This window comes from Streptomyces roseifaciens, assembly GCF_001445655.1.
GTDB lineage: Bacteria > Actinomycetota > Actinomycetes > Streptomycetales > Streptomycetaceae > Streptomyces > Streptomyces aureoversilis.
Genome location: NZ_LNBE01000004.1, coordinates 1,487,281 through 1,937,677 on the forward strand (window position 1 = coordinate 1,487,281; position 450,397 = coordinate 1,937,677).

The 450,397-nt window shown below is 71.9% G+C and carries 407 protein-coding genes, 10 tRNA genes, 1 other RNA gene and 13 pseudogenes (1 of these 431 cut by a window edge); 243 read left to right on the forward strand and 188 right to left on the reverse strand.

The genetic code is table 11. The features are described from left to right. Together metK and AS857_RS23820 are read left to right on the forward strand one after the other, a co-directional pair. On the forward strand, window positions 1-373 hold the final stretch of the coding sequence (gene metK / locus AS857_RS23815) for a methionine adenosyltransferase (RefSeq protein WP_058045304.1). The gene continues 836 nt to the left of window position 1, outside the view; only the last 373 of its 1,209 coding nucleotides appear in the window; its start codon lies beyond the left edge, outside the window; its stop codon occupies window positions 371-373. 32 nt (window positions 374-405) lie between these two features. After that, a complete protein-coding gene (locus AS857_RS23820; RefSeq protein ID WP_058045305.1) occupies window positions 406-1,386 on the forward strand; it encodes a carbohydrate kinase family protein in 981 nt (326 codons plus the stop codon). A 110-nt stretch (window positions 1,387-1,496) separates the two neighbouring features. Here AS857_RS23820 and AS857_RS23825 read toward each other — a convergent pair whose 3' ends face one another. Beyond that, window positions 1,497-2,087, reverse strand: a complete 591-nt coding sequence (locus tag AS857_RS23825) for a flavodoxin family protein (protein ID WP_058045306.1) — start codon at window positions 2,085-2,087, stop codon at window positions 1,497-1,499. After that, window positions 2,077-2,709 carry a hypothetical protein gene (locus tag AS857_RS23830; RefSeq protein WP_058045307.1) on the reverse strand — a complete coding sequence of 211 codons (633 nt, stop codon included), beginning with the start codon at window positions 2,707-2,709 and terminating at the stop codon, window positions 2,077-2,079. The genes AS857_RS23825 and AS857_RS23830 overlap by 11 nt, the downstream gene beginning before the upstream one ends. A 518-nt stretch (window positions 2,710-3,227) precedes the next feature. On the opposite strand from AS857_RS23830, the gene AS857_RS23835 reads away from it, so the two are divergent. Then, complete coding sequence (locus AS857_RS23835; protein WP_144440887.1) at window positions 3,228-4,280, forward strand: helix-turn-helix domain-containing protein; 1,053 nt, start codon at window positions 3,228-3,230, stop codon at window positions 4,278-4,280. A 90-nt stretch (window positions 4,281-4,370) separates the two neighbouring features. On the opposite strand, the gene AS857_RS23840 is transcribed toward AS857_RS23835, so the two are convergent. Then, window positions 4,371-4,443: transfer RNA gene (locus tag AS857_RS23840), tRNA-Ala, on the reverse strand. A gap of 118 nt (window positions 4,444-4,561) precedes the next feature. Here AS857_RS23840 and AS857_RS23845 point away from each other — a divergent pair. Together AS857_RS23845 and AS857_RS23850 are read left to right on the forward strand one after the other, a co-directional pair. Continuing rightward, on the forward strand, window positions 4,562-5,107 hold the full coding sequence (locus tag AS857_RS23845; protein ID WP_058045309.1) for a helix-turn-helix domain-containing protein: 546 nt from the start codon (window positions 4,562-4,564) through the stop codon (window positions 5,105-5,107). Window positions 5,108-5,120: 13 nt separating this feature from the next. Next, the gene (locus tag AS857_RS23850) at window positions 5,121-6,263 is read left to right on the forward strand and encodes a serine/threonine-protein kinase (RefSeq protein WP_058045310.1); all 1,143 of its coding nucleotides are present in this window, start codon (window positions 5,121-5,123) and stop codon (window positions 6,261-6,263) included. Window positions 6,264-6,369: 106 nt separating this feature from the next. Here AS857_RS23850 and AS857_RS37980 read toward each other — a convergent pair whose 3' ends face one another. The 10 genes from AS857_RS37980 to dnaA all read right to left on the reverse strand — a co-directional run bounded on the left by AS857_RS37980 (window position 6,370) and on the right by dnaA (window position 19,782). Beyond that, window positions 6,370-6,504 carry a DLW-39 family protein gene (locus AS857_RS37980; protein WP_003958712.1) on the reverse strand — a complete coding sequence of 45 codons (135 nt, stop codon included), beginning with the start codon at window positions 6,502-6,504 and terminating at the stop codon, window positions 6,370-6,372. A 181-nt stretch (window positions 6,505-6,685) separates the two neighbouring features. Then, window positions 6,686-6,759: transfer RNA gene (locus AS857_RS23855), tRNA-Ile, on the reverse strand. Between the two features lie 71 nt (window positions 6,760-6,830). Then, a complete protein-coding gene (locus AS857_RS23860) occupies window positions 6,831-7,565 on the reverse strand; it encodes a DUF3566 domain-containing protein (protein WP_107105728.1) in 735 nt (244 codons plus the stop codon). 324 nt (window positions 7,566-7,889) lie between these two features. Next, window positions 7,890-10,520: a DNA gyrase subunit A gene (gyrA, locus tag AS857_RS23865; RefSeq protein WP_058045311.1), complete on the reverse strand. Its 2,631-nt coding sequence runs from the start codon at window positions 10,518-10,520 to the stop codon at window positions 7,890-7,892. Between the two features lie 52 nt (window positions 10,521-10,572). Further along, on the reverse strand, window positions 10,573-12,621 hold the full coding sequence (gene gyrB / locus AS857_RS23870; RefSeq protein ID WP_058045312.1) for a DNA topoisomerase (ATP-hydrolyzing) subunit B: 2,049 nt from the start codon (window positions 12,619-12,621) through the stop codon (window positions 10,573-10,575). A 443-nt stretch (window positions 12,622-13,064) separates the two neighbouring features. After that, on the reverse strand, window positions 13,065-13,598 hold the full coding sequence (locus AS857_RS23875; RefSeq protein WP_058045313.1) for a DciA family protein: 534 nt from the start codon (window positions 13,596-13,598) through the stop codon (window positions 13,065-13,067). Continuing rightward, window positions 13,595-14,719, reverse strand: coding sequence for a DNA replication/repair protein RecF (gene recF / locus AS857_RS23880; protein ID WP_058045314.1), 1,125 nt, complete (start codon window positions 14,717-14,719; stop codon window positions 13,595-13,597). The genes AS857_RS23875 and recF overlap by 4 nt, the downstream gene beginning before the upstream one ends. 84 nt (window positions 14,720-14,803) lie before the next feature. After that, complete coding sequence (gnd, locus tag AS857_RS23885) at window positions 14,804-15,679, reverse strand: phosphogluconate dehydrogenase (NAD(+)-dependent, decarboxylating) (RefSeq protein ID WP_058045315.1); 876 nt, start codon at window positions 15,677-15,679, stop codon at window positions 14,804-14,806. Window positions 15,680-15,810: 131 nt separating this feature from the next. Next, a complete protein-coding gene (gene dnaN / locus AS857_RS23890) occupies window positions 15,811-16,941 on the reverse strand; it encodes a DNA polymerase III subunit beta (RefSeq protein ID WP_058045316.1) in 1,131 nt (376 codons plus the stop codon). Between the two features lie 882 nt (window positions 16,942-17,823). Then, the gene (gene dnaA, locus AS857_RS23895) at window positions 17,824-19,782 is read right to left on the reverse strand and encodes a chromosomal replication initiator protein DnaA (RefSeq protein WP_058045317.1); all 1,959 of its coding nucleotides are present in this window, start codon (window positions 19,780-19,782) and stop codon (window positions 17,824-17,826) included. A gap of 422 nt (window positions 19,783-20,204) precedes the next feature. Here dnaA and rpmH point away from each other — a divergent pair, with 422 nt between their 5' ends. The 10 genes and pseudogenes from rpmH (at window position 20,205) to AS857_RS23940 (ending at window position 27,076) form a co-directional block, all read left to right on the forward strand. Continuing rightward, complete coding sequence (gene rpmH / locus AS857_RS23900) at window positions 20,205-20,342, forward strand: 50S ribosomal protein L34 (protein ID WP_003949374.1); 138 nt, start codon at window positions 20,205-20,207, stop codon at window positions 20,340-20,342. Window positions 20,343-20,367: 25 nt separating this feature from the next. Continuing rightward, window positions 20,368-20,736 (forward strand): annotated as a pseudogene (gene rnpA, locus AS857_RS23905) (ribonuclease P protein component); the annotation flags it as partial. A 62-nt stretch (window positions 20,737-20,798) separates the two neighbouring features. Next, entirely contained in the window at window positions 20,799-21,116 is a 318-nt protein-coding gene (yidD, locus tag AS857_RS23910; RefSeq protein ID WP_058045319.1) for a membrane protein insertion efficiency factor YidD, read from the forward strand. Between the two features lie 3 nt (window positions 21,117-21,119). Further along, window positions 21,120-22,232 (forward strand): membrane protein insertase YidC, encoded by a 1,113-nt coding sequence (gene yidC, locus AS857_RS23915; RefSeq protein ID WP_058045320.1) that lies wholly within the window; start codon window positions 21,120-21,122, stop codon window positions 22,230-22,232. Window positions 22,233-22,246: 14 nt separating this feature from the next. Further along, window positions 22,247-22,768 (forward strand): Jag family protein, encoded by a 522-nt coding sequence (locus AS857_RS23920; protein WP_245700446.1) that lies wholly within the window; start codon window positions 22,247-22,249, stop codon window positions 22,766-22,768. Between the two features lie 156 nt (window positions 22,769-22,924). Continuing rightward, the gene (gene rsmG / locus AS857_RS23925; protein ID WP_058045322.1) at window positions 22,925-23,635 is read left to right on the forward strand and encodes a 16S rRNA (guanine(527)-N(7))-methyltransferase RsmG; all 711 of its coding nucleotides are present in this window, start codon (window positions 22,925-22,927) and stop codon (window positions 23,633-23,635) included. 277 nt (window positions 23,636-23,912) lie between these two features. Continuing rightward, window positions 23,913-24,057: pseudogene (locus tag AS857_RS42430) on the forward strand (cobyrinic acid a,c-diamide synthase); the annotation flags it as partial. 80 nt (window positions 24,058-24,137) lie between these two features. Further along, window positions 24,138-25,004, forward strand: coding sequence for a ParA family protein (locus AS857_RS23930; protein ID WP_058045323.1), 867 nt, complete (start codon window positions 24,138-24,140; stop codon window positions 25,002-25,004). Further along, window positions 25,001-26,107 carry a ParB/RepB/Spo0J family partition protein gene (locus AS857_RS23935; protein ID WP_058045324.1) on the forward strand — a complete coding sequence of 369 codons (1,107 nt, stop codon included), beginning with the start codon at window positions 25,001-25,003 and terminating at the stop codon, window positions 26,105-26,107. Before AS857_RS23930 ends, AS857_RS23935 begins: the two co-directional genes overlap by 4 nt. A gap of 351 nt (window positions 26,108-26,458) precedes the next feature. After that, window positions 26,459-27,076, forward strand: coding sequence for a GNAT family N-acetyltransferase (locus AS857_RS23940; RefSeq protein ID WP_058045325.1), 618 nt, complete (start codon window positions 26,459-26,461; stop codon window positions 27,074-27,076). A gap of 109 nt (window positions 27,077-27,185) precedes the next feature. Here the strand turns inward: AS857_RS23940 and trxA (AS857_RS23945) are convergent, their stop codons facing one another. The 7 genes from trxA (AS857_RS23945) to AS857_RS23975 all read right to left on the reverse strand — a co-directional run bounded on the left by trxA (AS857_RS23945) (window position 27,186) and on the right by AS857_RS23975 (window position 36,710). Next, entirely contained in the window at window positions 27,186-27,512 is a 327-nt protein-coding gene (trxA, locus tag AS857_RS23945; protein WP_058045326.1) for a thioredoxin, read from the reverse strand. Window positions 27,513-27,564: 52 nt separating this feature from the next. Continuing rightward, on the reverse strand, window positions 27,565-28,533 hold the full coding sequence (gene trxB, locus AS857_RS23950) for a thioredoxin-disulfide reductase (protein WP_058045327.1): 969 nt from the start codon (window positions 28,531-28,533) through the stop codon (window positions 27,565-27,567). A 112-nt stretch (window positions 28,534-28,645) separates the two neighbouring features. Then, complete coding sequence (locus AS857_RS23955; protein WP_338058274.1) at window positions 28,646-29,590, reverse strand: zf-HC2 domain-containing protein; 945 nt, start codon at window positions 29,588-29,590, stop codon at window positions 28,646-28,648. A 5-nt stretch (window positions 29,591-29,595) separates the two neighbouring features. After that, entirely contained in the window at window positions 29,596-30,285 is a 690-nt protein-coding gene (gene sigM / locus AS857_RS23960) for an RNA polymerase sigma factor SigM (protein ID WP_058045329.1), read from the reverse strand. A gap of 34 nt (window positions 30,286-30,319) precedes the next feature. Continuing rightward, window positions 30,320-32,032, reverse strand: a complete 1,713-nt coding sequence (locus AS857_RS23965) for a protein kinase family protein (protein WP_058045330.1) — start codon at window positions 32,030-32,032, stop codon at window positions 30,320-30,322. A 109-nt stretch (window positions 32,033-32,141) separates the two neighbouring features. Continuing rightward, entirely contained in the window at window positions 32,142-34,364 is a 2,223-nt protein-coding gene (murJ, locus tag AS857_RS23970; RefSeq protein WP_058045331.1) for a murein biosynthesis integral membrane protein MurJ, read from the reverse strand. A gap of 45 nt (window positions 34,365-34,409) precedes the next feature. Then, window positions 34,410-36,710 (reverse strand): DUF6049 family protein, encoded by a 2,301-nt coding sequence (locus AS857_RS23975; protein ID WP_173864796.1) that lies wholly within the window; start codon window positions 36,708-36,710, stop codon window positions 34,410-34,412. Between the two features lie 207 nt (window positions 36,711-36,917). On the opposite strand from AS857_RS23975, the gene AS857_RS23980 reads away from it, so the two are divergent. Then, window positions 36,918-38,393 carry a CCA tRNA nucleotidyltransferase gene (locus AS857_RS23980; protein ID WP_058045332.1) on the forward strand — a complete coding sequence of 492 codons (1,476 nt, stop codon included), beginning with the start codon at window positions 36,918-36,920 and terminating at the stop codon, window positions 38,391-38,393. A gap of 79 nt (window positions 38,394-38,472) precedes the next feature. Here AS857_RS23980 and AS857_RS23985 read toward each other — a convergent pair whose 3' ends face one another. From AS857_RS23985 to AS857_RS23995, 3 genes are all read right to left on the reverse strand, one after another. Further along, window positions 38,473-39,747 carry an MFS transporter gene (locus tag AS857_RS23985; protein WP_058045333.1) on the reverse strand — a complete coding sequence of 425 codons (1,275 nt, stop codon included), beginning with the start codon at window positions 39,745-39,747 and terminating at the stop codon, window positions 38,473-38,475. A gap of 84 nt (window positions 39,748-39,831) precedes the next feature. Then, a complete protein-coding gene (locus AS857_RS23990; protein ID WP_058045334.1) occupies window positions 39,832-40,914 on the reverse strand; it encodes an inositol-3-phosphate synthase in 1,083 nt (360 codons plus the stop codon). 50 nt (window positions 40,915-40,964) lie between these two features. Beyond that, complete coding sequence (locus AS857_RS23995) at window positions 40,965-41,552, reverse strand: PadR family transcriptional regulator (protein WP_058045335.1); 588 nt, start codon at window positions 41,550-41,552, stop codon at window positions 40,965-40,967. A 411-nt stretch (window positions 41,553-41,963) separates the two neighbouring features. Here AS857_RS23995 and AS857_RS24000 point away from each other — a divergent pair, with 411 nt between their 5' ends. After that, window positions 41,964-44,591, forward strand: coding sequence for a transglycosylase domain-containing protein (locus AS857_RS24000; RefSeq protein ID WP_058045336.1), 2,628 nt, complete (start codon window positions 41,964-41,966; stop codon window positions 44,589-44,591). Between the two features lie 121 nt (window positions 44,592-44,712). After that, a complete protein-coding gene (locus tag AS857_RS24005) occupies window positions 44,713-46,212 on the forward strand; it encodes a glycosyltransferase family 87 protein (protein ID WP_058045337.1) in 1,500 nt (499 codons plus the stop codon). A 45-nt stretch (window positions 46,213-46,257) separates the two neighbouring features. On the opposite strand, the gene AS857_RS24010 is transcribed toward AS857_RS24005, so the two are convergent. The 3 genes from AS857_RS24010 to AS857_RS24020 form a co-directional block, all read right to left on the reverse strand. Next, window positions 46,258-47,289, reverse strand: a complete 1,032-nt coding sequence (locus tag AS857_RS24010) for an alanine racemase (RefSeq protein ID WP_058045338.1) — start codon at window positions 47,287-47,289, stop codon at window positions 46,258-46,260. An 81-nt stretch (window positions 47,290-47,370) separates the two neighbouring features. Then, window positions 47,371-48,489: a lipid II:glycine glycyltransferase FemX gene (locus tag AS857_RS24015; RefSeq protein WP_058045339.1), complete on the reverse strand. Its 1,119-nt coding sequence runs from the start codon at window positions 48,487-48,489 to the stop codon at window positions 47,371-47,373. A gap of 125 nt (window positions 48,490-48,614) precedes the next feature. Further along, window positions 48,615-48,944 (reverse strand): hypothetical protein, encoded by a 330-nt coding sequence (locus AS857_RS24020; protein WP_058045340.1) that lies wholly within the window; start codon window positions 48,942-48,944, stop codon window positions 48,615-48,617. Between the two features lie 279 nt (window positions 48,945-49,223). Between AS857_RS24020 and rpsF the strand changes: the two genes are divergently transcribed. The 4 genes from rpsF (at window position 49,224) to rplI (ending at window position 50,917) form a co-directional block, all read left to right on the forward strand. Continuing rightward, window positions 49,224-49,514 (forward strand): 30S ribosomal protein S6, encoded by a 291-nt coding sequence (gene rpsF, locus AS857_RS24025; RefSeq protein WP_058045341.1) that lies wholly within the window; start codon window positions 49,224-49,226, stop codon window positions 49,512-49,514. An 81-nt stretch (window positions 49,515-49,595) separates the two neighbouring features. After that, complete coding sequence (locus tag AS857_RS24030) at window positions 49,596-50,171, forward strand: single-stranded DNA-binding protein (protein ID WP_058045342.1); 576 nt, start codon at window positions 49,596-49,598, stop codon at window positions 50,169-50,171. A 44-nt stretch (window positions 50,172-50,215) separates the two neighbouring features. Beyond that, on the forward strand, window positions 50,216-50,452 hold the full coding sequence (rpsR, locus tag AS857_RS24035) for a 30S ribosomal protein S18 (RefSeq protein ID WP_004950692.1): 237 nt from the start codon (window positions 50,216-50,218) through the stop codon (window positions 50,450-50,452). A gap of 18 nt (window positions 50,453-50,470) precedes the next feature. Next, window positions 50,471-50,917: a 50S ribosomal protein L9 gene (gene rplI, locus AS857_RS24040; protein WP_058045343.1), complete on the forward strand. Its 447-nt coding sequence runs from the start codon at window positions 50,471-50,473 to the stop codon at window positions 50,915-50,917. 148 nt (window positions 50,918-51,065) lie between these two features. Here rplI and AS857_RS24045 read toward each other — a convergent pair whose 3' ends face one another. Beyond that, on the reverse strand, window positions 51,066-52,403 hold the full coding sequence (locus tag AS857_RS24045; protein WP_058045344.1) for an MATE family efflux transporter: 1,338 nt from the start codon (window positions 52,401-52,403) through the stop codon (window positions 51,066-51,068). 470 nt (window positions 52,404-52,873) lie between these two features. Between AS857_RS24045 and dnaB the strand changes: the two genes are divergently transcribed. Then, on the forward strand, window positions 52,874-54,373 hold the full coding sequence (gene dnaB, locus AS857_RS24050; protein WP_173864797.1) for a replicative DNA helicase: 1,500 nt from the start codon (window positions 52,874-52,876) through the stop codon (window positions 54,371-54,373). Between the two features lie 43 nt (window positions 54,374-54,416). On the opposite strand, the gene trxA (AS857_RS24055) is transcribed toward dnaB, so the two are convergent. After that, window positions 54,417-54,776, reverse strand: coding sequence for a thioredoxin (gene trxA, locus AS857_RS24055; RefSeq protein ID WP_058045345.1), 360 nt, complete (start codon window positions 54,774-54,776; stop codon window positions 54,417-54,419). Beyond that, window positions 54,773-55,252, reverse strand: coding sequence for a MerR family transcriptional regulator (locus tag AS857_RS24060; RefSeq protein WP_079110832.1), 480 nt, complete (start codon window positions 55,250-55,252; stop codon window positions 54,773-54,775). The genes trxA (AS857_RS24055) and AS857_RS24060 overlap by 4 nt, the downstream gene beginning before the upstream one ends. Before the next feature lie 89 nt (window positions 55,253-55,341). Between AS857_RS24060 and AS857_RS24065 the strand changes: the two genes are divergently transcribed. The 3 genes from AS857_RS24065 to AS857_RS24075 all read left to right on the forward strand — a co-directional run bounded on the left by AS857_RS24065 (window position 55,342) and on the right by AS857_RS24075 (window position 59,105). Then, a complete protein-coding gene (locus AS857_RS24065) occupies window positions 55,342-56,742 on the forward strand; it encodes a serine hydrolase domain-containing protein (protein WP_058045346.1) in 1,401 nt (466 codons plus the stop codon). A gap of 168 nt (window positions 56,743-56,910) precedes the next feature. Beyond that, a complete protein-coding gene (locus AS857_RS24070) occupies window positions 56,911-58,041 on the forward strand; it encodes a pyridoxal-phosphate-dependent aminotransferase family protein (protein WP_058045347.1) in 1,131 nt (376 codons plus the stop codon). A 377-nt stretch (window positions 58,042-58,418) separates the two neighbouring features. Then, a complete protein-coding gene (locus tag AS857_RS24075) occupies window positions 58,419-59,105 on the forward strand; it encodes a TetR/AcrR family transcriptional regulator (protein ID WP_245700652.1) in 687 nt (228 codons plus the stop codon). Here AS857_RS24075 and AS857_RS24080 read toward each other — a convergent pair. Beyond that, window positions 59,076-59,564, reverse strand: coding sequence for a GNAT family N-acetyltransferase (locus AS857_RS24080; RefSeq protein ID WP_058045349.1), 489 nt, complete (start codon window positions 59,562-59,564; stop codon window positions 59,076-59,078). The two genes, AS857_RS24075 and AS857_RS24080, sit on opposite strands and share 30 nt — an antisense overlap. Before the next feature lie 141 nt (window positions 59,565-59,705). Beyond that, window positions 59,706-60,167 carry a MarR family winged helix-turn-helix transcriptional regulator gene (locus AS857_RS24085; protein ID WP_058045350.1) on the reverse strand — a complete coding sequence of 154 codons (462 nt, stop codon included), beginning with the start codon at window positions 60,165-60,167 and terminating at the stop codon, window positions 59,706-59,708. A 193-nt stretch (window positions 60,168-60,360) separates the two neighbouring features. On the opposite strand from AS857_RS24085, the gene AS857_RS24090 reads away from it, so the two are divergent. From AS857_RS24090 to AS857_RS42435, 4 genes are all read left to right on the forward strand, one after another. Beyond that, a complete protein-coding gene (locus AS857_RS24090) occupies window positions 60,361-61,626 on the forward strand; it encodes an MFS transporter (RefSeq protein WP_058045351.1) in 1,266 nt (421 codons plus the stop codon). 173 nt (window positions 61,627-61,799) lie between these two features. Further along, entirely contained in the window at window positions 61,800-62,240 is a 441-nt protein-coding gene (locus tag AS857_RS24095; RefSeq protein WP_058045352.1) for a GlcG/HbpS family heme-binding protein, read from the forward strand. Window positions 62,241-62,429: 189 nt separating this feature from the next. Further along, a complete protein-coding gene (locus tag AS857_RS24100) occupies window positions 62,430-63,062 on the forward strand; it encodes an HAD family hydrolase (protein ID WP_058047013.1) in 633 nt (210 codons plus the stop codon). A gap of 941 nt (window positions 63,063-64,003) precedes the next feature. Beyond that, window positions 64,004-65,101, forward strand: coding sequence for a globin domain-containing protein (locus AS857_RS42435; protein ID WP_058045353.1), 1,098 nt, complete (start codon window positions 64,004-64,006; stop codon window positions 65,099-65,101). Window positions 65,102-65,155: 54 nt separating this feature from the next. On the opposite strand, the gene AS857_RS24110 is transcribed toward AS857_RS42435, so the two are convergent. The 4 genes and pseudogenes from AS857_RS24110 to AS857_RS24125 form a co-directional block, all read right to left on the reverse strand. Beyond that, window positions 65,156-65,662: an NUDIX hydrolase gene (locus AS857_RS24110; RefSeq protein ID WP_058045354.1), complete on the reverse strand. Its 507-nt coding sequence runs from the start codon at window positions 65,660-65,662 to the stop codon at window positions 65,156-65,158. A gap of 74 nt (window positions 65,663-65,736) precedes the next feature. Beyond that, window positions 65,737-66,635: pseudogene (locus AS857_RS24115) on the reverse strand (LysR family transcriptional regulator). Between the two features lie 184 nt (window positions 66,636-66,819). Continuing rightward, a complete protein-coding gene (locus AS857_RS24120) occupies window positions 66,820-67,977 on the reverse strand; it encodes a cystathionine gamma-lyase (protein ID WP_058045355.1) in 1,158 nt (385 codons plus the stop codon). A gap of 73 nt (window positions 67,978-68,050) precedes the next feature. After that, window positions 68,051-68,431: a phage holin family protein gene (locus AS857_RS24125; protein ID WP_058045356.1), complete on the reverse strand. Its 381-nt coding sequence runs from the start codon at window positions 68,429-68,431 to the stop codon at window positions 68,051-68,053. Between the two features lie 68 nt (window positions 68,432-68,499). Between AS857_RS24125 and AS857_RS24130 the strand changes: the two genes are divergently transcribed. The 3 genes from AS857_RS24130 to AS857_RS24140 all read left to right on the forward strand — a co-directional run bounded on the left by AS857_RS24130 (window position 68,500) and on the right by AS857_RS24140 (window position 69,902). Next, entirely contained in the window at window positions 68,500-68,817 is a 318-nt protein-coding gene (locus AS857_RS24130) for a cupin domain-containing protein (RefSeq protein WP_058045357.1), read from the forward strand. A 149-nt stretch (window positions 68,818-68,966) separates the two neighbouring features. After that, entirely contained in the window at window positions 68,967-69,188 is a 222-nt protein-coding gene (locus AS857_RS24135) for a DUF5326 family protein (RefSeq protein ID WP_058045358.1), read from the forward strand. Between the two features lie 267 nt (window positions 69,189-69,455). Next, the gene (locus AS857_RS24140) at window positions 69,456-69,902 is read left to right on the forward strand and encodes an SsgA family sporulation/cell division regulator (protein ID WP_030366799.1); all 447 of its coding nucleotides are present in this window, start codon (window positions 69,456-69,458) and stop codon (window positions 69,900-69,902) included. On the opposite strand, the gene AS857_RS24145 is transcribed toward AS857_RS24140, so the two are convergent. The 3 genes from AS857_RS24145 to AS857_RS24155 all read right to left on the reverse strand — a co-directional run bounded on the left by AS857_RS24145 (window position 69,899) and on the right by AS857_RS24155 (window position 73,274). Next, window positions 69,899-71,491 (reverse strand): SPFH domain-containing protein, encoded by a 1,593-nt coding sequence (locus tag AS857_RS24145; protein WP_058045359.1) that lies wholly within the window; start codon window positions 71,489-71,491, stop codon window positions 69,899-69,901. The genes AS857_RS24140 and AS857_RS24145 overlap by 4 nt on opposite strands. 81 nt (window positions 71,492-71,572) lie before the next feature. Then, window positions 71,573-71,773: a hypothetical protein gene (locus tag AS857_RS24150; RefSeq protein ID WP_058045360.1), complete on the reverse strand. Its 201-nt coding sequence runs from the start codon at window positions 71,771-71,773 to the stop codon at window positions 71,573-71,575. A gap of 22 nt (window positions 71,774-71,795) precedes the next feature. Continuing rightward, window positions 71,796-73,274: a YibE/F family protein gene (locus tag AS857_RS24155; protein WP_079110586.1), complete on the reverse strand. Its 1,479-nt coding sequence runs from the start codon at window positions 73,272-73,274 to the stop codon at window positions 71,796-71,798. Window positions 73,275-73,468: 194 nt separating this feature from the next. Between AS857_RS24155 and thiC the strand changes: the two genes are divergently transcribed. After that, window positions 73,469-75,229, forward strand: a complete 1,761-nt coding sequence (thiC, locus tag AS857_RS24160; protein WP_058045361.1) for a phosphomethylpyrimidine synthase ThiC — start codon at window positions 73,469-73,471, stop codon at window positions 75,227-75,229. Between the two features lie 160 nt (window positions 75,230-75,389). On the opposite strand, the gene AS857_RS24165 is transcribed toward thiC, so the two are convergent. The 3 genes from AS857_RS24165 to AS857_RS24175 form a co-directional block, all read right to left on the reverse strand. Next, window positions 75,390-76,289: a PTS sugar transporter subunit IIC gene (locus tag AS857_RS24165; RefSeq protein ID WP_338058275.1), complete on the reverse strand. Its 900-nt coding sequence runs from the start codon at window positions 76,287-76,289 to the stop codon at window positions 75,390-75,392. Between the two features lie 188 nt (window positions 76,290-76,477). Continuing rightward, complete coding sequence (locus tag AS857_RS24170; RefSeq protein ID WP_058045363.1) at window positions 76,478-77,599, reverse strand: metallophosphoesterase; 1,122 nt, start codon at window positions 77,597-77,599, stop codon at window positions 76,478-76,480. Window positions 77,600-77,955: 356 nt separating this feature from the next. Continuing rightward, complete coding sequence (locus tag AS857_RS24175) at window positions 77,956-79,065, reverse strand: LacI family DNA-binding transcriptional regulator (protein ID WP_058045364.1); 1,110 nt, start codon at window positions 79,063-79,065, stop codon at window positions 77,956-77,958. A 379-nt stretch (window positions 79,066-79,444) separates the two neighbouring features. Here AS857_RS24175 and hisC point away from each other — a divergent pair, with 379 nt between their 5' ends. From hisC to AS857_RS24205, 6 genes are all read left to right on the forward strand, one after another. Then, window positions 79,445-80,524 (forward strand): histidinol-phosphate transaminase, encoded by a 1,080-nt coding sequence (hisC, locus tag AS857_RS24180; RefSeq protein ID WP_058045365.1) that lies wholly within the window; start codon window positions 79,445-79,447, stop codon window positions 80,522-80,524. A 316-nt stretch (window positions 80,525-80,840) separates the two neighbouring features. After that, a complete protein-coding gene (locus tag AS857_RS24185; RefSeq protein ID WP_058045366.1) occupies window positions 80,841-82,418 on the forward strand; it encodes a cytochrome ubiquinol oxidase subunit I in 1,578 nt (525 codons plus the stop codon). Window positions 82,419-82,457: 39 nt separating this feature from the next. Then, complete coding sequence (gene cydB / locus AS857_RS24190) at window positions 82,458-83,465, forward strand: cytochrome d ubiquinol oxidase subunit II (protein ID WP_058045367.1); 1,008 nt, start codon at window positions 82,458-82,460, stop codon at window positions 83,463-83,465. Window positions 83,466-83,560: 95 nt separating this feature from the next. Continuing rightward, window positions 83,561-87,172, forward strand: coding sequence for a thiol reductant ABC exporter subunit CydD (gene cydD, locus AS857_RS24195; protein WP_058045368.1), 3,612 nt, complete (start codon window positions 83,561-83,563; stop codon window positions 87,170-87,172). Between the two features lie 94 nt (window positions 87,173-87,266). Beyond that, window positions 87,267-88,955, forward strand: a complete 1,689-nt coding sequence (locus AS857_RS24200; RefSeq protein ID WP_058045369.1) for a sensor histidine kinase — start codon at window positions 87,267-87,269, stop codon at window positions 88,953-88,955. A gap of 114 nt (window positions 88,956-89,069) precedes the next feature. After that, window positions 89,070-90,194 (forward strand): M23 family metallopeptidase, encoded by a 1,125-nt coding sequence (locus tag AS857_RS24205; RefSeq protein ID WP_058045370.1) that lies wholly within the window; start codon window positions 89,070-89,072, stop codon window positions 90,192-90,194. Window positions 90,195-90,221: 27 nt separating this feature from the next. Here the strand turns inward: AS857_RS24205 and AS857_RS24210 are convergent, their stop codons facing one another. Next, the gene (locus AS857_RS24210; protein ID WP_058045371.1) at window positions 90,222-91,130 is read right to left on the reverse strand and encodes an HAD family hydrolase; all 909 of its coding nucleotides are present in this window, start codon (window positions 91,128-91,130) and stop codon (window positions 90,222-90,224) included. Between the two features lie 114 nt (window positions 91,131-91,244). Between AS857_RS24210 and AS857_RS24215 the strand changes: the two genes are divergently transcribed. The 3 genes from AS857_RS24215 (at window position 91,245) to pspAB (ending at window position 93,813) form a co-directional block, all read left to right on the forward strand. Next, window positions 91,245-92,147 (forward strand): LLM class flavin-dependent oxidoreductase, encoded by a 903-nt coding sequence (locus AS857_RS24215; RefSeq protein WP_058045372.1) that lies wholly within the window; start codon window positions 91,245-91,247, stop codon window positions 92,145-92,147. Window positions 92,148-92,249: 102 nt separating this feature from the next. Then, window positions 92,250-93,179: a zinc metalloprotease HtpX gene (gene htpX, locus AS857_RS24220; protein WP_058045373.1), complete on the forward strand. Its 930-nt coding sequence runs from the start codon at window positions 92,250-92,252 to the stop codon at window positions 93,177-93,179. 40 nt (window positions 93,180-93,219) lie between these two features. Continuing rightward, entirely contained in the window at window positions 93,220-93,813 is a 594-nt protein-coding gene (gene pspAB, locus AS857_RS24225; RefSeq protein WP_058045374.1) for a PspA-associated protein PspAB, read from the forward strand. A 123-nt stretch (window positions 93,814-93,936) separates the two neighbouring features. Here pspAB and AS857_RS24230 read toward each other — a convergent pair whose 3' ends face one another. Then, the gene (locus AS857_RS24230) at window positions 93,937-94,479 is read right to left on the reverse strand and encodes an RNA 2'-phosphotransferase (protein WP_058045375.1); all 543 of its coding nucleotides are present in this window, start codon (window positions 94,477-94,479) and stop codon (window positions 93,937-93,939) included. Then, a complete protein-coding gene (locus tag AS857_RS24235; protein WP_079110587.1) occupies window positions 94,479-95,006 on the reverse strand; it encodes a PadR family transcriptional regulator in 528 nt (175 codons plus the stop codon). Before AS857_RS24235 ends, AS857_RS24230 begins: the two co-directional genes overlap by 1 nt. Window positions 95,007-95,119: 113 nt before the next feature. Here AS857_RS24235 and AS857_RS24240 point away from each other — a divergent pair, with 113 nt between their 5' ends. Beyond that, window positions 95,120-95,677: a hypothetical protein gene (locus AS857_RS24240; RefSeq protein WP_058047016.1), complete on the forward strand. Its 558-nt coding sequence runs from the start codon at window positions 95,120-95,122 to the stop codon at window positions 95,675-95,677. 140 nt (window positions 95,678-95,817) lie between these two features. On the opposite strand, the gene AS857_RS24245 is transcribed toward AS857_RS24240, so the two are convergent. The 4 genes from AS857_RS24245 to AS857_RS24260 are packed head-to-tail and all read right to left on the reverse strand — an operon-like array spanning window position 95,818 to window position 100,445. Continuing rightward, a complete protein-coding gene (locus AS857_RS24245) occupies window positions 95,818-96,867 on the reverse strand; it encodes a MerR family transcriptional regulator (RefSeq protein ID WP_058045376.1) in 1,050 nt (349 codons plus the stop codon). Between the two features lie 12 nt (window positions 96,868-96,879). Beyond that, complete coding sequence (locus AS857_RS24250; protein WP_058045377.1) at window positions 96,880-97,794, reverse strand: metal-dependent hydrolase; 915 nt, start codon at window positions 97,792-97,794, stop codon at window positions 96,880-96,882. A 21-nt stretch (window positions 97,795-97,815) separates the two neighbouring features. Beyond that, window positions 97,816-99,600 (reverse strand): SDR family oxidoreductase, encoded by a 1,785-nt coding sequence (locus AS857_RS24255; RefSeq protein ID WP_058045378.1) that lies wholly within the window; start codon window positions 99,598-99,600, stop codon window positions 97,816-97,818. Next, window positions 99,597-100,445, reverse strand: a complete 849-nt coding sequence (locus AS857_RS24260; protein ID WP_058047017.1) for a M24 family metallopeptidase — start codon at window positions 100,443-100,445, stop codon at window positions 99,597-99,599. The genes AS857_RS24255 and AS857_RS24260 overlap by 4 nt, the downstream gene beginning before the upstream one ends. 271 nt (window positions 100,446-100,716) lie before the next feature. Here AS857_RS24260 and AS857_RS24265 point away from each other — a divergent pair, with 271 nt between their 5' ends. Genes AS857_RS24265 through AS857_RS24280 form a run of 4 tightly spaced genes read left to right on the forward strand, consistent with a single transcriptional unit; the run spans window position 100,717 to window position 104,217 of the window. Then, a complete protein-coding gene (locus AS857_RS24265; protein WP_058045379.1) occupies window positions 100,717-101,685 on the forward strand; it encodes an ABC transporter ATP-binding protein in 969 nt (322 codons plus the stop codon). Continuing rightward, a complete protein-coding gene (locus AS857_RS24270; RefSeq protein ID WP_058045380.1) occupies window positions 101,675-102,574 on the forward strand; it encodes an ABC transporter permease subunit in 900 nt (299 codons plus the stop codon). The genes AS857_RS24265 and AS857_RS24270 overlap by 11 nt, the downstream gene beginning before the upstream one ends. Further along, window positions 102,571-103,482, forward strand: coding sequence for an ABC transporter ATP-binding protein (locus tag AS857_RS24275; protein WP_058045381.1), 912 nt, complete (start codon window positions 102,571-102,573; stop codon window positions 103,480-103,482). Before AS857_RS24270 ends, AS857_RS24275 begins: the two co-directional genes overlap by 4 nt. Window positions 103,483-103,497: 15 nt before the next feature. After that, window positions 103,498-104,217 (forward strand): ABC transporter permease, encoded by a 720-nt coding sequence (locus AS857_RS24280; RefSeq protein ID WP_058045382.1) that lies wholly within the window; start codon window positions 103,498-103,500, stop codon window positions 104,215-104,217. 44 nt (window positions 104,218-104,261) lie between these two features. On the opposite strand, the gene AS857_RS24285 is transcribed toward AS857_RS24280, so the two are convergent. The 3 genes from AS857_RS24285 to AS857_RS24295 form a co-directional block, all read right to left on the reverse strand. Beyond that, complete coding sequence (locus AS857_RS24285; RefSeq protein WP_058045383.1) at window positions 104,262-105,209, reverse strand: aminoglycoside phosphotransferase family protein; 948 nt, start codon at window positions 105,207-105,209, stop codon at window positions 104,262-104,264. A 61-nt stretch (window positions 105,210-105,270) separates the two neighbouring features. After that, window positions 105,271-106,545 (reverse strand): CynX/NimT family MFS transporter, encoded by a 1,275-nt coding sequence (locus AS857_RS24290; protein WP_058045384.1) that lies wholly within the window; start codon window positions 106,543-106,545, stop codon window positions 105,271-105,273. Window positions 106,546-106,594: 49 nt separating this feature from the next. Further along, window positions 106,595-107,305: a FadR/GntR family transcriptional regulator gene (locus AS857_RS24295; protein ID WP_058045385.1), complete on the reverse strand. Its 711-nt coding sequence runs from the start codon at window positions 107,303-107,305 to the stop codon at window positions 106,595-106,597. Window positions 107,306-107,413: 108 nt separating this feature from the next. Here AS857_RS24295 and AS857_RS24300 point away from each other — a divergent pair, with 108 nt between their 5' ends. Continuing rightward, window positions 107,414-108,184, forward strand: coding sequence for a rhomboid-like protein (locus tag AS857_RS24300; RefSeq protein WP_420823961.1), 771 nt, complete (start codon window positions 107,414-107,416; stop codon window positions 108,182-108,184). On the opposite strand, the gene AS857_RS24305 is transcribed toward AS857_RS24300, so the two are convergent. The 9 genes from AS857_RS24305 to AS857_RS24345 all read right to left on the reverse strand — a co-directional run bounded on the left by AS857_RS24305 (window position 108,156) and on the right by AS857_RS24345 (window position 118,392). Continuing rightward, complete coding sequence (locus AS857_RS24305; RefSeq protein WP_173864798.1) at window positions 108,156-108,974, reverse strand: HAD family hydrolase; 819 nt, start codon at window positions 108,972-108,974, stop codon at window positions 108,156-108,158. The genes AS857_RS24300 and AS857_RS24305 overlap by 29 nt on opposite strands. Continuing rightward, window positions 108,971-110,248 (reverse strand): serine--tRNA ligase, encoded by a 1,278-nt coding sequence (gene serS / locus AS857_RS24310; protein WP_079110588.1) that lies wholly within the window; start codon window positions 110,246-110,248, stop codon window positions 108,971-108,973. Before serS ends, AS857_RS24305 begins: the two co-directional genes overlap by 4 nt. A 669-nt stretch (window positions 110,249-110,917) precedes the next feature. Next, window positions 110,918-111,853: a prephenate dehydratase gene (gene pheA, locus AS857_RS24315; RefSeq protein ID WP_058045387.1), complete on the reverse strand. Its 936-nt coding sequence runs from the start codon at window positions 111,851-111,853 to the stop codon at window positions 110,918-110,920. Window positions 111,854-111,997: 144 nt separating this feature from the next. Continuing rightward, window positions 111,998-113,497, reverse strand: coding sequence for an iron uptake transporter deferrochelatase/peroxidase subunit (efeB, locus tag AS857_RS24320; protein ID WP_245700448.1), 1,500 nt, complete (start codon window positions 113,495-113,497; stop codon window positions 111,998-112,000). Then, the gene (locus AS857_RS24325) at window positions 113,497-115,425 is read right to left on the reverse strand and encodes a copper resistance CopC/CopD family protein (RefSeq protein WP_058045388.1); all 1,929 of its coding nucleotides are present in this window, start codon (window positions 115,423-115,425) and stop codon (window positions 113,497-113,499) included. Before AS857_RS24325 ends, efeB begins: the two co-directional genes overlap by 1 nt. Window positions 115,426-115,431: 6 nt before the next feature. Then, window positions 115,432-115,908 carry a copper chaperone PCu(A)C gene (locus AS857_RS24330; protein ID WP_058045389.1) on the reverse strand — a complete coding sequence of 159 codons (477 nt, stop codon included), beginning with the start codon at window positions 115,906-115,908 and terminating at the stop codon, window positions 115,432-115,434. Continuing rightward, window positions 115,908-116,561, reverse strand: coding sequence for an SCO family protein (locus tag AS857_RS24335; protein ID WP_058045390.1), 654 nt, complete (start codon window positions 116,559-116,561; stop codon window positions 115,908-115,910). The genes AS857_RS24330 and AS857_RS24335 overlap by 1 nt, the downstream gene beginning before the upstream one ends. Before the next feature lie 85 nt (window positions 116,562-116,646). Then, entirely contained in the window at window positions 116,647-117,396 is a 750-nt protein-coding gene (locus AS857_RS24340) for a YcnI family copper-binding membrane protein (RefSeq protein ID WP_058045391.1), read from the reverse strand. A 174-nt stretch (window positions 117,397-117,570) separates the two neighbouring features. Next, on the reverse strand, window positions 117,571-118,392 hold the full coding sequence (locus tag AS857_RS24345; protein WP_173864799.1) for a hypothetical protein: 822 nt from the start codon (window positions 118,390-118,392) through the stop codon (window positions 117,571-117,573). A gap of 222 nt (window positions 118,393-118,614) precedes the next feature. Here AS857_RS24345 and AS857_RS24350 point away from each other — a divergent pair, with 222 nt between their 5' ends. Beyond that, window positions 118,615-119,085, forward strand: coding sequence for an ATP-binding protein (locus AS857_RS24350; protein ID WP_058045392.1), 471 nt, complete (start codon window positions 118,615-118,617; stop codon window positions 119,083-119,085). A 138-nt stretch (window positions 119,086-119,223) separates the two neighbouring features. Here AS857_RS24350 and AS857_RS24355 read toward each other — a convergent pair whose 3' ends face one another. The 3 genes from AS857_RS24355 to AS857_RS38000 all read right to left on the reverse strand — a co-directional run bounded on the left by AS857_RS24355 (window position 119,224) and on the right by AS857_RS38000 (window position 122,817). Beyond that, window positions 119,224-119,475, reverse strand: coding sequence for an SCO4226 family nickel-binding protein (locus AS857_RS24355; RefSeq protein ID WP_058045393.1), 252 nt, complete (start codon window positions 119,473-119,475; stop codon window positions 119,224-119,226). Window positions 119,476-119,646: 171 nt separating this feature from the next. Beyond that, complete coding sequence (locus AS857_RS24360) at window positions 119,647-121,107, reverse strand: aminopeptidase P family protein (RefSeq protein ID WP_058045394.1); 1,461 nt, start codon at window positions 121,105-121,107, stop codon at window positions 119,647-119,649. Window positions 121,108-121,323: 216 nt separating this feature from the next. Continuing rightward, window positions 121,324-122,817: a PP2C family protein-serine/threonine phosphatase gene (locus AS857_RS38000; protein ID WP_058045395.1), complete on the reverse strand. Its 1,494-nt coding sequence runs from the start codon at window positions 122,815-122,817 to the stop codon at window positions 121,324-121,326. A 1,194-nt stretch (window positions 122,818-124,011) separates the two neighbouring features. On the opposite strand from AS857_RS38000, the gene AS857_RS24370 reads away from it, so the two are divergent. Both AS857_RS24370 and AS857_RS24375 read left to right on the forward strand, forming a co-directional pair. Then, a complete protein-coding gene (locus AS857_RS24370; protein ID WP_058045396.1) occupies window positions 124,012-124,794 on the forward strand; it encodes a bifunctional DNA primase/polymerase in 783 nt (260 codons plus the stop codon). A gap of 628 nt (window positions 124,795-125,422) precedes the next feature. Continuing rightward, window positions 125,423-126,202, forward strand: a complete 780-nt coding sequence (locus tag AS857_RS24375; protein WP_058045397.1) for a hypothetical protein — start codon at window positions 125,423-125,425, stop codon at window positions 126,200-126,202. Window positions 126,203-126,635: 433 nt separating this feature from the next. Here the strand turns inward: AS857_RS24375 and AS857_RS24380 are convergent, their stop codons facing one another. From AS857_RS24380 to AS857_RS24390, 3 genes and pseudogenes are all read right to left on the reverse strand, one after another. After that, a complete protein-coding gene (locus AS857_RS24380; RefSeq protein ID WP_058045398.1) occupies window positions 126,636-127,619 on the reverse strand; it encodes a DUF5926 family protein in 984 nt (327 codons plus the stop codon). Between the two features lie 559 nt (window positions 127,620-128,178). Further along, window positions 128,179-128,811, reverse strand: a pseudogene (locus AS857_RS24385) (ATP-binding protein). A 135-nt stretch (window positions 128,812-128,946) separates the two neighbouring features. After that, on the reverse strand, window positions 128,947-129,774 hold the full coding sequence (locus AS857_RS24390) for a glycerophosphodiester phosphodiesterase (RefSeq protein WP_058045400.1): 828 nt from the start codon (window positions 129,772-129,774) through the stop codon (window positions 128,947-128,949). Window positions 129,775-130,057: 283 nt separating this feature from the next. Here AS857_RS24390 and AS857_RS24395 point away from each other — a divergent pair, with 283 nt between their 5' ends. From AS857_RS24395 to AS857_RS40075, 3 genes are all read left to right on the forward strand, one after another. Then, window positions 130,058-131,743 carry a S1C family serine protease gene (locus AS857_RS24395; RefSeq protein WP_245700449.1) on the forward strand — a complete coding sequence of 562 codons (1,686 nt, stop codon included), beginning with the start codon at window positions 130,058-130,060 and terminating at the stop codon, window positions 131,741-131,743. Window positions 131,744-131,784: 41 nt separating this feature from the next. Continuing rightward, a tRNA-Ser gene (locus AS857_RS24400) sits at window positions 131,785-131,874 on the forward strand. Between the two features lie 761 nt (window positions 131,875-132,635). Further along, window positions 132,636-133,034 carry an ester cyclase gene (locus AS857_RS40075; RefSeq protein ID WP_058045401.1) on the forward strand — a complete coding sequence of 133 codons (399 nt, stop codon included), beginning with the start codon at window positions 132,636-132,638 and terminating at the stop codon, window positions 133,032-133,034. Window positions 133,035-133,166: 132 nt separating this feature from the next. On the opposite strand, the gene AS857_RS24410 is transcribed toward AS857_RS40075, so the two are convergent. Further along, on the reverse strand, window positions 133,167-133,367 hold the full coding sequence (locus AS857_RS24410) for a hypothetical protein (protein WP_058045402.1): 201 nt from the start codon (window positions 133,365-133,367) through the stop codon (window positions 133,167-133,169). A gap of 176 nt (window positions 133,368-133,543) precedes the next feature. Here AS857_RS24410 and AS857_RS24415 point away from each other — a divergent pair, with 176 nt between their 5' ends. Continuing rightward, complete coding sequence (locus tag AS857_RS24415) at window positions 133,544-133,732, forward strand: hypothetical protein (protein WP_058047022.1); 189 nt, start codon at window positions 133,544-133,546, stop codon at window positions 133,730-133,732. A 423-nt stretch (window positions 133,733-134,155) separates the two neighbouring features. Then, complete coding sequence (locus tag AS857_RS24420) at window positions 134,156-135,013, forward strand: hypothetical protein (RefSeq protein ID WP_058045403.1); 858 nt, start codon at window positions 134,156-134,158, stop codon at window positions 135,011-135,013. A gap of 79 nt (window positions 135,014-135,092) precedes the next feature. Here AS857_RS24420 and AS857_RS24425 read toward each other — a convergent pair whose 3' ends face one another. Then, the gene (locus AS857_RS24425; RefSeq protein ID WP_058045404.1) at window positions 135,093-135,452 is read right to left on the reverse strand and encodes a hypothetical protein; all 360 of its coding nucleotides are present in this window, start codon (window positions 135,450-135,452) and stop codon (window positions 135,093-135,095) included. Window positions 135,453-135,615: 163 nt separating this feature from the next. Here AS857_RS24425 and AS857_RS40080 point away from each other — a divergent pair, with 163 nt between their 5' ends. Continuing rightward, window positions 135,616-135,753 carry a hypothetical protein gene (locus AS857_RS40080; RefSeq protein ID WP_160330271.1) on the forward strand — a complete coding sequence of 46 codons (138 nt, stop codon included), beginning with the start codon at window positions 135,616-135,618 and terminating at the stop codon, window positions 135,751-135,753. 306 nt (window positions 135,754-136,059) lie between these two features. Here the strand turns inward: AS857_RS40080 and AS857_RS24430 are convergent, their stop codons facing one another. Next, window positions 136,060-137,595 (reverse strand): MFS transporter, encoded by a 1,536-nt coding sequence (locus tag AS857_RS24430; RefSeq protein WP_058045405.1) that lies wholly within the window; start codon window positions 137,593-137,595, stop codon window positions 136,060-136,062. A 148-nt stretch (window positions 137,596-137,743) separates the two neighbouring features. Between AS857_RS24430 and AS857_RS24435 the strand changes: the two genes are divergently transcribed. Further along, a complete protein-coding gene (locus tag AS857_RS24435; RefSeq protein ID WP_058045406.1) occupies window positions 137,744-138,493 on the forward strand; it encodes a TetR/AcrR family transcriptional regulator in 750 nt (249 codons plus the stop codon). A gap of 30 nt (window positions 138,494-138,523) precedes the next feature. On the opposite strand, the gene AS857_RS24440 is transcribed toward AS857_RS24435, so the two are convergent. The 4 genes from AS857_RS24440 to AS857_RS24460 all read right to left on the reverse strand — a co-directional run bounded on the left by AS857_RS24440 (window position 138,524) and on the right by AS857_RS24460 (window position 143,703). Then, entirely contained in the window at window positions 138,524-139,840 is a 1,317-nt protein-coding gene (locus AS857_RS24440) for a glycosyltransferase (RefSeq protein ID WP_063804346.1), read from the reverse strand. Window positions 139,841-140,042: 202 nt separating this feature from the next. Continuing rightward, the gene (locus tag AS857_RS24445; protein ID WP_058045407.1) at window positions 140,043-140,504 is read right to left on the reverse strand and encodes a carboxymuconolactone decarboxylase family protein; all 462 of its coding nucleotides are present in this window, start codon (window positions 140,502-140,504) and stop codon (window positions 140,043-140,045) included. Window positions 140,505-140,936: 432 nt separating this feature from the next. After that, window positions 140,937-141,659: a hypothetical protein gene (locus AS857_RS24455; protein WP_144440888.1), complete on the reverse strand. Its 723-nt coding sequence runs from the start codon at window positions 141,657-141,659 to the stop codon at window positions 140,937-140,939. A gap of 688 nt (window positions 141,660-142,347) precedes the next feature. Further along, the gene (locus AS857_RS24460; protein WP_063804400.1) at window positions 142,348-143,703 is read right to left on the reverse strand and encodes an LmeA family phospholipid-binding protein; all 1,356 of its coding nucleotides are present in this window, start codon (window positions 143,701-143,703) and stop codon (window positions 142,348-142,350) included. A 290-nt stretch (window positions 143,704-143,993) separates the two neighbouring features. On the opposite strand from AS857_RS24460, the pseudogene AS857_RS24465 reads away from it, so the two are divergent. Further along, window positions 143,994-144,806, forward strand: a pseudogene (locus tag AS857_RS24465) (putative protein N(5)-glutamine methyltransferase); the annotation flags it as partial. 198 nt (window positions 144,807-145,004) lie between these two features. On the opposite strand, the gene AS857_RS24470 reads toward AS857_RS24465, so the two are convergent. Beyond that, a complete protein-coding gene (locus AS857_RS24470) occupies window positions 145,005-145,874 on the reverse strand; it encodes a pyridoxamine 5'-phosphate oxidase family protein (RefSeq protein ID WP_058045411.1) in 870 nt (289 codons plus the stop codon). A 103-nt stretch (window positions 145,875-145,977) separates the two neighbouring features. Between AS857_RS24470 and AS857_RS24475 the strand changes: the two genes are divergently transcribed. The 8 genes from AS857_RS24475 (at window position 145,978) to AS857_RS24510 (ending at window position 153,414) form a co-directional block, all read left to right on the forward strand. After that, window positions 145,978-146,574 carry a TetR/AcrR family transcriptional regulator gene (locus tag AS857_RS24475; RefSeq protein WP_063804347.1) on the forward strand — a complete coding sequence of 199 codons (597 nt, stop codon included), beginning with the start codon at window positions 145,978-145,980 and terminating at the stop codon, window positions 146,572-146,574. Between the two features lie 336 nt (window positions 146,575-146,910). After that, a complete protein-coding gene (locus AS857_RS24480; RefSeq protein WP_058045413.1) occupies window positions 146,911-147,228 on the forward strand; it encodes a hypothetical protein in 318 nt (105 codons plus the stop codon). A gap of 285 nt (window positions 147,229-147,513) precedes the next feature. Further along, window positions 147,514-148,476 carry a bifunctional MaoC family dehydratase N-terminal/OB-fold nucleic acid binding domain-containing protein gene (locus AS857_RS24485; RefSeq protein ID WP_058045414.1) on the forward strand — a complete coding sequence of 321 codons (963 nt, stop codon included), beginning with the start codon at window positions 147,514-147,516 and terminating at the stop codon, window positions 148,474-148,476. After that, window positions 148,473-148,874, forward strand: coding sequence for a MaoC family dehydratase (locus tag AS857_RS24490; protein WP_058045415.1), 402 nt, complete (start codon window positions 148,473-148,475; stop codon window positions 148,872-148,874). The genes AS857_RS24485 and AS857_RS24490 overlap by 4 nt, the downstream gene beginning before the upstream one ends. Continuing rightward, complete coding sequence (locus tag AS857_RS24495; protein ID WP_058045416.1) at window positions 148,871-150,016, forward strand: lipid-transfer protein; 1,146 nt, start codon at window positions 148,871-148,873, stop codon at window positions 150,014-150,016. The genes AS857_RS24490 and AS857_RS24495 overlap by 4 nt, the downstream gene beginning before the upstream one ends. A gap of 52 nt (window positions 150,017-150,068) precedes the next feature. After that, window positions 150,069-150,902 (forward strand): DUF1906 domain-containing protein, encoded by an 834-nt coding sequence (locus AS857_RS24500; protein ID WP_058045417.1) that lies wholly within the window; start codon window positions 150,069-150,071, stop codon window positions 150,900-150,902. Window positions 150,903-151,065: 163 nt separating this feature from the next. After that, the gene (locus AS857_RS24505; RefSeq protein ID WP_058045418.1) at window positions 151,066-151,605 is read left to right on the forward strand and encodes a SigE family RNA polymerase sigma factor; all 540 of its coding nucleotides are present in this window, start codon (window positions 151,066-151,068) and stop codon (window positions 151,603-151,605) included. 150 nt (window positions 151,606-151,755) lie between these two features. Beyond that, window positions 151,756-153,414: a long-chain fatty acid--CoA ligase gene (locus tag AS857_RS24510; RefSeq protein WP_058045419.1), complete on the forward strand. Its 1,659-nt coding sequence runs from the start codon at window positions 151,756-151,758 to the stop codon at window positions 153,412-153,414. A gap of 150 nt (window positions 153,415-153,564) precedes the next feature. Here AS857_RS24510 and AS857_RS24515 read toward each other — a convergent pair whose 3' ends face one another. After that, complete coding sequence (locus AS857_RS24515; protein ID WP_058045420.1) at window positions 153,565-154,827, reverse strand: MFS transporter; 1,263 nt, start codon at window positions 154,825-154,827, stop codon at window positions 153,565-153,567. Window positions 154,828-154,942: 115 nt separating this feature from the next. Here AS857_RS24515 and AS857_RS24520 point away from each other — a divergent pair, with 115 nt between their 5' ends. Beyond that, window positions 154,943-155,530: a TetR/AcrR family transcriptional regulator gene (locus AS857_RS24520; RefSeq protein WP_058045421.1), complete on the forward strand. Its 588-nt coding sequence runs from the start codon at window positions 154,943-154,945 to the stop codon at window positions 155,528-155,530. A 19-nt stretch (window positions 155,531-155,549) separates the two neighbouring features. Here the strand turns inward: AS857_RS24520 and AS857_RS42550 are convergent. Together AS857_RS42550 and AS857_RS24530 are read right to left on the reverse strand one after the other, a co-directional pair. Beyond that, window positions 155,550-160,035 (reverse strand): annotated as a pseudogene (locus tag AS857_RS42550) (response regulator). Between the two features lie 191 nt (window positions 160,036-160,226). Beyond that, on the reverse strand, window positions 160,227-160,706 hold the full coding sequence (locus AS857_RS24530; protein WP_058045422.1) for an SSI family serine proteinase inhibitor: 480 nt from the start codon (window positions 160,704-160,706) through the stop codon (window positions 160,227-160,229). A gap of 224 nt (window positions 160,707-160,930) precedes the next feature. Here AS857_RS24530 and AS857_RS24535 point away from each other — a divergent pair. From AS857_RS24535 to AS857_RS24575, 9 genes are all read left to right on the forward strand, one after another. Next, window positions 160,931-161,021: transfer RNA gene (locus AS857_RS24535), tRNA-Ser, on the forward strand. 296 nt (window positions 161,022-161,317) lie between these two features. Continuing rightward, window positions 161,318-161,390, forward strand: a tRNA-Arg gene (locus AS857_RS24540). Window positions 161,391-161,416: 26 nt separating this feature from the next. Further along, window positions 161,417-161,490, forward strand: a tRNA-Met gene (locus AS857_RS24545). 139 nt (window positions 161,491-161,629) lie between these two features. Next, on the forward strand, window positions 161,630-162,388 hold the full coding sequence (locus AS857_RS24550) for a response regulator transcription factor (protein ID WP_058045423.1): 759 nt from the start codon (window positions 161,630-161,632) through the stop codon (window positions 162,386-162,388). 80 nt (window positions 162,389-162,468) lie between these two features. After that, window positions 162,469-163,992, forward strand: coding sequence for a sensor histidine kinase (locus AS857_RS24555; RefSeq protein WP_058047023.1), 1,524 nt, complete (start codon window positions 162,469-162,471; stop codon window positions 163,990-163,992). A 133-nt stretch (window positions 163,993-164,125) separates the two neighbouring features. Continuing rightward, complete coding sequence (locus AS857_RS24560; RefSeq protein ID WP_058045424.1) at window positions 164,126-165,400, forward strand: bifunctional glycosyltransferase family 2/GtrA family protein; 1,275 nt, start codon at window positions 164,126-164,128, stop codon at window positions 165,398-165,400. Next, window positions 165,397-167,439: a mannosyltransferase YkcB-related protein gene (locus AS857_RS24565; RefSeq protein WP_079110594.1), complete on the forward strand. Its 2,043-nt coding sequence runs from the start codon at window positions 165,397-165,399 to the stop codon at window positions 167,437-167,439. Before AS857_RS24560 ends, AS857_RS24565 begins: the two co-directional genes overlap by 4 nt. A 77-nt stretch (window positions 167,440-167,516) precedes the next feature. After that, on the forward strand, window positions 167,517-169,031 hold the full coding sequence (locus AS857_RS24570) for an MFS transporter (protein WP_058045425.1): 1,515 nt from the start codon (window positions 167,517-167,519) through the stop codon (window positions 169,029-169,031). 488 nt (window positions 169,032-169,519) lie between these two features. Continuing rightward, the gene (locus tag AS857_RS24575; RefSeq protein WP_058045426.1) at window positions 169,520-170,305 is read left to right on the forward strand and encodes a TetR/AcrR family transcriptional regulator; all 786 of its coding nucleotides are present in this window, start codon (window positions 169,520-169,522) and stop codon (window positions 170,303-170,305) included. A gap of 222 nt (window positions 170,306-170,527) precedes the next feature. Here the strand turns inward: AS857_RS24575 and AS857_RS24580 are convergent, their stop codons facing one another. Then, complete coding sequence (locus AS857_RS24580) at window positions 170,528-172,096, reverse strand: MDR family MFS transporter (RefSeq protein ID WP_476718238.1); 1,569 nt, start codon at window positions 172,094-172,096, stop codon at window positions 170,528-170,530. A gap of 171 nt (window positions 172,097-172,267) precedes the next feature. Then, on the reverse strand, window positions 172,268-172,714 hold the full coding sequence (locus AS857_RS24585) for a MarR family winged helix-turn-helix transcriptional regulator (RefSeq protein WP_058045428.1): 447 nt from the start codon (window positions 172,712-172,714) through the stop codon (window positions 172,268-172,270). A 213-nt stretch (window positions 172,715-172,927) separates the two neighbouring features. Here AS857_RS24585 and AS857_RS24590 point away from each other — a divergent pair, with 213 nt between their 5' ends. Continuing rightward, complete coding sequence (locus AS857_RS24590) at window positions 172,928-173,146, forward strand: hypothetical protein (protein WP_058045429.1); 219 nt, start codon at window positions 172,928-172,930, stop codon at window positions 173,144-173,146. A gap of 26 nt (window positions 173,147-173,172) precedes the next feature. Here the strand turns inward: AS857_RS24590 and AS857_RS41595 are convergent, their stop codons facing one another. From AS857_RS41595 to AS857_RS40475, 5 genes are all read right to left on the reverse strand, one after another. After that, window positions 173,173-173,409: a hypothetical protein gene (locus tag AS857_RS41595; protein WP_058045430.1), complete on the reverse strand. Its 237-nt coding sequence runs from the start codon at window positions 173,407-173,409 to the stop codon at window positions 173,173-173,175. Window positions 173,410-174,123: 714 nt separating this feature from the next. Next, entirely contained in the window at window positions 174,124-174,957 is an 834-nt protein-coding gene (locus AS857_RS24600) for an RNA polymerase sigma factor SigF (RefSeq protein WP_058045431.1), read from the reverse strand. 189 nt (window positions 174,958-175,146) lie between these two features. Then, complete coding sequence (locus tag AS857_RS24605; RefSeq protein ID WP_245700452.1) at window positions 175,147-176,217, reverse strand: RNA polymerase sigma factor SigF; 1,071 nt, start codon at window positions 176,215-176,217, stop codon at window positions 175,147-175,149. A 150-nt stretch (window positions 176,218-176,367) separates the two neighbouring features. Further along, a complete protein-coding gene (locus AS857_RS24610) occupies window positions 176,368-176,661 on the reverse strand; it encodes a Dabb family protein (protein WP_058045432.1) in 294 nt (97 codons plus the stop codon). A gap of 55 nt (window positions 176,662-176,716) precedes the next feature. Then, window positions 176,717-176,881 carry a hypothetical protein gene (locus tag AS857_RS40475; RefSeq protein WP_168092965.1) on the reverse strand — a complete coding sequence of 55 codons (165 nt, stop codon included), beginning with the start codon at window positions 176,879-176,881 and terminating at the stop codon, window positions 176,717-176,719. 601 nt (window positions 176,882-177,482) lie between these two features. Between AS857_RS40475 and AS857_RS24615 the strand changes: the two genes are divergently transcribed. Then, on the forward strand, window positions 177,483-177,875 hold the full coding sequence (locus AS857_RS24615) for an STAS domain-containing protein (protein WP_245700453.1): 393 nt from the start codon (window positions 177,483-177,485) through the stop codon (window positions 177,873-177,875). 143 nt (window positions 177,876-178,018) lie between these two features. On the opposite strand, the gene AS857_RS39145 is transcribed toward AS857_RS24615, so the two are convergent. The 7 genes from AS857_RS39145 to AS857_RS24645 form a co-directional block, all read right to left on the reverse strand. Beyond that, a complete protein-coding gene (locus tag AS857_RS39145) occupies window positions 178,019-178,756 on the reverse strand; it encodes an alpha/beta hydrolase (RefSeq protein WP_058045434.1) in 738 nt (245 codons plus the stop codon). A 116-nt stretch (window positions 178,757-178,872) separates the two neighbouring features. Further along, a complete protein-coding gene (locus AS857_RS24625; protein WP_058045435.1) occupies window positions 178,873-179,412 on the reverse strand; it encodes a hypothetical protein in 540 nt (179 codons plus the stop codon). Between the two features lie 92 nt (window positions 179,413-179,504). Then, on the reverse strand, window positions 179,505-179,984 hold the full coding sequence (locus AS857_RS24630; RefSeq protein ID WP_058045436.1) for a lasso peptide biosynthesis protein: 480 nt from the start codon (window positions 179,982-179,984) through the stop codon (window positions 179,505-179,507). Continuing rightward, window positions 179,981-180,289 (reverse strand): PqqD family protein, encoded by a 309-nt coding sequence (locus AS857_RS39150; protein ID WP_058045437.1) that lies wholly within the window; start codon window positions 180,287-180,289, stop codon window positions 179,981-179,983. Before AS857_RS39150 ends, AS857_RS24630 begins: the two co-directional genes overlap by 4 nt. Then, window positions 180,280-182,028 (reverse strand): asparagine synthase-related protein, encoded by a 1,749-nt coding sequence (locus AS857_RS24640; protein ID WP_058045438.1) that lies wholly within the window; start codon window positions 182,026-182,028, stop codon window positions 180,280-180,282. Before AS857_RS24640 ends, AS857_RS39150 begins: the two co-directional genes overlap by 10 nt. A gap of 58 nt (window positions 182,029-182,086) precedes the next feature. Continuing rightward, window positions 182,087-182,239 (reverse strand): hypothetical protein, encoded by a 153-nt coding sequence (locus AS857_RS40085; RefSeq protein ID WP_160330272.1) that lies wholly within the window; start codon window positions 182,237-182,239, stop codon window positions 182,087-182,089. A 179-nt stretch (window positions 182,240-182,418) separates the two neighbouring features. Continuing rightward, the gene (locus tag AS857_RS24645) at window positions 182,419-183,231 is read right to left on the reverse strand and encodes an alpha/beta fold hydrolase (RefSeq protein ID WP_058045439.1); all 813 of its coding nucleotides are present in this window, start codon (window positions 183,229-183,231) and stop codon (window positions 182,419-182,421) included. A gap of 199 nt (window positions 183,232-183,430) precedes the next feature. Between AS857_RS24645 and AS857_RS24650 the strand changes: the two genes are divergently transcribed. Next, window positions 183,431-184,069: an HhH-GPD-type base excision DNA repair protein gene (locus tag AS857_RS24650; protein ID WP_058045440.1), complete on the forward strand. Its 639-nt coding sequence runs from the start codon at window positions 183,431-183,433 to the stop codon at window positions 184,067-184,069. A gap of 28 nt (window positions 184,070-184,097) precedes the next feature. Here AS857_RS24650 and AS857_RS24655 read toward each other — a convergent pair whose 3' ends face one another. Continuing rightward, entirely contained in the window at window positions 184,098-184,796 is a 699-nt protein-coding gene (locus AS857_RS24655; protein ID WP_058045441.1) for a B3/B4 domain-containing protein, read from the reverse strand. Window positions 184,797-184,883: 87 nt separating this feature from the next. Between AS857_RS24655 and AS857_RS24660 the strand changes: the two genes are divergently transcribed. The 3 genes from AS857_RS24660 (at window position 184,884) to AS857_RS24670 (ending at window position 186,833) form a co-directional block, all read left to right on the forward strand. Next, window positions 184,884-185,495 (forward strand): helix-turn-helix domain-containing protein, encoded by a 612-nt coding sequence (locus AS857_RS24660; protein ID WP_216824009.1) that lies wholly within the window; start codon window positions 184,884-184,886, stop codon window positions 185,493-185,495. 166 nt (window positions 185,496-185,661) lie between these two features. Continuing rightward, window positions 185,662-185,958, forward strand: coding sequence for a type II toxin-antitoxin system VapB family antitoxin (locus AS857_RS24665; RefSeq protein ID WP_030368795.1), 297 nt, complete (start codon window positions 185,662-185,664; stop codon window positions 185,956-185,958). 155 nt (window positions 185,959-186,113) lie between these two features. Beyond that, window positions 186,114-186,833, forward strand: coding sequence for a LytR C-terminal domain-containing protein (locus tag AS857_RS24670; protein ID WP_058045442.1), 720 nt, complete (start codon window positions 186,114-186,116; stop codon window positions 186,831-186,833). Between the two features lie 102 nt (window positions 186,834-186,935). Here AS857_RS24670 and upp read toward each other — a convergent pair whose 3' ends face one another. Continuing rightward, the gene (gene upp, locus AS857_RS24675; RefSeq protein ID WP_058045443.1) at window positions 186,936-187,571 is read right to left on the reverse strand and encodes a uracil phosphoribosyltransferase; all 636 of its coding nucleotides are present in this window, start codon (window positions 187,569-187,571) and stop codon (window positions 186,936-186,938) included. A gap of 189 nt (window positions 187,572-187,760) precedes the next feature. Here upp and AS857_RS24680 point away from each other — a divergent pair, with 189 nt between their 5' ends. From AS857_RS24680 to AS857_RS24695, 4 genes are all read left to right on the forward strand, one after another. Next, window positions 187,761-187,997 carry a hypothetical protein gene (locus tag AS857_RS24680; protein WP_058045444.1) on the forward strand — a complete coding sequence of 79 codons (237 nt, stop codon included), beginning with the start codon at window positions 187,761-187,763 and terminating at the stop codon, window positions 187,995-187,997. Window positions 187,998-188,171: 174 nt separating this feature from the next. Continuing rightward, a complete protein-coding gene (locus AS857_RS24685) occupies window positions 188,172-188,699 on the forward strand; it encodes a tRNA adenosine deaminase-associated protein (protein WP_058045445.1) in 528 nt (175 codons plus the stop codon). A gap of 34 nt (window positions 188,700-188,733) precedes the next feature. Beyond that, window positions 188,734-189,252: a tRNA adenosine(34) deaminase TadA gene (tadA, locus tag AS857_RS24690; RefSeq protein ID WP_058045446.1), complete on the forward strand. Its 519-nt coding sequence runs from the start codon at window positions 188,734-188,736 to the stop codon at window positions 189,250-189,252. A gap of 90 nt (window positions 189,253-189,342) precedes the next feature. Beyond that, window positions 189,343-189,432 (forward strand) — tRNA-Ser (locus tag AS857_RS24695). A gap of 122 nt (window positions 189,433-189,554) precedes the next feature. Here AS857_RS24695 and AS857_RS36860 read toward each other — a convergent pair. The 9 genes from AS857_RS36860 to AS857_RS24740 all read right to left on the reverse strand — a co-directional run bounded on the left by AS857_RS36860 (window position 189,555) and on the right by AS857_RS24740 (window position 199,841). Continuing rightward, window positions 189,555-190,817: a nitroreductase/quinone reductase family protein gene (locus tag AS857_RS36860; RefSeq protein ID WP_063804350.1), complete on the reverse strand. Its 1,263-nt coding sequence runs from the start codon at window positions 190,815-190,817 to the stop codon at window positions 189,555-189,557. A gap of 5 nt (window positions 190,818-190,822) precedes the next feature. Continuing rightward, window positions 190,823-192,106 carry an MFS transporter gene (locus AS857_RS24705; RefSeq protein ID WP_058045447.1) on the reverse strand — a complete coding sequence of 428 codons (1,284 nt, stop codon included), beginning with the start codon at window positions 192,104-192,106 and terminating at the stop codon, window positions 190,823-190,825. A 99-nt stretch (window positions 192,107-192,205) separates the two neighbouring features. Then, complete coding sequence (locus AS857_RS24710; protein ID WP_058045448.1) at window positions 192,206-193,153, reverse strand: aldo/keto reductase; 948 nt, start codon at window positions 193,151-193,153, stop codon at window positions 192,206-192,208. Between the two features lie 99 nt (window positions 193,154-193,252). Then, on the reverse strand, window positions 193,253-194,452 hold the full coding sequence (locus AS857_RS24715) for an acyltransferase family protein (RefSeq protein ID WP_058045449.1): 1,200 nt from the start codon (window positions 194,450-194,452) through the stop codon (window positions 193,253-193,255). Next, a complete protein-coding gene (locus AS857_RS24720; protein WP_058045450.1) occupies window positions 194,449-195,690 on the reverse strand; it encodes an acyltransferase family protein in 1,242 nt (413 codons plus the stop codon). The genes AS857_RS24715 and AS857_RS24720 overlap by 4 nt, the downstream gene beginning before the upstream one ends. Before the next feature lie 12 nt (window positions 195,691-195,702). Next, window positions 195,703-197,394 (reverse strand): FAD-binding oxidoreductase, encoded by a 1,692-nt coding sequence (locus tag AS857_RS24725; RefSeq protein ID WP_058047026.1) that lies wholly within the window; start codon window positions 197,392-197,394, stop codon window positions 195,703-195,705. Window positions 197,395-197,441: 47 nt separating this feature from the next. Continuing rightward, complete coding sequence (locus tag AS857_RS24730) at window positions 197,442-197,849, reverse strand: cupin domain-containing protein (RefSeq protein WP_216824010.1); 408 nt, start codon at window positions 197,847-197,849, stop codon at window positions 197,442-197,444. Further along, window positions 197,846-198,643, reverse strand: coding sequence for a cupin domain-containing protein (locus AS857_RS24735; RefSeq protein WP_058045451.1), 798 nt, complete (start codon window positions 198,641-198,643; stop codon window positions 197,846-197,848). The genes AS857_RS24730 and AS857_RS24735 overlap by 4 nt, the downstream gene beginning before the upstream one ends. Then, window positions 198,636-199,841, reverse strand: a complete 1,206-nt coding sequence (locus tag AS857_RS24740) for a sedoheptulose 7-phosphate cyclase (RefSeq protein WP_245700455.1) — start codon at window positions 199,839-199,841, stop codon at window positions 198,636-198,638. Before AS857_RS24740 ends, AS857_RS24735 begins: the two co-directional genes overlap by 8 nt. Before the next feature lie 262 nt (window positions 199,842-200,103). Here AS857_RS24740 and AS857_RS24745 point away from each other — a divergent pair, with 262 nt between their 5' ends. Next, entirely contained in the window at window positions 200,104-201,105 is a 1,002-nt protein-coding gene (locus AS857_RS24745; protein ID WP_058045453.1) for a transaldolase family protein, read from the forward strand. 317 nt (window positions 201,106-201,422) lie between these two features. Further along, window positions 201,423-202,142: pseudogene (locus AS857_RS41600) on the forward strand (transaldolase family protein); the annotation flags it as partial. Here AS857_RS41600 and pabB read toward each other — a convergent pair. After that, a complete protein-coding gene (pabB, locus tag AS857_RS24750) occupies window positions 202,133-204,376 on the reverse strand; it encodes an aminodeoxychorismate synthase component I (RefSeq protein WP_058045454.1) in 2,244 nt (747 codons plus the stop codon). The pseudogene AS857_RS41600 and the gene pabB overlap by 10 nt on opposite strands. A 46-nt stretch (window positions 204,377-204,422) precedes the next feature. Further along, the gene (locus AS857_RS24755) at window positions 204,423-205,247 is read right to left on the reverse strand and encodes a methyltransferase domain-containing protein (RefSeq protein WP_079110601.1); all 825 of its coding nucleotides are present in this window, start codon (window positions 205,245-205,247) and stop codon (window positions 204,423-204,425) included. 250 nt (window positions 205,248-205,497) lie between these two features. On the opposite strand from AS857_RS24755, the gene AS857_RS24760 reads away from it, so the two are divergent. Beyond that, window positions 205,498-207,426 carry a helix-turn-helix domain-containing protein gene (locus AS857_RS24760; RefSeq protein WP_058045455.1) on the forward strand — a complete coding sequence of 643 codons (1,929 nt, stop codon included), beginning with the start codon at window positions 205,498-205,500 and terminating at the stop codon, window positions 207,424-207,426. Window positions 207,427-207,748: 322 nt separating this feature from the next. On the opposite strand, the gene AS857_RS24765 is transcribed toward AS857_RS24760, so the two are convergent. From AS857_RS24765 to AS857_RS24775, 3 genes are all read right to left on the reverse strand, one after another. Next, window positions 207,749-208,903 carry an IS701 family transposase gene (locus tag AS857_RS24765; RefSeq protein WP_058045456.1) on the reverse strand — a complete coding sequence of 385 codons (1,155 nt, stop codon included), beginning with the start codon at window positions 208,901-208,903 and terminating at the stop codon, window positions 207,749-207,751. Window positions 208,904-209,202: 299 nt separating this feature from the next. After that, complete coding sequence (locus AS857_RS24770) at window positions 209,203-209,826, reverse strand: LysE family translocator (RefSeq protein WP_058045457.1); 624 nt, start codon at window positions 209,824-209,826, stop codon at window positions 209,203-209,205. Window positions 209,827-209,898: 72 nt separating this feature from the next. Further along, entirely contained in the window at window positions 209,899-210,801 is a 903-nt protein-coding gene (locus tag AS857_RS24775; protein ID WP_058047029.1) for an NmrA family NAD(P)-binding protein, read from the reverse strand. A gap of 115 nt (window positions 210,802-210,916) precedes the next feature. Here AS857_RS24775 and AS857_RS24780 point away from each other — a divergent pair, with 115 nt between their 5' ends. The 9 genes from AS857_RS24780 (at window position 210,917) to AS857_RS24820 (ending at window position 219,978) form a co-directional block, all read left to right on the forward strand. Further along, window positions 210,917-211,843 carry an AraC family transcriptional regulator gene (locus tag AS857_RS24780; protein WP_058045458.1) on the forward strand — a complete coding sequence of 309 codons (927 nt, stop codon included), beginning with the start codon at window positions 210,917-210,919 and terminating at the stop codon, window positions 211,841-211,843. Between the two features lie 351 nt (window positions 211,844-212,194). Continuing rightward, window positions 212,195-213,277 (forward strand): PLP-dependent cysteine synthase family protein, encoded by a 1,083-nt coding sequence (locus AS857_RS24785; protein WP_216824011.1) that lies wholly within the window; start codon window positions 212,195-212,197, stop codon window positions 213,275-213,277. Between the two features lie 93 nt (window positions 213,278-213,370). Next, entirely contained in the window at window positions 213,371-214,684 is a 1,314-nt protein-coding gene (locus tag AS857_RS24790; protein ID WP_058045459.1) for an ATP-grasp domain-containing protein, read from the forward strand. Then, entirely contained in the window at window positions 214,681-215,304 is a 624-nt protein-coding gene (locus AS857_RS24795; protein WP_058045460.1) for an NADPH-dependent FMN reductase, read from the forward strand. Before AS857_RS24790 ends, AS857_RS24795 begins: the two co-directional genes overlap by 4 nt. Then, entirely contained in the window at window positions 215,301-215,990 is a 690-nt protein-coding gene (gene epsC / locus AS857_RS24800; RefSeq protein ID WP_063804351.1) for a serine O-acetyltransferase EpsC, read from the forward strand. Before AS857_RS24795 ends, epsC begins: the two co-directional genes overlap by 4 nt. After that, a complete protein-coding gene (locus AS857_RS24805; RefSeq protein ID WP_058045461.1) occupies window positions 215,987-216,691 on the forward strand; it encodes a class I SAM-dependent methyltransferase in 705 nt (234 codons plus the stop codon). Before epsC ends, AS857_RS24805 begins: the two co-directional genes overlap by 4 nt. Before the next feature lie 102 nt (window positions 216,692-216,793). After that, the gene (locus tag AS857_RS24810; RefSeq protein ID WP_079110602.1) at window positions 216,794-218,074 is read left to right on the forward strand and encodes an MFS transporter; all 1,281 of its coding nucleotides are present in this window, start codon (window positions 216,794-216,796) and stop codon (window positions 218,072-218,074) included. An 80-nt stretch (window positions 218,075-218,154) separates the two neighbouring features. Next, window positions 218,155-218,970, forward strand: coding sequence for a VOC family protein (locus AS857_RS24815; protein WP_058045463.1), 816 nt, complete (start codon window positions 218,155-218,157; stop codon window positions 218,968-218,970). 138 nt (window positions 218,971-219,108) lie between these two features. Further along, the gene (locus AS857_RS24820; protein ID WP_058045464.1) at window positions 219,109-219,978 is read left to right on the forward strand and encodes an AraC family transcriptional regulator; all 870 of its coding nucleotides are present in this window, start codon (window positions 219,109-219,111) and stop codon (window positions 219,976-219,978) included. Window positions 219,979-220,075: 97 nt separating this feature from the next. Here the strand turns inward: AS857_RS24820 and AS857_RS24825 are convergent, their stop codons facing one another. Continuing rightward, a complete protein-coding gene (locus tag AS857_RS24825) occupies window positions 220,076-220,831 on the reverse strand; it encodes a vWA domain-containing protein (RefSeq protein WP_058045465.1) in 756 nt (251 codons plus the stop codon). Between the two features lie 183 nt (window positions 220,832-221,014). Here AS857_RS24825 and AS857_RS41605 point away from each other — a divergent pair, with 183 nt between their 5' ends. Then, window positions 221,015-221,788 carry a helix-turn-helix domain-containing protein gene (locus AS857_RS41605; RefSeq protein WP_063804352.1) on the forward strand — a complete coding sequence of 258 codons (774 nt, stop codon included), beginning with the start codon at window positions 221,015-221,017 and terminating at the stop codon, window positions 221,786-221,788. Window positions 221,789-222,264: 476 nt separating this feature from the next. On the opposite strand, the gene AS857_RS24835 is transcribed toward AS857_RS41605, so the two are convergent. Beyond that, window positions 222,265-223,407 carry a uroporphyrinogen-III synthase gene (locus AS857_RS24835; RefSeq protein WP_058047031.1) on the reverse strand — a complete coding sequence of 381 codons (1,143 nt, stop codon included), beginning with the start codon at window positions 223,405-223,407 and terminating at the stop codon, window positions 222,265-222,267. A gap of 192 nt (window positions 223,408-223,599) precedes the next feature. Between AS857_RS24835 and AS857_RS24840 the strand changes: the two genes are divergently transcribed. From AS857_RS24840 to AS857_RS24860, 6 genes and pseudogenes are all read left to right on the forward strand, one after another. Further along, window positions 223,600-225,783, forward strand: a complete 2,184-nt coding sequence (locus tag AS857_RS24840; RefSeq protein WP_058047032.1) for a molybdopterin oxidoreductase family protein — start codon at window positions 223,600-223,602, stop codon at window positions 225,781-225,783. Continuing rightward, window positions 225,780-227,279, forward strand: coding sequence for an NAD(P)/FAD-dependent oxidoreductase (locus AS857_RS24845; RefSeq protein WP_063804353.1), 1,500 nt, complete (start codon window positions 225,780-225,782; stop codon window positions 227,277-227,279). Before AS857_RS24840 ends, AS857_RS24845 begins: the two co-directional genes overlap by 4 nt. Continuing rightward, window positions 227,279-229,897: a nitrite reductase large subunit NirB gene (gene nirB, locus AS857_RS24850; protein WP_058045466.1), complete on the forward strand. Its 2,619-nt coding sequence runs from the start codon at window positions 227,279-227,281 to the stop codon at window positions 229,895-229,897. The genes AS857_RS24845 and nirB overlap by 1 nt, the downstream gene beginning before the upstream one ends. Further along, window positions 229,894-230,226: pseudogene (gene nirD / locus AS857_RS41610) on the forward strand (nitrite reductase small subunit NirD); the annotation flags it as partial. The gene nirB and the pseudogene nirD, both read left to right, overlap by 4 nt. Before the next feature lie 21 nt (window positions 230,227-230,247). Next, window positions 230,248-231,681 (forward strand): nitrate/nitrite transporter, encoded by a 1,434-nt coding sequence (locus AS857_RS24855; RefSeq protein WP_245700659.1) that lies wholly within the window; start codon window positions 230,248-230,250, stop codon window positions 231,679-231,681. Window positions 231,682-231,684: 3 nt separating this feature from the next. Further along, complete coding sequence (locus tag AS857_RS24860; RefSeq protein ID WP_063804354.1) at window positions 231,685-232,488, forward strand: sirohydrochlorin chelatase; 804 nt, start codon at window positions 231,685-231,687, stop codon at window positions 232,486-232,488. A 276-nt stretch (window positions 232,489-232,764) separates the two neighbouring features. On the opposite strand, the gene AS857_RS24865 is transcribed toward AS857_RS24860, so the two are convergent. Both AS857_RS24865 and AS857_RS24870 read right to left on the reverse strand, forming a co-directional pair. Beyond that, entirely contained in the window at window positions 232,765-233,235 is a 471-nt protein-coding gene (locus AS857_RS24865) for a pyridoxamine 5'-phosphate oxidase family protein (RefSeq protein ID WP_173864800.1), read from the reverse strand. Between the two features lie 22 nt (window positions 233,236-233,257). Then, entirely contained in the window at window positions 233,258-234,616 is a 1,359-nt protein-coding gene (locus tag AS857_RS24870; RefSeq protein ID WP_107105655.1) for a globin domain-containing protein, read from the reverse strand. 314 nt (window positions 234,617-234,930) lie between these two features. Between AS857_RS24870 and AS857_RS24875 the strand changes: the two genes are divergently transcribed. Further along, entirely contained in the window at window positions 234,931-235,644 is a 714-nt protein-coding gene (locus AS857_RS24875; RefSeq protein WP_058047035.1) for a response regulator, read from the forward strand. Window positions 235,645-235,722: 78 nt separating this feature from the next. On the opposite strand, the gene AS857_RS24880 is transcribed toward AS857_RS24875, so the two are convergent. Both AS857_RS24880 and AS857_RS24885 read right to left on the reverse strand, forming a co-directional pair. After that, a complete protein-coding gene (locus AS857_RS24880; protein WP_058045468.1) occupies window positions 235,723-237,174 on the reverse strand; it encodes a sensor histidine kinase in 1,452 nt (483 codons plus the stop codon). 240 nt (window positions 237,175-237,414) lie between these two features. Next, window positions 237,415-237,849 (reverse strand): YciI family protein, encoded by a 435-nt coding sequence (locus tag AS857_RS24885; protein WP_058045469.1) that lies wholly within the window; start codon window positions 237,847-237,849, stop codon window positions 237,415-237,417. A gap of 146 nt (window positions 237,850-237,995) precedes the next feature. On the opposite strand from AS857_RS24885, the gene AS857_RS24890 reads away from it, so the two are divergent. Beyond that, the gene (locus AS857_RS24890) at window positions 237,996-239,171 is read left to right on the forward strand and encodes an FAD-dependent monooxygenase (RefSeq protein ID WP_058045470.1); all 1,176 of its coding nucleotides are present in this window, start codon (window positions 237,996-237,998) and stop codon (window positions 239,169-239,171) included. A 21-nt stretch (window positions 239,172-239,192) separates the two neighbouring features. On the opposite strand, the gene AS857_RS24895 is transcribed toward AS857_RS24890, so the two are convergent. Next, the gene (locus AS857_RS24895) at window positions 239,193-239,711 is read right to left on the reverse strand and encodes a hypothetical protein (protein WP_058045471.1); all 519 of its coding nucleotides are present in this window, start codon (window positions 239,709-239,711) and stop codon (window positions 239,193-239,195) included. Window positions 239,712-239,864: 153 nt separating this feature from the next. Here AS857_RS24895 and AS857_RS24900 point away from each other — a divergent pair, with 153 nt between their 5' ends. The 4 genes from AS857_RS24900 to AS857_RS24915 all read left to right on the forward strand — a co-directional run bounded on the left by AS857_RS24900 (window position 239,865) and on the right by AS857_RS24915 (window position 243,607). Beyond that, entirely contained in the window at window positions 239,865-240,563 is a 699-nt protein-coding gene (locus AS857_RS24900; protein ID WP_058045472.1) for a TetR/AcrR family transcriptional regulator C-terminal domain-containing protein, read from the forward strand. 503 nt (window positions 240,564-241,066) lie between these two features. Then, window positions 241,067-241,651, forward strand: coding sequence for a dihydrofolate reductase family protein (locus AS857_RS24905; protein ID WP_058045473.1), 585 nt, complete (start codon window positions 241,067-241,069; stop codon window positions 241,649-241,651). Window positions 241,652-241,722: 71 nt separating this feature from the next. Beyond that, complete coding sequence (locus tag AS857_RS42130; RefSeq protein WP_338058278.1) at window positions 241,723-242,577, forward strand: VOC family protein; 855 nt, start codon at window positions 241,723-241,725, stop codon at window positions 242,575-242,577. A gap of 148 nt (window positions 242,578-242,725) precedes the next feature. Further along, window positions 242,726-243,607 carry a GNAT family N-acetyltransferase gene (locus AS857_RS24915; RefSeq protein WP_058045474.1) on the forward strand — a complete coding sequence of 294 codons (882 nt, stop codon included), beginning with the start codon at window positions 242,726-242,728 and terminating at the stop codon, window positions 243,605-243,607. Between the two features lie 104 nt (window positions 243,608-243,711). On the opposite strand, the gene AS857_RS24920 is transcribed toward AS857_RS24915, so the two are convergent. Both AS857_RS24920 and AS857_RS24925 read right to left on the reverse strand, forming a co-directional pair. Next, entirely contained in the window at window positions 243,712-244,986 is a 1,275-nt protein-coding gene (locus tag AS857_RS24920) for a serine hydrolase domain-containing protein (protein ID WP_079110604.1), read from the reverse strand. A 39-nt stretch (window positions 244,987-245,025) separates the two neighbouring features. Further along, complete coding sequence (locus AS857_RS24925; protein ID WP_058043112.1) at window positions 245,026-245,697, reverse strand: DUF4097 family beta strand repeat-containing protein; 672 nt, start codon at window positions 245,695-245,697, stop codon at window positions 245,026-245,028. Between the two features lie 232 nt (window positions 245,698-245,929). Here AS857_RS24925 and AS857_RS24930 point away from each other — a divergent pair, with 232 nt between their 5' ends. Continuing rightward, the gene (locus AS857_RS24930; RefSeq protein ID WP_058045475.1) at window positions 245,930-246,685 is read left to right on the forward strand and encodes a MarR family transcriptional regulator; all 756 of its coding nucleotides are present in this window, start codon (window positions 245,930-245,932) and stop codon (window positions 246,683-246,685) included. Window positions 246,686-246,981: 296 nt separating this feature from the next. Here the strand turns inward: AS857_RS24930 and AS857_RS24935 are convergent, their stop codons facing one another. Beyond that, window positions 246,982-248,403 (reverse strand): aminotransferase-like domain-containing protein, encoded by a 1,422-nt coding sequence (locus AS857_RS24935; RefSeq protein WP_058045476.1) that lies wholly within the window; start codon window positions 248,401-248,403, stop codon window positions 246,982-246,984. Between AS857_RS24935 and AS857_RS24940 the strand changes: the two genes are divergently transcribed. From AS857_RS24940 to AS857_RS40480, 3 genes are all read left to right on the forward strand, one after another. Continuing rightward, window positions 248,402-249,640, forward strand: coding sequence for an aminotransferase class V-fold PLP-dependent enzyme (locus tag AS857_RS24940; protein ID WP_058045477.1), 1,239 nt, complete (start codon window positions 248,402-248,404; stop codon window positions 249,638-249,640). The genes AS857_RS24935 and AS857_RS24940 overlap by 2 nt on opposite strands. Continuing rightward, window positions 249,637-250,953: an MFS transporter gene (locus AS857_RS24945; RefSeq protein ID WP_058045478.1), complete on the forward strand. Its 1,317-nt coding sequence runs from the start codon at window positions 249,637-249,639 to the stop codon at window positions 250,951-250,953. The genes AS857_RS24940 and AS857_RS24945 overlap by 4 nt, the downstream gene beginning before the upstream one ends. Before the next feature lie 1,040 nt (window positions 250,954-251,993). Further along, on the forward strand, window positions 251,994-252,155 hold the full coding sequence (locus AS857_RS40480) for a hypothetical protein (RefSeq protein WP_173864801.1): 162 nt from the start codon (window positions 251,994-251,996) through the stop codon (window positions 252,153-252,155). Between the two features lie 677 nt (window positions 252,156-252,832). Here AS857_RS40480 and AS857_RS24950 read toward each other — a convergent pair. From AS857_RS24950 to AS857_RS24970, 5 genes are all read right to left on the reverse strand, one after another. Further along, window positions 252,833-253,117, reverse strand: a complete 285-nt coding sequence (locus AS857_RS24950) for a hypothetical protein (RefSeq protein WP_058045479.1) — start codon at window positions 253,115-253,117, stop codon at window positions 252,833-252,835. 287 nt (window positions 253,118-253,404) lie between these two features. Then, window positions 253,405-253,779, reverse strand: a complete 375-nt coding sequence (locus AS857_RS24955) for a hypothetical protein (protein ID WP_058045480.1) — start codon at window positions 253,777-253,779, stop codon at window positions 253,405-253,407. A gap of 1,267 nt (window positions 253,780-255,046) precedes the next feature. Next, the gene (locus AS857_RS24960; protein WP_058045481.1) at window positions 255,047-255,394 is read right to left on the reverse strand and encodes a hypothetical protein; all 348 of its coding nucleotides are present in this window, start codon (window positions 255,392-255,394) and stop codon (window positions 255,047-255,049) included. 177 nt (window positions 255,395-255,571) lie between these two features. Continuing rightward, window positions 255,572-256,153, reverse strand: coding sequence for an ImmA/IrrE family metallo-endopeptidase (locus tag AS857_RS24965; protein WP_058045482.1), 582 nt, complete (start codon window positions 256,151-256,153; stop codon window positions 255,572-255,574). Window positions 256,154-256,155: 2 nt separating this feature from the next. Beyond that, the gene (locus AS857_RS24970; RefSeq protein ID WP_058045483.1) at window positions 256,156-256,542 is read right to left on the reverse strand and encodes a helix-turn-helix domain-containing protein; all 387 of its coding nucleotides are present in this window, start codon (window positions 256,540-256,542) and stop codon (window positions 256,156-256,158) included. A 178-nt stretch (window positions 256,543-256,720) separates the two neighbouring features. Here AS857_RS24970 and AS857_RS24975 point away from each other — a divergent pair, with 178 nt between their 5' ends. Genes AS857_RS24975 through AS857_RS24985 form a run of 3 tightly spaced genes read left to right on the forward strand, consistent with a single transcriptional unit; the run spans window position 256,721 to window position 258,743 of the window. Further along, entirely contained in the window at window positions 256,721-256,999 is a 279-nt protein-coding gene (locus AS857_RS24975; RefSeq protein ID WP_058045484.1) for a multiubiquitin domain-containing protein, read from the forward strand. Continuing rightward, window positions 256,996-257,382, forward strand: a complete 387-nt coding sequence (locus tag AS857_RS24980) for a hypothetical protein (RefSeq protein WP_058045485.1) — start codon at window positions 256,996-256,998, stop codon at window positions 257,380-257,382. Before AS857_RS24975 ends, AS857_RS24980 begins: the two co-directional genes overlap by 4 nt. Beyond that, entirely contained in the window at window positions 257,364-258,743 is a 1,380-nt protein-coding gene (locus AS857_RS24985) for a ThiF family adenylyltransferase (protein ID WP_063804355.1), read from the forward strand. The genes AS857_RS24980 and AS857_RS24985 overlap by 19 nt, the downstream gene beginning before the upstream one ends. 124 nt (window positions 258,744-258,867) lie before the next feature. Here AS857_RS24985 and AS857_RS24990 read toward each other — a convergent pair whose 3' ends face one another. The 8 genes from AS857_RS24990 to AS857_RS25025 all read right to left on the reverse strand — a co-directional run bounded on the left by AS857_RS24990 (window position 258,868) and on the right by AS857_RS25025 (window position 265,923). Beyond that, complete coding sequence (locus AS857_RS24990; protein ID WP_058045487.1) at window positions 258,868-259,101, reverse strand: hypothetical protein; 234 nt, start codon at window positions 259,099-259,101, stop codon at window positions 258,868-258,870. Window positions 259,102-259,564: 463 nt separating this feature from the next. Next, a complete protein-coding gene (locus tag AS857_RS24995) occupies window positions 259,565-260,278 on the reverse strand; it encodes a creatininase family protein (RefSeq protein WP_058045488.1) in 714 nt (237 codons plus the stop codon). A gap of 42 nt (window positions 260,279-260,320) precedes the next feature. After that, window positions 260,321-261,502: a serine hydrolase domain-containing protein gene (locus tag AS857_RS25000; protein WP_058045489.1), complete on the reverse strand. Its 1,182-nt coding sequence runs from the start codon at window positions 261,500-261,502 to the stop codon at window positions 260,321-260,323. Window positions 261,503-261,556: 54 nt separating this feature from the next. Then, window positions 261,557-262,126, reverse strand: coding sequence for a 2OG-Fe(II) oxygenase (locus AS857_RS25005; RefSeq protein ID WP_079110605.1), 570 nt, complete (start codon window positions 262,124-262,126; stop codon window positions 261,557-261,559). Next, window positions 262,123-263,502 carry a cysteine--tRNA ligase gene (gene cysS, locus AS857_RS25010; protein WP_216824013.1) on the reverse strand — a complete coding sequence of 460 codons (1,380 nt, stop codon included), beginning with the start codon at window positions 263,500-263,502 and terminating at the stop codon, window positions 262,123-262,125. Before cysS ends, AS857_RS25005 begins: the two co-directional genes overlap by 4 nt. A 50-nt stretch (window positions 263,503-263,552) precedes the next feature. Then, window positions 263,553-264,482, reverse strand: a complete 930-nt coding sequence (locus AS857_RS25015) for a hypothetical protein (RefSeq protein WP_144440890.1) — start codon at window positions 264,480-264,482, stop codon at window positions 263,553-263,555. Window positions 264,483-264,494: 12 nt separating this feature from the next. After that, on the reverse strand, window positions 264,495-265,616 hold the full coding sequence (locus tag AS857_RS25020) for a sugar-transfer associated ATP-grasp domain-containing protein (RefSeq protein WP_058045493.1): 1,122 nt from the start codon (window positions 265,614-265,616) through the stop codon (window positions 264,495-264,497). A gap of 103 nt (window positions 265,617-265,719) precedes the next feature. Next, complete coding sequence (locus tag AS857_RS25025) at window positions 265,720-265,923, reverse strand: hypothetical protein (protein ID WP_058045494.1); 204 nt, start codon at window positions 265,921-265,923, stop codon at window positions 265,720-265,722. 416 nt (window positions 265,924-266,339) lie between these two features. Here AS857_RS25025 and AS857_RS25035 point away from each other — a divergent pair, with 416 nt between their 5' ends. Further along, the gene (locus AS857_RS25035; RefSeq protein ID WP_058045496.1) at window positions 266,340-267,692 is read left to right on the forward strand and encodes an NsdA family TPR-like regulatory protein; all 1,353 of its coding nucleotides are present in this window, start codon (window positions 266,340-266,342) and stop codon (window positions 267,690-267,692) included. 50 nt (window positions 267,693-267,742) lie between these two features. Here the strand turns inward: AS857_RS25035 and AS857_RS25040 are convergent. Further along, window positions 267,743-268,261: pseudogene (locus AS857_RS25040) on the reverse strand (mobilization protein); the annotation flags it as partial. Between AS857_RS25040 and AS857_RS25045 the strand changes: the two are divergent. Next, on the forward strand, window positions 268,242-269,738 hold the full coding sequence (locus AS857_RS25045) for a tyrosine-type recombinase/integrase (protein WP_079110606.1): 1,497 nt from the start codon (window positions 268,242-268,244) through the stop codon (window positions 269,736-269,738). The pseudogene AS857_RS25040 and the gene AS857_RS25045 sit on opposite strands and share 20 nt — an antisense overlap. Before the next feature lie 50 nt (window positions 269,739-269,788). Here AS857_RS25045 and AS857_RS25050 read toward each other — a convergent pair whose 3' ends face one another. After that, window positions 269,789-272,848: an N-6 DNA methylase gene (locus AS857_RS25050; protein ID WP_058045498.1), complete on the reverse strand. Its 3,060-nt coding sequence runs from the start codon at window positions 272,846-272,848 to the stop codon at window positions 269,789-269,791. 477 nt (window positions 272,849-273,325) lie between these two features. Next, window positions 273,326-273,413, reverse strand: a tRNA-Ser gene (locus AS857_RS25055). A 99-nt stretch (window positions 273,414-273,512) separates the two neighbouring features. Between AS857_RS25055 and ffs the strand changes: the two genes are divergently transcribed. From ffs to AS857_RS25085, 8 genes and pseudogenes are all read left to right on the forward strand, one after another. Beyond that, an RNA gene (gene ffs / locus AS857_RS36725) (signal recognition particle sRNA small type) lies at window positions 273,513-273,607 on the forward strand. A gap of 110 nt (window positions 273,608-273,717) precedes the next feature. Then, window positions 273,718-275,556 (forward strand): DNA polymerase III subunit gamma and tau, encoded by a 1,839-nt coding sequence (locus AS857_RS36865; RefSeq protein WP_245700460.1) that lies wholly within the window; start codon window positions 273,718-273,720, stop codon window positions 275,554-275,556. A gap of 74 nt (window positions 275,557-275,630) precedes the next feature. After that, a pseudogene (locus tag AS857_RS39670) lies at window positions 275,631-276,410 on the forward strand (DNA polymerase III subunit gamma and tau); the annotation flags it as partial. Between the two features lie 229 nt (window positions 276,411-276,639). Continuing rightward, window positions 276,640-276,984: a YbaB/EbfC family nucleoid-associated protein gene (locus tag AS857_RS25065; protein ID WP_079110608.1), complete on the forward strand. Its 345-nt coding sequence runs from the start codon at window positions 276,640-276,642 to the stop codon at window positions 276,982-276,984. A gap of 86 nt (window positions 276,985-277,070) precedes the next feature. Further along, entirely contained in the window at window positions 277,071-277,670 is a 600-nt protein-coding gene (gene recR / locus AS857_RS25070) for a recombination mediator RecR (RefSeq protein WP_058045500.1), read from the forward strand. Then, window positions 277,663-278,319: a DUF5063 domain-containing protein gene (locus tag AS857_RS25075; RefSeq protein WP_058045501.1), complete on the forward strand. Its 657-nt coding sequence runs from the start codon at window positions 277,663-277,665 to the stop codon at window positions 278,317-278,319. Before recR ends, AS857_RS25075 begins: the two co-directional genes overlap by 8 nt. Window positions 278,320-278,563: 244 nt before the next feature. Next, window positions 278,564-279,586, forward strand: a complete 1,023-nt coding sequence (locus AS857_RS25080) for a methyltransferase (protein WP_058045502.1) — start codon at window positions 278,564-278,566, stop codon at window positions 279,584-279,586. A 174-nt stretch (window positions 279,587-279,760) separates the two neighbouring features. Beyond that, window positions 279,761-280,735, forward strand: coding sequence for a helix-turn-helix domain-containing protein (locus AS857_RS25085; RefSeq protein ID WP_079110609.1), 975 nt, complete (start codon window positions 279,761-279,763; stop codon window positions 280,733-280,735). A gap of 63 nt (window positions 280,736-280,798) precedes the next feature. On the opposite strand, the gene AS857_RS25090 is transcribed toward AS857_RS25085, so the two are convergent. The 7 genes from AS857_RS25090 to AS857_RS25120 all read right to left on the reverse strand — a co-directional run bounded on the left by AS857_RS25090 (window position 280,799) and on the right by AS857_RS25120 (window position 287,523). Then, window positions 280,799-281,080 carry a hypothetical protein gene (locus tag AS857_RS25090; RefSeq protein WP_058045504.1) on the reverse strand — a complete coding sequence of 94 codons (282 nt, stop codon included), beginning with the start codon at window positions 281,078-281,080 and terminating at the stop codon, window positions 280,799-280,801. A gap of 166 nt (window positions 281,081-281,246) precedes the next feature. Then, window positions 281,247-282,725, reverse strand: a complete 1,479-nt coding sequence (locus AS857_RS25095) for an MFS transporter (protein ID WP_058045505.1) — start codon at window positions 282,723-282,725, stop codon at window positions 281,247-281,249. Continuing rightward, window positions 282,718-283,689 (reverse strand): hypothetical protein, encoded by a 972-nt coding sequence (locus AS857_RS40090; RefSeq protein ID WP_058045506.1) that lies wholly within the window; start codon window positions 283,687-283,689, stop codon window positions 282,718-282,720. Before AS857_RS40090 ends, AS857_RS25095 begins: the two co-directional genes overlap by 8 nt. Further along, window positions 283,686-284,093: a darcynin family protein gene (locus AS857_RS25105; RefSeq protein ID WP_058045507.1), complete on the reverse strand. Its 408-nt coding sequence runs from the start codon at window positions 284,091-284,093 to the stop codon at window positions 283,686-283,688. Before AS857_RS25105 ends, AS857_RS40090 begins: the two co-directional genes overlap by 4 nt. 142 nt (window positions 284,094-284,235) lie before the next feature. Further along, complete coding sequence (locus AS857_RS41620) at window positions 284,236-285,150, reverse strand: TauD/TfdA family dioxygenase (RefSeq protein WP_058045508.1); 915 nt, start codon at window positions 285,148-285,150, stop codon at window positions 284,236-284,238. 5 nt (window positions 285,151-285,155) lie between these two features. Further along, window positions 285,156-286,889, reverse strand: coding sequence for an AMP-binding protein (locus tag AS857_RS41625; protein WP_058045509.1), 1,734 nt, complete (start codon window positions 286,887-286,889; stop codon window positions 285,156-285,158). Then, window positions 286,876-287,523, reverse strand: coding sequence for a thermostable hemolysin (locus AS857_RS25120; RefSeq protein WP_058045510.1), 648 nt, complete (start codon window positions 287,521-287,523; stop codon window positions 286,876-286,878). The genes AS857_RS41625 and AS857_RS25120 overlap by 14 nt, the downstream gene beginning before the upstream one ends. 531 nt (window positions 287,524-288,054) lie before the next feature. Between AS857_RS25120 and AS857_RS25125 the strand changes: the two genes are divergently transcribed. The 5 genes and pseudogenes from AS857_RS25125 to AS857_RS41630 form a co-directional block, all read left to right on the forward strand. After that, window positions 288,055-289,326: an aspartate kinase gene (locus AS857_RS25125; RefSeq protein ID WP_058045511.1), complete on the forward strand. Its 1,272-nt coding sequence runs from the start codon at window positions 288,055-288,057 to the stop codon at window positions 289,324-289,326. Then, on the forward strand, window positions 289,323-290,429 hold the full coding sequence (locus AS857_RS25130) for an aspartate-semialdehyde dehydrogenase (protein ID WP_058045512.1): 1,107 nt from the start codon (window positions 289,323-289,325) through the stop codon (window positions 290,427-290,429). The genes AS857_RS25125 and AS857_RS25130 overlap by 4 nt, the downstream gene beginning before the upstream one ends. Window positions 290,430-290,710: 281 nt before the next feature. Beyond that, a complete protein-coding gene (locus AS857_RS25135) occupies window positions 290,711-291,370 on the forward strand; it encodes a SigE family RNA polymerase sigma factor (protein ID WP_245700462.1) in 660 nt (219 codons plus the stop codon). Beyond that, a complete protein-coding gene (locus tag AS857_RS25140; RefSeq protein ID WP_058045513.1) occupies window positions 291,367-292,431 on the forward strand; it encodes a hypothetical protein in 1,065 nt (354 codons plus the stop codon). The genes AS857_RS25135 and AS857_RS25140 overlap by 4 nt, the downstream gene beginning before the upstream one ends. Before the next feature lie 241 nt (window positions 292,432-292,672). Continuing rightward, window positions 292,673-293,557: pseudogene (locus AS857_RS41630) on the forward strand (SURF1 family protein); the annotation flags it as partial. On the opposite strand, the gene AS857_RS25145 reads toward AS857_RS41630, so the two are convergent. After that, window positions 293,439-295,295, reverse strand: coding sequence for a S9 family peptidase (locus AS857_RS25145; RefSeq protein ID WP_245700661.1), 1,857 nt, complete (start codon window positions 295,293-295,295; stop codon window positions 293,439-293,441). The pseudogene AS857_RS41630 and the gene AS857_RS25145 sit on opposite strands and share 119 nt — an antisense overlap. 234 nt (window positions 295,296-295,529) lie before the next feature. Continuing rightward, on the reverse strand, window positions 295,530-296,525 hold the full coding sequence (locus AS857_RS39180) for a phenylalanine 4-monooxygenase (protein ID WP_058045514.1): 996 nt from the start codon (window positions 296,523-296,525) through the stop codon (window positions 295,530-295,532). A 141-nt stretch (window positions 296,526-296,666) separates the two neighbouring features. Between AS857_RS39180 and AS857_RS25155 the strand changes: the two genes are divergently transcribed. From AS857_RS25155 to AS857_RS25190, 8 genes and pseudogenes are all read left to right on the forward strand, one after another. Beyond that, the gene (locus AS857_RS25155; RefSeq protein WP_058045515.1) at window positions 296,667-296,942 is read left to right on the forward strand and encodes a DUF1876 domain-containing protein; all 276 of its coding nucleotides are present in this window, start codon (window positions 296,667-296,669) and stop codon (window positions 296,940-296,942) included. A gap of 158 nt (window positions 296,943-297,100) precedes the next feature. Further along, a pseudogene (gene eno, locus AS857_RS25160) lies at window positions 297,101-297,450 on the forward strand (phosphopyruvate hydratase); the annotation flags it as partial. A gap of 17 nt (window positions 297,451-297,467) precedes the next feature. Then, window positions 297,468-297,959, forward strand: coding sequence for a pyrophosphohydrolase domain-containing protein (locus AS857_RS25165; RefSeq protein ID WP_079110612.1), 492 nt, complete (start codon window positions 297,468-297,470; stop codon window positions 297,957-297,959). Window positions 297,960-298,355: 396 nt separating this feature from the next. After that, complete coding sequence (gene sbnA / locus AS857_RS25170; protein ID WP_058045518.1) at window positions 298,356-299,381, forward strand: 2,3-diaminopropionate biosynthesis protein SbnA; 1,026 nt, start codon at window positions 298,356-298,358, stop codon at window positions 299,379-299,381. Window positions 299,382-299,383: 2 nt separating this feature from the next. Next, a complete protein-coding gene (gene sbnB, locus AS857_RS25175) occupies window positions 299,384-300,391 on the forward strand; it encodes a 2,3-diaminopropionate biosynthesis protein SbnB (RefSeq protein WP_058045519.1) in 1,008 nt (335 codons plus the stop codon). Between the two features lie 110 nt (window positions 300,392-300,501). Continuing rightward, window positions 300,502-302,445 carry an FAD/NAD(P)-binding protein gene (locus tag AS857_RS25180; protein ID WP_058045520.1) on the forward strand — a complete coding sequence of 648 codons (1,944 nt, stop codon included), beginning with the start codon at window positions 300,502-300,504 and terminating at the stop codon, window positions 302,443-302,445. Continuing rightward, complete coding sequence (locus AS857_RS40095; RefSeq protein WP_058045521.1) at window positions 302,442-304,007, forward strand: L-lactate permease; 1,566 nt, start codon at window positions 302,442-302,444, stop codon at window positions 304,005-304,007. The genes AS857_RS25180 and AS857_RS40095 overlap by 4 nt, the downstream gene beginning before the upstream one ends. Window positions 304,008-304,038: 31 nt before the next feature. Next, a pseudogene (locus tag AS857_RS25190) lies at window positions 304,039-304,977 on the forward strand (hydroxyacid dehydrogenase); the annotation flags it as partial. 961 nt (window positions 304,978-305,938) lie between these two features. Here AS857_RS25190 and AS857_RS39675 read toward each other — a convergent pair. Next, window positions 305,939-306,469, reverse strand: coding sequence for a hypothetical protein (locus AS857_RS39675; RefSeq protein ID WP_144440893.1), 531 nt, complete (start codon window positions 306,467-306,469; stop codon window positions 305,939-305,941). Between the two features lie 157 nt (window positions 306,470-306,626). After that, entirely contained in the window at window positions 306,627-307,088 is a 462-nt protein-coding gene (locus AS857_RS25195; RefSeq protein WP_058045523.1) for an NUDIX hydrolase, read from the reverse strand. 52 nt (window positions 307,089-307,140) lie between these two features. On the opposite strand from AS857_RS25195, the gene AS857_RS25200 reads away from it, so the two are divergent. The 16 genes from AS857_RS25200 (at window position 307,141) to AS857_RS25270 (ending at window position 320,316) form a co-directional block, all read left to right on the forward strand. Then, window positions 307,141-307,908 (forward strand): GntR family transcriptional regulator, encoded by a 768-nt coding sequence (locus AS857_RS25200; protein ID WP_058045524.1) that lies wholly within the window; start codon window positions 307,141-307,143, stop codon window positions 307,906-307,908. A gap of 396 nt (window positions 307,909-308,304) precedes the next feature. Beyond that, on the forward strand, window positions 308,305-308,550 hold the full coding sequence (locus AS857_RS25205) for a hypothetical protein (RefSeq protein WP_058045525.1): 246 nt from the start codon (window positions 308,305-308,307) through the stop codon (window positions 308,548-308,550). Window positions 308,551-308,647: 97 nt separating this feature from the next. After that, window positions 308,648-309,094 carry a DUF3307 domain-containing protein gene (locus AS857_RS25210; RefSeq protein ID WP_058045526.1) on the forward strand — a complete coding sequence of 149 codons (447 nt, stop codon included), beginning with the start codon at window positions 308,648-308,650 and terminating at the stop codon, window positions 309,092-309,094. A gap of 94 nt (window positions 309,095-309,188) precedes the next feature. Beyond that, window positions 309,189-309,479, forward strand: a complete 291-nt coding sequence (locus tag AS857_RS25215) for a hypothetical protein (protein WP_058047040.1) — start codon at window positions 309,189-309,191, stop codon at window positions 309,477-309,479. Next, window positions 309,476-310,126, forward strand: a complete 651-nt coding sequence (locus tag AS857_RS25220) for a GGDEF domain-containing protein (RefSeq protein WP_058045527.1) — start codon at window positions 309,476-309,478, stop codon at window positions 310,124-310,126. The genes AS857_RS25215 and AS857_RS25220 overlap by 4 nt, the downstream gene beginning before the upstream one ends. Next, on the forward strand, window positions 310,126-311,253 hold the full coding sequence (locus tag AS857_RS25225) for a hypothetical protein (RefSeq protein ID WP_058047041.1): 1,128 nt from the start codon (window positions 310,126-310,128) through the stop codon (window positions 311,251-311,253). The genes AS857_RS25220 and AS857_RS25225 overlap by 1 nt, the downstream gene beginning before the upstream one ends. A gap of 50 nt (window positions 311,254-311,303) precedes the next feature. Then, on the forward strand, window positions 311,304-311,630 hold the full coding sequence (locus AS857_RS25230) for a hypothetical protein (RefSeq protein WP_058045528.1): 327 nt from the start codon (window positions 311,304-311,306) through the stop codon (window positions 311,628-311,630). A gap of 2 nt (window positions 311,631-311,632) precedes the next feature. After that, on the forward strand, window positions 311,633-311,803 hold the full coding sequence (locus AS857_RS38050; RefSeq protein ID WP_173864802.1) for a pRL2-8: 171 nt from the start codon (window positions 311,633-311,635) through the stop codon (window positions 311,801-311,803). A gap of 150 nt (window positions 311,804-311,953) precedes the next feature. Further along, entirely contained in the window at window positions 311,954-314,071 is a 2,118-nt protein-coding gene (locus AS857_RS25235; RefSeq protein WP_058045529.1) for a cell division protein FtsK, read from the forward strand. Between the two features lie 204 nt (window positions 314,072-314,275). Then, window positions 314,276-314,740 carry a hypothetical protein gene (locus AS857_RS25240; protein WP_058045530.1) on the forward strand — a complete coding sequence of 155 codons (465 nt, stop codon included), beginning with the start codon at window positions 314,276-314,278 and terminating at the stop codon, window positions 314,738-314,740. A 16-nt stretch (window positions 314,741-314,756) separates the two neighbouring features. Beyond that, window positions 314,757-315,239: a hypothetical protein gene (locus AS857_RS25245; RefSeq protein WP_058045531.1), complete on the forward strand. Its 483-nt coding sequence runs from the start codon at window positions 314,757-314,759 to the stop codon at window positions 315,237-315,239. 90 nt (window positions 315,240-315,329) lie between these two features. After that, window positions 315,330-316,055 (forward strand): DNA cytosine methyltransferase, encoded by a 726-nt coding sequence (locus AS857_RS25250; protein ID WP_058045532.1) that lies wholly within the window; start codon window positions 315,330-315,332, stop codon window positions 316,053-316,055. Continuing rightward, the gene (locus AS857_RS25255) at window positions 316,052-316,882 is read left to right on the forward strand and encodes a bifunctional DNA primase/polymerase (protein ID WP_058045533.1); all 831 of its coding nucleotides are present in this window, start codon (window positions 316,052-316,054) and stop codon (window positions 316,880-316,882) included. The genes AS857_RS25250 and AS857_RS25255 overlap by 4 nt, the downstream gene beginning before the upstream one ends. A gap of 2 nt (window positions 316,883-316,884) precedes the next feature. After that, window positions 316,885-318,360 (forward strand): hypothetical protein, encoded by a 1,476-nt coding sequence (locus AS857_RS25260; RefSeq protein WP_058045534.1) that lies wholly within the window; start codon window positions 316,885-316,887, stop codon window positions 318,358-318,360. Window positions 318,361-318,802: 442 nt separating this feature from the next. Further along, window positions 318,803-319,117, forward strand: coding sequence for a helix-turn-helix domain-containing protein (locus AS857_RS25265; protein WP_245700464.1), 315 nt, complete (start codon window positions 318,803-318,805; stop codon window positions 319,115-319,117). Beyond that, window positions 319,114-320,316, forward strand: coding sequence for a site-specific integrase (locus AS857_RS25270; RefSeq protein ID WP_173864803.1), 1,203 nt, complete (start codon window positions 319,114-319,116; stop codon window positions 320,314-320,316). The genes AS857_RS25265 and AS857_RS25270 overlap by 4 nt, the downstream gene beginning before the upstream one ends. 77 nt (window positions 320,317-320,393) lie before the next feature. Here AS857_RS25270 and AS857_RS25275 read toward each other — a convergent pair. Beyond that, window positions 320,394-320,467: transfer RNA gene (locus AS857_RS25275), tRNA-Pro, on the reverse strand. A gap of 133 nt (window positions 320,468-320,600) precedes the next feature. After that, complete coding sequence (locus tag AS857_RS25280; protein ID WP_058047043.1) at window positions 320,601-321,527, reverse strand: metallophosphoesterase; 927 nt, start codon at window positions 321,525-321,527, stop codon at window positions 320,601-320,603. 248 nt (window positions 321,528-321,775) lie between these two features. Between AS857_RS25280 and AS857_RS25285 the strand changes: the two genes are divergently transcribed. Then, window positions 321,776-322,240, forward strand: coding sequence for a GatB/YqeY domain-containing protein (locus AS857_RS25285; RefSeq protein ID WP_058045536.1), 465 nt, complete (start codon window positions 321,776-321,778; stop codon window positions 322,238-322,240). Between the two features lie 127 nt (window positions 322,241-322,367). Here the strand turns inward: AS857_RS25285 and AS857_RS25290 are convergent, their stop codons facing one another. Next, the gene (locus tag AS857_RS25290; protein WP_058045537.1) at window positions 322,368-324,608 is read right to left on the reverse strand and encodes a transglycosylase domain-containing protein; all 2,241 of its coding nucleotides are present in this window, start codon (window positions 324,606-324,608) and stop codon (window positions 322,368-322,370) included. Between the two features lie 384 nt (window positions 324,609-324,992). On the opposite strand from AS857_RS25290, the gene AS857_RS25295 reads away from it, so the two are divergent. Then, entirely contained in the window at window positions 324,993-325,328 is a 336-nt protein-coding gene (locus tag AS857_RS25295) for a WhiB family transcriptional regulator (RefSeq protein WP_058045538.1), read from the forward strand. A gap of 79 nt (window positions 325,329-325,407) precedes the next feature. Here the strand turns inward: AS857_RS25295 and bagB are convergent, their stop codons facing one another. Both bagB and bagA read right to left on the reverse strand, forming a co-directional pair. Next, window positions 325,408-326,952, reverse strand: coding sequence for an ATPase BagB (gene bagB, locus AS857_RS25300; protein ID WP_079110617.1), 1,545 nt, complete (start codon window positions 326,950-326,952; stop codon window positions 325,408-325,410). Continuing rightward, complete coding sequence (bagA, locus tag AS857_RS25305; RefSeq protein WP_058045539.1) at window positions 326,949-327,941, reverse strand: ATPase BagA; 993 nt, start codon at window positions 327,939-327,941, stop codon at window positions 326,949-326,951. Before bagA ends, bagB begins: the two co-directional genes overlap by 4 nt. Window positions 327,942-328,100: 159 nt before the next feature. Here bagA and AS857_RS39185 point away from each other — a divergent pair, with 159 nt between their 5' ends. From AS857_RS39185 to AS857_RS25320, 4 genes are all read left to right on the forward strand, one after another. After that, window positions 328,101-328,259 carry a Sp36 family protein gene (locus AS857_RS39185; RefSeq protein WP_086785308.1) on the forward strand — a complete coding sequence of 53 codons (159 nt, stop codon included), beginning with the start codon at window positions 328,101-328,103 and terminating at the stop codon, window positions 328,257-328,259. Continuing rightward, window positions 328,256-328,720 carry a RidA family protein gene (locus AS857_RS25310; RefSeq protein ID WP_058045540.1) on the forward strand — a complete coding sequence of 155 codons (465 nt, stop codon included), beginning with the start codon at window positions 328,256-328,258 and terminating at the stop codon, window positions 328,718-328,720. The genes AS857_RS39185 and AS857_RS25310 overlap by 4 nt, the downstream gene beginning before the upstream one ends. Window positions 328,721-328,852: 132 nt before the next feature. Next, on the forward strand, window positions 328,853-329,740 hold the full coding sequence (locus AS857_RS25315) for an NUDIX hydrolase (protein WP_058045541.1): 888 nt from the start codon (window positions 328,853-328,855) through the stop codon (window positions 329,738-329,740). Beyond that, window positions 329,737-330,570 (forward strand): MBL fold metallo-hydrolase, encoded by an 834-nt coding sequence (locus tag AS857_RS25320; protein WP_058045542.1) that lies wholly within the window; start codon window positions 329,737-329,739, stop codon window positions 330,568-330,570. Before AS857_RS25315 ends, AS857_RS25320 begins: the two co-directional genes overlap by 4 nt. A 205-nt stretch (window positions 330,571-330,775) precedes the next feature. On the opposite strand, the gene AS857_RS25325 is transcribed toward AS857_RS25320, so the two are convergent. Continuing rightward, a complete protein-coding gene (locus AS857_RS25325; RefSeq protein ID WP_030367278.1) occupies window positions 330,776-331,450 on the reverse strand; it encodes a Crp/Fnr family transcriptional regulator in 675 nt (224 codons plus the stop codon). 352 nt (window positions 331,451-331,802) lie between these two features. Between AS857_RS25325 and nth the strand changes: the two genes are divergently transcribed. The 3 genes from nth to AS857_RS25340 all read left to right on the forward strand — a co-directional run bounded on the left by nth (window position 331,803) and on the right by AS857_RS25340 (window position 334,552). Further along, a complete protein-coding gene (gene nth, locus AS857_RS25330) occupies window positions 331,803-332,591 on the forward strand; it encodes an endonuclease III (protein WP_245700491.1) in 789 nt (262 codons plus the stop codon). Next, window positions 332,588-333,271, forward strand: coding sequence for an NUDIX hydrolase (locus AS857_RS25335; RefSeq protein ID WP_058045544.1), 684 nt, complete (start codon window positions 332,588-332,590; stop codon window positions 333,269-333,271). The genes nth and AS857_RS25335 overlap by 4 nt, the downstream gene beginning before the upstream one ends. Before the next feature lie 81 nt (window positions 333,272-333,352). Further along, window positions 333,353-334,552 carry a MarP family serine protease gene (locus tag AS857_RS25340; protein WP_058045545.1) on the forward strand — a complete coding sequence of 400 codons (1,200 nt, stop codon included), beginning with the start codon at window positions 333,353-333,355 and terminating at the stop codon, window positions 334,550-334,552. Window positions 334,553-334,667: 115 nt separating this feature from the next. Here AS857_RS25340 and AS857_RS25345 read toward each other — a convergent pair whose 3' ends face one another. The 6 genes from AS857_RS25345 to AS857_RS25370 form a co-directional block, all read right to left on the reverse strand. Next, window positions 334,668-334,880 carry a hypothetical protein gene (locus AS857_RS25345; RefSeq protein WP_058045546.1) on the reverse strand — a complete coding sequence of 71 codons (213 nt, stop codon included), beginning with the start codon at window positions 334,878-334,880 and terminating at the stop codon, window positions 334,668-334,670. A 183-nt stretch (window positions 334,881-335,063) separates the two neighbouring features. After that, on the reverse strand, window positions 335,064-336,095 hold the full coding sequence (locus tag AS857_RS25350) for an alpha/beta fold hydrolase (protein WP_173864804.1): 1,032 nt from the start codon (window positions 336,093-336,095) through the stop codon (window positions 335,064-335,066). Beyond that, complete coding sequence (locus AS857_RS25355; RefSeq protein ID WP_058045547.1) at window positions 336,092-336,559, reverse strand: phage holin family protein; 468 nt, start codon at window positions 336,557-336,559, stop codon at window positions 336,092-336,094. The genes AS857_RS25350 and AS857_RS25355 overlap by 4 nt, the downstream gene beginning before the upstream one ends. A 66-nt stretch (window positions 336,560-336,625) precedes the next feature. Continuing rightward, complete coding sequence (gene nhaA, locus AS857_RS25360) at window positions 336,626-338,023, reverse strand: Na+/H+ antiporter NhaA (protein WP_058045548.1); 1,398 nt, start codon at window positions 338,021-338,023, stop codon at window positions 336,626-336,628. Between the two features lie 189 nt (window positions 338,024-338,212). Further along, window positions 338,213-340,255: an acetate--CoA ligase gene (acs, locus tag AS857_RS25365; protein WP_420823963.1), complete on the reverse strand. Its 2,043-nt coding sequence runs from the start codon at window positions 340,253-340,255 to the stop codon at window positions 338,213-338,215. A 96-nt stretch (window positions 340,256-340,351) separates the two neighbouring features. Further along, window positions 340,352-342,700, reverse strand: coding sequence for a SulP family inorganic anion transporter (locus AS857_RS25370; protein ID WP_058045550.1), 2,349 nt, complete (start codon window positions 342,698-342,700; stop codon window positions 340,352-340,354). A 284-nt stretch (window positions 342,701-342,984) separates the two neighbouring features. On the opposite strand from AS857_RS25370, the gene AS857_RS25375 reads away from it, so the two are divergent. Beyond that, entirely contained in the window at window positions 342,985-344,214 is a 1,230-nt protein-coding gene (locus AS857_RS25375) for a polysaccharide deacetylase family protein (RefSeq protein ID WP_058045551.1), read from the forward strand. On the opposite strand, the gene AS857_RS25380 is transcribed toward AS857_RS25375, so the two are convergent. Next, the gene (locus tag AS857_RS25380) at window positions 344,195-345,184 is read right to left on the reverse strand and encodes an ATP-binding protein (protein ID WP_058045552.1); all 990 of its coding nucleotides are present in this window, start codon (window positions 345,182-345,184) and stop codon (window positions 344,195-344,197) included. The two genes, AS857_RS25375 and AS857_RS25380, sit on opposite strands and share 20 nt — an antisense overlap. A gap of 101 nt (window positions 345,185-345,285) precedes the next feature. Here AS857_RS25380 and AS857_RS25385 point away from each other — a divergent pair, with 101 nt between their 5' ends. Further along, window positions 345,286-346,107, forward strand: a complete 822-nt coding sequence (locus AS857_RS25385; protein ID WP_058045553.1) for a Fic family protein — start codon at window positions 345,286-345,288, stop codon at window positions 346,105-346,107. Window positions 346,108-346,415: 308 nt separating this feature from the next. On the opposite strand, the gene AS857_RS25390 is transcribed toward AS857_RS25385, so the two are convergent. Continuing rightward, window positions 346,416-347,267, reverse strand: a complete 852-nt coding sequence (locus AS857_RS25390; RefSeq protein WP_058045554.1) for an HAD family hydrolase — start codon at window positions 347,265-347,267, stop codon at window positions 346,416-346,418. 454 nt (window positions 347,268-347,721) lie between these two features. Between AS857_RS25390 and ssd the strand changes: the two genes are divergently transcribed. The 7 genes from ssd to AS857_RS25425 are packed head-to-tail and all read left to right on the forward strand — an operon-like array spanning window position 347,722 to window position 352,816. Then, window positions 347,722-348,834 (forward strand): septum site-determining protein Ssd, encoded by a 1,113-nt coding sequence (ssd, locus tag AS857_RS25395; protein ID WP_058045555.1) that lies wholly within the window; start codon window positions 347,722-347,724, stop codon window positions 348,832-348,834. Next, window positions 348,831-349,988 carry a TadA family conjugal transfer-associated ATPase gene (locus AS857_RS25400; RefSeq protein WP_058045556.1) on the forward strand — a complete coding sequence of 386 codons (1,158 nt, stop codon included), beginning with the start codon at window positions 348,831-348,833 and terminating at the stop codon, window positions 349,986-349,988. Before ssd ends, AS857_RS25400 begins: the two co-directional genes overlap by 4 nt. Beyond that, entirely contained in the window at window positions 349,985-350,914 is a 930-nt protein-coding gene (locus tag AS857_RS25405; RefSeq protein ID WP_420823964.1) for a type II secretion system F family protein, read from the forward strand. Before AS857_RS25400 ends, AS857_RS25405 begins: the two co-directional genes overlap by 4 nt. A 26-nt stretch (window positions 350,915-350,940) precedes the next feature. After that, on the forward strand, window positions 350,941-351,708 hold the full coding sequence (locus AS857_RS25410; protein ID WP_058047046.1) for a type II secretion system F family protein: 768 nt from the start codon (window positions 350,941-350,943) through the stop codon (window positions 351,706-351,708). Window positions 351,709-351,710: 2 nt separating this feature from the next. Beyond that, entirely contained in the window at window positions 351,711-352,055 is a 345-nt protein-coding gene (locus AS857_RS25415; RefSeq protein ID WP_245700493.1) for a DUF4244 domain-containing protein, read from the forward strand. Window positions 352,056-352,068: 13 nt separating this feature from the next. Further along, window positions 352,069-352,440, forward strand: a complete 372-nt coding sequence (locus AS857_RS41635) for a TadE family type IV pilus minor pilin (protein WP_245700495.1) — start codon at window positions 352,069-352,071, stop codon at window positions 352,438-352,440. A 7-nt stretch (window positions 352,441-352,447) separates the two neighbouring features. After that, entirely contained in the window at window positions 352,448-352,816 is a 369-nt protein-coding gene (locus AS857_RS25425) for an Rv3654c family TadE-like protein (RefSeq protein WP_420823965.1), read from the forward strand. Here the strand turns inward: AS857_RS25425 and AS857_RS25430 are convergent. Next, window positions 352,791-355,235, reverse strand: coding sequence for a DEAD/DEAH box helicase (locus AS857_RS25430; RefSeq protein ID WP_079110619.1), 2,445 nt, complete (start codon window positions 355,233-355,235; stop codon window positions 352,791-352,793). The two genes, AS857_RS25425 and AS857_RS25430, sit on opposite strands and share 26 nt — an antisense overlap. A gap of 54 nt (window positions 355,236-355,289) precedes the next feature. Here AS857_RS25430 and bldG point away from each other — a divergent pair, with 54 nt between their 5' ends. From bldG to AS857_RS25475, 9 genes are all read left to right on the forward strand, one after another. After that, a complete protein-coding gene (bldG, locus tag AS857_RS25435) occupies window positions 355,290-355,631 on the forward strand; it encodes an anti-sigma factor antagonist BldG (RefSeq protein ID WP_030367299.1) in 342 nt (113 codons plus the stop codon). Window positions 355,632-355,747: 116 nt separating this feature from the next. Then, on the forward strand, window positions 355,748-356,200 hold the full coding sequence (locus AS857_RS25440) for an ATP-binding protein (protein WP_058045560.1): 453 nt from the start codon (window positions 355,748-355,750) through the stop codon (window positions 356,198-356,200). 558 nt (window positions 356,201-356,758) lie between these two features. Next, window positions 356,759-359,164: a sodium-translocating pyrophosphatase gene (locus tag AS857_RS25445; protein WP_058045561.1), complete on the forward strand. Its 2,406-nt coding sequence runs from the start codon at window positions 356,759-356,761 to the stop codon at window positions 359,162-359,164. Between the two features lie 272 nt (window positions 359,165-359,436). Then, a complete protein-coding gene (locus AS857_RS25450) occupies window positions 359,437-360,009 on the forward strand; it encodes a hypothetical protein (RefSeq protein WP_058045562.1) in 573 nt (190 codons plus the stop codon). A gap of 211 nt (window positions 360,010-360,220) precedes the next feature. Next, window positions 360,221-361,753, forward strand: a complete 1,533-nt coding sequence (locus AS857_RS25455; protein ID WP_058045563.1) for a DUF7059 domain-containing protein — start codon at window positions 360,221-360,223, stop codon at window positions 361,751-361,753. 721 nt (window positions 361,754-362,474) lie between these two features. Beyond that, the gene (topA, locus tag AS857_RS25460; protein ID WP_058045564.1) at window positions 362,475-365,348 is read left to right on the forward strand and encodes a type I DNA topoisomerase; all 2,874 of its coding nucleotides are present in this window, start codon (window positions 362,475-362,477) and stop codon (window positions 365,346-365,348) included. Between the two features lie 245 nt (window positions 365,349-365,593). Continuing rightward, window positions 365,594-369,064, forward strand: coding sequence for a dTMP kinase (tmk, locus tag AS857_RS25465; protein ID WP_058045565.1), 3,471 nt, complete (start codon window positions 365,594-365,596; stop codon window positions 369,062-369,064). Between the two features lie 369 nt (window positions 369,065-369,433). Next, entirely contained in the window at window positions 369,434-370,660 is a 1,227-nt protein-coding gene (locus AS857_RS25470; protein WP_058045566.1) for a DNA polymerase III subunit delta', read from the forward strand. A 319-nt stretch (window positions 370,661-370,979) separates the two neighbouring features. After that, the gene (locus tag AS857_RS25475) at window positions 370,980-372,704 is read left to right on the forward strand and encodes an alpha/beta hydrolase (protein WP_058045567.1); all 1,725 of its coding nucleotides are present in this window, start codon (window positions 370,980-370,982) and stop codon (window positions 372,702-372,704) included. An 82-nt stretch (window positions 372,705-372,786) separates the two neighbouring features. Here the strand turns inward: AS857_RS25475 and AS857_RS25480 are convergent. Together AS857_RS25480 and AS857_RS25485 are read right to left on the reverse strand one after the other, a co-directional pair. Further along, a tRNA-Thr gene (locus AS857_RS25480) sits at window positions 372,787-372,860 on the reverse strand. Window positions 372,861-372,967: 107 nt separating this feature from the next. Beyond that, on the reverse strand, window positions 372,968-373,726 hold the full coding sequence (locus tag AS857_RS25485; RefSeq protein ID WP_058045568.1) for a thioesterase II family protein: 759 nt from the start codon (window positions 373,724-373,726) through the stop codon (window positions 372,968-372,970). A gap of 237 nt (window positions 373,727-373,963) precedes the next feature. Between AS857_RS25485 and AS857_RS25490 the strand changes: the two genes are divergently transcribed. Further along, complete coding sequence (locus AS857_RS25490) at window positions 373,964-374,836, forward strand: metallophosphoesterase family protein (protein WP_058045569.1); 873 nt, start codon at window positions 373,964-373,966, stop codon at window positions 374,834-374,836. After that, window positions 374,833-375,594: a 4'-phosphopantetheinyl transferase family protein gene (locus tag AS857_RS25495; RefSeq protein ID WP_058045570.1), complete on the forward strand. Its 762-nt coding sequence runs from the start codon at window positions 374,833-374,835 to the stop codon at window positions 375,592-375,594. Before AS857_RS25490 ends, AS857_RS25495 begins: the two co-directional genes overlap by 4 nt. Here the strand turns inward: AS857_RS25495 and AS857_RS25500 are convergent. Next, a complete protein-coding gene (locus tag AS857_RS25500; RefSeq protein WP_058045571.1) occupies window positions 375,566-376,588 on the reverse strand; it encodes a TauD/TfdA family dioxygenase in 1,023 nt (340 codons plus the stop codon). The genes AS857_RS25495 and AS857_RS25500 overlap by 29 nt on opposite strands. A gap of 247 nt (window positions 376,589-376,835) precedes the next feature. Between AS857_RS25500 and AS857_RS25505 the strand changes: the two genes are divergently transcribed. From AS857_RS25505 to AS857_RS25525, 5 genes are all read left to right on the forward strand, one after another. Beyond that, entirely contained in the window at window positions 376,836-378,422 is a 1,587-nt protein-coding gene (locus AS857_RS25505; protein WP_245700508.1) for an ABC transporter substrate-binding protein, read from the forward strand. Between the two features lie 14 nt (window positions 378,423-378,436). Continuing rightward, window positions 378,437-379,378 (forward strand): ABC transporter permease, encoded by a 942-nt coding sequence (locus tag AS857_RS25510; protein WP_058045572.1) that lies wholly within the window; start codon window positions 378,437-378,439, stop codon window positions 379,376-379,378. Further along, a complete protein-coding gene (locus AS857_RS25515; protein WP_245700510.1) occupies window positions 379,378-380,343 on the forward strand; it encodes an ABC transporter permease in 966 nt (321 codons plus the stop codon). Before AS857_RS25510 ends, AS857_RS25515 begins: the two co-directional genes overlap by 1 nt. Next, entirely contained in the window at window positions 380,340-381,956 is a 1,617-nt protein-coding gene (locus tag AS857_RS25520; RefSeq protein WP_216824014.1) for a dipeptide ABC transporter ATP-binding protein, read from the forward strand. The genes AS857_RS25515 and AS857_RS25520 overlap by 4 nt, the downstream gene beginning before the upstream one ends. Window positions 381,957-382,192: 236 nt before the next feature. Beyond that, a complete protein-coding gene (locus AS857_RS25525; RefSeq protein WP_079110620.1) occupies window positions 382,193-383,080 on the forward strand; it encodes a LysR family transcriptional regulator in 888 nt (295 codons plus the stop codon). Here AS857_RS25525 and AS857_RS25530 read toward each other — a convergent pair. Genes AS857_RS25530 through AS857_RS25545 form a run of 4 tightly spaced genes read right to left on the reverse strand, consistent with a single transcriptional unit; the run spans window position 382,982 to window position 386,011 of the window. Then, window positions 382,982-384,139, reverse strand: a complete 1,158-nt coding sequence (locus tag AS857_RS25530; protein WP_245700512.1) for a serine hydrolase domain-containing protein — start codon at window positions 384,137-384,139, stop codon at window positions 382,982-382,984. The genes AS857_RS25525 and AS857_RS25530 overlap by 99 nt on opposite strands. Next, window positions 384,136-385,053, reverse strand: a complete 918-nt coding sequence (locus tag AS857_RS25535; protein WP_058045575.1) for a DUF6895 family protein — start codon at window positions 385,051-385,053, stop codon at window positions 384,136-384,138. Before AS857_RS25535 ends, AS857_RS25530 begins: the two co-directional genes overlap by 4 nt. Then, window positions 385,050-385,829 carry a hypothetical protein gene (locus AS857_RS25540; protein ID WP_063804357.1) on the reverse strand — a complete coding sequence of 260 codons (780 nt, stop codon included), beginning with the start codon at window positions 385,827-385,829 and terminating at the stop codon, window positions 385,050-385,052. Before AS857_RS25540 ends, AS857_RS25535 begins: the two co-directional genes overlap by 4 nt. Continuing rightward, window positions 385,826-386,011, reverse strand: coding sequence for a hypothetical protein (locus AS857_RS25545; protein WP_058045576.1), 186 nt, complete (start codon window positions 386,009-386,011; stop codon window positions 385,826-385,828). Before AS857_RS25545 ends, AS857_RS25540 begins: the two co-directional genes overlap by 4 nt. 436 nt (window positions 386,012-386,447) lie before the next feature. On the opposite strand from AS857_RS25545, the gene AS857_RS25550 reads away from it, so the two are divergent. Then, window positions 386,448-387,725 (forward strand): cytochrome P450, encoded by a 1,278-nt coding sequence (locus AS857_RS25550; protein ID WP_058045577.1) that lies wholly within the window; start codon window positions 386,448-386,450, stop codon window positions 387,723-387,725. A gap of 124 nt (window positions 387,726-387,849) precedes the next feature. Further along, complete coding sequence (locus tag AS857_RS25555) at window positions 387,850-388,956, forward strand: type III polyketide synthase (protein WP_058045578.1); 1,107 nt, start codon at window positions 387,850-387,852, stop codon at window positions 388,954-388,956. A 96-nt stretch (window positions 388,957-389,052) separates the two neighbouring features. On the opposite strand, the gene AS857_RS25560 is transcribed toward AS857_RS25555, so the two are convergent. From AS857_RS25560 to AS857_RS25570, 3 genes are all read right to left on the reverse strand, one after another. Beyond that, window positions 389,053-389,508, reverse strand: coding sequence for a tellurite resistance TerB family protein (locus tag AS857_RS25560; protein ID WP_058045579.1), 456 nt, complete (start codon window positions 389,506-389,508; stop codon window positions 389,053-389,055). 128 nt (window positions 389,509-389,636) lie between these two features. Then, window positions 389,637-390,668, reverse strand: a complete 1,032-nt coding sequence (locus AS857_RS25565) for a rod shape-determining protein (RefSeq protein WP_058045580.1) — start codon at window positions 390,666-390,668, stop codon at window positions 389,637-389,639. A gap of 161 nt (window positions 390,669-390,829) precedes the next feature. Beyond that, window positions 390,830-392,548, reverse strand: coding sequence for a bifunctional 3'-5' exonuclease/DNA polymerase (locus tag AS857_RS25570; protein ID WP_058045581.1), 1,719 nt, complete (start codon window positions 392,546-392,548; stop codon window positions 390,830-390,832). 75 nt (window positions 392,549-392,623) lie between these two features. Between AS857_RS25570 and AS857_RS25575 the strand changes: the two genes are divergently transcribed. After that, a complete protein-coding gene (locus AS857_RS25575; RefSeq protein WP_058045582.1) occupies window positions 392,624-392,944 on the forward strand; it encodes a UBP-type zinc finger domain-containing protein in 321 nt (106 codons plus the stop codon). Window positions 392,945-392,950: 6 nt separating this feature from the next. Here the strand turns inward: AS857_RS25575 and AS857_RS25580 are convergent, their stop codons facing one another. Next, window positions 392,951-393,271: a hypothetical protein gene (locus tag AS857_RS25580; RefSeq protein WP_058045583.1), complete on the reverse strand. Its 321-nt coding sequence runs from the start codon at window positions 393,269-393,271 to the stop codon at window positions 392,951-392,953. 166 nt (window positions 393,272-393,437) lie between these two features. Here AS857_RS25580 and AS857_RS25585 point away from each other — a divergent pair, with 166 nt between their 5' ends. Beyond that, entirely contained in the window at window positions 393,438-393,674 is a 237-nt protein-coding gene (locus AS857_RS25585) for a GntR family transcriptional regulator (protein WP_420823991.1), read from the forward strand. Between the two features lie 78 nt (window positions 393,675-393,752). Further along, entirely contained in the window at window positions 393,753-394,001 is a 249-nt protein-coding gene (locus AS857_RS25590) for a hypothetical protein (RefSeq protein ID WP_058045585.1), read from the forward strand. Between the two features lie 12 nt (window positions 394,002-394,013). On the opposite strand, the gene AS857_RS25595 is transcribed toward AS857_RS25590, so the two are convergent. Beyond that, complete coding sequence (locus tag AS857_RS25595; protein WP_058045586.1) at window positions 394,014-394,685, reverse strand: class I SAM-dependent methyltransferase; 672 nt, start codon at window positions 394,683-394,685, stop codon at window positions 394,014-394,016. Window positions 394,686-394,840: 155 nt separating this feature from the next. After that, window positions 394,841-395,287: a glycine-rich domain-containing protein gene (locus tag AS857_RS25600; RefSeq protein WP_058045587.1), complete on the reverse strand. Its 447-nt coding sequence runs from the start codon at window positions 395,285-395,287 to the stop codon at window positions 394,841-394,843. 195 nt (window positions 395,288-395,482) lie between these two features. On the opposite strand from AS857_RS25600, the gene AS857_RS25605 reads away from it, so the two are divergent. Continuing rightward, the gene (locus AS857_RS25605; protein ID WP_058047050.1) at window positions 395,483-396,775 is read left to right on the forward strand and encodes a helix-turn-helix domain-containing protein; all 1,293 of its coding nucleotides are present in this window, start codon (window positions 395,483-395,485) and stop codon (window positions 396,773-396,775) included. Between the two features lie 27 nt (window positions 396,776-396,802). Here AS857_RS25605 and AS857_RS25610 read toward each other — a convergent pair whose 3' ends face one another. The 5 genes from AS857_RS25610 to AS857_RS25630 form a co-directional block, all read right to left on the reverse strand. After that, window positions 396,803-397,444, reverse strand: a complete 642-nt coding sequence (locus AS857_RS25610; protein WP_173864855.1) for a TetR family transcriptional regulator — start codon at window positions 397,442-397,444, stop codon at window positions 396,803-396,805. 79 nt (window positions 397,445-397,523) lie between these two features. Continuing rightward, window positions 397,524-397,964: a hypothetical protein gene (locus AS857_RS25615; protein WP_058045589.1), complete on the reverse strand. Its 441-nt coding sequence runs from the start codon at window positions 397,962-397,964 to the stop codon at window positions 397,524-397,526. Next, a complete protein-coding gene (locus tag AS857_RS25620; protein WP_079110847.1) occupies window positions 397,951-398,454 on the reverse strand; it encodes a thiol-disulfide oxidoreductase DCC family protein in 504 nt (167 codons plus the stop codon). The genes AS857_RS25615 and AS857_RS25620 overlap by 14 nt, the downstream gene beginning before the upstream one ends. 5 nt (window positions 398,455-398,459) lie before the next feature. Then, window positions 398,460-398,888, reverse strand: coding sequence for a hypothetical protein (locus AS857_RS25625; RefSeq protein WP_058045590.1), 429 nt, complete (start codon window positions 398,886-398,888; stop codon window positions 398,460-398,462). A 101-nt stretch (window positions 398,889-398,989) separates the two neighbouring features. Next, window positions 398,990-399,649 (reverse strand): TetR/AcrR family transcriptional regulator, encoded by a 660-nt coding sequence (locus AS857_RS25630; RefSeq protein ID WP_058045591.1) that lies wholly within the window; start codon window positions 399,647-399,649, stop codon window positions 398,990-398,992. A 209-nt stretch (window positions 399,650-399,858) separates the two neighbouring features. Here AS857_RS25630 and AS857_RS25635 point away from each other — a divergent pair, with 209 nt between their 5' ends. Together AS857_RS25635 and AS857_RS25640 are read left to right on the forward strand one after the other, a co-directional pair. Then, a complete protein-coding gene (locus AS857_RS25635) occupies window positions 399,859-401,862 on the forward strand; it encodes an asparagine synthase-related protein (RefSeq protein ID WP_058045592.1) in 2,004 nt (667 codons plus the stop codon). A gap of 70 nt (window positions 401,863-401,932) precedes the next feature. Beyond that, on the forward strand, window positions 401,933-402,196 hold the full coding sequence (locus tag AS857_RS25640) for a lasso peptide biosynthesis PqqD family chaperone (RefSeq protein ID WP_058045593.1): 264 nt from the start codon (window positions 401,933-401,935) through the stop codon (window positions 402,194-402,196). A 121-nt stretch (window positions 402,197-402,317) separates the two neighbouring features. Here the strand turns inward: AS857_RS25640 and rpsN are convergent, their stop codons facing one another. Both rpsN and rpmB read right to left on the reverse strand, forming a co-directional pair. Beyond that, window positions 402,318-402,623: a 30S ribosomal protein S14 gene (gene rpsN, locus AS857_RS25645; RefSeq protein WP_058045594.1), complete on the reverse strand. Its 306-nt coding sequence runs from the start codon at window positions 402,621-402,623 to the stop codon at window positions 402,318-402,320. Next, the gene (gene rpmB, locus AS857_RS25650) at window positions 402,623-402,859 is read right to left on the reverse strand and encodes a 50S ribosomal protein L28 (RefSeq protein WP_058045595.1); all 237 of its coding nucleotides are present in this window, start codon (window positions 402,857-402,859) and stop codon (window positions 402,623-402,625) included. The genes rpsN and rpmB overlap by 1 nt, the downstream gene beginning before the upstream one ends. 72 nt (window positions 402,860-402,931) lie before the next feature. Here rpmB and rpmG point away from each other — a divergent pair, with 72 nt between their 5' ends. The 5 genes from rpmG to AS857_RS25675 all read left to right on the forward strand — a co-directional run bounded on the left by rpmG (window position 402,932) and on the right by AS857_RS25675 (window position 405,365). Further along, on the forward strand, window positions 402,932-403,096 hold the full coding sequence (rpmG, locus tag AS857_RS25655) for a 50S ribosomal protein L33 (protein ID WP_058045596.1): 165 nt from the start codon (window positions 402,932-402,934) through the stop codon (window positions 403,094-403,096). A gap of 6 nt (window positions 403,097-403,102) precedes the next feature. Then, complete coding sequence (locus AS857_RS25660) at window positions 403,103-403,393, forward strand: type B 50S ribosomal protein L31 (protein ID WP_058045597.1); 291 nt, start codon at window positions 403,103-403,105, stop codon at window positions 403,391-403,393. After that, a complete protein-coding gene (locus AS857_RS25665) occupies window positions 403,390-404,598 on the forward strand; it encodes a CobW family GTP-binding protein (RefSeq protein ID WP_245700514.1) in 1,209 nt (402 codons plus the stop codon). Before AS857_RS25660 ends, AS857_RS25665 begins: the two co-directional genes overlap by 4 nt. A 104-nt stretch (window positions 404,599-404,702) precedes the next feature. Next, entirely contained in the window at window positions 404,703-404,945 is a 243-nt protein-coding gene (rpsR, locus tag AS857_RS25670) for a 30S ribosomal protein S18 (RefSeq protein ID WP_058045598.1), read from the forward strand. 180 nt (window positions 404,946-405,125) lie between these two features. Continuing rightward, window positions 405,126-405,365, forward strand: a complete 240-nt coding sequence (locus AS857_RS25675; protein ID WP_058045599.1) for a DUF397 domain-containing protein — start codon at window positions 405,126-405,128, stop codon at window positions 405,363-405,365. A gap of 82 nt (window positions 405,366-405,447) precedes the next feature. On the opposite strand, the gene AS857_RS25680 is transcribed toward AS857_RS25675, so the two are convergent. Then, window positions 405,448-405,948, reverse strand: coding sequence for an ATP-binding protein (locus tag AS857_RS25680; RefSeq protein ID WP_079110622.1), 501 nt, complete (start codon window positions 405,946-405,948; stop codon window positions 405,448-405,450). A 324-nt stretch (window positions 405,949-406,272) separates the two neighbouring features. Between AS857_RS25680 and AS857_RS25685 the strand changes: the two genes are divergently transcribed. The 5 genes from AS857_RS25685 to AS857_RS25705 all read left to right on the forward strand — a co-directional run bounded on the left by AS857_RS25685 (window position 406,273) and on the right by AS857_RS25705 (window position 411,038). Then, a complete protein-coding gene (locus tag AS857_RS25685; protein ID WP_058045601.1) occupies window positions 406,273-407,136 on the forward strand; it encodes a helix-turn-helix domain-containing protein in 864 nt (287 codons plus the stop codon). 86 nt (window positions 407,137-407,222) lie between these two features. Then, window positions 407,223-408,680: an aldehyde dehydrogenase family protein gene (locus AS857_RS25690; protein ID WP_058045602.1), complete on the forward strand. Its 1,458-nt coding sequence runs from the start codon at window positions 407,223-407,225 to the stop codon at window positions 408,678-408,680. Window positions 408,681-408,846: 166 nt separating this feature from the next. Then, a complete protein-coding gene (locus AS857_RS25695) occupies window positions 408,847-409,395 on the forward strand; it encodes a DinB family protein (protein WP_058045603.1) in 549 nt (182 codons plus the stop codon). 115 nt (window positions 409,396-409,510) lie between these two features. Then, the gene (locus AS857_RS25700) at window positions 409,511-410,077 is read left to right on the forward strand and encodes a PadR family transcriptional regulator (protein ID WP_058045604.1); all 567 of its coding nucleotides are present in this window, start codon (window positions 409,511-409,513) and stop codon (window positions 410,075-410,077) included. Window positions 410,078-410,279: 202 nt separating this feature from the next. Then, a complete protein-coding gene (locus tag AS857_RS25705) occupies window positions 410,280-411,038 on the forward strand; it encodes a MerR family transcriptional regulator (protein WP_058045605.1) in 759 nt (252 codons plus the stop codon). A gap of 54 nt (window positions 411,039-411,092) precedes the next feature. Here the strand turns inward: AS857_RS25705 and AS857_RS25710 are convergent, their stop codons facing one another. Next, a complete protein-coding gene (locus AS857_RS25710; protein ID WP_058045606.1) occupies window positions 411,093-411,458 on the reverse strand; it encodes a YbjQ family protein in 366 nt (121 codons plus the stop codon). A 236-nt stretch (window positions 411,459-411,694) separates the two neighbouring features. Here AS857_RS25710 and AS857_RS25715 point away from each other — a divergent pair, with 236 nt between their 5' ends. Together AS857_RS25715 and AS857_RS25720 are read left to right on the forward strand one after the other, a co-directional pair. Continuing rightward, on the forward strand, window positions 411,695-412,417 hold the full coding sequence (locus AS857_RS25715; protein WP_058045607.1) for a DedA family protein: 723 nt from the start codon (window positions 411,695-411,697) through the stop codon (window positions 412,415-412,417). 136 nt (window positions 412,418-412,553) lie between these two features. After that, window positions 412,554-414,245: a threonine/serine exporter family protein gene (locus AS857_RS25720; protein ID WP_058045608.1), complete on the forward strand. Its 1,692-nt coding sequence runs from the start codon at window positions 412,554-412,556 to the stop codon at window positions 414,243-414,245. Window positions 414,246-414,357: 112 nt separating this feature from the next. Here the strand turns inward: AS857_RS25720 and AS857_RS25725 are convergent, their stop codons facing one another. Then, window positions 414,358-414,855, reverse strand: coding sequence for an inorganic diphosphatase (locus tag AS857_RS25725; RefSeq protein ID WP_030367366.1), 498 nt, complete (start codon window positions 414,853-414,855; stop codon window positions 414,358-414,360). Window positions 414,856-414,941: 86 nt separating this feature from the next. Here AS857_RS25725 and dacB point away from each other — a divergent pair, with 86 nt between their 5' ends. The 6 genes from dacB (at window position 414,942) to folE (ending at window position 422,601) form a co-directional block, all read left to right on the forward strand. Continuing rightward, window positions 414,942-416,399 (forward strand): D-alanyl-D-alanine carboxypeptidase/D-alanyl-D-alanine endopeptidase, encoded by a 1,458-nt coding sequence (dacB, locus tag AS857_RS25730; protein WP_058045609.1) that lies wholly within the window; start codon window positions 414,942-414,944, stop codon window positions 416,397-416,399. Window positions 416,400-416,599: 200 nt separating this feature from the next. Beyond that, window positions 416,600-417,745, forward strand: coding sequence for a zinc-dependent metalloprotease (locus tag AS857_RS25735; protein ID WP_058045610.1), 1,146 nt, complete (start codon window positions 416,600-416,602; stop codon window positions 417,743-417,745). Window positions 417,746-417,935: 190 nt separating this feature from the next. Then, window positions 417,936-418,952, forward strand: coding sequence for a tRNA lysidine(34) synthetase TilS (gene tilS / locus AS857_RS25740; protein ID WP_058045611.1), 1,017 nt, complete (start codon window positions 417,936-417,938; stop codon window positions 418,950-418,952). Between the two features lie 99 nt (window positions 418,953-419,051). After that, complete coding sequence (hpt, locus tag AS857_RS25745; protein WP_058047052.1) at window positions 419,052-419,591, forward strand: hypoxanthine phosphoribosyltransferase; 540 nt, start codon at window positions 419,052-419,054, stop codon at window positions 419,589-419,591. Between the two features lie 266 nt (window positions 419,592-419,857). Beyond that, the gene (ftsH, locus tag AS857_RS25750) at window positions 419,858-421,852 is read left to right on the forward strand and encodes an ATP-dependent zinc metalloprotease FtsH (protein WP_058045612.1); all 1,995 of its coding nucleotides are present in this window, start codon (window positions 419,858-419,860) and stop codon (window positions 421,850-421,852) included. Window positions 421,853-421,995: 143 nt separating this feature from the next. After that, window positions 421,996-422,601 carry a GTP cyclohydrolase I FolE gene (gene folE / locus AS857_RS25755; protein WP_058045613.1) on the forward strand — a complete coding sequence of 202 codons (606 nt, stop codon included), beginning with the start codon at window positions 421,996-421,998 and terminating at the stop codon, window positions 422,599-422,601. Window positions 422,602-422,778: 177 nt separating this feature from the next. On the opposite strand, the gene AS857_RS25760 is transcribed toward folE, so the two are convergent. Beyond that, window positions 422,779-423,888, reverse strand: coding sequence for an alpha/beta hydrolase (locus AS857_RS25760; protein ID WP_058045614.1), 1,110 nt, complete (start codon window positions 423,886-423,888; stop codon window positions 422,779-422,781). A 169-nt stretch (window positions 423,889-424,057) separates the two neighbouring features. Here AS857_RS25760 and AS857_RS25765 point away from each other — a divergent pair, with 169 nt between their 5' ends. The 6 genes from AS857_RS25765 (at window position 424,058) to AS857_RS25790 (ending at window position 429,247) form a co-directional block, all read left to right on the forward strand. Further along, entirely contained in the window at window positions 424,058-425,911 is a 1,854-nt protein-coding gene (locus AS857_RS25765; protein WP_079110623.1) for a phosphatidylglycerol lysyltransferase domain-containing protein, read from the forward strand. 103 nt (window positions 425,912-426,014) lie between these two features. Further along, a complete protein-coding gene (gene folP / locus AS857_RS25770; RefSeq protein ID WP_063278431.1) occupies window positions 426,015-426,944 on the forward strand; it encodes a dihydropteroate synthase in 930 nt (309 codons plus the stop codon). Beyond that, the gene (locus AS857_RS25775; RefSeq protein WP_058045617.1) at window positions 426,941-427,429 is read left to right on the forward strand and encodes a nuclear transport factor 2 family protein; all 489 of its coding nucleotides are present in this window, start codon (window positions 426,941-426,943) and stop codon (window positions 427,427-427,429) included. Before folP ends, AS857_RS25775 begins: the two co-directional genes overlap by 4 nt. Before the next feature lie 311 nt (window positions 427,430-427,740). Beyond that, window positions 427,741-428,100: a dihydroneopterin aldolase gene (gene folB / locus AS857_RS25780; protein WP_058045618.1), complete on the forward strand. Its 360-nt coding sequence runs from the start codon at window positions 427,741-427,743 to the stop codon at window positions 428,098-428,100. Next, a complete protein-coding gene (gene folK, locus AS857_RS25785; protein ID WP_058045619.1) occupies window positions 428,097-428,690 on the forward strand; it encodes a 2-amino-4-hydroxy-6-hydroxymethyldihydropteridine diphosphokinase in 594 nt (197 codons plus the stop codon). Before folB ends, folK begins: the two co-directional genes overlap by 4 nt. A 62-nt stretch (window positions 428,691-428,752) precedes the next feature. Further along, window positions 428,753-429,247 (forward strand): DUF3180 domain-containing protein, encoded by a 495-nt coding sequence (locus AS857_RS25790; RefSeq protein WP_058047053.1) that lies wholly within the window; start codon window positions 428,753-428,755, stop codon window positions 429,245-429,247. Between the two features lie 70 nt (window positions 429,248-429,317). Here AS857_RS25790 and AS857_RS25795 read toward each other — a convergent pair whose 3' ends face one another. Then, window positions 429,318-430,484 (reverse strand): ABC transporter ATP-binding protein, encoded by a 1,167-nt coding sequence (locus AS857_RS25795; RefSeq protein ID WP_058045620.1) that lies wholly within the window; start codon window positions 430,482-430,484, stop codon window positions 429,318-429,320. A 136-nt stretch (window positions 430,485-430,620) separates the two neighbouring features. Here AS857_RS25795 and AS857_RS25800 point away from each other — a divergent pair, with 136 nt between their 5' ends. The 4 genes from AS857_RS25800 to AS857_RS40100 all read left to right on the forward strand — a co-directional run bounded on the left by AS857_RS25800 (window position 430,621) and on the right by AS857_RS40100 (window position 434,355). Next, window positions 430,621-431,379, forward strand: a complete 759-nt coding sequence (locus tag AS857_RS25800) for an ABC transporter permease (protein WP_058045621.1) — start codon at window positions 430,621-430,623, stop codon at window positions 431,377-431,379. Continuing rightward, on the forward strand, window positions 431,379-432,062 hold the full coding sequence (locus AS857_RS25805) for an ABC transporter permease (protein ID WP_058045622.1): 684 nt from the start codon (window positions 431,379-431,381) through the stop codon (window positions 432,060-432,062). Before AS857_RS25800 ends, AS857_RS25805 begins: the two co-directional genes overlap by 1 nt. Before the next feature lie 88 nt (window positions 432,063-432,150). Next, entirely contained in the window at window positions 432,151-433,152 is a 1,002-nt protein-coding gene (locus tag AS857_RS25810; RefSeq protein WP_063278432.1) for an ABC transporter substrate-binding protein, read from the forward strand. Window positions 433,153-433,335: 183 nt separating this feature from the next. Then, window positions 433,336-434,355: a hypothetical protein gene (locus AS857_RS40100; RefSeq protein WP_063804359.1), complete on the forward strand. Its 1,020-nt coding sequence runs from the start codon at window positions 433,336-433,338 to the stop codon at window positions 434,353-434,355. 100 nt (window positions 434,356-434,455) lie between these two features. Here AS857_RS40100 and AS857_RS25820 read toward each other — a convergent pair whose 3' ends face one another. Then, complete coding sequence (locus tag AS857_RS25820; RefSeq protein ID WP_058045625.1) at window positions 434,456-435,598, reverse strand: NADH-quinone oxidoreductase subunit D; 1,143 nt, start codon at window positions 435,596-435,598, stop codon at window positions 434,456-434,458. 22 nt (window positions 435,599-435,620) lie between these two features. After that, a complete protein-coding gene (locus AS857_RS25825; protein ID WP_058045626.1) occupies window positions 435,621-436,649 on the reverse strand; it encodes an SAM-dependent methyltransferase in 1,029 nt (342 codons plus the stop codon). 121 nt (window positions 436,650-436,770) lie between these two features. Between AS857_RS25825 and AS857_RS25830 the strand changes: the two genes are divergently transcribed. After that, a complete protein-coding gene (locus AS857_RS25830) occupies window positions 436,771-437,976 on the forward strand; it encodes a sensor histidine kinase (RefSeq protein WP_058047054.1) in 1,206 nt (401 codons plus the stop codon). Window positions 437,977-438,040: 64 nt separating this feature from the next. Continuing rightward, window positions 438,041-438,721: a response regulator gene (locus AS857_RS25835; protein WP_058045627.1), complete on the forward strand. Its 681-nt coding sequence runs from the start codon at window positions 438,041-438,043 to the stop codon at window positions 438,719-438,721. Between the two features lie 51 nt (window positions 438,722-438,772). On the opposite strand, the gene AS857_RS25840 is transcribed toward AS857_RS25835, so the two are convergent. Further along, window positions 438,773-439,849 (reverse strand): DUF5937 family protein, encoded by a 1,077-nt coding sequence (locus AS857_RS25840; RefSeq protein WP_058045628.1) that lies wholly within the window; start codon window positions 439,847-439,849, stop codon window positions 438,773-438,775. Window positions 439,850-439,948: 99 nt separating this feature from the next. On the opposite strand from AS857_RS25840, the gene AS857_RS36730 reads away from it, so the two are divergent. The 12 genes from AS857_RS36730 (at window position 439,949) to AS857_RS25900 (ending at window position 449,313) form a co-directional block, all read left to right on the forward strand. Beyond that, a complete protein-coding gene (locus AS857_RS36730; RefSeq protein WP_063278433.1) occupies window positions 439,949-440,257 on the forward strand; it encodes a hypothetical protein in 309 nt (102 codons plus the stop codon). Window positions 440,258-440,501: 244 nt separating this feature from the next. Beyond that, complete coding sequence (locus AS857_RS25850; RefSeq protein ID WP_058045629.1) at window positions 440,502-441,422, forward strand: Rossmann-like and DUF2520 domain-containing protein; 921 nt, start codon at window positions 440,502-440,504, stop codon at window positions 441,420-441,422. Beyond that, a complete protein-coding gene (panC, locus tag AS857_RS25855; RefSeq protein WP_058045630.1) occupies window positions 441,419-442,285 on the forward strand; it encodes a pantoate--beta-alanine ligase in 867 nt (288 codons plus the stop codon). The genes AS857_RS25850 and panC overlap by 4 nt, the downstream gene beginning before the upstream one ends. Then, complete coding sequence (locus AS857_RS25860) at window positions 442,282-443,994, forward strand: L-aspartate oxidase (RefSeq protein ID WP_058045631.1); 1,713 nt, start codon at window positions 442,282-442,284, stop codon at window positions 443,992-443,994. Before panC ends, AS857_RS25860 begins: the two co-directional genes overlap by 4 nt. Next, on the forward strand, window positions 443,991-445,034 hold the full coding sequence (nadC, locus tag AS857_RS25865) for a carboxylating nicotinate-nucleotide diphosphorylase (RefSeq protein ID WP_058045632.1): 1,044 nt from the start codon (window positions 443,991-443,993) through the stop codon (window positions 445,032-445,034). Before AS857_RS25860 ends, nadC begins: the two co-directional genes overlap by 4 nt. After that, on the forward strand, window positions 445,034-445,831 hold the full coding sequence (locus AS857_RS25870) for a type III pantothenate kinase (protein WP_058045633.1): 798 nt from the start codon (window positions 445,034-445,036) through the stop codon (window positions 445,829-445,831). Before nadC ends, AS857_RS25870 begins: the two co-directional genes overlap by 1 nt. An 82-nt stretch (window positions 445,832-445,913) precedes the next feature. Further along, the gene (locus AS857_RS25875) at window positions 445,914-446,558 is read left to right on the forward strand and encodes a hypothetical protein (RefSeq protein WP_144440894.1); all 645 of its coding nucleotides are present in this window, start codon (window positions 445,914-445,916) and stop codon (window positions 446,556-446,558) included. A 112-nt stretch (window positions 446,559-446,670) separates the two neighbouring features. After that, window positions 446,671-447,399 (forward strand): hypothetical protein, encoded by a 729-nt coding sequence (locus tag AS857_RS25880; protein WP_079110624.1) that lies wholly within the window; start codon window positions 446,671-446,673, stop codon window positions 447,397-447,399. Between the two features lie 77 nt (window positions 447,400-447,476). Then, the gene (locus AS857_RS25885) at window positions 447,477-447,656 is read left to right on the forward strand and encodes a hypothetical protein (RefSeq protein ID WP_058045636.1); all 180 of its coding nucleotides are present in this window, start codon (window positions 447,477-447,479) and stop codon (window positions 447,654-447,656) included. Window positions 447,657-447,890: 234 nt separating this feature from the next. After that, on the forward strand, window positions 447,891-448,286 hold the full coding sequence (locus AS857_RS25890; RefSeq protein WP_058045637.1) for a BlaI/MecI/CopY family transcriptional regulator: 396 nt from the start codon (window positions 447,891-447,893) through the stop codon (window positions 448,284-448,286). A gap of 9 nt (window positions 448,287-448,295) precedes the next feature. Next, the gene (locus tag AS857_RS25895) at window positions 448,296-448,814 is read left to right on the forward strand and encodes an amino-acid N-acetyltransferase (protein WP_058045638.1); all 519 of its coding nucleotides are present in this window, start codon (window positions 448,296-448,298) and stop codon (window positions 448,812-448,814) included. Window positions 448,815-448,974: 160 nt separating this feature from the next. Next, a complete protein-coding gene (locus tag AS857_RS25900) occupies window positions 448,975-449,313 on the forward strand; it encodes a histone-like nucleoid-structuring protein Lsr2 (protein ID WP_058045639.1) in 339 nt (112 codons plus the stop codon). Here AS857_RS25900 and AS857_RS25905 read toward each other — a convergent pair. Then, entirely contained in the window at window positions 449,244-449,921 is a 678-nt protein-coding gene (locus tag AS857_RS25905) for an SCO3374 family protein (RefSeq protein WP_058045640.1), read from the reverse strand. The two genes, AS857_RS25900 and AS857_RS25905, sit on opposite strands and share 70 nt — an antisense overlap. Window positions 449,922-450,397 lie beyond the last annotated feature (476 nt).

A 450,397-nucleotide genomic window follows, 5' to 3' on the forward strand; every position in this document is an offset into this window, starting at 1 on the left:
CTTCTCGGGCAAGGACCCGTCCAAGGTCGACCGCTCGGCGGCGTACGCGATGCGCTGGGTCGCCAAGAACGTCGTGGCGGCCGGTCTGGCGTCGCGCTGCGAGGTGCAGGTGGCGTACGCGATCGGCAAGGCCGAGCCCGTCGGCCTGTTCGTCGAGACCTTCGGCACGAACACCGTCGACACGGAAAAGATCGAGACCGCGATCGCCGAGGTCTTCGACCTCCGCCCCGCCGCGATCATCCGCGACCTCGACCTCCTCCGCCCGATCTACGCACAGACCGCCGCCTACGGCCACTTCGGCCGTGAGCTGCCGGACTTCACCTGGGAACGCACCGACCGCGTCACCGCCCTGAAGAAGGCCGCAGGGGCGTGATCAACCGAGCCGCAGGCAAGGAGAGAGCTCCCGTGCGCATCGCAGTCACCGGTTCGATCGCCACCGACCACCTGATGGTCTTCCCCGGACGCTTCGCCGACCAGCTCATCACCGAGCAGCTCGACAAGGTGTCCCTGTCCTTCCTCGTCGACCACCTCGAAGTCCGCAGGGGCGGTGTGGCGGCCAACATCTCCTTCGGCCTGGGCCGCCTCGGCCTGCGGCCCGTCCTCGTCGGCGCGGCCGGCGTCGACTTCGCCGAGTACGAGGCCTGGTTGCGCGCCGGCGGCGTGGACACCGGGTCCGTCCGGGTCAGCGAGACCCTCCACACGGCTCGCTTCGTCTGCACCACGGACGCCGACCAGAACCAGATCGCCACCTTCTACGCCGGCGCCATGGCCGAGGCCCGCGAGATCGACCTGGCCGGGGTGGCCCGGCGCGCCGGCCGGCTCGACCTCGCCCTCGTCGGCGCGGACGACCCGGCCGCCATGCTCCGGCACACGGCCGCCGCCGACCGCCTGGGCGTCGCGGTCGCGGCCGACCCGTCCCAGCAGCTGGCCCGGCTCGACGCGGACCAGACCCGCTCCCTCGTGGACGGCGCCCGCTTCCTGTTCACCAACGAGTACGAGGCCGCGCTGCTCAAGGAGCGGACAGGCTGGACCGCGCAGGAGGTGCTGGGCCGCGTCGGCATGTGGATCACCACGCTCGGGGCCGACGGCGCGGTCCTCGCCCGGGCCGGCGAGGACCCCGTGCCCGTTCCCGCGGTCCCGGCGGGCGAGATCGCCGACCCGACGGGCGCGGGGGACGCGTTCCGCTCCGGGTTCCTCGCCGGAACCGCCTGGGGCTGGACGGCCGAACGGGCCGCCCAGCTCGGCTGCACCCTGGCCACCACCGTCCTGGAGTCCACCGGCACCCAGGAGTACAAGCTCGTGCCCGCGGAGCTCGTGGGCCGCGCCGCCGACGCCTACGGGCCGGCCGCGGCCGCCGACCTGGAGCTGCGGCTGACGGGGGTGTGAGAAAGGCTCTCCGGCCCGCGCGACGTGCGCGGGCCGGAGAGCCTTTTCCGTGTGAGGGCCCGCCCGGCCGCCGGGCAACCGTCCGGCCGCCGGGCAGCCCTCCGGCGGGCTCAGGCCGCCTCGGCCCGGTCCCGCTCCGCACCGTCCGCGAAGAACGCCGCCGCCTCGTCGAGCGCGTCCTGGTCGTCGTTCACCTGGCCCGGCCGCGTGCCGCTGCCGAGCAGGACGCCGCCGAAGTCCATGCCCATGAACTCGGCGGTGAGCCGCAGCGAGCCGACGAGCGGCTCGGCGACCCTGCGGTCCCGGGTGGCGTGCACGGCGACGCCGTACAGCCTCCGGCCGCCCATGCCGGCGCGGAAGTCGGCGCCGGGCACGCGCAGCCACCCGGACCAGTGGTCCAGGTAGAGCTTGGCGGGCGTCGCCAGGCTGTACCAGTAGACGGGGGAGACGATGACGAGGTCCGTGGCGGACAGGGTCGCGTCCAGCAGCATCCGGGCGTTCCCGGTCGGCTGCGGGTACCCCCCGTCGCCCTCGTGGCGCAGGTCCTCGAAGGGGTCGAGCGGGTGATCGGTGAGCCGTATCCACTGCTGCTCGACCGAGGCGGGCAGCGCCTCGGCCGCCTTCCTCGCCAGTTGCTCGGAGTTGCCGGACACCCCGGGCGTCCTCGAACTGGCCAGCAGGAAGAGGAATTTACGTGACAACGGGCACCTCTCTCAGAAGGAGGGACGGCCCGCCGGTCCGGCGGTGCCGGCCGGAACAGGCGACGGCGGCGACGGCGGAGTCCGGCGTCGGCACGTCGTGCACCGAGAAAGTACCCGACAACCCCTGCACCGCAGTGGTGCGCTCGGCGCCGGAGAGCCTGGCCAGCGCCTTCCGCCGGACCCGCTCCCGGGCCGACGCCGCGGACGCGGGGCCCTCGACCCGCTCAAGCGCCAGACAGAGCCGGATCCCGGCGGAGAGCCCGAGCACCCAGGCGTCCGCGGACCAGACGAGGTCCAGGACCAGGGGCGTCCCGCACGGCCCCGCGCCGGCCGCCGGCGCGTCCCCCTGCAGGCCCCGCCCCGCGGACATCCACATCCCGGCGGACATGTCGATCGTCTCCGGTGCGGCCCCCACCAGGTCGGCCAGTACGCGCCGCGCACCGGCCCGGGCCGCCGCGAAGCCGCGGCGCTCCGCCGGGCGCGTGATGCGTGCGCACCGGATCTTCTCCTCGCGCGACAGCAGCGCGATGTCACCGATCGCGTCCGCGTGGCGCCCGCCCGGGCGGCCCGCGTCGCAGAACCACACGTGCACTTCGTCCCTCGCGGGGAGTGTGCGACTCACAGTGCCTCCTCCCGCCCCGTCCGGCGAAGCCGAGAAGCGGAGCCGGTTACTCAAAGAGCAGAGACGGTTACCTGCCGACGAATCCCATTCCTTTTCGGAAAGGCCACCGGTAGGGTCTGTGAAGGCCGAAAGAACGGTCGACGGGGGAGGGACGTCAGATCAGATGACCGGGACAGCCCTGCGGATTTCCATGAATGGAATGTTTCCGCAGTACGAAGCCGCCCCGAACACCGGGCCTACCAGGGCTGACTCTGCCAGATGATGTCGTCGGTGCCGTCCTGGCCTGCCATGGAGCCTCCCCCGAGCCCCCCGGCAATGCCGACCGCGGCCATGAATGCAGAAATAGCAAAATTAAACTTCACGCCGGATCCCCCCGGTTATGCAGTGGCGTTCCGGATGCCACTTCCCGTTACCCCCACGGTGCCCCGGAAACCGGACCGGGCGCCATAAGCGCCCTATGGCGAGAAGTCGTCAGCGAGTTCTCTTCACCCTCCACCGAGCCGACGATTGAGAAGAAAATGGACAAAATCGCTACAGAGGCGCCCCTCTCGCCTCTCGGTGACCTCCATGTACTGCTCTACCGCATGGCCCTCGAGCACGGCCGCCTCCGGCCGCGGGACGCTGCGCTCCACCTGGACGTGCCCGGAGCCGAGATCTGTGCCGCGGTGGACGAACTCTCCCGGCTGCACCTGCTCCACCCCGCCGAGGACGGCCCGGACGCGGCCCGGCCCGCAGGGTCGGCGGCCTGCGACAGCGACACCGCGTACGCCCCCCGCAGCCCCGACGTCGCCGTCACCCACGTCACCGGTCCGATCGAGTCGCAGATCCAGCAACTCCACCGCGAGTCCGAGCGGATGAGCAGTCACGTGATGGCGATGAAGCCGGTCTTCGAGGAGTCCTGGCACGGCCACTTCACCCGGACCCCCATCGAGTACCTGACCACCCTCGACGCCGTCCGCGCCGCCCTCGCGCGCCTGTCCGCCGCCGCCCGCGTCGAAGTCGCCGCCGCCCACCCCGACCTGCCCGCCCCCGCGACCCTGGAGGAGGGCCTGCAGCGCACCACCGAGGCGATCGGCCGCGGCGTGCTCCTGCGGACCGTCTACCCCCACTCGGTGCTCTCCCACGCCTACATGCGCCAGCATCTGAGCCGGATGGTGGCGCTCGGCGCCCGGGTCCGCACCACGGCCCACATGCCCGACCGGGTCCTCTTCTTCGACGCCACCACCGCCGTCCTCGCCGACCACAGCAGCTCATCCGAGGACGGCAAGGGCGCGCTCGCCGTCCGGGACCCCTCGCTCGTGCGCTTCCTCTACCGCTCCTGGGAGAGCGTCTGGGAGTCCGCGCGGCCGTTCACCGGGGAGGCCGACGACGGCTCCGCCAAGGACGAACTGCGCAGCTCCGTCCTCGAACTCCTGGAGTCCGGGATGAAGGACGAGATGGCGGCCCGCAGGCTCGCGATGTCCGTCACCACCTACCGGCGGCACGTCACCGAGCTGCTCACCGAGCTCGGCGCACAGAGCCGTTTCCAGGCGGGAAGCTACGCCCGCCGCGCCGGCCTACTGAACGGCTGACGTGTGGCACATGCCCGCGGCACTGCCCGGCGCCACCCATGAAAAAATCCCCTCCGCCCCGCGTTTCCGCAGGTCAGAGGGGATTGTTTGTGGAGCCTAGGGGAGTCGAACCCCTGACATCTGCCATGCAAAGACAGCGCTCTACCAACTGAGCTAAGGCCCCGTCGCCGACCAGACTACCCGGTGCCCGCGCTCTTTTCCGACCGGGTATCGCCGGGGCCCAGCACTCTCCGTAGGATGCACCGCAAGATTCGCTGCAGCGAAGCGAAGGGGAGAGCGAGATGGACGCAGCACAGCAGGAAGCCACCGCGCGCGCACGGGAGCTGCAGCGGAGCTGGTACGGAGAGCCTCTGGGGGCGCTCTTCCGCCGTCTCATCGACGACCTCGGCCTCAATCAGGCCCGCCTCGCCTCCGTGCTCGGCCTGTCGGCGCCGATGCTCTCGCAGCTGATGAGCGGCCAGCGCGCGAAGATCGGCAACCCCGCGGTGGTCCAGCGGGTCCAGGCCCTGCAGGAGCTCTCCAGCCAGGTCGCGGACGGCACCGTGAGCGCCGCGGAGGCCGCGGACCGGATGGAGGAGGTCAAGAAGAGCTCGGGCGGCTCCGTCCTCAACTCCACGCAGACGACGGCCAGCAGCGGTGCGCCGACCGTCCGCCGGGTGGTCCGCGAGATCCAGTCGCTGCTGCGCTCCGTGGCCGGCGCGGGCGACATCATCGAGGCCGCGCAGAGCCTCGCCCCCACCCACCCCGAACTGGCCGAATTCCTGCGGGTGTACGGCGCGGGGCGGACCGCCGAGGCGGTCGCGCACTACGAGGCCCACCAGAGCTGACCGCGCGCACGCGATGGGTGAGCTCTTCGCCGGGCGGTACGAGCTGGTGGACCCGATCGGCCGGGGCGGGGTGGGGGCCGTCTGGCGGGCCTGGGACCGGCGCCGCCGCCGCTACGTGGCGGCCAAGGTCCTCCAGCAGAGCGACGCCCACACCCTGCTGAGGTTCGTCCGCGAGCAGGGGTTACGGATCGACCACCCCCACGTGGTCGCACCGATGAGCTGGGCGGCCGACGACGACAAGGTGCTGTTCACCATGGACGTGGTGAGCGGCGGCTCCCTCGCCCATCTCATCGGCGACTACGGGCCCTTGCCGCCGCACTACGCGTGCGTCCTGCTGGACCAGCTGCTCTCCGGCCTCGCCGCGGTGCACGCGGAGGGCGTGGTGCACCGGGACATCAAGCCCGCCAACGTCCTCCTGGAGGCCACCGGCACCGGCCGGCCCCACGTGCGGCTCTCCGACTTCGGCATCGCCATGCGCAAGGGCGAACCGCGCCTCACCGACGCCAACTACGTGATGGGCACCCCCGGTTATTTCGCCCCGGAGCAAATGCTGGGCGAAGAGCCCGATTTCCCGGCCGACCTCTATGCCGTCGGCCTGACGGCGCTGTACCTCCTCACGGGCCGCAAGCCCGACGCCGAGGCGCTCATGGAGCGCTTCGCAGAGCACGGCACGCCCTGCGCCCCGGAAGAGGTCCCCGAGCCCCTCTGGCAGGTCATTGCGGGCCTCCTGCAGCCCGAGCCGGGGCTGCGCTTCCGTACGGCCACAGGGGCGCGCAAGGCGCTCGCCGCGGCCGTGGAGATGATGGACGGCCCCGCCGCGGCCGAGGAGCCCATCGAGGTCTTCGACCAGCTCGGCCCGCTGCCCGCGGGGTTCGGCCCGGAGGGCCCGGCGCACGCGCCCGCCCCGGTGGCCCCGCCCCTGCCGGCCTACCCGCCCCCTGCGCCGTTCCAGCTGCCGCAGCTGCCGGCGCAGCTCCCTCCGGCTCAGCTTGCGCCGGCGCAGCTCCCGCCACCGGCCACGCGCGCGTACACGGCGGTGCGGCCCGTACGGCACCGGATCCGGCAGCCCGGACCGCCCGCGAAGGTGGCCGTGCCGGTGCTGATCGTGGCGCTGATCTGCCTGGGGATCGGCATCTGGGCCCTCAGCGCCGCCTAGATTGCTTTCGCAACCCAATTATTTGCACTCGAAAAGTTGAGGCGTGGCCGAAAACAACAGGGCCCCGGCCGTGTCGGCCGGGGCCCTGCTCAGGACTCGTTTTGTCTCACACACCCGAACCTGCGGGCACGGAGTCGGTCGCCTCCGTCCACAGGTCCTGCTCGGCGCGATCCGCCTGGATCTGGCGGTACACGAGGAGCCCGCCGATGGCGGCCAGTGCGACCAGGAGGAGCTTCTTCACCGCGCGACCTCGTCTTTCCTTGACGTAAGGGGACCTCTGGTGGCCGATGATACACACCGGCCGATACCGATCGGTGACCTGTGCGGCGTCCCGTCCGCGATCCGGCCGCGGGCCCAACTGCCCGTCCTGCGAAAACAGATCGGCCCGGGCGGAGAAATCTCCGACCGGGCCGATCGTGCGGTGGGGCTAACAGGACTTGAACCTGTGGCCTCTTCCTTATCAGGGAAGCGCTCTAACCGTCTGAGCTATAGCCCCGCGCGACACCGAAAGATTAGCGCACTCGGGGCCCAGTCCCAAAATCCTGTCGGACCGGGCCCCGGCCGGCGCTATTCGTCCTCGGCCAGCGTGAGCTCCACACCGCCCACGAAACCCGCCGAGAGGTTGTAGATGAAGGACCCCAGCGTGGCCAGCGCGGTGGCCAGGACCACGTTGATCACGGCGATGACCGACGTGAAGAGCAGGGTGTGCGGCAGCGACAGGAACGACTGCAGGTCGAAGCCGCCGCCGTCACTGGAGCTCGTGGCGTCGCTGATGGTGCCGCCGACGGTCGAGAAGACGCCCATGGCGTCCATGACCGTCCACAGCACCGCCGACGCCACGATCGTGCACACGCCCAGCGCGATCGACAGCAGGAAGCTGACCTTCATCACCGACCACGGATCGGCCTTGGCCACCCGCAGCCGTGCCGTACGCGTACGCGGCTCCGGACGGCCCGCGGGACGCGGAGCGGCGCCTGCCGCACCACCGGTGCGTGCGGCGCCCTGCGGGGCCGCGGGACGCGGGACGGAGCCCGCCGCCCCACCGGGCTTCCCGGCCCCCTGCGGGGCCGCCTGGGGCGCCTGGGAGCCCTTGGCGGGGGCGCCCTTCTTCAGGGCGCCCGCAGGGGCCTTGGAACCGTCCTGGCCGGGGATCCGGGGCGGAGCCTTGACGGCGTTCCGCGGGTCGGCCGAAGCGGCCTTCGCCGAACCCTTCGCCACGGGCTTGCCCCCGTTGTCCCCGGCCTTCGCGCTCTCAGCCTCGTCTGCCACGGATGCAGCCTTCCCGGCCTCGGCGGCCTTCACGTCTGCGGACTGCGCAGCCTTGGAGCTCGCGGCCTTACCGGCCTTCGCCGCCTTCGCGGCCTTCGCCGCCTCGGCAGGCTTCCCGGCGTCGCCGGATCCGGCGGCCTCCCCGTCCGGCTCGGCGCCGACGGAACCGGCCGGCGGCTCGTACGCCTTCGGCGGGTGGTACGGCTCCGGCTTGCGGGTGTCCGTCAACGTCCCCCCTCGGGAGTCGGCGTCCGCGCCGGAGCCACGGGCGCCGGCCTCATCGGTAGCAGGTGCGGCGGTAGTGCTGCGCTCGGCACCTGCACCGCTTGCCGCGGCGCCCGTGGCTCGACTCACGACTTACTCCTCGATGTTCCCTGCCGGGGCGGATGCGCCCTCGGCACCCTCAGCTCCGTCGCCCTCGACTGCATCGGCCAGCTCATCGACCTCTTCAGCCTCGCGACCGGCTTCGGCGTTCCGTGCGATGCCCACAACGGCATCGCGCTTGCCCAAGTTGATCAGCTGGACGCCCATGGTGTCACGGCCCGTCTCCCTGACCTCGCTGACCCGTGTACGGATCACGCCGCCGCCGAGCGTAATGGCAAGGATCTCGTCGGTCTCCTCGACCACCAGCGCACCGACCAGCGAGCCACGATCCTCCACGATCTTGGCCGCCTTGATACCGAGGCCGCCGCGGCCCTGGACGCGGTACTCGTCCACGTTCGACCGCTTCGCGTAGCCGCCGTCGGTGGCGGTGAAGACGAACGTCCCCGGGCGCACGACGCTCATGGAGAGCAGCTCGTCGCCTTCGCGGAAGCTCATGCCCTTGACGCCGGAGGTGGCCCGGCCCATCGGACGGAGCGCTTCATCCGTAGCGGTGAAGCGGATCGACTGGGCCTTCTTGCTGATCAGCAGCAGGTCGTCCGCGGCGGAGACCAGCTCGGCACCGATCAGCTCGTCCTCGGCGCCGCTGTCCGTCTCGCGCAGGTTGATGGCGATGACGCCGCCGGACCGCGGGGAGTCGTAGTCCTTGAGCGGGGTCTTCTTCACCAGGCCCGACTTGGTGGCGAGCACCAGGTACGGCGCGACGTCGTAGTCACGGACGGCGAGGATCTGGGCGATCTTCTCGTCCGGCTGGAAGGCCAGCAGGTTGGCCACGTGCTGGCCGCGGGCGTCACGGCCGGCGTCCGGCAGCTCGTAGGCCTTGGCGCGGTAGACCCGGCCCTTGTTCGTGAAGAACAGCAGCCAGTGGTGGGTGGTGGAGACGAAGAAGTGGTCGACGATGTCGTCTTCCTTGAGCTTCGTGCCCCGCACGCCCTTGCCGCCGCGCTTCTGCGAGCGGTAGTCGTCGGTCTTGGTGCGCTTCACGTAGCCGCCACGGCTGATCGTGACGACGATGTCCTCCTCGGCGATCAGGTCCTCGATGGACATGTCACCGTCGAAGGGCACCAGCGCCGAGCGCCGGTCCTCACCGAACTTCTCGACGATCGCCGTGAGTTCCTCGCTGATGATCTGGCGCTGACGCTCGGGCGAGGCGAGGATCGCGTTGTACTCGGTGATCTTCGCCTGGAGCTCGTCGTGCTCCGCCACGATCTTCTGGCGCTCCAGGGCGGCCAGCCGGCGCAGCTGCATCTCCAGGATCGCGTTGGCCTGGATCTCGTCGATCTCCAGCAGGCCCATCAGGCCCTCGCGGGCGATGTCGACGGTCTGGCTGCGCCGGATGAGCGCGATGACCTCGTCGATGGCGTCCAGGGCCTTGAGCAGACCGCGCAGGATGTGGGCGCGCTCCTCGGCCTTGCGCAGCCGGAAGCGGGTGCGCCGGACGATGACCTCGACCTGGTGCGTCACCCAGTTGCGGATGAACGCGTCCAGGGAGAGGGTGCGCGGCACGCCGTCCACCAGCGCCAGCATGTTGGCGCCGAAGTTCGTCTGCAGGTCGGTGTGCTTGTAGAGGTTGTTCAGCACGACCTTGGCGACCGCGTCCCGCTTGAGGACGATCACCAGGCGCTGGCCCGTGCGGGAGGAGGTCTCGTCGCGGACGTCGGCGATGCCGCCGATCCGGCCGTCCTTCACCAGGTCGGCGATCTTCTGCGCGAGGTTGTCCGGGTTGACCTGGTAGGGCAGCTCGGTGACCACCAGGCACTGGCGGCCCTGGATCTCCTCGACCTCGACCACCGCGCGCATCGTGATCGAGCCACGGCCGGTGCGGTAGGCCTCCTCGATGCCCTTGCGGCCCACCACGAGGGCGCCGGTCGGGAAGTCGGGGCCCTTGATGCGCTCGACGAGCGCGTCCAGCAGCTCCTCGGTCGAGGCCTCCGGGTTGGCCAGGTACCACTGGGCACCCTCGGCCACCTCGCGCAGGTTGTGCGGCGGGATGTTGGTGGCCATGCCGACCGCGATGCCGGCGGAACCGTTCACCAGCAGGTTGGGGATGCGCGACGGCAGGACCGTCGGCTCCTGGTTGCGGCCGTCGTAGTTGTCCTGGAAGTCGACGGTCTCCTCGTCGATGTCCCGGACCATCTCCATGGCCAGCGGCGCCATCTTGCACTCGGTGTACCGCATGGCGGCGGCCGGGTCGTTGCCCGGGGAGCCGAAGTTGCCGTTGGAGTCCACCAGCGGCATCCGCATGGCCCAGGGCTGGGCGAGGCGGACGAGCGCGTCGTAGATGGAGGTGTCGCCGTGCGGGTGGTACGAACCCATGACGTCACCGACGACGCGGGCGCACTTGTAGAAGCCCTTCTCGGGCCGGTAGCCGCCGTCGTACATCGCGTAGAGCACGCGGCGGTGCACCGGCTTGAGGCCGTCGCGCACGTCGGGCAGCGCACGCGAGACGATGACGCTCATCGCGTAGTCGAGGTAGGAGCGCTGCATCTCCGTCTCGAGCCCGACGGGCTCGACGCGCATGCCCACGCCCTCCAGCGGGGCGGGCGCGCCCTCGGGGGTCACCTCGGGCACGGGAGCGGTGGGGGTCTCAGGGGTCTCGTCGGCCATTGCTGTTCAAAGTCCTTTCGCGCTGCGGCTGTCTCGGGTTGGGCCGACAGGCTCAGATGTCGAGGAAGCGGACGTCCTTGGCGTTGCGCTGGATGAACGAGCGCCGGGCCTCGACGTCCTCGCCCATGAGCACCGAGAACAGGTCGTCCGCCTGCGCGGCGTCGTCCAGGGTGACCTGGCCGAGGACGCGGTGGTCGACGTCCATGGTGGTCACGCGGAGCTCCTCGGCGTTCATCTCGCCGAGACCCTTGAAGCGCTGGACCGAGTCGTCCTTGATCCGCTTGCCGTTCTCACGGCCGAGCTGGATCAGGGCGTCGCGCTCACGGTCGGAGTAGGCGTACTCGAAGTCGTCCCGGCCCCACTTGATCTTGTAGAGCGGGGGACGGGAGAGGTAGACGTGCCCGGCCTCGACCAGCGGACGCATAAAGCGGAAGAGGAAGGTGAGCAGCAGGGTGTTGATGTGCTGACCGTCGACGTCGGCGTCCGCCATCAGGATGATCTTGTGGTAGCGGAGCTTCGCGATGTCGAAGTCCTCGTGCACACCGGTGCCGAAGGCGGAGATCAGCGCCTGGATCTCCTGGTTCTGCAGGATCTTGTCGATCCGCGCCTTCTCCACGTTGAGGATCTTGCCGCGGATCGGGAGGATCGCCTGGTACTGCGGGTTCCGGCCGGACTTGGCCGAGCCGCCGGCGGAGTCACCCTCGACGATGAAGATCTCGCACTTGGTCGGGTCGTTCGACTGGCAGTCGGACAGCTTGCCCGGCAGCGACGCCGTCTCCAGCAGGCCCTTGCGACGGGTGAGGTCGCGCGCCTTGCGGGCCGCCACGCGGGCGGTGGCCGCCTGGATGGACTTGCGGATGATGTCCGCGGCCTCGTTCGGATTGCGGTCCAGCCAGTCCGTCAGCTGCTCGTGGACGACCTTCTGCACGAAGGTCTTGGCCTCGGTGTTGCCCAGCTTGGTCTTGGTCTGGCCCTCGAACTGCGGCTCGCCCAGCTTGACGGAGATGATCGCCGTCAGACCCTCGCGGATGTCGTCGCCCGTGAGGTTGTCGTCCTTCTCGCGGAGCAGCTTCTTGTCGCGCGCGTAGCGGTTGATCAGACCGGTGAGCGCCGCGCGGAAGCCCTCCTCGTGCGTACCGCCCTCATGGGTGTGGATGGTGTTGGCGAAGCTGTAGACACCCTCGGTGTACTGGGAGTTCCACTGCATCGCGACCTCGAGGGAGAGCATCCGCTCCTTGTCCTCGGCCTCGAAGTCGATCACCGACGGGTGAATGACCTCGCCCTTGCGCGAGTTGAGGTAGCGGACGAAGTCGGAGATGCCGCCCTCGTAGTGGTAGCGGACGTTGAGGGGCTTGCCCTCCTCGTCCACGTGGGCCGGGCGCTCGTCCGTCAGCGAGATGGTGAGGCCCTTGTTGAGGAACGCCATCTCCTGGAAGCGCCGCGAGAGCGTCTCGAAGGAGTACTCGGTGGTCTCGAAGATGTCGCCGTCGGCCCAGAAGGTGACCGAGGTGCCGTGCTCGTCGGTCGCCTCGTTCTGCTGCAGCGGGGCGGTCGGGACGCCGAGCTTGTAGTCCTGGGTCCAGCGGAAGCCGTCGGTCTTCACCTCGACCGCGACGCGCGTCGACAGCGCGTTGACGACCGAGACGCCGACACCGTGCAGACCACCGGAGACCGCGTAGCCGCCGCCGCCGAACTTGCCGCCCGCGTGCAGGACGGTCAGGACGACCTCGACGGCGGGCTTGCCCTCGGAGGGCACGATGCCGACCGGGATGCCACGGCCGTTGTCCACGACGCGCACGCCGCCGTCGGAAAGGATCGTCACGTCGATGGTGTCCGCGTGGCCCGCGAGGGCCTCGTCGACGGAGTTGTCCACGACCTCGTACACGAGGTGGTGCAGGCCGCGCTCACCGGTCGAGCCGATGTACATGCCGGGCCGCTTGCGGACGGCGTCCAGACCCTCCAGGACGGTGATCGCGCTGGCGTCGTAGGACGCGGGTGCACCCCCCGCGGGTGCGGTCTCGGCCGCGCCGTCCGTGGAAGGGGTGGTGTTCTCGTTGGGGTTGCCGGAATCGGCCACGAAGCGCCCTTTCTGGCACAGCACAGGCCATCCCCGACTGCGGCGGGGAGACCCCACCCGAGGCAGGCAGGAGCGGCTGCGTCGTTCTGCGTTGGTCGACGAGTCCCGCGAGCCGGCGGGATTGGCACCAGTCTACCGGTAGCGCTGACATGAATGGGGGTTTGGCGGTGCCTGAGCCTGCACGTGCCGCCCTGAACCGGCATCAGCCGACTCCCTATATGTGGACCCGGGCTCCAAGAGGCTCACAGCGGCACTCAGCGCTTCGGGCTGTCAACCGCCCGCTACCGTGAGCGGGGTCTCAGCGCCGGCCCCGGCGCACCCCCCGTCGCACCGCATCACCCCAGGCCACGCAGATCACCCGGTACTCGGTTCCCACGGGAGCACCACAGACCGTCATCCGTCCCCGGAGTCACCGCCCGGGCCGGGCACGCGCGGGGCGTCCGGGCACGAACGCCCGGCACCCGGCGTCAGCCGTACGTGTCGCCCGGACCCGTGCTGCCGGGAGCGCGCAGCGAACCGTAGCGGCGGCTCGGGCCGCCCGGGCCCAGCACCTTGATCGTCCGCACGGTGCCGTGGCCGAGGTCGTCGTTGAGCCGGGCCACCAGCTGGGGGGCCAGCAGGCGCAGCTGCGTCGCCCACGCCGTCGAGTCGCACTGCACCGTCAGGACGTGGGAGTCCTCGTCGAAGTTCTGCGGCATGCAGTGCAGGGCCAGCGCATCGCCCACGATCTGCGGCCAGCGGCCCATCACCCCGCCCACCGCCGCGGGCTTCTCCCAGCCCCGCTCGGTGATCAGCCTGTTGATGGCGGCGCCCAGCGGCAGCGGGTCGCGGCCGTCGGCGCGCGCGCCGGAGCGCAGTACCCCGCCGCGGCGGACGTGCTTCTTCTGCTGGGCCGCGGCACCCCGCGCCTTCGCCTGCTCCTTGGCGGCGCGCAGCGCGACCCGCGCCAGGTCCACGCCGGACGGCTCGGGCGGCTTCGGCTGCTCGGAGGGCGTACTCATACGCGCTCGACCCTGCCTTCCGAGACCGCGTACCGGGCCCCGGTGAGGACCTCCGGAACGTCGTCGTCCACCGCGGCGGTCACCAGGACCTGCTCGCCGTGGGCCACCAGCTCCGCCAGCCGCTCGCGGCGCCGGGCGTCCAGCTCCGCGAAGACGTCGTCCAGGACGAGCACCGGCTCGTTGCCCTCGGAGCGCAGCAGCTCGTACGAGGCCAGGCGCAGCGCCAGCGCGTACGACCAGGACTCGCCGTGGCTCGCGTACCCCTTGGCGGGCAGCCGGCCGAGCTTGAGGAGGAGGTCGTCCCGGTGCGGGCCGACCAGCGTCACGCCGCGCTCGATCTCCTGCTTGCGGGCTTCGGCGAGCGCCGCCAGCAGCGCCTCGTAGAGCTCCTCGCGGCTGCGCGCGCCCTCGATCGCGGCCGGCCCGCGGTACTCGAAGGACACCGGGCCGCCGCCGGGGGCCAGCTGCTCGTAGGCCTTGTCGGCCAGCGGCCGCAGCTCGTCGATCAGGTCGAGGCGCCGGGCCAGCAGCTCGGCGCCGGCGCGGGCCAGGTGCTGGTCCCAGATGTCGAGCGTGGACAGGTCGAGGCCGCGGCCGCCGTGGCGGCGGGCCATCGCCGCGCTCTTGAGGAGGGTGTTGCGCTGCTTGAGGACCCGCTCGTAGTCGGAGCGGACGCCCGCCATGCGCGGGGAGCGCGCGGTGATCAGCTCGTCCAGGAAGCGGCGGCGCTCGCCGGGGTCCCCCTTGATCAGGGCCAGGTCCTCCGGGGCGAACAGCACCGTCCGCACGATGCCGAGCACGTCACGCGGCCTGACCTGGGAGGACCGGTTGATCCGGGCGCGGTTGGCCTTGCCGGGGTTGAGCTCCAGCTCTATCAGCTGCTGCCGCTCGCCCTGGACGACGGCGGCGCGCACGACGGCGCGGTCGGCGCCCATCCGGACCAGGGGGGCGTCCGAGGAGACCCGGTGGCTGCCGAGGGTGGCCAGATAGCCGATCGCCTCGACGAGATTGGTCTTGCCCTGGCCGTTGGGTCCCACGAACGCCGTGACGCCCGGGTCGAGCGGGACCTCGACCCGGGCGTACGAGCGGAAGTCGGCCAGCGACAGATGCGAGACATGCATGGTGCGCCGACCTCTTCCGCTGTGTACTGCTCGTCCTGCTGGTGATGCTGTTACTGCTGTGGTGCTCGGTACTGCTTGTCCCGGCTACTTGCTCTCGACCGCGTGGCCACCGAACTGGTTGCGCAGCGCGGCGATCATCTTCATCTGCGGGGAGTCGTCCTGGCGGGACGCGAAGCGGGCGAAAAGCGACGCGGTGATCGCGGGCAGCGGCACGGCGTTGTCGATCGCGGCCTCGACCGTCCAGCGGCCCTCGCCGGAGTCGGCGGCGAAGCCGCGCAGCTTGTCGAGGTGCTCGTCCTGGTCGAGGGCGTTGACCGCCAGGTCCAGCAGCCAGGAACGGATGACCGTGCCCTCCTGCCAGCTGCGGAAGACCTCGCGCACGTCGGTGACGGAGTCGACCTTCTCCAGCAGCTCCCAGCCCTCGGCGTAGGCCTGCATCATGGCGTACTCGATGCCGTTGTGGACCATCTTCGCGAAGTGGCCGGCGCCGACCTTGCCCGCGTGCACGGAGCCGAAGTCGCCCTCGGGCTTGAGCGCGTCGAAGACCGGCTGGACGCGGGCGACGTTCGCCGCGTCGCCGCCGTACATCAGGGCGTAGCCGTTCTCCAGGCCCCAGACGCCGCCGGAGACGCCGCAGTCGACGAAGCCGATGCCCTTGGCGCCCAGCTCCTCGGCGTGCTTCTCGTCGTCCGTCCAGCGGGAGTTGCCGCCGTCGACGACGACGTCGCCCGGGGAGAGCAGCTCGCCGAGCTCGTCGATGGTGGCCTGCGTCGGCCCGCCGGCCGGGACCATGACCCATACGACGCGCGGCCCCTGGAGGGAGTCCACCAGCTCCTTGAGGCTGCTGACATCCGCGAGGTCCGGGTTGCGGTCGTATCCGATGACGGTGTGGCCTGCGCGGCGGATGCGCTCGCGCATGTTGCCGCCCATCTTGCCGAGACCGACGAGACCGAGCTCCATGGGTGATCCTCTATGCCTTGAGTGGGTTCGTACCTGGGTCCGAGCCTACGCCGGGGAGGCGCTGCACACCTGTGGGGCGGGGGCGCTCAAAGGGTGAGTGCCCCCGCCGGGGCCGGTCCCGTCGGAGGGCGTCAGCCCGAGAGCCGCACCGGCATGATCAGGTACTTGTACGCGTCGTCCGCCTCGGCGTCGAGCGCGGGCTTGCCGCTCAGCAGCGCCGGCTTCGTCGACGTCGTGAAGGACAGCTGGGCGACCGGGGAGTCGATCGCCGACAGACCCTCCAGCAGGAAGCCGGGGTTGAACGCGATCGAGATGTCGTCACCGTCGAGCGCGGCGTCGACCCGCTCCACAGCCTGTGCATCGTCGCTGGAGCCGGCCTCCAGGATCAGCACGCCCTGCTCGAAGCTCAGCCGCACCGGGGTGTTGCGCTCGGCGACCAGCGCGACGCGCTTGACGGCCTCGACGAACGGGGCGGTCTCGATCACGGCGACGGAGTTGAACTCGGTCGGGAAGAGCGTGCGGTACTTCGGCAGGTCGCCCTCGAGCAGGCGCGTGGTGGTGCGGCGGCCGGCGCCCTCGAAGCCGATCAGGCCCTCGCCCTTGCCGGAGCCGGCCAGGGCGATCGAGACGGAGTCGCCGCCGCTGAGGGACTTGGCGGTGTCCAGCAGGGTCTTGGCGGGCACCAGGGCGACGGCGGAGATGTCCGGCGTCTCGGGCTTCCACATGAACTCGCGGACCGCGAAGCGGTAGCGGTCGGTGGAGGCCAGGGTGACGGTGTCGCCCTCGATCTCGACGCGGACACCGGTGAGCACCGGCAGGGTGTCGTCACGGCCGGCGGCGATGGCGACCTGGGCGGCAGCGGCGGCGAAGACCTCGGCCGGGACGGTGCCCGTGGCCGTGGGCATCTGGGGCAGGGCCGGGTACTCCTCCACAGGCAGGGTGTGGAGTGTGAATCGCGAGGAGCCGCAGACCACGGTGACGCGCACGCCGTCGGTGGAGATTTCCACAGGCCTGTTGGGAAGCGCGCGGCAGATGTCGGCGAGGAGGCGGCCGGAGACGAGGACGGTGCCGTCCTCCTCCACATCGGCGTCGACCGAGACGCGGGCCGAGACCTCGTAGTCGAAGCCGGAGAGGCTGAGGGAGCCCTCCTCGGCCTTCAGGAGAAGGCCCGCGAGGACGGGCACCGGCGGACGGGCCGGGAGGCTGCGGGCCGCCCAGGCCACTGCCTCCGCGAGTACATCGCGCTCCACCCGGATCTTCACCGGAAACCGCCTCCTGCTTGTTGCTGGCTCGCCCTGCTGGCGTCTTCGTCGGCTGCTTGCCGGAGACCAGTCTGACGCACACCGCTGACAGCTGGTGCGTCTCGGGGTCAAGTCGGGTCGGAGGGCGTGGCGCGGTCCGCAGCCGAGTTGTGCACAGGACCCACTTCGAAACGAGTTCCCCGCTTGATCTCTGTGGTCGTAGTAGTAGGGCCTGTGGAAACGGTGGACAACCGTCTTTGCCCAGGTCAACGCCAGTTTTTTGTCCACCGGGCCTGTGGGTGGGGGCGGTGGATAAGCGGGGTGTTCTGTGGACCGCGGAAAGTTCTGCACAACCGGTGCACAGGCAGGGCGCACTTCTCCCCAGGCCTGTCCCCAGGTTTACCCAGGTTCCCCACAGCCCAATCCGGCACCTTGGTGTGACGCCTTTCACTCGGTGCGGTGACCTCGGGCGTTTCGTTGCCGAACAGTGGACAGGGGTGTGGAAAGGCTGTGTACAACATCCACTCGCCTGTGGGTCGCCGGTGGACAACCGTCATGCCGCCTTGTGGGTGAATCCGTCGTCCACAGGCTGTGGAATCCCGTCGGCCACAAATCCACACGCCGCTGACCTCGCCTGATGGGCTATCAACAGCCTCCTCTGTGGACAGCATCTGGACAACTTCGCAGTCCCCAGCGTGTGGACAGCCGGTCGGCAAGGAATCTGTGGAGAACCCCGGGTACGGCGCGCGTAATCGAACAGAGCCGTCCACGGCTGTGGACGCCCGGCGCCTCCCGGACGCTCCCAAGAGGCTCCCAAGAGGCCCCCGGGACGCCCCCGGGACCGCGAAAAGGGCGCTCCGGGAAGCGTCCCGAAGCGCCCTCAGGCGGTTCTCGCGGCTCTCGTCAGCCGTTCTTGATGCGGTTCGTCAGCTCGGTCACCTGGTTGTAGATGGAGCGCCGCTCGGCCATCAGCGCACGGATCTTGCGGTCCGCGTGCATCACCGTCGTGTGGTCGCGGCCGCCGAACTGTGCACCGATCTTCGGCAGCGACAGGTCCGTGAGCTCGCGGCAGAGGTACATCGCGATCTGGCGCGCCGTCACCAGCACGCGGCTGCGCGAGGCCCCGCACAGGTCCTCGACGGTGTGCCCGAAGTAGTCCGCCGTGGCCGCCATGATGGCCGGCGCCGTGATCTCCGGCGAGGCGTCCTCGCCGCCCGGGATCAGGTCCTTGAGGACGATCTCGGTCAGGCCCAGGTCGACCGGCTGGCGGTTCAGGCTCGCGAAGGCCGTCACCCGGATCAGCGCGCCCTCCAGCTCGCGGATGTTGCGCGAGATGCGGGAGGCGATGAACTCCAGGACCTCCGGCGGGGCGTTGAGCTGCTCCTGCACCGCCTTCTTGCGCAGGATCGCGATCCGGGTCTCCAGCTCCGGCGGCTGGACGTCCGTGATCAGGCCCCACTCGAAGCGGTTGCGCAGCCGGTCCTCCAGGGTCACCAGCTGCTTGGGCGGCCGGTCCGAGGAGAGCACGATCTGCTTGTTGGCGTTGTGGAGCGTGTTGAAGGTGTGGAAGAACTCCTCCTGCGTCGACTCCTTGCTCGCCAGGAACTGGATGTCGTCGACCAGCAGGATGTCCATGTCGCGGTAGCGCTTGCGGAACGCGTCCGCCTTGCCGTCGCGGATGGAGTTGATGAACTCGTTGGTGAACTCCTCGGAGCTCACGTAGCGCACGCGCGTGCCCGGGTAGAGGCTGCGCGCGTAGTGCCCGATGGCGTGCAGCAGGTGGGTCTTCCCCAGGCCCGACTCGCCGTAGATGAAGAGGGGGTTGTACGCCTTCGCCGGCGCCTCGGCCACCGCGACCGCGGCGGCGTGCGCGAAGCGGTTGGACGCCCCGATGACGAAGGTGTCGAAGAGGTACTTGGGGTTCAGCCGGGCGGTCGGCTCGCCGGGGCCGGGCGCCGGCGCGGGCTTGGCCGCGAGCGGGCCGGGGGCGCCGCCGGATACGGGCCGCTCGCCGCGCTCGCCGCCGCGCGGGTGGCTCTCGGGCAGATCGCGGCGCTGCTGCTCGTACGGCATGCGCTCGGGCGGCTGCGACCGGTAGTCGGACCCCTGGTCGTACGCGCCCTGCTGGTCGTACGAGCCGGGCTGGTCGTACGGCTGCTGCTCGTAGGAGCCGGCGGAGTGCTGCGAGGCGTACGGATCGCGTTCGCCCTCGGCGAAGCCGCCGAGGCGCTGCTGCTGCCAGCTGTAGTCGTTCCTGTCGCCTCGGTCACGGTCGCCGCGCTCCCCGCGGTCGCCCGGAGGCGCCACCGGGGGCCCGGAGGGGGCCGAGTGGCGCGGCCAGGCGCCGGGCTCGGGGCGCTGCTGCTGGTAGTCCGGGTAGGCGGGGCGCACGGACGGCAGGTCGTCGGAGGGCGCCTGGCGGCCGTAGCTCTCGCGGCCTTCGTAGGCGCCGCCGTCGTAGCCCTCGTAGCCGTCACGGCTCTCGTAGGCGTCGCGGCCCTGGCCGCCGCCGCGGCCCGCGGGCTCCTCGTAGCGGGGCGGCTGCGGGGCCTGGGGGCGCTCGGCCGGAGGCTCGCCCGCGGAGTCGTCGACGGTGATCGCGATCCGGATGGGGCGGCCGCACTCGCGGCTGAGCGTCTCGCTGACGATCGGGGCCAGCCGGCCCTCCAGCACGCCCTTGGCGAATTCGTTGGGCACGGCCAGCAGGGCGGTGTCCGCGACGAGGGCCAGCGGCTGGCACCGCTTGATCCAGTGCTCGTCCTTGGACTCGACGCCCTGGCCGCGCTTGTCCCGGCCCTCTCCCAGGAGCTGGTCGAGCACGCGCGGCCACACTGCGGCAAGATCGGCAGGCAGGTCAGCCACAGGGCACGCTCTCTCAGTCACTGGGGGCGCCCCGCGAGTCCCACGAATGTGTGGTTCTCGGGACGGGCGGGAAGGATTCGGAGTTCAGCCACGGTAGTCAGGCCGCGGTGCGTGGTTCAAGTCGTTGTCCACAGGGTGTGTACAAATGTGCCATGGGGCGGGGCGTGTCGTCCCACCGGCCCGCGGCGGGCTACGGTGTATCCCTGGTGCGCTGCCGGTTTGACCGAATGGCGTAGCCGCGCGTACCGTGACCAGGTCGAGTTGTCGATGGCTGCTGCCGCCTGCCTCCGATGGGCAAAGGTCGTGTCGAGTATCTGATGCGGTCATGAAGCGGTGCACTCGGGCGTTGCGAGCTTCTCGTGGGCGCACGGTGACAGCCAGGCGATGTCCCGCCACCACCGATTCATTTCTGGAGCCCCCGAGTGAGCAAGCGCACCTTCCAGCCGAACAACCGCCGCCGCGCGAAGACCCACGGCTTCCGCCTGCGCATGCGCACCCGTGCCGGCCGCGCGATTCTCGCGTCCCGCCGTGGCAAGGGTCGCGCCCGTCTGTCGGCCTGAGCAGCCTGACCAATAGGTCCATGCCGTGCTGCCTACCGACAATCGGCTGAGGCGGCGCGAGGACTTTGCGACCGCGGTGCGCCGAGGACGCAGGGCCGGGCGCCCGCTCCTCGTCGTCCACCTCCGTAGCGGTACAACGGACCCGCACACACCTGGGGAGAATGCTCCCCCGGTGCGTGCGGGTTTCGTCGTCAGCAAGGCCGTCGGCGTCGCCGTTGTCCGCAATCTGGTGAAGCGCAGGCTTCGCCACCTGATGCGTGACCGGCTCGATCAGCTGCCCGCCGGTAGCCTGGTGGTGGTACGGGCCCTGCCCGGCTCGGGCGAGGCGGACCACGATGAGCTGGCCCGTGATCTTGACACCGCACTGCAGCGGCTGTTGGGAGGGGCGCCGCGCCGTTCCGATCCCCCCGAGGGCACCCCTCGGGACCTTGGCCGAAGCCAGGGAGGGAGCGCACGGTGAAGTATCCGCTGCTGTGGTTGATCAAGCTCTATCAGTGGACCATCAGCCCACTCCTGGGCCCGGTCTGCAAGTACTACCCGTCGTGCTCGCACTATGGCTACACCGCCATTGACGTGCACGGCGCGGTCAAAGGAACGGCGCTCACGGCCTGGCGCATCCTGCGCTGCAATCCGTGGTCGCTCGGTGGCGTCGACCACGTACCTCCCCGGAAGCGTCCGGTCTGGCACCAGCGGCTGAGGAGCCGACTGGGCGGGAACCCCACCCCGGGGCCTGCCGCACAGCCCGAGACTCAGCCCAACGCCCAAGGAGCCTGATTCGTGGACACGATCCTCGGTCCTCTCTATTACGCAGTTTCCTGGATCATCGTCCAGTTCCACTCGCTGTACAGCCTTGTCTTCGACGAGAACAGCGGCTGGGCGTGGGGTCTGTCCATCGTCTCCCTGGTGGTCCTGATCCGTATCTGCCTGATCCCGCTCTTCGTGAAGCAGATCAAGGCCACGCGGAACATGCAGGCGCTCCAGCCGAAGATGAAGGCGATCCAGGAGCGCTACAAGAGCGACAAGCAGCGCCAGTCCGAAGAGATGATGAAGCTCTACAAGGAGACGGGCACCAACCCTCTCTCGAGCTGCCTTCCGATCCTGGCCCAGTCGCCCTTCTTCATCTCGCTGTACCAGGTCCTGAACCACATCGCGCAGGGCAAGACGGTCGGTGTCATCAACCAGGAGCTGCTGGCCAGCGCCCGTGAGGCACACATCTTCGGTGCCCCGCTCTCGGTGACCTTCCTGTCCTCCGCGGAGAAGGTCGAGTCCTTCGGCGCCACGCTGCTGGACGTCCGCGTCGTCACGGTCGTCATGATCGTCCTGATGTCGCTGTCGCAGTTCTACACGCAGCGCCAGCTGATGACGAAGAACGTCGACCTCTCGGTGAAGACGCCGTTCATGCAGCAGCAGAAGATGCTGATGTACGTCTTCCCGATCATCTTCGCCGTCCTCGGCATCAACTTCCCCGTCGGTGTCCTCGTCTACTGGCTGACCACCAACGTGTGGACCATGGGTCAGCAGATGTTCATCATCCGCCGTAACCCGACTCCGGGCAGCGTCGCCTTCAAGCAGCGCCAGGAGCGCCTGCGGGCCAAGGGCAAGCTCAAGGAGGACCCGGCCGAGGTCGAGGCCAAGAAGGCCGTCGAGGCCGCGCGCGCCAACCGCCAGCAGCCCAAGCGCCAGACCAAGGCCAAGCGCCAGGTCGCCGGGACCACCGCCACGGCGGACTCCACCGAGCAGAAGCCCTCGCTGGAGAAGAAGCAGGGCACGGACACCGAGGAAGCAGCCAAGGACGTCAAGGGCGGAAAGCCCGGGCAGGCCGGCGGCGGATCCAAGTCCGGGCAGCGCAAGAGCGGCCCGCAGCGGCCCAAGCACCCCTCCAAGAAGTAATGAAGGAGTCCACCGTGACGGACACGCAGCGCCAGACCAGCGGTGTCGCCGCCGAGGGCACCGACACCCTGTCCCGCCTGGAGCAGGAGGGCGAGATCGCGGCCGATTACCTCGAGGGTCTGCTGGACATCGCCGACCTCGACGGCGACATCGACATGGATGTCGAGGCCGACCGCGCCGCCGTGTCGATCATCAGCGACTCGACCAGCCGTGACCTGCAGAAGCTGGTCGGCCGCGACGGCGAGGTGCTGGAGGCGCTCCAGGAGCTCACCCGTCTGGCCGTGAACCGGGAGACCGGCGACCGCAGCCGCCTCATGCTGGACATCGCCGGTTTCCGTGCCCGCAGGCGCGAGGAGCTGGCGAAGGTGGGCGCCCAGGCGGCCGCCGAGGCCCGCAGCACCGGTGCCGCGGTCAAGCTGGACCCGATGACGCCCTTCGAGCGCAAGGTCGTCCACGACGCCGTGGCCGCCGCGGGTCTGCGCAGCGAGTCCGAGGGCGAGGAGCCCCAGCGCTTCGTCGTCGTCCTCCCCGCCTGAGCTGCCTGAGCGGTTCCCTCTCGGTTTCTCGATCCCACTTCTAGGTGTGTCCGGCCCCGTCTGCTCGCAGGCGGGGCCGATCCTTGTCAGCCTGATATTCAGACTCTGAATTCTCAGTGATTCTCAGAGAGACGTCGTACGGAAGGACGGTTTCCCGTGGATGAGGCAGCGGAGCTCCCCCCGGCGCCCCCGGAGGCCCGGGAGGTTTTCGGTGACCGCCTGCCGGAGGCCGTTCGGTACGCCGAGGTGCTCGCGGACGCGGGCGTGCGGCGTGGTCTCATCGGTCCCCGAGAGGTTCCGCGGCTGTGGGAGCGGCACCTGCTGAACTGCGCGGTGCTCGCCGAGGCCGTCCCGGACGGGGTCTCCGTGTGCGACGTGGGCTCGGGCGCCGGGCTGCCGGGCATCCCGCTGGCCCTGGTCCGCCCGGACCTCCAGATCACGCTGCTGGAGCCGCTGCTGCGCCGTACGACCTTCCTCCAGGAGGTCGTGGAGCTGCTGGGCCTGGACCACGTCACCGTCGTCCGTGGCCGCGCCGAGGAGATGCTCGGCAAGGTGCAGCCGGTGCACGTCGTCACTGCCCGGGCCGTGGCCCCGCTGGACCGGCTGGCGGGCTGGGGCGTGCCCCTGCTGCGGCCGTACGGCGAGATGCTCGCCCTCAAGGGCGACACCGCGGAGGAGGAGCTCAAGGGCGCCCGTGCGGCGCTCAGCAAGCTCGGCGTCGTGCGGACCTCGGTGCTCCAGGTCGGTCAGGGCGTGGTGGACCCGCCGTCCACCGTGGTCCGGGTCGAGGTGGGGGAGAGCCCGGGCGGTGTGCGCTTCGCCGCCAAGCGGGCCAAGGCGGCGGGGCGGTCGCGCCGCCGGCGCTGAGGCCACGCCACGCCTGCCGGGGTCACCCTTGGGGAGCAGGGCGATGCTCCATACAACCTGCCAAACCTACCTGTAGCGGAGTGTCGTCGCTCCGGCGCGCAGCGTGCGCTGCATCGTGTTTCACGTGAAACGACGCTCCTTGCTGCAGGGAATCATCGGCCGGGGCCGCGCGGCCGCACCGCGTGGCCGGCAGGCGGCTGAACATGCCGGTGTATCCACAGGAACCGTGGATTCATCCACAGGAGAACGGGCCTCGCTGGTTCACAACCCCGAAAGCATGGCAGGCTCTGTCCATTGCGAGCCTGATGTCGAGGAGAGTGAATCCTTGCGGTCCGACGCCAATATCGCGGGGCCGATGGCCGACCCGGTCCCCGGTCCCCGCCCTGCCGAGTCCGAATCCGGGGTGGAACCAGTTTCACGTGCTGCGGACTCCCGGGGGACAACCCCCGAAGCCCCGGCCGACGCCCTCGGCTCGGTTTCACGTGAAACACCCCCTCCCCCGATGCCCAGGCCGGACCAGACCCGGGTCATGGTGGTCGCCAACCAGAAGGGCGGCGTGGGCAAGACCACGACGACCGTGAACCTGGCGGCCTCGCTGGCGCTCCACGGCAACCGTGTGCTGGTCATCGACCTCGACCCCCAGGGCAATGCCTCGACGGCTCTGGGCATCGACCACCACGCCGAGGTGCCGTCGATCTACGACGTCCTGGTGGACAGCAAGAAGCTCGCCGACGTGGTGCAGCCGGTCGTCGACGTGGAGGGGCTCTTCTGCGCGCCCGCCACGATCGACCTGGCGGGCGCCGAGATCGAGCTGGTCTCGCTGGTCGCCCGGGAGAGCCGGCTGGACCGCGCCATCAAGGCCTACGAGCAGCCGCTGGACTACATCCTGATCGACTGCCCGCCTTCGCTCGGCCTGCTGACGGTCAACGCCCTGGTTGCGGGCGCGGAGGTGCTGATCCCCATCCAGTGCGAGTACTACGCCCTGGAGGGTCTCGGCCAGCTGCTGCGCAACGTCGAGCTGGTGCGCGGGCACCTCAACCCCCAGCTCCACGTCTCCACGATCCTGCTGACGATGTACGACGGGCGGACCCGGCTGGCCTCCCAGGTGGCGGAGGAAGTGCGCACCCACTTCGGCCACGAGGTGCTGCGGACCAGTATTCCCCGCTCCGTCCGGATCTCCGAGGCACCCAGCTATGGACAGACGGTTCTGACGTACGACCCGGGCTCCAGCGGAGCGCTCTCCTATCTGGAGGCAGCCCGGGAGATCGCGCTGCGGGGGGTCGGCGTACGTTACGACGGCAGTAGGGCTCACCTGGTGGGCCGCCAACAACAGCAAGACCAGCACAGCATGTCGGAGGGGCTGCAGTGAGCGATCGACGTAGAGGACTGGGCCGTGGGCTCGGTGCCCTGATTCCAGCGGCGCCGAAGGCATCGGAGAGCGCCGGCCCCGCCATGGGGCCCGACGCCACGTCCCCCACCGCGGTACCGGTGCTCACGCCTGAGCGGGGGGTGGCAGCCTCCAAGGTGACCGCGCTGCCGGTGAAGGACTTCACCGTTTCACGTGAAACGGATGCGGAGGCGCTGCGCGCCGAGGCCGTGGCCGAGGCGTCGGCGGAGACGGTGGCCGGGGCGCACTTCGCCGAGCTGCCGCTGGATGCCATCAAGCCCAACCCGAAGCAGCCGCGGGCGTACTTCGACGAGGGGCCTCTCAACGAGCTGATCCACTCCATCCGTGAGGTGGGACTGCTCCAGCCGGTCGTCGTCCGGCGTCTGGGCCCCGAGCGCTATGAGCTCATCATGGGCGAGCGGCGCTGGCGGGCCTGCCGGGAGGCCGGCCTGGAGCGGATCCCCGCCATCGTCCGGGCGACCGAGGACGACAAGCTGCTGCTCGACGCGCTGCTGGAGAACCTCCACCGGGCTCAGCTGAACCCTCTTGAGGAGGCTGCCGCCTACGACCAGCTCCTCCAGGACTTCAATTGCACGCATGACGAGCTGGCCAACCGGATCGGGCGCTCGCGTTCGATGGTGACCAACACGCTGCGGCTGCTGAAGCTGGCGCCGGAGGTGCAGAACAAGGTCGCTTCCGGTGTGCTGATGGCCGGACACGCCCGGGCCCTGGTCGGGGTGACCGACCCCGAGGAGCAGGTGAAGCTCGCCACGCGGATCGTGGCCGAGGGGCTGTCGGTGCGCACGGTCGAAGAGACCGTGAAGACGATGGACCCGGAGAAGCGCCGCTCCTCCAAGCCCAAGGGTCCCCGCGCCGGCGCCCGGGTCTCCCCGGCGCTGACCGACCTGGCCACCCGGCTGTCGGACCGCTTCGATACCCGCGTGAAGGTCGACCTCGGGCAGAAGAAGGGCAAGATCGTCGTCGAGTTCGCCTCGATGGAGGACCTGGAGCGCATCCTGGGCACGCTCGCCCCGGGCGAGGGCCGGGTGATAGAGCAGAAGCTCTCCCACGAGGACGAGGACTGACCGCAGACGAGGTCTGACAGCAGGGGCTGACAGCACGGTCCGGAGAGGGGCCCGAGCAGCACCGCACTCAGGGCGGGTTGTGTTTCACGTGGAACACAACCCGCCCTTTGCCTTGTCCTGCTGTTCGCTCAATCCACGCACGGATACGATGCGTTGGGGTATGGCGCAACCACGTTGACACAGTTCGCGGAGGGGCGGGGCCATGCGATGGGTGAGCCGGACCGGGCTGGTGGCAACAGGCTTCGGCCTGGGAGCAGTCGGCGGATTCGTCGGCAGCCTCCTCCAGGAGCGGAGTGCGCTGAGCGCCGCCCGGAGTATGGCAGCACGCTACGGAAGTGAGGAAATGGCTCCATGGGGCGTCGGCTCGTACCGCTCACGCTGGACAATCTCCCGGACCTCCCCCAGCGCTGTCGCTCCTGCGTCTTCTGGGAACTCGATCCGGTCAGCGGTGAGGCCGCGCTGAAGGCGGGCCGGCCCGAGCTGGAGAAGGAAGCCTGGATCTCCGGGGTCCTCCTGGAGTGGGGATCCTGCGGCCGGGTGGCCTACGTCGACGAGGTCCCGGTGGGCTTCGTGCTCTACGCGCCGCCCGCCTATGTCCCCCGGTCAGCCGCCTTCTCCACCAGCCCGGTCGCTGCGGATGCGGTCCAGCTGATGACGGCATGGCTGACTCCGGGATTCCAGGGCCAGGGACTGGGCCGGATGATGGTGCAGACCGCCGCGAAGGACGTCCTGCGGCGGGGGTTCAAGGCCATCGAGGCCTTCGCCGACGCGCGCTGGAAGGAACCGGCCTGTGTGCTGCCGGCCGATCACCTCCTGGCCGTCGGCTTCAAGACGGTGCGCCCGCATCCCCGCTATCCGCGGCTGCGGCTGGAGCTCAGGACGGCGCTCTCCTGGAAGGAGGACGTCGAGCTCGCGCTGGACCGCCTGCTGGGTGCCGTGCAGAAGGAGCCGGCGCTGCGGCCGCTGTAGCCGTCGCCTGCCTGTGAAACGCCGGGCGGCCGGTGCGTTTCACGTGAAACACACCGGCCGCCCGGAGAGTGATCCTGACGCGCGGACGAAGCCTGCGCGTGGATGACGCTTACGCGTGGATGAAGCTGCTCAGCTCGCGCTCCAGCGCGGCCTTCGGCTTGGCACCGACGATGGTCTGGACGACCTCGCCACCCTGGTAGACGTTCAGGGTCGGGATCGACATCACGCCGTACTTCGCGGCGGTGCCCGGGTTCTCGTCGATGTTGAGCTTGACGATCTCGATCTTCTCGCCGTACTCGGCCGCGATCGCCTCCAGGGAGGGGGCGATCTGGCGGCACGGACCGCACCAAGCGGCCCAGAAGTCCACCAGGACGGGCTTGTCGCTCTTGAGGACGTCCTCGTCGAAGGTCTTGTCGGTCACAGACTTGAGAGCCACGGAGGTCTCCTTATTTCTTTCTGCGTGGGGGCGGGGGGAGGAGGAGGGTGGGTCAGGCGGTCTTCTCGGGCTCGCGCACGTGCTCGCTGTGCGAGAGGGAGGCGAGGAAGCGCTCGGCGTCCAGCGCCGCGGAGCAGCCGGTACCGGCGGCGGTGATGGCCTGGCGGTAGGTGTGGTCCACGACGTCGCCGGCGGCGAAGACACCGGTCAGGTTGGTGCGGGTGGAGGGGGCGTCCACCTTGAGGTAGCCCTCGTCGTCCAGCTCCAGCTGCCCCTTGAAGAGCTCGGTGCGCGGGTCGTGGCCGATCGCGATGAACAGGCCGGTCACCGGCAGCTCGGAGGTCTCGCCGCTCTTGAGGTTGCGCAGGGTCAGACCCGAGAGCTTGTTCTCGCCGTGGATCTCGGCGACCTCGCTGTCCCACACGAAGGAGATCTTCGGGTCGGCGAAGGCGCGCTCCTGCATGGCCTTGCTGGCCCGCAGGGTGTCACGGCGGTGGACGACGGTGACGGACTTGGCGAAGCGCGAGAGGAAGGTGGCCTCCTCCATCGCGGTGTCACCGCCGCCGATGACGGCGATGTCGTGGTCCTTGAAGAAGAAGCCGTCGCAGGTGGCGCACCAGGAGACACCGCGGCCCGAGAGCTCGTCCTCGCGGGGCAGGCCCAGCTTGCGGTGCTGCGAGCCGGTCGTGACGATCACGGCCTTGGCGCGGTGGACGGTGCCGGCGGAGTCCGTGACGGTCTTGATCTCTTCGCTCAGGTCGACCGCGATGATGTCGTCCGGGATCAGCTCGGCGCCGAAGCGCTCGGCCTGCGCCCGCATGTTGTCCATGAGGTCCGGGCCCATGATGCCCTCACGGAAGCCGGGGAAGTTCTCGACATCGGTGGTGTTCATCAGGGCACCACCGGCGGTCACGGCGCCCTCGAAGACCAGCGGCTTCAGCGAGGCGCGGGCGGTGTAGAGCGCGGCCGTGTAGCCCGCGGGCCCGGAGCCGATGATGATCACGTTGCGGACGTCGCTCACGGGAGTCTTCCTTGTCTGCCGACTGCTGTCTCGGTCCTTGAGGGGTTCACCCCACCCAACGGATCCTACGGGGCAGGCATTCCCGCCGGGTGCCTGCTGCGGCCGGGAGAGCTCAGAGGCGTGACAGCGTCTCGGTCAGCAATACCTTGCCCGGTGTCGCGGAGCCCGCGTCGACGCAGGTGGCAGAGACCACATAGGCGTCGACGAGCGCGGTGTCACCCGGGTGCGGCAGGACGACGAGGTAGGCGTCCTCACCCTGAAAGGTGTCCGGCTCGGAGGCCAGGGCCTGCTCCGGGCGCCCGATGCCCTGCCGGACACAGAAGGGCGCCGTGCCGCCCGAGGCGCTCAGCGTCCTGTTGGGCGCGTCCCCGTCGGCCTCGGCGGTCTTCCCCCGGGGCTCGGTGGGGCTGAAGGACAGGGGCTTCAGGAGCTCGTGCACCCGCGCCGAGAGCTCACCGGAGCCGAGCCGGGACGCCGACGCACTGCTCGAGCGGTCCTTGGAGGGCGCCGCCGTGGGAGCATCCGTCCCGCCGGACTGCAGGAAGAGGCCGCCCACGCCGAGCACGGCGGCGACACAGGCACTGCTGAGGAGCACGGTGGGCCAGCGGCGGGCGCGTGAGCGCCGGGGCTTACGGGAAGGCGGTGCAGGCGTACCGGGGCCGGTGGAAGCGCGGGGGCGGCCGGGGGGACGGGCGTGTGTTTCACGTGAAACCGGGACTCGCGTTCCCTGCTCCCTCTTCTCCCCTTGCTCTGTTTCACGTGAAACAGGGGCTGCAGCGCGTGAAACAGGGACACCGAACGGCGGCGTGGTCGAGTCCAGCAGTGCCTCGGCGGCGAGCGCGGCATCGATGCGGCCCGCGATGTCCGACGGCATCCGGGGCGGGCCGGGCAGGGTCCCGAGCGCCCCCCGGATCTCGTCCAGGGAGCTGCGTACGTCCTCGCACAGCTCGCACGCCGCCAGGTGCTCCCGTACGTCCGCGGTGCGTGCCGGTGAGAGCACCCCCTCGGTGAGCGCGGAGATCTCCGCGACCTCCGGGTGCCCATCCGTGCCGGTCATCGAAGTCACGCTCGCCCACCTCCACCCTTCACTGGATCTGCGTCGCTCTGTCCTGCCGGTGGTGGGACGGACGCCCCCTGCGACCGGTTCCTTCCCCCGTCGAGCGCTGGGCTACCCCTGCCACCGGGACGCAGATGGGTGAGGATCGGGAGAAGCCGTGCCCGCCCCCGCGCGCAGCGGCTCTTCACGGTGCCGACGGGAACGTCCAGCACCTCGGCCGCCTCGGCGACGGGGTAGCCCTGCATGTCCACCAGGACGAGGGCCGCGCGCTGGTCGGGAGGGAGCGTGGCCAGAGCCTGCAGCAGCTCCCTGTGCAGATCCCCGCGCTCCGCGGGCGCCGCCGCGGATTCATGGGGCTCGATGAGCTGCTCCAGCCGCTCGGTCTCGGCCAGCGGGGCGGTGCGCCGCGACGCGGCCTTGCGCGCCCGGTCCAGACAGGCGTTGACGGTGATGCGGTGCAGCCAGGTGGTGACGGCGGACTGCCCGCGAAAGGTGTGTGCGGCGCGGTAGGCGGAGACCAGGGCGTCCTGCACGGCGTCCGCGGCCTCTTCCCTGTCGCCGAGGGTGCGCAGGGCGACGGCCCAGAGGCGGTCACGGTGTCTGCGCACGATCTCGCCGAAGGCGTCGGGGTCACCGGCGACGTGCCGGGCGAGGAGATCGGCATCGCTGAGGCCGTCACGCAGGACGTCGTCCACCGTCGAGCCCTCCCCCTGAGGTCCGTTCCGAACGTCAGCCGGTGAACTTCACGTTGGTGATGCCCTGCTTGTATCCGGCACCGGCGTAGGTCTGCTCGTCAGCGCCAGAGTAAGGGGCTGCGGTGATCCAGAGCAGGACGTACCGGGCCTCGGCCGGCTTCTTGAGGGAGAGGCTTATCGAATCGGTCGACGTCTGCTTGGTCGTCAGCTTCTTCATCGACTTCAGCGACTCGGTGCCGGCGAGGGACTTCGCCGCGTAGAGCGACACCTCGGTGTGGTTGCCGCCGTAGAGCAGCTTGATGTCCGCGGAGCTGAGCTGCTGCTTGTTGCCGAGGTCGTAGATGATGCCGACGCCGCCCTTGTAGTGGGTCAGGGAGGGGCCGTCGGTGAAGGTGCGCGAGCGCCAGACGTCCTTGGGGGCGTAGTCCGTGGCGAACGTGTTCTTCACCCGGTCCGGACTCTGCGGGGTCCCGTCCGGGGCGTACTCCTGGGCGTCGACGATCTTCACCGGATCGCCGGTCGGCTTCGAGCCGTCGTCGCCCGTCGACTCGGAGATCTGCGGGCGGTCCTCCTGCCCGTCCTTGAGGAGCGTGTCGGCGAGCTGCCAGCTGGCCAGGCCCAGGGCGGCGATCAGCAGGGCGGCGACGCTCCACTTGAGCGCCCGGCCCGTGCGGCCCTGCAGCGGGGGCGGCGGGGCCACCGGCATGGGGCCCGTGCCGACGCCACCGTGCGGCGGCTGCTGACCGTAGGCGTGCGGGCGGGGGTAGCCGCCCGGCGGCGTGGTGAAGGACGGCTCCGGCGGCCGGATCCGCGGCATGGCGGCGACGGCCTTGGACAGCTCCTCCGGGGTCGTGCACGGCGTCTCCTGCCGTGACGAGGTGGAGCCGTCGTGGACGAGGGCGCGCATGGCGAGCTCGGAGAGGCCGCGGTGGACGCCGGCACGGACCTGGTCGGGGGCGATGAGGCCGACGCCCTTGGGCAGGCCGGGCAGCCCGTGGGCGCTGTCCTCGTAGGGCCAGCGCTGGGTGAGCGCGGCGTACAGGAGCGCGCCGATGGCCTCGGTGTCGGTCTGCTGGGGGTGGTCGGTGGTGATGCCGCGGAGCGCCGCCATGACGGCCAGGCCGCGGATGCGGTACTGCCCGGTGCCGGTGCGCAGGACCGAGCCGGGGTGGAGGCGCAGGTGGGCGAGGCCCTCGCGGTGGGCGGCGGCCATGGCCTGGGACACCTGGCTGACGAGCTGGTAGGCGTCGTGCGGCTCCATGGGACCGGAGGCGAGGACGTTGGTCAGCTCGGTGGCGTCGGGCAGCCACTCGTGGACGACGTAGACGAGGTCGTTCTCCTCGACGGCGTCGAGCACCTGGACGAAGCGGGGGTCGCCGAGCAGGGCGGCGGAGCGGGCGGCGGCGAGGACGGGGCGGGCGCGCGGGTGGTCGGCGGGCAGCAGGTGGACGCCCACGGCGCGGCGGAGCTTCTCGTCCACCGCACGCCAGCTGCTGAATCCCTCCAGACGGGTGACGCACTCCTCCAGGCGGTACCGCCTGGCGAGCTTGTGGCCGCTGTGCAGTTCGGGCGTGGTCTGGGCGTCGCGGGCGGCCTTCTTGCCGTCCGCGCGCCCACTGTCCTTGTGGGTGCCGGCCTTGATCGCGGCCTCCGCCCCGTCGGCCGTGGCCTTGCCCGCCTTGGCGGTCAGCGGCTTGCCGCCGCCGGTGCCTGCCACGTCGACGGCAGCTGTGCTCCGTTCTGCCACCGTCGTTCCTGCCTCCCCATCCGTTGCACGCTGTCCACAGCCAAGACAATTGTGCCCACAGTCCGGCGCTATGCACGACACACGGCGGCGGGCGAAGGTTGTGCTCCCGTCAGCGTCCGAGTCGCCCGCGGACCATACCGACCATGGCCGTCAGCTCCTCGATCCGCATCCGCTTCGCGGCGAGGTAGAAGACGCCGAGCAGGACCAGACCGCCGCCGATCAGGGAGGCGAGCGAACCGAGCACGCTCTGGCCGAGGACCTGCGTGATGCCGTAGGCCGCGGCTCCGCCGACGAGGGCCGCGGGGATGCATGCACCGGCGAGGCGGGCGTACGTCCGGACTACGCGCGAGCCGTCCAGATCCCCGCCGAGGCGGGTACGCAGGCGGCGCCACGCGACACCGACGCCGACGGCGTAGCCGAGACCGTAGGAGAAGGCCATGCCGGCGACGGCCCAGCGGGACGGCAGGACGAGGTAGCTCAGGACGGCGGAGGCCGCGAAGGCCGCGGAGACGATCAGCGTGTTGTAGAAGGGCGTACGGGTGTCCTCGTAGGCGTAGAAGCCACGGAGGATGACGTACTGCGCCGAGTACGGGATCAGGCCGAGACCGAAGGCCATGAGGATGAAGCCGATGTTGGTGGCACCGCCCGTGCCCGAACCGCCCGAGAACATCAGCGTGGACATGGGGACGCCGAGCGCCAGGAAGGCGAAGGCGCAGGGCACGATGGCGACGGCCGAGGTGCGCAGGCCGTGCGAGAGGTCGTCCCGGACGGCGGAGGCGTCGCCGTCGTGGGCGGCGCGGGAGATCCGGGGGAGCACCGCGGTCATCACCGAGACGGTGATGATGGCCTGCGGCATCTGCCAGAGCTGCAGCGCGAAGTTGTACGCCGTGATGCCCGTACCGGTGTGACCGGCCTTCTCCGCCAGTGCGCCGGCCTTGGTGGCGAGCTGCGTCACCACGACCATGCTGAGCTGGTTCGCGAGGACGAAGAAGAAGGTCCACTTGGCGAGGCCCGCGGCCTTCCCGAGGCCCTGCCCGCGCCAGTCGAAGCGGGGACGGATACGGAATCCGGCCTCCCGCAGGTAGGGGAGCATTGCCAGCGCCTGGACGACGAGGCCCAGCAGCGTGCCGATGCCGATCAGCTGCACGCCCTCGGCCGGGATGCCGGCTGCGTCGACCTGGCTGTCCTTGAAGGGACCGAAAGCCCAGATGAAGGAGCCGAAGGTGGCGATGATGATGATGTTGTTGAGGACCGGGGTCCACATCATCGCGCCGAACTTCCCGCGCGCGTTGAGGATCTGGCCCAGCACCACGTGTACGCCCATGAAGAACATCGTGGGCAGGCAGTAGCGGGCGAACGCCACCGCCACTTCCATCCGGTCCGGGTCGGAGGCGATGGTGGGCGACATCGCCTGGATGAAGAGCGGCGCCCCCAGCACACAGACAGTGGTGACACCCGCCAGCAGCACGACGACAAGGGTCAGAAGGCGGTTGGCGTACGCCTCGCCCCCGTCGTCGTCGTTCTTCATCGCGCGCACCAGCTGCGGGATGAAGACGGCGTTCAGCGCACCGCCGCCCACAAGGATGTAGATCATCGTCGGCAGGACGTTGGCGACCTGGTAGTCGTCGTTCAGCGTGCCGACGCCGATCGCCGCCGCCATGACGAGGTTCCGGCCGAAGCCGAGAAGCCGGGAGACCATCGTTCCCGCGGCCATCAGCGCGCTCGACTTCAGCAAGCTCGCGGCCTTGCCGCCCTTGGCCGACGCCGGTGCCGAGGACGCGGCCGGCTCCGGCTCCGCAGTGGGCTCGGCGGCCGGAGCCTTCGGCGGCGGCACGGGGGAGCCGTACTGCCCCGGTGCCGGGATCTGCTGCCCCGGCGGCCGCGGCGGCTCGTAGGGCTGCTGCTGGTCGCGGTAGAGGTGGGCGAAGGCGTCCCGCCGGGGGCCGCCGTCGTCCTGGCGGTCGAAGCCGTCCACCGCGGCGAACTGCTTGGTCGCGTCGTCGTCGCCGTGGGCGGGGAAGCCCGCCGGGCCGGACGGGCCGGACGGAGCCGGGGGCCACGCCCCGGCGCCCGGCTGCTGCGGGTAGGTGTTGCGGTACGTGCCGGGCGGCGCCGGGTGGGCGGAGCGGTCGTACAGCGCCTCGTCCACAGGGTCCTGGGCGGCCGGGTCGTGCCCGGGGTAGGGCTCGGAGGCGTAGGCGTCCCGCAGGTAGGGATCCTGGGCGTACGGGCCCTGGCGGGGCGTGCCGGGGGGAGCCGGGGGCGGCGGGTACTGACCCCGCGGCTCACCACCCGCGCCCTGCCCGCGGTCACCGTCGTACGGCGCGTTCATCGCTACCCCACCTCATCGTCCGCGGCCGGCCGGCCCCACTAAGCGTCAACGTTCCACTTTCTCACCCGAGCCGGATGGCTCCGTGTCATGCGATCCGGTGTCCGGGGCCGGGTCACCCGGCCGCGCGGGCCGGTCGTCCTCCGGGCCTCCGTTGTCCGGCCCCTCGCCGTCCGGCCCGGGCTCCCCGCCCTCGGCCGCACGGGCGGCGGACCGCTTCCGCTTGATGTAGATGCGGAGCCCCGCGAGGACCAGCAGGAGCACGCCACCGGCGATGACGAGGAGAACCATAGGGGTGATGGACGTGACATGCACAGTGAAGACGACCGGGTCGCCGTAGGGCTGGCCCTCGGCCGTGTAGAGCCGGGCCGTCACGCGCACCGGGCCGTTGGCGTTGGCCCGGGTCTCGAACTTCACCGACTGGTTCTGCCCGCCGTTGATCTTCACGGGCTGGGAGCGGTCGACCTGCAGACGGTTGGTCTGGCTGGACTCCAGCACCAGGTGGAGCCCCTCGATCCCCTGCAGCAGGCCGTTGTGGACCGTCATGGGGATCGTCGCGCTGCGCCCGGACAGGGTGACGTCGGACTTCTTGATCAGCTCCACGCGGCGGGTGAGCCCGTACAGATAGGACTGCACCGCCTCGCGGAACTCGGCGGCGCCCTTGCGGTCGCCGCGCCACGAGGTCGACATCTCCCGCATGATCGCGCTGCCGAAGGGCGTCACCACGCGGTCCTGCGAGGTCAGGATCACCTTGAAGCCGTCCAGCGTGGACTGGGTCTTCTGGATCTCCTGGAACGCCTTGGTGGACAGCTCCTGCTCGCGCAGCGACTCGGGGTACGAGCCGGTGCCCGGGACCTGCTGGTTCGCGTCCGGGTCCGGCTTGGCCGCGGCCGCGTCGCCCAGGTTGACGGGCTGCGTCCAGCGGTTGTCCGAGAGGGCCTTGATCGCCGCGGCCATCGCCTGGGCCTGGCTCCCCGTGGGCATGCGCTGCGGCGCCACGACGATGCTGCGCTCGTTGTCCGGCGCCTGCCGGTTCACCAGGAGGCTCTGGGCGACGAACCGCTGCACGGCGAGCGAGTACTCGCCGGCGCGGACGAGGTCGCCCTGGAAGCCGGTGGACATCCGGGCGTCCGCCACGACGGCGGTGTTGCCGCTGCCGATCTGGCGGGCCGCGGTGGGGCTGTAGGACGTCCGGTCGCGGAAGCTGTCGCTGCGCGCGATGACGTTGTGGGCGCCGGCCGAGGTGGCGACGTCGATGATCGAGGAGTCGACGGCGCCGTCGACGGGCCAGGCGAAGTCCGTGCGCGGCTTCACGCCGAGGATGGTGTCCACGGTCGTCGAGGCGAGCTCCGTGGCGGACTGCAGGTGGCTCAGGGAGCCCGGCACGTCCTTGCCGTGGTGGGCCAGCGACGCGAGGTCGGGGTCGCCGAACGGCAGCGCCACCACCTGGTCGCCGGCGACGGCGGTCTGCAGCTGGCTGAGCCACTGCTTGGCGACCGCCTGGCCCCGGCCCGGGACGGTCCTCCCGTCCGGACCGCCCACCCGGTAGCTCTTGGTCATGGCCTCGACCGTGGCGAGCAGATCCGGGTCGATCACCCAGGTGATCGGCAGGTCCTTGCCCAGCGCGACCAGCTGCTGCAGCCGGCCGCCCGGGGCCAGCTCCGCGGCCAGGTCGTCGTTGGGGAAGATCGGCGTCTGCTGCTGGTCGGACTCGGTCCGGGCGGTGAGGTGCGTCGTGGAGATCAGCGGCCACAGGAACGTGAGCTGCGTCTTCTTGCCCTCGATCGCGGAGGGCTGCCAGGTCAGCAGCGTCTGCGTGATCCCCAGCACCCGCTCGAAGCCCTGGTCCGCGGTGCGCCCCGACAGCGAGACGCCGAGCTGGTACACCCCGTCCCGGCTGAGGTCCAGGTCCTTCGCCGGCAGCGAGATGCTGAAGTCGCGGCTGGCCCCCGGAGGGAGCCTGTCGATCTTCTGGGTGTGCTTGGCGATCTCGGAGCCGTCGGTGCCCGACACGGACCGGCTGCCGGTCTCGTCGGCGTCGATCCGGCTGTTGATCTGGCTGCCCACCCGCAGGCCGACGTGCGCGTCGGTGACCGCCGAGCCGCCGGTGTTGGTGACGCTGCCCGAGACCGTGAGCGTGTCGTCCTGCTTCGGCGCGGCGGGGGTCAGCGTGTGGACGGAGACGTCGACCGGGCGGGAGGCCGAGGACTCGGCGCGGGCCGCCGGCGCCGCCGGCAGCTGCACCAGGCCGAGCAGCAGCGCCACGCCCGTCAGGATCGTCGCAAGGTGCCGGGACCACCGGCAGGCAGCAGCGGAGGGGGTCTCCTGGGTCTCTGCCGCCTCGGCCACGCGCTCGCCCGTCCCTCGTCGTCGTCAGTGGTCGTCGGTTGTGCGTCCACGAATGGTAACGAGGCCCGCTGTGACGAAGTGCCGTGGACCGCTCCGCAAGATCGCACGGCCGGCCCGATGTCCCGGCTGCGACCGCTTTGCGTGGGGTGCGCCATGCGTCCGTAACCGGGAGGCCCTGCGGCGCGCGGCCACGTACCCTCTTCTGTTGTGCCGAATGCCAACAATGACAGCCTCACCCAGTCGTCGACCAACGAGCTGAGCCATGTGCAGCGCCGTGCCGTGAGCGAGCTCCTGAGGGTCTCCCCCGTGGCCGACGACCTCGCCCGCCGATTCCAGGAAGCCGGGTTCACGCTTGCTCTGGTCGGCGGATCCGTACGGGACGCGCTGCTCGGCCGGCTCGGCAACGACCTCGACTTCACCACGGACGCCCGCCCGCAGGACGTCCTGAAGATCGTCCGGCCCTGGGCGGACTCCGTCTGGGAGGTCGGCATCGCCTTCGGCACCGTGGGATGCCGCAAAGCCGACTTCGACATTGAAGTCACCACATACCGGTCGGAAGCCTATGACCGGACTTCCCGCAAGCCGGAGGTCTCCTACGGCGACTCGATCGAGCAGGACCTCGTCCGCCGCGACTTCACCGTCAACGCCATGGCCGTCGCGCTGCCGGAGAAGGAGTTCATCGACCCGCACAACGGCCTGGAGGACCTGGCCGCCCGGGTCCTGCGCACCCCCGGCACCCCGGAGGAGTCCTTCTCCGACGACCCGCTGCGCATGATGCGGGCCGCCCGCTTCGCCGCCCAGCTCGACTTCGAGGTCGCCCCCGAGGTCGTCACCGCGATGACGGAGATGTCCGGCCGGCTCGAGATCGTCTCGGCCGAGCGGGTCCGGGACGAGCTCAACAAGCTGATCCTCTCCGACCACCCGCGCAAGGGCCTGAAGCTCCTGGTCGACACCGGGCTCGCCGCGCTCGTCCTGCCCGAGCTGCCCGCCCTGCGCCTGGAGCGCGACGAGCACCACCGTCACAAGGACGTGTACGAGCACACGCTCATCGTCCTGGAGCAGGCCATCGCCCTGGAGGCCCCGCGCGACCAGCCCGGCGGCGGCCCCGACCTGGTGCTGCGCCTCGCGGCCCTGCTGCACGACATCGGCAAGCCGCGGACGCGCCGCTTCGAGAAGGACGGCCGGGTCTCCTTCCACCACCACGAGGTGGTGGGCGCCAAGATGACCAAGTCCCGGATGACCAAGCTCAAGTACTCCAACGAGCTGGTGAAGGACGTCTCCAAGCTCGTGGAGCTGCACCTGCGCTTCCACGGCTACGGCACCGGCGAGTGGACCGACTCCGCCGTCCGCCGGTACGTGCGCGACGCCGGGCCCCTGCTGGAGCGGCTCCACAAGCTGACCCGGTCCGACTGCACCACGCGCAACAAGCGCAAGGCCAACGCGCTCTCGCGGGCGTACGACGGCCTGGAGGATCGCATCGCCAAGTTGCAGGAGCAGGAGGAGCTGGACGCGATCCGGCCGGACCTGGACGGCAACCAGATCATGGAGATCCTGGGTGTGGGCCCGGGCCCGCAGATCGGCAAGGCGTACAAGCACATGCTGGAGCTGCGCCTGGAGAACGGCCCGATGAGCCATGACGAGGCGGTCGCCGCGCTCAAGGAGTGGTGGACGGCGCAGGGCTGACCCCCCGGTTTCACGTGAAACATGAAGCGGGGGCGGTGGGTGATTCACGGTTTCACGTGAAACAGCCCCCGCCCCCGCTTCATGCGTCCTCCCGGCTGCGGAAGCCCGCCAGGGCGACGGCGACGACGGCGTAGAGCGCGGCGATCGCTGACACCAGCAGGGCCGACCGGCCGTCGGGCGGCAGCATCAGGGCCGCCACTGCGGCCGCCCCCACGAAGGCGACGTTGAAGAGGACGTCGTAGAGCGAGAAGACCCGGCCCCGGAAGGCGTCGTCCACCGAGGACTGGACCACGGTGTCCGTGGCGATCTTGGCGCCCTGGGTGGTCAGGCCCAGGACGAAGGCGGCGATCAGCATGGGGACGCGCTCGAAGGGCAGGCCGAGCGCGGGTTCCAGCACCGCCGCGGCCGCGGCGCAGGCCACCATCCAGCCGAGCCTGCCCAGCCGGGAGACCGCCCAGGGGGTGATGACGGCCGCTGCGAAGAACCCCGCTCCCGAGATGGCGACGGCCAGCCCCAGCAGGGCCATCCCCTTGGACTCGCTGCTCGTCCACGCGTAGCGGCAGAGCATCAGCACGGTGACGGTCAGGGCGCCGTAGCAGAAGCGCATCATCGTCATGGCGCCGAGCGCGTAGGCGGCCGTGCGGCGCTCGGCGAGGTGGCGCAGCCCCGCGGCCATTCCCCGCGCGGTACCGGTCAGGGCCGCGCCCAGCCGGCGGGCCACCGGCGTGTCCGGCCCCAGCAGGCCGATGGGCATCCGCAGGGAGCACAGGGCGGCGGACAGGTAGAGCACCGCGCCGAGCAGGACGACCCAGGCGTCGGAGCCCGTCCCCTCGGGAGCGGCCACGCGTACGGCGAAGGCGAGGCCGCCGCCCACGGTGGCCGCCAGGGTCCCTGCGGTCGGGGAGAGGGAGTTGGCCATGACCAGCCGCTCACGGGAGTCGACCACCCGGGGCAGGGAGGCGGAGAGCCCGGCCAGCACGAAGCGGTTGACGGCGGTGACCGAAAGGGCGGAGGCGTAGAAGAGCCAGTCGGGGACGCGCGCGACGATGAGCAGGGCGGTCACGGTGGCCAGGGCGGCGCGCAGCAGGTTGCCGTGGAGCAGCACCTGGCGGCGGCGCCAGCGGTCCAGCAGCACTCCGGCGAAGGGGCCCAGCAGCGAGTACGGCAGCAGGAGCACGGCCATGGCCGAGGCGATGGCCGTGGGGGAGGCCTGCTTCTCCGGGGAGAAGACCACGTAGGCGGCGAGGGCGACCTGGTAGACGCCGTCCGCGGCCTGGGAGAGGAGCCTGACTGCCAGCAGGCGGCGGAAATCGCGAAGGCGGAGCAGGACGCGAAGATCACGCACAACGGGCATGGTCCACAGCCTCACACAACGCCCAGGTCCCCGGGCGGACGACCCGGGGACCTGTGGCGGAGGGAGGCGAAAGAAGCGGAACGCTTAGCGCTCGACCTCGCCCTTGATGAACTTCTCGACGTTCTCGCGGGCCTCGTCGTCGAAGTACTGCACCGGCGGCGACTTCATGAAGTACGAGGAGGCGGAGAGGATCGGGCCGCCGATGCCGCGGTCCTTGGCGATCTTCGCGGCGCGGACGGCGTCGATGATGACACCGGCCGAGTTCGGGGAGTCCCAGACCTCGAGCTTGTACTCCAGGTTCAGCGGGACGTCGCCGAAGGCGCGGCCCTCGAGGCGCACGTACGCCCACTTGCGGTCGTCCAGCCAGGCCACGTAGTCCGAGGGGCCGATGTGGACGTTCTTCTCGCCCATCTCGCGGTCGGGGATCTGCGAGGTGACGGCCTGCGTCTTGGAGATCTTCTTGGACTCGAGGCGCTCGCGCTCGAGCATGTTCTTGAAGTCCATGTTGCCGCCGACGTTCAGCTGCATCGTGCGGTCCAGGATGACGCCCCGGTCCTCGAACAGCTTGGCCATCACGCGGTGCGTGATGGTGGCGCCGACCTGCGACTTGATGTCGTCACCGACGATCGGGACACCGGCCTCGGTGAACTTGTCCGCCCACTCCTTGGTGCCGGCGATGAAGACCGGGAGGGCGTTGACGAAGGCGACCTTGGCGTCGATGGCGCACTGCGCGTAGAACTTCGCGGCGGCCTCGGAGCCCACGGGGAGGTAGCAGACGAGAACGTCGACCTGCTTGTCCTTGAGGACCTGGACGACGTCGACGGGAGCCTCGGCGGACTCCTCGATGGTCTCGCGGTAGTACTTGCCCAGACCGTCGAGGGTGTGGCCGCGCTGGACGGTGACGCCGCTGTTCGGCACGTCGCAGATCTTGATGGTGTTGTTCTCGCTGGCGCCGATGGCGTCGGCGAGGTCGAGACCGACCTTCTTCGCGTCGACGTCGAAGGCGGCCACGAACTCCACATCACGGACGTGGTAGTCGCCGAACTGCACGTGCATCAGACCCGGCACGCGGCCGTTCGGGTCGGCGTCCTTGTAGTACTCGACGCCCTGCACCAGCGAGGCGGCGCAGTTGCCCACGCCGACGATGGCTACGCGAACCGAACCCATTCCGGTTGCTCCCTGTTAGTACTCGACGAAGCCCTGCAGGAGTGCAGGGCTCACTGGTCCGGACCGGTGCGCTTGTCACGCCCGGCCCGCTCGCTCTCGATCAGCTCGTTCAGCCAGCGGACCTCGCGCTCCACGGACTCCATGCCGTGGCGCTGAAGCTCGAGGGTGTAGTCGTCCAGCCGCTCGCGGGTGCGGGCGAGGGAGGCGCGCATCTTTTCGAGGCGCTCCTCCAGACGGCTGCGGCGGCCTTCCAGCACGCGCATCCGTACGTCCCGCGAGGTCTGCCCGAAGAACGCGAAGCGGGCGGCGAAGTGTTCGTCCTCCCACGCGTCCGGGCCGGTGTGGGCGAGCAGCTCCTCGAAGTGCTCCTTGCCCTCTGCCGTCAGGCGGTAGACAATCTTCGCCCGTCGTCCGGCCAGGGACGCCGCACGGGCGTCCTCCGGAGCGCTCCCGGGCTCCTCGACCAGCCAGCCGTTCGCCACGAGGGCCTTCAGGCAGGGGTAGAGGGTGCCGTAGCTGAACGCACGGAACACCCCGAGCGAGGTGTTCAAGCGTTTCCGCAGCTCGTAGCCGTGCATCGGGGACTCGCGGAGCAGGCCGAGGACGGCGAACTCGAGGATGCCGGAGCGTCTGCTCATGTTTCGCCTCCTTGTCGCACACAGCCTAGTCCTTGTGATCCCTAGTCCCTATTGGTCCCTTATGCCGACTCCGAGCCGACCCTTATGCCGAGCTGATGTATCGACTCGATACATCCAGACGATAGAACGCACCCTTGGATGCGACAAGAGGGGGCACGGTGAACGAGGTCACATCACCGATTCGTGGGACACAAGCGGCCTGATTTGGAGTGAACATCCGCAGTAGGAGCGATTTGGCCGTGCGTAGTCTGTGCGCCATGCAGACCAGCGGGAACCGAGTGACGACGACAGGCGTCCTCGTCCCGTATGCAATGCGCCCGGTTGCCTCAGGCAGCCGTTCAGCGCATCGGGGGGAACGCAAGCCACCTGCCGCTTCCAGGCGATAGCGCCTGCCCGAGGAGTAGTCGTTCGATGAGCGAGCACCGCCGCAAGCCGCCGCCACAGCCTCAGGGTGGCGGACGAGCCGCGGCCAGGCGCGCGGCACAGCAGCCGGGTTCCGGCCGCCGCGCCGCGCCGACCAGCAGTTCCGCCGCGCGATCCGGTCGCGGCGAGACCGACCGGCACGGCAGCCGTGCCGAAGGCCGCCGTGCGACCCAGCGCGGCCCCGCGGCCGGCGGGCGCAGACGCGGCGGGGATCCCGGAGGAGGTTCCGGCGGGCGGCGCCCGGGCAAAAAGCGCTTCATCGACTATCCCCGGGCGGGCAAGGACGGCGCCAAGCGCTGGCTGCCCTCCTGGAAGCTGGTCCTCGGGACGGCTTTCACCTTCATCGGCCTGATCTTCGGCACCGTGGGCATCGCCCTGGCCGTGGTCCAGGTGCCGTCCGCCCAGCGGACCGCCCAGGTGCAGAAGAACGTCTACTACTGGGCCGACGGCAAGCAGATGGTGGTCGCGGGCGGTGGTGCGCTCAACCGCCAGATCGTGCCGATCTCCAAGATCCCCCTGTCGATGCAGAGGGCGGTGATCTCGGCCGAGAACGCCAGCTTCTACAAGGACTGGGGCGTCGACCCGATGGGCATCGCGCGCGCCGTCGTGAAGATGGCGCAGGGCGGGGAGACCCAGAGCGGTTCGACCATCACGCAGCAGTTCGTGAAGAACACGTACCTGAGCCAGGAGCAGACGCTCAAGCGCAAGGCCACCGAGCTGCTGATCTCCATAAAGGTGGGTGCCACCAAGGACAAGGACGAGATCCTCGCGGGGTACCTCAACACCGCCTATTACGGGCGAGGGGCCTACGGGATCCAGGCCGCGGCACGCGCTTACTACGACAAGGACTGCAAGGACCTCACGCCGAGCGAGAGCGCGTTCCTCGCCGCCACGCTCAACGGCCCCAACCTGTACGACCCGTACGGCGGCCAGGGCCCGGCGGCCACCGCGGAGAAGAACACCAAGCGGGCCACCGACCGCTGGAAGTGGACCCTGGACCGCGAGGTCGAGACGGGCAACATGAAGGCGACCGACCGCGACATGTGGGTCGGCAAGGGCTTCCCGACCCCCCAGAAGCCCAAGCCCGCGACGAACCGCGCCGGTCAGATCGGCTACCTCACCGACCTCGCCGACAACTACGTCGTCGCCCACTCCGGCATCAGCAAGACCCAGCTGGACCGCGGCGGCTACCAGATCTACACGACCTTCGACCGGGACAAGGTCGGCGCCCTGGCGAAGTCGGTCGAGGACGTCCGCAAGGCGAACATCAAGCCGGACGTGCGGGAGCGCGACAAGTTCGTGCAGTTCGGCGGGGCCTCCGTCGACCCCAGGACCGGCAAGATCGTCGCCATCTACGGCGGCGAGAACGCGCTGGAGCACTACACCAACAACGCCGACTACACCGGTGTGCAGGTGGGCTCGACCTTCAAGCCCTTCGTGCTCGCCGCGGCCATGTCGCACGGCAAGCGCAACCCGGCCCTGGGCCGGCAGCAGAGCGACAGCCAGCGCACGCTCGTCTCTCCCGACAGCATCTACAACGGCAACAACAAGGTGACGCTGCGGGAGTACAACGGCAAGATCTGGCACGACAACGACGGCAGCGAGTGGCACCAGAAGAACGACGGTGAAGAGGACAAGGGCCTCGTCACCCTGCGCACCGCCATGCAGTACTCGGTGAACACCCCCTTCATCCAGCTCGGCATGGACGTCGGCACGGACCTGGTCAAGGAGGCCGCCCTGCGGGCCGGCCTGGACAAGGACCAGCTCTCCGCCACCACGCCCACCTTCTCGCTCGGCACATCGGCGCCCAGCGCGATCCGGCTGGCCGGTTCCTACGCCACCTTCGCCGCCAGCGGCAAGCAGATCGACCCGTACTCGGTCGAGAAGGTCGAGCGGGACGGCAGGGCGGTCTACGCGCACGAGATGAAGTCGGACACCGCGTTCTCGCCGAACGTGGCGAACAACGTCACCGACGTCCTCAAGACCGTCGTGGAGGAGGGCACGGGCACCTCGGCCAAGCTCGCCGGCGGCCGTCCGGCCGCGGGCAAGACGGGTACGACGGACGAGAACCGCTCCGCCTGGTTCGCGGGCTACACCCCGCAGCTGTCCACGGCGATCGGCATGTACCGGGTCGACCCCAACGCCAAGAAGCAGGAGTTCCTGTCGATGCGCGGCGTGGGCGGCAAGGAGACCATCCACGGTGCGTCGTTCCCGGCGGAGATCTGGGCCGACTACATGAACGCCGCGCTCAAGGGCCAGCCGATCGAGCAGTTCGAGCCGGCGCAGCCGCTCGGCGAGAAGATCTTCGGTGACGGCGCCAGCCCCTCCCCCAGCGCTCCCCCCTCCGCGCCCCCGTCGCCGTCCGCTTCCCCGTCCGGTACGCCGTCGAAGTCCGCCTCGCCGAGCCCGTCGGCGAGCCGTTCCTGCTCGGTGTTCGACTTCCGCTGCAAGCACGGTGGGAGCAACGGCGGGAAGGACGGCGGGAAGGACGGTGGCACCACCGGTGGTCCCGGTGGCGGACCGGCCGGCGGTTCCGGCGGGCCGGGCGAGTCGCCGTCGCCGGACGCCAGCAGGCGCCCCGGAGGCGGCGGCCTCTTCGGTGGCATGAACGGCTGACCGGCCCGGACCCACGAGTCCGGCATCCTGCTCAGAGGGCCGTCCCGCGTTCGCGTGAGACGGCCCTCCGAGTTATCCACAGGGTCCGGCAGTGCACAGGCACGTACGGCAGGATGGCCCCATGAGGAGCGCGCGGGACGACGACCGGCAGGTGCGGCCCACCGATGAGGACGAGGTGGCGGCCGCAGGAAGCGAGCTCATCGGCGGGCCCGCCGGCAAGCGGGCGGTGCCCGGTGGGGGCTGGTGGACGCCGGTCCGTGTGATCGTGCTGGTGGCGATCGGGATGTTCGCCCTCGGCATGGTCCAGAAGCTCCCCTGCTACCAGTACGGGTGGTTCTTCGGCGCCACCACGCAGTACACCCACGCCTGCTATTCCGACATCCCGCACCTCTACAGCGGCCGTGGCTTCGACGCGGGCCTGATCCCGTACTTCGACCGCATCCCCCAGGCCGTCTCCGGCGGCATGGACTATCTGGAATATCCGGTCCTCACCGGCCTGTTCATGCAGATCGCCGCCTGGCTCACCCCCGGCGGCGGCACCATCCAGCACCGCGAGCAGATCAACTGGCTGGTCAACGCCGGCATGCTGATGGCCTGCACCGCCGTGATCGCCCTCTGCTCGGCCCGTACGCACCGGCGCCGGCCCTGGGACGCCCTGCTGATCGCCCTCGCGCCGGCCTTCGCCCTGACGGCCACCGTCAACTGGGACCTGTTCGCCGTCGCCCTCACCGCCGCGGCGATGCTGATGTGGGCCCGCGGCAGGACGGTGCCCGCGGGCGTCCTCATCGGCCTGGCAGCCGCGGCGAAGCTCTATCCGCTGCTGCTCCTCGGCCCGCTCTTCGTGCTGTGCCTGCGGGCCGGGCGCATGAAGGCCTTCGTCGTGACCACCGCGTCCGCCGTGGCCGCCTGGCTGGTGGTGAACCTCCCGGTGATGCTCACGCACGACGCCGCCGGCTTCCACATCCGCGAGGGCTGGGCGAAGTTCTACACCTTCAGCCAGGAGCGCCCGATCGACTTCGGCTCGATCTGGCTGCTGATCTCCCAGCGGACGGGCAATCCCCTGGACGACGCCAATACGTACGTGAGCCTGCTGATGATCCTGGGCTGCCTGGCCCTGGTGGCCCTCGGCCTCTACGCCCCCAGGCGCCCGCGCTTCGCCCAGCTGGCCTTCCTCGTGGTGGCGCTCTTCATCCTCACCAACAAGGTCTATTCACCGCAGTACGTGCTCTGGCTCATCCCGCTCGCCGTGCTGGCGCGCCCCAAGTGGCGCGACTTCCTGATCTGGCAGGCCTGCGAGGTGCTGTACTTCCTCGGCATCTGGTCCTACCTCGCCTACACGGGCAGCGGCGACAAACACCAGGGCCTGCCCACGGAGGGCTATCAACTGGCCATCGCCCTGCACCTGCTGGGCACGCTGTACCTGTGCGCGGTCGTCGTGCGCGACATCCTCATGCCCGAGCGGGACGTCGTCCGCCGGGACGGCTCCGACGACCCCTCCGGCGGCATCCTCGACGGGGCCCCGGACGTCGTCGCGCTGGGCTCCGCGCACACGCCGACGTACGCGGAGCGGTCCGTGGGCGCGAGCGTGCGCTGGGGGACCGGCAGCCGCCCGCCGGCGTAGGGGGGGCGGCCGCCCGGGCCCGTCGACCCGAAGGGAGGGGGTGGGTCAGTGGTCGACGAGACGGTCGAACGTCGTGGTGGTGTGCCGCAGCTTGGCCACCATCTCATCGCCGACCTGGGGGGTCGGCATGTCGTTCGGCACGAAGAGGATCGACACCTGCATGTGCGGGGGCTCCGCGAACCACAGCTGCTTGTCGGCCCAGTAGAAGGGCGACTGGTTGCGGTTCATGGTGGCGAGGCCCGCCCGGGCGACGCCCTTGGCCCGCGGCATCATGCCGTGCAGCGCCTTCGGCGCCTCCAGGCCCACGCCGTGCGAGGTGCCGCCCGCCACGACGACGAGGTGGCCGTCGGCGCCGACCTTCTGCTGGCGGTAGCCGAAGCGGTCGCCCTTGGACACGGGCGTCACGTCCAGGACCGCACCCTTGTAGTGGGTGGCGCCGTGGTCGCCGAGCCACAGCCGGGTGCCGATGCGGGCGCGGAAGCGGGTGTGCGGGTACTGCTGCTGCAGCCGCGCGAGTTCCTCGGACTTCAGGTGGCTGACGAACATGGTGTGCAGCGGCAGGCGTGCGTTGCGCAGCCGCTCCATCCACTCGGAGATCTCCTGGACGGCGTCCGAGCCGTCCGTGCGGTCCAGCGGCAGGTGGATGGCGAAGCCCTCCAGGCGCACGTCCTCTATGGCCGCGTGCAGCTTGGGCAGGTCCTCCTCGCTGATGCCGTGCCGCTTCATGGTGCTCATGACCTCGACGACGACGCGCGCGCCCACCAGGCCGCGCACCCCCTCGACCGAGGAGACGGACCGGATGGCCCGGTCCGGCAGCGGCACGGGCTCCTCGCCCAGCCGGAAGGGGGTGAGCACCAGCAGGTCACCGCTGAAGTAGTCCTTGATCCGGGCCGCTTCGTAGGTGGTGCCCACGGCGAGGACGTCCGAGCCGAAGCGTGCCGCCTCGTCGGCCAGCCGCTCGTTGCCGAAGCCGTATCCATTGCCCTTGCACACCGGGATGATGCCCGGGAACTGCTGGACGATGGTTTGCTGGTGCGCCCGCCAGCGCGCGGTGTCGACGTAGAGCGTGAGCGCCATGGCCCGTCCCGGAACCTTTCCCTGTGCCTGCTGGATGCTGTGCTTGCTGAACGCGCGGGATCGCACGACCCCGGGAGAACGTCAGCGGCGCGACATGTACATGTCGAGGGCCTTGTGGAGCAGCTTGTTGAGCGGGAAGTCCCACTCGCCGAGGTACTCCGCGGCCTGGCCGCCCGTGCCGACCTTGAACTGGATGAGGCCGAAGAGGTGGTCGCTCTCGTCCAGGGAGTCGCCGATGCCGCGCAGGTCGTAGACGGTCGCGCCCAGCGCGTAGGCGTCGCGCAGCATCCGCCACTGCATGGCGTTGGAGGGGCGGACCTCGCGCTTGTGGTTGGCGGAGGCGCCGTACGAGTACCAGACGTGCCCGCCGACGATCAGCATCGTCGCGGCCGCGACGGCCTCGCCCTCGTGCACCGCGAAGTACAGCCGCATGCGGTTGGGGTCCTCGGTGTTGAGGGCCGTCCACATGCGCTGGAAGTAGCTCAGCGGCCGCGGGCGGAACTTGTCGCGCTCCGCGGTGATCTCGTACAGGTGCTGCCAGGTGGGCAGGTCCTCGTAGCCGCCCTGGACCACCTCGACGCCGGCCTTCTCGGCCTTCTTGATGTTGCGGCGCCACAGCTGGTTGAAGTTCTTGTGGACGTCCTCGAGCGAGCGGTTCGCCAGGGGCACCTGGAAGACGTACCGCGGCTGGACGTCACCGAAGCCGGCGCCGCCGTCCTCGCCCTGCTGCCAGCCCATCCGGCGCAGCTGGTCGGCGACCTCGAAGGCGCGCGGCTCGATGAAGGTCGCCTCGACGTCGCGCAGGCGCTTGACGTCCGGGTCGGAGATGCCGGACTTGATCGCGTTGGCGTCCCAGCGCCGGATGACGACCGGCGGGCCCATCTTCACGGAGAAGGCGCCCTGCTGCTTGAGGTGGGCGAGCATGGGCTGCAGCCAGTCGGCGAGGTTCGGCGAGAACCAGTTGATCACCGGGCCCTCGGGCAGATAGGCCAGGTAGCGCTTGATCTTGGGCAGCTGGCGGTAGAGCACCATGCCCGCGCCGACCATCTGCCCGGTCTTGTCGAACCAGCCCAGGCTCTCCGAGCGCCACTCCGCCTTGACATCGGCCCACGCCGGCACCTGCATGTGACTGGCCGCGGGCAGGCTCTGGATATATGCCAGATGCTGCTCTCGGCTGATTGTCCTCAGGGTCAGACTCATGCGGGGCGCTCCTCGGCAGGTGTGTCCCCATGGTCGGGGCTCCGGCTCTCGCGGCGAAGCCTACTGCGACAGGGACGCACACCGTTGGGGCGCCCGTTCGGGTGTACGGCCGGGTGGGCCCCGCGCTATCCGATCACACCCCCGAAGAGACCCCCGTGGGCCATGCCCAGGAAGAAGCCGAAGGCGGACGCTCCCAGTCCGATGATCAGCAGGAAGCGCTCGCCCGTCGTGGCCGAGATGTACTGGCCGTACGCACCGGTGAGGATGCCCACCAGCCCGCTCCACGAGCTGAGCAGGTGCAGGTTGTTGAAGGCCGAGGAAACGAAGGCGAGCACTCCGAGCACCAGCGTCACGGCGACGAAGGTGTTCTCGAGCGGATGCGGCTTTCCGTCGCTGTTGAGCACGGCATTGATCAAAGAACGGGGGCCGCGGGACTGGCGCACTGCCTGTGTCATGGGGCTACCTCCTCCTGAAGGCGACCGGCGCATTGTTGCGCCGGTCACATCCGGTGCGTACAGATTGCGGGTCCGCGCGGCCGGATTTCAACCGGAAGCCGGAGTGCGGGTACTCTGTACGGTCTGCACCGGTGTCTGCCCAGACCAGCTTCGGTCCTCTGGGGCAACCCAGGGACTTTCCGCTGATTGTCAGTGTCGGCCGATACCGTTGTTCACGCATCACGACCCTCCTGCCACGGAACGACCGTGGCCGCTGAGTCCAAAGGAGGTGGGTTCCACATGCGTCACTACGAGGTGATGGTCATCCTCGACCCCGATCTCGAGGAGCGCGCTGTCTCCCCGCTGATCGAGAACTTCCTCTCCGTCGTCCGTGAGGGCAACGGAAAGGTCGAGAAGGTCGACACCTGGGGCCGTCGTCGTCTCTCGTACGAGATCAAGAAGAAGCCCGAGGGCATCTACTCGGTCATCGACCTGCAGGCCACGCCTGCGGTCGTCAAGGAGCTCGACCGCCAGATGAACCTGAACGAGTCGGTCCTCCGGACCAAGGTCCTCCGTCCCGAGACCCACTGAACCCCAGCGGTTCAGAGGTAATCGGGCTGTAGCTCAACGAGTAGCAAGCAGCCAGCAGCACACCCGCCGAGAGGTTCACCCATGGCAGGCGAGACCGTCATCACGGTCGTCGGCAATCTCGTCGACGACCCCGAGCTGCGCTTCACCCCGTCCGGTGCGGCGGTCGCGAAGTTCCGCGTCGCGTCCACTCCCCGCACCTTCGACCGCCAGACCAACGAGTGGAAGGACGGCGAGAGCCTCTTCCTCACGTGCTCGGTGTGGCGTCAGGCGGCGGAGAACGTCGCCGAGTCGCTCCAGCGCGGCATGCGCGTCATCGTGCAGGGCCGTCTGAAGCAGCGGTCCTACGAGGACCGCGAGGGCGTCAAGCGCACGGTCTACGAGCTCGACGTCGAAGAGGTCGGCGCCAGCCTGAAGAACGCCACGGCGAAGGTCACCAAGACCGCGGGTCGCGGTGGCCAGGGTGGCTACGGCGGTGGCCAGCAGCAGGGCGGCTGGAGCGGTGGCTCCGGCGGTCAGCAGCAGGGCGGCGGCGGTGCTCCCGCCGACGACCCCTGGGCCACCAGCGCGCCGTCCGGCGGCCAGCAGGGCGGCGGCGGAGGCGGCTGGGGCGGCGGCCCCGGCAACTCCGGCGGCTACTCGGACGAGCCGCCCTTCTAAGGGCGAGCAGCACACAAACTTCTTGATCACACAGGAGAGAAACGATGGCGAAGCCCCCGCCGCGCAAGCCTAAGAAGAAGGTCTGCGCTTTCTGCAAGGACAAGACCGCTTACGTGGACTACAAGGACACGAACATGCTGCGGAAGTTCATTTCCGACCGCGGCAAGATCCGTGCCCGTCGCGTGACCGGCAACTGCACCCAGCACCAGCGTGACGTCGCCACGGCCGTGAAGAACAGCCGTGAGATGGCGCTGCTGCCCTACACCTCGTCCGCGCGATAAGGGAAGGGTGACCAACTAATGAAGATCATCCTCACCCACGAGGTCTCCGGCCTCGGCACCGCCGGTGACGTCGTCGACGTCAAGGACGGCTACGCCCGCAACTACCTGGTCCCGCGCGGTTTCGCGATCCGCTGGACCAAGGGTGGCGAGCAGGACGTCGCTCAGATCCGCCGCGGTCGCAAGATCCGCGAGATCGCCACGATCGAGCAGGCCAACGAGGTCAAGGGTCAGCTGGAGGGCCTCAAGGTCCGCCTGGCCACCCGCTCCGGCGAGGCCGGCCGTCTGTTCGGCTCCGTGACCCAGGCCGACGTCGCTGCGGCGATCAAGGCTGCCGGTGGTCCGGCCGTCGACAAGCGCCGCGTCGAGGTGGGCTCGCCCATCAAGACCCTGGGCGCCCACCAGGTCTCCGTGCGTCTGCACGCCGACGTCGTTGCCAAGCTCGGCATCGAGGTCGTCGCTGCCTGATCACCCACCGGTGATCGGTAGAGCCTGAAGGAGGGCCGTACCCCTGTGGGGGTGCGGCCCTCCTGCCGTTCGCGGCCTCCAAGCGTTCGCATCGGCCTTCTTCGCATCCTCTTCCGGGGTGCGTGCCTTCATCCGGGGATACGTTTCTTCAGCGGGTCGCCCCGGTGACGATCCAGCGCCCCGACCGCGCCCGCATCCACAGGGTCGCCATCCGGGCCGCCATCATCAGCGTCATCGCCCACCACAGGGCCGTCAGACCGCCTCCGAAGGCAGGGACGAGCAGGGCCGCAGGGGCGAAGACGGCGAGGACCAGCAGCATGGCCCAGGCGAGGTAGGTGCCGTCCCCGGCCCCCATCAGCACCCCGTCCAGGACGAAGACCACGCCTGCGACGGGCTGGGAGAGGGCCACCACCAGCAGGGCCGGCAGCAGCGTGTCCCGTACGGCGCCGTCGGAGGTGAACAGGGGGATGAACAGCGGCCGGGAGGCCACCACCAGCACCCCCAGCACCGCACCCGAGACGACGCCCCACTGCACCATGCGCCGGCAGGCGGCGCGGGCGCCCTCCGCATCGCCCGCGCCCAGATAGCGTCCGATGATCGCCTGTCCGGCGATGGCTATGGCGTCCAGCGCGAAGGCCAGCAGGGTCCACAGCGTGAGCACGATCTGGTGGGCGGCGATCTGGGCGTCGCCGAGCCGGGCCGCCACGGCCGTGGCGATCATGAGGACGGCGCGCAGCGAGAGCGTACGGACCAGGAGCGGCACGCCGGCCTGGGCACAGGCCCGGATGCCCGCCGCGTCGGGCCGAAGGGAGGCGCCGTGGCGCCGGGCGCCCCGGAGGACCACGGCGAGGTACGCGGCGGTCATGGCCCACTGGGCGATGACCGTGCCCCAGGCGGAGCCGGCGATGCCGAGGCCCGCGCCGTAGACGAGCCCGGCGTTCAGGGCGGCGTTGAGGGCGAAGCCCCCGATGGCCACGGCCAGCGGCGTGCGGGTGTCCTGCAGGCCGCGCAGGACGCCGGTGGCGGCGAGGACGATCAGCATGGCGGGGATGCCGAGGGCGCTGATCCGCAGGTACGTCGTGGCGTACGGAGCGGCGGTCGGGGAGGCGCCGAAGAGCTCGACGACCGCGGGGGCGGTGGGCAGGACGGCCGCCACGAGGGCTGCGCCGAGGAGCGCGGCGAGCCATATGCCGTCCATGCCCTGGCGTATCGCGGCCCGCAGGTCGCCCGCGCCCACGCGCCGGGAGACCGCCGCGGTGGTGGCGTAGGCGAGGAAGACGAAGACGCTGACGGCCGTGGTGAGCAGGGCGGCGGCTATGCCGAGCCCCGCGAGCTGCGGGGTGCCGAGGTGGCCGACGATGGCGCTGTCGGCCATGAGGAAGAGGGGCTCCGCGACGAGTGCGCCGAAGGCGGGCACGGCCAGCGCGACGATCTCGCGGTCGTGCCGGCGGGCGGTGGCGGGGGCGCGCTCGGGAGCCTGGGTCATCCCTCCAACCTAATCTTCCACAGGTAATCGGTGCAACTATCATGGGACCCTTACATTGGGCGGCTCGGTCCGATCTTCTCTGCGCCGTTTGTCGTGATCTCCGGCGGACGGGGAAAGTTTTTCTCCTCAACAGCCGGTGGATGGCGAAACCGCAGGTCAGGGGCGTGAGTCCGGGGAGGCTGTGTGTTTGTCCACAGCGGTTTCCCCCGCCTCGTGCACAGGATCCAGGGACTTCTCCACAGGATGGGGCCCGTCATCCACACGGCCTGTGGATAACCAGATTGGCTGACGGTGCCCGCGGGCCTACCGTGGACCGGCGGCCGACGCCTGTTCCGGCCCCGACGGACCTGACGGGACCGCCCTGAACTCGACGCGCCGGAACCGGAGTCGGGCGGGCTGTTTGTCAGAGCCGTGCCGTAAGAAAGAACAGCACGGCAAGGTCCGCTCCGCGGACGGGAGGAGGTGGCGGGATGAGCATCCCCGAGCCCATGGACGACCCCTGGGCGGATGCAGGTCCCGGCGACCGCCTCCCCGTATCCCGTCCCCGCCGCGGCGACGGCCCCTCCCGCGGCGAGCGCCACGACCGCGGCGCGGAGGACGGCTCCTGGTCGCAGGGCGGCGGACAGGGCCAGCAGGGCGCCGCCGCCTTCGAGCGCGTGCCCCCCCAGGACCTGGACGCCGAGCAGTCCGTCCTCGGCGGCATGCTGCTGTCCAAGGACGCCATCGCCGACGTCGTCGAGGTCCTCAAGGGCCACGACTTCTACCGCCCGGCGCACGAGACGATCTACCAGGCCATCCTCGACCTCTACGCCAAGGGCGAGCCGGCCGACCCGATCACCGTCGCCGCCGAGCTCACCAAGCGCGGCGAGATCACCCGCGTCGGCGGCGCGCCCTACCTGCACTCCCTGGTCCAGACGGTCCCCACCGCGGCCAACGCCGAGTACTACGCCGAGATCGTCCACGAGCGCGCCGTGCTGCGCCGTCTCGTCGAGGCCGGCACGCGCATCACCCAGATGGGATACGCCGCAGACGGCGACGTCGACGACATCGTCAACAAGGCCCAGGCCGAGGTCTACGCCGTCACCGAGCAGCGCACCAGCGAGGACTACCTCCCCCTGGGCGACATCATGGAGGGCGCGCTCGACGAGATCGAGGCGATCGGCTCGCGCAGCGGCGAGATGACCGGCGTCCCGACGGGCTTCACCGACCTGGACTCCCTGACGAACGGCCTGCACCCCGGCCAGATGATCGTCATCGCGGCCCGTCCCGCCATGGGTAAGTCCACCCTCGCGCTGGACTTCGCCCGCGCCTGCTCGATCAAGCACAACATGCCGAGCGTGATCTTCTCGCTCGAAATGGGCCGCAACGAGATCGCGATGCGCCTGCTGTCCGCCGAGGCGCGCGTGGCCCTGCACCACATGCGCTCCGGCTCGATGACCGACGAGGACTGGACGCGCCTCGCCCGCCGGATGCCCGACGTCTCCGCCGCCCCGCTCTTCATCGACGACTCCCCGAACCTGTCGATGATGGAGATCCGCGCCAAGTGCCGCCGCCTGAAGCAGCGCAGCGGCATCAAGCTCGTGATCATCGACTATCTGCAGCTGATGCAGGCCGGCGGCGCCAAGCGTGCCGAGAGCCGCCAGCAGGAGGTGTCGGACATGTCCCGAAACCTCAAGCTGCTGGCCAAGGAGCTGGAGCTGCCGGTCATCGCGCTCTCGCAGCTGAACCGTGGCCCCGAGCAGCGCACGGACAAGAAGCCGATGGTCTCCGACCTGCGTGAATCCGGCTCCATCGAGCAGGACGCCGACATGGTCATCCTGCTCCACCGCGAGGACGCCTACGAGAAGGAGTCGCCCCGCGCGGGCGAGGCGGACATCATCGTCGGCAAGCACCGTAACGGCCCGACGGCCACGATCACGGTGGCCTTCCAGGGCCACTACTCCCGCTTCGTGGACATGGCGCAGACCTGACCGGTCCGGGGTGTGCCCTGGCCGGTCGCCGGGTTCCGGTCGGTCAGCCCAGGAGGCCGTCGAGGTCGCGGAGCAGGCGGGCCTTGGAGCGGGCGCCCACGAGGGACGTCACCGGCTCGCCCGCGCGGAAGAGCATCAGGGTCGGCATGGACAGGACCCCGTAGGCGGCCTGCGTCTGCGGATTGGCGTCCACGTCGAGCGCGACGATCTTGAGTCGTCCGGCTTCCTGCTCTGCCAGGTCGGCGAGTACGGGCGCGATCATGCGGCAGGGCGGGCACCAGTCGGCGGTGAACTCGACGAGCACCGGGAGCTGCTCGTCGAGGACTTCGGCGGCGAAGGTGGCGTCGGTGACGCTGGTGACGGCTGTGGCTGCGGCCGTGTCCGCGGCTGTGGAGCTGCTCATGGTGTCTCAGGGTTCCCTTCGAAGGGTGGCGCTTCCGGTGGTGCCGGCGGTGCCGGTGGTGCCGGCGGTTCCGGACAGGTGAACGCGCACAGCGGCGGCGGTCCGCCGGGGACATCGGCCGCGGCCTCCAGTTCGGCGCGCGCGAGCTGGGCGCCCACCCCGGCCCGGATCCGCTGCAGGTGGTCGATGCAGTCGTCCAGCTCCGCGAGCTTGCGGCGGTAGACGTCGAGGGAGGCCGGGCAGGAGTCCCCGGCCGGGTGGCCGGCCCGCAGGCAGTCCACGAACGGACGGGTCTCCTCCAGCCCGAAGCCGAAGTCCTGCAGCGTGCGGATCTGCTGGAGCAGCCGCAGGTCGCCGTCGTCGTAGGTGCGGTAGCCGTTGCCGCTGCGGCGGGCGGGCAGGAGCCCGAGCTCCTCGTAGTGCCGCAGGGTACGAGTGGTGGTGCCCGCCTGCCGGGCCAGTTCCCCGATGCGCATGGCCACGACCGTAAACCTTCACGTGGACGTGAAAGCCAGTGCGGCGAAATGCCGGTGCCAGTGCGTCGCGCCCTGGCTAGGGTGCGGTCATGATCGATGTCTCGTACAACGACGCCGGGCTGCTGCCCGCCACCCGCCGTGCTCTGCTCCACCGCCTCGCCACCGGTCAGTCCGAGGGGCGCGCGCCCTCCATGGTGGGGGCGGTGATGCGGGAGGGGAACCTGGTGTGGAGCTCCGGCCGCGGCGAACTGCCCGCAGGGGCGCGGTCCGAGGACGTCCAGTACCGCATCGGTTCGATCACCAAGACCTTCGTCGCCGTGCTGGTGATGCGGCTGCGCGACGAGGGGCTGCTGAAGCTGGACGACAGGCTCGGCACGTACCTCGACACCCCGGCGGGCGGCGACGCGACCATCGCCCAGCTCCTGTCGCACACCGCGGGGCTCACGGCGGAGGCGCGCGGGCCGTGGTGGGAGCGCACGGACGGCGAGCTGCGCCCCGGGCTCGACGACATCTTCGGCGACCGCCCCCAGCGCCACACCCCCGGGCGGCTGCACCACTACTCCAACCCCGGCTACGCGCTGCTCGGCGCCCTGGTCGAGCGGATCCGCGGGGAGAGCTGGTACGACGTGCTGCGCCGCGAGGTGCTCGCGCCGCTCGGCATGGAGCGCACGACCCTCGCGCCCGCCGCGCCCCACGCGGACGGCTGGGCCGTGCACCCCTGGGCGGACGTCCTCCTCCCGGAGCCCGCGGTGGACACCGGGCGGATGGCACCCGCCGGCCAGCTCTGGTCCACGACCGCCGACCTGTGCCGCTTCGCGGCGTTCCTGACGGACGGGGACGAGCGGGTGCTGTCCGCGGCGACGCTCGCCGAGATGCGGACGCCGGAGGGCGGCTCGCAGGCGCCGGGGCAGTCCGGCTACGGACTCGGCCTGCAGGTGATCCAGCTGGACGGCCGGACGCTCGTGGGCCACATGGGCACCATGCCGGGCTTCGTGGCGATGCTGGTGACGAGCCCGCAGGACGGGATCGCGGGCGTCGTCCTGGCCAACCGCACCTCCTGTTTCGAGGTCTGGGGCGTCGCGGCGGACCTGCTGACGACGGTCGCCGAGCTCGAACCGCGGATTCCCGCGCCCTGGAGCCCGCTCTCCGAGGTGAAGGACGAGCACCTGGAGCTGACGGGCTCCTGGTACTGGGGTGCGGCGCCGTTCACGCTGCGGCTGTGCGCCGGCGGGGCGCTGGAGCTGTCGCCGCTGGGTTCGGGCGGGCGCGCCTCGCACTTCCGCCCGGAGGAGGACGGCACCTGGACGGGGCTCAACGACTACTACGCGGGGGAGACGCTGACCGCGGTCCGGACGGCGGAGGGCGCGGTCAGCCACCTCGACCTCGGCACGTTCGTCTTCACCCGTGAGCCCTACGGGGCGGGGGGCGCGGTGCCGGGAGGCGTGGACGCGGACGGCTGGCGGACGGCTGAAGGCACCCGCACCCGCTGAGGCCCCGGCCACGGCCCCGACCAAGGCCTCCGTCATGAGCACATGAGTAATCGGATTGTCCGTCCGGCCCTGTGGACGACGGTCGGCGCGGGACCGGCTACGGACGTAGGGTCAGGGAGAGATTGGCGGGCGCCGGACACGGCGCGACACCCGGAAGGCACTGGCACCGTGACTGCGAACACCGCACCGGACCTGCTCGACCTCGCGCCGCTGGGCGCCGGTCACTTCGCGCGCATCGAGGACAAGATCGCGGCCCTGATGCGGACGCGCGAGACCGTCGTCACGATGCAGGGCGAGGCGCTGCTGCCGCTGGAGGCCGCGATCCGCTCGGCCGTCCGGCCCGGCAGCACCGCGCTCAACATCATCACCGGCCCGTACGGCGAGACGTTCGGCGGCTGGCTGCGCTCCTGCGGCGCCGAGGTGGTCACCGTCTCCGCGCCGTTCAGCGGCGCGGTCGGGGCCGACCAGGTCGCCGAGGCCCTGCGCGCGAATCCCGCGATCGACTTCGTCAGCCTGGTGCACGCCGAGGCGGCCACGGGCAACACCAACCCCGTGGCCGAGATCGGCGAGGTCGTGCGCGCGCACGGCGCGCTGCTGATGCTGGACGCGGTCGCGTCCGTCGCCGCCGAGCCGCTCCTCACCGACGAGTGGGGCGTCGACCTGTGCGTCATCGGCGGGCAGAAGGCGATGGCCGGTCCGGCCGGCGTCTCCGTGGTCTCGGTCAGCGCCCGTGCCTGGGAGCGCATCGCCGCCAACGAGCAGGCGCCGCGCCGCTCGTACCTCTCCCTGCTGGACTGGAAGGAGCGCTGGATCGACGGCGGTCGCACGGCGCTCCCCCACGCACCCGCCCAGCTGGAGATGCTGGCCCTGGAGCAGGCCGTCGACCGCATCGAGGAGGACGGCCTGGAGGCCGTCATGGCCCGCCACCGCGCCGCTGCCGCCGCCACGCGCGCAGGAGCACGGGCCCTGGGCGGCGGCCTGTCCCCGTACGTCGTGCGCGACGAGGACGCGGCCCCCGTCGCCACCACCCTGCGCGCCCCCGGCGGCAAGGACGCCCGCGACGTGGTGGCGGCCGCCCTGGCCGCCGATGCCTCGGTGCCCGTGCAGGCGGCGGCCGGCCCGCTCGCCAAGGAGATGATCCGCGTCAACCACTACGGCCTCGATGCGGACCGTGAGGTCGTCCTGGCCTCGCTGTCGGCGCTCGGTGAGGGCCTGCGTGCACTGGGCGTGCCGGTTGCGGACGAGGCAGAGGTGCTGGAGGCGGCGGGGAAGGCGTGGGATGCGGTGATCCCCGGCTGACCTCCCTCCGGTCGCATGAGGCCGCCGTCGGTGCTTTCCGCACCGGCGGCGGCTTTTTCCTTTCTCGGTGCCGTGAGCCTGCCTCTGTCCCGGCGCGGTGAGCCTCCCGCAGCGCAGCGAGCCTGCCTCAGCCCGCCCTGCGATCTTTATTGCTTTTGCCCTGGTATGGCGTGTCAGCACCTCGCTCACGCGCCCGGATAAAATCGGAATCCACAACCCGTTTCGATTCTCGGCCCCGGAGGGACGCGCGCATGGCAGAACACAGGAAGCCGTCCGTGCCTGCGCAGGGATCCGCTTCCCTCCGTTCGGACGCCCGCCGCAACCGCGCTCTGGTCCTTCAAGCGGCCCGATCCGCCTTCGAGGAAGCCGGGTTGGGGGTGCCGCTCGGCGAGATCGCGCGCCGTGCCGGCGTCGGCACGGGCACCGTCTACCGTCATTTCCCTTCCAAGACAGCCCTGTTCAGGGCGACTGTCGCGGACCGGGTGGGTCTTTTCACCGACACGGCACGGGAGTTGGCGCATTCGGACGACCCCGGCGGGGTGTTCTACCGCTACCTGTCCGCGGTCATACGGCTGACTGTGCGGAACAAGGGGCTGTGCGACGCGCTGGAGGGGCTGGGGAGTCGTTTCGACCCCTCGCCCGGCGTCGAAACGGACTTCCGGGAGGCGCTCGCCGTCCTGCTGCAGCGCGCCCAACAGGCCGATGCCGTACGGAAGGACGTGACCATCGACGACCTGATGGCCCTGCTCATGGGCTGTCTGTCGATGGAGCAACGGCGCGGCCCGGGGGTCGCGCCGGGGAGGATGACCGCGCTGGCGTGCGACAGCCTCCGCCCGGGGCGCAACGTAACGAAACTCCCGCCCAATCCCCGGGTTTCGCGTAACGAAACCCGGTGCACCGTGTGCGACGGGCCGGTGCCGTCCGCCCGTACGGGCCGGCCCGCCCGTTACTGCGGTGCGGCCTGCCGGCAGAAGGCGCACCGGGAGCGGGCCCGCGCCCGTACGGCCCCCGGCGGTCCGGGGGCGGCAGGCGATTCAGAGGTGGTACTTGAAGCCGAGGTGTGAGGCCTCGAAGCCCAGCCGCTCGTAGAAGCGGTGGGCGTCCACGCGCGTGGCGTCCGAGGTGAGCTGGGCCATCCGGCATCCCGCGCGGCGCGCGGCGTCGAGGGCCCACTCGACGAGCAGGCTGCCCAGACCGCTGCCGCGCGCATCACCGTGCACGCGGACGCCCTCGATGAGCCCGCGTGTCATGCCGGCGCGGGACAGTCCCGGTATGACGGTGAGCTGGAGCGTGCCGACGACGCGGCCGTCGTGCACGGCGACCACCAGCTGCTGATGCGGGTCGGCGTCCACGCGGTCGAAGGCCGTGCGGTACGGGGCGAGGTCGCCGGGGGCCTCGCGCCCCGCCCCGATGGGGTCGTCGGCGAGCAGCGCCACGATGGCGGGCACGTCGCCGGTGGTGGCGGGACGGATCTCGATGTCGCGGAGGTCGATGCCGGTGTTACGGATCTCTACGTCGCTCATGACCCGGACCCTACGGCGGGGGCCGGATTCTGTTGCGCAACAGATCTGTTGTGAGGCTTACGAGGCCGGAGATCTGGGGCGAGGCTTACGGGACCGGAGATCTGGGGCGAGGCTTACGGGACCGAAGATCTGTTGTGAGGCTTACGAGACCGGCGCGAGCGACTCCACGGCCGTGACGAGCGGGGCCAGTTCCTCGCGCTTGGAGGCCTCCCGGAGGGCCTCGCGCAGCGCGGTGTCGTTCGTCGGCCGGGCCTCTCCGAGGAGGGCCAGGCCCGCCTCCGTGACGTCGGTGTAGATGCCGCGACGGTCGGTGAGGCAGAGGTAGCGGGTCAGCAGGCCGCGGTCCTCCAGGCGGTTGACCAGGCGCGTCGTCGCGCTCTGGCTGAGCACGACCGCCTCGGCGACCTCGTTCATGCGCAGGTGGCCGCCCTCGCCGCTGTGCTGCCGGCTGAGCACGTCGAGCACGGAGAACTCGCGCACGCTCAGGCCGTGCGCCGCCTGCAGCGCCCGCTCGATGTGCGCCTCGATCCGGCCGTGCAGGGCGGACAGTGCGCACCAGCCCTGTGCCAGGCCGAGCAGAGCGGGGTCCGGGGTGCGGGACATGAGGCCCTCCTTCTGACCGCACATGCGTGTCGTCACGGACCAGGATATCTCTGCATCGCAATAGCCCGCGCTTGCAAGTATCCGCGTATGCAATTATTGTCTACGCCGGTAAGGGTCGATCGCAATGATGCCCGGCGGGCTCTCCCCGCCCCCGATCTCTCCCCCTCCCTCCCCTCCTTGAAGGACCCTCGTCATGCCCCTCGCACTGCTGGCGCTCGCCATCGGCGCCTTCGGTATCGGCACCACCGAATTCGTCACCTCGGGCCTGCTCCCGGAGGTCGCGGACGAGTTCGGCGTCTCCATCCCGACCGCCGGTTACCTGACCACCGGCTACGCGCTGGGCGTCGTGATCGGCGCCCCGATCCTGGCCGTCCTCGGCAGCCGGGTGCCGCGCAAGAAGATGCTCATGGCCCTGATGGGCCTGTTCGTCGCCGGCAACGTGCTCTCGGCGGTCGCCCCCGCCTTCGGGGTGATGCTGGCCGGACGGATCGTCGCCTCGTTCGCGCACGGCGCGTTCTTCGGCATCGGCGCGATCGTGGCCGCAGGCCTGGTCGCCCCGCAGAAGAAGGCGGCCGCGATCTCGATGATGTTCACTGGGCTGACGGTGGCCAACGTGGTGGGCGTGCCGATGGGCACGATGATCGGCCAGAGCGCCGGCTGGCGCGTCACGTTCTTCCTCATCGCCGGCCTGGGCGTGCTCGCCGTCCTCGGCATCGCCGCGCTCGTACCGCACCAGCCCCGCCCCGAGCAGACCCGGATCAGCGGTGAGCTGGCCGCCTTCCGCAACCCCCAGGTCCTGCTCGCCATGGCGATGACGGTCCTCGGCTTCGGCGGCGTCTTCACCATGACCACCTACTTCACGCCGATGATGACCGACGCCGCGGGCTTCGCCTCCTCGTCCGTCACCTGGCTGCTCGTCCTGTTCGGCCTCGGCATGGTGGCGGGCAACCTCGTCGGTGGCCGGTTCGCCGACCGTGCGCTGATGCCCATGCTGCTCACGGCCCTGGTCGGCCTTGCGATCGCCCTCGCCCTGCTGCCGCTCGCCACGCACGACAAGATCGCCACGGCGGTCGTCGTCCCGCTGATCGGCGCCCTGGGCTTCGCCACCGTCCCGCCGCTGCAGAAGCGCGTCCTCGACCAGACCGCGGACGCACCCACCCTCGCCTCCGCCGTCAACATCGGCGCCTTCAACCTGGGCAACGCGATCGCGGCCTGGCTCGGCGGCCTCGTCATCTCCGCCGGCTTCGGCTACACGGCGCCCAACTGGGTCGGTGCGGCGATGGCCGCCTCCGCCCTCGCCCTGGCCCTCCTCTCGGCAGCACTGGAGCGGCGTACGGGCGCCCGGGGCGCGGCGGGTGCGCCGAGCGCGCGGGGCGGGCGCATCGTGGCGCGGCCGGAGCGCGCCGCGACCGCGACCGGGGAACGCGCCGCCCGGGAAGCGGCGACGACGCGGAACTGAGCAGCGCGGCCACCGCGGTGGTAGGTAGCACGGCCCGCGCCGGTGCAGCGCCATAACGCGCTGCACGCCCGCCCCAGCAGCACCACAAAGCACAGCCGCACAACCACCCCAGCAGCACCTGCACCACCACGACACACGGCACACAGCACCACCACGCATATCCAGGAGTTCCCATGACCGCCCCCATCACCGCCACCACCCCCGTCCTCCCCCTCACCACGGACGACGCCGACGCGCTCCTCGCCGCCGCCCGTCGCGCTGCTGACGAGCAGGGCGTACGAGTCGCTGTCACCGTCCTCGACGCGGGCGGTCACCTGCTGGCCTTCCGCCGGGACGACCGGGCCGTGCTGATCGCGGGGGAGACCAGCACCCGCAAGGCGTTCACGGCGCTGCAGCTGGACGCGCCGACGGCCGACCTGGTCGACGCCGTCCAGCCCGGCGGCCTCTTCCACACCCTGCCGACCGCCCTCGACCGCCCGCTGCTCTTCATCGCCGGCGGTGTCCCGCTCCACCGCGACGGCCGGCTCGTCGGCGCGATCGGCGTGGGCGGCGGGGCGCCGGAGCAGGACCACGGCATCGCGCTGACCGCGATCGAGGCCGTCCTGGGCGGCTGACCCCACAGGCGGGCAGAAGAGGGCCGGCCCGGGCCCGACGCACCGAGGGTGGAGGACGCACACGCGTCCTCCGCCCTCGGTGCTGCCGTTCACCAGAGCCCTCATGAGCCGGGTACCGCGTTCCGGATATCGGATACCGGGGAAGTATTCGTGTGTGCTCGGCGGCCGGCCCGCATACGCTCGGGCATCGTGAGCAGACTGCATTTGTTCGACATGGACGGGACCCTGATGCACGGGTCCGCGGCGGCGATCGAGATATCCCGGCAGCTCGGGGTCGAGCGGGAGATCGCCGAGCTGGAACGGGCCTTCGCGGCCCGCGAACTCGAACCGCCGCGCTTCGCCGAACTCGCCTGCGCGCTGTGGCGGGAACTCACCGAGGAACAGGTCGCCGCGGCTTTCGACGGCGCGCCCTGGCTGGCCGGAATACGTGACGTGTGGGCGGAGATCCGGGCCCGCGGCGAGCGCTGCGCCGTGATCTCGCTGTCCCCGGGATTCTTTGTCGAACGCCTGCTGACCTGGGGCGCCGACGCGGCGCACGGCTCGCGCTGGCCCGCGGTGCCCTTCCGGGACCCGGTGGACCCGGCGGGCATCCTCGACGCCGCGGCGAAGGTGCGGATCGCGGACGAGCTCTGCGCGGAATTCGGCCTGACCCGTGCCGACTGCGTGGCCTACGGGGACTCGATGTCGGATGCGCTGCTCTTCTCCGCGGTTCCGGTCTCCGTGGCGGTGAACGCCGACCACCACGTCCGGGATATCGCCGTGCACTCCTATGCGGGCCGGGACCTCAGGGAGGCGTACGCACTCGTCGGCTCCGGCCGATAGCCCGCAGTCGGTAGTCGGCGATCGATAGTCCGCGATCGATAGTCCGTGGCCGATTCCGTAACAGTGAAGTCCGCATCGACGAAAGGGGGTTGTTCCCATCATGTCGAACGGTAGGGTCAACTCCCGTTCGCGGGACTCGGCTTGTCCCCGGGGTGGGGGAATCGGCTCAGCCTAGCCTCAACCGGGGCCCTGTCACTCGTACTTCCCGCGATTTGCGCGAGGCGGCGCAGAAGATGGCATGCTGCGCAGCCTGGAACAGCGACCCATGAGCAGAGCGGGGAATTGCGAACACTTTCCGGCTAGGACGGAAGTGCGAGGACGGACCGAGAGATGTTCGAGGCGAGACGATGAAGGACGCTCCGACCAGGTCGGCCGACGGTGGCGCGCACGGCAGAGGGAGTGACCGGGGCTGGTTCACCCCGACGCAGCCACCGGACGGAGACAGGGCCCGCGACGGGCACGGCAGGCCACCGGAAGGCGGGACGGAGGCGGAGGCCGCGCGGCCGGCGCCACGGCCGGGCAAGTGGGTGGCGGTGCGGTCGGCGGAGCAGTCGAAGCCCCGGACACAGGCTCAGCCACCACCCCAGCCGCAACCCCAGCCACAAGCGCGGCCACAACCTCAGCCACAACCCGAGCTACAAACCCGGCCGCAACCCGAGCCGCACGGGTACGAACCACCGCAGGCACACGAACCGCCCCACACGTACGAACCGCCGCGCGGGTACCAAGCGCCTCACGCGTACGGGACGCCCCACGCGTACGAACACCAGCGCCCGGCCGAACCCCCACCCGACAGGGGATTCCGCCCCGCCTGGGAACCCGTTCCCATCCCCGCTGCCGCCCCGGCCCCCGCCGCAGCACCCGCTCCCACCCCCGCGGCCCCCGCCGCCCCCGCGCCCGAAGCGGCGCAATCCCCCGACGCCCTGCTGATCCGCCGCACCATGGCGGAGATCGAGCCCGTGGCCGACAAGGCGACCTCGTACTTCTACGCGCTGCTGTTCATACAGCACCCCGATCTGCGCGCCCTCTTCCCCGCGGCCATGGACACCCAGCGCGACCGTCTCTTCCGGGCGCTGCTGACCGCCGCCCAGCACGCGGACGACTCCGCCACGCTCACCACCTACCTCTCCCGGCTGGGCCGCGGGCACCGGAAGTACGGCACCCTGCCCGAGCACTACCCCGCGGTCGGCGAGTGCCTGATCGCCGCCCTCAGCCGCTATGCGCCGGCCACCTGGAACGGGCACACCGAGGCGGCCTGGGTCCGGGTCTACACGGCGATCTCCCAGATCATGATCGACGCCGCCGCGGAGGACGAACGGCACTCGCCCGCCTGGTGGCAGGCCGAGATCGTCAACCACGAACTGCGCACGCCGGACATCGCCGTCGTGACCGTACGGCCCGACCAGCCCTACCCCTTCGTCGCAGGCCAGTACACCAACCTGGAAACCCCCTGGTGGCCGCGTGTGTGGCGGCCCTACTCCTTCTCCGCCGCGCCCCGCCCGGACGGGCTGCTCTCCTTCCACGTCAAGGCCGTGCCCGCCGGCTGGGTGTCCGGCGCCCTCGTCCACCGCGCCCGCCCGGGTGACGTCCTGCGGCTCGGGCCCCCCACCGGTTCCATGATTGTGGACCACAGCACTGACAACGGCCTGTTGTGCCTGGGCGGCGGTACCGGTATCGCGCCGATCAAGGCGCTGGTCGAGGACGTCGCCGAGCACGGGCGCTGCCGCCCGGTCGAGGTCTTCTACGGCGCGCGCCACGCCGGCGACCTCTACGACATCGACACCATGCTGGAGTTGCAGCGGGCGCACAACTGGCTCTCGGTCCGGCCGGTCGTGTCCGACGGCCCCACCCGCGGACTGAGCGGTCAACTGCCCGCCATCGTGCGCCAGTACGGGCCCTGGCCCGCGTACGACGCCTACCTCTCCGGGCCGCCCGGAATGATCCGCAGCGGTGTGGACACCTTGAAGGGCATCGGCATCCCGTCCCACCGCATACGGCACGACACGATCGACGGCCTCATGGCGGCCGCGCCGGGCTGATCCGAGCCGCACGTCAGGACGGCAGAACGCCACCCCGAGCGGGCGCCCGACGCCTCACCCCAGGTCGTCCGCCAGCAGCGCCCGTACGCCCTCGATGTTCGCGTCGAGGTAGGCGCGCAGCGACGGGGGCACCAGCTCCACCGAGGCGATCCCCTCGCGGGTGAACGGGATCCGCACCACCTCGTACGTCCCGCGCGGCTCGTCCACCTCGGGGCCGTGGCGCTGCGAGAGGTCCATGGACGCGAGCCGGCAGACGAAGAAGTGCTGCACCTTCACGCCGTGGGCGGCGTGGTGGAGCGAGTGGGAGACGGTGTCGACGAAGGCGGGGACGACGTCGACGACCTTGGCGCCGAGCTCCTCGTCGACCTCGCGGTGGAGCGCGGCGACCACGGTGGTGTCCTCCGGCTCCATGCCGCCGCCCGGGGTGATCCAGTACGGCGCTTCGCCGGGCTTGGTGCGCTTGATCAGGACCATCTCGAAGGCGGCGTGGGGGCCGGGGTCGCCCCCGCTGTCGAGCAGGATGGCACGCGCGGTGCGCTTGACCACTGGACGTTCGGTCATAGGGGACATCTGCCGCGCGGGGCGGCCGGTGAAACCCCTGGCGGCAACCCTTTCTCACCAGGAGACGGCGGCTTTCACCAGGAGACGGCGGCGCGCAGGAGCCACTCGTGTGCCCGTGCGAGGTGCGGGTGGGCCAGCGTTCCGGTTCGTACGACGAGGAAGTAGGTGCGCAGCGGGGGGACCGGCGGGTCGAGGAGGGCCACGATCTCCCCGGTGTCGAGGGCGTCCGCGCACAGGTAGCGGGGCAGCACGCCGAGCCCGGCGCCCGCGATGACGCAGGAGAGGACGGCCCGCAGGTCGGGGGCGATGACGCTGCCGGAGGCGACGGGCTCGGTGTCGAAGACGGTGCTCCAGTAGCGCGTGACGAGCGGCAGGGTCTCGTGGACCTCGACCACGGGAGGTGTTCCAGGGCCTGTACGCCCTTGTCGCGCACGACGGCCGGGCCGCCCAGGCGCGCCGCCCAGCGCGGTGCCGCGACGAGCACGTGCTCCTCGTCGCAGAGCGGGGTGGCGGTCAGGAGGCGTCCGCGCGGGCGCGAGGTGGTGATGGCGAGGTCGTGGTGGCCGGCGGCGAGGCTCTCGAAGAGGTCGTCCGCGGCTCCGTGGGCGGCGCGCACGGCCAGGCCCCGGGCGATGAGGGGAGCCAGGGCGGGGAGCGCGCGCAGGTCGGTGAACTCCGGGGGACCGGCGAGATGGAGGGTCCGGTTCCGCGATCCCTCCTCGTCCATGCCCGCTTCGGTGATCTCCAGCAGGGCGTCGACGTGCGGCGCGATCTTGTGGGCGAGTTCCTCGCCGGTGGTGGTGGGGCGCACCCCGCGGGCCAGGCGCAGGAAGAGGGGGCGGCCCAACTGCGTCTCCAGCGTGCGGATCTGGCTGGTGACGGCGGGCTGCGAGAGGCCGAGCAGCGCCGCAGCCCGGGTGAAGGACCCGGCCCGGTGCACCGTGACGAACGTGCGCAACAGGGCCAGATCCATGCTGTCTCCCTGACTCGGTGCTCCCGGTCGTAAGGGAACTATAAATAAGTCGATAGGGCTGTGTCGCCGGTGTGATTGGACACTGACGCAGAGTCAACTAGCCTGGACCGGGTGGTCATTCGTGCGTGGTTCGCGCGTCCGGCCACGACGGCTCGAGTCAAGAGGGGGGAGACTCGAGCCGTCCTTACGGGCGGGCGGGGCCGTCGTACGGGCGGGCCGCCGCGTCCAGCGCCGCGAGGACGTCCGCGACGAGATCCTCGGTGTCCTCGACGCCCACCGAGAAGCGGATGAATCCCTCCGGCACGGCGTCGCCTCCCCACCGCCCGCGCCGCTCGGCCGTGGACCGCACGCCGCCGAAGCTGGTCGCCTCGTCGACGATGCTCAGTGCGGCCAGGAAGCGCTCGGCATGCGCCCGGTCCGGCAGCACGAAGGAGACCACGCACCCGAAGCGCCCGCCGCGCATCTGCTGCAGTGCCAGGCCGTGGGCGGGGTCGGAGGGCAGCCCGGGGTGGCGCAGCCCGGTCACTTCGGGCCGGTCGCGCAGGGCCTCGGCGAGCGCGAGCGCGCCGGCCGCCTGCCGGTCCACGCGCAGCTGCAGCGTCGCCAGGGAGCGGTGGGCCAGCCAGGCCTCCATGGGGCCCGGGATCGCGCCGGCGACCTTGCGCCAGTCGCGCACGGCCGCGGTGAGCCGCGGGTCGCGTGCGGCCACGTAGCCCAGGAGGAGATCGCCGTGGCCGGTGAGGGCCTTGGTTCCGCTGGCCACGGAGAAGTCGGCGCCCAGTTCCAGAGGGCGCTGGCCGAGCGGGGTGGCGAGGGTGTTGTCGACCGCGACGAGCGCGCCGCGGCGGTGGGCGGCGTCGGCGAGGCGGCGGATGTCGCACATGTCGAGGCCGGGGTTGGAGGGTGATTCGATCCACAGCAGCCGGGCGCCCCCCAGCGCCGCGAGCTGGGCGTCCCCGGCGGTCGGAGCGGTGCGCACGGCGATGCCGAACGCCTCCAGGCGCTCGCGCAGCGCGGGCAGCAGCTGATAGCCGTCCGAGGGCAGTACCGCCGTGTCGCCGGGGCGCAACTGCGAGAGGAACACTGCGGAGATCGCGGCCATCCCGGAGGGGAAGGCGACGGCCTCCGCCGCCGGGCCGGGGTCGGCCGGGGACTCCAGCTCGGCGATCGCCGTCTCCAGGGCGGCCCATGTGGGGTTGGCCTCGCGCCCGTAGGTGTACGCGCCGGAGACCTCACCCGGCAGGTGGTAGTGGGCGGCGAAGGCCGGGCCGGGGAGCGCGGGCTCGTTCGCCCGCGGCTCCGGCAGGCCCGCCCGTACGGCCCGGGTGCCGTCTCCCGTCATGTGCGGACCTCCTCGGTCCTTCTCGGTTCCCGCCGGCTCTTCTCGGTCCTTGTCAGCTCTTCCCAGCCCCTTCTCAGTCCTTGTCGTCCGGCAGGATCATGTGCATCGCCCAGGCCACCACAGAGATGATCACGCCGCCGACCAGGGCGTTCCAGAAGCCGTCGACGTGGAAGGCCAGCCCCAGCTCCTTCGCGAGGAACGACGTCAGCAACAGCATCAGCGCGTTGATCACGAGCGTGATGAGGCCGAGCGTGAGGATGAACAACGGGAAGGACAGCAGCTTCACCACCGGCTTGACGATGAAGTTGACCACGCCGAAGACGAGCGCGACGAGGATCAGCGTGAGCACCTTGCGCAGCGTGTTCTCACCGGAGAGCGTGATGCCCTTGAGCAGCCAGATGGCGACCGCCAGGGCCGCCGCGTTGGCGATCGTCTTGACTACGAAATTCTTCATGGTGAGATCGTTGCAGACGCAGCATGTGGACGGACCACGACCGAGGAGCGGCAAGGGGTGGACGGCAGATGAAGGCCTTCCGGCTGGATGAACTGGAGGGGGAGCGCCTCGCGAACGACGGCGCCTACCTGCAGTTCCTGGGCGAGCGGAACATGTCGGTCGGGCTGTACGCGCTGGACGCCGGGCAGATGGACCCGCAGACCCCGCACGCCCAGGACGAGGTCTACGTGGTGATGAGCGGCCGCGCGTCGATCACCGTGGGGGAGGAGACGACCCAGGTGGGCCGCGGGAGCGTGGTCTACGTGCCGGCCGGCGTGACCCACCGCTTCCACCACATCAGCGAGGCCCTGAGGGTTCTGGTGGTCTTCTCTCCCCCTGAGAGCTGAGGGTCCGCCCCGGCGACCCGTAGGGGGACGCTCAGGGGTCGACGGGGGCTCCGCAGGCCCCGCCGGACCCCCTGCCCGCCCTAGCATCGAAAGCAAGGCCGGAGCATCCGCGCTCCGGGACCACGAAGCGGAAAGCAGGGACGAACGACATGGCTGAGAAGGGGATTTTCGCAGGACTCCCGTGGTGGGTGAAGTGGATCGCCGTGCCGGTCCTCGTCCTCGTGGTGTTCGGCAGTCTGATCATGAGCGTGCTCGGCTTCGTCATAGCGCTGGTCTTCAAGGTCCTGCTGCTGGTCGCGCTCATCGGCGGGCTGATCTTCGTCGTCAAGAAGTTCACGTCGTCCTCCTCGTCGTCGAAGGGCGACTGGTAGGGCCCACCGGGAGCCGTCCGGCCGGTCGCCGCCTGGACCGGTGTTGACGGCTCTGGCAATTTCTCTGCCCTGAATCCCCTCGGAACGACTCCGCCCCGTAGTCGAGTCGCTACGCTCCAGAGTCATAGAGCTCGTAAGCTCGGTCTCGATCTCTATCGGTAGCTGAAGAATCACTCCTGGTGATCTATGGATGCCGTCGAGCGGTGGTGTCTATGGGGCGCGAGGAGCCAATCCCGGGCCAAAACGACGAATACGGGGCATTGGGCGATGCGTGAAACGGTTCAGGCAGAAGTGATCATGACCTTCCTCGTCTCCGAGGAGCTGTCCTTCCGGATCCCGGTGGGACTGGACTACGACAGCAGCGATCCCTACGCGGTGAAGTTCACCTTTCACCTTCCCGGCGACGCGCCTGTGACCTGGGCCTTCGCGCGGGAGTTGCTGCTCGACGGGCTCAGCCAGCCCTCCGGCGAGGGCGATGTGCACATCGCCCCCGCCTCCGCCGAGCACCTCTCGGACGTCTTCATCCGGCTGCAAGTGGGCTCCGAAGGGGCCCTGTTCCGGGCCGGTGCGGCGCCCCTCGTGGCGTTCCTCGACAGGACCGACCGCATCGCCCCCCTCGGCGAGGAGCGCTCGGTCGCCGACTTCGACTACGACCTCGCCGCCGCGCTCGACAACATCCTCGCCGGCAACACCGAGGGGCAGAACGCCGGTTAGCGGCCCGGCGTGCCTCCGCCGGACACGCCCTCGTCCCGGACCGGCACCCGCTCAGTGCGCGGGGGCGCGCCCTTTGGCGCCGTCCCGGCCCCCAGCGCCCCTGAGCCGGCGTTCTCTCCGGAGTCCGGCGTCCCGCCGGGCCCCGCAGCGCCCGGGGAACCGGCCCCGTTCCCGCCCGGCCCGTCCGCCGCGCCCGCCGTGCCCATGGCGGAGAGCAGCTGCCGTGCCAGGCCCAGACCCGTACCCCCCATCGTCAGCGCCTTCGCAAACATCTCGGACATCCCGTCCGCCCCGTTGAGCAGCACCATGTGGTCAACGTTTCCGAAGGCTTCAGCCCCAGCACGTACGATCTCGGGCCACTTTTCGGCCAGTTGTTGCGCGACCACCGCCTCCTGGTTCTCCGCCAGGGCAGCCGCCCGTGCCTTGATCGCCTCCGCCTCCGCCAGACCCCGCGCCTTGGCGGCCTCGGCCGTCGCCAGTCCCTTCGCCCGCGAGGCCGCCGCCTCCGCCTCACCGGTCGCCCGGGTCGCCTCGGCCGCCGCGGCGCCGCGCGCCTTGGTGGCCTCCGCCTCGGCGCCGGCGGCCGCCTTCACCCGCGTCGCCTCGGCGGCCGCCGCCAGCTCCGTCTCCCGGGCCCTCGCCTGGGCCGCGGAGATACGGGCATCGCGCTCCGCCTCGGCCAGGGTGCGCTTCTCGTAGGCCGCCGCGTCCGCAGGCTTGCGCACGTCCGCCTGGAGCTGCTGCTCCCGCCGGTGCGCCGCCAGCTCCGCCACCCGCGTCTCCTGGACCACGACCTCCTGCTGGGCCGCCGCCTCCGCCAGCGGACCGGCCTGCCGCGCCTTCGCCGCCGCGCTGTCCCGCTCCGCCTGATAGCCGGCCTGCAGGATCTCGGAGTCGCGCTGCGCCTGCGACATCCGCGCCGCGGCCTGCTGCTCCGCCTCGGTCGCCAGCCGGTCGGCCTCGGCCTGCGCGATCCGGGCGTCCCGCTGCACCGCTGCCGCGTGCGGCGCGGACAGGTTCTTGATGTAGCCCGTCGGGTCCTGGATCTCGTGGATCTGCAGCGAGTCGATGATCAGACCGAGCTTCTCCATCTCGGTGCCCGAGGCGGCCCGGGTCTCCCCCGTCAGCCGCTCGCGGTCACGGATCATGTCCTCCACGGTGAGCCCGCCGACGATCGAGCGCAGATGGCCCGCGAAGACGTTGTGCACCCGGTCGCCCATGAACTTCTGCTGGTCCAGGAAGCGGCGCGCGGCGTTGGCGATCGACACGAAGTCGTCCCCGACCTTGAATATGACCACGCCGTGGACCTTGAGCGGGATGCCCTGCTTGGTCACACAATCCACATGGAGATCGGCCTCATTGAGGTCGAGCGACAGCTTCCGGACCACCTGGACCCCGGGCAGCACGAGGGTCCCCCGCCCCGTGACGATCCGGAACCCCATCCCCTCCTCCAGGCCCTCGGTCCGGTGCTTGGAACCGGAGATGACGAGCGCCTCATTGGGCTCGGCCACCCGCCACATCAGTTTGAACAGCCCGACCACGACGGCCACGGCGACGACGACGATCCCCGCCACGATGCCGATGAGCATGCGTGCAGCCCCCCTTCAGGACCCCACGACGGGGCCCTCGAATCCCTTCTGCCCCGCCCGTATCACCCGTAAGCGGCCGGATCACGCATAGGCGGCCGTCACGTACACCGTGCGCGGCGGCTGGTACTCCATGACCACCACCAGCGCGCCGCGCTCGATCCGCTCGCCCGGCTCCACCGCATAGGCCAGGAAGGCCTCGGCTCCGCCCCGGACCCGGACCATCACCTCGCCGACCAGACCCGGGCCGACCGTGCCCGTCACCCTGCCCTGCTCCCCGACCACCGGCAGCTCCCCCCTCGTGCGCTCACTTGGCCCGGCGGCGACGGCCACCCTTCGACCTGGCGCGCCCCCCGGCCCGCGAACCGACCCCCGGCCCGGCACCCGGACCCTTACCCGCATTGTGCCGGTCGGCACTGACAACGAGGGCCGCCAGCGCGGTCGTCACGGGCACGGACGCCACCAACCCGATGCTGCCGACGAGCGTCCGTACGATCTCCTCGGCCACGATTTCGCTGGTCGCGACCGTTCCGACGCCGCTGTCGGCGATGGAGAACAGCAGCAGCAACGGCAGCGAGGCACCCGCGTAGGCCAGCACCAGGGTGTTCACGACCGACGCGATGTGATCCCGGCCGATGCGCATCGCCGCCCCGTAGAGCTTCCGCCAACTCGCGGTCGGGTCGGCGTCCTTCAGCTCCCACACCGCCGACGTCTGCGTCACCGTGACGTCGTCGAGCACGCCGAGTGAGCCGATGATGATGCCCGCGAGCAGCAGGCCGCGGATCTCGATCTCCGGGTAGAGGCTGTGCACGAGCCCGGTCTGGTCGTCGGTGTTGCCCGTCAGATGGGCCCAGCTGGTGAAGATCGTGCCCAGCAGGCCGATCAGCAGCAGAGAGGTGAGCGTTCCGATGACCGCCACGGACGTGCGGGCGGTCAGGCCGTGGGACATGTAGAGCGCGATCAGCATGATCGCGCTGCCGCCCATGACGGCCACCACCAGCGGATCGGAGCCCTGGAGGATCGCGGGGAGGATGAACAGCGTCAGCACCCCGAAGCTGATCACCAGCGCGATCAGCGCGAAGACCCCGCGCAGCCGGCCGACGAGCACGACGGCCAGCGCGAACACCGCCGCCAGTATCGCCATGGGCATGGTCCGGTCCACGTCGCTGACCGAGTACTGCAGGTTCTTCGGCGCCTTGGGGGCGTACGCGAGGACGACCTTCTGGCCGACCGTGTAGCGGCGTGAGGCGCTCGGCTGGACGAGCTCGGTGAACGTCCGGCCCTTGTCCGGGCCCGAGGTCACCTCGATGTCCGACTTCTCGCAGGGGCCCTTCGGCTTGGCGGGCCCGCCGGGGCCGCCCGGACCGCCCTGCTGGCCGGGCGGCGGCTGCTGCTGCGGCTGGGTGCCGCCCTTCGTGCAGTCGACCTCCTCGACCTTGACCACGCGGCCCGACTCCGTCTTCTGGTCGAGGCCGAGCCCGGAGTGCTCGTGCGGGGGCGCGCCGCCGGGCCACAGCACGACCAGGCCGGTGAGCACGGCGGCCGCGAAGGGGATGAGGACCGCGGCGATCACCTTGCGCAGGTGCGCGGAGACGGGGGAGGCGGGGCCGTGGGAGTGGCTGTGCCCATGCCCGTGGCCGTGCCCGTGGGCGTGTGCGTGGCCCTGGGCCTGGGCCGGGTCCTGCTCCTGGGTACGGTCTTCGGCTCGGCCTTGGGGGTGGATCCGGGCGTGGGAAGGCCCGGGGCTGTGGGGGTGGTCTGGGAAATCATGGTCCGTGGGGGTCACGACCGCATCATCGCAAGCCCCCCTGGTCCTTCGGACAGGAGAGGCGCTAGCGTGGTGGCACCTTTGCAATCGCGGGAGCTCGGAGCACCGGGCTGAGAGGGCGCTGACCTCCGTACGGAGATTCGTACGGAAGACCGCTGCGTCGACCGCCGAACCTGTTACCGGGTAATGCCGGCGTAGGGAGTTCTGGTCTCATGACCTCGCAGGATGCACGCACGTCCGAAACCGGCCGGGAGATCGGCTGGCACAAGGACTACGTGACCGGCTCGCGTCCGGACCTTCGGGTGCCGGTTCGGCGGGTCCACCTCACCAACGGGCAGGACGTCCAGCTGTACGACACCTCCGGCCCGTACACCGACCCGGCCATCGAGACGGACGTCCGGCGCGGCCTCCAGCCGCTCCGGGAGAACTGGATCATCGGCCGTGGTGACACCGAGGAGTACGCCGGGCGCCCGATGCGCCCGGAGGACGACGGCATCAAGCACACCTCGCCGCGCGGGGGGCTGAAGAACCTCGACGCGGTCTTCCCGGGCCGCCCGCGCCAGCCCCGCCGGGGCCGCGGCGGACAGGCCGTCACCCAGCTCGCGTACGCCCGCCGCGGTGAGATCACCGAGGAGATGGAGTACGTGGCCCTCCGGGAGAACGTTTCTCCCGAGATCGTCCGCGAGGAGATCGCGGCGGGCCGGGCGGTCCTCCCGGCCAATGTGAACCACCCGGAGATCGAGCCGATGATCATCGGCAAGAAGTTCCTGGTGAAGGTCAACGCCAACATCGGCAACTCCGCGGTCACCTCCTCCATCGAGGAGGAGGTCGAGAAGATGACGTGGGCCACCCGCTGGGGCGCCGACACCGTCATGGACCTCTCCACCGGCCGCAACATCCACACCACGCGCGAGTGGGTGCTGCGCAACTCCCCGGTGCCCATCGGCACCGTGCCGCTCTACCAGGCCCTGGAGAAGGTCGACGGCAAGGCCGAGGAGCTCACCTGGGAGATCTACAAGGACACGGTCATCGAGCAGGCCGAACAGGGCGTCGACTACATGACCGTGCACGCGGGCGTGCTGCTGCGCTACGTCCCGCTGACCGCCCGCCGCAAGACCGGCATCGTCTCGCGCGGTGGTTCGATCATGGCCGCGTGGTGCCTGGCGCACCACAAGGAGTCGTTCCTCTACGAGAACTTCGAGGAGCTCTGCGAGATCCTCGCGGCCTACGACGTGACGTACTCGCTCGGCGACGGCCTGCGCCCCGGCTCCATCGCGGACGCCAACGACGAGGCGCAGTTCGCCGAGCTGAAGACCCTCGGCGAGCTCAACACCATCGCCAAGCGCCACAACGTCCAGACGATGATCGAGGGCCCGGGCCACGTCCCGATGCACAAGATCAAGGAGAACATCGACCTCCAGCAGGAGATCTGCGAGGAGGCCCCGTTCTACACGCTCGGCCCGCTGACGACGGACGTCGCACCCGCGTACGACCACATCACCTCCGGCATCGGCGCCGCGATGATCGCGTGGTGGGGCACGGCGATGCTCTGCTACGTCACGCCGAAGGAGCACCTGGGCCTGCCGGACCGCGACGACGTCAAGACCGGTGTGATCACCTACAAGATCGCCGCCCATGCCGCTGACCTCGCCAAGGGGCACCCGGGGGCGCAGGAGTGGGACGACGCGCTCTCGGACGCCCGGTTCGAATTCCGCTGGGAGGACCAGTTCAACCTGGCCCTCGACCCGGAGACGGCACGGGCCTTCCACGACGAGACGCTGCCCGCCGAGCCGGCGAAGACCGCGCATTTCTGTTCGATGTGCGGGCCGAAGTTCTGCTCCATGAAGATCTCGCAGGACATCCGGCGCGAGCACGGTGGCGATCTCGCCGTCGACCCCGAGGCCGGGATGGCGGAGAAGTCGAAGGAGTTCGCGGCAGCGGGCAACCGCGTCTATCTGCCGATCGCGGACTGACCGGGCAGGCAGCGGGCCGGGCAGCCAGCGGGCCGGGCAGGCGGCGGACCGGACGGGCGGCGGCCTGGGCAGGCGGCGGGCCCGGATCCGGAAGTGCACCGGATCCGGCGGCGGGCCGTTTCCCGGCCCCGGCCGCCGGCGCCCGGAGGGCCGCCCGGAGTCACTCCGGGCGGTGGTCCGGGCCGCCGTAGTCGGGGCTGGTGAAGTCCGGGCTGGTGTAACCGGCGCGGGTGCCGGAGCCGGAGTCGCTGTCCGGGCTGGTGAAGCCGGGCCGGGAGTACCCCAGCTGGGGCGTGCGGCCGTGGCCCTCGCGACGCCTGGGGACGACCGGGGCCGATCGCCCGGCGCCCCCGGCGGGACCGGCGGGGGCGTTGGCCAGGGCCTCGCGGACGAAGGGCAGCAGTCCGCGGTGGATCAGGGCCTGCCGCCAGGCCTCTCTGGCCCGGTCGGCGTCCTCCTTCATGCGCACCCCTCGCGCATCGCCCCCATCGGCGGAGCCGTTGCGCAGGGCCGTGAGCAGGATGCCGACCATGGCGATGAACACACCGGCGGCCGTGAGGCCGGCGAACCACCAGCCGACGTTGACCATCGGGTCCGCGACGGCCGTGTTGGAGCCGACGGTCCGCAGGGCGTAGCCGATGGCCAGGAAGATCAGGGCGGCGATGCCGGCGAGGACCGGGGCCAGGACGGCGAGCACCGCTCCGGCACCCGCACCCGAGGACTCCTCCGGCTCTCCGTCCGCGGCAGCGGGGGCGGCCGCACCGGAGGGAGCGCTTTCGGAATCGGATGCGCCCCCGGCGCCTACGGTTTGGGGGCGTGCCGTCGCGGAGAGCGCGCGCAGTGCATCGCGCGCCCTTACGTAGTTCTGGTATTCGACCGTTGCGGAAGCCGAGATGGCGGGCATGGCGTCGAGTGCCATCTCGCGCAGCTGTTCTGTATTGAGCCGCTGTCCTATCGCGGCGGCAAGTTCCGGGTCATGGTTCGCGGTACGCAGCGCCTGGTCGAGAACCCGCTCGAATTCCGGGTGGTCCTCGGCCAGCAGATGCGGAGCGCTGTTCATGTGCATCCCCCGATGCTCCGTAGGGCCGTGTTGCCGGCTTACACCGGGCAGTGGGCGGAAACGGAGGAGAGCCTGCTACGGATAAGCCGATGGTAGAGCCGTACCGGCGCGAGGTGACAGTGTGTTTCCCGAATTACCCCCGCGGCGGTGGAACTCCCTACCTGCCCGTCCGTCTGCCCGCTGAACCCTCAGTCAGCCAGAGGAAGTTGCACGACCAGCAGTTTTCCGGCCATCGTGACGCCGCCGTCCATGGCGAGGGCGAGCCCGCCGGCGTACAGGTGCGGGCCGTCCACCAGCGGCGCTCCGTCGTCCTCGGCGTCCGGCTCCTCCGTGCCGACCTCCCCCAGGAGGTACGGGATGGGGCTGTGACCGTGCACGATCCGGCCACCGCCGTAGGTGCTCAGCAGCTCGCGCACGGCCATCGGGCCGGCCTCCTCGTCGCGGAAGGCGAAGCGCTTGGTGAACTTCCGGAAGAGGTCCCAGACCTCGTCCGGGTCGTTGCGCTGCAGGGCCTCGGTGATCGCGTCGTTGACGTCCTCGATGGAGTCGCCGAACTCCAGGTAGGCGGTGGTGTCGGAGTGCACCAGCAGGTGCCCGTCCTCCTCCGCCATGGCGTCGAGCCGGGACATCCACTGCAGGTGGTGGTCCTCCAGGCGCTCCATGTCGCTGCGCTGGCCGCCGTTGAGCAGCCAGGCCGCCTGGAAGGAGGCCGTGCCGGCGCCCGAGTTGACCGGCGTGTCGGCGAACCGCTTCGCGCCGATGATCAGCAGCTCGTGGTTGCCCATGAGGGCCTTGCAGTAGCCGCCCGCGGCCGCGGCCTCGGCCGACAGCCGCATGACGAGGTCGATCACACCGACGCCGTCCGGGCCGCGGTCGGTGAAGTCGCCGAGGAACCACAGCCGGGCGTTGCCCGCGGCCCAGTGGCCCGCCGCGTCGATCAGGCCCTCCGCGGCCAGCGCCTCGTAGAGCTCGTCCAGATAGCCGTGGACGTCGCCCACGACGTAGAGCGGGCCCAGGCCGGGGCGCTGCGGGGCCGGGGGGTGCGGGTCGGTGAGCGGGGTCAGCTCGACCGTCGGGACGTCCTGAGGGGCCCTCTGGGGGGCACCACGGACGATCACCGGGAGGTCCCGCGCGGTCGGGGTGTAGCCGTCGGGGGCGTCCATGGGCGGCTGCACGGGGGGCGCGGACTGTGCGTACGGCGCCATGGGGCCCGGCGCCACGGGAGGCGCAGGAGGCGCGGCGTAGCCGGGGAAGGGCGGGATGCCCGCCGTGTGCCGTGCCGCGGGTCCTTGACCGGCCCCCTGAGTCATCGACCCCTCCACCATCGCGCCGCCGTGCACCTTGTGGACCTTGCCTGGTCGACGGCGGTCCGTGGTGTCGTGCGCCCATCATAGGAATGACCGTCGCGGCTTGTGACGCACCAGGGGCCGCGAATCGGGGCAGGAGAGTGCGCACGACGGGTTTTTCTCCCCAATTGAGCCATTCGCCCAGGGCCCGTGCGCCCCCCGAGCGCCCTCCCGGCGGCCCGGTGAAGGCGGTGGAGACGAGGAACGGTGCGTTGACCGGGAGACGGACGGCGGCGGCCGGAGGTGCCCGGCCGCCGCCGTCCGGCCTCCGCCACCGCCGGAACCGGAGGTTCCAGGGTGGCGGACGTGGAGCTTCCGGATCAGCCGGCGGGGCTGCGCGGTGCGCTGACCGTGGTGCGGGGCGGACGGCGCAGCGAGGAGGTGCGGACGATCAGCTCGGTCGGTATCACCTGCTCGACCGGCCGGCCGCTGTCCAGGCCCTCGATGGCGTCGATGAGGAGCTGGACCACCGCGGTGCCGATGCGCCGCGGCTTGAGGGAGAGCGTGGTGATGGGCGGCTCGGTGGTGGCGTAGACCGTGGACTCGCTGCAGCAGACGAGCAGCAGGTCGTCCGGGACGCGCAGCCCGTAGCGCCGGGCGGCGGCCAGCAGGTCGGTGCCGTTGGGGTCGAACAGGCCGTACACCGCGTCGGGCCGGTCCGGGCGGGCGAGCAGCCGGTCGGCCGCGACGGCGCCGGCGCAGGGGTCGTGGGCGGGGTACTTCTCGTAGACCGGGTCCTGGCCGACCCGCTCGCACCAGTGCAGGTAGGCGTGGGTGGAGAGCCGGGTGTACGTGTCGGTGCTGGTGCCCGTCAGCAGGCCGATGCGGCGGGCTCCGGCGGCGGCGAGGTGGTCGAGGATGCCGAGGACGGCGGCCTCGTGGTCGTTGTCCACCCACGCGGTCACGGGGAGGGTGCCGGCGGGGCGCCCGTCGGAGACGACGGGGATGCCCTGGCGGACGAGGTCGGAGACCACGGGGTCGTGGTCGGAGGGGTCGATCACGATGGTGCCGTCGAGGGCCACGTTGGACCACACGTCGTGACGGGAGGTGGCGGGGAGGATGACCAGGGCGTAGCCGCGGGCCAGTGCGGCGGAGGTGGCTGCCCGGGCCATCTCGGCGAAGTAGGCGAATTCGGTGAAGGTGAAAGGTTCATCCCCGTACGTGGTCACCGTCAGGCCGATGAGGCCGGACTTGCCCGTACGGAGGGTGCGGGCCGCGGCGGACGGGCGATAGCCCAGCCGGTCGGCGACCTCGCGGACATGGCGGCGGGTCGCGTCCGGTAGCCGGCCCTTGCCGTTGAGCGCGTCGGAGACGGTCGTGATCGAAACCCCGGCGGCGGCGGCCACGTCGCGGATGCCCGCGCGTCCATGCCGGCTGCCCCTGCGGGATGGTTCCGCCCGGCTCACCTGATGCTTCCCTGCTGCTGTCATGGCGAGCCGATAGTAGGGCTCGGGTGGTCCGTTGGCAGGGCGGCATATTTGACTGTTGACAGGCACGTTTCTGCAAGAGGAATTCCCTTCAATGACCATGGAAACGCAGCCAGTTGTGGGTTGCGGCGGGGTGTCGGAGGCCTGTGGCATATCCGCACCTGGTGAATGGTCCAGGTCTCGAAGAGGTCTCAACTCACCTTCATGGGGGATGCGCGCCACGGCGCCCGCCACCGGCGCACGCCATTTACGGAAGCGCTCCCCCTGCTCTGGACGCCGACCCGGTGAATCCTCTTAAGGTGTGCAGTATTCATGTCCGCTATTCGTGTGCGGCTCGTCCCGTGCGGCAGCGAGCGCACGGGATGTCTGAGGAGGACCTGCGGTGACCGAGAAGACCCCCAAGCTGCGCGCCGCGCTGGACGGCGTGCCGACCTACAAGCCGGGCAAGCCCGCCGCTGCCGACGGCCCGGTCGCGTACAAGCTGTCCTCCAACGAGAACCCGTATCCGCCGCTGCCGGGCGTGCTGGAGCAGGCGGTCGCCGTGGCGGGCTCCTTCAATCGCTACCCCGACATGGCCTGCGCCGGCCTGATGGCCGAGCTGGCCGAGCGCTTCTCGGTGCCGGTCTCCCACCTGGCCACCGGCACCGGTTCGGTGGGCGTGGCCCAGCAGCTGGTGCAGGCCACGGCCGGACCCGGCGACGAGGTGATCTACGCCTGGCGGTCCTTCGAGGCGTACCCGATCATCACCCGGGTCTCCGGCGCCACGCCGGTGCAGGTCCCGCTGACCGGTGACGACGTCCACGACCTGGAGGCGATGCTGGCGGCGATCACCGACCGGACCCGGCTGATCTTCGTCTGCAACCCCAACAACCCCACCGGCACCGTGGTGCACCGGGCCGAGCTGGAGTCCTTCCTGGACCGGGTGCCCTCCGACATCCTGGTGGTGCTCGACGAGGCGTACATCGAGTTCGTCCGCGACCCCGGGTTCCCGAACGGGCTGGAGCTCTACCGGGACCGGCCGAACGTCTGCGTGCTGCGGACGTTCTCCAAGGCCTACGGCCTGGCGGGCCTCCGGGTGGGCTTCGCGGTGGCCCACGAACCGGTCGCGGCGGCGCTGCGCAAGACGGCCGTCCCGTTCGGCGTGAGCCAGATCGCCCAGGAGGCGGCCGTCGCCTCGCTGCGCAGCGAGGACGCCCTGCGCGAGCGGGTGGACGCGCTGGTGGCCGAGCGGGCGCGGGTCGTCGAGGCCCTGGCCGGCCAGGGCTGGACGGTGGCGCGGACGCAGGCGAACTTCGTCTGGCTGCGGCTCGGTGACCGGACGCTCGACTTCGCGGAGGCGTGCGAGCGGGCCGGTGTGATCGTGCGGCCGTTCCCCGGCGAGGGCGTGCGGGTGACCATCGGCGAGACCGAGGCGAACGACATCTTCGTGCGCGTGGCGGAGGAGTTCCGCAAGGAGCTCTGAGGGGAGGGGCCTTCCGGCCCCGGTCGTCTCCGGCGACCTCCGTCCCTGACGCCGTCCGTCTCCGACGCCGCCTGTCTCCGACGCCGCGCATCCCTTACGGGGTGCGCGGCGTTCGCGTGTCCGGAGGGTGGGCGGGCCGGCGCTAGGGCCGAAGGGGGTACCCCCCTCACTTGTCCGAAAAGCTGGTGCGCCATAATGCTTGTGAATGTGAACGCGTTCACAAGCGCGCCCTATTGTCCCGCTTCACCTGGGGCATACAGGTGCATAACGCCGACGACCCGTGTCGCCGGCGACGCGAGAGGCAAGGAGAGACCGAGTGAATCTGGCTTTGGCTCCTGAGACACTGGCCCGCTGGCAGTTCGGCATCACGACCGTCTACCACTTTCTCTTCGTCCCGCTCACGATCAGCCTTGCCGCGATCACCGCCGGGCTGGAGACCGCCTGGGTCCGTACGGGCAAGGAGAAGTACTTCCACGCCACGAAGTTCTGGGGAAAGCTCTTCCTCATCAACATCGCGATGGGCGTGGTCACCGGCATCGTGCAGGAGTTCCAGTTCGGCATGAACTGGTCGGACTACTCCCGCTTCGTCGGTGACGTCTTCGGGGCCCCGCTCGCGATGGAGGCCCTGCTGGCCTTCTTCTTCGAGTCGACCTTCATCGGGCTGTGGATCTTTGGCTGGGACAAGCTGCCGAAGAAGATCCACTGTGCGTGCATCTGGATCGTCGCCGTCGGCACGCTGCTGTCCTCGTACTTCATCCTCGCCGCGAACTCCTGGATGCAGCACCCCATCGGCTACGCCGTCGACAAGGCGACCGGCAAGGCGCACCTGACCGACATCTGGGCCGTGCTGACCCAGAACACCACGCTCGTCGTCGTCTTCCACACCCTCACCGCGGCCTTCCTGACCGGTGGCGCCTTCATCGTCGGCATCGCCTCCTTCCACCTGTGGCGCGCCAAGCGCAAGCAGCTGCGCGGCGAGGAGCTCGGGGAGAAGCAGCGCAGCCAGGTCGGTGCGATGCGCGCCTCGCTGCGCGTCGGCCTGACGGTGGCGGTGATCGCCGGCCTGGGCACCGCGATCAGCGGCGACGAGCTCGGCAAGGTGATGTTCGAGCAGCAGCCGATGAAGATGGCCGCGGCCGAGGCGCTGTGGGAGACCAAGGCACCGGCGCCGTTCTCGGTCTTCGCCGTCGGCGACGTCTCCAAGGGCCACAACAGCGTCGAGATAGAGATCCCGGGCCTGCTCTCCTTCCTCGCCCACAACAACTTCACCGAGGCCGTCCCCGGCATCAACGACATCGCCGCCCGGGAGGCCGCGCTCTACGGCGGCGATCCCGAGGACTACATCCCCAGCATCTTCATGACCTTCTGGGGCTTCCGGCTCATGATCGGCTTCGGGATGACCTCCTTCGTCGCCGCGCTGATCGGCCTGTGGACCACCCGCAAGAAGTTCTGGCTCGCGCCCGAGTTCCGCACCGGCGAGAACGAGGTCCCGCGGCTGATGCTGACCCGGACCCGCGAGATGAACCCCTTCTTCACCGCCTGGTCCTGGCGGATCGGCGTCCTCACCATGGGCTTCCCGCTGATCGCCAACTCCTTCGGCTGGATCTTCACCGAGATGGGCCGCCAGCCCTGGGGCGTCTACGGCCTGATGAAGACCGCCGACGCGGTGTCGCCCGGCGTCAGCCAGGGCGAGGTGCTCACCTCCATGGGCGTCTTCACCCTGCTGTACGGGGTGCTCGCCGTCGTCGAGGTCAAGCTGCTCGTGAAGTACGCCAAGGCCGGCCCGGACACCGACGAGAAGCCGCCCGCGAAGGACCCCCGGCTGCGGCTGCCCTCCGGCGGCGCGGGCGAGAGCCCCGAGGACGCCGACAAGCCGCTGACCTTCGCCTACTGACGCGCTCACCCGCTCGCACGGCGGAACGGAGAACCGACCATGCACCTCCACGACTTCTGGTTCCTGCTGATCGCCGTCCTGTGGACGGGCTACTTCTTCCTCGAAGGGTTCGACTTCGGCATAGGCGTGCTGACCAAGCTGCTGGCCCGGGACCGCACCGAGCGCCGGGTGCTGATCAATACGATCGGCCCCGTCTGGGACGGCAACGAGGTCTGGCTGATCACTGCGGCCGGTGCCACCTTCGCGGCCTTCCCCGACTGGTACGCGACCCTCTTCAGCGGCTTCTACCTGCCCCTCCTGGCGATCCTGGTGTGCCTGATCGTGCGCGGCGTCGCCTTCGAGTACCGCCACAAGCGCAGCGGGGAGCGCTGGCAGCGCAACTGGGAGCACGCGATCTTCTGGTGCTCGCTGCTGCCCGCCTTCCTGTGGGGCGTCGTCTTCGCGAACATCGTGCGCGGGGTCCCGATCGGGCCGGACAAGAACTTCACCGGCACCCTCGCCGACCTCTTCGGCCCGTACGCGCTCCTGGGCGGCCTCCTGACCCTCGTGCTGTTCACCTTCCACGGCGCGGTCTTCGCGGCACTGAAGACGGTGGGCGACATCCGCTCCCGCGCCCGCTCCCGTGCCACCGTGCTGGGGATGACCTCGGGTGTGCTCGCCGTGGCCTTCCTCGGCTGGACGCAGGCCGAGTCGGGCAACGGACGCAGCCTGCCTGCCCTGATCGTCGCCGTGGTGGCCCTGGCCGCCGCGCTGGTCGTGAACCACTTCGGGCGCGAGGGCTGGGCCTTCGCCTGCTCGGGCGTGGCGGTCGCGGCGGTGTTCGCGCTGGTCTTCCTCGCGCTCTTCCCCGACGTCATGCCCTCCTCGGCCAACCCGGCCTGGAGCCTGACCGCCGCGAACTCCGCCTCCAGCCCGTACACGCTGAAGATCATGACGTGGGTGGCCGTGCCCATGACGCCGCTGATCATCGCCTACCAGGCGTGGACGTACTGGGTCTTCCGCAAGCGGATCGGCACCCAGCACATCCCGGCCCCCGCTGCCCACTAGGCCCTTCGGGCCGCCGGTGGCTTGAGGGACACCCGCCCCTCAAGCCACCCGCCCCTCAAGTCACCGGCCCCTCAGGACGGATAGGACGGACCGCCATGAAGCCCGTCGACCCCCGGCTGCTCCGGTACGCCACCGCGACCCGCTTCTTCCTCGCCGCCTCCGTCGTGCTGGGGCTGGCGGGCGCCGGTCTCGTCATCGCCCAGGCGATGCTCATCGCGGAGATCGTCACCGGCGCCTTCCAGCACGGGCGGACGGCGGGCGGGCTGGGCACGTCCCTGGCGCTGCTGGCGACCGTCGCCGCCGGCCGCGCCGCCGTCTCCTGGCTCACCGAACTCGCGGCTCACCGCGCGAGCGCGGCGGTCAAGTCCGAGCTGCGGGACCGCCTGCTGACGCACGCCACCCGGCTCGGCCCCGGTTGGCTGGACGCGCGCAGGACGGGCGAGTTGACCACCCTCGCCACGCGGGGCGTCGACGCGCTGGACGACTACTTCGCCCGCTACCTGCCCCAGCTCGGCCTCGCGGTCGTCGTCCCCGTCGCCGTCCTCGCCCGTATCGTCTCCGCGGACTGGATCTCCGCGCTGATCATCGTCCTCACGCTGCCGCTCATCCCCCTCTTCATGGTGCTCATCGGCTGGGCCACCCAGTCGCGGATGGACCGCCAATGGCGGCTGCTGGCACGGCTTTCCGGGCACTTCCTCGACGTCGTCGCGGGGCTGCCCACGCTCAAGGTCTTCGGGCGGGCCAAGGCCCAGGCCGAGTCGATCCGCGCGATCACCGCCGACTACCGGCGGGCCACCCTGCGGACCCTGCGCCTCGCCTTCCTCTCCTCCTTCGCCCTCGAATTGCTCGCAACCGTGTCGGTCGCGCTGGTCGCCGTCGGCATCGGCATGCGGCTCGTCCACGGCGAACTGGACCTGTACACCGGGCTGATGATCCTGGTGCTCGCGCCCGAGGCCTATCTGCCGCTGCGGCAGGTGGGTGCGCAGTACCACGCCGCGGCCGAGGGGCTGGCGGCCGCCGACGAGGTCTTCGCCGTCCTGGAGACCGAGCCCGCACCGGCCGGGACCGCGCCCGCCCCCGACGCGCGGCAGGCGGCCCTGACCGTCGACCGGCTGGTGGTTCGGCACGCGGGGCGGGCCGAACCCTCCCTGCCCGAGACCTCGTTCGAGGTTCGGCCCGGGGAGACGGTCGCGCTCGTGGGGCCGAGCGGCTGCGGCAAGACGACCCTGCTGAACGTGCTCCTCGGCTTCGCCCGCCCGGACGCGGGCCGAGTGCTCGTGGACGGTACGGACCTGGCATCGCTCTCCCCCGAAAGCTGGCGGGACCAGGTGGCCTGGGTCCCGCAACGACCCCGTCTCTTCGCCGGGACAGTCGCAGAGAACGTACGACTGGCACGGCCCGGCGCCACGGACGCGCAGGTGCAGGAAGCACTGCGCGCGGCCGGTGCGCTCGACTTCGTCTCCATGCTGCCCCACGGCACTGACACTCGCCTCGGCGAGAACGGAGCCGGGCTCTCCGCAGGGCAGCGCCAACGCCTCGCGCTGGCACGGGCGTTCCTCGCAGACCGGCCGCTTCTGCTCCTGGACGAGCCGACGGCGAACCTGGACGGCGAGACCGAGGCGTCGGTCGTCGGGGCGATCCGCCGGCTGGCCGCGGGACGCACCGTGATCATGGTGGTCCACCGGCCCGCGCTGCTGGCCGTGGCCGACCGGACGGTGCGGCTCGCCGGACCGGTTTCCGGGGCCGATGCGATGCCGGCCCAGCGGGGTGCCGGGGTGGAGGCGGAAGCCGGGACAGGGGCGGAAGCGGAACTGCGCCGCCCGGCGGCCGTGGCCGCCGGTGAAGCCCTGCCTTCTGGTGCCCCTGGTGTCCCTGGTGCCTCTGGTGTCTCTAGTTCATCTGCTTCTTCTGATGCCTCTGATGCGTCTGAGGTACCCGGTGGCCCCGGCGTCCTTGGGCGCGTGCGGGCCGCGGCCCGCCCCCTGCGCGGCCGCTTCGCCCTGGCGCTGCTGCTGGGCGCCCTGGCCCTCGGCAGTGCCGTCGGGCTGATGGCCGTGTCCGGCTGGCTGATCTCGCGGGCTTCGCAACAGCCGCCCGTGCTCTATCTGATGGTCGCCGTCACCGCGACCCGCGCGTTCGGCATCGGGCGCGCCGTCTTCCGCTACGCCGAGCGCCTGGTCTCCCACGACGCCGCCCTGCGGACGCTCGCGGGCCTGCGGGCTGGCGTGTACCGGCGGCTGGAGCGCCTGGCGCCCGCCGGGCTGCGCGACACCCACCGGGGCGACCTGCTGTCCCGGCTGGTGGCGGACGTGGACGCGCTGCAGGACTACTTCCTGCGCTGGCTGCTTCCGCTCGGCTCGGCCGTCCTCGTCGGCGGCGCTGCCGTCGGCTTCACCGCGTGGCTGCTCCCGGAGGCCGGCCTGGTGCTCGCCGCCGGGCTGCTGGTGGCCGGAGTGGCGGTGCCGGTGCTGTCCGGTGCGGTCGCCCGGCGGGCGGAACGGCAGTCCGCCCCCGCCCGGGGCGAGTTGTCGGTCCAGGTGGTCGACGTTCTCGCCGGTACCGACGAGTTGACCGTGGCGGGTGCCCTGCCGGCGCGGCTGACCGGGCTGCGTGCGGCGGACGGCAGGCTCACGCGGATCGCCCGGCGCGCCGCCGCGGCCACGGCACTCGGATCCGGCCTGTCCGCCCTCGCGTGCGGCCTGACGGTGGCCGCTGCCGCCTGGACGGGAGTGACGGCCGTACACGACGGCCGGCTGGACGGACTGTGGCTGGCGGTCGTCGTGCTGACGCCCCTGGCGGCGTTCGAAGCCGTGTCGGGGCTGCCGCTGGCGGTGCAGTACCGGCAGCGCGTACGGAAGTCCGCGGAGCGCGTGTACGAGGTGCTGGACGCCCCCCTGCCCGTACAGGAAGGGACGGCCGGTGCGCCCGGAACGCCCTTCCCGCTGCGGCTGACGGACCTGACGGCGCGCTACCCCGGGCAGCCCGTCCCCGCCCTGGAGGGGTTCGGGCTGGAGCTGGCGGCGGGCCGCAGGGTGGCCGTGGTGGGCCGGTCCGGCGCGGGCAAGACGACGCTCGCCCAGGTGCTGCTGCGCTTCCTCGACGCGGAGTCCGGCACGTACACCCTCGCCGGGCGGAACACCGTGCCGATGGCGGGCGACGCGGTGCGCGGGCTGGTCGGGCTGTGCGCGCAGGACGCGCACATCTTCGACAGCTCGCTGCGCGAGAACCTGCGGCTTGCCCGGCCGGACGCGAGTGAGGCCGCCCTGCGCGAGGCCCTGCGGTCGGCGCGGCTGCTGGAGTGGGTCGACGGGCTCCCGCAGGGGCTCGACACCCTGGTCGGGGAGCACGGGGCGCGGCTGTCCGGCGGTCAGCGGCAGCGGCTCGCGCTCGCCCGTGCGCTGCTCGCCGACTTCCCCGTGCTGGTGCTGGACGAGCCCGCCGAGCACCTCGACCTGCCGACCGCGGACGCCCTGACCGCCGACCTGCTGGCGGCCACGGAGGGCCGTACGACCGTGCTGATCACGCACCGGCTGACGGGCCTGGAAGCGGTCGACGAGGTGATCGTGCTGGAGCGGGGCCGGACGGTGCAGAGGGGCTCGTACGAGGCGCTGGCGGCCGCCGACGGGCCCTTCCGGCGGATGCTGGAGCGCGAAGAGGCGACGGACACCGGCCTTGAAGCCCTTTCCCTGACAAATGGTGCTTACTAGGCTCTTGGGTATGGAAGCCACGGCAGACGACTCCGGCCCGCGGAGGACCGCCGGCCCCGGGGGCGCCGGGGCGCCCAGGAGAGGGCCGGGCCCGATGGACCCCTTGGCCATCGCCACGGAGGCCACCCGGAGCCTCCAGGGCATGTCCACGGAGCTCACCGCGCGCGTGCCGCAGCTGCTGGAGGCGATGCGCTCCGTCGGCACCGGCCTGGAGCTGCACACCACCCTCGACCGCATCGCCCGGACCGCCGCCGAGCTCGCCGACGCCCGCTACGCCGCCATCGGCATCATCGACTCCACCGGCGAGGGGCTGGCCGACTTCATCACGTACGGGGTGACCAAGGAGCAGCACGAGCGCATCGGCGCGCTGCCCGACGGCCACCACGGGCTGCTCGGCGCGCTCATCCACCAGCCCGCGCCCGTGATGCTCACGGACCTGTCCTCCGACCCGCGCTCGGCCGGGTTCCCGCCGGGGCACCCGCCGATGCGGACCTTCCTGGGCGTGCCCATCCGCGTGGGGGCCGAGATCTTCGGCAACCTCTACCTCACCGAGAAGCGCGGCGGCGGCGAGTTCAGCCTGGCCGACCTGAACATGGTGAAGATCCTCGCCACGGAGGCCGGCATCGCGATCGGCAACGCGCGCGTGCACGAAGAAGAGCGCCAGCGGATGCGCTGGATCGACGGCTCCGTGGCCGTCACGACGGCCCTGTTGTCGCGCGGTGACGCCGAGGACGCCCTGTCCGTCGTCGCCGAACAGGCGCGCCGCCTCGCGGACTCCGCCGCCGGCATCGTGCTGCTGCCGGACGACGACGGCGGGCTGGAGATGGTGGCCGTCTCGGCCGACGACCCCGCCGGTCTGCTGGGGACGGTGATGCCGGCGCACAGCCCGGTCGTCGCGGACCTGCTGGCCGGGGAGCCGGTCTTCGTCGAAGACTCCGCCACCGACCCGCGCATGATCACGGGGGTGGCCCCGCGCTTCGGGCCCAGCATGCTGCTGCCGCTCAAGAGCGGCGACCGGGTGCTGGGGACGCTCGCGACGCCGCGGGCGCGCGGCGCCCGCAAGTTCACGCCCGCCGAGCGCACGCTCGCCGCCCAGTTCGCCGCACAGGCCGCCCTCGCGCTCGTCATGGCCGAGGCACAGCGCGACCGCGAGCGGCTGGCCGTCTTCGAGGACCGCGACCGGATCGCCCGCGACCTGCACGACCTGGTCATCCAGCGGCTGTTCGCCACCGGGCTGATGCTGGAGAGCGCGCAGCGCAACGCCGTCGTGCCCGACGTGAAGCTCAAGGTCGGCCAGGCCGTCGACGAGCTGGACGTGACCATCCAGGAGATCCGTACGGCCATCTTCGCGCTGCAGCAGGGGCCCGCCGAGGCGCCCGCAGGGTTGCGTACGCGCGTCCTGCGCGAGCTGGGCACGGCCGCCGTGCCGCTGGGCTTCCAGCCCTCCGCGAGCTTCGTCGGCCCCGTCGACGCGAAGGTCGGGGAGCTCACCGGCAAGAACCTCATCGCGGCGCTGCGCGAGGCGCTCTCGAACGCCTTCCGGCATGCCCGGGCGTCGCGCATGGAGGTGGTCGTCGACGCCACGGTCCTCCTCCCGGACGGCAGGCCCGCGGTGCGGCTGACCGTCGCGGACGACGGCGTCGGCATTCCGCAGGGCGGCCGCCGCAGCGGCCTGAAGAACCTCGCCAAGCGTGCCGAGTCGCTGGGCGGCTCCAGCTCGTACGGACCCGGGCTCGGGGAGGACGGGGGCGGCACCAGGGTGGTGTGGGAAGCGCCTCTCTAGGCGCGCCGGAGGTCCCACCCGGACCCGCTACGGATCGCCCGCCCGGCCGTAGCCCTTCCTCCGAACGGACCTCAGCGGGCGCGCCCGGGCAGGACACGCGACAAGATCGCGTCCATGCGACGCCTGTACCGCCCGATACGCGGACCGCGCCTGCTGCCGAAGGCCGGCGCCGTGGTCGTCTCCGTCATGTGCGTGCTGTGCGCCGTGTGCGCGCTGAACTTCCCGTCACTCCCCTCCGCCCCTCCCGAGACGGTCCGCGCGCCGGACCGTGCGACCCGGGTCACCTCAGAGGTGCTCCGGCTGACCCAGGAGGCGGAAGAGACCCGGAGGCAGTACGGGCAGACGCAGCGTGCGGCCAAGGAGAAGAGGGCGAGGGAGCGTGAGATAGACCGTCTGTTGCAGGGCCGGAGGGTCGTGGCCGACACGCTGCGCGAGGACGTGGGGTCGGCCGCCCGCGCGCAGTACCGCACCGGCGGCTTCACCACCGTCCCCGCCGACGAATCGGCCGCCGAGGACCCCCTCGAGCTGATGGCCATGCAGGTGCCCGACGCCCGCCGCCGGGCGCGCCTCGCACGGATGCTGGACGAGGACGACCGCAAGAGCCGGAGGCTGGTCGCCGAGGGCGAGGAGATCGCCCTCTCAGGGCCGGAGCTCGAGAAGGAGAGCGAGCGGCTGCGGGAGCAGGTGCGCGCGCTGGAGGCGCGTCTGGTGGCGGCCCGGGGGGATCTCAACACCATGGCGCAGGCGGCGGTCGACAACGGCCGCTGCGTCCCGCTCCGGCGCGCCGCCGCCGGCGGGGGGACGGGTGCGGACCACGCCGCGGCACAGACGCCCGCGCGCTGGACGCGGCCGGTCGCCTCGTACCAGCTGACCGCGGGCTTCGGGGGAGTGGGTGCCAACTGGGCGAGCACGCACAGCGGTCAGGACTTCGCGGTGCCCTCCGGCACCCCGGTGCGGTCGATCGGCGCCGGGACGGTGGTCGCGGCCGGGTGCGGAGGGGCGTTCGGCATCAGCCTCGTCGTGCAGCACGACGACGGCTGGTACTCGCAGTACGCGCACCTCGCGGCGACGTACGTGACGCCAGGGCAGCAGGTGCGCGCCGGACAGTGGATCGGACTGTCCGGGACCACCGGCAACTCCACCGGACCGCACCTGCACTTCGAGATCCGCACCTCGCCGGAGTTCGGGTCGGCGATCGACCCGGTGCCATGGCTGAACGCCCGCGGCGTACGGCTGTAGGCGGTACGGCCGTAGGCGTGCGGACCGCTAGGCGGACCGGCGGCCGGGGTCCCCGCCGGTGCCGGTGCCGGTGCGCAGGATCTGCTCGATGACGGCCGCGACGCCGTCCTCGGTGTTGGCGACGGTGTGGCGCGTGGTGACCGCCAGCACCTCGGGGTGGGCGTTGGCCATCGCGTACGCGGTGCCGGCCCAGTCGAGCATCTCCAGGTCGTTCGGCATGTCGCCGAACGCCACGACCTCCTCCGGGGAGATGCCGCGCTCCGCGCAGCACCGGGCCAGGGTGCTGGCCTTGCTGACGCCCGGCCCGCTGATCTCCAGCAGGGCGGTGGGGCTGGACCGGGTGAAGGAGCCGTGCGCGCCGGCCGCCTCGCGGGCGATGGTGAGGAATTCGTCCGGGCCCAGGTCGGGGTGGCTGGCCAGCAGCTTGAGGATCGGCTCGGTGTATTCGCAGTCCTCGGCCAGCAGCTTCTCCGCGGGGGCGACGACCGCGCCCGGGTCGAGGAAGAACGGCGGGTACTCGGGCTCGTAGTGGATGCCGGCGGTGCGCTCGACGGCGAAGGAGGAGCCCGGGGCCGCGGCGCGGACGGCGTGCACGACGGCGAGGGCGTCGGCGCGCTCCAGCGGGCGGACCTCGACGAAGCGGGCGCCGTCGCGCAGGTCGACGACGGCGGCGCCGTTGGCGCATATCGCCAGGCCGTGACCCTGCACGTGATCGCTGACCACGTCCATCCAGCGTGCCGGGCGGCCGGTGACGAAGAAGACCTCGATGCCCGCCGCCTCTGCCGCGGCGAGCGCCGCCACGGTGCGCTCGGAGACCGTCTTGTCGTCCCGCAGGAGCGTGCCGTCCAGGTCGGTGGCGATCAGCCGGGGCATGGCGGCGGGCCGTTGTGCGGCGGGGGTCTCGGGCTGCTCGGTAGCTGAAGTCACGGGTTCCATTCTGGGCCACGGGCATATGCGGCGCACAGGTGTACGTAAGGCCGCGTATGCCTTCAAGCCGGTGTGCCCGTCGTCACCCCGGGCATGCCGGTTCCACCGCTTAGGCTCGGTGGCATGCGACTGAGCACCGTGATCCTTCCCGACCGCCGCTGGTCCGAGGGCGGCCGGGCCGCCTGGCAGAGTGCCGAGGAGCTGGGCTTCCACGCCGCCTACACCTACGACCACCTGTCGTGGCGGACCTTCCGCGACGGGCCGTGGTTCGGCGCGATCCCCACGCTGACCGCGGCCGCGGCCGCCACCTCCCGGATACGGCTGGGCACGCTCGTCACCTCCCCGAACTTCCGGCACCCCGTCACGCTGGCCAAGGAGCTCATCTCCCTGGACGACATCTCGGGCGGCCGCATCACGCTCGGCATAGGCGCCGGGGGCTCCGGCTTCGACGCCACGGCGCTGCTGAAGGACGGCCAGGAGCCGTGGACGCCGCGGGAGCGGGCCGACCGCTTCGGCGAGTTCGTGCCGCTGCTGGACCGCCTGCTCACGGAGGGCGTCGTCACGCACGAGGGCGAGCACTACTCCGCCTTCGAGGTGCGCAACATCCCCGGCTGCGTCCAGCGCCCCCGGCTGCCGTTCGCGGTCGCGGCCACGGGCCCGCGCGGTCTGCGGCTCGCCGCCCGCCACGGGCAGGCGTGGGTGACCACGGGCGACCCGAAGCTCTTCGAGACCGGCACGCCCGAGCAGTCCCGGGCGGCGGTCGCGGGCCAGATCGAGCGGCTGGGCGCAGCCTGCGCCGAGCTGGGCCGGGACGTCTCGGAGCTCGGCAAGACCATGCTGACGGGCTTCAGCCCGGACCGGCCGCTGGACTCCGTGGACGCCTTCGTCGACTTCGCCGGCTCGCACGCGGAGCTCGGCATCGACGAGATCGTGGTGCACTGGCCCATCGCGGACTCGGTCTTCGCGGCGGACGTCGCGGTCTTCGAGAAGATCGCCACGGACGGGCTCGCACAGCTCTCGCGCTGACCCGGTTCCCCGGGATTCCGGCACGGAGGGTGGAGAGGGAGAATCGGGGCATAGGCACCTACGGGGGCGCGTTCCACAGAGAGCCGGCCTGGGAGGTTCCCCATGCACTCCTCGCACTCCTCACCCTCCTCGTCGAGCACCCGGTTCGCCCCCGACCGGGGGCTCACCGCGCGCATGGTGAGCACGATGTTCTTCATCGGGCTGCTCTACGTGGTCTTCGTGGGCGTGCTGCTGGCGCTCCTGCGCGGAGCCTGGCCGGTCATCCTGCTCCTCGCGGGCGGCCTGTTCGTCGCGCAGTTCTGGTTCAGCGACCGGATCGCCGCCTTCAGCATGGGCGCGCGCGAGGTCACCCCCGAGCAGGCGCCCGAGCTGCACGGCGCCGTCGACCGCCTGTGCGCGCTCGCGGACATGCCGAAGCCGCGCGTGGCGATCGCCGACAGCGATGTGCCCAACGCCTTCGCCACCGGGCGCAACCGGAAGAACTCGCTGGTCTGCGCCACCACCGGGCTGTTGCGCAGGCTGGAGCCGGAGGAACTGGAGGGCGTCCTCGCCCACGAGCTCTCCCACGTGGCCCACCGCGACGTCGCCGTCATGACGATCGCCTCCTTCCTGGGCGTCCTGGCCGGGGTCATCACCCGCGTCGGCCTGTGGGGCGGCTTCCGCCGCGTGGGCGGGCGCGACAGCAACACGGCCGTCCTGGTCGTGCTGATCCCGCTGATCAGCGCCGTCGTCTACGCGATCAGCTTCCTGCTCACCCGCATGCTGTCGCGCTACCGGGAGCTGTCGGCCGACCGCGCCGGCGCCCTGCTGACCGGGCGGCCCTCCGCTCTGGCCGCCGCCCTGACCAAGATCACCGGTGAGATGGCGCGGATACCCACCCGCGACCTGCGGCAGGCCGAGCCCTTCAACGCCTTCTACTTCGCGCCCGCCTTCTCCAAGGAGAGCTTCGGCCGCCTGCTCTCCTCCCACCCGACGCTGGAGCAGCGGCTGGAGCAGCTCGGCCGGATCTCGGCCCAGCTCGGCCGCGCCTGACAGCCCGACCGCCGTCCCCGCCCGGAAGGAGCGTGCGCCCGTGGGCTTCCTGGACGCCATCCTCGGCCGCAGCAAGCCGGTCCGCCCCGACCTCGACCAACTCTTCGCCCTGCCCTCCGCCGCGGTCACCCTCCAGGCGGGCGCGGGGTTCACCCCGACCGGGCTGGGCTCGGTCTGCTTCGCGAGCGTGGAGGGCGGGGCCTTCGTACAGCTGCAGCAGGACGTACGGGCCCTGCTGGACGCCGATACGGAGCGCGGCGGGGTGCCCGTGGAGTTCAGCCAGGACGCGTACGGCTACACCTGGCTGCTCGCACGGCAGCCTCCTGAGGACACGGCCGCTCTGGTCAACGACCTGCATGCGGTGAACACGCTGCTCCAGGAGGGCGGGTTCGGGCCGCAGCTGCTCTGCTCGCTGATGGGCTTCCGCGACGCCGGCGGGCGCTCGCTGGCCCTGGTCTACCTCTACAAGCGCGGGACGTTCTACCCCTTCGCGCCGGTGGCGGGGGCGCAGGACAAGCGGGATAGGCGGGACAACGGCCTGGAACTGCAGGTGCGGGCGCTGCTGGCGGACGACCTGCGGGTCGAGGAGGACCTGGCCCGCTGGTTCCCCGTGTGGGGCGCGCCCGGCCTGTGAACAGGACGGTGCCGCCCACGGGTGGCCCGGGGCGAGCGGTCCGGGACGGGTGGTCGGGACCGGGTGGTCCGGGACGAGTGCCCCCGGAGCACCGATCCGGGAGCACTGATCCGGGGCGCGGGTTCAGCCGGGGAAGCGCAGAAACTCGGCCGGTACGCGCTCGACCAGCCACACGCCGTTCTCGCTGACGCGGAAGACGTGCCCCGCGCGGTGCATCCCCCGGGCGTCCACGGTCAGCACGACCGCCTTGCCGCGCCGGGCGCCCACGCGCGTCGCGGTCTCGCGGTCGGGGGACAGATGGACGGCGTGCCGGGCCATGGGGAGCAGGCCCTCGGCCCGGATCGCGGCGACCGAGCGCGACACCGTGCCGTGGAAGAGCACGGCCGGTGGTTCGGTGACCGGCAGGCCGAGTTCGACGGGCACGGAGTGGCCCTGGTTGGCCCGGATGCGGTCGCCGTCGAGCGCGTAGCGCTGCTTGTCGCTGGCGGCGACGACCTCTTCCAACTCGGCCCGGCTGAAGGGGAAACCGTGCGCCGCGCTCGCCTCCAGCAGGGCGTCCACGGGCGTCCAACCCTGGGCGTCCAGGGTGATGCCGATCCGGTCCGGCTCGTGCCGCAGGTGCTTGGCCAGGTACTTCGAGATGCGCGTCGCGCGCTGGGCGTCCATCACCGCTCCCGGGCCTTCTTGATCTCCTCGGCGGCCCAGCGGGCCCATCCCTCGCGCATGGCGGTGAAGCGCAGACCGTACTCGAGGGCCAGCCGGCCGTTCACGGACAGCGCGTCGTCGCCCCAGTCGACGTTGCGCTCGACTTCCTCCAGCGCCTTGTGGTGGCCCGCGGCGCGCTCGGCCTCGCCCATGAGATAGGCGGTGGCTTCCACGGGCGTGAGGTGGTTGAGGAAGAAGACCCGCAGGAGGGCGTCGCTGCGGCGGACGGTGCCGGGCGGGGTCTCGGTGAGCCAGTGGTGCAGCTCGGCGCGGCCCTCGTCCGTGATCGCGTACTCCTTGCGGCCGCGCGGGCCCTCCGCCGCGACCTCCAGCAGGCCGGCCTTCGTGAGCTTGCCCAGCTCGCCGTAGACCTGGCTCTGGGTCGCGGGCCAGGCATTGCTCAGCGAGGTCTCGAACCGCTTCATCAGGTCGTACCCGCTGGCGGGCTGGTCGGCCAGCAGGCCCAGCATCGCGTGTCTCAGGCTCATGCTCCTCACTCTACATTCCACTCTTGACATGTCGAGTGAGGAGGTTCTACTTTTGACATGTCAGAATTGGAATGTCGGCGGGGAAGGCCGGCGGGCCCCCCGAGGAGAATTCGATGAACTATGTGCGCGGCTTCATTCCCTGGATCGCCTTCGCGGTCGTCTCCGCCGCCGGCTGGCAGTGGGGCGCGGTGGCCGGGCTTGTCGCCGGGGCGGGCCTGCTGGTCAAGGAGCGCAAGGCCGGCACCGCGGGGGATTCGCTGATCCTGGAGATCAGCACGGTCTGCTTCTTCGTCGCGCTCACCGCCCTGGCCTTCGCCCTCCCGCACAGCGGGCTGCGGCACTTCGGCGGTGCCCTGTCCCTGGGGTGGCTCGCGCTCACCGCCTGGGCCACGCTGGCAGTCGGCCGTCCGTTCACGACGGGCATCGCCAAGACGCAGGCGCCGCCCGAGGTGTGGGACACCCCGGTCTTCCTCCGCATCAATGCCGTGATCACCTCCGCCTGGGCCCTCGCCTTCACCGTGACGGCCGTCGCGCTGGCCGCCGTGAGCGCCGCCGGCCTCGGCAGCGCGGTGTCCGTCCCGGTCCAGGTCGCGGGCTTCGCCCTGCCCGCCGTCTTCACCGCCCGCTATCCCGAGCGCGTCCGCGCCCGCTACGCCCCGGCAGCCCGGTAAACCCCTTCATCGCAGAGGAGATCCGTGCCATGACGACGACCGCGCCCGTCCGCCGCGCCGATAATTCGCCCCCGTGACGGGGGAGCTCACCTCCCACGACCTCCCGGTCACCGGGCGGTCCCCGGCCCGATCGCCGACGGCTATTCGGTCTCCGGGCGGGTGACCAGCGCGTCCATGGTGCGGGCGCGGACCTCGCGCTCCGCGGCAGCGGCGATGAAGGCGGCGACGTTCCCCGGCCCGACGAGAGCCGCCACAGCCTGGACGGTCCCCTCGGGGAGCCGGACGGCTCCCTGGGCGGACCCCGGCGAGCCGACAGCGGCTGCAGCCGCTGCAACGGCCCCCGCGGTGCCACCGACCGGATCCGCCGGGCTGCCCGCAGGGCCTCCGGCGGGGCCGGCCGTGTCGCCGCCTCCGGGAGTCGTGCCCACGGCGGTCTCGCCGTCCAGATGGTCGCGGAGATAGCGCGTGGCCATGGCGCGCATGGCGCGGGCGAGTTCGGCGTCGACCGTCTGCTGGGCCAGGGGGCGCAGGCGGCGCACCAGTGCGGCGGCCTCGGCAGCCTCCTCGTCGGTGGGCGAGTGGTCCAGGTACTGCCGGAAGACGTATTCGGTGGTGAAGTCCAGGAACCGGCCCGCTATGTGCTCGACCCTCGTGCGCAGTTCGCGCAGGTGGCCGGTGATGGCGGCCAGGGGCACCCCCGCGGCATGGAGCTCCGCGGCGACGGCCAGCTCCTGCGGGCTCGGGACGAGGAACTCCTCGGGCGGGCCCGGTACGCGCACGAGGACGCCGAGCTGCACCGCATCCTCCACGGCGTCGTCGTCGGGGATGCCGCCGAAGCGGGCGTCGAGCTCCGCGCGGGTGATCCGGCCCGTCTCCTCGTCCGTCCACGGCCCGTCCACCTCGGCGACCAGTCCGAGGACCCCGCCCAGGCCGCGGCCGGTGTCCCAGGCGTCCAGCAGCTCCTTGATGCTGGCCAGGGTGTAGCCCCGGTCGAGGAGCCCCGCGACCTGGTGCAGCCGCGCCAGGTGCGCGTCCCGGTAGACGTTGGCGCGCCCGCGCCGCTCCGGCTTGGGAAGCAGCCCGCGGTCCTGGTAGGCCCGGATCGTGCGGACCGTGGCGCCGCTGCGGTGGGCGAGGTCCTCGATGCGGTATTCGTGGGGCTGCTCGGGTCGCCCGGGGTGCTCGGACAATTGGGTCGCTCCTTACGAGAGGGCCGCGCGGCCTATCGCGCCCGCCGCGGTCCGTGCCGCGGGTGAGGTCGCCAGATAGTCAACGGCCCTGCGCAGCGACCCCTCCTTCGAGGGATGGTACGACCGCCGGAGATAGCGGGGCACCGCCGAGCCGAGGTCGCGCCAGGTCGGCAGCAGGCCCTTCTCCACGGCCCGGTTGTGCGCGCGCAGCGAATAGCGCATCCGCCCCACGAGCCGGGGGTCGTTGCGGATCAGGAACCGGGCGCCGTAGCCCCACAGGTAGAACAGCATGGGCGCCGTCACGGCCATGCCCAGGGCGCGGCGGGCGTAGCGCCCGGGGTCGTCCCCGCCGCAGTGCTCGTACATGTCGAAGGCGACCGAGCGGTGTTCGACCTCCTCGGCGCCGTGCCAGCGCAGCAGGTCCAGCATCACCGGGTCGGGCACGGCCCGGTCGAGGCCCTCGGCCTCCAGCACCCAGTTGCCCAGCACGGCCGTGAACTGCTCGACGGCGGCGATCACCGAGAGCCGGAAGCGCAGCCATTCCTGAGCCGTCACCGGCAGGCCGAACGGCGGCCGCTCACCGAGCAGGACGTCGAAGAGGTAGTCCACGTGGCGGGTGTACGCGCTGGTGTCCAGGTTCTGCGCGGCGAGGTGGCCCAGCACGTACGCGTGCTGCACGCTGTGCGTGGCCTCCTGGCCCATGAACCCTTTGACGTCCTTCAGCAGCGCCGGGTCCCCGACCAGGGGCAGGGCCTCCTTGAACACCTTGACGAACCACCGCTCCCCGGCGGGCAGCAGCAGGTGCAGGACGTTGATGACGTGGGTGGCGGTGGGCTCGTCGGGTATCCAGTGCAGGGGTGTCGCGTCCCACTCGAAGGAGACGCGGCGGGGGGCTATCGTGTGCCCGCCCGCCTGGGCGTCGGTCATTTTCCGCTCCTCCGCCGTCCGCTACAGCGGCGGCTCGATCCGGGCGAGGGCCCGCTGCGCCCAGGGAGCGAAGCGGGACATGAACTGGAGGCCGTGGGCCTCGGGGGTGACCGGCACGACCGCCTGGTTGCGGACCACCGCCCGCAGGACGGCCTCGGCGACCTTCTCCGGCGGGTAGTTGCGCCGGCCGTAGGCCCGGCCCACCTTGGCGCGCATGCGCCGCTCCTCCTCCTCGGAGACCCCGGCGAAGCGCGCGGTGCCGGTGATCGGGGTGTTGACGATGCCGGGGCAGATGGCGGAGACGCCGATGCCCTGCCCGGCCAGCTCGGCGCGCAGGCACTCGCTCAGCATCAGCACCGCCGCCTTGGACGTGCTGTAGGCGGGAAGGGTCCTGGAGGGCTGGAAGGCCGCGGCCGAGGCCGTGTTGACGATGTGGCCGCCCTGGCCGCGCTCGGCCATCTGCTTGCCGAAGAGGCGGCAGCCGTGGATGACGCCCCACAGATTGACGTCGAGGACCTTGCGCCAGTCCTCGGCCGAGGTGTCCATGAAGGATCCGGCGAGCCCGATGCCGGCGTTGTTGACCAGCACGTCCACCACGCCGTACTCGGCGGCGACCTTCGCGGCCAGCTTCTCCATCGCTGCCTCGTCCGAGACGTCGGCGCACTCGCCCCAGGCGCCGGGGGAGCCGATCAGCCGGGCCATGTCGGCCGTACGGGCCGCGCCCTCCGGGTCCCGGTCCACGGCGACGACCCGGGCGCCCGCCTCGGCGAACGCGAACGCGGTGGCCCGGCCGATGCCGCTGGCCGCCCCTGTGACCAGCACCAGCCGTCCGGCGAACCAGCGTGCGTACGGGCCGGCGGGAGCGGTCTCCGTAGACCGTCCGCCCTCCTGCCGGGACAGCGCGAACTCGGCGATCCATGCCGCCACTTGATCGGGCCGGGTGCGCGGCACCCAGTGCTTGGCGGTCAGATTGCGGCGCACCAGGCCGGGCGCCCACTGCTCCAGGTCGTCGTAGAGCCGCTCGGAGAGATAGGCGTCACCGGTGGGGGTGATCAGCTGCACGGGGGTGTGGGCGTAGGCGTCGGTGCGCGGGCGGCGCAGCCGGGCGCGGATGTTGTCGCGGTAGAGCCAGGCGCCGTGTGCGGCGTCCGACGGCAGGGAGGGCGTCGGATAGCCCGAGACCGGAAGCTTCTCCAGGCGCGCGATCAGCTTGGGCCACTGCTTGCCCAGCGGTCCGCGCCAGGCGGCCTCCGGCAGCCCGGGGGTGTGCAGCGCGTACACGTACCAGGACCGGGCGCTCTGGCCGAGCATCTGGGCTACCCGCCGCGGGGTGGGCCGCGCCGCGCGCTTGCGGAACCACATTGCGAGGTGGTCGAGGGAGGGGCCGGAGATGGAGGTGAAGGAGGCGATGCGCCCCTCGGTGCGGGCGACGGTGGCGAACTCCCACGCCTGCACCGACCCCCAGTCGTGCCCGACCAGGTGCACCGGGGCGTCCGGGCTCACCGCATCCGCGACGGCCAGGAAGTCGTCCGTGAGCTTCTCCAGGGTGAAGCCCCCGCGCAGCGGCTTCGGCGCCGTGGAGCGGCCGTGGCCGCGCACGTCGTACAGCACGACGTGGAAGCGGTCGCGCAGCCGCTCGGCGACCTCGGACCAGACCTCCTTGCTGTCCGGATAGCCGTGCACGAGCACCATCGTGGGCAGCGAGGCGTCGCCGAGCTCCGCCACGCACAGCTCGACCCCGCCCGTACGGATCCGGCGCTCCCGCGCGCCCTCGAGCCCCGCGCTGTTGCCGGCGTTCTCGCTCATGCGGCCCTCTCCTCCTGCGTGCGCCGCACGTGCGGCAGATCGTCGTCCAGCCAGAACGCGCTCTCTTCGGGATCCCGGGAGTCGGTGACCACCAGGAGCTCCTCGAACTTCGCGCCCGTCCCCCGGAAGCCGAGGTGGGGCTCGACCGCCCACAGGCCGGGCCGGGGCGGGTGGTCGGAGAACCGGTGCGGGCTCCACAGCGGGGACCAGCCCTCCCGGTGCCCGCGGAGGGCGTCGGAGGCGAGCCCCTTGAGGGCCTGGGTGCCGAACCCGAACACATGCGGCGACCAGCGGCGCTCCCTGACCCGGCCCACCTTGTGCGCGATCACCCCGAAGGGATAGGCGCGGTGCCGGTTGGCATGGCCCTGGCGGACCATGAGCCGGTCCACGTCCTCGTATATCTCGCGCAGGGGGCGGCGCTCACGCACCTCGCGCAGGACGAGCTCCCGGTGCTCCGCGAGATCGGCCATCAGGCGGTCGTGCAGCGGATTCGGGCCCAGACAGCCGGAGTAGCCGATGTCCGCCGTGAAGCCGCGGTGGACCGGGGCCATGTCGAGGATGAAGGGCATCCCCGCCTCCAGCCGCCGGTCGGTCGGGAAGAACTGCAGGGGCACCCGGAAGCCCGCGAACGCCGTGCGGTCCCCGAACCAGGCGAAGGGCAGGTGGAACCAGTCCCGCACGCCGTGCCGCCGCAGCCACTCCCGCTGCATCCGGGCCGCCTCGCGCTCGGTGACGCCCGGCCCGAGCTGTGCGGCCACCGCCTCCGCGCAGTCGTAGGCCAGCCGCTGGACTTCCCTGAAGCCCCGCAACTCGCCGGTGAGTTCCCGAGGCACTGCTGAGGTCATGGCCATTCGTCCGTCCCGTGAGCCGACTCCGGTACGCGTCCGTAACGTGACACTGACGAATGTGACAATGACCGGCGGCTGCGTCAAGAGTCGTGCACGGCCTGTGGAAAACCTCTTCGCCGGACCCGCACCCTCCCCGCGCCCCGCACCCGGCCCACCCCTCCCTGCGGACCGTTCCCCTACGGGCACGTCAGACCCGAGGACTACACGGAACCAGCCGTCTGGTCTGACGCCTGGTGTGGCACGCGCCACTACCTTCGAAGGTGTGACTGTGATCGCTACCGAAAGCCTCAGCAAGCGGTTCCCCCGGGTGACCGCTCTTGACCGGCTGTCCGTCGACATCACGCCGGGCGTGACCGGCCTGGTGGGCGCCAACGGAGCCGGCAAGTCCACGCTGATCAAGATCCTGCTCGGGCTGTCCCCCGCCACCGAGGGCCGCGCCAGCGTGCTCGGCCTCGACATCGCGACCGAGGGCGCGGCCATCCGCGAGCGGGTCGGGTACATGCCCGAGCACGACTGCCTGCCGCCCGACGTGTCGGCCACCGAGTTCGTCGTCCACATGGCGCGGATGTCGGGCCTGCCCGTCACGGCAGCCCGTGAGCGCACCGCCGACACGCTGCGCCACGTGGGCCTCTACGAGGAGCGCTACCGCCCCATGGGCGGCTACTCGACGGGCATGAAGCAGCGGGTCAAGCTGGCCCAGGCCCTCGTCCACGACCCCCAGCTGGTCTTCCTGGACGAGCCCACCAACGGCCTGGACCCCGTGGGCCGCGACGAGATGCTCGGCCTGATCCGCCGCATCCACACCGACTTCGGCATCTCGGTGCTGGTCACCTCACACCTGCTCGGCGAGCTGGAGCGCACCTGCGACCACGTCGTCGTCATCGACGGCGGCAAGCTGCTGCGCTCCTCCTCCACCAGCGACTTCACCCAGGCCACGGCCTCCCTCGCGGTCGAGGTCACCGACTCCGACACCCACCCGGACGGCACGGCGGCCCTCGCGGCCTCGCTCGCCGCGGCCGGCCTCGCCGTCCAGCCCGTCGGCCAGGCGGGGGAGTTCGCTGCGGCCGGCTCCGGCCACGTCCTCCTCGTGGACGTCACCGGCGACGACACCTACGACACCGTGCGCGACGCGGTCGCCGACCTCGGCCTCGGCCTCATCCGCATGGAGCAGCGCCGCCACCGCATCGCGGAGGTCTTCCAGAGCGCACACGAAAGGGGCAGCACCGATGCCGCCTGAGACCGCCTCCGCGCCCGCGCAGGACGTCATCCACAACATCGGCTACCGCAACTACTCCGGTGCCCGCCTCGGCCGCTCCTACGCCCGCCGCTCGCTCTTCTCGCAGAGCCTGCGCGGCGCGTACGGCCTCGGCCGGTCGGCGAAGTCCAAGGTGCTGCCGATGATCCTGTTCGGCGTGATGTGCCTGCCCGCCGCCATCATGGTGGCCGTCACGGTCGCCACCAAGCTCAACAAGCTGCCGGTGGAGTACACGCGCTACGCGATCATCATGCAGGTCGTCATCGGCCTCTACGTGGCGTCACAGGCCCCGCAGTCCGTCTCGCGCGACCTGCGCTTCAGGACCGTGCCCCTGTACTTCTCGCGCCCCATCGAACGCGTCGACTACGTGACCGCGAAGTTCGCCGCGATGTTCTCCGCCCTGTTCATCCTCACCGCGACGCCCCTGCTGATCCTCTACGTCGGCGCCCTGCTCGCCAAGCTCGACTTCGCGGACCAGACGAAGGGGTTCGCCCAAGGACTGGTCTCCGTGGCACTGCTCTCGCTGCTCTTCGCCGGCATCGGCCTGGTGGTCGCCGCGCTCACCCCGCGCCGCGGCTTCGGCGTCGCCGCCGTCATCGCCGTCCTGACCATCTCCTACGGGGTGGTGAGCACCGTCCAGAGCATCGCCCTGCAGCGCGACAACACCGATGCGATCGGCTGGATGGGCCTGTTCTCGCCCATCACCCTCATCGACGGCGTGCAGACGGCGTTCCTCTCCGCGACCTCCGCCTTCCCCGACGGCCACGGCCCGAGCACCGCGGCGGGCTTCGTCTACCTGCTCGTCCTCGCCGCCCTGATCGCCGGCTCCTACGGGGTGCTGATGGGCCGCTACCGAAAGGTCGGGCTGTGACTTCGATCCGCATCGACAACGTCTCCCGCTGGTTCGGCAACGTCGTCGCCGTCAACGACGTCTCCATGACCGTCGGCCCTGGCGTCACCGGCCTCCTCGGCCCCAACGGCGCCGGAAAGTCCACCCTCATCAACATGATGGGCGGCTTCCTCGCCCCCTCCACCGGCACCGTCACTCTCGACGGCGCACCCATCTGGCGCAACGAGCGGATCTACCGCCACATCGGCATCGTCCCCGAGCGCGAGGCGATGTACGACTTCCTCACCGGCCTGGAGTTCGTCCGCGCCAACGCCGAACTGCACGGACTGGGCGCCTCCGAGGCGCAGCGGGCGCTCGCCACCGTCGAGATGGAGTACGCGCAGGACCGCGCGATCAGCACGTACAGCAAGGGCATGCGGCAGCGCGTGAAGATGGCCTCCGCGCTCGTCCACGAGCCCTCCGTACTGCTGCTGGACGAGCCCTTCAACGGCATGGACCCGCGCCAGCGCATGCAGCTGATGGAGCTCCTGCGCAGGATGGGCGCCGAGGGCCGCACCGTGCTCTTCTCCTCGCACATCCTGGAGGAGGTCGAGCAGCTGGCCACCCACATCGAGGTCGTCGTCGCGGGCCGGCACGCCGCCTCCGGCGACTTCCGCAAGATCCGCCGGCTGATGACCGACCGCCCGCACCGCTATCTCGTGCGCTCCAGCGACGACCGCGCGCTCGCCGCCGCCCTGATCGCCGACCCGTCGACGGCGGGCATCGAAGTGGACGTCCAGGAGGGCGCCCTGCGCATCCAGGCCGTCGACTTCGGGCGCTTCACCGCCCTGCTGCCCCGGGTCGCCCGGGAGCACGGCATCCGGCTCCTGACGGTCTCGCCCTCGGACGAGTCCCTGGAATCGGTCTTCTCGTACCTCGTCGCGGCCTGAAAGGAGCCCAGCGCCATGTTCAACGCCACCGTCGCACGGCTCACCTACCGGGGCCTCCTGGGCCGCCGCCGTGCCTTCATCCTCTTCGGGCTGCCCGCCCTCCTGATCGGCGTCTCCGTCGTGGTCCGGATCCTCGTCGGCGCCGACGACGGCACCGCGGGCAGCGTGCTGGGCGGCCTCGCGCTCGCCACCATGGTCCCGCTCATCGGCGTCGTCGCCGGGACCGGCGCGATCGGCCCGGAGATCGACGACGGCTCCGTGGTCTACCTGCTGTCCAAGCCGGTCAAGCGGCCCACGATCATCTTCACCAAGCTGGTCGTCGCGATCGCCGTCACCGCCGTCTTCTCGGCCGTCCCCACGCTCATCGCCGGCTTCGTGCTCAACGGCAACAGCCAGCAGATCGCGGTCGCCTACGCCATCGCCGCGGTCGTCGCCTCCATCGCCTACAGCGCGATGTTCCTGCTGCTGGGCATCCTCACCCGGCACGCCGTCGTGGCCGGCCTGGTCTACGCCCTGGTGTGGGAGTCGCTCTTCGGCAGTCTCGTGCCCGGCGCGCGCACCCTGAGCGTCCAGCAGTGGTCGCTCGCCCTCGCCCAGCGCATCGGTGCGGAGGGCGCCGTCTCCTCGGACGTGGGCCTGCCGCTGGCGCTGTCCCTGCTCGCCGGTGTGACGGTGGCGGCGACGTGGTTCGCGGGCCAGAAGCTGCGCTCCCTGACGCTCGCCGGGGAGGAGTGAGCCCAGTCCCCTGAGGCTCACCTCCTCAACCCGTCCTCCGAGCCTCAATCCCGTACGACATAACGCTGCAGCGCCCGGGCGATCTCCACCTGCTCGGGCGCGAGTGCGTCTTCGCCGTCCTCGACGTCCCACAGGGCGTTCTGCAGCACCCTGCCCAGCGTCCAGCGGGCCGCCCGCCGCCGGTCCAGCCCCAGGACGTCGGTCATCAGGTCGAAGCGGCGCAGCACCGCCCGCTGCACGTCGCCGGTCGCGGTGATGTCGTCCCACCGGTCGTGCAGGGCGGGCAGCAGTTCGAAGCCGGCGTCGCCCACGAGCGGCTTGGGGTCGATGGCGAGCCACGGCTCGCGCGCGGAGCCCGGCACGGGGGCGAGGACGTTGGCGTAGTGGAGGTCCCAGTGCAGCAGCAGGCCGCCCGGCTCGCCGACGACCTCCCGGACGGCCTCGGCGCACCTCTCGACCAGCCGGCGCTCCGAGGGGTCGCGCAGTTCCGGCAGCGCCGTGGGGACGTCCTTCAGCATCGCCCCGGCGACGTCCCCGAGGGAGCGCAGCCCGGCGGGCGCGGGGGCCTTCAGGAGCCGCCCCAGCAGCTCGGCGAGCGTCTGCAGTGAGGCCTCTGCATCCGGTATGGACAAGAGTGAACGGTTGGCGTCCAACCGTTCCAGCAACATCGTGCCGGTCGCCGCGTCGTGGTCGAGGAGCGCGACCGCCGCATCACCGTTCCAAGCACCCAGGGCGGCCGGCTCCCCGGCGCTCTCGTCGGTGACCGGCTGGAGCTTGAGCGCCGCCGGGGTGCCGTCCTCCCGCAGCACGGGCAGGACGAGGGCGACCATGCCGTGCGAGGCCGGCCCGTCGATCCGCAGGCCCCAGTGGTCGAGGAAGCGGGCGGCGAGCTCCGGCAGCGCCGCGATCCAGGAGCGGCCGGCCTCTCCGTCGAAGTCCTCGTGGAAGCCGGCGAGTTCCGCCGGGACGGTGATGCGGTGAGCGGCGTGCATGGGCGACGGTCTCCTCACGACGGGTGGGGGGCCCCGGAGGGCCTCCTGTCCACCCAACGTCTCAGATCTTCCGATCGCGCCCGGCGCCCATGGCGAGAAGCAGCAGTGCCGCGCAGGCGACGAGCAGCAGGGCGACAGGAAGCGTCCAGCTGTCGGTCGCCTGGTGGACCGCACCGATCGCGAACGGGCCGACGGAGGCGAGCAGGTAACCCCACGTCTGCGCCATGCCCGACAGGCGGGACGCGGTGTGGGCGTCGCGCGTGCGCAGCACCATCAGCGTCAGGGCGAGGCCGAGCAGACCGCCCTGCGCGACGCCCATCAGCGTCGCCCAGACCCACGCGCCCGCCACGGGCGCGGTCAGCAGGCCGGTGACCCCGGCGGCCATGAGGACGACGACCCCGGCGCCGAGCAGACGCTGGTCGCGCATCCGGCCGGCGACCATGGGCACGACGAACGAACCGGCCATCTGCACCAGCGTGTAGAAGGCGTAGACCATGCCGGCCTCGTTCTTGCTCATGCCGCCGTCGGTGAACACCGTCGGCATCCAGGCGATGCACACGTAGGCGATCAGCGACTGGGTGCCCATCATCAGCGTGACCTGCCAGGCGATGGGCGACCGGGTCAGCTTCGGCCCGCTCTGCGCCGTCTGCGCGGGCGTGGCGGCCGCCCGGCCGTGCCGGGTGCCGCGCCGCGCGAGGACGGCCTGCGGGACCCACACGACGGCCGCCACGGCGGCGAGCAGCGCCCAGGAGGCCAGGGAGCCCTGCCAGCCGCCCAGGGCGTTCTCCAGGGGTACGGACAGGGCGGCCGAACCGGTGGCGCCGAGGATCAGCGTGGTCGAGTACAGGGCGGTCATGCTCGCGGCGCGGTCGGGGAAGTCCCGCTTCACCAGGCCGGGCATCAGCACGTTGAGCAGGGCGATCGCCGTGCCGACGAGCGCACAGCCGACGAAGAGGGCGACGACCGGGGGCGCGATGCGCAGCAGGATGCCGCCGCACAGCAGCAGGAGGGCACCGCACAGAACGGTCTCCGTGCCCCAGCGCCGGGCGAGCTTCGGGGCGACGATCGAGCCCAGACCCATGAAGACCAGCGGGATGGTGGTCACGAGGCTGCTCGCCGCGGCCGCCAGGTGGAAGTGGTCACCGATCTCACCGATGAGGGGCGAGACGCCGGCGAGTGCGGCCCGCATGTTGAGCGAGGCGAGGACGATGCCGGTCATGACGAGCGCGGGGTGGGCGCGCAGGGTGCGGCGCGCGGCGGCCACCGGGGGCGTGGGGGCCAGGTTCTCTTCCGCGTCTATCAGGGGGTCGAGTGTGTCCGGCCTCGTTTCCGACATGGGGGTGCCTTTCCAGGACGTGCGGTGAGGTGGTGAAGGGTGGTGCGGGTCAGCTCTCGGAGAGGAGGCTCTCCACGGCCTGCTTCGGGCGCTCCAGGAGGGCCCGGGCGGCCCGCGCGGCGGCCTCGGGGTCGCCGGAGGCGATGGCGTCCATGAGGGCGTGGTGGTCGCCGTGGATGATGCGCGGCATGTCGCGGTCGCCGAGCGCGGTGACCAGCGCCTCGCGGACGGAGCTGCTGAACCAGGCGTAGGTCGCGGTCAGCGCGCTGTTGTGCGCGGCCTCCACGACGGCGCGGTGGAACTCGACGTCGTGGTCGGCGTAGAGCTCCAGGTTGCCGGAGTCGGGCTGGCCCTCGGGGTCCTCGAACGCCGTCTGGGCTTCCAGGGCGGCCTTCATCCGGGCCAGGTCGGCGGGCTCGTGGCGCGCGGCCGCGAGGCGCGCGGCCTCGGCCTCCAGCGCGATGCGCAGCTCCAGCACGTCGCGCACCCCGGCGCGCTGCACGCCGCGCATGATCTCGGCCGGGTCGGCCATGGAGACCACGAACGTGCCCTCGCCCTGCCGCGAGCGCAGCATTCCGGCGTGCACGAGGACGCGGACGGCCTCGCGGACCGTGTTGCGGCCGACCTGGAGCTGCTCGGCGAGCGCGTGCTCGGTCGGGATACGGCTGCCGATCTTCCACTCGCCGGCCGCGACCTGGGCGCGCAACTGATCCACGACGGTGTCCACGAGGGACTGCCGTCCCGCTGCCCGCAGTGCCATTCGTCCTCCGGTCCCCGGCCTCGGCCGCGCATGATTCACCCGATTGCCCAGTCATCCTACAACTGCCCCGACGGGGCGGCCAGGGCGCCGGACGGCTACCGTCGAATGGTGCGTGGACGGGAAGGGCCCCGCGGCTCCGGCACGCCCGGCCGGTGGCCGGCCGTCGCCGCCCGCGCCGCTTCCCTGGCCGGCTCCGGCATCCGTTCCTGGATCCGCTCCTCGCCGGGGACGCACATATGGCTGCTCGTCATCGGCATCACCAGCCTCGTCATCGCCGCGGCCAGTCAGGACCTGGAGACGTTCCTGCTGCACCGCACCAGCAGCAACATCCACCAGCTCACCAGGCACCCGCTGCAGTCGCTCCTGATCAGCGGGTTCTGGATCGAGAACCCCTCGTCGTTCCTGCTCTACGCCGCGCTCTTCGAGGCGCTGCACGCGAACGTGGAGCGCTGGATCGGCACCGCCCGGTGGCTCTTCACCGTCGGCTTCGCGCACATCGCGGCGACGCTCATCAGCCAGGAGATCGTGCTGATGTCGATAGAGGACCACGAGCTGCCGCGGACGATGAAGAGAGTCGTCGACATAGGCGTCTCGTACGGGCTCGCCGCCGCCGCGGGGATCCTCACCTACCGGATGCCGCGGCCGTGGCGGTGGCTCTGCCTCGCCGGAGTGGTGCTCTTCTTCGGCCTCCCGCTGGCCACGGGCGGCACCTTCACCGACGTGGGGCACGCGATAGCCGTGGCCATCGGCCTGGGCTTCCGGCAGTTCACGCACGGCCGCCCGGCATGGGACTTCGCGCGCGTGCCCGAAGCCCTGCGACAGGCGGCCGCGGCCGTGACGTCGGGGCCGGTCAGCCGAAGAGACGCTCCAGGACCGTAGCGATCCCGTCGTCCTCGTTCGACCCGGTGACCTCGTCGGCGACGGCCCGCAGCTCCGGATGGGCGTTGGCCATGGCCACGCCGTGGGCCGCCCAGCCGAACATCGGTATGTCGTTGGGCATGTCGCCGAAGGCGATCGTGTCGGCGGGCTTCATCCCGAGCCGGCGCGCGGCCAGGGACAGGCCGGTGGCCTTGCTCAGCCCCAGCGGCAGCAGCTCGACGATGCCCGCACCCGCCATCGTCACGCCGACCAGGTCGCCCGCGGCCGCCCGCGCGGCCTCGGCCAGGGCGTCGTCGTCGAGCTCAGGGTGCTGCAGGTAGAGCTTGTTCAGCGGCTCGGCCAGGAGCTCTTCCCGGTCGTGGGCCGGGACGGCCGGCAAGGGGCCCTCCTGGATGCGGTAGCCGGGGGTGACGAGCACCTCGCCGTCGAGGCCGTCACGGCCCGCGGCGAGGTGCAGCGGGCCGGTCTCGGCCTCGATCTTGGCGATGGCCAGCCCGGCGAGCCGCCGGTCCAGCGTCACCGACGTCAGCAGCCGGTGCTCGCCCGCGTGGTAGACCTGCGCGCCCTGCGCACACACCGCCAGGCCCTGGTAGTCCAGCTCCTGGAGGATGTGGCGCGTCCACGGGACGGCCCGGCCGGTCACGACGATGTGCGCGGCACCCGCCTCCGTGGCCAGCTTCAGGGCGGCCCGGGTGCGCTCCGAGACGGTCTCGTCGGAGCGCAGCAGGGTGCCGTCGAGGTCGGTCGCGACGAGACGGTAGGGCAGCGCGGAACCAGGGCCGTCAGTCACTTGGCGACGGGCTCCAGCACCTCGCGCCCGCCCAGGTACGGACGGAGCACCTCGGGCACGCGCACCGAGCCGTCGGCCTGCTGGTGGTTCTCCAGCAGCGCCACGATCGTGCGCGGCACCGCGCACAGCGTGCCGTTGAGGGTGGCCAGCGGCTTGACGGTCTTGCCGTCGCGCAGACGGATGGACAGCCGCCGCGACTGGAACTCGTTGCAGTTGGAGGTCGAGGTGAGCTCGCGGTACTTGCCCTGGGTGGGGATCCACGCCTCGCAGTCGAACTTGCGCGAGGCTGACGCGCCCAGGTCACCCGTGGCGACGTCGATCACCTGGTAGGGCAGCTCGAGGCTGTTCAGCCACTGCTTCTCCCACTCCAGCAGGCGCGCGTGCTCGGCCTCGGCGTCCTCCGGCGCGACGTACGAGAACATCTCGACCTTGTCGAACTGGTGGACGCGGAAGATGCCGCGGGTGTCCTTGCCGTACGTGCCGGCCTCGCGGCGGAAGCACGGCGAGAAGCCGGCGTAGCGCAGCGGGAGCTGCGAGGCCTCGACGATCTCGTCCATGTGGTACGCCGCGAGCGGCACCTCGGACGTGCCCACCAGGTAGAAGTCGTCCTTCTCCAGGTGGTAGACGTCCTGCGCGGCCTGGCCGAGGAAGCCCGTGCCCTCCATGGCACGCGGCTTGACCAGGGCGGGCGTCAGCATCGGGGTGAAGCCGGCGGCCGTGGCCTGGGCGATGGCGGCGTTGACGAGCGCGAGCTCCAGCAGGGCGCCGACGCCCGTCAGGTAGTAGAAGCGCGAGCCGGAGACCTTGGCGCCGCGCTCGACGTCGATCGCGCCGAGCAGCTGGCCGAGCTCCAGGTGGTCCTTGGGCTCGAAGCCCTCGGCGGCGAAGTCGCGCGGGTTGCCGACGGTGTCCAGGACGACGAAGTCGTCCTCGCCGCCGCGCGGCACGTCGGGGTGGACCAGGTTGCCGATCTGCAGCAGCAGGCGCTGGGCCTCGGCGGCGGCCTCGTCCTGGTCGGCGTCGGCGGCCTTGACGGCGGCGGACAGCTCGCCGGCCTTCTTCAGCAGCGCGGTCTTCTCGTCGCCGACGGCCTTGGGGATGAGCTTGCCGAGCGACTTCTGCTCGGAGCGGAGTTCGTCGAAGCGGACGCTGGACGACCTGCGCCGTTCGTCGGCGGAGAGCAGTGCGTCGACGACGTCGACATCCTCTCCACGGGCGCGCTGGGAGGCGCGCACACGGTCGGGGTCCTCACGAAGCAGGCGAAGGTCAATCACCCCTCCAGGCTACCGTTGCGGACGCGATCACTCGACGGCATATTCCTCTTGATGGCGGTTTGCCCTATTTTGGGCGTTCGGAAAAGGCTGCGAATAATCAGGGCCGCGGGTGATCGGGAAGGTGCTGAAAAGCCGTCGGAGCGGACTCCCGGGGAATGGCTGCGCTTTTGCCGAAAAGGGGGCATAGCGGTGGCGCGGGCGGCTGATCCGCTTGCGGACGGCGGGAGTTGGCCCGCTCCTTGTCCACAGGAGGGAATCCCTCCGCTTTCTTTGTCCACAGGCTGTGCGCGAAATCTGTGGACGCCGGAATCGAACGTTCCGTCCGCTTCTGTCCTGCGCCGTGTATTCCTTGGTCAAACCTCGCTCGGCCACTCATTCGGGTGGTATTGCCTCACCTCAAAGGGTTATTCGCAGACATTCCGCTGACGAGCGAGCTGTGGGCAGCCCGATCGGGCGAACCTAGGTGCTGTGGATGACGGCCCTATGGCTAGAGCGATTTGTCGACCTTGACCGATTCGCAGAGCGGTACGGGTGCCTCGTTCTGTCGACTTATCCCCAGGTCGAGAACCCCCTGTGGATAACTCTGGGGATGTCCGCGCCGACGGCTACCGTCGCGACGTGGACATCAACGACTCCCGCTTACGCGCGGCCGGCCCGGGTGCGGCCTGCTCAGGCCCGGCCGTCCTGGCAGCGCACCAGCCAGTCCGCCGCCGTCACGAACTCCTCGTCCGACGTGCCGTAGCGCGCCGGACCGACCTCCGCCGGATCCACGCCCGCCCGGGGATACGAGCCGAGGAACCGCACCTGCGGGCAGATCCGCTTCAGCCCCATCAGCGCCTCGCCCACGCGCCGGTCGGTGATGTGCCCCTCCGCGTCGATCGCGAAGCAGTAGTTGCCGATGCCCTCGCCCGTCGGGCGGGACTGGATGAGCATCAGGTTCACCCCGCGCGTCGCGAACTCCTGCAGCAGCTCCAGCAGGGCGCCGGGGTGGTCGTCGCGCAGCCACACCACGACGGAGGTCTTGTCCGCGCCCGTCCGCGCCGCGGGCCGCGCCGGGCGGCCCACCAGCACGAACCGGGTCTGCGCGTTCTGCGCGTCGTGGATGTCGGTGACCAGCGGCTCCAGCCCGTACGTGGCCGCCGCGAACTCCCCGGCGAACGCGGCGTCGAAGCGCCCCTCCTGCACCAGGCGCGCGCCGTCCGCGTTGGAGGCCGCCGACTCCCAGAGCGCGTCCGGCAGATGCGCGGCGAGCCACTTGCGCACCTGCGGCTGTGCCACGGGGTGGCCGGTCACCGTCTTGATGTCCGCCAGGCCGGTCCCCGGGCGCACGAGCAGCGCGAAGGTGATCTGCAGCAGCACCTCGCGGTAGATCATCAGCGGGGCGCCCGTGGCGAGCTGGTCGAGCGTCGCGGTGACGCCGCCCTCCACCGAGTTCTCGATGGGCACGAGCGCGGCCGCCGCCTCGCCGTTCCGCACGGCGTCCAGCGCCGCCGGCACGGACACCATCGGCACCAGCTCCCGCGTCGCCGCCTCCGGCAGCGTCCGCAGGGCGGCCTCGGTGAACGTGCCCTCGGGGCCGAGATAGGTGTAGCGGCTGGCCGACATCACGCTGGCTCCTCGATCGTCTGGGGGCTCGCCACGATACCGAGCGCCCCGGCGGCGGGCCCCGCGCACTGAGCGCCGGCCCGGTCCGTCCCCGCGGGTGAGGAGCACGGCCGGGCCCTGCGGTCTTCGGTCCTCCGGCCGCCCTCAGCCCTCCAGCAGCCGCTGCCCCACGTACTCGCCCGGCGCGCAGCCGCCCGGCACCGCGTAGAGGCCGCTCGACTCGTGCCGCAGGAAGCGGGAGAGGCCGTCACCGCGGTCCAGCTTCCGCTGCACCGGCACGAAACCCTTCAGCGGGTCCGCCTGCCAGGCGACGAACAGCAGGCCCGCGTCCGGAGCCCCGTCATCGAGGAAGCCGTCATGGTAGGAGAACGCCCGCCGCAGCATCGTCGCGCCCCGGTTGGACGCCGGCGACGCGACGCGGACGTGCGCATCGCCCGCGATCGCCAGCGACCCGTCCTCGCGGAACTTGTTGAGGTCCACCGGCGTGGTCTCCGTGCCGCCGGACAGCGGCGCCCCGTCCGACTTGCGGCGGCCGATCACCTTCTCCTGGCGCTCCAGGGAGAGGTTGTCCCAGCTGTCGAGCAGCATGCGGATGCGCCGCACCACCGCGTACGAGCCGCCCGCCATCCAGGCGTCCGCGCCGCCGCGGTCCTCCGGCACGTAGACGTGGCCCGCGAAGCGGGGGTCCGACGGCTTTGGGTTGTTGGTGCCGTCGACCTGGCCCATCAGATTCCGGGCGGTCATCGGCTGCGCCGTGGCCCCCGGCGTCCGGTTGAAGCCGTTCATCTGCCAGCGCAGCCGTGCAGCGCTCCCGGCCTGCTGCTGGAGCAGCCGCAGCGCGTGGAAGGCGACGAGCGCGTCGTCGGCGCCGATCTGCACCCACAGGTCGCCCTCGCTGCGCTTGGGGTCGAGCGCGTCGGCGGTGAAGGCGGGCAGCGGCTCCAGGGCGGCGGGCCGCTTCGAGGCGAGCCCGGTCCGGTCGAAGAACGTGCGGCCGAAGCCGAAGGTGACGGTCAGCGAGCAGGGGCCCGCGTCGAGGGCGACCCCGGAGTCGTCGCCCTGGGGCGTCCGCCCGGCCATGAGGTCGGCAGCGGTCGCCGACCACCGCCGCAGCAGTGCGGCCGCGGCCTTGCGGTCGGCGCCGGGCGCGAGGTCGAAGGCGGCCATGTGGCCGCACGTCTGCGCGGGATCGGCGATCCCGGCCTGGTGCACGCCGTGGAAGGCCCTGCTCGCGGAGCCGACGCCGTTCAGCGGGGCCGGATCCTTCCGTACGGTCTCGGCGGCGACCGCCCCGGCCGCACCGCCCGCGACGAGCCCGACCGCGCCCGCGGCGCCGGCCGTGCCGAGCAGCCGGCGGCGGCTGACGCCGTTCGCGGCGCGGGCCTGCGCAGGCCGGCCGGGCTGCTCGCCCCGGCCGGGGCCCGTCTTCGCGGCCCCGGCGCCTCCCGCCGGCTTGGTGGCCGCAGCGGTTCCCGCCGCGGTGGAGGCCTTGGCTTCCTTCACGGCCTTGCCGACCTTCGCGGCCTTCGCGCTTTTCACTGCCTCTGCAGGCTTCCCGGCCTGCGGGGCCTGCGGGGCCTGCGGGGCCTTCCCGGCCTGCGGGCCCTGGGAGGTCTTCTCTTCGTCCTGGGATCGTTCAGTCATCAGTTGATCTTCACGTTCCTGATCTCCGTGATCTGGTCGATGTCGGAGGTCCGTACGGTCAGGGTGAGCTGCCATTCGCCGGCCATGGGCAGCTGGAAGCCGGAGGCCTGCCAGCGGCCGGCCGGGCCGCGCTTGAGGGACGTGCGCAGCGGGCCGATGTTCTTCCGCGTCTCGGTGAAGGACACCTCCAGCTCCGGTACGTCGACGGCCTTGCCGGCCGGGTCGGTCACGGTGACGTCGAGGGAGTTGTTGCCCGAGCGCGCCGGGTCGATACGTACGACGGCCGTGCCTCGCCCGTTCGTGCCACCGGTGTCGTACGGGATCTTGACCTCGGCCGGGCCGGAGGCGTCCGGCGCGGTGGTCCGGGCGCCGCCGGAAGAGGCGGCCTGCCGCTGTTCGGTCTCGGCCCGCCCGGGCTGGGTGCCGGTGAGGAGGGTGGTGACGGCGAGCACGGCGACGGCGACCCCGGCCTCGGCCAGGACGGAGCGCCGCAGCCCGCTGCGGCCTTCGTCCGCGTCGCGCCGCCGCTGCCCGGCGGCCTTCTCCAAGGCCTCCCGCTGGCGTGCGAGCTGGGCGGCCCGCTCGGGAGAGGCGTCCTTGTCCTCCCGGGAGGGGCTCGCCGCCTTGGCGGCACGGGCCTGCCCGGCCGCCTTGGCCTGGACCGGCCTGGCGGCCGGGGCCGCCTTCTTCGCCGCCGGGCGGCGGTCCGTGAGCCGGCCCGTCCAGCGCCGCGAGAAGTACGCGAGGCCGAGCATGCCCGTCACGAGCGCGACCTTGAGGAGGAGCCAGCGGCCGTACTCCGTGCCGGTGAGCGCGCCCCACGAACCGACCTGCCGCCAGGACTGGTAGAGGCCGGTCGCCACCAGCACGCACACCGAGGTGAAGGCGAGCCGGGAGAAGCGCTGCACGTCCGCCTGCCGGATCGGCTCTCCCGTCCACAGCACGGCCAGGAGGGAGGCCAGGCCGCCCAGCCACACCGCGACGCCCAGCAGGTGCAGGACGTCGACCGGCATCGCGAGCCAGGGCTGCAGGCCCGCCGAGGCGTGCTCGGCCATGGCCCAGGTCGCCGCGAGCCCGACGGCGACGACCGCGCCGCCGATCGCGAGCCCGTAGGCGACGTCGCGGCGCTCCATGCCCGTGCGGTCGCCGTCCTCGCGGGCGTACGAGCCGAACAGGACGGCGAGGAAGACCGCGGCGGCGCTCAGCAGCAGCAGGCGGGACAGCAGCGCCGCGCCCGGCTTGGTGGCCAGGACGTCACCGAGGAGGGACAGGTCGAAGGCGGCGCCGATGCCCTTGCCGCCCGTGTACGGGCCGCGCAGCAGCAGGAGCGCCGAGGTCGCGGCGAAGAGGGTGATCCAGCCGCCGACCGCGATGCGCTGCACCGGCCGCGAGGAGCGGCAGACGCCTGCGAACACGCAGCCGCCGACGAGGAGGAGGTAACCGGCATAGGCCGCATAGCGCCCTGTGGTGTAGAGAGCGTCGACGACCGGGTCGGCCTCGGCCGTCGTCACTTTCGCCGCCGTCTTCGACGGCGCCCCTATGGAGAAGGTGAAGGCCCCGGCCACCGGGTGGCTGTCCGCGGAGACGGCCTGCCAGGCCACCGTGTAGGTGCCGTCGGCGATTCCGCCGGCGAGCCCGACGGACGCCGTGTTCGACTTGCCGTCCACGTGCGCCGGCCTGCCCTCGTCGACGCGCTTGCCCTGCGGGTCGAGGACCCGCACGGAGTCTGCGCTGAGCAGGACGCCCTCGGAGAAGGTGAGCTTCACCTTCTCGGGCGCGACGGGCACCACCGATCCGGAGGCCGGGTCGGTGGAGGTCAGCGCGGCGTGCGCCGAGGCGCTGCCCGCCCCGGGCCCGAGTGCGCAGAGCAGCGCGGCGAGCAGCGTGCCGAGGACCGGCAGCAGCCGCCCGGCGGTCAGGGTCTTCATCGCACGTCAGTCCTTGGGACGGAACGTCGTGGACTCCACCGGCACCTTGACCTTGACCGGTCCGGCGGTGGCGAAGTGCAGCGTGAACTCGATCTTCTCGCCGACCTTCGGCTTGTGGCCGAGCTTGCCGAGCATCAGATGCGTGCCGCCGCGCGCGAGCTTCAGCTCGCCCTTGGCCGGCACGTCGAGCGCGGCCGCGTGCTTCATCTGCGAGCCCTCGGTGGTGTGCATGGTGATGTCACCGGAGAGCGGGCTGGTGACCTTGGTGAGCCGGTCGGCCTTGCCGCCGTCGTTGCTGACGGTGAGGTAGGCGGCGGCCATGTCGGTCATCGCGGGCTGCGGCAGGTAGGCGCCGCTGACCGAGAGCTTCGGCTTGTCGGACGCCAGGGCGTCCTTCTCGGACTGGCAGCCCGTGAGCAGCAGGAGCCCTCCGGCGAGGACGAGCGGCAGGGTGGCGGCGGTGGCGGCGGTGGTCTTGCGCATTACGGGTTCTCCCCCTTGATGATCTTCGGGAGATCCTTGGAGTACTGGTCCTTGCTGGTTTCGGTGGTGTAGATCCAGTGCCCGCCGTTGTCCTTCGGCGAGAAGCCGACCACCTCGGCTCCGTGGCTGACGGTGATGGAGCCGTCCTTCTCCTTCTTCGGCTTCTCCACGAAGATGCCGACGCTCTTCGCCGCCGCCTGGATGGTGGCGAAGTCACCGGTGAGGCCGACGATGTCCTGGCCGCCCTGGGCGTCCAGCCACTCCCGCATGCGCTTGGGCGTGTCGCGCTCCGGGTCGGTGGTGACGAAGACGACCTGGAGCTTCTCCCGGTCCTCCTTGGACAGCGTCTTCTCGGCCGCGGCGATGTCGGCGACGACCGTGGAGCACACGTCGGGGCAGTAGGTGTAGCCGAAGTAGAGGAGGAGCGGGCGCCCCTTGGTCGCATTGACCAGCTCGTACTTCTTGTCGTCCGTGTCGGTGAGGACCAGGTCCGGCTTGGTCTTCGGGGTGTCGAGGGTGATCGCGGCCTTCTTCGGCGCCGCGGAGACGTCGGCCAGAGGCTTGTCGCCGCCGTCGTCCGAGCCGCCGCCGCAGGCGGTCAGCGTGAGCGCGGCGGCCGTGGCCAGGGCCGCGCCCAGTATGCGGGTGCGCATGGAGCTCTTCTCCAGAGATGGGTCGGTGGTGCGGTGCGGGGCGCCGGCCTCGGTGAGGGGCCCGGCGCCCCGGCCGGTCCTTGCGTCAGGCCGACGTGCGGCGGCGCCCGGCGAGCACGCCGAAGGCGACGCCCGCCGCGCCCACGACGATGCCGACGATGCCGAGCGTGCGGGCGGTGGTGTCGGAACCGCCGTCGCCCTTGCCGGTCTTCTCGGACGCGTTCTCGGTCTTGTCATCGCCCTTGGCAGCGTCCTTGGCGCCGTCCTTGGCGTCCGCCTTCTTGCCGTCGGCGGCGGCCTTGGCGACGAGCTTCAGGGTGGGAGCGGGGTGCTCGGCCTCGGCGCCGCCCGGCTTCGACGGGTCGATCCAGCGGACGACGTCGTCGTCGGAGTACGTCTGGAGCGCCTTGAAGACCAGCTCGTCGGCGTCCTCGGGCAGCTTGCCGACGGACAGCGGGAACTGCTGGAACTGGCCCGGCTCGATCTTGCCGCCGGTCCAGGTGATCTTGCTGACGGCTTCCTCGATCGTCTTGCCGTGCGTCTGCAGCGGCTTCTCCAGCTTGGTCTTCTCGACCTTCACCTCCCAGCCGGGAACCGGCTGGGGCATCACCGAGGAGAGCGGGTGCTTCGGGTCGAGGGTGACCTCGAGCTTCACGGTCGAGGCGTTGTCCTTCTCGTTCGGCACCTTGAAGGCGATGGTGCTGTAGCCGCCCTTCTCGGCGGTGCCGGGCTGCACGCTCACGTGCGCGGCGGCGGGGCCGGCGAGGAGCAGGACGGTGCCGGCGGCGACGGCGCCGATGACGGGGAGGCGACGGCGAGCGGTCTTGGCGTTCATGGGGACGCTCCAGGGGCAGGAGGGATCGGTGAAGGGGGGGCACGCGTGCGGGGACGACGACCGTGCAACCCGCCCTCCTGCCCGGAATGCGCCTTGTGTACAGGCGTGCGCGAGCGCGCTGCAGAGCGGGAGGCGCTCGGCTGCTCGGGGGGAAGGGGAAGGGGTGCCGCGTCGTCAGGCCGCGAGGGCGAGGGCCGGCGGGCCCCGCCTGATCACGAAGTGCTGGAGCACCGGCTCCGTCGCGGGCCGCTCCTCGTCCCCGGACGGGCGCGGACCGGCGACCGGCGGCTTCCCGGCGGCCGTCTCCCTCAAGGTGCCCACGAGCGCGAAGGCGGTGCGCAGCGCCCGTACGAGAGAGGTCTCCGCGACCTCGCGCGCGGACCGCTCCGAGAGCGCGACCACTCGCCACAGCGCCACCTCGCCGCGCCGCAGCAGCCAGCCCGCGGCGAGCGCCGCGAGCAGGTGGCCGAGCAGCATCGGCAGCGAGAGGGGGAGTGCGTCGAGCAGCGAGCCGGAGGGCATCCCGGAGTGCATTCCGGAGCCCGCACCGGTGACCGCCGCCGCCCCCGACTGCTGCAGGGGGTGCACGGCCGGGTCGAGCCCCGCGTCGGTGATGACGCGGCGGGCGTCGGATGCGGACATGAGGTGCGGCTGGTTGCAGACCAGCTTCGAGGCGAAGGTGATCAGCCGGCCTTCGGCGGCCGTCTGCCGCGCGGCCACGCCGGCGCCCTGCTGGCCGATGCCGAAGAGCGTGTGCAGCGCGAGCTGCCCGGCCGCCAGACCCGCGGCGATCGACGGCAGCGAACGCTCCCGCCCCGCCAGCGGCACGGCCACGGCGAACACCGCCGCGAAACCGGCCGCGAGGGTCCACAGCGGCACCTTCGCGCACGACGCCAGCACGTGTCCGCCCGCGGACAGCAGAACACAGACCGCGGTGAACACCGCGGCCCGGATCAGTCGCAGATCGGCGCCGACACGCGCGACGGGGTGAGACATGGCTGCGCCATCATCCCACCGGGCTTACCCCTCCCCTACAGCAGGGGGCGCTCGATCTCCACCCGGCGGGGGCGCACCGGCGCACTCCCGTCTACTGCCATACACCGATGCACCCGCCGGGCGCGTCGTCCGAATGAGCGGTCTCACACGCTCCGGAGGCTTACGGGGCGTCAGCGCTGGCTATACGTATCGGTATGTCGAGCCGCGGCCAGGAGGCTGAGCATGAGCATTTGGTGGTCACTCCATCTGCGGCGGGAGGCCGCGAGCGTTCCGCTCGCGCGGCGGTTGCTGATCGGCGCGATGGAGACGGCCGGCGTCGACCCCGAAATTTCCTATGATCTTTCGCTCGCCCTGAGCGAGGCGTGTGCGAACGCCGTCGAGCACGGAGGCGATTCCTCCACGGGCTATCTCGTGACGGCGTTCATCGACGGTGACACCTGCCGTATCGAGGTCACCGATTCCGGCCCGGGCTTCCCGGAGCAGCCCCGCCCGCACGAACGCCGCCGGCAGCGCCCGCAGCCGCCGAGGCCCCTGGCCCCCGCCGAGGACGAGCACGGCAGGGGCCTCTTCCTCATCGAGTCGCTCACCGACCACGTCCGCGTGCGCAACCGCCCGGGCCGCCAGGGGGCCGTGGTCACCTTCGACAAGATCCTCAAGTGGAGAGAGGACGCGGCACTGCTCCGGGCGTCGTGATCCCCGCCCGCGTCGCGAGTCTCGTGATCCCCGCGTCGCGAGCCCTGTGATCCCGGCGTCGCGAGCCTCGTGATCCCGGCGTCGCGAGCCTCGTGATCCCGGCGTCGCCGGCCCTGTGAGCCCCGCGTCCCCCGGTCGTCACCCGATCGTCAGCGGTACCGGGTGGACCTCCGTGACCGGGTGCCCGGCCTGGGCGTGGACGCGCTTGACCGCATCCGCCGAGGGCGCCTCGGACAGGCAGTAGACGGTGCCCGACTTCGGGTCCGCCCAGGCCCGCTCGAAGTGCACGCCCTCCTCCGACTCGATGGCCAGATCCCTGCGGTGCGCTTCCTCCAGCTGCTCGCCGGTGATGCCCTTCATGCCGTGATGGACGTCCATGAACTTGCTCATGGCTCCCACACCTCCCTGGGTGCGCCCTATGTGGCCATGATGCGCTCAGGGTCCCCTGCGGACCACCGCTGGAACGCGGCGAGCCGCAGCCCGGAAGGCTGCGGCTCGCGCGCACGGTGGTACCCCGGCCCTTGAGAACCGCGGCTACCCGGCCCTTCGGGCCTGTGTTCCTCAGCCCTTCAGGGACGCCATCCACGCCTCGACGTCCGCGGACGTACGGGGCAGCCCCGCCGACAGGTTCCGGTTGCCGTCCTCGGTCACCAGGATGTCGTCCTCGATGCGGACGCCGATGCCGCGGTACTCCTCGGGCACGGTGGTGTCGTCCGCCTGGAAGTACAGGCCGGGCTCGACGGTCAGGACCATGCCGGGCTCCAGGACGCCGTCCACGTACGTCTCGGTGCGGGCCACCGCGCAGTCGTGCACGTCCAGGCCGAGCATGTGGCCGGTGCCGTGCAGGGTCCAGCGGCGCTGCAGACCGAGCTCCAGGACGCGCTCCACCGGGCCCTCGACCAGGCCCCACTCCACCAGCTTCTCGGCCAGCACGCGCTGCGCCGCGTCGTGGAAGTCGCGGTACTTCGCGCCCGGCACGACCGCCGCGATGCCGGCCTCCTGCGCCTCGTACACCGCGTCGTAGATCTTGCGCTGGAGGTCGTTGTACGTGCCGTTGATCGGCAGCGTGCGGGTGACGTCGGCGGTGTAGAGGCTGTGCGTCTCCACGCCCGCGTCCAGCAGGAGCAGCTCGCCGGAGCGGACCGCGCCGTCGTTGCGCACCCAGTGCAGGGTCGTGGCGTGCGGGCCGGCGGCGCAGATGGAGCCGTAGCCGATGTCGTTGCCCTCGACGCGGGCGCGCAGGAAGAACGTGCCCTCGATGTAGCGCTCCGAGGTGGCCTCGGCCTTGTCGAGCACCTTCACGACGTCCTCGAAGCCGCGCACGGTGGAGTCGACGGCCTTCTGCAGCTCGCCGATCTCGAAGGCGTCCTTCACGAGCCGCTGCTCGCTGATGAAGACGCGCAGCTCCTCGTCGCGCTCGGCGGTGACCTTGTCGGCCAGGGCCTCCTCGATGCCGGCGTCGTGGCCGCGGACGGCGCGGACCGGGCCGGTGGCCGCGCGCAGGGCGTCGGCGAGCTCGCGGACGTCCTTGGCCGGCAGGCCCAGCAGCTGCTCGGCCTCGGTGAGGCTGTGGCGGCGGCCGACCCACAGCTCGCCCTGGCCGTCGAGCCAGAACTCGCCGTTCTCGCGGTTGGAGCGGGGCAGCAGGTAGATCGTCGCCCGGTGGCCCTCGGCGCCGGTCGGCTCCAGGACGAGCACGCCGTCCTCGGTCTGGTCACCGGTGAGGTACACGTACTCCGTGGAGGCGCGGAAGCTGTACTCGGTGTCGTTCGAGCGGGTCTTGAGGCTCCCCGCCGGGATCACCAGGCGCTCCCCGGGGAAGCGTGCGGAGAGCTCGGCGCGGCGGCGGGCCGTGTGCGGCGCCTGCTCGACGGGCTGCAGGTCGCGCAGCTCGGTGTCGGCCCAGCCGGTCTTCATGTTTGCGGCCAGCTCGTCGGAGACGGCGGGGTAGAGGCCGTTCTTCCGCTGCTTGATCGGCTCGTCGCCTTCGGGGTTCTCGGGCGCGGGCTGCTGCTCGGTCACTGCATTCCTCCTCGGACGGGGCGCTTTCCATCGTATGTGCGACCGAAATGCGAGGAAACTATGAGGAAAATCCGAGGAGGGGAACAGGGTCGGAGGGGCGCGGTCCGGGGCGTCCGGCCGGAGCCCGGCCGTACGGAGCCTGGCCGCCGGAGCCTGGCCGCCGGAGCCTGGCCGTACGGAGCCCGGCCGTACGGGACCGGGCCGGAGGGGAGCCGGTCACTCGAAGCGGGCCGCCAGCAGGACGACGTCCTCGCTCCCGTCCCAGGCGCTGTGGCCCTCCTGCGGCAGCATCGTGCGCAGCACGTGCTCCACCAGGGCCTCCGGGTCCCGGCGCGCGGCCTTCGGCACACCGGCCGCCGCGGTGCGCAGCCGCGCGAAGGCCCGGTCCATCGGCCGGCCGGTCCGGTGCAGCAGACCGTCGCTGTAGAAGAGGAGCGTTTCTCCGGGGGCGGGCTCGATCTCGACGCTGGGCGCTTCCCAGCAGGCGAGCATCCCGAGCGGCGCGGACAGCGACGTCTCGACGAACTCGACGCGGTGGTCGCCGATGATCAGCGGCGGGCAGTGGCCCGCCCCCGCCAGGAGGACCTTGCGGTCGGCCGGCTCGCAGTACGCGAAGAGCGCCGTCGCGGCGCGGGCCGGCTCGGTGAGCCGCAGCAGGAGCTCGAGATCGGAGAGGACCGCGACCGGATCCTCCCCTTCCATGACGGCGTACGCCCGCAGGGAGGCGCGCAGCCGGCCCATGGCCGCCACGGCGCTGGGACCGGAACCGCTTACTCCACCCACGGCCAGGCCGAGCGCGCCCTCGGGCAGCGGCAGCGCGTCGTACCAGTCGCCGCCGCCGAGCGGGCCGGTGCGGTGCCGGACGGCCAGCCGGACGCCCGGCGTCCGGGGCAGCCTGCTCGGCAGCAGCTCCTCGCGGAGCGTCGCCACGGCCTCCCGGGCCTCGGCCAGTTCGAGCTGGCGGGCGAGGTGTTCGGTGGCGTGGTCGCGGTAGAGGCCGACGAGGTGGCGCTGCCGCTCGGTGGGCTCGGCCGCCTCGTCGTACAGCCAGACGGCCGCGCCGATCCGGCCCGCGTTGTCGGTCTCCAGGGGGACGGCGTAGCTCGCGCCGTAGCCGAGGCGGGCGGCGACCTCGCGGTGCCGGGGGTCGAGGCCCTCGTCGGAGGCGACGTCGGGGTGGGCGGTGCCCGTACGGGAGCCCGTCGGGGGCAGATCGTCGAACAGCCGGCCGTAGGGACCGGGGACGGCCTCCTGCACAGCCTCCGCCCCGGAGGCTCCGGAGCTTCCGGGGGCTCCGGGGGCTCCGGGGGCTCTGGAGATTCCGGAGTCTCCCGAGGCCGCGGAGGCCCCGGACGCCTCAGGCCCCGCCCCGGCCTGCGGAATGGTCTCGATGTGGCCGAGGTCCGCGTGGTCCAGCCCGAAGCCGACGGTGACGGGGTGGTCGCGGCCGGGGCCCGTGGCCGGGTGCAGCGTGACCAGGCCGCGGCGGGCGCCCACGAGCGTCGCGCCCGCCCGCAGGGCCTCGTGGAGGGCCGCGTCGAGGGTGGTGGTGCGCGTGAGCCGCTCGGTCAGCTCCTGGAGCGTGGTGAGGTCGGAGATCCAGCCCGCGAGGCGGTCCTGGACGAGGGCGTTGGGCGCGGGGAGTGAGGGGCCGGGGAGAAGCGCCGGGCCGGAGGAGCCGGAGGAGGCGGCAGCGGCGGACGGGTCCATGGCGTCGCCGGTGTCCGCTGATGCATCTGCGCCGGGCGCTCCGGAAGCAGCGGGGGAGAGGGGATCTGCGGAGGAGGCGGCAGATGCGGGGGCGGGAGTCTGCGCGGGAGCGGGGAGCGGAGGATTGATTCCGGCCACTTTCGGCAGGTGGGGCGTGGTCATGGCCGGCTACCCGGACGGGGCGGGGGCGCGGTGCGCCGGGCGCTCGTGTGCACCGGGGACCGCGGCACTTCGCCGCTCCCTCTTGACCACCGTCTTGACCTGTGTTTTCTCATGAATAGCATCGCAAACCCCCTGTCGCGTTGCGCGCTATCGGTGCTCCACATGTACACGCCCGGGCAAGGAGATGTCCAGCATTGAACCGGTGGGATTGGTGGTGTCTATGGGGTTTCAAAGTTGGCCGGAAAATGGTCCAGAGGCCATGGATTTGCGGTCGACTGACGTTGCTCGACAGCGCGTCATATCCACACCGGTGGGTACGTACACGAAGAAGGGCAGGGGCAGTTGGGGCCGCCCCGGAACCCGGCGGCGGGCCCGAGCGTCTTAACCGGCGACGGCCGCGCCCGCACCCGAGGGCGATGGGGAAACCCATGCCGCAGGCGAGGGGCGACAGGCTCGGTACGAAGCGCCATACGCGCGCCACCCCCCGCCATGTTTCACGCTCGGCCCGTGGCGTGATGCGCTGCGTTGTACAAGCAGTGGCTAGTGATCCACGTGGTGTGCCGGCTTGGAAAGAGCCCCGGCGTGTTGAGCGGCGCGCCATGTCGGGCCGTAGTGCCATGGAGTTCGGACGCGGCCCGAGTGCAGTTCAGGTGCAGTTCCAGTAGGCAGTCCCGCAGTGCCGTGCAATGACCGCGCAGGGCTGTGCAGGGTCGTGCAGGACCCTGCAGCGCCTTACGGGTTTCCGCGGCACGCCGGTGCGCAGACCGGCTGCTCCGGCGCGCCGGCGGAACCCGTTCGGCGCAGCAGTGCAGCGAGTTCCATCCGTACCACCCGTACGGCCGCGCAAAACGGCCAGGCAGCCGCTGAGCAGTCGCCAGGCAGTCACAAGGCAGTTGTGAGGTAGTCACAAGGCGGTCGTAAGGCATTCGCAAGGCAGTTCAGAAGTGCATGCATGCAGTCCATCAGCGTGATCCGGCCCCTGCCACCGGCAGGGGTCCCGACTTCGGCGTTTACGGAAAGGAACGAGCGCTCATGCGCGAGATCCTCGGAAGGCGACGCAAGCTCTCGCTCAGGCGAGGCGACCGGTCCGCGGTCCTCACCGCGGCCCTGACCTATGCCACCGAATGGCAGTGGCCCGTGCTGCCCGGCGTGGGCCTGCGGCCCGACGGCGGGCGCGTACGCCGGTGCGGCTGCCCGCAGTCCGACTGCGCGGCCCCCGGCGCCCACCCCTTCGACCCGGGGCTGCTGGCGGCCACCACGGACGCCCGTATGGTCCGCTGGTGGTGGACCAACCGGCCCGACGCACCGGTCGTGCTCGCCACGGGCGGCCGTGCGCCCTGCGCGGTGAGCCTGCCCGCGGTCGCCGGCGCGCGCGCCCTGGCGGCCTTCGACCGCGCGGGCATCCGCCTGGGCCCCGTGGTCGCCACCCCCACCCGCTGGGCCCTGCTCGTGGCCCCCTACTCACTGGAAGTCCTCGGCGAGCTGCTCCACCGCCAGGACTGGGTGCCCGGTTCGCTGCTCTTCCACGGGGAGGGCGGATTCGTGGCCCTGCCGCCGTCGCCCACGGGGGCGGGCAGGGTGCGCTGGGAGCGGGCGCCGCTGCCCGGCGGCCGGGGTGGCCCGGCCGGATCTGTCAACGGCGCCTCGGGTGGCGGGATTCGTACGTTCCGTGGGGATCGAACGGAGCGCGCGGAGCGTAGGGAAGGTACGACCCGGTCCACCGCGCCGTGGCTGCCGGACGTGTCCGCCCTGGTCGACGTCCTCGTCGAGGAGAGCGCGGGCACGCCGGGCGGCGGCAGCCGGCTGGCCTACTGACCGCAGGGATGCGGCAGGGCGCTCTTGAGAAGCCTGGAGAACCCTTGAGAAGCCTCGAGGAGCCATGAGGGGCTCGAGGGGCTCGAAGAGCTTGAGGAGCTCGAAGAGCCTCAAGGGGCTTTGAAGGGCCTTGAGAAGCGCCGGTACGAGCACATGGAGAGCGCGTACGGACGGGAGACGCACGCGCTCTCACTCGTACGGGTGTAAGCCCGTCCGAGTTCTGCGGGATTCCACCGCGCGGCCCCGGGGCGAGCCCTGTCCTGACCGCTATGTTCAGGGGTGAGGGCCTGTGCCGGGCGATGCCGGCCGGGCCCGGTCGAACCGAGGCCGGGGTGTCCCGAGCCCGTCCCAGCCGTCCCCGCGATCCATTCAGCGTCCGCGCGGCGAGTCTCAGGTGGTCCCCATGGAGCGTGCGTCTGCATCCGGTGTGCCCGAAGTGTCTGGTACACCCGGTATGTCCGGCGGGTCGAGGGTGCCCGCGGAGCCCGACGGAACCCTCGCGGAATCCGATGGGGCCCTCGCCGGAGCGGATGGGGCCCTCGCCGGAGCCGATGGGAACGTTGCCGGACCCGGCGGGACCCTTGCGGAGACCGGCCGGAGCGGTGAGCAGCGGGGCGCCAACCTCCGCATGGTCGCGCTGGCGAGCGCCGTGGCACTGGCCGTAGTGCTGCCCCTGGCTGCCGCCACCGCCGGCCCCGTGGGCCTGCCGGGCCCGGAGTCGGCGCGGGGCGAGCGCCCCGGGAAGCACCCGGGGGCGGGCGACGCGCTGCGCGGCGAGTCGGCAGGGCTGGGAGGCCCGGGTAAAAACTTCGGCAAGGACCTCGGCAGGGGCCTCGGCCCGGACCTCGGGGAGGATCTGGGCGAAGGGCTCGGCGTGGGAGGGCGGACCGGCCCGGGCGCGGGCCGGGATGCGGCTCGCGGCGGGCGCGGCGCGGACGGCGGCTGGCCCGCGGCCTCGCCGCCGCTGATGGGCCCCGCCGGGTCGGCGGTCTCGGCGTCCGCCCGATGCGGCCCCGAACTCACCTCGCCCGAAGGCGTGGAGGCCCAGACGTGCGTCCTGGAACAGGGGAACGAGACCTGGGCCCGTACGTACTACCGCAACGCGACGGGCGCCCCTCTGCGGGCCGTTCTGACCCTCATGGGCCCCGACGGCCGGACCGTCCAGGTGCACTGCCGTACGACCGCCTCCGACGACCCCGACGGGTGCGAGACGCCTCGCGCGCGGACGGTCCGGGCGGGGAGCGGGAAGGCGGCGGGAGGCGGGAAGGCGACCGGGCGCGGGGGCGGAGAGGCGGCCGGGGACGGGCTCGGCGGAGATCCGTACGAGGCGGTCGCGGAGATCGCTTCGGCGGACGGGAAGCTGCTGCTGCGCTCGGGGAGCAACTCGGCGGAGGACCGAGGGGATTAGCCGGGCGGAGCGCCGGGTGGAGCGCTGGGCGGAGCGGCCGGGTGGGCGGGGGCTCGGTCCGGGATCGTCCCGGACGGGCGCCCGGCGCGTGCCGGGCGATGGGCGGCGGCCGTGCGAGCGGCGTGCGCCCCGGCGCTCGGTCGATGTTCGCGTCGATGTCCGCGTCCGCGTTTCCGGGCATGGAAACGCCCGGTCGCTGGCGACGGGGGATGCACCAGCGACCGGGCTCCTAGAACGGTAACAAGAGATCGGCCGTTCGCAAATTCGATCGTGGATTTCCGGACGCGTATTTCCGGGCTGACAGCGGGAGTTGTGACAGGAGTCACGTGAATGGCGGCCATTTAGCCACCGGAATCAACTACTCCGCTGCTTGGAATCCAACAGTCCGCCCCCGGGACCGGCTACGCCCGGCCGCTCCGGAGGCGGACACGCCTCAGTTCAGGGTGATCTGACGGCTGGTGAGGCCGCTGCGCGCCCGCCGCTCGTCGGGCGTCAGGGGAGAGGCGTCGGCGAGTGCCGTGGCCAGCCGCTCCGCGAAGGCCGCGGCCGGCTTCTCGGTGTCCTCCGCGCGCATGTCGCTCGGCAGGTCCCAGACGGGCACGGTGAGCCCGTGCGCCCGGAACGACCCGACCAGGCGGGTGCCTTCGCCCAGCGAGGAGGTGCCCGCGGCGTGCAGCCGGGCCAGAGCGTCCAGAAGCTGCTCCTCGGGGTGGGTCATGACCCAGCGGAGGTGATTCTTCTCGGGGGTCTCGCACCAGTACGCGGCCTCGACGCCGGAGAGGCGGGCCGTGGGGAGGGCGGCGGCGTTGGCCCGGTCCAGGGAGGCGGCGACCTCGCCGGTCGCGTTCTCGGCGTTCTCGACCCAGAACTCGAAGCCCGTGTGGACGTCCGGCTCGAACGGAGCCTCCGGGTCCAGCAGATCCTGCAGGCGCGGGCCGTCGGTGTCGGCGCGGCCGGCGGTCACCGGGGTGCCCGGAGCGGCCTCGAGCGCGCGCCGCAGGGTGTCGGCGAGGTCGCGGCTGAGGTCGCCGGAGGCGGTGTCGTTCTGCAGGCCCAGCAGCACGGCGCCGTTGTCGCGGCGCAGGGCGGGCCAGGCCATCGGCAGCACGGTGGCCAGCGTCACCGACGGCACGCCCTCCGGCAGCCCGCCCTTGAGGGTGAGCTCGACCGTCGCCGCGGGCACCAGCTCGCGCAGCGCGACCCAGTCCGCCTCGCCGGGCAGGCCCTCGAAAGGCCGCTGGACGAGCTCGGTGGCCGCCTGCAGTGCCGCGCGGCCGTGGCAGGCCTTGTAACGCCGGCCCGAGCCGCACGGGCAGGACTCGCGGGCGCCGACGACGGGGATCCGGCCGTCGACGGCCTGCGGCGATGAGGCCTTCGTCTGGGGCCCCTTGGTCTGGGGGCTGCGCTTCTTGGCCATGGCGTGCGTGTCTCCCGATCGGTGCAGGTGCGTGCGTACGGCGCGGCGGGCACGGTGGCGTGCGTACGGGTCTGCGTACGACACGCTCCGTACGACGCGGCGCGTACGGCTCGTACGGGCGCGAGCCTAGCGCTCGCCGCGGCGGCCGGAATGGGCACGCGCGCGGGGCGTCGGGAGGAGGGGACGGCGGGAGGGCACGAGGGAGGCGCGAACGGAGGCGCGCGGGGAGGGGCGCGGGGAGGGGCGAAGGGAGGTGCGGAGGCAGGCGTGCGGGAAGGCACGGAGGTAGGTGCGGAGGTAGGTGCAGAGGCAGGCGTGCGGGAAGGCATGGGGAGAGGCGCACGGAAACGGAAGGTGCGCGGGGAGGCGGTCGGTCGGCGAGTCGGGTCGGAGGGTCGTCGGCCGGTGGCGGGGTGCCGCTCTCCGCGGAGCCTGTTCCCTGGCGGGCGCTCCGGGTGCGGGGCCCACCGGCCGTGCACGGGCGTGCTTGCTCTTCGGTTCGTACGGGATCTCGCGGCGTCGACGTCTCGCGGCAGGATCTACGCGCGTCACGCCACCGTCATGTCAGTTCGTCGATGTCTGCGAATGCGGGTCTGGGGCCTGCGGCGACGCGCGTAGCGAAGCTGTCGTGCACCGAGAGTGCGGCCCAGACGGTCACCTCGCCCGATGAGTCACGGACCCCCCAGTCCTGGGAGAGGGCGCTGATGATGTTCAGCCCGCGGCCTCCGCGGGCGGTCACCGAAGGCGTGGCCGGAACCGGCCGGGTCGGGCCTCCGCCGTCCGTCACCTCGACCGTGAGCCGGCCGTGGGCGTCCACTCTCCATGCGGCACGTATCCCCCCGTCCTTGTCCCCCTCGTCCCCGTCTCTGCGACCGTCGCCCTCCGGGCTCAGCGGGCGTCCGTGCCGGTACGCATTGCTGAGCAGCTCCGAAAGGATCAGTACGGCGTCGTCGATGACCGAATCCGGTACCCCGATGATGCGCAGATCCTTGCGCATCCGGTGTCTTGCCTGGCCCACACCGGTTGGACCATGGGGTACGGCCATGATCGACGACGTGGGCACCTCCTGTGCCACCACCAACGCCACCCCCGAGACCTCCTTTGCCCCACGTCAGGGGATGGATGCCCCAATGGACTGGACCGGAAACCGGCCATCCGAGACCCGCCGGGGGCACTCGACCGGCTCGAACACGCACCGAACGCGCCGGTGCACTCCTTGTAATGGGGCTACGGCGTGGGCGTCATGGGGATGCGCGGACGGGTGGGCGTCACGGGGTCACGCTGCGACGCAGCCGGACGCTGCCGGGCGCTGCCGGGCGCAGAGGAGCTACGACCGGCCGAGCTGGGTGAGCACCCGCCTGGGCCGGTTGGTGATCAGTGCGTCCACGCCGAGGCGCGCGCAGAGCTCGACGTCCTCGGGCTCGTTCACCGTCCAGACGTGCACCTCGTTGCCCGCGTCGCGCAGCCGGGCCACGTAGCCGGGGTCCTTGCGGATGATGCGGATGCTCGGGCCGGCGATGCGGACGCCCGCGGGCAGCCGCCCGTCGCGGTGGCGGGGCGAGAGGAACTGCATCAGGTAGACGGTCGGCAGCGCCGGCGCGGCCAGCTGGACGCGGTGCAGGGAGCGGGCGGAGAAGCTCATGACCCGTACCGGCGAGGGGCCGCCGTCCGCGGGCGGCCCGGCGAGTCCGAAGCGGCCCAGGAGTTCGAGCAGCTTCTGCTCCACCTGGCCCGCCCAGCGGGTCGGGTGCTTGGTCTCGATGGCGAGCTCGACGCGCCGCCCCGCGTCGGCCACGAGCTCCAGCAGCCGCTCCAGGGTGAGCACGGACGTCGCGTCGAGGTCCGGGGCCTCCCTGTCGGAGACGTCGGCCTTCCAGGAGCCGAAGTCGAGGGTGGCGAGATCGGCGAGCTCCAGGGAGGAGACGGCGCCGCGGCCGTTGGAGGTGCGGTTGACGCGGCGGTCGTGCACGCAGACGAGGTGGCCGTCGGCGGTGAGCCGGACGTCGCACTCGAGGGCGTCGGCGCCGTCCTCGATCGCCTTGCGGTACGCGGCCAGGGTGTGTTCCGGAGCGTCCTCGGAGGCTCCGCGGTGGGCGACGACGGAGAGTGGGTGCCGCTCGGGGCGGAGGTCCCGGGCCGGGTGCGCATAGGTCACCGCGTTATCGTGCCATCGCCCGGCACCATCGTGCATGCGGTCCCATTTGTTATGGAGTGCCCGGAGCGCAGCGTTGCCGCCGTGGGGGCACAGGGTCCGCTTACGGTGGTCTGACGTGCGGTGGGAAAAGCTTGTCCCGGGCCGGTCGTGGGCTGGTCCCGGCCGGTCGTGGGTGACGGGAACGGCGCCGGCGGCGTGGATCCTGCGGATGACGTGGACACCACACCGCGCATGGCGTAGGCACCATGTAGGAACTGATGTGGCACCTGATGAGGAGAGAGCTGTGAGCACCGAGAACGAGGGCGCCGCCGTCGCGCCTGCGGAGGGCGTTCCGGATGTTCCGGGCGGCTCGTCGGGCATTTCGATGGAGAAGGGCGAGGCAGCCGGGGCAACCGGGGCAGCCGGGGCGGCTGTGACGGGTGCGGACGCAGCCGGGACGCAGGCCCGTACGGAGACGCCTGCGGGCGGCGCTGCTGCCCCTGCGGCCCCCGTGGCCCCTGCCGACCCTGTCGATCCTGCCTCCGGTGCCGCTCCGGCCGCACCGGTCGCTCCGGCTGCACCGGCTGCTCCGCCCCAGGCGCCGGTGCCGCCCGTGGCCCCGCCCCAGCCGGGGTACGGGCAGCAGCCGGGCGCGCAGGGTCAGGGAGCCGGCGGCTGGTACGACGCGCAGGCTCAGCAGGCCCAGCAGCAGCCCCAGCCCCAGCCTCACCACCACCAGCAGCCGCCGCAGGCTCAGCCCCAGGCGGGGCCGTACCCGTACGGCGTGCCCGCGGGCGGCGGCCCGATGGGCCCGACCGGCGTGTGGGCCGGCGGCCCCGACGCGTACCCGCCCGCTCGCAAGCGCGGCGGCGGCCTCGTGGCGATGGCGCTGGCGGCGACCCTCGTCGCGGGCGGCGTCGGCGGGGGGATCGGCTACTGGGCGGCCAGCCGTGACGACGGCAGCAGCTCGACGACCATCTCGTCGTCCGGCGACCCGAAGACCGAGAGCCGCGCCCCCGGTTCCGTCTCGGACATCGCCAGCAAGGCGCTGCCGAGCGTCGTCACCATCGAGGCGCAGAGCGGCGGCGGCGAGGGCGGCACGGGCACCGGCTTCGTCTACGACACCGAGGGCCACATCCTCACCAACAACCACGTCGTCGCCTCGGCCGCCCAGGGCGGCGGCAAGCTCATGGCCACGTTCTCGGACGGCAAGCAGTACGACGCCGAGGTCGTGGGCCGGGCGCAGGGCTACGACGTCGCCGTCATCAAGCTGAAGAACCCTTCCGGCGCGAAGCTCAACCCCCTCCCGCTGGGGAACTCCGACAGGGCGGCGGTGGGTGACGCCACGATCGCGATCGGCGCACCCTTCGGGCTGTCCGGCACGGTCACCACGGGCATCGTCAGCGCCAAGAAGCGCCCGGTGGCCTCCAGCGACGGCGGCGGCATGGGCAAGGCCTCGTACATGAGCGCCCTCCAGACGGACGCGTCGATCAACCCGGGCAACTCCGGCGGCCCGCTCCTCAACGCCCAGGGCGCGGTCATCGGCATCAACTCCGCCATCCAGTCCGCGAACAACGGCGGCGGCTTCGGCGGCGGTCAGCAGCAGGCCGGCAGCATCGGCCTCGGCTTCGCCATCCCGATCAACCAGGCCAAGAACGTCGCCGACCAGCTCATCAAGACCGGCAAGCCGGTCTACCCGGTCATCTCCGCCTCGGTGAACATGAAGGACGCCGGCGCGGGCGCCAAGATCGCCCCCACCGGCGACAACAACAGCCCGGCCGTGACCCCGGGCGGCCCGGCCGACAAGGCCGGCCTCAAGCCGGGCGACGTCATCACCAAGCTCGACGACACCGCCGTCGACAGCGGCCCCACCCTCATCAGCGAGATCTGGACCCACAAGCCGGGCGACAAGGTGAAGGTGACCTACACCCGCGACGGCAAGCAGTCCACGACAGAGATCACATTGGGCGAACGCAAGGGCGACAACTGAAGCGATAGGCTGGCCCCCGCGCCGCCGCACAGGCGGTGCGGGGAGGCTTGCCCGAGCGGCCTAAGGGAACGGTCTTGAAAACCGTCGTGGCAGCGATGTCACCGAGGGTTCAAATCCCTCAGCCTCCGCCAGCCCTGCGTCAGCGCAGGCCAGAAGGGGTGTCCCGGTTCGGGGCGCCCCTTTCGTGTTGGGGGCCTGTCTCACCTCGTGCCGCCCGTTTCCCGGGTCCGACCAGCGCTTACGGACCAGGCGCGGACCAGTTCCGGCGCTTCCTGGTGGTGACTGAGGCCGTCGAAGCGCGCGAGGCGGGCTCAGGATGCAGCTTCGTTGGCAGGGGTGACTGACCGTCTGGTGGCGGCACAGGGCACCGGGCACCGGGCACCGGGCACCGGGCACAGGCGTGGAGTGAGCGCGGAGAAGTCCAAGGCCGTGGAAGACGGCGGCGGCACGGAGCGCAGGTCACTGCGGATCCGGGCTTGCCTCACCGGGATCCGGGCGCCGGTGCTTCCCATGGAGAGGCATACCGTTTGCGCCCTGTCTGAGTGTCAAGGGCACTGCCGCGAGTGTCGCGTTCTGCAAAGGGCTGGGGTTCGAAGTGAATTCCAGTACTGCCCGGCCCGGAGACGAGGAGTGCTCGATCATGTCGGTGAGCTCGCCGGCGGGCACAGGGTCATTCCGGGGTCGGGCTCACTCCGTCGCCTCCGGCAGCCCCATGGCGAACTCCGCGACATCCTCCAGAGCCATGGGCGCACCCTCTTCCGCACCATTCACCACACCGGCATTTTATTGCGAAATTACAGGAATAAGTGACCCGAGGCATATAGGACACGAATGGACCTACATGGGTGTCAATCTCTTGGTACGACCCCTCAAAGGCGCAGAAAGGCCGGCAATGGTGAGCAGCAACAAGGTTTACACAGACGTCAACGAGCTTGTTAACGAGTGGGTGGATTCCTACAACGCCAAGGACTTCGACCGGTTCGGGGCAGTACTCGCTGATGACGTCGACTACGTCTGCGGAGCCTTCGGGCTCACCTTCACAGGCCGCGATGCCTTCGTGGGCCATGTCCAGGAGTACGCGGGTGCTGTTCCGGACCGGAAGCTGACCCTCAAGCGGGTCATTGCCGAGGGGGACGCCGTCGCCCTCGAATACGACTTCGCAGGGACCAGCTCCGGGGCTCACCCGGGGCTGCCCCCGGCCGGTGCACCGGTCAACGTCAGCTTCTGCACGGTCATGCAGCTGCGCGGTGGCCGGATCGCCTCACAGACCGACTACCTTGGCGGACAGTGACCCCCTCCCGGAACCGTCCCCGCGACGTCGGATGACTTCCTACCGCGGGGCCTCGCCTTCCTCCGCGGAAGAGGACGGCGATGCCGTGTCCGGCCCGGTGGGCAACTTCGGCGGGGCGACGCCGGAAGTCAGTCAGAGGGATACGCCCGCGAGTCGGGCGGACCAGGGATTCTCGGTGAGTGGTGTCTGGGCTTTCACTTCGGTGAGTACGGAGAGGCGGGCGGTCTTCCAGGTCGCGCCGTATTCCTTGGTGAGGACGTGGCCGCCACGGGCGGCGCGGAAGAGCCGGCCGTCTTCGGCGGTGCCGAAAATGCTGCCGATGTGATCTGTCACCGATCGCGATCACCCGGCATTCGAAGGCCGGCCCGGGGCGCTTCGTGGGGTCGCCGTAGCGCCCGATGCCGTAGGCCGATTCTGCCTGGGCAACTGAACGGCGAAAATGCGTGATGCGCTTGCCCGTGCCAGGGTGATTGAGGACCCGCCCCACTCACCCAGGAAGAGTGATCCTGATGGGCATCAAGGACGAGATGCAAGCCAAGGCGCAGCAGGCCAAGGAAAAGCTGCAAAGCAAGCAGGGCGAGGCGAAGCAGCGCGGCCAGAGCGAGCAGGAGCGCCTGCGCCAGAGTGCCGACGAGGCGAGGCAGCAGGGCCAACGGTCCTTCGACGACATCCAGGACGACATGGACGACCGCCGCTGACATTGCCGACTACGTGACTTGGCCTGCACCACCACCACAAGCACGGTGGTGGTGCAGGCCTGCGTGATGAGCTTCAGCAGTCGGGGCCCCTTCGTCGGCGGCCGGAGATCCCAGGGCAGTGCCGGGTCGGGCCGGGTGAGGGCCGCGGTGGTCCTGGCGGTGGTGGCTGCTCGAAGCCCGTCACACCGGGCGGCCGGTGGAGAGCGGGCAGGCTGTTCAGAGTTTCTGAGCCCCCTGAACATGCCCGATCCCAACCCGGACAGGACACCGGCCAAAGCTGCTCCGGCCACCGGCGTGGGCGAGGCGGGGTCGTTCTAGCAACAGGCAGCGAGGGAGCGGGAGTTGATGCTTTCCATATTGACGGACGAATCGTGTCGGTGAGCCTCTTTCTGCTACGGTCATCCGTTCGCCGAGGAGGTCGTGATGAACGGATTTCTGCCTGTTGCTGCCCAGGTGGATCTACGCCGTCAGCCGGTGGAAGACGTGCTGGAGCGCGTGGAAGAGGCCCTGCACGTGCGATTGGTTCGGGAGGCGCTGGTACGCAAGCGCCGTTCCTTGGGGGGCCGTACGGAGCGGGGTACGTGGGTGCGTATCGAGCGGCGGGGATTCGAGCGGATCGGCCCGCAGGGCTGGAACGGGACCGAGGCCGCTGCCGTGCTGCAAGGGGTCGCGATGCCCGAGTGGTACCAGGGCGTGGCGTGGCGCGAGCCGGGCGAGCCGGTGATGTGGCGCGCGGATGAGCTGGAGCTCATTCCGTCGCCGTCTGTCGGCAAGGGCGCACTGGTGCTCGAAGACCCGGGCCTGCCGGACGAGTGGTGGGAGGCGCTGAACGCCTCGCTGGACGCGCTTGCCTCACAGCAGACGCCGCGGATCGCGACACCGGACACGGTGACGATCACGCAGGAGCAGGTGACCCAGACCCTCGGGGCGGTCTTCCCCGGGGTGGCCGATACGCGGATCGAGCGGTGGGCGCCGGCTCATGCGGATCTGACGTGGGCCAACGTGATGGGACCGGAGTTCTCCCTCATCGACTGGGAGGACTGGGGCATGGCGCCCCGGGGCCTGGACGCCGCAACGCTGTGGGGCAACGCGCTTGCCGTCCCGGGGCTCGCGCACCGCGTCCACCAGGAGCGGCGTGCGGACTTGGAGAGCCGGGACGGCAAGTTGATGTCGCTGTTCTTCCTGTCGAAGATCGTCGGACCCTACGCGTACGAGGAGGATCCGCTGCTGGTGCCGTCCCGGAAGGAGGCCGAACGCCTGGTGGCCGAGCTTCAGCTCTGACGGTGTGAGTGGAGGGTGCGGAAATATCGGCTGACGGCGAAGGTGTCCACCTCGGCGCCCAGGGCTTGGACCAACTGGGTCAGGTGTCCGGGGTCGTCGGTGCCGACCGCCATCGTGGAGGCGCTGGGCAGTGGAACGCGGTCCGGAACGCCGCCTGTGTGCGGGATAGATCCCTGTGAGGAGGTCGCAGGAACGGCCGAGGGTCGAACTCCTCCCACACCTTCCTGTGGCCGCCACCGAAGGGGCTCATGCCCCAGGTCTCGTCTACCTTCCAGGCGGTGCGCAGGACGGTGGTGGCGTCGAGGAGGTCGATGCCCACGAGGAACCCGGCCCGGACCATCAAGACGTCCGGAGACGGCAGGTCGTCCACCTGGACCCTGCCGAGCGACCGGGTATCCCAGGCGGCCCCCAGGATTCCGCGAACGTGCAGGTCAGGCATGAAGGAGTCGCCTCAACCAGGACTCTCTTGAAAACCGTCGTGGCAGCGATGTCACCGAGGATTCGAATCCCTCAGCCTCTGCCAGCCCTGCGTCAGCGCAGGCCATACAGGGCTGTCGTTGGTTCCGGGCGGTGTGCCCCTGGCCGCGCCACCGACGAGTCTCGTGGGTCTGCTCGCATCGTGCGGCACGGCCGACGGCCGGCGGGACGCCTGGGTGGACGGCTGGGTGGACGGCTGGGTGGACGAAGAGAACCCCGGGCTTGTGGAAGTGGCCAACGTGGGGTGGTTCGCGCTCGCCTAGGCTGGACGACGCGCGCCACCGGACGTTCGCGGATGCCTGGTGACAGTACGTCCGGCGCCACACGGGCTGAGCGTCGCGCCGTCCCGGGTCTGCTTGCCGCGCTCCATGCGCGACAGCCCCACCAGATGTTTCGGGTGGGCCCTCGGCCCTTGTTGACGAGGTGCGTCCGGGCCCGGCTCGACTGTTGCCTGACGGTTGTTCAGTGCCGGCGGCCACCGGTTCGGAAGCGGCTCGGGCCGGCGCCCGTTGTGGGTGCCGGCCTTGGGGCGCGGAGCGGTGTGCGGGGTTGTGGGGGAGGCGGCCCGGTCAGGCGGCCGGTACGGCTTCCTCCTCCGGGGTGGCGGCGGTCTCGGCCGGGGTCCCGGCCTTGTCGTCGCGCATGACCACCACGGCGAGCAGTGCGGCGGCCAGGACGCCGATCGCGCTGAAGGTGAGGGTGGTGGACATCGAGGCGGTGAAGGCGTCCTTGGCGGCCTGGATCAGGCCCGCGTCGCCCTGGGCGACGGACAGCGCACCGCTGATCGACTGCTTGGCCTGCTCGGGGGTGCCGGCAGGCATCTCCGCGGAGAAGGTGCTGGTGAGCAGCGTGCCGAGGATAGCGATGCCGAGGGCGGTGCCGGCCTGCTGGATGGTGTCGTTCAGGGCGGAGCCGACGCCGGCCTTTTCGGCGGGGATGGTCGCCATCAGGGCGCCCACGGCAGCCGGCATGGCCATGCCGGCGCCGAGGCCGAGCAGGCCGAGGGCGACCGACGGGACGGTGAAGCCGCTGTCGGTGGTGACGGTGGTCAGCAGGCCGAAGGAACCCGCCATCAGGAGCATGCCGGCCAGGATCAGCCAGCGGTAGCCGACCTTGGTGGCGAGCTTGGCGCCGGCGCCGTTGCCGATCAGCGCGGCCACGGCCAGCGGGGTGAACGCCAGACCGGCCTTGACGGGGGAGTAGCCGAGGACCGACTGGAGGTACTGGGTGAGGACCAGGAGCAGACCGCCGTTGCCGATCTGGACCAGGGCCAGCGAGATCGAACCGCCGGTGAAGTTGCGGTGCTTGAAGAGGACCAGCGGGACCATCGGCGAGGCGGTGATGTTCTCCCAGACCACGAAGCCGGACAGGGAGACGACGGCGACGGCGAGGGTGACCAGCCCGCGGCCCTCGAAGGCGCCGTGCTGCGGGATCTCGACGATCCACCAGACCAGGGCGGTCATGCCGACGGCGGAGAGGACGGCGCCCAGCGGGTCGGGCTTCTGCCAGGGGGCCTTGGACTCGGGCATCAGCAGCAGACCGGCCGCCACGGCCAGGACGACGACCGGGACGTTGATGAAGAAGATGGAGTGCCAGGAGAAGCGGTCGATCAGGACGCCGCCGAGGACCGGGCTGCCGACCAGGCCGAGCATCGACACCGAGCCCCAGGCCGCCATCGCCTTCGGGCGCTCCTCCTCGTCGAAGACCGTGATCAGGATCGACAGCGTGGACGGCATGATCAGCGCACCGCCGACGCCCATGGCCACGCGGACGGCTATGACCTCGCCCGGGGTGGTGCAGAACACCGCGGCCAGCGACGCCGCCCCGAAGAGCAGCAGACCGACGATCATCACCTTCCGCCGGCCGAACCGGTCACCGAGGCTTCCCGAGGTCAGCAGCAGACCGGCGAAGACCAGCACGTAGGAGTCGAGGATCCACTGGATCTGCTGGGGGCTCGCCCCGATGTCCTCGGTCATGGCCGGCACGGCGACGGTCAGCGCCATGCTGTCGACGACCAGGACCAGCGTGCTGAGGCACAGCACGATCAGGATCCACCAGCGGTGCGGACTGCGGGTCTCCGACCCTGCTGCGACTGCGGCTGCCATCGGGCTTTCCTTTCGGGTTGCGCACGCTGTTCCGGCGATGCGCACACTGTTCCGGGCGATGCGAACACCGTACGCTGATGCGTACAGTGTTCGCAACCCATGATCCCTGTACGCTGAATGCGCACAACGTACGCAAAGGAGCGACCCGATGGCCGCCGACAAGAAGCCGCAGCCCATTCCCTCCGTCTGGACCCGCCGGCCGCGCAACGCGGAACAGCCCGGGCTGTCCCGGGACGCGATCGTCCGGGAGGCGATCGTGATGCTGGACGCCGACGGCATCGAGGCCCTGAGCATGCGGAAGCTGGCCGCCCGGCTGAACGCCGGAGCGACCTCCCTGTACCGCCACGTCGCCACCAAGGACGAGCTGATGGAGCTCGCCGTGGACGAGGTCTTCGGGGAGGTGGCCGTGCCGCCCGCCGACTCCGCGGACTGGCGGACGGCGGCCGCCCGGGCCGCCGCATCCTTCCGCGCGACGGCCCTGCGCCACCCGTGGCTGTCCTCGGTGCTGGGCCAGGCCGGTCTGGCCTACCTCGGCCCCAACCTGATGTCCTTCTCCAACCGGCTGGCGGCCCTGTTCATCAAGGCGGGCTTCCCCGAACCCACCCGGGCGATCGACTCCCTCATCGCGTACGTGATGGGCATGAGCAGCGCCGAGGCGGCCTGGCTGACCACGGTGGCCCGGTCCGGCGAGACGGAGGCCGGTCTCATCGCCCGCCTCATGCCCGACGCCCAGCAGGCCGCCGAGGGCCACGAGAACCTGACCGAGGCTTACGCCGACGCCGCGACCGAAGCGCTCGACCCCGTCGGCTTGCGCGACTCCAAGTTCGTCTACGGGCTGGAGGTCATGCTCGACGGCCTGGCGCTGCGCCTCCCGGCCGGGCCGCCGCCCGCGGAGTGACCCGGGCGCCGTTCGCCGCGGGCCGGGCAGCTAGCCGGAAGGGGTGGTCCGGGCTCTGCCGTGGCAGTACCGGCCGGGTTGCCGGGCCAGTGCTTCGACGCCTGCGACGCCTGCGACGCCTGCGACGGCTTCGACGACGGGGGCCGTGCCGTCCTCGGCGGCGAGGGCGGCACCGAGTGCGGCGGCTCGCGTGCGCCAGGCCGGTTCGTGGACCGCACGGGTGATGAGGGCTGCGAGGCGGTCCGCCGTCAGGTCCGCCATCGGCAGGACTCCGGGCGCGACGCCGAGGGAGCGGAGCCGCGCGGACCAGAAGGGCTGGTCGTAGAAGACGGGCACCGGGACGGCCGGTACGCCGGCGCGCAGGCCGGCCGCCGTGGTGCCGCCACCGCCGTGGTGCACCACGGCCGCGGTGCGGGGGAAGAGCCACCGGTGGGACACCTCGCCGACGGTCAGGATGTCGTCGCTTTCGGCCTCCAGCCCTGACCATCCGGCCTGGACCACGCCCCGGACCCCGGCCCGGCGCAGCGCTTCGGTGCACACGGCCGACAAGTGCTCGCCGCGCGGCGACGGCATGCTGCCGAAGCCGATGAAGACCGGCGGCGGCCCGGCGGCGAGGAAGTCGGTCAGCCGCGGGTCCGGTTGCCAGGCGCTCGTCTCCTCGGGCCACCAGTAGCCCGCCAGCCGGTGCTCGGTCGGCCAGTCGTCCGGGCGCGGGACGACGTGCGGGCTGAATCCGTACCAGATCGGCCAGTTCCCGGCCAGGCGCCGGCGCGCGGTCCGGCTCAGCGGCGGCAGTCCCAGCTCCGCCCTCACCCACCGGACGGTCGACGCGGCTTGGTGGTGGAACGCCCGCCAGAGGGCGCCGGAGACGAGACGGTTGCCCCAGCGTCCGGCGGAGCGGCGCCCGAGCGCCATCGGTGCGAAGTCCCCCGTCGGGGCGACGGGTTGCAGCAGCGCACCCGTACTGGGCATGCCCAGGCCGTCGGCAACCGCCTTGGCCAGCAGCGCCGTCTGCCCCGAGGCGATGACGACGTCCGCGCCCTGCCGGACCGCCCGGAGGATGCCGTCCGCGAGGTCGGCCGTGTAAGCGGTCCCCTGCCTGGCGATCGTGAGCGTGCCCAGGGGGCCGTCCGCGCGGCCGGACAGCCTTTGCGCGCACGCTTCGTGCATGTCCCTGGGGTCCAGAGGGAGGCCGCGGAAGCCCAGCCCGCAGGCGCGGATCAGGCCGGCGAAGCGCGTGTGGGTGGCCACGGTCACGGCGTGGCCCGCCTGCTGCAGACGGGCCCCGAGGCCGGTGAACGGTGCCACGTCACCCGTGGAGCCGCTGGTGACGAGCAGGACGTGCATGACGCCGACTCCCTCGCGAGGAAGGAAGGGAATGAAACGGGACAAACTATAGGGGTGCTGGGGCGTGGTCATGGGGAAGCGACCACGCGCAGCCACGCCTACTCGGCCCGCTTCAGTGCCACGACCTGCTTCAGTGCCACGGCCCGCTTCAGTGCCCCGGCCCGCTTCAGAGCCCCGGCCTGCCTCGGTTCCACGGCCCGCCTCAGTTCCACGGCGCGTTGAACGCCCGGCCGGGGACGGGCTTGGCGATGAGGGCGATCGGGATGAAGAAGTTGACCTGGCCGATCGCGATCATCAGGGTGGCGAGCGCCTTGGGGTCGTAGTGCTCGGCCACCTGGGCGTAGAGCTCGTCGGAGACCCGCTCACCGTGTGCGGAGGGCTGGAGGACGGCCTCCACCAGCGCGAGCGCGGCGCGCTCGGCACCGCTGAACCAGGGCGCGTCCTTCCAGGACGCCACCGCGGTGATCCGCTCCTCCGACTCCCCGGCCTTGCGCAGGAAACCCGTGTGCAGAACGGTCAGGTACGTGTTGCCGACGATCTGGCCGGCGCGCAGCTGGAGCAGGCTGATCGTGGTCCGCGGCACCGAACGGTTGCCGGTGGCCTTGAACAGCGCCGCCGAGACCTCGGCCAGCTCGGGGACGAGCTCCAGGGGGTCCACGGCCATCCGCGGGCTCGCCGGGACCTCCGCAGTGATCGCAGCAGTCGCAGCAGTCGCAGCATTCGCAGTGATCGCACGCGCTTCCATCATTGTCTCCCTCAGGGCTGCTTCATCATCGCTGTCACTGCACTGACGGATGGCGCCGGGGAAGTGTGACGGACGGGCGAAACTTTTTTATTTGCGGTGGCAGACGAACGTCTTGGTGCCGTCGTCACCGGTCTGGATCACGGCACTGGCGCAGCCCTCCGGGCACCGGGGCGGTGCGGCGTGGGCACTTCGCTGCCGGTCCGGGGGGTAGGCGCACACGGAGCAGTACCACGCGGGCTTGTACGGGTACGTCACGTCCCACCACATGGGATTGCGGCAGTGCGGGCACCTGACCAGAGGAGGGCCGTTCCGACCAGCGTTCATGGCGGCATGCTGCTCCACCGGCCGGGGTCACGAGCCCGGTCCCGCCGGCTGTTCACCCGTTCGGTGCAGCGCCTCCAAAGCGGATGCTGCTTCCTCCGGGGCGGACTGCTGCAGGGCCTCCGCCACCTCCCTGCGCAGCCCGTCCACCACCCGGCCCGACGGGGCCTCGTCCAGTACGCGCATGACCGTGGCGAGTGCGCGGTGGGAGCGGCTCAGCCGGTCCGCCAGTTCGAGGATGCGGCGGTGTGATGCGAGCAGTTCCCGCTGCAGGTCGATGACTTGCTGCTGTGCTTCGATGAGCGCTGCGCCGTCCGGCGGCAGTTGCTGCTGCCGGGTCTCTTCCCCGGTGTAGTGGTTGTTGGTGATGTGGACGTCGCCGTGGAACGTCGCGCCCTTGAAGGAGACCGGCGCTGCCGTCGGTGCCTCCACCGGTGCATCCGCTTCGTCGCCCGCCGCCGCCTCCGTGGTGGCGGCCTCGACCGGTGGCTCCGGAGCCGGGTTGCGCCGGGCCGCTTCCCAGAGCTGTTGGGCATGCCGGAGGGCGACCTCGATCTCCGCCGCGGTGTCCGACGTGACGTCGATGATCGCTTCGACGATCTCCCAGTCGCGCTCCAGGCCGTCGCCGGACAACCGGCGGGCCAGCGTGGAGCGTGCGGGGGGGTTCCCCATCGTGAAGTGCTCGGGGGTGAGCCGGTCGTAGAGCTCGCCGAGGGTCACTCCCGCATCGTCGAGCCTCTTGCGCAGCGTCACGGCCAGTGTGTTGATCTCAGGGATGGCACCCTGCAGCGGGCCCCATGGGCGGCCGCGGCGTCCGGTCCGGCGCGGCTCCTCCGGCATAATCCCCCCCATCCCGCGAGACAATGCCCAATGTCTCATACCGGCAGGCGTATTGACTCGTCTGTCCAGCGTTGTTTCTGAAAAGAAACAGGCGGCATGACGGTCGAGGGGACCGGGCGTAGTGTGTCGGGCAAACAGCACGAACCCGCCCCCAGGGTGGAATCTGTCGGGGCGGGCCGTGTGGATGTCACCGCTGCAAGGGGATCGTCACCAGAGCTCCACGTCGATCCCCTTGAAGCGTGCGTACCACTTCAAGAGCTCGCCGGTGAACCTGAGTGCACGTCTGCCCGAAGGCGAGACCAACCACCTGCGGGCGCCCCGATGAGCCGCCCTCAGACTTCTCCCCGTACTGCGGATCCTGGATCGGCGTAAGCCGCCGGCCGGCGACGAGCGCTCTTCCACTCCCACCCTCCCTGGATGGAACTTCAGCCCCGGCGGGCGGGGCTGCCGGCCCGGGATGGGCCAGGTCGGAGCCTGGGAGGGGTGTTACGTCAGGAAGCCTAGCGCGCGTCGTGGCCAATTGTCCCGCCTCGAAGGGCGGTTATATCACCAGCCGGTCAACCGGCTTGTGAGCACTGGGAGTAGTGAGGCCGGTGTGGCGCTACGGCGTGTGTCCAACCGGCAGTTCCATGCCTCGCAGCGTGGCCCGGATTCCGTCCTTCTCCACCCTCACGTCACGGAGTTGAAGGTTCCGCGCTTCCTTGGGGAGGGAGAACGAGAAGGTCAGCCGGTCGGAGAGCTCCGGCGGGCGCATGTGGATCAGGCCGCCGATCAGCTTCGGGTCGATGCCGAGCTTCTTCAGCAGCCACGGGTTGTCCATCGCCGCATCGATGAGATTGACATGCGTCAGCCGTTCGACGAAGCGGGGGGCGCCCGTCAGGCGGTGCAGTTTCTCCTCGCTCCTGAGGGCCGCCTCGGCGTCCTGCTTCGACACGCCCAGACGCTCCGCCAGCGCCGGAACCGAGAACAGCGCCTTCGCGCGTGCCGCGTCGCGGCTGATGCGCTCGGCCGTCTCGTGGTGCAGGGTCAGCCCTCTGCCCTTGCCGGGGCGGTACGTGGCGATGCCCGGCACGTCGAGGCTCATGTCGTCCACCTCCGTGGACAGGCCGCGGCTTCCGTTCAGCTGCAGCTGCGCCTGGGCCCGTACGCGCAGTTCCCGACCGCCCACGGTCAGCTTTCCGTCGGCGCCGATCGTACGGTCGGTGCGGCGGGTGAAGGCGATCTGTGACGCGGCGAGCTCGCGGTTCATGTCGGCGAAGGACAGCAGGACTTCGCCCTCCAGGTCGCCGATGACGGCGCCGCGCACGTCGCTCGGCAGGTTTCCGGTCAGCTGGATGTCGCGGCTGCTGGCGTGGACCTTCGCGAGCGACACGCGGTCGGCGGCCACGTGCGGAACGGTGACGTCCACGCGCTGCAGGCGCTTCTCCAGGACCTGGGTGAGGAACGGGAACCCGTGGATGTCCACCTGGGGAGCGGCCGCCAGGTGGAGCTCCTGCTGAAGCTTCTGCTGCGCCTTCTTCTCCGCGTACATCTGTGCGCAGCGGTCCCCCAGCACCAGGATCCCGGCGCAGAGGGAGAGGGCGATCAGCATCTTGACGGTGCGGGGCGCGGCGGAGAGGGGGCTCCGGCGGCGGCGATGGCCGCGCTTTCCGCGGCGGTGGTTCGGCGGGGACCAGGGCTCGTCCTCGTCGGTGTCCCCGTGGAGGAGCTGGAGGGGGAGGACCGTGAGCGGCTGCGTGTCCGTCAGCGAGGGGCCGTCGACGCCCGCTTCGGCGAGCGGACCGGAAGTGGGGCCAGAAGTCGGATCGGAGGCCGGATCGGAGGCCGGGCCGGAGGACCGCTGAGGGTCCGGACCGGGGCCCGGGCCGGGTTCCTGGCCAGGCTCCGGGTCCGCCAGTGACGCAAGTTCGTCATAGGGGTTGGGGGGACGGGAAGGTATGCGTGTGGGGGTTCGCATCGCCATATCCCACCACGCGTGATCCCCCGGAACGCAAGCGCTACCGGCAGTACGTCCGAAAACGGAGCCATTGCCCCCGCGGTAGCCCGCCCTGCTTCCGGGCCGGTGTCCAGGACCGCCCCGCCGCCTGCCGATCATGTACTGTTGCGGCAGTTGGCAGGAATCCGTCCCAGGAGGTGAGACCCATTACCGCTGTTGCAGGCTGGGTGCTCTCTTCCCCTGGTTGTACGGTCGCTTCCTCTCTCTAGCCGGCCGCGAGAGCGCCCTTCGGTGATCCGGAAGGCTTCTCCATGTTCGACCCCTCTTTCTCTTCTTCTTCTTCTTCCTCTTACTCCCTCTCCGCTTCCTTTCCCCTCGTCGTTTCCAGGCTCCGGGCCGCCGGCTGTGTCTTCGCCGAGGACGAGGCCGAGCTCATCCTCTCCGCGGCGCGCACGCCCGACGAGCTCGACGGCATGGTGGCGCAGCGCGCATCCGGCCTGCCCCTCGAACACGTGGTCGGCTGGGCCGAGTTCTACGGCCTGCGGATAGCCGTGGACGCGGGCGTCTTCGTTCCGCGGCGGCGTACGGAGTTCCTCGTCGGGCAGGCTCTCGCCCTCAGCTCTCCGCGCGCGGTCGTCGTCGACCTGTGCTGCGGCTCCGGGGCGGTCGGCGCCGCGCTGGCCTCGGCCGTGGAGGACATCGAGCTCTACGCGGCCGACATCGACCCCGTGGCCGTGGACTGCGCCCGCCGGAACATCGGCGCGAGCGGCGTCGTCTACGAGGGGGACCTCTACGAGCCCCTCCCCGGTCAGCTGCGCGGACGCATAGACGTGCTCGTCGCCAACGCGCCCTACGTGCCCACCGACGCCATCGCCCTCCTGCCGGCCGAGGCCCGCGACCACGAGGCGCGGGTCGCGCTGGACGGCGGATCGGACGGGCTCGACGTACAGCGGCGGGTCGCCGCTGCGGCGTCGTCCTGGCTCGCACCGGGCGGCCACCTGCTGGTGGAGACGAGTGAGCGGCAGGCCTCGCGGACGGTCGAGACGTTCGTGGGGAACGGGCTGGTGACGCGGGTCGTCGAGTGCGACGAACTGGATGCGACCGTCGTCGTCGGGACCAGGCCCGGAGGCGGCCGACGGGCGCGGAGCACGCATGCCGAGGCGTCGCATGCCGAGGCCGCACGTGCCCGGGCCGCGCACGGCGAGGCCGAGCAGGACGAGTCCGCGCACGCCGGGGGCGCGCACATCGGGACCGCATACGCCGGGACCGCGCACGAACGGGCCGGCGCCGTGCTCAGCCTGTGAGCCTGCCGCCGGGCCTGCTCAACCCAGGTGGTCCGTCGTCGTGCGGACCACCCGCTCCACGTCGATCTCCACCACCCTCTCGACCTCCGGCCCCCACCGCTCCGGCGGCGGCCGGTGGTCGACGGCCGCGCGGCCGCTGATCTGTACGGTCTGCCCGGTCGCGAAGTCGGGCAGCACCAGCCCGACCCGGGGGTGGCTCCACAGGTTGCCGAGCGTGTTGAACAGGGCGTTGCCCGAGTAGTCCGGCAGCTCGACCCGCCCCGGGCCGGCCACGCGGAGGAAGCCCGGCGGTCCGCCGCGGTGGGAGACGTCGGCTCCGGCCCCGGGGTGCCGGGTGGCGATGAACAGGGTGTCCCTGCGGGCGATGAACCGGCGCTCCCAGTCGGTCAGCCGGGTGAGCGCGGTGGTCTTCGGGCCCTGGGTGAACGGTACGGGGTCCACCAGGCGCTGCCGGATGTGGCGCGGGCAGTTCCCGTACGCCTCTTCCACGTCCATCTCGATCACGGACGGGTCCCAGCGGCGGACGCGGCCGTTGACCCTGAACCTGCGGCGCCGTACGAAGTCCATGGCGATGAGGGCGACCTGGTCGAGAGGCCCCGCGGGCACGCAGGGGTCGCCTTCGGGTCGCGCGGCGCGGATGCGTACGGCCTTCGGTCCCGTCTGTACGAACCCGGCATCGCCGGTCAGGACCGTGGCCCACATCCGGCCTTCCGCGTCGGCCGTGCCCAGGGCGACGCACGACACGGTGGAGAGGAACAGCCCGGCGACGGGGGAGAGCTGATCGCCGAGGACCCCCGCGACCCGGGCCGCCTTGTCGCCGACCCCGGCGGCCCGCTGCAAGGCCCGCTCACCCTCGTGGAACGTGCGTACGCGCGGTGCGGACGTCATGCGGCGGCCCCTAACCGTGGAACGGCGCAGTGGAGTTGAGGCGTCATGGACGAGACGGTACCGTACGGTATCTTCTCTTCCCCGTCGCCCCTAGACTGGCGGCATGCCAGTGAAGCCGGGAGCGACCATCGACCCGCGTGCGACCCGGGCCCGCGTGCTGTCCAGCGCCGTCCAGCTGTTCTACGAGCGCGGGGTGCACACCGTCGGGGTGGACGAGATCGCCCATCACGCCGGCGCCTCGAAGCTGACGATCTACCGCAACTTCGGCTCCAAGGAAGGCCTCGTCGAGGCCGTGCTGGAGTACCGCAGCGAGCACATCCACCGCTGGCTGGTCACCCACCTGGAGCGGGTGCCCGCCGGCCGCGAGCGCGTGCTCGCCCTCTTCGACCTGCTGACCCGCTGGTACGAGCGCGACGGCTACTGCGGCTGCGCCGTGATCAACGCCGCGGTGGAGACGCGCCACCTCGACGGCCCGGTGCGGCAGCTGCCCCGCGCGCACCTGACGCGCTACCGCGAGCTGCTCGAGGAGCTGCTCGCCGGGGCGGGGGCCGGGCGGCCGGCGGTCCTCGCCCGGCACCTGCTGATCCTGATCGAGGGCGCCACGACGATCACGGCGATCGACGGGGACCCTGCGGCCGGGCACGATGCGCGGGCCGCGGCTGAGGTCCTCCTCGACGCGGCCTGCTCCGCCCCGGCCTGAACGCTCGCACCCTCTGCGGTGTTCACTTCTCGGTCATGTTTACGGAATCGGCCGGAATTTCGCCGGAACGGTTCTGCCCTTGTGGTGCATGGGTCCCAAGGGCTTTCTGAGGGGCGCGGGCCGGGGGCCTGCAGGCGTGGCGGGGGTTTATTCGTGAGTGGTCATGCTTGCGAGGGAATGGGGAGGGACGGGTGGTTCGCCGGGGATTCGGTGGGCAAACCTCGGATCGCGACGTCGAATACCTCGCCGGGCGGTCGGCCAACTGCTCGGCACTGTGCAGTAGTTCCGTCTACTGGCAGTAGTTCCGCTCAGCGTTCTCGTTCTGGAGGAATAGAAATGGCAAGCACCCGCACTGCTCGCGTCCTCACCACTGCCGCCGCCCTGCCCGTGGCGGCGGTCCTCCTCTGCGGCGTCGCCCACGCCGATGACGACGGCAACGGCAACCAGGTGGCCAACCGCGGTTCCAACGCGGCTGCCGCGGCGGTCGTGGGGAGCGGTGTCGGCGGCTCCAACCACGGGAACTCCACGACGGGCCAGCAGCAGGCCACCGGCACCGGCGCCTCGAACCAGAGCAACACCGCGAGCGTGAGCGGACCTGCCCGCACGGCCATCCGCCAGGACAACGTTTCGGTGGTCTTCACCAACCTGTGGTAGCCCCTGGGGGTGGGGCGGCACAGGTGGCCGACTGACGCGGCCAGCTGATGTGACCGGCTTTCGTGAACTGGGTCTGGTGATGGTGGCGCGACGGCACTCGGGTGCCGTCGCGCAGCCATGTGCGGCGGCGGGGCGGTGCCGCGATGCCGCCGGTCACGGCCCTTGACAGCTCCCGTGAATCTGACGGACAGTCAGGAAAACTCGCGAGGAGGGGTCCGCGTGCCCGTTCCCACGCCCTTGCCAGGGCCTTTGCCCGAGTCTTTGCCCGAGCCCTCGCCCGGCCCCTTGCCCGAGGCCGTCCCCGGCGACGTGCACCACCTGCTCAAGCCCTTCGAAGGCAGGCCCGCAGCCGTTTCCGCATCCGCCGCGGACCCCGTGAACGCCCCGATGATCAGGCACTGGTGCGAGGCCCTGGGCGACACCAACCCCGCCTACGCCGGGGACGACCCGATCGCCCCGCCCACCATGCTCCAGGCGTGGACCCTGCCCGGCCTCTCCCCGGCCCGCGGCGGGCGCGCCCCCGCCCACGACGAGCTCTTCACCCTGCTCGACGGCGCCGGATACACCGCGGTCGTCGCCACCGACTGCGAGCAGGAGTACGTACGCCCGCTGCGGCCCGGCGACGAGATCACGTTCGATTCGGTCATCGAGACCGTCTCCCCCCGCAAGACCACCAGGCTCGGCGCGGGCTACTTCATCACGACGGCGATGCGGCTGCAGGTGGCCGGCGAGCTGGTCGGCACCCACCGCTTCCGGATCCTCAAGTACGCCCCGGCCCAAGCTTTGGCCCAAGCCCCAGCACCCGCCGAACGCACCACCGGAACGATCCGCCCCCGCCCCCGCCCCGTCATCAACCGCGACAACGCTCCCTTCTGGGAAGGCGTCGCCGCGCACAAGCTGCTCATCCAGCGCTGCGCCGCCTGCGGCACGCTCCGCTTCCCCTGGCTGCCGGGCTGCGGCCGCTGCGGCTCTCCCGAGTGGGGGACGACCGAGGCCTCCGGCTCCGGCACGGTCCATTCGTACGTGGTGGTGCACCATCCGCCGTTCCCGGCCTTCGACCCGCCCTACGCCGTCGCGCTCGTCGAACTGGCCGAAGGCGTACGCATGATCAGCAGCGTCACCGGGGTGCCGCACGACCGCGTGCGCATCGGCATGCCCGTCGAGCTGGAATTCATACGAGTGGACGCGGAGTGGGAACTTCCGGTGTTTCGCGCCCGCGCGGACCGGGCGGCGGGAGCGGACGCATGACGCCCGGCGACGAACTCCCGCCCCTCACCGTCCCCATCACCCGTACGCTCGTCATCGCGGGTGCCATCGCCTCCCGCGACTACCAGGATGTACACCACGACGCCGAGGCGGCCCGTTCGAAGGGCTCTCCTGACATCTTCATGAACATCCTCACCACCAATGGTCTGGTGGGCCGTTACGTCACCGACCGTCTCGGCCCGGAGGCCGTCCTCCGCAAGGTTTCGATCCGGCTCGGGGTGCCCAGTTATCCGGGCGACGTTCTGGTGCTGACCGGAAGGATCCTTTCCGTGAACGAGCGCACCATCGAGATCTCCGTGGTGGGGACTAACCGCCTCGGCCGCCATGTCACCGGCCGGGTCGTGGCCGCCCGTCCCTGCCGCGCCCGGGCCGACGGATGATCGGCGGCACCGCCGCCGTCGTCGGCATCGGCGCCACCGCCTTCACCAAGGACTCCGGCCGCAGCGAGCTCGCCCTGGCCGCGGAGGCCGTGCGCGCGGCTCTCGACGACGCCGGGCTCGGCCCCGGCGACGTGGACGGCATGGTCACCTTCACCATGGACACCAGCCCCGAGATCACCGTCGCCCAGGCGGCCGGCATCGGCGAGCTGACGTTCTTCTCCCGCGTCCACTACGGCGGCGGCGCCGCCTGCGCCACCGTCCAGCAGGCCGCCCTCGCCGTGACGGCCGGGATCGCCGACGTCGTCGTCTGCTACCGGGCCTTCAACGAGCGCTCCGGCCGCCGTTTCGGCGCCGGGGTGCAGGGGCGCGAGCCCTCGGCGGAGGGCGTGGCGCTCGGCTGGGGGCTGCCGTACGGGCTGCTCACGCCGGCGTCCTGGGCGGCCATGGGCGCCCGCCGCTACCTGCACGAGTACGGCCTGGAGCCCGAGGTCTTCGGGCACGTCGCCGTCACCGACCGGCGCCACGCCGCGACCAACCCGGCCGCGTACTTCCACGGCCGCCCGATCACCCTCGCCGACCACGCCGCCTCCCGCTGGATCGCCGAGCCGCTGCGGCTGCTCGACTGCTGCCAGGAGACGGACGGCGGCCAGGCCCTGGTCGTCACCTCCCTGGAGCGGGCCCGCACGCTGCGCCATCCGCCCGCCGTGGTCGTCGCCGCGGCCCAGGGAGCCGGCCGCGCGCAGGAGCAGATGACCAGCTACTACCGGGACGACATCGAAGGCCTCCCCGAAATGGGCGTCGTCGCCCGGCAGCTGTGGGGGAGCAGCGGACTGGGCCCCGCGGACATGGACGTTGCCGTCCTCTACGACCACTTCACGCCGTACGTGCTGATGCAGCTGGAGGAGTTCGGCTTCTGCGGGCCCGGCGAGGGTGCCGCGTTCGTGGCGGCGGACGCGCTGCCGCTGAACACCCACGGCGGGCAGCTGGGCGAGGCGTACCTGCACGGCATGAACGGCATTGCCGAGGCGGTGCGGCAGCTGCGCGGCACCGCCGTGAACCAGGTGCCGGACGCCTCCCGGGCGCTGGTCACAGCCGGTACCGGAGTTCCCACGTCCGGGCTGCTTCTCGGGGCAGACGGATGAACGGGGGCGTGTCACGGAAGGGGGCCGGTCGGTGGCGCCTTTGACTCCGGGTATGGACCGACGACGGAAGATCATCGGATATCTCCTCGCCCTGATGGCGGTGGTGGCCCAGCTGGCCGGCGCCGATCCCGCGGGCGCCGGTGACCGGGGCGACCCGAGGGACGAGGGGGCTTCCGTCTTCAGGGGCTGGGGCCTGGACACCTGCCAGGCGCCGGCGCTGACCACGCTGAGCGCGTGGAAGTCGTCCGACTACCGGGCCGTCGGCGTCTACTTCGCCGGCCGCGCCCGCGCCTGCCCGCACCAGACCTACCTCAGCGAGCGCTGGCTGGAGGGCGCCGACGACCTGGGCTGGCGCGTCCTGCCGATCTACGTGGGCTCGCAGTCCCCGTGCGTGCGGGCGAGCAACAAGCGGGGCTTCCTGATCGGCTCCTACCCCTACGACCAGGGCCAGTCGGAGGGCGAGGACGCCGTCTCCCGGGCCTCCGCGCTCGGCATCGTCTCCCGCAGCGCCCTCTACCTCGACATGGAGGCCTACGACGACAAGGACGGCGACTGCGCCCGCACGACGCTGTCCTACATCCGCGGCTGGAACGCGGCCGTGCGCGGCGGCGGCTACCTGCCGGGCTTCTACAGCAGCGCCGAGTCGGGGGTGCGGCACATGGACCGGGCCCGCCGCTCGGGCACGACCGGGCTGCCCGACGTGCTCTGGTTCGCCCGCTGGCGGGTCGAGCCCACGACGGACCGCGAGCCGTTGATCGGCCGGACGGCCTGGCAGCCGCACCGCCGCATCCACCAGTACCAGGGCAACGTCACCGAGTCGCACGGGGGACGGAAGCTGACCATCGACCGCAATCTGGTGGACGCACCCGTGGCGATCATCGACTGACACGGACCGGGGGCCCGGTCCGGGGCCCGTACCCGGAGGAGGTCCCCTATTCCTCTCCCCCTCCGGGAGGTGGGGCCAGCCCCACCTGTACGACCTGAGGCGGACCGTCCTTCGGCACCTGCGGCCGATCCGCCGGGTACAGGTGCGCTCCTAGCGTTGAAGCATGACAGCAACCACGACGTCTGTGTGCACCAGCGCATCCACCGCCGTGTACCCGTCGTTCTCCTCCTACGTACGGGCACGCGGTCCGGTGCTGCAGCGCACCGCCCGCTCTCTGACCTCGAACCCGTGCGACGCGGAGGACCTGCTGCAGACCGCGCTGACCAAGACGTACCTGGCGTGGGAGCGCATAGAGGACCACCGGGCCCTGGACGGCTACGTGCGCCGGGCCCTGGTCAACACCCGCACCTCGCAGTGGCGCAAGCGCAAGGTCGACGAGTTCCCCTACGACGAGCTGCCCGAGCGCGAGGCCGCCCCCTCGGCGGACCCCGCGGAGCAGCAGGCGCTGCGCGACGCGATGTGGCGGGCCGTACTGCGGCTGCCGGTGCGGCAGCGGGCCATGGTCGTCCTCAGGTATTACGAGGACCTGACCGAGGTGCAGACGGCCGAGCTGCTCGGGGTCTCCGTCGGCACGGTCAAGAGCGCCGTCTCCCGGGCGCTCGGCAAGCTCCGCGAGGACCCGGAGCTCTCCTGCGCCGCATGACGCGCGTGTGACGGGCGTGTGACCGGCGGCGCGCGGACGACGTGACGGAAAGTGCTCACCGCAGGGGCCCCGGGGTAGTGACTTACCGCGAGATACCCCAGCACAATCAGCGGACGACCACCCGCCGTACAGGTCTTCGGGAGGACCCCGGTGCTGAGCACGATGCAGGACGTACCGCTCACCGTCACACGCATCCTCGCCCATGGGGCGCGCGTGCACGGGGGCGCCACGGTGACCACCTGGACCGGGGACGGCGAGCCGCTGCGGCGCAGTTTCCGGGAGGTCGCCGAGCGGTCCGTGCAGCTGGCCCACGCGCTGCGCGACGAGCTCGGGGTGGTCGGCGACCAGCGCGTCGCCACGCTCATGTGGAACAACAGCGACCACCTGGAGGCGTACCTCGCGATCCCCTCCATGGGCGCCGTCCTGCACACGCTCAACCTGCGGCTGCCCGTCGAGCAGCTCGCCTGGATCGTCAACCACGCGGCCGACCGCGTGATCATCGTCAACGGCTCGCTGCTGCCGCTGCTCGCCCCGCTCCTGCCGCACCTCGGCTCCGTCGAGCACGTGATCGTCTCGGGCCCGGGCGACCGCTCCGCTCTGGAGGGCTGCCGGCCGCGCGTGCACGAGTACGAGGAGCTGCTCGCGGGCCGCCCCGTGGCCGGTTTCGACTGGCCGGAGCTCGACGAGCGGCAGGCCGCCGCCCTCTGCTACACCTCCGGCACCACCGGCGAGCCCAAGGGCGTCCTCTACAGCCACCGCTCGGTCTACCTCCACGCCATGGAGGTCAACGCCGCCTCGGCCTTCGGCCTGACCCCCGCCGACACCTGCCTGCCCGTCGTGCCGATGTTCCACGTGAACGCCTGGGGCCTGCCGCACGCCGCCTTCATGGCCGGAACGTCCCTGCTGATGCCCGACCGCTTCCTGCAGCCCGCGCCGCTCGCCGAGATGATCGCCACCGAGCGGCCCACGGTGTCCGCCGGCGTCCCCACGATCTGGGCGGGCCTGCTCGCCGAGCTCGACGCGCGGCCGCGGGACCTGTCCTCGCTGCGCACGGTCATCAGCGGCGGCTCGGCCGCGCCGCCCGCGATGATGCGGGGCTTCCACGAGCGCCACGGCGTGCGGCTCGTACAGGCGTGGGGGATGACGGAGACCTCGCCGCTGGGCTCGGTGGCCTACCCGCCGGCCGGTCTGAGCGAGGAGGAGGAGTGGCCCTACCGCATCACCCAGGGCCGGCTGCCCTCCTCCGTGGAGGCCCGGCTCGCCGGTCCCGGCGGGGAGATCCTGCCGTGGGACGGGCAGTCGGCCGGTGAGCTGGAGGTGCGCGGGCCCTGGATCGCGGGCGCGTACTACGGCGGAGCGGCCGGGGAGCCCGTCCGTCCCGAGGACAAGTTCAGCCCCGACGGCTGGCTGCGCACGGGCGACGTCGGCACGATCACGTCCGACGGCTTCCTCACCCTCACCGACCGCGCCAAGGACGTGATCAAGTCGGGCGGCGAGTGGATCTCCTCCGTCGAGCTGGAGAACCACCTGATGGCCCACCCGGACGTCGCGGAGGCGGCCGTTGTGGCCGTCCCGGACGACAAGTGGGGCGAGCGCCCGCTCGCCGCCGTGGTCCTCAAGGACGGCGAGCCCGCCGACTACGAGGCGCTCCGGGCGTTCCTCGGCGAGCGGGTGGCGCGCTGGCAGCTGCCCGAGCGGTGGGTGCGGATCGCGACCGTACCGAAGACGTCGGTGGGCAAGTTCGACAAGAAGGTGCTCCGCAAGCAGTACGCGGAGGGCGAGCTGGAGGTCACCGTCCTGGGCGGCTGACCCGCTGCGGGCGGATGACACGGAACGCCGGGCAGGGGACCACCGATGAGGTCCCCTGCCCGGCGTCGGCATGTGCGTTGCCCGCCGTCCACGGGGGCTGCGGCGCCGGTGTCTTCGCCGGTGTCCCGTCAGTGCCCCGTCAGTGCTCTGTCAGCGCTTGGCTCCCACCAGCGCGCTGCCGGCCCAGCCCGCCGCCACGGCCGCCGCCGCGATCGCGCAGACGCCGTTCCAGCCCCAGTGGGCGTACGCCGGGCCCGCGAGGGCGGAGGCGCTCGCGCCGCCGACGAACGCGGTGACGACGTAGGCGGTGTTGGCCGCGGCGGGGGTGCCGGTCGAGGCCAGCGCCCGCGTCTGGTTGGCGACCTGGCCGGCCATCAGGCCCGCGTGGATCAGCACGGCCGCCGCGCACAGCGCCCACAGCCGGTGCCCGCCGAGCCAGAACAGCGGCAGGGAGAGCGCCGTGAGCACGTAGGACGTGGTGACGACCCGGGTCGCGCCGAAGCGGTCGATGAGCGACCCCGACACGGGGGCGACGGCGGTCGAGACGAGGCCGAACAGGCCGAAGAGGCCCGCGGTCGCCGTCGACATGTGGAACGGCTCGTCCGCGGTCAGCAGCAGGGCGAGCGTCGTCCACAGGGAGCTCCAGGCGCCGAAGAGGCCGGCCTGGCGCAGGCACGCGGCCCGCAGCTCGGGGGAGCGGCGCAGCAGGCCCGGCAGCCCCGCTATGGCCTTGAGGGGCCGGGCGGCGCGGCGCGGCCGGGTCTCGGCCGGAAGCAGTACGGCGGTCAGCAGGCCGATCGCGACGGTGAGCGCGGCGGCGCCGAGGAAGACGGCGCGCCAGCCGTACGCCTGCCCGGCCAGGGAGCCGAGGACGCGGGCCGCGACGATGCCGGTGAACAGCCCGGCCACGACCGCGGCCACGTGCCGCCCGCGCCGGTCGGCGGGCGCCCGCTCGGCGACCAGCGGGACCAGCAGCTGCGGCACGACCGTCGCGGCGCAGGCCACCAGGACGGCCGCGGCCAGCGCGGGCAGGCCGGGTGCGAAGGCCCCCGCGACGAGGGCCACGCCGGCGACCGCGGACAGCACGGCCACCAGGCGGCGGCGGTCGGCGGTGTCCCCGAGCGGGGCGAACGCCAGCAGGCCGACGGCGTAACCGAGCTGGGCCACGGAGGCGATCCAGCCGGCCGTGGAGGGCGCGGCGCCGAAGTCCTCGGCGATGAGGCCGAGGAGCGGGGCCGCGAGGTAGATGTTCGCGGCGGTGACGGCGGTGCAGAGGGCGATGACCGCGAGGAGGACGGTGTTGCCGCCGCGGGCGGGGGCGGGGGTGACCGGTGCCGCGGGCGTTGCGGGCGCTGCGGGCGATACGGGTGCGGGGCCGGCTGCGGCTGTGGGTGACGGCGTGGGCGACGGCATGTGTGGTGTGGCTCCCCCGGGGCGATGCGGTTCAGGCTTGCAACCAACTGGTTGGTTATAAGTTTCACGTGAAACGGAACGTGCTGTCAACTGAATAGTTGGTTACTCTGGGTGCATGGCAGTCGTTAGGGATCCAGAGGCCACCAAGGCGCGCATCTTCGCGGCGGCCACCGCCGAATTCGCCGCCCACGGCATCGCCGGCGCGCGCATCGACCGCATCGCCCGCGAGGCCAAGGCGAACAAGCAGCTCATCTACGCCTACTTCGGCGACAAGGCCGAGCTGTTCTCCCAGGTCCTCCAGCAGGCCCTGCTCGAACTCGCCTCCGCCGTGCCCGTCGACGCCGACGACCCCGACTGCTACGTCGACCGCCTGATGGAGTACCACAAGACCCACCCCGAGCTGCTGCGGCTGCTCCTGTGGGAAGGGCTGGAGTACGGGGAGGGCGAGATCCCGCACGAGACCGAGCGGCGCGCCCGCTACGACTCCAAGGCCGCGGCCTTCGCCACCGCCCAGGAGAAGGGCACGGTCGACGCCGGGCTGCCGCCGCGGCACCTCGTCTTCCTGATCAGCGCGCTCGCCGGGTGGGCCACGGCCGTGCCGCAGTTCCGCCGGCTGCTCGTCGGCGGGGAGGACGGAGACCTCGACTCGCTGCGCGAGTCCGTGCGGACGGCGGCGCGCAGGATCACACAGCCGGGCGCCTAGCCGCCCGGCCGGCCACCGGTCAGTCCGTGCCCACCTTCGACAGCAGGTCCACGATCCGGCCCTGCACCTCCGCGCTCGTCGACCGCTCCGCCAGGAACAGCACCGTCTCCCCGGCGGCCAGCCCCGTCAGCTGCGCCGGGTCGATCCCGGCCGAGGTGTAGACGACCAGCGGCGTGCGCTCGAGCAGGCCGTTGCCGCGCAGCCAGTCGACGATGCCCGCGCGGCGGCGGCGCACCTGCATCAGGTCCATCACCACCAGGTTCGGGCGCATCTGCGTCGCCAGCGTCACCGCCTCGGCGTCCGTCGCCGCACGGCCCACCTGCATGCCGCGCCGCTCCAGCGTCTCCGTCAGGGCGTTCGCGATCGGCTCGTGCTCCTCGATCAGCAGCACGCGCGGCGGGTGCATCTCGCTGTCGCGCGGCGCCAGCGCCTTCAGCAGCACCGCCGGGTCCGCCCCGTAGGCCGCCTCCCGCGTCGCCTGCCCCAGCCCGGCCGTCACCAGGACCGGGACCCCGGCCGCGCCGGCCGCCTCGCGCAGCGACTGCAGCGCCGTGCGCGTGATCGGCCCCGTCAGCGGGTCCACGAACAGCGCCGCCGGGTACGCCGACGTCTGCGCGTCGACCTCCTCGCGCGAGTGCACGAGCACCGGCCGGTAGCCGCGCTCGGTCAGCGCCGCCTCCGTGGACGGGTCCGGAGCGGGCCACACGAGGAGCCGGCGCGGGTTGTCCAGCGGCTCGGGGGGCAGCTCGTCGTCCATCGGCGGGCGCGGTGCGTTCACGACTTCCACCGCACCGTTGGGGCCGTCGAGGGGCTCGGGCCCCTCCGAACCCTCGTCCGGAGCTCCTATGGCGAAGGCACGCCCTGACGGGGCGTCGAGCAGGGGCTGGCGCGGCGCCGGCTGCGCCGGGGCCTGCGGCCGGCCCTGAGGCGGCGCCTGCGGCTCGCGCTCGCGCTCGCCCTCGGCCGGGTTGCCGAGCCGACGGCGGCGGCCCGAACCGCCCGGCGCCGGCTCCTGGCCGGGCTGCTGGGCGAACGGCGGGGCCTGGCCCAGGGCGCGCACGCTGATCGGGCGCCCCGAGGTGTCCGTGCCCGACGACGCGGCGGCTCCGGCCGCGCCGGGCTCCTCCGCCAGGGCCCGGCGGGCGCGGCGGCGGCCCGTCGGGGCGGGGGCGGCCGCGGCCGGCTGCTCCGCACCGGCGGCGGGGCCGCCCGAGCGGGACGGGTCGGTCTCGCGCACACCCGTGGAGCCGTACGACGCGGGGGCGCCTTCCGGCGCGGGCCCGCCGGCGAACGGCGCTGCGCCGACGCCGCCCGGAGCGGGTCGGCCGTGCCCGCCGTGAGCGGCCTCGGCGGCCGGGCTCCCGCCCGGGCCGGGGAAGGGCGCGGGTGCGCCACCGGCCTCCGCGGACGCGGGACGGTTCGGCGCGGGGGAGGACGGTGCGGGGGAGGACGGTGCGCCGCCTCGCCCGGGGCCGTCCGCACCGGCAGGCGCGGGCGCGTTCGGTCCGGGGAACGGCGCGGGAGTGTTGCCCGTACCGGCGGGCGCGGGCCCGCTCCGGCCGGGGAACGGCGCCGGAGCGCCGCTGCGGCCGGGCTGGGCACTGTCCGCGCCGGGGAAGGGCGCGGGTGCGCTTCCCGCTTCCGCGGGGGCGGGGCTGTTCGACCCGAGGAAGGCGGACGTGCCGCCCTGTCCGGGGTTGTCGGCGCCGGGGAACGGCGCGGGGGCGGCCGGGCCGTTCGGTCCCAGGAAGGCGGACGTGCCGCCGCCCCCTTCCGCAGGGGTACGGCCGCCCGGTCCGGGGAACGGCGCCGGAGCGGTCCCCGTGCCGGCGGGTGCGGGCCCGGCCTGGCCGGGGAACGGCGCCGGGGCGCCTCCCTTGCCCGCGGGCGCGGGGCCGTTCGGGGCGAGGAAGGCGGAGGTGCCGCCGCCCTGTGCGGGGCTGTCCGTGCCGCCGGGGGCGGGGAACGGTGCCTGGGGTGCCCTCGCGTCGGCGGGGGAGGGGCCGTTCACCCCCAGGAAGGCGGACGTGCCGCCCTGTCCGGGGCTGTCCGCGCCGCCCGGGGTGGGGAACGGTCCCTGCGGTGTCCTCGCGTCGGCGGGTGCGGGTCCGGCCTGGCCGGGGAAGGGTGCCGGGGCGCCTCCCCTGTCCGTGGGCGTGGGGCCGTTCGTCCCCAGGAAGGCGGACGTGCCGCCCCGCCCCGCCTGGGCGTCCGGGCCGGCCTGGCCCGGGAAGCGGCCCACGGGGTTCGCCTCGGCGTGTCCGGCGCCGCTCCGGTCGCGGCCCGCAGGGCCCCCGTCGTCGGCGGGCTTGCGAGGGGCTCCCGGCAGGCCGCCGGGTTCGCGGGAGCGGTCGGCGTCGGCAGGGGGAAGGGCGAAGGGCGCGCGCGGGACGGAGGGTTCCGCGGCGGTCTGGCCCGGGATCGGGCGCTCGGGGGACTCCGCGAGGGCCCGGCGCGCCCGGCGCCCGGTGGGGGCGGCCGCGGCGGCGGACTCGGGCGAACGCCGTGCGTGGCGCCTCGGCCTGCTGCGGCTGCTCCCTGCGCGCGCGCCGGCCCGTCGGCCCGGCCGGCGAGCCCTGCGGCGGCACGAGGCCGCTCGCGTCGCCGTCACCGGCCGGCTTCGGCTCCGCTCCCGGCGCCGGGCCGGGGCCGGATCCGCCGCCCTGGCCCGTACCGGAGGCGTCGTCGGGCCCGCCGCGCCCGTGCCGGGCGGCCCGGCCCGCGGACGTGCCGTCGCCCTCGTCGGCCGCCGGCGGCACCGGCGGCTCCTCGTCGGTGCGCGGCTTGGCGCGCCGCCGCCCGGTGGGCGGGGTGTCGTCGTTCTGCGCGGGCGGTGGTGCCAGTGCAGCGCCGTCGCCCGTGGTGTCGCCGTCGGCGCCGCGGCGTGCCCGCCGCCCGCTGCCCGGCGCGGCGGAGGCGTCGTCGGCGGCGGAGGAGGCGGGTGCTTCCGCCGTGCCGCGCGCCCGCTGGGACGGCACCGGCATGACGGTGGTGGCGTTCATCGTGTCCGTGGCGGAGCGCCGCTCCGTGGCGGCGGGGCTGACGGGCCCGCCCTTCGCGGAGACGGGCACCTCCAGGACGTACGCGCTGCCGCCCGACGCGCCCGGCACGTCGTGGGTCTGCAGCACGCCGCCGTGCGCCCGCACGATGCCGCGCACGAGGGGCCCGTGGACGGGGTCGCCCCCCGCGTAGGGGCCGCGCACCTCGATCCGTACGACCTCGCCGCGCTGTGCCGCCGCGACGACGATCGTGGAGTCGCCGGTCGGCGCGCCGCCCGCGGGCGCGTTGCCCGTGGCGTCGACGCCCGCGACGTCCGCGATCAGGTGCGCCAGGGCCTGGGCGAACCGCTCGGGGTCGACCTCGGCCTCGATGGCGGGTGCGTGCACCGCGAACTGCGCCCGCCCGGGGCCGATCAGCTCGACCGCGCCGTCGACGCCCGCGGCCACGACCTCGTCGAGCTGGACGGTCTCCCGCTCCAGCTTGGCCTCGCCGGAGTCCAGCTGCTGATAAGCGAGGACATTGTCGACAAGAGTGGTCATCCGGGCGTACCCGGCGGAAAGGTGGTGCAGGATCTGGTTGGCCTCGGGCCACAGCTGGCCGGCCGGGTCGGCGGCCAGGGTGCCGAGCTCGGCGCGCAGTTGCTCCAGCGGGCCGCGCAGGGACTCCTGCAGGACGGCCTGCAGCTGCGCGTGGCGCGCGGTGAGCGCGTCGTACGCCCGGCGGTCGGTGAAGGTCATCACCGCGCCGACCAGCTGGTCGCCGTCGCGCACGGGCGCCGTGGTGAGGTCGACGGGGACCGCCCGGCCGTCCTTGGCCCACAGCGCCTGCCCGCGCACCCGGTGCTTGCGCCCCGAGCGCAGCGTGTCGGCGATCGGGGACTCCTCGTACGGGAACGGCGTGCCGTCCGGCCGGGAGTGGTGGATCAGCGGGTGGAGCTCCCGGCCGCCGAGGTCGCTGGCGCGGTAGCCGAGGATCTGCGCGGCGGAGGGGTTGACCAGCACGACCTTGCCGGCGGTGTCGACGCCGACGACGCCCTCCGCGGCGGCGCGCAGGATCATCTCGGTCTGCCGCTGCTGCCGGGCGAGTTCGGCCTCGGTGTCGAGCGTGCCGGTCAGGTCCCGGACGACGAGCATGAGGAGCTCGTCGCCCGTGTAGGGCTGGTGGTCGGCGTACGGGGTGCGGCCGTCCTCCAGGTTCGCGCTCGTCACCTCGACGGGGAACTCCGAGCCGTCCGTGCGCCGGGCGATCATGCGCGTCGGCTTGGTGCGGCCGTCGTCGCTGTCGGGCAGGCGCATGGAGCCGGGGATGCGGCGCGAGTCGAAGTCGGGCAGCAGGGAGAGCAGCCCGCGCCCGACGAGCCCCGTGCCGGGAACCTCGAAGGTTTCGAGAGCTATGTGGTTGGCGTTGACGACCGTGCCGTTGCAATTGACGAGCAACAGGGCGTCGGGGAGGGCGTCGAGTATGGCTGCGAGGCGAGCAGCGCCTCGGGATGGCCTGCTGCTCACGACGACGCTTCCTCCCTGGTTACCGCACCTTGCCGACCTCGCCGGGCGGGCGGTCCGCCGCGCCGTGGCGTGTCACTGGAGCGCAGTCTACGGGCTGCCGGGGCGGGCGCGGCGGCGGACGAGGCGTGCGGCGAGGCGCGCCGGACGGGCGCCGTGGGGCGTCCTGCCGCAGGCCCGACATGTCTTACGTGTCAGTCCTTGTGGTGGACGTGGGGGGTACCCGCGGGCGCGCCGAGCAGGCTGGAGAAGCGGTCCCAGCGGTCGATCTCGCACCCGTTCTTCCGCGTGAACTCGGCCTTCACGGGGCGGCCGGCCCATTTGCCGGTGACCGTGGCGCGCTGCGGTCCGCCGTAGATCATCGTGCACACCGAGTCCTTGGGGACGGGGGCGAACGGGTCCTTGCCCCAGGTCGTCTGGCCGTCGATCTGGCCGCACGCCTCTCTGACGCGCGGGTGCGTGCCCCCGGCCGGGTGGCAGTACAGCTCGTAGGTCCGGACGCCCTTGAGGCCGGTGGCGAACTTCCCGGTTTCGCTGACGGTCACCGTGAGGTGGTCGTTGCTCTCGGGGTTGGCGGGGGGCATGGGGAGCCCGGCGGCCGAGGCGGACGGCAGGGTGAGCAGGGCCGCCGGAGCGAGCGCGGCGGCGGCGAGGGCGAGGCGACGGAGCAGCATGCGGGACTCCAGGGTCCAGGGGGCAGGCGAGGCGGAACGGGGGGCGTGCAGAGCCCGGCCGATCCCTTCACCCGTCTAACGCGCCGGGCGGCAACGCGTTGCGCTCCGGAAAACGTCTTTGCCCCGCCCGGTGAAAGCCCGGTACCGTAGGGGTGCGATTGGTGAGCGGCCGCCAGGTTGTGCCATCATCTGCATCGCACCACTCGCGCATGCGTGGGTGGGCTGGAGGCGTCGCCTAGTCCGGTCTATGGCGCCGCACTGCTAATGCGGTTTGGGACTTAAATCCCATCGAGGGTTCAAATCCCTCCGCCTCCGCAGTCACCGGAAGCCCCGGTCGTCCTTGAGACGGCCGGGGCTTTCGCGTTGCCGGGCGATGCCGCCGGACGGCGAGGTCAGGCGATGCCGTGCAGGTGATGCCGTCGGGCGACGCGGTCGGGCGACGCGGTCGGGTGATCTTGTCCGCAAGGGGCTCGCCGGAGCCGTTCCGGAGCTGCTCCAGAGGGCGTTTTCGCAGGCCGGAGCGGGTGCGGGGAATGGATTTCGCGTGGCGGCGGAGTTCATGTAATGTTGTCCACGCAACGCCGACCGGCAAGAAAACGCCGGGAAGCCGAGCGCTCGTAGCTTAACGGATAGAGCACTTGACTACGGATCAAGAGGTTGCAGGTTCGAATCCTGCCGAGCGCACTGACGGGAGTATTTCTCCCGTTCGTCGCGGGGTGGAGCAGCTCGGTAGCTCGCTGGGCTCATAACCCAGAGGTCGCAGGTTCAAATCCTGTCCCCGCTACTAAGACCGCAGGCCCGGTACCTCAGGTACCGGGCCTGCGGCGTATCCGGAATCTTCCGTCCCGTTCGGGCGCGCGATTCTCAGGAGAATCACAGAGAGCCGAAAGACGCCTCTCACGCACCGCTCGCACCCTCGTCCCATGACGGCCGACCCCTCGCTCACCCCAGCCCCCGCCGCCCCCGCCCCCCTCCTGCGGGACGACGGCGGGCCCATCAGGGTTCTCGTCGTGGACGACGAGGCCTCCCTGGCCGAGCTGCTCCGGCTCGCCCTGCGCTACGAGGGCTGGGACGTGCGCACCGCGGCCGGCGGCGCCGAGGCCGTGCGCGTCGCGCGGGACTTCCGGCCGGACGCCGTCGTCCTCGACGTGATGCTGCCCGACATGGACGGGCTGACCGTGCTGGGGCGGCTGCGCCGCGAACGCGCAGAGGTGCCGGTGCTCTTCCTCACTGCCAAGGACGCCGTCGAGGACCGCATCGCCGGCCTCACCGCAGGCGGCGACGACTACGTCACCAAGCCCTTCAGCCTGGAGGAGGTCGTCGCCCGGCTGCGCGGGCTGCTGCGCCGGGCCCGCGCCGTCGCGCCGCGCCCCGGCTCCGTCCTCACCGTGGGCGACCTGGTCCTGGACGAGGACAGCCACGAGGTCTCCCGCGGCGGCACGGACATCCACCTCACCGCCACCGAGTTCGAGCTGCTGCGCTTCCTCATGCGCAATCCGCGGCGCGTGCTGAGCAAGCCGCAGATCCTCGACCGGGTCTGGTCGTACGACTTCGGCGGCCAGGCCAACGTCGTGGAGCTCTACATCTCCTACCTGCGGCGGAAGATCGACGCCGGGCGCCCGCCGATGATCCACACGCGGCGCGGCGCCGGCTACCTCATCAAGCCGGCCACACCGGCGTGAGCCGCCTGCGGGGCCTCGCCGCGCGGCGGCTCCCGGGCCGCGCGCGCCCCGCCCGCCCGTTCCCCGCGCGCCCGCGGCCGCTGCGCACGCGCCTCGTGCTGTCCACCGTCGTGCTGGTCGCCGTCGTCTGCGCGGTGATCGGCACGGTCACGGCCATCGTGCTGCGCAGCTACCTGTACGGGCAGCTCGACACGCAGCTCGGCGACGTGGCGCGGCGGGCCGCCGCGCCCCACCCGCCGGAGGTCCAGGCCCGCCGGGGCGGACCGCTGAGCTTCGTGCAGGGCGGCGGCCAGCCCATCGGCACCGTCGGTGCGCTCACCGCGCCCGACGGCAGGGTCGCCGACTCGGCCGTCAGCACGCCCGCCCGCACCACGCCGGGCGGCGAGCCCGTGCGCGAACCGCTGACCTCCGCCCAGAGCGAGGCCCTCGCGGGGCTTCCCCGCGACGGCAGGCCGCACGACGTCGTACTGGCCGGGCGCGGACAGTACCGCGCCCAGTCCGTCACCGCCCCCGACGGCACGACGTACCTCGTCGGCATCCCCGCCTCCGGCGTTCAGGAGACCCTCAACACCCTTGTCGTGGTGGAGGTGTGCGTGACCGCGGCGGGGCTCGTCGCCGCCGGGATCGCCGCCGCGGCCACCGTGCGGATCGCATTGGGGCCGCTGCGGCGGGTCGCCGCGACGGCCACGCGCGTCTCCGAACTCCCCCTGCACCGGGGGGAAGTGGCCCTGCACGAGCGCGTGCCCGAGGCGGAGGCCGATCCGCGGACCGAGGTCGGTCAGGTCGGTGCGGCGCTCAACCGTATGCTGGGACACGTGGGTTCGGCGCTGACGGCGCGCCAGGAGAGCGAGACGAGGGTCCGGCAGTTCGTCGCCGACGCGAGTCACGAGCTGCGGACGCCGCTCGCCTCCATCCGCGGCTACGCCGAACTCACCCGCCGGGCCGGGCCCGGCGGGGGCGCCGGGGAAGGCCGTGAGGAGATCGGACCGGTCACCCGGCACGCGCTCGGCCGCATCGAGTCCGAGGCGCACCGGATGACCGGGCTCGTCGAGGACCTGCTGCTCCTCGCCCGCCTGGACGCCGGCCGCCCGCAGGCGCTCGCGGACCTCGACCTCTCTCCGCTCGTGGTCGACGCCGTGAGCGACGCGCGGGCGGCCGGGCCGGGCCACGCGTGGCGCCTCGACCTGCCGGCCGAGCCGGTGGCGGTACGGGGTGACGCGGCCCGCCTCCACCAGGTCCTCGTCAACCTGCTGGCCAATGCGCGCACGCACACGCCGGCGGGGACGACGGTGACCGCTCGCGTACGGGTCGCCTCCGGCGGCGGGCTCGTGGAGGTCGAGGTGGAGGACGACGGGCCGGGCATCCCGGCGGAGTTGCTGCCGTACGTCTTCGAGCGGTTCGCGCGGGGGGACGCGTCGCGGACGCGGACCGGTGCGGGGGGTTCGGGACTGGGGCTTGCGATCGTGCGGGCGGTCGTCGCGGCGCACGGGGGACGGGTGGGGGTGGCGAGCGTGCCCGGGCGGACCGTTTTCACGGTGGAACTGCCGGTCCGGCACCGCCGGGTTCCACCGACGGGGCTGAGCGCCGTCGCGGCGGGGGATTAGCCCCCGGTCCCGCCCCTTCCCGAAACCGGGGGCAAGCCCCCGGGCCCCCGGGAGGCATGGGTCGCCCTCGATTCACAGGTCCGCCACAGGGTGCCCACACGCTCGCGACAGGCGCCCCCGGCACGGTCGGCTCATGACTGCCGACAGCCCGCCTCTTCCCGCCCGCGCGCCCCTCCCGGTGCGCGGTCACGGCACCGTGCTCGATGTCGTGATCCCCGTCCACAACGAGGAGGACGACCTGGAGGCGTGCGTGCGCCGGCTGCACGCGCACCTCACGGCCACCTTTCCGTACGGGTTCCGGATCACCGTCGCGGACAACGCGAGCACCGACCGCACGCCCGAGGTCTCCGCCGCCCTGGACGAAGCCTTCGACGAGGTGACCGCCGTCCGGCTGGAGGAGAAGGGGCGGGGGCGGGCGCTGCACACCGTCTGGTCGCTGTCCGAGGCGCCCGTGCTCGCCTACATGGACGTCGACCTGTCCACCGGCCTCAACGCCGTACTGCCGCTCGTCGCCCCGCTGATCTCCGGCCACTCCGACCTGGCCATAGGGACCCGGCTCGCGGGTGGTTCGCGCGTGGTGCGCGGGCCCAGGAGGGAGTTCATCTCCCGCGCCTACAACGTCCTGTTGCGGACGGGGCTCGCGGCGCGGTTCTCCGATGCGCAGTGCGGGTTCAAGGCGGTCCGCAAGGACGTGGCCGAGCGGCTGCTGCCGCTCGTCGAGGACACGGGGTGGTTCTTCGACACCGAGCTGCTGGTGCTGGCCGAGCGGGCGGGCCTGCGGATCCACGAGGTGCCGGTGGACTGGGTCGACGACCCGGACAGCTCCGTGCGGATCGTCCGCACGGCGGCCGACGACCTGCGCGGCGTGTGGCGCGTGGGGCGCGCCCTCGCCACGGGGGCGCTGCCGCTGGACCGGCTGCGCCGCCCCTTCGGCGACGATCCGCGCGACCGGGCGGTGCCGGGCGTGCCACGGGGGCTGGCTCGGCAGCTGCTGGGCTTCTGCGTGGTGGGCGTCCTCAGTACGGGCTTCTACCTGGCGCTGTACTCGCTGCTGCGCACGGCCACCGGCCCGCAGACGGCGAACGCGGTCGCGCTGCTGCTGTCGGCCCTCGCCAACACCGCGGCCAACCGCCGGCTGACCTTCGGGGTGCGCGGGCGCGACCGTGCGGTGCGCCACCAGGCGCAGGGCCTGGTGGTCTTCGCCATCGGCCTGGTCCTGACCAGCGGTTCGCTCGCCGCGCTGCACGCGGCGGGCGGCTCCCCGGCCCACGGGCCTTCTCACGGCCCTTCCCACGGAGCCGAACTCGCCGTGCTCGTCACGGCCAACCTCGCGGCGACGGTGCTGCGGTTCCTGCTGCTGCGGGCTTGGGTGTTCCCGGCGGCTTCTGCGACAAGGAACGATCGATGACCACGATGACGAAGGCCGCGAAGCTGCGGTTGGCCGCCCTGCTCGCCGTCACCGGTGCGCTCTACCTCTGGGACCTCGGCGCGTCCGGCTACGCCAACCAGTTCTACGCCGCGGCCGCGCAGGCGGGCGGCGCGAGCTGGAAGGCGTTCTTCTTCGGCGCGTCCGACGCCGCCGGGGCGATCACCGTCGACAAGCCGCCGGCCGCGCTCTGGCCGATGGGCCTGTCCGTACGGCTCTTCGGGCTCGGCCCGTGGGCGATCCTCGTGCCCGAGGCGCTGATGGGCGTGGCCGCGGTGGGGGTGCTGTACGCCTCCGTGCGGCGGTACTTCGGGGAGGCGGCAGGGCTGCTGGCGGGTGCGGCGTTCGCGCTGACGCCCGTCGCCGCGCTGATGTTCCGCTTCGACAACCCCGATGCGCTGCTGTGCCTGCTGATGGTGTGCGCAGTGGCGTGCGTCCTGCGTGCGCTGGAGGCCGGGCGGACGGCGTGGCTGCTCCTGGCGGGGCTCTGCTTCGGCCTCGGTTTCCTCACCAAGACGCTGCAGGCGTGGCTGATCCTGCCGCCGCTCGCCCTGCTGTACGCGGTGTGCGCGCCGGTGCGGCCGCTGCGGCGGGCGGGGCAGCTGCTGCTCGCGGGGCTGGTGACCGTCGTCTCCGGCGGCTGGTGGGTCGCCGTGGTCGAGCTGTGGCCCGCGGGCTCGCGCCCGTACATCGGCGGCTCGCAGCACAACAGCTTCCTCGAACTCACCTTCGGCTACAACGGACTCGGCCGTCTCAACGGCAACGAGACCGGGAGCGTGGGCGGAGGCGGCGGGCCCGGCGGCGGGCGCTGGGGCGAGACCGGCATGCTGCGGCTGTTCGGGACGGACATGGGAGGCCAGATCGCCTGGCTGCTGCCCGCGGCGTTCGCGCTGCTGGTGGCCGGGATGCTGCTGACCCGGCGCGCCGGGAGGACGGACATCCGCCGGGCGGCGCTCCTGGCGTGGGGCGGGGCGCTGCTGATGACCTTCGCGGTCTTCAGCTTCATGTCCGGGATCTTCCACCAGTACTACAACGTCGCCCTGGCGCCGTACGTGGCGGCGCTCACCGGCGCGGGAGCCGTACTGCTGTGGCAGCGCCGGGCGTTCGCTCCGCTGGCCGCGGTGGTGGCGGGGACGGCCGCCTGGGCGTACGTCCTCCTCGGCCGTACTCCGCAGTGGCTGCCGTGGCTGAAGTGGGCCGTGCTGCTGGGCGGTGTCGCGGCGGGGTGTGCGCTGCTGCTCGTACGGCGGGGGCGGGGGAGCGGGCGGGAGGGTGCGCCGGCGCGCGGGGCCGTGGCGGTGGCCGTGGCCCTGTCCACCGGCAGTGCGCTGGCGGCGCCGCTCGCGTACACGCTGAATACCGTGCGCACGCCGCACGGCGGGTCGATCGTGACGGCCGGGCCGGCGGTGGAGGGCGCGGGGCGGTTCGGCGGCGGCGGAGGCGGAGGCGTGCGGGCGGCCGGGCGGGGCGGCGAACGGTTCGCCGGGCCGGGGGGTGCGCTGCCCGGTCCGGGCGGTCAGGCGCCGCGAGGGGGCCGCGGGCCCGGGGCGTTCGGCGGCTCCGGCGGCCCTAGTGGTTCCGGTGGTCCCGGTGGGACCGAGGGTGGCGGTCGGCCCGGCGGCGGAGGCATGGGCGGTCTGCTCGGCGGTCAGCGCGTGGGGGACGCCGCGGCCGCCGCGGTGAAGAAGGACGCCGCCTCGTACACCTGGGCGGCCGCCGCCGTCGGCTCGCAGAACGCGGCCGCCTACCAGCTCGCCACGCAGGTGCCGGTGATGGCCGTCGGCGGGTTCAACGGGAGCGATCCGGCGCCGACGCTGCGGCAGTTCGAGGCGTACGTGGCGGCAGGGAAGGTGCACTACTTCATCGCCTCCGGCGGCGCGGAACGGCGGGGCGGGCCCGGCGGCGGCGCGCGGGGGAGCTCCGTCTCCGCGGAGATCACGGCCTGGGTGGAGGCGCGCTTCACCAAGGTCACGGTGGGCGGGGCGACGCTCTACGACCTGACGAGGCCGGTGCGGAAATAAAGCCTTGTACGGCGTAGAGGAGCTCTTGTACGGTGTACATCGCAAGCCCGTCATACGCTGTACAAGGGGGATCGCGCATGTCAGCGCCGACCACGGAATCACCGAGCTCCACCGCCTCGCCGCGGCCGGAGCGCAACCCCACCCGGTGGGTGGTGCTCGCCGTGATCTGCCTCGCCCAGCTCACGGTCCTGCTCGACAACACCGTCCTCACGGTCGCCATTCCCTCCCTCACGGAGGAGATGGGCGCCGCGACGTCCGACATCCAGTGGATGATCAACGCCTATTCGCTGGTCCAGGCCGGACTGCTGCTCACCGCGGGCAGCGCCGCCGACCGCTACGGACGCAAGAAGCTGCTCGCCGCCGGGCTCGCCCTCTTCGGCATCGGCTCGCTCGCGGCGGGCCTGTCGGAGACCACCGGGCAGCTGATCGCCGCCCGCGCCGGCATGGGCGTCGGCGGAGCGCTGCTCATGACGACCACGCTCGCCGTGATCGTCCAGGTCTTCGACGACGAGGAGCGCACCAAGGCGATCGGGCTGTGGGGCGCGGTCAGCTCGCTCGGCTTCGCCGCCGGGCCGCTGATCGGCGGGGCGCTCCTCAACCACTTCTGGTGGGGCTCGATCTTCCTGATCAACCTGCCGGTGGCGGTGCTCGGACTGCTGGCCGTCCTCAAGTGGGTGCCGGAGTCCAAGAATCCGGCCGGTGAGCGGCCCGACCTGCTCGGTGCGCTGCTCTCCACGATCGGCATGACCGGCGTCACCTTCGCGATCATCTCCGGGCCCGGGCACGGGTGGACGTCCGCGCGGGTGCTCGTCCCGGGCGCCGTGGGCGTCGTGGTGCTGGCGGCGTTCGCGGTGTGGGAGCAGCGGGCTCCGTACCCGATGCTCGACATGCAGTTCTTCCGCAACCGGCGGTTCGTGGGCGCGGTCTCCGGCTCCATCCTCGTCGCCTTCGGCATGGGCGGATCCTTCTTCCTGCTCACGCAGCACCTGCAGCTCGTGCTCGGCTACGACCCGCTGCAGACCGGTCTGCGGATGTCGCCGCTGGCGCTGGTCATCATCGTCCTCAACCTGACGGGCGTCGGGGCGCGCCTCCTGCCGAAGATCGGCACGCCCGTCTCGATCGCGGGCGGCATGGGGCTGCTGGCGGCGGGGCTCGCGGCGATCGCGGTCCTCGGTGCGGACGGGTACGGCGGGATGTTCCTCGGGCTCGTGCTGATGGGCACCGGCATCGCGCTGGCCATGCCGGCCATGGCCACGGCGATCATGTCCGCGATCCCGCCGGAGAAGGCGGGCGTCGGCGCCGGGCTCAACGGCACGCTGCAGGAGTGCGGCAACGGGCTCGGCGTGGCCGTCCTCGGCGCGGTCCTGAACTCGCGCTTCGCGGCGCTGGTCCCTGCGGTGGCCGCGGGAGCGGGGTCGCTCCCGGCGGCGCTGTCCGAGGCCCGCACGGACGGGGACCGCGCGGCGATCGCCGACGCGTTCGCCACCGGGGTGCACACCAGTCAGCTGGTGGGCGCGGCGGCGGTCCTGGCGGGCGGCCTGACCGCAGCGCTCCTGCTGCGCAGGGCGGAACGCTCGGAGCCGTCGCAGTAACGGTTCCCTCGCCCCTGTCTTCCGCCGCGGCGGTGTTCAGCCGTCGCGGCGGGCTTCGGCGGTGCCGTTCCGGCCTGAGGCGGGTCCGGCACCGCCGGGTGGGTGGTGTGGGGTTGCTCGCCGTTGCGGCGGGGGTGATGGGCCGGGCCCATCGGATCCCACGGCCCCTGGATCCGCCGCGGCGGGGGATGGGCATGGCCCATCGGGCCCCTCGGGCGGGGCGCGGGTTGTAGGGGACCGGGCCCTACGACCCGCCGCGGCGGTGCTCAGCCGCCATGGTGGGTTTCGGCGGTGCCGTTCGGGCCTGAGGTGGGTTCGGCACCGCCGGATGGGTGGGGTGGGATTGCTCGCCGTTGCGGCGGGATTGAGGGGTCGGGTGGCCCATCGGGCCCCGGGTAGGCAGGCGTCGCACGGGCTCGGAGGGCCCCGGAGGGGCTGGGGCAGGGCCTAGCATTTGGTGCGGATGGGAAATGAGAGGGAGGCGCAGGATGGCGGGCGGCGGTAAGGGCGCGGCGAGCGGGCCGCGGGCCAGTGTGTGGCTGGCCGGGAAGCCCGACCCCGCCCCACGGCGCGGGGACGACCAGGGCGCGGGCCTCGACCGGCGGCGCATCGTCGCCGCCACGATCCGCCTGCTCGACGCCGATGGCCTGGAGAAGTTCTCCATGCGGCGCCTCGCCGCCGAGCTGGGCGTGACCGCGATGTCGGTCTACTGGTACGTCGACAACAAGGACGACCTCCTCGAGTACGCCCTCGACGAGACCTGGGCCGAGGTGACCCTCCCGGACCTGTCCGACGACGGCGCCGACTGGCGCGACCAGCTCCGCAGCGTGGCCGAGGCCTACCGCAGCTGCCTCGCCGCCCACCCGTGGGTCTCCCACCTGGTGGGCCGGTACCTCAACCTCGGGCCCCGCTCCATGGCGTTCTCGAACGCCACCATCGCCGTGATGAGCCGCAGCGGCATCCCCCGGGAGCGCGTCACCGGCGCGCTCGCCGCCCTCTTCCAGTTCGTCTACGGCTTCTGCACGATCGAGGGCCTGTACAAGGAGCGCTGCCGGGCGGCCGGCACCACCGAGGACGAGTACTTCCAGGACGTCATGAACGTGGTCTCCGCGACCCCCGAGTGGGCGGAGAGCTACCAGGAGGCCGCCGAGGTCACCGAGACCTGGGGGAAGGCGGGGTCCGTCGCGGAGATGCGGCAGCGCGACTTCGCGTACGCCCTCGACACGGTGATCGCCGGCATCGAGGTCATGCGGGACCGCGGCTCCGACGCCTGAACGGCCCGGGTCGACTGACGGCCCGGGCGACTGAACGGCCCGGGTCGACTGAACGGCTCCGACGACTGAAGGCCCCGGCCGGTGGCGCGCAGGCCGTCCCCTGCCTGTGCGCGCGCCACCACCCGGGGCCCGTCTCCGGGACCCTCATGCCGTTCCGGTCCCGGTTTCCGTCCGCCGGGGGCGCGTCTCCGCTCGATTCCGCGCCCCGGCCGACGGGGTCTGTCAGCCGCCCTGCCGGGCGGGTTCCGCCTCCTGCTCCACGGCGGCGCCGCCGGCCGCCGGCGCCCCGGTCCGCCCCTGCAGGGCGACCTCCTTGATGAACAGGGTCAGGACGAAGGCCAGCAGCGCGCACGGCGCGGCGTAGAGGAACACGTCGCCCACCCCGTGCCCGTAGGCGCTCTCGACGACCGTCCGCAGCGGCGCGGGCATCGCGTCCAGCTTGGGGATGCCGCCACCGGAGCCGCCGCTCTTGGCCGCGGCCGCCGCGGCCTGCGGGCCGAGCGCGGCGATGCCGTCCTTGACGTAGTCCGTCACCCGGTTGCCGAGCACCGCGCCGAGCGCGGAGACGCCGACCGCGCCGCCGAGGGAGCGGAAGAAGGTGACGACGGAGCTGGCGGCGCCGAGGTCCTTGGGGGCGACCTGGTTCTGCGTGCAGAGCACCAGGTTCTGCATCATCATGCCCATGCCGAGGCCGACGAGGGCCATGTAGACGGCCAGGTGCCAGTACGGCGTGTCGTAGCGCATGGTGCCGAGCAGCCCGAGGCCCGCGGTGAGCAGCACGCCACCGCTGACCAGCCAGGCCTTCCAGCGGCCGGTCTTGGTGATGATCTGCCCGGAGATCGTCGACGACAGGAACAGGCCGGCGATCATCGGAATCGTCATCACGCCGGACATCGTCGGCGACTTGCCGCGCGCCAGCTGGAAGTACTGCGAGAAGAAGACCGTGCCGCTGAACATCGCGACACCGACGAAGAGGCTCGCCGCCGACGAGAGGGTGATCGTCTTGTTGCGGAACAGCCGCAGCGGAATGATCGGTTCGGCCGCCTTGGACTCGACGTAGACGAAGATCGCACCGAGCGCGACCGAGCCGCCGACCATGGCGTACGTCTGCCACGAGATCCAGTCGTAGTTCTTGCCCGCCAGGGTCACCCACACCAGCAGCAGCGTCACCGAGGCGCTGATGAAGAACGCGCCCAGCCAGTCGACCTTCACGTCCCGCTTCACCACGGGCAGCTTCAGCGTCTTCTGCAGCACGATCAGCGCGATCACGGCGAAGGGCACGCCGACGTAGAAGCACCAGCGCCAGCCGAGCCAGTCGGTGTCGGTGATGACGCCGCCGAGCAGCGGGCCGCCGACCGTCGCGACGGCGAAGGTCGCACCGAGGTAGCCGCTGTAACGGCCGCGCTCGCGCGGGGAGATCATCGCCGCCATGATGATCTGCGCCAGGGCGGACAGACCGCCGACGCCGATGCCCTGCAGGGCCCGGCAGGCGATGAGCGTGCCGGTGTTCTGCGAGAGGCCGGCCACGACCGAGCCCGCGACGTAGACGATCAGGGCTATCTGGACCAGCAGCTTCTTGCTGAACAGGTCGGAGAGCTTGCCCCACAGCGGGGTGGACGCGGTCATCGCCAGGAGCGAGGCCGTGACGACCCAGGTGTAGGAGGACTGGCTGCCGTGCAGATCGGAGATGATCTCGGGCAGTGCGTTGGAGACGATCGTCGAGGACAGGATGGCGACGAACATGCCGAGCAGCAGCCCGGACAGCGCCTCCATGATCTGCCGGTGGGTCATGGGGGCGCCGGCGTCCTGGCCGCCGTGCTTGGCGTGGCCGCCCCCCACACCGGCCGGTGCGGTCGAAGCCATGAAATTCCTTTGCGGTGCGAGTGTGGCTTGAGGTGTACGTACGTCTGCGTGGTGCGGGTCTTACGGGTCCTACGGGTCTTGCGGGTCTACGTGGTGCGGCTACGCGGTGCGGGTGGTCCGGCAGCCGTCGAAGCTGTCGCGGAAGCGTCCGAGCAGCTCGATGAGCCGGCCGACGTCCTCCGAGGACCAGTCCTGCAGGCAGGTCGCGAGCGCCTGCGTGTAGCGCCCGGAGACCTGCCGGAGCAGGGCCTCGCCGCCGGGGCTGATGCGCAGCAGCCGGGAGCGCCGGTCCGCGGGGTCCGGGTGCCGTTCGAGCCAGCCCCGGGCCTCCGCGTAGGCGACGTGCCGGCTGGTCACCGACATGTCGATCAGCAGCAGTTCGGCCAGCTTGCCCATGCGCATCTCGCCGTACTGCCGCAGCATCGTCAGCACGACGGCTGCGGCCGGCGAGCAGTCCGCCGGGAGTACGCGGGCGAGGTCGCGCCGGACGGCGGCGACGGCGCTGAGCTGCCGGGCGAGCTCTTCGTACTGCTCCTGCTCGGCCACGCGCCGCCCTCCCCACTTACAGTTGCTTAGGGCAACGATGTAACCAGGAATTGGTTGCTGCAGGCAAGTGAAATGGGGTTTCCGTGGGTAAAGGTAGGGCCAAGGATTTCTAGAGGGGTGTAAAGCCGCAGGTCGGAACGGAAATGGACGGAGCGCCTCAGTAGAGCGGGGCGCTGCACGCCATCCGCCCCTCCTTCGCTAGGGTCCTGGCCTATGGCCAACCCCCATCAGCAGAACCCCGAGAGCTACGACCCCGCGGGCAGCACCCAGATGTTCCGCGCCTTCGTCGACGAGGGCCAGGGCGGCCCCTCGGGCCGGCGCGCGGCGGCGCCCGCCCCCGCCCGGTCGTCCGGACCCCGCGTCGGACTGATCGCCGGCGTGATCGCGGTCGTCGTGGTCGTCGCGGCCGTGGTGTGGCTCGCGCTCGGCTGAGCCCGGGCCCGGGCTGACCGACCCGGTCAGCCCCACTCCACCTGCACGTCGCGCGTCTCGACGTGCATGCCCCACGGCACGCGCCAGGCGTCGACGCACACCGTCCACGATCCCTCCACCGCCGCGCCCGCCTCGATCGGTACCGGGAGCGGCTGCGCCGAGGTGATCGTGGACCAGTCCAGACCGAGCAGGTCGATCACGTGACTGCCGAAGGTGACGGTGCCCGTGGTGACGGGGCTGCCACCGGAGTTGGCGAGCGGCACGGTGACCTTCTCGCACCAGCGCCGGCCTTCGTCGTCCGCGGACCGGTGCGGCTCGCCGGTCTCCAGCCGGGCGGCCTCGGGTGTGTGCGACGGCCGCCCGGGGCGTGAGGACGGCGAAGGTGGCGACGGCGGCGACGGTTTCGCAGGGGATGCGGGGCTCGCGGTGCGCGGAGGGGCTCCGCCGCCCGTACGGGGATCCGCGCCGCGTCCGGCGCCCTGCGGGCTGCTGCTCCTGCTGGACGGGGACAGCGGCGACTGCGGCGATGGAAGTGGCTGCAGTGACAGCGGTGACTGTGGTGACGAAGAGACCGGCGACCGGGAAGAGCCCGGAACCGGAGAGCCCGGTGAACGGCCCGGGGAGCGGCCGGAAGGCGGCGCTGCGGGCAAGGAGTGGAACTCGACGCCCTCGTCGGGCGGAACGGCTCCGCCCACCGGGTGGGAGGACGAGCCGGGGCCTGCCGCCTCGGAGGCGACGTAGCCGTCGCGGTCGGTGCCGCCGCAACCTGCGAGAACGGTTCCCAGGGCGAGTGCGGCCGCCGCGGCTGAGGCGGATGCGGAGACGATCGTCTTCCGACGCATCGGCCCAGTGTGGCTGACGGTCAGTCAGGAGTACAGAGGTGGGTGACGCAGAGGTGGGTGGTACAGGCCGGCGATCCCCCGTGCGACTCGCCGAATGGTGGATGTTCCCCCGTGAGATCCCCCGTGGTGGTGCGTCTAGTCCGCGATGAGACCCTCGCGGAGCTGTGAAAGCGTCCTGGTCAGGAGCCGGGAGACATGCATCTGCGAGATGCCGACCTCCTCGCCGATCTGCGACTGCGTCATATTGGCGAAGAAGCGCAGCATGATGATCTGCCGTTCCCTGGGAGGCAGTTTGGCCAGGAGGGGTTTGAGGGACTCGCGGTACTCGACGCCCTCCAGTGCACTGTCCTCATAGCCGAGCCGGTCCGCGAGGGAGCCCTCGCCGCCGTCGTCCTCCGGGGAGGGGGAGTCGAGGGAGCTCGCGGTGTAGGCATTGCCGACGGCCAGGCCGTCGACGACGTCGTCCTCGGAGACGCCCAGGCACAGGGCCAGTTCGGGCACCGTGGGCGAGCGGTCGAGCTTCTGTGCGAGCTCGTCGCTGGCCTTGGTGAGGGCGAGGCGCAGCTCCTGCAGCCGGCGCGGCACGCGCACCGACCAACTCGTGTCCCGGAAGAACCGCTTGATCTCGCCCACGACCGTCGGCATCGCGAAGGTGGGGAACTCCACGCCCCGTTCGCAGTCGAACCGGTCGATCGCCTTGATCAGGCCGATCGTGCCGACCTGGACGATGTCCTCCATGGGCTCGTTGCGGCTGCGGAAGCGGGCGGCCGCGTAGCGCACGAGGGGGAGGTTGAGCTCGATCAGGGTGTCGCGGACGTAGGCACGCTCCGCGCTGTCCCGGTCGAGGGCGGCCAGGCGCAGGAAGAGTGAACGGGAGAGGGTGCGGGTGTCGATGGATTCGCAGTCGTCGAGCACGGCGTGTGGTGCGTCGGTGGCGAGCACCTTCGCGCTGCCCAGGTCTACGGACATGCCACCCCCTTGAGGTCGCGGACGGGTCACAGCGGTGCCCCTCGCACGAGGGGTTCGGCCCCCACCTGAATACCGGAGGCCGCGCTGTGGCAAACGCAGTTCCTGCAGAATGTCACATGTCGGCAACACGCTGTAGCGTCAAGTCGACATATCTGCTGCCTCGTATGAGGAGGGGGTCACCCGTGAGGGTTAGGCTTCGATCCGATTTGCGGAACGCAGCCGCGCGAAGCTGCGCGAGAGCAGCCGGGATACGTGCATCTGGGAGACGCCCAGCTCCGCGCTGATCTGCGACTGCGTCAGATTGCTGTAATAGCGCAGCAGCAGAATGCGCTGCTCGCGCTCCGGCAGCTGCACGAGCAGGTGGCGCACGAGGTCACGGTGTTCGACCCCGGCGAGTGCCGGGTCCTCGTAGCCCAGCCGGTCCAGCAGGCCGGGCAGCCCGTCGCCCTCCTGCGCGGCCTCCAGCGAGGTCGCGTGGTACGAGCGCCCGGCCTCGATGCAGGCCAGCACCTCGTCCTCGGGGATGCGCAGCCGCTCGGCGATCTCGGCGGTGGTGGGCGTGCGGCCGTGCAGCACGGTGAGGTCCTCGCTGGCGCCGTTGACCTGCACCCACAGCTCGTGCAGCCGGCGCGGGACGTGCACGGTGCGCACGTTGTCGCGGAAGTAGCGCTTGATCTCGCCGACCACGGTCGGCATCGCGAAGGTCGGGAACTGCACCCCGCGGTCCGGGTCGAACCGGTCGATGGCGTTGATCAGGCCGATCGTGCCGACCTGGATCACGTCCTCCATGGGCTCGTTGCGGCTGCGGAAGCGGGCGGCGGCGTAGCGGACGAGGGGGAGGTTCGCCTCGATGAGCGCGGCCCGGACGCGGGCGTGCTCGGAGGTGCCGGGCTCCAGGGTGACGAATTCCTTGAAGAGCACCTGCGTGAGGGCCCTGGCGTCGGCGCCGCGGCTCCTGGGGTGATCGGTGTCGGCGTCGTCGGTGTCGGTGTCGGTGTCGGCGTCGGGGCCGGTGCCGGCCCCGGCGCCGGTGTCCTCGGTGGTGTCCGCGGCGGGCGCCGCCGCAGCCTTCGCGGCGGTCTTCGCAGGGCCGGACGTGCCGGTGTCCGGGCCGGCGCCCAGGCCGGGGTTCTCGAGGAGCTCGGGCCCGCCGGGGTCGGCGTCGGGTCCGAGGGGGCGCGCGGTGGCACCCGCGGGCGGCTGGTCGCGCTGGGGAGGGGCTTCCTGGAGGGGGGCTTCGGGGACGGTTCGGGCCGACACGGTTCTGCCACCCTTCATGGTCAACTCATCCGGGAAAAGCGGTCATAGCATCACAAGACATGTGCACTGTGTGCAAGAACCCCATAACATCGTGTTGACCATAAAAACGGCCCCTCGCCCAGGTGGCGAGGGGCCGTGCGCAGCGGGCGCTCAGAAGGGGTAGTCGGCGATCACCCAAGTGGCGAATTCACGCCACTGCGCGACACCCGCCTGATGTGCGGGGTGGTCCAGATAGCGCTGCAGTGCCTCGGCGTCGTCGACGGCGGAGTTGATGGCGAAGTCGTAGGCGATCGGCCGGTCCGAGATGTTCCAGGCGCACTCCCAGAAGCGCACCTCCGGGACGGCGTCGCCGAGCGCCTCGAACGCCTGTACCCCGGCGACGACGCGCGGGTCGTCGCGCCGGACGCCCTCGTTGAGTTTGAACAGGACGAGGTGACGAATCACGGCACTGCCTCCACGCCGGGCGGACCGGACCGCTCCGGCTCGGCGGCGCGGCCCGTCAGCTGATCAGTTGGGTCATGAACTCGCCGACGCTCTTGGCGGCGTCCGAGATGCCCTCGAACCCTATCTGGACGAGCTCGGCCGACCGCTTGGGGGAATGGATGATCGTGTACGACACGAAAATGACGGCAGCCCAGAGCGCGATCTTCTTCGCTTGCGCCACGAGGCACTCCTCCCCCGGTGATCCCTGCGACCGCGTCCCCCGTGATCGCCTCCTACGGTGGCGGAGTCTATCCGCACATGTGCCCGAACCCGTGTCGCGCCCGCGCTCCCCCCTCTCCGCGCGCCGTCTTCGCACCGCCTTCTTCACACCACCTTTAAGGACCAAAGGCCTGCCAAGCCGGGTCCTTCGCCGTACGGGGGCCCGTGCGCCGGGGCGGAGGATAGGGGGAGCCCGTACCGGATCTGGCAGGAATCCGGAGGGCCAGGGACATGGCCTCACTGCGGGGTCAGGGCCGCGAGCTTCCCCCCGACTGCGGCCCGGACTTGGAGGCCGTGACCCCGACGGGGGAAGCGGCTGTCCCCCCGATGCCGCTTCCCCCGACCTGCTTTTCCGGAGCCCCGGCCCCGGACCCGTATCGCGCCCGGGTCCGGAGCCGGGGCCTCGTGCGTTCCGCGCCCGCGCGCGCTCCGGCGCGGGCGAATCCGGAGGCGCGATCACAGCTTTGCGACAAAGGTGAGATTCACGTACTGCGGGGGCACCAGAAAGGTATCCGGCAGCCGGCGGATCGCCGGTGCCGGAGACGAGGGGCCGAGGGAGGTCGGTGAGGGGCGACATGGGCGCGGACGAGCCCGCCTTCGCCATGCGGGAGCGTGTGGCGTGCGGCGCGATCATCATTGAACTGCACGGTGAGATGGACATCTTGGCGGAACAGGAACTCGGTCCGCGCATGGACGCGCTGACCGAACGGGGCCGCGCCGACATCGTGATCGACCTCCGCCGCGTGACGTTCCTGGACGCGAGCGGGCTCCGGCTGCTGCTCAGAGCCCGGCACCGCATGCTCTGCCGCGGCGGGCGGCTACGGGTGGTGCGGGGTGTGGCGCGCGTGTCGCGGGTGATGCGCGTGGCCGGAGTGGAGAGCGCCTTCACCATCGTGGACGCGTTCCCGTCCGTACGGACGGAGGAGGCGGGCCCGCAGGACGGCAGCGTCGCCTGAGCGGTGACGCGGCCGGTGACCCAGCCGGGGACACGGCCGGGGACACGGCCGGGGCGCAGCAGCGGACGCGGCCGGTCCCGGCGGCGCGCCGGGCGTGTGCTCGGCGCGCCCCGCCGCCCCGCACCGGCCCAGCGCCGACCCCGTCAGGCTGTGATCCCCGCCGCCTCCACCAGGGCGCGGGCCGTGATCCGGCAGCCCTCCAGGGCGTGTTCGGCCGTGCTCGGGCGGAGGCGGCCCAGCGCCGGGTCGAACTCGCTTCCGAGGACTCCGGCGTGGTCCGTCCGCGGCTCCTCCAGCTGCACCGGCCACCCGTGCCCCTGGAACGCGGCGGCGCACTCCCACGAGGAGCGGATGTCCACCTGGGCGTCCACCGTGCCGTGCACGAGCCGCACCGGCACGGGGGAGGCCCCGGCCGGGAGGTCCGCGAGGTCCTTCAGGGGGACCGAGGCGGTGGTGCGGGCGGGCACGTCGTACCGGCCGGCCAGGCCCACGACGGCGGCCGGCCGCCATCCGCCGAACAGGTCCGGCCGCAGCGCCGTGGCCACCGCCGCCCCCGCGCCGGCCGACCACCCCGCGACCACGACCCGGCCCGGGTCGCCGCCGAACTCCGCCGCGCGCTCCCGTACGAACGACAGGGAGTCCAGCAGGTGCGCCATGCCGCGGTCGGGGGCGTCGGAACGCCAGTCCGCGGCGAGGACCACGACCCCCTGCGCTGCCGCCGCCTCCGCGACGGGCCGCAGGATCTCCCGCTCGTCCGGTCCCATGCCGTGCCAGAGCAGGACGGCGGGCGCGGTCCCGGCACCGGGCGTCCTGTAGACGTCCACGGCCTTGCCGGTCGCGGTGCGGGCGAGGGTCCGTGTCACGCCGGTCTCCACGGTCATGCTGGTGCGCTCCTGTCGTCGTCCGTTGTTAGTCGTTAGTCGTTTGTCGTTCGGCGTCCTGGTCTCTCCCGTCACTCTTTCACCGCGTCACTCCTCCGGCGCGGCACGTCACCCCTTCACCCCTTCGCCACGGCCAGGGAACTGTTCACCCGCGCCGCCGCGTTGGCGGCGTCGTCGACGGTGACGACGAAGTGCTTGCCGGACGTCAGCTCCAGCCACAGGGCGTCGCCCGCCCGCAGCGAGACCGCGGTCTGCCCGGGCAGCCAGCGGTACCCCCACCCGCCGAGCTCGCCCGGCCGGGTCGGCCTCGCCGACGCGTGCCGGATCCGGGACAGCCGTATCCGGCGCTGGAGAAAGGGGAGGAGGACGGAGCGGACGGTCACCCCGTGGGGCGTGACCGTGACCCGGACGGCGCCCGTGGCCAGCAGTGCCGCCGAAGCCGCCAGCAGGATCAGGAAGACGGACCGCAAGTCCGCCGCCAGAACGGCGACCACCACGAACGCCACGGCGGACACCGCCCCCAGCACCACCATCCAGCCCGCCACGACCGTACGGCTCCAGGCCGCCGTCTCCGCCCCCGGGCCGCCTTGCGCGCTGCTGCTGTTCGTACCGCCGTTCGTGCTGCTGTTCGTACCGCCGTGCGTGCCGCTGTTCATGCTGCTGACCCCGATCTCCCCCGAGCCGCCAAGATCGTGCACCTTGTTCGCATCACGCTAGAACAAGCGATCGTCCGCGACAAGAGCCTTCGTCACGGGACCCGTTGCAGCACCGTGTAGCCCAGCCGGACGTCGGGGTTGTCGGTCAGCACCGTGTCGTGGAGCTCGGCCCACGAGTGGAAGGCCTGGGACGGGGAGGGCGCGGCGCGGCCCCGCGCCACCGTCATGCGTGCGGGCAGGCCGAGGGCGCACAGATAGGTGGTCAGGGCCAACGACCTCGCCAGGCAGGGACCGTTGGGCAGCATCGCGCGGAGCACCAGCTGGGCGCCGAGGATCTCCCGGCGGGCCAGCCGCACCGCCGTGCCCGGGGACAGGCCGGACAGGGCGGCCGAGCCCCGGGCGGGCCGGGCCCGGCACAGGTACGGGTACGCCCCGCGCCAGCCGCGTCGCCGGTACAGCCACAGCGCCCGGGCCGTGCGGGCGAGGGCGACGGCCCGCAGGCGGAGCGGGACCGCCGGCGGCGGCGGGCCCTCCCGGGGGCCGTCCAGGAAGAACTCCCAGTCCGCGGTCACCGCTCCGCCCTCCGCAGGCGGCGCCTGCGCGGCGGGCACCCGCCGTCGCCGAGCAGCAGGGACCGCTCGCCCAGCCGGTCGGCGAGGCCGGCCAGCCCGGCGGCCAGCGTCGCGTCGTCCGCGTCGAAGTCCTCGCGCAGCCGGGCGACGGCCGCGGGCACGGAGTCGCAGGCCAGGGCGGTGCGCAGCATGTATGTGGCCGTGGAGTTGAGGGACAGGCAGACACCGCGGCGGGTGTCGAGGATGAGGCCGGCGTCGTCGGTGTCGTCGAAGACGGCGTGCTCGGCCAGGCCGATCAGAGGCATCGGGTGAATCCCCTCCGCTTCGCGGGCGTGCGCCGCGCGTCGCTGCGCAGGAACAGCTCGGTCATGGCGGTGCTGAGCAGGGTGTCCGCGTTGAGGCGCAGCCGTGCGGGCTCGGCCAGGACGTCGGCGAGCCGGAGGGGGTCGACGATGCCCATGCGGACGAGGTGCGCCTCCGGCCCGCCGATGAGGGCGGCGAGGACGTGGCGGTGGCCGAGGACGTAGTCCTTGTGCGGGGAGCCGGGCCACAGCCGGCCGTGCCGCCGCCAGACGGCCGCGGGGAACCGGCTGGAGAGCATCAGCCGGAGCACCGGCTTGGTGATCAGCCGCCCCTGGTGCGGCAGGAGCCGGTAGGCGTCCGGCATGCGGGCGGAGAGCCGCCGCAGGCCCTTGCTGCCCAGGGGGTTGCACAGCTGGATGCCGCGGGGCCGCCAGAGGGTCAGGTTCGCGCAGTGCTCCTGCGGCGTGAGACCGGGGTGCTCCTGCGGGGCGCCCGCGTCGGCGGGAGGGCCGTCCCGCTCGGCGGCGAGCGGGGTGAGGAAGTCCGCGTACCGCGCACCGCCGCGCCCGGGCGTGCCGTCGTCGAGCAGGGAGGAGCCGGGCGAGGCGCTGCGCAGGATGCGGGGGAGCTCCCAGCGCGAGGTGAGCAGCCCCCGGCACAGGACGGCCTTCTCGCGCGCGGGCAGGTCGCCGGTGAGCACGCCGTGCAGCCCGTAGCGCGCCGGGCCGAAGATCCGGTCGCCCTCGCGGCCCCAGGCGAGGAAGGTGATCCCGTCCCGGGCGACGCGCTCGGCGGTCTGTTCGAGCCACCGGTAGGCCGTGTGGTTGTACGGGTGGGGGAACTCCCACCGCTCGTCCAGGTATCCGGCGCCGTGGTCCGTCACGACCGGCACGAACGGCACCCCCAGGTGCTCGCAGACCGCCCGGGCGTACCCGGACTCGTCCGCGAGGGGGTCCCGGGTGGCCCGGTGGTAGGCGACGACGTCGGCGCCGGCCGCCGCCAGGGCCGCGAGCACGGCCGCGGAGTCCAGGCCGCCGCTGAGCAGGATGCCGGTGCGGCCGCGGCCGGCGAACGGCCGTACGGATTCCAACAGGAGGTCCCAGGCGGTCGCGGCGTACTCCGCCATCGTGGTGCGCGCGGGCAGCTCCAGAGGGGTCACCGGGTCGTACGCGGCCGTGGTCACCGCCCCGCGCTCGACGGTGACGATCCGGCCGGGCGGGACGGGGGTGACGCCGGGGTAGACGAAGACCGTCTCGCCGCGGCAGGAGCGCCGGACGGCCTCCGGGTCGAACTCCCCGGGGCCGTCGAGCAGGTCGGTCGGGTCGGTGGAGAACCGCAGCAGGTCCGTGGAGTACCGGTAGTGCAGGCCCTCCTCGCCCGCGGCGCTGCGGAAGAGGAACACCCGGTGGTCTGTGACCAGCGCCCCGGCCAGTTCGCCGGGCAGGCGGGCCAGTTCCGCGTGGCGGCCCTCCTTGAGGGCGTCCACGAGCCGCCCGACCCACGCGGGCGTGACCGGGCCGCGGACGACGCCGGTCAGCAGGAGTCTCTCCCGCTCGGAGGGGAACGGCACCCGGGGCGTCCCCGGCGCCGCCCACTGGACGAGGTGGCGGCCGGGGTCGGACCAGGCCGGGCGCTGTCCGAAGGGGGCGGTCACGTACGAGATGCGGGGCGGGTCGCCGCCGAACGGGACGCGTCCGTAGCAGCCCAGGTAGTCACCGACGGGTACAGGGACGGGCTCCATGGCTTCCCTTCCGGGCCTTCCGACGGCCGTCCTGCGGCCTTCCGACGACGCGCGCTGCTCAGAGAAGGGATTCGGCCGGCCGGGGGAACCCGCCGTGGGCGGTCAGCTGTTCGACCGTGCCGAGCTCGTCGATCCGCGGCTCCACGTAGGGGCGCTTGGCCGCGGGCGGGTCGTCCGGCACCGGCCGGTCGGTGGCGTGCGTGCTCTCCATTGCGGTCCCCCTCTTTCCGCAGGGCACTGTGTCCGTCCCCCTCCACGGTCGGGCACTCCTGGCGCTCCCGCACAGGGGCTGCTGACGCGCTGGAGCGGCGCCCCGGAGCGGGCGCAGGGGCGCGCGGCGCGCGGACGCTCAGGTACCGGGGCGCGCGCCCGGACGGCGGTCACGCCGCGTCATGCCGCCTCGATGAATCTCCGCACCATCGCCGCGAACACCTCCGGGTGCGACACATGCGGAATGTGGCCTGCACCTTCCAGGCCCCTCAGCTCCGCCCTCCGCATCGTCCGCGAGAGCTCGACCGTGACCGGCGGCAGCCACGACGGGCTCTCCGTCCCGTACGTCAGCAGTGCCGGCCCGGTGCAGGCGGACAGCCGGGTGAGGTCGAGGCTCGCCCAGCCGGGGTCGGACTGCTCGGCCGCGAACGCGCGGCTGTTGGCGACGAGGGTCGCGCGCACCCGGTCGGGCAGGGCCTCCCAGGAGCCCGGGCCGAGGGCGACCTCCTCCGTGAAGCGGCGCACCCCCTCGCCCGCCTCCCCGGCGAGGATCAGGGCCACCGCCGCGTCGATGCCGTCCTGCGCGGCCCGCATCAGCACGTGGACGGGGTCGTCGCCGCGGATGACGCCCAGCAGCGGGGGCTCGTGGGCGATGACGGTGCGCAGGAGGTCGGGGCGGCGGACGGCCAGGCCCAGGGCGGTCGACGCGCCGAAGGAATTGCCGACGACGTGGGCCGGGGCGAAGCCGAGCGTCTGCAGCAGCGCGGCGAGGTCGTCCTCGTGCTCCCTGCGGGTGCCGCGGCCGGCGCCGCGGGTGCTGGCGCTGTGCCCGCGCCGGTCGTAGACGAGGACGCGGAAGGACTCCGCGAGGGCCGGGACGACCGCCTGCCAGGTGTAGTGGTCGGTCAGCCCGCCGTGGACGAGGACCAGCGGCTCGCCCTCGCCCACGACCTCGTGGAAGAGCTCCGCGCCGCGCACGCGGACTCGCGCCATGCCGGGCCTCCCTTGCTCGGACGTGCCGCTCGGGCGCCCCGGTGGGTCCGGCCGCAGTCCGTCCATGACAGCCGCCGCGGCGCACCGTCCGCAAGACCGCCTCTTCCTGGTTCACCCGTTCGCACAGCGGGCGGGAAAGGGTGACACCCCGGGATCCCGGCTCCCTCCCGCGCGGGCGCCGCGGGGCGATCATCGACGCATGGACAAGACCCTTCACCTCGCCCAGCAGCCCGAGGCCGACGCCCTGCTCGGCCGCAGCCCGCTCGCCGCGCTGACGGGGATGCTGCTGGACCAGCAGATCCCCATGGAGTGGGCGTTCGCCGGTCCGTACGCCATCACTCAGCGGATGGGCCGCGACGACCTCGACGCGTACGAGATCGCCGCGTACGACCCGGAGGCGTTCGCGGCGCTGCTGTCGGAGAAGCCGGCGGTGCACCGCTACCCGGGTGCGATGGCCAAGCGCGTCCAGCAGCTCTGCCAGTACCTGGTCGAGCACTACGGCGGCGAGGCGAGCGCGGTGTGGGAGGGCGCCGCGACCGGGGAGGAGCTGCTCCGGCGGCTCAAGGAGCTGCCCGGCTTCGGCGAGCAGAAGGCCCGCATCTTCCTCGCGCTGCTGGGCAAGCAGCTCGGGGTCGCGCCGGAGGGCTGGCGCGAGGCGGCCGGAGCCTACGGCGAGGAGGGCTCCTACCGTTCGGTCGCGGACATCACCGGGCCCGAGTCGCTGGCCAAGGTGCGGGAGCACAAGCAGGAGGTGAAGCGCGCCGCCAAGGAGGGGGCGGCCAAGAAGGCGACCGTCCGGCCCGCCAGGAGGACCCCGCGGCAGACGAAGCAGGGCTGACCCCGCCCGCGCCCGGCCCGGCCGCCGGTCAGGTCAGGCGGGAGACCGCGCGCAGGTCCGGCGCACGCTCGCGCAGCCGGGCGAGGAGGTCGTCGGCGGCGGCGTGCAGCGCGTCGAGCGGCATGGGGCCGAGCCGCTCCAGCAGGAACAGGGCGCTCGTGGACTTCTCGGTGATGCGGGTGCGGACGCACTGGCGGTGGTTCCAGCGGCGGCAGGTGACGCCGAGGTCGTCGCGCCAGATCACCTCGCCGGGCTCGGGGTGCTCGACGGCCGGCGCGCCGCCGGCCACCGTGTCGAACGGCTCGTCGCCGGTGGCCCGTACCAGGCGCGGCGCGCCGGCGTACGCGGCCAGGTCCTCGCCGCCGACCGGGAGGCGGTGCGCGACGGACACGGCGTTGTAGACGTCGACCAGGAGGTTGACCTCGGGCAGGCCCGCGGGGGCGCGGCGGATCAGGGCCTCGGCGCTGTTGCGCGTACGGCCCGGCTTGGCGCCGAACGCGCTGTAGGCCGAGCGCCAGGCGGCGATGTGGGGCTCCGCGGTGACGTCGAGGCCCTCGGCGGTCGCGGCGGCGCCGGCGAGCTGCTCGCGCGACCAGGGGTCGCTGGGGCCGGCGGGCAGCCCGTCCGCCGCGATCACCAGCACGGCGAAGTCGGGCCGCAGCGCGCGGACGGCCTCCTCCACGTGCACGCTCGCCGCCGCCGCTTCGAGATCCGGGTCCAGGGACATGGACGGTGCCACCCTCCTGCAGTCGTTTGATTGAAATGGACGGTAGCATCAAACGACCGGATCCCGGGAGGCGCGAAGATGACCGGCATGAGCGGGAACACCGAAGCAATGGCGGACGCGGGCGAGCCCGGCGACGACAGGTCCGTCATGGAGGCCGTCGCCGCCCGCGTGCGGGCCCTGCGCAAGGACCGGGGCTGGAGCCTCGACACCCTCGCCGCCCGCGCCCGGGTCAGCAAGGGCATGCTCGTCGCCCTGGAGAACGCCCGCTCCAACCCCAACCTCGCCACCCTGGTCCGTCTCTGCGACGCCTTCGGCGTCCCCCTGACCGAGCTGCTGCAGCAGCCCGCGGCGCCGCTGCTGCAGGCCACCGCGCCCGACGGTCAGCCCGTCCTGTGGGCCGGCCCGGACGGCGGCAAGGGCGTGCTCGTCACCGGAGCCGCCCCGCCCGTGGGCGCCGAGCTGTGGCACTGGCGGCTCGCCCCCGGCGAGGAGCACCACAGCGAGGCCCACGTCCTCGGCACCGTGGAGCTCATCCATGTCCTGCGCGGCACCCTCGCCGTCACCGCCGGCGGACAGGAAGTGGTCCTTCCGCAGGGGTACGGTCTCCGCATGGCGGGCGATCACCCCCACTCCTACGCGAACCGTACGGAGTCGGAAGTCGAGTACTCCGGAGTGGTGCTCGTACCGCCGCACGGCTGACCCCGTATGGACGGCCGGAGTGCCCCGACTGTGTCCACAGGCTGTGGGTAATGTCCCGGACGGTGCGCCGAGCGGTCCCCGCTGCTCCTGGTATGCGGCCGATTGTCGCCTTCGCGCTCCCGTGCCGTGGCTGCGCCGGGAGCCTGTCGCCCGGTAGGCTTTCCGTGTGATCTTCAAGCGCATCGGAAACGGGCGGCCGTACCCCGACCACGGCCGGGAGAGCACCCGGCAGTGGGCGGACGTCGCCCCGCGCCCGGTGCGGCTCGACCAGCTGGTGACCACCAAGCAGCAGCTCGACCTGGAAACCCTGCTGGCCGAGGACTCGACCTTCTACGGCGACCTCTTCGCCCACGTCGTCAAGTGGCACGGCGACCTCTACCTCGAGGACGGCCTGCACCGCGCCGTGCGCGCCGCGCTCCAGCAGCGCCAGGTGCTGCACGCCCGCGTGCTCGAACTGGGCTAGCCGGGGCCGGCCGCCCCGCCCGTCCGCCCGGGACCGCCGGGGGCCGGGGCCGTTCGGAGTCTGTTTCCGGCCGTTGTTCGGCCTTTCGGGTTGGGCCGCGCGAACCCATTGATCATTTAGTAGGCAGCGGCCCTGCCCCGCACTACGCTGCGCCCATGAGCATGCTCACCCCTCCCGGCATGGGCAGGAAGTACCGCATTACGGGCAAGCGATTCCCGCACATGCGCCGCCCCAGAAACCGCCGCAGGATCGTGCTCGCCGCAGTCACCTCAACCGCCGCGTTCGCCCTGGCCGGATGGGGGACCTTCCAGCTCGTCGACGTCTTCACCGGGGGCCCCAGCGAGACCCAGGCCCACGGCGCGGGCGCGAAGGGCGGGAAGGGGGCTAAGGACGGCGACTGCAAAGCGGCGGACGAGGGCGAGGAGTCGAAACCGCTGCCACGCCCCTCCGACATCACCGTCAACGTCTACAACGCGACTCCGCGCGGCGGACTCGCCAAGATCACCGCGGATGAACTCAAGAGCCGCGGCTTCAAGATCGGCAAGGTGGGCAACGCGCCCGCGCTCTACGACAAGAAGGTCGAGCAGGTGGGCCTGCTGATCGGTGCCCCGACGGCCGCGGAGGGCGCGCTGAGAGTCGTCGGCACCCAGATGGCCGGTGCCGAGGTCAAGAACGACCAGCGCGCTGTCGACGAGGAGGTCGATCTGGTCATCGGCAACGAGTACAAGGAGCTCACGGGGCGGCAGGACGCCGACCGGGCCCTGACCGACATGGGCGTCGAACCGGGCGAGGCGCCTCCCTCGGACGCGCCCTCCTCGGCGCCCCCGTCACCGTCGAAGGCGCCGTCCCCGGCGCCGAAGCCCTCGAAGTGCTGAGGGGATGAGGCCTGCGGCCCGGCATGACACCGCCGGTCTTCCACGACGTGGAAGACCGGCGGAATGCGCGGTGAAGGCCCGCGCGTGCGTCGGAGCCGGCGGCTAGCCCGCCGTGCCGTACATGCGGTCGCCCGCGTCGCCCAGGCCCGGGACGATGTAGCCGTTCTCGTTGAGGCGCTCGTCGACCGAGGCGGTGACCACGGTGACCGGGGCGCCCGCGAGCTCGCGCTCCATGACCTCGACGCCCTCCGGGGCGGCCAGCAGGCAGATCGCGGTGACGTCGTCGGCGCCGCGCTCGATCAGCTCGTTGATCGCCGCGACCAGCGTGCCGCCGGTCGCCAGCATCGGGTCCAGGACGTAGACCTGGCGGCCCGAGAGGTCGTCGGGCATGCGCGTGGCGTAGGTCTCCGCCTTGAGGGTCTCCTCGTTGCGGATCATGCCCAGGAAGCCCACCTCGGCGGTCGGCAGCAGCCGGACCATGCCGTCGAGCATGCCGAGGCCGGCGCGCAGGATCGGCACCACGAGCGGGCGCGGGTGGGAGAGCTTGACGCCGGTGGTCGCCGTCACCGGGGACTCGATGTCCACCTGCTCGGTGCGCACGTCGCGCGTGGCCTCGTAGGCGAGCAGGGTGACCAGCTCGTCGGCGAGACGCCGGAAGGTGGGGGAATCGGTGCGCTTGTCGCGCAGGGTGGTGAGCTTGTGCGCCACCAGGGGGTGGTCGACGACGTGGATCCGCATGACATCGACATTAACCGAGCTTTCGGCCCCGGGCCGCCGCCGTGCGGCGTTCGACCCTCCGCCGCAGGTCTGCGGGGGTCTGTCGCCGCACTGGCATCAAACCACCACTTAGGGGGAAAGTGGGCACGTACGCCCGGTCTGTCGCTCCGGGCGTGGCCGGCGAAGCACTCGGCACGAGGTGGTCCTGCCATGGCTGAAGACGCCCCCGAGAAGCCCGACACGACGCGTGGCGCACCGGCGCCCGAACCCCGCACCGGCGCCGAACCCGGCCCCGGGGCCGAGGAGGAGGCGGACCGCCGCCGCAGACGCGCCCAGTTCCTGCGCGAGCTCAACGAGGCGAAGGAGCTCCGCGACCGCGTCCAGCCGCGCCGGGCGCGGGCCGCCCGGATGCGCCAGCAGATGCGGATGAGGACCTTCCGCTGGTGACGCGGCCGCCCGGACGGCGGTGCCCGCAGCGCCACGTGAGGCACATCTCTTCGGACTGCTGCACGACGCAGCGCGGAAGACCTCTCGCAACGGCGAGGTTTCTGCCACGATTCCGAGTGGGCGGGGTGGTCCCCGTCCGGCCCGGCACCGCCTATGACCAGTGGGAGAGTCACGGTGTACTTCGCCGCACTGCTCGCGCGCACCGACGACGGATGGGAAGCGAGCGACACAGAACTCGACAACGTGGAAACCCTGGCCGACCTCGCCGACCTGGCCCGGGAAGCCTCCTCCGAGGAGGACACGGTCCTCGCCCTCATCGAGCAGGAGGGCGCCTGGTTCGGCGTCGTCCGCGTCGACGGTGAGGACGATCCGCGCGTCTTCGTCTCGAACGCCGTCGTCGCGGGCCGCAGCTCGTACGGCGCGATGCTCGTCGACGAGCTGATCGGCCGCGACGACACCGATGCCGACGAGCTCGACGACCTCGACCTGGACGGCACGGAGGACGGCGAGCCCGACCCCGTGGAGGACGACACCGAGGGGACGGACGCCGCCGAGCCGCGGCCGGACGGCCCCCTCGGCGACTACGAGCTCCTCTCCGACCTCGGCGTGGGCGGGAAGGAGCTGCTCGCCCTCGAAGGGGACGCCCTCAGCGAGATCGCCGACGCCCTCGGCTGCACGGACGTCCTGGAGGCCGTGCGCTGACGCCCGCCCGGGCAGGTTCGCTCACACTGGTGCCATGAACGAAGCCGTCCGCGACCCCGGTACCTCCCGCGCCGCTCCGGCCGGAGCGGAGCACGACCCCGTACGCGCACCGTGGACCGGCCCCATGCGGGCCGCCCTGGACGAGGCCGTACGGGCCCCCGCCACCGGCGACGTGCCGGTCGGCGCCGTCGTGCTGGGTCCGGACGGCTCCGTCATCGGCCGCGGCCGCAACGAGCGCGAGGCCACCGGCGACCCCACCGGTCACGCCGAGGTCCTCGCCCTGCGCGAGGCGGCGCGGGCCGTGGGCGAGTGGCGCCTCGCGGGGTGCACGCTGGTGGTGACGCTGGAGCCGTGCACGATGTGTGCGGGTGCGATTGTCCTCTCCCGCGTCGACCGCGTCGTCTACGGCGCCGTGGACGAGAAGGCCGGTGCGGCGGGCTCCCTGTGGGACGTCCTGCGCGACCGCCGGCTCAACCACCGTCCCGAGGTGATCCAGGGCGTCCTCGCCGGGGAGTGCGCGGGGCTCCTGACGGACTTCTTCCGCAGCCGCTGAGCGCCCCGGCGGCCCTGATGAGGAGCGTCACACCCCTTCGCCCCCGAACCGATTTCAGAGCACGGCCCACCGTCCGCTAAGCTCTCTCTCGGTAGCGTGTCCGAGCGGCCTAAGGAGCACGCCTCGAAAGCGTGTGTGGGGGCAACTCCACCGTGGGTTCAAATCCCACCGCTACCGCCAGCGACACCCCTTCGCCCGTGGAAACACGGACGGAGGGGTGTTCTGCTTTTCCGGGACGCTTCCGGGGCCTTTCGGGTGCCTGACGGTTCCGGGGGCTTTCCGGGTGCCTTCGGGGCGGGTGGTCAGTGCCTGATCTCCATCGGGATGCCGGTGGGCGTCGTGAAGTAGAGCCAGCGGTCGCCGGTCAGGGGGCCTTCCGCGATGGTCTCCGGGGTGCCGAGGAGGCCGACGCCCGGGACCGTGGCCAGGTGCGCGGCGGCGGCGTCCACGTCGTCGACGTCGAAGGCGAGGTGCCGGCCGCCGATGTCGCTGTTGCGCGGCGGGGCGGCCGGGGCGCCGGGGGTGAGCACGATGCGGCCGGCGGGGCCGAGGCGCAGGGCGGCGTCGCCCTCGGGGGTCCGGTGGGTCTCCTCGGCGCCCAGGACGTCCGTGAAGAAGGCGACGGCGGCGTCCACGTCGGCCACGGTGTGGGCGACGTGGTCCACGTGCGGTTCCGCGGGGCCGTCCGGCGGGAGCTGCAGCAGGCGCAGGGTCAGGCCCCAGGGGGTCGGGAAGTCGCCCGGGGTCCCGTCCGGCGTGATGCCGGGGACGCCGGCCAGGTGCCGTGCGGCGGCGCCGGGGTCGCCGACGCGCACGGCGAGGCGGTGGTGGCCCGTGGTTCCGGCCGGCGGCGGCGCGGGCTTCTGATCGGGGTCCGCGTACTGGAAGAGCTCGATGCGGGTGACCGGGCCGAGGCGCAGCATCGCGATCCGGGCGACGGCGCGCGGGTGGACGCCGAGTTTGCGGTGCATCCAGTCGCCGGTGGCGTGGGCGATGGGTCCTTCCTCGTGGAGGAGTTGCGCGCCGAGGGCGTCGGTGAAGAAGGCGACGGCCCCGTCGAGGTCGGTCACGGTGAAGGCGTGGTGGTCGAGCCGGTAGGCGGGGCGGGGGTCACGGGCGGTGCCGGCGGCGCGCAGGCGTACCACCGGGATGACCCGGTCCGTGCGCTTCTCGAAGTCCGCGAACTGCGGCGATACCGCGACCTGCGCCGCGTAGAGGCGGTCGCGTTCGGTGGCTTCGGTGAAGACGGCCTCCACGGAGAAGGTGCGTCCTTCGTGCTCCACGGTGGCGACGGGGTGCGCGCGCAGGTTGCGGCACCAGGCGGGGTCGGTGTCGTCGCCTCCGTTGGCGGCGAAGACGACCCAGTCGCCGCCGTCGCGCAGGTACGTCGCCGGGGTGGTGCGGGGGAGGCCGCTGCGGCGGCCGGTGGTGGTGAGGAGGATCAGCGGGACGCCTTCGAAGTCGCCGCCCACGCGGCCCGCGTGGGCGCGGAACTCCTCGATGATGCGCTGGTTGAAGGGGTTGGCGTTGCTGTCTGCGGCGCCGGGAGCGGGGGGCCGGGGCATGGCGGTCAGTCCTTTCCTGCGAGGCCTGCGGGTTCTACGGGGCGTACGGGTTCTGCGGGACCTGCCGGGGAGGTGGCGGGCACACGGGCCGGGCGGCGGCGGGTCCTCAGCTCGTACGCGCACACCGCGAGTCCTGCGGCCACGACGGCCGCGCCCACGACCGGCGCTGCGCGCAGGCCCGCACCGGACTGGACCGTCGCGCCGCCGAGCAGGCCGCCCGCGGCGATGCCGATGTTGAAGGCCGAGCTGTTGACGGACAGCGCGAGCGTCGGCGAGCCGACCTCGGCGGAGGTGACGATGATCGTGTTGAGGCCGGGCACGGTGCCGAAGTAGGCCAGGCCCAGCAGCAGGAGGGCGCCTGCGGTGAGCCAGGGGAGGGAGGCCACCGCGGCCAGCAGGAGCAGAGCGCCCGTCACGGCGGCGAGGATCACGGTGAGGGACGGCACGAGGGACCGGTCGGCCGCCTTGCCGCCGAGCGCGTTCCCGGCGACGCCGCCCGCGCCGTAGAGGAGCAGCAGCGCCGTGACGGCCTGTTCGCCGAAGCCGCTGACGTCCGTGAGCAGGGGCACCGCGTAGGTGAAGGCGGTGAAGACGCCGGCGCTGCAGAAGACGGTGATGGCGATGGCGCGCAGGACCCGGGGGCGGGCCAGGACGCGCAGTTCGGCGAGGGCGCTCCCGCCGCCTGCCGCGCCGCCCCCGTCGGCTGTTGTGCTGCCGTCCGTGGCGGGCCGCTGCGGGCCGGAGGGGAAGCAGCGGGCCAGCAGGGCGAGGCAGGCCAGGCTCATGGCCGTGATGGTCCAGAAGGTGGCGCTCCAGCCGTAGTGCTGGCCGATGAAGGTGCCGAGGGGCACGCCGAGGACCATGGCGAGGCCGAAGCCGAGGGTGATCCTGGCGCCGGCGGAGGCGCGCTGCCCGGGCGGGGCGAGTTCGCCGGCGGAGGTCAGGCAGAGGGCGAAGACCGTGGAGTGGGCGAAGGCGCTGACGAGGCGTCCGGTGACGAGGAGGGCGTACGAGCCGGCCGGGGCGGCGAGTGCGGCGATCACGTTGCCGAGGGCGAAGAGCGCCAGCATGCCCAGGAGGAGGGGCTTGCGGGGCAGCCGGCCGGTGGCCAGCGTCATCAGCGGGCCGACGACGACCACGACGGCCGCGTACACGCTCACCAGCAGCCCCGCCGCGGACAGCGAGACCCCGAGGTCGTCCGCGATGCGCGGCAGGATGCCCGCGATGACGGACTCCGCGGTGCCGATGCTGAAGGTGCACAGCATCATGGCCAGGATGGGCAGGGGCATGGTTCTCCGGGGGACGTGCCGGGGCGAGGAGTGCGGGCCGGCGGTGCGTGGCGGGGGATCCACGCGCCGCCGGCCCGGGTCCGGGTGCCGGGGCGGCCGCTACTCGCGGGCGCCGACGGGGGCGGGGAGGGCGTCGAGCTCGGCGATCTCGGCGGCGGTCAGCTCGACGTCGGCGGCCGCGGCGTTCTGCTCGAGGTAGGCGAGCGTCTTGGTGCCCGGGATCGGCACGACGTGCTCGCCCTGGGCCACGAGCCAGGCCAGGGCGACCTGCGAGAGGGTGACGCCGTGGCGGTCGGCGATCGTGGCGACGGTGTCCACGATGGCCTTGTTGGCGGCCATGGCCTCCTCGGTGAAGCGGGGCATGGCGCGGCGCCAGTCGTCCTCGGTGAGGTCGGCGGGGTTGCTGAAGCGGCCGGTGAGCAGGCCGCGGCCCAGCGGCGAGTAGGGCAGGAAGGCGATGCCCTGCTCGTTGCAGTAGGGGAGGACCTCGCCGAAGGAGTCGCGGGTGAACAGCGACGCCTCGGACTCGACGACGGCGACCGGGTGCACGGCCTGGGCGCGCTTGACGTCCTCCAGCGCGACCTCGGACAGGCCGATCGCGCCGACCTTGCCGGCGGCGACGAGCTCGGCGAGCGCGCCCCAGCTCTCCTCGACCGGGACGCCCGGGTCGATGCGGTGCAGCATGTAGACGTCGACGTGGTCGGTGCCGAGGCGCTTGAGGCTCGCCTCCAGGGCCGACTTCAGATAGTCGGGGCGGCCGTTGAGGGCCAGGCCGTTCTCGTCGAGGACCAGACCGCCCTTGGTGGCGAGCACGACCTCGTCGCGGCGTCCCGCGAGGGCCTTGCCGACCAGCTCCTCGTTGGTGAACGGGCCGTAGACGTCGGCGGTGTCCAGCAGGGTGACGCCCAGGTCGATCGCGCGGTGGATGACCTTGACGGAGGCGTCGTCGTTCCGGTTCTGCGGGTCGTAGGCGAAGGACATGCCCATCGTCCCCAGACCGATCCGGCCGACCTCCGGGCCGTTCTTCCCCAGCGTGGTGGTGCGCATCGTCGGACTTCCTCTCTGCCCCCGATCAGGAGCATTTGAACTTTCAAGTAAAAATCTAGACGGCCCGGGCGGGGCCCGCGACGGGGCCGGACCTGTTTGTCAGGTTCGTTTCCGCGGCCTCGCGAAGCGCATGGCCGGGCGCTCGACGCAGACGTAGAGCAGCCAGGCGCAGAGCAGGGCGGCGCCGGCCTCCAGGGCGAGGACGGCAAGGGCGAGCGGCGTGGGCAGGGCCCAGCGGGCGCCCATGCGGCCGCGGGCGAACTCCAGCAGGACCTGCTGGACCATGTAGAACGCGAAGGACACCTCTCCCAGCCACAGCATCACCCGCCCGCGGAAGGGCGACCGCGTGCCGTTCACGTCGGCCATGGCGGCGGCCGGGATCAGCAGGGCGAACGGCGCGATCGTGATCGCGTTGATCGCGTACGGCGGCGGGACGAGCAGGGAGACGCCGTACGCCGCCACCGTCAGCAGGCCGGCGGGCAGCAGGCCCAGGCGGAGCCAGCGGCCTTCGAGGACGATGCGGGCCATGAGGATGCCGAGCACGAAGTCCAGCAGGCGGGTGGCGGGCAGGATGTAGACCAGCCAGAACTGCGGCTCCGAGACCGCGTACGGCACCTCGATCACCGGCGAGCCGGGGACGAACAGGTCGGCGGCGAGGGCGACGCCCACGACGGCGGCCACGGTGCCGCCCGCGTACCACCACAGCCGTTCCGCACGGATGCGCCGCACCAGCCGCACCCAGAACGGGAACGTCAGGTAGAAGAGCAGCTCGCACGAGAGCGACCAGCTGGGCGGGTTGACGCTGAAGTACACGTCGATGTCGTGGAACCAGGACTGCACCAGCAGCAGGTTCGGCACCGCCTGCGCCGCCCCGGTGGTGGAGGCCGCGATCAGCAGCAGGCCCAGGACCCACATCACCGCGTGGTTGGGGAAGATCTTGAAGAAGCGGCGGCGCCAGAAGGACACCGCGCGGTCGCCGGGGCGCGCCGACCACGTCATCACGAAGCCGCTGAGGACGAAGAAGAACGACACCCCCACCCAGCCCGCCCGGCTCAGCACCTGACGGTACGTCTCCGCCGCGCCGCCGTCGGCGAACAGATCGGTCGCCACGTGCGGCAGCGACGCGTGGTACAGGAACACCAGCAGGGCGGCGATGAACCGCATGCCCGTCAGGGACGGAAGGCGCGAGCGGGAGACCGGGGACGCGGGGGAGGCGGTGGAGGCGGGAGAGGCGGCGGGGGCCGGGGAGGCCGCCGGGGCGGCGGCCTCCCGTACCCGTACGCCGGGTTGCACGGTCACCGCTGATCAGCTCCCACCGGCTCCCGCGAGGCGGGCGCGGCAGGCCCGGCAGGCCCGGCAGATCCGCCAGGCCCGGCGGCGGGCTCCGGCCGGCGGCGCGGGCGCCCGAAGCGCCGCATCGCGGGCCGCTCCACCAGCACGTACAGCAGCCATCCGAAGAACAGGGCCAGCGCGAACGTCAGGGCCATGATGCCGAGGGCGCCCGGGGTGTCCCACGTCTTGCCTGCCGACGAGTCGGTCGCGGCGAGCCCCATCGGGCCGTACTGGAAGACCAGGAAGTGCACGATGTAGAAGGCGAAGGACACCTCGCCCAGCCAGATCATCGGCCGGGCCGCGAACGGCGACCGCTCGCCCTTGGTGTCGGCCACCGCCGCTGCGGCGATCAGCAGGGCGATCGGCAGCGCCGTCGGCGCCACGAGTCCCCACGCGTCCGGCAGGAACACCATCAGCGCGTAGCCGGCGGCCAGGAGGGCCAGGGCGGGCAGCTGCTTCATGCCGATCCAGCGGCCGGTCATCACGACGCGGGCCATCAGGATGCCGAGGGCGAAGTCCAGCACGCGGGTGGCGGGCAGGAAGTAGACGAACCAGTACCGCCACCACGAGACCGGCTGCCAGGGGGAGTCGGGGCTGCCGGGGAGCAGCTGCGCGACGAGCGGCACCGCCACGAACGCGGCGATCACGATGCCCACCCACATCCACAGCCGCTCGGGCCGGATCCTGCGGATCAGGCCGTGCAGCAGCGGGAACGACAGGTAGAACAGCAGCTCGCAGGAGAGCGACCAGCTGGGGCCGTTGGTGCCCGCGAGGACGTCCAGCTGCGGCACCCAGCTCTGGACGAGGAAGAGGCTCGGCACGGTGTTGCCGGCCGTCACCGCCGTCCCCGCCCAGATCATCAGCAGCATGCCGGCGAGCCAGGTCACGAAGTGGTTGGGGTAGATCTTCGCCAGCCGGCGCCGGTAGAACCGCCGCGGGCCGTCCCCGGCCTTCGCCGACCAGGTCAGGACGAAGCCGCTGAGGACGAAGAAGAACCCGACGCCGAGGTAGCCGGCGCGGCTGGTGTACTGCACGACCACGTCGTTGAGGGAGTCGTCGGCGAACAGCTTCGCGACGGCGGCGTGGGTGACGAAGACGAGGATCGCGGCGACGAACCGCATGCCCGTCAGGGAGGGGAGTCTGGAGGATCCGGGGAGCGCGGGCGAGCCCGGTGGGCTCGCGGAGCTGTGCGGCTTCTGCGACACGGGGATGCCCTATCAGGAGGGGAGCCGGACCGACTGGCGGTGCCGGAAGACGTTCTTCGGGTCGTACTTCGCCTTCACCTTCTGCAGGCGGGCGTAGTTGTCCTTGTAGTAGAGGCGGTGCCAGGGGACGTCCGAGGTGTTGAGCTTCGGATCGCCGATGTCGCTGTCCGCGTAGTTGACGTAGCAGCCGTCCGTGACCGCGTTCGGCACGGGCACGCCGCCGGTCTCCGCGTACATGTCGCGGTAGAACTCGCGCAGCCAGGCCTGGTTCTTCGCGTCGTCCGCCGGGTCGGTCCAGTACGTCTGGTAGAGCAGCTTGAGGATCGAGCTGCGCTGGGCGACGGCGGTCGCGTCGGGGGCGACCTCGTTGATGCGGCCGCCGAAGGACGTGGCGACGAGGCCGCCGTACTTGTTGGCGTAGTCGCCGCGGGTGAGGTGCTTCCAGATCGCGGCGATCTGGTGGTCCGGGAAACCCTTCTTCATGTACGCGGACTTGTGCTCGCCGCGGAAGGTGGGGTTGGTCTGCAGCTCGCTGCTGGTGCCGATGTAGCGGGTGGCCTTGAGCCACGGGAGCCGCTTGGTGCTGGCGAACTCCGGCATGGCGCGCAGCTCGCCGACCTGTTCGCCGAGCTCCTGGTGGGCGACGCCGAGGGCCTTGTTGAGGCCGTTGAGGAAGTCGTCGACGAGCTTCTCGGCGTCCGGCACGTCGCCGTCCATCTGCAGCAGCATGCCGAGGGCGCCCGAGGCCTTGTGGTTGAGGAACAGCCAGCTGCACAGGCCTGCGTAGGGCGAGTTGGCGCCGCTGTTCTTCTCGTGCCACTCGCCGTAGAACTTCACGAAGTCGGTGAAGCCGCGCTGGGTGACCTTCTCCCAGGGCCAGGAGGCGGCCGTGACGAGCACCTCGGCCGGCGGGTTCGGCAGCAGCTTCGCGGGGTCGGAGCCGGTGGCGCCGGCGGAGCGGAACCAGTAGCGGGTGATGACGCCGAAGTTGCCCCCGCCGCCGCCCGCGTAGCCCCACCACAGGTCGCGGTTGGGGTCGTTCTCCTCGCGCGTCGCGACGACCGCCCTGGCCTTGCCCGAGGCGTCCACGGTGACGACCTCGACGGCGTACAGGTGGTCCACGACCAGGCCGTGCTTGCGGGAGAGCATGCCGTAGCCGCCGCCCGAGGCGTGCCCGCCGATGCCCACGGCGTAGCAGACGCCGCCCGGGATGAAGACGCCCCAGCCCTCGTAGAGCGTCTCGTAGACGTCCAGCAGGGTCGCGCCCGCCTCGACGGCGAACGCCTTGCGGTCGGTGTCGAAGTAGACGGCGTCCATCAGGGTCATGTCGAGGACGACCTCGACGTCGGGCCGGAAGACGAAGTCCTCGAAGCCGTGACCGCCGCCGCGCACGGTGAGCGTCTTCTTCCCGTCGACCGCCTCCTGGACGGCCCTGACGACGTGCTCGGTGGTCGTGGGCAGCCGCACGGCGTCCGGCTTGCCGACCCAGCGCTGGTTGAAGCCGGTGATCAGGTCGCCGTAGCGGGCCTCGCCGCGCTTGACGGTGACGAGGTCGGTGCCCAGGGACAGGCGGCCCGCCGCGCCCTTGTCGGCGGCCACGGCCGTGGCGCTGCCGAGCAGGCCCGGGACGGCCGCGGCGCCGACCGCCGCGCCGGCCGCTCCACCGGTCCGGGCGAGGAAGCCCCGCCGGCTCACCTTGCTCATGACGTTCCCGCTCCTCTTGTCGTGGTCGATGGCGTCGTCGGTGCCGGTCAACGGACGCACTCCATCCGCTGCTCCTCCGGCAGTTCGGGGATCCGCGCGGGCAGGCGGCCGATGGTCCGCGCGGGCAGGACGCGTACGGTCAGCAGCTCCAGGCCCTCGTCCAGAGCGCGTACGGTCAGCCGGCAGTCGTGCGGCGCGAGCAGCAGGTCGCCCGGGCCCACGGGGCGGACGGTGCCGCCCGAGACGGCCTCGCCCCCGCCTGCGAGGACGTACAGGGCCTGCTCGACGCCCTCGGCGGGGCGGTGGGCGACGGTGGCGCCCGGGCCGAGGCGCAGCAGGTCGACGGCCTCGCACTCGCTGTGGAGCATGCCGCGCCGGGCCAGGCAGGCCCACTCGGCCGAGGGGCCCGCGGCGTTCAGGAAGCGGGCGGAGGCGTCCGCGCGCTGGACGATCACCGCTCCTCCCCGGCGGCCGGGGCCGGTACGGCGAGTTCGGCGTGGAAGAACTCCATGCCGTCGTGGTTGGCGGCGATCTCGGCGGTGGTGCCCAGCGGCAGCGTCAGGGCGGTGCCGGGGGCGAGCTCGACGGTCGTGCCGCCCGAGGCGGCCCAGCCGGAGCCGGAGAGCACGAAGACGGTGTGCTCGGCGCCGCGCGAGTGCAGCGTGCGCGTCGCGCTCGGCTCCAGCGTGTCGATCTCGACGGTGCGCAGCGGGCCGGTGAAGACCCGGCCCGGGTCGACCGAGCCCTCGGCGCGCAGGTCGTGCAGTTCGGCGTTCGCCGGATTCACAGTCTTCTCCTCCGCCGCGCGCGGCGTGTCGCCCCGCAGCGCGGCGGCCGTGGGGGGTGCGAGCATTTCGATGACGAGCCAGTCCAGGTGGTCCTCGCCGGTGTTCCGCAGGCCGTGCACGGCGCCGGTCCCGGTGAGCAGGAGGGAGCCCGGGCGGGCGGGGTGCGCGGTGCCGTTCAGCAGGAATTCACCGCGGCCGGAGAGGATGAAATAGATCTCCTCGGTACGGGTGTGCCGGTGTTCGCCGCTCACGCCGCCGGGCGGAATGCTGGCCCATTCCACGGCCTCCCAGTCGCCGCGCAGATCGCGGCGGGTCGCCAGGCACTTCCAGTGGGTGAGGCCGGCCGCGCCGTGCACGCCGTGGATGTCGGCGGCGCCGGAGACGTCGGCGAAGAGTGCTGCTGGCGCGGCGGGCGCGACCGCGGTGGCCCCGGGGGCGGGGGCCTCGGTGACCTCAGACACGGACGGCCTCCTGCGCGCTGCCCAGGCGGCGCAGGTCGTCGACGGCGACGGCGAGCTCGTCCTCGGTGACGTCGTTGACGAAGACCGCCTCGCCGATGCCGGCCGGGAGCGGCAGCCGCTGCTGCCCGTCGCGGTGGCGCACGGTGTCGGCCAGCGCCTCGGCCAGCAGGCCCGGCTCCAGCAGGGCGTTCCAGCTGGGCAGTTCGAGGGACCGCATGACGGCCAGGATGCGGTCGCGCTGCCGGGTGCCGACCAGGCCGCGGCGCCAGCCGAGGACGGTGGTCAGCGCCATGTCGACGCACACCGCCTCGCCGTGCAGCAGGGCGGGCAGGGCGTGCATCTCGACGGTGGGGCTGAACGTGTGCCCGTAGTCGACGACGCGCTCCAGCTCGGTCTCCCACAGGTTGGGCTGGAGCTCCTCCAGCATCCCGTGGATGGCGCGCTGGACGACCTCGGTCGCGGCGCGCTCCAGGGCGGGGGTGGTGCCCTGGAACTTCTCCTCCAGCAGCCGCGGGCCGTACTCCTCCAGCAGGTCGAACAGGCGCGCGTCCTTGATCAGGGCCATCTTGAGGATCTCGGCGAGGCCGTTGGCGATGTGCCGGCGGTCGACGGTGACCAGGAAGGAGCGGTCCAGGAGGGTGAGGGAGGACGCGAAGTAGGTGCCCAGCCGGTTCTTGTGGTTGTTGAAGTTCACGCCGGTCTTGACCCCGACGCCGGCGTCCACGAGGCCGATGAGCGTGGTGGGGACGCGGACGACGGGCGTGCCGCGGCGGTAGAGGTTGGCGACCAGGCCCACGATGTCCATGAGCACGCCGCCGCCGATCACGACGATCGGCTCGCGCCGGCGGTCGATGCCGAAGGCGTCCAGGGCGCGCACGATCTCCGTGGCGGTGTCCAGGCTCTTGACGGTCTCGTCCGCCTGTACGGCGTGCAGCGCGTACTCGACGCCGTGGTGCTCGAAGTAGCTGCGGATGCGGTCGCCGTGCAGTGCGAGGACGTTGGCGTCGACGACGACGAAGCGGCGGATCCGCTCGGGGCGCTGCCCCGCGTGGCCGAGCAGCGCGGTGTTGTCGAGGCCGAAGGCGTCGGCGCACACCTGGATCTCGTAGTGCACGGGCATCGACGCGCTGACCTTCCAGGCGTCCACGCGGTCGCTCCGCGTCACGAGACCCGGCGTCGTCATGGGCGTTTCCGTCACGTTCTCTCCCCCGAGGGTTCGGTGTCCTGCGGTGATTCGGTCCTGCGGTGAATCGATCCCGCGGTGATTCGGTTCCGCGGTGATTCGGGAAGTGATCGTGGAAGGCGGTGAGCCGCGCGGCCAAGCCCGTATCGCGTTGCTGTCAGATAGCAAAGGAGTTGTCAGGTAGGGGAATTGGGGAAGGTGACACTCCCGTGAATTCCTGACGATTGCGCGCCCCGGAATTGCCGGAGGCGATCCGCGCGCCGCAGAGTTCCGGTCCATGACAGGACCCCTGACCGCGACCCTCGACCGACCGGTCCGCAGCGGCGCGCCGGCCCGCCCGGCCGTGTCCGTATGGATCGAGGACGCCGGCCGCGCCCGGCTCACCCCCGACGCGCTGCGGCGGCTCGTCCACGACCGGCAGGTCACCGGCCTCGCCTGCGGCCCGCACGTCACCACGGAGGAGCTGCGCCGGGCCTGCGCCGCGCTGGCCGCCGCGGGCGGCGGCCCGGTCTCCGCCGGGCTCACCGTGCGCGGCTCCGGCGACGCCGCCGCGCTGCTGGGCGAGGCCCGCGTCCTGCACGGGCTCGTCGCCCGCCCCGACCTGCTGGTCTGCGTGCCGGCCGCGCCCCGGGCGCTGCCGGCCGTGGCGGACATGCTGGCCGAGGGCATCGGCGTGCACGTGGCCTGGATCGGCTCGGCCGCCCGCTACGGGCGCGTCCTCGACGCCTTCCGCGCCGGCCTGGAGCGCGCCCGCGCCGCCGGGCTGGACCTCTCCCGCCTGCACACCGCCGCGTCGGTGCCCGTGCGCCGGATCGACGCCGTCGTCGACGCCCGGCTGGACGCGGTCGGCGGGCACGAGACGGCGGCGCTGCGCGGCCGGGCGGGGCTCGCCACCGCCCGCCTCGTCCGCCGCGCGCACCGCGACTTCCTCGCGTCGCCGCGCTGGCGCGCCCTGGCCGCGGCCGGCGCGCGGGAGCCCCGGCCCGTCTGGTCGCTCGGCGGCCCGCCCGTCCGCTCCGGCGAAAGTGACATTCTCTCCGGGCTCGCGGAACTCGCGGCGCCGGGCGCGACCGTCGCCCTGCCCGAGGACGTCCTCGGTGCCCTCGACGGGCAGCCGACGGTAACCCCGGCCGGGCCGGCGGGCGGCGGTGCGGATGACCTGCGCCACGAGGACGCGCGACGCACCATCAGCTTCCTTGACTGGTACGGCATTTCCGCCGAGGATTCCGCGGCGTGCATCGAGCGGCGCGGTCTCGCACGAATGCTGCCGGGAATGTGATGCTGCGGGAAATGTGATGCTGCCGGGAAACCGGCAGGGCAAGGAGTGACAAGGTGTGCGGCGCGGGCGTCATCAGCCTGCTGGCGGACGAGGGCGTCTCGCGCTGGCTGGACGGTGCCGGGTGGCACGAGCCCAACCCGCGCCGGCTGGCCCGGCTCGTCGACGACGGGCTGATCACCGGGCTGGCCCTGGGGCCCGAGCCCCTCACCCGCTCCCTGCGCCGGCGCACCCGCGCCCCGTGGCCGGGCCGCCCCCTGCGCGAGGCCGGGCCGGCCGCCGAGGCGCTGCTCGCCGCCGAGGCCCGGCGCGCCTGCGACGTGCTGCTGCCCGTCCACGAGCGCACCGGCGGCCGCGACGGGCACGTCGCGGTGGAGGTCGGCCCCGCCGCGGACACGGCGACGGCGCTGCGCCTGTGGCGGGCCGTGGACCGGCCCAACGCCCTGGTCGCCCTGCCCGCCGGCCCCGAGGGGCTGGCCGCGGCCGCCGACTGCCTGGCCGAGGGCGTCGGCGTGGACGTCGGCCCCGTGCTCTCGCCCGGGCACTACGACCTGGCGGCCGCCGCCTGGCTGGACGGCCTGCGCCGCGCCCGCCGCGCGGGCCGCGACCTCGCCGCGCTGCAGGCCGTCGTCTCGGTGCCGCTCGCGCCCGTGGACGCCGCCTTCGACGAGCAGCTGTGCCGCTCCTCGTCCGAGGCGGCGCAGGTGATGCGCGGGGAGGCCGCACTCGCCTCGGCGCGGCTCGTCTTCCACTGCCACGAGCAGCTGCTGGCCGGGGCCGCCTGGCGCGAGCTCGCCTCCCACGGCGCCCGCCCGCACCGGATGCGCTGGACGGACACCGCCGTACGGACCCCGGGGATCCCCGACACCCGCTACGTGGACGAGCTCGTCGTCTGGGACACCATCACCACCATGAGCCCGGCGACCCTGGAGGCCGTCGCCGAGCGCGGCAACCCGCGCGGCGACGCCGTCACCGGCCGGGGCCGCGCCTCCGCCCGGGTCCTGGACTCCCTGGAGATCCTGGGCGCCGGCTACGTGCACACCACGCGCGAGCTCGCCGAGCGCGCCGCGCGGCTGCGGTCCCTGCGCTGGAGCGAGCTGCTCGGCGCCGTCAGCGCCAGCAGCGGGGCCGCCTTCACCACGGTCTCCTCGAACTCCTCCGCCGCGTCGGAGAGGTCGACGATCGCGCCGCCCACCCCGTAGCGGACCCGGCCGGGAGTGACCACGGCCGTGCGGATGACGATGCTGAGGTCGGCTGCCCCGGTCAGCGAGAACCAGCCGAGGGCGCCGGAGTAGACGCCGCGCGGGCCGTTCTCCAGGTGGTCGATGATGCGCATGGTGCGCAGCTTCGGCGCGCCGGTCATCGAGCCGCCGGGGAAGGCGGTGCGGACGCAGTCCACGGCCGAGACGTCCGGGCGGAGCACGGCCCGCACGGTGCTCACCAGCTGGTGCACCGTCGCGTACGTCTCCACCCGGAAGCTCCCGGACGCGTCCACGCTGCCGGTCTCGGCACAGCGGCCCAGGTCGTTGCGGACCAGGTCGACGATCATCAGGTTCTCGGCGCGGTCCTTCTCGTGGCCGAGGAGCTCGGCGCGCAGCGCCGCGTCCTCCTGCTCCGTGGCCCCGCGCGGGCGGGTGCCCTTGATGGGCCGCGACTCGGCCGTGCCGTCCGCGCCGACGCGCAGGAACCGCTCGGGCGAGGTGCTCAGCACCGACAGGTCGCCGAAGCGCAGCAGCGCGCCGAACGGGGCCGGGCTGAAGCGGCGCAGGTACCGGTAGCCCTCCCAGGGGTCGAGGTCGCCGCGCGCCTCGGCCATGTTCGTCAGGCACACCTCGTACGTCTCGCCCGCTGCGATCTCCTCCAGGCACTCGTCGATCAGGCCCAGGTAGGCGGAGCGGTCGTGACGCAGGCGGGCCTCGGACAGGGGCGCCGGGGGACCGGCGTACGGGGTCTCCTCGCCGGCCGCGGCGTCGAGCAGGCGGGCGGTCGCGGCCAGCCAGGCGCGGGCGTCGCGCTCGTTCCCGCGTCCGTCCTCCGCCCCGTCCTCGGCCAGGGCCAGCAGGTGGGTGGTGCCGGTCGCGTGGTCGAGGACGACGGCCCGGTCGGCGAAGACCATGTACGCGTCCGGCTCCTCCGAGCGGTGCACGGCCCGGCTGCCGCACTCGGCCTTCAGCTCGTAGCCCAGGTAGCCCACCCAGCCGAGCGCGAAGTCGAACGGCAGCTCCGGGACGCTCGCGCGGGTCGCGGCGAGGTCGCGGTCGAGCCACTCCAGGAACGCGCCCGAGACGATGTCGGTGACCGTGCCGCCGGCGGAGCGCACCGTGACCGTCGAGCTCCACACGTCGGCCTTCGCGACGCGGGCGAGCGGCCCCGAGGCGTCCCCCATGAAGGAGAAGCGGCCCAGCTCGCCGTCACGACGGCTGCTGTCCAGCCAGAAGGTGTGCGGGTCGTGCGGATCGCCGCCGCCGAAGAGGCGGGCGTGGACGGTCTCGTCGTCCCAGCGGGTGGGCAGCTGCTCGGCGAGGACGCGCAGGCTGCGGCGGGGATGGGGATGGGGATGGGGATGGGGGTGAGGGTGGGGCTGGGGCTGGGAGTGTCGGTGGGCGGCCGGGGCCGGGGCGGGGGCCGGTGCCGGTTGCCGTGCCGGGAGTGTCTGCTGCGGCCGGGTGAGTTCGACGGCGGGCCGGTCCGCGGGCCGGCGCTCCTCCGACAGCCTGCGGAAGTTGGCCAGCAGCTCGATGCCGTAGTGGCTGCCCGCCGACTCGGGGTGGAACTGCACGCCCCACTGCGGCCGCTCCCGGTGTTCCAGGCCCATCAGCACCCCGTCGGGCGTCCAGGCCGTCGCCTTCAGCACGCCGGGCAGGTCGGTGACGGCGAGGGAGTGGTAGCGCACGACCTCGAAGGGCGAGGGCAGGCCGGCGAAGAGGCCGGTGCCGTCGTGCAGGACGGGGGAGGTGCGGCCGTGGTGCGGGCGCGGCGCGCGGCTCACGGTCGCGCCGTGCAGCATCCCGATGCCCTGGTGGCCCAGGCACACGCCCAGCAGCGGCAGGTCGGTGCGCTCGGCGATCGCGCGGCAGATCCCGAAGTCGGCCTCGCGCAGCGGCGTTCCGGGCCCGGGGGAGAGGACGACGTTGTCGAACTCCGCGAGGCGGCCGGGGTGCCAGTCCGGGTCGTCGTTGCGGACGACCTCCGGCGGCCGCCCGTTCACGCGGGCCAGGTAGTGGAACAGGTTGTAGGTGAAGGAGTCGTAGTTGTCGACGAGCAGAGTGCGCACAGTGAATGAAGTCCGTGAAGAGAGTGCCGGGGTGGGGTCGCGGTGCTCAGGCAGCGGGTCTGAGGGCCGCTCGCGCCGCCGTCACTTCGAGGAGCATGTGCTCGACCGTCTCCTGCCCCTCCCGGACCCTCAGGCTGCGCAGGACCCGCAGTCCGCGCCCGCACTCGCGGGCCGTCCGGCGCAGGCCGAGCACGTCGCCGCGGTCGCTGAAGTGCAGCAGGACCCGTCCGCCCGGCGCCAGGTGGTCGTGCGCGCCGGCCAGGTAGCGGCGGTGGGCCGCGTACCCGGCGTCGACGTAGGCGCGCTCGTGCATCGACCCGTAGACGTAGTGCTCCGGCGCCTTGACGAAGTTGGAGTGCCAGTAGACGGTGTCGAAGCGCTCGTCCTCGCCGAGCTCGCCGAGCGGGGCGAACAGGTCGCCGCAGAGCGTGCGGACGCGGTCGGCGACCCCGTGCCGGGCGGCGTTCAGGGCGGTGTTGCGGGCGGCCTGCGGGCTGATGTCGGAGGCGACCACCCGGTCGTGGCCCGTCAGGGCGGCGGTCACGGCGATGACGCCGGTGCCGCAGCCGATCTCCAGCAGGGACCGCTGCCTTCCCTGGCTCCGCGCGCCCCCCGCGGCGTGCCGCTCCGCCGCGAGCAGCTCCATGGCCACGCCCGTCGACGCGGAGAACGGCGGCGCGAACACGCCGTCCAGCAGGTCCCACTCCCGGCCGTCCAGGACGAAGACGTCCGGCCGGTCCGGCCGGTGCAGCGACTCCGCGCTGCGCCGCAGCGATCGCACGTAGCTCTGCAGCTGCGCCTGTTCCGCCTGGCCCGCCTGCCTTGCCCGGTCTGCCTGTCTTGCCTGGCCCGCCTGTTCTGATTTCTGCATTTCGTCCCCCCAGTCGGAACGGCGCGCGCTCGCTGCGGCGCGCGCCACGCTTCGTCAACCCTTACCGAAACCGCAGGTCAGGGGAAGGTGGACGGATCACCGCATGAGGTGGGGAGGGCTGTGGACGGTGTACACCCAAGAGCGGGCAAAGTTGACTGGTCCAGTCCAATCCGCTTACGTTCACCAGCGGGGGGACGCTTCACCCGAAGGGTCCTGAGAGACGACTCTGGGGAACTCTGGGGGTACGGAGATGACTCGCGCCGTGCACTCCACCACGGCAAGTGCGATCACCGTGCTCCGGCTGCTGGCCGAGGAAGCCGCGCCCAGCCGCTTCGAGGCCCTCGTCCGCGACGCCCGCCGCAGCGGCCTCGCCGGCGCCGCCCTCGCCGAGCTCGAACAGGCCACGGAGCTCGCCCTCGGCGTCCACTCGCTCTTCGGCCGGCACGAGCAGCGCGAGGCCGGGCTCACCGCCCTCGTCGACACCGCCCGCGACCTCACCCTCCCCTACGACCTGGACACCCTCCTCAAGGTCATCTCGCGTCGGGCGCGCCGCCTCCTCAACTTCGACATGGCCTACATCGGCCTCCTCGACCCCGACGGCGAAAGCTCCTGCATCCGCGCCTCCGACGGCGACACCACCGCCCTCAACGTGGGCCTGCGCGTGGCAGGCGGCCACGGCCTCGGCGGCGTCGTGCACGGGAAGGCCGCGCCCTCCTGGACCGCCGACTACCTCGGCGACGACCGCATCCCCCACTCCGAGGAGATCGACGAGGTCGTCCGGGCCGAAGGCCTGCACGCCGTCATGTCCGTGCCCCTGCAGCACGGCGACTCCGTCTTCGGCACGCTCTACGGAGCCAACCGCAAGATCCGGCACTTCGCGCCCGACGAGATCGGGCTGATGCGCTCGCTCGCCGACCTCGCGGCCGTCGCCATCGAGAAGGCACGGCTCCTCGACAGCGCCCGCGCCGAGGTCACCGAGCTGGAGCTGGACAGCTCCCGCGCCCGCACCTACCTGACCACCGAACGGCGCCTCGCGGACGTCCGCAGCCGCCTCATCGACCTCGTGCTCGACGGCTGCGACCTGCCCACGGTCGCCGCCGAGGCGGCAGCCGTCCTCGACGGCGCGCTGATCGTCCGCGACGCCGACGGGCGCACCCTCGCCGTCGCCGGCGACCCGCCCCCGTCCGCGCTCGACGAGGCCGACATCGCCAAGGCCGTCCTCGACGCCCACGCCGGGCGGGCGCCGGTCCGGGCCGGGGAGCGCGCCTGGGTCGCCTCCGCCGCGGCCGGGTCCGAGGCCCTCGGGGCGCTCGTCCTCGTCCCCGCGCAGCCGCCCACCGACAAGGAAGTACGGCTGCTGCGCTCGACCGCCCAGGTCTGCGCGACCCTCCTGCTCATCCAGCGCAACACCGCCCTCGTCGAGGGCCAGGTCCGCGACGAGCTCTTCGACGAACTCCTCTCCGGCCGCCGGCTCTCCGCACGGCTCGCCGACCGCGCTCGGCAGCTCACCGTCGACCTCACCCAGCCGCACGTCGTGGTCGTCGCCCGGCCCGAAGGCGGGCCCCAGGGCCGGGCCGTCGTCTGGGCCTCCTCGTACGCCTACCGGATGTCCGGGCTCAAGAGCGTGCTCGACGGCAGCATCGTGCTCCTGCTGCCCGGCAGCGACGCCGGGGCCACCGCCAAGGCCGTCTCCGAGGAGCTCACGCCGCTCCTGCACCACCCGGTGACGGTCGGGGCCGCGGGGCCCGTGACGGGGGACAGCGCGGTCCACCAGGCCTACCAGGAGGCCCTGCGCTGCGTGGACGCCCTGACCGCCCTCGGCGACACCGGAGGCTACGCCTCGCCCGGCGAACTCGGCTTCCTCGGCGTGCTGCTCGCCGAGGACCACGACGTCGACGGCTTCGTCCAGTCGGCGCTCGGCCCCGTCCTCGAGTACGACATGCTCCGCCTGACCGAGCTCACCCACACGCTGGAGGTCTACTTCGCCTCCGGCAGCAGCGCGACCGCCGCCGCGGACGTCCTCCACGTCCACCCCAACACCGTCTACCGGCGCCTGGAACGCATCACGGAACTCCTCGGCCCCACCTGGCAGAAGCCGGACCGTGCCCTGGAGATCCAGCTGGCGCTGCGGCTGCAACGCACGCGGCATCTGCTGAGCCGGCGGCCGGACGGGGGGTAGGGGCGCGGGGCCCCTGCGGGGAGCGGGGGCGCAGCGGGGTGGGGTAACCGCCGCAGCGGGGCATCCGTTTCCCCGGCGGGCCGGGCACGTTCTTCCGCCGCGGCGGCGGGTAAGCGACGACGGCGTGTCCGGCGGTGCCGGGCCTGGCTGAGGCGGGTGCGGCACCGCCGATTGCCGCCGTTGGGGCCGAGCGCCGTTGCGGCGGGGGCAGGCGTGCGGGGCACCCATGACCGCTGGAGCGGGAGCCCGGTCGGAGCCGGAGCGGGAGCGGGAGTCGGAGCGGGAGCCGGAGCCGGGGTCGGGGTCGCCGTGGGCGTGGGTGTCAGGCGTACAGGGCCTCGCCTGTGAGGGCGTAGGCCGAGGTCAGGGACGCGACTGCGTACGCCGCCGAGGACAGGGTCATGTGGCGGTGCCAGCCGGGGAAGGAGCGGCCCTTGAAGTCGCGGAGGCCCACGCGCGCGCCGACCTCCTCGCAGTCCGCCGCCGTGTCGTGGGCGAGGCGGGCCAGCCGCGCCAGTTCGCCGACGGGCGTGCGGACCATGTCCGTCAGCCAGATCCGCTCGGGCGCTCCCTCCGGGTCGCGCCACTCGCCCAGCAGCAGCCCGGGCCGCTGCCCGCCCGCCGACAGCCGCCCGTGCCCCACGGGCAGCGCCACCGGAACCGCCGCCACCAGCCCGGCCCCCGCGATCGGGCGGCGCAGGCCCCGTACGCCCTGCAGGATCCGCAGGGCGGGAACGGGCCCCAGGCCGTGGCCCGGCAGCGCCGGGTCGGCCACGACCAGGCGCGCCGTGCCGCACACGCGGGCCAGCACCGGCAGGCCCGCCTCGGCGAAGCGCCGCACCGCGGGCCCGACCCGCGTCGTGGGCACGTCCAGCACGACGGGCCGGCGCGGGAGCTTCCACTTCCGCAGGTCGTCGAGGACCGTGCCCGTGGCGCTCTCGTCCGCGGTCTCTGCGCGCAGCGCCGACGCCGGGATGCCGGCGCCCTGCTCGTCGGCCCCGTCGGCCCCGTCGGCCCCGTCGGCCCCGTCGGGCAGGAAGAGCCGCCAGTGCACCGGCACGGTCATCGCGCCGGAGGCGAGCCACACCCCGAACGCGCGCTGCGCGTTGACCGTCTCGCCCAGCTCGGGGTCGAACTGCCGGCGCACGCCGACCGAGTGCTCGCCCCGCTTGGGGATGACGAGTTGCCGTACGACCCAGGCGCGGGCGGGCGCGATGCCCTCCATGTAGCGGCCGAGGGCCTCGCGCAGCGGGTTCCAGTGCCAGGTGGAGCTGCAGATGAAGTGGTGCAGGCTCTGCTGGCCGCCGGGCGCCCCGACGGCGCCCGCGATGTTCTGGATGGTCTTGCGGCCGCTCGCGGTGAGCAGCCCGTGCAGGTACTGCTCGCCCTTGCTGCGCTGGTCGCTGCGGCGCAGCGACCGGAACAGCACCTCGGCCATCTCGGCGACGAGGTCGTCGGGAACCCCCGGCCCCGCCATCGGTTCGCGCCCCGGCACTGGCCCCGGCCCCGGCCCCGGTCCCGGCCCGCCGATCGCCGGGAACCGCCCCCCGTGCCGCAGCCCCGTCACCATCGCCGCCTTGTTCACGGCACTCCCCCTTATGCCTCGCACCACGGCAGCCGCAGCCGGCTGCACTGTCACGATGCCGCCGCGGGGGCGCCGCGGAGGAGGGGAGGCGTGCACACACTTCGGGCCGCGGGTGGTGAACGGTCTCCACACGAGGGGGTGGCCGGGCACCCTCGCCGGAGGGCCGGGCCCGGCTGCCCGGGCCCGGCGGGTCAGGTCGTAGCGACCCGTACCGAGATGCCCGCCAGGACCGTGCCCATCACGTACCGCTGCATCCGCAGCCACCGCGGCCGGCGGCGCAGGAAGCCCGCGATGGAGCCGGCGCTCATGGCGATCAGGGCGTTGCCGGTGACGGCGACGGCGATCAGGGTGAGGCCGAGGACGAGGCTCTGCCCGGCCACGGAGCCCCGGTCCGGGTCGATGAACTGCGGCAGCACGGAGATGAAGAGGATGGCGATCTTCGGGTTGAGGAGGTTGGTGACCAGGCCCATCGTGAAGAGCTTGCGCGCCGGGTCCGGCGGCAGCGGCTTCGGGTCGAACGCGGAGACCCCGCCGGGCTTGAGGGTCTTCCACGCGAGGTAGGCCAGATAGGCGGCGCCGGCCAGTTTGAGGGCCGTGTAGACGGCGGGCACGAGGCTGAAGAGCGTGGCGAGGCCGGCGACGGCGGCGAGCAGGTAGACGAAGAAGCCCACCGCGACGCCCAGCAGGGAGACGAGCCCGGCCCGCCGCCCCTGCGTGATCGAACGGGACACCAGGTAGATCATGTTGGGGCCGGGGGTGAGGACCATGCCGAGTTCTACGGCGGCTATGCCCACCAGCGCCTGAGTGCTGACCATGCGACTCCTCCGGGAGTGTGGGGTGCCGGCGGCCGGTCGGACCGTGGCCCCGCCCACCGCCGGTGATCATGGTCATTCAACCCGGGCCCACGCCCCCGTGGCGGCGATTTTCGTGACGTACGCACCGAAGTCGGCGGCCTCGCGGCCCAGGACGCGCCGCACCCCGTCGGCGGGCTCGGCCGTGTGACCTGCGCGGTGCAGGGCGAAGAGCGCGTTCAGGGCCGTCGCGGCCGCCTCGGGCAGTCCCGCCGCGAGCAGTTCGGCGCGGTACTCCTCCGGCGTCAGCTCCACGTAGGCGATCTCCCGCCCCGTGGCGCGGGCGATCGTCGCGACGGCCTCGCCGAAGGTCAGCCCGCGCGGCCCGGAGACCTCGTACACGTCGTCGGTGTGCTCGGCGCTGCTGCGCGTGAGCAGCGCCGCCGCCACCTCGGCGATGTCGTCCGCGTCGACGAACGGCTCGGGCACGTCCCCGATCGGCAGTCCGAGACGCCCCTCGCGGACCGGCTGCCACCACAGGTCCTCGCTGAAGTTCTGGCTGAAGTTGTTCGCCCGGACGACCGCCCACTCGGCGCCGGAGCCGCGGACGGCCTCCTCGGCGACGGCCATGCCCTGCCCGAAGTCCGGCCCGACGTGCTCGATCCCGCGCCCGGAGAGGACCACGAACCGGCGCACGCCCGCCTCGACGGCCTGCCGGACGAAGACGGGCACCGCCTCGTACCCCTCGTCCGGGGCGATGAGGTAGACGGCCGAGGCCCCTTCGAGGGCGGCGGCCCACGTGGCGCGTTCGGTCCAGTCGAAGCGGACCTCGCCGGAGCGGGAGGCGGCCCGGGCGGTCACGCCGGCGGCACGGAGGGCGCCGACCACCCGGCGGCCGGTCTTGCCGGTCGCACCGAGGACGAGGACGTCGTGGTGGGGCGTCGCGGTCTGGACAGCTGCGTTCTCGGAGACTGTGTTCTCGGAAGCCGTGTTCGTCATGGGTACAGCCAACCCGCCGGCCGCGGCGCCCACCATGGGCGACAGTCCGGGGCGCATGTCCGGGCGTACGAGCCGCCTGGGCATGTCGTCCGGCACGCCGCATATCGTGCCGTCCATGGACCCTTTCGATGATCTGTTGCGGGGCGTGCGTGCCAACGGTGCGGTGTTCGGAGGGTCGGTGCTGTCGCCGCCGTGGGCGCTGCGCTTCACCGATGGTGCCTTCCTGACCTTGTGTGCACCGCTGCGCGGCGAGGGCTGGCTCGTCCCGGCAGAGGGTGCGCCGCGGCGGCTGTCCGCGGGCGAGACGGCGATCGTGCGGGGGCCGGAGCCGTTCGTCTTCACGGACGACCCGTCCTCGCCGGAGGGCGCCGCCGGCCCGGTGCGGGAGGTGTCCTGCGGCGGCCCGGACGCGGACGGCGGGGGCGTGGACGGGCGGACGGTGCTCATGGCGGGCGCCTACCGAGTGCCGGGGGAGGTGCCGCGCCGGCTGCTGCAGGTGCTGCCGCCCGTGCTCGTCGTCCCGGACGACCACGACTGCACGTCGATGCGCGGGTATCTGGAGTCGCAGCTGACCGCGGGCCTGCCCGGGCGGCAGATCGTGGTGGACCGGCTGCTGGACTGGCTGCTGGTGTGCACGCTGCGGGACTGGTTCGACCGGCCCGAGGCGGCGTCGCCCGCCTGGTACGGGGCGCTGGGGGACGAGGTCGTGGGCCCCGTCCTGCGTGCGATGCACGAGGCGCCGCACCGGGCGTGGACGCTGGCCTCGCTGGCGGCGGTCGCGGGCGTGTCGCGCTCCACGTTCGCCAAGCGCTTCCACGAGCTGCTCGGGGAGCCGCCACTGGCGTACCTCACGGAGTGGCGGATGACGCTGGCCGTGGACCTGCTCGGCGAGCCGGGGGCCACGCTGGCGTCGGTCGCCCGCCGGGTGGGATATGCCGATCCGTTCGGATTCAGCACGGCGTTCAAGCGGGTCCGGGGGGTGAGTCCGAGTGCGTACCGGGCCGGACGGAAAGCGGTTGATCAGCCGGTTTTCGCGGGCTGAATCATCCGGATCCTTACCCGGGGCCCAAACATAGGAATACGCCGAAGGTGGCCGGAAATTACACTCGGGGGGAGCCTGCCGGTCGTGCCCGCGCTTACGCAACTCCCCTGCGCAAAGCGGAACTTGAGCATCCGATTTACCCTGCCACCTGCTGCTACCCGCCGTACCCGGGGAAAGCAACCGGCCATCTTTTCCCTGCAAATGTGACGGCAATCACAATCCTCGTGGCGTAAGTCGCCATTCCGCCTAGGGTGATCGCGCTGCCCGATGCAGTGCTTATGGATGAGCAGTGCTCATGAATGAACCGCACTGTGAATTGCTCTACTTGTTAACCGCTCAGGGAGGCTGACGGTGGATAAGGCCGGCGACATCGACAACCCCGTACCCCCCTCACCCCCTTCCCTGTTGCTCTCCGCCCGTCCCGAGCCCCTGGAATCGCCATACCCGCCCGGCAGCCTGGACGGGGCCACGGTGGACCACGCGGCCCTGGAGGACCGGTACCCGGTCTACGCGAAGTTCGGGCAGGAACTCGGGAACACCCCCCTGATCGAACTGCCGGGCCCGGACGGCGGAGCGACCGTGCTCGCCAAGTGCGAGTGGGAGAACCCGGCCGGTTCCATCAAGGACCGCGTCGCCTACGCCCTGCTCGGCAGCGCCCTGCAGCAGCACGGCGACCGCCCGCTCGACGAGCTCCGCGTCCTGGAGTACTCCGGCGGAAACCTCGCGAACGCCCTCTCCCACCTCTGCGCGGAACTGGGCATCCGCTCCCGCTTCGTCCTGTCCTCGGCGAGCCCCCGCAGCCTCCTCGACACCCTCGCCGGGCGCGGCGCGCGCGTCGACCTCGTCGACAAGGAGCGCGGCTTCCTCGACGTGGTGCGCGAGGCCCTGCGCATCGCCGCCGAGGAGCCCGAGTGGACCCTGCTCTACCAGCACCGCAACCCCGCCAACGTCCTGCTGCAGGAGCGCACCACCGGTGCGGAGCTCGCCGCGCAGCTCGGCGGCCGCGTCCCTGACGCCTGGGTGGCCTCCATCGGGACCGGCGGGACCCTCGTCGGCGTCCTGCGGGCGCTGCGCGCACGCTTCCCCGCCGTCCGGGCCGTCGGCGTCACCCCCGCCGAGCTGCCTTACGGGAGCGAGCAGCCGCCCAACGGGCAGCGCAAGTACGCCGGTTCCGGCGGCATGGGGCACGGCATCCGGCAGCCGTTCGTGACGCTCCACGACGACGAGGTCGAGCACCGCACGGTGTCCTACCCGCGCGCCTTCGCCGCCATGGGGGAGTTCCACGACCTCACCGGCCTGCGCATCGGCAGTTCGGCCGCCGCCAACTGGCTCGCCGCGAAGGAGACGGCCGCCGCGCTGCCGCCCTCGGCGACGGTCGTCACCGTGCTTCCCGACGCCGGGACGCCCGAGGAGTGGGAGCAGCTCGGACGATGACGCGCCACGCCGCCGCAGCCACGGCAACCGCCGCAACGACCGCAACCGCCGCAACCATCACAGTGACGACAACGACCGCCGGAGGGCGCTGAGATGGCTCACCTGGTCCTGGTCGAGACGACCCCGACGGCCGGTTTCAAGGTCGTGAGCGAGGCCGTCGCGCTCGGCCACGAAGTGACCTTCGTGGCGCACTCCCTCGACCCCTACCTCGCCGCGGAGGGCGGCGAGGAGGCGCTGAAGGCCCCGACCCGGCTGCTCACCGGAGTCCCCACCACGGACCCGGCCGGCCTGCTCGACGTCATCGGCTCGCTCCACCGCAAGCACCCCGTGCACGGCGTGCTCGCCCTCAGCGAGGGCCACCTGCCCGCCACCGCGGAGGTCGCCGAGGCCCTGGGCCTGCCCTTCGAGAGCGCCGCGGTGATGCGGCGCCTGCGCGACAAGCACGCCGTGCGCGAGCTCCTGGGCGCCGCGGGCGTCCCGCAGCCGGCCTTCCGGCAGGCCCTGACGGTCGCGGCGGCCGTGGCCGCGGCAGAGGAGCTCGGCTACCCGGTCGTGGTCAAGCCGGCCGACGGCTTCGGCTCGCTCCACGTCGGCGTCGCGAACGACGCCACGGAGGTCGCCGCACTGGCGGAGGCCATCGCAGGGACGCGCTCCTATGGGCGCGGTGTCGCCGGCAGCGGAGTGGCGCTGCTGGAGGCGTACGTCCCCGGCCCCGTCGTCAGCTGCGAGATGGTGACCGTCGACGGCGTCAGCACCCCGTACGGCTGCGTGGACCGCATGCTGGCCCCCGCGCCCCACCCGGTCGAGCTGGGCGGCTGCTTCCCCGCCGAGCTGGCCGACGACGTGCGCGAGGCCGTCGTGCGCGTGTGCACCGACGCGCTCGCCGCCGTCGGCATCCGCCGCGCGCACACCCACACCGAGGTGGTCCTCGGGCCGGACGGGCCGCAGATCATCGAGATCAACGGCCGGCTCATCGGCGGCTACGTCCCCACGATGATCAACTACGTCCTGGGGCGGAACATCTACCACGACGTCGTCGAACTCGCCCTCGGTGGCAGCCCGTCACCCTCGCCCGTGCACGGCGTGGGCTGCATACGGGCCATCACCGCACCCGTCTCCGGCGTGCTCGCCGGCATCGACGCGGACGCGGCGCGGCAGGCCCCCGGCACGGCCGAGGTGATGCTGCACGCCAGGCCCGGGCAGGACGTGCGCCCCGCCCGGAACAACTTCGACCGGCTCGGCTTCCTCATCACCACGGCGGTGACGGCCGCCGAGGCGCGGAAGGCGGCGGAAGAGGCGCACGACCTCGTACGGGTGACGGTGGACGGCGACGGCAGCGAGAGCAACAGCGGCAGCGGCAGCGGCAGCGACAGCGACGGCCGGAACGCTGCGGAGGACGCGTCGTGACCGCCGCCCGTCCGCGCGTGCTGTGCGTCGCCGGGAGCCCGAGCGCCGGCTCCCACACCCGCGCCCTCGTCGGGCACATCGGCGGCCTCCTGGAACAGCGCGGCTTCGGCAGCAGCCTCGCCGACCTCGCCCTGCTCGACCTTCCGCGCAGCCACCCCGACCACTACTGGAGCGAGGCTCCCCACCCCGTCGTCCAGGCACGCGAGTTCATCGAGGCGGTGCTCGCCAGTGACGCGCTGGTCATCGGGACGCCCGTCTACCACTCCGGGTACTCCGGGCTGCTGAAGAGCGCCGTGGACCTCCTTCCCTCCGACGCCTTCGCGGGCAAGGCGGTCGCCCTGGTCTCCCATGCCAGCGGGCCGCGCGGCTCGGCCACCGCCTGCGAGCAGCTGCGCCAGGTCGTGAAGGCGCTCGGCGGCTGGGCGGTGCCGATGCAGGTCAGCACGGTCTCCGCGGACTTCACGCCTTCGGCCGGAGGGCAGCGGGGGCTGGACGTGACGGGCCCGGTGCACGCGCGCTGCGTGGAACTCGCGGACCAGCTGGCGGCGTTCACGCGGGCGATGCGGGGTGCGGCTGACAGCGGCACGACCGCCGAGGACACCGCGGAGGTGGCGGCATGACCCCGCCCCTGCCGCCGTCCCCGTCCCTCCTGCCCCGCTCTCTGCGCCTCCTGCGCGAGGACCTGAAGGTCGTTGCCGACCGAGACCCCGCCGTGCGCAGCCGCGGCGAGGCGCTCCTCGCCCCTTTCCTGCCGGCCCTGTGGCTGCACCGGCCGGCGAGCGGGCTGCACGCGCGGGGACACCGGGTCGCAGCCCGCGTGCTGTCGCTCGTCGGCCGCTTCCTGTCCGGCGGGGTCGACATCCACCCGGGTGCGCGCGTCGGGCGGCGGCTGTTCATCGACCACGGCGCGGCCGTGATCATCGGCGAGGACGCCGTGATCGGCGACGACGTCACCCTCTACCACCAGGTCACGATCGGTGCGATCGGCTGGTGGCGGGACCGCCACCGGCTGCCGGGCGAACGGCGCCACCCCACCCTCGGCGACCGCGTCGTGGTGGGGGCGGGCGCCTCCGTCCTCGGCCCCGTGCGCATCGGCGACGACAGCCTCGTCGGCGCGCACGCGCTGGTGACGGCCGACGTCCCGGCCGGGAGCCGGGTGTGGGCGCCGAAGAGCGAGGTCCACCCGAGGGGCAAACCCGCCGTGGTGCGGGCGGCCGGCGCGGAAGCGGCGGCGGACGTGACGGCGAACGTGACGACGAACGTGACAGCGAAGGCCACGGCGAAGAGGAAGCGAGGCGGTCTGTGAGTACGGGCACGGATACGGATACGGATACGGGTGCAGGCACGGATACGGGTACCGGCACCGGCCCCGGCACCGGGGAGCACGCGGGCTACCGCGAGCTGCTGCGCGAGGCGTTCGTCCGGCGCTACGAGGACGGCGCGGACTCCTGGAGCGAGGAGCCGGCCATGCGGGAGCTCGTGCCGCTGCTCTGCACGGAACTCGCGCCCGGCAGCTCCGTCATCGACATCGGGGCGGGCCGCGGCCGGGACATGGAGCTCCTGCTCGCCCAGGGCCACCGGGTCACCGCGGTCGACCTCGTACGGCTGCCCGACTGGGAGGACATCGCCCGCCGGTACGGCGCCGCGGCCGCCTTCGAGGTCGGCAACTTCGCCGACCTGGCGGACGACCGCGTCTTCGACGCCGCCGTCGACAACGGCGTCCTCCACCACCAGGCCCCGGAGGACTACGCGCCCTACCTGGCGAACGTGCGGCAGCGGCTGCGCCCCGGCGGGCTGCTGGCCGTCAGCCTCTTCACCACGGCGGAGGAGCTCGCCGAGGGCGTCCTGAACCGCGCCGAGGACGGCCGCCTGTCGCGGTGGTTCAACGAGCGGGAGGCGACGGAGCTGCTGGCTGGGGCGGGCTTCACGGTGACCGCCGTGCGGAACGTGCGCAGAGAGCTGCCGGGCCTCGCCTACCTGCTGGTCCTTGCCCGCCGCGACGCGTAATCCGGGCGCGATCCGGACACGTAGCCCGGAAGCGCGATCCGAACGCGTAATCCGGACGCCTCACCCCGACGCGTAACCCGTACGAAGGCCTGGTTGGTTCCGATGACCGCTCCGTCCCGAGGGGGCCCCGCCGCGGCCTCCCCCGCACCGGCGTCCGCGAAGCCGGGCAGCCGCATGTTCGCCTCGCTCGCCGTCCGCAACTACCGCTACTTCTTCTTCGGCCAGTTCATCTCGAACTCCGGCACGTGGATGCAGTTCGTCGCCCAGGACTGGCTGGTCTTCCACCTCACCGGCAGCACGTTCGCGGTGGGCGTCACCACGGCCCTGCAGTTCCTGCCGGTGCTGCTGTTCGGCCTGTTCGGCGGCGTGGTGGCCGACCGGTACCCGAAGCGGCGGATCCTGCTCACCACGCAGGGTGCCATGGGCCTGTTCGCCGCGGCGCTCGCCGTACTGACGCTGACCGACGTCGTCGTGGTCGCCCACGTCTACGTCTTCGCGTTCCTGCTCGGCCTCATGAACGTCTTCGCCAACCCCGCGATCCAGACGTTCGTCCCCGAGATGGTGGGCCCCGAGCGCATCGCCAACGCGATCAGCCTGGGCGCGGTGAACTTCCAGAGCGCCCGGCTGCTCGGCCCCGCCGCCGCCGGACCGCTGATCGTCGTCATCGGCAGCGGCTGGGCGTTCGCCCTCAACGCGCTGTCCTACGTCGCGGTGATCGCCTCGCTGCTGGCCGTACGGGCCTCCGAGCTGCTGCCGGCGGCGCCGCAGCGGCGCGAGAAGGGCCAGATCAGGGCGGGCCTGCGGCACGTGCGGGAACATCCCGAGCTCGTCCGTCCCATCGTCCTGGTCGGCTTCGTCTGCACCTTCGGTTTCAACTTCCCCACCCTGCTCTCGGGCTTCGCGTACAACGTCTTCGACGGCGGCGCGAAGGAGTTCGGCTTCCTCACGACGGCGGTCGGCCTGGGCGCGCTGGCAGGGGCCCTGATGTCGGCGCGGCGGCGCAGCAGCCGCACGGTGGTGCTGGTGGGCACGGCGGCCGCCTTCGGCGCCCTGGAGGCCGTGACGGCCCTCGCGCCGTCCGTCTGGCTCTTCGGGGCACTGATGGTGCTGGTGGGTCTACTGAGCGTGACGTTCTCCACGACGGCCAACTCCCTCGTCCAGCTCCACACCGATCCCGCGATGCGCGGCCGCGTCATGGGCCTGTACATGCTCGTGTACACGGGCGGGACGCCCATCGGCGGCCCGGTCGTGGGCTGGGCGGTCCAGCACTACGGGGCGAGGGCGGGAATCCTGGCGTGCGGGCTGGTCGCGGTGGCCGCGGCGCTGATCGTCGGGCTGGTCGCGCTGCGCGCTCCCCGTGCGGGCGCGGTCGCCGGTGGCTAGCGTGGCATCGGGGGAACGCTCGGGGACCACTCGGGGAACGCTGGGGATCACTCGCTGATCGCCGGGAAGGAGCCGGGACCATGGCCGCGCAAGCAGAGGGCATGCCGTGCTGGGCCGACGCGATGTTCACGGACATCGAGAAGGCCAAGGAGTTCTACGGTGACGTCCTGGGATGGACGTTCGGCGAGAGCGCGACGGAGTTCGGCAACTACACCGAGGCGTACTCCGACGGAAAGGCCGTGGCCGCCGTCGTACCCCCCATGCCGGGCCAGGAGGGCAAGTCCGCCTGGTGCCTGTACTTCGCCTCGCCCGACGCCGCCGCCACCGCGGAGAAGATCCGCGCGGCCGGCGGCGAACTGCTGATGGAACCGATGACGGTCGGCGACTTCGGCACCATGGTCCTCGCCCGCGACCCCGCCGGCGTCACCTTCGGCGTCTGGCAGGCCGGCACCCACGAGGGCTTCCAGAAGCGCGGCGAGCCCGGCGCGTACTGCTGGGCCGAGGTCTTCACCCGCGAACCCGGCAAGGCCGACGCCTTCTTCCCCGCCGTCTTCCCCTACGGGCTGCAGCACATGGAGGGCGAGGCGGACGCCGGCGACGAACAGACCGACTTCAAGCTCTTCAGCCTCGGCGGCGACACGGTGCTCGGCCGCATGGCGATGGGCGAGGAATTCCCGCCGGAGATCCCTCCCTACATCCAGGTCTTCTTCGCCGTCGGCGACTGCGACGCGGCGGTGGCCAAGGCCAGGGACCGCGGCGGCGAACTCCACTTCGGCCCGATGGACAGCCCCTTCGGCCGCTTCGCGGCCCTCACCGACTCCCAGGGCGCGTCCTTCGCCGTCATCGACCTGAACACGACGAAGGGCGCGATGCCGGGGCTGACGGACGAGAAGTGAGGACCTCCTCGGCGTAGACCACCCCGGGCCGCCCGTACTGGTCCGCGCTGGTCCGCACCGACCGGACCGGGCACAGGATGTCGGGTCCGGCAGGGTGCAGCCTTCCTAACGTGAGGGACGTAAAGGAAGGAGACCGAGGTGCTGGAGCGGCTGAACGAGGCCCTGGAACACATCGAGTCGCATCTCGATCAGCGCATCGAGGTGACCGAGCTGGCACGGATCGCGGTGACGTCGGAGTACCACTTCCGCCGGATGTTCTCCGCGCTGGCGGGGATCCCGCTGTCGGAGTACATCCGGCGCAGGCGGCTCACCGTCGCGGGCGCCGAGGTGCTCGCCGGGGAGCGGACGCTGCTGGAGATCGCGGTGCGCTACGGCTACGGCTCGGGGGAGGCGTTCGCGCGTGCCTTCCGGGCCGTGCACGGTGTGGGCCCGGGCGAGGCCCGGCGGGCCGGTGCGGCCCTGAACTCCCAGCCCCGGATGTCCTTCCGCCTCGTCGTCGAAGGGAGCAGCAGCATGCGATACCGGGTCGTGGAGAAGGAACAGTTCCGTGTGGTCGGCAAGAAGGTCCGGGCCCCGCTGGTCCACGAGGGGGTGAACCCGGCGATCGCCGGCTTCATCCGGGGCATCGACCAGGAGACGATACGGCGCATCGCCGCCCTGTCCGACCAGCAGCCGGAGGGCATCGTAGGAGTGAGCGACGACCTGGACCCGAGCCGGGCGGAGGGCACCGAACTCGACTACTACCACGGTGTGGTGACCGGATCCGACGCCGTCCCCGAGGACATGGACGCACTCGCCGTCCCGGCCGGCACATGGGCCGTCTTCGAGAGCTCCGGGCCGTTCCCGCAGGCGCTCCAGCACCTGTGGCGGGACGTCTTCACCCAGTGGTTCCCGTCCAACCCCTACCGCAGCCGCCCCGGCCCCGAAATCCTCCGCACCCGCCTGTCCCAGGACGCGGCACGGGCGGACGCGGAACTCTGGATCCCGGTGGAGCGGACCGAGGCCTGAGGGCTGGCTTGAACGGCGGCGTGCGGCGGCCCCGAGCCGCCGCACGCCGGACGCCGGATGCCCGGACGCAAAGCGACCGCGCGGCGGGCCCGGCCGGTCAGGGCAGGATGCCCGCGGCCCGCGCGCTGCGCAGCCATACCGGGAACTCGCTCATCAGCGCTGCGTACAGCTGCGTGTCGGGCAGGGCCCGCGGTGTCCTCCCGGCAGGGAAGAAGCCGGCGTTGTCCACGACGCGCTTCCCCGGGACGGGCAGGTCGTCCAGCTTCCGCAGGAAGTCGAACTGTGCCCCGTCCGGGTTGCCGAAGCCGATGAACTGCCAGAAGATCGGCAGCCGGGCGGCGGCGCACAGCAAACGTTCGGCAGCGCCCCGGGAGCTGGGGGCGCCGTCGGTCTGGAAGAGCACCAGGGCGGGGTCGGTGGCACCCGAGGCGGTGTAGTGGTCGATGACCGCCTGCATGGCCAGGTGGTAGTTGGTGCGGCCCATGCGCCCGTAGCCGGAGTGCAGGGTGCTGATGCGGCCCTCGTAGTCGCCGAGGCCGAACTCGGCGATGCCGTCGATGCCGGTGGAGAAGAAGACGACGGGCACGACGCCGTCGTCGTCGAAGTGCGCTGCCAACCCCAGGGCCTGCTCCGCCAGATGCTGGACGGTGCCGTCCTTGAAGTGCCTGCTCATGCTTCCGGACCGGTCCAGGACGAGGTACACGGCGGCGCGCTGCCCCGACAGGCCGCTCGCCTCCAGTGACACTTGCGCGGACTTGTACAGGTCGACGAGACGAGGGGCGGCCGCCTGGACCTTCTCCAAACTGATGGCCGAGGTGGCCGGGCGGGGCCGCTTGATGTAGTCGATGGCCATACGTCTCTCCCGTCGATCGCGTGCAGCAGGACGTCTGCACGGTACGCCGCCGCGCGCTGCCTCCGGGCGGTTGATTCCCGGCCCCGGAAGGCCACCACCCACCACGCGCATCCGGCGACCCCTGCCCGTCGATGTCGGCTGCCCGTACGCTGCCCGTACACGTCGGCGTACGGAGGCGGTTCGGTGGACACCCTGGACTTTCCTGCAGAGGTGAGCACTGGCGAACGGATCCGGATTCTCAGGGAATCCCGCGGGATGAGCCGCGAAGTCCTCGCAGGCCTGTGCGCCCGGAAGGCGGACTGGCTCAAGAAGATCGAGAAGGGGGAGCGGGAGCTCAATTCGCACTCGCTCCTGCTCAGGCTGGCTGCCGCTCTGCAGATCCCCGACCTGTCGATCCTGACCGGCGGTACTCCTGAGGTCGTCCAGCCGGTCCCTCTGGGACGATTCGACCACCCCACTATGCCTGCCATCTGGGGCGCCGTGATGAGCCGCAGTCTCGCGCCGCTGAGCACCGCAGTCGACGTGCAGGGCCTGCAGGGCCGGGTGGAGCAGACTTGGCGTCTGTGGCACACGTCCGGACGCAACCGCACAGAAGTAGGAGCACTCCTCCCCGCGCTCATCCGGGACGCCGAAACCGCTGCCCGCACTCTGGAAGGGGCACAACGACGAACCGCTCTCGTCGCCCTCTCCGACGTGTACCGGCTGACCGGACAGGCGACGGCCTACGTGGCGCCGGCCGAACTCGCCTGGGTCGTCGCCGACCGGGCTCTGGCCGCAGCTCAGCGGGCGGATGACCCTGCCGCCATCGCCGCCGCGGCGTGGAACATGGGCAACATTCTCCGTGAGGCACGGTATTCGGACGGGCCAATGTGGATTTCCACGCCGTTTCCGTGGCCATGGACCTTCGGGCGTCCGGGGAAGCACTGTCGTTGGCGGATGACATCGACCCCGATGTGATGCCGTCTATGGAGCGGCGTGCCCGCCTATGGGTGGAAGTGGCTCGCGGGCACCTCCTGCGCGGTGACCGGACAGCGGCTCTGCACGTCATGAAGCTCGCCCACGGGATCGCCTCCGGGACGGTGGCGTACACCCCGTCCGCCCGCGGCATTGCGGCAGACCTGTGGCGTACGGCGCCACGTGCTCTGCGCGGTGAGGCGGGCCGCTTGGCTCTCCGCGACCGCCTACCGTGCCCACCCGGCATTCCCCCCTCGCACCCGGCCCGCTTACCAACCCGCCCGGCGCCGCTCCCTGCTGCGCGGTGGGCGCGCGCATCGTGGACCAGTACGCCGAGGCGTGGGCAAGAGGCGAGCGGGACGCCTACCGGCTCGGGCGGTCGTTGGCAGTGGCGCACCGCCGGTGGCCGGGCCACGGTGAACCGGGCAGGTGGGGGCGGCGCGGCTTGACCGGCACCGATGCTCGGCGGGCCGGGCGCCTCACCCCTCCACCGCCAGCCGGTACCCCCTCTTCGGGACCGTCCTGATCAGGCTCGCGTGGGGCCCCAGTGCGCTGCGCAGGCGGCCCACCGCCGCTTCGACCGCGTGTTCGTCCGTCTGGCCGGCGTCCCAGACGCGGCGCAGGAGTTCGCCCCGGCTGAGGACCCAGCCGGGGCGTTCGGCGAGGGTGCGGAGGATCGCGGCGGGGAGCGGGGGGAGCCAGAGGGCGTCGTCGTCGGCTATGAGGGCGTTGCCCTGGAGGACGAGGGGGCGGGGGCCGTTGCGGAGGGTGCGGCGGTCGCGGGTGGGGAGGATCTGGGTGAGGGTGCGGACGAGGGCGCCGAGGCGGCCGCGTTCGGGCTGGACGGTGGGGACGCCGGCGTCCTCCAGGGGGCGGGCGCACACGGAGCCGACGCACACGGGCAGGACGGGGCCCCGGAGGGCGTCGAGGACCCGCGCGGACAGGCCGGCCTCGCGCGCGCAGGCCAGGAAGAAGTCGATGGCCGGTGCGCTGGTGAAGGTGAGGGCGTGGACTTCGCGGCGTACGGTCTGCTCGACGAGGCGCCGGGCGGCGCCCGGGTCCTCGGGCTGCGTCCAGCGGTAGACCGGCACTTCGATGACCTCGGCCCCGCGCCCGCGCAGGGCGTCCGCGAAGCCCGGGAGGGGCGCGCCGTGCTCCTGGACGGCGATGCGGCGGCCGGCGAGGTCGCGGGCGAGGAGCCAGGCGAGGAGTTCGTCGCACGCTTCGGAGCCGGGCGAGTAGGCCTCGGCCAGGCCGCTGGCGCGTACGGCGCCGGTCGCCTTGGGGCCCCGGCTGAGGACTTCCGCGCCCCGGCAGGCCCCGGCCAGCCCGGCGCCGTGCCCCCAGCCTTCGGCGGCGCTCATCCAGCCGCGCCAGCCGACGCCGGTGGTGGCGACGACGTAGTCGAGGGGGCCGGTGAGGCAGCGTTCGGTGGCGCGGCGCAGGGCCACGTCGTCGTCGAGCGGGACGATCCGCATCGTGGGCGCTTCGACGACGCGGGCGCCCCTGCGCCGGAGCAGGGCCGTGAGTTCGTCGCGCCGCCGGTCGGCGGTGACGCCGACGACGTAGCCGAGGAGCGGGCCGGGGACGGGGGGTGTGCGGGGAGAGGTGCCGGTTCCCATGCTGCGCATGTTCGGGCGACGGGGTTTCGGGGTCGTTGCGGGCCCGTCACGCAGGGGTAAGGGAAGGCGTCCGGCAGGTTACGGCGCATGTCGTACGCCCGACGCCGCCTGCCCGGCCGTGTGAACGGCATGTACCGCACGGGCAACATCGCCGACGCGGAGGCGTAACGCCCCGGCGTGATCCTCGGTGCCATGACGACGACCGGCACCGATCCCGCCAGGGCCACCGACAGCCACTGCCCGTACTGCGCCCTGCAGTGCGGCATGCGGCTGCGCCCGCTCCCGGCCGGCGGCCCGGAGCCGGTCGAGGTCCTGGAGCGGCCGGACTTCCCCGTCAACCTCGGCGCCCTGTGCGGCAAGGGCCGCGCGGCCGCGGCCGTGCTGCGCCCCGGCGCCCGGCTCACCGGGCCCCTGGTCCGTGCCGCCCGGGGCGGCCCGCTGCGCCCGGCCTCCTGGGAGGAGGCCCTCGACCGGGTGGCCGCCGGTCTCAGGGCGGCCCGGCAGCAGTACGGGCGGGACGCCGTCGGCGTCTTCGGCGGCGGCGGGCTGACGAACGAGAAGGCGTACCTGCTGGGCAAGTTCGCGCGGGTCGCCCTGCGCACCGCGAACATCGACTACAACGGCCGCTTCTGCATGTCGTCCGCGGCGGCCGCGCACCGGCGGGCGTTCGGCATCGACCGCGGCCTGCCGTTCCCCATGGCGGACATCGCCCGTACGGACTGCGTGATCCTGGTCGGCGCGAACCCGGCGGAGACGATGCCGCCGGCGCTGAGCTACTTCCGCGAGCTGCGCGAGAACGGTGGCCGGCTGATCGTCGTCGACCCGCGCCGCACGCGCACCGCCGAGCAGGCCGACCTGCACCTGCAGCCGCTCCCCGGCACGGATCTCGCGCTCGCGCTCGGGCTGCTGCACCTGCTGATCGCCGACGGTCACCTGGACGAGGACTTCATCGCGCGCCGCACGACGGGCTTCGCGCAGGCCCGCGCCGCCGCCATGGCGCACTGGCCGGAGCGCGTGGAGCGGCTGACGGGCGTGCCCGTGGCGCAACTGTCCGCGGCGGCCGCGCTGTTCGGCGGGGCCGGGCAGGGCATGGTGCTGACCGCGCGCGGTCCCGAGCAGCAGAGCAAGGGCACGGACACGGTCAGCGCCTGGATCAACCTGTGCCTGGCGGCCGGCAAGGCGGGGCGCCCCGGTTCCGGCTACGGCTGCCTCACCGGCCAGGGCAACGGCCAAGGCGGCCGGGAACACGGCCAGAAGGCGGACCAGCTGCCCGGCTACCGCTCCATCACCGACCCCGCCGCCCGCGCCCACGTGGCCGCGGTGTGGGGCGTCGACCCCGGCGCCCTGCCCGGGCCGGGGCGCAGCGCGTACGAGCTCCTCGACGTCCTCGGCCGCGACGGCGGCGTCCGCGCGCTGCTGCTCATGGGCTCGAACCCCGTGGTCTCGGCACCCCGCGCCGCCCACGTGACCGAACGGATCCGCGCGCTGGACTTCCTCGCCGTGAGCGACGTGGTCCTCTCCGAGACGGCCCGGCTCGCCGACGTGGTCCTGCCCGCCACCCAGTGGGCCGAGGAGACCGGCACGACCACGAACCTGGAGGGGCGGGTGATCCTGCGCCGCAAGGCCGTCGACGCCCCGGAGGGCGTCCGCAGCGACCTCGCCGTCCTGCACGGGCTCGCCGCCCGGCTCGGCGTGCCCGAGGGGTTCCCCGAGGACCCCGAGGAGGTCTTCGAGGAGCTGCGGCGCGCCTCGGCGGGCGGCCAGGCGGACTACGCGGGCATCAGCTACGACCGCATCCGCGACGAGGACGGCGTCTTCTGGCCGTGCCCCGGCGAGGACCACCCCGGCACGCCCCGCCTCTTCCTGGACCGCTTCGCCACCCCCGACGGGCGGGCGCGGTTCGCCGCGGTGTCGCACCGGCCCGCCGCCGAGGAGCCCGACGGCGACTACCCGCTGTTCCTGACGACGGGCCGCGTCGTCTCCCAGTACCAGAGCGGCGCCCAGACCCGGCGCGTCGACGAGCTCAACAAGGCCGCGCCGGGCCCCTTCGTGGAGCTCCACCCCGTCCTCGCCCGCAGGCTCGGGGTCGAGGAGGGCGAGCTGCTGGCCGTCAGCAGCAGGCGCGGGCGGGCGGTCGCCCCGGCCCGCGTCACCGACACCGTCCGGCCCGACACCGTCTTCATGCCCTTCCATTGGGGCGGCGCGGGCCGCGCCAACTCGCTGACGAATCCGGCCCTCGACCCCGTCTCGCGCATGCCCGAGTTCAAGGTGTGCGCGGTGCGCGTCGAGCGGGCTTCCGCCGCTTCCGCCGATAGCGGCCCCGCCGCCTCCGCCGCCCACGACTCCGCCTCCGCCGCTACGGAGGCGGACCGGTGACGCGCCGGATCGCCGTCGTGGGCGCGGGCATGGCCGCCGCCCGGTTCGCCGACCGGTTCCAGGCCCTCGGCGGGGACGCGGAAGTGACGCTGTACGGAGCCGAGCCCTGCGCCCCGTACAACCGGGCGCTGCTCGCCGACGCCCTCACGGGGCGTTACGCCGCCGACGACCTCACGCTGCCGTCCGGCGACGCGCGGCTGCGGACGGGCTGCGCGGTGACGGCGCTCGACACCGTCGCGCACACCCTGCAGCTGGCGGACGGCGCGCACGTCCCCTACGACGAGCTCGTACTGGCCACCGGCGCCGAGCCGGTCCTGCCGCCCGTCGACGGCCTGTGCGGCACCGACGGCCGGCCGCGGCCCGGGGTGCACGTGCTGCGCACCGCCGCCGACTGCCGCGGCCTGACCGGCGCGGCGGCGCACGCCCGCCGCGCGGTGGTGATCGGCGGCGGCGTGCTCGGGGTGAGCGCGGCCCGCGCCCTGGCCGCCCGGGGCCTGCCGGTGACGCTCGTCCACCGGGCCGGCCACCTCGTCGAACGCGACCTGGACGGCCCGGCGGGCGGGATCCTGCGCCGGGGCCTGACGGAGCTGGGCGTCGAAGTCCTCACGGACAGCGTGGCGGAGGAGGTGCTGACGTCCATCCCGGAGGCCGTGGCGCAGACGGTCCGGGCGGGCGCCGCGGGCGTCGCGGGTGCCGTGGGCGTCGCGGGTGCCACGGGTGCCACGGGCGCCGCGAGGCGTACAGGTTGCCCGTCTCCCATTGCCGCCCCCGCCCCCGCCCCCGCCCCCGCTCCCGACCCGCGCCCCGTCACCGCCGTCCGGCTCTCCGACGGCCGCCTGCTGGACGCCGACATCGTCGTCGCCGCCTGCGGCGTCGTCCCCCGCACCGCGCTCGCCCGCGCCGCCGGGCTCCCCGTCCGCACCGGAGTCGTCGTCGACGACCGGCTCTCCTGCGCCCCGGACGCGTACGCGATCGGCGACTGCGCCGAGCACCGCGGCACCGCGCACGGCACGGCCGGCGCCGCCTGGGACCAGGCCGACGTGCTGGCCGCCCGGCTCTCCGGCGCCGCCCCGGACGCCGTGTACCCGGGCTCGCGCCCGTACACCCGGCTGACGGCCGGGCCGCTGGCGTACGCGGCGTTCGGCGAGACCGGACCCGAGGCGCCGGGGCCCGACATGCCCGGCGTCGACGTCCTGCGGCTCGCCGACGCGACCCGCGGCTCGTACAAGAAGCTCCTGCTGCGCGGCGACCGGATCGTCGGCGGGATCCTCCTCGGCGACCCGGCGGCGGCCGGCGCCCTGGTCCGCGCCTACGAGCGTGACGAGCCCGTGCCCGGCGACCCCCTCCACCTGCTCGCGGCACCACCCCTGCAGCTGCCCGCGGCACCGCCCGGGCCCCCCTCCGCGGCACCGCCCCCGCCCCCTTCCACGGCACCGCACCCGCCTCTGTCCACCCCACCACTCCCGCCCCTGCCCACGGCCCAAGGAGCCTCCTGATGACGGTGAAACACCTGGTCCTGATCGGCCACGGCATGGTCGGCCAGCGCTTCCTGGAAGCCCTGACCGAGCGGACGTCGGAGTGGCAGGTGACCGTCCTGGCCGAGGAGCCGCGGCCCGCGTACGACCGCGTCCACCTGACCTCCTGGTTCTCCGGCACCTCCGCCGAGGAGCTCTCCCTGTGCAGCCCGGGGTTCCTGGCGGAGCACGGCATCGACCTGCGGCTCGGCGACCCGGCCACCGCCGTCGACCGGGCCGCGCGGACCGTCACCACCGCCTCCGGCCGCACCTTCCCCTACGACGCCCTGGTGCTGGCCACCGGCTCGTACCCCTTCGTGCCGCCCGTCCCCGGCCACGACGCCCCGGGCTGCCACGTCTACCGCACCATCGAGGACCTGGAGGCGATCCGGGAGGGCGCCCGCACGGCCCGGACCGGCGCGGTCATCGGCGGCGGGCTCCTCGGCCTGGAGGCCGCGGGCGCGCTGCAGGCCATGGGGCTGGAGACCCACGTCGTGGAGTTCGCGCCCCGGCTGATGGCGCTCCAGGTGGACGACGGCGGCGGCGCCGTCCTGCGCCGGAAGATCGAGGAGCTCGGCGTCGCCGTGCACACCGGCGCCGGCGCCCAGCAGGTCGACACGGACGACGACGGTCGGACCCGCGGCCTCACCCTCTCCGACGGCACCGCGCTCGCCGCCGACCTGGTGATCTTCTCCGCCGGGGTGCGCCCGCGCGACCAGCTGGCCCGCGCCTGCGGCCTGCCCGTCGGCGAGCGCGGCGGCATCGTCGTCGACGACCGCTGCCGCACGGCCGACCCGGCCGTCCTCGCCATCGGCGAGTGCGCGCTCGCCTCCGACGGCCGCGTGTACGGGCTCGTCGCGCCCGGCTACGCCATGGCCGAGACGGCCGCGCGCCACCTCTCCGGCGGCGAGGGCACCTTCACCGGCGCCGACACCTCCACCAAGCTCAAGCTCCTCGGCGTCGAGGTCGCGAGCTTCGGCGACGCGCACGGCACCACCCCGGGCGCCCTCGACGTGCTGTACTCCAGCAGCCGCGACGGCGTGTACAAGAAGCTGGTCATCGGCGCCGACGGCGCGCTCCTCGGGGGCGTCCTGGTCGGCGACGCGGAGGCGTACGGCCTGCTGCGCCCCCTTGCCGCCAGCGGCACGCCGCTGCCCGCCCCGCCCGAGCAGCTCGTCCTGCCCGCCTCCGCCGGTGCGCCCGCCGGGCCGGTGGCCCTGCCCGACGAGGCGGTCGTCTGCTCCTGCCACCACGTCACCAAGGGCGCGGTCAGGGAGGCGGTGCGGGACACGGGCTGCACGAGCGTGCCCGACGTGAAGAAGTGCACCAGGGCCGGTACGGGCTGCGGCAGTTGCATCAAGATGCTCGGCACCATCGTCAACGACGAGCTCGCCGCGACCGGCGCCGAGGTCGCCCGCGGCCTGTGCGAGCACTTCGACCGCACCCGCGCCGAGCTCTACGAGATCATCCGCGTCAAGGGCATCGACAGCTTCTCCCGGCTCGTCGACGAGCACGGCACCGACCCGCGGCGGTCCGGCGAGGGCTGCGACGTCTGCAAGCCCGTCGTCGGCTCGATCCTCGCCAGCCTCGGCAACGGGCACATCCTCGACGGCGAACAGGCCGCCCTCCAGGACACCAACGACCACTTCCTGGCCAACCTGCAGCGCAACGGCTCCTACTCCGTCGTCCCGCGCGTCCCCGGCGGGGAGATCACCCCCGAGGGCCTCATCACCATCGGCGAGATCGCCCGCGACTTCGGCCTCTACACGAAGATCACCGGAGGGCAGCGGATCGACCTCTTCGGCGCGAGCGTCGACCAGCTCCCGCGGATCTGGCAGCGGCTCGTCGACGCCGGCTTCGAATCCGGGCACGCCTACGGCAAGGCCCTGCGCACCGTGAAATCCTGTGTGGGGGAGACCTGGTGCCGCTACGGCGTGCAGGACTCCGTCGGCCTCGCCATCGAACTGGAGCTGCGCTACCGCGGGCTGCGCGCCCCGCACAAGCTGAAGTCCGCGGTCTCCGGCTGCGCCCGCGAGTGTGCCGAGGCGCAGAGCAAGGACTTCGGCGTCATCGCCACCTCCGACGGCTGGAACCTCTACGTCGGCGGCAACGGCGGCGCGACCCCGCGCCACGCCGACCTGCTCGCCTCCGGCCTCGACCGCCCCACCCTGATCCGCACGATCGACCGTTTCCTGATGTTCTACATCCGCACCGCCGACCGGCTGGAGCGCACCGCCCCCTGGCTCGAACGCCTCGAAGGCGGCCTCGACCACCTGCGCGCCGTCGTCATGGACGACGCCCTCGGCATCTGCGCCGACCTGGACGAGCTGATGGGTCGTCACATCGAGACGTACGAGGACGAGTGGGCCGCCACCCTCGCCGACCCCGAACGGCTGCGCCGCTTCGCCTCCTTCGCCAACGCCCCCGGCACCCCCGACCCGACCGTCCGCTTCGTCCCCGAACGGGGCCAGATCCGTCCCGCCCTGCCGCACGAGCACGAGCGTGAGCACGAACGTGAGCACGAGCGTGCGCCCGAGCGCGAGCAGGCCCGTACGACGCCGGTGATCGCCGGTGCCCGCCTGGAGGTGCGTGCACGATGACGACGACCGTGGAGATCCACGACGGAACGGGCTGGCAGCCCGTGTGCGACTGGGAGGCGCTCGTACCCGGGCGCGGCGTCGCCGTCCTGCTCGGCGACCAGCAGGTGGCGGTCTTCCGCGACCGGGCCGGGGAGGTGTACGCCGTCGGCAACCGCGACCCCTTCAGCGGCGCGTACGTCCTCTCGCGCGGCATCCTCGGCAGCCGGGACGGCGTGCCCGTGGTGGCCTCGCCCATGTACAAGCAGGCCTTCGACCTGCGGACGGGCACCTGCCTGGACGAACCGCTCGCGCCGGACGGCAGCGAGGCGGCGGTACGGGTGTGGCCGGTGCGGCGGGGGGAGGGCCTGCGGATGACGACCCCCGCGGGGCCGGCGGGGACGGCGCAGGAAGCGCACGCGCCGCGGGCGCCGGAGGCGCCCGCCGAAGCGCAGCCACCGCCACCACCACCCCCCGCGTCCCGCCCCCACGACATCGCCGACTGGCGCCCCGAGGACCCCGTCTTCTGGAAGGAGACGGGCGCCCGCGTCGCCCGCCGCAACCTGATCTTCTCCGTGCTCTCCGAGCACATCGGCTTCTCCGTGTGGAGCCTGTGGTCCGTCCTGGTCCTCTTCCTCGGGCCCGAGTACGGCATCGACCCCGCCGGGAAGTTCCTGCTCACGGCCCTGCCGACGGCGCTCGGCGCCGTGCTGCGGCTCCCGTACACCGTCGCCGTGGCCCGCTTCGGCGGCCGCAACTGGACGGTGTTCAGCGCCCTCCTGCTGCTCGTCCCGACCGTGCTGGCGGGCATCGTCCTCGAACCCGGCGTCTCCTACGGGACCCTGCTCGCCGTCGCCTGCGTCGCCGGGGTCGGCGGCGGCAACTTCGCCTCCTCCATGGCCAACATCAACGCCTTCTACCCGCAGCACCTCAAGGGCCGGGCCCTCGGCATCAACGCCGGCGGCGGCAACCTCGGCGTCCCCGCCGTCCAACTCCTCGGCCTGCTGGTCCTCGCCACCGCGGGCAGCGGCCACCCGCGCCTGCTGCCGCTGATCTACATCCCGCTGATCGCCCTCGCGGCCCTCGGGTCCGCGTTGCGCATGGACAACCTCACAGCCCTGCGCAACGACAGGCGCGCCCTGCGCGAGATCTGCCGGGAGCCGCACACCTGGGTCATGTCCGTGCTCTACGTCGGCACGTTCGGCTCCTTCATCGGCTTCGGCTTCGCCTTCGGGCAGGTGCTGCAGGTGCAGTTCCAGGAGGACTTCGCCACGCCGGTCGCGGCCGCAGGCCTGACGTTCCTCGGCCCGCTGCTCGGCTCGCTGGTGCGACCGTACGGCGGGCTGCTCGCCGACCGCTGGGGCGGGGCGCGGGTGACGCTGTGGAACTACGGGGCGATGGCCGCGGGCGCCGTGACCGTCCTGGTGGCGTCGCGGCAGGAGTCCCTGCCGCTGTTCGTCACCGGGTTCGTGGCGCTGTTCGTCTTCAGCGGCATCGGCAACGGCTCGACGTACAAGATGATCCCGGCGATCTTCCGCGCGCAGGCGCGCACCGCGGTGGCGGCCGGCGCGGACCCGGACGGGGCCGAACGGACCTCCCGCCGCCGCGCCTCGGCGCTGATCGGGGTCGCCGGCGCGGTGGGCGCCTTCGGCGGCGTCCTGGTCAACCTCGCCTTCCGCCAGTCCTTCCTGGGCACGCACAACGGCGACGCGGCGTACCTGGCCTTCCTGGCCACGTACGCCCTGTGCGCGGCGCTCACGTGGGCGGTCTACCTCCGGCCGGGCCGCAACCGGCTGGAAGGGGTGTGAGGGATGGCCCCGTTCCGGTCGGCTACGAAAGCTCCCGACCCTGCTCCCGCCCTCGTCGCCGTCGCCCACGGCACCCGCAGCCCGGCCGGGGTCGCCGTGACCGAGGCGCTGGTGCGGCGCGTGCGCGCGCTGCGGCCCGGGCTCGACGTCCGGGTCGGCCACCTCGGCCTCGCGTCGCCGTCGCTGGAGTCGGTCCTGGCCGGGCTCGACGGCGCGGCCGTGCTCGTACCGCTGCTCCTCGGCACCGGCTACCACCTGCGCTCCGACGTCCCCGCCGCCGTGGCGGCCGCGCCGTGGCTGCACTGCCGCACCGCCCCCGCGCTCGGCCCGCACCCGCTGCTCGCCGAGGCCCTCGCCGGGAGGCTGGCCGGGGCGGGGCGGCCGGAGCGGGCCCCGGCGCCGGTCGTGCTCGCCGCCGCGGGCTCCTCCGACCCCGCGGCGGGCGCGGACACCGCCCGCATGGCGCGGTTGCTCGCCCTGCGGCTGGGAACGCGCGTGGTGCCCGCGCACGCGGCCGGGAGCGGTACGAGACCTGCGGACGCCGTGGCCGCCCTGCGGGCCGAGGGGCACGAGGACGTGTCCGTCGCCACCTACCTGACGGCGCCCGGACACTTCAGCGAGGCGGTGCGCAGGGGAGCGGGGGGAGCGGGGGCCCGGCTCGTCTCGGAGCCGCTCGGGCCGCACGAGGCGGTGGCGCGGCTGGTCGTACGCCGGTACGAGGAGGCTGTGCGCGGGGAAGCCGTGCGGCGGCAAGGCGTGGGCCGGGAAGCCGTACGCCGGGAAGCTGTACGCCAGGGGGCCGCCTGACGAGAGGCCGTCCGCCGCAGCACGCTCGCCGCGCAGGCCCACGCAGGTCAAGGACGCGCACGCATCCTTGAATCCGCCGCCGCGGGGATCAACTACGACGGTGGAGTTCGGCGGTGCCGTACGGGCTCGGGTGGACCGGGCGCCGCCGGACAGGTCCGCGTGGCGGATCGCCGTCGCCGCGGAAATGAAGGGGCAGGCCCCTTCACGGCTTCAGGGGCCGTCCGTCAGGAGACCGTCCGTCAGAGGGCCGTGCCCGGCGGGTGCCGCGTCCGTCCGTCAGCCCGCCCCGTTCGTCAGCCGGACGCCCGTGACGAGCGACGGCCGGATCCGTACCGCGCAGTCCATCCGCTCGTCCCACCACGGCTCCAGCAGGGCCTCGTAGCGGGCGAGCTCGTCCGGGTCGGTGACGAGCGTGCAGTAGCCGGTGACGACGACGCTCCAGCCGAGGTGGGTTTCGGGGTCGATGGCGTCGGCCTCGTAGGCGACGACCACGCCCTGGCCCGGGCCGGGGTCGTGGTTCCCGGCGCCCGCCTGCTCCGGATGCGCCGCGAGCCCGGCGAGGGCGGCGCCCTCGTGGGTGCGGATGACGACGTTCCCGCCGTCCACGACGTGGTTGACCGGCCGGATGGCGGGCAGGGCGCGGCGGGTGAAGACGACCCGGCCCAGGGAGACGCTGCCGAGGAGCCGGAGGGACTCGGCGCGGCTGAGTTCGACCCGGTGGCGGGGAGGTGCGGTGGCGTCGCTCACCCCACCAGTACAGGCGAGCCGATCACCGCGTACCAGGGGCCGTTCGGCCCCTGGGCGGGGCCGGTCCGGGCCCGCTCCCGGCCCCGGGCAGCCCCTGGGCCCGGTCCGGCAGCGGATCGTGCCGGATGCGGGCGGCCGGGAGCGCCGGGGACGGGCCCGCCGTGAGCCGGGCCACGAGCGGGCCGACCATGGACGGCGGCCCGCTGACGTAGGCGAGGTGCCGGGACCAGCCCCCGTGCCCCGCGACGACCTCCGCGAGCGCGTGGTGCTCACCGGGCCCGGGCCCCTCGCCGACCACCTGGGTGACCTGCAGCCACGGGTAGCGGCGCCGCAGTTCGTCCGGCGCCTCGGTGTCGTAGAGCGCGGAGGGGTGCCGGACCCCGAGGAAGAGGTGCGCGGCGCGGTGCGCACCCCGGCGGGTGGCGCGGCGGGCGGCCAGCTCCTGCAGCAGCGCCTTCGCCGCCGCCCACCCGGTGCCGCTCGCGACGAGCAGCAGGTCGTGCGCGAGGTCGTCGTCGAGCGTCATCGTCCCGCTCGCCGGGCCGAGCCGCAGCGTGTCGCCGGGGCGGGTGCGGGTCACGAGGGCCTCGCTGACCCCGCCGCGGCCGGTCAGCCGCACGTGGAACTCCAGCTCGCCGTCCGGCCGCGGCGCGCAGGCCAGCGAGTACTGCCGCCACGCCTGCGGCAGCAGCGGCGAGGCCACGGCCGCGTGCTGCCCGGCCCGGTACGGGTACGGCTCGTGCGTCCGTACGCGCAGGACGGCCAGGTCGGGCCGGCGCAGCTCGTGCCCGGTGACCGTGGCCTGCCAGGCGGGCGGCTCGCCGAGCGCGGCCTCCGCGCCCCGGACCATGGCCGCCACCGCGAACCGCAGCATCCGCACCCACGCCTGCTCCATGGCCTCGTTCCACCGCGGGCCCGCCGTGCGGCGCAGCGCCTCGCACAGCGCGGCCTCGAACGCCCGGTAGTGCGCGGGCCGTACGCCCAGCTTGCGGTGGTCGCGGCCGAGCCGGGTGAAGACGGACGCGACCTCGTCCGGGTCGTGCAGGTTCTCGATCAGGTACCAGAAGATGCCTTCGAGGTGCCTGCGCTGGAACTCCATCGACTCCGGGAAGAGGCGCCGCAGGTAGGGCCAGTGCGCGAACATCGCGTCGTAGAGGTGGGCTATTAAATCGCCGAAGGGCGTGACGAGTTCGAGGTGATCGGTGATCACGCGCTGGTCGGCGGCGCCGTCGTAGGGCTGCTGCGGCGGTGCCGCCCCGGCCCGCGTGCCGGCCTCTCCTTCCGCCGCCTGCCGCGCCCCCGGGGACAGCAGCTGCCGGCGCAGCCTCATCGCGTCGTGCCGGGCGAGCAGGGAGTGGTAGGAGTCGTTGACGGTGTTCACGGGTCGGCAGCTCCTCGAGCTCCTCACGCGGGCTGGGACGGGCCAGTATGGCAACGGGCCGGGGGGACCGGCCGGCCCCGGTCCGCAGGGCCGTTCGGCCCTATCCGGGCGGTGGCGGCGCGGTGTGAGCTGGTTGCGGGGTCTGTGCGAGCGGGCTCCGGCGGGGGCGCCCGCACCCGGTGCGCTGCGCCCCCGCCGGGCCCGGACGTGGCGCCTCCGCCCGGCCCGACATACTGCCTCGTATGGAACGGACCGATACGGACATGACCCCGCAAGTCACCCCGGAAGGCGCGGCGGAAGGCACGCCGGGAGGCATGCCCGGAGGTGCGCCCGGCACGCCGGAAGGCGCCTCGGAAGCGGCTCCCTTGCGGGTCTTCATCCTCGACGACCACGAGGTGGTCCGCCGCGGCGTCCGCGACCTCCTCGAAGCGGAGCCGGACATCGAGGTCGTGGGGGAGGCGGCCACGGGCCGCGAGGCCCTCTCGCGCGTGCCCGCGTCCCGCCCGCACGTCGCCGTCCTCGACGTGCGCCTCGGCGAACGGGGCGAGGAGGGCGGCGACCACGGCGGCATCGAAGTGTGCCGCGAACTGCGCGCCCGGATGCCCGGACTGGCCTGCCTGATGCTCACGTCCTTCGACGACGACGAGGCCCTCTTCGACGCCATCATGGCGGGCGCCGCGGGCTACGTCCTCAAGCAGATCAACGGCTCGGAGCTGGTGTCCGCGGTGCGGACGGTGGCCACGGGGAAGTCGACGCTCGACCCGCGCACGGCGTCCCGGGTGATGGCCCGCCTGCGCGAGCCGAGCGAGCCGGAGGTGCCGGAGACGTCGGAACTCGACCGCCTCTCGCCGCGCGAACGGGAGATCCTCGACCTCATCGGCGAGGGCCTGACGAACCGCCAGATCGCGGACCGGCTGTTCCTCGCGGAGAAGACGGTCAAGAACCGCATCTCGTCGATCCTGGCGAAGCTGGGGGTGGGGAGAAGGGTGCAGGCGGCGGTGATCGCGGGGAAGGTGAGGAACGGCTGAGGGAACGGGCGGACGCCTGATGGCTCACGCCTGACGGCTCACGCCCGGCAGGCCGCCGCCCGCACCCGCCACGGGGGCTCAGTCCGGCAGGGGCACGCCCCACACGATCCGCGTTCCCCCGCCCTCGGGCGACTCCACGGACAGGTGCCCGCCGTGCAGTTCGGCCCGGGACCTCATGTTGGCCAGCCCGCCGCGCCGGGGCGCGGAGCCGACGCCCACGCCGTCGTCGGTGACGGTCAGGGTGGCCGAGGAGGCGTCCACGGTCAGGGCGACGTCCACGCGGCGGGCGCGGGCGTGGCGGGCCGCGTTGCTCAGGGCTTCCACGGCCACTGCGAGGATCTGCTCGGCGAGTTCGCCGGGGACGTCGGTGTCGGCGGGGCCCTCGATGCGCAGGGCGGGGGCGAAGCCGAGCGTCCGCGTGGCCGCCTGCACGGCCTCGGCCATGCCGCGCCGCAGGCTGGGGCCGCCGCCGCGGCCGTCGCCGGCCGTCCGCAGGCCGAAGATGGTCGACCGGATGATCTGGATGGTGGTGTCCAGGTCGTCGACGGCCCGGCCGACGCGCTCGGCGGCCTCGGGCCGGTCGATCAGCCGGGTGGCGCTCTGCAGGGTCATGCCGGTGGCGAAGAGCCGCTGGATGGCCAGGTCGTGCAGGTCTCGGGCGATGCGGTCGCGGTCGTGGAGGACGGCCAGCTCCTCGGACTCGGCGCGCCGCTGGGCGAGTTCGAGGGCGATCGCGGCCTGATCGGCGAAGCCGGAGATCAGCTTCACCTCGGTGTCGTCGAAGGGGGGCCGCCCGGGCCGCCGGTGCAGCCGCAGCGCGCCGCACGCGCCGGGGCCGGAGGGCAGGGGGACGACGACGGCGGGCCCGTCGCCGGGCGCGGTGTCGACGGCGTCGTCGCCGTCGTGGACGACGGCGACGCCGTCCGCGTCCGCGACCTCCCGCGCCCGCTCGGCGATGAGCTTCAGGGCCTCGTCCGCGTCCGTGCCGGACAGCAGGCTGCGGGTGATCTCGCCGAGCGCCTGCAGCCAGCGCTCGCGGCGGCGGCTCTCGTGGTACATGCGGGCGTTGTCGATGGCCACGCCCGCGGCGATGGAGAGCGTGGTGAGGACGGCCTCGTCGTCGGCGTCGAAGGCGGCGCCGCCCCGCTTCTCGGTGAGGTAGAGGTTGCCGAAGACCTCGTCGCGGACGCGCACCGGCACGCCCAGGAAGGTGCGCATGGGCGGATGGTGCTCGGGGAAGCCGTAGCTGCGCGGGTGCCGGTTGAGGTCGGTGAGCCGGAGCGGGGCGGGGTTGTGGATGAGCTCCCCGAGAATGCCGCGGCCGCAGGGGGTGCGGCCGATGCGCGCGGCGAGGCCCTCGGACATGCCGACGGGCAGGAACTCCGACAGCGTCCCCCCGTCGCCGACGATCCCGAGGGCGCCGTACTCGGCATCGGTGAGGGTGACCGCGGCCTCGACGATCCCGTGCAGGACCTGGGGGAGCTCCAGCCCGTGACCGAGGCTCATGACGGCGTCGAGGAGCCCGCGCATCCGATCGGCCGACGGTAACCCGCCGGCTATGTGATCACCGGTCTGATCTGCGGTTTCGGTCATGACTGCTCCCCGGGCCAGATACCTGTCCAGCAGCGTACGACAGGGCCGGCCGGCCCCGGGAAAGGGGCCCGCACGGCCCTGCCGCAACACCACGCCACCGGCAAGACTGACGGCAGGCCGGGAGGAGCCGCGTCCCCCTCCCCCGTTGTCCGGAACTCCTCCCGGCCCCGCTCACCGTCAGCCCGTCCCCCGCCCCCCGGCGGCCTCCGCGCCGCTGTCCAGGATGGGGCGGACGACCACGGGGTGCCCGGTCAGGCCCTCGGGGCCGGGGCAGCGGGTGATGCGGGCGGCGATTTCGGTGACGCGCTCCGGGGTTGCGCAGTCCAGGACCCAGTAGCCGGCGGGGAGCGGGGTCGTCCCGTCGTACGGGTCGTCGGTGATGACGGGGACGCCGTCGGGGCCGCTGGTCACCCAGAGGGTCTGCGCCGGTTCGGCGAGGCCGTTGGCGTCGATGAGTTCGCCGGACGCGGCCAGGTCCTCGCCGATCTTCCCCATGAAGGCGAACATCGCCTGCAGGTCCTCCTCGCTCCACGCGGGGCTGTGGGCGGACGCCCTGCCGCTCATCGCGTCGTAGTCGGCCTGCGAGCCCTGCACCATGACGAGGTACCTCATGACGCCACTGTCGGGGATTACCGGGCAGTACGCCCGGCCGGGTGAGTCGGGCGGTCAGCCGGGCGGGGGGACGTGTGGGGGCGGTCGGCGCGGGCACATGTCGGGTTCCGGGGGCGGCGGACGACGCGAGAAGGAGGCTGCACGCGATGAAGGCCCTCATCTGCGGCGGTGGGATCGCGGGGCTCGCCCTCGCGCGGTGCCTCGGCGACCACGGCTGGGAAGTGGTGGTCCTGGAGAAGGCCGGCGGCCTCCGCACCCAGGGCTACATGATCGACTTCTTTGGCCCCGGCTACACGGCCGCCCGCGAGATGGGCCTGCTGCCCCGGCTGCAGGAGCTCGGCCACGCGGTGGACGCCCTCCGCTACGTGGACGAGGAGGGCCGCACGCGGGCCGGCCTGAGCTACGAGCGCTTCGGCAGGGCCGCCGGCGGCCACCTGATCAGCATCATGCGGCCGGACCTCGAACGGGCGCTGTACGAGAGCCTGCCCGGCAAGGTCGACGTGCGCTTCGGGACGGGGCTCACCGCGATCACCCACCGCGCGGACGGCGCGGCCGCGACGCTGACCGACGGCACGGAGGTCGCGGCGGACGTCGTCGTCGGCGCGGACGGCGTGCACTCGGCCGTCCGCGGGCTCGCCTTCGGCGACGACGAGCGCTACGTGCGCCGCCTCGGCTTCCACACCGCGGCGTTCGTCTTCGAGGACCCGGAGATCCACGCCATCGGCCGGAGGAACTTCGTCCTCACCGACACGACCGACCGTCAGATGGGCTTCTACAGCCTGCGCGACGGCCGCGTGGCGGCGTTCGCCGTCCACCGCTCCGCCGACCCCGCCCTGCCGGACGACCCGCGGGAGACGCTGCGTCGCGAATACGGCGGCCTCGGCTGGGTCGTCCCACGGGCGCTGCGTGCCTGCCCGCCCGGCGACGAGGTGTACTACGACCTGGTCGCCCAGGTCGAGGTGCCGTGCTGGAGCCAGGGGCGGGTGACCCTCGTCGGCGACGCCTGCTCCGCGGTGTCCCTGCTCGCAGGCCAGGGCGCCTCGCTCGGTATGGCCGGCGCCTACCTGCTCGCCGAGCAGCTGGCCGGGGCGCCGTCGGTCGGGGCGGCGCTGCGGCGGTACGAGGAGAGGTGGCGCCCGGTGGTCGAGGAGAAGCAGCGGGCGGCCCGGCGGGGCGTGCGCTGGTTCCTCCCCGGCTCGCAGACGGAACTCCAGGCGCGCCGCCTGGCCCTGCGCGCCGCCCGCCTCCCGGGTGTGGACCGCTACGTGGCGACGGCGCTGGCGGGGAGGACGAGGGGGGTGCTCGGGCGGGCGCTGAGGTAGGGGCGCAGGGCGAGGGTGTTGTCAGACGAGGGCTGCGGCGGTCAGCGCGAGGGCGGAGCCGGCGAAGACCACGGTGTGGCGGACGTTCTGCAGGACCCGGGTCCAGGCGGGGAAGGCGCCCTCGGCGGCCTTGAGGAAGGCGGGGACGTCGACCCGCAGCAGCTCGGGGTCGCCCTTGCGTCGGAACGCGGCCCGGACGGACTTCACGGCGCCGAGCTGGCTCTGCAGGATGGCGATGTTCGCGAGGAGCGCGATGGAGGAGAAGACCCAGGTGAGGGTGGTGCCCCAGGAGCTCCCGGCCAGGTTGAGCACGGCGGCGGCGACCATGGCGGCGGCGAAGCCGCCGGGCGCCCACCACTCGTGACCGCTCGCGTCGAAGCGCAGCTTGTTCTCCTCCAGGACCGCCGGGCGGACGCCCTGCCGCTGCAGCTCGGCGACGGCGGCGGTCTTGGCGGCCGCCCCGAAGCGGTGGCGCAGCAGCGGAATGCTGGCGAAGGCGGCGGCGACGAGGATCTGGGCGACGGCGGCGAGCGTGTTCATCAGGGCGGTTCCTTCTCCTCGGGGTGGACTCTCGGAGGACTTGAACTAAGTGCAAGTCCTCGATGACGAGGACTCTAGCCCCGAACTTGAACACTGTGCAAGTGCTTACCTGAACATTGTGCAAGTCGGCTTGCGGTGTCCTATCGTGAGCGCATGCCACGCGAGACGCTGACCCGGGAACAGATCGTCACGACCGCCGTCGAGCTGCTCGACGAGGACGGGCTGGAAGGGCTCAACATGCGCAGCCTCGGCCAGCGCCTGGGCTCGGCGGCCACCGCCGTCTACTGGCACGTCAAGAACAAGGACAACCTCGTCACGCTCGCCGGCGACCAGGTCTGGGGCGAGATCCGGCTGCCGGATCTCGACGCGGTCGACTGGCGCACCGCGGCCACCGCCATGGCCGGCGACCTGTACGCGATGTTCACCCGTCACCCCTGGCTCGTGCAGGCCTTCGCGACCCACCTCTTCCACGGCGCCGGCAAGGCGCGTCACGACGACCACAACCTGGCCGTCTACGAGAAGGCGGGGTTCGTGGGCCCGCAGGCCGACCTGGCCGCCGCCGCCGTCTTCACCTACGTCCTCGGCAACGCCTCCGGCGCGGCCGCCTCGGCGTCGCTGACCCGGAGGATCGAGCGCGACGGCGGCGATGCGGAGGAGGTGTTCGCCGCCACGATGAAGGAGGCCGCCGAGACCGCATCCCGGTTCCCGCGCCTGCGCACCCGCATCGAGGCCGCCGAGTACGCCGAAGCGCCGGACGACACCTTCGACTTCGGTCTCCGGTCCCTCCTGGACGGCCTGGAGTCCCGGCTGCGCGGCGCGGCCGACTCGAAGGGTTCGCCTGCCACGGCGTGACGAGCGCCGACAGCCCGCTCCCCGCCCCGCTCCGTTCCCCACCCCTTCCCCGCCCCGTTCCCCGCTCCGTTCCCCGCTCCGCGCCCCGTTCCCCTGCCCCGCTCCGCGCCTCCCGCTCCCGCCTCCATCAACCGGGACGCCCTGTACGCGCTGGACCCGGTCGCCAAGCCGTTCACGGCGGCGCACGGAGCTGATTGCCCGACCGGTGTCTGACCGGTGCCTGACCGGTGCCTGACCGGTGCCCGGGCGGGCCTCCTGTGCCCGGACGGGCTTCAACCTGGCCGGGCGGATCGCCGAGAAGGCCACGGGCCTCGCCTGCGAACAGTCCGTCCGGCACCGAACTGTCTCCGGACCTCCCGACCTCGTAGCGCTCGCGGCGCCCCTTCTGCGGCGCCGTGGAGAAAAAATTTTTACCCGCGCAGCAAAATTACCCTTGATCAACTAAGTCGCCCGTGCATAAGGTTACGTCCGTCGTAAAAATCGTCTGGATCGAGGGATTCGTATTGCGCAAGCTCACCTACTTCGTCGGCGCCACCATCGACGGCTTCATCGCCGCCCCCGACGGTGACTTCGACTTCTTCATGCCGCACGTCACCGAGGACTTCGTGCCGCACCTGATCGCCGAGTACGCGGACGCGCTCCCGACCCCGGGCCGCGCCGCCCTCGGAGTCGCGGACGCCCCCAACACCCGCTTCGACACCGTGCTCATGGGCCGCGGCACGTACGCCCCGGGGCCGGCCGCCGGCCTCACCAGCCCGTACGCCCACCTGCGGCAGATCGTCTTCTCCCGCTCGCTCACCACCAGCCCGGACCCGGCCGTCGAGGTCACCGCGGAGGACCCGGTGGAGCTGGTCCGCCGGCTCAAGCAGGAGGACGGGCTCGGCATCTGGCTCTGCGGCGGTGCCGACCTGGCCGGCCGGCTCCTGCCCGAGATCGACGAACTGATCGTCAAGCAGTACCCGGTCGTGGCCGGTTCCGGCGTCCCGCTCTTCCGCGCCGGCTTCTCGCCGCGCACCTTCAGGATCACCGACAGCCGCGTGTTCGAGGGCGGGAACGTCGTCCTCACGTACGCCAAGGCGTCCGAGTAGAGCCACACCCGCCCAGCCGGGCCCTGCGCGATCCACCGCCCGAACCCGCCCCGCCCTGCCCCGCCCCGCACTTGCCAGGAGATGCCCTGAACGTCACCACCTCCACCCTGTCCCTCACCGTCGCCGACGTGGACGCCTCGCGTGAGTTCTTCTGCACCCACCTCGGCTACCAGGTCGGGATGGCCGCCGACGGCTTCGCGTCCTTGACCCGCGGTGATGCCGCTGCCGACCTCGTTCTGCTGCGCCGCGGCACCGAGGTGCTCCCGCCCGAGCAGCGCGACCGGCAGGCCACGGGCCTGATCTTCGCGCTCACCGTCACCGGCATCGAGGCCGAGGAGGAGCGTCTGCGCGGAGCCGGTGCCCCCATCACCATGCCGCTGCGCGAAGAGCCCTGGGGCGAGCGGCTGTTCCAGCTGACGGACCCGAACGGAATCGTCGTCCAGCTCGTCGAATGGGTCACCCCCGAGGAGCCCGTGCAGTCCGAGGAGCCCGTGCAGTCCGAGGAGCCGGAAGAGCCGGAAGAGCCGGAGGGGCCGGAGGCGCCGGTGCCCGCCATGCACGTGATCGCCCCCGCCGCCGAGAACGTCACCGAATCCCCGAATGCCCGCATGACCGGCCTGGCCGCCCCCAGCCGGGGCAGCACCGAGCTCAGCACCTGGACCGTCGCGATGGAGGCCGGGCGGACGGGTCCCGAGCACTCCGTCAGCCGCGAACAGGTCTGGACGGTGACCGCCGGCGTCCTCGAAGTCACCTGCGACGGCCGCACCGAGAAGATCGCGGCCGGTCGGACCGTCGTCCTGCCGCCGGACGTGCTCCGCCGGGTCCACGCCCCGCAGGCGGCAGAGGCTCACGTCGCCATGCGCGCGGACGGCGTGGCCTCCGTGCCCGGCGTCGACGGCACTCGGACCCTGCCTTGGGCTCAGTAGCAGCCCCATAACGGCCTATAGCGGCCCGCAGTAGCTCGCGGGCCCGCAGAGCCCGCAGAGCCCGCGCAGCCCGCAGCAGCTCACAGCGCTCCTTGCGGCCCTTGGCGGCCCTTCCCTTCGCAGTCCACTCTCCCGTGACGGAGGCAGCTTGTCCGTGCGCATCACCGCCCTGACCGACCCCGACGAGGACTCCTCCGGCCGCCGCCTGGCCTGGCTGGCCGCCGACCCCGACGGCAACCCCGCCGGGTACGCCTTCCTGCGTCTGTTCACCAAGGAGGGTCAGCGCCATCTCGCCGAACTGAGCATCCAGGTCCACCCGGCCGAACGGCGCCGTCAGGCAGGCTCCCGGCTGCTCGATGCGGCCTTGGCCGCCGCCCGCCGCCACGGCCGGCGAAGCGTCATCGCCCGGGCCGAGTCCCACTCCGCCGGGGCCTCCTTCCTGACGGCAAGGACCTTCCGCCCGGTACTGGCCCTGACCTACGCCCGGCTGGCGCTGGCCGACGCGGACCTCCCCGTGCTCACCGCGATCGCCGGGGAACCTCACGCCGGGTACCGGCTGACGGCGTGGGAGGGAACGGTTCCCGGCGAACTCGCCGACACCTTCGTGGCGTCGCGCCGGGCCATGGACGACATGCCGATGGGAGCCGTCGACCACGGCACGGTCGTCTGGGACCTCGACCGGGTACGGGCGGCGGCCTCCGCCGTCGCCGCGCGCGGAGACCTCCTGCACACCGTGGCGGCCGTCGACCGCTCGGACGGCTCCATCGCCGGCTTCACCGAGCTCGTGATCCCCGGCGACGCAACCGGCGACGGTCAGCACTACGGCACGGCGGTGCTGCCCGAGCACCGCGGTCACGGCCTCGCCCGCTGGATGAAGGCCGCAGCGATCGTCCAGGCCCGCGAACGCCACCCCCGGCTCGGTGGCCTGCTGACCGACACCGCCGACAACAACCCGTACATGAGGCGCATCAACGACGAGCTCGGCTACTTGCCGACGCACACGGCTCACGAGTTCCAGCTCGACCTGTAGACCGACCAGGGCCCCGACCGGTAACCGGACGGGGCCCTCATCCGCCCTGCTGGGCGGTGGCGCTGTTCGACCACGCCGGCGGCGTGGGCCCGCGCACCGGATGCTCAGCCCGTCGGCTGAGCAGGCTCGGCCGCCCCGTCGGCCGCCCCGTCAGTCGGCTCGTCAGCCGCCTCGGCCTGCCCGCCACAGAACACCGCCTTGACGAGCCTCTGCGTCGCCTTCTGGAACGGCTCGGCCAGGGACATCGCGGCGTCGTCCACATAGTTCAGCGAGGCGGTCAGGGTCCTACTCCCGTCGGGCGTGCTGTACATCAGCGCCGCATGGCCCGCGATGCCGCCGTTGTGGGTGATGACGGTGCCGCCGCCGTCCGTGTCCTGCACGAACACCCCCAGGCCGTAGCCGACCTTGGGATGCGGCTTGCACATCTCGGCCAGCAGCGGGGCCGGCAGGAGCTTGCCGCCCACGAGCGCGGAGATGAACGTGTGGAGGTCCTTGGTGGTCGAGATCATGTCACCGCCGCTGGAGATCCAGGAGGGGTTCTGACGGGTGACGTCGACCGTCTTGACCGTCTCGATGGGCTCGGCCGTCTCGGCCGTCTCGGCCCTCTTCTGCCGGCCGGCGTCCTCGTACCGGTAGTAGGCATGGGCGTGCGGCTCGGGGAGCTCCTGCCGGGTATCCGGCACCACGGTGCCCGACAGCCCGAGCGGCCCCAGGATCAGCCGCCGCATCTCCTCGGCGAGCGAGCGGCCGGTGGCCTTCTCGATCAGCAGCCTGGCCAGCACGTAGTTGGTGTTGGAGTAGCTCCAGTCCGTCCCCGGCTCGAACCGCGCGGGCTTGGACAACGCCAGCCGCACCAGCTCCTCCGGCCGGTAGGTCCTGAACCGGTTGTCCACCCACTCCTGGCCCTGCCAGGGGATCCCGGGCGCGACCGTCCCGTCGTCGTAGTACTCGCCGGTGAAGTTGAACACCCCGCTGGTGTGCTGCAGCAGCATCCGCACCGTGATCCGCCGGTCCAGCCCGAACTCGGGCAGGTGGTCGGCCACCGGGTCGTCCAGCCCGAACTCGCCCTCGTCCACCAGCTGTAGCACCAGGGTCGCGGTGAAGGTCTTGGTGTTGCTGCCGATCCGGACGTGCCCGTTCGTCGGCGGCTTCGCGGCCTCGCCCAGCTCGGCCACCCCGGCGCTGCCGACCCACTCGCCCCGCTCGTCGTGCACGCGCAGCGACAGCCCGGCGAAACCGGAATCGACGATCTCCTCGATGGCCTTCTGCAGCTCAGGGCGATCCTGCCCGGCTCCGGCCGTCGGCACGGCCCCGCTGTCCGCGGTGGCCACCCCGGCGGCGTCGAGGGCTTCGGTGATCTCGGGGGTCGTGTTCGTCATGCTGCTGCTCCTCAGAGGCTGCGGGACAAAGGCTGTGGGTCAGAGGCTGCGGGCGGTGATGTTGCCGTAGGCGGTGGTTGCGTGGATGTCGAGCTGGGTGTCGGTGCTGTCGGTGTTCTTGAGGGCGTTGTGGATGCGGCCGTAGGAGGTGCCGGCGTCCAGGGAGGCGGAGACTCCGCGGGCGGCGCCGATGGTGATGTCGCCGGCCTCGGTGCGCAGGGTGACGGTGCCGTGCATGGCTTCGGTGATGTGGAGGTTGCCCTTCTGGGTGCTGATCTGGGCGGGGCCGCCCAGGCGGCCGACGGTGATGTCGCCGGCGGCGAGGGTGAGGTGGGCGTTTGCGGTTTCGTCGAGCTTGATGGAGCCGTGGGCGCTGTTGAGGGTGACGTCGCCGAGGCGTCCGACGCCGCGGATCTCGGCGGTGGCGGTCTTCGCCTCGATGCGGGAGCCGGCGGGCAGCTGGATGGTCACCTCGACGGATCCGGGGTTGCCGAGGGTCCGGGTCTCCGCCGCCGGGTCCGCGATCCGCAGGACGCCGTCGCCGTATTCGACGGTGGTCCGCTCCGCGGCCTTCACGTCGCGGCCCTTGGAGGCGTCCGCGGGCAGGACCTCGACGGTGGTGTCGGTGCGGTCGGCTGCGATGAAGCGGATGCGTCCGGCGGGGATGTCGAGGACGGCGGCGACGGCGGCGGGGGTGTGGAACTTCTGCATGATGTTCTCCTGCGACTCGTTGTTTCGAACAAGGGAAACGCTACGTTGCATTCCAAAGCTCCGCAACGACTTCGTTGCGCAAAAACAACATCACCGCAGGTCAGGGCGTAAAGATCGTTGCAACAGCCCTGAACGTAACGCAACGAAAGCCACCTCTCTCGTTGCAATGAATTGAGAGTGAACGCTATGCTGGTGGCATCAAGGACCATCAAGGGGCACGAAGGAGACCGCGATGCCGGGAGGCAGGCTCACCCAGCAGGACCGTCAGCAGATCGCGCTGGGACTGGCCGACGGCCTCGCCTACGCGGAGATCGCCAGACGTCTGGACCGTCCGACCTCGACGATCACGCGTGAGGTGATGCGCAACGGCGGCCCCACTGCCTACCGCGCCGACCTGGCCCACCGCGCCACCGAACGCCGCACCCACCGGCGCAAGCAGGCCGCGCCCCAGGGGCCGGCGGCGTCCCCGCAGGCCCACGGGCGCGACGCCGAGGCCGTGCGCGAGTACGAGGAGCTGTTCACCACCGTCCTCATGGCTTCGGGCATGCCCAAGATGACGTCCCGGGTGCTGGCCTGCCTCACCCTCACCGACTCCGGCAGCCTCACCGCCGCCGAACTCGTCCAGCACCTTCAGGTCAGCCCGGCGTCCATCTCCAAAGCGATCACGTTCCTCGAGAGCCAGAGCCTCGTCCGCCGGGAACGCGACGCACGCCGCCGCGAGCGCTACGTCGTCGACGACGACGTCTGGTACCAGTCGATGATGGCCAGCGCCCGCGCCACCGCCCAGCTCGTCGAGATCGCAAGGCAGGGCGTCGGCATCCTCGGCCCCGACACCCAGGCCGCCGCCCGCCTCGAAAACATCGCCCGCTTCGTCGACTTCGTCAGCGAGAGCATCACCCGCGCCGCAGAACAGGCCCGCGACGTCCTCCACACCAAGCCCGTAGCGACCCCGGGCGCCACCGCCGAGCCGCACGCGGACCGCGAATAGGCAACCGCCTCGTCGGCCACACGCGGGTGCTGGTGGCCGGCGGCGGACCGCCGACGGCGGACGGGGGCTTCCCTCTGGCCCGGTTGCCAGCCCGGATGCCGACCCGGATGCCGACCCGGACGGCCGGGAGCCCGCTGTTGATCACGCCGTGCCGTCCCGGCGAGCACCGCCTGCAGCCCGCTCGCCGGGCCCGGGCCCGGGCCGCCGCAGCCGCCGTCGCCGACGGGCGTTGGCCCCGGCGGACGCTGCTGGACGGCGGCGGATGAGACCAGGACTGCCGCTGCTTGTCGTGCGCCTCACTCCGGCCCAGGGCCGAGATCCGCAAGCGCGGCTCCCAGCCGACGTGCACCTTCGGTCAGCTCCAAGCGGTCGGCTGTGGCGGCGAACCCGATGCGCAGGTGAGCCGCTGGTGGCTCGGTGGCGAAGTAGCGGCTGCCGGCGCTCACGGCCACGCCTCGTTGCCGGGCGGCGCTCGTCAGTACGGTGTCGTCCACGCCGGGCGGCAGGCGAACCCACAGGTGGAGTCCGCCGGTGGGCAGCGCGGCCAAGGACGCGCCGGGGACTCCCTGGGTGATCGCGGCGGCCAGCACGGCGCACCGCTCCCGGAGCGCCGTGCCGAGTGACCGGACGTGCCGGTCCCAGGACGGGGAGCTGAGCACCTCCAGCGCGGACTCCTGGAGCGGGCGGGTGACGAAGAAGTCGTCGACCAGGCGCACCGCCCGCATGCGCTCCATCACCGGCCCGCGGGCCACCAGTGCCCCGATCCGCAGGCTCGGCGCCGCGGGCTTGGTGAGTGAGGTCACGTAGACGACCGTGCCGTCGCGATCGTCGGCCACCAGTGGCCGCGGCACCGGGCCGCCGTGTCCCAGGTGCCGCGCGAAGTCGTCCTCGATCACGAACGCGCCCGAAGCGCGCGCCACGTCGAGGATCTGGCTGCGCCGTTCGGGCGCCAGCACGGCGCCGGTCGGATTCTGGTAGGCCGGCTGGCAGTACAGCAGTCGTGCGCCGGTCATCGCGAACGCGTCGGCCAGCAGGTCGGGCTGGACGCCGTCGGCGTCGAGCGGCACCGGCACCGGCCGCAGCCCTGCGGCGCGGGCCGCGGCCAGAGCCCGGGGATAGGTGGGTGACTCCACCAGGACCGGGCTGCCGGGCCCGGCGATCGCCCGGAACGCGATCGACAGGGCGCTCTGCCCGCCGGCGGTGACCAGCACGTCCTCCGGTGCCACGCTGCCGCCCACGATCCGGGCGAACACGGTGCGCAGCGCCGTCAGGCCGCCGGCCGGGGCCCGGTCCCAGGCGTCCGGACGGCGTGCCGCCCGCGCCAGCGCCGCGCTCAGGGCCCGGGTGGGCTGGAGTGAGCGGTGCACATAACCGCCGTCCATGGTGATCGTCCCGGCCGGTGGCGGTCCGAGCGGGTCGGCGATCAAGTGGGTGTCGACGGCGCGGTCGGTGAGGGCGACCGTCTGCCAGTCCGTGTTCCCGGCAGTGGCTCCGTCGTCGAGCCGGGTGCGCTGCGCCACGTACGTCCCACTGCCCGGACGGGTCACCACCGCGCCTTCGGCGGCCAGTGCGGCGATGGCCCGCGCCACGGTCGCAGGGCCGACCCGGTACTCCTTGATCAGCTCCCGGCTGCTCGGCAGCCGGTCGCCGGGGGAAAGCCGGGAGAGCAGCGTCCGCAGACTGTCGGCCAACTCACCAGAAGTGCTACCGTCATTCATGAGAGATGAGAATAGCGCTACTGGATCTGCTCCGGAAGCACTTCAGCTGGACGTCGCCGCCCTGCGGGCCGACACCCCGGGGTGCCGTCAGGTCATCCACTTCAACAACGCGGGCTGTGGCCTGCTGGCAGCCCCGGTACTCGACGCGATGGTCGGCCATCTGCACCTCGAGGCGCGGATCGGTGGTTACGAGGCGTCGGCCGTCCAGGCCGCCGAAGTCCGCGCGTTCTACACGGAGATCGCCTCCCTCATCAACACCACGCCCGACAACATCGCCTTCGCGGGCAGCGCCACCCACGCCTACGCCAACGCCCTGTCGTCGATCCCTTTCGAGGCCGGCGACGTCATCCTCACCACCCGCGACGACTTCGTCTCCAACCAGATCGCCTTCCTGTCCCTGCGCAAGCGATTCGGCGTACGCATCGTCCACGCACCCGACGCACCCGAGGGCGGGGTCGATGTGGAGGCGATGGCCGCGCTGATGCGGACCCACCGCCCGCGCCTGGTGTCCGCCACCCATGTCCCCACCAACTCGGGCCTGGTCTCGCCGGTTGCCGAGATCGGCCGCCACTGCCGCGAGCTGGACCTGCTCTACCTGGTCGACGCCTGCCAGTCGGTGGGCCAGTTCGTCATCGACGTGGAAGAGATCGGCTGCGACCTCCTCACCGCCACCTGCCGCAAATTCCTCCGCGGCCCGCGCGGTTCCGGATTCCTGTACGTCTCCGATCGCGTCCTGCGCGCGGGCTACGAACCGCTGTTCATCGACATGCACGGTGCCCGCTGGACCGGACCGGGCGGCTACGAGCCCGTCGGGACGGCGGCCCGGTTCGAGGAGTGGGAGTTCCCGTACGCCACGGTGCTCGGCAGCGCCGCCGCGACGCGCTATGCCCGCAAGGTCGGCATCGAGGCGATCGAGCAGCGCACGCCGGCGCTCGCGGCCCGGCTGCGCGACCGGCTCGTCCCCGTACCCGGAGTGCGCGTGCTCGACCGCGGCCCACGCCTTGCCGCACTCGTCACCTTCGGCGTGGAGGGCTGGCAGCCGCAGCCGTTCAAGGCGGCCATGGACGCCCGCGGCATCAACTCGGCACTCAGCTTCCGCGAGTTCGCGCAGTTCGACTTCGCGGACAAGGGCGTCGAATGGTGTCTGCGCCTGTCGCCGCACTACTACAACACCGAGGAGGAGGTGGACCACGTCGCCGCCGCGGTCGCGGACCTCGTCGGCCAGGGACGGCGATGACGGCTACGGAGACGCGCGCCGAGGAGCCGTCCACAGAAAGTCTGTGGCGCAACGGCGACTTCCTCAGGTTCTGGCTCGGCGAGACACTCTCGCTCCTCGGCACCCAGATCACGAACCTCGCCCTGCCGCTGACCGCGATCACCGCCTTCGACGCCACCGACGAGCAGGTCGGTGTCCTGCGGTTCCTGCAGCTCGTCCCCTACCTCGGGCTCGCCCTGGTCTTCGGGGTGTGGGTGGACCGGGCCCGGCGTCGGCGGATCATGCTCGGCGCCAACCTCGTCCGGATGGTCCTGCTGGCCCTCGTGCCCGTCCTGTACTGGACGGACGCGCTCAGCATGGTCTCGCTCCTGGCGATCGCCTGTGCCGTCGGCGTCGCCTCGGTGATGTTCGACGTGAGCTGGATGTCGTACGTGCCCACTCTCGTACGCGACCCCAAGCACTATGTCGAAGCCGGCGCCAAGATGGGGATGAGCTCATCGGCGGCGGACGTGGCGGGACCCGGGCTCGCCGGTGTCCTGGTCGGCGCCCTGACCGCACCCGTGGCGCTGATCGTGGACGCGTTCTCCTATCTGGTGTCCCTGGTCTCGCTGCTGCTCATCCGCACCCCCGAGCCCCACCCTCAGCCCCTGGCCGCACGACGGCACGTGCCGACCGAACTCCGGGACGGCCTGCGCTGGGTCCTGAAGAACCCGGTCCTGCGGTCCCTCGCGCTCATCGGATTCTGCTGCAACTTCTCCATGGTGACCGTATGGACCATGTTCCTGCTGTACGGAACACGCGACCTGCACCTGGAGTCGACGACCCTCGGCGGCATCTTCGCCACCGCCTCCGTGGGCGGACTGATCGGCGCGGCGATCTCCCGGAAGGTCATCCGGCGCTTCCGGCTCGGTCTCGTCTACCTGGTCGCCCAGTCGGCCCTTCTCGCCGGCCCGATGCTGATCGTCCTGGCCACCGGCCCCCGGCCGGTGATGGTGGTGATGTTCGTCCTCTCCTTCTTCATCACCTACCTCGGGCTCGGCGTCGCCGGCGTCGTCATCGTCAGCCTGCGCCAGGCCAGTACCCCGCAGTCGATGATGGGCCGGATGACGGCGGTCTTCCGCACCCTGCTGTTCGGCGGCGGCGCACTCGGCGGCCTGTCCGCGGGTCTGCTGTCGGGCGGGATCGGCGCCCAGGACGCGCTGACCGTGGCGGCGACCGGATCCGCCGCCGTACTGATCGTCCTCCTCCTGTCGCCCGTGAGCCGACTCCGCGACCTGCCCTCGGCACCGGAAGAACCCGTCACGGCGGCAGCGAACGGGCAGACCGCAGACTGAGACGGAAACTGAGCCGGAGAACGTCGAAGGGCCCCACCGCAAGCGGTGGGGCCCTTCGAGTCGTGCCCGGTGAGGCACTGGCGGAGGATACGAGATTCGAACTCGTGAGGGGTTGCCCCCAACACGCTTTCCAAATGTTCGTGTGGGTGGTCGGGCGGGTGTGGGACGGTCCTGACCTGGGGTGGAGCGGCTCGTGGGAAGGCTGGCGAACCGGGTTGGACGGGGCCGAATGAGACCAGAACTGAGACCACTCGAGTCCTTGTCCTCGCAGGTCAGGGAGCTGAGGTGGCTCGCCGGCGAGGTGGCGGTCTTTACCGGCAATCGAGTGCTCATCACACTACCGACCAGGTCCAGCGAGGGGGAGCCAAGATAGCCAACCGGCGGAGGCGTCGACGTTCTGCGGCGAGGCGTAGGCGCGAGGCGATAGCCAAGGCCGGCTTAGTGGGCGGGGGGCTGCTCCTGGTCGTGCTTGTGGTGTTCTGGTCGTCTGTCTGGCTGTACCTCGTGGCAGTTGCTGCGGTGGGTTGTGTGGCTGCGTTGGCGTGGTGGCTGTGGCGGACGGACCGATTGCTGCGGAGCCGGGATCGCGGTGGGCGACAGCAGGAGGCGGTCAAGGCCGGGCACCGGACCATTCGACTGGACGGGGCCGTGACCAGCGGACCCCGGCTGAGCGGCTCCGGTGGCCCTGTGCGCTGTGTGCACCCGCCCGAGCTGTGTACGAGCGAGGGCGGGGTGACTGCCTGCCGATGCGGTGCTCGGATCTCCGCCGACTACCGGGCACTCGGAGGCGCAGCGCTGGACATCGCCGAGCGCCGGTCTGACCCGCCGACCAGGCGTACGAACGCCACCACTGGCACGCTCACCCTCGGCGGCACGAAGCGTAAGGACGAGGCGGCCCCCGGCATCTCCGCCGCCCGGACGCAGTCGACTGGACTCCCGTCCCGGCCCCGGGCTGATGCACCTTCCTTCCGGGTCGGGTCGGCAAGTGCACGACGGCACAGGGACGGTCTCCGTGCCGGTGCAGCGCTGTGGAGGCAACAGTGGACGACCTCGTACCACCGGCCCGGCGCACCACCAGCTTCGAGAAGCTGCTCACGACGAAGGCCTATCGCCGGGTTCGGACGCCGGGCGAGTGCCACCAGTACAAGAAGGCCGCCGGCTCCTCGGACGGAGCCAAGACGTACGACACGACGGCCACTTGATCTGATCACGCCCCGCGCCCGGGGGCTCGGTGCACATGCCGGGCCCCGGGCCTGACCGCAAGGGAAGGGAACACCTTGATCACGTTGCGCCTCACCCCGTACGCGAGCACTTCGTGGAAGTGGGACGGTCGCCGGTACGTCACCAGCGATGGCACCAGTGGGATCACCCCGTTCGACCACCCCATGATCGAGCGGACCGCCGTCACGGACGGCACCCGGACCCTGCTCGTCGTACGGGAACGGGTGAGCGGCCGCCCTGCCGCTCACCCGGGCCCCCGCAGCGTCAGCCCCGCCGACCTGGAGGTCGGCCGTGGCTTCGCCGAGCAGTGGCCCACGGACTACTTCCTCGTCGAGGCCGCGCCCGGGTACCCATGCCGCGTGACGACCGGGCCGGATGGAATCGCACCGCTGTACCTGGCCCACGACACCGCGAGCCTGTACGGATCGTGGGACATGGCCGACCTCCGCGAGCACGCCGCCGGCCTCAGCCCCCGCGAAGTCGCCCGCTTGCTGATCAACGCCCCCGCTACAGCACGGAGACCGTGTTCAGGGGGATTTACCGCCTCACCGAGCGCCCGATCGCCACGTTCGGGGGCCACCGCGCAGGCGCGGTCGCGCATGACAGGCCCGCGCCCCGTGAGGGGGCGCGGGCCTGCGTGCCGGCTGAGGGCGGGTGGTCAGGCGAGCCGGCAGGCGCCGGCAGCGCGGTCCGGCCGGACCTGGGCGACCGGGCCCTGCACGGTGTTGCACAGCTGCTCCGCCAGCGGCAGGTTCGAGCTGCCCAGCAAGCAGCCGATGCTGTTGAGGTCGTTGGTGCGGTTGGGGGAGGGGCTGGCGGCCAGGTACCCCGCGCAGGCGGGGCCGTCGGCGTGGGCGGCCGGTGCGGCGATGACCGCCCCGCCCGCGATCAGGGCCGCGGCACCTGCCGCGGCGGAGAGGCGGGCCCGGAAGGTCGAGGTCATAACGTTTCCTCACGAGTCGGCGAGCACGGGCGAAACATCGGACCGGAATATGAGCTTCCAGCCACTCGGTTCGGTAACCACACAATGCGACGATCGGTTACGTCGCTTGCGGTGTCACTGGCAGCGCGCGGCGGTGCGCACCCCGCGCGAGGCCTGTCGCCCCGCGCCCCCTGCCTGCCGGCCGGTTCCAGGGAATGCCGCACGGCGGGCCAGGGAACCTCGACCCACCTGCACGCTTGGGGGTGCCCCTGGGCGCCATGCCGCAGCCGCTGGGGCCGACTGGCGGGTCAGATGGTTTCGCTGAAGTACACCGAACGGAACTGGTTCTCGGGCACGTCGTCCTCTAGCTCCCCGTTCGCCTTCAGGATCATGTGGTCGCCTTTGCAGCCGGTTTCGAACCAGAGGTGGGCATACATGTCGGTCTGGTTGTGCGGCGCGTTGGAGGTATCTTCCGTGTCCGGGTCGTCGGACTCCGGGATGTCGTGGCAGGGCTTGGTGTCTTCGTTCGCCGGGTCGGTCAGAGCGAACCTCTTAAAGGTCTCGCTCGTCTTGTCCCAAGCCTTGTAGCTGAAGGTGCCGGTGGCGGCGTCCGATGAACCAGGCAGCATGAGGACCAGAGCGAGAGCGGCCACGGCAGTGGACGCGGCACGACGGAACTTCACGATGGCGGGATTCCTTCCGGAGGGTTGCTCGGGCATGAACTGGCGAGAAGCCGGAGAGACGGACCGGCCCCTCTCGAACGCCCCGCGGGGCGCGTGGCACGGGATGCGGACCAGCCGGACGGCGCCCGGTCACTGCCATCACGGCAGCGCTGGCGGGAGTCTTCCGGCCGTGACGGGCAAGGGAAGTTGTTCTGCGGCATCGGACCCGCACGGGGCCACGCACCACGGTCTGCCCAGCCATCTCGTCGGCCGATCCCAAGAACGCCACGACCACGCGAACGAGCGAGCGCCCCCACACCGCTCCCGCCACCCGGGATACCTCCACGCTCCGGCGTCTCACCGCGAAAGCCCCTTGCGTAGCCCCTCGTCGCGGGCTCACCGCGCCGCGGTCAAGCAACTGCGGGTGCTGCGCGCAACGCGCGCCGGGGGCAGCCCGACGCCCTGGCGGAAACGGGCGAGCCGCCGGACAGGCCGGTGTCCGGAGACTCATGTGAGGTGCCACAGGCCCAGGTGGGGCTATCGGGAGATAGGCCGGCTCCCGAAGGGCACCGGCGGCCGGCCTTCCGCGTCGCGTACGGTCTCGTCCGCGCCGCACCCGGAGCAGGTCTGTACGGTCACGGTCAGTGGCGAGACGGGATCGGCGCCGGGCCCCTCGGCCGTCTCGAACCGCGTGATCAACCTGTCCACCGACAAGCCTGTCGATTTCGCCAAGATCTTCCGCGCCCTGGCCGGTGACGAGGGCCACACGGCCGGCTGGGAGGCGTAGCGTGCCAATCCGTTCGCCCGCGGCCGGGTGAGGGGGCTTCCGGCCGACTGAGACCAAAACTGAGACACGCACGTCGAAGGGCCCCACCGCGAACGGTGGGGCCCTTCGACAACGTGCCCGGTGAGGCACTGGCGGAGGATACGAGATTCGAACTCGTGAGGGGTTGCCCCCAACACGCTTTCCAAATGTTCGTACGGCGGTCCAGCGGGGGTCGGGGGCGTCCTGACCTGCGGCGTAGGGAAGTCCGGGGCGAGCGCCGGACCCCTCTGGACGGGGGTGAACGAGACCAAAACTGAGACCAAGGCGCGGTGTGACTCGGCAGCCTGTGCCGCGTTCGGCGGCTCCGGCATCGACCCTTCGAACGCCTGGGGCTTTCCACCTGAAACGGGTGTCCATGATTCCCAGGCCGCGGTGCGGTCCAGAACCTCGCGTCGGGAAGTCCACGCCCCACACTGCTCGGTCGCTCTCGTCTCTGGCGTTCGAGCCTGTTGCACCAGGCTCTTAGTCGTCCTCGCCGAACCCGGCGCGGACGTTCTCATGCCCGCACGACGGACACTTGATGTAGGCAAGCGAGTTGCTTCCATCCTCATATGGCAGGTAGCTCACGCCACCAGACAACGACGACTGGCACATCTCGCAAGTGCCGCCTCCACTGCTTTTGCTCCGCTGCATGGAATCCACGAGCTGGCCGTCTTCCATGAAGAACACGCCGCCCTCGCAGTTCGGACATTCGAAGCGGCCCTCAGCCCATCCGCCCTTATCCGCGCCGATCAACGATGTGCTGCACCACGGACAGGTCTCAGCGGACCCACCACTGCTGCCGTTCGACAACTTGTCAAAGATGTCCATCGCTGTCTTCCCTCCTGCGGGCTACACGTCATGCTCCACACGGTTGTCCACCGCAGTGTCTTCACCCCGCCCTGCCGATCCACGATGAATACGTGGGCCGGTGCTTCGGATGGCTGCCGTTGCCCGTGCATAACGGGCGGCTGGTCATTGGGTCATCCTGCTGTGGTGTGGCCCAACCTACCGGCGTTTGGCTCTGGACCGTGTTGCGATCTTCCTGGCGCCCGAGGCGTTCATGCGCATTCGTGCGAACTCGATGCTCACATCGAAGCGCTGAGCGACCTCGTCATCGGCAAGGTTGTCGAACGCGGCCTTGATCGCGGCGGACTTGGGGATCAGGAGTTCCGCGGAGAGGTCGTGTGCCTCCTGCTCCTTCACCTTCATCGCCGGGTCCAGGCTGCGGCACCCGCCATCGCTGACCAGAACGCCAGTGAACTCGTGCTCAAGAAGGAGGTGCCCCATTTCGTGCGCGATGTTCGATCGGAGCCGCTGCGGTGTATGCGACGAGTTCACGAGGATGAAGCAGCCTGTCCCTGCCGGGACCAGGGCAGCGGACCACTTTCCTGCACCGGCGGAACTGAAGTACTCCAGCGCCGCCGGTGAGCAACCGTGAGCGGCGAGGTCGCTCAGGCCGTACACGCGGACACCCCACTCATCGGTCAGGCGCGTGAGGTCTAGGGGGTCGTGGAGGTCGACTTCGATCCGTCGACGCTCCTCGAGCGCCAGTTCTTCGAGCGCCTTTTTGGTCCACCGAGATCCCATGCTCACCCCACAGGGGAGTCGCGGTCGGAGGCGAACCGACGCATTGCCGCTCCGATCACTTCTTCCAGGTACCGCACGTCTTCTTCACCCAGGTCGCTGCGGGCGCGCAGGAGCGGGGCGAGTTGCACCAGCAGCTCCGGCTCGGCGGTGGGCTTGCCCTCGGCGTCGCCGCCCGAATCGATCATGAAGTTCTCGGCCGGCAGGGAGAGCCACTGCACGAGGGCGGCGAAGGCGTCCACGTCCGGTCGGTGGCCATTGGCTAGCCGGGTCATGGTTGAAGGGCTGACGCCCACCTCTCCTGCCAACTGTCGCCACGAGAGTCCTCTCGTGGTCCGCGCGGCATCGAGGGCCGCGTACAGAGCGGCCACGTTCACGCGGTTCCTGGCCATCGCCCTCCTCCTCTTGGTGTGGGGGTGTTGCCTCCTTTCTATCAGTGTTCGACATCTCAAACACCCCGTGCTAGCGTGATCGCGAGTGTTCGACATCTCAAACGATGCGAAGATCTCGAAACGCAGGCGTGCCCGCCTCTGACCAGGCGGCACCGGTACACCAGAAACGAGGAACGCGATGGACACCGCCATCGAGCCGACGGCCGGCCAGAACGAGCGCCGCCCCGTCCAGGTCACGGTCACCGTGAACAACCAGCCCGTGATCCTGCCCAGCCGTGAGCTCACTGGCCTGGAGATCAAGCAGGCAGCGATCGCCCAGGGCGTACCGATCGACACCGGCTTCCAGCTGTCGGTCAAGCGGGGGAACGGGCGCTACGAGGTCGTCGACGACGACGAGCAGATCCGGGTCCACCCGAACCAGGAGTTCCTGGCTGTGCCCCCGGACGACAACTCGTGAACACCCTCGCTTCGGCAATCACCGAAGCCGTCGAGGCCGTCCGGGCCCAGTTCACCGGTCACCCGGTCGAGGTGGTTCCGGACGGCACTGGTGGTGTGTTCGTCACCGTCGAAGACGTGTCGGTCGGCCCCTCCTACGCTCCGGCTGTCACCTGGCTCGGGTTCCAGATCAGCGCCGCCTACCCGGACGCCGACGTCTACCCCCACTACGTCGGGCCGCTTTCCCGTACGGACGGGCAGTCCCATGGACCGGCAGTCCAGTCGACGGGCTGGCGCGGCCAGCCCGCACTGCAGATCTCCCGCCGTTCCAACCGTCGAGACGCGATCGTCGACAGCGCGGCACTCAAGGCCGAAAGGATCCGCCGGTGGCTCGCCGACCAGTGAACCCGCCCGCCGAGGGATGGAGTCTGACCATCCCCCACCGCCTCTGGACGGAGCTGTCCGCGCATCTGTTCCCGTCCGGCGGTGGGGCCGTGCTGCTGGCCGGCCATGCCGAAGGGGCGCGGGGCCCGCGGCTGCTGGCCTATGACCTGATCACGGCCACCAATGACACCGACTACATCCCCGGCGAGTACGGCCACCGCGCTCTCGCCCCATCGTTTGTCCGGGATGCGGCAGTCCGTGCCCGTGACGAATCTGCGGCCTACCTTGCGGTCCATGCCCATGGGGGGCTGGATCGGGTTCGCTTCTCCTCCGTCGACACCGCGAGCCATGAGCGTGGGTATCCGGCCCTGCGGCAGATCACCGGACAGACGGTCGGTGGGCTCGTCCTTACCCCACACGCCGCTGCGGGGGACCTCTGGCTTGCCGACGGCAGCCGCACACCCTTGGCCGAGACCGTGATCCCGGGAGGCAATCTGCTGCGCCTCCGCCCCTGTCCGGCCACTGCAACACCCGCCGGGCCGGACCACGATCGGCAGGCCCGGCTCCTGGGCGACGTCGGGCAGGAGACGCTGAACCGGCTCCGAGTTGCGGTCGTCGGCCTGGGCGGTGTCGGCAGCATCCTCGTCGAAGAACTTGCCCGCCTGGGGGTCGGCACGCTCGTCCTCATCGACGACGACACCATCGAGGCCACCAACCTGCCTCGCCTCGTAGCTGCAGGAAAGGACGACATCGGCCTGCTCAAGACCGACCTCGCGGCCCGGAACGCGCAGCGCGCCAATCCCCGCATTCGTCTGATTCCCAAGGCCACACGCGTGGAGCACCCTGAGGCCCTCAAGGAGCTGGCGCTCTGCGACTGGATCTTCCTCGCCGCCGACAGCGCATCCGCCCGCCACTGGGTCAACGCCACCGTCCAGCAGTTCCTCATCCCAGCCGTCCAAGTAGGCGTCAAGATCCCCGTCGATTCCGCCGGCTACGTCGGCCAGATCCACACCGCCACCCGCATCATGCTCCCCGGCGACGGTTGCCTGTGGTGCAATCGGCTCATCGACTCCACTCAGCTCGCGATCGACATGCACCCCAAAGCCGAACGGGACGCCGCCCGCTACGTCCCGGGTGTCCCGGCGCCCAGCGTCATCACACTCAACACCCTCGCAGCTGCCGAGGCACTCAACCACTTCGTCCTGGCCGCCACCGGCCTGCATGATGACGACCACGATCATGCCGCCGTCATTCATCGCCCCCGTACTCGCCAGCGCGATCTGCAAGACCCCCGCCAGGACGCGAACTGTCGGTGGTGCACTCCGGCTGGCCGCCTCGGCCGTGGTGACAGCGGGAGCGTCGTGCAGACGGCCACCCTCTAACCAAATGTTCGTACGGGGGTCAGGGGCGTCCTGACCTGCGGCGCAGCGTTCGGTGCGGCCCCGCACGGACGGGCCCGCACGGACGCGAATGAGACCAGAACTGAGCCTAGGGAACCGCGGCCGATCAGGGACTGAGGTCTACGCTGAGGCAGTCGTTCGAGTCCACTGCCATCCCGGTCGGGGTGTAGGCGATGACACCGTGCTCGGTCCCGGCCAGTGCCCGCATCGCCGTGCAGCGTTGGCCGGCGTCGCCGCTGGTGTACTTGATCACTACTGAGTCCCTGCGGTCGGCTGGGTCTTCTTCATCAGGGTTGCCGGGCAGGATGTAGGCCGCCTCGACGTCCTGGACGCGCTTCACCCATGCGGGCACTCCGGCACCGTAGCTGGGGGACACACGTGGGGTGGGTGTGCCACCGGCCTGTGGTGTCGCCGCAGTCGTTGGCGAAACCGCTGAGGGGCTCCTCGGTGCTGGAGGTACCGCCGACACGTGCGGCGTCGCCGAAGCGGCCTCGTCCGGGTCGTTGCCACCGGAGTCAATAAGGAATGCCAAGGCGATGACGGCTATGAGTCCGGCACCGGCGAACAGGCCAGCCCGCGAGAGTGGTGGCCGCGCAGCAGCAGGTGGCGTCAGGGAGGTCAGTCTGTCCGGAGGGATGGATAGCTCGCTTCCGGTGCTGAGCATTTGTATCTCGACGTTGCCGTCGGCCGCGTGACCAGTGACATTGGCGCGGTTCCCCAGGTACAGGACGATCGAGCCGACTGGGAAGCTCTGTGGCGCAGAAGTCAAAGCGGGACCCTTCGGTTACAGGTGATGGCTGGCTTCAGTCACTGAGGCCGAGGATCTCCAGGTGACCCGCGAAGCTGTCGGCCAGGCTGGCGAGTACGGCCTTGCCCTTGTCTGCTGTCGCGTGCGATGGGAAGCCGATCACACCGGTCTCGGTGTACGCGCTTGTGCCCTGAACCAGCAGGAAGGGACGGCTGCCGCCGTCATGGTCGGCATCGGCGAACCCGTCCCGCACCAGTTCGGGCGCCGCGTGGAGAAGGATGGACGTCTCGATCTCGCCGCCGTGCATGTCGGCGTGGCGGTCGGAGACGAGGTCGCCGTGGTCGCGGGCTCGGTCCCAGTCAACTCCGAGGGGGAACAGGGAGACGGCGGGCCCGTCGACGTTGGCTTCCTGGACGACGTTGGACAGGACGTAGTTTCCGCCGTGGCCGTTGACGATCACCAGCTTGTGGATGCCGGAGCGGGCGAGGGACGCTCGGATGTCGTCGATCACGGCGTAGAGGGTTTTGGCGCTGATGCTGACGGTGCCGGGGAATGCGGCGTGCTCGTGGCTGCACGACATCGTGATCGGCGGCAGCAGGTGAACGCGGTAGGCATCGACTATCTCCTGGCTGATGATGCACGCGATGGCCGTGTCGGTGATCAGCGGGAGATGGCGGCCGTGCTGCTCGAAAGACCCGACGGGTAGGACCGCGACACGGGCTTGCTGTTCCTGGACGTCGGTGCTCGTGGCGGTCGGCAGCAAACTCACGACACTCCCTCTCATCGGGTTACAGGGCGGCGCTCCTCATGATCACCCTGATCTGGTCAGCGACTTCCGGACTGCTTCGGTCAGCAAAGCCGCGCGCGCATCGTCCGAGCCGCTGATGATGTGGTTCATGACGTAGCCGAAGGCGATGCCGTGTGCGGGGTCGGCGAAGCCGAGTGAGCCGCCGCGCCCGGTGTGACCGAAGGCATTCGGGCCGGTCATGAGGTTGCCCTCCGTGGGCAGCATGAATCCGGTGCTGAATCGGCTCGGGATCATCATGACCTGGTCCCTTCCGTTGGCCTGCTCCTGGATCGCCAAGGAGAGGCTCTCCTGGGCGAGCAGGCGCACGCCGTCGACCTTGTCGATCAGCGCGGCGTACATGCGGGCGAGTGCCCGTGCGGTGCCGATGCCGTTGGAGGACGGGAGTTCCGCGGCCTGCACCTCGGGGGAGTCGAAGTCGATCGCGGCCGGGTCGGTGACCGCGAACGCCCGGTTGCTGAAGGAGTTCGGGTCCCGCCAAGCGGCGACCTGTTCGCGGAGCTCCTCGGGGACCGACTCGGCCGGCACCGTCGTAAGGTCTACCGCCGGTCGCCGGTACACCATGCGGCTGACCCGGTCGCGCTCGCTCGCCGGCAGGCCGATGAAGAAGTCCAGTCCGAGCGGGCGCGCGATCTCGTCGGCGAAGAAGCGGCCTGGTGAGCGGCCGGAGGCCCGGCGGATCACTTCGCCGACCAGCCAGCCCCAGGTTCGGCCGTGGTACCCGTGTGCGGTGCCCGGAGTCCACTGGGGACGCTGCGCCGCCAGCGCTACTGCCATGGGCTCCCAGGACAGTGCCTCTGCCAGCGGCAGCGGTTGGTCCAGGGCGACCAGGCCGGCCTGGTGGGACAGGAGCCAGCGGACGGGGATGTCCGCCTTGCCGTTCGCCGCGAACTCCGGCCAGTACTTCGCCACCGGCGCGTCAAGGTCCAGCAGTCCGCGCTCGACCAGCATGTGCGCCGCGGTCGCGGTGGCTCCCTTGGTCGCCGAGTAGACCAGTTGCAGGGTGTCCCGTGTCCACGGACGGCCGGTCTTGGGGTCTGCGACGCCACCCCACAGGTCGACCACCGGCCGGCCGTGCCAGTAGACGCACACGGCCGCGCCGATGTCCCCGTGCTGGGTGAAGTTCTCCATGAACGCCTCGCGGACCGGCTCGAACCCGGGCGCTACCTCACCGTCGATCGTCGTCATGCCGCTCATCCTGGCATCTTGGCTGCCCGCTCTGGCAGGGCAAGTGAGCTGTGCTCAAAGGCGTTCGGCATCGATGCGTACGACGAGGGTGACGCGTTCGCCGCTCGTGATCGGCCGTACGCCGTGGATGTGGTCGCGGGTGGCCGGGAAGGCGACCAGGGTGCCGCAGGGCGGCTTGATCTCCTGGGCGGGGTTCTCGAAGAACAGCTCGCCGCCGCCGTAGGAGTCAGGGGTGTTGAGCCAGATCACGAGGGTGAGGTCGCCGCCGACGACGGGCTGTCCGTTGGTCCGGGCCCGCTCGCGTTCGATGTCGGTGACCTCGTCGTGGTGGGCTACGAAGCCGACGCCGGGGCCGTAGCGGTAGACGACCGCCGGCTGGGTGGGTATCCGTTGCGGGGCGATCTCGAAGTGGCCGCGCACGTGGGCGGCGCAGTGGGCGATGACCGCCTCCTCCAGGTGCGTCGGGATCTCGACGTACTCGCTCTTGCGCAGCGATTCGTCGATGACGCCCTGGTAGGTACGCGGGCGGGCGGTGTGGTTCTTCACGTGGTCCATCAGCGCTCCGCAGAGGCTGAGGGGGATCGCGCTCTCTACGACGAGCGGTAAGCGGCTCTTCCAAGTCATGAGGTGGGCTCCTTCCACCAACGGGTGCCTTCGGGCGAGTCCTCGAGGATCACGCCCTGCTGGGTGAGCTGGTCTCGGATCGCGTCGGCCTTGGCGAACTTCTTCGCCGCACGGAGCCGGTCGCGCTCCTTCACGAGTTCGTCGACGGCGGCGTCGCTCTGGGCGGGGCCGGTGATGTCGAAGGTGCCGAAGAGGTTGTTCACGTCCTCGATCAGCCGCATAGCGGCCGGGCCGGCCGGCTCCTCCATGCGGTTCTGCTCGCGGATGTACTGGAACAGGACGGCGAGGGCGCCGGGGGTGTCGAAGTCGTCGTCCAGGCGCTCACGCATCTCCTTCCAGGCATCGGCGGCGCGTGCGGCGTTCGCCTGGCTGTCCGTGTGCGCGGGGTCGATGGTCCGGGCGAAGTTCTCGATCCGGCGGCGTGCCCCTCGGGCCTGCTCCAGCGTGGAGTCGCTCAGCTCCATGGAGGAGCGGTAGTGCTGGGAGAGGAAAGCGTGCCGCAGCGTACGGAAGTCCGTCCGGGCGAGGGCGTCGCGGATGGTGAGGAAGTTGCCGGTGCTCTTCGACATCTTCTCGCCGTCGACACGCAGCAGACCGGTGTGCATCCAGTAGCGGGCCAGCGGCTCGATCCCGGAGGCGGCTTCCATCTGGGCCACCTCAGCCTCGTGGTGCGGGAAGATGAGGTCCACGGCCCCACCGTGCAGGTCGTACGAGGGTCCGAAGAACGTCTCCGTGATCGCGGTGTCCTCGATGTGCCACCCCGGCCGGCCCGGGCCAAGCACGGTCTCCCAGAACGGCTCGCCGTCCTTGCGGCCCTTCCACAGCGCGAAGTCGCCCGGGTTGCGCTTCTTCGAGTTGTCGTCGATCCGCGACACCGAGTCCTCGGGCCGCAGGTCGGTGCGGCCGGAGAGCTTGCCGTACGCGGGGAACGAGGCCAGGTCGAAGTACCAGCCGTCGTCGAGCTGGTAGGCGTGGCCTCGCTCGATCAGCCGCTTGATCTGGTCCACGATCCCGTCAATGTGGTCGTGGGCCCGCGCGTGGACGTCGACGCGAGTGTTCCCCAGCGCGGCCATGTCCTCCAGGTACTGCTTCTCGAAGAGCGCCGCGATCTCCTCCGGCGGGACGCCCTCCTCCGCCGACCGCCGGATGATCTTGTCATCGACGTCGGTGATGTTCTGGAGGTACGTGACCCTGTACCCGCTCACTTCCAGGTACCGGGCGATGAAGTCGAACTGCGTGTATGTCTTCGCGTGCCCGACGTGGCTCGGGCCGTAGACGGTGGGTCCGCACACGAACATCCGCACCTCGGCCTCCCGCTCGGGGCGGAACTCCTCCGACTGGTTGGTGAGCGTGTTGTGGACCTTGATCGACATCATGCCTCCTGTGTAAGCGGATCACGCAGCGTACTGAGCCCGGACATAAGCGTCTAACTGGAACCGCCGCGCCCGCCGAAGGGTACGAATCCCGGGGATGGCAGGGTGGCGAAAGCCGCTGCCTCGTCCCCGAGAAGGTGGTGGTTGGCCTGCTGGTAAGCCTTCCGCACGGTCGCGATCGCGCCGGTGCTCAGGTCCATCCCGGCGGACTGGCAGAACTCCCCCAGGGCTTCGCATCGCCGCTCCAGGTCGACCATCGACAGCGGGTTGCACTGCTGGGCCTCGATCAGCAGGTTCTCCTGCTCGCCGCTGATCAGGCCGAGCGCACCGAGGGAGTACAGCTTCCACTTCATGTTTGGCAGCAGCCGACCCGAGCGGGCGTACATCCAGTCCACGACCTCGTCCAGCGCCCCCGACAGGACGAAGTGGCCCGTGGGCACGCCGACCCGCCGAGCCATGCGCAGCGGGATCTCACGCACGTCCCAGGTGATCCGGTTGTACAGCCGGTGGGTCTCGCCCTCCAGCCGTTCCAGCTGCTCCCGCGTCTTATGGGAGATCAGCGTCTCGAAGGCGTTCTCGCGGTCGAACAGCGGCTCGCCCTTGTTCCCGTAGGCGTCGCACTTGTCGCTGTTCCACGTCGTGCGCGGGTCGGCCTCGTACTGGAAGAGGAGCTGATGGACGTTGACCTCCATGCGCCCCCAGGGCACGGGCAGGTGGAAGCTGAACTCCGGGACCCAGGCGGGGAGCCGGTCCCGGACCAGGGCGTACGTGTCCGCCGGCCGCGGCCTCCACTCGTCCTCCTTGATCGGGACGTCGAGGACGACGGCCAGGTCGAAGTCGGAGTCCGTGCTGAACCGCGTAACGTTGCGCGGCGCGACGGCCGAGGAGGAAAGGACGTAGAGCGCCTGGACCTCGGGCATCGTCTTGAGCGTCTTGAGTAGATCGCCGGCCGCAGCGCGGGCCTGCATTTTCAGGTTTTCCACGAGAACTCCTGGTCAGATGATCGGGCGATCCATCACGGAGCGGAGCGCGGGGACGAGCTCCAGCGCGACACCGCCGTGGGTGCGCTGGATGTGTGCGAGGGAAGGGCTGCTGTTGCCCTCGATGACCACGGGTCCGCTGGGCGTGAGTGCGATGTCCCAGCCGATGAAGGGCACCTGCGGGAACAGACGGGCACAACGCTCGGCCAGCTCTCGGACCTCCGTCATGCGGGAGATCCGGTGGTCGGCGAACGGCACCGAACTGACTCCGTGGCGGGTGTGGGCGTTCAGGTACCGGTCATAGCCGTGGCGGTCGAGTCGCCCGTCGGGGTGGACTCGGATCTGCATGCCGCCGACGGCCGAGTTGTCTGTCCTGCTGTCGATGCCGCCGAGCTTCAACATCACGTACCGGACCTCGGCGGCGCCGTCACGAAGCAGGGTGATCACGCGGAACGTGTTGAGGGCGTACGGGTTCAACACGTCCAGGTCGGGATGCTGTGGCACGTGCTGCTCCACGAGCCACGTACCCCACCGCTCCGCGTAGGCCGACAGGTCGAAGCCGTCCTCGCCAGGGCACACGATCACGACGCCGGATCCACCGCTGGAGTAGCGGGAGGGCTTGACCACCACGCGCCCGAAGCCGGAAGCGCGATCGAGGACGTCCGGCAGCGACACCGCCTCACCGTCGGACGTCACACCGACGCGGTGGTCGCCGCTCGCGATCAGTGTGGGCTGCGGGATGGCGGCCGCGGAGAGGATCTTCTTGCAGGACGCCTTGTCGTCCAGGTCGATCGTGTCCCGGTTCACGCGGGGAAGGAGCCGGTGGAACAGGGCCGTCTCCGGCAGGTACGAGCAGGCTCGTTCGGCGGACACCTCGCGCCGGTATCCGCCGTAGCGGAAGTAGTGGAAGGGCAGGCACTGCCACCGCTTGGTGACCTTCACCAGATCCCCCGCGATCCGGGCCATGCTCTTCCGGTCCTCATCGCGCAGCATCACGGGAAGGTGCTCGCTCCGCAGCTGCCGCACCTGGTAGGGGAGGAACCGCAATCCGGATACGCGGGGAAGAACCCGAGTGCGGAACCACTCCTCCGTCACGGCCTGGCGGTGGTTGAACCCGCGGTTCGCGGTACGTCTCATGGTGCTCCTCCCATTTCTCAGTAGTCCGGGCTTCCGGCGATGGCCAACGTGACGACGAGCGCGGTAACAGCGATTACGTAGGCCAGGACAGCGAGGCGCTGTCTCATCGGGCGGGCCCGATGTTGTCGGCGGCGGTCGACCAGCCGATGCCGTTCGCGGGCTGGATGTAGGCGATGCGGATGAGCCGGCCGCCGTGCCTCTCGTGGACGACTTCCGTTAGTTCCCCTTCGCCCCGGCTCGCGATGTCGCGGACCAGGTGGTGAAGGAGGGGGTGGTCCTCCCGGCCTTCGGAGTCGACCGGATTCACCGCTCGGACTCCTCACCGTCGCTCGCTCCGCGACGGAGGAATCTCGCCCAGCCGGATTCGGCGCGGGCACGGAGGACCGGGCTCGGACCGGTCGGCCGCTCGGGAACGGTGTGCTGGCGTCCGCTGGCGCCGGGCGCGCGTACGGGCAGAGGCTGGCTCATCACGATCTCCTCGGAGGTGGTGCAGCCCGTCACCCACGTGAGGGGCACCGATGACGGGCTGCGGTCCTGGGAGCCGTCCGGAGCGGGGCGGGGGAGCCGGTTGCCCGGGTGCTGAGCTCCGAACGGCGTGGGGCCCAGTGAACGGCCGTGGACCACGGGCCCGGAACGTTTCCCGGGGGTTTCTCCAACGAGAGAAACCCCCGTTCCTCACACGGGGAGTAACCTCCTGGCTACCGACCTGAGGGGAGAGGTGGGATGTCTGACCCGATGGCTCTGCACCCGCTGACCTACGTGCGAGAAGGCAAGGGCTGGGGCAAGGCCGAGTTAGCCCGGCTCATGTGCGAACGCGGGGGCGAGCTGGGCGTACTGCTGGCCACCAACCGGACGACGGTCTGGAAGTGGGAGCAGGGGCAGGAACCCGACGCGGACGCGCAGTTGGTGCTCGCCCACCTGCTGGGCGTTCCCGAGGACCACGTACGCTCGGCGGCCTGGCCCCGATGGCTACCGGCTTGGGAGTCAACGGCCTTGGTGGCCCCATGGACTCCGGCCGGTACCGTGAAGGTATTTGCCGATCTGGTCAGGAGCGGCCACATGGATCGCCGGGGGTTCCTCTCCATCACCGGTGCCGCGCTGACGGGTGTCGCGGCCAACTGGGCAGCCGCACCGGAGGCGTTCGCCTCGGCATTCGACGGCGACCGCGTCACCGACGCGATGGTGACCACCATCGAAGCGCGCGTGGACACCCTCCGCACGCTCGACGACCAGATGGGCGGCGCTCGCCTCCTGGACCAGGCCACCAGCGACCTCGCCCTGATCACCGGCCTCCTCGACCACGGGCGCTACACCGACGCCGTCGAACACCGTCTGTACGCCACGGCGGCCCGGGTGTCGTACCTCGCGGGATGGATGGCCTACGACAAGGGTCTTCGCTCCCTCGGCCAGCGCTACTACGTCGGCGCCCTCCGCAGCGCACACAGCGCGAAGGACGACGGCTTCGGCGCCTTCATCCTGGCCGAGATGGGCATCCACATCTCCGACTCAGGCGACACGGCCGCGCGCGTGAAGCTCATCGACACCGCCATCGACACCGCCATCGGCAACGCCCCGACGGCCCTCCCGCCGGCGGCGGCCTCCTACCTCTACCTCCATCAAGCCGAAGCCCTGTCCCGAGACACCCAGCACGAGGCGGCCGGCAAGTCGCTCAACCGGGCCTACGACCTGTGGGGCGCCCACCCCGAAGGCGACCGCCCCGACTGGCTGGGCTGGTACGGGGAAGCACAGCTCAAGTCCACCGAGGGCAAGATCATGCTCCGCTCCGGCTTCCCCGAGCGCGCCACCAGCGCCCTCGCGATCGCGGTGGACCAAGCGGTCCCGCGCGACCGTGCCGTACGCTCCGGCCGCCTGGCGACGGCCCGCCTGGCTGCCCGGGACCTGGACGGGGCCTTGGACGCCGCCAATCTCGGCCTGGAGCTGCTGGAGAACCGCGTCCGCTCCGACCGGGCATACGTCCGGCTGACGAAGTTCAGCGACTACCTGGAGCCGTACGTCGGGGTGCCGTCGGTCCTTGAGTTCCGCGACCGGCTTCAGGCTCTTCCGGCTGTCGCCTGACAGCGCTCCCGTGGCGCCCCCGGCGTCGGCGCAACAGCCGCTCTGTCCGGTCAGCGCCGTCGGGTTGAGTCGCTTGCTGTCTTGACTGCCGGCTGGGCGGCGGGTGCCGCAGGCGGTGTGCGCCTGTCGCCGCGGGTAGGCGGCTTGTGCGGAGCCTCGGGTGCGGCGGGCAGGTGGGCGCTGCGGCGTAGGCGCCAGACGAGGACATCGCTGATCGAGGTGGCGGTGTCGAGCTCGCGCCGTTGGGTGGCTTCGGCGAGCAAGGCGGCCGGGTCGTGTCCGGCCTTCTGTACGTCGGTGAGGGTGGCGGCCAGGGCGGGCCAGCCGGGCTCGGCCAGGATCCGTTCGGCCAGCTCCGGCAGCGCCTGGCGGACGAATGCAGCCTGTCGTTGCTGAACATGCAGGGCCATGCGCTGGCCTCGCTGCCGGAGGGCGCCCATGGGCTGGGTGGCGGCTGCCTGGTAGGCGGCGCGGAGATGTTCAGCGGCTTGCCTTGCGGCTGCCGCTTGTTGGGCGTGGTGCTTCTTGGCGTGCCAGTTCGCCGCGGTGATGGCGAGGAAGAACACCATCGACGGCTACCGCGTCGCGGTGAACCACCACCTCATCCCCGGCCTCGGCGCCCACCGCCTGGAGAAGCTCCAACCCGAGCACCTGGAGCGCTTCTACAAGAAGATGCAGGACTCGGGCAGCGCCGCCGGCACCGCCCACCAAGTCCACCGCACCGTCCGCACGGCCCTCAACGAGGCGGTCCGCCGCGCCCACCTCACCGTCAATCCGGCCACGATCGCCAAGGCCCCGCGCCTGGAAGAGGAAGAGGTCGAGCCGTACACGGTCGAGGAGGTCCAGCGCCTACTCGCCGAGGCCGCCAAGCACCGCAACGCTGCCCGCTGGGTCATCGCCCTGGCGCTCGGCCTTCGCCAGGGCGAGGTCCTGGGCATGCAGTGGCACGACGTGGACTTCGAGCTCGGCGTGATCCGCGTACGGCGTGGCCGGCTACGGCCCCGCTACAAGCACGGTTGCGGTGATCGCTGCGGTCGCAAGCCCGGCTTTTGCCCCCAGAAGATCAACACCCGGCGAGAGACCAAGAGCGCGAAGTCCCGCGCCGGTCAGAGGCCCATCGGCGCTCCGGACGAGCTGATGGAACTCCTCCGCCGCCACAAGGAGGCGCAGGCCCGTGAGCGAGCCCTCGCCCGCGACCTGTGGACCGAGAAGGGCTACGTCTTCACCTCGCCGGTCGGCGAGCCCTTGAACCCCAACACCGACTACCACAAGTGGAAGGAGCTACTGAAGGCTGCCGAGGTCCGAGACGGCCGCCTCCACGACGCCCGCCACACCGCGGCCACCGTCCTGCTGATCCTCGGCGTCCCGGACGCGGTCGTCGACGCCATCATGGGCTGGGAGCCAGGCAAGTCCGCGCGGATGCGGCGTCGCTACCAGCACCTCACCAGCCGGGTCCTGAAGGACACCGCGGACAAGATCGGCGGGCTCCTCTGGGGCAATGACTCGGCCCAGGCGGTCGGAGGCTCTTTGTCTGGCGCCAGCCAGAGCCCTGTCCCCGCTGAGCTGATGGTCCACGTCGCCCGCCTCGGCGAGCGGCGCGTGCCCTTCCTCCGGCGGGAGCATGCTGCCGAGGTCGTCGCCCAGTGGAGCGAGGACTGGCCGGACCGAACGGCCGAGGTCGAGGAGTGGGATCGTGGGCGCTGGGAGCGCAACGGCCCCGGTGGCGTACGGGCGGTCCGTGATCGGATGCCTGAGCGGACCGTGGTCTTCCACGCCCGTGCGCTGTTCCTCCCCAGCGGAGAGCGCGATTCGACAGCACTCCCCGAACAGTGGTCAGTGCCAGCCTGGGAGTTCGAAACCGATGCCTACACCAGCCGCTCGTCGGTCTGGCGCACGGCACGGCTCCCCGGTGCGGGCCAGGAGGTCGAGGCCAACGCGCGCGGTACGGACAAGGCGGCCGTGGAGACTGCCTTTGCCGAGGCATGTGCACAAGCTGTGGATCGCGCGCAGTGCCCCGGGAAGTACGGCGACACGGACGACTGGTGACCCATCCCTGGTCCGGGCCGATCTGACGGCCTGGACCAGGGATCGGCCCGTCACTCCAGGAGCAGACGGACCAACTGGTCGAGCTCTTCCGCCTCCGGGGAATCGGCAAGAACGGAGCGGACGACCTGGCGAAGCTTCACGTAGCCCTTGGACTCGTCGAGGACCAGCTCCGCGATGTGTTCGGCCTGTGCTGCGCCGAGGGCCACCAGGCGGTTGTGCGTCGCGCTGAGTGGGTCGAACTCTGGGATGGGGAGCTGCCATACAGCCTTGTCGATGTGACGCTCGTCCTTGCCGTAGGACATGAGCGGACGGACAACCTCAGTCAGGGCAGGGGTATTGAGGATGGCGCACAGGTACATGCCCTCCTCGCGACTGGCGACCGTGCCCCAGTACAGAACGTGGTCGATGACCGCATTCGGGTCCTCCACCAGCGCTGCGGAGACGTGCATGCCTGACTTGCCGTAGACGACGCGCAAGGGGGTGGCGGGAAGCTGCATTGACATGCCCCGGTGAAATGCAAGGCGTTCAATTAGGGTCAGCCGCTCACTGCTGCGGTGAGCCATCCACTGCTCTTCCGCGGCACGCCACCAGTTCGCCAGATCCGGGTACAGGTCCAGACGAGGGTGCTCACCGTGGAGGAGGGTTTTGGCTCCCTCGATAGGCAGTACGGCCTTCCTCGGAGGCAGCAGCCGGTATGGAAGGACGCTCTCTCCCAGGAGGACGGGGCGAACGAATTCGGTCTCCACGACCCCTTCCTGATCAGGAAGGTCCTTCCACGGCTTCTTTTCGGTACTGCTGCGCTCCGACCGGACCGCGACGCGGCCACCGCCAAGACCCAGTGGGCCAGCCTGCTGCGTTTCCACGAAATAGAGCACACGCGGCACAATCGTGGCGCCCTGCCAGAATCGATCCTTGTACGGCGAGGAGATCAGCCCCTCGCGTACGTACTGGACTTCCGCAGGCTCTCGGGTGATCCACTTCTCGGCGACCTCCCAGGTCACCCCTGCCCCGGGGAGCTTCCCCGTCCAGCGCTCGGTGTTCTTGGGCAGCGGGATGGGGTCGTTGTCGATGGCTTCGGCGCCGATGCCCACCTTCATACGAGTCCCGAAGATGACTGCACTCCCCCGCGGGAAGAAGTGGGGGCGCAGCCGACGCAGGTCCCACGAACCAGAGAACGCGACCTTTACAGAACCGTTTGGATCTGGGTAGTCGCCGGCTCGGAACCCCGTCCAGTACGGGCGATCCAGGACGGGATTCGGCACCACGAACGCGAATTTGCCGCCCTCAGCTAGGTACTGCTGCATGGCGCGGGCGATGAACAGGCCTGAGAGGTCCTGGTGCGTTGCCACTTCGTCACCCCGCCACAGGCCGCGCGACTGAGACATCGCCTTGAAGCGGTCCTGCATCTCGCTGGGCATGTGGCGGTAGGACAGCCACGGCGGGTTTCCGATGAGTACGTCGACTCGGTTCTCCACTCGCGCGAGCCACATCGGGCGTGCGAGGTTGCGCACGTAGTACGACCAGATGTGGTTACGGCCCTCGTCGACTAGCTGGCAGAGCAGCTTGAAGTTCGCGGTGAGCTCGTCCTGGTCGTCCTTCGAGGAGATGGCCAGTCGGTTGAAGAGGGTGGCCAAGGAGGGTGTACTTCCCGGGGTACGGCGCACTGCCTTGTCAGCCAGCTCGTTGACGATGGTGTCGAACCGGCCGGCGTCTTTGAGGAGGTCCTCAGAGAAGCGGAGCTCATTCTCGAACAGCTGGCCGCCAGTGCCCGTGCGGATCACTAGGTGACCGTGGTCCAGCAGGTCTGTGCGCTGCTCCCACTGGACACTGTCGCCGAGATAGACGGGAACCCTTATTGGGCCCCGCTTGTCCGACATCAGCCTATCGCGACCGATGGCCAGCAAGTACGTCACGCGGGCGAGGGCAACAGCGACAGGGTGAAGGTCGATGCCCGCCACGTGATCTGTGATGTCGATCAGCGTCTCGCGGAGGGGCCGGCCCGCGGCCTCGGCTGCTTCCAGGTATCGGCGTGCGGAATGGAACAGGAACGTGCCAGATCCACACGAGGGATCCAGGACCCGCTGGTTCAGCGGGTCCGTCACTGTGTCGGCGACAACCTTCTCGGCGAGCCAGTCCGGGGTGTAGTACTCGCCCTGCTGCTTCCGTGTCTCCGCAGAGATAACCGATTCGTACAACACCTTAAGGACGTCGTGCTCGACCTTTCCCCAGTCGAAGCGGGTGAGTCGGCGGGCAACCGTGCGCACGAACCCCTCGCCACCCGGTACCTCCATGACCCAACCGAAGAAGTCGGACTCGACGACCCCGTAGATCTGTGCCTGCTCGAAGCGCTGTCCCAGCATGAGTGTGGCGGGCTGGATGTCGGTGACGTCGATGCCCAGCACGAGGTGCGCAATGATCTCGGCGCTGTTCACGAGCAGCGTGTGCTCGATAAAGAGATCATCGGTGTCCTTGAATTGGGCACCCAGCGCACTGTGTAGAAGGCTGGCCCACAGCTCACGCTTGAGCTTCACTGTGGGCAGGTCCTTGTGCTCCGCGTAGAGGGCGGTCAGGGTGGCCCGGTCGAGCTTGTGCGACACACTCTCTGCGCCCAGACGGCTTTCGACCGCTTCGGGCGTCGGGCGGATTCCCTCTGCCGTGGCGAGCACGCCCTCCAGCCACCTCAGCAGGTCAGTCGGCGGAGTCTTCTGCTTCACCTCGAAACGGCTGACCAGAACCAGCTCCTCGCCGGACAGGCTGTAGGCGCGCCAGTCGGCCCCGTCTGTGAGGATGCCGACGTACCGCTGGCCGACCTGTTCCGTACGGGTGCGCACGTATCCGCCGAGCTGCTTCACAGCATCTCGGAGGATCGCGGCGCTCCGCAGGTCCTTCTTCGTCTCGATCGCCGTGAAGCCGATCTCGACATCTATGCGCCGGCCATCGCCGACCTGGGTCTCCAGGTCGACGCTCAGGTCGTTCTCTTCGAGGTTGAGCCCGCCATCGAGCAGCAGCTGGCGGACATCGGCCTGGAGTGTCGCCTCGGAGCGCATCGGCTTGCGGTCGATGAGCCGCGCCAGCACCTTCTCGAGGTTCGTCTGCGGAGTAGTGGTCATGAGATACGGCGAACGCCTAGCGTCGACCAGTCGGAGTAAGCCGACACTTTGCCCCGTCCGGGAGACCGGATGGGTGTGGCCTGACCTGTGGCGCCCTCCTCCTTCCCTCTGCCGAGACCGCAGACGTCGACGGCGGGACGCGGCGGCGAACCTAGAACACCGTCATTCTGCCGTAGCCGACCAAAGATGATCAGTGGTTCGACTGGTTGACGGGCAGGGAACAAGCGGACGTACCTCTGTGTCGGGCCTAGCTTCCGTACTCGAGCGTGTCGCAGCGACGCCACATGCGCCCCTCACGGCTCCGTGGCCCACGGCAGTCTGGCTGGATCTGAAAAGGCTCTTCCCGGAACGGTCCTCCACGCCGCCGCGGACAGACCAAGGTCCTTGGCGGCAACTGAGACCAAAACTGAGACCACGGAACGCGAAGAGCCCCACCGCAAGCGGTGGGGCTCTTCGACATCGTGCCCGGTGAGGCACTGGCGGAGGATACGAGATTCGAACTCGTGAGGGGTTGCCCCCAACACGCTTTCCAAGCGTGCGCCCTAGGCCTCTAGGCGAATCCTCCGCCGCAAACAATACAAGACGCGGAGGGGTGCTCGCGAACGCCTGGTCCGGAGGTGGGGGAGCGGGTACGGGCACTGCCCGGGATCCGCTAGGCTGGGGGCAAGCCCCTCACGTGGCGCTATCTCACCGAACTCCCCCAGGGCCGGAAGGCAGCAAGGGTAAGTGGGCTCTGGCGGGTGCGTGGGGGGCCCTTGTGTTTTCCGGGGCCCGCCACGGGGGCGCGTCCGGTGTTCGTGCCGGGGGCTGCAGGGGTCTGCAGATGTGATCGAGACCACTTGTCAGTGCGGCCCGATATCGTCGTACGTGTGTCGTCCCTCGCGCTCTACCGCCGCTACCGCCCTGAATCCTTCGCCGAGGTCATCGGGCAGGAGCATGTCACCACCCCGTTGCAGCAGGCGCTGCGGAACAACAGGGTCAATCACGCGTATCTGTTCAGCGGACCACGCGGCTGCGGCAAGACGACGAGCGCGCGCATCCTCGCCCGCTGTCTGAACTGCGAGCAGGGGCCGACGCCCACCCCGTGCGGGGAGTGCCAGTCGTGCCAGGACCTCGCGCGCAACGGGCGCGGCTCGATCGACGTGATCGAGATCGACGCCGCCTCCCACGGTGGTGTGGACGACGCCCGTGAGCTGCGGGAGAAGGCCTTCTTCGGGCCCGCCTCCAGCCGCTACAAGATCTACATCATCGACGAGGCCCACATGGTCACCTCGGCGGGCTTCAACGCCCTGCTGAAGGTGGTCGAGGAGCCGCCGGAGCACCTCAAGTTCATCTTCGCGACCACGGAGCCCGAGAAGGTCATCGGCACCATCCGGTCGCGTACGCACCACTATCCGTTCCGGCTCGTCCCGCCCGGCACGCTGCGTGACTACCTGGGCGAGGTCTGCGAGCAGGAGAAGATCCCCGTCGAGGACGGCGTGCTGCCGCTCGTCGTGCGCGCCGGTGCCGGTTCCGTGCGTGACTCCATGTCCGTGATGGACCAGCTCCTCGCCGGCGCCGCCGAGGACGGTGTGACATACGCCATGGCGACGTCCCTCCTGGGCTACACGGACGGCTCGCTGCTCGACGCCGTCGTCGACGCCTTCGCGGCGAACGACGGCGCCGCGGCCTTCGAGGTCGTCGACCGCGTGATCGAGGGCGGCAACGACCCCCGCCGCTTCGTGGCCGACCTCCTCGAGCGCCTGCGCGACCTGGTGATCCTCGCCGCCGTGCCCGATGCGGTCGAGAAGGGCCTCCTGGACGCCCCCGCCGATCTCGTCGAGCGCATGCAGGCCCAGGCAGGCGTCTTCGGCCCGGGCGAGCTCAGCCGCGCCGCCGACCTGGTCAACGAGGGCCTGACCGAGATGCGCGGGGCGACCTCGCCGCGGCTGCAGCTGGAGCTGATCTGCGCGCGCGTGCTGCTGCCCGCCGCCTACGACGACGAGCGGTCCGTACGGGCCCGGCTCGACAAGCTGGAGCGCGGTGCGGCCGCGCTCGTGACGGCTCCCATGGCCCCCGCAGCGGGCTACGTGCCGGGGCCGGGCGCGCACGCCCCTGACCAGGCGTACGGGCAGCCCGCGCCCGCCCCCGGGCTGTCGGGTCCGGCCGCCGCCCGCGCGGCGGTCTCCGGGGCTCCTGCACCCGCTGCCGCCCCCGCTCCGGCCGTCCCCGCCGCCCCGGTCGCCCAGCCGTCCCCGGTGGCCCCTCCGGCCCCTCCGGCCCCGCCGGCACACCAGGCACCCCCGGCCCCGCAGGCGCCTCAGGCCCCCGCCCCGGAAGCCCCCGCCGCACGCCCCGCCGGCGCGCGCGACAGCTTCGCCAACAGCGGCAGCGAGGAGGTCCTGCGCCAGGCGATCGGCGACGTCTACCAGGGCCAGGTCCAGTGGAAGATCGAGCTGATCGTCGGCGGGGGAGGCGGCGGAGGCGGTGCGGGCGGCAGCAGCACCGGCCCCGGACCCGCCGGAGGCGGCCGGGGCGGGGGCCTGAGGCGCCTGCGGGCGCGCCGGGGCCGGTGCTGCTGCCGCCCGCACCGCCTCCGCCGCCTCCCCCGCCGACGATCAGCTCGATCTTCCACTGGACCTGGCCCTGGTAGACGTCGCCGATCGCCTGGCGCAGGACCTCCTCGCTGCCGCTGTTGGCGAAGCCGACGACCTCGGCGTTCTGGCTGAGGACGATCCAGGTGAAGCGGCGGCGGTTCTTGACCGCGTCCAGGATGGCGGGCCACATCTGGCGGACCTGGGTGGGATCGCCGACGGACCCGGCCCCGCCGGCACACCAGGCCCCCGCCGCGCCCGCCCCTGCGCCCGTGCCCGCAGCCACCGCCCCGGCCGCCTCCGGCGGGTCCGGGGCCGGGTCCGTCGGCGATCCCACCCAGGTCCGCCAGATGTGGCCCGCCATCCTGGACGCGGTCAAGAACCGCCGCCGCTTCACCTGGATCGTCCTCAGCCAGAACGCCGAGGTCGTCGGCTTCGACGGCACCACCCTCCAGGTCGGCTTCGCCAACGCCGGCGCGCGCGACAGCTTCGCCAACAGCGGCAGCGAGGAGGTCCTGCGCCAGGCGATCGGCGACGTCTACCAGGGCCAGGTCCAGTGGAAGATCGAGCTGATCGTCGGCGGGGGAGGCGGCGGAGGCGGTGCGGGCGGCAGCAGCACCGGCCCCGGCGCGCCCGCAGGCGGCTACGGCGGAGGCAGCGGCTTCGGTGGTGGAGGGAGTGGCTTCGGCGGCGGCAGTGGCAGCGGCTACGCCCCCTCCGCGGCGGCCCCCGCCGCCCGGCCCGCGGCCCCCGCCCCGGCCGCCCCGCAGCAGCCGCAGTCCCACCAGCCCCAGGCGCCCGCGTCCCCCACGCCTCCGCCGCCCCCGGCGGCCCAGGCGTACCGCGAGCCCGAGCCCCCGCCCGTCGCCCCCGAGGACGACATGCCCGCCGAGGACGATCCCGACCTCGACGAGACGGCCCTGACCGGCCACGACCTGATCGTGCGAGAGCTGGGCGCGACGGTCATCGAAGAGATCGCGAACGAGTAGCGAGCAGAGCGAGCAGAGCGAGCAGAGCGACGAACAGGGCCAGTCAGGGCGAGCTGGACGAGCAGAGCGAACAGCGCGGGTAGAGGGAGCAGGGCGGGAATCCCCGGGTGCGCCGCATGCGCCCCAGGGCGCCCCCCGTTCTTCTTCGCCCGGCATGGGGCGCCGGAGGCGGCGACCACGTAGGCTCGGGCTACCGAGACAAACGTCGTCGAGAGCCAGGAGCGAACCAGTGATTCCCGGTGGTGGCCAGCCCAACATGCAGCAGCTCCTCCAGCAGGCGCAGAAGATGCAGCAGGATCTCGCCGCGGCGCAGGAAGAGCTCGCCCGTACGCCCGTCGAGGGCTCCGCGGGCGGCGGCCTGGTGAAGGCCACGGTCACCGGTGCCGGCGAGCTCCAGGCCCTGGTGATCGACCCCAAGGCCGTCGACCCCGAGGACACCGAGACCCTCGCGGACCTCGTCCTCGCGGCCGTCCGTGACGCCAACGCCGCCGCGCAGCAGCTGCAGCAGCAGAAGCTCGGCCCGCTCGCCCAGGGCCTGGGCGGCGGCAGCGGCATCCCGGGCCTGCCGTTCTGACGGCGGTCCCGCCACCCCGCCACATCCGGCGGCGGCCCCGCCGCACCCGCCACAGCTGAAGAAGACCGAGAAGGAGCATTCGATCCGTGTATGAAGGCGTGGTCCAGGACCTCATCGACGAGCTGGGCAGGCTGCCCGGCGTCGGTCCCAAGAGCGCGCAGCGGATCGCCTTCCACATCCTCCAGGCCGAGCCGGCCGACGTCCGCCGGCTCGCCCACGCCCTGACCGAGGTCAAGGCCAAGGTCCGCTTCTGCGCGGTCTGCGGCAACGTCGCCCAGGAGGAGCGGTGCCGGGTCTGCCAGGACCCGCGCCGCGACGCCTCGGTGATCTGCGTCGTGGAGGAGTCCAAGGACGTCGTCGCCATCGAGCGGACGAGAGAGTTCCGCGGCCGCTACCACGTGCTCGGCGGGGCGATCAGCCCCATCGAGGGCGTCGGTCCCGACGATCTGCGCATCCGCGAGCTGCTCGCCCGGCTCGCGGACGGCACCGTCACCGAGCTGATTCTGGCCACCGACCCCAATCTGGAAGGTGAGGCCACTGCCACGTACCTCGCCCGCATGGTGAAGCCCATGGGGCTCAAGGTCACGCGGCTGGCCAGCGGCCTCCCCGTGGGGGGAGACCTTGAATACGCCGACGAGGTCACGCTCGGGCGTGCCTTCGAAGGGAGACGACTTCTCGATGTCTGACGCAACGCTGCACGACGCCAAGCGCGACCCCGACGACTTCGCGGTCTCGGTCGCGGACTCCATCGAGAGCTTCATCGTCGCCGTCGCCGAGGTGTCGCGCGGCGATGAGCCCGACAGTGCCGTTCCCTTCCTGCTGCTGGAGGTCTCCCAGCTCCTCCTCACCGGCGGCAGGCTCGGTGCGCACGAGGACTTCCTCCCCGACGAGCGGTACGAGCCCGACGTGGGCCCCGAGCCGGACGTCGACGAGCTGCGGGAGCGCTTCGCACGGCTCCTCGACCCCGTGGACGTCTACTCGGAGGTCTTCGACCCGTACGTGCCGCGCTCCGCCCCCGTCGCCTGCCGGATCTCCGACGACCTGGCCGACATCATCACCGACCTGCGGCACGGCATGGCCCACTACCGCGACGGGCGGGTCAGCGAGGCCCTGTGGTGGTGGCAGTTCTCCTACCTGTCCAACTGGGGCCCGACGGCCTCGGCCGCCCTCCGCGCCCTGCAGTCCCTGGTCGCCCACGTCCGCCTGGACCAGCCGCTGGACGAGCTGGGCGACCTCGACACGGACTCCGGGGCCACGGAGGAGCAGCTCGCCGAGGAGGCGGGCCGCGTCATGGAGGCGGAGATCGCGGGCCCGCTGGGCCTGCGCGGCGCCTGACCGGCACGGCAGGGCACGGCAGGGCAGGGCACGGGCCACGCGCCAGTGCCGGCCCAGCCCAGCCCGGCCCGGCCCGGCACCGGCGCCGAGCCGAAACCGGGCCGGCACCGGCCCCGCCCGGCACCGAAGTGCGCTGTGGGCTGTGCCCTGTGCGCAGCGCACTTCGGCCATAGTTGAGAATTCGACGTTCCCGTCCTCCCTCCCCTCGTAGCCTGCAAAGCAGCCGACCCGAGGGGATGAGGACATGGACGTCGATCCCAGCACCAATCACCCGGCCCGGGCAGCCCAGTTGAGCGAGGTCGCCTTCGGCCTCTTCCAGGCCTCCGCGCTGCGCGCCGTGACAGTCCACCGCGTCGCCGACCACCTCGCCGGCGGCCCGCTGCAGCCCGACGAGCTCGCCCGCCGCGCGGGCCTGCACGGGCCGACGCTGCGCCGGTTGCTGCGGCTGCTGGCCACGCGCGGCGTCTTCCAGGAGGACGGGGACGGCGCCTTCGGCCTCACCCCGTCCGCCGAGCTGCTCCGCACGGACGTGCCCGGCTCGGCGCACAGCGGGATGATCCTGCTCACCGAGGAGGTCTTCCGGCGCTCGGCCGCGGGCCTGGAGGACGCCCTGCGGACGGGCGAGACGCCGTTCGACGCGGCGTACGGCATGCCGTTCTTCGACTACCTGCACACGGACGCGGAGGCGCAGACCCGGTTCGACACGGGCATGGCCGCCATGTCCGGCCCCGAGGACGAGGTCGTCGCCGAGGCGTATGCGTTTCCGGCCACCGGCACGGTCGTGGACGTCGGCGGCGGCCGGGGCGGCTTCCTGCGGGCCGTGCTGACCCGTAATCCCGGGCTGTCGGGCGTCCTGTTCGACCAGGAACAGACCGTCGCCGCACACCTCTTGGACGTCAAGGAGACCGCGGGCCGCTGGCGCACGGACGCCGGGAGCTTCTTCGAGGCCGTGACGCCCGGCGGCGACGTCTACCTGCTGAAGCACATCCTGCACGACTGGAACGACGAGGACTGCCTGCGCATCCTGCGCGCGATCCGCGCGGCGATCGCCCCCGGCGGCACGCTGCTGGCGGTGGACGCGATCCTGCCGCCGGGCAACGACCCGCACTTCGCCAAGGGGCTGGACCTCATCATGCTGGCCTGCCTGAGGGGCCGGGAGCGTACGGAGGAGGAGTTCCGCGCGCTGCTCGGCGAGGCGGGCTTCCGGATGGACCGGATCATCGCCACGGAGGCCTTCGCCTCGATCATCGAAGCGGTGGCCGAATAGCGCCATGGCGCCGGACCGGCCGGGGCGTGCGGTTCCGCCGCAGGTGAAGGCCAAACCTGCCCGCAGTAAAACAAGGGTCAAACGTTCCTCTGCTTGATCATCTGGCTGGAAAGCCGTGCCAGTATCGGCCATTGGTCCTGATCGTAGGGAGCTGCCGAGAAGTGGGGGGATGAAGTGCTCCTGGGGTGTTTGGGAGTCACTGAGGAAGAAGAGCGTATTTACCGGTTCCTGTTGAAGGGGGAGAAAGGAACCGTCGAGGAGATCTGCGAGGCGCTGGGGCTGGCCGGTTCGGAGGTCTGCTCCGCTCTGGAGCGGCTGGCCCGCCTCGGCCTGGTGCACACCCGCGAGGGCGGGGGCACGGCGGTCGACCCCGCCATCGGCGTGGAGCGGCTCATCGAGGACGCCCTGGCCGGCCTGCGGGCGCGGATGCAGCAGGTGGACGCGGCCAGATCGGCGGTGTCCGAGCTGGGGCAGGAGTTCCGGCAGGGGGTGCGGGCCCCGGCGGCGGACATCGAGCACGTCACCGGCGGCCAGGAGATCTGGGACCGGCTGGACGAGCTGGCCTTCTTCGCGTACCGCGAGGTCATGGCGATCCACCCCAGCTCGCCCTGGCGGGTCAAGAACATCGAGGCGGCCCGTCCGCTCGACATGCGCTGTCTGCGCCGCGGCCTGACCTTCCGGATGATCGTCGTGCGCGAGGCCCTGCAGGACGCCCTGACCAAGGCCTATCTGGAAGAGCTCGGATCGGCGGGGGCGCAGATCCGCTGCGTCGAGGAACCGGTTCAGCGGATGGTCATCTACGACCGGAGCCAGGCCGTCGTCCCGCTCGACCCGGGGGAGAGCCGGCGCGGCGCCGTCGTCGTGCGCCAACCGGGCCTGGTGACCAGCATCGTGGACCTCTTCGAGCACACCTGGCAGTCGGCCGTGGACATCGCCACCGTGGACGGCGGCGGCGAGGACCCGCTCTCCGAGCTCGACAAGCAGGTGCTGGACGTGCTCTCGCGGGTCGACAAGGACGAGGTCGCGGCCCGTGAACTGGGCGTCTCCCTGCGGACGTTCCAGCGGTACGTGGCCAACGTGCTGGGCCAGCTGGACGCCAGCAGCCGCTTCCAGGCCGCCGTTCAGGCGAAGGAACGGGGTTGGATCTGAGCCCGTGCCCGTGCCTGCCGCTACGGGGCTCGTACCCCCGCAGGCCGGCGTGGCGTGCGCCGGCTACGGGGCCGGGCACGCGGGGCAGGGTGCCGCCTCCGCGTTCTGAGCGAGTCGCCAGCCCTGCAGGGCCGGGTGGCCGAGCGCGCCGGCCAGCGCCTCGTCCCCGGCCCCGCCCGGTCCGGCGGGCCGTACGTGGATGTCCCCGCCCTCGGTGAGGTGCAGGTCCGCGTACCAGCCGGGCGGCAGCAGCGCCGCGAGCCGGGCCGCCGTGATGGCGGCCGCGCGACGGAGGGCGCTGTCGGGGGTGGTGAGGGCGAGGAGACTGCGGGGCCGTGAGGTCATGGCGGGTTCCTTCGGTGAAAGGGCTCTTGCCCTGGTGGACGGTTTTTCCGCCGGACACGTGCCGCCCCCGCCCGGGAGCCTTGGTGCTCGGCTCCCCGCGGGGGCATGACCGGTCTGCTCGATGCGCTGGACGGGGCGGTCCGTACCCGTCAGTCCGCTGTACCCGTCAGCCCGCCGTACGCGTCTGCCGGAGCCGGGCCGCGGCCAGGGCGGTCAGCAGGGCGAGGGCGGTGAGGACGGCGAAGGCGACGCGGTAGGCGTCGGCGTCGGCGTGCGGGCCGCCGAGGCTGCGGGCGGCCGTGGTCTGCACGGTGGCCAGGAGGTTGACGCCGATGGCGGCGCCGAGATTGCGCAGGAGGGTGACCGTGGAGGTGTGCGCGCCCATCAGGTGGGCCGGGGCCGCGTTCTGGACGTGGACCAGGGCGGTCGAGGTCACCAGGCCCGTCCCCACGCCGATCAGCAGCTCGGCGACGGCGGCGCCGACGACCGACGTACCCGGGAAGACGGCCAGGACGGCGCTGCCGAGCGCCAGCAGGAACGCGCCGCCGATCGCGGTCGTCCGGGCGGAGTGCTGCTGCAGCAGCCGGGCGGTCAGCGCCGAGCCCACGACCCAGCCCAGGGCGCCGGGGGCGACGAGCAGGCCCGCGGTGCCGCTGCCGGTGCTGCCGGACGCGGTGAGGGCGAGCGGCAGCAGGGTCACCGACGCGTAGAGCGTCACGGCCGCGCCGATGGTGACCAGGCCCGCGTTGCGCTGGGCCGGGCGGACGGCGAAGTCCGCGGGCACCATGCCCGTACGGCCGGGGGAGCACAGTCGGCGGACGTGCGCGGCGGTGGCGGCCACGAGCACCGCGGCGAGGGCGCCGTAGGACCACACCCGCAGGTGCAGGGTGGGGCCGACGAGCAGCAGGAGGAAGGCGGAGAGCGCGGCGGCGAAGGTGGTGAGCGCGACCGGGTCGGGGCCCTTGCCGGGGTTTTCGGAGCGGGTGCCCGGGCCGTGCTTGAGGATCATGGCGACTGCGACGGCGGCGAGGGGGACGTTCGCGGCGAACAGCCAGCGCCAGCCGACGGTGGCCTGTACCGCCGTGCCGAGCAGCGGGCCGGCGACGGCCGCGAGCCCCCAGACCGACGAGAGCAGGCCCTGCATCTTCGCCCGGCCCGCGTTGTCGAAGGCCTGGCCGATCAGTACGTACGACAGGGCGGTGACCCCGCCGGCGCCGATGCCCTGCGCGGCGCGGGCCGCGATGAGCGAGGGCATGTCCGTCACCAGCGCCACGGCCAGCGAGGAGGCGGCGAACCAGCCGAGGGCGGCGGTCATGGCCGCCCGGCTGCCCCAGCGGTCCGCGGCCAGGCCCGCGAAGGGCACGGAGAGCACGCTGGCCAGCAGGAAACCGGAGATCAGCCAGGGGTAGAGCGTCTCGTGGCCGAAGCCGTGGGCGATGGTCGGGAGGAGGGCGCCGACGACGGTGGAGTCGATGGCGGCGAGGAAGAGGGCGAGGAGGATGCTGGCGACAAGGGCCTTGGCAGGTGCCTTGGCGGGTGCCTTGGCGGGTGCCTTGGCAGAGACCGCGGGGGTTTCCGAGGGGCTTTCCGAGGGGCTTTCCGCGGGGGCGGCGGCCTGTCCCGGCCGGGCGAGCGTCTCAGACATGGACGGCCTCCGCATCGGTGAACTCCTTGATCAGAAGGCGGGCCTGGGGGTCGAGGCCGTCGTCGACGGAGCGGTACACGCCGTCCTCGCCGTGGGAGTGCGCGGCGAACATCTGCGTGAGCTGCATCTGGATCTCGTGGGCGACGTTGCCCGCGGTGTAGTCGAAGCCGAACTCGCCGATGACGGAGGCCGAGAAGCGCGCGGCCAGTTCGCGGTTGTAGTCCTCGGTCGCGTCCAGGAGCTCGCGCATCGCGGCCTTGTCGGCGTCGGAGAAGCCGGGGATCACCACGTTCATCACCAGGTGGTCGACCTTGATGTGGCGGGCCTCGTCCAGGCCGTGCTTGTACAGCAGGTCCGTGAAGAAGCGGGCGTGCTGCGGGTCCATCAGCTCGGTGCGCCGCTCGAAGACGGTGATCACCGACTCGCCGACGTACGCCGAGCAGCACAGGGCCGCCAGCTTCACCCAGGGCGACTGCGGGCCCTGGTAGAGGGCGAAGCGCTCGGCGAAGAGGTTGTCGCCCAGCTTGAGGTCGTGGCCGGAGAGGGTGCGGACGTAGCGGTAGAAGGTGTTGGCGTGCTGGGTCTCCTCGGCGGCGAAGCAGGACAGCGCGTAGTGGAGGTCGTCGCCGCGGTTCAGCGGGGAGTCGTCGGCCTGCAGCTCGGCGAGGACGAGGGCCATCACCGCGGCTACGTGCCGCTCGATCTCGGCCAACTGGGCGAGCTCCTTGGTGAGGTAGGCGATCGAGGCCTCCTCGTGGCCGGGCTCCTCGAAGCAGAGCCGGGAGAGGAAGGCCAGCTCCTCGGGGGTGCGGGCGAGGGACCAGTCGAAGGCGCCGGGGTGGAAGGTGTTGGTGTGGGCGTCGGCGGCGATGGCGGCGAAGTCCGCGTCGGCGGAGGCGTCGGCGGAAGGGCCGGCGGGAGCGACGACAGGAGCAACGGCGGGGGCGGCGATGGCGGTGGTCACTTCTGGATCTCCTCGGCGGTCGTGGCGGACTTTGCAGGCTCTGTGGGCTCTGCGTGCTCTGCGGTCGTGGCGGACTCTGCGACGGACTCCTCGTAGCTGCGGTAGCCGTCCTCGATGCCGATCTTGATGTCGGTGAAGGCGAGGTACTGACGGCCGATCAGCGGGGTGTCGCGGAGCTCCTCGATCAGGTGGTAGTACGCCCGGAGGTCCGTGGTCTCCAGCAGGGCGAAGTCGGTGTGCTGCGCGTGGAAGGCCTCGGCGTCGAAGAAGCGGGCCGAGACGCGGTCGGCGTACTTGGCGAACACCGGCTGGATGTACTGCTCCTCCATGGCGTTCCGCTCGTCGCGGGTGAGGTCGAGCCAGGCGGGGCTGAAGGCGTAGCTGAGGACGATGGTGTAGCGCATGAGGTCTGGGGCCCTTTCGGACGATCGGGGACCTGGGATCTGGGATCTGGGATCGGAGATCGGGGTGAGGGGCGGGCCGGGGCCGGGGACGGGCGTCTTCCGCCCGGCCCCGGGCGGCTGCGCAGGCCGGCAGCCAGGCCGGTCAGCGGCTGCGCAGCTCCGCGGCCAGGTAGCTCTGGGCGTTGTAGATCGTCCGCTCGGGGTCCTCGATGGGTCGGCGGCCGTGCATCACCCGGGTGTTGTCCACGAGGGCCACGTCGCCGTCCTGCCAGACGATCTCCTCGGTCATCTCCGCGGTCACCCGCTCGGTCTCCTCGACGAGCTCCGCGTCGAAGGGCGTGCCGTCGGCGAAGGTGATGCGCGGCGGCTCGTAGTTGTTGGAGGGGCCCAGGATGCTGTTGGCGAAGGCGAGCCGGTCGCCGAAGAGGGTCGGGTGCGCGGCGGGGATGTGGAAGTCGTAGCGGATCGCGCCGTCGTCGAGGAGCTCGATGACCGTACGGCCCTGGCCCTGCGCGAGGGCGCGCATGTCGTCCACGGTGATGTCCTCGGGGGCCTTCGTGCCGCCGGAGTGGTGGCTGACGAAGCCCTTCCAGCGGGACTCCTCGACGCGGCGGCTGTAGAGGATGTCCTGCGAGAGGTAGGCGGCACGGGTCCGCTCGCCGAAGGCGTCCCAGACGCGGTAGCCGTCGCAGACCGTGGTCTGGGAGCCGCTGGACGCGGCCTTCTCCGACAGGAACCAGGTCAGGTCCGGCGCGAACGGGCTGTTGCCGTTCTCGGTGTGCAGGCCCACGGAGTCGTAGCCGGCGTCGACCTTCTGGGCGACGTCGCCGCCGTGGAAGGAGCGGGCCGGGTCGAGCGTCACCCGGTCGGAGTGGTGCTTCACGAAGAGGGAGAAGTCCTCCAGGGACGGCGCGAAGCCGCGCAGCAGCAGGAACCCGGCCTCCGCGAGCTCGGCGACGACCTCCCGGGGGCGCAGCTCGGACAGCGCGGCGCCGTCCTCGGCGGTGATCAGGCGACCCTGGCCGGTGCCGAACGGGGCGATGGTGGCGGCGAACATGGCGATCAGGCTCCAGTCGGGGTGAGAGTGAGGGTGCGGGCCAGGGGCAGGGTGCGGGAGGGGCGCGGGAAGCGGCCGGCCGCTGCGGCCTCGGCGATCTCGCGGCGGCGGGGGCGCCCGGTGACGGTGAAGTACGCGAGGTAGGCGTCCTCGGTGCCCTCCAGCGTGTGGACGACGGCGACGCGCTCGACCGCGGACAGCTCGCGCAGCCCGAACTCCTCGATGTCGCGGCGCGCCTGCCCGGCGTCGGCGCCCGGCGGGATCAGGAACAGGCCGTGCAGGGACTCCAGGCCGTCGCCGAAGACGGCGCAGGCGCGGATGCCGGGCAGCGAGCGGTAGCGCGCCTCCACCCACTCCGGGGCGATGTTGCGGCCCGCCGCGGTGATGATGATGTTCTTCTTGCGGCCGACGATGCTGATGTAGCCGTCGGCGTCGATCTCGGCGAGGTCCCCGGTGTGCAGCCAGCCGTCCGGGTCGAGCTCGCAACTGGACGGGTCCTGCCGCGAGTAGCCCGCGAAGAGCGACTCGCCGGTGATCAGCAGCTCGCCGTCCGCCGCCAGCTTCGTCCGTACGTGGGGCAGGGCGCGGCCGACAGTGCCGACCTTGCGGGCGCCGGGCGCGTTCCAGCTCACCACGGAGCTGTTCTCGCTCAGGCCATAGCCCTCGTGGACCGGTACGCCGCCGGCGTCGAGGCGGGCCAGCACGCCCGGGTCGACGGGGGCGCCGCCGCAGCACACCAGCGGGACGCGCGGCGTGCCGAAGACGGGTGCCACGCCGTCCCGTTCGATCTCCGCGGCCAGCACTTCGGCCAGCGCCGGGGTGACGACCAGGGCGGAGGCCCGGGCCCGTGCCACGTACGGCAGGACGCGCTGCGCCGCGGAGGCGGAGGTTCCCACCAGCGGGGCGTCCTCGGGGAGGAGCATCACGGTGCCGCCGTCCAGGATCACCATGTACAGGGCGGTGACCTGCTCGATGAGGAGGCTGAACGGGACCAGGGAGAGGTAGCGGGCGTACGCGCCGGGCGGCATGACCGCGCGCAGGGAGCTCAGCAGGGCGTCGAGGCCGGCGGTGCGGATGCACACGCCCTTCGGCTTCGAGGTCGTCCCCGAGGTGTGGATGATCTTTCCGATGCGGTCGTCGGCGATGCGGTCGCCGGACGTGCGGTCGTCGGCGACGCGGCCCCCGGCAGTGAGGTCGTCGGAGGTGCGGTCGTCGGCGGTGCGGCCCTCGGCAGCGCGGTCGTCGGCGGTGTCCGGGCCGAACAGCGGGGGCACCGCGTCGTACGGGTCGACCAGCAGGTCGTCGACGTCGACGCGCAGCACGGGACAGCGGGCGGGCAGCACGGCTTCCCGTCCCCACTCGGCCAGGCGCCGCTCGCCGGGCCCGTCGACCAGGCACACGTCCGCGTCGCACAGCAGCGAGGCGGCCTGGTCCGCGGAGAACGCCAGGGGCACGGGGACCTCGATGCGCCCGCTGCCCAGCAGGGCCAGGTCGGCGACGACGAAGTCGGGCGAGTTGCCCATGACGACGGCGACCTTGGTGGGAGCGCCGCCCTCGGTGACCCTGCCGAGGCGGGAGGCGAGACCGGCAGCCGCATGCAGGATCTGGCGGTACGAGTAGGAGGAGCGGGCGCCGGTGCTGTGACCGGATTCGTCGTCCCCGGCTCCGTCGGCGAACACCTCGACGAATACATCGTCACTGGAAATCCGCTGCCGCAAGGCATTCTCAACGAGCCGCATGAGCCAGCTCCTTTCCGTTCCGCTCGCCGCGCAGGGCCACCTGCAGATTGGTGAAGTTGTACTTTCCGGTGGTCTGCGAGAAGAGGTGGGAAATTCCCTCCAGGCGGATCACGCCGACCATGGGCCGGTGGTCGTAGTACGTCCCCCAGCGCTGTCGCTCGAATTCCGTGAGCCGGTCCGCGGAGGATTCCGCGAGCGGCTGGAATTCAATGCCGACCCGGTCCAGCGTCTGCGCGAGCTCGGTGGTGACCGTGCACATCAGGAAGCGCATCCCGTGGCACCAGGAGAGGATCGGCAGCAGCCGGACCAGCTCCAGGCCCGCCCCGCCGCCCCCGGCCAGCGAGCCGACCTCGACGAGGTCCTCGCGGTCACAGGCCTCGCCGGTGGCCGCCCCGACGACCTCGTCGACCGGCCGGTCCAGATAGCGCTCCGAAAAGAATCCGCGGTCGGAATTGAAGGTCAGGCCTCCGCAGGCGATGATGCGCCCGCCCCGTCCTTCCTGTTTCCGGGCGATGACGAAACAATCCGGATCGGGCAGGATGTCCGCCCCGTAGGCCCGCTCGTACCGGGCGCGGACGAAATCGCTGGCCGCGCTCCAGTCCTGACTCAGTCGCGCCGCGACAGAGATATGCATGACTGACTTCCCCCAAAAAATCTTTCACAGGCCCGCCCTCGGATCCCCCGACCGGAGGCTTTTCCCCCGGGGCCTGCTGACACGGAAAACATTGCCGGACGGGAGAGGCCCATGGGGCGCAAAATGCCGCCGGGAAAGCGACAGGGGGGTGGCGTCTTCGCGACACGACGTACGCCACCGCGCCACGGGGGCTGGAAGGCCGCCACCGGGGCGGCCGAGTCACGTCGGCCGGGGCCGGCCGAGTCACGCCAGCCGGAGCCGGTCGAGACCGGCGGAGTCACCGCGGCCGAGACCGGCGGAGCCACCCGCGCCGGGGCCGGCGCGCATCGCCGCGCGGACCCCCGTATGGTGCAGCTCACAAAGTGAGTGGCTCGGGCCGCAGAGGGAAGAAGCGACCGCGGGCGGTCCGACGGAGCACCGTCCGCGATCACGGCGCGGTCGACACGTCTCACCATGCGATATCGGCATGGCTGATTCCGACCGCTCGTTAGACTGAGCCGACCGCATTACACAGAGCTGCGAGGAGCGCACGTGGGCCTTGTCGTGCAGAAGTACGGAGGCTCCTCCGTTGCCGATGCCGAAGGCATCAAGCGGGTTGCCAAGCGAATCGTGGAAGCCAAGAAGAACGGCCACCAGGTGGTCGTCGTGGTTTCCGCGATGGGTGACACGACGGACGAGTTGATCGATCTCGCCGAGCAGGTTTCGCCGATGCCTGCCGGTCGTGAGTTCGACATGCTGCTGACCGCCGGAGAGCGGATCTCCATGGCGCTGCTGGCGATGGCGATCAAAAACCTCGGCCACGAGGCGCAGTCCTTCACGGGCAGCCAGGCCGGTGTCATCACGGACGCGGTCCACGGCAAGGCGCGCATCATCGACGTCACGCCGGGCCGCATCCAGCAGTCCGTGGACTCCGGCAACATCGCGATCGTGGCCGGCTTCCAGGGCGTGTCCCAGGACAGCAAGGACATCACGACCCTGGGCCGCGGCGGCTCGGACACCACCGCCGTCGCCCTGGCCGCCGCGCTGAACGCCGAGGTCTGCGAGATCTACACCGATGTCGACGGGGTCTTCACGGCCGACCCGCGGGTGGTGAAGAAGGCCCGCAAGATCGACTGGATCTCGTTCGAGGACATGCTGGAGCTCGCGAGCTCCGGTTCCAAGGTGCTGCTGCACCGCTGCGTCGAGTACGCACGCCGTTACAACATCCCGATCCACGTGCGCTCGTCCTTCTCGGGGCTCCAGGGCACCTGGGTCAGCAACGAACCGCAAGGGGACCAGCCGATGGAGCAGGCGATCATCTCGGGCGTCGCGCACGACACCTCCGAGGCCAAGGTCACGGTCGTCGGTGTGCCGGACAAGCCGGGTGAGGCCGCGACGATCTTCCGGGCGATTGCGGACGCCGAGATCAACATCGACATGGTCGTGCAGAACGTCTCCGCGGCGTCCACCGGCCTGACCGACATCTCCTTCACCCTCCCGAAGACCGAGGGCCGCAAGGCCGTCGAGGCGCTGGAGCGGACGAAGGAGCGCGTGGGCTTCGACTCGCTGCGCTACGACGACCAGATCGCGAAGATCTCGCTGGTCGGCGCCGGGATGAAGACCAACCCGGGCGTCACGGCGACGTTCTTCGAGGCGCTGTCGAACGCCGGCGTGAACATCGAGCTGATCTCGACCTCCGAGATCCGCATCTCGGTCGTCACCCGCGCCGACGATGTGAACGAGGCCGTCCGGGCGGTGCACTCCGCCTTCGGCCTGGACAGCGAGAACGACGAGGCCGTCGTTTACGGAGGCACCGGGCGATGACCGCCGGCCCCGCGGCCCGTACCGCCACCCGCCCGGGTGCCGGTACGGGCCGTAAGCCGGTGCTCGCCGTCATCGGCGCCACCGGCGCCGTCGGCACGGTCCTGCTGGAGATCCTTTCGCAGCGTGCGGACGTGTGGGGCGAGATCCGTCTCGTCGCCTCCCCGCGCTCGGCCGGGCGCCGCCTGACCGTGCGCGGCGAGGAGACCGAGGTCGTCGCGCTGAGCGAAGAGGTCTTCGACGGCGTCGACGTCGCCATGTTCGACGTGCCGGACGAGGTCTCCGCCCGGTGGGCGCCGATCGCGGCGGCCAAGGGCACGGTCGTCGTCGACAACTCCGCCGCCTTCCGGATGGATCCGGACGTGCCGCTGGTGGTGCCCGAGGTGAACGCGCACGCGGCGCGGGTGCGCCCGCGCGGCATCGTCGCCACGCCCAACTGCACCACGCTGTCGATGATCGTCGCGGTGGCCGCGCTGCACGCCGAGTTCGGGCTCGGCGAGCTGGTCGTCTCCTCGTACCAGGCGGCTTCCGGGGCGGGCAAGGCGGGCGTGGACACGCTGCGGGCGCAGCTGGCCGCGGTGGCCGGCTCCTCCCTCGGGACGCAGCCCGGCGACGTGCGCCGGGCGGTCGGCGACGCGCTGGGCCCCTTCCCGGCCCCCCTCGCGCTGAACGTGGTGCCGTGGGCCGGCTCGCTGCGGGAGGACGGCTGGTCCTCCGAGGAGCTGAAGATCCGCGACGAGTCCCGCAAGATCCTGGGACTGCCGGGCCTGCGGGTGGCGGCGACGTGCGTACGGGTCCCCGTGATCACCACGCACTCGCTGGCCGTGCACGCACGCTTCGAGAACGAGGTCACGGTCGGGCAGGCGCACGAGATCCTGGCGAGCGCGCCCGGGGTCGTGCTGGTGGACGACCCGGCCGAGGGGGAGTTCCCCACGCCCGCCGACGCGGTGGGCACGGACCCGACCTGGGTGGGGCGGGTGCGCCGGTCGATGGACGACCCGAAGGCGCTCGACTTCTTCGTATGCGGTGACAATCTGCGCAAGGGGGCGGCGTTGAACACGGCTCAGGTCGCCGAATGCGTGGCGGCGGAGCTGAGTACTCCCTAATCTGGAGAACTGGTGAAGGTCTTGAAGGTTCTGTGATCAAGTCGTTGGTCCAGACCTCTTGAACTGGGCAGATGAAGTGTTCGACGATGCGCTCCCCGCCCACTGCAACCGCCGGCGGCCGGGGGGCGTCTTTGCTGCCGTCTCTCAGGGCGGCAACAGAACCGGGGCATTGAGGAAGAGCTGGTACGCATGAGGGCATATGACGCATCGTCACGCGGCGCATCGTCAGACGCGGCGCCTCGCGTGTACAACCCTGACGGGGGGAAGCGTGTCCAACAGGCGTGGCAGAGGTCATCAGCATCGCAACCGCCCCGAGGCGCGGCGGCAGCGCACTGCGTCCGCGTTCCCACCCGTCGGGCGGCATGCCGGTGATCGCTCCCTGGCCGGCCGCCCGCACCGCCGCCCAGCTCCCGCCCCAGCGGGGGGACGCTGACGAAGCAATGGCAGCGGGCACCACAGTCGACCACCTCACCGAGACCTACAGGGCCCACTACCGCTCCCTGCTCGGCCTTGCCGCGCTGCTCCTCGACGACACCGCCTCCTGCGAGGACGTGGTCCAGGAGGCCTTCATACGGGTGCACTCCGCGCGCAGCCGGGTCCGGGACCCGGAGAAGACCCTCGCCTATCTGAGGCAGACTGTCGTCAATCTGTCCCGCTCGGCGCTCCGCCGCCGCATCCTCGGGCTGAAGCTGCTCTCCAAGCCGATGCCCGACATGGCGAGCGCCGAAGAGGGAGCGTACGAACAGCTGGAGCGCGACCAATTGATCAAAGCGATGCGCGGACTGCAACGCCGGCAGCGTGAAGTCCTCGTCCTCCGCTACTTCGCCGATATGACCGAGGCCCAGGTCGCCGAGACCCTGGGCCTCTCGCTCGGCTCGGTCAAGGCGTACGGGTCGCGGGGGATCGCGGCGCTCCGCGTCGCCATGGAGGCTCCGGCATGACCCGCCCCCCCTACGACGGGCCCGGTCCCGACGACGAGCGTGGCGGCGGCATGGACGAACAGACGCTCCGGCAGCTGCTGCAGGGCGCCGTCGAGGACATCGAGCCCGCTCCCGACGCGCTGGAGCACATCCGGCGCGCCGTGCCGGCCCGGCGCACCCGCCGCAGGCATGCCCTCGTGGGCGCCGCGGCCGCGCTGATCCTCGGCGGCACGGCCCTGCCCGCGGTCGTCCACGTCGCCACCACCGGTGACGAGGTCGAGGAGCGCCACGCCAATACCGCCAGCTCCCAGCACACCCCCGAGGAGCCGGGCGCCGAGCCCGACGCGGTGGGCGACGGCGGGGGCCGGCCCGAGCAGGGCGAGGCCCGGAACCACGACGAGAAGCGGGAGCAGCGCAAGAACGAGGGGAGCAAGGGCAACGAGCCCAAGCCCGCCGCGTCCTCCCCCGCGGGCAACCTCCCCGCGCCCACGAACACCTTCGCCGCCGTCTCCCCGATCTGCGACCGCGACCAGCTCGGCAAGGGCAGCGGCTCCGTCGGCCCCGCCGACCGGGACGGCCGCGTCTACGGCGCCTTCCGCGTGGTCAACGTCTCCCGCGCCGTCTGTACGGTGGGCGGGCCCGGGACCGTCGCCGCGAGCCCGCGGGGCAGCGCCGAGAGCGGGCGCGTCTCCGTCGTCGACCACACGCCGGGCGACGCCGCGACCGGCCTGCCCGACCCCACGACCGAGCCCAGCGAGGTCATCCTCCAGCCCGGGCAGGCGTACGAGGTGAAGTTCGCCTGGATCCCGACGGCCGACGGCGCGCGCAACAGCTGCGCCAAGAACACCGGCGGGGCCTCTCCGGCGCCTTCCGCGGGCGGCGGCGCCAGCGCCTCCCCGGCCAGTGGCACCGCGGCCGCCCAGCAGCCGAGCGTGCCGGATTCGCCCCCGCCCACGCCGCCGCCGAGCGTCGTGCTCAGCCACACTCCGGACGTCGGCGAGCCGGCCATAGCCGACGCCAAGATCGACGACGCGTGCGCCGGCACCGTCTACCGGACGGGTCCGATCGTCACCGCGAGCTGACGACGCCGGGGCGGGCCGTAAGGGCAGCCGTGACGGTAGCCATGACGGCAGCCATGACAGCCGGCCTGACGTCTGCGGTGAAGGCCGGCCTGAGGCCTGTCGTGACGCCTGCTGCGACGCCTGTCGTGGTGCCTGTCGTGACGTCTGCCGTGACGCCCGTGCCGACGGTGGTGGCGGTGCCGGTGGCGCACCCGGCAGGGGGCGGTGACCGTCCCCACGGGCGTGCCCGTACCGTGGTGGTGTGTATCGGTTCCTGCTGACTCCCCGCTGGTGGGCGATCAACGTCTTCACTGTGGTGGCCATCCCCTTCTGTCTCTTCATGGGCAGCTGGCAGCTCGGCCGCTTCGAAACGCGCGTCGACTCGCACCGCGAGCAGCAGACGCAGGCCGACGACGCCCGGAAGTCCGAGGCCGAGCCCCTGCGCGACCTCCTCCCGGTGACGACGGAGACCTCCGGCCGCCGGGCGACGGCCTCCGGCCGCTACGACACCGGGCACCAGCTGCTCGTGCCGGAGCGGAGCCTGGACGACCGCCGGGGCTTCTACGTGCTGACCCTGCTGCGCACCGACGACGGCAAGGCCCTCCCCGTCGTCCGGGGCTGGCTGCCCGGCGACGCGGCCTCCAAGGCGGACACCGCCGGGGTGCCCGCCCCGCCGGCCGGCCGCGTGACGGTCACCGGCGCCCTGCAGTCCTCGGAGAGCCCCGGCTCCAAGGGCGTGCACGCGAGCGGCGGCCTGCCCGAGGGCCAGGTCGGCGTGATCAGCGCCGCCTCGCTGGTCAACCTCGTGCCGTACGGGGTGTACGACGCGTGGATCACCGCCACCGAGGCGGACGGGTCCATGACCCCGGTGCCCCCGGCCGCCGCCCCGAACAGCGGCCTGGACCTCAAGGCCTTCCAGAATCTCGGCTACACCGGTGAGTGGTTCGTCTTCGCCGGCTTCGTGCTCTTCATGTGGGCCAGGCTCTTCCGCCGGGAGGCGGAGGCCGCGCGCGACCTGGCCCTCGGCATCACTCCGGAGCAGGCTCCGGACGGTCCGGGACCGACTCCTGACGGCTCGGGGCAGACTCCGGACGGTCCGGGGCAGGACGGCCCAGATGACGCTCCGCAAAAGCGATCTCCAGCCGGAGCTGCTTGATCCGCTCCTCCACCACCAGGGAGCCGTGCCCCGCGTCGTAGCGGTAGACCTCCAGGGGGTGGCCGCGGCCCTCCAGCCGCTCCACGTAGTTCTCGATCTGCCGGATGGGGCACCGCGGGTCGTTCATGCCCGCGGAGATGTAGACCGGCGCCCGCACCTCGTCGACATACGTCAGCGGGGAGGACGCCGCGTAGCGCTCCGGCACCTCCTCCGGCGTGCCGCCCAGCAGCGTGCGGTCCAGGGCCTTCAGGGCCTCCATCTCGTCGTGATAGGCCGTCACGTAGTCCGCGACGGGCACCCCGGCCAGGCCCAGCGCCCAGGCGCCGGGCTGGGTGCCCAGGCCGAGCAGGGTCAGGTAGCCGCCCCACGACCCGCCGGCGAGCACCAGCCGATCGGGGTCGGCGATCCCCGCGGAGACCGTCCAGTCCCGGACCGCGGCGATGTCCTCCAGCTCGATGAGACCCACCCGGTGCTTGAGGGCGTCCGTCCAGGCGCGTCCGTAGCCCGTCGAGCCGCGGTAGTTGATCCGGACGACCGCATAGCCGTGGTCGACCCAGGCGGCGGGGCCCGCGGCGAAGGCGTCGCTGTCGTGCCAGGTCGGGCCGCCGTGGACGTCGAAGACGGCGGGGAAGGGCCCGGTGCCCTCCGGCACCTGGATCAGGGCGTGCACCTTGCCGCCCGGCCCGTCCACCCAGACGTCCCGGACCGGCACGGACCGCGGGGCCCGGCCGACCCCGCCCGGCAGCGCGGGCGGATCCAGCACGACCTGCCCGCTCGTGGACCGCACGACCGACGGCTCGGCCGCCGAGGACCACAGGAACTCCACGCTGCCGTCCGGCCGCGGCAGGGCGCCCGACACCGTGCCCACCGGGGTGTCCAGGCGGGTCAGCGAGGCATCGGCCAGGTCGTAGCGCCACAGCTCGCTGCGGGCCTGGTGGCTGTGCTCGATGAGCAGCGCGGAGCCGTCCGGATACCAGCCGGCGTCCAGGTCGCCCGGCAGGTCGACGGCGAGGGCCGTCTCCTCGCCCGTGGCCGCGTCCCACAGCATCGGCTCCCAGCGGCCCCGCCGCTGGTGCCCCACGAGCAGCCGGGAGTCCCCGGGCACCGGCGCGAAGCCCATGACCGCCAGGCCCAGCTCCTCGGTGCCGCCACGGGTGTCGTCCAGCTCGGCGACGGTGCTGCCGTCCGGCCGCACGATGCGGACGGCCGAGTGCATCGCGTCGCCGTGCTCGGTGTGCTCGATCGCGATCAGCGTGCCGTCGTACGACATGCCGCCGACCCCCGCCGACTCGGCGTGGCGGTAGATCTCCACGGGCCCGGCGCCGGGCCGCGCCACGTGGACCGTCGACCCGCCCTCGTCCGTGGAACGGCCGACCACGGCCGTGCCGTCCCGGCCCAGGGCCAGGCCGGCCGGGTAGGAGGGCTCGAGGCCGGGCACGGCGGGTTCGTCGGCCCCGCCGTGGAAGGGCTGGCGCATCCACACGCCGAACTCGTCCCCGTCCTTGTCGGCGAACCACCAGATCCACTCGCCGTCGGGCGGCAGCACCCCGCCCGTCGTGCCGTTCGGCCGGTCGGTCACCTGGCGCTGCGCGCCCGTGGCGCGGTCCCACGCGTACACCTCGAAGGTGCCCGTCACGTTGGACACGAACAGCGCGCGGTCGGGGGCGTCCTTCGCCCATCTCGGCAGCCCGACGCGCGGCGCCCGGAAGCGCTTCTCCCAATCGGGCACGGCCGCCGCCGCATCCGCCACGGCCGCGGCTGCATCCGGCACCGCCGCCGCGCCCTGCGGGGCGACGGCGGGCCCCTCGTCCTTCTGCCCGGACTTCTGCCCGGACTTCTGCTCGGACCCGTTGCTCTCAGTCATGGCCCCATTCTGCGACGGAGCGGGGACATCGCGCCGAGGGCGGCCGCAGCCTGTGGATAACTCCGTTCCGGACGGGCCCCTTCCGTCCGGGCGCGGGGCTCAGGACCGGTCGCCCGGCACCGGGCGCAGGCCCAGCCGGTGGGCCGTGTCGTCGTCGAAGTCCTCCAGGAATCCGGCGAGCGTGTCGGCGAGGTGGTTCATGCACCGCGCGCCGAACAGCACCGGCTGGTAGCCCGAGACCCGGTAGGGCGTGGCGACCATGGCCCGGACGTCCAGCTCCCGGACCTCGCACGAGCCCAGCCGCTCCAGCTCCCCGTACGAGGACAGCAGCGCCGCACCGTAGGCCTTGACCCCGCCCGAGCCGGAGCCCGGGCCCGAGCCGGAGCCCGAGCCGGAACCCGCTCCCGCCCCGCCCCTGGCCCCGCCACCCATCCAGCTCCCGCCCCCCGTCCAGCTCCCGGCCCCCGTCTCCGCCATCACGCCGAACTCCAGCGTGAACCAGTACACGCGGCTGATGACGTCGAGGGCCTCGGGCGTGGTCAGGCGCGTCGCCGTGCGGCCGAACATGCGGTAGAGCTCGGCGAACCCGGGCGACGCCAGGTGGATGCCGTGGCCGAACACGTCGTGGATCACGTCCGGTTCGGGCGTGTACAGCGGCACCGACGGATGGCGGACGAACTGCACGGCGTGGAAGTAGCCGCGCTCCATCGAGCCGAGGAAGCGCCGGTTCTCCACGAACCCGCCCGCGAGCGTGAACTCGAACCCCGTGAGCGGCTTCAGCCGCGCCCCGACCTCCGCGTGCTGCGGTACGTGGTCGGCCGGCACGGGGGCCGCCTCCGCGGCGTCCAGCACCTCCCGGCAGGCGTGCGCCCGGTGCGCCCTGCCCAGCGCGCCGTGGACCGTGCGCCACGTGGCGTGCTCGTCCTCGGTGTAGTCCACCGGCGGCGACGGGTCGCCCACGCGGTGACCGCGGGCCAGCTCCACCAGGGTTTTCCGCCGCTGCAGGTACCGGCTGTCGCACCGTCCCGGGTGCTGCGCCGCCGGGCCGAGCCTGCCTCCCGGCGTCACCGGCGTGCGTGACCAGAGTTGACTCATGACACACAGGGTGCCCAGGAGGGAGCAGAGGGTAACATCCCCCGGTCGGGTGGGGCTCTGAGATGCGGCGGGGCCCTACCGGTGCCAGCGTGGACAGTGGGCCCAGGTGTGTGCTCTGCGCTCTGGTACAGGAGGTTTGCCATGACGACCAAAACGGCGTGGAACGCCCAGATCGACATCACCGAAGAGGGCCGCAAGGTCACCGCCGATGCCACGCTGATCGGCAAGGGCGGGGAGCGGCGACTGGTGGGTCATGGCGTCGCCCGGTGCAATCCGGCCGACCAGAACGACCCCGCCATAGGCGACGAACTCGCGGCGGCCCGCGCCCTTTCCGATCTCACCAACAAGCTGCTCGACAACGCGGCCCGCGACATCGAGTCGCACACCCACCAACCGGTGAAGGGATCGCTCGGCTAGCCCCTGAACCCGGACTCTTCCCGAACCCGGCCTCGCGGCCGCAGAAACCCGCCCCGGCTCCGCACCGGGGCGGGTTTCTGCGTGCCGTAGCGAAAAGCGAGTCAAGCCTTCGCCGAATTACCAGCAATACAAGGAAAATTGAGAGTCGGCCCGCCGTCGACGACGTCTTCTGCACCGACGCCGAACGCCTGAAGGACGGAATCCGCGGCGGCTACGCCAACTCCATCCTGGTGAAGGTCAACCAGATCGGCTCGCTCACCGAGACCCTCACGACCGTGGAGACCGCGCACAAGGCCGGCTGCACCGTGGTGATGTCGCACCGCTCCGGCGAGACGGAGGACACCACCATCGCGGACCTGGCGGTCGCCACGAACTGCGGCCAGATCAAGACGGGGTCGCTCTCGCGCTCCGACCGCACGGCCAAGTACAACCGGCTCATCCGCATCGAGGAGGAGCTCGGCCCGCAGGCGGGGTCTACCCCGGCAGCAGCGTCCTGGGCATCCGCTGACTCGTAGGCTCGGGCGGATGAAGCGTTCTCCTGCCGCATCAGTGGATTCTGCTGCCGCACCGGTGCACTCTCCTGCCGCACCGGTGCACTCTCCTGCAGCGCCGGCGCACTCTCCCGCCGCATCAGTGCGCGAGTTCCACCTCGCCTTCGGACTCGATGCCCGTACGATTCCCACGGAGGTTCCCGCCGATCTCGCCGCCCACCGCCAGGAATTGCTGGCCGAAGAGGTGGCCGAAGTCGCCGAGGTCGCCGTCGACGGCCCGCTCGACAAGCTCGCGCACGAGCTGGCCGACGTGGTCTACGTCGCCTACGGCACGGCCCTCGTCCACGGCATCGACCTGGACGCGGTGATCGCCGAGATCCACCGCTCGAACATGACCAAGCTGGGCCCCGACGGCGAGGCGTCCCGCCGGGCCGACGGAAAGGTGCTCAAGGGCGAGCACTACCGGGCACCGGACGTGTCCGCGGTCCTGCGCAGCCAGGGCTGGCCGGACCGGTCCGGGGACTGACACCGGCCCGGTCCCGCGCCTCCTCACGTACACACGCACACCAGCCGCTCACAGCGAAGTGACCGGCCGCCCGATCCGGGCGGCCGGTCATTTTTCGTAGCGCACCCGCCCCCACGGCGATGGCCCGTCAGGACCCCTGACGGGGCGTCCGGCAGAGCCCCTGTCAGGACCAAACGGCCCGACGGGGGTGACGACAAGTCGCCGACGACTTCTCGCCATGGACATCTCATGGTCAACAAGGTCCTACCCGGGCAGAGTTGGACGCAGGGAGTGGCGGCCCGGCCTGCCACCGCGAAACCCCCTTCCCCCGAGCGCCCCAAGGAAAAGGCTCCGGAAAGTTGTCGGGGTGCCGTCGTTTCCCGTGCCCACCCGCGGAAATACGAGGCGATCAATCAAATGATCTATCAGAGCACGCACGAGATGATCCTGGACGACGTCTTCCTCGACCTGTCCGGGTTCATATCGGGGGTCGATGTCCTGCTCAAGCTGGAGGGCTTCAATCCGGCCGGATCCATCAAGATGAAGGCCGCGGTCGGCCTCCTGGAGGATGCGGAGAGCCGCGGGGTCCTGCGCCCCGGAGGCCATGTCATCGAATCCTCCTCCGGCAATCTGGGAATTGCGCTGAGCTCGGTGTGCGCGGCCCGCGGCTACCGTTTCACCTGCGTCGTCGACCCCAATACGTCCGCCCTCAGCATCGCGCTGATGAAGGCCTTCGGCGCGCAGGTCGTCTCGGTCGACCAGCGGGACGCCAACGGCGGTTTCCTGCAGTCCCGCATCGACTACATCCACCGGCGGCTCGCCGAGGACCCCGCGCTGGTCTGGCCCAACCAGTACGCGAACCCCGCCAACCCCAAGGCGCACTACGAGCGCACTGCGGCCGCCATCGTCAAGCAGGGGCTGGACGTCGACTACCTCTTCGTCGGCGCCGGGACCACCGGGACGCTGATGGGCTGCGTCGCGTACTTCAGGGAGCACTCCCCGCACACCCGCGTGATCGCCGTCGACACGGTCGGCTCGGTCACCTTCGGGAAGCCGCCCGGCAGGCGGTACATACCGGGGCTGGGCACCAGCCGCCGGCCCGAGATCTTCGACCCGGAGCAGATCGAGCACACCGTCATGGTCCCCGAGGCCGAGGCCGTGCGCATGTGCCGCCGCCTCGCCGCCCAGAGGGGCATCGTGGCGGGCGGCTCGACCGGGTCGGTACTGGCCGCCGTCGAAGGCCGGCGGGACGAGATCCCCTCCGGCGCCCGCGTCGTGGCCATCGCGCCCGACTTCGGCGACCGGTACCTGAGCACCATCTACGACGACACATGGGTCCAGGAACGGTTCGGCGCCGACGTCACGGTGCCGAACCAGCGCGGTCACTCTGCCACCACACCGAATCCGATTCCCGGCACCGGCGTGCCGGCCCTGAAGGGATAACAATGTTCGAGTTCAGCGTCATCGGCGGAAAGACCGCCCGCGACATCATCGGCCGCACGCGGCAGCAGATCGTCACGGAGGTGCGCGAGACCTATCTGACCCACCACGCGGGCGAGTCGGTCAACCCCAACAGCTACTTCCTGCGCTTCCCCGACAAGCCCGACAGCCGCATCATCGCCCTGCCCGCCTACCTGGGCGGCAAGACGGACGTGGCCGGCATCAAGTGGATCAGCAGCTTCCCGGGCAACATCGACAAGAGCTTCCCGCGCGCCTCGGCCGCCCTGCTGCTCAACGACTACGAGACCGGCTACCCCTTCGCCTGCCTCGAGGCCTCCCAGATCAGCGCCGCCCGCACCGCCGCCTCCGCGGTCCTGGCCGCGGAGCAGCTCACCGGCGGACGCACCGCCCGGCGGCTGACCATCGTCGGCGCCGGCATCATCGCCCGCAACATCCTGGAGTTCTTCACCGCCCAGGAGTGGGCCGTGGAGGAGCTGGTCATCCACGACCGGCTGCCCGAGTACAGCAAGGCCTTCGCCGAGTACGCCGGCTCGTCCCTGGGCTACCGGACTACGACCGAGGACGACCTGACCGCCGCCCTGACCGGCTCCGACCTGGTCGTCTTCGCCACGACGGCAGGCGAGCCCTACGTCACCGACGCCGCCACCTTCACCGCCGGCCAGGTCGTGCTGAACGTCTCGCTGCGCGACATCGGCCCGGAGATCATCCTCGGTGCGCAGAACATCCTCGACGACATCGGCCACTGCATGACGGCCAACACCTCCCCGCACCTGGCCGAGCAGAAGTACGGGCACCGCGACTTCATCGACGGCACGCTCGCGGAGGTCATCCTCGGCGACGTCCGGCCTGACCGCGAGCGCCCGGTGATTTTCTCCCCGTTCGGTCTGGGCGTCCTCGACCTGGCCGTCGGCATGCACGTCTACCGCACGGCGCGGGAGAGCGGCGAGACCGTCGACGTCCCGGACTTCTTCGGCGAGACCCGGCGGTGGTGACGATGACGCTGCCCCCTTCCTCACCCTCTTCCACCTCTCCCTCTTCCACTTCTCCCTCTTCCACTTCTCCCTCTTCCTCCGCTTCCACTGCGACTTCTCCCTTGCCGACCTTGTCCACGTCTTCCTCCGCCCCCGCCGCCGCGGACCTCGGCGCCTGCATCATCGGCTTCGGCTCCCGCGGCCTGGGCGTCCTGGAGCGGATCGTCACCCTGACCTCGGCCCCCGCATGGGGCGAGCGGCCGTTCACGGTCGACGTCGTCGACCCGCTGTGCGACGCCACGGGCATCCACGACCCGGCCCAGCCCGATTACCTGTTGCTCAACACCACCTGCAACCAGGTCTCGCCGTTCCCGGAGGAGGCCACCGTCGGCGACACCGTCGGCGACCGCGGCCCCACCCTCTACGAGTGGGTCCGCGAGCGGGGGCTCCGGCTGGCCGAGGACGGCTACACGCTGGGCCCCGTAGGCCGCGAGATACGCGAGGACGACTACCTTCCCCGCCGCATACTCGGCGAGTACCTCTCCTGGTTCCTGCGGCGGGTCGTGGACCGCGCCCCCGACCACCTGGAGATCCGCTTCCACACGGGCGAGGCCACCGAGCTGACGGTCCTGCCCGACGGCAACCGCCGCGTCGTCCTCGACGACGGCGGCATACTGACGGCGCCGTTCGTCTTCCTCACCACCGGTCACACCCCGCCGCCCGCCCCGCCCGCGCCGGAGCGGTCCCCGGGGGAGCACCGCAGGGTCCGGGACATCTACCCGCCGAAGAGCCGCTTCGCGGACATCCTGCCCGGACAGACCGTCGCCCTCGCGGGTACGGGACTGTCCGGCATGGACGCCCTCGCCGCGCTCACCCTCGGCCGGGGCGGCCGCTACACCACCGTCGACGGGACCCTGCAGTACGTCCCCAGCGGCTCGGAGCCCCGCATCCTGCTGTACTCCCGCACCGGGCTGCCGTTCCGCGCCCGCCCCAGGGCCAACCGCCAGGGCGCGCTGTACGAGTCCCTGGTGCTCACCCCGGAGGCCGTCGACCGCCTGCGCGCCGACGCGCCGGGGGAGGGCATGAGCCTTCACGGCGACCTGCTGCCGCTGGTCCGCACCGAGATGCGCATCGCGTTCCACCTGCGCTGCGCCGGGCTGCTCGGCGGTGGCGAGGCCGAGACGCGGACGGCCGGTGCCCTGCGCGAGGCCCTCGCGGCGGGTCGGCTGGAGACCGAGCTGGACCGGCTGGACGACGCGCACCGGGAGGACTTCGGCGTCCTGGACCCCGAGGCGCTGCTCTTCCCCGAGACGGGCGAACTCCCCGACAGCGGCGCCTACCAGGACTGGTACGCCGGGCGTATCGCCGAGGACCTGGAGCAGGCGGAGCTGGGCCTGTCCGGCAGCCCGCTCAAGGCGGCGCTGGAAGTGCTGCGCGACCGGCGCGAACTGCTCCGCCGCGCCGTGGACTTCGCGGGCCTCGACGAGAAGTCCCACGAGGAGTTCTACGGCTCCTTCGCCGCCGTCCTGAACCGGTCGGTGACCGGGCCGCAGCTGGACCGCCACCAGGAGCTGCTCGCCCTGCTCCGGGCAGGCGCCGTCACCGTCCCCTTCGGCCCCGAGCCGGAACTCGCCTGGGACGCGCAGGAGGAGCGCTGGCGGCTGTCCTCCACCCGGCTGGGCACGCCGTACACCGCGACCGCCGACTGGCTGGTCCACGCCACCTCCGGCCAGCCCGACGTCGAGCGCACCGGCAGCCCGCTGCTCGCGGACCTGGTCCGCAACGGCACCATCCGCCGGCACCGCCCCGCCGTCGCCAGCAGCCGGGGCGTCGACCTCACCCGCGGCCTGCACCCGGTCGGCCGCGACGGCGAGCAGGACGAGCGGATGTGGGTGCTCGGCCCGCTGTCCGAAGGCACCACCTTCTACAACCACTACGTGCCGTCGCCGGGCGGCTTCTCACGGGCCCTGATGGACGCCCACCGCAGTGCCACCGCCATGCTCGAAGCAGCGCAGCGCCTGTCCGAACTGCCCCTGACGACTGCAGAGATGGCATCTGCAAAGGTGGCTACGTGAACGCTGCTCTCGCAACCCTCCCCATCCTCGTCACGCTGGGGCTTCTCGCCCTGAGCGTGCGCGCCCTGTACGCAAGCCTGGCGGCCCTGGCGACCGCACTGGTCCTCACGGCCACCTCGTTCCGCACCCCCCTGGGCGATCTCGGCGACGCCCAGCTGCACATGCTGCCGACCATCGTCGAACTGGGCGCGATCCTCTTCGGAGGCATCCTGCTCAGTGAGCTGATGACCCGCACCGGCGCCCAGTCCCGCATGGGCAACTGGATAGGCAGCGCCTGCAGTTCCCCCAGCCGGGCGGTGCTGCTGGTGATGCTCGGCGTGACGCCGTTCGCCGAGTCGCTCACCGGCTTCGGCATCGGCGTCATCGTGGCCATCCCGCTCCTGCGCCAGCTCGGCCTGCCGCCGGCGAAGGCCGCCGTGGTCGGGCTGCTGGGCCTGGTCACCGTGCCGTGGGGCTCCCTGGCACCGGGCAGCCTCGTCGCCGCCGAACTCGGCGACGTCGACTTCCAGCAGCTGGGCATCGACTCCGCCCTGCTGTCCGCGCCCGTCTTCCTCATCTGCGGTGCCGCGACGCTGGTCGTCGCCCTCGGCGCGCGGCGGGCGCTGGCCTCGGCCGGCGACCTGCTGCTGGCCGTGGCGGCGCTCTGGGGCACCGTCTGGGCCGTCAACACCTTCATCGGCGTGCCGCTGGCCGGCGTCCTCGGCGGACTCGTCACCATGGTCGTCCTGCTGGTGGTCTCCCGGATGCTGGAGCGGGGCGGCGCGGAGGGCAAGCGCGAGCCCATCGGCCGCACGCTCTCCCCGTACGGCTTCCTCGTCGCCGGCCTCCTGGTGAGCCGGCTGATCCTGGAGTCGGCGGGCGTCAAGGAAGGCTGGTGGACGGTCGTCGCCGGCCCCGGCGGCTGGCTCCTGGTGACCGCCGCCCTCACGCCGAAGCTGCTCGGCGCCGGGGAGCCCGTCCTGGGCCCGGCCGCCGTCGCCGCCCTCGGCCGCTGGTGGCAGGTGACCCTGACGACCGTCGTCTTCCTCACCCTGGGCACCGTGCTCACCGTGACCGGCATGAGCCGGGAGCTCGCCGAGGCCTGCGCCACGATCGGCTCCTCCTACCTCGTGCTCGCCCCCTGGATCGGCGCCGTCGGCGGCTTCCTCGCCGGCTCCAACACCGGCGCCAACGCGATGTTCGCCGCCAGCCAGGCCAACACCGCCGAGGCGCTCGGCTACTCCACCGGCCACCTCGTCGCCGTGCAGAACGTCAGCGCGGCCCTGGCCTCGGGCGCCTCCAGCGCCCGCGTGGTCCTGGCCGCACAGCTGGCGCAGAACGCCCCCGGCCCGGCGGCGCCGTCCAAGGCACCGAAGCCGGCCGGAACGTCCGCACCGTCCTCTTCGCCTTCGGGAACGGCGACCGGGACGATGACCACCCCGGTGGTGCAGACCGCCGTGAACGCGGACACGGACACGGACGCCGACCGCCCCGTGGACACCCGGTGGGTCCTGCGCACGGTGCTTTCCGTGCACGCCCTCGTGTTCCTCACGACGGGAGTCATCGCAGTCCTCTGGCAATGAGACCCGAGAGAACCCGACAGAAAGAACGCTCATGACCCACCCCGTTGTGCTGATAGCCGACCCGCTCTCACCCGCAGCAGTCGACGCCCTGGGCGAAGGGGTCGAGATCCGCCACTGCGACGGCACGGACCGCGCCGCCCTCCTGGCGGCCGTCCGGGACGCCGACGCCCTGCTCGTCCGCAGCGGCACCCGCGCCGACGCCGAGGTCATCGCGGCCGGAACCCGTCTCAAGGTCATCGGCCGGGCGGGCGTCGGCCTCGACAACGTCGACGTCGACGCGGCGACCCGCGCCGGCGTCCTCGTGGTCAACACGCCCACCGCCAACATCGTCAGCGCCGCCGAGCTGACCTGCGCCCTGCTCCTGGCGGCCGCCCGCAACGTTCCGCAGGCCGGCCACTCCCTGAAGCAGGGATCCTGGGAGCGCAGCCGCTTCACGGGCACCGAGCTCTCGGGAAAGGTGCTCGGCATCGTGGGCCTGGGCCGCATCGGCGCGCTGGTGGCCGAGCGAATGACGGCGTTCGGCATGAAGATCGTTGCCTACGACCCCTACGTGACGCCCGCGCGCGCGGCGGAGCTCGGCATCGAGACGACCGGCCTCGACGACCTCCTCACCCGCGCCGACTTCGTCACGGTCCACCTGCCCAGGACGCCCGAGACGATCGGCCTCATCGGCAAGGACGAACTGGCGAAGGCCAAGCCCACCGCGTACTTCGTCAACGTCGCCCGCGGCGGGATCATCGACGAGCCCGCCCTGGCCGACGCCCTCCGCGCCGGCCGCATCGCGGGCGCGGCCCTGGACGTCTTCGAGACCGAGCCCCCCGTCGACTCCCCCCTCCTCACCCTGGACAACGTGGTGGCCACCCCCCACCTGGGCGCCTCCACCCACGAGGCCCAGGAGAAGGCGGGAACCCAGGTGGCGAAATCAGTGATCCAGGCCCTGACGGGCACCCCGGTCCCGGACGCGGTCAACACTCCGGAGCCCCGCCCCTTCGCGGCCGTGGGCAGCTGAGAGCCCGGAACACGTAGGCACGACGGGTGGGGCCGCTCTCCTTATAGGAGGAGAACGGCCCCACCCGTCGTACGCACGAATGTGTCCCGGACCACCACCAGGCCGTCCAGGCACACCAAAAACAGGCCAGGCCCGATTTCCCTCAGCGAGAGAAACCAGGCCTGACCTGCTGTTTCCGAAGTCGGGGTGGCGGGATTTGAACCCACGACCTCTTCGTCCCGAAGCAACTCGGGTGGGTGCCCGATCTCGGGACGCCGCGCCTCTCGCCTGCTACGAGGGTCCGCCAGCGTACGTGGTTGTTCGCCGTTGTGCGTCGGCGTTGTCACGCAGTTAGACACGCAGCAAGAGGGGTTGCCTCCAACACGCTTTCCAAGTCTGTTGGCGCAGGTGGGTGTCCTGTTCGGGGATGTTCGTAGGCGTTCAGGGCTCTCTTCAGGCCACCGCAAGGCAGCGGCGTGTACGGCTATGAGCGACGATGCACTGAGCTGAATGAGACGGAAACTGAGACGGCTCCTCCGGGGAGCCTTCGGCGGGCTGGGCTGGGGGCCACATGTAAGAGCGGTCAACTATTCGTTGACGCACGCAGAGGCTCGGATCGGCTGGCGAGAGCTCGTGACCTTGCCTTTCGCGGCCCCTTGGGCGTTCTCGGTACAGGATAACTTTTTACTGTGACGCGAGGCGTGGCGGGAAGGTTTGGCAGCCTATTTGCATCAGATTCCGAAGGGGGTTTCAGTGCAGAAGATCGCAGGTTCGATTCGTCGTCGCTTAATTCAAGCCGCAGCTGCGGCGGGGGAGGGGCAGTACTGTCAGCTCGGGCTCCTGGTTATCTGCTCGCGCTTTGTGAGTGCAGAGCAAATGACAGCGTTGACTGGCGTGCTTCTTGTGTGGCAGCGTGCCGTCGAGGCCCGTGCTGCACGGATGGCTACGCGTCCCTTGGATCGTCCGAGGTAGCTTGTTCCATCCGTAGTATCCGGAAGGCAAGTGCCAAGTTCTCGGAGTGGTTGTTCAGTCGATGCTGGGTATCGACCACATACCCGAATCGATTTTGCCTTCTCCGGTTCATGAAAGTGCGCTCCGCCTCGCTGGAGCCTCCGGCGAGGCGTAAGAACCGCTGCTCTGCGGCTTGGCGACTTCTCATGCCCATCGCATCCGCGATTTCCCGAAATGTGATCCCACGCTTGCGCGAGTTCCGTAGAAGGCCTTCCTCGATGAACTCGATAAGTACTTTTGCTTCGCTGACGAGTGTGAGACCGTCGAGGATATCTTGTCGCGTGCGCCTCATTCCCTTAGGGGGTGACGCCAATAATGCGAGAAAGATGGCCACGTCGACTATGAAATGGTTTGCCTCGTCATTTCTCTCCCAATATCGCTCCCCGAGTCTCGAATAGGACTGGATTACCTTGAGGGGTAGCCATATGTATCTGCCCGGGAATGATGTTCTGCGCGAACTCATGGGTGCACCCTAGAGCCAGTTGTGGCACTATGTCAGCGACTTTGGGAGGTGCGACTGGTGCTCTCCTGGGAGACGGGCACCGCTCTCTGTCGCCACAGTGGGCGTGAGTGCTTGCCGATATCGCCGGTTGCTGGGTTGTCAGTCCTATAGGTCGCGCTTAGGCGGATTCGAGCAGGTGGTGACCGTCGTGAGCGCGTACGTGAGGCATGGGTGTCGTGGTGTCCAGGGCGTCCAGCACGCGCACGGCGTAGACCTCTCCCATCCATTTCTCGACTTCCTCAGGCGTCAACCACTCCACGGCTGTCGACTCGCTCGATGTCCGCTCCATGCCTTCTTCCGGCCGGCACCGGAAGACGAGCGCCACAACGCCCCGGCTCATGTTCTTGTAGATCCCAGTCAGGCGCTCCACCGAGACGCGGATGCCCGTCTCTTCCAAGACCTCGCGGATGACGCCGGCCTCCGGCTGCTCCTCCAGCTCCAGGACGCCACCCGGAGGCTCCCACGTGCCGTTGTCCGCCCGGCGGATCGCGAGGACGCGGCCGTCCTCGCGTACGACGATGCCGGCGACGGAGACCGAGTGCAGCGCCACTATTGAGTCCTTCCCGGTAGCGTTACTCATGTAGAGGAGTTTAGGTCTAGAGGTCTTTAGGAGGCCCGGGGGCGTGAGTGCAATGTCGAGAGACTCCGGCAAGCCGCGGTATCTGCAGATCGCTGACGACCTCGCCCAGCAGATCAGGACCAAGGTTCTGGCGCCAGGCGAGCAGGTACCCAGTGAAGCCGATCTCATGGACCGGTACGCGGTGGCGCAGGGCACCGTGCGCAAAGCTATGACGGAGCTGCGGGCGACCGGGCTGATCGAGACGCACCACGGCAAGGGCTCCTACGTGAGGAACCGCCCTCCTGTACGTCGGAAGTCGTCAGATCGCTTCCGGCGGTCTCACCGCCTGGCAGGCAAGGCTGCCTACCTGGCGGAGGCTGAGCAGGCAGGGAGTACCGCCAGCGTCCGAGTGCTCTACGTGGGGCCCGTCGAGGCGCCGGCGGAGATCGCAGAGCGGCTGGCGGTCCCCGCTGGCGCAAAGGTGCTCGCGCGCCGTCGGCTCTACTTCAGCGACGGCATCCCAACCGAGGAAGCCACCTCGTACCTGCCGTGGGATGTGGCCAAGGACATCCCGGAGCTCTTCGAGGAGAATCCCGGGGGCGGCGGCATCTACGCCCGACTGGAGGAGCACGGCCACCGGTTGAAGGAACTCGCGGAAACCGTCCGCGTGCGCCTCGCGACGAAGCAGGAGACGGTTGCCCTGAGCCTCAGCCCTGGGTCCCCCATCATCCATCTGACCCGGAATGCCGAGTCGGAGGCGGGCCGCGTGGTCGAGGTCTGCGACACGATCATGGCGGCTGACCAGTTCGTTCTCGACTACCGCATCCCTGCAGGCGATTAGGCGCCTCCCAGCACGTCCGCAACCCGTCGCCGCCGACTTGGCGCGACGGGTTGACTCATGTGCAGGAGTGCGCCACTCTCTTACCTGTCACTCCTCTACATGAGTGCAGGAGTTCGACTGTTCTGCCCTGGACTGGGTCGGGATAGCTCGCGGTGCGCTGCGGGCCCCGCTCCGGCTGTTCATTGACAACTGCATGGGGATCACGCCGCCTCTCCTCAGCCAAGTAGGCGGTCCCGCCGGGTCAACCCCGGCGGGATGAGCAGCGCAACCCACCCTTCCGCGGCGCTCAGTGCTGCGGCCGGTTGCCTCCTCCGCCCGTCCGGCGCCTTCTGCGCTGTACGGGCGGGGTTGAGGGGAGCTGGACAGTCCGGACCATCCATTTCGGAGGGCACTGACATGGCTAAGCGCGTCATCACGGGGTTCGTGACCACCGGCACCGTCCACGGTGGCCAGCACCAGCACACCCACCACGCGGACGGCACGACGACCACCGTCTCCAGCCAGGGCGGCAAGACCATCAAGGTCGTCACCGACAAGAACGGCAACGAGCGCGTGACCAACGCCGACGGGTCGACCCACACCCGCTACAGCGACCCGCAGGATGCCTTCGACGCCATGATGCGGGCCCAGCGCAAGCGCTGACACGGACCCCGCGCTCCTCCCCGGGGCGGCCGACCCGAGCTGGTCGGCCGCCCCGGGCCTTTCGCTCCCGCCGCCGACTTCAAGGGGTACCGCCGTCATGGCTGCCGTTTTCGCCGCTGTTTTCGTCGCTCTGTACGTCGCTCACAGCGTGGGTGACCACTGGGTTCAGTCCTCGCATCAGTCCCTGAACAAGGGGCGCCCCGGGTGGGCCGGCCGTCTCGCGGACACCCGGCACGTCCTTACCCTGACGCTCACCAAGCTCGCCGTGCTGCTCCTGGTCGCCGTGCTGCTGGGGTTACCGCTGTCGCCGCTCGGCATCGTTGCCGGGCTGGGCATTGACGCGGCCTCGCACTGGTGGGCTGACCGCCGCAGCACGCTCGCGTGGCTGGCCAAGGTGACCGGCAAGGGCGAGTTCTACCGGCTGGGCGCCCCGCGCGCCGGCCACGACGACAACCCGCACATCGGCACCGGCGCCTACGCGCTCGACCAGTCCTTCCACCACCTGTGGCTGCTGGTCGCCGCGCTCATCGTCGCCACCGTCTGACGCCCGTTCTTCGCGGGGCGGTCGCACTCCCGGACAAGGACAGCCGACCGCCCCGCGCTTCCCGACGCACCAGGAGGAGAAGCCCACCATGTGCATGCGCACCTTCGTCGCCGGCCAGGACGCCCGCGGCGATCAGGAGTTCGCAGAACTGGCCCTCGGTATCGACGTCGACTTGTTCCGCGGTCCGCTGGAACTGGAGACGCCCGAAGAGCGGGCGGCCCGCGAGGACGCGGCCCGTGACATCCTCGCCGACCTGCGCGAGGCGGCCGCCGCCGGTGACGAGATCGCCGCGTGGGACGCCCTGTACGCCGACGCGCTCACCCGTACCGTCCCGTTCCTGCGCGCCGCTCGCGACCGCCGCCCGGAGGCGGGGGAAGCGGCATGAGCGACCTCGTCACCGCCCTCGCCGGAGCCGGACCGCTCGCTGCCGGATGGGCTGTTCACGGCATGTGGACGTGGCGCCGTCTGGGTGCCGCCCGCCGGGACCCGCTCTCCGGCCTGCCCACACGGGCCGCGTTCGAGCGGCGTGCCGCACGGGCGGTGGCCCGCGGCCCGCACGTCGTCCTGCTGGTCGACCTGGACGGCTTCAAGAAGCTCAACGACACCTTCGGGCACGCCGCGGGGGACGAAGCGATCCGCTTCACCGCTGCGAGCCTGAACGATGCGCTCGTGTACCGCCGGGGAAGCCTTGTGGCCCGTCTCGGCGGAGACGAGTTCGCCGCCGTCGTCCCGGCGCAGGGCCCCGCAGTCCTCCCGTGGCTGCTGGGTGGTCTGCACGGCGAGATCACCGCCCCGTTCGCCTACCAGGGGCAGACCCTCGCTGTCGGCGCGTCGATCGGCGCGTGCTTCACCGCCGAACTGGCCCTTCCCTCCCTGCCGCTGGCGTTACGGCGCGCGGATGACGCCATGTACGCGGCCAAGCGCAACGGGGGCGGGTGGTGCCTCGCAGACGGCTCCGCACCCGTAAGCCTCACCGCACCCGGCTGCAGGTCCCGGCGCGGCGGCACCGCTGCTGGAAGGGGGGCTGTGTGATGGCTGCGCGTACGCCTCTGTCGAAGGTGCAGAAGGCCGTGCTCGGGTGCGCGTTCGCGCCGATGCTGGCCACCGGCGCTGCGGGCGGCATCGGCACGTTCAGCAACATCAGCAGCGTCTACGGGCAGGGCACGGCGTTGGGTGCGGTCGCGGCCGGCGAGGGTGCAACCGCCGTTCTGGCTCTCGTTCTGCTGGGTCTGACGATGCTGGGGCAGTCCTCTCCGTGGCCGGTCCGGGCGGGGTTGTGGGCTCTTCCCGCCGCGGCTGCGGTCATGGCTGCGATGGCGGGTCCCGACGGCGGCCGGATCGTCATCTACGCCGTGACCCCGATGGGTATGTGCGCGTCCGCGGAGGGAATGGCGTTCCTCGCGCGGCGCATCGTCGTTCACACCGACGGCCGTGACGCCGAGGCCGAACGCAAAGCCGCCGCCGTCGTCCAGGCCCTCGCGTACCACCGGGCCCGTGCTGCCAACCATCCCGACGGTCGAGTCCAGAAGCGTTCCGAGCGGAAGTCGTGGCGCCTCGCTCGCAAGGTCGGTGCTGGAGACGTCGCCCTCGGATCGAGGCTGCTGGACGTCCAGCGCGATCGGGTGACGATTGGCGCGGACTCCGCCCTGTCCGCCATGTTCTCCGGGATCGCAAACACGGAGGAATCTACTGATGCCGGGAGGAAACGGTCTACGGCTGAGCTGCAGGAATCGACTCCGGAGCCGGTCGTGCTGACGCGGCTGCCGGTGCCCGATCCAGCGCCGGTCGACTTCATGAAATCGCCTCCTCAGCTCAAGCCCCTCCCGGCGAGCGCACCGGTCGATTCGGTGAAAGCCGATCGGCCGCCGGTGGAGTCGACCAAGAGCCAGGTGATAGCAGCGGACTCTTCCCGGACCCGGCGGGCGACCGGTCGAGTCCCCGACGCGGCACGCTCCCCCCGCCCGAACCGCACGGCGGAGCAGCTGCTTGAGGAGGCGCGCGCCGCGGTAGCCGACTGGCCGGACGGGCACGTCACCGGCGAGGGGATCCGCCGCGCGCTCCACACTTCGCCGGCCAACGCGCGGAAGCTGCGAGATGCCCTCCTCGCCGAACGCGCTCAGCGCGACGCCAGCGATGACGCCGGAGCGTCGGCCGCATGAGCCGGCTGACGCTCGCCGACCACTTCGAATCCCCGAGGAGGGGGTGACCCGTGGCCAAGCCCGATACCCGTCGCCTGGACCGCGTGATCCAAGAGGCCACCCGCCGGCTCAGCGCCGTCCGGGAACGCGAGATGTGGCCGCTGTCCGGCCCCGAGCGCCGTGCCGTGCTCGCCGCTCTGGCCGGCGGCTCGTACAAGACCATCCGCGGCAAGAGCACCGCCCGCGCCGATCAACGGTTGGAGACAGCCTGGAGCGCGGCTGAGACCCGGCTCATCGCGGAACTCACCGCACTGCAGATCGAGCGGCAGCGGCTCGTACGCGAGGCGGCCAAGGAGAAGGCCGCCAAGACGGCCAAGAAGTCGTCGGGGTGGTGGTGACCATGGCTCGCGTGGACACGCCTCCGGGTGAGTGCCCGCAGTGCTGGCAGCACGCCCACGATCCTCGCGTACACCGCCACCTCGGCCCGCGAGTGGACTGCCTGCAGTGCGTGGACCACATGCGCAACGGTTGCCCGAACATCGTGCCCAAGAAGAAGTCGAGCTGGTGGTGAGCGCAGGCCCGTCGCGCGCCCTTCCCGCCACCTGAGGCGCGGCATTGCACGCCCCGGCTGCTGGGGTGGCTGTCCCCGGTATGGGGCCCGGCCACCCCGGCACCTTCCCTTACCTCCCACCCCGATCGGGGCAGTCAGGAGAGCTTCGGCATGAGCGAGAACGTTGTACGCCTACACAAGGACACCGAACCGCCGGCCGACACGGCGGCCGTGACCACGCTGACCGTGGTCCCCGACCCCGAGCCGCCGGCGCCCGTGCCGCTGTGGGTGCGCTCCGGCCACGCCCTCAAGGCCGCCGTCACGCACGAGCACACCAAGACCGCTGTCCGCGTGGTGGCCCGGCACAGTCTCTACGTCGCCGGAGGGGCCCGGATCGTGGCCCGCCGTACCTGGGACGGGCGGACCGCCGCCCGCTACGAACGCATGCTCCGCGCTGCTGAGGCGGCCGGGAACTACGAGGTGGCCGCGGAGTGGGAGGAGCGCGGGCAGCGCTACCGCGAGGCCCGTCACCGACGCCGCATGGACCTGCTCCACTCCCCGGTCGACGCGGCCAGGGGCGCCCTGGTCGGCACGGGGATGGGCATTGGTTCGCTGGTCGCCCTCGGGGTGGTGCTGGCCATCGCCAACAAGGACATCACCGACGTGATCACGCCTTTGATGGCGGTGATCGAGTTCATCCGTCTGCTCATCACCGTCGTCCAGGTGGTGTGGGGGCCGCTGATCACCCTCGGCCCGTTCCTGGCCCTGCTCGGCCTGTGGGCCGTCGGCCGGCATCAGCAGGCCGCACCGCAGTGGGCTCTTCCCGCCCGCGTCCGTAGCGGCGAGGGCGAGCCCATCACCCCCTCGATCGTCGTCAAAGCCCTGCGGGACGTGGGGGTTCCCGCGCTGCGTAAGGCGATTGACGAGATGGGCGACGTCGGTGCCTCGATGCTGTCCCCGATCGTGATCGCCGGATGCGGCGTCGAGGTGGACGTCACCCTGCCGTCTGGGGTGTCCACGGATGAGATCCAGAAGCGGCGCCGGAAGCTTGCGGAGAACCTGTCGCGGCACGAGCACGAGGTGTTCATCACCATCCCGCCGGCCGCCCGCACCGTGCGGCTGTGGGTCTCGGACTCCGGCGCGCTGGATGAGCCGATCGGCCCGTCCCCGCTGACCACCGACGACACCCTGACCGCCGACTACAAGAACGGCAAGGCTCCGTGGGGGCAGGACCTGCGCGGCGACGCGGCAGCCCTGAGCCTGTACCAGCGGCACCTGCTCATCACCGGCTTGTCCAACCAGGGCAAGACCGCCGCACTGCGGGCCCTCGCGCTGTGGCTGGCACTCGACCGCACAGTGGAGTTCCGCCTCGCCGACCTCAAGGGCGCGGGGGACTGGGCCATGTTCGAGGGGCTCGCCACGGTGCTCATCCAGGGACCGACCGATGAGCACGTGATCGAAGCGACCGAGATGGTTGAAGGCGGTGTGCGGGAGATGGAACGTCGTCTGACGGCGCCGGCCGGCACTGCATTCCCGCTGCTGGTTCTGCTGGTTGATGAGGCGCAGGTGGCATTCATGTGCCCGCTGGTCGACGCGGACAAGCGGCCGTACGGCGGCAGCAAGGCCACCTCGCGCTACTTCATGGGCGCCCGGAAGATCCACAATCAGGGGCGTGCGGTGAATGTGCTGCTGTGGCAGGGCACGCAGGACCCCACCGACCAGAACCTCCCCAAGCTGGTTCGCGAGGGTGCACACACCCGCGCTTCGCTCGCGCTGGGCACCGAATCGCAGGCCCGCATGGCGCTGGGCGACAAGGCCGTAGACGGCGGCGCTGCACCCAACCTGCTGCGCCCCGGCCTGGACAAGGGCACGCTCGTCGTCGCGTCCGACGGCATCGCCATCCCGGCTGGCCAGTCCTCCGTCACGGTGCGCACGCACTACATCGACACCGACACAGCCACCAAGATCGCCGAGCGGGCGAAAGCGCTGCGGGACGGGGTGGCCACGCTGCATGTCATCGAGCGGGGCGAGGAACACGACCCGCTCGCCGACATCGCCACCGTCATCGGCGACGCCCCGCGGCTGCTCACCCAAGACGTCCTCAAGCGCCTCACCGCGCTGGACGAGGACGCCTACGGGGACTGGACGTTCGTGGACCTCAAGCGCGTCTTGGACGGCACCGGAGCCGAGCCCTACAAGTCCGACGGCCGCATGGTCGTCGGCCGTGACCGCATCCTGCGCGCCCTCGCCAATCGCCCGGAGACGGATTCCGCTTCTGCCGTCGGATAGAGGGAGCGCCGTCCCGCGCAGGTCAGGGAGACAGGGAGAACTCCCTGAACCTTTCCCTGACTTGCCTCCCTGGCTCTGACCAGGGCAAATGATCCATCAGGGAGGCAGGGAGGCGTGCAGGTCAGCACCCCTGAAACCCCCTCCATAAGCCTCCCGGTAGGGGGTGTCTTCGCCTCCCTGGCCCCTCCCAGGAAGGGATTCCGCATGTACCCCGAACACGACGGCCGCGCGCCCGCTGCACGGGCCGTGGAAGTCCACCAACCGACCCCCATCACCCCCGCTGCGGCGACGCCCGCGCCGCTCATGCCCGTGCAGCCGGGCAGCGTCCCGGCGGTGGCGAGCATCGTCCTGCCGGACGGCCGCGTCGTCACCGGCTACGCCCTCGAACCTGCCAAGCCCGCACCGGTCGCGGCCAAGCCGACCGTCTCCCGCACCGCGGTGAACATCGCCCTCGGAGGCGTCGGATTCCTCGCCGTCTGCGGCGGGCTGCTCCTGCTCACCGCGTTCATCACCGCCCTGACCGCGCTCATCACCCAGCTGATCATCCTCGCCGCCGTCATCTTCGGCGGCTGGATCGCCGTGCAGCTCTTCAGCGCGAACCGTCACGGCGGCGGGACCACGGTCAACATCCGCAAGGCCATCTTCAAGCGCAACCACTTCCACGGCTGACAGGAGACCACCACCCATGTTCGAGATCCGCGTCATCTGCGATCCGGCCGACACCGACCGCATCGTCGCCGCGCTGGACAGCACCTTCGAGGTCGGCACCGTGAGCGTCCACCCCACCCGGGACGGCAAGCGAAACCGCCTCTACGCCAGCGCCGACCACCGTCCCGCCCTCGAACCCTGGCCCGCGCCGGAGGAGGCGTACGCGCTCGCGCCGAGCATCACCAGCGAGATCGGCTGGACGACGGCCACGATCGCCGGCGCCGAGTCCTTCACCGAACTGGACCGGGACTACTACCTGCGCAGGGCCGCGCTACTTGACCGCATCGCGCTCGTTGACGAGCCCGCTCCGCCGTTCGGCGAGGTCAGCGAGGACGCGCACGCGGCGGCAATCTTCCTGCTCGACTCCGACCGCCTTGACCGGCACCTTGCGGAGAGGGCTGAGAGGGACCCGCGTGGCTACGTCCGTCAGGAATACGCCCGCTGGGCCAAGAACCAGTAGCTGTACCCGAGGGCGGCGGCACTCCCGGACAAGGAACAGCCCGCCGCCCTCGGTCTTCCCATCCCGACAGAGGAACAGGAGAGCTCAAGCATGGCCCAACCGATACCGATTCCGCGACCCGCCCGGCCCCTGCCGCGGGTGCTGGATCTGTTCTGCTGCGCCGGCGGCGCAGGCATGGGCTACGCCCGTGCCGGGTTCGTGGTCGACGGCGTGGACATCGCCGACCGGCCGAACTACCCCTTCCCCTACCACCGCGGCGACGCGCTCGACCGACTCGCCACCCTGATCAGCACTGGCGAGATCGCCGCGTACACCCTGGTGCATGCCTCCCCGCCCTGCCAGGACAAGTGCTCCCTGACCGTGGGCACCAACCGCTCACGGGGATGGGGCGGCCGCCACGAAGACCTTGTGGCGCCCACTCGCGCCCTGCTCGATGAGACCGGGCTGCCGTATGTGATCGAGCAGCCCAACGGCCGTGCCGAGATCCGCAAAGACCTCACCCTGTACGGGGAGATGTTCGGACTCGGGGTGATCCGGCACCGCAACTTCGAACTCGGCCGCTGGTCGGCGCCGCGGCCGGAGCATTTGGCGCATCGGGGGCGGGTGCGCGGCTACCGCCACGGCCGGCTCTACGACGGCCCGTACGTCGCCGCCTACGGCAACGGCGGAGGTAAGCCCAGCGTGGCGGAACTGCAGGCCGCGATGGGCATCGACTGGACGGACGTCCGGGAAGAGCTGATCGAGGCGATCCCCCCGGCCTACTCCCAGTGGATCGGCGCCCAGTTCCTCACCACCGAAGGGAGGGCCGCGGCATGACCGAGCCCCTGCGCACTGCGCTGGACCTCGCGGCGGCCGGCGTGCCTGTGCTGCCCCTGCGTGTGGGCAAGGTGCCGTTCGGCAACTGCCGCGCGTGCGCCAAAAACGCCTGCGGCGGCCGACCGAACATGAAGAACCCGGGTTCCTGCGAGTGCACCAGCGTCTGCCACGCCTGGGCCGCAGCCACCACCGACCCCTGCGTCCTCGCCTCGCCAGCGTGGGCGTCCGCATGGCGTGAGGCGGCGGCCGTCGCCTACCACCCCGGCGGGGCCGGGCTGACCGTGGTGGACCTCGACAACGCCGCGGCCGTCGCGTGGGCCCGCGAGACCCTGCCCGCAACCCGGACCGTGCAGACGACCCGCGGCGAACACTGGATCTACCGCGGCACCATGTCGTCGTCCAACGCGGTTCGACCTGACGTCGACATCAAGTCGCTCATGTCCTACGCCCGGTGGCTCGGCCCCGGAACCGGCACCATGACCGATCTTCCCGGCGCCGTGCGCGCGCTGGTCGTGAAGAAGCCCTCCGCGGCCCGGCCTGTCGTGACCGTGCCCGCGCTGGCCGGGGGCGGGGAGTGCCGGCACCGCACGCCCGCCTATCTGGAGCGTGGCATCGCCATGGCCGAGCAGCGCATCACGGAGGCCCGCAGCGCGGTCCACGCCACCGTGTACCGGACCTTCCTCGCCGTACTTTCCGCCCATGGCCGGTGCGGCTGCCTCACCGACGAGCACATCGCGAGGCTGTTCGCCGCCGCTCAGACCAAGGGGGAGTCGCCCCGGCACTGCACCGACGCGTGGACCAACGCCCGCACCAGGCTGGGACTGTGACCATGGCCGACGGCGACAAGACACCGGCCCGCGAGATCATCACCGATTACGCGCAAGCACACTTCCGGTACTTCCGTACCGCCGACGGGACCGTATTCGCGCAGAGAAACGGCCACCCCGTGGCGCGTCCGATCCGCTCACAGGGCACCTCGGGCAGCCACCGGCAGGAACTCATGATCGGCCTTTTCCGCGACGGTTACGGCGTCTTCAACGGAACAGCCCTCAAGGAGGCGTTGGACTTGATCGAGGCACTGGCGATGACCCAGGACGTACAGCCCGTTCACATCCGTGTCGCACCGGGATTCGACGGCGCGACGTGGCTCGACCTGGGGCGCGGCGACGGGCAGTCGGTCCGTATCCGCTCGGACGGCTGGGACATCCTCACCCCCGACCCGCGCGAGGTCTGCTGGCGGCGCACGCAGCTCACAGGGGAACTTCCCCTGCCGGTCAAGGACACCGACGGCAAGGGCATCGATCTGCTGCTGAGGCTGTGCAACTTCGCCAACGCGCAGACCGAATGCCTGGCCATCGCTTGGCTCATCGGCTGCCTCGGGCCGTCGGTGCCCGTCCCTGCTCCTTTCCTGACCGGCCCGCAGGGGGCGGGCAAGTCCACCGGCGGGCGGATGCTCGTGCGGATCATCGAGGGCATGAGCGGGGACCTGCGGCGCGCCCCGAAGGACGAGGAGAACCTGATCGCGGCCGTGGCGGCCGGATGGGTCACTGCCCTGGACAACCTCTCCCACCTGGCTCCGGACCTGTCCGACCTCATGTGCTGCATCGTCACCGGAGCCGAGACCATCAAGCGCGCCCTGTACACCGATGGCGACGTCGTCCGCGCCCGCTACCGCCGCCCCCTGCTGCTGACCGGCATCGACGTGGGCGTCATCCGACCCGACCTCGCCGAACGCCTCCTCCCGCTCCGCCTGGAACGCCCCGGTGTCCGGCGGACCGAGGCCGAACTGTGGCGCGACTTCGAAGAGGCACTGCCCGTGATCCTCGGCTCCGTTCTCGACCTCACGGTCAAGGTCCGGGCCGCCGAAGCAGACATCCCCACCGATCTCCGGATGGCCGACTTCGCGCACCTGTGCGCGCAGCTCGACGCGGCGACTGGTCTTGGCGCCCTCAACGCCTACCGGGCCAGCCTGGACGACCTCAACGACGACGTCATTGAGGGCGACCTCCTCGCGCAGACCGTGCTCAAGCATGCCGCCGGCCTCACCGCGGGCGATCCGACGCGGATGACGTCTTCCGAGTGGCTGCACTGCCTCACCGGTCTGTACACGGGGGACGACTGCCGTTCCCTGCCCAAGGGATGGCCCACCACGGGCAAAGTCCTCTCCGACCGCCTCAAGCGCCTGCAGCCGACCCTTGCCGCTCGGGGCGTCCTGATCGACTGGGGCCGTACCAGCCAGGCCCGCTACATCGAGATGACCCGACGCCCGACCCCGCCGCCACATCAGCAAGAACCGATGCTCTGACCGGCGAACCACAACCGGGACAAGCAAGAAGAGCACCGCCCCGCACCACGCCCGGGGTGCTCTTCTTGCTGTTCGGTGGCCGCGGCCACCGCCCGATGGTCGCGCCGCGAAGCGGCTCCTTCTTCACGCCTTGAGGCGCACAAACAACAGACACCCACCCTCCTCTTTTTCCTAAGAGAAGAGACGCTGCGTCACTCGCGTCACCCGTGGTAGAAACCGGCCCCTGACCTGCCGCTACAGGGGTGACGCAGGACGGCCGCGGCTGCGTCACCCCACGTCACCCGCGTCGTCTGCGTGACGAAAGCCAGTGTCACCACGCGACGCACCCCAAAACCTCTATGTCACTTAAAACCGCAGGTCAGGGACGTGAATGACGCCGAAGACGCAGTGACGCAGAATCCCGCACCTCGGACAGCCCGCCCCGACCGAAGGGAATCTCTGCATGGAGACGGCTGACATCGCCACTGCTCCCCTTGCCGCAGGTCAGGGCCAGATCGACGGTTTCTGCGGCTCCCTCCACCCCTACGGAGATGCCATGACACTCGCCTCCTCGGAGCGGGCCACGACGGTCGAGCCCCTCTTCTACAAGATCCCGGACGCCGAACGTGCCCTGAACCTGAGCCGGACGGTCATCTACGGCCTGATACGCACCGGCCGTCTCCGCGCCGTCAAGGAAGGGCGCGCCCGGCTCATCCCCGCATCCGCCATCCACGAGTACGCCGCGCTGCTGGAGCGCGAGGCAGGAGAACAGAAGTGACCAAGCGCCGCGGCAGAGGAGACGGTGGCCTGCACTGGGACGCCAAGCGGCAACGCTGGATCGCCACGGCGAGTCTGGGGTTCGACCCCGCCGGCAAGAGGATCGTCAAGCGCGCCAGCGGTAAGACCAAGACCGCAGCCAAGGACAAGCTGAAGGAAGTGCTGCGGGACTATGAGGACGGCCTCGCCATCGCGCCCACCGGCTATACGGTCAAGGACGCGGTGACGGACTGGCTCGCGTATGGACTCGCCGGACGAGACCCACAGACCATCAAGACCAACACCATCCTGTGCAACACCCACGTCATCCCCGCGCTGGGGGCGAGGAAGCTTCGTGATCTCAGTGCCGACGACGTGGACAAATGGCTCGCGCTCAAGGCCAAGGTGCTGAGTACCCGGTCCCTTGAGGCGATTCGTTCGTGCCTGAACCGCGCCGTGAAGCGAGCCATGGCGCGGGACAAGGTGAAGCGCAACGTCGTGGAGCTGTGCGCGATCCCCGCCGGCCGCCCGGGACGGCCGTCAAAGTCGCTGACCCTCAAACAGGCGGAGGCCGTACTGGCCGCTGCGGAGGACTTCCCGCTCTACGCCTACGTCGTCGTCTCGCTCCTCACCGGTGGCCGCACGGAAGAGATGCGCCCCCTCCGGTGGGATCACGTCGACCTCGAAGGGGACCCCGACGCGTCCCCGGAGGTCCCGCCGCACATCGCGGTGTGGCGGTCGGTCCGCAGCTCGGGGGATACCAAGACGAAGAAGTCCCGCCGTACGCTCGCGCTGCCCGGCCGGGCTATCGACGCACTGAAGATCCAGCGCGAGCGTCAAGGGTGGCAGCGCCTGGCAGCCGGCGACCGGTGGCAGGAGACCGGACTCGTCTTCACGTCGGCCGTGGGTACGGAGCTGGACGCCGCGAACGTGCGCCGCGAGTTCCGCAAGATCCTCGCGCAGGCCGCACAGGCGCTGGGGGCCGACGCCAGGCTTCACGAGTTCCGGCCCGATGAGTGGACGACCCGAGAGACGCGCACGTCCTTCATCTCGATCTTGTCGGACCAGGGGATCCCGATCGAAGAGATCTCACGGTTGGCCGGTCACTCCAGTACGGCGGTGACGGAGGAGGTCTACCGGAAACAGATCCGTCCGGTGATCCAGACCGGCGCGGTCGCCATGGACGGGATCTTCGGCACGGAACCCGGGATGAGACGCTAGTCACGCAGTTAGTCACGCATAAAAACCAGAGGGCCGGTACTGGATCAGTACCGGCCCTCTGGCCTGCTACTTAGCTGTCGGGGTGGCGGGATTTGAACCCACGACCTCTTCGTCCCGAACGAAGCGCGCTGCCAAGCTGCGCTACACCCCGATGTGCGGCCGGTTCCTGCTTTTCGCAGGCCCCCGGAGCAACGAGCTCTACTTTAGCGGACCGGAGCCCAGAGGTGAAATCCGATTCCGGGGGAGCCGCAGGTGGGCGGCCCGGAGGGGGCCGCCCGGGGGTGTCAGGCGCGCGGGGTCAGGGTGAGGAGCGTGGCCTCGGGGGGGCAGGCGAAGCGGACCGGGGTGTAGCGGTTCGTGCCGCAGCCTGCGGAAACGTGCAGGTAGGAGCGGTGGCCGCCGGCCTTGTGGGTGGAGAGGCCCTTGACCCGTTCGGGGTCGATGTCGCAGTTGGTGACCAGTGCCCCGTAGAAGGGGATGCACAGCTGGCCGCCGTGCGTGTGCCCGGCGAGGATCAGCGGATAGCGGTCGGCGGTGAAGGCGTCGAGCACCCGCAGGTAGGGGGCGTGGACGACGGCCAGGGAGAAGTCGGCGTCCTCGCGGGGGCCGCCGGTCACCTCCGCGTACCGGTCGCGCTTGATGTGCGGGTCGTCGAGGCCGGTGAGGGCGATGTCGTAGCCGGCGACCTTGAGGGCGCCGCGGGTGTTGGTGAGGTTGACCCAGCCCGCGGAGTCGAAGCCGTCGCGCAGCTCCTCCCAGGGGTTGTGGATCGCGCCGACCGCCGGGGCGTTGCCGTTCAGCCCGTGCTTGCCGCTCGCCCGCTCCAGCAGATAGCGGGCGGGGTTGCGCAGCTTGGGGCCGTAGTAGTCGTTCGAGCCGAAGACGTAGGCGCCCGGGAACTCCATCAGCGGGCCCAGGGCGTCGAGCGTCTCGGGCACGCCCTCCGGGTCGGAGAGGTTGTCGCCGGTGTTGATCACGAAGTCCGGGCGGAGCCCGGCGAGGGACTGCAGCCAGCGCTGCTTCTTGCGCTGCCCGGAGACCATGTGGATGTCGGAGACCTGGAGCACCCGCAGCGGCCGCATCCCGGCCGGCAGCACGGGCACCGTCACCCGCCGCAGCCGGAAGGACCGGACCTCGAAGCCGGCGGCGTAGGCGAGGCCGGCTGCGCCGACCGCCGCGATTCCCAGGGGTACTCCGTATCGAGCGCGCATGGGGTACATGGTCGCAGACCGCCGGCTTCGCCCTGTCACGGGCTGTGGATATCTTCCGGACGGCTCGGACCGGCATCCGGGCCGGTGCCGGGCCGGACCCGTGCCGGTGCCGCGGGTCAGATCCAGGGTCGTGTCGAGGGCAGTGTCGCGGGCCGATGTCGCGTGCGCCCCGCGGGAGTTGCCCCCGCCCCGCCGCCCCACGGCGTTAATGCGGGGCGTCACCCGCCGCCGAATGCGAAGATTGCGGCATGACCACGCTCAAGTCCACGCTGCACGACGACCTCACCGCCGCCATCAAGGCGCGTGACGAGCTGCGCTCCTCCACCCTCCGGCTCACCCTCTCCGCCGTCGCCTACGAGGAGACCGCGGGCAAGTCCGCCCGTGAGCTCTCCGACGACGAGGTGCTGAAGGTGATCACCCGCGAGGCGAAGAAGCGCCGCGAGGCCGCGGACGCGTTCGACAAGGGCGGCCGCCCCGAGCAGGCCGAGCGGGAGCGCGCGGAGGGCGAGGTGCTCGCCACCTACCTGCCGAAGCAGCTGTCGGACGAGGAGCTCGCCGCGATCGTCGCCGAGGCCGTGGCCGAGGCCAAGGCCGGCGGTGCCGAGGGGCCGAAGGCCATGGGCGCCATCATGAAGATCGTGAACCCCAAGGTCGCCGGCCGCGCCGAGGGCAGCCGCGTCGCCGCGGAGGTCAAGCGGCTCCTCGCGGGCTGATCGCCGGTACGTCCACACAGACCGGCACGTCCACACAGACACGAAGGAGGGGCGCCCGGACCGATTCGGTCCGGGCGCCCCTCCTTCATTCGCTTCCCAGCTGCGGATCAGGCGATCGGGCACCGCCTCAGCGGCCGCCGTCCAGGCCCGTCCCCGGCTGGCTGTGCCGCCCGGTGGTGCCACCGGTCTTGCCGGTGCCGGTGCCGCCCGGCTTGCTGTTCCCGCCGCCCTGCTTGTTGCCGCCGGCGCCCGGCTTGTTCTTGCCGCGCCCGCTGCCGGCGTTACCGCCCCTGCCGGAGTCGCCGCGCTCGCCGCCGCCGACCGCGACGGTGTCGAAGGTCGGGGCCTCCTTGCCCTCCAGGGCGCCCGCCATGGCGTCGCGCCAGATCGGGCCGGGGGTGTCGCCGCCGTAGACCTTGTCGTGGTACTGGCCGCCGATGGTGATGTTCTCCATCTCGACGTCCTTGCCCGGGCCGCCGACCCAGACCGCACCGGCCATGTTGGGCGTGTAGCCGACGAACCAGGCGGCCTTGCGGCCGTCCGTCGTACCGGTCTTGCCCGCGCTGTCGCGCCCGTCCAGACCGGCCTCCTTGCCCGTACCGTCCTCGACGACGCCCTTGAGGAGCGTGTTGACCGTGTCGGCGGTCTGCTCGGACATGGCGCGCGAGCACTTGCTCTTCGGGACCGGCAGGCTCTTGCCGTTCGGACCGGTGGCCGCGTTGATCAGGACGGGCGTGCAGTACGTGCCGCCGTTGGCGAAGGCCGCGTAGGCGGCGGCCATGGTGAGCGGGGACATGCCCTGCGTGCCGAGCGCGATCGACGGCACCTGGTCCATGTCGGCGCCGGAGGCCGGCTCGAGGCCGAGCTTCGCCGCCATCTTCGTCACCGGGCAGGTGCCGATGTCACCGATCATCTGGATGAAGTAGGTGTTGACCGACTTGGCGGTCGCCTCCCGCATCCCGTACGGGCCGACCTCGCTCCGGTTCTCGTTGCTGACGGTCTCGCCGCCGGAGTTCTTCCAGGTGCCGGTGCACGTGTCCACGGTGTCCGGGTAGGCCATCTGGTAGGGCGACGAGTACGACTTGTTGGGCGAGATGCCCTCCTCCAGGGCGGCCGCCGCCAGGATCGGCTTGAAGGTGGAGCCGGTCTGGAAGCCGAAGTTCGACCCGCCCCGGTTCTTGTCGGCCGAGAGGTTGATCTGCGTCTGGTGGTCGCCGAAGCCGTACGGGCGCGACTGGCCCATGCCGAGCACCTTGCCGGTGCCGGGCTGCACGATCGAGATCGCGGTGGCCACCGGGTCGGACTGGTAGACGTGGTCGGTGATCGACTTCTGGACGGACTTCTGCGTCTGCGGGTCGAGGGTGGTGCGGATCGTCATGCCGCCCTCGTTCCAGCGCTTGGCCCGCGCCTCCTTGGTCTTGCCGAAGGCCGGGTCCTTGAGGAAGACCTCGCGGACGTAGTCGCAGAAGAAGCCGGCGCCGTTCACGGCGGTGATGCAGCCGCTCTTGGGCCGGGTGACCTTGAGCTTGAGGGGCTCTGCCTTGGCGGCTGCGGCCTCCTCCGGGGTCACCACCTTGAGCTCGGCCATGCGCTGCAGCACGGTGTTGCGGCGCTTGGTCGCCTCGTTCGGGGCGTTCACGGGGTCGTAGCGGCTCGGCGACTGCACGATGCCGGCCAGCATCGCCGACTCCGCCAGGGTGAGGTCCTTCGCGCGCTTGCTGAAGTAGCGCTGGGAGGCGGCCTCGACGCCGTAGGACTGCTGCCCGAAGAAGGTGATGTTCAGGTAGTTGTTGAGGATCCGGTCCTTGCCGAGCTCCTTCTCCACCTGAATGGCGTACTTCAGCTCCTTGACCTTGCGGCCGAGGGTCTGCTGGGTGGCCACGGCGACCTTGTCGGGGTCGTCGCCGGCCTCCTCCACGAAGATGTTCTTGATGTACTGCTGGGTGAGCGTGGAGGCGCCCTCGGAGACGCCGCCCGACTGCGCGTTCTTGTTGAGCGCCCGGAGCACGCCCTTGAGGTCGATCGCGCCGTGCTCGTAGAAGCGCGCGTCCTCGATGGCGACGATCGCCTTCCGCATGTACGGGGAGATCTCGTTCAGCGGTACGACCGTACGGTCTCTGGAGTAGACCTTGGCGATTTCACCGCCCTCGGAGTCCAGGATTGTGGTGCGCTGGCTGAGCGGTGGGGTCTTCATACTGGCCGGGATCTCGTCGAACCCCTCGACCGACTCCTTGGCCACTAGGCCGAATGCCCCGACGGCAGGCAGGGCCAGGCCCGCCAGAACCGCTCCGGAGAGCACGCTGACACCGAGGAATTTGGCGGCCATCCGGGTCCTGTTGGACCCCTCGCCCGAGCGCTTCTTACCCATGGAGGGAAGCCTACGTTCTCATTCGGCGGACAGACGCCCGTGTGTTCGCCTACGCTGTTTCACGCCAGTCACTGCGGTGTGATTCAGCATCATCTCCACTCTCACTCTTGTGGGTGATGAGAGGTGTCCGTATTGCCGTCGGTGTCACTCTCTGGGTTATCCGACCCGGGTGACCTGCCCCGATATGACGAGTTAGTCGGTAATGTCGTCCGCTCACTCCGTTGGGTGATCTGCCGCGTACGCATAGTCCGTTCGGGCCATCCAAGATTGGGCCCGAAGGGGGTGTTGCCCCCTGCCCGCCTTCCGTAACGTCCTCAACTGGCAACGGTGAATATGCCGCTGCCGCCGTGGGGGAGCCCCGATTCGGGAGAGGACGGCGCCAGCATGGGCTGGGTAACCGACTGGAGTGCGCAGGCAGCCTGCCGCACTACCGATCCGGATGAACTATTCGTTCAGGGCGCTGCACAGAACAGGGCCAAGGCGGTATGCACCGGATGCCCGGTGCGCACGGAGTGTCTGGCGGATGCGCTGGACAACCGCGTCGAGTTCGGCGTGTGGGGCGGGATGACCGAGCGCGAGCGCAGGGCGCTGCTGCGGCGCAGGCCGACGGTCACCTCCTGGCGCAGGCTCCTGGAGACCGCCCGCACGGAATACGAGCGCGGGGCGGGAATCCTGTCCCTCGGCGACGACGAGTACGGCGACTACGCCGCCGTCGGGTAGGCGACGGCCGGCCGGCGGAGATTCCCGCAGGCGCGAGGCGTCCGTAGCCCCCACGCGCGGGGCATGTGCAGCGCTCGGCTCACTCCGCGTCGACGGTGCTCGCTTCGGCGCCCGACGGGCCCGTAGAGGCGTTCTCAGAGGCATCCGCGGGGGCATCCACGGAGGCGGTGGCGGCAGGCTGGACGGCGAGGCGCTCGCCGATCTCCCGCAGTCCCGCCAGGTCGTGCACATCACCGGGCAGGGCGGCCACTTCCGCCACCGCGACCTCCGGGTGCAGAGCGGTGAAGCGGTCACGCGTGCGCCGCTCGCGGGCGAGCACCTGCATGCGCTCGGCGTGCAGCCGCAGCAGACCGGCCGCGGTCTTCGAAGCATCGTCGGCCGCTGAAGCCGCTGAAGCCGCTGAAGCTGTGTTCGAATCTGTGCCCGGATCTGTGTCCGGATCTCCTGAGGATGCCGGCTGGGGGAGGCCGCTCTCGGGAGGGGACGGGACCGTGGGAGCGCCGGTTCCTGCGACGCGGGCGGTACGTGAGCCAGCTTGCCCGCTCTCACGATCCACAATGCCGCCGTCGGCAAGATTTTCCGATGTTCCTTCCGGGGTCGTGTCCGAAGCCGCGCCCGGGGGCGCCTCCGGCGCCTTCGCAGGCCGCTCCGGGAGCCCTTCCGCCAGGGCCTCGGCCGCGGCGAGCGCCCGGTCCGCCGGGAGCTGATCGGCCGCACTGCCGTGCACCCGGTTGAGGACGAGCCCCGCCAGCGGCATCCGTTCCGCGGCCAGCCGCTCCACGAAGTACGCCGCCTCGCGCAGCGCATCCCGCTCCGGCGCCGCGACGACCAGGAAGGCCGTACCGGGGGCCTGCAGCAGCCGGTACGTGGCATCCGCGCGCGTGCGGAAGCCGCCGAACATGGTGTCCATGGCCGCCACGAACGTCTGGACGTCCCGGAGGAGCTGGGCCCCCATCAGCTTGTTCAGCGGCCCGCTCATCACGGACATGCCGACGCCCAGGAACTTCATCCCGGCCCGCCCGCCGAGCTTCGCCGGAGCGACCAGCAGCTTGATGAGCTTGCCGTCCAGGAACGACCCGAGGCGCCCGGGAGCGTCCAGGAAGTCGAGCGCGGAGCGGCTCGGCGGGGTGTCCACGACGATCAGGTCCCACTCGTCGCGGGAGCGCAGCTGGCCGAGCTTCTCCATGGCCATGTACTCCTGCGTGCCCGCGAAACCGGCCGACAGGGACTGGTAGAAGGGGTTCTCGAGGATCGCCCGGGCGCGCTCCTTGTCGGAGTGGGCCTCCACGATCTCGTCGAAGGTCCGCTTCATGTCGAGCATCATGGCGTGCAGCTCGCCGCCGGCGGACGTGTCGATGCCGGGCACCCGGCGGGGCACGTTGTCGAGCTCTTCGATGCCCATCGACTGCGCCAGCCTGCGCGCCGGGTCGATGGTCAGGACGACGACCTTCCGGCCGCGCTCCGCCGCCCGCAGGCCGATGGCCGCCGCAGTGGTCGTCTTGCCGACGCCGCCGGAGCCGCAGCACACGACGATGCGCGTGCGGGGATTGTCCAGGACGGGGTCGACGGCGAGGACGGACGCGGCGTCGAGGCCCTTCCGCTGGGCCGGCAGATGTGCGGTCAACGGGCCACTCCTTGCTTCCGCAGTTCGCGCGCCATGCGGTACAGCCCCGCCAGGTCAACGCCGTCGCCGAGCAGTTCCAGTTCGTACGTGGGGAGGCCGAGCTCCGCTATGCCGGCGCGCCCGCGGTGCTCCAGGGCGAGCCGCTCGATGTGCTCGCGGGCCTCGGCCAGCAGGGGATCGACGAGCTGCTCGGCGAGGCCGGGGTTGCGCGCGCCGCCGAAGCCGGTGCGCTCCAGGGAGTGCGAGAGGGCCTGCGCCACGGCGGCCCGCTGCCCGTTCGCAGCGGCCTCCACGGCCTCGGCGTCCAGGATCTCCGGCCGCACCATGTTGATGACGACGCCGCCCACGGGAAGGCCCGCCGCGCGGAGCTCCGCGATGCCGTCGCACGTCTCCTGGACGGGCATCTCCTCCAGCAGCGTCACGAAGTGCACCGCCGTCTCGGGTGACTTGAGTACCCGCATGACGGCCTGCGCCTGGTTGTGGATCGGGCCGATCCGGGCGAGGCCGGCCACCTCGTCGTTCACGTTGAGGAAGCGGGTGACGCGGCCGGTGGGCGGGGCGTCCATGACGACGTGGTCGTAGACGAAGCGGCCCGTGCGGTCCTTGCGGCGCACCGCCTCGCAGGCCTTTCCGGTGAGCAGGACGTCGCGCAGCCCGGGTGCGATGGTTGTCGCAAAATCGATGGCGCCGAGCTTCCTCAGCGCCCGGCCGGCGCTGCCGAGCTTGTAGAACATCTGCAGGTAGTCGAGGAGCGCCCGCTCGGCGTCGATGGCCAGGGCGAACACCTCGCCCCCGCCCGGCGCCACGGCTATCTTGCGCTCCTCGTAGGGCAGCGCCTCCGTCTCGAACAGCTGGGCAATGCCCTGCCGGCCTTCCACCTCCACCAGGAGAGTGCGTTTGCCCTCGGCGGCGAGGGCAAGCGCGAGTGCCGCGGCGACCGTGGTCTTGCCGGTTCCGCCCTTGCCGCTGACGACATGGAGCCTGCTCATGATTCGGAGCCTAATTCCTTTCCGACGGCCTTGTGGCGGCAGGTGGCGACATGAGGCTGTTCGAACGGCGAGGGTGCGCCGGCGCTCGGCCACGCCCGCATGGACGACCCGTGGACGGGCCCGGCCGGGGCTGTCGGCGCGAGGCATTACAGTCGGCCTATGACCAAATGGGAATACGCCACCGTGCCGCTGCTCGTGCACGCGACCAAGCAGATCCTGGACACCTGGGGCGAGGACGGCTGGGAGCTCGTCCAGGTCGTGCCGGGGCCGAACAACCCCGAGCAGCTGGTGGCCTACCTCAAGCGGCCGAAGCCGTGAGCGCCGTCGAGAGCCGGCTCGCCGAGCTCGGCCTGACCCTGCCGGACGTCGTGCCGCCGATCGCCGCCTACCAGCCGGCCGTGCGGTCCGGGGCCTACGTGTACACGGCGGGCCAGCTGCCGATGGTCAAGGGCTCCATCCCCGTGACGGGCAAGGTCGGCGCCGAGGTCAGCGCCGAGCAGGCCAAGGAGCTCGCGGCGACCTGCGCGCTCAACGCCCTGGCCGCCGTCAAGTCGGTCATCGGTGACCTGGACCGGATCGTGCGCGTGGTGAAGGTCGTCGGCTTCGTCGCCTCCGCCCCCGACTTCACCGCCCAGCCGGGTGTCCTCAACGGTGCCAGCGAGCTGCTCGGCGAGGTGCTCGGCGAGAAGGGCGTGCACGCCCGCTCTGCCGTCGGCGTCGCGGTGCTGCCGCTGGACGCGCCGGTCGAGGTCGAGATCGTCGTCGAGGTCCGGGACTGATCCGGGACCGGCTCCTGAGCGGGCCGGCGGCCGAGTAGCGGCCGGACCGGGTCCGGGCACCTCCCGGCCGCCCCGGTCCGCTACGGGCGTCGTCCCCTCGAACATCCGCGCGCGAGCGCATAGCATCCGGCCATGTCGACTTCGAACGGCCAGTGGTATCCGCCGGAGTGGCCGGACCGGATCAGAGCGCTCACGCGCGGGGAGCTCCACCCCGTGAGCCCCCGCCGTGCCGCGACCGTCCTGCTGCTGCGCGACGGAGCCGACGGCCCCGCCGTCCACATGCTGCGCAGACGCGCCTCCATGGCCTTCGCCGGAGGCGCGTACGCGTATCCGGGCGGCTCCGTCGACTCGCGCGACGAGCGGGACGTGCCCTGGGCCGGACCGGCCCCCGCGCAGTGGGCCCGGAGCCTGGGCGTCGACGCCGCCTCGGCCCAGGCCATCGTCTGCGCCGCGGTCCGGGAGACCTTCGAGGAGGCCGGGGTGCTGCTCGCCGGGCCCACCCCCGGCACGGTCGTCGCGGACACCACGGGCCCCGAGTGGGAGGCCGAGAGGGCCGCCCTCGTCAGCCGCGAGCTGTCGTTCGCCGACTTCCTCGTGCAGCGCGGCCTGCTGCTGCGCAGCGACCTCCTGGGCGGCTGGGCGCGCTGGATCACGCCCGAGTTCGAACCGCGCCGCTACGACACCTGGTTCTTCGTCGCCGCGCTCCCCGAGGGGCAGCGCACCCGCAACGCCTCCACGGAGGCGGACCGTACGGTGTGGATCCGCCCCGCCGACGCGGCCGACGGCTTCGACCGCGGCGAGCTGCTGATGATGCCGCCCACCATCTCCACGCTGCGCGAGCTGCGCCCCTACGGCAGCGCCGCCGAAGCGCTGACCGCCGCGCGTGACAGGGATCTCACCCCCGTCCTGGCCCGAGCGCGGCTCGAAGGGGAGGAGATCGTGCTGAGCTGGCCCGGACACGACGAATTCACCCGGCGCGTCGCCGGCAAACCCTCGGGACCTTCGGAGGCCGACCGATGACATCCGCGACCGAACTCCCCGGCCGCCCGCGCGCAGGGGCCATCGGCGGTCCGGCGACCGCCCGCGCGACCTGCGTCCTCGCGCCCAACCCCTCCGCCATGACGCTCGACGGCACCAATACGTGGATCGTCGCCGAACCGGACTCCGACCTCGCCGTCGTCATCGATCCCGGGCCGCTGGACGACACCCACCTGCAGGCCGTTATCTCGACCGCCGAGGCCGCCGGGAAGCGCGTCGCCCTCACCCTGCTGACCCACGGTCACCCCGACCACTTCGACGGCGCCGCGCGCTTCGCCGAGCTGACCGGCACCCGCGTACGGGCCCTGGACCCGGCGCTGCGCCTGGGCGGCGAGGGCCTCGGCATCGGTGACGTGGTCACCACCGGCGGCCTGGAGCTGCACGTGCTCTCCACGCCGGGCCACACCGCCGACTCGCTGTGCTTCCACCTGCCCGCCGACCGGGCGCTGTTCACCGGCGACACGGTGCTGGGCCGCGGCACGACGGTCGTCGCCCACCCCGAGGGCCGGCTCGGCGACTACCTCGACTCCCTGCGCCGGCTGCGCGCGCTCGCCGTGGAGGAGGACGTGCAGACGATCCTTCCCGGGCACGGCCCGGTCCTCGACGACGCGCGCGGTGCCATCGACTTCTACCTCGTGCACCGGGCGAAGCGGCTGGCCCAGGTGGAGACCGCCGTGGAGAACGGCTACCGCTCGGCCGCGGAAGTGGTCGCCCACGTCTACGCGGACGTCGACCGCTCGCTGTGGCCGGCCGCGGAGCTGTCCGTACGGGCGCAGCTGGAGTATCTGGGGGAGCACGGGCTGATCCAGTGAGCGGCGCTCCGCGTCGCCGTCGCCGCCCTGTGCGCTCATGACGAGCGCATGGCTGATGACGAGCGCATGGCTCATGACCCCAGGGCATGCCGAAGGCCCCTGCCGTTCCCGGCAGGGGCCTTCCGAGCTTGTGGGCGCGCCGGAGGGCGCTCCCGTTGGGCCGTGCGCCCGGGGCGTGCGGTGTGCACGCCCCGCACGGCTTGCGTCAGCGGGAGCGCTTCGCGAGCCGCTCCACGTCGAGGAGGATCACCGCACGGGCCTCCAGACGCAGCCAGCCGCGGCCGGCGAAGTCGGCGAGGGCCTTGTTGACCGTCTCGCGGGAGGCGCCGACGAGCTGGGCCAGCTCCTCCTGGGTGAGGTCGTGCACCACGTGGATGCCTTCCTCGGACTGCACGCCGAAGCGGCGCGACAGGTCGAGCAGGGCCTTGGCGACGCGGCCGGGGACGTCCGAGAAGACGAGGTCGGACATCGAGTCGTTGGTGCGGCGCAGCCGGCGGGCGACGGCGCGCAGCAGTGCGGTGGCCACCTCCGGGCGGGCGTTGAGCCAGGGCTGCAGGTCGCCGTGGCCGAGGCCGAGCAGCTTGACCTCGGTGAGGGCGGTGGCGGTGGCGGTGCGCGGCCCGGGGTCGAAGAGCGACAGCTCCCCGATGAGCTCGCCGGGGCCCAGGACGGCCAGCATGTTCTCGCGGCCGTCGGGGGAGGTGCGGTGGAGCTTCACCTTGCCCTCGGTCACCACGTAGAGGCGGTCGCCGGGGTCCCCTTCGTGGAACAGGGCGTCGCCCCTCGCGAGGGTGGCCTCGCCCATGGAGGCGCGCAGCTCAGCGGCCTGCTCGTCATCGAGCGCCGCGAAAAGCGGGGCGCGCCGCAGAACGTCGTCCACGAGTTCTCTCCTTGTCGACATGCACAGAGGACCGTGGTCCCCATGATGCCCGTCGGTAAAACTGTGTGATCAAACACAAGTGTCGCGCATCGTCGCCCGAAGCCCTACGGCAGGGGTCCGATTGGGCTGTGGTTTTCCTGCGTGAGGGCCGGATGTCAGTGGTGGGGCTTAGTCTGGCCGGGTGTCCAATACGCCGGTGAGAGCACAGGGCAAGGGGGCTGGAAGGGTGACTCCGCCTCGTAATTCCGCTGTGGGCGAACGCGCGCCTACGGGGGCGGCGAAAGTCGCAAGCAAGGACAAAAAGGAAAGCGGAAGTGCATCTTCCGAATCTTCCGCAAAGGCGGCGAAGCGGGTGACCAAGGCTTCGGCGAAGCCGGAATCCCGCACTGCTCTCGTCCGCCGTGCCCGCCGCATCAACCGCGAGCTCGCCGAGGTCTATCCCTACGCCCACCCCGAGCTCGACTTCGAGAATCCCTTCGAGCTCCTGGTCGCCACGGTCCTCTCCGCCCAGACGACGGACCTGCGGGTCAACCAGACCACCCCGGCCCTCTTCGCCGCCTATCCCACGCCGGAGGACATGGCCGCCGCCGACCCCGAGGCGCTGGAACAGCTCATCCGGCCCACGGGCTTCTTCCGCGCCAAGGCCAAGTCGCTCATCGGCCTGTCCGCCGCCATCCGCGACCGCTTCGGCGGAGAGGTGCCCGGCCGCATAGAGGATCTCGTCAGCCTCCCCGGCGTCGGCCGGAAGACCGCCCACGTCGTCCTCGGCAATGCCTTCGGCAGGCCGGGGATCACTGTGGACACCCACTTCGGGCGGCTCGTACGGCGCTGGAAGTGGACCGACGCCACCGACCCCGAGAAGGTCGAGGCCGAGATCTGCGCGCTCTTCCCCAAGAGCGAGTGGACCATGCTCTCGCACCGCGTCATCTTCCACGGCCGGCGCATCTGCCACTCCCGCCGGCCGGCCTGCGGTGCCTGCCCGATCGCCCCGCTCTGCCCCTCGTACGGGGAGGGCGAGACGGATCCCGAGAAGGCCAGCAAGCTCCTGAAGTACGAGAAGGGCGGCAAGCCCGGTCAGCGGCTCAAGCCCCCGCCCGACTACCCGGGCCTGCCGGCCCCGCCGCTGGGAGGCGACGCATGACGAGCACGTACGGCCGAGGAGCCACGGTCACCGCCGAGGGGCTGCCCGGGTGGCTGGAGCCGGTGGCGCGCGCCTCGGAGACGATCGAGCCCCATCAGCTCAGCCGCTTCCTGCCGCCGGAGACCGGCGGCCGGCAGTCCGCCGTGCTCGTCCTCTTCGGTGACGGCCCCAAGGGCCCGGAGCTGCTCCTCCTGGAGCGGGCCGGGACGCTGCGCTCGCACGCCGGGCAGCCGTCGTTCCCCGGCGGCGCCCTCGACCCGGAGGACGGCGACCCGGCCTCCGGCGGGCTGGTGCGGGCCGCCCTGCGCGAGGCGGAGGAGGAGACCGGGCTCGACCCCTCGGGCGTCCAGATCTTCGGCGTCCTGCCCCAGCTGTACATCCCGGTGAGCGGCTTCGTCGTCACCCCCGTCCTCGGCTGGTGGCGCGAGCCGACCCCGGTCAAGCCGGTCGACAAGGCCGAGACCGCCCGGGTCTTCACCGTCCCGGTGGCCCACCTGACCGACCCGGAGAACAGGGCCACCGCGATACACCCGAGCGGTCACACCGGCCCGGCCTTCCTGGTCGAGGACGCCCTCGTCTGGGGCTTCACCGCAGGCGTGATCGACCGGATCCTGCACTACGCCGGCTGGGAGCGCCCCTGGGACCGCGAACGGCAGGTCCCGCTGGACTGGCGTTCCTGACGGACATGAGACGGTGATCCCGGCCCCCGCCGTCCCCCGGGCCGGCGACACCGCAGACGACATCATTGCGAGGCATACCCGGTGAACGTGCTGGACATCGTGCTGCTGGTCGCCGCCGTGTGGTTCGCCGTCGTCGGCTACCGCCAGGGCTTCGTGGTCGGTGTGCTGTCGGTGATCGGGTTCCTCGGCGGCGGTCTCGTGGCGGTCTATCTGCTGCCCGTCATCTGGGACAGCGCCACCGGCGAGGCCACCCCGGGCACCGCCGCCGCCATAGCGGCCGTCGTCATCGTCATCGTGTGCGCCTCCGTCGGCCAGGCCGCCACCACCCACCTGGGCAACAAGCTCCGCCGCCACATCACCTGGTCCCCGGCCCGCGCCCTGGACGCCACCGGCGGCGCGCTCGTCAACGTCCTGGCGATGCTGCTGGTGGCCTGGCTGATCGGCTCCGCCCTCGCCGGCACCTCCCTGCCGACGCTCGGCAAGGAGGTCCGCAACTCCAAGGTGCTCCTCGGCGTCGCCCGCGTGGTGCCCCCGCAGGCCAACACCTGGTTCGCGGACTTCAGCACCGTCCTCGCGCAGAACGGTTTCCCGCAGGTCTTCGCGCCCTTCTCCACCGAGCCGATCACCAACGTGCCCGCCCCCGACCCCGCGCTCGCGGGCAGCCCCGTCGCCACGGAGGCCCAGCGCAGCATCGTCAAGGTCGTCGGCACCGCGCCCAGCTGCGGCAAGGTCCTGGAGGGCACCGGCTTCGTCTTCGCCCCGCAGCGCGTGATGACCAACGCCCACGTCGTCGGCGGCGTCGACGAGCCGACCGTGCAGGTCGGCGGCCAGGGCCGGCAGTACGAGGCGAAGGTCGTCCTCTACGACTGGAAGCGCGACATCGCCGTGCTGGACGTGCCGGACCTGGAAGCGCCCGAGCTGCGGTTCGCGGAGGCCGATGCGGAGAGCGGCAAGGGCGCCATCGTGGCCGGCTTCCCGGAGAACGGCTCCTACGACGTGCGCGCCGCGCGCGTCCGCAGCCGCGTCCAGGCGAACGGCCCGGACATCTACCGCCGCGGCAACGTCCGCCGCGATGTGTACTCGCTCTACACGATCGTCCGCCAGGGCAACTCCGGCGGGCCCCTGCTCACACCGGACGGCCGGGTCTACGGGGTGGTCTTCGCCAAGTCCCTCGACGACGCCGAGACCGGTTACGCCCTCACGGCGGACGAGGTGCGCGGCGACGCCACCAGCGGCCGCCGGGCGACCGAGCGGGTCAACACCCAGGGCTGCGCCCTCTGAGGCCCTCCTGAGGGGCCCTCCGGGAACTTGCCGGGGTCAACCCGGGTCACGCGCACCGGCCGGGCGAGGCGCACCGGCCGGGCGGTCAGCGGCTGCGCAGCCGGCGGATGTGCGGTCAGCGGCTGCGCGGGTGATGGCGAAGCCGCGCCGACACCCAGCGGGCGCGGCGGCGGATGATGCGCGGAATGCCGATGCGCGGATCGTGGCCGGCGGACGGCCGGTGCTCACCCCTCCCGGTCCTCTCCGGCAGCTCGCTCACGATCAGCGCGGCGTCGCCCTCGGCGCCCCGCTCCTGAGTCACGTCACGGTAGTCGTGCGTCCAGCCCATACCGTGCTCTGTGCCCGGGCCGAAAGGTCGGTAATCGCCCGGGGGTCCCTCAGTTGGCCTATGCGTCGGGCAATTGGCCGTTCGAAGAACGGACGTTCCTGCCCGCTGTGCGGTGCGGGAGGCGTGCCGGAGCAGCCCGTCACCTGCCCGGAACCGGCCCGGCGGAGGCCTTCCGGCTGCCCTTTACCGGTCCGGCTCGGGGTCCTTGAGCCAGTTCACGAGCTCCGTCGAGAACGCCACCGGGTCCTCCTCGTGGGGGAAGTGGCCCAGGCCGTCGAACAGCCGCCAGCGGTACGGCGCCTCCACGTACTCCCCGGAGCCCGCGGCGCTGCGCGTACGCATCACCGGATCGAGGGAACCGTGCAGATGCAGTGTGGGCACCCGTACGGGCCGCTTCATGCGCCGGTTGAACTGGATGCCGTCCGGCCGCGCCATCGACCGCACCATCCAGCGGTACGGCTCGATCGAGCAGTGCGCCGTCGACGGGATCGTCATCGCCCGCCGGTAGGTGTCCACGGCCTCGTCCTCCGGCTGACGCGGCCCCGACCACTCCCGCACCAGACGCCCCACCAGTGCCGCGTCGTCGGCGACCAGCCGCCGCTCCGGGATCCACGGCCGCTGGAAGCCCCAGATGTGGCTGCCGGCCGAGCTCTGCTTGGGGTCGGCGAGCATCGCCGAGCGCCAGCGGCGCGGGTGCGGCATGGAGGAGACCGCGAGCCTGCGGACCAGCTTGGGCCGCATCACGGCCGCCGTCCACGCCAGGTAGCCGCCGAGGTCGTGGCCGACCAGCGCGGCGTCCGGCTCGCCCAGGGAGCGGATCACGCCCGTGATGTCGAGGGCGAGGTTGGCCGGGTCGTAGCCCCGCGGCGTACGGTCGCTGCCGCCCACCCCGCGCAGGTCCATGGCCACGGCCCGGAACCCCGCCTCGGCGAGCGCGGGCAGCTGGTGGCGCCACGTCCACCAGAACTGCGGGAAGCCGTGCAGCAGCAGGACCAGCGGCCCGTCGCCCATCTCGGCGATGTGGAACCGTGCGCCGTTCGCCGCGACGTCCCGGTGGACCCAGGGCCCCTCGGGACGCACGACCGACGTGGCGGAACCCCCCGGGACACCCGTCGGAGCCGGCCCCGGCAGGGCCGGGCCCGCCGGGGCGGCAGGGGTGGCCGAGGAGGCGGGGTCGGGTGACGCGGTCGCTGCGGGGGTTTCGGGCACCGTCATACGGTCGAGCGTGTCACAGATGCGTCGGCGGGGCTCGTGTCGGTGAGAGGACGCGGGTGCGGTTTGACGGTGCCCAGCACCGCGGCCGTCTGCTTCGCCGAGGCGATGCTCTTCTCGGGCTTGCTCACCTTCTTGAACTTGGCCACCGCCAGCAGCCCGAGCAGCGCCGCGATCAGCAGGAACGCACCGCCGACGATCAGGAACGACCAGGCGAGCCCGAGGCCCAGGTTGTGGATGCCGTACGCGGCCGCGAAGCTGAGCACGGGCAGCGAGAAGAGCGCGAGCGTCCCGGCCGCGCCGATCGCGCCACCGCCGATGCCGACCCGCTTGACGTCCTGCCGCAGCTCGGCCTTGGCCAGTGCGATCTCGTCGTGCACCAGCGCGGACAGCTCGGTGGTGGCCGTAGCCACCAGCTGGCCGAGAGTGCGGTTCGCACCGTTCGCACCGTCGTCGGCTGCGCTCATCGGCTGCTCCCTCATCTTCGTCGCCACGTCATCCGCGGGCTTTCGGCGGATGTAAAGACTCTCAGATCATGCCGGACCATCGTCACGGGTGGTGTGCCCGGAGGCGACTTCGGCCAGCCTGCGGTGCTCGGCGGCCTTCGCCTCGAGGATCGCCGCCATCCGCAGGTGGTAGGCCGGGTTGTCCTGCTCGTAGATGTCGGGGATGCCGTCCTGGTCGTCGTCGCGGTCCTCGTCCGCGCACAGCTTCCTGTACTTGTTGTCGCGCAGTTTGAGCAGGACGCTCGCCACGACCGCGGCGATCAGCGACCCGACGAGCACGGCCGCCTTGACCTCGTCGGCCAGGACCGGGTCCGTGCCGAAGGCCAGCTCGCCGATCAGCAGCGAGACCGTGAAGCCGATGCCCGCGAGCGAGGCGACGGCCAGCACGTCGGGCCACTTCAGGTCCGGGTTGAGCTCGGCCCGGGTGAACCGGGCCGCGAGCCACGTCCCGCCGAACACGCCGACCGCCTTGCCGACCACCAGACCGAGGACGACACCCAGCGTCTCGGGCTTGGTGAAGACGTCCGACAGCGCGCCGCCGGAGACCACCACACCCGCGGAGAACAGCGCGAAGAGCGGCACCGCCAGTCCCGCCGAGAGCGGGCGCACGATGTGCTCGATGTGCTCGCCGGGGGAGTGCCGCTCGCCCTCGTGGCGGTGGCAGCGCAGCATCAGGCCCATGGCCACGCCCGCGATGGTCGCGTGGACGCCGCTGTTGTACATCAGGGCCCAGTTGACGAATGCCAGTGGCACGTAGACGTACCAGCCGCGGACGCCCTTGCGCAGCAGGAGCCAGAAGACGACCAGTCCCAGCACGGCGCCGCCGAGGGCCGCGAAGTTCAGGCCCGAGGTGAAGAAGACCGCGATGATCAGGATCGCGAACAGGTCGTCGACGACGGCGAGGGTGAGCAGGAACGCGCGCAGCGCCGAAGGCAGCGCCGTGCCGATGACGGCCAGGACGGCCAGGGCGAAGGCGATGTCGGTGGCGGTGGGCACCGCCCAGCCGGCCGTGGAACCGTTTCCGCCGGCGGCGACCGTGAGATAGACGATCGCGGGCATGGCCATGCCGCAGATCGCGGCGACGACGGGCAGCACCGCCGCCTTGGGGTCGCGCAGCTCGCCGGCGACCAGCTCGCGCTTGAGCTCGATGCCCGCGACGAAGAAGAAGACGGCGAGCAGGCCGTCGGCCGCCCAGTGCTGGAGGGAGAGGTTCAGCCCCAGCGAGCCCGGCCCGAAGTGGAAGTCGCGCACGGTCTCGTAGCTGCCGCGCAGCGGGGTGTTCGCCCAGATCAGCGCGGCGACGGCGGCGACGAGCAGGAGCACGCCGCCCACGGTCTCGGTACGCAGGGCATCGGCGAGGAAGTTCCGCTCGGGCAGCGGCAACCGGCCGAGGAATACGGAACGGCGGTTCTTGGGCGCGGCCACGGCGGGGGACCTCCAGGGTCGTCGGGTACACGTGTGCTGTGTGCCGACCAGACTTCCCGGCGCGCCTCTGATTCTTGTCGCATTTTTTACGCGACCACTCCCTACCTTAACCGGAACGAGTGACTCGAAACGAGCGAAAGGGCGCCCGGCTGCTGCCGGGCGCCCTTCCTGGGGATCACTGCTCCTCGGTCAGTCCTCGCTGGACGCCGAGGGGAGCTGGGACTGGATGAGGTCCATGACGGAGGAGTCGGTCAGGGTGGTGACGTCGCCCAGGGCGCGGTTCTCCGCGACGTCGCGCAGGAGCCGGCGCATGATCTTGCCCGAGCGGGTCTTGGGCAGCTCGGCGACCGGGAGGATCCGCTTGGGCTTGGCGATCGGGCCGAGCTGCTTGGCGACGTGCGCCCGCAGCTCCTCGACCAGACCCTCCTCCCCGGCGTCGGCGTCGCCGCGCAGGATGACGAAGGCGCAGATCGCCTGGGTGGTCTGCGGGTCGGTCGCGCCGACGACGGCCGCCTCGGCGACCTTCGGGTGCGAGACGAGGGCCGACTCGACCTCGGTGGTGGAGATGTTGTGGCCGGAGACGAGCATGACGTCGTCCACGCGGCCGAGCAGCCAGATGTCGCCGTCGTCGTCCTTCTTGGCGCCGTCGCCCGCGAAGTACTTGCCCTCGAAGCGGGACCAGTAGGTGTCGAGGTAGCGCTGGTCGTCGCCCCAGATGGTGCGGAGCATCGAGGGCCACGGCTCGGTGAGGACGAGGTAGCCGCCGTGGCCGTCGGGGACCTCGTGGGCCTCGTCGTCGACGACGGTGGCGGCGATGCCGGGGAGCGGGACCTGTGCCGAGCCCGGCTTGGTCTCGGTGACGCCGGGCAGCGGGCTGATCATCATGCTGCCCGTCTCCGTCTGCCACCAGGTGTCGACCACCGGGGTGCGGTCGGCACCGATGTGCTTGCGGTACCAGACCCAGGCCTCGGGGTTGATGGGCTCGCCGACCGAGCCGAGGATGCGCAGGCTGGACAGGTCGAACTTGGCCGGGATGTCGTCGCCCCACTTCATGGCGGCGCGGATCGCGGTCGGCGCGGTGTAGAGGATCGTGACGCCGTACTTCTGGACGATCTCCCACCAGCGGCCCTGGTGCGGGCTGTCGGGCGTGCCCTCGTAGAGCACTTCGGTGGCGCCGTTGCTGAGGGGGCCGTAGACGATGTACGAGTGGCCGGTGACCCAGCCGACGTCGGCGGTGCACCAGAACACGTCCGACTCGGGCTTGAGGTCGAAGACGGCGTGGTGGGTGTACGACGCCTGGGTGAGATAGCCGCCGGTGGTGTGCAGGATGCCCTTCGGCTTCCCCGTGGTGCCCGAGGTGTAGAGGATGAAGAGCGGGTGCTCGGCGTCGAACGCCTGCGGCGTGTGCTGCTCGGGCTGGCGGTCGACGAGGTCGTGCCACCACACGTCACGGCCCTCGGTCCAGCCGATGCCCTCCTGGCCGGTGCGCCGGACGACGAGGACGCTGCGGACGTTCTCCGTGCCGGGGCGGGTGAGGGCCTCGTCCACGGCGGGCTTCAGGGCGGAGGGCTTGCCGCGGCGGTAGCCGCCGTCGGCGGTGATGACGACGCGGGCGTCGGCGTCGTTGATGCGCGTGGCGAGGGCGTCGGCGGAGAAGCCGCCGAAGACCAGCGAGTGCGGGGCGCCGATGCGGGCGCAGGCGAGCATCGAGACGACGGCCTCGGGGATCATCGGCAGGTAGATGGCGACCCGGTCGCCCGCCTGGACGCCCAGCTCGGTGAGGGCGTGGGCGGCCTTGGAGACCTCGCGCTGGAGGTCGGCGTAGGTGATGGTGCGGGTGTCGCCGGGCTCGCCCTCGAAGTGCAGCGCGACGCGGTCGCCCAAGCCGTTCTCCACGTGGCGGTCGACGCAGTTGTACGCGACGTTGAGCTTGCCGTCGGCGAACCACTTGGCGAACGGGGGGTTCGACCAGTCGAGGGTCTCGGTCGGCTCGGTCTCCCAGCTCAGGCGGCGGGCCTGCGCGGCCCAGAAGCCCAGCCGGTCAGCCTTCGCCTGCTCGTACGCCTCCGCGGTGACGTTGGCGCTCGCGGCCAGGGCGGCAGGCGGTGCGAAGCGGCGCTCCTCCTTCAAGAGGTTGGCCAGGCTCTCGTTGCTCACGACATCTCCCTTTCCCAGGGTGCCCGTTGGGTGACCGTGCTGCGCCCGGTGGGTGCCCGTAGTGTCCCGGGGCATAGCTCACCAGCCCGGGGCACACCCTGACAAGGGCTGTTGATAAAAATTGGTTTAGACCTGTAGAAAGCCTGATGGTGGGGCCGGGCGACGCAGGGGTCAGACGGCGTCGAGGACCTCGGGGCGTACGGCCGTGAAGGTGCGCGAGGGCGGGTCCAGCACATAGGCCTGGGCCTCGCCCACGTGGAAGTACATGCCGTGGAGCTGGAGCGACCCCTCGGCCACCCGGCGGGCGACGCAGTCGTGAGCCATCAGGTGGTCGAGCTGCTGCATCACGTTGACGAGCGCGAGCCTTTCGAGGGCGTCCGCCACGGGGCGGTCCGCCATCGCCACCTCGCCGCGGCCGAGCCGCCCGATCCGCTGCATTCTGGCCAGGCTCGGACGGCCGTGCCGCAGCCAGCGCACGAGCGGCGTCTGCGGGTCGGCGGGCGCCTTGCCACCGGATGCCATGCCGTCGCCGCGGCCCGCGGGGCTCCGGCCCGTGGTGCTCTGGACGGCCGAGTCGAGCAGCGCCTGCATCGCGCCGCACCCCGAGTGCCCGCACACGGTGATGCTGCCGACCTTCAGCACCTCGACCGCGTACTCCACTGCGGCGCCGACGGAGTCGCAGGAGCCGTCCGTGGCGGGCGGCGGGATCAGATTGCCCACGTTGCGCACGGTGAAGAGGTCGCCCGGCCCGCTGGAGGTGATCATGCTGGTGACCAGCCGGGAGTCGGCACAGGTGAGGAAGAGCTGCGTCGGGCACTGGCCCTCGCGGGCGAGCCGCGCCAGCTCGTCCCGTACGAGCGGGGCGGTGTTGCGCTGGAATGCGCTCACCCCGCCCAGAAGTTGCTGCCCGCCGCCCGGCGCGGGGGCATCCGCCGGAACGGACGGCCGGGTGCAGTGGTGATTGCGCCAGGGCGTCCAGGGGCGGCACGCGTGTGTGCTGACCGGCTCGGCGATCGGGCGCCCGCCGCGGCCCCTGAGGGTGACCCATCCGCCCCGCGCGCGGTGGGCATTGGTCCACGACTGCAGGGTGTCGTAAGCGGTGTGGTCCATGAAGGAGCCGCCCAGCTCGACGATCACCACGGCTCCCGCCGGGATCTGGGCGAGCGCGCGGCTCAGCCGCGGAACCGCCAGAAAGGTCAACTGGCCGCTGACGCGGACCATGTGGGCGGCTCCGTCCTGCTCCACGGTGATGCGCGTGTAGGCGAGCCGCCGCAGGGAGAAGAACGCCGTGACCACGATGCCGACGGCGACCCCCTGCAGGACGCCGAACAGCACCACGGCCCCGAGCGTGGACGCGTACATGGGGAACTCGCGGTGCCGCTGTACGTGCTTGATGTGCGCGAAGCTCACCATCTTCACTCCCACCACCATCACCAGAGCGGCCAGGGCCGCCAGCGGGATCAGCTCCAGGACCGTCGTGAGCAGGCCGGCGCAGAGCAGCACCCACAGCCCGTGCAGCACGGTGGACTTGCGGGAAGCGGCACCCGCCTCCACGTTCGCCGATCCGCGGATCGCGCCGCCGGCGATCGGCAGGCCGCCCAGGAGTCCGGAGACGACATTGGCGGCGCCCTGGCCCGCGAGCTCGCGGTCGAGGTCGGCCGGGCCCTCCTGCATGCCTGCGCGCTCGGCACGCAGCCGGTCCACGGCCACGGCGGACAGCAGGGATTCCATGCTCGCCACGAGCGTCACCGTCAGCACGGCCGCGAAGATGCCCAGCACCGGCCCGTCCGGCAGGGCGGGCAGCGCCTGCAACCGCCATTCGGGGAGGGAGACGCGGGGCACGGGCATGCCGGTGCTCACTCCGGTGGCGGCGGCGACGGCGGCGAGGGGCGCGGGGACCGTACGCAGCCACTGCCCGGCCCGGCCGGGCAGCCGGGGCCAGGCCACCAGCACGGCCGCGGTGACGGCTCCGACCAGCAGGGCCGACGGGTGCGGATGGCTCAGCTCCGAGGGGAGCGCGGCCAGATTCTCCAGCGCGGAGCTGTTCGGCGTGTCGCCCAGGACGACGTGGAGCTGGCCGAGCGCGATCGTCACACCGATGCCCGCGAGTACGCCGTGCACGATCGCCGGGCTGACGGCCAGTGCGCCGCGCGCCACCCGGGCGGCGCCGAGGGCGAATTGCATCAGGCCCGCGAGGGCCGTGATCGCGCAGGTGGCCCGCCAGCCGTACTGCCCGACCAGCTCGGCGGTCACCACGACCAGGCCTGTTGCGGCACCGCTGACCTGGAGCGGCGCGCCCCCCAGCAGGCCCGCGACGATGCCGCCGACCGCCGCCGCCACCAGCCCGGCCTGGAGCGGGGCTCCGGTGGCCAGCGCAATGCCCAGGGAGAGCGGGACGGCGATCAGGAAGATGACGAGGGAAGCGGAGAGATCCCGGCGCCAGGTGGACTGGTCGGGAGCTGGCGGGCCGCTGCCTTCGGCTGCCGGCGGACGGTGTGTCGATGGGGGCTGAGGCTGCATGGTCGTTCCCGTCTTCGTCGGGCGGCGCGAATGCGGTGAAGACGCGGCCGTGGACACGGCGCGCAGCGGCGGGAGCGGCTGCGGTGGCGGGTCGTTAACTCAACTCTCGGTAAACGAATCGTAATGGAGAGTAAAGAGGCGAGGAAAGGTGACGGGTCGAATAAAGGCGCGGTTCCATCTATCGAGTGAATTCGTCATTTCATCTGCTTGTCATTCCCGCGTGTTGGCTCCCCACGTGCGACGTTGAGGTGCCGAATCGGGCAGCATGAAGGCAGAGGTGGCTGATGGCTGCTGGATGGAAAGTGGCGCTGGGAGCTCTCACGGCCATCGCCCTGGCGACGGGTTCGGCCGGCTGCTCGGGCGATGCGGAGCCCGGGGAACTGCGTGGCTCGGTGGACCCGGAGACCGCCGGACGCCCCGTCCGCCTCATCGGTGACGGCTCCACCGCGGACACGGGCCCCCAGCCCGGACAGCCCGCCCCCGACCGTCTGCAGCCCGGTCACAGGCCGCCGCAGTTCGTCGTCTTCTCCTGGGACGGCGCCGGCGAGGACGTGCAGCACCTGTTCTCGCACTTCCGCCGGGTCGGCCAGAAGTACCACGCCACGATGACGTACTTCCTCAGCGGCGTGTACATGCTCCCCGCAGGGAAACGACGGGTCTACAAACCGCCAAGACACCGCGCCGGAGCCTCGGACATCGGCTTCAACACCGTCAAGGGCGTCAAGGACACCGTCGAACAGCTCCGCGGCGCATGGCTGGACGGCAACGAGATCGGCACGCACTTCAACGGGCACTTCTGCGGGCACGACCGGGGCGTCGGCACCTGGTCGCCCAAGGAGTGGGGGAGTGAGATCCGGCAGGCGCGCTCCCTCGTCCGCCGCTGGAAGACCAACGCCGGGCTGAAGGAGGAGGAGCCGCTGCCGTTCGACTACACCAAGGAACTCGTCGGCGGCCGCGCCCCGTGCCTCGAAGGCCAGCGCAACCTCGTCAAGGCCGCCAGGACCATGGGCTTCCGCTACGACGCGAGCTCCGTGGGCGGCCGTCAGGTCTGGCCGCACAAGATCGAGGGTCTCTGGGACTTCCCGCTGCAGGACATCCCGGTCCCCGGACGGGGCTTCGAGACCCTCTCGATGGACTACAACTTCCTTGCCAACCAGTCCGGGACGACCCGCGGCGACCGTTCCCTGCACCGAGCCTGGGGCAAGCAGATGCGCGACGGCCTGCTCGCGGGATTCCACCGCGCCTACCGCGGCAACAGGGCGCCGTTCTTCATCGGCGACCACTTCGAGTCCTGGAACGGCGGCACCTATATGCGAGCGGTCGAGAGCACCATCAAGACCGTCTGCACGAAGGAGGAGGTGCGCTGCGTGTCCTTCAAGCAACTGGCCGACTGGCTCGATGCGCAGGACAGCAGACTCCTTGCGGAACTGCGCAAACTCGACGTGGGCAAGGCGCCCAAGGGCGGCTGGGAGCGCTTCCCCGCCGCCCAGCGCGTCAGGCGGGCTGCGGGCTAGTCGCCCAGCGCTCGTCCAGGACGAAGGCGGGGTCGACCTGAGCCGCCAGGTCGGCGCCCGTCTTCGCGTTGCCCCAGCTCTCCGCGTTCTTCAGGTGGAAGTGCACCATCTGGCGGGTGTAGCGCTGCCAGTCCCGCAGTCCGTACGAGCCGTCCGCCGTCTCGCGCAGGGTCCGCAGCGCCTGGTGGTTGTGCTCTTCGAGCAGTCCGAAGCGGGGCGGCCGGCCCTTCTCCATCGCCCGCACCCAGCCGGAGTGGCCGAAGGTCACCAGCAGGTCCTCGCCCACCTCCTCGCGCAGGAAGTCGACGTCGTCCGGGCCCTGCACCTTGTTGCCCACGACCTTCAGGCAGACGCCGAAGTCGCGCGCGTACTCCTTGTACTGCCGGTAGACGGACACGCCCTTGCGGGTGGGCTCCGCGACCAGGAACGTCATGTCGAAGCGGGTGAACATGCCCGAGGCGAAGGAGTCGCTCCCGGCCGTCATGTCGACCACGACGTACTCGCCGGGACCGTCCACCAGGTGGTTCAGGCACAGCTCGACCGCCCCGACCTTGGAGTGGTAGCAGGCGACCCCGAGGTCGGATTCGGTGAAGGGCCCCGTCACCATCAGCCGCACGGCGCCGCCGTCGAGCTCGACGGGCCGGGCGCACGCGTCGTAGACCGGGTTGTCCTCGCCGATCCGCAGCAGGCGCGAGCCCTCGCCGGGAGGAGTCGTCTTGATCATGGTCTCGGCGGAGGTGATGCGCGGATTGCTGCCGCGCAGGTAGTTCTTGATCAGGGGCAGCTGAGCGCCCATCGCGGGCAGTGCGGAGGTCTCCTCCTCGTCCAGCCCGAGCGCCGCGCCGAGGTGCTGGTTGATGTCGGCGTCCACCGCGACGACGGGGGCGCGGTCAGCGGCGAGGTGGCGGATGAACAGCGAGGACAGCGTGGTCTTGCCGCTGCCGCCCTTCCCTACGAAAGCGATCTTCATGTTCACCAAGCGTAGGTGTGAGGGTGCACGGAGTGAGAGCTGCGCGTGAAGAAGACCACTCGTTCGAGGGGTGTAGACCCGAAGTGCGTACTGTCTTACGCATGAGTACGACTGCCGATCCGCTCGCCACCCTGGCCTCGCTCCCCGGAGTGGCCGACTCCGTGGACTCCGTGCGCAAAGCCGTGGACCGCGTCTACGGGCACCGGGTGATGCGCCGCCGCAGCAACGAGATCACCTCCGAGGCCGCGCTGCGCGGCGCGCGCGGCTCGGCCGCGCTGTCCGGCGCCGACTGGGCGCTCGAAGAGGTGCGCCGCCGCACCGACTTCGGCGTCGAGGGCGAGGCGCGGACCGTGGGCGCGGCCCTCCGGCTGACCGCCGAGGCCGGGCAGCTGCTGAGCGTGTGGCGGCAGTCCCCGCTGCGGGTGCTGGCCAGGCTGCACCTGGTGGCCGCGGGCGGGACCCGACCGGACGAGACCGTGGGCCGGCCCCGGCTGGCCGGTGAGCCGGTCGAGGAGCCGCTGGTCCGGCTGGCGGTGCCCAGCGCGTCGGAGGTGGCCGGGCGGCTCGAAGGCCTGGCGGGGCTGCTCATCGCGGGGACCGAGGCGCCCGCGCTGGTGACGGCGGCCGTCGTGCACGGCGAACTGCTCGCCCTGCGCCCCTTCGGCTCGTGCAACGGGCTCGTGGCGCGGACGGCCGAGCGGATCGTGCTGGTGGGCAGTGGCCTTGACCCCAAGTCGATCTGCCCGGCCGAGGTGGGCCACGCCGAGCTCGGCGCGGAGGCGTATATGACGGCGCTCGACGGCTATGCCTCCGGGACGCCGGAGGGTGTCGGGGCATGGATCGCGCACTGCGGCCGCGCGGTCGAGCTCGGTGTACGGGAGAGCACGGCGGTGTGCGAGGCGCTCCAGCGCGGGGCCGCCTGAGCGGCGGAAGGCGCCGGACAGGGTTGCGGCGGTACCGGTCAATTCCGGTACCGCCGCTGGCATGTTCGCCGGGTTACCATGCGTGCACGATATTTGCCCATCAGGTCGGGAACTTCGCCCGTCACCTGGTGCGGCTGGCCCGTAATCGACGGGTCGGCGTCGCGTGGGTGCCCGACGTTCATGCTTCGGTCCGTGGGGCCTTGGTGCGTGAAGGGCGTCCTCCCGGATGTCCCTGGTCTCGCGGGCCGTTAAGTCCTTTCTACTCCTGTCGCTGCCGAAGTGGAAGGCTGAGCCGCAGATCTTTGTATTTAATGCTGAATCTGGGCAATGCGGACACCTGGTTCGCGGCGCCTGCCGGCCAGCCAGACGAGCCCCGCCGTGGCTGCGGCGGCGCCGACTGCCGCCGCGGCGACGAGGGCGGGGCGCGAGGGCATCGACAGTGCGGGCACCCGTTGCTTCAGCCGCACCGGGCGGTTGAAGGTGAGAACCGGCCAGTCGCGGGCCGCGGCCTCGCGGCGCAGCGCCCGGTCGGGGTTGACCGCGTGCGGGTGGCCGACGGTCTCGAGCATCGGGATGTCGGTGATCGAGTCGCTGTAGGCGTAGCAGCGGGACAGGTCGTATCCCTCGGATTCCGCAAGCTCCTTGACGGCCTCGGCCTTGGTGGGGCCGTAGGCGTAGTACTCCACTTCGCCGGTGAAGGCGCCGTTCTCGACGACCATGCGGGTGGCGACCACGCGGTCGGCGCCCAGGAGTTCGCCGATGGGCTCGACGACCTCGGCGCCCGAGGTGCTGACAATCACCACGTCGCGCCCGGCGGTGTGGTGTGCTTCGATGAGGGAGGCGGCTTCGTCGTAAATGATCGGGTCGATGAGTTCGTGCAGGGTCTCGGCGACGATCTCGCGGACCTGCTGGACATTCCAGCCCCTGCAGAGCGCCGAGAGATACTCGCGCATCCGCTCCATCTGATCGTGGTCGGCTCCGCCGGCGAGGAAGACGAACTGTGCGTACGCGGTGCGCAGCACGGCACGCCGGTTGATCAAGCCACCTTGGTAGAACGACTTGCTGAAGGTGAGCGTGCTCGACTTCGCAATGACCGTCTTGTCCAGATCAAAGAACGCGGCTGTCCGGGGCAACGAGTGGTTTTCCACGGTGCCGAGCATAGGCGCCCTCCATTCGGCGTAAGCTGAGGCGTGTGGGTTTGCCTGAGAAGGCTCTCGGGTACACCATGGAAGTCACGGATCGTTCGCGACCGTGTCTAACCCGGTCCGACTCCTCCCCCCCCGAGTCGGCCGTGGGGACGACCCCCGCTCTCCCCCCCGGCGGGGGTCGTCGCATGTCCGGATGCTTTTTGCAGGACCCCACCCGGCATTCCTCCCTCCCGCGCCGCCCGCTCGGCGACTGCCTCCCTCCCTTCATACACGCTACGCAGCGTAATCGGCGGGCTGCTCTCCGGAAGTCACCGGTATAGGTGACCGGGATATTCACAGCGGTTGAGTTGTCCACAGTTTTTGACCAAGATCCACATTATTTTCCAGTTCCCTGCACGGTGATTCCCCCGCGCTCTTCCGCGATGTCCGCGGATGCGAGAGCGCGCAGTGAGACGGGGAGGACGCCGTGGCCGGATCCAGCGCATCCGATTGGCCGCCCGCCGCCGGCAGGAGGCGGCGCGGACCACTGATCATCGCCGAGGACGAGGAGCTGCTCGACGACCTGTTGCGCCTGTGCGCGGCGGCCGGAGCAGTGCCCGAAGTGGCGCACGGGGCGCCGGCGCGCCGAGGTGCGGGGCAGGACCCGCCGCTGATCCTGGTCGGCGAGGACTGCGCCCGCCGGCTGCGCGGATCCCGCCTCGCGGCGCACGGGGAGGCGGTGCTGCTCGTCGGCCGGGACCGCGGCGACGCCGGGGTGTGGCGGCTGGCCATGGAGATCGGCGCCCGGGATGTGGCGCTGCTGCCCGGCTGCGAGAGCCGGCTCGTGGAGCGGATCGCCGATGCCGTCGAGGTGGCCGGGCGGCCCGCCCTCACCGTCGGGGTGATCGGCGGGCGGGGTGGTGCGGGGGCGAGCACGCTCGCGTGCGCGCTCGCCGTCGGTGCGGCCGGCGCCGGGCGGCGCACCATGCTCATCGACGGCGACCCCCTGGGCGGTGGCCTCGACGTCCTGCTCGGGGGCGAGAGGGCCGAAGGGCTGCGCTGGCCCGCCTTCGCCGACTCCCGGGGCCGGGTGGCGTGTCACGCCCTGGAGGAGGCGCTGCCCGAGCTCCACTCGCTGCGCCTGCTCAGCTGGGACCGGAGTCCGTGTACGGCCGTGCCGCCCGATGCGATGAAGGCCGTGCTGGCCGCCGCGCGCCGCCGTGGCGGTGCGGTCGTCGTCGATCTGCCGCGCAGGCTGGACGAAGCGGCCCTCGAAGCCCTCGGGCAGCTGGATGCGGGCTTGTTGGTGGTGCCTGCCGAGCTGCGGGCCGTGGCCGCGGCGCACCGCGTCGCCGCCACCGTCGGCGCCGTCCTCGGCGATCTGCGGGTGGTCGTCCGCGGCCCGCGCGTCTCCGGGCTCGACGGAGAGGAGATCGCCCGCCTCCTCGGCCTGCCCCTCGCAGGCGATCTCCCCCCGGAGACGGGCCTGCAGGCAGCGCTCGCGGCAGGCAGACCCCCGGGCGGCGAGCGCGGCCCGCTGGCCCGGTTCTGCACCGACTTCTGGGCCTGCTTCGAGGCCGCCCAGGGGGCGTCGGCATGAGCACCGGACTGCTGGACGCCGTACGGCTGCGGCTGGCCGAGAGCGGCGCCGACCCCACGCCCGCCAGGGTCGCCGAGGCCCTGCGCCAGGAGGGGCGGCTGCTGGGGGACGCCGAGATCCTCGGCGTCGCGGCCCGGCTGCGCTCCGAACTGATCGGCGCCGGCCCGCTCGAGCGGCTGCTCGCCGAGCCCGACGTCACCGACGTCCTGGTCACGGCGCCCGACGAGGTCTGGGTCGACCGCGGCGTCGGCCTGGAGCGCACGGACGTGACCTTCCCGGATGCGGCAGCGGTGCGCAGGCTCGCCCAGCGGCTCGCCGCGATCGCGGGCCGCCGGCTGGACGACGCCCGGCCCTGGGTAGACGCGCGGCTTCCCGACGGGACCCGGCTGCATGCGGTGCTGCCGCCGATCGCCGTCGGCTCGACCTGCCTGTCGTTGCGTGTCGTCAGGCCCCGCGCCTTCACCCTGGCGGACCTGACGGCCGCGGGGACCGTGCCACCGGGCGGGGACCGGCTGCTGCGGGCGGTGCTGGAGGCGCGGCTGTCGTTCATCGTCAGCGGCGGGACGGGCTCCGGCAAGACGACGTTGCTGACCACCTTGCTGGGGCTGGTGGCGGCGGACGAGCGGATCGTCCTCGCAGAGGACTCCGCCGAACTGCGCCCGGATCACCCGCACGTCGTCCGGCTGGAGACCCGTCCGGCGAACCAGGAGGGCATGGGTCTGGTCACCTTGCGGGATCTGGTGAGGCAGGCCCTGCGGATGAGGCCGGACCGGCTGGTGGTGGGCGAGGTCCGCGGACCGGAGGTCACGGACCTGCTGGCCGCGCTCAATACGGGCCATGAGGGCGGCTGCGGCACGGTTCATGCGAACGCCGCGGCGGACGTGCCCGCCCGGCTGGAGGCGCTCGGCTCCACCGCCGGGCTCGACCGTGCCGCGCTGCACAGCCAATTGGCGGCCGGGCTGTCGGTCGTGATCCACCTGGTGCGGGACCGGAGCGGCCGTCGGCGCGTCGCCGAGGTGCATGTGCTCGAGCGGGACGGCGCCGGGTTCGTCACCACGGTGCCCGCAGCCGTATGGGGGGCCACCGGCTTTCAGGAGGCGCGAGGCTGGGCCCGGTTGGCGGAGCTGTGCGAGCGGGGCGGAGTGACGCCGTGACGGCCGCCGGGACGATGCCGCCGGCCACGCTCGCGGGTGTTGCCGCGCTGAGCGCTCTGTTTATGGCCTGGCCGCCGGGCGCTTCCGGGAGGGAGTTGCGCCGCGCCCGGCTGATGTTCGCAGGCGGCGGGTCGCTCGTACCTCCTGCACCCTGGCCGCCTGCCCTGGTGGGCGAGTGGGGCACCCGCCTGCGGCGCTGGGCGCGGGCCCGGAGGGAGTTGGCGTGCCTCCCGCTCGGGGGTGCCGTGGCTCTGCTGGGCAGGTCGGTGCTGCCGCTGCTGGCGGCGCTGGTGGCCGTGCCGCTCGTGCGCAGATGGCTGGCCGTCCGCAAGGAGCAGCGCGAGAGGGAGCGGCGGGAAGCGGCCGTGATCGAGCTGTGCGGGACCGTCGCGGGCGAACTGCGAGCCGGCCGGCAGCCCGGCCAGGCGCTGGCCGGTGTGCCCGCGGGGGACTTGGGGCCGCAATGGACGGCGGTCTCGGCGGCGGCGAGGTTCGGCGGGGACGTTCCGGGGGCCCTGAGGGCCGTGGCCGCCTGCCCCGGGGCCGAGGGGCTGCACGGTGTGGCCGCCTGTTGGCGCGTCGCCGTCGACGGCGGTGCGGGGCTCGCCGCCGGGCTCGAACGGGTCTCGGCGGCCCTGAGCGCCGAGCGGGATCAAAGGGAGGAACTGCGGTCGCAGTTGGCGGGCGCGCGGTCCACCGCGGTGATGCTGGCCCTGCTGCCCGTGCTTGCCCTGCTGATGGGCAGTGCGCTGGGAGCGGCGCCGCTGCGGGTGCTGTTGCACACCCCGGCCGGGCTGGGCTGTCTGCTCCTCGGCGGGCTCTTGGAGGCCGCCGGCATCGCCTGGACCGGGCGGATCGTACGGGCGGCGGCGGGGGAGCGGGGAGGGGCCGGTGGGCCCGGCCCGGCGGAGGGGAAGGTGTCGTGAGGGGAAATGTTATCCACAGCCTGTGGATGATGATTCTTCCGGGAATCGCCGCCCTGGGTGCAGTGGTGGCGGCGGTCCGTGTGCGCAGGAGGCGGACGGTACGCCGCCGGATCGCCGCGCTGTTCGGCGGGGCATCGGCAACGGCTGCGAAGGGGCAGCGACTGCGTGCCCTGACCGGTCGGCTGCCGGGGATCCGGGACGGGCTGCTCGCGGCCGGGGCCGGAGCCGCAGGGGTCATCCTCCTCGGGGGAGCCGCCGGCTGCGCAGGGGGACTCGCCGCCGCGTACGGCATGTGGCGGTGGCTGCGGCGCCGGAAGCGGGCCGACGGGCCGGACGGGCTCCCGGTCGAAGAGGTCGAGCGGCAACTTCCGCTGGCCGCCGACCTCATGGCGGCGTGCCTGGCCGCGGGGGCGGGGCCGAGGGAGGCCGCCGAAGCGGTCGGCGTGTCGCTGGGCGGCCCGGTGGGCGAACGGCTCGCCCGCGCCGCGGCGGAGGTCCGGCTCGGCGGCGACCCGGCCACGGCCTGGAGCCGGCTGGGCGGCCTCCCCGGGGCCCGAGGGCTCGCCCGCTGCCTGGAGCGGGCCCAGGCGACGGGAGTGCCCGCGGTGGAGCCCATGTCCCGGCTCGCGGGCCATTTGAGGGCCCAGCGCGGCAGGGCGGCCGGCATACGGGCCCGGCGCGCGGGCGTCCTGGCGACGGCCCCTCTCGGGCTGTGCTTCCTGCCCGCGTTCCTGACGGTCGGAGTGGTGCCCGTGGTGATCGGGCTGGCGAGCGGTCTGACGAAAGGACATTGACGGTGAGTGGAGTGAAGGTCGTGGCCGTACGGACGGGGGAGAAGGCGATGGTCCTGCGAGGGATGCCGGGGCGCAGAGTCTGGCGGGAGGCGCCGCGGTCGCGGCAGGGCGCCCGGAGCGGACGGCGGCGGGCATCGGCCCGGCCGCGGCTGTGGCCGGCGGCCTGGCCGAACGGCCGTCCGTGGGCCCTTGCCGGTGCCGATGCGGGGATGTCGACCGCCGAGTACGCCGTCGGCACCGTGGCCGCCTGTGCGCTCGCCGCGGTGCTCTACAAGGTGGTCACGAGCGGCGCGGTCAGCGCGGCGCTGCAGGGGCTCATCGGGAGGGCGCTCAATGCGCCATTCTGACGGGACGTCGGGCATGACAGCTGATGCAGCGTCCAGTCGGTTGCGCAGCAAGGGCGCTGACGGTGGCTATGTGACCGCTGAGGCCGCGATGGCGCTCCCGGCCCTGATCCTGTTCGGTGCGGCCCTGATCTGGGGGCTGATGGCGGCCGGCGCGCAGATCCAGTGCGTGGATGCCGCCCGAGCGGGGGCCCGGGCGGCGGCCCGGTCCGATCCTGTGGGCGTCGCGGTCGCGTCGGCGCGGTCCGCCGCGCCGCCGGGCTCCCGTATCGCCGTCATGCGCGAGGGCGATCTCGTACGGGTGCGGGTCGAGGCCAGGGCGGCCGGTCCGCTGGCTCTCAGGCTGGGCGGAGAGGCGGTGGCCCTTGCGGAGGAGACGGTGCGGTGACCGGGGCGTGGCGACGGTGTGGGTGGCGGTCGCGGCCGCCGCGCTCTGTGCAGTGTTCGCGGCGCTGCTGGCCATGGGGCAGGCCGTGGTGGCCCGCCATCGCGCCGGAGGCGCGGCGGACCTGTCGGCGCTGGCAGCTGCCGACCACGCCCTCGACGGGCAGGAGACCGCGTGCGGTCTCGCCCGGCGGGTGGCCGCCGCTCAGGGGGCGAGAGCGGTGCGCTGCGCCGTGAGCGGCGAGATCGCCGAGGTCACGGCCGAGGCGAGGGTGGGGCCGTACGCCGTCCGGGTGCGGTCGCGGGCGGGGCCCGCGGAGGCCGCGGGGATCGGGCCCGTTGCGTCCGTGTGGCTCACCCGTCCTTCGGAGCGTCCCTGAGGAGCCGGGCCAGGAGGCGTATGGCGGCCCGTTTGTCGAGAGGGTCGTTGCCGTTGCCGCACTTGGGGGACTGGACGCAGGAGGGGCAGCCGGTGTCGCACTCGCAGGCGGCGATCGCCTCGCGCGTGGCGGTGAGCCAGCCCGCGGCGGTGTGGAAGGCCCTCTCGGCGAAGCCCGCGCCGCCGGGGTGGCCGTCGTAGACGAAGACGGTCGGCAGGAGCGTGTCGGGGTGCAGGGGGACGGAGACGCCGCCGATGTCCCAGCGGTCGCAGGTGGCGAAGAGGGGGAGCATGCCGATGGAGGCGTGTTCCGCGGCGTGCAGGGCGCCTCCGAGGGCCTCGGGGGCGATCCGGGCCTCGTCGAGCTGGTCCTCGGTGACGGTCCACCACACGGCGCGGGTGCGCAGCGTACGCGGCGGCAGGTCCAGCTTGGACTCGCCGAGGACCTCGCCGGTGATGAGCCGGCGGCGGAGGAAGGAGACGACCTGGTTGGTCACCTCGACCGAGCCGAAGCACAGCCGCGCCTCCCCCCAGGGGATCTCGGCGCTGGTCTCCAGGATGGAGACGGCCGTCGTGTCGCGGGCCGTCGTCGAGTACGGCGGGTCGGCCTGCTCGACGAGGGCGACGGAGTCCTCCAGGTCGAGGCGGCGGACGAGGTAGGTGCGGCCCTGGTGGAGGTGGACCGCGCCCTCGTGGACGGAGGCGTGGGCGGCGCCCGCGTCCACGGTGCCCAGCAGCCGCCCGGTGCCCTCCTCCACGACCTGGACGGGGCGGCCCCCGCCGCCCCGGATGTCGGTGAGGTCGGCGGCGCGCTCGCGCCGGGTCCAGTGCCAGGCGGCCCCGCGGCGGCGGAGCAGCTTGCGCGCCTCGAGCTGGGCGAGCAGGCCCGGCGTCTCGGGTCCGAACAGGGACAGGTCGGCCTCGGTGAGCGGCAGCTCGGCGGCCGCGGCGCACAGATGGGGGGCGAGGACGTAGGGGTTGTCGGGATCGAGGACGGTGGATTCCACGGGCTGCCGGAAGAGCGCCTCGGGGTGGTGGACGAGATAGGTGTCCAGGGGGTCGTCGCGGGCGACCAGCACGGCGAGGGCTCCCCGGCCCGTACGGCCCGCGCGGCCGGCCTGCTGCCACAGGGAGGCCCGCGTGCCCGGATAGCCCGTCAGGAGGACGGCGTCGAGGCCGGCGACGTCGACGCCGAGCTCCAGGGCGGTCGTCGCGGACAGGCCCAGCAGCTCGCCGCTGTGCAGGGCGCGCTCGATGGCGCGGCGCTCCTCGGGGAGATAGCCGCCGCGGTAGGCGGCGACACGCCCGGGCAGGGAACGGTTTACGGCCGCCAGGCGCTCCTGGGCGATCAGGGCGACGAGCTCGGCGCCACGCCGTGACCGTACGAAGGCGACCGTGCGGACGCCCTGGACCACGAGGTCGGTGAGGAGGTCGGCGCTCTCGGCGGTGGCGGTGCGGCGCACGGGGGCCCCTCGCTCGCCGTGGAGCTCGGTGAGGGGCGGCTCCCAGAGGGCGAAGACCAGCTCGCCGCGCGGGGAGGCGTCCTCGGTGATCTCCACCACCGGAACGCCCGTCAGCCGGCCGGCGGCGGTGGCCGGATCGGAGGAGGTGGCCGAGGCGAGGAGGAAGACCGGATCGGCCCCGTAGCGGGCGCAGACACGCCGGAGCCGGCGCAGCACCTGGGCGACGTGCGAGCCGAAGACGCCCCGGTAGGTGTGGCACTCGTCGATGACGACGTAGCGCAGGGCACGCAGGAAGGAGGACCACTTGGGGTGGGCGGGCAGGATCGAGCGGTGGAGCATGTCGGGGTTGGTGAGCGCGTAATTGGCGTACTGACGCACCCACTCCCGCTCCTCGACGGGAGTGTCCCCGTCGTAGACGGCGGGCCGCACGCCCTTGCCCAGGGGCTCGGCGAGGGCCTTCACGGCGCGCCGCTGATCGGCGGCGAGGGCCTTGGTGGGGGCGAGGTACAGCGCGGTCGCCCCGCGGCCGTTCGGGGCCTCGGAGCCGTCCAGCAGGGCGCTGAGGACCGGTGCCAGGTACGCGAGGGACTTCCCGGAGGCGGTTCCGGTGGCCACGACCACCGATTCGCCGCGCAGTGCGTGCTCTGCGGTGAGCGCCTGATGGGCCCACGGCCGCTCGATGCCGGCCGCCCGGACGGCCTCCACCACTTCCGGCCGGATCTTCTCAGGCCAGGGGGCATGACGTCCGGGACGCGGGGGCAAGTGCTCCGTATGAGTGATGCGTGCAGCCCTGTCCGCCCCGGCGGTCAGTCGGTCGAGGACTGTCCGGGGAGAGGGATGTACGCCCGCCTCCGGCGGGAGTTGATCGTTGGCCATCGGCACCGAGTGTGTCACTGGCGTGACGGACAATGGCGTCAAGGCGTCGTGCGCGCCTGCCGGTAAGTGATTGAATGCCATCGCGGCTGCCGATCCATGGGGGGCGACCGCTCGATGCAAGGTGCTGGAGGATCCGTGGACCTGTCCCTGTCGACCGAGACCGTAGGCGACCGTACGGTTGTCCGGGTCGGTGGCGAGATTGATGTGTACACCGCGCCCAAGCTGCGTGAGCAGCTGGTCGAGCTTGTCAACGACGGCAGCTATCACCTCGTCGTGGACATGGAGGGCGTCGACTTCCTCGACTCCACCGGGCTCGGCGTCCTGGTCGGCGGGCTGAAGCGGGTGCGGGCCCATGAGGGCTCGCTGCGCCTGGTCTGCAACCAGGAGCGCATTCTCAAGATTTTCCGTATCACCGGCCTCACCAAGGTGTTCCCCATCCACACCTCGGTCGAGGATGCGGTGCAGGCGACCGACTGAGGTCGCCGGGGAAGACTGTCACGCGGGGGGCACCCGGGCTCGCGGGTCCGGCCCCCTCGTGAGTCCGCCCTTTTCCGGATGAGGGGGAGAGGGCACGTACGACCGAGGGGGATGGCATGGCCACCGTCGAACTGCTCTTCAGTGCCCTTCCCGAGCATGTCCGGACCGCCCGGCTGGTGGCAGCCGCGGTGGCGCGCCGTGCCGGCGTGGACGAGGCCGTGCTGGACGAGGTCCGGCTCGCCGTGGGCGAGGCGTGCTCGCGCGCGGTGGGGCTGCACATCAGTAATGAGGTGACCACCCCCGTCCGGGTGACGCTGATCGAGGACGAGAAGAAGTTCTCCATCGAGGTCGGGGACGACGCCCCCGGCCCCGCACCGGAGGCGCTCGCTGCCGCGAACGGCTCGGAGCGCGCCGGCGGCGGCCCCGAGGAGAGCGCTGCCGACAGCGAGGACGACATGGGCCTGGCGGTCATCAGCGGCTTGGTCGACGACGTCGAGGTGACGGCGGACGAGCGCGGCGGCCTGATCCGGATGAGCTGGCCGATCGCTCCCGCGGCCGTGGCGCCGTAGCCCGTCCGGGCGTATCGCCGTAGCCGGCCCTCCTCGGACGGCCGTAACTCCCGGCTGCCCTGTGCGGCCGTTCCGATGACGCCTGCTGGACGACCGCCGCAGGATTCACCGGCTTCCTGTGCACCGAGCAGCCATATTTCTGCGATCTTTTTGCCGCCCCCTGCATCCGGCGGCGTCTCGCGGCCGACGATCGCCGCAGCCCCCATGGATCGTTCCTTCCGGGCCCATTGATCTTCCGCGTGATTCCGGTGATCCCGACGATCTTCCGGAATGGATCTCGCGTCGTCCCCCTTTCCCCGATCACCGCTGATCGCCATTGATCGTCATCGATGGCCGTTCCGGATCTCCGTCCGCGATCGTTTATGCGGCGGATCATTCACTCGATCTTCACTTGCACAGGCCAATTCCATTTGCCGCGCTCTGTTTTGATCTCGCCATGCTCCCTACAATCCGTCCATCTTGAGCTCAGGACGCCTGAGCGTGGCCGCTGTTCCGTGATCTCCCTTTCGCGATCGCGGATCAGCTGCGCGCCCATGTGCCAAACGTCAGGGAGGACGAATGGCGGGGCCCTTCACACCTCGACAGGTGGACTTTCAACAGCTCGACTTCACTCGGAATCTCGCGGCCGAACTCACCCAGGGCAACCGCACCATGGTGATCGTGATCGCGGCCGTCGCACTCGCGGCGCTCGTGGTCGCCGTCGCCCTGGTGCGGCAGGTCCTCGCGGCGGGCGAGGGAACCGACAACATGAGAAGGATCGCGGCGGCGGTGCAGGAAGGCGCGAACGCCTATCTCGCACGGCAGTTGCGCACCCTCGGCGTATTCGCCGTGGCGGTGTTCTTCCTCCTGATGCTCCTGCCGGCCGACAACTGGTCGCAGCGCATCGGGCGTTCGGTCTTCTTCCTGATCGGAGCGCTCTTCTCGGCGGCGACCGGCTATATCGGCATGTGGCTCGCTGTGCGCAGCAATGTCCGGGTCGCCGCGGCGGCCCGCGAGGCCACTCCGGCGCCGGGCGAGCCCGAGAAGGACCTGACGGCCGTTTCCCACAAGGCCATGAAGATCGCGTTCCGGACGGGTGGCGTCGTCGGGATGTGCACCGTGGGGCTCGGCCTGCTGGGAGCCTCCTGCGTGGTGCTCGTGTACGCGGCCGACGCGCCCAAGGTGCTGGAGGGCTTCGGCTTCGGCGCGGCCCTGCTGGCGATGTTCATGAGGGTCGGCGGCGGCATCTTCACCAAGGCGGCCGACGTCGGCGCCGACCTCGTCGGCAAGGTCGAACAGGGCATCCCCGAGGACGACCCGCGCAACGCCGCCACCATCGCGGACAACGTGGGGGACAACGTCGGCGACTGCGCGGGCATGGCCGCCGACCTCTTCGAGTCGTACGCCGTGACGCTGGTCGCCGCGCTGATCCTCGGCAAGGCCGCCTTCGGCGACGCGGGGCTCGCCTTCCCCCTGCTCGTCCCCGCGATCGGCGTGCTCACGGCGATGATCGGCATCTTCGCGGTCGCGCCGCGCCGCGCCGACCGCAGCGGGATGACCGCGATCAACCGCGGGTTCTTCATTTCGGCCGTCATCTCGCTCGTCCTGGTGGCCGTTGCGGTGTTCGCGTACCTCCCCTCCAGCTACGCCGATCTGAAGGGCATCGGGGACGAGGCGATCCGCGGCCACGCGGGCGACCCGAGGGTGCTCGCGCTCGTGGCGGTGGCCATCGGCATCGTCCTCGCCGCGCTCATCCAGCAGCTCACGGGGTACTTCACGGAGACCAGCCGGCGGCCCGTGCGGGACATCGGCAAGACGTCCCTGACCGGACCGGCGACGGTCGTCCTCGCCGGCATCTCCATCGGCCTGGAGTCCGCCGTCTACTCGGCCGTGCTCATCGGGCTGGGCGTCTACGGGGCGTTCCTGCTCGGCGGCACGTCCATCATGCTGGCCCTGTTCGCCGTCGCGCTCGCCGGCACCGGCCTGCTGACCACCGTGGGCGTCATCGTCGCCATGGACACCTTCGGCCCGGTCTCCGACAACGCCCAGGGCATCGCCGAGATGTCCGGCGACGTCGAGGGCGCCGGCGCGCAGGTGCTCACCGACCTCGACGCGGTCGGCAACACCACCAAGGCCATCACGAAGGGCATAGCCATCGCCACGGCCGTGCTGGCCGCGTCGGCGCTCTTTGGCTCGTACCGCGACGCCATCGCCACCGCGGTGAAGGACGTGCACGCGAAGTCCGGGGAGATGGGCCTGAGTCTGGACATCTCGCAGCCCAACAACCTCGTCGGGCTCATCCTCGGCGCCGCCGTAGTCTTCCTCTTCTCCGGACTGGCGATCAACGCCGTGTCGCGGTCGGCGGGCGCCGTGGTCTACGAGGTGCGGCGGCAGTTCCGCGAGCACCCCGGGATCATGGACTACAGCGAGAAGCCGGAGTACGGCCGCGTGGTGGACATCTGCACCAAGGACGCGCTGCGCGAACTCGCCACGCCCGGCCTGCTGGCCGTGATGGCGCCCATAGCCGTCGGGTTCTCGCTCGGCGTCGGAGCGCTCGGCTCGTACCTGGCGGGGGCCATCGGCACCGGCACCCTGATGGCCGTCTTCCTCGCCAACTCCGGTGGCGCCTGGGACAACGCCAAGAAGCTGGTGGAGGACGGCCACCACGGCGGAAAGGGCAGCGAGGCGCACGCGGCGACGGTCATCGGCGACACGGTCGGCGACCCGTTCAAGGACACCGCAGGGCCGGCCATCAACCCGCTGCTGAAGGTGATGAACCTGGTGGCGCTGCTGATCGCCCCTGCGGTGGTCAAGTTCTCCTACGGCGTCGACGCCAACAAGGGCCTGCGGATCGGGATCGCGGTGCTGGCGATCGTCGTCATCGTCGGCGCGGTGTACGTCTCCAAGCGGCGCGGGGTCGCGGTGGACGACGACGGCAACGCCGAGCGGACGGCGAAGCCCGCCGATCCGGCGGTGGCGTCGTAAGGAGCGGTGGCGTCGTAAGGAGTGGTGGTGTCGTAAGGAGTGGTGGTGTCGTAACGAACTGACGCTCCGGCACTTCGGGCGGCCGGGTGGGCGGCGTGCAGGGCACGTCGTCCACCCGTGTGCGGTTCCCCCTCTCCTCCCCTGTGCGGTGAATGCCACGCTGCGCTTGGTGCAAATGGCTTTAAAAGAGGGCATACGGGAAGCCCGCCTCCTGGGCGGTCCCGCTCGGACGTGTAAGTTCCGGGCCGAGAGCCATCGAAGGGACCGATCCGGTGAACAAGAAGCTTGCGGCCGTACTGTCCGGCGGTACGGCGCTCCTGCTGGCGCTGACCGGCTGCGGCAGCGACGACGAGGGCAACAAGAAGCTGGACGCCTGGGCCATGAAGGTCTGCGACCAGATGCAGCCCCAGGTGAAGAAGATTCTGGACGCGAACCAGTCGATCGCGAGCGTCCAGACCGAGGAGGACTCCAAGAAGGTCCAGCAGACCGACTCCGCGGCCTTCCAGGTCAGCGTCGACGCGTACAAGGCGCTCGCCAACGCGGTGCAGGACGCGGGCGCGCCGCCCGTCAAGGACGGCGAGACCAGCCAGAAGAACGCGGTCAAGGCGCTCAACGACCTCTCCACGGCGTACGCGAACCTGAAGAAGCGGAGTGACGCCCTCGACACCGGTGACAAGACCAAGTTCGGCGAGGGGCTGAGGGGCATCGGCGGGGACGTCGCCAAGCTCAGCGGCCAGAGCTCCGAGGCGCTCAAGAAGCTGCAGTCGGGCGACGTCGGCAAGGCCATGGCCAAGCAGCCGGGCTGCCAGAAGAACTCGCTCTCCCCGTCGCCTGCGAAGAGCTGACCCGGAGAACCGGATACTGGAGAACCGGGGCCCCGGAAGACTGGGCCCCGGCAACGGCCCCGGAGAACGGCCCCGGCGATCCCGAGCCCGGCGATCCGAGCCCGGAGAACCGGCCGGGTGAACGGCGTGCTGCGGCGTCGCGTCCCCACGGACGCGACGCCGCACCCCGCCGCTTTCGTCGTTTGCCGGTGCCGCCCCCGACAATGGTCCCGTGAGTACGCTCCTTCCCGCCGCCGACCGCGCGCGCACCTCCCGGCTGCGCGACGCCCTGCTCGCCGCCGCCTTCACCGCCGACGGCCTCCTCGACCTGCTGGGCGCCCCCGCCTACGCCGCGCTCGCCCGCAGCGAGACCGTGCCCGCCCTGCGGGCCACGCGCGGCGACAGCCCGCTGGAGACGCTCGTCCGGCTCTTCCTGCTGCAGCGCCCGGCCCCGTACGCGCGGGCCGCGGCCGCGCTGCCCGTCGACGACTGCCTCGCCGGGGGCTGGCTCGTCCGCGACGGGGACTCGGTGCGCGCCACCGTGGACGTGCGCCCGTACGGCGGCCCGGACGGGCAGGACTGGTGGATCGTCTCCGACCTCGGCTGCGCGGTCGGCGGCGCCGGCGGCATCGCCGGGGGCGGGGCCGGCCCCTCGGGAGTCGACCGCTCGCAGCTGGTCCTCGGCGTCGGCGGCGCCTCGACCACCCTCGCCGGGCTCACCGTCCGCACGCCCGTCGCGAGCGCCCTCGACCTGGGCACGGGCTCCGGCATCCAGGCGCTGCACGCGAGCCAGCACGCCACGCGTGTGACCGCGACGGACCTCAACCCGCGCGCCCTGCACATCACGCGGCTCACCCTGGAGCTCTCCGGCGCCGCCGAGGCCGACCTGCGCGAGGGTTCGCTCTTCGAGCCGGTCGCCCAGGACACCTTCGACCTGATCGTCTCCAACCCGCCGTTCGTCATCTCGCCGGGCGCCCGCCTGACCTACCGCGACGGCGGCATGGGCGGCGACGACCTGTGCCGCACCCTCGTCCAGCAGTCGGCCGACCGGCTCAACGACGGCGGCTACTGCCAGCTGCTCGCCAACTGGCAGCACGTCGAGGGCGAGGACTGGCGCGAGCGGCTCTCCTCCTGGGTGCCGCGCGGCTGCGACGCCTGGATCGTCCAGCGCGAGGTGCAGGACGTCGCCCAGTACGCCGAGCTGTGGCTGCGTGACGCGGGCGACCACCGCGCCGGCCCGGAGGAGTACGCGGCCCGCTACGACGCCTGGCTGGAGGAGTTCGAGGCCCGCAAGACCAAGGGCATCGGATTTGGCTGGATCACGCTGCGCAAGTCGGGTGCCGACCGGCCGTCCGTCGTCGCCGAGGAATGGCCGCACCCGGTCGAGCAGCCGCTCGGCCCGGCCGTCCGCGCCCACTTCGACCGGCAGGACTTCCTGCGCACGCACGACGACGCCGGGCTGCTCGCCGCCCGCTTCGCCCTGGCCGACGAGGTCGTGCAGGAGCAGGTCGGCCTGCCGGGCGCGGAGGACCCCGAGCACGTGGTGCTCCGCCAGAACCGCGGCATGCGGCGGGCCACCAAGGTGGACACCGTCGGCGCGGGCTTCGCGGGCGTGTGCGACGGCTCCCTGAGCGCGGGGCGGATTCTCGACGCCATCGCCCAGCTGATCGGCGAGGACCCGGTGCTGCTGCGGGACCGGACCCCGGAGTCGATCAGGACGCTCGTCGAGCAGGGCTTCCTGACGCCCGTGGCGGAGCGGCAGTAGCGGCCCCGGCCCCGTAGTGGCTGCCGTCTGATCAGGGCGTGTTTTCGGTCACGGCTTCCGGTCACGGCTTCCGGTCGCGGTGCGACGTCGGGCGCCGTGGCCGGGAACCGTCCACCGCCGTGGCCGGGAACCGTCCAACAGAAATGCTTCTTCGGCCGCCGAAGGCGTAAAGGCAGACCTCTGCCGGGGCCGAAGGCGATCGCGTAGAGATCGCCGATGCCGTTGTCTCGCGCCCGCCACTGGCAATGCCCGCAGACGGCCGGTGCACCGTGGGCCACGTGACGGGCCCCACGCCCCGTCCGTGTTTGCGGACCGCAATTCTGGACATCGTTTTCAGGACAACCTGTTGCCCGTGGTCCGTCCGGACGCATATGCGTCCGACGCCTCGGGCAGGGCCATGTCAAGGATCGTCCAGGGCTTCCGTGACTCTTTCGGGTCCAAGCCCGCGCCCTTGCGGCGCGCGGCCCGCCGTCCGCCTCTCCGCCGTCACACCCTTGGCCAGGGCCCTGTGAAGCGCGGCATCGGGGGCGGAGTGGACGTAGCCTTCATTACGACCCTAAGAGTGTGATGTTGGATACCGTGCTGGTTAGAACGTACATCGGGTTACCGTTCGAGTGGCGTTGCGGGCTTTTTCCGTTTGACACGGGGGCGGGATGTACCGTCACACTCCGCAGCGTCACCGCAGCGCCCACACCGAGTGCCGACCGGAAGAAGAGCGAAGTTGTCCCCGACCAGCGAGACCGCAAAGGGCGGCCGCCGACTCGTCATCGTCGAGTCGCCTGCCAAGGCGAAGACGATCAAGGGCTACCTCGGCCCCGGATACGTCGTCGAGGCGAGCGTCGGGCACATCCGTGACCTGCCGAACGGGGCCGCCGAGGTCCCGGCGAAGTACAAGGGCGAGTCCTGGGCCCGCCTCGGCGTCAACGTCGAGAAGGACTTCCAGCCGATCTACGTCGTGAACCACGACAAGAAGGACCAGGTCAAGAAGCTCAAGGAGCTGCTGGCCGAGTCCGACGAGCTCTTCCTCGCCACCGATGAGGACCGCGAGGGCGAGGCCATCGCGTGGCACCTGCAGGAAGTCCTCAAGCCCAAGGTCCCCGTCCGCCGCATGGTCTTCCACGAGATCACCAAGGACGCGATCCAGGCCGCCGTCGCCAGCCCGCGCGAGCTGAACAAGAAGCTCGTCGACGCCCAGGAGACCCGCCGCATCCTCGACCGCCTCTACGGCTACGAGGTCTCGCCGGTCCTGTGGAAGAAGGTCATGCCGCGGCTGTCGGCCGGCCGCGTGCAGTCCGTCGCCACCCGCCTCGTCGTCGAGCGGGAGCGCGAGCGCATCGCCTTCCGCTCCGCCGAGTACTGGGACCTCACGGGCACCTTCGGCACCGGCCGCTCCGGTGACAACAGCGACCCCGCGACCCTCACCGCCCGCCTGGCCTCGGTCGACGGCCGGCGTGTGGCCCAGGGCCGCGACTTCGGCTCGAACGGCCGGCTGAAGGACGCCGCCCAGGTGCTCCACCTGGACGAGGCCAACGCCCGCGCGCTGGCCGCCGCCCTCGCCGACACCTCGTTCTCGGTGCGCTCGGTCGAGTCCAAGCCGTACCGCCGCTCGCCGTACGCCCCGTTCCGTACGACGACGCTGCAGCAGGAGGCCTCGCGCAAGCTGGGCTTCGGCGCGAAGGCGACCATGCAGGTGGCCCAGAAGCTGTACGAGAACGGCTTCATCACCTATATGCGTACGGACTCCACGACGCTGTCCGACACCGCCGTGAACGCGGCCCGTGCGCAGGTCACCCAGCTCTACGGCGCCGACTACCTGCCGGAGAAGCCGCGCACGTACGCCGGCAAGGTCAAGAACGCCCAGGAGGCGCACGAGGCGATCCGGCCTTCGGGTGATCGTTTCCGCACGCCCGCCGAGACCGGTCTGACCGGCGACCAGTTCCGCCTCTACGAGCTGATCTGGAAGCGGACCGTCGCCTCCCAGATGAAGGACGCGACCGGCAACTCGGTCACCGTCAGGATCGGCGGCCGGGCGAGCGACGGCCGGGAGGCCGAGTTCACCGCCTCCGGCAAGACCATCACCTTCCACGGCTTCATGAAGGCCTACGTGGAGGGCGCGGACGACCCGAACGCCGAGCTCGACGACCGCGAGCGCCGCCTCCCGCAGGTCACCGAGGGCGACCCGCTGGCGGCCGAGGAGATCACGGCCGACGGCCACGCCACCAAGCCCCCCGCCCGCTACACCGAGGCCTCGCTGGTCAAGGAGCTGGAGGAGCGGGAGATCGGCCGCCCGTCGACCTACGCGTCGATCATCGGCACCATCCTCGACCGCGGCTACGTCTTCAAGAAGGGCACGGCGCTCGTCCCGTCCTTCCTGAGCTTCGCCGTCGTCAACCTGCTGGAGAAGCACTTCGGCCGGCTCGTCGACTACGACTTCACCGCCTCCATGGAGGAGGACCTCGACCGCATCGCCCGCGGCGAGGCCCAGGCCGTGCCGTGGCTGCGCCGGTTCTACTTCGGCGAGGGCACCGAGGGCGCCGCGGGCGGCGCCGCCGAGGCCGGCAACGGCGACGGCGACCACCTCGGCGGCCTCAAGGAGCTCGTCACCGACCTCGGTGCGATCGACGCCCGCGAGGTGTCCTCCTTCCCCGTCGGTAACGACATCGTGCTGCGCGTCGGCCGCTACGGCCCGTACGTCGAGCGCGGCGAGAAGGACGCCGAGGGCCACCAGCGGGCCGACGTCCCCGAGGACCTCGCGCCCGACGAGCTGACCGTCGAGTACGCCGAGGAACTGCTCGCCAAGCCCAGCGGGGACTTCGAGCTCGGCACCGACCCCGGCACCGGTCACCAGATCGTCGCCAAGGACGGTCGCTACGGCCCCTACGTCACCGAGATCCTCCCCGAGGGCACCCCGAAGACCGGCAAGAACGCGGTCAAGCCGCGCACCGCCTCGCTCTTCAAGTCCATGTCCCTGGACACGGTCACCCTGGACGACGCGCTGCGGCTGATGTCGCTGCCGCGCGTGGTGGGCACCGACGCCGAGGGCGTCGAGATCACCGCGCAGAACGGCCGCTACGGCCCGTATCTGAAGAAGGGCACCGACTCGCGGTCGCTGGAGACCGAGGACCAGCTCTTCAGCATCACGCTGGACGAGGCCCTCGCCATCTACGCCCAGCCCAAGCAGCGCGGGCGCGCCGCGGCCAAGCCGCCGCTGAAGGAGCTGGGCACCGACCCGGTCAGCGAGCGCCCTGTCGTGGTCAAGGACGGCCGCTTCGGCCCGTACGTGACGGACGGCGAGACCAACGCCACGCTGCGCCGTGACGATGACGTCGAGACGATCACGCCGGAGCGCGGCTACGAGCTCCTGGCGGAGAAGCGCGCCAAGGGCCCGGCGAAGAAGACGGCCAAGAAGGCCGTCGCGAAGAAGGCGCCGGCGAAGAAGACCGCCGCCAAGAAGACGGCCGCCAAGAAGACCGCGGCGAAGAAGACGACGACCGCGAAGAAGACGACGGCGTCCAAGACGGCCTCCAAGACGGCCGCCAAGAAGACGACCGCCGCGAAGAAGGTGGCTGCGTCCGCTCAGGCCGCCGACGAGTGACCGGCTGACGGCGCGGGCGGACGCTGCCCCGGCGCGGCGTCTGCCCGGGCCGTCCGCGTTCGTTCGTGTCTGTCTGCGTTCCTCTGCGTTCGCCTGTGTTCCTTCGTGTCCGTCCCCGCCCTCTTCCGGCAGTCGCCGGGGGAGGGTCGAGCCGAGGCCCGTCAGCGTCGGTGGGCCATCCATTCGTTCGGGCGCATGTTCGGGCAGAAACGCGGAAGCCCGGACAGGCCGGATAGGCTGGCAGGATGACGCGAGCCGAGCAGCCAACCGTGGTGACCCCCACCTCCGGCGCCCTAGCCGCGGACTCCCGCGAGCGTGCCGTCCGGTCCCTGCTGCGCTTCCCCCCGCTGCGGCGGCTGTGGAACGCCCAGTTCGCCGGCGGTGTCGGAGACTCCCTCGCCCTCCTCGTGCTCCTGCTGCTCTCGCTGCAGGCGGCCGTCGCGGAGGGCTCCCTCGGAGGCGGCTACCGGGGCGCGGCCTTCGCCGTCGCCGCGGTCCTCGCGGCCCGGCTGCTGGCGACCCTCCTCTTCGGCGCGGTCCTGCTCGGGCCGCTCTCCTCGCTCATCGCCCCGGCCGGTCCCCTCGACCGCCGGTGGACCATGATCGGCGCGGACGGCGTCCGGTTCGGCCTGCTGGCCGTCGCGCCCCTGTGGCTCGACTGGACCGGCAGCCGTGCGCTCGCCTTCCTGCTGATCTCGGCCTTCGTGATCGGTGTCGCCGAGCGCGTGTGGACGGTCGTCAAGGACAGTGCGGCCCCCGCGCTCCTGCCCGCGCCCCCCGTCGAAGGCTCGGCGGTGCGCCCGCTGCCCGATCACTACGACGCGCTGCGGCGCCTCTCGCTGCGCACGAGCTTCGTCTCGCTGCCCCTCGCGGCCGCCGCGCTCCTCGTCGCCACGCTGATCGGCAATCTGCTCGGGGCCGGCATCGACTGGTTCCACCAGCACCAGGCGGCCCTCGGGTCGTTCCTCGCGGCCGTGCTGTTCGGCACCTCGGCCGCCATCCTCTACTTCCTGGCGCTGCCCGGCGCGAAGTCGCCCCGCGTGCGCTCCCCGCTGGAAGGCCTGCGCCGCCCCAGGACCACCCAGGGCCCGGACGCCGGGCGGACGCCGGACACGGGTCGTACGGGCGCCATCCCGGTGCTCGTCCTGGCCTGCGCGGCCGTCGCCGGTGCCATCGCCGCCGCCGTCGGCGTGGCCGCCCTCCAGGCCGTCGACCTCGGCGGCGGGCCGGTCGCCTTCGCGCTGCTCGTGCTCGCCCTCGCAGGCGGCCCCGTCATCGGCATCCGCAGCGCCGTCAAGGTGCTCCCCGGCTTCTCCCGGCGCCGCCTGCTCGCGCTGTCCATCGCGCTGACCGGCCTGGCGCTGCTCGCTGCGGGCCTCGTGCCCGACCCCACGACGGTGCTCCTGCTCGTGCTGCTCGCCGGCGTCTGCGCGGGCATCGCCGCCAACACCGGCCACGCCCTCCTCGACCAGGAGACGGAAGAGGCCCGCCGGCCCCGTACGACCGATCACCTGCACGCCGTCGTGCGCGTCACGGCCGCGCTGGGCGCGGTCGCCGCGCCGCTGCTCGCCGCCGCCATCGGGCCGCACCGGCTGGAGCGCGGCAGCTTCGTCTTCGCGCACGGCGGGGCGGCCTTCACGCTGATGCTCGTCGGTGCGCTGCTGCTGCCCGTAGGCGCCCTCGTGCTCGGCAAGACCGACGACCGGCACGGCGTCCCCTTCCGCCGCGACCTGCTGGACGTGCTGCGCGGCGGCGACCCCGAGCAGGTCCCCGCCACGACCGGCTTCTTCCTCGCCTTCGAGGGCGGCGACGGCGCCGGCAAGTCCACCCAGGTACGGGCCATCGCCGAGTGGATCCGCTCCAAGGGCCACGAGGTCGTCGTCACCCGCGAGCCCGGCGCCACGCCCATCGGGCAGCGGCTGCGCGCGATCCTGCTGGACGTCTCGTCGGCCGGCCTGTCCGACCGCGCGGAGGCGCTGCTCTACGCGGCCGACCGCGCCGAGCACGTCGACTCCGTCGTCCAGCCCGCCCTCCAGCGCGGCGCGATCGTCATCTCCGACCGCTACATCGACTCGTCCGTGGCCTACCAGGGCGCCGGGCGCGACCTCTCGCCGACCGAGATCGCCCGCATCAACCGCTGGGCCACGGGCGGTCTCGTGCCCCACCTGACCGTGCTGCTCGACGTCTCGCCCGAGACCGCGCGAGAACGTTTCACCGAGGCGCCCGACCGGCTCGAATCCGAGCCCATGGAGTTCCACAACCGCGTCCGCACCGGGTTCCTGACCTTGGCCGCCGCCGACCCCTCGCGCTACCTCGTCGTCGACGCCGGGCAGGCGCCCGAGGACATCACCACCGTCGTACGCCACCGCCTCGACCAGGCCCTGCCGCTCTCCGCGGCCGAGATCGAAGCCCGCGAGCAGGCCCGCAAGGCCGCCGAGGAAGAGGCGCGGCGCAAGGCCGAGGAAGAGGCCGCGCGCAAGGCGGAGGAGGCGCGGCTGGAGCGCGAGCGCCAGGAGCAGCTCGCCAAGCTGCGCGCCGAGGAGGAAGAGCGCAAGCGGCGCGAGGCCGAGGAGGCCCGCATCCGCGAAGAGGCGCGCCTCGCCGAGGAAGCCCGGCAGCGTGCCGAGGAAGCCCGTCGCCAGGCGGAGGAGGAGCGCAAGCGCCGCGAGGCGGAGGAGCGCACCCGCGCCGCCGAGCAGGAGCGGCTCCGCAAGCAGGCCGAGGAAGAGGCGCGGCTGCGCGCGGAGGCCGAGGAGCGGCGCCTGGAGAAGCAGCGCAAGGCGGAGGAGGCGCTGCTGCGGGCGGAGCGGGCGCGGGTGGCGGCGGAGGAGGCTGCGGCGACGGCTTCGACTGCGGCTTCGGCTTCGACTGCGCCGGGCTCCTTCGACGCGGCGGCTTCGGCTGCCGATTCGGCTCCGGCTTCGGCTTCCGAGGCTCCGACCGTCGAGCGGCCCTCGTTCCGTAAGGAGGCCGTGGCCCCGGGGAGCTCGGACGAGACGCAGGTCGTCCAGTCGCCGGCCGTTCAGAGTCCGTCCGTCCACCGGCCGGACCCGCGCGACACGGACTTCACCCACCTGACGGCGGACACGACGCCCACGGTGGAGCGGCCGCGCATCGACCCGCGGGCCTCGCGGGCGTCCGGTGTGTCCGGCGCATCCAGTGCATCCAGTGCATCCAGTGCAACCGGTGCGTCCGACGACACCGAGGTGCTGCCGCCCGTTCCCGTACGGCCCGTGGACCAGCAGCGTGTGACGTGGGGCGTGGAGTCGCAGCAGGCAGCGCCTGAGCCCGCGTCTTCGCCCGCGCCGTCGCGGGAGTCGGAGGAGACGGCTGTGCTGCCGCAGCCGCCGGTTGCCGGCGCTGCGGATGCCGACGCCGATGCCGATGCCGACATGGATGTGACGGAGGTGCTGCCTCCGGTACGGCCCGAGCCGCGGACCGAGGATCCGGCGGACCGGGTGCCGGACTGGCTGTTCCGTCCGGAGGAGCGCGCAGGCACGGACGCGGGCGCGGGCGCGGGCGCGGGCTCGGACACCGAGCGGACGCGAGAGCTGCCGCAGGTGGACGAGGACGCCGCCGCCAGGGGCCGCCGCCGTCCGGGCTGGGCGGAGGAGAACTCCGGCGACGACGAGCCGACGCTCGCGGACGAGCTCCTGGGACGGGGTGGCCGCGATCGCGGCCGCCGCGACGACGACGAGCGGGGCGGCCGCCGCTGAGCCCTTGCCGGGCCTCGGCAGGTTCGGCCGGGGGCGGGGGTGGTCTCGGCACCGTCGGGTTGCGTCGTCGTGGTTGATCGCCGTTGCGGCGGGATCAAGGGGCGTGGCCTCCCAGCGGGACCAAGCGGCGGGCGGTGGGCGTCGGCGTGCGCTTGCCGGGGTGCGCGCCCTCAAGGGTGGCGGTGGTCTCGGCACCGCCGGGTTGCGTCGTCGTGGCCGGTCGCCGTTGCGGCGGATTCGAGAGGCGCGGGCCCTCGACAGGCCTTGTGGTGGGCGTGGCCTCGCCATCGGGCCGTGCTCGACCGGCGTTCGGTGTCGGTGGGGTGGCCCACAATGGACGTCGCAGGACAACCAGTGCGGAGGACAGCCATGGCGGTGTGGGACGACGTGGTCGGTCAGGACCGGGTGACGGAGCAGCTTTCCGCCGCCGCGCGGGATGCGGATGCCCTGGTCACGGTCACCGCCGCCGAGTCGGCCGCGTCGGACGCCGCGGCCGTCGGCGGCGGGTCGATGACCCACGCCTGGCTGTTCACCGGGCCCCCCGGCTCCGGACGGGCCGACGCCGCTCGTGCGTTCGCCGCCGCCCTGCAGTGCGTGAGCCCGGACAAGGCCGTCGGCGGGGCCCCCGGCTGCGGTTTCTGCGACGGCTGCCACACCTCGCTCGTCGGCACGCACGCGGACGTGGAGATCGTCCGCACCGATCAGCTGTCGATCGGCGTCAAGGAGACCCGTGAGCTGGTCCGCCGTGCCCAGCTCTCGCCGGCCGGCGGACGCTGGCAGGTGATCGTCCTGGAGGACGCCGACCGGCTGACGGAGGGCGCGGGCAACGTCCTGCTGAAGGCGGTCGAAGAGCCCGCACCGCGCACGGTGTGGCTCCTGTGCGCGCCGTCCCTGGAGGACGTGCTGCCCACCATCCGTTCCCGCTGCCGCCTCCTCACTCTGCGCACGCCGCCGGTGGCCGCCGTGGCGGAGGTCCTCGCCCGGCGCGACGGCATCGAGTCCGAGCTGGCCGCGCGGATGGCCCGTGCGACGCAGGGGCACATCGGCCGGGCCCGCCGCCTGGCCACCGACGAGCGGGCCCGTGCCCGCCGCGCGGCCGTGCTCAAGCTGCCGCTGCGCGTCGACGACGTCGGCGGCTGCCTGAAGGCCGCTCAGGAGCTGATCGACGCGGCCGCCGAGGACGCCAAGCAGGTCGCGGAGGAGGTCGACGCCAAGGAGACCGAAGAGCTGAGGGCTGCGCTCGGTGCGGCGGCCGGTACGGGCAGCCGTCTCCCGCGCGGCACGGCGGGCGCGATGAAGGAGCTGCTGGACCGCCAGAAGCGCCGCAGCACGCGTACCCAGCGCGACAGCCTGGACCTTGCTCTGGTCGACCTGACGGGCTTCTACCGCGACGTCCTGGCGATGCAGCTCCACTCGCGCGTGGAGATCGCCAACGCGGACATGCAGGACGCGCTGGAGCGCGTGGCCTCCGCGTCCGGCCCGGAGCGGACGCTGCGCCGCATCGAGGCGATCATCGACTGCCGGAGGGCGCTGGACCGCAACGTGGCACCGCTGCTCGCGGTCGAAGCGATGACGATGGCGCTGCGAGCCGGCTGAACCGACTGGCCCGACTGAACCGACTGAACCGACCGGCCCGGTTGAACGGACTGGCCCGGCTGAACCGGCTGCACCAGCCGAGCGCTGCGGACCGCCCGGGCCGGGCACGCGTCCGGTTACGCACTCTCACTCATATGAGGCCTCCTGGGCCCGGCGACTGGCGGCAGCCCGCAGGGGTGCGGATACGCTCCGTCGGTACGCAGTGATTCTCCGTGACGCTGCGTGAAGCTCAGCTCCTCCTCGCTGCCGGCCGGGCAACCCCCATGCCTCCGTGCAGCGGCACTCCACGCACCCACGCAGAGGGACAAGGGACCAGCCGATGGACTCCAGCCGCCTGCTCCGTACCTCCGGCACCGTCATCGCGGCAGCGGCGCTGCTGATCTCCGGCTCCGCCCTCGGGGACACCTCGCCGCGGGCGACGGCGGCGCCGAGAGCGTACGGGGCGGGCGACGATCAGCCCTCGCCCGCGGGGAGCCGGCACGGCCGCGCGGGGGAGGGGCGGGACGACCGCGGCCTCCCCGGTTTCGGGAGCTTCGACGCAGGGGGTTCCTTCGGGAACCTGGGCGGCCTGGGCGGCGCGGGCGGGCCCGGGGACGCCCCGCTGCTCGCCCCGCTGCCGACCGCCCTCCCCCCGGCCCTGCGCAGCTACTACGCGCAGAAGCTCACTTGGCACCCCTGCCGCACGAGCGGTTTCGAGTGCGCCACGCTCAGGGCCCCGCTGGACTACGACCACCCCCGCGAGGCGGACGACCTCAAGCTCGCCGTCTCCCGCAAGAAGGCCACGGGCGCGGGCCACGCCAGGCGCCTGGGCTCCCTCATGGTCAACCCGGGCGGGCCGGGCGGCTCGGCGGTCGGCTATCTCCAGCACTACGCGGGCGTCGGCTATCCCGCCGCCGTCCGCGCCCACTACGACATGGTGGCGATGGACCCCCGCGGCGTCGCGGGCAGCGAGCCGGTCACGTGCCTGTCCGACGCCGACATGGACCGCTACACGGAGGTCGACCAGACCCCCGACGACGCCGGCGAGACCGGGGAACTGGTCGCCGCGTACTCCGACTTCGCCGACGGCTGCGCCGCCCGCTCCGGCAAGCTCCTCGGCCACGTGTCCACGATCGAGGCCGCCCGCGACATGGACGTCCTGCGCGCGGCCCTCGACGACGCCAAGCTGACGTACGTGGGCGCCTCGTACGGCACGTTCCTCGGTGCCACCTACGCCGGGCTCTTCCCCTCCCGCGTCGGCCGCCTCGTGCTCGACGGCGCCCTCGACCCGGCCCTCGGCTCGGAGCAGGTCAACCGCGACCAGACCGCGGGATTCCAGACCGCCTTCGACTCCTTCGCCCGGGACTGCGCCCGGCGCAGGGACTGCCCGCTGGGCACCGATCCGGAGGGGGCGGGCGACCGCCTCTCCGCGCTCTTCAAGAAGGCCGATTCGGCCCCCCTGGCCACCGGCAAGTCCCGCAAGCTCACGGAGAGCCTCGCCACGACGGGTGTGATCTCCGCCATGTACGACGAGGCGGCGTGGGGCCTGCTGCGCACCGCACTGCGGTCCGCCTTCCTGGGCGACGGCGCCCCGCTCCTGAGGCTGTCCGACGCGTACTACGAGCGCGACTCCCGCGGCGCGTACCAGAACCTCATGTACGCCAACGCGGCCGTGAACTGCCTCGACCTGCCCCCGGCCTTCCGCTCCCCGGCCGCGGTCCGCAACGCGATCCCGGCCTTCCGCAAGGCCTCGCCCGTCTTCGGCACCCCCCTCGCCTGGGCGGCCCTGACCTGCGGATACTGGCCCGTACAGGCCACGGGCACCCCGCATCGCATCCCTGCCGAGGGCGCCGCGCCCATCCTCGTCGTCGGCACCACCCGCGACCCGGCGACCCCCTACGGCTGGGCCCGCTCGCTGTCCTCCCAGCTCTCCTCCGGCCGCCTGCTGACCTACGACGGCGACGGCCACACGGCGTACACGCGGGGCAGCGCCTGCATCGACAACGCGATCAACACCTACCTGCTGACCTCGACCCCGCCCCCGGCGGGCCGGAAGTGCTCCTGAGGCCCGAGGCCTGCAAGGTCCGTGAGGCCCGCAGGAACCAGAAAAGCCCAGGTCACACAAAGTGTGACCTGGGCTCCATCGGAGCCGCCTTCGGGATTCGAACCCGAGACCTACGCATTACGAGTGCGTTGCTCTGGCCAACTGAGCTAAGGCGGCAAGCTGCCTGATCCGGACCGGCTTCAGCAGCGCGCCCAAGTCTACACACTCCGGAGGGGTGCTCCGTACACGGTGGTCGGCGGGGTCTTCCGTGAGGTCTTCCGTGGTCAGCGGGCCGGGGCCGCGATGGTGTCCGAGATGAGGCCGACGATCTCCCGCGGGTGGTCGTTGAGGTAGAAGTGGCCGCCGGGGAAGACGCTGATCGCGAAGGACGCGGTGGTGTGGTGCTCCCAGTCCTGGACCTCGTCGACGGTGGCCTTGGGGTCGTCGTCGCCGGTCAGGGCGTGGACGGGGCAGTTGACGCGGAGGCCGGGGCGGGCGCGGTGGGTCTCTATCGCCCGGTAGTCGGCGCGGAGCGCCGGCAGGACCATCTGCAGGACTTCCTCGTCGTCCAGCATCTGGGTGTCGGTGCCGCTCAGCGCGCGGAGCTCCTCGATCAGCCCCTGGTCGTCGCGCTGGTGCACCGTCTCCTCGCGGTGGCGCGAGGGGGCGCGGCGGCCGGAGGTGAAGAGGACGGTGGGCTTGATGCCCCGCTCCTCCAGCCGCAGGGCGACCTCGTAGGCCAGGGTCGCGCCCATGCTGTGGCCGAAGAGGGCCAGGGGGCGGTCGGTCCAGGGGAGGAGGGCTTCGGTCGTCAGGTCCGCCAGTTCGGCCAGGTTGTCGATGCAGGGGTCCGTGCGCCGGTCCTGTCGGCCGGGGTACTGGACGGCCAGCACGTCGACCGCCGGCGAGAGCGCCTTCGACACCGGGAAGAAGTAGCTCGCCGCCCCTCCGGCGTGCGGCAGGCACACGAGGCGGACCGGGGCGTCCTGCGCGGGATGGAATCGGCGAATCCACTTTTGGTTGTCAGCGGGGGACATGGTCATCGTGCTGTTTTCCCTTCGGAGCCGTGCAGTTGCTGCCTTTCGGGTCCTGGGCAGGATACGTCGGGCGTCCATAGGGGCAGGCTCGTGGCCGGTAGGGGTTCCTTCGGGCGCCCCGGGCGTATTAGGTTCCCTTGCAGGGTACAGACATAGGTCGTGCCGGCTCGAAGTGCGCCGGAACACAGGGCTGTTCCGGTTTGGACCGGGGATTCGTCGAGAAGGACGCGAGAAGGACACACAGTGCCCAACGGAAAACTGCTGGCCGTCAGCGATCTGCACGTCGCCTACAAAGAGAATCGCGCGCTCGTCGAAACGCTCCGGCCCGAGAGCGACGACGACTGGCTCATTGTGGCGGGCGATGTCGGTGAGCAGTACGCGGACATCGAATGGACGCTGCGCCTGCTCGCCGAGCGATTCGCCAAGGTCGTCTGGGCGCCCGGGAACCACGAGTTGTGGACCCACCCGCAGGACACGGTCGACCTGCGCGGCGAGAAGCGCTATCTGCACCTGGTGGAGCTGTGCCGCAGCCTCGGCGTCGCCACCCCCGAGGACCCGTACCCCGTGTGGCAGGGCGAGGGCGGCCCGGTCGCCGTGGCCCCGCTGTTCGTGCTCTACGACTACACCTTCCGCGTGCCCGGGGCGCACACCAAGGAGGAGTCGCTGCGCCGGGCCTACGAGGCCGGAGTCGTCTGCGCGGACGAGCACTTCCTGCACCACGAGCCCTACTCCGGCCGCGATACGTGGTGCCACGCGCGCGTGGCGTACACCGAGCGCCGCCTGGCCGCCGTGGACCCCGCCCACCGCACCGTCCTGATCAACCACTGGCCGCTGGTGCGCGAGCCCACCAGGATCCTGCGCTACCCGGACTTCGCGCAGTGGTGCGGCACCGAGCTGACCGCGGACTGGCACGTCCGCTTCCGGGCGGCGGCGGCCGTCTACGGCCACCTCCACATCCCCCGGGTCACCTGGCACGACGGGGTGCGGTTCGAGGAGGTCTCCATCGGCTATCCGCGCGAGTGGCGGCCGCGCCCTCCGCGCAAGCCTCTGCGGCAGATCCTGCCCCGGCCGGCCGGTGAGCGCGCGGGGGACGGCGCCGGGGGGACCTGGTCGTGATCGAGGAGATCCTGCCCGCGGAGGCGGTGGCGGAGGAGAGCTTCGCCGTTCCATCGCAGCAGTCCGCCTCCGCCGGCCTCGGCACCTTTCCCGGGGACCCCCGCGGTCTCTATCCCGAGGAGGCGGCCGTCGTCGCCCGCGCCGTGCCCAAGCGGCAGCAGGAGTTCGCGGCCGTACGGGCCTGTGCGCGCAGGGCGCTGGGGCGGCTCGGCCTCCCGCCCGTGCCCCTCCTCCCCAACCGGCGCGGTGCTCCGCAGTGGCCCGACGGCGTGGTCGGCAGCATGACGCACTGCGACGGCTTCCAGGCGGCCGTCGTGGCCCGGGCGGACACCCTGGCATCGGTGGGCATCGACGCCGAGCCGAACGGGCCGCTGCCGGAGGGCGTCCTCCGCGTCATCGCGCTGCCGTCCGAGCGCGCGGCCGTCCAGCGGCTCGCCGCGGAGCGGCCGGGTGTGCACTGGGACAGGCTGCTGTTCAGCGCCAAGGAGAGCGTCTTCAAGACCTGGTATCCGCTGACCGGCCAGGAGCTGGACTTCGAGGAGGCGGAGCTGGAGATCGACCCGGAGGCCCGCAGCTTCTCGGCCCGGCTCCTCGTGCCCGGCCCGGTCGTGGGCGGCGTCCGGCTGGGCGGCTTCACCGGCCGGTGGGCCGCGGGCGACGGCTTCGTGCTCACCGCCATCGCCCTTCCCGCGCCCGCCCGGGGGCCGCGGCCTGCGGACGGCCCGCGGGTCAGCGAGTCCGCGGCATCCCGTGCCTGAAGGCGGCGAAGCCCTCCGGCAGGTCCCGGGCGTGCCGGGTGTTGAGCCACAGGCGCAGCAGGTCGCGCCGCCGGCCCGGCTCGTCCCGGAAGGCGGAGCGGCCGTGGACGACGACGTTGTTGTTCAGCAGTTGCAGGTCGCCGGCGCGCAGGGTCATCTCGACGCGGTGCTCGTCCATGCCCGCGACGTCCTGGAAGACCCGCAGGGCGTGCTGCTCGATCCCGCTCAGCGGGATTCCTGACTTCGGTACCGCGGAGTCGATGTAGTGGGTCATATAGAAGCGGCAGCTCAACTGCCCGTCGAAATAGCCGTACACGGAGTTCCGGTAGTAGGGGAGTTCGTCGGATCCCTCTTCCGTGCGCCGGTCGTAGACGAATCCCCGGTAGTACAGGCCGAGCAGCTCCCGGTGGTGGGCGAGGAGGTGATTGTGGACGGTCATGGAGCTGCTGAGCGTGCTGACGCCGCCGTCGCCCGCCTGGCGCAGGCACAGCAGGCCGACGATGTCGGAGCTGTCGGTGTGGAAGGGCAGCTCGGAGCGGGTCCGGTAGGCACGGGTGGCGGATTCGGTGACCTCGCCCTCCCCGTAGTCCTTCACGTGCGCGATCAATTCCCCGGCGGCGTTCTGGGAGACGGGGGTGCCGAGGTGCAGGGCGATGCCCCAGTACGCCAGGCGGGCCTCCTCCGGCGACCAGGTCTCCACCGGAAGGCCGCGGAGCAGCGTGAATCCCCGCCCGAACTCCAGGTCGTGGACGGCCGCTTCGAACGTCTTGCCGAGAACCGGAAGGGGGAAGTCGTCGACGGTGAGCCGGTCGAGCGGAAGTCCGCGGCTCTTCACCGCGGTGAGTGCCGTCTGCAACTCACCGATTTCCTCAGGGGTGAGGACGACCGTCCAGTCACGTTCATCGGTGAAATCGGAAGCCCGCCAGGCGCTCGGTCCGGTGACGGGCTCGGTGAGGACGACGGCGGTCTCGGCATCGGCGGACGGTGCAGGCATACGGACTCCACTCGGGATTCTCGGCGCTTGCGGCAGGTGTGCGGCACATCGATCATGAATCGAAGCCCGCGCAGGGTCAATGGAGTTGGGGGTGCGGCGCCGGGGGCGGAGTGTCGCGATTGCGCGTGAACTCGATCACCTTCGCGCCCTTCCGTGGTGCGGGGAGTGCGCCGGTGGTTAGTTTCCGGGAAGGCACGGCGACACAGAAGGAAAAGACGGCAGCGGGACGCACAGACACGGAGACACAGTGGCCAAGTCAACCGCCGGCTCGGGGCCGGCGTCAGGAGCAGCCTCCGGGGCATCGTCCAGGGCGGCGTCCGGAGCGGCGCTGCGGCGTACCGCCCGCGCGACCGGCTGCGCCCTCCTGGCCGGCACCCTGGCGGCCGCGTGCGGTTCCGGGAGCGGCAGCTCCGGTTCTGGCACGGCCGACTCGCTCGCCATCGGCCTCATCGCCGAGCCCGCCAGCCTCGACTTCACCACCACCGACGGCGCCGCCGTCCCGCAGGCCACGCTGGGCAGCATCTACGAGGGCCTGGTCCGGGTGGACCAGCAGGGGAAGATCCAGCCCCTGCTCGCCGAGCGCTACGAGCGCTCCGACGACGGCCGCACGTACACCTTCCACCTCCGCAAGGGCGTGAAGTTCACCAGCGGCGCCGAGTTCACCGCCGACGACGCGGTGTTCTCCATCGAGCGGGTGAAGAAGGACTGGAAGCTGAAGACGGCCCGCCAGATGGACGTCGTCGCCAAGGCGGAGAAGACCGGCGACCACACGGTCAAGGTCACGCTGAACCACGCGAGCAACGGCTGGCTCTACGCCATGACCACGCGCATCGGCGCCATGTTCAGCCGCACCGGCGTCGCCGACCTCGCCAGTCACCCCGTCGGCACCGGGCCCTTCAAGCTGGCCGAGCGCCGCCGCGGCGACCGCATCGTCCTCGACCGCAACGGCTCCTACTGGGGCAGCAAGCCGGAGCTCGGCAAGGTCACGCTGAAGTACTTCAAGGACGCCGGGGCGATGAACAACGCCCTGCTCACCAAGGGCATCGACGTCGTCGGCACGGTCCAGGCCCCCGAGTCGCTGTCCCGCTTCTCCGACAGGAATCGTTTCCGAACCATCGAGGGCTCCTCCACCGGCGAGGTCGTCCTGTCGATGAACAACTCCCGCGAGCCGTTCAAGGACAAGCGGGTCCGCCAGGCCGTGCGCCACGCCATCGACCACAAGGCGCTCGTGGAGACCTCCCGCGCCGGTCACGGCAAGCTCATCGGCACCATGGCCACCCCCACCGACCCCTGGTACGAGGACCTGACCGGCAGCTATCCGTACGACCCCGGCAAGGCGAAGCAGCTGCTGAAGGACGCCGGCGCCGAGGGCCGGACCGTGAAGTTCCGGGTGCCCAACATGCCGTACGCGATGTCCGCCGCGCAGGTCGTGAAGTCCCAGCTCGACCAGGTCGGGCTCAAGGCGGAGATCGAGCCCCTCGAATTCCCCGCCCGCTGGCTGTCCGAGGTCTACAACAAGGCCGACTACGACCTCTCCGTCATCGCCCACACCGAGCCGCGCGACCTGTGGACGTTCGCCGACCCCGGCTACTACTTCCGCTACGGCAACCCGGCCTACGCCAAGCTCCTCAAGGACGCCGACTCCGGCCGGCCCGAGGACGAGGCCGCCCGCTACCGCGAGGCCGCCCGCCTGCTCTCCGACGACGCCGCGGCCGACTGGCTCTACCTGATGCCCAACCTGATGGTGGCCGACAAGGACGTCACCGGCCTGCCGGTCAACCAGGTCGGCGAGGGCCTCGACCTCGCGAACGTCCGCTGGGCGAAGAAGAAGTAGGAAGCGGCCCCGGCATGCGGGTGTACCTGCGCAAAGCGGCGTCGTTACTGGTCAGCGCCGTGATCGCCAGCTTCGTCGTCTTCGCCTTCCTCTCCGTCCTGCCCGGCGACCCGGCCGAGGTCGTCCTCGGGACGAACGCCGGCGAGGCGGAGCTGGCCGCACTGCGCCACGACTTCGGCACCGACCGCCCGCTCGTCGTCCAGTACGCCGACTGGGCGCAGGGCCTGCTGCACGGCGACTTCGGCACCTCGTACATCAGCCACGACGCCGTCGGCCCCCGGATCGCCGACCGCTTCGGCGTCACCTGCTGGCTGGCGCTCGGCGGCATGCTCGTGGCGGTCCTCTTCGCGCTGCCCGCGGGCGTGCTGGCCGCCGCCTGGCACCGCAGGCCGGCCGGTGCGCTGCTGTCCGCGCTCAGCCAGGCGGGGATCGCGGTCCCCGCCTTCCTCGCGGGCATCCTGCTCGTCTACGTCTTCGCGGTCCGGGCCGGGGCGCTGCCGGCCGGCGGGTACACCCCGCTCGCCGAGGACCCCGCGGCCTGGGCGCGGCAGCTCGTCCTGCCGTGCCTGTCCCTCGGGCTCGTCCAGGGCGCGGTGCTCACCCGCTACGTGCGCTCCGCCGTCCTCACCGTCCTGCACCAGGACTTCCTGCGCACGGCCCGGGCCAAGGGGCGTAGGCGCCGCGCCGCGCTGTGGCGGCACGGGCTGCCCAATGCGGCGGTGCCCGTCCTGACCGTCCTCGGGCTGCAGCTGTCCACCGTCCTCGTCGGGGCCGTCGTGGTCGAGCGGGTCTTCGTCATCCCGGGGCTGGGCGATCTGCTGCTGCAGTCCGTCGCCGACCGCGATCTGCTGGTCGTCCAGGGCGTGGTGATCGTCCTGGTCGTGGCGGTGCTCGTGGTCAACGTCGTCACCGACCTGCTCTACCACCTGCTCGACCCGCGCCTGCGGAGCCGCTGATGCAGCCGCCGATGGAACTGCCCGGGAACCCGCCGGGGAATCCGGGCGAGAAGCCGCCCGGGAACCCGCCGGAGAACAGGCCCGAAAGGCAGGAGGCGGTCGCGCCGGCGGTTCCGCCGGTGCGGCGGCCCAGGAGCCTCCTCGGGCGGCTCGCCCGCCGTCCCACCCTCACCGCCGGAGGCGTCCTCGTCGCCTTCGTCCTCGCCCTGGCGCTGCTGTCCCTGATCTGGACGCCCTACGACCCGACGCACGTGGACGCCGCCCGCAGGCTGCTGCCGCCCGGCGGCGAGCACCTCCTGGGCACCGACCAGTTCGGGCGCGACGTCGCCAGCCGGCTGATGACCGGCGCCCGCACCACCGTCTTCGTGGGGATCGTGGCAGTCGGCTTCGCCGTCGTCATCGGTGTGCCGATGGGGGTGGCCGCAGGCATGTCGGGCGGGCCGTTCAGTGCGCTGCTGATGAGAGTGAGCGATTTCCTGCTCGCCTTTCCCGCGCTGCTGCTCGCCATCATGCTGGCGGCGGTCTACGGCACGAGCACGCTGACCGCCATGGTGGCCATCGGCATCGCCTCGGCCCCCGGCTTCGCGCGCGTCGCCCGCGCCGCCACGCTGCGCGTCATGGCAGCGGAGTACGTCGACGCCGCCCGGCTCGCGCGGCGCACGCGCGCCGCCATCGCCGTGCGGCACGTCCTGCCGAACATCCGGGACGTCGTCATCGTCCAGGCGTCGGTGGCCTTCGCGACCGCCGTGCTGGCCGAGGCCGCGCTGTCCTACCTCGGGCTCGGCACCCCGCCGCCCACCCCGTCCTGGGGCCGCATGCTGCTCGACTCGCAGGAGCTCCTCTTCGACAAGCCCGAGCTGTGCCTGTGGCCCGGCCTCGCCGTGGCGGCCGCCGTCCTCGGCCTGAACCTCCTCGGCGACGGCCTGCGGGACCGCTTCGACCCCACGCTGGAAGGTGTCCGGTGAGCAGGAGCATGCTGCTGGAGGTCGACGGCCTCACCGTCGACGCGGGCGACCGGCCGCTCGTGCGGGGCGTCGGCTTCACCGTGGACCGGGGCGAGCGCGTCGGCATCATCGGCGAATCAGGCTCCGGCAAGACCCTCACGGCCCTCGCCCTCCTGGGCCTCCTGGGCGAGGGGCTGCGGGCCGGGGGCAGCGCGCGCCTGGACGGCGTCCCGTTCGACCTGCTCGGCGCCACGGACCGCGAGCTGTCGACCGTGCGCGGGCGGCTCGCCGGCATGGTGTTCCAGGAGCCGATGACGGCCCTCAACCCCGTGATGAAGGTGGGCCCCCAGGTCGCCGAGGCGCTGCGGCTGCACGGCCCCCGGAGCGAACGCCCCGGCCGGGCCGCCGCCCACGCCGCCGCCGTCGGGCTCCTGGACCGGCTGCGCCTGCCGGACCCCGCCCGGGCCGCCCGCTCCTACCCCCACCAGCTCTCCGGCGGGCAGCGCCAGCGCGCCGTCCTCGGCGGGGCCCTCGCGACCGACCCCGCCCTGCTGATCTGCGACGAGCCGACGACCGCCCTGGACGTCACGGTCCAGAAGGAGATCGTCGACCTCGTCACGGGCGTGTCCGACGAGCGCGGCACGGCGGTGCTCTACATCAGCCACGACCTCGCGCTCGTCGCGTCCGTGTGCCACCGCGTGCTGGTGATGTACGACGGGGAGATCGTCGAGAGCGGGCCCGTCGAGCAGGTGCTGCGCAGCCCTGAGCACCCGTACACCCAAGCCCTGCTGAAGGCCTCCGACCTGACCGTCCCCGCGCCGCGGCCCCCGGCCCCCGCCGAGCCGCGGACGCTGCTCAAGGCGCGTGGCCTGACCCGCCGCTACGCCCGCCCCCGCCGCGGCCTCTTCGCGCCGCGTACGCACTTCACGGCGCTGGAGGGCCTGGACCTGGACCTCCGTGCGGGCGGGCGGACCGGTGTGGTCGGCGAGTCCGGATCGGGGAAGACCACGCTGCTGCGGCTGCTGTCGGGCCTGGACCGCCCGACGTCGGGGACGGTCGACAACGTGGCGGTCCGGGGCGGGGACCGGAGCCACAGCCGGGCCCGGAGCCAGGAGCAGAGCCGTGGCCATGGTCTTCAAGTGGTCTTCCAGGACCCCATGGGCTCGCTCGACCCCCGCATGCGCGTACGCGACATCATCGCCGAGCCGCTTCCGGACCGGCGCTCGCCCGAGGCCACGGCGCGCGTGGCCGAGCTCCTCGCCGACGTGGGCCTGCCCGCGGAGGCCGCCGCGCGCTATCCGCACCAGTTCTCGGGCGGGCAGCGGCAGCGCATCGCCATTGCCCGGGCCCTGGCGCCCCGCCCGTCCGTGCTCCTCGCCGACGAGCCGGTCAGCGCCCTGGACGTCTCCGTCCGGGCGCAGATCCTGGACGTCCTGAGCAAGGTCACCGCCGAGCGGGACATGGCCTTGTGCATCGTGACCCACGACCTCGGCGTGGTGCGCTACCTGTGCGACGACGTGGTGGTGATGAAGGAAGGGCGCGTCGTGGAGAGGGGGCCGGTCGAGCGCGTGTGGGAGGCGCCGGAGCACCCGTACACGCGCCAGCTGCTGGAGGCCGTTCCGGTGCTGCGCTGAAGGGGGGAGGCCCCGGGAAGCGGGCCGCGATCCGGCGGGAGCTGGTCGACACCTGTCCGCAGCGACGCCTCGGCCCGTTGCCGTGCATGCGCAGCAACGGAGCACTGTGTGCTGCTGTGTGAAGCCGCGGACAGGTTGCCGCCGTTTTTCAGGTAGATCATGACGGTCACCCACGAGCCAAGTCAATCCTATGAGTTGACTCGATCCATCCAAGCTTGAGCTTGTATCGTGGCGGCGTGACGCTAGATGACCTGAAGGTGTTCGTCATGGTGTGCGAGGCCCGCAACCTCAGTGCCGTGGCCCGCGAGATGAACTGCAGCCAGTCGGCCGTCAGCCAGCACGTGCGGCGCCTGGAGAAGGAGGTCGGCCTCTCGCTGATGGAGCGTCAGCCGCGCGGCGTGGTGCCCACGGCGGCCGGGCGGATCCTCCAGCGGGCCGCCTCGGACGGGCTCACCGCCCTCGGCGAGGGCCTGCGGACGCTGGAGGAGCTGCGCACCGGCCACGGCGGCGGCGTCGTCATCGCCACCGGCGCCACCACCATCCGCCACCTCATGGGCGCGGCCATCGAGGAGTACAGCAGGCGGTTCCCGGACGTCGGGCTGGAGTTCCACACCGAGCGCTCCAGCCACCGCTGCATCGACGCCCTGCGGTCGGGAGCGGTGGACCTGGCCTGGGTGACGGTCTCCGAGGACGCCCAGGGCGTCGAACTGCGTCCGGTCATCAGCCTGGAGTGGGTGCTGGCCGTCCACCCCGACGACCCCCTCGCGGCCGAGAGCGCGCTCGGCGCGGCGGACCTCGCCCGTACGCGCCTCATCCGCCCGCCCGCCGGGACGAGCTCCGGCCGCCGGGTGGAGGACGTGCTCGGCCCCGGCGGCCTGTCCCCGCGCTCCACCACCCGCGCCACGGACTGGGACACCGCGCTGCTGCTGGCCGAGCTGGGCCTGGGGCACGCCCTGATACCGGCCATGCCGGGGCTGGTCAGCCCGTCCGGCGCGGCCCGGCTGATACCCGTCACCGGCATCCCGTCACTCGACGTGGGCTGGGCCGCCCGGCAGTGGTCGGCCCTCGCTCCCGCCGCCCAGGAGTTCGCGGCCACCGTCACCCGGCACGTCGCGGGCGGCTGACCGCCGGTCCGTCCGGTCCAGGCCGCACAGCGCCTCGTACGACGCCTGGACGAAGGGCGCGGCCGGGGTCGGTGCGGCATCGGCCAGGGCCACCAGGGCGGCGCCCGGGCCGGGCAGGAAGCCGGCGAAGGCGGTGCAGCCGCGCGTGCCCCCGGAGTGGTGCAGCAGCGGGCCGCCGGGCCGCACCCGCAGGTTCCACACGAGGCAGATGCGGCGGCCGGTGCGCGGCAGCGCCAGCCGGGGCCGCTGCACTTCCGTGAGCGCCACCCGCAGGCTCGGCGGGGCGGCGGCCTCCGGCGCGAGCAGCGCCGCCATGCAGCGCAGCAGGTCGCGCGCGCTGGAGCGCAGGGCGCCCGCGGCGGGCATACCGGGGACGAGCCAGGGCGGCCGGGGCCGGCCGTGCCAGTGCCCGAGGACCTGGGGGCGGGTGGGGTCGCAGTCGGTGTCGGCCAGGCCGAGCGGTTGCAGGACGCGCTCGCCGAGCAGCGCCGGATAGTCGCCGGGCGCGCCGCCGGCCGCGCGCGCGAGGGCGAGGCCGAGCAGGCCCACGCCGTAGTTGGAGTAGCGCACGCGGGTGCCGGGGCGGTGGTGGAGGCGGGTGCGGGGGAGCGCGGCCAGCAGGTCGTCCGTGGTGAAGGCGGCGTACGGATTGCGGAACCAGCCCGTACGGGCCGAGCGGGCGAGCAGCCCCGGCGGCAGGCGCGGCAGGCCCGCAGTGTGCGTGGCGAGGTGGAGGAGCGTGACGGCCGGGCCCGGGATGCGCCTGGCACCGGGCGGCAGATAGCGGTCGAGGGGGTCGTCGTAGCGGACCTCGCCGCGGGCGGCGAGCTCGGCGAGCAGCAGTGCCGTGAACGTCTTGGTGAGCGAGCCGGTCTCGAAGCGGGTGTCCTCACCGGCCGGCCCGCGGCACACCACGATGCGCTCGTCGCCGCGCACGGCGGCGACGGCGACGGCGCTCGCGCCCCGGGCCGCGTCGGCCAGGGGCAGGAGCAGGGCGTTCAGCGGGATGCCGGGGAGGTTCGCGTCGTCCGGGGTGGTCTGCCGCAGGGACGGGGTCACTGCTCTCGTGCCGCCCTGGCGAGGGCGATGGAGCCCGCCACGGCGGCCACGACGGTGGTGTGCTGGTGTTCCTTGAACCTGCGGGCCGGGTCGTCGTCGACCGGGTCGCCGTCGCAGGGCACCAGGCCGTCCTCGTGCTGCAGGGAGGCCATCGCCTCCCAGTCGTCCGGGTTGCAGTAGGGCTCGGACAAGGAGGCGCCCACGATGAGGAGTTCCGCCACGAGGTCCCACTGGCGGACCTCGCGCCAGATGTCGATCCACACCGGCAGCCAGGTGCGGACGTACGAGGTGAGGGGGGCCGGCAGACCCTCGGGCCGGCCTCCCCAGTCGGTGAGGTGGAAGACCGTGTGGGTCATCGCGTAGGCGGTGATCCAGTTGATCGCCCACGGTTCGGGGGTGGCGCCCAGCCAGGTGGTGCGGGCGAGTGCGGCGAAGTCCTCGCCGTGGTCGAGGCCGGCGATGCGGGCGGCGTTGGCCACGGCCAAGCGGCGGTTGGGCAGCAGCTCGACGCTGTGCACCGAGCGCAGCCGGGCGCGGTGGGCCAGCAGCCGGTCGAGGTCCGCGTGCCGGTAGCCGCAGCGCACGAAGTGGGCGTACATCTCCAGCGGGTCGGTCATCAGGGTGTGGCGCAGCTGGCGTTCGTAGAGCATGTCGCCCTTGCGCAGCTGCAGCCACGTGAAGTCCATCAGGCTCTGTGCGGCGACCAGTTGGCCGGGCCCGGCCATGCCGTCGCGCAGGATGATGGAGGCGGCGAGCGTGCTCTCGCCCAGGGGTTTGTAGACGCCGTCGGGGTCGGTGAGCTCCTCGGTGGTGCCGGGCGGCAGGGCGCCGAGCGCGCGGTGGGCGTGCAGCCAGGACAGCGCGCGGTCGGCCATGGCGCGGGCGGCCGTCTCCACGGGGGCGGAAATCGTCATGCCGGCGCCTCCGTGGGCGGCTGGGGGGCGGTGTCGGAGTCGGCGCGGTTCCCGGTGTGCGTGCCGTCGCCCAGCAGGTGGGCGGCGACGGCCAGGTCGAGCGCCGTGCGCGGGCTCGCGCCGCCGAGCAGGCGCACGTGGTCGAGGACGGGTTCGGGCTCCACGGGCAGGGCGATGCCGTCGTGCCGCAGCAGGGCGAGCCAGCGCAACAGGCGGACGGCGGTGGGGAAGTCGCGGCGCAGCACGGACCGGGTCAGCCCGCGACTCAGCGGGAGGGCGGCGCCGCGGGCGGCGTCCCGTACGGGCCCGTCCAGGCAGGGGGTGGCGAGGGGCGCGAGCTGGGCCATGCGAACGGACCAGCGCTGCCAGTCGGTGGTGTCGGTGAGGTCCTCGCCGGCCTCGGGCGGGACGGTGGCCACGGGGTTGCCGGCGTAGCCGCGCGTACGGGCCAGGAGTTGAGCGGTCGCCCAGTCGCGCCAGGCGGCGGTGCGCTCGTCGGTGCGGGCGGAGGGGCCGCTGCCCGGCACCGGGAAGGTCTCGAAGGAACGGGCGACGGCGGCCGCGTCGGCGGCGTGGAAGGGGACGCCCGTCAGGATGTGGGGGGTGAAGGTGTCTGCTCCGATCACCCGGACCGCGGCCAGGGCCGCGAGTGCGTCGGGCGAGCTGCTGTCGAGGTGCGGGGCGACGAGCGCCGCGCCCCCCGCACCCCGGAGGGCGCGGAGGACGCGTGACGCGAGTTCGTCGGCCGCCGCGGCGTAGGCCGCACGGGAACTCACTTGCCCTTCGGCTCCTTCGGCTCCTTGGGAGACAGCAGGAGGAGGGCGAGCAGGAAGCCTGCGGCCTCCGGCGCGGGCAGTGGAGCCCCGCTCACGGCGGCTTCCGGCTCCACCATCAGGGAGCCGATCGCGGCCGTTCCGGCCGGATTCGCAAGGGGTCGGAGGGTTTCTTGGGCGAGCATGTGCGCCTCCTCGAGGAGATGCGGTCGGGATTGTCATCACTTAATCAGTGATGTCTGAAAAATTAGGCTAAGCACGACTTTCGGGTTCCGCAGCTCGAGACACGCCGGGGCCCGCACCGAGCCGTCCGTTGGGGCGCATGGCGGAGGCAAAGGGCACTCACGGGGGAATCGGGGGCGCCAAGGCGAAATGAGGGGCGCCAGGGAGGGATCAAGGGCGCCAGGGTGAAGTCGAGGGCGTGCGCAGGGGAGCCGGGGCGAAGCCTGGGGGAGTGGTGAGAAAGAAGGGAAAAGTGGGGGATGCGACGGGTGATTCTCCGAAATTTCCACCATTCGGGTGAACTGCGAAGGCTGGGGTGTGGCGGAGTGACTGGTGCGGCATGGTCTGAAAATAAGCTGGCACGCCACCCGGGCGGGGCCCTTGGGATGGGAGTCTTCGATGACCACCTCCGAGTCGGTGTGGACCTGTCCGTTCCGCCACGATGAGGCCCTGGAGTTCGACCCCTTCCTGGCCCGGCTGCGCAGCGAGCCGCCGGTCACCCGCATCCCGATGCCCCGGGGGGACGGCGCGGGCGATGCCACGGAGGACGGGCCGGGGGGTTCCGCAGCGCCCGGAGCCGGCGGCCCGGCGCCCGGCACCGCCTGGCTCGTGACGGGCCACCGCCACGTCCGCGCGGTCACCGCTGACCGCCGCTTCAGCCGCGCGGCCCTGATCGGCCGCGGTCTGCCGCCCGTCACGCCCGATCTCGTCGACCACGCCGAGTCGATCAACCTCATGGACCCGCCGGCCCACAGCCGTCTGCGCGGCCTCATGGCCACCGCGTTCGGCGACCGCCAGGTCGAGGAGCTCCGCCCGCGCACCCGGCGCACGGTGGAGGGCCTGCTCGACGCCATGGCCGACCACGGCTCCCCGGCCGACGTCTCCGACTGGCTGGCCGCCCCCCTCCCGCTGAACACGGTCTTCGAGCTGCTCGACGTCCCCGGGCCGGACCGTGCCCCGCTGCGCCGCTGGGCCACGGCGATGATGTCCCCCGGCACCCCCGACTGCGCGGCGGCCGCCGAAGGAAAGGCCGGACTCCGCGCGTATTTCGCCGAGTTGACCGCCGCGCGCCGCCGCCACCCCGGCGGCGACCTGCTCAGCGCCCTGGCCGCGGTGCGCGAGGACGGCGAGTTCCTGGACGCCCGCGAGGTCGCGGTGATGGGCATGCTCCTGCTCGTCACCGGCCACAACACCAGCGCCCACCAGATCAGCAACATCATCTACACCCTGCTCACCCACCCGGAGCAGCTGGCCCGCCTGCGGGCCCGTCCCGAGCTGCTGCCGGCCGCCATCGAGGAGCTCCTGCGCTTCATCCCGTACCGGCAGGGGGTGGGCATCCCCCGCCAGGCCACGGAGGACGTGGAGCTGGACGGCGTCACCATCCGCGCGGGCGAGACCGTCCACGTCTCGTACCTCGCCGCCAATCGCGACGAGCTCGTCTACGACCGCCCCGACGAGCTGGACCTCGAGCGGCAGGACGCGCCCGCCCACCTCACCTTCGGCCACGGCACGCACCACTGCCTCGGAGCCCGGCTGGCGCGCATGGAGCTCCAGGTCGCCATCGGCACGCTGCTCACCCGCTTTCCCGACCTGCGCCTGGCCGTTCCGGCGGAGGAGGTGCGGTGGAACACCGGTTCGATCTGGCGGTTCCCCCTCGCCTTGCCCGTCGCCTGGTAGAGCACCCGGCGCAGCGCACCGACGGGGCGCCCGGCCCACCGCCCGCGCAGGGCGGCGGAGCCGGCGCCCGGTAAGTCCACCGGTCAGTCCCCTGGACCGGTAAGTCCCTGGTAAGGAGGCAGTCATGGCTACGCTCTGCCGACCGGCCATCGCCGTACCCGAGCACGTCATCACCATGGAGGAGACCCTGCAGCTGGCTCGGACGCTGCACGCCGACCACCCTCAGCTGCCGCTGGCCCTGCGGCTGATCGGCAACACCGGAGTCCAGACCCGGCACATCCTCCAGCCCATCGAGCACACCCTCAAGCACCCCGGCCTCACCTGGCGCAACAACCTCTACGAGACCGAGGCCAAGGCCCGGGTTCCCGAAGTCATCCGGCGGGCCCTGGAGCACGCCGAACTGACCCCGCGCGAAATCGACTTGATCGTGTACGTCTCGTGCACCGGCTTCATGATGCCGTCCATGACCGCCTGGATCATCAACACCATGGACTTCCCGGTCACCACCAGACAGCTGCCCATCGCCCAGCTCGGCTGTGCCGCGGGCGGCGCCGCCATCAACCGCGCGCACGACTTCTGCACCGCATACCCCGGCGCCAACGCCCTCATCGTGGCCTGCGAGTTCTGCTCGCTGCTCTACCAGCCCACCGACCTCGGTGTCGGCAACCTCCTGTCCAACGGCCTCTTCGGCGACGCCCTCGCCGCGGCCGTGGTGCGCGGGGAGGGCGGCGAAGGCGTGCGCCTGGAGCGCAACGGCTCCCACCTGGTGCCGGACACCGAGGACTGGATCTCCTACGCGGTCCGCGACACCGGCTTCCACTTCCTGCTCGACAAGCGGGTCCCGGGCACGATGGCCATGCTCGCCCCCGCCATGCGCGACATGGCCGAACCCCACGACTGGAACGTCTCCGAGCTCGACTTCTACATCGTCCACGCGGGCGGGCCGAGGATCCTCGACGACCTGTGCAAGTACCTCGACCTCGCGCCCGAGTGGTTCCGCTACAGCAGGGCCACGCTCACCGAGCGGGGCAACATCGCCAGCGCCGTCATCTTCGACGCGCTGGAGCGCCTGTGGGCCGACGGCGGCGTGCCGCACGACGCCCGGGGCATCATCGCCGGCTTCGGCCCCGGCATCACCGCCGAGATCTCGCTGGGCACGTGGAGCAGCGGGGCGGGCGGCGGCGAGAGGGAGGGGCAGGCGCCGGGCCGCCCGATGCCGCAGCCCGCGTAACCGGCCTCCGGTCGGTTCGATCGGGCCGGTCGAGCCGGTCGGCCGGGCCGCTCCCGTCGCCCGGTGCCCGCTGCCTGAGCCCCCGCCCGGTGCCCGTCAGAGGTCGAATTCGGCCGGGTTGATGCCCAGCGCGAAGCACGCCTCGCGGACGACGGCCTGCTCGGTCTTGTCGAAGTCCCCGTCGGCGCCGCCGATGACGATGCCGATCTGAACGACCGCACGGGCCTCGGTCGGCTTCTTCTGCACCTTGCCGATGGTCTGCATCACGCTGACCTTGCCGAAGTCGAAGTCGGCCGTGAGCTTCTGGCAGTAGTCGTTGAAGCGGGCCTGCAGATCGTCGGCGGGGAAGTTCTGCAGCACCTCGTTGGTGGCGATCAGCGAGGCGACGCGCTGCCGCTCCGAGGCGTCGATCGAGCCGTCGGCGGCCGCAACCAGAGCGCACATGGCCATGCTCGCGTCACGGAACGCGCCGCTCTTCAGCTCGTTCTTCTTCGCCACCAGCTGACCCTGCATCGTCGTCGCGGAGTCCTTGAGCCGGTCCCAGAGCGCCATTTGCCGTTTCTCCTCATACATAACGGGGGTGTACGGGGAGAACGGGGGAGAGGGGTACGGAAGTTCCCAAAGTGACATAACAGCGAGAGAAGTGGCGCGAAAGGTTCGTTACGAAGGAGCGAGGCTCGTTACGAAGAAGCGAGCGGATCCAGGTGCAGCGGCTGCACCTTGCCCTCCATCATCGCGCCGAGCCCGAGCACCGCGCAGACGTCCGGCTGGTCGGCGATGCGCACGGTCATCCCCGTCGCATCGGCGATCATCCGGTCCAGGCCCGGCAGCACCGCGCTGCCGCCCGCGAGCATCACCCCGCGGTCGACGAGGTCCGCCACGAGGTCGGGCGGGCAGGAGCGCAGCACGCGGCCGATAGCGTCCAGCACGGCCGTGAGCGGCGTGTGCATCACCTCGCGGACGTCGGCCGTGCTCACCATGACCGTACGGGACAGGCCCGTCGCCACGTCCCGGCCGCGGACCTCCGCGCTCTCCTCCATGGGGTCCGCGGCGAGTGCCAGATGCAGCGGGTGCAGCCCCTGCGTGGGCAGCATCAGCTCGTGGCGGCTGCGCAGGTGCTCGACGACCGCGTAGTCCATGGCGTCCCCGCCCACCAGCACCTTCTCCGCCGCCACGATCGCCCCCAGCGACAGCACGGCCACCTGGGTGGAGGCCGCCCCGCACACCACGATCATCGTCGCCTCGGGCAGCTCGACGGGCTGCCCGCAGCCCACGGCGGCGGCGATGAGCGTGTCGACCAGCTCCACCCGGCGCGTCCCCAGCCCCATCAGGGTCTCGACGGCCGCGCGACGGGCGAGCGGATCCGCGTCGTGCGGGATGCAGACCGCGGCGCGCAGCATCGGCTTGCGCCGCCAGGCGCGGCGCACCTTGTCGCTGACGAGGTTGCGGAGCATCCGCTGCGCCATCTCGACGTCGACGACGGTGCCGCCGGACACCGGGCGGACGACGCTGATGTGCGCCGGGGTGCGGCCCGCCATGCCCTCGGCGAGGGTGCCGACCGCGATCAGCGAGCCGGTCCTGGTGTTGACCGCGGCGATCGACGGCTCGTCCACGATCAGGCCGGTGTCGCGGAGGTAGACCCGGGTGCGGGCCGCCCCGAGGTCCACGGCGACGGTGCAGCGCCGCAGCTGCTCAAGACTGAAGGACGTCATGGCAGGGCCTCCCCTGGAGCGGCGGTCGGGATACGGGGGCGGGCCGCCGCCGCCGGGCGTCCCTGGGATCATCGTGCGCGGCGGGGCGGAGAACCGCCCGCCGGAGTGGGCCGCACGGGGGACGGAGTGGCCCGCATGGCCGATACCGGGTTGACGGACTGTCAGAGCAGGGCTGCTTCCGCGGCGGCCGGCTGCGGTCCCTTCGCATCGGCGTAGCACTCCACGACCGCCGTCGTGAACGGGAACAGCACCGGCGTCTCCCCGAAGACGACGTGCGCGGCACGGCGCGAGGCGGTGCGGATGGCCTCGGCGGCCACGGCCGCCTCGGCTTCGGGGCAGTGCACGATGACCTCGTCGTGCTGGAAGAACACGAGCTCGGCGCGGAGCCCCGCGAGCTCCTGGCGCAGGGCCGCGAGCATCGCCAGGGCCCAGTCGGCGGCGCTTCCCTGCACCACGAAGTTCCGCGTGAAACGGCCGCGGGCCCGGTCGGCCGGGGTGCTGCCGTAGCCGGGCGCGGAATCCTCTTCGGAGGCCTGGGGGAGGCCTGCCTCGTCGGGCAGGGCCGTGGAGGCAGGCGGGCACGTACGCCCGAGCCACGTCCGTACGAGGCGGCCCTCCTCGCCCGCGCGCGCCGCGTCGTCCACGAGCGCGACGGCCGCGGGGAAGCGGCGGCGCAGATCCGCGAGGTGCTTCAGGCCGTCGCCGGAGGTCTGCCCGTAGATGGCGCCGAGCATCGCCATCTTGGCCCGCTCGCGGTCACCGGCGAAGGCCCGGTCCGACAGGGCCGCGTACAGATCGCGCTCGCCGCCCGCCGCCTCCATCAGCCCCGGGTCGCGGGAGACGGCGGCGAGGATGCGCGGCTCCATCTGATCGGCGTCCGCGACCACCAGCCGCCACCCGGGGTCGGCGACGACGGCCCGGCGCACTACGCGCGGGATCTGCAGCGCGCCCCCGCCGTTGGTGGTCCAGCGGCCGGAGACGGAACCGCTCGGCACGTACTCGGCGCGGAAACGGCCCTCCCGCACCCACGTCTGCAGCCAGGACCGGCCGTGGGCCGTGTGCAGCCGGTAGAGCTTCTTGTACTGCAGCAGGGGCTCGACGGCGGGGTGGTCGATCGCCTTGAGCTCCCACGCGCGCGTGGACGACAGGGAGATGCCCTGGCGGGCGAAGGCCCGGATGATGTCCGCGGGCAGATCCGGCCGTACGCGCACGCCCTCCTGGCCGAACGCGGCGGACACGGCCTCCGCCAGCCCGGCCAGCCGGCGCGGCTCCAGCCCGCCCGGGAAGTGCTCCCCGAGCAGCTCGTCCAGCAGGGCGCGGTGGACGTCGGCCCGCCACGGCAGACCGGCGCGGTGCATCTCGGCGGCGACCAGGGTGCCCGCGGACTCCAGGGCGAGGAGGAGCAGCATCCGCCCGCGGTGCCCGGCGGCCCCCGCCCGGGCGATCTGCGCGGCATGGACCTCGACCAGCGCGTCCAGCGGATCCGTGCCGGGCGGCAGCGGTACGGGCCCCGGCTCGAACAGCGACGGCTGCCCTCCGGCGGCCCGCGGCGGCGGATCGGCGGGCACGGGCAGGCCGCGCAGCCGCGCCCACGCGGCGGCCAGCGACCTGGGCTGCCCGGACTGACCTTCCTCGTGCCCCACGAGCAGGCTCTCGGCCGCCTCCACGTCGTAACACCGCTCGACGCGCAGCCCTTCCGCCAGCAGCTGCGGGTAATGGTGCGCGGTGGACCGCCACACCCACCGCTCCACGTGGGGATGCGACCGCACGGCCTCCGCCAGGCTGCCCGCGGACGCGACCGGCCCGACCGGCGCCCCCGCGAGATCGACGGCGCGGAGACGGACACCCCCGTCGCCCGTCTCCGCCACCGCCAACCTCACGCGAACGATCCTGCCAGGGGGCACTGACAATCGCCCTGACCTGCGGGATTGCGCGTGCCGGGCTACGTTGGGGACATGACTGGAACCTGGCAGGTGTCAGCGGACGTGGAGGGCCGCCCGACCCGGCGGGACTGCGCCCACCTGAACGAGGCGGCCGCGGAGGTCACCCCCAGCACGACGGAAGGCTGCGAGGACTGCCTGCGCACGGGCGGCACCTGGGTGCACCTGCGTGAGTGCCTCGTCTGCGGCCACGTCGCCTGCTGCGACAGCTCCCCGAACCGCCACGCAAGCGCCCACGCCCGCACGGAGCCGGGCCACGACCTCGCCCGGTCCTTCGAACCGGGCGAGGACTGGGCGTGGTGCTACGCCGACCAGCTGCTGCTGGTACCGGGCTGACGGGGTTCATTTCCCCCAGGTGCTACGGGAGTTGACCTCGCGGACTTTGGCGCGCAGGGCGTCGGAGTCGGAGACGGGGTCGGTGGGGTGGACGGGGTGCGGCTTGGCGGCACAGGTGCAGGCGAGGAGCGGGGTGGTGGGCCGCAGGTCGATCCCGTGCGCCGTCGCCCAGACGTAGACCCCGCAGTGGGGGCGGAGGGGTTCGGGGGTACGGGGGGCCGGGAGCGCGGGGGGCGCCGGGGGCGGCGTGACGGGGACTTCGGGCGCCGCGCGACGGCTGAAGAGAGCCCTCGTCCGGGCGAGGAGGCGGGAGATAGAGTCCTTCACGTCATCAGCTCCTGAGGCTGGTGGCCATGCCCCCGGGCCGTGACAGCGGTCGCGGGGGTCTTGAGTGCGCCCACCCTAGAGCCCCCTGTAGGGCCCTGTCTACACCTAGCCGTCTAGAGTAGGCTCTATGTTCGGTTGCATACCGCTGTTTACAGTCAGGCGCGTGATGGAGTACGACCCGACGCGACCGAAGTGGATGCAGATCGCCGACGTGATCCGGCAGCGCATCGCCAGCGGTGAATATCCGCTCAATCACCTCATCTCAGAGGTGCGGATGGAGCAGGAATTCGATGTCGCGCGGACGACGGTCCGCAAGGTCACGGCCGCCCTCCGCGCGGAGGGCCTGATCGTGACGACGCCCGGCATGGGCTCCTTCGTCGCCGCCAAGCCGCCCAAGTCGTAAGGCTCCGGCGGTTCCTGACGTAGCGATTGCGTGATCGTCTGCTTGTTGGGATCCGCAGACCGCGACAGAGGGGGCCCCATGGCTGACGGCTACAAGGACATCAAGGCTGCAGCGAAAGATACCCACAAGGAAATCTGGAGTGTCTGGTTCTTCTTCGGGATCGTGGCGATTGCTGTCGCCCTCTTCACCGATGACGACTCGGTGACCGGAATCATTGCGGACTTCGTTGCCAAGTGGGGATGGATACCTTCGACCATCATCGCCTTGGGCGCTTCCGTCCGGGCAAGCAGCCGGGCGGACGAGGCCCGCAAGCGGGCACTGCAGTAAGGCTGTCGCCGCTCAGGCCACTTCGGCGCGCACGAGCAGGGTGCCCAGGGGCTCGTCCTCCGGAGGGGGCACGATGCAAGCGTCGACGTGCGTGAAACCGCTCCGCCTGAGCAGATCGGCCCACGCGGCGGGCCCGTACTGCCAGCGCAGCACTGTCAGCTCGCGCTGGCGGCCTTCGAGCCACTTCCCGCGCATTTGCTGAGCCCCATGAGTGCCCGGGCCTGCTTCTGCGTGGCTGAATACGAACACTCCGCCGGGCGTGAGGCGCTTGGCCACCAGCGGGAGGAGCCGCTCGGGGTCGGTGAACCAGACCGCTCCCCACACGGAGTAGATCGCGTCGTATTCGGTCGCCTCGGACATGAGGAAGTCGCACACGTCCGCGTGCAGGAAGGTGACGCCCGGGATGTGTGACCACCAGCGGCGGGCGCGGGCGATCTGGAGGGCGGAGAAGTCGACGGCGGTCACCTGGGCGCCGCGGCGCGCGAGGTGGACGGCTTCGGCGCCTTCGCCGGGGCCGAGTTCCAAGGCGGTGCGCGGGGTGCCGAGAAGTTCCGGACCGGGGCCGTGGCCGGGGAACTGCGTCCACTCGAACCGGTCGGCCGACGGGGCCGGCTGTTCGCCCTCCCCGCGGTACGGCTTGTACAGGTCCCAGTATTCGGCCGGTGTGAGGGGCGGGCGGGGCATGAGGCTCCTCGGGGGAACGGTGGGCCACGTGAGTCCGTCACCGTACCGCCGCCTGCGGCCGCGTCAGGTGGCGTTGACGGAACTCCGCCCTGTTGCGCCACAGGTCAGGCCCGGGGCCGCTCATGACGTCCCCGGGCCTGACCATTCCGGTTCGTTCAGTGACAGTTCGTTCCAGGCGCGCACGGGCCGCACTTGGCGTAGTCGGCCTCCCAGAGCTTCCAGTCGACCTTGAATCCGTTGTCCGCGATGATCTTCGCGGTGCGCTCGACCGAACCGTCGTACTTGAAGGCGATCTCGGGGATGTGCTCCAGGAAACGGCCGGCGAAGTGCTGGGCGCAGAACTCGCGGTAGTTCTTCGTGTCCAGGATGAAGGTGTGGACGGCGATGTCGACGGTGCGGCCGCAACACATCTCCAGCTGCTGCCCCCACTTCTCCATGGCCGTGATCAGGTAGGACACGGCCGCACTGAACAGGCGGTCGGCGTACACCTCGTCGAAGGGGTGGTCGCGCATGAGCAGCTGGATCTCGCGGTCCCACACGTCCGGCTTGACGAAGTCCCGGGGGTCGCGAACCGACGGCACCGCCTCGGCTGTCGTAGCCATGCTGTCCTCCCTGATGTTCGATGCCCTTGCGCCTCTCGGATGAGGGCGCCCCTCCAGTGCAGCGCGTCCCGGGCTCGCGAGGTGATCCATCGCCGCAGGCCGCACGCGATGTGCAGATGCTGCACACGGCCTTGGCCTGCTGCGCGGCCACGCCTACCGTGGGCGGGCAGGACTCACGCCCGTGAAGGTGGTGTGATGAGCACCGATCCGCTGTGGAGGACCCCTCAGGCACAGGCGCTGATGGGGCGTCATCAGGTCGGCGCCCTCATCCGTCTGGGCCGCACTCACCGCGGCTGGCGCCAGGCCGACCTCGGTCGGCGCGTCGGCTGCTCGGCCTCCACCATCTCCCGCCTTGAACGACACGGCACTGCCGACCTGGGGCTGTTGCGACGCGCCGCGCAGGAGGTCGGGTTACCGACGGAGGTTCTGGCCGTGGCTGTCGGCCTGGGTAGGGATGCGGCCACTACAGTGGCCGCATCCGGGCCGCGTCATGCCGAGGAGGACCCGTTGCGCCGCCGCACACTGCTCGCCGCCGCCGGGGTGGCGGGCCCCCTTCAGCTCCTCCTCGCCGGCCTCGATGACGCACTCGCGGCCGTTCCCGCCTCGCTCGGTGCGGCCGCGCCTGTGCAGCTGCGCCTGGCCGGGGCCCAGGCCCTGTTCGACACCGGTCGGCACGCCCAGCTGCTCGAAGCGCTCCCGGCGCTGCTGGCTGATGCCCACGCCGCCATCCACACCCGGTCGCAGACCGCTTACGCGACGCTGTCCTCCTGCTATTCCCTGGCCTCGCGGGTCCTCACGAAGATCGGGCGCTACGAGCGCTCCAGACTGACCGCCGACCGGGCCCTCACCTACGCGGACCTGTCCGGCAACCCCATCGCCCAGGCCGCCGCGTCCCGGGAGCTGAGCATTGTGCTCCGCCACCAGGAGCAGCCTCAGGCTGCCCAGCGCCTGGTCGAACACTCCCTGGCCGCCGTCGAACGCTCGGGGCTGGCCACCCAGGCGCAAGCGATGGCGTATGCACAGATGCTGTGCACCACTGCGTACACGGCCGCCCGCACCGGCGACCGCGATCAGGCCCTCAGTCTCATGCGTGAAGCCGGGCGCAACGCCTGGCGTCTGCCGGAACAGCCCCCCGCCGGTGCCGCCTTCTCGATCAGCCCCGCTGCCGTCACCCTCTACGAGGTCGGCGTGCATTGGGCTCTCGGTGACGCCGGAACCGCCCTCCAAGCCGGGCGCGCGCTGCACCCCGGACAGTTCCCCACTGCAGAACGCCGTGCCCGCATGCACACCGATCTCGCCCGTGCCTGGTGGCAATGGGGCAAACCCCAGCAGACCGCTGACGCCCTCCTGGAAGCCCTCCGCGTCTCCCCGGCCGAGGTACGCGACCGGCCTGCCATCCGCCGTGTCGCCAACGACCTGATCAACCGGCGCCCGCACACCGTCGGCGCGCGGGAGCTCGCTTCTGCTATCGGGCTACGTGGCCGGTAGCGGCTGAGACCGGTTGTCCCGGATTTCTCAGGACTTGCGGGCGACCGCCGTCTGGGCCATGCCGGGCAGGAAGTCCGTGAACAGTTCGTGGATTTCGAGGACGAGCGGGCGGAGGACGCGGAAGCGGGCCAGGGAGATGCCGCGGGTCGTCAGGCGGGCGCCGCGGTCGGCGAGGCGGCGGGTGCGTTCGCGGTCGGGGGAGCGGTCGAAGACCCAGTAGAGGACGAGGCCCATCTGGGAGAGCCACATCAGCTCGGGGAGGACGTCGGCGAGCTCGGCCGGGACCTTGGCCTTGGCGCCGGCGAGCACCTCGCGGTGGACGTCGATGGCGGCTTCCCGCGCGTGCTCGGACTCGGCGGAGAAGGGGCTCAGCGGGGAGTCGGGGTCGGCGGCGTTCTTGAAGAACTGGGCCGCGAACTCGTGGTACGGCATGGCGATGTCCAGCCAGGCCTGCAGGACGCCGGAGAGCCGCGCCTCCAGGTCGGTCTCCCGGTCCAGCACCTCGCGGACCGCCGCCTGGTGCTCGGCGGCGATCCGGTCGTAGAAGCCCTGGATCAGGTGTTCCTTGCCGGCGAAGTAGTAGTACGCGTTGCCGACGGAGACGCCGGCCTCCTTGGCGATGGCCCGCATGGTGGTCTTGTCGTAGCCGTGCTCCTGGAAGAGCCGCATCGCGGTTTCCAGGATCAGGGTGCGGGTCTGCTCGCTCTTCGCAGGCCGGGGCTCGTTCTCTGCTGGCACGGTTCAGAGCCTAAGGGGTCCTCTTGAAGCGGAACTGGGTGGTGGTGTCCCGGGAGGGTCTGATGAAGAGGCCGTCGCGGGCGCCCTGGCCGGCGATGGAGAGTTCGAACGTCTCGCCGAGGGTGAGCCGGATCCGCTGGTGGCCGAGCTTGGGCTTCTTCTCCAGGTGCCAGGTTCCGTTGCCGGTGAACCGTCTGGTGGGCTGCTCGTCGTCGTCCTCGGAGAAGGCGGTGGGGACGCCCACGGCGGTGAGCGTGCCGTCCTCGCGGAGGGTCAGCCGCGCGCCTTGGTGGGCTCGCCAGGAGCCTATGAGCTCGCCGGGTTCCGCCGAGCCGGCGGGCGGGCTCAGGAGGACGACCAGTGCGGCCAGTGCGGCCACGGTGCCGAAGGCGACGAGGCCGACGATCCGCGCGGGTCGACCGGTGCGGGGGCGGGGGCTATGCGGGCGCACTGCCGGGCTCACAGGCGCTGCCGCAGGCCGGGGGAGGGGCGGCGTACGCCCATCCGTTCGTGCCGGGCGCGGGCTGGGCCTGCCAGTACGCCCCGCGGTACCTTGACGCGGCCAGGAGCGCGTTGCGGGCGAAGCGGAGGCCGGACGGGGTGCTCATGCGGTGGGAGAGCGGGCGGTACTCGGCCAGGGCCCACAGGCACACGACCCACGCGGCGGCCCCGCGGTAGACCTGCCCGGCGTCGCCGACGACGGTGATCTCCTCGTACGTGGCGGCATGGTCGAGCTCCGGGAAGCGGCGCCGGGCCTCGTCCGACCCGAGGGGCACCAGGTCGAGCGGTACGAGCTGACGCTGCTTCACGAGCCAGTTGCGCACGAAGGTGCAGAGCGGGCACTGCGCGTCGTAGAGCACGGTGAGCCGGCGGACCGAGACGCTCCGGGCGTCCCGGTCGGCGGCGGCGATGGCCGTGGTGGCCGCCGTGACGGTCGCCATCGGGCTCAGCGCCCGCCGGCCGGCGCGGTCCACGGGCCCTGCTGACCCGCCCACCCCTGCGGGGCGACGGGCGGGAGCTGCTCCCGGTCCATCATGCCGCGGCGGCGGAACTTGTTGAGGGCGTAGACGTTGCCGAGGTGCATGACGCCGAGCACGAGCAGGACGACGCCGAGCTTCTGCGACAGCGCCTCGAACACCCCGCGGGCGTCGGTGACGGTCGTGTCGTCCTGCAGGTACAGGGCGATGAACCCGAGGTTCACCAGGTAGAAGCCGACCACCAGCAGGTGGTTCACGGCTTCCGCGAGCTTCTCGTTGCCGTGCAGGACGTCGGCGAGGAAGACCCGCCCGTTGCGGCTGAGCGTGCGTGCGACCCAGACCGTGAGGCCCAGGCTGAGCAGCAGGTAGATGACGTATGAGACGACTGTGAGATCCACGTCCCCAGCCCTTCTTGAACGTGTTCAAAAGCTCTGATGATCGTGACTGTAGACCTGTTTTTGAACACGTTCAAGCCGGGCTTCGGTCTCTGTTTCCGCCTCTACGCCCCGGGTGTGCTCCCGGGTGCGCTCGCGTAGTCGCCCAGGGAAGGGGTGAGCAGGTCGAAGACGTGCGCGGCCTCCTCGGCCACGATGCCGGCGATCCGGTCGGTGGAACGGCCCGCCAGAGTGAGCTCCTGGATGCGCTCGAAGAGCAGTCGCTGCGCGGCAGCGAGGAGGGTGGCGGCGGCCCGGGGTGCGATCCCCTCGCTCCCGCCCCCGCCCGCGCTTCCGGCGAGGGCCTCGGCGAGGGCTTCCTCGCGCTGGTCGTGCAGTTCGCGCAAGCGGGCCGTGAGCGTGGGGCTTTCGGCGATCATGTGCGCGAACTCGTACCCGGCGAAGCCCGCGACGGGGCTGCGGTCCTCCACCGCGGTCAGGAAGTACCGCCGCAGTGCGGCGAGTGCCGATTCGCCCTCTGCCCGGTCCGCGACGGCGCCGGCCAGGCTCGCGGCGAACTCCTCGTGGTGGTCGAGGGCCAGATCCTCCTTGCGGGGGAAGTAGTTGGTGACCGTTTTCTTCGCGACCCGTGCCGCTGCGGCGATCTCGGCGATCGTCGTCTGCTCGAAGCCCTGTGCGAGGAAGAGCCGGGTGGCGTGGTCGGAGATCAGCTGCCTGGTCTCCTGCTTCTTGGACTCACGGAGTCCCATTGTCTCGACGCTCATGAGGCAATCTTACTCTCGACGTAAAAATGCTCTTGGTGAACGTAGGAACGTCGGTCGACGGCAGGCATATGGTCACACTTGCCTCCTTGTCGTGTGAAATGTTCGCCTGTTCGGCGTAACGGCAGAAGGCGTGGGTATCCCGGGGCTCACGGTGCAGTTGCGTTGCATGCCGCACCGCTGGACAGCAGTCGCCGGGAGGGGGCCGGGCAGTGTGGTTCGCGGTTCTGCCGGACAGTGAGGCGGGCCTGGCTGCGGCCCGCGTGCTGCGCCCCCGGGCGTCCCGGACGATCGACCACGCCTCGGGACGGCCCTGGCTGGTGGGCAGTTGGCCGGACGAAAGGGTGACGCTCGCCGGGGCGGGAACGGGAACAGGGGCGGGGGCGACGGCAGGCGCAGCGCGGGTGGCGGTGATCGGCCGCTGCCCCGTCACCGCAGCGGAGCTGGCCGCACGGCTGCGGCAGGTCCGTGACGTCGTGGACACCGAGCGGGCCGTGGCGGGCCTGGCGGGGAGCTTCCACGTGGTGACCTCGGCCGGCGGACGGGTCCGGGTACGAGGCTCGGCGTCCGGCGCGTGCGGCGTCTTCTACACCCGCTTCGACGGGGTGACGGTGGCGGCCGACCGCGCCGACCGGCTCGCGGAGGCCGTCGGAGCGAGCCCGGACGAGCGGATGCTCGCACTCCATCTGCTCTCCTCGCCCCCTCCCCACCCGCTGGACGACCGGAGCCCGTGGCGCGGCGTGCACCGCGTACCGTCCGGGGACTGCCTGCTGATCGAGGCCGACGGCCGGGCCCGTACGCGGCGCTGGTGGACTCCGCCGGATCCGGTCCTGTCCGCGGCCGAGGGCGCGCGCGAGGTGCGCCGGGCGCTCGTCGCCGCCGTCGAGTCCTGCACGGCCGGCGGCGGCACGGTGAGCGCGGACCTCTCCGGCGGGATGGACTCCACCGGCCTGTGCTTCCTCGCGGCCCGGATCGGCGCGGCGAAGCTGGTCACCCTGCGCTGGGAAGGAGCCGACCCGGGCGACGACGGCCGCCGGGCCGCGCAGGCCGCCGCCGCACTGCCCGACGCCCGGCACGTCCGGCCCGGCCGCTCCGGAACGCCCCTCTTGTTCAGCGACCCGGCCGAGGTGGTGGACGTCCTGCACCCGGGGGCCGGATACGGCATGAGCCACCCGTCCCACGGCGTGAGCCACCTGTCCCACGGCATGAGCCACCCGTCCCACGCCATGAGCCGCTCGGCCGACGTCACCGGCCACCCGCCCCACGGCCTCGGCCACCCGCTCCACGACACGAACCGCCCGGCCGACGAGCCCGGCGCCTGGGTGCGGGACGCCGCCCGCTTCGCCAAGCTGTCCGCCCTGATGACCGTCCGGGGATCGCGGCTGCACATGTCCGGCGGCGGCGGGGGCGAGCTCTTCACCGCTCCCGCCCCGCACCTGCACGACCTCCTGCGCAGCCGCCCGCTCGCCGCCCTCGCCGCCGTCCGCAGGAAGCGCGCCGGCCGGCGCCTGCCGCTGCTCCCGGTCCTCGGCGGCCTGGCGGACCGCAGCAACTTCCCGCAGTGGCTGACCGCTTGGGCGGACAGCCTCGTCCGCCCCGCCGCCTTCCCGGCGGGGAACGTCCCCTCCATGACCTGGGGACCGGACCTGCGCATGCCCTCCTGGGCGACCGCGGACGCGGTCCTCGCGGTGCGGGGCCTGCTGCGCGAGGCCGCGGCCGCCGCCCCGGAGCCGCTGCACGCGCAGCGCGGCCAGCACGCGGCGCTCGCGTCCGTACGGGCAGGCGGGCGCAGCGTCCGCCAGATCGGCCAGGTGACGTCCGCGAGGGGGCTGGAGTACGCCGCGCCCTACCTCGACGACGGGGTCGTCGAGGCGGCGCTGTCCGTACGCGTCGACGAACGCGGCGCGCCCGGACGGTACAAGCCGGTTCTCGCCGCCGCCCTGCGCGGCATCGTGCCGGACCCGGTCCTGGGGCGGTCCGCCGGGGGCGAGTTCAGCGCGGACCTGTATGCGGGGCTGCGGCACAACCGGGGCCGTCTGGTCGCACTGTTCGAGGATTCCCTGCTGGCCCGCGCGGGCCTGGTGGATGCGGCGGCCCTCCGCGCGAGCGTGCTCGGCCTGCACCCCGTACCGGAGCCCCTGCGCCCGCTCGACGCCACGCTGGGCTGCGAACTCTGGCTCCGTTCCCTCCCCGACCGCGCCGCCTTGATGCCGTAGCCGTCGTAGCCGCCCCGGCAGCCGTAGCCGTCCTCCACACGACCACCTCACACGACCACGGGAGACCGCTGTGAACCTCACCCTTCGCCGGGACGTGTCCGCCACGGACACCGAGGACGGCATGGTGCTGCTCGACGAGCAGTCAGGGAGCTACTGGCAGCTCAACAGCACCGCCGCGCTCGTCCTGCGCACCCTGCTCGACGGCACCCCGGAGCGGGCGGCGCAGCTGCTCACCGAGCGGTACCCGGCCGTCTCCGCAGAGCGGGCCGCCACCGACGTGGCGGCCCTCGTCGACTCCCTCTCCACGGCCCGCCTGGTGGTGACCGACGGGTGACGGGCCGGCAGCCGCCGGCTCGCCCCGGTGCCTGCCGGCCCGGCGGCTGACGGCCCGGTGCCTGTCGGCCCGGTGACTGCCGCCCCGGTGCCTGTCGGCCCGGTGACTGCCGCCCCGCCGTCTACCAGCTGGACTTCCGCACCCCCGGCAGGTGCCCGGCGTGGGCCTCCTTGCGCAGGTTCACGCGCGACAGGCCGAACGCACGGAAGTAGCCGCGCGGCCTGCCGTCCGCGGAGTCGCGGTTGCGCAGGCGCGTCGCGCTCGCGTCCCGCGGCTGGCGCCGCAGTTCGCACTCGGCCGCCAGCCGCTCCTCCTCCGGCGTCCGCGGGTTGCGGATGACGGCCTTGAGGAGGGCCCGGCGCGCCGCGTAGCGCGCGACCGTCAGCCGCCGCTGCTCGTTCTTAGCGATCTTGCTCTTCTTGGCCATCAGACCTTCCCTCCACGGGCCCGGATGCGGGCGACGGCCGCCTCGACGCCGATCGTGTCGACGGTCTTGATCCCCTTCGCGCTCAGCCGCAGCCGTACGTGCCGGCCTTCGGAGGGGAGCCAGTAGCGCTTGCTCTGGATGTTGGGGTCGAACCGCCGCGACGTGCGGCGGTGGGAGTGGGAGATGGTCTTGCCGAATCCGGGCTTGCGTCCGGTCAGCTGGCAGTGCGCCGACAAGGGTCAGACCTCCTGGGAGGGCTCCGGAAGAGCCTTAATGAAAATGGGAACCATTTCTGTATAGTAGCCCCCATGGCCCGCAACGAGCTACGCCCCGTCATCAAGCTCCGGTCCACCGCCGGAACCGGTTACACCTACGTGACCCGCAAGAACCGCCGTAACGACCCCGACCGCATGCAACTGCGCAAGTACGACCCGGTCGTCGGCCGCCACGTCACCTTCCGAGAGGAGCGCTGATCCGCCGTGAAGCCCGGAATCCACCCGCCCTACGGCCCCGTCGTCTTCCGTGACCGCGCGGCCGGCTTCGCCTTCCTCACGCGCTCGACCGCCACCAGCGACAAGACGGTCGAGTGGGAGGACGGCAGGACGTACCCCGTCATCGACGTCGAGATCTCCTCGGCGAGCCACCCCTTCTACACGGGCACGGCCCGCGTCCTGGACACCGCCGGCCGCGTCGAGCGCTTCGAGCGCCGCTACGGCAGCCGTGGCGGCAGTCATGGCGGCAGTCGTGATGACCGCGGGGGCCGGCGGTGACCGCGCCGCATCCCCTGCCCGTGGCCCTGGTGGGCGGTCTGCACGCGGACGCCCGCCGGGCCGCGGTCGAGCGCCTCCTGCGGACCGTCCCCGGCAGCGTCGCCCTCCACCACGACCTGGCCACCGCCGCCGCGGGAACGGTCCGCCGGACGGTGCGGGACCGCACCGGCACGCTCGACGAGGGCGAGGCGCCGCTCGTCAACGACTGCGCCTGCTGCGCCCTGCGCGAGGACCTCATGCCCGAACTGGAGCGGCTCGCCGCCTCGGGCACGTGCCGGCTCGCCGTCGTCGAGCTCTGGGACTCGGTCGAACCCAAGGCCATGGCCGAGGTCGTGGCCGCCCACGCGGGCGAGGACCTGCGGCTCACCGCCGTGATCACGGCCGTGGACCCGGCCCTCGTGCTGCCCGCCCTCGGCTGCGGCGACGACCTCGCGGAGGCCGGACTGGCCGCCGCGGCCGCCGACCAGCGCACCGTGGCCGACACCTTCGCCCGTCAGCTGGAGTACCCCACGGTGCTCGCGCTGGCGGAGGGGACGGCGGCCGGGGAGGACGCCGACGGCGACCGGACCGCCTTCGGCGAGCCCGTGGCCCCGGCCGACGCCGCCGACCACGCACTCCTCTCCCAACTCGCCCCCACCGCACGTCACATCGCCGTCGACTCCGTCGAACTGGCGGCCGCCGCGGTCGCCGGATTCGACGTGGAGGCGGCCGCGGCCCGGCAGCATCCCGCCTGCGCGCTGCTGCCGCAGGAGGCCGACGCGGACGGCGTCGCCACCCTCGTGTGGCGCGGGCGCCGGCCCTTCCACCCGGGGCGGTTGTACGCCGCGCTGGAGGACCTGTGCTGTGCCGCCGCGCGCAGCCGGGGCCGCTTCTGGCTCGCCGACCGGCCGGACACGCTGCTGGCGTGGGACGCCGCGGGCGGCGCGCTGTGCGTGGAGAGCGCGGGGCCGTGGCTGGCGGCGCTGCCGGACGCCGCCTGGGACATGGTGCCGCCGGAGCGGCGCGTGGCCGCCTCCCTCGACTGGGATCCCGAGCACGGCGACCGCGTCCAGCACCTCACGTTCACCTCGCCGGGACTCGACGCCGACGGGCTGCGCACGCTGCTGGAGTCGTGCCTGCTGACCGACGCCGAATACGCGGGCGGGCCCGACGCCTGGCGGCTGCTCCCGGCCGCGTTCGACGAACTCCTCGACCCCGTTTCCTGACACGCCTGCAGATCAGCAGTCCACGGATTCACCGACCCGCAGACCGCAGATTCCCCGCCCCGCAGATTCACCGACCCGCCGATCCAGATCTTCAAGGACCTTTCATGCCGCGCCGCCCCGACCACCGCAAGAACCTCAAGCCCCGCCCCAACCCCCTGGATGCGGCAGGCATCACGTACATCGACTACAAGGACACCGATCTGCTGCGGAAGTTCATTTCGGACCGGGGGAAGATCCGTAGCCGCCGGGTGACCCGGGTCACCGTTCAGCAGCAGCGCCAGCTGGCCCGGGCGATCAAGAATGCACGTGAGATGGCACTCCTGCCGTATTCGAGTACGGGCAAGTAGTCGTCGGTCGCCTGGTCACGATGGTGTAGTCACCTTGAAGTAATGGTGGGAACACCGTAAGTGCACGTGCATTCGCTCATGCAGAAGCATGTGAACGCAGCTATGATCCGGAGTAGTTGTCAACCCCACCATTCGCCGCCGGGCGTGCCGGGGTGCCCTGCAATTCTCCGGGAGAGTCCTGTGCCTCACGCGTACAACGGCATGGCTGCCGCGGACCTCGACGGCGTCGTCTGGCGGAAGAGCCGGCACTCCAACTCCCAGGGATCGTGTGTGGAGTTCGCCAAGCTGCCTGGCGGCGGGGTCGCCGTGCGCAATTCCCGTCATCCGGACGGTCCGGCGCTCGTCTACACCCCTGCGGAGATCGACGCCATGCTGCGCGGGGTCAAGGACGGGGAATTCGACTATCTGGTGACCGACTGATCCGCTGGTCGGTTACTGCCGAGTGCGGCGCTCGGACTGCTGAGTGAGCTGCTCGTACCGCTGAGCGCGCCCGCTCGTACCGCTAAGCGTGCTGTTCGTGCGGCAGCCGGAAAAGGGCCCACACGACCTTGCCGTGCAGCGCCCCCGCGAGCGGGTGCCAGCCCCAGGTGTCGCTGAAGGACTCGACGAGGAAGAGCCCCCGCCCGCACTCCGCCGAGGCGTCCGCCTCGCCGGCCGTCGGGCTCTCCTCGCTGGGGTCGCGCACGGCGCACACGAGCCGCGACGTCCACCGCATCAGGTGCAGCCGCACCGGCGGATCGAATTCGCCGCCGGATATCGGCTCGGCGGGCAGGGCGTAGCGCAAGGAGTTGGTGACCAGCTCCGAGACCACGAGTGCCACGTCGTCGAAAAGCCCGGCCAGGCCCCACCCCTGGAGGGTCGTTCTGGTGAACGTACGGGCGGTCCGGACCGCTTCGAAGCGGGGTGGGAGCGCGCAGGACGCCGAGTTGGGGACGGCCGATGGGGCGATCGGTGGCAGCCCTCGCCACAGAGGAGAGAGCACAGTCGATCCTTCGGTACCCATCCGAGGCACTCCTGGCAATCGTGGACGTGACACGCACGTGTGCGCTCCCCATCGTTCCCAATGCGGATGGCGGATGCAAGGGCAGATGCACGTGCACGTGGGGGGTTTGGGGGCGCACGTTCGCGTTCGGCCGCAATTCTTCCTACGCCCTCTTCCGTACGACCTCCGGCCTACTCCCCTCCGGGTAGCCGGATGCACACTCAATGCACACTCAACCGAGCCCGGAGATGGCAGACTTCACCGCCGGGGGCTGCGGGGGTCGCCCCCGGAGAGGGCGAGCGCGGCAAGGCCGGAAACGGAACCGGAAGAGGAGGAGTCGCAACGATGGCCACGAGCGAGTCGAGCGGTTCAGTGGTGCGCCGCATACTCCTGGGCTCCCAGCTCAGGCGACTGCGTGAGTCACGTGGGATAACCCGTGAGGCGGCCGGCTACTCGATCCGTGCGTCCGAGTCGAAGATCAGCCGTATGGAGCTGGGCCGGGTGAGCTTCAAGGCACGCGATGTGGAAGACCTGCTGACCCTCTACGGCGTCACGGACGAGCTGGAGCGCGAGGCGCTGCTCGGCCTGGCCCGCGAAGCCAACGTGGCGGGGTGGTGGCACAGCTACGGCGACGTGCTGCCGGGCTGGTTCCAGACCTACGTCGGGCTGGAGGGGGCCGCCTCGCACATCGGGATCTACGAGGTGCAGTTCGTGCACGGGCTGCTGCAGACGGAGGGGTACGCCCAGGCCGTCGTGGTCCGCGGCCAGCCCGCGGCCGACGGGGCGGAGGTCGAGCGCCGCGTCTCGCTGCGCATGGAGCGCCAGAAGCTGCTCTTCTCCGAGCGCGCCCCGCACTTCCACGCCGTCCTGGACGAGGCCGCGCTGCACCGCCCTTACGGCGGCGAGGCCGTCATGCGCGGCCAGCTGCAGCACCTCATGGACATCTCCGAGCAGGCCAACGTGACCTTGCAGGTGATGCCCTTCGCGCACGGCGGGCACGCGGGCGAGAGCGGCGCCTTCACCATGCTCCGCTTCCCCGAGTCGGACCTGTCGGACGTGGTCTACCTGGAGCAGCTCACGAGCGCGCTCTACCTCGACAAGCCCGACGAAGTGGCCCAGTACGGAAGGGTGATGGAGCGGCTGCACGAGGACAGCCTCTCGCCGTCGGCCACCCGGGACCTGCTGAGGCGGCTGCTTCAACTCATGTGACACATCAGTACGATGACGTCCCATCAGGAGCGCGTTCCGGTTCGGGCGCCCCCGAGCGCCCCCGTATCTCCAGGCAGGGATGGCACATGTCCTACTTCGAAGAATTGGCCTTCCAGTACATCGACGGCGAGTGGCGGTCCGGCACCGGCTCCTGGGACATCGTCGACTTCAACCCGTACAACGGGGAGAAGCTCGCCTCCATCACCGTCGCCGGCGTGGACGAGATCGACCAGGCCTACCGCGCCGCCGAGCGCGCCCAGCCCGCGTGGGGCGCCACCAATCCGTACACCCGCCGGCTGGTCTTCGAGCGGGCGCTGCGCGTCATCGACGACCGGGAGGCCGAGCTGTCCGCCGCGATCACCGCGGAGTGCGGCGGCACGGCCCTGAAGGCGGCCTTCGAGCTGCACCTGGCGCGGGAGTTCCTGCGGGAGGCCGTCCACCTCGCGCTGCGGGCCGAGGGGCGGATCCTGCCCTCCCCGGACGACACCAAGGAGAACCGCCTCTACAGGGTGCCGGTCGGCGTCGTCGGGGTGATCAGCCCGTTCAACTTCCCGTTCCTGCTGTCGCTGAAGTCCGTCGCGCCGGCGCTCGCCCTCGGCAACACCGTCGTCCTCAAACCGCACCAGAACACGCCCATATGCGGCGGCGGCCTGGTGGCCAAGGTCCTGGAGGAGGCCGGGCTGCCGGCGGGCGTGCTCAACGTCGTCGTCACCGACATCGCGGAGATCGGCGACGCGCTCATCGAGCACCCCGTGCCGAAGGTCATCTCCTTCACGGGCTCCGACAAGGTCGGCCGGCACGTGGCCACGGTCGCCGCGTCCCACTTCAAGAAGACCGTCCTGGAGCTCGGCGGCAACAGCGCGCTGATCGTCCTCGACGACGCGGACCTCGACTACGCCGTCGAGGCGGCGGTATTCAGCCGTTTCATCCACCAGGGGCAGGTCTGCATGGCCGCCAACCGGGTGCTCGTCGACCGCTCGGTGGAGCAGGAGTTCACCGAGAAGTTCGTCGCCAAGGTCAAGAGCCTCAAGGTCGGCGACCCGGGCGACCCGGCCACCCACATCGGGCCGCTCATCCACGCCGGGCAGGCCGAGGCCATCGGCTCCCTGGTCGAGCAGGCCGTCGCCGACGGGGCGACCGCGCTGGTGCGCGGCCGGACGGAGGGCACGCTCGTGGAGCCGTCCGTACTGACCGGGCTGAAGGCCGACGCCGCGATCCTCGGCCAGGAGATCTTCGGGCCGGTCGCGCTGATCATCCCCTTCGACGGCGAGGAGGAGGCCGTCCGGCTGGCCAACGCCACGCCGTACGGGCTGAGCGGCGCGGTCCACACGGGGGACACCGAGCGCGGCGTGCGCGTGGCGAAGCGCATCGACGCCGGGATGGTCCACGTGAACGACGGGACCGTGCACGACGAGCCGATCGTGCCCTTCGGGGGCGAGAAGGCGTCGGGCGTGGGGCGGCTGAACGGCGACGCGATGGTCGACGTGTTCACGACGACGAAGTGGATCTCGATCCAGCACGGGAAGAGCCGTTTCCCGTTCTGAGGGTGTGGATCCCGTTGGGAGGGTTCCGAGGGTTCCGAGGGTTCCGAGGGTTCCCGAGGGTTTCGAGGGCACTCCGGCGCGTGTGCGCGTTGAGGACAGAACCTGACCGCATGGGGTCCTACGTTTGCTTCGACGGCACAGCGGAGCGAAAGAAGAGGCGGACCCCATGGTTACCCACGTCATCGAGAAGAACCCCTCCGACGAGCGCGCCACGCTGCTGGCGTTCGTGGAGGCCCAGCGGGGCGGCCTGCGGCGGGCGGTGCTCGGGCTGACCGACGAGCAGGCGGCGCTGAAGCCGAGCGCGAGCGAGCTGTCCCTGGGCGGGCTGCTCAAGCACGTGACGCAGGCCGAGCAGAACTGGCTGCTGCTGGCGCAGGGCCGGGCGGAGGAGGCCGGGCACGACGAGTCGGCGTGGGCCGACGGCTTCCGGCTCCTGGAGGGCGAGACGGTCGCCGGGGTGCTCGCCCGCTGGGAGCAGGTGGCGGCGGAGACGGAGAAGTTCATCCGCTCCGTGCCCAGCCTGGAGGACACCTTCCCGCTGCCCGAGGCGCCGTGGTTCCCGGCGGACTCACGGGTGTCGATGCGCTGGCTGCTGCTCCACCTGGTCGAGGAGATCGGGCGGCACGCCGGGCACGCGGACGTCATCCGCGAGTCGCTCGACGGGAAGACCGCCTTCGAGCTGGTGGCGCTCGCCTCCGGGGACGACGAGGCCTGACGCCGCCCGGCCCTTCGTTCCACCTAGTCTGGGCATCGTCCGGGCGCTGTCCGGGCGTGGCCCGGGCACTGCCCGGGGATCCGGTCGGCGGTGGAGCGAGGAGGCTGAGGGCGCGATGTCGGCGATCCGGTTGCTGGTTCTGGGCGCGGTCCGGCAGCACGGCCGGGCCCACGGCTACCAGGTCCGCAACGACCTGGAGTTCTGGGGCGCGCACCAGTGGTCCAACGCCAAGCCGGGGTCGATCTACCACGCGCTCAAGGCGATGGCGAAGCAAGGGCTGATGGTCGCCCACGACACGGCGCCGAGCGAGGCCGGCGGCCCGCCCCGCACGGAGTACGAGCTGACGCCCGCCGGCCAGGAGGAGTACTTCCGGCTGCTGCGGCACGCGCTGTCCGCCCACGACGAGAAGATCGACGTCCTCACCGCCGGCGTGGGCTTCCTCGTCGACCTGCCGCGCGCCGAGGCCGTCGCCCTGCTGAAGCAGCGGGTGGCGGCCCTGGAGGAGTGGCGCGAGGAGATCCGCCGGAACTGGACCCCGGCCGAGGGCGAGGACTGGGGCCACATCGCCGAGATCATGGGCCTGTGGGTGCACACGGCGGAGACCGGCGGCGAGTGGACCCGCGGACTGATCGAGCGCCTGGAGGCCGGGGCGTACGAGATGGCGGGGGAGGGCGGGCAGTGATCCCGGCGGGGGAACGGGAATCACGATGATCCCGGCGGGGAAAGGGCGTTGCCTGCGCCCAACCCCGAACCACTCGTCACCCTCGCGGCCCTGGCGAGGGTGAGGGGCCGTCGTTCCTCCGTGCCAACCGGACGGCAACTGTGCTTGCACCTCACGTAGCGGCAGGACGCACTGTGGGGCCCGTAAGGGGAAAGGAGCGGGGATGAGCTACTCCGTGGGACAGGTCGCCGCCTTCGCCGGGGTGACCGTGCGGACGCTGCACCACTACGACGAGATCGGGCTGCTCGTGCCCGGCGGGCGCAGTCACGCCGGGCACCGGCGCTACGACGACGCCGACCTCGACCGGCTGCAGCAGATCCTGTTCTACCGGGAGCTCGGCTTTCCGCTGGACGAGGTGGCGGTGCTGCTGGACGAGCCGGGTGCGGATCCGGTCGAGCACCTGCGCCGCCAGCACGGTCTGCTCGTCGAGCGGATCGAGCAGCTCCAGCGCATGGCCACCGCCGTGGAGCACGCCATGGAGGCGAAGAAGATGGGGATCAGGCTCACGCCGGAGGAGAAGTTCGAGGTGTTCGGGGACTTCGACCCCGACGAGCACGCGGAGGAGGTCGAGCAGCGGTGGGGCGATACGGACGCCTACCGCGAGTCGCAGCGCCGGACCGCCTCGTACACGAAGGAGGACTGGCTGCGGATCCAGGCCGAGGCGAACGGGCTCAACGAGCGCATCGCCGCCCTCATGGGCACCGGTGCGGCCGCGGACTCCCCGGAGGCCATGGACCTCGCCGAGGAGCACCGGCAGCAGATCGTGCGCTTCTACTACGACTGCACGTACGAGATTCACACCTGTCTCGCCGAGATGTACGTCACAGACGAGCGGTTCACCGCCACCTATGAGGCCATCCGGCCCGGCATGGCCGGCTACCTCCGGGACGCCATCCTGGCCAATGCGGTGCGCAACGCGTGAACGACAGGGGGCGGCCCGGCTTCGACGCCCGGGCCGCCCCCGCCTGCCGTCCCGTCACGGACGGGGCGAGATCACCACCGCCGTGCCGTACGCACACACCTCCGTGCCCACGTCCGCCGCCTCCGTCACGTCGAAGCGGAACATCAGCACCGCGTTCGCGCCCCGGGCGCGCGCCTGCTCGATCAGCCGCTCCATGGCCTGGTTGCGGGTCTCCACCAGGGTCTTCGTCAGGCCCTTGAGCTCGCCGCCGACCAGGGACTTCAGGCCCGCGCCGATCTGGCTGCCGATGTGGCGGGAGCGCACGGTGAGGCCGAAGACCTCGCCGATGACGCGGTCGACCTTGTAGCCGGGGACGTCGTTCGTCGTCACGACCAGGACGTCGGACTGGGTCTGCCCGCCGCCGTACTCCTCGATGCCCATCGCATCCACCTCCGTGTGTGCAGTTTTGCCGGTGCCTGACCAGGACGCATGCGGGGGTCCGGCGGTTGCTCCGACCGGGTGTACGCCACAAGGGGCTGCCGCTGCCGGGCCGCTGCCGCACACTGGAACGCGGAGGCTCCCGGTGGCGTTGGTAACTTGGGGCCGCACATCACCCCGCCCAGCCTGTGCCCGGGCCTCGCACGAGCCTGCGCCCTCGACCCAGGAGCCTGTCACCCGTGACCCCCACGACCACTCTCGCGCTCGGCCCCCAGTGGCTGGATGCGAACTATCTGATCGAACAATTCGGTCTGATCGGTGTCCTGGCCATCGTCTTCGCGGAGTCCGGCCTCCTGATCGGCTTCTTCCTCCCCGGTGACTCCCTGCTGTTCACCACGGGCCTGCTGGTGACCACGGGGCAGATCAGCAAGCCCCTGTGGGTGGTCTGCACGCTCGTGGCGGTCGCGGCGATCCTGGGCGACCAGGCGGGCTACCTCTTCGGCCGCAAGGTCGGCCCCTCGCTCTTCAAGCGCCCCGACTCCAAGCTCTTCAAGCAGGAGAACGTGGAGAAGGCGCACGAGTTCTTCGAGAAGTACGGCCCGAAATCGCTGGTCCTGGCCCGTTTCGTGCCCGTGATCCGCACCTTCACGCCGATCATCGCCGGCGTGAGCCGGATGAACTACCGCTCGTTCCTCATCTTCAACATCGTCGGCGGCATCCTGTGGGGCGTCGGCGTCACGGTGCTCGGTGCGGCGCTGGGCAAGATCGAGTTCGTCCACAAGAACATCGAGATGATGCTGATCGCCATCGTGCTGATCTCGGTGGTCCCGATCATCATCGAGTTCCTGCGGGCCCGCTCCAAGAGCAAGAAGGCCGCGGCTCAGGGCGGCGCCCACCCGGGCGCGGTGGGCGGCCCCCGCCCGCCGGCCCAGCAGCAGCGCGGCCGCCACGCGCGCCGCTGAGGCCCGCCCGCGGGATCTTCCTTCCGCATAGTCCTCGCCCCACTGGGCACACGCCCCCCTGATCAGGCATGGTGACCCTAGGGCTAGTGCGCCGCCGGGGTTCCACCGGCGGCGCGGGGCGTACGAGGAGCGCGAGGTGGCTGAGCGGCAGCGGGGTGGCAGCGGGGCCGGAGAGGCTCCCGAGGACCGCAAACCCCAGTCCGACGAGGCGCGCAGCGCCTTCACCCCGCCGCTCGGCGTCCCGCTGCCGCCACCGCCCGAGGAAGAGCACCCGACCTCGGAGTTCGCCATTCCGGAGGGCATCGCCCCCGAGCCGCCCAGCGAACCCGAAGGCTCGGCCTTCGCCCTCCCCGCGGGCACCGTCGCCCCCGACTCCAGCACCACCCAGAGCACGCTCCTGCCCGGCTACACGCCGCCCTACGGCTCGCCCAAGGTCAGCCTGACCAAGGACACGCCCTGGCAGGACCGCATGCGCACCATGCTGCGCATGCCCGTCGGCGAGCGGCCCGCCCCCGAGCGGGCCGCGAAGCAGGACGAGCCCGGCCCGCCCGTCCCGCGCGTCCTCGACCTGACCCTCCGCATCGGCGAGCTGCTGCTCGCGGGCGGCGAGGGCGCCGAGGACGTGGAAGCGGCGATGTTCGGCGTCGCGCACGCCTACGGGCTCCACCGCTGCGAGCCGACGGTCACCTTCACGCTGCTGACCGTCAGCTACCAGCCGTCCCTCGTCGACGACCCCGTCACCGCCAACCGCACGGTGCGGCGGCGCGGCACCGACTACACGCGCCTGGACGCCGTCTTCCGGCTCGTCCACGCCATCACGTCGCAGGGGCTGACGCTGGAGGAGGCCTACCGCGGCCTCGCCGAGATCCGCCGCAACCGCCACCCGTACCCCGGCTGGGGCCTGACCGCCGCCTCCGGGCTGCTCGCCGGCGCGGCGAGCATGCTCGTGGGCGGCGGGCTCGTCGTCTTCCTCGCCGCCGCGGTCGGCGCGATGCTGGGCGACCGGCTGGCATGGCTCGCGTCCGGGCGCGGGCTGCCGGAGTTCTACCAGTTCGTGGCGGCCGGGCTGCCGCCCGCGGCGATGGGCGTCACGCTGAGCGCCCTCCACGACTACGTGGACGTCCAGGCGTCCGCGGTGATCACCGGTGGGCTGTTCGCCCTGATCCCCGGGCGGGCGCTCGTGGCGGGCGTCCAGGACGGCCTGACCGGCTACTACATCACCGCCGCGGCCCGGCTCCTCGAAGTCGGCTACCTGATCGCCGGCATCGTCTGCGGCGTGCTGATGGTCCTCTACGGGGGCGTGCACATCGGCGGTGCCACGCTCAACCCGGAGGCCGCGCTGGAGCGCGTGGAGCGGCCGCTGATCCAGATCGTCGCCGCGATGCTGCTGTCCTTCGCCTTCGCGGTGCTGCTCCAGCAGGAACGTCACTCTGTGTGGGTCGCCACGCTCAACGGCGGGGTCGCCTGGGTGGTCTACGGCGCGCTCGCCGACACCGCCGGGCTGGACCCCGTGCCCGCCACGGCCATCGCCGCCGGGCTCGTCGGCCTCTTCGGCCAGCTGCTCTCGCGCTACCGGTACGCGTCCGCGCTGCCGTACGTGACGGCGGCGATCGGGCCGCTGCTGCCCGGTAGCGCCGTCTACTTCGCGCTGCTGAACTTCGCCAAGAACGAGCTGAACACCGGCATCGCCAGCCTCACCAAGGCGGCCGCCCTGGCCCTGGCGATCGCCATCGGCGTGAACCTGGGCTCGGAGATGGCCCGGATGTTCCTGAAGGTCCCGGGCGAGGCGGCGGGCCGCCGCGCGGCAAAGCGCACGCGAGGCTTCTAGCAAGCCTTGCGCGGGGAGCACCCGCACGCTTCGGGCGCAGAAACGGCGCGGGGCCGGGGTTGCCGTACGACTCGTACGGCAACCCCGGCCCCGCGCGAAGCGAGCCGCAGGCTCAGTGGTGGGCGCCGCCCGCCGCCTCGAGGCGCTTGTACGAGGCCTCGATCTCGGCCTCGGCCTCGGCGCGGCCGACCCAGTCCGCACCCTCGACCGACTTGCCCGGCTCGAGGTCCTTGTAGACCTCGAAGAAGTGCTGGATCTCCAGGCGGTCGAACTCCGACACGTGGTGGATGTCGCGCAGGTGCTCCATGCGCGGGTCGTTCGCCGGGACGCACAGCAGCTTGTCGTCGCCGCCGGCCTCGTCCGTCATGCGGAACATGCCGATGGCGCGGCACTTGATGAGGCAGCCCGGGAAGGTCGGCTCGTCGAGGATGACGAGGGCGTCCAGCGGGTCGCCGTCCTCACCGAGGGTGTTCTCGACGAAGCCGTAGTCCGCCGGGTAGCTGGTCGAGGTGAAGAGGCGGCGGTCCAGGCGGATGCGACCGGTCTCGTGGTCCACCTCGTACTTGTTCCGCGAACCCTTCGGGATCTCGATGGTGACGTCGAACTCCACGGGTGGCTCCTCCATGATCAACACATACGTCTGGTGGTTAAGTGTCTCTCACGTGGGTGTGTGCTGGCGAAAGGGGCTGGTCCGGGATGTCGGAGACCAGGTCGTGGCGGCTGCGGCTGCGGCCGTGGCGGGGCACGCCCCGGGCGCGGACCGCACGGTTCGCCGCGGTGTCCGCCGTGGCGGGGCTCGTCGTGGCGGGCACGGCGGTGAGCGCGGCCGGCCCCTGGGAGGGCGGCCAGCGCAAGGCCGAGCGCGCGCGGGCGGCCGCGGACACGGAGGCCGGCGGCGGCCGCCGCGCGGAGCCCGTACGCCCGGACGCGCCGGCCGTGCTCGCGGCCCTCGGCGGCCGGGCGACGGCCCCGCAGCCGACCCGGGACGGGCTCGGCGGTGCCCTCGACGGCCTGCTGAAGGACTCCGCGCTGGGCGCGCAGACCTCGGCGGCCGTCGTCGACGTCGCCACCGGGCAGCAGCTGTTCGGGGCCGACCAGGACACGCCGTACACCCCGGCCTCCACGATCAAGACCGCCACGGCCGCGGCGGCGCTGGCCGCGCTGGGGCCCGCGCACCGCATCGAGACCACCGCCGTGGCCGACGGCGACACCGTGGTGCTCGTCGGCGGGGGAGACCCCACGCTCACGGCCCGCCAGGCCAAGGAGGGGGCGCAGCCCGCCGCGAGCCTGAAGGAGCTGGCGGACGCCACCGCGCGCGGCCTCAAGGCGCGCGGCAAGGACCGGGTGAAGGTCGCCTACGACGCCTCCCGCTACTCCGGTCCCGCCACCCACCCCATAGGGCCCAACGAGAACATCGCGCCCGTCAGCGCTCTGATGATCGACGAGGGCCGGCTGGACGACTCCGACCACGGCCCCGCCGAGCGCACCGCGGACCCGGCCGGCGACGCGGGGCGGAAGTTCGCCGGGATGCTGCGCGAGGCGGGCGTCGACGTGGACGGCGACCCGTCCGCGGGGCGCGCGGGCGACAAGGCGGAACGTCTCGCCTCGGTCTCCTCGCCGCCGCTGTCCGCGCTCGTCGAGCGCACCCTCACCAACAGCGACAACGACATCGCCGAGGCGCTGGCCCGGCAGACGGCGCTGGCGTCCGGGCAGCCCGCCGACTTCGAGGGCGCGGCCAGGGCGGTGACCGGCCGCCTGGAGAAGCTCGGCCTGCCGCTGTCCGGGGCGCGCATCGCCGACGGCAGCGGGCTCGACCGCGCGGACCACGTCTCGGCGGCCTTCCTGGCCTCCCTCCTCTCCCGGGCGGCCGACCCGGCCCGCCCGGAGCTGCGGCCGGTCCTGACGGGGCTGCCCGTGGCGGGCTTCAGCGGGACGCTGAGCGGGCGGTACGGGGCGGACGCGGCGGGGCGCGGCGTCGTCCGGGCCAAGACCGGCACGCTCACGGGCGTGAACACGCTGTCCGGCACGGTCGTGGACGCGGACGGCCGGTTGCTGTCGTTCGCCTTCATGACGACGGGCGCGGCGTCCGGCGAGGGCGCCCAGGGGGCACTGGACCGGCTGGCGACGGCGGTCGCGGGCTGCGGGTGCCGCTGAGCGCTTCGCTGCAGGCGTGGTCGGTCGGCTGCGGGTCGGAGGTGGCCGGCCGCGCAGTTCCCCGCGCCCCTTCCGGGGCGTGATGCCGCCCGGCCTCCCGCCGCAACGGCGGTGCACCCCCGCGGCGAGGGTCCGGCGGAATGGGCAGCCGCCCCGGGCGATGGGTCCCGCTCGCGGAGCGGCCCACGTACGGTGAAGCCATGACGAGCATCGGTGGTGCGGAGATGGTCGACTGGAAGCTCGCGGTGGCGACCGCGACCCGGTTCGTACGGCCCGGGCCGGAGGTGAGCCGGGAGGAGGCGCGGGCGGTCGTCGCGGAGCTGCGGCGGCACGCGGCGACGTCGGAGGAGCACGTCCGGGCGTTCACCCGGATGGCGCCCGCCCCGGGGGAGGACGGCGCCGGGAACGACACCCCGGTCCTCGTGGTGGACAGGGCGGGCTGGATCAAGGCGAACGTGGCCGGGTTCCGCGCGATCCTGGGCCCGCTGCTGGAGAAGATGCAGGACCGCCGGGCGAACGTGCCCGGCGGCGCGGTGTTCGGTGCGGTCGGCGGCAAGGTGACCGGCGTGGAGCTGGGGATGCTGCTGTCGTTCCTGGCGTCGCGGGTGCTGGGCCAGTACGAGACGTTCGCCCCGGTGAGCAGGGCCCTGCCGGGCTCGGCGACGGGCGGTGGCCGCCTGCTGCTGGTGGCGCCGAACATCGTCCACGTCGAGCGCGAGCTGGACGTGGACCCGCACGACTTCCGCCTGTGGGTGTGCCTGCACGAGGAGACGCACCGGACGCAGTTCACGGCCGTGCCCTGGCTGCGCGACCACATCGAGGGCGAGATCCAGTCGTTCCTGGGGGAGACCGAGGTCGACCCCGCGACGCTGCTGGAGCGGATCCGGGAGGCCGCACAGTCGCTGGCGGGCGGCCGTCCTCCGGAGGAGGAGGGCGCGGACGAGGGCGGGCGCAGCATCGTGGACCTGGTGCAGACGCCCGCGCAGCGGGAGATCCTGGCCCGGCTGACGGCGGTGATGTCGTTGCTGGAGGGCCATGCGGACTACGTGATGGACGGCGTCGGGCCGCAGGTCGTGCCGTCGGTGGCGGAGATCCGGGAGAAGTTCCAGCAGCGGCGGGCCAAGGGCGCGGGCCGGCTGGACGCTGCGCTGCGCCGGCTGCTGGGCCTGGACGCGAAGCTGCGCCAGTACCGTGATGGTGAGCGCTTCGTGCGGGCCGTCGTCGACGAGGTCGGCATGGACGGCTTCAACAGGGTGTGGACCTCCCCGAACACCCTGCCCACCAAGGCGGAGATCGCCAAACCGGCGGACTGGGTCGCAAGGGTGCACCGCAAGAACGAGCCGTGAACCGGAAGCTCCTCCTCCGGGTAGAACGCCTCCGTAATCACCCGTCCGAGGGACCGTGGGTCAGGGGTGGGCGTGCGATGCTCGGGTAATGGCTCGCTTCTGTCACCATCGACGCACACAGCGTGACTGAAGGCCTCGAAGCTCGCGCAGCTCCGAACGATCTCCATATGGAACGATTGGACACACGGACATGGGTCCACATCCCGCGGTCGCCGCGATACGCCTGGCGGTCCGCCGCGTACTTCACGACGTCCTCACCCCCACCACACCCGAATCCGTCCCCCCCGGCGGCCGTGAGCCGCTCGTCCTCGTCGCCTGCTCCGGCGGCGCGGACTCCATGGCCCTCGCCTCCGCCCTGGCCTTCGAGGCCCCCCGGCTCGGCATCCGGGCCGGCGGAGTCACCGTCGACCACGGCCTCCAGCACGGCTCCGACCTGCGCGCCGCCGAGGTGGCGAGCCGCCTCGCCGCCTTCGACCTCGACCCCGTCGAGGCCCTGACCGTCACGGTCGGCAGGGACGGCGGCCCCGAAGCCGCCGCCCGTGACGCGCGCTACGCCGCCCTCGACGCCGCCGCCGAGCGGCACGGCGCCGTGGCCGTCCTCCTCGGCCACACCCGCGACGACCAGGCCGAGACGGTGCTGCTCGGCCTCGCCCGCGGCTCCGGCACCCGCTCCCTCGCCGGCATGGCCGTCACCTCGGGCGTCGGCGGCCGCTACCGCCGTCCCTTCCTCGGCCTCGACCGGCAGACCGCGCGCAAGGCCTGCATGGTCCAGTCCCTGCCCGTCTGGGACGACCCGCACAACGCCGACCCGGCCTACACCCGCTCCCGGGTCCGCCACGAAGCCCTCCCCGTCCTGGAGAAGGCCCTCGGCAAGGGCGTGATCGAGGCCCTCGCCCGCACTGCCCAGCTCTCCCGGGACGACGCCGACGCCCTGGACGACTGGGCCGCCACCGTCGAGCCCTCCGTCCGGGACGACAGCGGCGCCCTGGAGACCGCCAAGCTCTACGCCCTGCCCCCCGCGGTCCGCCGCCGGGTGCTGCGCCGGGCGGTCATCTCGGCGGGTTCCCCGGCCGGATCGCTCTTCGCCCGGCACATCGAGGAAGTCGACCGGCTGATCACCGGATGGCGCGGCCAGGGAGCCATCAATCTGCCCGGGCGGGTCGCGGTCCGCAGGCAGGGTGGCAGACTGGTCCTCCGGCAGGGCTGATTCGAACGGGCACGAACGTCACGAACGGGCCTCAGCTCGCCGCGGAAATGCCGGACGATCCGTAGACAAGCGAGAGTGGCGCGGGTGGACGACAAGGACATGGGCACCGACCTCAAGTCGGTGCTCATCACCAAGGAAGAGATCGACGCGAAGCTGGCGGAGCTGGCTGCGAAGATCGACGCGGAGTACGCGGGCAAGGACCTCCTGATCGTCGGTGTCCTCAAGGGCGCCGTCATGGTGATGGCGGACCTGGCGCGTGCGCTCTCCAACCCCGTGACGATGGACTGGATGGCCGTGTCCTCGTACGGCGCGGGCACCCAGTCCTCCGGCGTGGTCCGCATCCTCAAGGACCTCGACACCGACATCAAGGGCAAGGACGTCCTGATCGTCGAGGACATCATCGACTCGGGCCTGACCCTGTCGTGGCTGCTGTCGAACCTGGGCTCCCGCGAGCCCGCCTCGCTCAACGTCGTCACCCTCCTGCGCAAGCCGGAGGCGGCGAAGGTTGCGATCGACGTCAAGTGGGTCGGTTTCGACATCCCCAACGAGTTCGTCGTCGGCTATGGTCTCGACTTCGCCGAGAAGTACCGCAACCTGCCCTTCGTGGGCACGCTCGCGCCGCACGTCTACGGCGGCTGAGCCCCCGGGCCTGGTCGGCGGGCACCCACCGGCGCGCGGGAACCGAATGAGGGTTCCCGCCGTTGGAGCAGGGTAAGGCGGGTTGGTTGACCGTCTGCAGCGGCGTCGGGAGACAATGCTGGGGTACCGTCCGAAGGTCAGTCTTTTTCAGGCTTTCAAGTCAAGCTTTCAAGGTCGAGCAGGACACCGTACGCACAGGCACCCCGTCCAGGGGCTGGCCGTGCCTCACTGTGGCAGGAGGGACGGGGCGCTCGCGCCCCGTATGGATGGACGTGAAGCGCTACTTCCGTGGGCCGGTCATGTGGATCGTGCTGGCCGTCCTCGCCGTGGTCGTGTTGATGCAGGTCGTCGGCTCCGGCGGCGGCTACAAGTCGGTGGACACCAGCCAGGTCGTCAACGCGATCAACAAGGACCTGGTGAAATCGGCCGAGCTGACGACCGGCGACGAGAACAAGATCAAGGTTGAGCTCAAGGACGGCCAGAAGGTCAAGGGCTCGAGCAAGATCCAGGCGAACTACATCGGCGAGCAGGGCGTCGACATCGCGAAGTCCCTGCAGGCCAACGCCGAGAAGAACATGATCCCGGAGGGATACAACGTCTCGACGTCCAAGCAGAACCCGTTCATCGGCGTTCTGCTGTCGTTGCTGCCGTTCGTCCTCATCGTCGTGGTCTTCCTGTTCCTGATGAATCAGATGCAGGGCGGCGGCTCCCGGGTGATGAACTTCGGGAAGTCCAAGGCCAAGCTGATCACCAAGGACACCCCCAAGACGACGTTCTCCGACGTCGCCGGCGCCGACGAGGCCGTCGAGGAGCTCCACGAGATCAAGGAGTTCCTGCAGGAGCCGGCGAAGTTCCAGGCCGTCGGCGCCAAGATCCCCAAGGGTGTGCTGCTCTACGGCCCGCCCGGTACGGGCAAGACGCTGCTCGCGCGCGCCGTCGCCGGCGAGGCGGGCGTGCCGTTCTACTCGATCTCCGGCTCCGACTTCGTCGAGATGTTCGTCGGTGTCGGTGCGTCCCGGGTCCGTGACCTCTTCGAGCAGGCCAAGGCCAACGCCCCGGCCATCGTCTTCGTCGACGAGATCGACGCCGTCGGCCGGCACCGCGGTGCGGGCCTCGGCGGCGGTCACGACGAGCGCGAGCAGACCCTGAACCAGCTCCTCGTCGAGATGGACGGCTTCGACGTCAAGGGCGGCGTCATCCTGATCGCCGCCACGAACCGTCCCGACATCCTCGACCCGGCGCTGCTGCGCCCCGGCCGTTTCGACCGGCAGATCGCCGTCGACCGCCCGGACATGCAGGGCCGTCTGGAGATCCTCAAGGTCCACCAGAAGGGCAAGCCGGTCGCCCCGGACGTCGACCTGTCGGCCGTCGCCCGCCGCACCCCCGGCTTCACCGGTGCCGATCTCTCCAACGTGCTGAACGAGGCCGCGCTCCTCACGGCCCGCAGCGACAAGAAGCTGATCGACAACCACTTCCTGGACGAGGCGATCGACCGCGTCGTGGCCGGCCCGCAGAAGCGGACCCGGATCATGAGCGACAAGGAAAAGAAGATCACCGCGTACCACGAGGGCGGTCACGCCCTGGTCGCGGCGGCTTCGCCGAACTCCGACCCGGTGCACAAGATCACGATCCTGTCCCGCGGCCGTGCCCTCGGCTACACCATGGTCCTGCCCGACGAGGACAAGTACTCCACCACCCGCAACGAGATGCTCGACCAGCTGGCGTACATGCTGGGCGGCCGCGCGGCGGAGGAGCTCGTCTTCCACGACCCGACCACCGGTGCCGCCAACGACATCGAGAAGGCCACCGCCACGGCCCGCGCGATGGTCACGCAGTACGGCATGACCGAGCGCCTCGGCGCGATCAAGTTCGGCTCCGACAATTCCGAGCCGTTCCTGGGCCGCGAGATGTCGCACCAGCGCGATTACTCCGAAGAGGTCGCCGCGCTGGTCGACGAAGAGGTCAAGAAGCTCATCGAGACCGCGCACAACGAGGCGTGGGAGATCCTCGTCGAGAACCGCGACATCCTCGACAACCTGGTTCTGGCCCTCCTGGAGAAGGAGACGCTGAACAAGGAGGAGATCGCCGAGATCTTCAAGCACGTGGTCCGGCGCCCCGCCCGCCCGGCGTGGACCGGCTCCTCGCGGCGCACCCCCTCCACCCGCCCGCCGGTGCTCTCCCCCAAGGAGCTCGCCCCGAGCAACGGCGGCCAGACTATGGAGTCGCTCGACCTCCCGGACGACGCCCGCCCGGAGAACTGAGCCGCCGCACAGGCCCTGCCGGGCCCTGCACCACAGGGCCCGGAATGGATGCCGCGTCACCCAGGTTTTAGCCTGGGGGACGCGGCATCCCGTTTATCCGGCCGTGCCGGTTGCTACGAACGCACGAGAGAACGAGGCACTCCATGACCGACCCGGTGACGCTGGACGCCGAGCGGAACGTCGGCGCATTCGACGAGAAGCGCGCCGAGAACGCGGTGCGTGAGCTGCTCCTCGCCGTGGGTGAGGACCCGGACCGGGAGGGCCTGCGGGAGACGCCGGCCCGGGTGGCACGCGCGTACAAGGAGATATTCGCGGGGCTCTGGCAGGAGCCGGAGGACGTGCTGACCACGACGTTCGACCTCGGGCACGACGAGATGGTGCTCGTGCGCGACATCGAGGTCTACAGCACCTGTGAGCACCACCTGGTGCCGTTCCACGGCGTGGCGCACGTCGGCTACATCCCGTCGACCAGCGGGAAGATCACCGGGCTGTCGAAGCTGGCCCGCCTGGTGGACGTCTACGCCCGCCGGCCGCAGGTCCAGGAGCGCCTGACCACGCAGATCGCGGACTCGCTGATGGAGATCCTGGAGCCGCGCGGCGTGGTCGTGGTCATCGAGTGCGAGCACATGTGCATGTCCATGCGGGGCATCCGCAAGCCGGGCGCGAAGACGCTGACCTCGGCGGTCCGCGGCCAGCTGCGCGATCCCGCGACGCGCGCGGAGGCGATGAGCCTGATCATGGCCCGCTGAGCGGGGTCGCTCCCGCGGGGGCTCGGCGGCCGGGCCGCGATGCGGGCCGGTCCGGCACCGCCGGAAATGAAAAGCCCGCCGCAGCGGCGCGAAGCCACTTCGGCGGGTGTTCGGCGGAATGCGGACGGCGGAATGCGGACGGCGGAACCGGCAATGGTGCGGGAACCGCCGGAGGCGTTACGCGGAAAGCCGGCTGCCCATCCACTTCAGGGTCGGGTTCAGCTCGCGACGCCACGTGTTGAAGTTGTGGCCGCCGCTGTCCAGGATGATCGAGGAAACCCGGGCCGAGCCCTTGGCCATCTCGATGAACTTCAGCGTGTCCTTGTAGTTGTGCTCGCCCTGCTTGCTGCTGGTCACCAGAACGGAGATCGGCGGCGTCTTCTCGTGCTTGAGGCGCCACATCACGTCGTTCTCGTTCTCCAGCTTCTTGCTGCCGCCGAAGAGGGAACCGGTCGTGGGGTCCTGGAGGGCCTTGTAGTAGCCCGAGAGGGACGCCGCGGCGCTGTAGGAGTCCGGGTTGCGCATGGCGATCTTCAGGGCGCAGTAGCCGCCGGTCGAGTTGCCGATGATGCCCCAGTTGGCGGCCTTGTCGCCGACCCGGTACTGCTCGGTGATGGCCTTGCGCAGGTCCTTGGCGAAGAACGTTTCGGCCTGCGGGCCGTTCGGTATGTTGATGCACTCGGTGTCGCGCTGGCCGATGATGGACGGACGCATCATCACCAGAACGGTGGGCTGCATCTTCTTGTCCTTGCTCAGCTTGTGAGCGCGGACCGGGTAGTCGAGCCCTTTGATGAGCGCCTCGGCGGTGCCCGGGTATCCGGTCAGGACGACGGAGGCGGGGAATTTGCGGTTCGCGTACTCCGGCTGGAAGTACTCCGGCGGCAGATATACGTAGGCCGGACCGTTGATCTTCGACTCGACGCCGGCGACCTGGATCTTCTCGATCTTTCCGCCGACGCGCGGGACGTTGCCCCGCGGCACCTTCACGGCCTGGGTGTTCACGACCTGCACCCGCTTGCCGCCGGCGCTGTGGTCGACGATCACGCCCTCTTCCTTGACCTGGCCGAAGAGGTCGGCCCAGGAGCCGTAGAAGCCGAAGGACTGGTTGGCCCACAGGCCGATCGCTGCGAACAGGGTGAGCTGTGTGGCCAGCATCATGCCCACCCTGCCGAGTATGGAGCCCACGCTCCGTTTGCCCAGGCGGGGCCAGAGCCAAATGGTCAACGCGAAGAGCACTACCGCAGCCGCGATGGCAAGCAGCAGAACTGCCATGCTGGTGAGACCCATGAGGTGCTTTCTGCCGAGCGACCCGGCGCCGAGTCGCGGAATGGTTACTTCTTTCCGGGCTCGGCCCCCCGCGGAACCTCAACCCCGAAACCGTCGTCCTACAGGGCGCACATTGTCCGGGCGCTGCCGCCAGATGGCGCAGGTCCACTCGACAGGACGACGGGAAGAGATGTCTGTCAGGGTAGATGGCAAAAAGTCCGATGGGGTTCCCGAGGGAACCAAGCGACTGTCGAGGCTTGCGCGTATCGTCAGAGGGCCCAAGCCCGAGAACGTGCCTGCCGTCGTGGGAACGGTCGCTGCCCTCATCGGCCTGCTCGACGTCCTTGCCGGTGTCGTTCCCCGGTTCCGCTGGAGCAAGGTTCACAGCCTCGCCGAGGTGCTGCCCGGCTCGGTGACCCAGCTGGCCGCGGCCGGCTCGATCATCGTCGGCATCCTGCTGCTGATGCTCGCCCACGGGCTCAAGCGGGCCAAGCAGCGCGCCTGGCTCGCCGCCGTGGTGCTGCTGCCGATAGGCGCCGCCGCGCAGCTGGTCTACCGCCACTCCTACATCGGCGCGATCCTCTCCCTGCTGCTCTTCATCTACCTCGTGTGGCACAAGAGCTCCTTCTACGCGCTGCCGGACCCGCGCAGCCGCTGGAAGGTCGCGGCCAACTTCGTCCTGATGGGCGCGGCCAGCTTCGGCCTCGGCTGGGTGATCGTCGGCTCGCACCCGGACCAGATGATCGGCGACCCGCCGGTCAGCGAGCAGATCCAGCACGTGCTCTGGGGCCTCTTCGGCTTCGAGGGTTCGATCCGCTACACCGAGCACGTCGACTACACCGTCGGCTACTCCCTGGGCGCCCTCGGCCTGCTGACCGTCGCCACCACCGCGTACCTGGCCTTCATGCCCGCGTACCCGGCCGCCGTCCTCACCGAGGAGGACGAGGACAAGCTGCGCGAGCTGCTCGCCAAGCATGGCGCCCGCGACTCGCTCGGCCACTTCGCGCTGCGCCGCGACAAGAGCGCGGTCTTCTCGCCCTCCGGCAAGGCGGCCGTCTCCTACCGCGTCGTCTCCGGCGTGATGCTCGCGAGCGGCGACCCCATCGGTGACGTCGAGGCCTGGCCCGGCGCGATCGAGCAGTTCATGGCGCTGGCCAAGCGCCACTCCTGGACGCCCGCCGTCGCCGGCTGCAGTGAGACCGGCGGCGAGGTCTGGACCCGCGAGACCGGTCTGGACGCCCTGGAGATGGGTGACGAGGCCATCGTCGAGGTGTCCGACTTCTCCCTGACCGGCCGTTCCATGCGCAACGTCCGCCAGATGGTCAAGCGCATCGAGCGCAACGGCTACAGCACCAAGGTGCGCCGCGTCGGCGACCTGGACCCCGAGGAGCTGGAGGCCGTCCAGAAGGCCGCCAACGCCTGGCGCGACACCGAGGACGAGCGCGGCTTCTCGATGGCCCTGGGCCGCATCGGCGACCCGAAGGACCTGGACGCCATCATCGCCACCGCCCACAAGGACCCGGAGGAGGGCGAGGACTGCCCGTTCGGCGACCTCCGCGCCATGCAGCACTACGTGCCGTGGGGCCCGGACGGCAGCTCGCTGGAGCTCATGCGCCGCGACCGCAGCGCGGACCCGGGCATGAACGAGCTCCTGATCGTCGCCTTCCTGCAGGCCGCGCCCGAGCTCAAGATCAAGCGCCTGTCGCTGAACTTCGCGTTCTTCCGCTCCGCCCTGGAGCGCGGCGGCAAGCTGGGCGCCGGCCCGGTCGTGCGCATCCAGCGCTCGGTGCTGGTCTTCCTCTCGCGCTGGTTCCAGATCGAGTCGCTGTACAAGTTCAACGAGAAGTTCCGGCCGCGCTGGGAGCCGCGCTTCATCGTCTTCCCGAACAGCCGCGACCTGCCCCGCATCGGCTTCGCGATGATGCAGGCGGAGGGCTTCCTGGAGCTGCCGCGCCTGCTGCGCCGCCGCCCGGCGCCGCCGAAGGACGTCCCGGAGGACGCCGACGAGCAGGTCTCGGCCGCGGAGGTCACGCGCGCGGCGTGAGCGCCCGCGCCGTGGTGACCCCGCGGAAAGTGTGTGCGGCAGTGCCCCCGACCGGCTTCCGGTCGGGGGCACTCCTCTTTACGGCACGCCCTAGGCTGGTCCCATGAGTACCTTGCGCGGTCGTCACGGGCCCGTCGGTCTGCCGGAGTGGAATCGCTGTGCGGTGATGGGCGTCGTCAACGTCACGCCGGACTCGTTCTCCGACGGCGGGCGCTGGTTCGACACCGAACTCGCGGTCAAGCGCGGTCTCGACCTCATCGCCGGCGGCGCCGACCTGGTCGACGTGGGCGGCGAGTCCACCCGCCCCGGCGCGTCGCGGGTGGACGAGGGCGAGGAGCTGCGCCGGGTGGTCCCGGTGGTCCGCGAGCTGGTGGCCGAGGGCGCCGTGGTGTCGGTGGACACCATGCGGGCCTCGGTCGCGGAGGCGGCCGTCGAGGCCGGAGCGGCCCTGGTCAACGATGTGAGCGGCGGGCTCGCCGATCCGGCGATGGTGCCCGTGGTGGCCACGGCCCGGGTGCCCTTCGTGGTGATGCACTGGCGCGGCTTCAGCGCCGACATGAACAGCCGGGCGGTCTACGGGGACGTGGTCGGCGAGGTGATCGCCGAGCTGCAGCAGCGGCTGGACGCCGTGGTCGCCGCGGGCGTCGACCCCGAGCGGCTCGTCGTGGACCCGGGCCTGGGCTTCGCCAAGAACGCCGAGCACGACCTCGCACTGGTGGCGGGCCTGGCGCGGCTGCGCCGGGAGCTGGGGCTGCCGATGCTGGTGGCCGCCTCCCGCAAGCGCTTCCTCGGCCGGGTGCTGGCCGGCCCCGGGGGCGAGCCGCCGCCGGCCCGGGAGCGGGACGCCGCGACGGCCGCGGTCTCGGCGCTCTCGGCGCGCGAGGGCGCCTGGGCGGTGCGGGTGCACGAGGTGCGGGCCAGCGCGGATGCGGTGCGCGTGGTGCAGGCGGTGCAGGACGCGGCGGCGGGTGCAGCGGGCGTGGCGGATGCGGCTGGTGCGGCAGGCGCGGCAGGCGCCGAGGAGGCCGTGTGAGCACCGCCCGTACGGACGGCGAGCTGGTCGAGCTGGCGAACACCGCGCTGTACGAGGCGGTGGAGCGCGGCGACACGGACGCGATGGGCCGCCTGTGGCTGGACGACCCCGACACCGACGTGTCGTGCGTCCACCCCGGATGGCCGGTGCTGCGCGGGCGGAAGGAGGTGCTCCGCTCGTATGCGCTGATCATGGCGAGCACGGACTACATCCAGTTCTTCCTCACCGACGTCGAGGTCTCGGTCGCCGGTGACACCGCCCTCGTCACCTGCACGGAGAACATCCTCAGCGGCGGCCCGGCCGAGGAGGAGGGCGAGCTCGGGCCCCTGGTCGGGCAGCTCGTCGTGGCGACGAACGCCTTCCGGCGCGTCGGCGGGGAGTGGAAGGTGTGGTCGCACCACGGCTCGCCGGTGCTCGCCGGGCGCGACGACGAGGAGGACGAAACGGACGGCCCGGACGGCGCGGACGGCATTCCGGGAGCGTGACGTATCTCGCGTCACACCCGCCCCACGAGGCGTGATCCACGTCAGCGCGGCGGAATGCCCGCCACTCGTTCGGGCTGCTGGGCAGGCGGGTAGGGGTGGGGGACGGGGTCGCCGGGTAAGCGCGGCGCGAGTCGGGAGCGGCCGGCTGCTCCAGCCGTCCGAAAGGCCCCGAAACGTCCGGAAGTATCCGCAGATATGTACACCGACCCCTAGCCTCCATGTGCGAGCGCTGTCGGCGCTCGCAGGTAGATTCGACGTGGGTACCGGGCATCGGAGGTGCCCCCGTCCGACGACCAGCAGGAGTGATTCGTGTGGATCGTGTCGCGCTGCGCGGCCTGAAGGCCCGTGGGCACCACGGCGTGTTCCCCCGGGAGCGCGAAGAGGGGCAGACCTTCATCGTGGACCTCGTCCTGAGCCTGGACACCCGGCCCGCGGCCGCCTCCGACGACCTCGCGAAGACCGTGCACTACGGCGTCGTGGCGGAGGAAGTGGTCGGCATCGTCCAGGGTGAGCCCGTCGACCTCATCGAGACCCTGGCCGAGCGGATCGCCCAGAACTGCCTCAAGCACGATGCGGTGCGCGAAGTGGAGGTCGTCGTCCACAAGCCGGACGCCCCCATCACCGTGCCCTTTGACGATGTGACGATCACTATTACGCGGAGCCGAGTATGAGCAGCAGCGACCCGACCGTGCAGCCGGTGCCCGCCTCCGTGGTGGAGCAGGTGGACGCGGCGGACGTGACCCTGAGCAATCCCAAACGAGCCGTGATCTCCCTGGGCAGCAACCTCGGCAACCGCCTGGAGACCCTCCAGGGCGCGATCGACGCCCTCGAGGACACGCCCGGCCTGCGGGTCAAGGCCGTCTCCCCGGTCTACGAGACGGAGCCGTGGGGCGTCGAGCCCGGCACCCAGCCCTCTTACTTCAACGCCGTCGTCCTCGTGAAGACCACCCTCCCGCCGGACTCCCTGCTCGAGCGCGGCCACGCCATCGAGGAGGCCTTCGAGCGCGTGCGGGACGAGCGCTGGGGCCCGCGCACCCTCGACGTCGACATCGTCGCCTACCAGGACGTGGTCTCCGCCGATCCCGTGCTCACCCTGCCGCACCCGCGCGCCCACGAGCGCGCCTTCGTCCTCGCTCCCTGGCACGATGTTGACCCTGAGGCCGTTGTGCCGGGCCGCGGCGCCGTGGTCGAGCTCCTCGCCGCCGTCGGCCTCGACGGCGTGCAGCCGCGGGTCGACCTGGAACTCCGGCTGCCCGAGTAGGCGTTTGCCCTGAGTAGGCCCCCGGTTCCGGGGACGTGATCGAGAAGAGGAGCGACGGCTCGGTGAAGCAACTGCGGATCGGTGTCCTGGCCGGGCTGTTCGCCGTGGCCGGGGTGCTCTCCTGGGCGGGCGCCCGGCTGTGGGACGCGGTCGGCACGCTGCCGCGGGTGCCGGTGGCCGCGCCCATCGTGCTCGCGGTCATCGCCGTCGTCCTCGCCGCCACGGCGCTCTCCCTCCGCGCCCGGCTGCGCGCGCAGCGCGAGCGGCGCCCCGGGGCGAAGGGCGTCGATCCGCTGCTCGCCGCCCGCGCGGTCGTCTTCGGCCAGGCCAGCGCGCTGGTCGCGGCGCTCGTCGCCGGCATGTACGGCGGCGTCGGCGTCTTCCTCGGCCTCGACGGCCTGGACGTCGCGGTCCGCCGCGAACAGGTGATCTACGCGGGCGCGTCGGTCGTCGCGGGCGTGGCCGTGATCGCCGCGGCGTTCTTCCTGGAGCGCGTCTGCAAACTCCCCGAGGACGAGGACGAGGGCCCGGGCGGCCCGGGCACGGCCCGCGGCTGACCCCGCCGCCCAGGGGTGCGCAGCACCCTTGAACCCGCCCCGTCCGGGCTCGCCCGAGAGCATCCCCGGGCTATGCCCCGGGGATGCTCTCGAGATCTACCTCGCTGCGCGCAGCGCCCCTCGCGTCTGCGTCGATCGAGCGGCGCAGCGCCTCGTGCAGCCGGGCCGGGGTCAGGACGCCTACGAAGCGGTCCGCTGCGGCGCCGTCCAGGACGGCGATCCAGCCTGCGTCGTGCTGCAGCATCGTGCTGAAGGCCTGCTTGAGCGAGGCCCCTACCGGGAGCCAGGCGTCCATGCGGCGTGCCCGTTCCCGTACCGTGCCCCCGCCGTCGGCGAGCGCTTCGGCCGAGATCCAGCCGTGGAGCCGGTCGGCGTCGTCGAGGACGACGGCCCACCGGGCGTCGTCCACGGCCAGTGCGGCGCCGGCGGCCGCCACGGTGTCGTCCAGGTGGACGACCGGAGGCTGTTCGAGGTCGCCCGCTTCGATCGGGGTGACCGAGAGCCGCTTCAGGCCCCGGTCGGCCCCGACGAAGTCGGCGACGTAGGGCGTGGCGGGCGCGCCCAGCACCGTCGCCGGGGCGTCGAACTGTTCGATGCGGCCGTGGCCGTAGACGGCGATGCGGTCGCCGAGCCGGACGGCCTCCTCGATGTCGTGCGTGACGAACAGGACGGTCTTGCGGACCTGCGACTGCAGCCGCAGGAACTCGCTCTGGAGCCGCTCCCGCACCACCGGGTCGACCGCACCGAACGGCTCGTCCATGAGCAGCACGGGCGGGTCCGCGGCGAGCGCCCGCGCGACGCCGACCCGCTGCCGCTGCCCGCCGGAGAGCTGGTGGGGGTAGCGGGCGCCGTGGACGGCCGGGTCGAGGCCGACGAGGTCGAGCAGTTCGGCGGCCCGCTCCCGGGCCTTCTTCCGCTGCCAGCCCAGCAGGTGGGGGACGGTCGCGGTGTTCTCCAGCACGGTCTTGTGGGGGAAGAGCCCGACCTGCTGGATGACGTAGCCGATGCGGCGCCGCAGTTCGACGGGGTCGACGCCGGCGATGTCGTCGCCGTCGAGGAGGATCCGTCCCGACGTGGGCTCGATGAGCCGGTTGACCATCTTCATCGTGGTGGTCTTGCCGCAACCGGACGGTCCCACGAGCGTGACCAGCTCGCCCTCCGCCACTTCGAAGGACAGGTCGTCCACGGCGGTCGTGCCGTCGGCGTAGCGCTTGGTGACGTGTTCGAAGCGGATCATGGTTCCCCATTCTGGCCGTACTCCCTGCGGACATTGTTGCCGTTGTGTGGCGGCCGGCTCGAATGTCAGTGCCCCGGGTTAGGGTCGCTGGTAACCGGCAAACCGACGGTCGGCGGCCTGGGGGAGGTGGGAGCGCATGGCCGGTCAGGACTGCCTGATCAGCAATGACTGGATCTGCGGCGAGTATCTGCGCACGCGGGGCCAGGAGTTGACGGACGCCACGCTCCAGCACATCGGCATCACGCTCGCGTCGGTCGCGATCGGGCTGCTCGTGGCCTTTCCGCTCGCGCTGCTGGCCCGCAGGTGGCGCGCGGTGGCCGGCCCGGTCCTCGGCCTGACCACCGTGCTGTACACGGTGCCGTCGCTGGCGATGTTCTCGCTCCTGGTGCCGTTCTTCGGGCTGTCGCCGGCCGTCGTGATCACGGGCCTCGTGCTGTATTCGCTCACGATCCTCGTGCGCAACATCCTCGCCGGGCTCGCCGCGGTCCCGGAGGAGACGCGGGAGGCGGCCCGCGGCATGGGCTACGGCCCGGTGCGCCTGCTCTTCGGGGTGGAACTGCCCCTGGCGCTCCCGGCCCTGATGGCGGGTCTGCGGATCACCACGGTCTCCACGATCTCGCTCACCACCGTCGGCGCGATCCTCCACTACGGCGGTCTGGGCAATCTCGTCTACGACGGGATGCACAGCTACTTCAAGGCGCAGGTGCTCACCGCCTCGGTGCTCTGCGTGGCCCTGGCCGTCGCGGCCGATCTGCTTCTGCTGCTCGTCCAGCGGCTGCTCACCCCGTGGACGAGGGCGGGGAAGAAGGCCGGGAAGGCGGCGGGGAAGGCGAAGTCCGGCCCCGGGGGCGGGAAGGCCACCGGCCGGCCCGCGGCTGCCGAGGGGGCGCTCTGATGGGGGTCGTCGAGCGTACGTGGACGTGGCTGGCCACCGGCGCGCACTGGTCGGGCACCGACGGCGTGTGGCACCGGCTCGGTGAGCATCTGTTCCTGACGGTGGTGTGCCTGGCCCTCTCCTGCGCGATAGCGCTTCCGGTGGCCGTGCTGCTGGGCCATCTGGGCAAGGGCGGCGCCCTCGCGGTGAACCTCTCCAACGCGGGCCGCGCGGTGCCCACTTTCGCCGTGCTGGTGCTGTTGCTGCTCAGCCCGCTGGGCACGCACGGCTCCTGGCCCACGGTCATCGCCCTGGTGCTGTTCGCGATACCCCCGCTGCTGACCAACGCCTACGTGGGCATGCGCGAGGTGGATCGCGACGTGGTCGAGGCGGCCCGCGGCATGGGAATGACAGGCCGTCAGCTGATCGCCCGTGTCGAGCTCCCACTGGCCTTCCCGCTGATCGTGACGGGCGTGCGGACCGCCGCCGTCCAGGTCGTGGCGACGACCACGCTCGCCGCCCTGCCCGGCGGCGGCGGCCTGGGCCGCATCATCACGGCCGGCTTCCGGCTCACCGACACCGCCCAAGTGGTGGCGGGCGCGCTCCTGGTGGCGGTGCTCGCCCTGCTCGTCGAGGGCGTGCTGGTGGCGGCCGAGCGGCTGCTGGATCCGGTGCGCCGGCGTACGGGTCCGGTGCCGGGGTAGGCGCGGCGCCGGTCATCGAAGCGACGGCGGCCGGAGAGCCGGGCGCCGGAACCGAAGGGCGGATTTTTTCGTGTTTTCTGTGTTTCCCATGTTTTCTGCCGGTTCCGCGAGCAGCGCCCCGCGCCGGGCACGGACCTCCCGCGCCCTGCTGGCGATGGCCGGTGTCACCGCCCTGACGGCGGGCCTCGCCGCGTGCGGGGGCGACAGCCTGGAGAAGTCCGGGGGAGGGGGCGGCGGCTCGGCGAAGCCGGGCGGGGGTTCCCTCGTCATCGGGTCGGCGGGGTTCACGGAGTCCAAGGTGCTCGCCGAGATATACGCGGGCCTGCTGAAGGACGCCGGATATTCCCCGTCGATCAGGACGGCCGAGGCGCGCGAGCTCTATGAACCGGAGCTGGAGAAGGGCCGGATCGACGTCGTCCCGGAGTATGCGGCGACGCTCGCCGAATTCCTGAACAAGAAGCAGAACGGCAAGGACGCTCCCGCCGTCGCGTCGGCCGACGCGGATGCCACGGTGAAGGCCCTGCGCAAACTCGCGGAGCCGCGCGGACTGAAGGTGCTCGATCCGGGGCGCGCGGTCGATCAGAACGCCTTCGCGGTGACGGCGGAGTTCGCGGAGAAACACCAGCTCAAGACGCTTTCCGATCTTGGGAAGTCGAGTCAGGAGGTCAAGCTCGCGGCTGGTGACGAATGCCCGCAGCGGCCCTTCTGCCAGCCCGGCCTGGAGAAGACCTACGGCATCAAGGTCGCGGGCATCAGCCCGCTGGAGGTGGGCAGCGTCCAGGCCAAGCAGGCGGTCAAGGACGGCAAGGCGCAGCTGCTCCTGACCACCACCACGGATGCCACCCTCGAACAGTTCGGACTGGTCCTGCTCAAGGACGACAAGAAGCTCCAGAACTCCGACAACGTGCTGCCGGTGGTGAATGCGGAGAAGGCCGGTTCGCAGAAGGTCGCCGATGCTCTCGCGAAGCTCACCAGGGTGCTGACCACGGAAGATCTCACCGAACTCAACAAGAAGGTTGATGCGCAGCGGCTCAAGCCCGCGGATGTCGCCGCGCAGTACCTCAAGGAGAAGGGGCTGCTGACGAAGTGAGAGGTGTAGGGGACAAGTAAGATCAAGGGAAGAGTTTCGTGGTGGAGTCACACTCCGAAGGCGACGCACGGTAAGTTTCAGGCCATGCCACGAGGACGCCACCGCCATTCGCCATCCCTGCACAGGCTTCTTCCCCCATCGGCGGTCGCCGCGACATCCGTCGCCTGCGCCGCCGGTGCCTGGGTGGTAGGTGAAACGGTCGTCATCCGGGGCCTCGCCGCGGCGGCAGCCGCCGCCGCGGTGGTCGGTGCCGTGCTGATGCGCCGTTGGGACCGCTCCGCCGGAAGGCGGGTCGCCCAGCTCACCGCCGCCCGCACACGGGACGAGTGGAAGACCGAGGAGCGCATAGCCGAGCTGGAGACGGACCTGGAGGACACCCGGGCGGCCAAGGCCCGGCTGGAGTCCAAGCTGCGCGGCAAGCGCGCCGAGCTGGCCCGTCTCCGCACCGAGCACGCCGACCTGCTGCGCCGCTACGCCGCCGCCGAGACCGGGCGGGCCAGCGCGCTGGAGAGCCGCCGGGTCGCCCGGGGCGGTGCGTCCCTCGGCGCCCCGGCGCTGGGGCCCGGCGCGCCGCTCACGGTGCCCGGCCCGGCCGTCGACCCGGCCGCGTACCGCAAGGCCGCGGAGGCGCTGCGCAGCCTGGGCGGCGGCGCGGCGGAGGCCGAGCCCAAGAGTGGGGCCCGGCCCGCCCCGGGGCCCGCGGCCCTGCCCCGGCAGAAGCCCGCGAGCGCTTCCCGCGCGGCGTCCGAGGCCGTGCCGCAGCCGCGCCCGGAGGCGCGTCCGGGCACGGAGCGGGCGCCCGAGTCGGCCGAGCCGGCCGAGGCGGGCAAGCCTGTCGAGGCGGGCAAGCCGGCCGAGCCGGAGACCGAGGGCAAGCCGGAGCCCGGCGCCGCCCTCAAGCCCGCGCTCCGCGCCGCCGTGCCGCAGGCCCCCGCCCGGCGTCCCGCCTCCCGTGCCACGGGCGGCTTCGACTTCTTCGGCACCCAGCGCCCGGCCCCGGCCCAGCGCCCCGTCGAGGAGACGGACCTCGCGGACGTCGTCGGCGAGGAGGCCCTCGCCGAGGCCAAGGCCAAGGCCGAGGCCGAGGCCGACGCGGAGGCCGGGAAGGACGGCGAGCGCGCCGGGGACGACGTCATCGACCTGACCGCGCACGACGAGACCGAGCAGATAGACGTGGCCGAGCTGCGTACGGCCGCCTCGTAGGCAGCCCGCGACCCGGCCTGCAGAAACGAAACCCCCGGTGGATGCCCACCGGGGGTTCTGCGTTGACTCGCCGATGCTTACTCGCCGGCCTCGCCGGCGTCTACTTGTCGATGTCGCCGACCACGAAGAACAGCGACCCCAGGATCGCCACCATGTCGGCGACCAGCGTCCCCGGCAGCAGCTCGGTCAGCGCCTGGATGTTGTTGAAGGACGCGGAGCGCAGCTTCAGCCGGTACGGCGTCTTCTCGCCCTTCGAGACCAGGTAGTAGCCGTTGAGGCCGAGCGGGTTCTCGGTCCACGCGTAGGTCGCGCCCTCGGGGGCCTTGAGGACCTTCGGCAGCCGCTGGTTGATCGGCCCGGGCGGCAGCTCGGCGATCCGGTCGAGGCAGGCCTCGGCGAGCTCCAGCGCGTTGTGGGTCTGCTCCAGCAGACACTCGAAGCGCGCCAGGCAGTCGCCGTCCTCGCGGGTGACGACCTTCAGGGTGTCCTGCAGCTCCCCGTAGGCGAGGTACGGCTCGTCGCGGCGCAGGTCGAAGTCGACGCCGGACGCGCGGGCGATGGGGCCGCTGACCCCGTACGCGTGCACCGTCTCGCGCGTGAGCACGCCGACGCCGCGCGTACGGGCCCGGAAGATCTCGTTGCCGAGCACGAGCCGGTCGTAGACGTCCATCCGGGAGCGGACCTGGGCCACGGCGTGCCGCGCCCGGCCCAGCCAGCCGGCGGGCAGGTCCTCCTTGAGGCCGCCGACGCGGTTGAACATGTAGTGCATGCGGCCGCCGGAGACCTCCTCCATCACCGTCTGGAGCTCCTCGCGCTCGTGGAAGGCGTGGAAGACGGGGGTGATGCCGCCGAGCTCCAGGGGGTAGGAGCCGAGGAACATCAGGTGGTTGAGGACCCGGTTCAGCTCGGCGAGGAGCGTACGGGTCCACACGGCGCGCTCGGGGACCTCCATGCCGAGCATCCGCTCGACGGCCAGGACGACGCCCAGCTCGTTGGAGAACGCCGACAGCCAGTCGTGGCGGTTGGCGAGCATGATGATCTGCCGGTAGTCGCGGGCCTCGAAGAGCTTCTCCGCGCCGCGGTGCATGTAGCCGACGATCGGCTCGGCCTCGCGGACCCGCTCGCCGTCGAGGACGAGCCGCAGGCGCAGCACGCCGTGCGTGGACGGGTGCTGGGGTCCGATGTTGAGCACCATGTCGGTGCTCTCCGCCGCACCGCCGATGCCGACTGTCGTCTCCGTCATGGGGGTCATGGGGACAAGTCTGTCAGCCTTCTGCCCCGGCCCCGTCCGGGGCGGGGTCCGGGCGGCCCGGGAGCAGCCCCCGGCAGGCCTCGCCGACGGGCTGCACCAGCCAGCCGAAGGCGCCCAGGCCCGCCGGGGAGGTGAGCTCGGCGGCCTCGCCCGCCCGCCCCAGCGCGCGGACGTAGGCGGCCGGGTCGGTCGAGGCGAGCGACAGCGGCGGGCGGCCGCCGTCCACGCCGAGGGCGTGCAGCGCCTCGCGCTGGGTCAGCACGGTGCTGCCGGGGCCCGCGCACGCGTCCATGGCGACGTGGGCGGTGATGTCGCACGAGCCGTCCGGCACCGGCCGCACCTCGCGGCCCTCGCGGAAGCCGGCCAGGGTGCCGAAGGGCGGGCGGCCGGCCCGCTCGTGGGCGTAGTCGACGGCCACGGCGAGGCCGGCGCGCAGGCTGCCCACGGCCCGCGCCCAGGCGGCGTCGCGCGGGTGCCCGATCTCGGCGCGGGTGCCGGGGGGCGCGCCGTCGACGGGCCACCAGCGGGCGAGCCACGCGGCGTCCCCGCCCGTGACCGGCTCGCCGAGCATCTCCTCGCCGTCCTCCTGGACGAGCACCTGGCGCGCGACGCCCTCGGCGTCGGTCTCGGCGACGTCCACGGGCACGTTGTCGAGCCATTCGTTGGCGAACAGCAGGCCCTCGGTGCCGTCCGGGATGTCACCCACCCAGGTGATGCGCGGGTCCAGGCCGTCCGGGCGGGCGGCCCGCTCGACGGCGACCGGCCTCAGCCGCGCCGTCACCTTCTCCGGCAGCCGGGCGAGGACGCCGGTGAGCAGTTCGCCGCGGCCGGCGCCGACGTCCGTGAAGGTCAGCTCCGCCGGGTGCCCGAGCGCCTCGTCGACCCGGCGCAGCAGCTCGGCGACGGCCCCTGCGTACAGCGGGGAGGCGTGCACGGAGGTTCGGAAGTGCCCGGCGGGGCCCTCGGGGCGCCGGTAGAAGCCGCCGGGACCGTAGAGCGCGGCCTCGGTCGCAGCGCGCCATGTCATCGTTCCGCTTGCCATACGCACACGCTATGCGCCCTTCGCGGACACGCCGCCTCCACCTTGCGGAGTAGAAGGAGCGTCACCGGATCGATCGCCGGGCTGACCCCGGCACGTACCCGACGTGCCTACGCTGGGTGACGTGCACCGCCTCTACGACTTTCTCCGCAGGCACCCGACGGGTGTGGACAGCTTCTGGGCCTTCCTGCTGTTCGGGATCAGCATGCTCGCCGCCGCCGAGGAACACGGCGTGTCGGGGACCCAGCAGGCCGTGAACGTCGTCACGGTGGTGACCCTCAGCCTCGTGATCGCCCTGCGCCGCCGCGCCCCCGTGCCGATGCTGTTCCTGGCGATCGCCAGCGGCCTCGCCCAGATCGCGGCCGACGTCCAGGGCACGATCGCCGACATCGCGATGCTCGCGATCGTGTACACCGTCGCCTCCGGCCACGTCCGCTGGGCGTCGAGGGTGGCCCTGGCCGGCGGGCTGGCCGCGCCGGTGCTCTTCCTGATCCGGTGGCCGGTCGTCGACCGCGGGATCGGCGGCACGCTCATCGCCCTGGCCTTCCTCACCGCCCCCTTCGTCCTCGCCTGGGTGCTCGGCGACTCCATGCGCACCCGCCGCGCGTACTGGGCCCAGCTGGAGGAGCGCGCCACCCGCCTGGAGAAGGACCGCGAGCAGCAGGCGCGGATGGCCGTGACGGCCGAGCGGGCGCGCATCGCCCGCGAGCTGCACGACGTCGTCGCGCACAACGTCTCGGTGATGGTCGTCCAGGCCGACGGCGCCGCGTACGTCCTCGACGCCTCGCCCGAGCAGGCCAAGCAGGCCCTGGAGACGATCTCCGGCACGGGCCGCCAGGCGCTGGCCGAGATGCGCCGCCTGCTGGGCGTCCTGCGCACCGAGGAGGGCACCACCGAGGGCGGGGACTACGTGCCGCAGCCCGACGTCGAGCAGATCGGCGATCTGGTCGAGCAGGTGCGCGACGCGGGCCTGCCCGTGGAGTACGAGGTCGAGGGCGCGGCCCGCCCGCTGCCCAGCGGCGTGGAGCTGACCGCCTACCGCATCGTGCAGGAAGCCCTGACCAACACCCGCAAGCACGGCGGCCCGGAGGCCGGTGCGAGCGTCCGCCTGACGTACTTCGACGACGGGCTCGGCCTGCTCGTCGAGGACGACGGCCGGGGCGCGCAGCACGAGCTGTACGAGGCGGGCGGCGCCGACGGCATGGGCCACGGCCTGATCGGGATGCGCGAGCGCGTCGGCATGGTCGGGGGCACGCTGGACGCGGGCCCGCGGCCCGGCGGCGGGTTCCGGATCAGCGTGCTGCTGCCGGTGAAGCCGGGCGGTCGCTGACCATGGTGTTTGCTGGTGCCGGACGTTTTGCCGCCGTATTCCGACCGAGGGAAGGGACATCTGCATGTCCATCCGGGTGATGCTCGTCGACGACCAGGTACTCCTGCGCACCGGCTTCCGCATGGTGCTGGCCGCCCAGCCCGACATGGAGGTCGTCGCCGAGGCCGGGGACGGCGCGGAGGCCCTGGAGGTGCTGGCCGGCACCGAGGTGGACGTCGTCCTGATGGACGTCCGCATGCCGCGGCTCGACGGCGTGGAGGCGACGCGCCGGATCTGCGCCCAGGAGGATCCTCCGAAGGTGCTCATCCTGACCACCTTCGACCTGGACGAGTACGCGTTCTCGGCGCTCAAGGTCGGCGCGAGCGGCTTCATGCTCAAGGACGTGCCGCCGGCCGAGCTGCTCGGGGCGATCCGTGCCGTGCACAGCGGTGACGCGGTGGTCGCGCCCAGCACCACCCGCCGCCTGCTGGATCGTTTCACCCCGATGCTGCCGAGCACGACGAAGGAGCCGGCCGGCACGGAGCTGGGGCGCCTGACCGAGCGGGAGCGCGAGGTCATGCTGCTGGTGGCGCAGGGCCTGTCCAACGGCGAGATCGCGGCGCGGCTCGTGCTCTCGGAGGCCACGGTCAAGACGCACGTGGGGCGCATCCTGACCAAGCTGGGGCTGCGCGACCGGGTGCAGGTGGTGGTGCTGGCCTACGAGAGCGGTCTCGTGCGGGCCGGGGGCGGGACGCCGCAGAGGTAGCGCACGGGGCGCGGTGGGCCCGGCGGCCGCGGTGCCGGCCGCGGCGCCCGGCTACCTCAGGACCGTCTCCAGGAAGTCGCTTCCCAGGCGGGCCACCACCGGCAGGTCCAGCTGGTGGAGGACGTAGCGGCCGCGGCGGCGGGTGGTCAGCAGGCCCGCCTTCTTCATCACGGCTATGTGCCGGGAGACCTCGGGCGGTGTCAGGCCGAAGACGGTGGCCAGCTCGCTGGTGGTGTGCGGGCCGCGGGCCAGCGTGCGGCACAGCCGCATCCGGACGGGGTGCGCGAGCGCCTCCATCCGGTGCTGCACCAGCTGCAGGGCCGTGCCCTTGGGGAGCTCGGGCGTGGCCACGGGGTACTGCACCATCGGCTGCCAGCCGGGCCGGTTCAGCACGATGAGGTGGGGCCATCCGAACGCGGTCGGTATGAACGTGAGCCCGTCCCCGTGGGCCGTCGCCCGGCCGTTCTGCAGCTTGTCGAGGACGATCCGCGTGCCGCCCGCCCTCAGGGAGACGGCCGTGGAGACCGCGGCCATGGCCTCGGCGAGCCCCTTGCGCCGCAGCAGGTCCGCCTTGTGCCGGGCGTCCGTGGAGAGCTGCACCCGTACGCGCTGCCAGTTGTCGGCGAAGAAGGCTTCCTCGCAGTCCTCCAGGAGCCTGCGCAGCCAGGCGCGCAGCGCGGGCGGGTCCTCCAGCATGCGGTCGGTGAACTGCGCCTGCCGCGGGCCCCGGGCGGCGGACAGCTCGCGCACCCGTACCCGCTGCCCGGCGTCGACCAGCGGGGAGGGCTCGGGCCGCTCGGAGCTGCAGGTGACCTCGAAGGCCGCGGCCACGAACTTCTCGTCGTCCATGCGGTCGAGGTCGTCGAGCTCCTCGGCGAGCGTGGCCCGGGGTACGGCGGGCAGCAGCAGGTCGGAGCGGGCGGAGCGCCACAGGAAGTCGGCCTCGGTCAGCCGGTCGGCGAGGTCGGGCCGGAGCCCGGAGGCGGTCGCGGTGGCCCAGCCGTGCAGCCCGGGGTGGTGGCCGGGCTCCGCCAGGACGTGCAGCATCGCACCGAGTTCCGCCAGCGGCGACGGGTTGAAAAGGATGCGCTCGTGAGGCAGCCCGGTGATGTCGATCTCCACGCTCATGCGCCCATCGTGCCTCTCCCCCCGGGGGTCCGGCCGTCACTTGACGGCTCTCGTCAATTGAAGCGGCAGGGGCGCCCCCACCGGCGCACCGTGGATCACATGAACGCAGCCCAGCAGCACATGCTCGACCTCTACCGCGCCGCCCAGCACGGGGAGCCGGCCCCGCCCGCCCCCGGCACCGGGGACGTGGAGGCCTACCGCTCCTTCCGCACCTGGCGCGCCTTCCAGGCGGTCGTCGACGGGCGGGTGGCCGCCCGCCGCGCCCGCCGGGCGGCGGTGTTCCGCTTCCTCCTCCCCGCCGCCCTCCTCCGCCCGGCAGCGGTCCGCCCGTCGGCCGTCCGGCCCTCTCCGGTGCGGGACGCCGGGCGCCGAGTCCCGGACGCCTGCGGCCGTCCGGCCGAGTGCTGACGCGCCCCCGGCCCGTCGGCCGCCCGGCCGGGCGCAGGGGAGTGGACCACCTGGTGTTCTCCCGCCTCCGGCGATCGCCGGCCCGGCACCCGGCCGATCACTCGAACGCGTGGCCGGGTTGTCCGCACGGCTAGCGTTATCCACAGGGCTGGGGACGGCCGGGGACCGCCCCTCGCGCCTCACGTAGCATGACGAAGGAATCGTCCGGTACCCGCCGCGGACTGGAACGGAAGGCCATCGCCGCGTGAACGCACATACCCATCCGGAGCACCCGAGCCCCCAGGACCGACCCGCCCGGCTCACCGTCGGGGTCGTCGGCACGGGCCGCGTCGGCCCGGCGCTCGCCGCCGCGCTCCGGCTCGCCGGGCACCGCCCGGTCGCCGCCTCCGGAGTCTCCGACGCCTCGGTGCGCCGGGCCGCCGCCCTGCTCCCGGAGGTCCCGCTCGTCACCCCCGCCGAGGTGCTCGCGCGCGCCGAGCTGGTCCTGCTCACCGTGCCCGACGACGCCCTGCCGGGCCTGGTCGCCGGGCTCGCCGAGACCGGCGCCGTCCGCCCGGGCCAGCTCATCGTGCACACCTCGGGCCGGCACGGCACCGCCGTGCTCGACCCCGCCCGCCGCGCCGGGGCCCTCCCGCTCGCCCTGCACCCCGCCATGACGTTCACCGGCACCCCGGTCGACGTCGACCGGCTCGCCGGCTGCTCCTTCGGCGTCACCGCCCCCGACGAGCTGCGGCTCGCCGCGGAGGCCCTGGTCATCGAGATGGGCGGCGAGCCCGAGTGGATAGCGGAAGAGGCCCGCCCGCTCTACCACGCGGCCCTCGCCCTCGGCGCGAACCACCTGGTCACCCTGGTCGCCCAGGCCATGGACCTGCTGCGGACCGCCGGCGTCGGGGCACCCGACCGCATGCTCGGCCCCCTCCTCGGCGCCGCGCTCGACAACGTCCTGCGCAGCGGCGACGCGGCCCTGACCGGCCCGGTGGCCCGCGGCGACGCCGGAACCGTCGCCGCGCACATCGCCGAGCTGCGCGCCCACGCGCCCCAGGCCGTCCCCGGATATCTGGCGATGGCCCGCACGACCGCCGACCGCGCCCTCGCGGCCGGCCTGCTCAAGCCGGAACTGGCGGAGGACCTGCTCGGCGTCCTCGCGGACGGAGGCACCGCATGACCACCCAGCTCACCCGCGACGCCGAGGAGCTGAAGGCCCTCCCGCGCGAGGGCCGCCGCGCCGTCGTGATGACGATGGGCGCCCTGCACGAGGGCCACGCCACCCTCGTCCGCGAAGCGCGCCGGCTGGCCGGGCCGGACGGCCAGGTCGTCGTCACGGTCTTCGTCAACCCGCTGCAGTTCGGCGCGGGTGAGGATCTCGACCGCTACCCGCGCACCCTCGACGCCGACCTCGCCATCGCCGGGCAGGCGGGCGCCGACGCCGTCTTCGCCCCCTCCGTGGACGAGGTCTACCCCGGCGGGGAGCCCCAGGTCCGCATCACCGCCGGCCCCATGGGCGAGCGCCTGGAAGGCGCCTCCCGCCCCGGGCACTTCGACGGCGTGCTCACCGTCGTCGCCAAGCTCCTGCACCTGACCGCGCCGGACGTCGCGCTGTTCGGCCAGAAGGACGCCCAGCAGCTCGCCCTGATCCGCCGCATGGTGCGCGACCTCAACTTCCCCGTGGAGGTCGTCGGGGTGCCGACGGTCCGAGAGGGCGACAACCTCGCGCTGTCGAGCCGCAACCGCTATCTCTCCGAGGCCGACCGGTCCACGGCGCTGGAGCTCTCCCGGGCCCTGCTCGCGGGCGCCGCGGCCGTGGACGGCGGCGCGGCCGCGGTCCGCAGCTCCGCCCGCGGCATTCTGGAAGCAGCGGCGAAGCTGGAGCCCCCGGTCCTCCTGGACTACCTGGCCCTGGTCGACCCCTCCGACTTCACCGAGGTCCCCGACGACTACGCGGGCGAAGCCGTCCTGGCCGTCGCCGCCAAGGTCGGCACCACCCGCCTGATCGACAACGTCCCCCTGCAGCTCGGAGCCGAGCGATGACCGGCATACGCCTCCACGCACCCAAGCCCGGCTGGTCCGTCGACGCCGACGTGGTCGTCGTGGGCTCCGGCGTCGCCGGGCTCACCGTCGCCCTGCGCTGCGCCGCCGCCGGCGCGAAGGTCACCGTCGTCACCAAGGCCCTCCTGGACGACGGCTCCACCCGCTGGGCGCAGGGCGGCATAGCGGCCGCGCTCGGCGAGGGCGACACCCCCGAGCAGCACCTGGACGACACGCTCGTCGCGGGCGCGGGCCTGTGCGACGACGAGGCCGTGCGCACCCTGGTCACCGAGGGTCCCGACGCGGTGCGCCGGCTCATCGCCACGGGCGCGCAGTTCGACACCGACGCCGAGAGCGGCGCCATCCTGCTCACCCGCGAGGGCGGTCACCACCGGCGCCGCATCGCCCACGCGGGCGGCGACGCCACCGGCGCCGAGATCTCCCGCGCCCTGGTCGAGGCCGTGCGGGCGGCGGGCATCGAGACCATCGAGCACGCCCTGGTCCTCGACCTCCTCAAGGACGCGGACGGCCGCGCCGCGGGCGTCACCCTGCACGTCATGGGCGAGGGCGAGCGCGACGGCGTGGGTGCCGTACGGGCCCGGGCCGTCGTCCTCGCCACCGGCGGCATGGGCCAGGTCTTCTCCGCCACCACGAACCCCGCCGTCTCCACCGGCGACGGCGTCGCCCTCGCCCTGCGCGCCGGGGCCGAGGTGTCCGACCTGGAGTTCGTCCAGTTCCACCCCACCGTGCTGTGGCTCGGCCCGGACGCCGAGGGCCAGCAGCCGCTGGTGTCGGAGGCCGTGCGCGGCGAAGGCGCCCACCTCGTCGACGCGGACGGCCACCGCTTCATGGTCGGTGCGCACGAGCTCGCGGAGCTGGCCCCGCGCGACATCGTCGCCAAGGGCATCATGCGCCGCATGCAGGAGCGCGGCGCCCAGCACATGTACCTGGACGCCCGCCACTTCGGCGCCGAGATGTGGGAGCACCGCTTCCCCACTATCCTCGCCGCCTGCCGCGCGCACGGCATCGACCCGGTGACGGAGCCGATCCCGGTCGCGCCCGCCGCGCACTACGCCTCCGGCGGCGTCCGCACGGACCTGCTCGGCCGCTCCACCCTCCCCGGGCTCTACGCCTGCGGCGAGGTCGCCTGCACGGGCGTGCACGGCGCGAACCGCCTGGCGTCGAACTCCCTGCTGGAGGGCCTGGTCTTCGCGGAGCGCATCGCCGCCGACGTGACCGCCGGCCTCCGCAAGGCGGGCGCGCCGGGGGAGGCCCTCCCGCCGGAGGCCTCCGCCGCCGGCACGGTGCTCGCCGGCCCGAAGGCCCGCCTGGAGATCCAGCGCATCATGACGGAGGGCGCCGGGGTCCTGCGCTCCAGGGAGAGTCTGGAGCGGGCCGCCGCGGAGCTGGCGCGCATCGACGAGGACGCCGCCGCCGCGCTGGAGGCGCCCGGTACGGAGAGCTGGGAGGCCACCAATCTCCTGCTCGTCGCCCGCGTCCTCGTCGCCGCCGCGCTCCGCCGCGAGGAGACCCGCGGCTGCCACTGGCGCGAGGACCGCCCCGACCGCGACGACACCGCCTGGCACCGGCATCTTTTGGTGACCCTGCGCCCGGACCGTACGCTCTCGGTCTCCACCACCGGGACGGCGGCCTTCCCGTCCGTCACGCCCGACCCGTCCACGACCGGCGCCGAACCGAGGAGCACCACGTGACCACCCCGAACGAACTCCCCCTCCACCAGATCGGCCAGGACATCCAGGTGAACCTCGAGACGGCCACCGGCGGCTGCGGTGACGGCTGTGGCTGCGGTGAGACGTTCGCGGAGGACGCGCTGGAGTGCGGGCTCGACCCGGACCTGGCCCGGCTGCTCGCCGAGGCCGGCCTCGACCCCCTGCAGATCGAGGACATCGCCCACCTCGCCATCGAGGAGGACCTCGACGGCGGCCAGGACGTCACCACCGTGGCGACCATCCCCGCCGACGCCGTCGCCACCGGCGACTTCACCGCCCGCGAGGACGGCACCGTCTCCGGCCTGCACATCGCCGAGGCGGTCCTCTCGGTCGTCTGCACCGAGGAGTTCGAGGTCGAGCGGCACGTCGAGGACGGCGACCGGGTGACCGCCGGCCAGAAGCTGCTCACCGTCCGCACCCGCACCCGCGACCTGCTCACCGCCGAGCGCAGCGCGCTCAACCTCCTGTGCCGCCTGTCCGGCATCGCCACCGCGACCCGCGAGTGGGCCGACCTGCTGGACGGCACCAAGGCCGCCGTCCGCGACACCCGCAAGACCACGGTCGGCCTGCGCGCCCTGGAGAAGTACGCGGTGCGCTGCGGCGGCGGCGTCAACCACCGCATGTCCCTGTCGGACGCGGCGCTCATCAAGGACAACCACGTGGTCGCGGCCGGCGGCGTGGCCGAGGCCTTCAGGGCCGTGCGGGAGGCCTTCCCGGGCCTGCCCGTCGAGGTCGAGGTCGACCGGATCGACCAGATCCCGCCCGTCCTCGCCGAGGGCGCCAACCTCATCCTGCTCGACAACTTCACCCCCGAGCAGACCCGCGAGGCCGTCGAACTCGTCGCGGGCCGGGCCCTGCTGGAGTCCTCCGGCCGGCTCACGCTCGTCAACGCCCACGCCTACGCCGAGACCGGCGTGGACTACCTGGCGGTCGGCTCGCTGATCCACTCGTCCCCGATCCTCGACATCGGCCTCGACCTGCGGGAGCGCGACGAGGACGACGCGCAGGAGGAAGCCGCCTGATGCTGCTCACCATCGATGTCGGCAACACCCATACGGTCCTCGGCCTGTTCGACGGCGAGGAGATCGTCGAGCACTGGCGGGTGTCGACCGACGCCCGCCGCACGGCCGACGAACTGGCGGTCCTGCTCCAGGGCCTGATGGGCATGCACCCGCTGCTGGGCGAGGAGCTGGGGGACGGCATCGACGGCATCGCCATCTGCTCCACGGTCCCCGCCGTCCTGCACGAGCTGCGGGAGGTCACCCGCCGCTATTACGGCGACGTGCCCGCGGTGCTGGTCGAGCCGGGCGTGAAGACCGGCGTGCCGATCCTGATGGACAACCCCAAGGAGGTCGGCGCCGACCGGATCGTCAACGCCGTCGCGGCCGTCGAGCTCTACGGCGGCCCGTGCATCGTCGTCGACTTCGGCACGGCCACCACCTTCGACGCGGTCAGCGCCCGCGGCGAGTACGCGGGCGGCGTGATCGCCCCGGGCATCGAGATCTCGGTGGAGGCGCTGGGCGTCAAGGGCGCGCAGCTGCGCAAGATCGAGCTGGCCCGCCCGCGCGGCGTCATCGGGAAGAACACGGTCGAGGCCATGCAGTCCGGCATCCTCTACGGCTTCGCCGGGCAGGTGGACGGCGTCGTCGAGCGGATGGCCCGCGAGCTCGCCGACGATCCGGAGGACGTCACCGTCATCGCCACCGGCGGCCTGTCGCCCCTGGTGCTCGGCGAGGCGTCCGTCATCGACGAGCACGAGCCGTGGCTCACGCTGATCGGCCTGCGGCTGGTCTACGAGCGGAACGTCTCCCGCGCGTAGCACGCAACCAACCGTCCGTTTCAACTGTCCTGTCAGCTGCGGAACCTGATTCGGCATCCGACGGGCATGGAGTGTATGGGGAATGAAGCGGACAATGCGGTGGGCGGTGCTCCCCGCCGCGACGCTGGCGGCCGGGCTGGGGCTGTGCGCCGGCCCGGCGCAGGCCGGAGCGGCGCCCCGCGCCGACTACCAGGCCATCGCCCATCCGGTCGTCGGGCAGGTCGGCGAGACCGTCGAGGTCGAGCTGGGGGTCAGGAACGGCGGCCCCGGCCCGGCCGGCGGGCGGCCCGGGTACGGCGCCGGCACGTACGAGGTGACGCCGCCGCCCGGCACGACGATCGTCGCGACCCCGCACAGCGGCGTCCGGCAGCCCTGCGTGGCGAAGCCGGGCCCGTCCGCGGAGCCCGGCTCGTACGTCTGTTCCATCGGGGAGAACTTCACGGCCGGGGAGCGGGAGACGCTGGGCTTCCGGGTCCGCATCGACGAGAAGGTCGACGGCGCCGAGGGCCGGGTCCGGATCCTCGACCGCGACGGCGAGCCGGCCGCCGACCCCGACCCGGACCCCGGCAACGACTCGGCGCCGATCCGCGTCGAGGTCGTGGACCGGGTGCCCGAGCCGTACGCCGAACCGTCCACCAACAGCACCCTGCTGCTCGCCACCACCTCCGGTACCGCCGTCTCGGCGGGCGCCATCGCGCTCGGGGTCACCCGTCGCAAGCAGCGCTGACTCCCCGGGCGTCCCCCGGGCGTCCCGTGGGCGCCTGTGGGTGACCGGCCCGTGCCACGCCGTAAATATCCAGCTAGGCGAAAATTGTCCGTTTAGCACTTAAAGTCGGCCCATGCCCACGCCCTATGGATCACGCGGCGGCATGGCGTTCAGCGCGGACGAACTGCGCGTGCTGCGCCGAGCCCTCGCCATCGCCCTCCACCCCCACGCCGTCCCCGGGCGCCCCGGCCCCGAGCGCGCCGCGGAGGTGCGCGACTGCCACCGGCTCGCCGCGGCCGTGGACGAGGCCGTGCTGGAGAGCGGAAGGCTGCGCGCCTTCCTCCTCGCCGACCTCGCCCGCTACCGCGCCGCCCTCCCCGGCGCCGCCTCCGGCTACGCCGAGCGCCTCCAGGACGCCCTCGCGGCGGGCTACCGGCCGCGCACGGAGGACCTCGACGCCCTCCGGGCCCTGTGCTCGACCCCCTCGGCCGGGCCCGCCACGACCGGCTACCGGGCCCTGCTGCGCCGCTGCGAGCTCGTCGCGGGCCCGGCCGGCCGCGCCGCGGCGGCCGACCGCGTGGCCTGCGCGGTGCCCGCCGCGCGCATCCGGCTGCGCCGCACTCCGCTGCTCGCCCTGCCCGGCGGCCTCCCGCCCACCGCCGACGGCCCGGCGGGCCCCGGGCAGAAGCCGCACCGGAAGCCGGAGGAGAAGCCCCCGGGCAAGCCCGGCACGGATCCCGGCAAGCAGCCGTCCGGGCCGCGCCCGGACCGGCCCATCCCCACGCCCGGCGAGGTCTTCCCGCCCCGGCGCAAGCCCGCGCCGCCCCCGGCGGGCGAGACGCCGCACGCCCGACCCGCCTGAGCGGCCTTCCGGAGCGCGCGTAATCTGGACGGGTCGCTCAGATCCGCGCAAGCCAGACCCAGAAGGAGCCGACGGCCATGGATTATGTCGCCGCGCTGGTGCCGCCCGTCGTGATGGCAATCGCCTTCACCGCCCTGGTCGTGACGATCATCAAGAGTCAGGGCGGCGCGAACAGGGGCAAGGAGGACGCCCTGGTCGACGCGGCCCTGGCCCGGGCCGAGGCCGCCCAGCAGGCCGGCAAGGGCAGCGCCGCCTGACGCGCACCCCCGCCTGACGCGCATCTCCGTCCGGCACACATCTCCGTCCGGCACGCATCCCCGTCCGGCGCGCACCTCCGCGCGGCGCGACGGCCGCCGGATGCGCCCCCGGCGGGCGCAGGTGCTCACGGGCGTACGGTTCGAGACCGCATTTCTCGGCCGTGCGCCCTTTTTGCCGCCCCTTTGCTGCCCCGATAAAGCGTCATTCCAGACATCTCCCACTATTATTCGCGTGTGGTCAGACGCCTGGGTGATCTGGAAGACGCCGTCATGACGCGCGTGTGGGACTGGAACCGGCCGGTCACTGTTCGAGAAGTGCTGGAAGACCTTCAACAGGAACGGTCCATCGCCTACACGACGGTCATGACCGTAATGGACAACCTGTATCAGAAGGGCTGGCTGCGCAGGGAAGCGGAAGGCCGCGCCTATCGATATGAGGCGGTCTCGAACCGGGCCGCCTACTCAGCCGCACTGATGAACGAAGCGTGGTCCGTGAGCGACAACCCCGCGGCCGCTCTCGTCGCCTTCTTCGGCATGATGTCGGCCGAACAACGCGAAGCCCTGCGGGACGCCATCCGGGTCGTGCAACTCGACGGGCCCGGCGACGGCACCGGGGCCCCGGGGCGATAGCGTCCGGGCATGCCCGCACTATCAAAAGTCGTCACCGTCCGCCGTGCCCGGACCAGCGATGTGCCGGCGCTGCGCCGTCTCATCAACACGTACGTTCGTGACCGCATCCTCCTCGACAAAGCCACCGTCACTCTTTACGAGGACATCCAGGAGTTCTGGGTGGCCGAGCGGGACGAGGACGGCAGCGTCATCGGCTGCGGGGCCCTGCACGTGATGTGGGAAGACCTGGCCGAGGTGCGCACTCTCGCGGTGGACCCGGACGTCAAGGGCGGCGGGGTGGGCCACGCCGTACTGGGCAAGCTGCTGCAGACGGCGCGCTGGCTCGGCGTGCGGCGCATTTTCTGCCTCACCTTCGAAGTGGACTTCTTCGCGAAGCACGGCTTCGTGGAGATCGGTGAGACACCCGTGGACGGTGATGTCTACAGCGAGCTGCTGCGTTCCTATGACGAGGGTGTCGCCGAGTTCCTGGGTCTCGAACGGGTGAAGCCGAACACCCTTGGCAACAGCCGGATGCTTCTGCATCTGTGATCGCGGTCCCTATGTCCGAATCGCGCCCCTATCACATGCCTCCGGAAGGGATGGTTCCCACGCGGAAGGCGGGCTGAACCTTCCCGGGGGGTTTGTGTTTTTCCGGGAAAGGCGGTTTGCTATTCCTCCGTAATCCCATTTTCCACTGAAAGGATTCCCCGTGGCGCAGAAGGTTCAGGTCCTTCTTGTCGATGACCTCGACGGTGGCGAGGCCGACGAGACCGTGACGTTCGCCCTGGACGGGAAGACGTACGAGATCGACCTCACCACGGCCAACGCTGACAAGCTCCGCGGTCTGCTGGAGCCGTACACCCGCAGCGGGCGCCGTACCGGCGGCCGTGCCGCGGGCGCTCGTGGCAAGGTGCGCGCCGCCGCCGCTGCCGGCAGCCCCGACACCGCGAAGATCCGCGCTTGGGCCAAGAAGAACGGCTACAGCGTCAACGACCGCGGCCGCGTGCCCGCCGACATCCGCGAGGCGTACGAGAAGGCCAACGGCTGATCTTCCGCCGGCCCCTGCGAGCGTGCCCTGCGGGCGCGCAGCAACCGGGCCCGGTGGACCTCCGTGGCCGCCGCGCCCACGAGCCGTGCGAGATCGGGGGCGCCCCCCTCGCCCCCGAGGCCGGTCACCGGCAGTGACGGCTCGACCTCGTTCCCAGGGCTCCCCGGTACGGGAGGCCGTACCCACACGGCCCTTCCCGGCTTGTCCGGCTTCCCGGGACCGAGCGCCCCGAAGCGCCCGTGGCCCGGGCCGACGGGCACCGGCGCGGCGATCCGCCCGCCCTGCCCCAGCGCGGCCAGGTCCAGGGGGACCGCGCCCCACTCCAGCCAGTCGAGCAGCTCCGGCAGCTCGTCCGCGCTGCCCGCGGCGACCAGGAACCACAGCCTCCGCGTCCGGACGTCGAGGGCGACGGGGCCGGTGCGCACCGGGCGGCCGAGCACGGCGGAGCCGGCGTCCAGGGGAAGGTCCAGGACGTCGAAGCGGAGGCCGGTCGGCAGCTCCAGGGGCGTCGCGCCGGAGGTCGGCCAGCCCAGCTCGTGCTCGTACCACCGACGCGCCTGGCACCATTGATCTGCGGGACCGCCGGGGCGCGGGAGGGCAACGGTCATGTGCGGTGCAACTGTGAAAACGCCAAGAGGTTACTCTGGGTGGGTAGTTGGGCACACTCCGTATAAGGAGTGGGGGGCGCACAGGCGCTCCGGGCGGCGTGAGGGTGTTCGCCCGTAGCGGATGGACGGTGCCCGCGCCGCATGGATTGTCAATCCTTGCGGGTAAGAGGTTCCCCATGGGAAGAGGCGGTGCGACACCGCGCGGAGCGCGTCATCAAGGGTGGCGGCGGGCGATGGGCGGGCGTGTCGGGCCGGGCTCGCGTTCGCCGTCGGCGTAGTGACGGCGAGCGTATATGCCTGGCCTGCGGGAACATCGTCTCCCACCATCGGGTTGGAGGAGATGTCGGCTGTTCGGCAGCAGGTTTCCCCGCCGACGCGGGGTGATCCGGACGGATGTCGGCAGTTGGAATGAGCTGTCCCGTCCCGCGGGACTAGCATGCGGAAGGACAGGGAGGGGACCGACCCCTACTTGCCTG

What these genes read in the sequence shown, in the direction of transcription:
- AS857_RS24960 (WP_058045481.1), bottom strand. Translation starts at nt 255,394, where the DNA reads ATGGACATCTTTGACAAGTTGTCGAACGGCAGCAGTGGTGGGTCCGCT.
- AS857_RS24760 (WP_058045455.1), top strand. Translation starts at nt 205,498, where the DNA reads ATGACTCGCGCCGTGCACTCCACCACGGCAAGTGCGATCACCGTGCTC.
- tadA (WP_058045446.1), top strand. Translation starts at nt 188,734, where the DNA reads ATGAACGAAGCCGTCCGCGACCCCGGTACCTCCCGCGCCGCTCCGGCC.
- AS857_RS24325 (WP_058045388.1), bottom strand. Translation starts at nt 115,425, where the DNA reads ATGAAGACCCTGACCGCCGGGCGGCTGCTGCCGGTCCTCGGCACGCTG.
- AS857_RS25235 (WP_058045529.1), top strand. Translation starts at nt 311,954, where the DNA reads ATGAGCGAGAACGTTGTACGCCTACACAAGGACACCGAACCGCCGGCC.
- AS857_RS24235 (WP_079110587.1), bottom strand. Translation starts at nt 95,006, where the DNA reads ATGAGCCTGAGACACGCGATGCTGGGCCTGCTGGCCGACCAGCCCGCC.
- AS857_RS24215 (WP_058045372.1), top strand. Translation starts at nt 91,245, where the DNA reads ATGCGACTGAGCACCGTGATCCTTCCCGACCGCCGCTGGTCCGAGGGC.
- AS857_RS24580 (WP_476718238.1), bottom strand. Translation starts at nt 172,096, where the DNA reads ATGACCCACCGGCAGATCATGGAGGCGCTGTCCGGGCTGCTGCTCGGC.
- epsC (WP_063804351.1), top strand. Translation starts at nt 215,301, where the DNA reads ATGACCCCGCCCCTGCCGCCGTCCCCGTCCCTCCTGCCCCGCTCTCTG.
- AS857_RS23990 (WP_058045334.1), bottom strand. Translation starts at nt 40,914, where the DNA reads ATGGGTTCGGTTCGCGTAGCCATCGTCGGCGTGGGCAACTGCGCCGCC.
- AS857_RS24270 (WP_058045380.1), top strand. Translation starts at nt 101,675, where the DNA reads ATGCCGCCTGAGACCGCCTCCGCGCCCGCGCAGGACGTCATCCACAAC.
- dnaB (WP_173864797.1), top strand. Translation starts at nt 52,874, where the DNA reads ATGAGCATCCCCGAGCCCATGGACGACCCCTGGGCGGATGCAGGTCCC.
- AS857_RS24080 (WP_058045349.1), bottom strand. Translation starts at nt 59,564, where the DNA reads ATGAGCGACGTAGAGATCCGTAACACCGGCATCGACCTCCGCGACATC.
- AS857_RS24460 (WP_063804400.1), bottom strand. Translation starts at nt 143,703, where the DNA reads ATGCGAACCCCCACACGCATACCTTCCCGTCCCCCCAACCCCTATGAC.
- AS857_RS25050 (WP_058045498.1), bottom strand. Translation starts at nt 272,848, where the DNA reads ATGACCACTACTCCGCAGACGAACCTCGAGAAGGTGCTGGCGCGGCTC.
- AS857_RS25430 (WP_079110619.1), bottom strand. Translation starts at nt 355,235, where the DNA reads ATGGCATTCAATCACTTACCGGCAGGCGCGCACGACGCCTTGACGCCA.
- AS857_RS25410 (WP_058047046.1), top strand. Translation starts at nt 350,941, where the DNA reads ATGATGATTCTTCCGGGAATCGCCGCCCTGGGTGCAGTGGTGGCGGCG.
- AS857_RS25705 (WP_058045605.1), top strand. Translation starts at nt 410,280, where the DNA reads ATGAGCTACTCCGTGGGACAGGTCGCCGCCTTCGCCGGGGTGACCGTG.
- AS857_RS25045 (WP_079110606.1), top strand. Translation starts at nt 268,242, where the DNA reads ATGGCGAGGAAGAACACCATCGACGGCTACCGCGTCGCGGTGAACCAC.
- AS857_RS23835 (WP_144440887.1), top strand. Translation starts at nt 3,228, where the DNA reads ATGGACAAAATCGCTACAGAGGCGCCCCTCTCGCCTCTCGGTGACCTC.
- gnd (WP_058045315.1), bottom strand. Translation starts at nt 15,679, where the DNA reads ATGGAGCTCGGTCTCGTCGGTCTCGGCAAGATGGGCGGCAACATGCGC.
- AS857_RS25445 (WP_058045561.1), top strand. Translation starts at nt 356,759, where the DNA reads ATGGCGGGGCCCTTCACACCTCGACAGGTGGACTTTCAACAGCTCGAC.
- rpsR (WP_004950692.1), top strand. Translation starts at nt 50,216, where the DNA reads ATGGCGAAGCCCCCGCCGCGCAAGCCTAAGAAGAAGGTCTGCGCTTTC.
- folK (WP_058045619.1), top strand. Translation starts at nt 428,097, where the DNA reads ATGAGCAGCAGCGACCCGACCGTGCAGCCGGTGCCCGCCTCCGTGGTG.
- AS857_RS42435 (WP_058045353.1), top strand. Translation starts at nt 64,004, where the DNA reads ATGGCGGAGATCGAGCCCGTGGCCGACAAGGCGACCTCGTACTTCTAC.
- tmk (WP_058045565.1), top strand. Translation starts at nt 365,594, where the DNA reads ATGACGCGAGCCGAGCAGCCAACCGTGGTGACCCCCACCTCCGGCGCC.
- AS857_RS23995 (WP_058045335.1), bottom strand. Translation starts at nt 41,552, where the DNA reads ATGAGCAGACGCTCCGGCATCCTCGAGTTCGCCGTCCTCGGCCTGCTC.
- AS857_RS24660 (WP_216824009.1), top strand. Translation starts at nt 184,884, where the DNA reads ATGAGCGGGAACACCGAAGCAATGGCGGACGCGGGCGAGCCCGGCGAC.
- AS857_RS24330 (WP_058045389.1), bottom strand. Translation starts at nt 115,908, where the DNA reads ATGCGCAAGACCACCGCCGCCACCGCCGCCACCCTGCCGCTCGTCCTC.
- AS857_RS25250 (WP_058045532.1), top strand. Translation starts at nt 315,330, where the DNA reads ATGGCCCAACCGATACCGATTCCGCGACCCGCCCGGCCCCTGCCGCGG.
- AS857_RS25200 (WP_058045524.1), top strand. Translation starts at nt 307,141, where the DNA reads ATGTCGAGAGACTCCGGCAAGCCGCGGTATCTGCAGATCGCTGACGAC.
- AS857_RS24710 (WP_058045448.1), bottom strand. Translation starts at nt 193,153, where the DNA reads ATGCGCACCACCACGCTGGGGAAGAACGGCCCGGAGGTCGGCCGGATC.
- AS857_RS25080 (WP_058045502.1), top strand. Translation starts at nt 278,564, where the DNA reads ATGGACGTCGATCCCAGCACCAATCACCCGGCCCGGGCAGCCCAGTTG.
- AS857_RS25440 (WP_058045560.1), top strand. Translation starts at nt 355,748, where the DNA reads ATGGCCACCGTCGAACTGCTCTTCAGTGCCCTTCCCGAGCATGTCCGG.
- AS857_RS24625 (WP_058045435.1), bottom strand. Translation starts at nt 179,412, where the DNA reads ATGAACAGCGGCACGCACGGCGGTACGAACAGCAGCACGAACGGCGGT.
- AS857_RS24880 (WP_058045468.1), bottom strand. Translation starts at nt 237,174, where the DNA reads ATGCGCGGGCTCCTCGACGCCGTCATGAGCCTCGGTCACGGGCTGGAG.
- AS857_RS24890 (WP_058045470.1), top strand. Translation starts at nt 237,996, where the DNA reads ATGAAGGCCCTCATCTGCGGCGGTGGGATCGCGGGGCTCGCCCTCGCG.
- AS857_RS24355 (WP_058045393.1), bottom strand. Translation starts at nt 119,475, where the DNA reads ATGAGCAAGTTCATGGACGTCCATCACGGCATGAAGGGCATCACCGGC.
- AS857_RS25000 (WP_058045489.1), bottom strand. Translation starts at nt 261,502, where the DNA reads ATGACGACGATCGACGGTGAGGTAGCGCCCGGGTTCGAGCCGGTCCGC.
- AS857_RS25260 (WP_058045534.1), top strand. Translation starts at nt 316,885, where the DNA reads ATGGCCGACGGCGACAAGACACCGGCCCGCGAGATCATCACCGATTAC.
- AS857_RS24210 (WP_058045371.1), bottom strand. Translation starts at nt 91,130, where the DNA reads ATGGAACCCGTGACTTCAGCTACCGAGCAGCCCGAGACCCCCGCCGCA.
- AS857_RS25470 (WP_058045566.1), top strand. Translation starts at nt 369,434, where the DNA reads ATGGCGGTGTGGGACGACGTGGTCGGTCAGGACCGGGTGACGGAGCAG.
- AS857_RS24250 (WP_058045377.1), bottom strand. Translation starts at nt 97,794, where the DNA reads ATGACCGACGCCCAGGCGGGCGGGCACACGATAGCCCCCCGCCGCGTC.
- AS857_RS24170 (WP_058045363.1), bottom strand. Translation starts at nt 77,599, where the DNA reads ATGACTCAGGGGGCCGGTCAAGGACCCGCGGCACGGCACACGGCGGGC.
- rplI (WP_058045343.1), top strand. Translation starts at nt 50,471, where the DNA reads ATGAAGATCATCCTCACCCACGAGGTCTCCGGCCTCGGCACCGCCGGT.
- AS857_RS39150 (WP_058045437.1), bottom strand. Translation starts at nt 180,289, where the DNA reads ATGCCTCTGATCGGCCTGGCCGAGCACGCCGTCTTCGACGACACCGAC.
- AS857_RS24005 (WP_058045337.1), top strand. Translation starts at nt 44,713, where the DNA reads ATGAGGAGCGCGCGGGACGACGACCGGCAGGTGCGGCCCACCGATGAG.
- AS857_RS24815 (WP_058045463.1), top strand. Translation starts at nt 218,155, where the DNA reads ATGGCCGCGCAAGCAGAGGGCATGCCGTGCTGGGCCGACGCGATGTTC.
- AS857_RS24175 (WP_058045364.1), bottom strand. Translation starts at nt 79,065, where the DNA reads ATGACAGCAGCAGGGAAGCATCAGGTGAGCCGGGCGGAACCATCCCGC.
- AS857_RS25515 (WP_245700510.1), top strand. Translation starts at nt 379,378, where the DNA reads ATGCAGCCGCCGATGGAACTGCCCGGGAACCCGCCGGGGAATCCGGGC.
- AS857_RS24030 (WP_058045342.1), top strand. Translation starts at nt 49,596, where the DNA reads ATGGCAGGCGAGACCGTCATCACGGTCGTCGGCAATCTCGTCGACGAC.
- AS857_RS25535 (WP_058045575.1), bottom strand. Translation starts at nt 385,053, where the DNA reads ATGACGATTTCCGCCCCCGTGGAGACGGCCGCCCGCGCCATGGCCGAC.
- AS857_RS25205 (WP_058045525.1), top strand. Translation starts at nt 308,305, where the DNA reads ATGGCTAAGCGCGTCATCACGGGGTTCGTGACCACCGGCACCGTCCAC.
- rpsR (WP_058045598.1), top strand. Translation starts at nt 404,703, where the DNA reads ATGCCGCGCCGCCCCGACCACCGCAAGAACCTCAAGCCCCGCCCCAAC.
- AS857_RS25825 (WP_058045626.1), bottom strand. Translation starts at nt 436,649, where the DNA reads ATGGCAAGCGGAACGATGACATGGCGCGCTGCGACCGAGGCCGCGCTC.
- AS857_RS25090 (WP_058045504.1), bottom strand. Translation starts at nt 281,080, where the DNA reads ATGACCTCACGGCCCCGCAGTCTCCTCGCCCTCACCACCCCCGACAGC.
- AS857_RS24120 (WP_058045355.1), bottom strand. Translation starts at nt 67,977, where the DNA reads ATGACGGGAGACGGCACCCGGGCCGTACGGGCGGGCCTGCCGGAGCCG.
- AS857_RS38050 (WP_173864802.1), top strand. Translation starts at nt 311,633, where the DNA reads ATGGCTCGCGTGGACACGCCTCCGGGTGAGTGCCCGCAGTGCTGGCAG.
- AS857_RS25500 (WP_058045571.1), bottom strand. Translation starts at nt 376,588, where the DNA reads ATGCCTGCACCGTCCGCCGATGCCGAGACCGCCGTCGTCCTCACCGAG.
- AS857_RS38000 (WP_058045395.1), bottom strand. Translation starts at nt 122,817, where the DNA reads ATGGACCCGTCCGCCGCTGCCGCCTCCTCCGGCTCCTCCGGCCCGGCG.
- AS857_RS24780 (WP_058045458.1), top strand. Translation starts at nt 210,917, where the DNA reads ATGGACCCTTTCGATGATCTGTTGCGGGGCGTGCGTGCCAACGGTGCG.
- thiC (WP_058045361.1), top strand. Translation starts at nt 73,469, where the DNA reads ATGACCTCGCAGGATGCACGCACGTCCGAAACCGGCCGGGAGATCGGC.
- AS857_RS25390 (WP_058045554.1), bottom strand. Translation starts at nt 347,267, where the DNA reads ATGCTCGGCACCGTGGAAAACCACTCGTTGCCCCGGACAGCCGCGTTC.
- AS857_RS24570 (WP_058045425.1), top strand. Translation starts at nt 167,517, where the DNA reads ATGTCAGCGCCGACCACGGAATCACCGAGCTCCACCGCCTCGCCGCGG.
- gyrA (WP_058045311.1), bottom strand. Translation starts at nt 10,520, where the DNA reads ATGGCCGACGAGACCCCTGAGACCCCCACCGCTCCCGTGCCCGAGGTG.
- AS857_RS25550 (WP_058045577.1), top strand. Translation starts at nt 386,448, where the DNA reads ATGACCACCTCCGAGTCGGTGTGGACCTGTCCGTTCCGCCACGATGAG.
- AS857_RS24230 (WP_058045375.1), bottom strand. Translation starts at nt 94,479, where the DNA reads ATGGACGCCCAGCGCGCGACGCGCATCTCGAAGTACCTGGCCAAGCAC.
- AS857_RS23940 (WP_058045325.1), top strand. Translation starts at nt 26,459, where the DNA reads ATGGGGCGTCGGCTCGTACCGCTCACGCTGGACAATCTCCCGGACCTC.
- AS857_RS24415 (WP_058047022.1), top strand. Translation starts at nt 133,544, where the DNA reads ATGGGCATCAAGGACGAGATGCAAGCCAAGGCGCAGCAGGCCAAGGAA.
- AS857_RS25820 (WP_058045625.1), bottom strand. Translation starts at nt 435,598, where the DNA reads ATGACGGAGACGACAGTCGGCATCGGCGGTGCGGCGGAGAGCACCGAC.
- AS857_RS25545 (WP_058045576.1), bottom strand. Translation starts at nt 386,011, where the DNA reads ATGCTCGCCCAAGAAACCCTCCGACCCCTTGCGAATCCGGCCGGAACG.
- bagA (WP_058045539.1), bottom strand. Translation starts at nt 327,941, where the DNA reads ATGAGCAGGCTCCATGTCGTCAGCGGCAAGGGCGGAACCGGCAAGACC.
- AS857_RS24680 (WP_058045444.1), top strand. Translation starts at nt 187,761, where the DNA reads ATGGCTGAAGACGCCCCCGAGAAGCCCGACACGACGCGTGGCGCACCG.
- AS857_RS24725 (WP_058047026.1), bottom strand. Translation starts at nt 197,394, where the DNA reads ATGAGCAAGGTGAGCCGGCGGGGCTTCCTCGCCCGGACCGGTGGAGCG.
- AS857_RS25320 (WP_058045542.1), top strand. Translation starts at nt 329,737, where the DNA reads ATGACATCCGCGACCGAACTCCCCGGCCGCCCGCGCGCAGGGGCCATC.
- AS857_RS24515 (WP_058045420.1), bottom strand. Translation starts at nt 154,827, where the DNA reads ATGCCGTCGCCCACGCCGTCACCCACAGCCGCAGCCGGCCCCGCACCC.
- cydB (WP_058045367.1), top strand. Translation starts at nt 82,458, where the DNA reads ATGCACCTCCACGACTTCTGGTTCCTGCTGATCGCCGTCCTGTGGACG.
- AS857_RS24885 (WP_058045469.1), bottom strand. Translation starts at nt 237,849, where the DNA reads ATGAGGTACCTCGTCATGGTGCAGGGCTCGCAGGCCGACTACGACGCG.
- AS857_RS24470 (WP_058045411.1), bottom strand. Translation starts at nt 145,874, where the DNA reads ATGACGTCCGCACCGCGCGTACGCACGTTCCACGAGGGTGAGCGGGCC.
- AS857_RS25810 (WP_063278432.1), top strand. Translation starts at nt 432,151, where the DNA reads ATGTTTTCTGCCGGTTCCGCGAGCAGCGCCCCGCGCCGGGCACGGACC.
- sbnB (WP_058045519.1), top strand. Translation starts at nt 299,384, where the DNA reads ATGTTCGAGTTCAGCGTCATCGGCGGAAAGACCGCCCGCGACATCATC.
- AS857_RS25885 (WP_058045636.1), top strand. Translation starts at nt 447,477, where the DNA reads ATGGATTATGTCGCCGCGCTGGTGCCGCCCGTCGTGATGGCAATCGCC.
- acs (WP_420823963.1), bottom strand. Translation starts at nt 340,255, where the DNA reads ATGCCCCGGGACACTACGGGCACCCACCGGGCGCAGCACGGTCACCCA.
- AS857_RS25760 (WP_058045614.1), bottom strand. Translation starts at nt 423,888, where the DNA reads ATGGGTCTCACCAGCATGGCAGTTCTGCTGCTTGCCATCGCGGCTGCG.
- AS857_RS25225 (WP_058047041.1), top strand. Translation starts at nt 310,126, where the DNA reads ATGGCTGCGCGTACGCCTCTGTCGAAGGTGCAGAAGGCCGTGCTCGGG.
- AS857_RS24860 (WP_063804354.1), top strand. Translation starts at nt 231,685, where the DNA reads ATGGCCCCGTTCCGGTCGGCTACGAAAGCTCCCGACCCTGCTCCCGCC.
- AS857_RS41625 (WP_058045509.1), bottom strand. Translation starts at nt 286,889, where the DNA reads ATGCGGCTCGTTGAGAATGCCTTGCGGCAGCGGATTTCCAGTGACGAT.
- AS857_RS24475 (WP_063804347.1), top strand. Translation starts at nt 145,978, where the DNA reads ATGCCAGTGAAGCCGGGAGCGACCATCGACCCGCGTGCGACCCGGGCC.
- AS857_RS25240 (WP_058045530.1), top strand. Translation starts at nt 314,276, where the DNA reads ATGTACCCCGAACACGACGGCCGCGCGCCCGCTGCACGGGCCGTGGAA.
- AS857_RS24295 (WP_058045385.1), bottom strand. Translation starts at nt 107,305, where the DNA reads ATGGCACTGCGGGCAGCGGGACGGCAGTCCCTCGTGGACACCGTCGTG.
- AS857_RS25905 (WP_058045640.1), bottom strand. Translation starts at nt 449,921, where the DNA reads ATGACCGTTGCCCTCCCGCGCCCCGGCGGTCCCGCAGATCAATGGTGC.
- AS857_RS40085 (WP_160330272.1), bottom strand. Translation starts at nt 182,239, where the DNA reads ATGGAGAGCACGCACGCCACCGACCGGCCGGTGCCGGACGACCCGCCC.
- AS857_RS24965 (WP_058045482.1), bottom strand. Translation starts at nt 256,153, where the DNA reads ATGGGATCTCGGTGGACCAAAAAGGCGCTCGAAGAACTGGCGCTCGAG.
- AS857_RS24340 (WP_058045391.1), bottom strand. Translation starts at nt 117,396, where the DNA reads ATGAACGCCAAGACCGCTCGCCGTCGCCTCCCCGTCATCGGCGCCGTC.
- folE (WP_058045613.1), top strand. Translation starts at nt 421,996, where the DNA reads ATGACCGACCCGGTGACGCTGGACGCCGAGCGGAACGTCGGCGCATTC.
- AS857_RS25075 (WP_058045501.1), top strand. Translation starts at nt 277,663, where the DNA reads ATGTCTGACGCAACGCTGCACGACGCCAAGCGCGACCCCGACGACTTC.
- AS857_RS25880 (WP_079110624.1), top strand. Translation starts at nt 446,671, where the DNA reads ATGCCCACGCCCTATGGATCACGCGGCGGCATGGCGTTCAGCGCGGAC.
- pheA (WP_058045387.1), bottom strand. Translation starts at nt 111,853, where the DNA reads ATGTCGGCCAGCCGCTACACCTATCTCGGCCCCGAGGGCACGTTCACC.
- AS857_RS25220 (WP_058045527.1), top strand. Translation starts at nt 309,476, where the DNA reads ATGAGCGACCTCGTCACCGCCCTCGCCGGAGCCGGACCGCTCGCTGCC.
- AS857_RS24560 (WP_058045424.1), top strand. Translation starts at nt 164,126, where the DNA reads ATGACTGCCGACAGCCCGCCTCTTCCCGCCCGCGCGCCCCTCCCGGTG.
- cysS (WP_216824013.1), bottom strand. Translation starts at nt 263,502, where the DNA reads ATGATGTCGATCAAGGTCCACAACACGCTCACCAACCAGTCGGAGGAG.
- AS857_RS25140 (WP_058045513.1), top strand. Translation starts at nt 291,367, where the DNA reads ATGACCCGCCCCCCCTACGACGGGCCCGGTCCCGACGACGAGCGTGGC.
- AS857_RS24430 (WP_058045405.1), bottom strand. Translation starts at nt 137,595, where the DNA reads ATGGCAGCCGCAGTCGCAGCAGGGTCGGAGACCCGCAGTCCGCACCGC.
- AS857_RS24280 (WP_058045382.1), top strand. Translation starts at nt 103,498, where the DNA reads ATGTTCAACGCCACCGTCGCACGGCTCACCTACCGGGGCCTCCTGGGC.
- AS857_RS24290 (WP_058045384.1), bottom strand. Translation starts at nt 106,545, where the DNA reads ATGTCGGAAACGAGGCCGGACACACTCGACCCCCTGATAGACGCGGAA.
- htpX (WP_058045373.1), top strand. Translation starts at nt 92,250, where the DNA reads ATGCACTCCTCGCACTCCTCACCCTCCTCGTCGAGCACCCGGTTCGCC.
- AS857_RS25605 (WP_058047050.1), top strand. Translation starts at nt 395,483, where the DNA reads ATGAGCACCGATCCGCTGTGGAGGACCCCTCAGGCACAGGCGCTGATG.
- folP (WP_063278431.1), top strand. Translation starts at nt 426,015, where the DNA reads ATGAGTACCTTGCGCGGTCGTCACGGGCCCGTCGGTCTGCCGGAGTGG.
- AS857_RS24520 (WP_058045421.1), top strand. Translation starts at nt 154,943, where the DNA reads ATGGCAGTCGTTAGGGATCCAGAGGCCACCAAGGCGCGCATCTTCGCG.
- AS857_RS23850 (WP_058045310.1), top strand. Translation starts at nt 5,121, where the DNA reads ATGGGTGAGCTCTTCGCCGGGCGGTACGAGCTGGTGGACCCGATCGGC.
- AS857_RS39145 (WP_058045434.1), bottom strand. Translation starts at nt 178,756, where the DNA reads ATGACCGTGGAGACCGGCGTGACACGGACCCTCGCCCGCACCGCGACC.
- AS857_RS25630 (WP_058045591.1), bottom strand. Translation starts at nt 399,649, where the DNA reads ATGAGCGTCGAGACAATGGGACTCCGTGAGTCCAAGAAGCAGGAGACC.
- AS857_RS23955 (WP_338058274.1), bottom strand. Translation starts at nt 29,590, where the DNA reads ATGACCGGCACGGATGGGCACCCGGAGGTCGCGGAGATCTCCGCGCTC.
- AS857_RS24255 (WP_058045378.1), bottom strand. Translation starts at nt 99,600, where the DNA reads ATGAGCGAGAACGCCGGCAACAGCGCGGGGCTCGAGGGCGCGCGGGAG.
- AS857_RS24140 (WP_030366799.1), top strand. Translation starts at nt 69,456, where the DNA reads ATGCGTGAAACGGTTCAGGCAGAAGTGATCATGACCTTCCTCGTCTCC.
- AS857_RS25035 (WP_058045496.1), top strand. Translation starts at nt 266,340, where the DNA reads ATGTCTGACCCGATGGCTCTGCACCCGCTGACCTACGTGCGAGAAGGC.
- AS857_RS25290 (WP_058045537.1), bottom strand. Translation starts at nt 324,608, where the DNA reads ATGGGTAAGAAGCGCTCGGGCGAGGGGTCCAACAGGACCCGGATGGCC.
- AS857_RS24550 (WP_058045423.1), top strand. Translation starts at nt 161,630, where the DNA reads ATGACGGCCGACCCCTCGCTCACCCCAGCCCCCGCCGCCCCCGCCCCC.
- AS857_RS24895 (WP_058045471.1), bottom strand. Translation starts at nt 239,711, where the DNA reads ATGAACACGCTCGCCGCCGTCGCCCAGATCCTCGTCGCCGCCGCCTTC.
- AS857_RS24930 (WP_058045475.1), top strand. Translation starts at nt 245,930, where the DNA reads ATGCCGGGAGGCAGGCTCACCCAGCAGGACCGTCAGCAGATCGCGCTG.
- AS857_RS24000 (WP_058045336.1), top strand. Translation starts at nt 41,964, where the DNA reads ATGAGCGAGCACCGCCGCAAGCCGCCGCCACAGCCTCAGGGTGGCGGA.
- AS857_RS25295 (WP_058045538.1), top strand. Translation starts at nt 324,993, where the DNA reads ATGGGCTGGGTAACCGACTGGAGTGCGCAGGCAGCCTGCCGCACTACC.
- AS857_RS24260 (WP_058047017.1), bottom strand. Translation starts at nt 100,445, where the DNA reads ATGACCTCAGCAGTGCCTCGGGAACTCACCGGCGAGTTGCGGGGCTTC.
- AS857_RS24165 (WP_338058275.1), bottom strand. Translation starts at nt 76,289, where the DNA reads ATGAACAGCGCTCCGCATCTGCTGGCCGAGGACCACCCGGAATTCGAG.
- AS857_RS24945 (WP_058045478.1), top strand. Translation starts at nt 249,637, where the DNA reads ATGACGGCTACGGAGACGCGCGCCGAGGAGCCGTCCACAGAAAGTCTG.
- AS857_RS25400 (WP_058045556.1), top strand. Translation starts at nt 348,831, where the DNA reads ATGAGCACCGGACTGCTGGACGCCGTACGGCTGCGGCTGGCCGAGAGC.
- AS857_RS24920 (WP_079110604.1), bottom strand. Translation starts at nt 244,986, where the DNA reads ATGACGAACACGACCCCCGAGATCACCGAAGCCCTCGACGCCGCCGGG.
- AS857_RS39675 (WP_144440893.1), bottom strand. Translation starts at nt 306,469, where the DNA reads ATGAGTTCGCGCAGAACATCATTCCCGGGCAGATACATATGGCTACCC.
- AS857_RS24240 (WP_058047016.1), top strand. Translation starts at nt 95,120, where the DNA reads ATGAACTATGTGCGCGGCTTCATTCCCTGGATCGCCTTCGCGGTCGTC.
- AS857_RS40075 (WP_058045401.1), top strand. Translation starts at nt 132,636, where the DNA reads ATGGTGAGCAGCAACAAGGTTTACACAGACGTCAACGAGCTTGTTAAC.
- AS857_RS24200 (WP_058045369.1), top strand. Translation starts at nt 87,267, where the DNA reads ATGGACCCCTTGGCCATCGCCACGGAGGCCACCCGGAGCCTCCAGGGC.
- AS857_RS25345 (WP_058045546.1), bottom strand. Translation starts at nt 334,880, where the DNA reads ATGGGCTGGACGCACGACTACCGTGACGTGACTCAGGAGCGGGGCGCC.
- AS857_RS25155 (WP_058045515.1), top strand. Translation starts at nt 296,667, where the DNA reads ATGACGACCAAAACGGCGTGGAACGCCCAGATCGACATCACCGAAGAG.
- AS857_RS25595 (WP_058045586.1), bottom strand. Translation starts at nt 394,685, where the DNA reads ATGCCCCGCCCGCCCCTCACACCGGCCGAATACTGGGACCTGTACAAG.
- AS857_RS25380 (WP_058045552.1), bottom strand. Translation starts at nt 345,184, where the DNA reads ATGAAGATCGCTTTCGTAGGGAAGGGCGGCAGCGGCAAGACCACGCTG.
- AS857_RS39180 (WP_058045514.1), bottom strand. Translation starts at nt 296,525, where the DNA reads ATGAGTCAACTCTGGTCACGCACGCCGGTGACGCCGGGAGGCAGGCTC.
- AS857_RS25130 (WP_058045512.1), top strand. Translation starts at nt 289,323, where the DNA reads ATGACCGCCGGCCCCGCGGCCCGTACCGCCACCCGCCCGGGTGCCGGT.
- AS857_RS24020 (WP_058045340.1), bottom strand. Translation starts at nt 48,944, where the DNA reads ATGACACAGGCAGTGCGCCAGTCCCGCGGCCCCCGTTCTTTGATCAAT.
- AS857_RS24650 (WP_058045440.1), top strand. Translation starts at nt 183,431, where the DNA reads ATGGACAAGACCCTTCACCTCGCCCAGCAGCCCGAGGCCGACGCCCTG.
- sbnA (WP_058045518.1), top strand. Translation starts at nt 298,356, where the DNA reads ATGATCTATCAGAGCACGCACGAGATGATCCTGGACGACGTCTTCCTC.
- AS857_RS25875 (WP_144440894.1), top strand. Translation starts at nt 445,914, where the DNA reads ATGAAGCGGACAATGCGGTGGGCGGTGCTCCCCGCCGCGACGCTGGCG.
- AS857_RS25210 (WP_058045526.1), top strand. Translation starts at nt 308,648, where the DNA reads ATGGCTGCCGTTTTCGCCGCTGTTTTCGTCGCTCTGTACGTCGCTCAC.
- AS857_RS25355 (WP_058045547.1), bottom strand. Translation starts at nt 336,559, where the DNA reads ATGAGCGCAGCCGACGACGGTGCGAACGGTGCGAACCGCACTCTCGGC.
- AS857_RS24770 (WP_058045457.1), bottom strand. Translation starts at nt 209,826, where the DNA reads ATGGTCAGCACTCAGGCGCTGGTGGGCATAGCCGCCGTAGAACTCGGC.
- AS857_RS24440 (WP_063804346.1), bottom strand. Translation starts at nt 139,840, where the DNA reads ATGCACGTCCTGCTCGTCACCAGCGGCTCCACGGGTGACGTGGCACCG.
- AS857_RS25805 (WP_058045622.1), top strand. Translation starts at nt 431,379, where the DNA reads ATGGGGGTCGTCGAGCGTACGTGGACGTGGCTGGCCACCGGCGCGCAC.
- AS857_RS24350 (WP_058045392.1), top strand. Translation starts at nt 118,615, where the DNA reads ATGAGCATTTGGTGGTCACTCCATCTGCGGCGGGAGGCCGCGAGCGTT.
- tilS (WP_058045611.1), top strand. Translation starts at nt 417,936, where the DNA reads ATGGGTCCACATCCCGCGGTCGCCGCGATACGCCTGGCGGTCCGCCGC.
- AS857_RS23930 (WP_058045323.1), top strand. Translation starts at nt 24,138, where the DNA reads ATGCCCAGGCCGGACCAGACCCGGGTCATGGTGGTCGCCAACCAGAAG.
- AS857_RS25120 (WP_058045510.1), bottom strand. Translation starts at nt 287,523, where the DNA reads ATGCATATCTCTGTCGCGGCGCGACTGAGTCAGGACTGGAGCGCGGCC.
- AS857_RS36860 (WP_063804350.1), bottom strand. Translation starts at nt 190,817, where the DNA reads ATGCCCCGGCCCCCCGCTCCCGGCGCCGCAGACAGCAACGCCAACCCC.
- AS857_RS25215 (WP_058047040.1), top strand. Translation starts at nt 309,189, where the DNA reads ATGCGCACCTTCGTCGCCGGCCAGGACGCCCGCGGCGATCAGGAGTTC.
- AS857_RS24855 (WP_245700659.1), top strand. Translation starts at nt 230,248, where the DNA reads ATGACGACCCCCGCGGGGCCGGCGGGGACGGCGCAGGAAGCGCACGCG.
- AS857_RS24755 (WP_079110601.1), bottom strand. Translation starts at nt 205,247, where the DNA reads ATGCAGAAATCAGAACAGGCGGGCCAGGCAAGACAGGCAGACCGGGCA.
- AS857_RS25695 (WP_058045603.1), top strand. Translation starts at nt 408,847, where the DNA reads ATGGTTACCCACGTCATCGAGAAGAACCCCTCCGACGAGCGCGCCACG.
- AS857_RS25835 (WP_058045627.1), top strand. Translation starts at nt 438,041, where the DNA reads ATGTCCATCCGGGTGATGCTCGTCGACGACCAGGTACTCCTGCGCACC.
- rpsF (WP_058045341.1), top strand. Translation starts at nt 49,224, where the DNA reads ATGCGTCACTACGAGGTGATGGTCATCCTCGACCCCGATCTCGAGGAG.
- AS857_RS25800 (WP_058045621.1), top strand. Translation starts at nt 430,621, where the DNA reads ATGGCCGGTCAGGACTGCCTGATCAGCAATGACTGGATCTGCGGCGAG.
- AS857_RS25620 (WP_079110847.1), bottom strand. Translation starts at nt 398,454, where the DNA reads ATGGCGACCGTCACGGCGGCCACCACGGCCATCGCCGCCGCCGACCGG.
- AS857_RS24835 (WP_058047031.1), bottom strand. Translation starts at nt 223,407, where the DNA reads ATGGGAACCGGCACCTCTCCCCGCACACCCCCCGTCCCCGGCCCGCTC.
- AS857_RS25385 (WP_058045553.1), top strand. Translation starts at nt 345,286, where the DNA reads ATGAGTACGACTGCCGATCCGCTCGCCACCCTGGCCTCGCTCCCCGGA.
- AS857_RS25245 (WP_058045531.1), top strand. Translation starts at nt 314,757, where the DNA reads ATGTTCGAGATCCGCGTCATCTGCGATCCGGCCGACACCGACCGCATC.
- rpmG (WP_058045596.1), top strand. Translation starts at nt 402,932, where the DNA reads ATGGCCCGCAACGAGCTACGCCCCGTCATCAAGCTCCGGTCCACCGCC.
- AS857_RS24090 (WP_058045351.1), top strand. Translation starts at nt 60,361, where the DNA reads ATGCCCCTCGCACTGCTGGCGCTCGCCATCGGCGCCTTCGGTATCGGC.
- AS857_RS25165 (WP_079110612.1), top strand. Translation starts at nt 297,468, where the DNA reads ATGAAGCGTTCTCCTGCCGCATCAGTGGATTCTGCTGCCGCACCGGTG.
- AS857_RS25485 (WP_058045568.1), bottom strand. Translation starts at nt 373,726, where the DNA reads ATGACCATGTCCCCCGCTGACAACCAAAAGTGGATTCGCCGATTCCAT.
- AS857_RS24975 (WP_058045484.1), top strand. Translation starts at nt 256,721, where the DNA reads ATGGACACCGCCATCGAGCCGACGGCCGGCCAGAACGAGCGCCGCCCC.
- AS857_RS25870 (WP_058045633.1), top strand. Translation starts at nt 445,034, where the DNA reads ATGCTGCTCACCATCGATGTCGGCAACACCCATACGGTCCTCGGCCTG.
- AS857_RS24345 (WP_173864799.1), bottom strand. Translation starts at nt 118,392, where the DNA reads ATGTCTCACCCCGTCGCGCGTGTCGGCGCCGATCTGCGACTGATCCGG.
- AS857_RS24825 (WP_058045465.1), bottom strand. Translation starts at nt 220,831, where the DNA reads ATGGCCATCGACTACATCAAGCGGCCCCGCCCGGCCACCTCGGCCATC.
- AS857_RS41635 (WP_245700495.1), top strand. Translation starts at nt 352,069, where the DNA reads ATGACAGCTGATGCAGCGTCCAGTCGGTTGCGCAGCAAGGGCGCTGAC.
- hpt (WP_058047052.1), top strand. Translation starts at nt 419,052, where the DNA reads ATGGGCACCGACCTCAAGTCGGTGCTCATCACCAAGGAAGAGATCGAC.
- AS857_RS25680 (WP_079110622.1), bottom strand. Translation starts at nt 405,948, where the DNA reads ATGGGTACCGAAGGATCGACTGTGCTCTCTCCTCTGTGGCGAGGGCTG.
- AS857_RS24205 (WP_058045370.1), top strand. Translation starts at nt 89,070, where the DNA reads ATGCGACGCCTGTACCGCCCGATACGCGGACCGCGCCTGCTGCCGAAG.
- AS857_RS24045 (WP_058045344.1), bottom strand. Translation starts at nt 52,403, where the DNA reads ATGACCCAGGCTCCCGAGCGCGCCCCCGCCACCGCCCGCCGGCACGAC.
- AS857_RS25555 (WP_058045578.1), top strand. Translation starts at nt 387,850, where the DNA reads ATGGCTACGCTCTGCCGACCGGCCATCGCCGTACCCGAGCACGTCATC.
- AS857_RS25335 (WP_058045544.1), top strand. Translation starts at nt 332,588, where the DNA reads ATGACGAGCACGTACGGCCGAGGAGCCACGGTCACCGCCGAGGGGCTG.
- AS857_RS25700 (WP_058045604.1), top strand. Translation starts at nt 409,511, where the DNA reads ATGTCGGCGATCCGGTTGCTGGTTCTGGGCGCGGTCCGGCAGCACGGC.
- AS857_RS25685 (WP_058045601.1), top strand. Translation starts at nt 406,273, where the DNA reads ATGGCCACGAGCGAGTCGAGCGGTTCAGTGGTGCGCCGCATACTCCTG.
- cydD (WP_058045368.1), top strand. Translation starts at nt 83,561, where the DNA reads ATGAAGCCCGTCGACCCCCGGCTGCTCCGGTACGCCACCGCGACCCGC.
- nirB (WP_058045466.1), top strand. Translation starts at nt 227,279, where the DNA reads ATGACGGTGAAACACCTGGTCCTGATCGGCCACGGCATGGTCGGCCAG.
- AS857_RS24970 (WP_058045483.1), bottom strand. Translation starts at nt 256,542, where the DNA reads ATGGCCAGGAACCGCGTGAACGTGGCCGCTCTGTACGCGGCCCTCGAT.
- AS857_RS25860 (WP_058045631.1), top strand. Translation starts at nt 442,282, where the DNA reads ATGACCGGCATACGCCTCCACGCACCCAAGCCCGGCTGGTCCGTCGAC.
- AS857_RS25690 (WP_058045602.1), top strand. Translation starts at nt 407,223, where the DNA reads ATGTCCTACTTCGAAGAATTGGCCTTCCAGTACATCGACGGCGAGTGG.
- AS857_RS24505 (WP_058045418.1), top strand. Translation starts at nt 151,066, where the DNA reads ATGACAGCAACCACGACGTCTGTGTGCACCAGCGCATCCACCGCCGTG.
- AS857_RS24655 (WP_058045441.1), bottom strand. Translation starts at nt 184,796, where the DNA reads ATGTCCCTGGACCCGGATCTCGAAGCGGCGGCGGCGAGCGTGCACGTG.
- efeB (WP_245700448.1), bottom strand. Translation starts at nt 113,497, where the DNA reads ATGACTGAACGATCCCAGGACGAAGAGAAGACCTCCCAGGGCCCGCAG.
- rpsN (WP_058045594.1), bottom strand. Translation starts at nt 402,623, where the DNA reads ATGGCCAAGAAGAGCAAGATCGCTAAGAACGAGCAGCGGCGGCTGACG.
- AS857_RS25285 (WP_058045536.1), top strand. Translation starts at nt 321,776, where the DNA reads ATGACCACGCTCAAGTCCACGCTGCACGACGACCTCACCGCCGCCATC.
- AS857_RS24135 (WP_058045358.1), top strand. Translation starts at nt 68,967, where the DNA reads ATGGCTGAGAAGGGGATTTTCGCAGGACTCCCGTGGTGGGTGAAGTGG.
- AS857_RS24285 (WP_058045383.1), bottom strand. Translation starts at nt 105,209, where the DNA reads ATGCACGCCGCTCACCGCATCACCGTCCCGGCGGAACTCGCCGGCTTC.
- AS857_RS24775 (WP_058047029.1), bottom strand. Translation starts at nt 210,801, where the DNA reads ATGACGAACACGGCTTCCGAGAACACAGTCTCCGAGAACGCAGCTGTC.
- AS857_RS25585 (WP_420823991.1), top strand. Translation starts at nt 393,438, where the DNA reads ATGGAGTACGACCCGACGCGACCGAAGTGGATGCAGATCGCCGACGTG.
- AS857_RS24705 (WP_058045447.1), bottom strand. Translation starts at nt 192,106, where the DNA reads ATGCCCCTGCCCATCCTGGCCATGATGCTGTGCACCTTCAGCATCGGC.
- AS857_RS24060 (WP_079110832.1), bottom strand. Translation starts at nt 55,252, where the DNA reads ATGCGCATCGGGGAACTGGCCCGGCAGGCGGGCACCACCACTCGTACC.
- AS857_RS24810 (WP_079110602.1), top strand. Translation starts at nt 216,794, where the DNA reads ATGACCGCTCCGTCCCGAGGGGGCCCCGCCGCGGCCTCCCCCGCACCG.
- AS857_RS25315 (WP_058045541.1), top strand. Translation starts at nt 328,853, where the DNA reads ATGTCGACTTCGAACGGCCAGTGGTATCCGCCGGAGTGGCCGGACCGG.
- ftsH (WP_058045612.1), top strand. Translation starts at nt 419,858, where the DNA reads ATGGACGTGAAGCGCTACTTCCGTGGGCCGGTCATGTGGATCGTGCTG.
- AS857_RS24380 (WP_058045398.1), bottom strand. Translation starts at nt 127,619, where the DNA reads ATGGCCAAGAAGCGCAGCCCCCAGACCAAGGGGCCCCAGACGAAGGCC.
- AS857_RS24790 (WP_058045459.1), top strand. Translation starts at nt 213,371, where the DNA reads ATGGCTCACCTGGTCCTGGTCGAGACGACCCCGACGGCCGGTTTCAAG.
- AS857_RS25370 (WP_058045550.1), bottom strand. Translation starts at nt 342,700, where the DNA reads ATGCAGCCTCAGCCCCCATCGACACACCGTCCGCCGGCAGCCGAAGGC.
- AS857_RS24670 (WP_058045442.1), top strand. Translation starts at nt 186,114, where the DNA reads ATGAGCATGCTCACCCCTCCCGGCATGGGCAGGAAGTACCGCATTACG.
- AS857_RS25710 (WP_058045606.1), bottom strand. Translation starts at nt 411,458, where the DNA reads ATGGGCATCGAGGAGTACGGCGGCGGGCAGACCCAGTCCGACGTCCTG.
- AS857_RS25255 (WP_058045533.1), top strand. Translation starts at nt 316,052, where the DNA reads ATGACCGAGCCCCTGCGCACTGCGCTGGACCTCGCGGCGGCCGGCGTG.
- recF (WP_058045314.1), bottom strand. Translation starts at nt 14,719, where the DNA reads ATGCATGTCTCGCATCTGTCGCTGGCCGACTTCCGCTCGTACGCCCGG.
- upp (WP_058045443.1), bottom strand. Translation starts at nt 187,571, where the DNA reads ATGCGGATCCACGTCGTCGACCACCCCCTGGTGGCGCACAAGCTCACC.
- AS857_RS25020 (WP_058045493.1), bottom strand. Translation starts at nt 265,616, where the DNA reads ATGAGACGTACCGCGAACCGCGGGTTCAACCACCGCCAGGCCGTGACG.
- AS857_RS25565 (WP_058045580.1), bottom strand. Translation starts at nt 390,668, where the DNA reads ATGACGTCCTTCAGTCTTGAGCAGCTGCGGCGCTGCACCGTCGCCGTG.
- AS857_RS24600 (WP_058045431.1), bottom strand. Translation starts at nt 174,957, where the DNA reads ATGTCCGTAGACCTGGGCAGCGCGAAGGTGCTCGCCACCGACGCACCA.
- AS857_RS24480 (WP_058045413.1), top strand. Translation starts at nt 146,911, where the DNA reads ATGGCAAGCACCCGCACTGCTCGCGTCCTCACCACTGCCGCCGCCCTG.
- AS857_RS25575 (WP_058045582.1), top strand. Translation starts at nt 392,624, where the DNA reads ATGACTGGAACCTGGCAGGTGTCAGCGGACGTGGAGGGCCGCCCGACC.
- AS857_RS24875 (WP_058047035.1), top strand. Translation starts at nt 234,931, where the DNA reads ATGCCCGGAGGTGCGCCCGGCACGCCGGAAGGCGCCTCGGAAGCGGCT.
- AS857_RS24335 (WP_058045390.1), bottom strand. Translation starts at nt 116,561, where the DNA reads ATGCGCACCCGCATACTGGGCGCGGCCCTGGCCACGGCCGCCGCGCTC.
- AS857_RS25510 (WP_058045572.1), top strand. Translation starts at nt 378,437, where the DNA reads ATGCGGGTGTACCTGCGCAAAGCGGCGTCGTTACTGGTCAGCGCCGTG.
- AS857_RS24130 (WP_058045357.1), top strand. Translation starts at nt 68,500, where the DNA reads ATGAAGGCCTTCCGGCTGGATGAACTGGAGGGGGAGCGCCTCGCGAAC.
- AS857_RS24565 (WP_079110594.1), top strand. Translation starts at nt 165,397, where the DNA reads ATGACCACGATGACGAAGGCCGCGAAGCTGCGGTTGGCCGCCCTGCTC.
- AS857_RS24145 (WP_058045359.1), bottom strand. Translation starts at nt 71,491, where the DNA reads ATGCTCATCGGCATCGTGGCGGGGATCGTCGTCGTCGCCGTGGCCGTC.
- AS857_RS24900 (WP_058045472.1), top strand. Translation starts at nt 239,865, where the DNA reads ATGCCACGCGAGACGCTGACCCGGGAACAGATCGTCACGACCGCCGTC.
- AS857_RS24745 (WP_058045453.1), top strand. Translation starts at nt 200,104, where the DNA reads ATGACAGGACCCCTGACCGCGACCCTCGACCGACCGGTCCGCAGCGGC.
- AS857_RS25795 (WP_058045620.1), bottom strand. Translation starts at nt 430,484, where the DNA reads ATGATCCGCTTCGAACACGTCACCAAGCGCTACGCCGACGGCACGACC.
- AS857_RS25265 (WP_245700464.1), top strand. Translation starts at nt 318,803, where the DNA reads ATGGAGACGGCTGACATCGCCACTGCTCCCCTTGCCGCAGGTCAGGGC.
- AS857_RS24950 (WP_058045479.1), bottom strand. Translation starts at nt 253,117, where the DNA reads ATGACCTCGACCTTCCGGGCCCGCCTCTCCGCCGCGGCAGGTGCCGCG.
- AS857_RS23875 (WP_058045313.1), bottom strand. Translation starts at nt 13,598, where the DNA reads ATGAGTACGCCCTCCGAGCAGCCGAAGCCGCCCGAGCCGTCCGGCGTG.
- AS857_RS25195 (WP_058045523.1), bottom strand. Translation starts at nt 307,088, where the DNA reads ATGAGTAACGCTACCGGGAAGGACTCAATAGTGGCGCTGCACTCGGTC.
- AS857_RS24530 (WP_058045422.1), bottom strand. Translation starts at nt 160,706, where the DNA reads ATGCTGCTCCGTCGCCTCGCCCTCGCCGCCGCCGCGCTCGCTCCGGCG.
- AS857_RS39185 (WP_086785308.1), top strand. Translation starts at nt 328,101, where the DNA reads ATGACCAAATGGGAATACGCCACCGTGCCGCTGCTCGTGCACGCGACC.
- AS857_RS25005 (WP_079110605.1), bottom strand. Translation starts at nt 262,126, where the DNA reads ATGACTTGGAAGAGCCGCTTACCGCTCGTCGTAGAGAGCGCGATCCCC.
- AS857_RS24500 (WP_058045417.1), top strand. Translation starts at nt 150,069, where the DNA reads ATGGACCGACGACGGAAGATCATCGGATATCTCCTCGCCCTGATGGCG.
- AS857_RS25350 (WP_173864804.1), bottom strand. Translation starts at nt 336,095, where the DNA reads ATGACGGTGCCCGAAACCCCCGCAGCGACCGCGTCACCCGACCCCGCC.
- AS857_RS24575 (WP_058045426.1), top strand. Translation starts at nt 169,520, where the DNA reads ATGGCGGGCGGCGGTAAGGGCGCGGCGAGCGGGCCGCGGGCCAGTGTG.
- AS857_RS24375 (WP_058045397.1), top strand. Translation starts at nt 125,423, where the DNA reads ATGGTCGCGCTGGCGAGCGCCGTGGCACTGGCCGTAGTGCTGCCCCTG.
- AS857_RS25560 (WP_058045579.1), bottom strand. Translation starts at nt 389,508, where the DNA reads ATGGCGCTCTGGGACCGGCTCAAGGACTCCGCGACGACGATGCAGGGT.
- AS857_RS23845 (WP_058045309.1), top strand. Translation starts at nt 4,562, where the DNA reads ATGGACGCAGCACAGCAGGAAGCCACCGCGCGCGCACGGGAGCTGCAG.
- AS857_RS24940 (WP_058045477.1), top strand. Translation starts at nt 248,402, where the DNA reads ATGAGAGATGAGAATAGCGCTACTGGATCTGCTCCGGAAGCACTTCAG.
- AS857_RS25840 (WP_058045628.1), bottom strand. Translation starts at nt 439,849, where the DNA reads ATGAGCGTGGAGATCGACATCACCGGGCTGCCTCACGAGCGCATCCTT.
- AS857_RS24370 (WP_058045396.1), top strand. Translation starts at nt 124,012, where the DNA reads ATGCGCGAGATCCTCGGAAGGCGACGCAAGCTCTCGCTCAGGCGAGGC.
- AS857_RS25475 (WP_058045567.1), top strand. Translation starts at nt 370,980, where the DNA reads ATGGACTCCAGCCGCCTGCTCCGTACCTCCGGCACCGTCATCGCGGCA.
- AS857_RS24010 (WP_058045338.1), bottom strand. Translation starts at nt 47,289, where the DNA reads ATGGCGCTCACGCTCTACGTCGACACCGCGCGCTGGCGGGCGCACCAG.
- AS857_RS25280 (WP_058047043.1), bottom strand. Translation starts at nt 321,527, where the DNA reads ATGCGCGCTCGATACGGAGTACCCCTGGGAATCGCGGCGGTCGGCGCA.
- AS857_RS41620 (WP_058045508.1), bottom strand. Translation starts at nt 285,150, where the DNA reads ATGTTCGCCGCCACCATCGCCCCGTTCGGCACCGGCCAGGGTCGCCTG.
- AS857_RS24590 (WP_058045429.1), top strand. Translation starts at nt 172,928, where the DNA reads ATGGCCAACCCCCATCAGCAGAACCCCGAGAGCTACGACCCCGCGGGC.
- AS857_RS24490 (WP_058045415.1), top strand. Translation starts at nt 148,473, where the DNA reads ATGACGCCCGGCGACGAACTCCCGCCCCTCACCGTCCCCATCACCCGT.
- AS857_RS25610 (WP_173864855.1), bottom strand. Translation starts at nt 397,444, where the DNA reads ATGCGGCTCTTCCAGGAGCACGGCTACGACAAGACCACCATGCGGGCC.
- AS857_RS24125 (WP_058045356.1), bottom strand. Translation starts at nt 68,431, where the DNA reads ATGAAGAATTTCGTAGTCAAGACGATCGCCAACGCGGCGGCCCTGGCG.
- trxA (WP_058045345.1), bottom strand. Translation starts at nt 54,776, where the DNA reads ATGAGCAGCTCCACAGCCGCGGACACGGCCGCAGCCACAGCCGTCACC.
- AS857_RS24445 (WP_058045407.1), bottom strand. Translation starts at nt 140,504, where the DNA reads ATGGCCGTGGACCCCCTGGAGCTCGTCCCCGAGCTGGCCGAGGTCTCG.
- AS857_RS25095 (WP_058045505.1), bottom strand. Translation starts at nt 282,725, where the DNA reads ATGTCTGAGACGCTCGCCCGGCCGGGACAGGCCGCCGCCCCCGCGGAA.
- AS857_RS24420 (WP_058045403.1), top strand. Translation starts at nt 134,156, where the DNA reads ATGAACGGATTTCTGCCTGTTGCTGCCCAGGTGGATCTACGCCGTCAG.
- AS857_RS25600 (WP_058045587.1), bottom strand. Translation starts at nt 395,287, where the DNA reads ATGGCTACGACAGCCGAGGCGGTGCCGTCGGTTCGCGACCCCCGGGAC.
- AS857_RS25895 (WP_058045638.1), top strand. Translation starts at nt 448,296, where the DNA reads ATGCCCGCACTATCAAAAGTCGTCACCGTCCGCCGTGCCCGGACCAGC.
- AS857_RS24645 (WP_058045439.1), bottom strand. Translation starts at nt 183,231, where the DNA reads ATGGCGCGAGTCCGCGTGCGCGGCGCGGAGCTCTTCCACGAGGTCGTG.
- AS857_RS24935 (WP_058045476.1), bottom strand. Translation starts at nt 248,403, where the DNA reads ATGAATGACGGTAGCACTTCTGGTGAGTTGGCCGACAGTCTGCGGACG.
- AS857_RS25375 (WP_058045551.1), top strand. Translation starts at nt 342,985, where the DNA reads ATGGCTGCTGGATGGAAAGTGGCGCTGGGAGCTCTCACGGCCATCGCC.
- AS857_RS25765 (WP_079110623.1), top strand. Translation starts at nt 424,058, where the DNA reads ATGTCTGTCAGGGTAGATGGCAAAAAGTCCGATGGGGTTCCCGAGGGA.
- AS857_RS23985 (WP_058045333.1), bottom strand. Translation starts at nt 39,747, where the DNA reads ATGCCCGTTGTGCGTGATCTTCGCGTCCTGCTCCGCCTTCGCGATTTC.
- AS857_RS24015 (WP_058045339.1), bottom strand. Translation starts at nt 48,489, where the DNA reads ATGAGTCTGACCCTGAGGACAATCAGCCGAGAGCAGCATCTGGCATAT.
- AS857_RS24095 (WP_058045352.1), top strand. Translation starts at nt 61,800, where the DNA reads ATGACCGCCCCCATCACCGCCACCACCCCCGTCCTCCCCCTCACCACG.
- murJ (WP_058045331.1), bottom strand. Translation starts at nt 34,364, where the DNA reads ATGAACGCGCCGTACGACGGTGACCGCGGGCAGGGCGCGGGTGGTGAG.
- AS857_RS25735 (WP_058045610.1), top strand. Translation starts at nt 416,600, where the DNA reads ATGACGAGCATCGGTGGTGCGGAGATGGTCGACTGGAAGCTCGCGGTG.
- AS857_RS24435 (WP_058045406.1), top strand. Translation starts at nt 137,744, where the DNA reads ATGGCCGCCGACAAGAAGCCGCAGCCCATTCCCTCCGTCTGGACCCGC.
- AS857_RS36730 (WP_063278433.1), top strand. Translation starts at nt 439,949, where the DNA reads ATGAACGCAGCCCAGCAGCACATGCTCGACCTCTACCGCGCCGCCCAG.
- AS857_RS25105 (WP_058045507.1), bottom strand. Translation starts at nt 284,093, where the DNA reads ATGCGCTACACCATCGTCCTCAGCTACGCCTTCAGCCCCGCCTGGCTC.
- AS857_RS24110 (WP_058045354.1), bottom strand. Translation starts at nt 65,662, where the DNA reads ATGACCGAACGTCCAGTGGTCAAGCGCACCGCGCGTGCCATCCTGCTC.
- AS857_RS24840 (WP_058047032.1), top strand. Translation starts at nt 223,600, where the DNA reads ATGACGACGACCGGCACCGATCCCGCCAGGGCCACCGACAGCCACTGC.
- AS857_RS24640 (WP_058045438.1), bottom strand. Translation starts at nt 182,028, where the DNA reads ATGGAGCCCGTCCCTGTACCCGTCGGTGACTACCTGGGCTGCTACGGA.
- dacB (WP_058045609.1), top strand. Translation starts at nt 414,942, where the DNA reads ATGTCGGAGACCAGGTCGTGGCGGCTGCGGCTGCGGCCGTGGCGGGGC.
- AS857_RS24925 (WP_058043112.1), bottom strand. Translation starts at nt 245,697, where the DNA reads ATGCAGAAGTTCCACACCCCCGCCGCCGTCGCCGCCGTCCTCGACATC.
- AS857_RS24765 (WP_058045456.1), bottom strand. Translation starts at nt 208,903, where the DNA reads ATGGCGGGGCCGGGGGTTCCCGACGACCTCGTCGCCGAGATGGCCGAG.
- AS857_RS25590 (WP_058045585.1), top strand. Translation starts at nt 393,753, where the DNA reads ATGGCTGACGGCTACAAGGACATCAAGGCTGCAGCGAAAGATACCCAC.
- AS857_RS24085 (WP_058045350.1), bottom strand. Translation starts at nt 60,167, where the DNA reads ATGTCCCGCACCCCGGACCCCGCTCTGCTCGGCCTGGCACAGGGCTGG.
- panC (WP_058045630.1), top strand. Translation starts at nt 441,419, where the DNA reads ATGACCACCCAGCTCACCCGCGACGCCGAGGAGCTGAAGGCCCTCCCG.
- AS857_RS24495 (WP_058045416.1), top strand. Translation starts at nt 148,871, where the DNA reads ATGATCGGCGGCACCGCCGCCGTCGTCGGCATCGGCGCCACCGCCTTC.
- AS857_RS24425 (WP_058045404.1), bottom strand. Translation starts at nt 135,452, where the DNA reads ATGCCTGACCTGCACGTTCGCGGAATCCTGGGGGCCGCCTGGGATACC.
- AS857_RS24065 (WP_058045346.1), top strand. Translation starts at nt 55,342, where the DNA reads ATGATCGATGTCTCGTACAACGACGCCGGGCTGCTGCCCGCCACCCGC.